This window comes from Bradyrhizobium elkanii USDA 76 (assembly GCF_023278185.1).
Classification (GTDB): domain Bacteria; phylum Pseudomonadota; class Alphaproteobacteria; order Rhizobiales; family Xanthobacteraceae; genus Bradyrhizobium; species Bradyrhizobium elkanii.
This window is the reverse complement of record NZ_CP066356.1, coordinates 3,335,514-3,785,160: the sequence shown is the minus strand read 5'-3', so window position 1 is coordinate 3,785,160 and position 449,647 is coordinate 3,335,514. Positions and strand designations below refer to the sequence as shown.

General features: G+C 62.8%; 446 protein-coding genes, 1 tRNA gene, 6 pseudogenes and 1 riboswitch (2 of these 454 only partly in view). Of the genes and pseudogenes, 181 read left to right on the top strand and 272 right to left on the bottom strand.

Annotated features, from left to right (window positions below; all coding sequences use genetic code 11):
• A protein-coding gene (locus JEY66_RS18235) for a hypothetical protein (protein ID WP_026192978.1) crosses the window boundary here: on the bottom strand, positions 1-101 show its 5' portion. It extends 574 nt beyond the left edge of the window; 101 of the gene's 675 nt are visible here — the first part of the coding sequence; it begins with the start codon at positions 99-101; its stop codon lies beyond the left edge, outside the window.
• Positions 98-880 carry a MotA/TolQ/ExbB proton channel family protein gene (locus tag JEY66_RS18230; RefSeq protein ID WP_018272411.1) on the bottom strand — a complete coding sequence of 261 codons (783 nt, stop codon included), beginning with the start codon at positions 878-880 and terminating at the stop codon, positions 98-100. Before JEY66_RS18230 ends, JEY66_RS18235 begins: the two co-directional genes overlap by 4 nt.
• Positions 881-1,124: 244 nt before the next feature.
• On the opposite strand from JEY66_RS18230, the gene JEY66_RS18225 reads away from it, so the two are divergent.
• From JEY66_RS18225 to JEY66_RS18215, 3 genes are all read left to right on the top strand, one after another.
• Positions 1,125-2,495, top strand: a complete 1,371-nt coding sequence (locus tag JEY66_RS18225; RefSeq protein WP_018272412.1) for a sensor histidine kinase — start codon at positions 1,125-1,127, stop codon at positions 2,493-2,495.
• A gap of 1 nt (position 2,496) precedes the next feature.
• Positions 2,497-3,165, top strand: a complete 669-nt coding sequence (locus JEY66_RS18220) for a response regulator (protein WP_018272413.1) — start codon at positions 2,497-2,499, stop codon at positions 3,163-3,165.
• A 105-nt stretch (positions 3,166-3,270) separates the two neighbouring features.
• Positions 3,271-4,443, top strand: a complete 1,173-nt coding sequence (locus JEY66_RS18215; protein WP_018272414.1) for a M20 aminoacylase family protein — start codon at positions 3,271-3,273, stop codon at positions 4,441-4,443.
• Between the two features lie 54 nt (positions 4,444-4,497).
• Here the strand turns inward: JEY66_RS18215 and JEY66_RS18210 are convergent, their stop codons facing one another.
• Positions 4,498-5,550 carry an agmatine deiminase family protein gene (locus tag JEY66_RS18210; protein WP_244620878.1) on the bottom strand — a complete coding sequence of 351 codons (1,053 nt, stop codon included), beginning with the start codon at positions 5,548-5,550 and terminating at the stop codon, positions 4,498-4,500.
• A 101-nt stretch (positions 5,551-5,651) separates the two neighbouring features.
• Positions 5,652-6,215: pseudogene (locus JEY66_RS18205) on the bottom strand (cytochrome b).
• 184 nt (positions 6,216-6,399) lie between these two features.
• Here JEY66_RS18205 and murI point away from each other — a divergent pair.
• The 8 genes from murI to JEY66_RS18165 all read left to right on the top strand — a co-directional run bounded on the left by murI (position 6,400) and on the right by JEY66_RS18165 (position 12,335).
• On the top strand, positions 6,400-7,197 hold the full coding sequence (gene murI / locus JEY66_RS18200) for a glutamate racemase (RefSeq protein WP_026192979.1): 798 nt from the start codon (positions 6,400-6,402) through the stop codon (positions 7,195-7,197).
• 59 nt (positions 7,198-7,256) lie between these two features.
• Positions 7,257-8,033, top strand: a complete 777-nt coding sequence (locus JEY66_RS18195; RefSeq protein WP_018272416.1) for an HpcH/HpaI aldolase family protein — start codon at positions 7,257-7,259, stop codon at positions 8,031-8,033.
• Between the two features lie 290 nt (positions 8,034-8,323).
• A complete protein-coding gene (locus tag JEY66_RS18190; RefSeq protein ID WP_016843154.1) occupies positions 8,324-8,713 on the top strand; it encodes a cupin domain-containing protein in 390 nt (129 codons plus the stop codon).
• A gap of 119 nt (positions 8,714-8,832) precedes the next feature.
• Positions 8,833-9,618 carry a hypothetical protein gene (locus JEY66_RS18185; protein WP_018272417.1) on the top strand — a complete coding sequence of 262 codons (786 nt, stop codon included), beginning with the start codon at positions 8,833-8,835 and terminating at the stop codon, positions 9,616-9,618.
• A gap of 270 nt (positions 9,619-9,888) precedes the next feature.
• The gene (gene rpsD / locus JEY66_RS18180) at positions 9,889-10,506 is read left to right on the top strand and encodes a 30S ribosomal protein S4 (protein ID WP_016843156.1); all 618 of its coding nucleotides are present in this window, start codon (positions 9,889-9,891) and stop codon (positions 10,504-10,506) included.
• 118 nt (positions 10,507-10,624) lie between these two features.
• Positions 10,625-10,852 carry a hypothetical protein gene (locus JEY66_RS18175; RefSeq protein ID WP_016843157.1) on the top strand — a complete coding sequence of 76 codons (228 nt, stop codon included), beginning with the start codon at positions 10,625-10,627 and terminating at the stop codon, positions 10,850-10,852.
• Positions 10,831-11,127 carry a type II toxin-antitoxin system RelE/ParE family toxin gene (locus tag JEY66_RS18170; protein WP_075968403.1) on the top strand — a complete coding sequence of 99 codons (297 nt, stop codon included), beginning with the start codon at positions 10,831-10,833 and terminating at the stop codon, positions 11,125-11,127. Before JEY66_RS18175 ends, JEY66_RS18170 begins: the two co-directional genes overlap by 22 nt.
• 140 nt (positions 11,128-11,267) lie before the next feature.
• Positions 11,268-12,335: a threonine aldolase family protein gene (locus JEY66_RS18165; protein ID WP_026192980.1), complete on the top strand. Its 1,068-nt coding sequence runs from the start codon at positions 11,268-11,270 to the stop codon at positions 12,333-12,335.
• 139 nt (positions 12,336-12,474) lie between these two features.
• On the opposite strand, the gene JEY66_RS18160 is transcribed toward JEY66_RS18165, so the two are convergent.
• The 4 genes from JEY66_RS18160 to grxD all read right to left on the bottom strand — a co-directional run bounded on the left by JEY66_RS18160 (position 12,475) and on the right by grxD (position 16,054).
• Entirely contained in the window at positions 12,475-13,737 is a 1,263-nt protein-coding gene (locus JEY66_RS18160) for a serine hydrolase domain-containing protein (RefSeq protein ID WP_018272418.1), read from the bottom strand.
• Between the two features lie 103 nt (positions 13,738-13,840).
• Positions 13,841-15,124: a serine hydrolase domain-containing protein gene (locus JEY66_RS18155; RefSeq protein WP_018272419.1), complete on the bottom strand. Its 1,284-nt coding sequence runs from the start codon at positions 15,122-15,124 to the stop codon at positions 13,841-13,843.
• A 49-nt stretch (positions 15,125-15,173) separates the two neighbouring features.
• Positions 15,174-15,725 carry an O-acetyl-ADP-ribose deacetylase gene (locus JEY66_RS18150; protein WP_026192981.1) on the bottom strand — a complete coding sequence of 184 codons (552 nt, stop codon included), beginning with the start codon at positions 15,723-15,725 and terminating at the stop codon, positions 15,174-15,176.
• On the bottom strand, positions 15,722-16,054 hold the full coding sequence (gene grxD / locus JEY66_RS18145) for a Grx4 family monothiol glutaredoxin (protein WP_016843475.1): 333 nt from the start codon (positions 16,052-16,054) through the stop codon (positions 15,722-15,724). The genes JEY66_RS18150 and grxD overlap by 4 nt, the downstream gene beginning before the upstream one ends.
• A 292-nt stretch (positions 16,055-16,346) precedes the next feature.
• On the opposite strand from grxD, the gene egtB reads away from it, so the two are divergent.
• The 3 genes from egtB to JEY66_RS18130 are packed head-to-tail and all read left to right on the top strand — an operon-like array spanning position 16,347 to position 19,041.
• On the top strand, positions 16,347-17,600 hold the full coding sequence (egtB, locus tag JEY66_RS18140) for an ergothioneine biosynthesis protein EgtB (RefSeq protein ID WP_026192982.1): 1,254 nt from the start codon (positions 16,347-16,349) through the stop codon (positions 17,598-17,600).
• 53 nt (positions 17,601-17,653) lie between these two features.
• A complete protein-coding gene (egtD, locus tag JEY66_RS18135; RefSeq protein ID WP_016843473.1) occupies positions 17,654-18,622 on the top strand; it encodes an L-histidine N(alpha)-methyltransferase in 969 nt (322 codons plus the stop codon).
• Positions 18,623-18,645: 23 nt separating this feature from the next.
• On the top strand, positions 18,646-19,041 hold the full coding sequence (locus JEY66_RS18130) for a DUF4345 domain-containing protein (RefSeq protein ID WP_016843472.1): 396 nt from the start codon (positions 18,646-18,648) through the stop codon (positions 19,039-19,041).
• A gap of 9 nt (positions 19,042-19,050) precedes the next feature.
• Here the strand turns inward: JEY66_RS18130 and JEY66_RS18125 are convergent, their stop codons facing one another.
• Together JEY66_RS18125 and JEY66_RS18120 are read right to left on the bottom strand one after the other, a co-directional pair.
• Positions 19,051-20,232 (bottom strand): low temperature requirement protein A, encoded by a 1,182-nt coding sequence (locus JEY66_RS18125; protein WP_016843471.1) that lies wholly within the window; start codon positions 20,230-20,232, stop codon positions 19,051-19,053.
• A 34-nt stretch (positions 20,233-20,266) separates the two neighbouring features.
• Entirely contained in the window at positions 20,267-20,503 is a 237-nt protein-coding gene (locus JEY66_RS18120) for a BolA family protein (protein ID WP_016843470.1), read from the bottom strand.
• Between the two features lie 186 nt (positions 20,504-20,689).
• Here JEY66_RS18120 and JEY66_RS18115 point away from each other — a divergent pair, with 186 nt between their 5' ends.
• Positions 20,690-21,049: a DUF427 domain-containing protein gene (locus JEY66_RS18115; RefSeq protein WP_016843469.1), complete on the top strand. Its 360-nt coding sequence runs from the start codon at positions 20,690-20,692 to the stop codon at positions 21,047-21,049.
• A gap of 131 nt (positions 21,050-21,180) precedes the next feature.
• Here JEY66_RS18115 and JEY66_RS18110 read toward each other — a convergent pair whose 3' ends face one another.
• On the bottom strand, positions 21,181-21,354 hold the full coding sequence (locus tag JEY66_RS18110; protein ID WP_026192983.1) for a DUF1328 domain-containing protein: 174 nt from the start codon (positions 21,352-21,354) through the stop codon (positions 21,181-21,183).
• 187 nt (positions 21,355-21,541) lie between these two features.
• Between JEY66_RS18110 and JEY66_RS18105 the strand changes: the two genes are divergently transcribed.
• Positions 21,542-22,726: an acyltransferase family protein gene (locus JEY66_RS18105; RefSeq protein WP_018272421.1), complete on the top strand. Its 1,185-nt coding sequence runs from the start codon at positions 21,542-21,544 to the stop codon at positions 22,724-22,726.
• Here the strand turns inward: JEY66_RS18105 and JEY66_RS18100 are convergent, their stop codons facing one another.
• Both JEY66_RS18100 and JEY66_RS18095 read right to left on the bottom strand, forming a co-directional pair.
• Complete coding sequence (locus JEY66_RS18100) at positions 22,727-25,807, bottom strand: efflux RND transporter permease subunit (protein ID WP_018272422.1); 3,081 nt, start codon at positions 25,805-25,807, stop codon at positions 22,727-22,729.
• A 28-nt stretch (positions 25,808-25,835) separates the two neighbouring features.
• Positions 25,836-26,951 carry an efflux RND transporter periplasmic adaptor subunit gene (locus tag JEY66_RS18095; RefSeq protein ID WP_016843465.1) on the bottom strand — a complete coding sequence of 372 codons (1,116 nt, stop codon included), beginning with the start codon at positions 26,949-26,951 and terminating at the stop codon, positions 25,836-25,838.
• 159 nt (positions 26,952-27,110) lie between these two features.
• On the opposite strand from JEY66_RS18095, the gene soxR reads away from it, so the two are divergent.
• Together soxR and JEY66_RS18085 are read left to right on the top strand one after the other, a co-directional pair.
• A complete protein-coding gene (soxR, locus tag JEY66_RS18090) occupies positions 27,111-27,587 on the top strand; it encodes a redox-sensitive transcriptional activator SoxR (protein WP_016843464.1) in 477 nt (158 codons plus the stop codon).
• Between the two features lie 107 nt (positions 27,588-27,694).
• Positions 27,695-27,955 (top strand): GlsB/YeaQ/YmgE family stress response membrane protein, encoded by a 261-nt coding sequence (locus tag JEY66_RS18085; protein ID WP_016843463.1) that lies wholly within the window; start codon positions 27,695-27,697, stop codon positions 27,953-27,955.
• 100 nt (positions 27,956-28,055) lie between these two features.
• Here the strand turns inward: JEY66_RS18085 and purL are convergent, their stop codons facing one another.
• Positions 28,056-30,287 (bottom strand): phosphoribosylformylglycinamidine synthase subunit PurL, encoded by a 2,232-nt coding sequence (gene purL, locus JEY66_RS18080; RefSeq protein ID WP_018272423.1) that lies wholly within the window; start codon positions 30,285-30,287, stop codon positions 28,056-28,058.
• Between the two features lie 184 nt (positions 30,288-30,471).
• Here purL and JEY66_RS18075 point away from each other — a divergent pair, with 184 nt between their 5' ends.
• From JEY66_RS18075 to JEY66_RS18065, 3 genes are all read left to right on the top strand, one after another.
• The gene (locus JEY66_RS18075; protein WP_016843460.1) at positions 30,472-30,951 is read left to right on the top strand and encodes a PaaI family thioesterase; all 480 of its coding nucleotides are present in this window, start codon (positions 30,472-30,474) and stop codon (positions 30,949-30,951) included.
• A gap of 251 nt (positions 30,952-31,202) precedes the next feature.
• The gene (locus JEY66_RS18070; protein ID WP_016843459.1) at positions 31,203-33,437 is read left to right on the top strand and encodes an alkaline phosphatase family protein; all 2,235 of its coding nucleotides are present in this window, start codon (positions 31,203-31,205) and stop codon (positions 33,435-33,437) included.
• Between the two features lie 300 nt (positions 33,438-33,737).
• Positions 33,738-34,661 (top strand): DMT family transporter, encoded by a 924-nt coding sequence (locus JEY66_RS18065; RefSeq protein WP_016843458.1) that lies wholly within the window; start codon positions 33,738-33,740, stop codon positions 34,659-34,661.
• A 186-nt stretch (positions 34,662-34,847) separates the two neighbouring features.
• Here JEY66_RS18065 and JEY66_RS18060 read toward each other — a convergent pair whose 3' ends face one another.
• From JEY66_RS18060 to purC, 4 genes are read right to left on the bottom strand one after another with little or no spacing between them, the layout of a single operon-like run.
• Positions 34,848-35,810: a tripartite tricarboxylate transporter substrate-binding protein gene (locus tag JEY66_RS18060; RefSeq protein ID WP_018272424.1), complete on the bottom strand. Its 963-nt coding sequence runs from the start codon at positions 35,808-35,810 to the stop codon at positions 34,848-34,850.
• A gap of 5 nt (positions 35,811-35,815) precedes the next feature.
• The gene (gene purQ / locus JEY66_RS18055) at positions 35,816-36,517 is read right to left on the bottom strand and encodes a phosphoribosylformylglycinamidine synthase subunit PurQ (protein WP_018272425.1); all 702 of its coding nucleotides are present in this window, start codon (positions 36,515-36,517) and stop codon (positions 35,816-35,818) included.
• Positions 36,518-36,529: 12 nt separating this feature from the next.
• A complete protein-coding gene (gene purS / locus JEY66_RS18050; RefSeq protein WP_026192985.1) occupies positions 36,530-36,769 on the bottom strand; it encodes a phosphoribosylformylglycinamidine synthase subunit PurS in 240 nt (79 codons plus the stop codon).
• A gap of 15 nt (positions 36,770-36,784) precedes the next feature.
• Positions 36,785-37,552, bottom strand: coding sequence for a phosphoribosylaminoimidazolesuccinocarboxamide synthase (gene purC / locus JEY66_RS18045; protein WP_016843454.1), 768 nt, complete (start codon positions 37,550-37,552; stop codon positions 36,785-36,787).
• Between the two features lie 349 nt (positions 37,553-37,901).
• Here purC and JEY66_RS18040 point away from each other — a divergent pair, with 349 nt between their 5' ends.
• Positions 37,902-38,225, top strand: coding sequence for a DUF1476 domain-containing protein (locus tag JEY66_RS18040; RefSeq protein WP_016843453.1), 324 nt, complete (start codon positions 37,902-37,904; stop codon positions 38,223-38,225).
• Positions 38,226-38,253: 28 nt separating this feature from the next.
• Here the strand turns inward: JEY66_RS18040 and JEY66_RS18035 are convergent, their stop codons facing one another.
• Positions 38,254-39,198, bottom strand: a complete 945-nt coding sequence (locus JEY66_RS18035) for a LysR family transcriptional regulator (protein WP_016843452.1) — start codon at positions 39,196-39,198, stop codon at positions 38,254-38,256.
• Positions 39,199-39,311: 113 nt separating this feature from the next.
• Here JEY66_RS18035 and JEY66_RS18030 point away from each other — a divergent pair, with 113 nt between their 5' ends.
• Together JEY66_RS18030 and purB are read left to right on the top strand one after the other, a co-directional pair.
• Complete coding sequence (locus JEY66_RS18030) at positions 39,312-40,124, top strand: isocitrate lyase/PEP mutase family protein (protein ID WP_018272426.1); 813 nt, start codon at positions 39,312-39,314, stop codon at positions 40,122-40,124.
• 195 nt (positions 40,125-40,319) lie between these two features.
• Positions 40,320-41,750, top strand: a complete 1,431-nt coding sequence (purB, locus tag JEY66_RS18025) for an adenylosuccinate lyase (RefSeq protein ID WP_026192986.1) — start codon at positions 40,320-40,322, stop codon at positions 41,748-41,750.
• Between the two features lie 147 nt (positions 41,751-41,897).
• Here purB and cynS read toward each other — a convergent pair whose 3' ends face one another.
• The 7 genes from cynS to JEY66_RS17990 all read right to left on the bottom strand — a co-directional run bounded on the left by cynS (position 41,898) and on the right by JEY66_RS17990 (position 48,552).
• Positions 41,898-42,386 carry a cyanase gene (gene cynS, locus JEY66_RS18020; protein ID WP_016843442.1) on the bottom strand — a complete coding sequence of 163 codons (489 nt, stop codon included), beginning with the start codon at positions 42,384-42,386 and terminating at the stop codon, positions 41,898-41,900.
• 19 nt (positions 42,387-42,405) lie between these two features.
• The gene (locus JEY66_RS18015) at positions 42,406-43,317 is read right to left on the bottom strand and encodes an ABC transporter ATP-binding protein (protein ID WP_018272427.1); all 912 of its coding nucleotides are present in this window, start codon (positions 43,315-43,317) and stop codon (positions 42,406-42,408) included.
• Between the two features lie 2 nt (positions 43,318-43,319).
• Positions 43,320-44,159: a nitrate ABC transporter permease gene (gene ntrB, locus JEY66_RS18010; protein WP_018272428.1), complete on the bottom strand. Its 840-nt coding sequence runs from the start codon at positions 44,157-44,159 to the stop codon at positions 43,320-43,322.
• A gap of 160 nt (positions 44,160-44,319) precedes the next feature.
• Positions 44,320-45,711: a CmpA/NrtA family ABC transporter substrate-binding protein gene (locus JEY66_RS18005; protein WP_026192987.1), complete on the bottom strand. Its 1,392-nt coding sequence runs from the start codon at positions 45,709-45,711 to the stop codon at positions 44,320-44,322.
• 106 nt (positions 45,712-45,817) lie between these two features.
• Positions 45,818-46,696 (bottom strand): sulfurtransferase, encoded by an 879-nt coding sequence (locus tag JEY66_RS18000; RefSeq protein WP_018272430.1) that lies wholly within the window; start codon positions 46,694-46,696, stop codon positions 45,818-45,820.
• 125 nt (positions 46,697-46,821) lie between these two features.
• Complete coding sequence (locus JEY66_RS17995) at positions 46,822-47,973, bottom strand: acyl-CoA dehydrogenase family protein (protein ID WP_026192988.1); 1,152 nt, start codon at positions 47,971-47,973, stop codon at positions 46,822-46,824.
• 36 nt (positions 47,974-48,009) lie between these two features.
• Positions 48,010-48,552, bottom strand: coding sequence for an OsmC family protein (locus JEY66_RS17990; protein ID WP_016845029.1), 543 nt, complete (start codon positions 48,550-48,552; stop codon positions 48,010-48,012).
• 255 nt (positions 48,553-48,807) lie between these two features.
• On the opposite strand from JEY66_RS17990, the gene JEY66_RS17985 reads away from it, so the two are divergent.
• A complete protein-coding gene (locus JEY66_RS17985; RefSeq protein WP_018272432.1) occupies positions 48,808-49,473 on the top strand; it encodes a TetR/AcrR family transcriptional regulator in 666 nt (221 codons plus the stop codon).
• A 71-nt stretch (positions 49,474-49,544) separates the two neighbouring features.
• Here the strand turns inward: JEY66_RS17985 and JEY66_RS17980 are convergent, their stop codons facing one another.
• Together JEY66_RS17980 and JEY66_RS17975 are read right to left on the bottom strand one after the other, a co-directional pair.
• The gene (locus JEY66_RS17980; protein ID WP_018272433.1) at positions 49,545-50,036 is read right to left on the bottom strand and encodes a GlcG/HbpS family heme-binding protein; all 492 of its coding nucleotides are present in this window, start codon (positions 50,034-50,036) and stop codon (positions 49,545-49,547) included.
• Between the two features lie 111 nt (positions 50,037-50,147).
• A complete protein-coding gene (locus JEY66_RS17975) occupies positions 50,148-50,876 on the bottom strand; it encodes an SDR family oxidoreductase (protein ID WP_018272434.1) in 729 nt (242 codons plus the stop codon).
• 280 nt (positions 50,877-51,156) lie between these two features.
• Between JEY66_RS17975 and JEY66_RS17970 the strand changes: the two genes are divergently transcribed.
• Entirely contained in the window at positions 51,157-52,395 is a 1,239-nt protein-coding gene (locus JEY66_RS17970) for an ABC transporter substrate-binding protein (RefSeq protein ID WP_016845023.1), read from the top strand.
• Positions 52,396-52,494: 99 nt separating this feature from the next.
• On the opposite strand, the gene JEY66_RS17965 is transcribed toward JEY66_RS17970, so the two are convergent.
• Positions 52,495-52,941: a YybH family protein gene (locus JEY66_RS17965; protein WP_085964840.1), complete on the bottom strand. Its 447-nt coding sequence runs from the start codon at positions 52,939-52,941 to the stop codon at positions 52,495-52,497.
• Positions 52,942-53,134: 193 nt separating this feature from the next.
• On the opposite strand from JEY66_RS17965, the gene JEY66_RS17960 reads away from it, so the two are divergent.
• The 3 genes from JEY66_RS17960 (at position 53,135) to JEY66_RS17950 (ending at position 55,243) form a co-directional block, all read left to right on the top strand.
• Positions 53,135-53,827 carry a glutathione S-transferase C-terminal domain-containing protein gene (locus JEY66_RS17960; protein ID WP_016845021.1) on the top strand — a complete coding sequence of 231 codons (693 nt, stop codon included), beginning with the start codon at positions 53,135-53,137 and terminating at the stop codon, positions 53,825-53,827.
• 169 nt (positions 53,828-53,996) lie between these two features.
• Positions 53,997-54,233, top strand: a complete 237-nt coding sequence (locus tag JEY66_RS17955) for a hypothetical protein (RefSeq protein WP_125459147.1) — start codon at positions 53,997-53,999, stop codon at positions 54,231-54,233.
• A gap of 164 nt (positions 54,234-54,397) precedes the next feature.
• Entirely contained in the window at positions 54,398-55,243 is an 846-nt protein-coding gene (locus JEY66_RS17950) for a class I SAM-dependent methyltransferase (protein ID WP_026192990.1), read from the top strand.
• Positions 55,244-55,540: 297 nt separating this feature from the next.
• Here the strand turns inward: JEY66_RS17950 and JEY66_RS17945 are convergent, their stop codons facing one another.
• Both JEY66_RS17945 and JEY66_RS17940 read right to left on the bottom strand, forming a co-directional pair.
• The gene (locus JEY66_RS17945) at positions 55,541-56,830 is read right to left on the bottom strand and encodes an IS4 family transposase (RefSeq protein ID WP_018269112.1); all 1,290 of its coding nucleotides are present in this window, start codon (positions 56,828-56,830) and stop codon (positions 55,541-55,543) included.
• Positions 56,831-57,105: 275 nt separating this feature from the next.
• Entirely contained in the window at positions 57,106-58,305 is a 1,200-nt protein-coding gene (locus tag JEY66_RS17940; RefSeq protein ID WP_018272436.1) for a TrmJ/YjtD family RNA methyltransferase, read from the bottom strand.
• Positions 58,306-58,618: 313 nt separating this feature from the next.
• Between JEY66_RS17940 and JEY66_RS17935 the strand changes: the two genes are divergently transcribed.
• The 3 genes from JEY66_RS17935 (at position 58,619) to JEY66_RS17925 (ending at position 62,325) form a co-directional block, all read left to right on the top strand.
• Positions 58,619-60,346, top strand: coding sequence for an alpha/beta hydrolase family protein (locus JEY66_RS17935; protein ID WP_016848510.1), 1,728 nt, complete (start codon positions 58,619-58,621; stop codon positions 60,344-60,346).
• Positions 60,347-60,573: 227 nt separating this feature from the next.
• Positions 60,574-61,788, top strand: a complete 1,215-nt coding sequence (locus tag JEY66_RS17930) for an NADP-dependent isocitrate dehydrogenase (RefSeq protein WP_016848511.1) — start codon at positions 60,574-60,576, stop codon at positions 61,786-61,788.
• Positions 61,789-61,824: 36 nt separating this feature from the next.
• On the top strand, positions 61,825-62,325 hold the full coding sequence (locus tag JEY66_RS17925; protein WP_050994324.1) for a DUF3455 domain-containing protein: 501 nt from the start codon (positions 61,825-61,827) through the stop codon (positions 62,323-62,325).
• Between the two features lie 114 nt (positions 62,326-62,439).
• On the opposite strand, the gene JEY66_RS17920 is transcribed toward JEY66_RS17925, so the two are convergent.
• Both JEY66_RS17920 and alaS read right to left on the bottom strand, forming a co-directional pair.
• The gene (locus tag JEY66_RS17920; RefSeq protein WP_018272438.1) at positions 62,440-63,690 is read right to left on the bottom strand and encodes a cyclic nucleotide-gated ion channel; all 1,251 of its coding nucleotides are present in this window, start codon (positions 63,688-63,690) and stop codon (positions 62,440-62,442) included.
• 11 nt (positions 63,691-63,701) lie between these two features.
• Positions 63,702-66,389 (bottom strand): alanine--tRNA ligase, encoded by a 2,688-nt coding sequence (alaS, locus tag JEY66_RS17915; protein WP_026192991.1) that lies wholly within the window; start codon positions 66,387-66,389, stop codon positions 63,702-63,704.
• Between the two features lie 202 nt (positions 66,390-66,591).
• Positions 66,592-66,680, top strand: a riboswitch (glycine riboswitch).
• A 141-nt stretch (positions 66,681-66,821) separates the two neighbouring features.
• Between alaS and gcvT the strand changes: the two genes are divergently transcribed.
• From gcvT to JEY66_RS17895, 4 genes are all read left to right on the top strand, one after another.
• Positions 66,822-67,967: a glycine cleavage system aminomethyltransferase GcvT gene (gcvT, locus tag JEY66_RS17910; RefSeq protein WP_016848515.1), complete on the top strand. Its 1,146-nt coding sequence runs from the start codon at positions 66,822-66,824 to the stop codon at positions 67,965-67,967.
• Between the two features lie 20 nt (positions 67,968-67,987).
• Complete coding sequence (gene gcvH, locus JEY66_RS17905; protein WP_016848516.1) at positions 67,988-68,353, top strand: glycine cleavage system protein GcvH; 366 nt, start codon at positions 67,988-67,990, stop codon at positions 68,351-68,353.
• Between the two features lie 22 nt (positions 68,354-68,375).
• Positions 68,376-71,264 carry an aminomethyl-transferring glycine dehydrogenase gene (gene gcvP / locus JEY66_RS17900; RefSeq protein ID WP_016848517.1) on the top strand — a complete coding sequence of 963 codons (2,889 nt, stop codon included), beginning with the start codon at positions 68,376-68,378 and terminating at the stop codon, positions 71,262-71,264.
• Between the two features lie 163 nt (positions 71,265-71,427).
• A complete protein-coding gene (locus tag JEY66_RS17895) occupies positions 71,428-71,865 on the top strand; it encodes an acyl-CoA thioesterase (RefSeq protein WP_016848518.1) in 438 nt (145 codons plus the stop codon).
• A 17-nt stretch (positions 71,866-71,882) separates the two neighbouring features.
• Here JEY66_RS17895 and JEY66_RS17890 read toward each other — a convergent pair whose 3' ends face one another.
• The 3 genes from JEY66_RS17890 to JEY66_RS17880 form a co-directional block, all read right to left on the bottom strand.
• Positions 71,883-72,866, bottom strand: coding sequence for a hypothetical protein (locus JEY66_RS17890; protein ID WP_210290989.1), 984 nt, complete (start codon positions 72,864-72,866; stop codon positions 71,883-71,885).
• A gap of 181 nt (positions 72,867-73,047) precedes the next feature.
• The gene (gene recA / locus JEY66_RS17885) at positions 73,048-74,136 is read right to left on the bottom strand and encodes a recombinase RecA (RefSeq protein ID WP_016848520.1); all 1,089 of its coding nucleotides are present in this window, start codon (positions 74,134-74,136) and stop codon (positions 73,048-73,050) included.
• Between the two features lie 696 nt (positions 74,137-74,832).
• A complete protein-coding gene (locus JEY66_RS17880; protein WP_016848522.1) occupies positions 74,833-75,054 on the bottom strand; it encodes a hypothetical protein in 222 nt (73 codons plus the stop codon).
• 4 nt (positions 75,055-75,058) lie between these two features.
• Here JEY66_RS17880 and JEY66_RS17875 point away from each other — a divergent pair.
• Positions 75,059-75,544, top strand: a pseudogene (locus JEY66_RS17875) (IS1 family transposase); the annotation flags it as partial.
• Positions 75,545-75,730: 186 nt separating this feature from the next.
• On the opposite strand, the gene JEY66_RS17870 reads toward JEY66_RS17875, so the two are convergent.
• The gene (locus JEY66_RS17870) at positions 75,731-76,234 is read right to left on the bottom strand and encodes a hypothetical protein (RefSeq protein WP_244620924.1); all 504 of its coding nucleotides are present in this window, start codon (positions 76,232-76,234) and stop codon (positions 75,731-75,733) included.
• A gap of 862 nt (positions 76,235-77,096) precedes the next feature.
• On the opposite strand from JEY66_RS17870, the gene JEY66_RS17865 reads away from it, so the two are divergent.
• Positions 77,097-77,300, top strand: a complete 204-nt coding sequence (locus JEY66_RS17865) for a hypothetical protein (RefSeq protein WP_016848526.1) — start codon at positions 77,097-77,099, stop codon at positions 77,298-77,300.
• Between the two features lie 68 nt (positions 77,301-77,368).
• On the opposite strand, the gene JEY66_RS17860 is transcribed toward JEY66_RS17865, so the two are convergent.
• The 3 genes from JEY66_RS17860 to JEY66_RS17850 form a co-directional block, all read right to left on the bottom strand.
• On the bottom strand, positions 77,369-77,599 hold the full coding sequence (locus tag JEY66_RS17860; RefSeq protein ID WP_016848527.1) for a hypothetical protein: 231 nt from the start codon (positions 77,597-77,599) through the stop codon (positions 77,369-77,371).
• Positions 77,600-77,696: 97 nt separating this feature from the next.
• Positions 77,697-77,999, bottom strand: coding sequence for a hypothetical protein (locus tag JEY66_RS17855; protein WP_172647669.1), 303 nt, complete (start codon positions 77,997-77,999; stop codon positions 77,697-77,699).
• Positions 78,000-78,073: 74 nt separating this feature from the next.
• On the bottom strand, positions 78,074-78,205 hold the full coding sequence (locus JEY66_RS17850; RefSeq protein WP_016848529.1) for a hypothetical protein: 132 nt from the start codon (positions 78,203-78,205) through the stop codon (positions 78,074-78,076).
• A 196-nt stretch (positions 78,206-78,401) separates the two neighbouring features.
• On the opposite strand from JEY66_RS17850, the gene JEY66_RS17845 reads away from it, so the two are divergent.
• Complete coding sequence (locus JEY66_RS17845) at positions 78,402-79,877, top strand: amidase (RefSeq protein ID WP_026192992.1); 1,476 nt, start codon at positions 78,402-78,404, stop codon at positions 79,875-79,877.
• A 38-nt stretch (positions 79,878-79,915) separates the two neighbouring features.
• Positions 79,916-80,380, top strand: coding sequence for a PaaI family thioesterase (locus tag JEY66_RS17840; RefSeq protein WP_016848531.1), 465 nt, complete (start codon positions 79,916-79,918; stop codon positions 80,378-80,380).
• Positions 80,381-80,749: 369 nt separating this feature from the next.
• Here JEY66_RS17840 and JEY66_RS17835 read toward each other — a convergent pair whose 3' ends face one another.
• The 6 genes and pseudogenes from JEY66_RS17835 to JEY66_RS17810 form a co-directional block, all read right to left on the bottom strand.
• Positions 80,750-81,043: an HdeA/HdeB family chaperone gene (locus JEY66_RS17835; RefSeq protein ID WP_026192993.1), complete on the bottom strand. Its 294-nt coding sequence runs from the start codon at positions 81,041-81,043 to the stop codon at positions 80,750-80,752.
• Positions 81,044-81,377: 334 nt separating this feature from the next.
• Positions 81,378-82,792, bottom strand: a pseudogene (locus JEY66_RS45715) (IS1182 family transposase).
• 121 nt (positions 82,793-82,913) lie between these two features.
• On the bottom strand, positions 82,914-83,447 hold the full coding sequence (locus tag JEY66_RS17825; protein WP_016848536.1) for a hypothetical protein: 534 nt from the start codon (positions 83,445-83,447) through the stop codon (positions 82,914-82,916).
• A gap of 768 nt (positions 83,448-84,215) precedes the next feature.
• The gene (locus tag JEY66_RS17820) at positions 84,216-86,240 is read right to left on the bottom strand and encodes a pyrroloquinoline quinone-dependent dehydrogenase (protein WP_018272444.1); all 2,025 of its coding nucleotides are present in this window, start codon (positions 86,238-86,240) and stop codon (positions 84,216-84,218) included.
• A gap of 72 nt (positions 86,241-86,312) precedes the next feature.
• Positions 86,313-87,758, bottom strand: a complete 1,446-nt coding sequence (locus JEY66_RS17815) for a caspase family protein (protein ID WP_026192994.1) — start codon at positions 87,756-87,758, stop codon at positions 86,313-86,315.
• Between the two features lie 129 nt (positions 87,759-87,887).
• Positions 87,888-88,115 (bottom strand): hypothetical protein, encoded by a 228-nt coding sequence (locus JEY66_RS17810; RefSeq protein WP_016848541.1) that lies wholly within the window; start codon positions 88,113-88,115, stop codon positions 87,888-87,890.
• Positions 88,116-88,274: 159 nt separating this feature from the next.
• Here JEY66_RS17810 and JEY66_RS17805 point away from each other — a divergent pair, with 159 nt between their 5' ends.
• Both JEY66_RS17805 and JEY66_RS17800 read left to right on the top strand, forming a co-directional pair.
• Positions 88,275-88,727, top strand: coding sequence for a hypothetical protein (locus JEY66_RS17805; protein WP_016848542.1), 453 nt, complete (start codon positions 88,275-88,277; stop codon positions 88,725-88,727).
• A 199-nt stretch (positions 88,728-88,926) separates the two neighbouring features.
• A complete protein-coding gene (locus JEY66_RS17800) occupies positions 88,927-90,111 on the top strand; it encodes a GNAT family N-acetyltransferase (RefSeq protein WP_018272446.1) in 1,185 nt (394 codons plus the stop codon).
• Between the two features lie 289 nt (positions 90,112-90,400).
• On the opposite strand, the gene JEY66_RS17795 is transcribed toward JEY66_RS17800, so the two are convergent.
• From JEY66_RS17795 to JEY66_RS17785, 3 genes are all read right to left on the bottom strand, one after another.
• On the bottom strand, positions 90,401-91,039 hold the full coding sequence (locus JEY66_RS17795) for an NIPSNAP family protein (protein ID WP_240537260.1): 639 nt from the start codon (positions 91,037-91,039) through the stop codon (positions 90,401-90,403).
• Positions 91,040-91,124: 85 nt separating this feature from the next.
• Positions 91,125-91,790 carry a DsbA family oxidoreductase gene (locus JEY66_RS17790; protein ID WP_018272447.1) on the bottom strand — a complete coding sequence of 222 codons (666 nt, stop codon included), beginning with the start codon at positions 91,788-91,790 and terminating at the stop codon, positions 91,125-91,127.
• 62 nt (positions 91,791-91,852) lie between these two features.
• Positions 91,853-92,677: a helix-turn-helix domain-containing protein gene (locus tag JEY66_RS17785; RefSeq protein WP_026192995.1), complete on the bottom strand. Its 825-nt coding sequence runs from the start codon at positions 92,675-92,677 to the stop codon at positions 91,853-91,855.
• Positions 92,678-92,771: 94 nt separating this feature from the next.
• Here JEY66_RS17785 and JEY66_RS17780 point away from each other — a divergent pair, with 94 nt between their 5' ends.
• Both JEY66_RS17780 and JEY66_RS17775 read left to right on the top strand, forming a co-directional pair.
• Entirely contained in the window at positions 92,772-92,996 is a 225-nt protein-coding gene (locus JEY66_RS17780) for a hypothetical protein (RefSeq protein ID WP_016844796.1), read from the top strand.
• A 32-nt stretch (positions 92,997-93,028) separates the two neighbouring features.
• Positions 93,029-93,427, top strand: a complete 399-nt coding sequence (locus JEY66_RS17775; RefSeq protein WP_018272449.1) for a hypothetical protein — start codon at positions 93,029-93,031, stop codon at positions 93,425-93,427.
• Between the two features lie 55 nt (positions 93,428-93,482).
• Here JEY66_RS17775 and JEY66_RS17770 read toward each other — a convergent pair whose 3' ends face one another.
• Positions 93,483-93,641, bottom strand: coding sequence for a hypothetical protein (locus tag JEY66_RS17770; protein ID WP_016844794.1), 159 nt, complete (start codon positions 93,639-93,641; stop codon positions 93,483-93,485).
• Positions 93,638-94,099 (bottom strand): group III truncated hemoglobin, encoded by a 462-nt coding sequence (locus tag JEY66_RS17765; RefSeq protein ID WP_018272450.1) that lies wholly within the window; start codon positions 94,097-94,099, stop codon positions 93,638-93,640. The genes JEY66_RS17770 and JEY66_RS17765 overlap by 4 nt, the downstream gene beginning before the upstream one ends.
• Positions 94,100-94,182: 83 nt before the next feature.
• Between JEY66_RS17765 and JEY66_RS17760 the strand changes: the two genes are divergently transcribed.
• On the top strand, positions 94,183-94,617 hold the full coding sequence (locus JEY66_RS17760; protein ID WP_018272451.1) for an RrF2 family transcriptional regulator: 435 nt from the start codon (positions 94,183-94,185) through the stop codon (positions 94,615-94,617).
• Positions 94,614-94,904: a DUF6522 family protein gene (locus JEY66_RS17755; RefSeq protein WP_016844791.1), complete on the top strand. Its 291-nt coding sequence runs from the start codon at positions 94,614-94,616 to the stop codon at positions 94,902-94,904. The genes JEY66_RS17760 and JEY66_RS17755 overlap by 4 nt, the downstream gene beginning before the upstream one ends.
• Before the next feature lie 17 nt (positions 94,905-94,921).
• Here JEY66_RS17755 and JEY66_RS17750 read toward each other — a convergent pair whose 3' ends face one another.
• Positions 94,922-95,593, bottom strand: coding sequence for an SET domain-containing protein (locus tag JEY66_RS17750; RefSeq protein ID WP_018272452.1), 672 nt, complete (start codon positions 95,591-95,593; stop codon positions 94,922-94,924).
• Positions 95,594-95,758: 165 nt separating this feature from the next.
• Here JEY66_RS17750 and JEY66_RS17745 point away from each other — a divergent pair, with 165 nt between their 5' ends.
• Positions 95,759-96,361, top strand: coding sequence for a hypothetical protein (locus JEY66_RS17745; protein ID WP_026192996.1), 603 nt, complete (start codon positions 95,759-95,761; stop codon positions 96,359-96,361).
• A gap of 178 nt (positions 96,362-96,539) precedes the next feature.
• On the opposite strand, the gene JEY66_RS17740 is transcribed toward JEY66_RS17745, so the two are convergent.
• On the bottom strand, positions 96,540-97,265 hold the full coding sequence (locus tag JEY66_RS17740) for a TetR/AcrR family transcriptional regulator (protein ID WP_026192997.1): 726 nt from the start codon (positions 97,263-97,265) through the stop codon (positions 96,540-96,542).
• A gap of 113 nt (positions 97,266-97,378) precedes the next feature.
• Here JEY66_RS17740 and JEY66_RS17735 point away from each other — a divergent pair, with 113 nt between their 5' ends.
• From JEY66_RS17735 to JEY66_RS17715, 5 genes are all read left to right on the top strand, one after another.
• Positions 97,379-98,782 (top strand): carotenoid oxygenase family protein, encoded by a 1,404-nt coding sequence (locus tag JEY66_RS17735; protein ID WP_018272455.1) that lies wholly within the window; start codon positions 97,379-97,381, stop codon positions 98,780-98,782.
• Positions 98,783-99,058: 276 nt separating this feature from the next.
• Entirely contained in the window at positions 99,059-99,646 is a 588-nt protein-coding gene (locus JEY66_RS17730; protein ID WP_018272456.1) for a hypothetical protein, read from the top strand.
• 54 nt (positions 99,647-99,700) lie between these two features.
• Positions 99,701-100,255, top strand: coding sequence for an inner membrane-spanning protein YciB (locus JEY66_RS17725; protein ID WP_018272457.1), 555 nt, complete (start codon positions 99,701-99,703; stop codon positions 100,253-100,255).
• Between the two features lie 78 nt (positions 100,256-100,333).
• Positions 100,334-100,630, top strand: a complete 297-nt coding sequence (locus JEY66_RS17720) for a hypothetical protein (RefSeq protein ID WP_016844784.1) — start codon at positions 100,334-100,336, stop codon at positions 100,628-100,630.
• 19 nt (positions 100,631-100,649) lie between these two features.
• The gene (locus JEY66_RS17715; protein WP_026192999.1) at positions 100,650-101,594 is read left to right on the top strand and encodes a hypothetical protein; all 945 of its coding nucleotides are present in this window, start codon (positions 100,650-100,652) and stop codon (positions 101,592-101,594) included.
• Here JEY66_RS17715 and JEY66_RS17710 read toward each other — a convergent pair.
• Together JEY66_RS17710 and JEY66_RS17705 are read right to left on the bottom strand one after the other, a co-directional pair.
• Positions 101,591-102,262: a DUF429 domain-containing protein gene (locus tag JEY66_RS17710; RefSeq protein WP_018272459.1), complete on the bottom strand. Its 672-nt coding sequence runs from the start codon at positions 102,260-102,262 to the stop codon at positions 101,591-101,593. The two genes, JEY66_RS17715 and JEY66_RS17710, sit on opposite strands and share 4 nt — an antisense overlap.
• A gap of 9 nt (positions 102,263-102,271) precedes the next feature.
• Positions 102,272-103,939, bottom strand: coding sequence for a fumarate hydratase (locus tag JEY66_RS17705; protein WP_016844781.1), 1,668 nt, complete (start codon positions 103,937-103,939; stop codon positions 102,272-102,274).
• A gap of 231 nt (positions 103,940-104,170) precedes the next feature.
• Between JEY66_RS17705 and JEY66_RS17700 the strand changes: the two genes are divergently transcribed.
• Positions 104,171-104,488: a Kazal-type serine protease inhibitor family protein gene (locus tag JEY66_RS17700; protein WP_016844780.1), complete on the top strand. Its 318-nt coding sequence runs from the start codon at positions 104,171-104,173 to the stop codon at positions 104,486-104,488.
• Positions 104,489-104,591: 103 nt separating this feature from the next.
• Entirely contained in the window at positions 104,592-105,053 is a 462-nt protein-coding gene (locus JEY66_RS17695) for a hypothetical protein (RefSeq protein WP_016844779.1), read from the top strand.
• Here the strand turns inward: JEY66_RS17695 and JEY66_RS17690 are convergent, their stop codons facing one another.
• Both JEY66_RS17690 and JEY66_RS17685 read right to left on the bottom strand, forming a co-directional pair.
• Positions 105,054-105,494, bottom strand: a complete 441-nt coding sequence (locus JEY66_RS17690; protein WP_016844778.1) for an SRPBCC family protein — start codon at positions 105,492-105,494, stop codon at positions 105,054-105,056.
• Positions 105,494-105,820 (bottom strand): ArsR/SmtB family transcription factor, encoded by a 327-nt coding sequence (locus JEY66_RS17685; RefSeq protein WP_016844777.1) that lies wholly within the window; start codon positions 105,818-105,820, stop codon positions 105,494-105,496. The genes JEY66_RS17690 and JEY66_RS17685 overlap by 1 nt, the downstream gene beginning before the upstream one ends.
• Before the next feature lie 146 nt (positions 105,821-105,966).
• On the opposite strand from JEY66_RS17685, the gene JEY66_RS17680 reads away from it, so the two are divergent.
• Together JEY66_RS17680 and JEY66_RS17675 are read left to right on the top strand one after the other, a co-directional pair.
• The gene (locus tag JEY66_RS17680; RefSeq protein WP_016844776.1) at positions 105,967-106,641 is read left to right on the top strand and encodes a methyltransferase family protein; all 675 of its coding nucleotides are present in this window, start codon (positions 105,967-105,969) and stop codon (positions 106,639-106,641) included.
• A 9-nt stretch (positions 106,642-106,650) separates the two neighbouring features.
• Positions 106,651-107,010 (top strand): GFA family protein, encoded by a 360-nt coding sequence (locus JEY66_RS17675; protein WP_016844775.1) that lies wholly within the window; start codon positions 106,651-106,653, stop codon positions 107,008-107,010.
• Positions 107,011-107,111: 101 nt separating this feature from the next.
• On the opposite strand, the gene JEY66_RS17670 is transcribed toward JEY66_RS17675, so the two are convergent.
• Complete coding sequence (locus JEY66_RS17670; protein ID WP_016844774.1) at positions 107,112-107,819, bottom strand: glutathione S-transferase; 708 nt, start codon at positions 107,817-107,819, stop codon at positions 107,112-107,114.
• A gap of 152 nt (positions 107,820-107,971) precedes the next feature.
• Here JEY66_RS17670 and JEY66_RS17665 point away from each other — a divergent pair, with 152 nt between their 5' ends.
• Entirely contained in the window at positions 107,972-108,367 is a 396-nt protein-coding gene (locus JEY66_RS17665; protein WP_026193001.1) for a DUF3606 domain-containing protein, read from the top strand.
• A 118-nt stretch (positions 108,368-108,485) separates the two neighbouring features.
• On the opposite strand, the gene JEY66_RS17660 is transcribed toward JEY66_RS17665, so the two are convergent.
• The 9 genes from JEY66_RS17660 to flgB all read right to left on the bottom strand — a co-directional run bounded on the left by JEY66_RS17660 (position 108,486) and on the right by flgB (position 116,714).
• Complete coding sequence (locus JEY66_RS17660; RefSeq protein ID WP_018272461.1) at positions 108,486-109,163, bottom strand: hypothetical protein; 678 nt, start codon at positions 109,161-109,163, stop codon at positions 108,486-108,488.
• A gap of 150 nt (positions 109,164-109,313) precedes the next feature.
• Complete coding sequence (locus JEY66_RS17655; RefSeq protein WP_018272462.1) at positions 109,314-110,276, bottom strand: Tim44 domain-containing protein; 963 nt, start codon at positions 110,274-110,276, stop codon at positions 109,314-109,316.
• A gap of 234 nt (positions 110,277-110,510) precedes the next feature.
• On the bottom strand, positions 110,511-113,075 hold the full coding sequence (gene cckA, locus JEY66_RS17650; protein WP_018272463.1) for a cell cycle histidine kinase CckA: 2,565 nt from the start codon (positions 113,073-113,075) through the stop codon (positions 110,511-110,513).
• Between the two features lie 142 nt (positions 113,076-113,217).
• Positions 113,218-114,291: a flagellar biosynthesis protein FlhB gene (gene flhB, locus JEY66_RS17645; protein ID WP_018272464.1), complete on the bottom strand. Its 1,074-nt coding sequence runs from the start codon at positions 114,289-114,291 to the stop codon at positions 113,218-113,220.
• 11 nt (positions 114,292-114,302) lie between these two features.
• Positions 114,303-115,073: a flagellar biosynthetic protein FliR gene (fliR, locus tag JEY66_RS17640; protein WP_018272465.1), complete on the bottom strand. Its 771-nt coding sequence runs from the start codon at positions 115,071-115,073 to the stop codon at positions 114,303-114,305.
• Between the two features lie 18 nt (positions 115,074-115,091).
• Positions 115,092-115,355 (bottom strand): flagellar biosynthesis protein FliQ, encoded by a 264-nt coding sequence (gene fliQ / locus JEY66_RS17635; RefSeq protein ID WP_016844766.1) that lies wholly within the window; start codon positions 115,353-115,355, stop codon positions 115,092-115,094.
• Between the two features lie 145 nt (positions 115,356-115,500).
• Complete coding sequence (gene fliE / locus JEY66_RS17630) at positions 115,501-115,812, bottom strand: flagellar hook-basal body complex protein FliE (RefSeq protein WP_016844765.1); 312 nt, start codon at positions 115,810-115,812, stop codon at positions 115,501-115,503.
• A 26-nt stretch (positions 115,813-115,838) separates the two neighbouring features.
• Positions 115,839-116,264, bottom strand: a complete 426-nt coding sequence (flgC, locus tag JEY66_RS17625) for a flagellar basal body rod protein FlgC (protein ID WP_018272466.1) — start codon at positions 116,262-116,264, stop codon at positions 115,839-115,841.
• Between the two features lie 39 nt (positions 116,265-116,303).
• Positions 116,304-116,714 carry a flagellar basal body rod protein FlgB gene (flgB, locus tag JEY66_RS17620; protein ID WP_016844763.1) on the bottom strand — a complete coding sequence of 137 codons (411 nt, stop codon included), beginning with the start codon at positions 116,712-116,714 and terminating at the stop codon, positions 116,304-116,306.
• 358 nt (positions 116,715-117,072) lie between these two features.
• On the opposite strand from flgB, the gene JEY66_RS17615 reads away from it, so the two are divergent.
• The 6 genes from JEY66_RS17615 to JEY66_RS17590 all read left to right on the top strand — a co-directional run bounded on the left by JEY66_RS17615 (position 117,073) and on the right by JEY66_RS17590 (position 121,648).
• On the top strand, positions 117,073-118,014 hold the full coding sequence (locus tag JEY66_RS17615; RefSeq protein ID WP_026193002.1) for a flagellar biosynthetic protein FliO: 942 nt from the start codon (positions 117,073-117,075) through the stop codon (positions 118,012-118,014).
• Positions 118,011-118,763 (top strand): flagellar type III secretion system pore protein FliP, encoded by a 753-nt coding sequence (gene fliP / locus JEY66_RS17610; protein ID WP_026193003.1) that lies wholly within the window; start codon positions 118,011-118,013, stop codon positions 118,761-118,763. The genes JEY66_RS17615 and fliP overlap by 4 nt, the downstream gene beginning before the upstream one ends.
• The gene (locus tag JEY66_RS17605; protein WP_038380688.1) at positions 118,718-119,074 is read left to right on the top strand and encodes a type II toxin-antitoxin system HigB family toxin; all 357 of its coding nucleotides are present in this window, start codon (positions 118,718-118,720) and stop codon (positions 119,072-119,074) included. Before fliP ends, JEY66_RS17605 begins: the two co-directional genes overlap by 46 nt.
• Entirely contained in the window at positions 119,064-119,441 is a 378-nt protein-coding gene (locus JEY66_RS17600) for a helix-turn-helix domain-containing protein (protein WP_018272471.1), read from the top strand. Before JEY66_RS17605 ends, JEY66_RS17600 begins: the two co-directional genes overlap by 11 nt.
• A 113-nt stretch (positions 119,442-119,554) precedes the next feature.
• The gene (locus tag JEY66_RS17595; RefSeq protein WP_018272472.1) at positions 119,555-120,442 is read left to right on the top strand and encodes a hypothetical protein; all 888 of its coding nucleotides are present in this window, start codon (positions 119,555-119,557) and stop codon (positions 120,440-120,442) included.
• Positions 120,443-120,496: 54 nt separating this feature from the next.
• The gene (locus JEY66_RS17590) at positions 120,497-121,648 is read left to right on the top strand and encodes an aminotransferase class V-fold PLP-dependent enzyme (protein ID WP_018272473.1); all 1,152 of its coding nucleotides are present in this window, start codon (positions 120,497-120,499) and stop codon (positions 121,646-121,648) included.
• Here JEY66_RS17590 and JEY66_RS17585 read toward each other — a convergent pair.
• The 5 genes and pseudogenes from JEY66_RS17585 to JEY66_RS17565 all read right to left on the bottom strand — a co-directional run bounded on the left by JEY66_RS17585 (position 121,645) and on the right by JEY66_RS17565 (position 125,322).
• Positions 121,645-122,883, bottom strand: a pseudogene (locus JEY66_RS17585) (YbfB/YjiJ family MFS transporter). The gene JEY66_RS17590 and the pseudogene JEY66_RS17585 overlap by 4 nt on opposite strands.
• A 128-nt stretch (positions 122,884-123,011) precedes the next feature.
• Entirely contained in the window at positions 123,012-123,260 is a 249-nt protein-coding gene (locus JEY66_RS17580) for a tautomerase family protein (protein ID WP_026193004.1), read from the bottom strand.
• A gap of 20 nt (positions 123,261-123,280) precedes the next feature.
• Complete coding sequence (locus JEY66_RS17575) at positions 123,281-123,991, bottom strand: SDR family NAD(P)-dependent oxidoreductase (protein ID WP_018272477.1); 711 nt, start codon at positions 123,989-123,991, stop codon at positions 123,281-123,283.
• Positions 123,992-124,118: 127 nt separating this feature from the next.
• The gene (locus tag JEY66_RS17570) at positions 124,119-125,060 is read right to left on the bottom strand and encodes a LysR family transcriptional regulator (RefSeq protein ID WP_018272478.1); all 942 of its coding nucleotides are present in this window, start codon (positions 125,058-125,060) and stop codon (positions 124,119-124,121) included.
• A gap of 25 nt (positions 125,061-125,085) precedes the next feature.
• The gene (locus tag JEY66_RS17565) at positions 125,086-125,322 is read right to left on the bottom strand and encodes a hypothetical protein (RefSeq protein ID WP_018272479.1); all 237 of its coding nucleotides are present in this window, start codon (positions 125,320-125,322) and stop codon (positions 125,086-125,088) included.
• 273 nt (positions 125,323-125,595) lie between these two features.
• On the opposite strand from JEY66_RS17565, the gene JEY66_RS17560 reads away from it, so the two are divergent.
• The gene (locus tag JEY66_RS17560) at positions 125,596-126,432 is read left to right on the top strand and encodes a glyoxalase superfamily protein (RefSeq protein ID WP_018272480.1); all 837 of its coding nucleotides are present in this window, start codon (positions 125,596-125,598) and stop codon (positions 126,430-126,432) included.
• A 12-nt stretch (positions 126,433-126,444) separates the two neighbouring features.
• On the opposite strand, the gene JEY66_RS17555 is transcribed toward JEY66_RS17560, so the two are convergent.
• Complete coding sequence (locus JEY66_RS17555; RefSeq protein ID WP_018272481.1) at positions 126,445-130,257, bottom strand: hypothetical protein; 3,813 nt, start codon at positions 130,255-130,257, stop codon at positions 126,445-126,447.
• A 279-nt stretch (positions 130,258-130,536) separates the two neighbouring features.
• Positions 130,537-131,379, bottom strand: a complete 843-nt coding sequence (locus tag JEY66_RS17550; RefSeq protein ID WP_018272482.1) for a c-type cytochrome — start codon at positions 131,377-131,379, stop codon at positions 130,537-130,539.
• A 544-nt stretch (positions 131,380-131,923) separates the two neighbouring features.
• Here JEY66_RS17550 and JEY66_RS17545 point away from each other — a divergent pair.
• Positions 131,924-132,337, top strand: coding sequence for an SgcJ/EcaC family oxidoreductase (locus JEY66_RS17545; RefSeq protein WP_018272483.1), 414 nt, complete (start codon positions 131,924-131,926; stop codon positions 132,335-132,337).
• 200 nt (positions 132,338-132,537) lie between these two features.
• On the opposite strand, the gene JEY66_RS17540 is transcribed toward JEY66_RS17545, so the two are convergent.
• Both JEY66_RS17540 and JEY66_RS45140 read right to left on the bottom strand, forming a co-directional pair.
• Positions 132,538-133,755 (bottom strand): glycosyltransferase family 87 protein, encoded by a 1,218-nt coding sequence (locus JEY66_RS17540; protein ID WP_129965129.1) that lies wholly within the window; start codon positions 133,753-133,755, stop codon positions 132,538-132,540.
• A gap of 259 nt (positions 133,756-134,014) precedes the next feature.
• The gene (locus tag JEY66_RS45140; RefSeq protein ID WP_018272486.1) at positions 134,015-134,137 is read right to left on the bottom strand and encodes a hypothetical protein; all 123 of its coding nucleotides are present in this window, start codon (positions 134,135-134,137) and stop codon (positions 134,015-134,017) included.
• Positions 134,138-134,280: 143 nt separating this feature from the next.
• Here JEY66_RS45140 and JEY66_RS17535 point away from each other — a divergent pair, with 143 nt between their 5' ends.
• Positions 134,281-135,486 (top strand): glycosyltransferase family 87 protein, encoded by a 1,206-nt coding sequence (locus tag JEY66_RS17535; protein WP_018272487.1) that lies wholly within the window; start codon positions 134,281-134,283, stop codon positions 135,484-135,486.
• Between the two features lie 46 nt (positions 135,487-135,532).
• On the opposite strand, the gene JEY66_RS17530 is transcribed toward JEY66_RS17535, so the two are convergent.
• Genes JEY66_RS17530 through fliL form a run of 4 tightly spaced genes read right to left on the bottom strand, consistent with a single transcriptional unit; the run spans position 135,533 to position 138,515 of the window.
• Positions 135,533-136,339, bottom strand: coding sequence for a MotE family protein (locus JEY66_RS17530; RefSeq protein WP_018272488.1), 807 nt, complete (start codon positions 136,337-136,339; stop codon positions 135,533-135,535).
• Positions 136,336-136,809 (bottom strand): DUF6468 domain-containing protein, encoded by a 474-nt coding sequence (locus JEY66_RS17525; protein ID WP_026193006.1) that lies wholly within the window; start codon positions 136,807-136,809, stop codon positions 136,336-136,338. Before JEY66_RS17525 ends, JEY66_RS17530 begins: the two co-directional genes overlap by 4 nt.
• Positions 136,806-138,008: a flagellar motor switch protein FliM gene (gene fliM / locus JEY66_RS17520; RefSeq protein ID WP_018272489.1), complete on the bottom strand. Its 1,203-nt coding sequence runs from the start codon at positions 138,006-138,008 to the stop codon at positions 136,806-136,808. The genes JEY66_RS17525 and fliM overlap by 4 nt, the downstream gene beginning before the upstream one ends.
• An 18-nt stretch (positions 138,009-138,026) precedes the next feature.
• Complete coding sequence (gene fliL / locus JEY66_RS17515) at positions 138,027-138,515, bottom strand: flagellar basal body-associated protein FliL (protein ID WP_016846736.1); 489 nt, start codon at positions 138,513-138,515, stop codon at positions 138,027-138,029.
• Between the two features lie 382 nt (positions 138,516-138,897).
• Between fliL and flgF the strand changes: the two genes are divergently transcribed.
• From flgF to JEY66_RS17455, 12 genes are all read left to right on the top strand, one after another.
• A complete protein-coding gene (flgF, locus tag JEY66_RS17510) occupies positions 138,898-139,662 on the top strand; it encodes a flagellar basal-body rod protein FlgF (protein WP_018272490.1) in 765 nt (254 codons plus the stop codon).
• Between the two features lie 16 nt (positions 139,663-139,678).
• On the top strand, positions 139,679-140,467 hold the full coding sequence (flgG, locus tag JEY66_RS17505) for a flagellar basal-body rod protein FlgG (RefSeq protein WP_026193007.1): 789 nt from the start codon (positions 139,679-139,681) through the stop codon (positions 140,465-140,467).
• 2 nt (positions 140,468-140,469) lie between these two features.
• Positions 140,470-141,525, top strand: coding sequence for a flagellar basal body P-ring formation chaperone FlgA (gene flgA, locus JEY66_RS17500; protein WP_018272492.1), 1,056 nt, complete (start codon positions 140,470-140,472; stop codon positions 141,523-141,525).
• Positions 141,526-141,530: 5 nt separating this feature from the next.
• Positions 141,531-142,283 carry a flagellar basal body L-ring protein FlgH gene (flgH, locus tag JEY66_RS17495; protein ID WP_018272493.1) on the top strand — a complete coding sequence of 251 codons (753 nt, stop codon included), beginning with the start codon at positions 141,531-141,533 and terminating at the stop codon, positions 142,281-142,283.
• Between the two features lie 187 nt (positions 142,284-142,470).
• Positions 142,471-142,821 carry a hypothetical protein gene (locus JEY66_RS17490; protein ID WP_018272494.1) on the top strand — a complete coding sequence of 117 codons (351 nt, stop codon included), beginning with the start codon at positions 142,471-142,473 and terminating at the stop codon, positions 142,819-142,821.
• 14 nt (positions 142,822-142,835) lie between these two features.
• On the top strand, positions 142,836-143,069 hold the full coding sequence (locus JEY66_RS17485; RefSeq protein WP_018272495.1) for a hypothetical protein: 234 nt from the start codon (positions 142,836-142,838) through the stop codon (positions 143,067-143,069).
• Entirely contained in the window at positions 143,066-143,356 is a 291-nt protein-coding gene (locus tag JEY66_RS17480) for a hypothetical protein (RefSeq protein WP_018272496.1), read from the top strand. Before JEY66_RS17485 ends, JEY66_RS17480 begins: the two co-directional genes overlap by 4 nt.
• 227 nt (positions 143,357-143,583) lie before the next feature.
• Positions 143,584-143,757: a hypothetical protein gene (locus JEY66_RS17475; protein ID WP_157183466.1), complete on the top strand. Its 174-nt coding sequence runs from the start codon at positions 143,584-143,586 to the stop codon at positions 143,755-143,757.
• A gap of 393 nt (positions 143,758-144,150) precedes the next feature.
• Entirely contained in the window at positions 144,151-144,357 is a 207-nt protein-coding gene (locus tag JEY66_RS17470) for a helix-turn-helix domain-containing protein (protein WP_041482670.1), read from the top strand.
• A 21-nt stretch (positions 144,358-144,378) separates the two neighbouring features.
• Entirely contained in the window at positions 144,379-144,612 is a 234-nt protein-coding gene (locus JEY66_RS17465; RefSeq protein ID WP_018272499.1) for a hypothetical protein, read from the top strand.
• Positions 144,613-144,626: 14 nt separating this feature from the next.
• On the top strand, positions 144,627-144,962 hold the full coding sequence (locus JEY66_RS17460; RefSeq protein ID WP_018272500.1) for a hypothetical protein: 336 nt from the start codon (positions 144,627-144,629) through the stop codon (positions 144,960-144,962).
• Positions 144,963-145,410: 448 nt separating this feature from the next.
• Positions 145,411-145,974 carry an Ig-like domain-containing protein gene (locus JEY66_RS17455; RefSeq protein WP_018272501.1) on the top strand — a complete coding sequence of 188 codons (564 nt, stop codon included), beginning with the start codon at positions 145,411-145,413 and terminating at the stop codon, positions 145,972-145,974.
• Between the two features lie 227 nt (positions 145,975-146,201).
• Here JEY66_RS17455 and JEY66_RS17450 read toward each other — a convergent pair whose 3' ends face one another.
• From JEY66_RS17450 to JEY66_RS17265, 38 genes and pseudogenes are all read right to left on the bottom strand, one after another.
• On the bottom strand, positions 146,202-146,384 hold the full coding sequence (locus JEY66_RS17450) for a hypothetical protein (protein WP_018272502.1): 183 nt from the start codon (positions 146,382-146,384) through the stop codon (positions 146,202-146,204).
• Positions 146,381-146,629, bottom strand: a complete 249-nt coding sequence (locus JEY66_RS17445) for a hypothetical protein (protein ID WP_018272503.1) — start codon at positions 146,627-146,629, stop codon at positions 146,381-146,383. The genes JEY66_RS17450 and JEY66_RS17445 overlap by 4 nt, the downstream gene beginning before the upstream one ends.
• 56 nt (positions 146,630-146,685) lie before the next feature.
• Positions 146,686-147,066: a hypothetical protein gene (locus JEY66_RS17440; protein ID WP_018272504.1), complete on the bottom strand. Its 381-nt coding sequence runs from the start codon at positions 147,064-147,066 to the stop codon at positions 146,686-146,688.
• Positions 147,063-147,269, bottom strand: coding sequence for a hypothetical protein (locus JEY66_RS17435; RefSeq protein WP_018272505.1), 207 nt, complete (start codon positions 147,267-147,269; stop codon positions 147,063-147,065). Before JEY66_RS17435 ends, JEY66_RS17440 begins: the two co-directional genes overlap by 4 nt.
• Entirely contained in the window at positions 147,269-147,442 is a 174-nt protein-coding gene (locus JEY66_RS17430; RefSeq protein WP_018272506.1) for a hypothetical protein, read from the bottom strand. Before JEY66_RS17430 ends, JEY66_RS17435 begins: the two co-directional genes overlap by 1 nt.
• Positions 147,443-147,445: 3 nt before the next feature.
• A complete protein-coding gene (locus JEY66_RS17425; protein ID WP_080650438.1) occupies positions 147,446-148,039 on the bottom strand; it encodes a lysozyme in 594 nt (197 codons plus the stop codon).
• Between the two features lie 303 nt (positions 148,040-148,342).
• Positions 148,343-149,323, bottom strand: coding sequence for a phage tail protein (locus JEY66_RS17420; protein WP_018272508.1), 981 nt, complete (start codon positions 149,321-149,323; stop codon positions 148,343-148,345).
• A gap of 6 nt (positions 149,324-149,329) precedes the next feature.
• The gene (locus tag JEY66_RS17415) at positions 149,330-150,022 is read right to left on the bottom strand and encodes a lysozyme (RefSeq protein WP_080650381.1); all 693 of its coding nucleotides are present in this window, start codon (positions 150,020-150,022) and stop codon (positions 149,330-149,332) included.
• On the bottom strand, positions 150,012-150,419 hold the full coding sequence (locus JEY66_RS17410; RefSeq protein ID WP_198164361.1) for an endonuclease VII domain-containing protein: 408 nt from the start codon (positions 150,417-150,419) through the stop codon (positions 150,012-150,014). Before JEY66_RS17410 ends, JEY66_RS17415 begins: the two co-directional genes overlap by 11 nt.
• 208 nt (positions 150,420-150,627) lie before the next feature.
• Positions 150,628-152,313 carry a hypothetical protein gene (locus JEY66_RS17405; protein WP_141382016.1) on the bottom strand — a complete coding sequence of 562 codons (1,686 nt, stop codon included), beginning with the start codon at positions 152,311-152,313 and terminating at the stop codon, positions 150,628-150,630.
• The gene (locus tag JEY66_RS17400) at positions 152,313-153,803 is read right to left on the bottom strand and encodes a YML083C domain-containing protein (protein ID WP_141382018.1); all 1,491 of its coding nucleotides are present in this window, start codon (positions 153,801-153,803) and stop codon (positions 152,313-152,315) included. The genes JEY66_RS17405 and JEY66_RS17400 overlap by 1 nt, the downstream gene beginning before the upstream one ends.
• A complete protein-coding gene (locus JEY66_RS17395; protein WP_018272515.1) occupies positions 153,804-154,907 on the bottom strand; it encodes a tail fiber domain-containing protein in 1,104 nt (367 codons plus the stop codon).
• A complete protein-coding gene (locus tag JEY66_RS17390) occupies positions 154,908-155,303 on the bottom strand; it encodes a hypothetical protein (protein WP_018272516.1) in 396 nt (131 codons plus the stop codon). It lies immediately after the preceding gene.
• On the bottom strand, positions 155,287-155,601 hold the full coding sequence (locus JEY66_RS17385; protein ID WP_026193010.1) for a hypothetical protein: 315 nt from the start codon (positions 155,599-155,601) through the stop codon (positions 155,287-155,289). Before JEY66_RS17385 ends, JEY66_RS17390 begins: the two co-directional genes overlap by 17 nt.
• Positions 155,598-157,310, bottom strand: a complete 1,713-nt coding sequence (locus JEY66_RS17380) for a hypothetical protein (protein ID WP_018272517.1) — start codon at positions 157,308-157,310, stop codon at positions 155,598-155,600. The genes JEY66_RS17385 and JEY66_RS17380 overlap by 4 nt, the downstream gene beginning before the upstream one ends.
• The gene (locus tag JEY66_RS17375) at positions 157,310-158,518 is read right to left on the bottom strand and encodes a tail fiber domain-containing protein (RefSeq protein WP_080650382.1); all 1,209 of its coding nucleotides are present in this window, start codon (positions 158,516-158,518) and stop codon (positions 157,310-157,312) included. Before JEY66_RS17375 ends, JEY66_RS17380 begins: the two co-directional genes overlap by 1 nt.
• Before the next feature lie 244 nt (positions 158,519-158,762).
• Positions 158,763-159,416 (bottom strand): phage adaptor protein, encoded by a 654-nt coding sequence (locus JEY66_RS17370; protein WP_018272519.1) that lies wholly within the window; start codon positions 159,414-159,416, stop codon positions 158,763-158,765.
• Positions 159,416-159,736, bottom strand: coding sequence for a hypothetical protein (locus tag JEY66_RS17365; RefSeq protein ID WP_018272520.1), 321 nt, complete (start codon positions 159,734-159,736; stop codon positions 159,416-159,418). The genes JEY66_RS17370 and JEY66_RS17365 overlap by 1 nt, the downstream gene beginning before the upstream one ends.
• Positions 159,736-160,023 carry a hypothetical protein gene (locus tag JEY66_RS17360; protein WP_018272521.1) on the bottom strand — a complete coding sequence of 96 codons (288 nt, stop codon included), beginning with the start codon at positions 160,021-160,023 and terminating at the stop codon, positions 159,736-159,738. Before JEY66_RS17360 ends, JEY66_RS17365 begins: the two co-directional genes overlap by 1 nt.
• Positions 160,024-160,242, bottom strand: a complete 219-nt coding sequence (locus tag JEY66_RS17355) for a hypothetical protein (RefSeq protein ID WP_018272522.1) — start codon at positions 160,240-160,242, stop codon at positions 160,024-160,026.
• Between the two features lie 52 nt (positions 160,243-160,294).
• The gene (locus JEY66_RS17350) at positions 160,295-160,639 is read right to left on the bottom strand and encodes a hypothetical protein (RefSeq protein WP_018272523.1); all 345 of its coding nucleotides are present in this window, start codon (positions 160,637-160,639) and stop codon (positions 160,295-160,297) included.
• A 57-nt stretch (positions 160,640-160,696) separates the two neighbouring features.
• Positions 160,697-161,653: a DUF5309 domain-containing protein gene (locus JEY66_RS17345; protein WP_018272524.1), complete on the bottom strand. Its 957-nt coding sequence runs from the start codon at positions 161,651-161,653 to the stop codon at positions 160,697-160,699.
• 12 nt (positions 161,654-161,665) lie between these two features.
• Positions 161,666-162,757 carry a prolipoprotein diacylglyceryl transferase gene (locus JEY66_RS17340; RefSeq protein WP_018272525.1) on the bottom strand — a complete coding sequence of 364 codons (1,092 nt, stop codon included), beginning with the start codon at positions 162,755-162,757 and terminating at the stop codon, positions 161,666-161,668.
• 14 nt (positions 162,758-162,771) lie between these two features.
• Positions 162,772-163,071, bottom strand: coding sequence for a hypothetical protein (locus JEY66_RS17335; protein ID WP_018272526.1), 300 nt, complete (start codon positions 163,069-163,071; stop codon positions 162,772-162,774).
• Positions 163,068-164,729: a portal protein gene (locus JEY66_RS17330; RefSeq protein ID WP_051110118.1), complete on the bottom strand. Its 1,662-nt coding sequence runs from the start codon at positions 164,727-164,729 to the stop codon at positions 163,068-163,070. The genes JEY66_RS17335 and JEY66_RS17330 overlap by 4 nt, the downstream gene beginning before the upstream one ends.
• Complete coding sequence (locus tag JEY66_RS17325) at positions 164,729-165,283, bottom strand: portal protein (RefSeq protein ID WP_041482671.1); 555 nt, start codon at positions 165,281-165,283, stop codon at positions 164,729-164,731. The genes JEY66_RS17330 and JEY66_RS17325 overlap by 1 nt, the downstream gene beginning before the upstream one ends.
• Positions 165,283-166,575: a PBSX family phage terminase large subunit gene (locus JEY66_RS17320; RefSeq protein WP_018272527.1), complete on the bottom strand. Its 1,293-nt coding sequence runs from the start codon at positions 166,573-166,575 to the stop codon at positions 165,283-165,285. The genes JEY66_RS17325 and JEY66_RS17320 overlap by 1 nt, the downstream gene beginning before the upstream one ends.
• Positions 166,547-166,816 carry a hypothetical protein gene (locus tag JEY66_RS17315; RefSeq protein ID WP_248887616.1) on the bottom strand — a complete coding sequence of 90 codons (270 nt, stop codon included), beginning with the start codon at positions 166,814-166,816 and terminating at the stop codon, positions 166,547-166,549. Before JEY66_RS17315 ends, JEY66_RS17320 begins: the two co-directional genes overlap by 29 nt.
• Positions 166,817-166,826: 10 nt before the next feature.
• A complete protein-coding gene (locus JEY66_RS17310) occupies positions 166,827-166,985 on the bottom strand; it encodes a hypothetical protein (RefSeq protein WP_018272529.1) in 159 nt (52 codons plus the stop codon).
• A gap of 144 nt (positions 166,986-167,129) precedes the next feature.
• On the bottom strand, positions 167,130-167,663 hold the full coding sequence (locus tag JEY66_RS17305) for a hypothetical protein (RefSeq protein ID WP_141382020.1): 534 nt from the start codon (positions 167,661-167,663) through the stop codon (positions 167,130-167,132).
• A gap of 217 nt (positions 167,664-167,880) precedes the next feature.
• On the bottom strand, positions 167,881-168,363 hold the full coding sequence (locus tag JEY66_RS17300) for a YdaU family protein (RefSeq protein ID WP_018272531.1): 483 nt from the start codon (positions 168,361-168,363) through the stop codon (positions 167,881-167,883).
• Positions 168,360-168,608, bottom strand: a complete 249-nt coding sequence (locus JEY66_RS17295) for a DUF2312 domain-containing protein (RefSeq protein ID WP_018272532.1) — start codon at positions 168,606-168,608, stop codon at positions 168,360-168,362. Before JEY66_RS17295 ends, JEY66_RS17300 begins: the two co-directional genes overlap by 4 nt.
• A gap of 14 nt (positions 168,609-168,622) precedes the next feature.
• Positions 168,623-169,114: a GIY-YIG nuclease family protein gene (locus tag JEY66_RS17290; RefSeq protein ID WP_018272533.1), complete on the bottom strand. Its 492-nt coding sequence runs from the start codon at positions 169,112-169,114 to the stop codon at positions 168,623-168,625.
• The gene (locus JEY66_RS17285) at positions 169,092-169,316 is read right to left on the bottom strand and encodes a hypothetical protein (RefSeq protein WP_018272534.1); all 225 of its coding nucleotides are present in this window, start codon (positions 169,314-169,316) and stop codon (positions 169,092-169,094) included. Before JEY66_RS17285 ends, JEY66_RS17290 begins: the two co-directional genes overlap by 23 nt.
• 178 nt (positions 169,317-169,494) lie before the next feature.
• A pseudogene (locus tag JEY66_RS17280) lies at positions 169,495-169,788 on the bottom strand (helix-turn-helix domain-containing protein); the annotation flags it as partial.
• A 557-nt stretch (positions 169,789-170,345) separates the two neighbouring features.
• Positions 170,346-170,702: a hypothetical protein gene (locus tag JEY66_RS17275; protein ID WP_026193012.1), complete on the bottom strand. Its 357-nt coding sequence runs from the start codon at positions 170,700-170,702 to the stop codon at positions 170,346-170,348.
• Between the two features lie 144 nt (positions 170,703-170,846).
• Positions 170,847-171,137, bottom strand: coding sequence for a hypothetical protein (locus JEY66_RS17270; protein WP_141382022.1), 291 nt, complete (start codon positions 171,135-171,137; stop codon positions 170,847-170,849).
• Positions 171,138-171,155: 18 nt separating this feature from the next.
• Positions 171,156-171,311 carry a hypothetical protein gene (locus JEY66_RS17265; RefSeq protein ID WP_018272539.1) on the bottom strand — a complete coding sequence of 52 codons (156 nt, stop codon included), beginning with the start codon at positions 171,309-171,311 and terminating at the stop codon, positions 171,156-171,158.
• A 27-nt stretch (positions 171,312-171,338) separates the two neighbouring features.
• Between JEY66_RS17265 and JEY66_RS17260 the strand changes: the two genes are divergently transcribed.
• Positions 171,339-171,563, top strand: coding sequence for a hypothetical protein (locus tag JEY66_RS17260; protein ID WP_018272540.1), 225 nt, complete (start codon positions 171,339-171,341; stop codon positions 171,561-171,563).
• A 114-nt stretch (positions 171,564-171,677) separates the two neighbouring features.
• Complete coding sequence (locus JEY66_RS17255; RefSeq protein ID WP_057840178.1) at positions 171,678-171,926, top strand: hypothetical protein; 249 nt, start codon at positions 171,678-171,680, stop codon at positions 171,924-171,926.
• On the opposite strand, the gene JEY66_RS17250 is transcribed toward JEY66_RS17255, so the two are convergent.
• Entirely contained in the window at positions 171,920-172,147 is a 228-nt protein-coding gene (locus tag JEY66_RS17250) for a hypothetical protein (protein ID WP_026193013.1), read from the bottom strand. The two genes, JEY66_RS17255 and JEY66_RS17250, sit on opposite strands and share 7 nt — an antisense overlap.
• A gap of 73 nt (positions 172,148-172,220) precedes the next feature.
• Between JEY66_RS17250 and JEY66_RS17245 the strand changes: the two genes are divergently transcribed.
• From JEY66_RS17245 to JEY66_RS17125, 27 genes are all read left to right on the top strand, one after another.
• Entirely contained in the window at positions 172,221-172,571 is a 351-nt protein-coding gene (locus tag JEY66_RS17245; RefSeq protein ID WP_051110120.1) for a hypothetical protein, read from the top strand.
• Positions 172,572-172,680: 109 nt separating this feature from the next.
• Positions 172,681-172,857 (top strand): hypothetical protein, encoded by a 177-nt coding sequence (locus JEY66_RS17240; RefSeq protein WP_018272543.1) that lies wholly within the window; start codon positions 172,681-172,683, stop codon positions 172,855-172,857.
• Entirely contained in the window at positions 172,857-173,150 is a 294-nt protein-coding gene (locus JEY66_RS17235; protein WP_018272544.1) for a hypothetical protein, read from the top strand. Before JEY66_RS17240 ends, JEY66_RS17235 begins: the two co-directional genes overlap by 1 nt.
• Positions 173,150-173,335: a hypothetical protein gene (locus tag JEY66_RS17230; RefSeq protein WP_018272545.1), complete on the top strand. Its 186-nt coding sequence runs from the start codon at positions 173,150-173,152 to the stop codon at positions 173,333-173,335. The genes JEY66_RS17235 and JEY66_RS17230 overlap by 1 nt, the downstream gene beginning before the upstream one ends.
• Complete coding sequence (locus JEY66_RS17225; RefSeq protein WP_041482674.1) at positions 173,335-174,132, top strand: ERF family protein; 798 nt, start codon at positions 173,335-173,337, stop codon at positions 174,130-174,132. The genes JEY66_RS17230 and JEY66_RS17225 overlap by 1 nt, the downstream gene beginning before the upstream one ends.
• Positions 174,123-174,767 (top strand): lambda exonuclease family protein, encoded by a 645-nt coding sequence (locus tag JEY66_RS17220; RefSeq protein ID WP_041482675.1) that lies wholly within the window; start codon positions 174,123-174,125, stop codon positions 174,765-174,767. The genes JEY66_RS17225 and JEY66_RS17220 overlap by 10 nt, the downstream gene beginning before the upstream one ends.
• The gene (locus JEY66_RS17215) at positions 174,764-175,183 is read left to right on the top strand and encodes a recombination protein NinB (protein WP_018272548.1); all 420 of its coding nucleotides are present in this window, start codon (positions 174,764-174,766) and stop codon (positions 175,181-175,183) included. Before JEY66_RS17220 ends, JEY66_RS17215 begins: the two co-directional genes overlap by 4 nt.
• Positions 175,180-175,527: a DUF968 domain-containing protein gene (locus tag JEY66_RS17210; RefSeq protein WP_018272549.1), complete on the top strand. Its 348-nt coding sequence runs from the start codon at positions 175,180-175,182 to the stop codon at positions 175,525-175,527. The genes JEY66_RS17215 and JEY66_RS17210 overlap by 4 nt, the downstream gene beginning before the upstream one ends.
• Positions 175,524-175,652 (top strand): hypothetical protein, encoded by a 129-nt coding sequence (locus JEY66_RS45135; RefSeq protein WP_018272550.1) that lies wholly within the window; start codon positions 175,524-175,526, stop codon positions 175,650-175,652. The genes JEY66_RS17210 and JEY66_RS45135 overlap by 4 nt, the downstream gene beginning before the upstream one ends.
• A gap of 18 nt (positions 175,653-175,670) precedes the next feature.
• Positions 175,671-176,231, top strand: coding sequence for a hypothetical protein (locus JEY66_RS17205; RefSeq protein ID WP_141382024.1), 561 nt, complete (start codon positions 175,671-175,673; stop codon positions 176,229-176,231).
• A gap of 52 nt (positions 176,232-176,283) precedes the next feature.
• Positions 176,284-176,418, top strand: a complete 135-nt coding sequence (locus JEY66_RS45130; protein WP_259171293.1) for a hypothetical protein — start codon at positions 176,284-176,286, stop codon at positions 176,416-176,418.
• Positions 176,419-176,478: 60 nt separating this feature from the next.
• Positions 176,479-176,928, top strand: coding sequence for a hypothetical protein (locus tag JEY66_RS17200; RefSeq protein WP_018272552.1), 450 nt, complete (start codon positions 176,479-176,481; stop codon positions 176,926-176,928).
• A 385-nt stretch (positions 176,929-177,313) separates the two neighbouring features.
• Positions 177,314-177,387, top strand: a tRNA-Trp gene (locus tag JEY66_RS17195).
• Positions 177,388-177,503: 116 nt separating this feature from the next.
• Complete coding sequence (locus tag JEY66_RS17190; RefSeq protein ID WP_026193015.1) at positions 177,504-177,803, top strand: hypothetical protein; 300 nt, start codon at positions 177,504-177,506, stop codon at positions 177,801-177,803.
• Between the two features lie 3 nt (positions 177,804-177,806).
• Complete coding sequence (locus tag JEY66_RS17185) at positions 177,807-178,217, top strand: hypothetical protein (RefSeq protein WP_018272555.1); 411 nt, start codon at positions 177,807-177,809, stop codon at positions 178,215-178,217.
• Positions 178,218-178,219: 2 nt separating this feature from the next.
• On the top strand, positions 178,220-179,398 hold the full coding sequence (locus JEY66_RS17180) for a hypothetical protein (protein ID WP_041482677.1): 1,179 nt from the start codon (positions 178,220-178,222) through the stop codon (positions 179,396-179,398).
• Positions 179,399-179,435: 37 nt separating this feature from the next.
• Positions 179,436-179,939 carry a hypothetical protein gene (locus tag JEY66_RS17175; RefSeq protein ID WP_141382026.1) on the top strand — a complete coding sequence of 168 codons (504 nt, stop codon included), beginning with the start codon at positions 179,436-179,438 and terminating at the stop codon, positions 179,937-179,939.
• A gap of 2 nt (positions 179,940-179,941) precedes the next feature.
• Positions 179,942-180,265, top strand: coding sequence for a hypothetical protein (locus tag JEY66_RS17170; RefSeq protein WP_018272558.1), 324 nt, complete (start codon positions 179,942-179,944; stop codon positions 180,263-180,265).
• A gap of 12 nt (positions 180,266-180,277) precedes the next feature.
• Positions 180,278-180,748 carry a hypothetical protein gene (locus tag JEY66_RS17165; RefSeq protein ID WP_018272559.1) on the top strand — a complete coding sequence of 157 codons (471 nt, stop codon included), beginning with the start codon at positions 180,278-180,280 and terminating at the stop codon, positions 180,746-180,748.
• The gene (locus JEY66_RS17160; protein ID WP_018272560.1) at positions 180,748-181,074 is read left to right on the top strand and encodes a hypothetical protein; all 327 of its coding nucleotides are present in this window, start codon (positions 180,748-180,750) and stop codon (positions 181,072-181,074) included. The genes JEY66_RS17165 and JEY66_RS17160 overlap by 1 nt, the downstream gene beginning before the upstream one ends.
• Entirely contained in the window at positions 181,067-181,258 is a 192-nt protein-coding gene (locus tag JEY66_RS17155) for a hypothetical protein (RefSeq protein WP_141382027.1), read from the top strand. Before JEY66_RS17160 ends, JEY66_RS17155 begins: the two co-directional genes overlap by 8 nt.
• Positions 181,255-182,088 (top strand): phosphoadenosine phosphosulfate reductase domain-containing protein, encoded by an 834-nt coding sequence (locus tag JEY66_RS17150; RefSeq protein WP_018272561.1) that lies wholly within the window; start codon positions 181,255-181,257, stop codon positions 182,086-182,088. The genes JEY66_RS17155 and JEY66_RS17150 overlap by 4 nt, the downstream gene beginning before the upstream one ends.
• Positions 182,089-182,753: 665 nt before the next feature.
• The gene (locus tag JEY66_RS17145) at positions 182,754-183,065 is read left to right on the top strand and encodes a hypothetical protein (protein WP_018272562.1); all 312 of its coding nucleotides are present in this window, start codon (positions 182,754-182,756) and stop codon (positions 183,063-183,065) included.
• A gap of 252 nt (positions 183,066-183,317) precedes the next feature.
• Complete coding sequence (locus JEY66_RS17140; RefSeq protein WP_018272563.1) at positions 183,318-184,313, top strand: tyrosine-type recombinase/integrase; 996 nt, start codon at positions 183,318-183,320, stop codon at positions 184,311-184,313.
• Between the two features lie 198 nt (positions 184,314-184,511).
• Positions 184,512-184,946 (top strand): hypothetical protein, encoded by a 435-nt coding sequence (locus JEY66_RS17135; protein ID WP_038376391.1) that lies wholly within the window; start codon positions 184,512-184,514, stop codon positions 184,944-184,946.
• A gap of 96 nt (positions 184,947-185,042) precedes the next feature.
• Positions 185,043-185,336 (top strand): hypothetical protein, encoded by a 294-nt coding sequence (locus tag JEY66_RS17130; RefSeq protein WP_026193017.1) that lies wholly within the window; start codon positions 185,043-185,045, stop codon positions 185,334-185,336.
• Positions 185,337-185,527: 191 nt separating this feature from the next.
• A complete protein-coding gene (locus JEY66_RS17125; protein ID WP_018272564.1) occupies positions 185,528-185,848 on the top strand; it encodes a hypothetical protein in 321 nt (106 codons plus the stop codon).
• Positions 185,849-185,878: 30 nt separating this feature from the next.
• Here the strand turns inward: JEY66_RS17125 and JEY66_RS17120 are convergent, their stop codons facing one another.
• From JEY66_RS17120 to JEY66_RS17095, 6 genes are all read right to left on the bottom strand, one after another.
• The gene (locus tag JEY66_RS17120; protein WP_016846744.1) at positions 185,879-186,376 is read right to left on the bottom strand and encodes a GNAT family N-acetyltransferase; all 498 of its coding nucleotides are present in this window, start codon (positions 186,374-186,376) and stop codon (positions 185,879-185,881) included.
• Positions 186,377-186,410: 34 nt separating this feature from the next.
• Complete coding sequence (locus tag JEY66_RS17115; RefSeq protein ID WP_018272565.1) at positions 186,411-186,842, bottom strand: DUF1801 domain-containing protein; 432 nt, start codon at positions 186,840-186,842, stop codon at positions 186,411-186,413.
• A gap of 38 nt (positions 186,843-186,880) precedes the next feature.
• On the bottom strand, positions 186,881-187,108 hold the full coding sequence (locus JEY66_RS17110) for a hypothetical protein (protein ID WP_016846746.1): 228 nt from the start codon (positions 187,106-187,108) through the stop codon (positions 186,881-186,883).
• 44 nt (positions 187,109-187,152) lie between these two features.
• Positions 187,153-187,584, bottom strand: a complete 432-nt coding sequence (locus tag JEY66_RS17105) for an SRPBCC family protein (protein ID WP_016846747.1) — start codon at positions 187,582-187,584, stop codon at positions 187,153-187,155.
• The gene (locus tag JEY66_RS17100; protein ID WP_016846748.1) at positions 187,581-187,904 is read right to left on the bottom strand and encodes an ArsR/SmtB family transcription factor; all 324 of its coding nucleotides are present in this window, start codon (positions 187,902-187,904) and stop codon (positions 187,581-187,583) included. Before JEY66_RS17100 ends, JEY66_RS17105 begins: the two co-directional genes overlap by 4 nt.
• Before the next feature lie 305 nt (positions 187,905-188,209).
• Positions 188,210-189,151, bottom strand: a complete 942-nt coding sequence (locus JEY66_RS17095) for a transposase (RefSeq protein WP_259171291.1) — start codon at positions 189,149-189,151, stop codon at positions 188,210-188,212.
• 585 nt (positions 189,152-189,736) lie between these two features.
• Here JEY66_RS17095 and JEY66_RS17090 point away from each other — a divergent pair.
• Entirely contained in the window at positions 189,737-190,501 is a 765-nt protein-coding gene (locus tag JEY66_RS17090; RefSeq protein ID WP_018272566.1) for a carbonic anhydrase, read from the top strand.
• 199 nt (positions 190,502-190,700) lie between these two features.
• Here JEY66_RS17090 and JEY66_RS17085 read toward each other — a convergent pair whose 3' ends face one another.
• The 4 genes from JEY66_RS17085 to JEY66_RS17070 form a co-directional block, all read right to left on the bottom strand.
• Complete coding sequence (locus JEY66_RS17085; protein ID WP_016846750.1) at positions 190,701-191,486, bottom strand: 2-keto-4-pentenoate hydratase; 786 nt, start codon at positions 191,484-191,486, stop codon at positions 190,701-190,703.
• 205 nt (positions 191,487-191,691) lie between these two features.
• Positions 191,692-192,498 (bottom strand): phytanoyl-CoA dioxygenase family protein, encoded by an 807-nt coding sequence (locus JEY66_RS17080; RefSeq protein WP_018272567.1) that lies wholly within the window; start codon positions 192,496-192,498, stop codon positions 191,692-191,694.
• A gap of 238 nt (positions 192,499-192,736) precedes the next feature.
• On the bottom strand, positions 192,737-193,102 hold the full coding sequence (dksA, locus tag JEY66_RS17075) for an RNA polymerase-binding protein DksA (RefSeq protein WP_170991616.1): 366 nt from the start codon (positions 193,100-193,102) through the stop codon (positions 192,737-192,739).
• A 210-nt stretch (positions 193,103-193,312) separates the two neighbouring features.
• On the bottom strand, positions 193,313-193,924 hold the full coding sequence (locus tag JEY66_RS17070) for an NAD(P)-dependent oxidoreductase (protein WP_018272568.1): 612 nt from the start codon (positions 193,922-193,924) through the stop codon (positions 193,313-193,315).
• Positions 193,925-194,028: 104 nt separating this feature from the next.
• On the opposite strand from JEY66_RS17070, the gene JEY66_RS17065 reads away from it, so the two are divergent.
• Positions 194,029-194,415, top strand: a complete 387-nt coding sequence (locus JEY66_RS17065) for a winged helix-turn-helix transcriptional regulator (protein ID WP_016846755.1) — start codon at positions 194,029-194,031, stop codon at positions 194,413-194,415.
• A 57-nt stretch (positions 194,416-194,472) separates the two neighbouring features.
• Here the strand turns inward: JEY66_RS17065 and JEY66_RS17060 are convergent, their stop codons facing one another.
• Positions 194,473-194,886 (bottom strand): flagellar assembly protein FliX, encoded by a 414-nt coding sequence (locus tag JEY66_RS17060; protein ID WP_018272569.1) that lies wholly within the window; start codon positions 194,884-194,886, stop codon positions 194,473-194,475.
• Between the two features lie 265 nt (positions 194,887-195,151).
• On the opposite strand from JEY66_RS17060, the gene JEY66_RS17055 reads away from it, so the two are divergent.
• The 4 genes from JEY66_RS17055 to JEY66_RS17040 all read left to right on the top strand — a co-directional run bounded on the left by JEY66_RS17055 (position 195,152) and on the right by JEY66_RS17040 (position 197,703).
• The gene (locus JEY66_RS17055; protein ID WP_016846757.1) at positions 195,152-196,276 is read left to right on the top strand and encodes a flagellar basal body P-ring protein FlgI; all 1,125 of its coding nucleotides are present in this window, start codon (positions 195,152-195,154) and stop codon (positions 196,274-196,276) included.
• On the top strand, positions 196,276-196,632 hold the full coding sequence (gene flgJ, locus JEY66_RS17050; RefSeq protein WP_018272570.1) for a flagellar assembly peptidoglycan hydrolase FlgJ: 357 nt from the start codon (positions 196,276-196,278) through the stop codon (positions 196,630-196,632). Before JEY66_RS17055 ends, flgJ begins: the two co-directional genes overlap by 1 nt.
• Positions 196,633-196,652: 20 nt before the next feature.
• On the top strand, positions 196,653-197,156 hold the full coding sequence (locus JEY66_RS17045; RefSeq protein ID WP_018272571.1) for a hypothetical protein: 504 nt from the start codon (positions 196,653-196,655) through the stop codon (positions 197,154-197,156).
• A gap of 160 nt (positions 197,157-197,316) precedes the next feature.
• The gene (locus JEY66_RS17040) at positions 197,317-197,703 is read left to right on the top strand and encodes a hypothetical protein (RefSeq protein ID WP_026193018.1); all 387 of its coding nucleotides are present in this window, start codon (positions 197,317-197,319) and stop codon (positions 197,701-197,703) included.
• Between the two features lie 146 nt (positions 197,704-197,849).
• Here JEY66_RS17040 and JEY66_RS17035 read toward each other — a convergent pair whose 3' ends face one another.
• The 3 genes from JEY66_RS17035 to JEY66_RS17025 form a co-directional block, all read right to left on the bottom strand.
• Positions 197,850-198,215 (bottom strand): hypothetical protein, encoded by a 366-nt coding sequence (locus tag JEY66_RS17035; RefSeq protein ID WP_016846761.1) that lies wholly within the window; start codon positions 198,213-198,215, stop codon positions 197,850-197,852.
• 28 nt (positions 198,216-198,243) lie between these two features.
• Positions 198,244-198,609: a flagellar biosynthesis regulator FlaF gene (gene flaF, locus JEY66_RS17030; RefSeq protein ID WP_016846762.1), complete on the bottom strand. Its 366-nt coding sequence runs from the start codon at positions 198,607-198,609 to the stop codon at positions 198,244-198,246.
• A 207-nt stretch (positions 198,610-198,816) separates the two neighbouring features.
• On the bottom strand, positions 198,817-199,986 hold the full coding sequence (locus tag JEY66_RS17025; RefSeq protein WP_028337699.1) for a flagellin N-terminal helical domain-containing protein: 1,170 nt from the start codon (positions 199,984-199,986) through the stop codon (positions 198,817-198,819).
• Positions 199,987-200,352: 366 nt separating this feature from the next.
• Between JEY66_RS17025 and flbT the strand changes: the two genes are divergently transcribed.
• Positions 200,353-200,784: a flagellar biosynthesis repressor FlbT gene (gene flbT / locus JEY66_RS17020; RefSeq protein WP_016847775.1), complete on the top strand. Its 432-nt coding sequence runs from the start codon at positions 200,353-200,355 to the stop codon at positions 200,782-200,784.
• 72 nt (positions 200,785-200,856) lie between these two features.
• Here the strand turns inward: flbT and JEY66_RS17015 are convergent, their stop codons facing one another.
• The 5 genes from JEY66_RS17015 to JEY66_RS16995 form a co-directional block, all read right to left on the bottom strand.
• Positions 200,857-202,740, bottom strand: coding sequence for a hypothetical protein (locus tag JEY66_RS17015; RefSeq protein ID WP_018272572.1), 1,884 nt, complete (start codon positions 202,738-202,740; stop codon positions 200,857-200,859).
• Positions 202,741-202,747: 7 nt separating this feature from the next.
• Entirely contained in the window at positions 202,748-204,625 is a 1,878-nt protein-coding gene (gene flgK / locus JEY66_RS17010; RefSeq protein WP_026193019.1) for a flagellar hook-associated protein FlgK, read from the bottom strand.
• Positions 204,626-204,671: 46 nt separating this feature from the next.
• Positions 204,672-206,504 carry a flagellar hook-basal body complex protein gene (locus JEY66_RS17005; RefSeq protein ID WP_018272573.1) on the bottom strand — a complete coding sequence of 611 codons (1,833 nt, stop codon included), beginning with the start codon at positions 206,502-206,504 and terminating at the stop codon, positions 204,672-204,674.
• Between the two features lie 183 nt (positions 206,505-206,687).
• Complete coding sequence (msrB, locus tag JEY66_RS17000) at positions 206,688-207,188, bottom strand: peptide-methionine (R)-S-oxide reductase MsrB (RefSeq protein WP_018272574.1); 501 nt, start codon at positions 207,186-207,188, stop codon at positions 206,688-206,690.
• Positions 207,189-207,263: 75 nt separating this feature from the next.
• On the bottom strand, positions 207,264-208,760 hold the full coding sequence (locus JEY66_RS16995; RefSeq protein WP_018272575.1) for an NAD(P)/FAD-dependent oxidoreductase: 1,497 nt from the start codon (positions 208,758-208,760) through the stop codon (positions 207,264-207,266).
• 94 nt (positions 208,761-208,854) lie between these two features.
• Between JEY66_RS16995 and JEY66_RS16990 the strand changes: the two genes are divergently transcribed.
• From JEY66_RS16990 to JEY66_RS16975, 4 genes are all read left to right on the top strand, one after another.
• On the top strand, positions 208,855-209,397 hold the full coding sequence (locus JEY66_RS16990) for a SixA phosphatase family protein (RefSeq protein WP_018272576.1): 543 nt from the start codon (positions 208,855-208,857) through the stop codon (positions 209,395-209,397).
• A gap of 156 nt (positions 209,398-209,553) precedes the next feature.
• Positions 209,554-209,979, top strand: a complete 426-nt coding sequence (locus JEY66_RS16985) for a universal stress protein (RefSeq protein ID WP_018272577.1) — start codon at positions 209,554-209,556, stop codon at positions 209,977-209,979.
• A gap of 327 nt (positions 209,980-210,306) precedes the next feature.
• The gene (locus tag JEY66_RS16980; protein WP_080650385.1) at positions 210,307-213,555 is read left to right on the top strand and encodes an AMP-binding protein; all 3,249 of its coding nucleotides are present in this window, start codon (positions 210,307-210,309) and stop codon (positions 213,553-213,555) included.
• Positions 213,556-213,704: 149 nt separating this feature from the next.
• Positions 213,705-213,938, top strand: coding sequence for a hypothetical protein (locus JEY66_RS16975; protein ID WP_018272579.1), 234 nt, complete (start codon positions 213,705-213,707; stop codon positions 213,936-213,938).
• Between the two features lie 186 nt (positions 213,939-214,124).
• On the opposite strand, the gene JEY66_RS16970 is transcribed toward JEY66_RS16975, so the two are convergent.
• Positions 214,125-215,033: a Bug family tripartite tricarboxylate transporter substrate binding protein gene (locus JEY66_RS16970; protein ID WP_018272580.1), complete on the bottom strand. Its 909-nt coding sequence runs from the start codon at positions 215,031-215,033 to the stop codon at positions 214,125-214,127.
• Positions 215,034-215,296: 263 nt separating this feature from the next.
• Here JEY66_RS16970 and JEY66_RS16965 point away from each other — a divergent pair, with 263 nt between their 5' ends.
• Complete coding sequence (locus JEY66_RS16965) at positions 215,297-217,057, top strand: adenylate/guanylate cyclase domain-containing protein (protein WP_026193020.1); 1,761 nt, start codon at positions 215,297-215,299, stop codon at positions 217,055-217,057.
• 247 nt (positions 217,058-217,304) lie between these two features.
• Here the strand turns inward: JEY66_RS16965 and JEY66_RS16960 are convergent, their stop codons facing one another.
• Together JEY66_RS16960 and JEY66_RS16955 are read right to left on the bottom strand one after the other, a co-directional pair.
• Positions 217,305-219,845 carry a sensor domain-containing protein gene (locus tag JEY66_RS16960; protein ID WP_041482678.1) on the bottom strand — a complete coding sequence of 847 codons (2,541 nt, stop codon included), beginning with the start codon at positions 219,843-219,845 and terminating at the stop codon, positions 217,305-217,307.
• Positions 219,846-220,139: 294 nt separating this feature from the next.
• Entirely contained in the window at positions 220,140-220,301 is a 162-nt protein-coding gene (locus tag JEY66_RS16955) for a DUF1127 domain-containing protein (RefSeq protein ID WP_016840847.1), read from the bottom strand.
• 255 nt (positions 220,302-220,556) lie between these two features.
• Here JEY66_RS16955 and JEY66_RS16950 point away from each other — a divergent pair, with 255 nt between their 5' ends.
• Entirely contained in the window at positions 220,557-221,900 is a 1,344-nt protein-coding gene (locus JEY66_RS16950) for an aminotransferase-like domain-containing protein (RefSeq protein WP_018272582.1), read from the top strand.
• Positions 221,901-221,918: 18 nt separating this feature from the next.
• Here the strand turns inward: JEY66_RS16950 and JEY66_RS16945 are convergent, their stop codons facing one another.
• Positions 221,919-222,545 carry a hypothetical protein gene (locus JEY66_RS16945; protein ID WP_244620892.1) on the bottom strand — a complete coding sequence of 209 codons (627 nt, stop codon included), beginning with the start codon at positions 222,543-222,545 and terminating at the stop codon, positions 221,919-221,921.
• A gap of 71 nt (positions 222,546-222,616) precedes the next feature.
• Here JEY66_RS16945 and JEY66_RS16940 point away from each other — a divergent pair, with 71 nt between their 5' ends.
• The gene (locus JEY66_RS16940; protein WP_016840859.1) at positions 222,617-223,051 is read left to right on the top strand and encodes a hypothetical protein; all 435 of its coding nucleotides are present in this window, start codon (positions 222,617-222,619) and stop codon (positions 223,049-223,051) included.
• A 14-nt stretch (positions 223,052-223,065) separates the two neighbouring features.
• Here the strand turns inward: JEY66_RS16940 and JEY66_RS16935 are convergent, their stop codons facing one another.
• Both JEY66_RS16935 and JEY66_RS16930 read right to left on the bottom strand, forming a co-directional pair.
• On the bottom strand, positions 223,066-225,441 hold the full coding sequence (locus JEY66_RS16935) for an EAL domain-containing protein (RefSeq protein ID WP_018272585.1): 2,376 nt from the start codon (positions 225,439-225,441) through the stop codon (positions 223,066-223,068).
• A 172-nt stretch (positions 225,442-225,613) separates the two neighbouring features.
• A complete protein-coding gene (locus JEY66_RS16930) occupies positions 225,614-227,005 on the bottom strand; it encodes an MFS transporter (RefSeq protein ID WP_051110199.1) in 1,392 nt (463 codons plus the stop codon).
• Between the two features lie 618 nt (positions 227,006-227,623).
• Between JEY66_RS16930 and JEY66_RS16925 the strand changes: the two genes are divergently transcribed.
• Together JEY66_RS16925 and JEY66_RS16920 are read left to right on the top strand one after the other, a co-directional pair.
• Complete coding sequence (locus JEY66_RS16925; RefSeq protein ID WP_018272587.1) at positions 227,624-228,694, top strand: lysylphosphatidylglycerol synthase transmembrane domain-containing protein; 1,071 nt, start codon at positions 227,624-227,626, stop codon at positions 228,692-228,694.
• A gap of 103 nt (positions 228,695-228,797) precedes the next feature.
• Complete coding sequence (locus JEY66_RS16920; protein WP_051110122.1) at positions 228,798-230,765, top strand: SGNH/GDSL hydrolase family protein; 1,968 nt, start codon at positions 228,798-228,800, stop codon at positions 230,763-230,765.
• Positions 230,766-230,930: 165 nt separating this feature from the next.
• Here the strand turns inward: JEY66_RS16920 and JEY66_RS16915 are convergent, their stop codons facing one another.
• Entirely contained in the window at positions 230,931-231,497 is a 567-nt protein-coding gene (locus JEY66_RS16915) for a DUF2147 domain-containing protein (protein WP_026193022.1), read from the bottom strand.
• A 127-nt stretch (positions 231,498-231,624) separates the two neighbouring features.
• Positions 231,625-232,653 carry an NAD(P)/FAD-dependent oxidoreductase gene (locus JEY66_RS16910; protein ID WP_018272590.1) on the bottom strand — a complete coding sequence of 343 codons (1,029 nt, stop codon included), beginning with the start codon at positions 232,651-232,653 and terminating at the stop codon, positions 231,625-231,627.
• Between the two features lie 164 nt (positions 232,654-232,817).
• On the opposite strand from JEY66_RS16910, the gene JEY66_RS16905 reads away from it, so the two are divergent.
• A complete protein-coding gene (locus JEY66_RS16905) occupies positions 232,818-233,279 on the top strand; it encodes an acyl-CoA thioesterase (RefSeq protein ID WP_018272591.1) in 462 nt (153 codons plus the stop codon).
• A gap of 7 nt (positions 233,280-233,286) precedes the next feature.
• Here the strand turns inward: JEY66_RS16905 and JEY66_RS16900 are convergent, their stop codons facing one another.
• Both JEY66_RS16900 and JEY66_RS16895 read right to left on the bottom strand, forming a co-directional pair.
• Positions 233,287-233,607: a 2Fe-2S iron-sulfur cluster-binding protein gene (locus tag JEY66_RS16900; protein WP_018272592.1), complete on the bottom strand. Its 321-nt coding sequence runs from the start codon at positions 233,605-233,607 to the stop codon at positions 233,287-233,289.
• A 161-nt stretch (positions 233,608-233,768) separates the two neighbouring features.
• Positions 233,769-234,146 carry an Hpt domain-containing protein gene (locus JEY66_RS16895; protein WP_018272593.1) on the bottom strand — a complete coding sequence of 126 codons (378 nt, stop codon included), beginning with the start codon at positions 234,144-234,146 and terminating at the stop codon, positions 233,769-233,771.
• Positions 234,147-234,526: 380 nt separating this feature from the next.
• Here JEY66_RS16895 and JEY66_RS16890 point away from each other — a divergent pair, with 380 nt between their 5' ends.
• Entirely contained in the window at positions 234,527-240,547 is a 6,021-nt protein-coding gene (locus JEY66_RS16890) for an apolipoprotein A-IV repeat region-like domain-containing protein (RefSeq protein WP_018272594.1), read from the top strand.
• A 305-nt stretch (positions 240,548-240,852) separates the two neighbouring features.
• Here the strand turns inward: JEY66_RS16890 and JEY66_RS16885 are convergent, their stop codons facing one another.
• The 3 genes from JEY66_RS16885 to JEY66_RS16875 all read right to left on the bottom strand — a co-directional run bounded on the left by JEY66_RS16885 (position 240,853) and on the right by JEY66_RS16875 (position 243,745).
• The gene (locus tag JEY66_RS16885) at positions 240,853-241,719 is read right to left on the bottom strand and encodes an MlaD family protein (protein WP_018272595.1); all 867 of its coding nucleotides are present in this window, start codon (positions 241,717-241,719) and stop codon (positions 240,853-240,855) included.
• A gap of 119 nt (positions 241,720-241,838) precedes the next feature.
• Positions 241,839-242,609, bottom strand: a complete 771-nt coding sequence (locus JEY66_RS16880; RefSeq protein WP_026193023.1) for an ABC transporter ATP-binding protein — start codon at positions 242,607-242,609, stop codon at positions 241,839-241,841.
• A 2-nt stretch (positions 242,610-242,611) separates the two neighbouring features.
• Positions 242,612-243,745 (bottom strand): MlaE family ABC transporter permease, encoded by a 1,134-nt coding sequence (locus JEY66_RS16875; RefSeq protein ID WP_018272597.1) that lies wholly within the window; start codon positions 243,743-243,745, stop codon positions 242,612-242,614.
• A gap of 141 nt (positions 243,746-243,886) precedes the next feature.
• On the opposite strand from JEY66_RS16875, the gene dgcA reads away from it, so the two are divergent.
• Complete coding sequence (gene dgcA, locus JEY66_RS16870) at positions 243,887-244,888, top strand: N-acetyl-D-Glu racemase DgcA (protein ID WP_018272598.1); 1,002 nt, start codon at positions 243,887-243,889, stop codon at positions 244,886-244,888.
• Here dgcA and JEY66_RS16865 read toward each other — a convergent pair.
• Entirely contained in the window at positions 244,885-246,057 is a 1,173-nt protein-coding gene (locus JEY66_RS16865) for an MFS transporter (RefSeq protein WP_018272599.1), read from the bottom strand. The two genes, dgcA and JEY66_RS16865, sit on opposite strands and share 4 nt — an antisense overlap.
• A 234-nt stretch (positions 246,058-246,291) precedes the next feature.
• Here JEY66_RS16865 and JEY66_RS16860 point away from each other — a divergent pair, with 234 nt between their 5' ends.
• Positions 246,292-247,425 carry a hypothetical protein gene (locus tag JEY66_RS16860; protein WP_307724582.1) on the top strand — a complete coding sequence of 378 codons (1,134 nt, stop codon included), beginning with the start codon at positions 246,292-246,294 and terminating at the stop codon, positions 247,423-247,425.
• A gap of 140 nt (positions 247,426-247,565) precedes the next feature.
• On the opposite strand, the gene JEY66_RS16855 is transcribed toward JEY66_RS16860, so the two are convergent.
• The 4 genes from JEY66_RS16855 to thiD all read right to left on the bottom strand — a co-directional run bounded on the left by JEY66_RS16855 (position 247,566) and on the right by thiD (position 251,609).
• Positions 247,566-248,555: a threonine/serine dehydratase family protein gene (locus tag JEY66_RS16855; RefSeq protein ID WP_018272601.1), complete on the bottom strand. Its 990-nt coding sequence runs from the start codon at positions 248,553-248,555 to the stop codon at positions 247,566-247,568.
• Positions 248,556-248,611: 56 nt separating this feature from the next.
• The gene (locus JEY66_RS16850) at positions 248,612-249,703 is read right to left on the bottom strand and encodes a glycosyltransferase family 4 protein (protein WP_018272602.1); all 1,092 of its coding nucleotides are present in this window, start codon (positions 249,701-249,703) and stop codon (positions 248,612-248,614) included.
• Positions 249,700-250,512, bottom strand: coding sequence for a UDP-2,3-diacylglucosamine diphosphatase (locus JEY66_RS16845; RefSeq protein WP_026193024.1), 813 nt, complete (start codon positions 250,510-250,512; stop codon positions 249,700-249,702). Before JEY66_RS16845 ends, JEY66_RS16850 begins: the two co-directional genes overlap by 4 nt.
• A gap of 299 nt (positions 250,513-250,811) precedes the next feature.
• Positions 250,812-251,609: a bifunctional hydroxymethylpyrimidine kinase/phosphomethylpyrimidine kinase gene (gene thiD / locus JEY66_RS16840; RefSeq protein ID WP_018272604.1), complete on the bottom strand. Its 798-nt coding sequence runs from the start codon at positions 251,607-251,609 to the stop codon at positions 250,812-250,814.
• A 204-nt stretch (positions 251,610-251,813) separates the two neighbouring features.
• Between thiD and JEY66_RS16835 the strand changes: the two genes are divergently transcribed.
• Positions 251,814-252,059, top strand: a complete 246-nt coding sequence (locus JEY66_RS16835) for an Lrp/AsnC ligand binding domain-containing protein (protein WP_016845986.1) — start codon at positions 251,814-251,816, stop codon at positions 252,057-252,059.
• Positions 252,060-252,181: 122 nt separating this feature from the next.
• Here JEY66_RS16835 and JEY66_RS16830 read toward each other — a convergent pair whose 3' ends face one another.
• Positions 252,182-253,111: a c-type cytochrome gene (locus JEY66_RS16830; RefSeq protein ID WP_018272605.1), complete on the bottom strand. Its 930-nt coding sequence runs from the start codon at positions 253,109-253,111 to the stop codon at positions 252,182-252,184.
• A 165-nt stretch (positions 253,112-253,276) separates the two neighbouring features.
• Between JEY66_RS16830 and JEY66_RS16825 the strand changes: the two genes are divergently transcribed.
• Positions 253,277-253,699, top strand: coding sequence for a CHRD domain-containing protein (locus JEY66_RS16825; RefSeq protein ID WP_018272606.1), 423 nt, complete (start codon positions 253,277-253,279; stop codon positions 253,697-253,699).
• Between the two features lie 170 nt (positions 253,700-253,869).
• Here the strand turns inward: JEY66_RS16825 and JEY66_RS16820 are convergent, their stop codons facing one another.
• Entirely contained in the window at positions 253,870-256,302 is a 2,433-nt protein-coding gene (locus JEY66_RS16820) for a M10 family metallopeptidase C-terminal domain-containing protein (protein ID WP_018272607.1), read from the bottom strand.
• 2,185 nt (positions 256,303-258,487) lie between these two features.
• On the opposite strand from JEY66_RS16820, the gene tnpA (JEY66_RS16815) reads away from it, so the two are divergent.
• The 4 genes from tnpA (JEY66_RS16815) to JEY66_RS16800 all read left to right on the top strand — a co-directional run bounded on the left by tnpA (JEY66_RS16815) (position 258,488) and on the right by JEY66_RS16800 (position 261,211).
• Entirely contained in the window at positions 258,488-258,910 is a 423-nt protein-coding gene (gene tnpA / locus JEY66_RS16815; protein ID WP_080650387.1) for an IS66-like element accessory protein TnpA, read from the top strand.
• On the top strand, positions 258,907-259,254 hold the full coding sequence (gene tnpB / locus JEY66_RS16810; protein WP_018272609.1) for an IS66 family insertion sequence element accessory protein TnpB: 348 nt from the start codon (positions 258,907-258,909) through the stop codon (positions 259,252-259,254). The genes tnpA (JEY66_RS16815) and tnpB (JEY66_RS16810) overlap by 4 nt, the downstream gene beginning before the upstream one ends.
• Before the next feature lie 68 nt (positions 259,255-259,322).
• Positions 259,323-260,975 carry an IS66 family transposase gene (tnpC, locus tag JEY66_RS16805; RefSeq protein ID WP_018272610.1) on the top strand — a complete coding sequence of 551 codons (1,653 nt, stop codon included), beginning with the start codon at positions 259,323-259,325 and terminating at the stop codon, positions 260,973-260,975.
• Positions 260,972-261,211 carry a hypothetical protein gene (locus JEY66_RS16800; protein WP_018272611.1) on the top strand — a complete coding sequence of 80 codons (240 nt, stop codon included), beginning with the start codon at positions 260,972-260,974 and terminating at the stop codon, positions 261,209-261,211. The genes tnpC (JEY66_RS16805) and JEY66_RS16800 overlap by 4 nt, the downstream gene beginning before the upstream one ends.
• 1,761 nt (positions 261,212-262,972) lie before the next feature.
• Here JEY66_RS16800 and JEY66_RS16795 read toward each other — a convergent pair.
• The 6 genes from JEY66_RS16795 to JEY66_RS16770 all read right to left on the bottom strand — a co-directional run bounded on the left by JEY66_RS16795 (position 262,973) and on the right by JEY66_RS16770 (position 271,397).
• Positions 262,973-263,419: a c-type cytochrome gene (locus tag JEY66_RS16795; RefSeq protein WP_018272612.1), complete on the bottom strand. Its 447-nt coding sequence runs from the start codon at positions 263,417-263,419 to the stop codon at positions 262,973-262,975.
• 103 nt (positions 263,420-263,522) lie between these two features.
• Entirely contained in the window at positions 263,523-265,832 is a 2,310-nt protein-coding gene (locus tag JEY66_RS16790; RefSeq protein WP_018272613.1) for a xanthine dehydrogenase family protein molybdopterin-binding subunit, read from the bottom strand.
• A gap of 128 nt (positions 265,833-265,960) precedes the next feature.
• Positions 265,961-267,490 (bottom strand): murein biosynthesis integral membrane protein MurJ, encoded by a 1,530-nt coding sequence (gene murJ, locus JEY66_RS16785; RefSeq protein ID WP_018272614.1) that lies wholly within the window; start codon positions 267,488-267,490, stop codon positions 265,961-265,963.
• 43 nt (positions 267,491-267,533) lie between these two features.
• Positions 267,534-268,685: a DegT/DnrJ/EryC1/StrS family aminotransferase gene (locus tag JEY66_RS16780; RefSeq protein WP_018272615.1), complete on the bottom strand. Its 1,152-nt coding sequence runs from the start codon at positions 268,683-268,685 to the stop codon at positions 267,534-267,536.
• A 33-nt stretch (positions 268,686-268,718) separates the two neighbouring features.
• Positions 268,719-269,723, bottom strand: coding sequence for a Gfo/Idh/MocA family protein (locus JEY66_RS16775; protein ID WP_026193025.1), 1,005 nt, complete (start codon positions 269,721-269,723; stop codon positions 268,719-268,721).
• A 261-nt stretch (positions 269,724-269,984) separates the two neighbouring features.
• The gene (locus JEY66_RS16770; protein ID WP_026193026.1) at positions 269,985-271,397 is read right to left on the bottom strand and encodes a mannose-1-phosphate guanylyltransferase/mannose-6-phosphate isomerase; all 1,413 of its coding nucleotides are present in this window, start codon (positions 271,395-271,397) and stop codon (positions 269,985-269,987) included.
• Between the two features lie 353 nt (positions 271,398-271,750).
• On the opposite strand from JEY66_RS16770, the gene JEY66_RS16765 reads away from it, so the two are divergent.
• Together JEY66_RS16765 and JEY66_RS16760 are read left to right on the top strand one after the other, a co-directional pair.
• Entirely contained in the window at positions 271,751-272,716 is a 966-nt protein-coding gene (locus JEY66_RS16765) for a lysylphosphatidylglycerol synthase transmembrane domain-containing protein (RefSeq protein WP_018272618.1), read from the top strand.
• A gap of 8 nt (positions 272,717-272,724) precedes the next feature.
• Entirely contained in the window at positions 272,725-273,753 is a 1,029-nt protein-coding gene (locus tag JEY66_RS16760; RefSeq protein WP_080650439.1) for an MraY family glycosyltransferase, read from the top strand.
• Here the strand turns inward: JEY66_RS16760 and JEY66_RS16755 are convergent.
• The 6 genes from JEY66_RS16755 to rfaD form a co-directional block, all read right to left on the bottom strand.
• On the bottom strand, positions 273,745-274,686 hold the full coding sequence (locus JEY66_RS16755; protein ID WP_026193027.1) for an NAD-dependent epimerase/dehydratase family protein: 942 nt from the start codon (positions 274,684-274,686) through the stop codon (positions 273,745-273,747). The two genes, JEY66_RS16760 and JEY66_RS16755, sit on opposite strands and share 9 nt — an antisense overlap.
• Positions 274,683-275,897, bottom strand: a complete 1,215-nt coding sequence (locus tag JEY66_RS16750; RefSeq protein WP_041482679.1) for a glycosyltransferase family 4 protein — start codon at positions 275,895-275,897, stop codon at positions 274,683-274,685. The genes JEY66_RS16755 and JEY66_RS16750 overlap by 4 nt, the downstream gene beginning before the upstream one ends.
• Positions 275,898-275,933: 36 nt before the next feature.
• Positions 275,934-277,847, bottom strand: coding sequence for a nucleoside-diphosphate sugar epimerase/dehydratase (locus JEY66_RS16745; RefSeq protein WP_026193028.1), 1,914 nt, complete (start codon positions 277,845-277,847; stop codon positions 275,934-275,936).
• Between the two features lie 81 nt (positions 277,848-277,928).
• The gene (locus tag JEY66_RS16740) at positions 277,929-279,209 is read right to left on the bottom strand and encodes an O-antigen ligase family protein (protein WP_018272623.1); all 1,281 of its coding nucleotides are present in this window, start codon (positions 279,207-279,209) and stop codon (positions 277,929-277,931) included.
• 8 nt (positions 279,210-279,217) lie between these two features.
• Positions 279,218-280,690, bottom strand: a complete 1,473-nt coding sequence (gene rfaE1, locus JEY66_RS16735; RefSeq protein ID WP_018272624.1) for a D-glycero-beta-D-manno-heptose-7-phosphate kinase — start codon at positions 280,688-280,690, stop codon at positions 279,218-279,220.
• A gap of 18 nt (positions 280,691-280,708) precedes the next feature.
• A complete protein-coding gene (gene rfaD, locus JEY66_RS16730; protein ID WP_018272625.1) occupies positions 280,709-281,689 on the bottom strand; it encodes an ADP-glyceromanno-heptose 6-epimerase in 981 nt (326 codons plus the stop codon).
• A gap of 135 nt (positions 281,690-281,824) precedes the next feature.
• On the opposite strand from rfaD, the gene waaF reads away from it, so the two are divergent.
• Entirely contained in the window at positions 281,825-282,889 is a 1,065-nt protein-coding gene (waaF, locus tag JEY66_RS16725) for a lipopolysaccharide heptosyltransferase II (protein ID WP_018272626.1), read from the top strand.
• On the opposite strand, the gene JEY66_RS16720 is transcribed toward waaF, so the two are convergent.
• Positions 282,871-283,911 carry a glycosyltransferase family 4 protein gene (locus JEY66_RS16720; protein ID WP_026193029.1) on the bottom strand — a complete coding sequence of 347 codons (1,041 nt, stop codon included), beginning with the start codon at positions 283,909-283,911 and terminating at the stop codon, positions 282,871-282,873. The two genes, waaF and JEY66_RS16720, sit on opposite strands and share 19 nt — an antisense overlap.
• Positions 283,912-284,049: 138 nt before the next feature.
• Between JEY66_RS16720 and galE the strand changes: the two genes are divergently transcribed.
• The gene (galE, locus tag JEY66_RS16715) at positions 284,050-285,063 is read left to right on the top strand and encodes a UDP-glucose 4-epimerase GalE (RefSeq protein WP_018272628.1); all 1,014 of its coding nucleotides are present in this window, start codon (positions 284,050-284,052) and stop codon (positions 285,061-285,063) included.
• A 109-nt stretch (positions 285,064-285,172) separates the two neighbouring features.
• Entirely contained in the window at positions 285,173-286,984 is a 1,812-nt protein-coding gene (locus JEY66_RS16710; RefSeq protein ID WP_018272629.1) for an ABC transporter ATP-binding protein, read from the top strand.
• A gap of 7 nt (positions 286,985-286,991) precedes the next feature.
• Here JEY66_RS16710 and JEY66_RS16705 read toward each other — a convergent pair whose 3' ends face one another.
• Positions 286,992-288,170 (bottom strand): dipeptidase, encoded by a 1,179-nt coding sequence (locus JEY66_RS16705; protein ID WP_018272630.1) that lies wholly within the window; start codon positions 288,168-288,170, stop codon positions 286,992-286,994.
• Positions 288,171-288,323: 153 nt separating this feature from the next.
• On the opposite strand from JEY66_RS16705, the gene JEY66_RS16700 reads away from it, so the two are divergent.
• Positions 288,324-289,025 carry a fumarylacetoacetate hydrolase family protein gene (locus JEY66_RS16700; protein ID WP_018272631.1) on the top strand — a complete coding sequence of 234 codons (702 nt, stop codon included), beginning with the start codon at positions 288,324-288,326 and terminating at the stop codon, positions 289,023-289,025.
• 67 nt (positions 289,026-289,092) lie between these two features.
• On the opposite strand, the gene JEY66_RS16695 is transcribed toward JEY66_RS16700, so the two are convergent.
• Positions 289,093-289,317, bottom strand: coding sequence for a hypothetical protein (locus tag JEY66_RS16695; RefSeq protein ID WP_080650390.1), 225 nt, complete (start codon positions 289,315-289,317; stop codon positions 289,093-289,095).
• 208 nt (positions 289,318-289,525) lie between these two features.
• On the opposite strand from JEY66_RS16695, the gene JEY66_RS16690 reads away from it, so the two are divergent.
• Positions 289,526-289,798, top strand: a complete 273-nt coding sequence (locus tag JEY66_RS16690) for a hypothetical protein (RefSeq protein ID WP_063710734.1) — start codon at positions 289,526-289,528, stop codon at positions 289,796-289,798.
• 89 nt (positions 289,799-289,887) lie between these two features.
• Here the strand turns inward: JEY66_RS16690 and JEY66_RS16685 are convergent, their stop codons facing one another.
• The 4 genes from JEY66_RS16685 to JEY66_RS16670 form a co-directional block, all read right to left on the bottom strand.
• The gene (locus JEY66_RS16685) at positions 289,888-290,265 is read right to left on the bottom strand and encodes an SPW repeat protein (protein ID WP_129965142.1); all 378 of its coding nucleotides are present in this window, start codon (positions 290,263-290,265) and stop codon (positions 289,888-289,890) included.
• Between the two features lie 19 nt (positions 290,266-290,284).
• Positions 290,285-291,649 (bottom strand): MFS transporter, encoded by a 1,365-nt coding sequence (locus JEY66_RS16680; protein WP_080650391.1) that lies wholly within the window; start codon positions 291,647-291,649, stop codon positions 290,285-290,287.
• Positions 291,650-291,898: 249 nt separating this feature from the next.
• Positions 291,899-293,581, bottom strand: coding sequence for a gamma-glutamyltransferase (gene ggt, locus JEY66_RS16675; protein WP_018272636.1), 1,683 nt, complete (start codon positions 293,579-293,581; stop codon positions 291,899-291,901).
• 223 nt (positions 293,582-293,804) lie between these two features.
• Positions 293,805-295,502 carry an NAD-dependent malic enzyme gene (locus tag JEY66_RS16670; RefSeq protein ID WP_018272637.1) on the bottom strand — a complete coding sequence of 566 codons (1,698 nt, stop codon included), beginning with the start codon at positions 295,500-295,502 and terminating at the stop codon, positions 293,805-293,807.
• Positions 295,503-295,930: 428 nt separating this feature from the next.
• On the opposite strand from JEY66_RS16670, the gene JEY66_RS16665 reads away from it, so the two are divergent.
• Positions 295,931-296,086: a hypothetical protein gene (locus JEY66_RS16665; protein ID WP_018272638.1), complete on the top strand. Its 156-nt coding sequence runs from the start codon at positions 295,931-295,933 to the stop codon at positions 296,084-296,086.
• A 240-nt stretch (positions 296,087-296,326) separates the two neighbouring features.
• Here JEY66_RS16665 and JEY66_RS16660 read toward each other — a convergent pair whose 3' ends face one another.
• The 3 genes from JEY66_RS16660 to JEY66_RS16650 form a co-directional block, all read right to left on the bottom strand.
• Positions 296,327-297,370, bottom strand: coding sequence for an alpha/beta hydrolase (locus tag JEY66_RS16660; protein WP_026193031.1), 1,044 nt, complete (start codon positions 297,368-297,370; stop codon positions 296,327-296,329).
• 141 nt (positions 297,371-297,511) lie between these two features.
• Entirely contained in the window at positions 297,512-298,411 is a 900-nt protein-coding gene (locus JEY66_RS16655; protein ID WP_018272640.1) for a helix-turn-helix domain-containing protein, read from the bottom strand.
• Positions 298,412-298,652: 241 nt separating this feature from the next.
• Entirely contained in the window at positions 298,653-299,582 is a 930-nt protein-coding gene (locus JEY66_RS16650) for an aspartyl/asparaginyl beta-hydroxylase domain-containing protein (RefSeq protein ID WP_018272641.1), read from the bottom strand.
• Positions 299,583-299,935: 353 nt separating this feature from the next.
• On the opposite strand from JEY66_RS16650, the gene JEY66_RS16645 reads away from it, so the two are divergent.
• The 4 genes from JEY66_RS16645 to JEY66_RS16630 all read left to right on the top strand — a co-directional run bounded on the left by JEY66_RS16645 (position 299,936) and on the right by JEY66_RS16630 (position 305,183).
• The gene (locus tag JEY66_RS16645; protein WP_018272642.1) at positions 299,936-301,138 is read left to right on the top strand and encodes an ABC transporter substrate-binding protein; all 1,203 of its coding nucleotides are present in this window, start codon (positions 299,936-299,938) and stop codon (positions 301,136-301,138) included.
• A gap of 10 nt (positions 301,139-301,148) precedes the next feature.
• Positions 301,149-302,882: an FAD-dependent oxidoreductase gene (locus JEY66_RS16640; protein WP_018272643.1), complete on the top strand. Its 1,734-nt coding sequence runs from the start codon at positions 301,149-301,151 to the stop codon at positions 302,880-302,882.
• Between the two features lie 200 nt (positions 302,883-303,082).
• A complete protein-coding gene (locus tag JEY66_RS16635) occupies positions 303,083-303,889 on the top strand; it encodes an IclR family transcriptional regulator (RefSeq protein WP_026193034.1) in 807 nt (268 codons plus the stop codon).
• Between the two features lie 352 nt (positions 303,890-304,241).
• On the top strand, positions 304,242-305,183 hold the full coding sequence (locus tag JEY66_RS16630; protein ID WP_248887611.1) for an IS110 family RNA-guided transposase: 942 nt from the start codon (positions 304,242-304,244) through the stop codon (positions 305,181-305,183).
• A 157-nt stretch (positions 305,184-305,340) separates the two neighbouring features.
• Here the strand turns inward: JEY66_RS16630 and ahcY are convergent, their stop codons facing one another.
• From ahcY to JEY66_RS16615, 3 genes are all read right to left on the bottom strand, one after another.
• Positions 305,341-306,768: an adenosylhomocysteinase gene (gene ahcY / locus JEY66_RS16625; RefSeq protein WP_018272646.1), complete on the bottom strand. Its 1,428-nt coding sequence runs from the start codon at positions 306,766-306,768 to the stop codon at positions 305,341-305,343.
• Positions 306,769-306,894: 126 nt separating this feature from the next.
• Entirely contained in the window at positions 306,895-308,091 is a 1,197-nt protein-coding gene (gene metK, locus JEY66_RS16620) for a methionine adenosyltransferase (RefSeq protein ID WP_018272647.1), read from the bottom strand.
• 60 nt (positions 308,092-308,151) lie between these two features.
• Entirely contained in the window at positions 308,152-309,507 is a 1,356-nt protein-coding gene (locus JEY66_RS16615; RefSeq protein ID WP_016843649.1) for a hypothetical protein, read from the bottom strand.
• Between the two features lie 197 nt (positions 309,508-309,704).
• Here JEY66_RS16615 and JEY66_RS16610 point away from each other — a divergent pair, with 197 nt between their 5' ends.
• Positions 309,705-311,432, top strand: coding sequence for a caspase family protein (locus tag JEY66_RS16610; protein WP_018272648.1), 1,728 nt, complete (start codon positions 309,705-309,707; stop codon positions 311,430-311,432).
• A gap of 126 nt (positions 311,433-311,558) precedes the next feature.
• On the opposite strand, the gene JEY66_RS16605 is transcribed toward JEY66_RS16610, so the two are convergent.
• The 6 genes from JEY66_RS16605 to JEY66_RS16580 all read right to left on the bottom strand — a co-directional run bounded on the left by JEY66_RS16605 (position 311,559) and on the right by JEY66_RS16580 (position 317,478).
• On the bottom strand, positions 311,559-312,677 hold the full coding sequence (locus JEY66_RS16605; RefSeq protein WP_018272649.1) for a cobalamin-independent methionine synthase II family protein: 1,119 nt from the start codon (positions 312,675-312,677) through the stop codon (positions 311,559-311,561).
• 43 nt (positions 312,678-312,720) lie between these two features.
• Positions 312,721-313,437 carry an ABC transporter ATP-binding protein gene (locus JEY66_RS16600; protein WP_018272650.1) on the bottom strand — a complete coding sequence of 239 codons (717 nt, stop codon included), beginning with the start codon at positions 313,435-313,437 and terminating at the stop codon, positions 312,721-312,723.
• Positions 313,430-314,182 (bottom strand): ABC transporter ATP-binding protein, encoded by a 753-nt coding sequence (locus JEY66_RS16595; RefSeq protein WP_018272651.1) that lies wholly within the window; start codon positions 314,180-314,182, stop codon positions 313,430-313,432. Before JEY66_RS16595 ends, JEY66_RS16600 begins: the two co-directional genes overlap by 8 nt.
• A complete protein-coding gene (locus JEY66_RS16590; RefSeq protein WP_026193035.1) occupies positions 314,179-315,210 on the bottom strand; it encodes a branched-chain amino acid ABC transporter permease in 1,032 nt (343 codons plus the stop codon). Before JEY66_RS16590 ends, JEY66_RS16595 begins: the two co-directional genes overlap by 4 nt.
• Positions 315,211-315,217: 7 nt before the next feature.
• Entirely contained in the window at positions 315,218-316,087 is an 870-nt protein-coding gene (locus JEY66_RS16585) for a branched-chain amino acid ABC transporter permease (protein WP_018272653.1), read from the bottom strand.
• 209 nt (positions 316,088-316,296) lie between these two features.
• Complete coding sequence (locus JEY66_RS16580; protein WP_018272654.1) at positions 316,297-317,478, bottom strand: ABC transporter substrate-binding protein; 1,182 nt, start codon at positions 317,476-317,478, stop codon at positions 316,297-316,299.
• 378 nt (positions 317,479-317,856) lie between these two features.
• Between JEY66_RS16580 and JEY66_RS16575 the strand changes: the two genes are divergently transcribed.
• Positions 317,857-318,135 carry a hypothetical protein gene (locus JEY66_RS16575; RefSeq protein WP_026193036.1) on the top strand — a complete coding sequence of 93 codons (279 nt, stop codon included), beginning with the start codon at positions 317,857-317,859 and terminating at the stop codon, positions 318,133-318,135.
• 56 nt (positions 318,136-318,191) lie between these two features.
• Here JEY66_RS16575 and purU read toward each other — a convergent pair whose 3' ends face one another.
• Positions 318,192-319,055 (bottom strand): formyltetrahydrofolate deformylase, encoded by an 864-nt coding sequence (gene purU / locus JEY66_RS16570; RefSeq protein WP_018272656.1) that lies wholly within the window; start codon positions 319,053-319,055, stop codon positions 318,192-318,194.
• 135 nt (positions 319,056-319,190) lie between these two features.
• On the opposite strand from purU, the gene JEY66_RS16565 reads away from it, so the two are divergent.
• Positions 319,191-320,036, top strand: a complete 846-nt coding sequence (locus JEY66_RS16565) for a uroporphyrinogen-III synthase (protein WP_018272657.1) — start codon at positions 319,191-319,193, stop codon at positions 320,034-320,036.
• Positions 320,037-320,133: 97 nt separating this feature from the next.
• Here the strand turns inward: JEY66_RS16565 and JEY66_RS16560 are convergent, their stop codons facing one another.
• The 4 genes from JEY66_RS16560 to JEY66_RS16545 form a co-directional block, all read right to left on the bottom strand.
• Positions 320,134-321,105 carry a tripartite tricarboxylate transporter substrate binding protein gene (locus tag JEY66_RS16560; RefSeq protein ID WP_018272658.1) on the bottom strand — a complete coding sequence of 324 codons (972 nt, stop codon included), beginning with the start codon at positions 321,103-321,105 and terminating at the stop codon, positions 320,134-320,136.
• 117 nt (positions 321,106-321,222) lie between these two features.
• Positions 321,223-322,167, bottom strand: a complete 945-nt coding sequence (gene fcl / locus JEY66_RS16555) for a GDP-L-fucose synthase (RefSeq protein ID WP_026193037.1) — start codon at positions 322,165-322,167, stop codon at positions 321,223-321,225.
• On the bottom strand, positions 322,148-323,233 hold the full coding sequence (gene gmd / locus JEY66_RS16550) for a GDP-mannose 4,6-dehydratase (protein ID WP_018272660.1): 1,086 nt from the start codon (positions 323,231-323,233) through the stop codon (positions 322,148-322,150). Before gmd ends, fcl begins: the two co-directional genes overlap by 20 nt.
• A gap of 143 nt (positions 323,234-323,376) precedes the next feature.
• The gene (locus JEY66_RS16545; protein ID WP_018272661.1) at positions 323,377-324,051 is read right to left on the bottom strand and encodes a Crp/Fnr family transcriptional regulator; all 675 of its coding nucleotides are present in this window, start codon (positions 324,049-324,051) and stop codon (positions 323,377-323,379) included.
• Positions 324,052-324,462: 411 nt separating this feature from the next.
• Here JEY66_RS16545 and JEY66_RS16540 point away from each other — a divergent pair, with 411 nt between their 5' ends.
• The 6 genes from JEY66_RS16540 (at position 324,463) to JEY66_RS16515 (ending at position 331,762) form a co-directional block, all read left to right on the top strand.
• Positions 324,463-325,284, top strand: coding sequence for an ABC transporter ATP-binding protein (locus JEY66_RS16540; protein WP_016847995.1), 822 nt, complete (start codon positions 324,463-324,465; stop codon positions 325,282-325,284).
• A complete protein-coding gene (locus JEY66_RS16535; RefSeq protein ID WP_026193038.1) occupies positions 325,281-327,209 on the top strand; it encodes a long-chain fatty acid--CoA ligase in 1,929 nt (642 codons plus the stop codon). Before JEY66_RS16540 ends, JEY66_RS16535 begins: the two co-directional genes overlap by 4 nt.
• 217 nt (positions 327,210-327,426) lie before the next feature.
• Entirely contained in the window at positions 327,427-328,320 is an 894-nt protein-coding gene (locus JEY66_RS16530; RefSeq protein ID WP_018272664.1) for a branched-chain amino acid ABC transporter permease, read from the top strand.
• 3 nt (positions 328,321-328,323) lie between these two features.
• Positions 328,324-329,397 carry a branched-chain amino acid ABC transporter permease gene (locus JEY66_RS16525; RefSeq protein ID WP_018272665.1) on the top strand — a complete coding sequence of 358 codons (1,074 nt, stop codon included), beginning with the start codon at positions 328,324-328,326 and terminating at the stop codon, positions 329,395-329,397.
• Positions 329,398-329,457: 60 nt separating this feature from the next.
• On the top strand, positions 329,458-330,741 hold the full coding sequence (locus JEY66_RS16520; RefSeq protein WP_026193039.1) for an ABC transporter substrate-binding protein: 1,284 nt from the start codon (positions 329,458-329,460) through the stop codon (positions 330,739-330,741).
• A 181-nt stretch (positions 330,742-330,922) separates the two neighbouring features.
• The gene (locus JEY66_RS16515; protein ID WP_018272667.1) at positions 330,923-331,762 is read left to right on the top strand and encodes an ABC transporter ATP-binding protein; all 840 of its coding nucleotides are present in this window, start codon (positions 330,923-330,925) and stop codon (positions 331,760-331,762) included.
• A 64-nt stretch (positions 331,763-331,826) separates the two neighbouring features.
• Here JEY66_RS16515 and JEY66_RS16510 read toward each other — a convergent pair whose 3' ends face one another.
• The gene (locus tag JEY66_RS16510) at positions 331,827-332,978 is read right to left on the bottom strand and encodes an AGE family epimerase/isomerase (RefSeq protein ID WP_018272668.1); all 1,152 of its coding nucleotides are present in this window, start codon (positions 332,976-332,978) and stop codon (positions 331,827-331,829) included.
• 95 nt (positions 332,979-333,073) lie between these two features.
• Between JEY66_RS16510 and JEY66_RS16505 the strand changes: the two genes are divergently transcribed.
• Both JEY66_RS16505 and JEY66_RS16500 read left to right on the top strand, forming a co-directional pair.
• Positions 333,074-334,297 (top strand): phenylacetate--CoA ligase family protein, encoded by a 1,224-nt coding sequence (locus tag JEY66_RS16505; RefSeq protein ID WP_018272669.1) that lies wholly within the window; start codon positions 333,074-333,076, stop codon positions 334,295-334,297.
• A 104-nt stretch (positions 334,298-334,401) separates the two neighbouring features.
• Positions 334,402-334,932 carry an HAD family hydrolase gene (locus tag JEY66_RS16500; protein WP_018272670.1) on the top strand — a complete coding sequence of 177 codons (531 nt, stop codon included), beginning with the start codon at positions 334,402-334,404 and terminating at the stop codon, positions 334,930-334,932.
• Positions 334,933-334,967: 35 nt separating this feature from the next.
• Here the strand turns inward: JEY66_RS16500 and JEY66_RS16495 are convergent, their stop codons facing one another.
• Genes JEY66_RS16495 through JEY66_RS16485 form a run of 3 tightly spaced genes read right to left on the bottom strand, consistent with a single transcriptional unit; the run spans position 334,968 to position 337,609 of the window.
• A complete protein-coding gene (locus JEY66_RS16495; RefSeq protein ID WP_018272671.1) occupies positions 334,968-336,065 on the bottom strand; it encodes a DegT/DnrJ/EryC1/StrS family aminotransferase in 1,098 nt (365 codons plus the stop codon).
• Between the two features lie 18 nt (positions 336,066-336,083).
• Entirely contained in the window at positions 336,084-336,551 is a 468-nt protein-coding gene (locus JEY66_RS16490) for an acyltransferase (RefSeq protein WP_018272672.1), read from the bottom strand.
• On the bottom strand, positions 336,548-337,609 hold the full coding sequence (locus JEY66_RS16485) for a Gfo/Idh/MocA family protein (protein ID WP_026193040.1): 1,062 nt from the start codon (positions 337,607-337,609) through the stop codon (positions 336,548-336,550). The genes JEY66_RS16490 and JEY66_RS16485 overlap by 4 nt, the downstream gene beginning before the upstream one ends.
• 596 nt (positions 337,610-338,205) lie before the next feature.
• Here JEY66_RS16485 and JEY66_RS16480 point away from each other — a divergent pair.
• Positions 338,206-339,540, top strand: a complete 1,335-nt coding sequence (locus tag JEY66_RS16480; RefSeq protein ID WP_141382101.1) for a hypothetical protein — start codon at positions 338,206-338,208, stop codon at positions 339,538-339,540.
• Here JEY66_RS16480 and JEY66_RS16475 read toward each other — a convergent pair.
• From JEY66_RS16475 to JEY66_RS16445, 7 genes are read right to left on the bottom strand one after another with little or no spacing between them, the layout of a single operon-like run.
• A complete protein-coding gene (locus tag JEY66_RS16475; protein ID WP_080650392.1) occupies positions 339,476-340,672 on the bottom strand; it encodes a glycosyltransferase family 4 protein in 1,197 nt (398 codons plus the stop codon). The genes JEY66_RS16480 and JEY66_RS16475 overlap by 65 nt on opposite strands.
• Positions 340,669-341,598, bottom strand: coding sequence for an NAD-dependent epimerase/dehydratase family protein (locus JEY66_RS16470; RefSeq protein WP_018272678.1), 930 nt, complete (start codon positions 341,596-341,598; stop codon positions 340,669-340,671). Before JEY66_RS16470 ends, JEY66_RS16475 begins: the two co-directional genes overlap by 4 nt.
• Before the next feature lie 3 nt (positions 341,599-341,601).
• On the bottom strand, positions 341,602-342,453 hold the full coding sequence (locus JEY66_RS16465) for a class I SAM-dependent methyltransferase (protein WP_018272679.1): 852 nt from the start codon (positions 342,451-342,453) through the stop codon (positions 341,602-341,604).
• 27 nt (positions 342,454-342,480) lie between these two features.
• Positions 342,481-343,548: a glycosyltransferase family protein gene (locus tag JEY66_RS16460; RefSeq protein ID WP_018272680.1), complete on the bottom strand. Its 1,068-nt coding sequence runs from the start codon at positions 343,546-343,548 to the stop codon at positions 342,481-342,483.
• Between the two features lie 5 nt (positions 343,549-343,553).
• Positions 343,554-344,147, bottom strand: a complete 594-nt coding sequence (locus JEY66_RS45125; protein WP_018272681.1) for an acyltransferase — start codon at positions 344,145-344,147, stop codon at positions 343,554-343,556.
• 1 nt (position 344,148) lies between these two features.
• On the bottom strand, positions 344,149-345,984 hold the full coding sequence (asnB, locus tag JEY66_RS16450) for an asparagine synthase (glutamine-hydrolyzing) (RefSeq protein WP_018272682.1): 1,836 nt from the start codon (positions 345,982-345,984) through the stop codon (positions 344,149-344,151).
• Positions 345,985-345,986: 2 nt separating this feature from the next.
• Positions 345,987-347,540, bottom strand: coding sequence for a lipopolysaccharide biosynthesis protein (locus JEY66_RS16445; RefSeq protein ID WP_018272683.1), 1,554 nt, complete (start codon positions 347,538-347,540; stop codon positions 345,987-345,989).
• Between the two features lie 296 nt (positions 347,541-347,836).
• Here JEY66_RS16445 and JEY66_RS16440 point away from each other — a divergent pair, with 296 nt between their 5' ends.
• Both JEY66_RS16440 and JEY66_RS16435 read left to right on the top strand, forming a co-directional pair.
• A complete protein-coding gene (locus tag JEY66_RS16440) occupies positions 347,837-349,030 on the top strand; it encodes a CaiB/BaiF CoA transferase family protein (protein WP_026193041.1) in 1,194 nt (397 codons plus the stop codon).
• 692 nt (positions 349,031-349,722) lie between these two features.
• Positions 349,723-350,916 carry a glycosyltransferase family 4 protein gene (locus tag JEY66_RS16435; RefSeq protein WP_026193042.1) on the top strand — a complete coding sequence of 398 codons (1,194 nt, stop codon included), beginning with the start codon at positions 349,723-349,725 and terminating at the stop codon, positions 350,914-350,916.
• 73 nt (positions 350,917-350,989) lie between these two features.
• On the opposite strand, the gene JEY66_RS16430 is transcribed toward JEY66_RS16435, so the two are convergent.
• The 6 genes from JEY66_RS16430 to JEY66_RS16405 form a co-directional block, all read right to left on the bottom strand.
• Positions 350,990-352,093, bottom strand: coding sequence for a glycosyltransferase family protein (locus tag JEY66_RS16430; protein WP_129965148.1), 1,104 nt, complete (start codon positions 352,091-352,093; stop codon positions 350,990-350,992).
• 308 nt (positions 352,094-352,401) lie between these two features.
• Positions 352,402-352,965 carry an acyltransferase gene (locus tag JEY66_RS16425; protein ID WP_080650393.1) on the bottom strand — a complete coding sequence of 188 codons (564 nt, stop codon included), beginning with the start codon at positions 352,963-352,965 and terminating at the stop codon, positions 352,402-352,404.
• Positions 352,966-353,180: 215 nt separating this feature from the next.
• Entirely contained in the window at positions 353,181-354,344 is a 1,164-nt protein-coding gene (locus tag JEY66_RS16420) for a hypothetical protein (protein WP_141382103.1), read from the bottom strand.
• A gap of 262 nt (positions 354,345-354,606) precedes the next feature.
• Positions 354,607-355,692, bottom strand: a complete 1,086-nt coding sequence (wecB, locus tag JEY66_RS16415; protein ID WP_026193043.1) for a non-hydrolyzing UDP-N-acetylglucosamine 2-epimerase — start codon at positions 355,690-355,692, stop codon at positions 354,607-354,609.
• Between the two features lie 5 nt (positions 355,693-355,697).
• Complete coding sequence (gene asnB, locus JEY66_RS16410) at positions 355,698-357,719, bottom strand: asparagine synthase (glutamine-hydrolyzing) (protein WP_026193044.1); 2,022 nt, start codon at positions 357,717-357,719, stop codon at positions 355,698-355,700.
• Positions 357,720-358,946, bottom strand: a complete 1,227-nt coding sequence (locus JEY66_RS16405) for a lipopolysaccharide biosynthesis protein (RefSeq protein WP_157183467.1) — start codon at positions 358,944-358,946, stop codon at positions 357,720-357,722.
• Positions 358,947-359,345: 399 nt separating this feature from the next.
• Between JEY66_RS16405 and JEY66_RS16400 the strand changes: the two genes are divergently transcribed.
• The gene (locus JEY66_RS16400; protein ID WP_129965151.1) at positions 359,346-360,350 is read left to right on the top strand and encodes a Wzz/FepE/Etk N-terminal domain-containing protein; all 1,005 of its coding nucleotides are present in this window, start codon (positions 359,346-359,348) and stop codon (positions 360,348-360,350) included.
• A gap of 283 nt (positions 360,351-360,633) precedes the next feature.
• On the opposite strand, the gene tnpC (JEY66_RS16395) is transcribed toward JEY66_RS16400, so the two are convergent.
• From tnpC (JEY66_RS16395) to tnpA (JEY66_RS16385), 3 genes are read right to left on the bottom strand one after another with little or no spacing between them, the layout of a single operon-like run.
• Entirely contained in the window at positions 360,634-362,286 is a 1,653-nt protein-coding gene (gene tnpC, locus JEY66_RS16395; protein ID WP_018272693.1) for an IS66 family transposase, read from the bottom strand.
• Between the two features lie 46 nt (positions 362,287-362,332).
• Positions 362,333-362,680: an IS66 family insertion sequence element accessory protein TnpB gene (tnpB, locus tag JEY66_RS16390; protein ID WP_018272694.1), complete on the bottom strand. Its 348-nt coding sequence runs from the start codon at positions 362,678-362,680 to the stop codon at positions 362,333-362,335.
• The gene (tnpA, locus tag JEY66_RS16385; RefSeq protein WP_018272695.1) at positions 362,677-363,078 is read right to left on the bottom strand and encodes an IS66-like element accessory protein TnpA; all 402 of its coding nucleotides are present in this window, start codon (positions 363,076-363,078) and stop codon (positions 362,677-362,679) included. Before tnpA (JEY66_RS16385) ends, tnpB (JEY66_RS16390) begins: the two co-directional genes overlap by 4 nt.
• Positions 363,079-365,068: 1,990 nt before the next feature.
• Here tnpA (JEY66_RS16385) and JEY66_RS16380 point away from each other — a divergent pair.
• The 3 genes from JEY66_RS16380 to JEY66_RS16370 all read left to right on the top strand — a co-directional run bounded on the left by JEY66_RS16380 (position 365,069) and on the right by JEY66_RS16370 (position 370,317).
• Positions 365,069-365,365 (top strand): hypothetical protein, encoded by a 297-nt coding sequence (locus JEY66_RS16380; RefSeq protein WP_018272696.1) that lies wholly within the window; start codon positions 365,069-365,071, stop codon positions 365,363-365,365.
• A 1,478-nt stretch (positions 365,366-366,843) separates the two neighbouring features.
• Entirely contained in the window at positions 366,844-368,187 is a 1,344-nt protein-coding gene (locus tag JEY66_RS16375; RefSeq protein WP_018272321.1) for an IS1380-like element ISBdi2 family transposase, read from the top strand.
• Positions 368,188-368,343: 156 nt separating this feature from the next.
• Positions 368,344-370,317, top strand: a complete 1,974-nt coding sequence (locus JEY66_RS16370) for an acyltransferase family protein (protein WP_080650394.1) — start codon at positions 368,344-368,346, stop codon at positions 370,315-370,317.
• Between the two features lie 321 nt (positions 370,318-370,638).
• On the opposite strand, the gene JEY66_RS16365 is transcribed toward JEY66_RS16370, so the two are convergent.
• The 11 genes from JEY66_RS16365 to JEY66_RS16315 form a co-directional block, all read right to left on the bottom strand.
• The gene (locus JEY66_RS16365; protein ID WP_026193046.1) at positions 370,639-371,697 is read right to left on the bottom strand and encodes a Gfo/Idh/MocA family protein; all 1,059 of its coding nucleotides are present in this window, start codon (positions 371,695-371,697) and stop codon (positions 370,639-370,641) included.
• Positions 371,697-373,004, bottom strand: a complete 1,308-nt coding sequence (locus tag JEY66_RS16360; RefSeq protein WP_018272702.1) for a nucleotide sugar dehydrogenase — start codon at positions 373,002-373,004, stop codon at positions 371,697-371,699. Before JEY66_RS16360 ends, JEY66_RS16365 begins: the two co-directional genes overlap by 1 nt.
• Before the next feature lie 241 nt (positions 373,005-373,245).
• Positions 373,246-374,769, bottom strand: a complete 1,524-nt coding sequence (locus JEY66_RS16355; RefSeq protein ID WP_018272703.1) for a tripartite tricarboxylate transporter permease — start codon at positions 374,767-374,769, stop codon at positions 373,246-373,248.
• Between the two features lie 16 nt (positions 374,770-374,785).
• The gene (locus JEY66_RS16350) at positions 374,786-375,328 is read right to left on the bottom strand and encodes a tripartite tricarboxylate transporter TctB family protein (protein ID WP_018272704.1); all 543 of its coding nucleotides are present in this window, start codon (positions 375,326-375,328) and stop codon (positions 374,786-374,788) included.
• Between the two features lie 76 nt (positions 375,329-375,404).
• On the bottom strand, positions 375,405-376,505 hold the full coding sequence (mtnA, locus tag JEY66_RS16345) for an S-methyl-5-thioribose-1-phosphate isomerase (protein ID WP_018272705.1): 1,101 nt from the start codon (positions 376,503-376,505) through the stop codon (positions 375,405-375,407).
• Positions 376,506-376,546: 41 nt separating this feature from the next.
• Positions 376,547-377,422 carry an S-methyl-5'-thioadenosine phosphorylase gene (locus JEY66_RS16340; protein WP_026193047.1) on the bottom strand — a complete coding sequence of 292 codons (876 nt, stop codon included), beginning with the start codon at positions 377,420-377,422 and terminating at the stop codon, positions 376,547-376,549.
• Positions 377,423-377,649: 227 nt separating this feature from the next.
• Entirely contained in the window at positions 377,650-378,627 is a 978-nt protein-coding gene (locus JEY66_RS16335; protein ID WP_370187708.1) for a Bug family tripartite tricarboxylate transporter substrate binding protein, read from the bottom strand.
• Positions 378,628-378,880: 253 nt separating this feature from the next.
• Positions 378,881-379,678, bottom strand: coding sequence for an enoyl-CoA hydratase/isomerase family protein (locus JEY66_RS16330; protein WP_018272708.1), 798 nt, complete (start codon positions 379,676-379,678; stop codon positions 378,881-378,883).
• Positions 379,679-379,742: 64 nt separating this feature from the next.
• On the bottom strand, positions 379,743-380,936 hold the full coding sequence (locus JEY66_RS16325) for a pyridoxal-phosphate-dependent aminotransferase family protein (RefSeq protein WP_026193049.1): 1,194 nt from the start codon (positions 380,934-380,936) through the stop codon (positions 379,743-379,745).
• 128 nt (positions 380,937-381,064) lie between these two features.
• A complete protein-coding gene (locus JEY66_RS16320; RefSeq protein WP_018272710.1) occupies positions 381,065-382,348 on the bottom strand; it encodes an MFS transporter in 1,284 nt (427 codons plus the stop codon).
• A 159-nt stretch (positions 382,349-382,507) separates the two neighbouring features.
• Entirely contained in the window at positions 382,508-383,710 is a 1,203-nt protein-coding gene (locus JEY66_RS16315; protein ID WP_018272711.1) for a pyridoxal-phosphate-dependent aminotransferase family protein, read from the bottom strand.
• A 132-nt stretch (positions 383,711-383,842) separates the two neighbouring features.
• Between JEY66_RS16315 and JEY66_RS16310 the strand changes: the two genes are divergently transcribed.
• The 3 genes from JEY66_RS16310 to JEY66_RS16300 all read left to right on the top strand — a co-directional run bounded on the left by JEY66_RS16310 (position 383,843) and on the right by JEY66_RS16300 (position 388,127).
• Entirely contained in the window at positions 383,843-384,595 is a 753-nt protein-coding gene (locus JEY66_RS16310; RefSeq protein WP_018272712.1) for a GntR family transcriptional regulator, read from the top strand.
• Positions 384,596-384,727: 132 nt separating this feature from the next.
• On the top strand, positions 384,728-387,706 hold the full coding sequence (locus JEY66_RS16305) for an FAD-binding and (Fe-S)-binding domain-containing protein (RefSeq protein WP_018272713.1): 2,979 nt from the start codon (positions 384,728-384,730) through the stop codon (positions 387,704-387,706).
• A complete protein-coding gene (locus JEY66_RS16300; RefSeq protein WP_018272714.1) occupies positions 387,699-388,127 on the top strand; it encodes a GlcG/HbpS family heme-binding protein in 429 nt (142 codons plus the stop codon). Before JEY66_RS16305 ends, JEY66_RS16300 begins: the two co-directional genes overlap by 8 nt.
• A gap of 81 nt (positions 388,128-388,208) precedes the next feature.
• Here the strand turns inward: JEY66_RS16300 and JEY66_RS16295 are convergent, their stop codons facing one another.
• Positions 388,209-388,556 carry a hypothetical protein gene (locus tag JEY66_RS16295; RefSeq protein WP_129965154.1) on the bottom strand — a complete coding sequence of 116 codons (348 nt, stop codon included), beginning with the start codon at positions 388,554-388,556 and terminating at the stop codon, positions 388,209-388,211.
• Between the two features lie 1,337 nt (positions 388,557-389,893).
• A complete protein-coding gene (locus tag JEY66_RS16285; RefSeq protein ID WP_018272717.1) occupies positions 389,894-390,388 on the bottom strand; it encodes a hypothetical protein in 495 nt (164 codons plus the stop codon).
• Between the two features lie 421 nt (positions 390,389-390,809).
• Here JEY66_RS16285 and JEY66_RS16280 point away from each other — a divergent pair, with 421 nt between their 5' ends.
• The 3 genes from JEY66_RS16280 to JEY66_RS16270 all read left to right on the top strand — a co-directional run bounded on the left by JEY66_RS16280 (position 390,810) and on the right by JEY66_RS16270 (position 394,706).
• The gene (locus JEY66_RS16280; protein WP_018272718.1) at positions 390,810-391,118 is read left to right on the top strand and encodes a hypothetical protein; all 309 of its coding nucleotides are present in this window, start codon (positions 390,810-390,812) and stop codon (positions 391,116-391,118) included.
• Between the two features lie 632 nt (positions 391,119-391,750).
• Entirely contained in the window at positions 391,751-393,196 is a 1,446-nt protein-coding gene (locus JEY66_RS16275) for an MBOAT family O-acyltransferase (protein ID WP_018272719.1), read from the top strand.
• 13 nt (positions 393,197-393,209) lie between these two features.
• On the top strand, positions 393,210-394,706 hold the full coding sequence (locus JEY66_RS16270) for a hypothetical protein (RefSeq protein ID WP_018272720.1): 1,497 nt from the start codon (positions 393,210-393,212) through the stop codon (positions 394,704-394,706).
• 182 nt (positions 394,707-394,888) lie between these two features.
• Here the strand turns inward: JEY66_RS16270 and istB are convergent, their stop codons facing one another.
• The 4 genes from istB to tnpB (JEY66_RS16250) form a co-directional block, all read right to left on the bottom strand.
• Positions 394,889-395,665: an IS21-like element helper ATPase IstB gene (istB, locus tag JEY66_RS16265; RefSeq protein WP_026192580.1), complete on the bottom strand. Its 777-nt coding sequence runs from the start codon at positions 395,663-395,665 to the stop codon at positions 394,889-394,891.
• A gap of 17 nt (positions 395,666-395,682) precedes the next feature.
• Entirely contained in the window at positions 395,683-397,233 is a 1,551-nt protein-coding gene (istA, locus tag JEY66_RS16260) for an IS21 family transposase (protein ID WP_248887608.1), read from the bottom strand.
• Positions 397,234-397,671: 438 nt separating this feature from the next.
• Positions 397,672-399,324, bottom strand: coding sequence for an IS66 family transposase (tnpC, locus tag JEY66_RS16255; protein ID WP_018272693.1), 1,653 nt, complete (start codon positions 399,322-399,324; stop codon positions 397,672-397,674).
• A 46-nt stretch (positions 399,325-399,370) separates the two neighbouring features.
• Complete coding sequence (gene tnpB, locus JEY66_RS16250; protein WP_080650395.1) at positions 399,371-399,670, bottom strand: IS66 family insertion sequence element accessory protein TnpB; 300 nt, start codon at positions 399,668-399,670, stop codon at positions 399,371-399,373.
• 6 nt (positions 399,671-399,676) lie between these two features.
• On the opposite strand from tnpB (JEY66_RS16250), the gene tnpA (JEY66_RS16245) reads away from it, so the two are divergent.
• The 4 genes from tnpA (JEY66_RS16245) to JEY66_RS16230 all read left to right on the top strand — a co-directional run bounded on the left by tnpA (JEY66_RS16245) (position 399,677) and on the right by JEY66_RS16230 (position 402,400).
• Complete coding sequence (gene tnpA / locus JEY66_RS16245; RefSeq protein WP_080650387.1) at positions 399,677-400,099, top strand: IS66-like element accessory protein TnpA; 423 nt, start codon at positions 399,677-399,679, stop codon at positions 400,097-400,099.
• A complete protein-coding gene (gene tnpB, locus JEY66_RS16240) occupies positions 400,096-400,443 on the top strand; it encodes an IS66 family insertion sequence element accessory protein TnpB (protein WP_018272609.1) in 348 nt (115 codons plus the stop codon). The genes tnpA (JEY66_RS16245) and tnpB (JEY66_RS16240) overlap by 4 nt, the downstream gene beginning before the upstream one ends.
• Before the next feature lie 68 nt (positions 400,444-400,511).
• Positions 400,512-402,164: an IS66 family transposase gene (gene tnpC / locus JEY66_RS16235; protein WP_018272610.1), complete on the top strand. Its 1,653-nt coding sequence runs from the start codon at positions 400,512-400,514 to the stop codon at positions 402,162-402,164.
• Complete coding sequence (locus JEY66_RS16230) at positions 402,161-402,400, top strand: hypothetical protein (RefSeq protein WP_018272611.1); 240 nt, start codon at positions 402,161-402,163, stop codon at positions 402,398-402,400. Before tnpC (JEY66_RS16235) ends, JEY66_RS16230 begins: the two co-directional genes overlap by 4 nt.
• 8 nt (positions 402,401-402,408) lie before the next feature.
• Here the strand turns inward: JEY66_RS16230 and tnpB (JEY66_RS45310) are convergent, their stop codons facing one another.
• From tnpB (JEY66_RS45310) to JEY66_RS16180, 11 genes are all read right to left on the bottom strand, one after another.
• Positions 402,409-402,534 carry an IS66 family insertion sequence element accessory protein TnpB gene (gene tnpB / locus JEY66_RS45310; RefSeq protein ID WP_157183468.1) on the bottom strand — a complete coding sequence of 42 codons (126 nt, stop codon included), beginning with the start codon at positions 402,532-402,534 and terminating at the stop codon, positions 402,409-402,411.
• The gene (gene tnpA / locus JEY66_RS16225; RefSeq protein WP_018272695.1) at positions 402,531-402,932 is read right to left on the bottom strand and encodes an IS66-like element accessory protein TnpA; all 402 of its coding nucleotides are present in this window, start codon (positions 402,930-402,932) and stop codon (positions 402,531-402,533) included. Before tnpA (JEY66_RS16225) ends, tnpB (JEY66_RS45310) begins: the two co-directional genes overlap by 4 nt.
• Before the next feature lie 631 nt (positions 402,933-403,563).
• On the bottom strand, positions 403,564-403,806 hold the full coding sequence (locus tag JEY66_RS16220) for a hypothetical protein (RefSeq protein ID WP_018272724.1): 243 nt from the start codon (positions 403,804-403,806) through the stop codon (positions 403,564-403,566).
• Positions 403,807-403,823: 17 nt separating this feature from the next.
• Complete coding sequence (locus tag JEY66_RS16215; protein WP_129965159.1) at positions 403,824-404,495, bottom strand: hypothetical protein; 672 nt, start codon at positions 404,493-404,495, stop codon at positions 403,824-403,826.
• 226 nt (positions 404,496-404,721) lie between these two features.
• Positions 404,722-405,948 carry an ABC transporter substrate-binding protein gene (locus tag JEY66_RS16210; protein WP_026193052.1) on the bottom strand — a complete coding sequence of 409 codons (1,227 nt, stop codon included), beginning with the start codon at positions 405,946-405,948 and terminating at the stop codon, positions 404,722-404,724.
• Between the two features lie 135 nt (positions 405,949-406,083).
• Positions 406,084-406,560 (bottom strand): flavin reductase family protein, encoded by a 477-nt coding sequence (locus JEY66_RS16205; RefSeq protein WP_198390639.1) that lies wholly within the window; start codon positions 406,558-406,560, stop codon positions 406,084-406,086.
• Between the two features lie 25 nt (positions 406,561-406,585).
• Positions 406,586-407,359, bottom strand: a complete 774-nt coding sequence (locus JEY66_RS16200; RefSeq protein ID WP_041482682.1) for a creatininase family protein — start codon at positions 407,357-407,359, stop codon at positions 406,586-406,588.
• A 14-nt stretch (positions 407,360-407,373) separates the two neighbouring features.
• Entirely contained in the window at positions 407,374-409,275 is a 1,902-nt protein-coding gene (locus tag JEY66_RS16195) for an AMP-dependent synthetase/ligase (RefSeq protein ID WP_129965161.1), read from the bottom strand.
• A gap of 25 nt (positions 409,276-409,300) precedes the next feature.
• Positions 409,301-410,149, bottom strand: coding sequence for an enoyl-CoA hydratase/isomerase family protein (locus JEY66_RS16190; protein ID WP_018272730.1), 849 nt, complete (start codon positions 410,147-410,149; stop codon positions 409,301-409,303).
• Positions 410,150-410,311: 162 nt separating this feature from the next.
• On the bottom strand, positions 410,312-411,106 hold the full coding sequence (locus JEY66_RS16185) for an enoyl-CoA hydratase/isomerase family protein (RefSeq protein WP_026193054.1): 795 nt from the start codon (positions 411,104-411,106) through the stop codon (positions 410,312-410,314).
• 28 nt (positions 411,107-411,134) lie between these two features.
• The gene (locus JEY66_RS16180; RefSeq protein ID WP_018272732.1) at positions 411,135-412,337 is read right to left on the bottom strand and encodes an LLM class flavin-dependent oxidoreductase; all 1,203 of its coding nucleotides are present in this window, start codon (positions 412,335-412,337) and stop codon (positions 411,135-411,137) included.
• A gap of 330 nt (positions 412,338-412,667) precedes the next feature.
• Here JEY66_RS16180 and JEY66_RS16175 point away from each other — a divergent pair, with 330 nt between their 5' ends.
• From JEY66_RS16175 to JEY66_RS16160, 4 genes are all read left to right on the top strand, one after another.
• Positions 412,668-413,267: a TetR/AcrR family transcriptional regulator gene (locus JEY66_RS16175; RefSeq protein ID WP_018272733.1), complete on the top strand. Its 600-nt coding sequence runs from the start codon at positions 412,668-412,670 to the stop codon at positions 413,265-413,267.
• A gap of 292 nt (positions 413,268-413,559) precedes the next feature.
• Positions 413,560-414,288, top strand: coding sequence for a LuxR family transcriptional regulator (locus JEY66_RS16170; protein WP_080650396.1), 729 nt, complete (start codon positions 413,560-413,562; stop codon positions 414,286-414,288).
• An 85-nt stretch (positions 414,289-414,373) separates the two neighbouring features.
• Positions 414,374-415,006: an acyl-homoserine-lactone synthase gene (locus JEY66_RS16165; protein ID WP_018272735.1), complete on the top strand. Its 633-nt coding sequence runs from the start codon at positions 414,374-414,376 to the stop codon at positions 415,004-415,006.
• 77 nt (positions 415,007-415,083) lie between these two features.
• Positions 415,084-416,049 carry a LysR family transcriptional regulator gene (locus JEY66_RS16160; protein WP_018272736.1) on the top strand — a complete coding sequence of 322 codons (966 nt, stop codon included), beginning with the start codon at positions 415,084-415,086 and terminating at the stop codon, positions 416,047-416,049.
• Here the strand turns inward: JEY66_RS16160 and JEY66_RS16155 are convergent.
• The 23 genes from JEY66_RS16155 to JEY66_RS16045 all read right to left on the bottom strand — a co-directional run bounded on the left by JEY66_RS16155 (position 416,016) and on the right by JEY66_RS16045 (position 436,393).
• A complete protein-coding gene (locus JEY66_RS16155; protein WP_080650397.1) occupies positions 416,016-416,261 on the bottom strand; it encodes a DUF2274 domain-containing protein in 246 nt (81 codons plus the stop codon). The two genes, JEY66_RS16160 and JEY66_RS16155, sit on opposite strands and share 34 nt — an antisense overlap.
• A gap of 4 nt (positions 416,262-416,265) precedes the next feature.
• Positions 416,266-417,474, bottom strand: a complete 1,209-nt coding sequence (locus tag JEY66_RS16150; RefSeq protein WP_018272737.1) for a TraB/TrbI/VirB10 family type IV secretion system protein — start codon at positions 417,472-417,474, stop codon at positions 416,266-416,268.
• Entirely contained in the window at positions 417,471-418,496 is a 1,026-nt protein-coding gene (trbG, locus tag JEY66_RS16145; RefSeq protein WP_018272738.1) for a P-type conjugative transfer protein TrbG, read from the bottom strand. The genes JEY66_RS16150 and trbG overlap by 4 nt, the downstream gene beginning before the upstream one ends.
• Positions 418,493-419,176, bottom strand: coding sequence for a conjugal transfer protein TrbF (trbF, locus tag JEY66_RS16140; RefSeq protein WP_026193056.1), 684 nt, complete (start codon positions 419,174-419,176; stop codon positions 418,493-418,495). The genes trbG and trbF overlap by 4 nt, the downstream gene beginning before the upstream one ends.
• A gap of 102 nt (positions 419,177-419,278) precedes the next feature.
• Positions 419,279-420,508, bottom strand: coding sequence for a P-type conjugative transfer protein TrbL (gene trbL / locus JEY66_RS16135; RefSeq protein WP_018272740.1), 1,230 nt, complete (start codon positions 420,506-420,508; stop codon positions 419,279-419,281).
• Positions 420,505-420,873 carry a putative entry exclusion protein TrbK-alt gene (gene trbK-alt, locus JEY66_RS16130; protein WP_018272741.1) on the bottom strand — a complete coding sequence of 123 codons (369 nt, stop codon included), beginning with the start codon at positions 420,871-420,873 and terminating at the stop codon, positions 420,505-420,507. The genes trbL and trbK-alt overlap by 4 nt, the downstream gene beginning before the upstream one ends.
• On the bottom strand, positions 420,873-421,601 hold the full coding sequence (gene trbJ / locus JEY66_RS16125) for a P-type conjugative transfer protein TrbJ (protein WP_018272742.1): 729 nt from the start codon (positions 421,599-421,601) through the stop codon (positions 420,873-420,875). Before trbJ ends, trbK-alt begins: the two co-directional genes overlap by 1 nt.
• Complete coding sequence (trbE, locus tag JEY66_RS16120) at positions 421,598-424,039, bottom strand: conjugal transfer protein TrbE (RefSeq protein ID WP_018272743.1); 2,442 nt, start codon at positions 424,037-424,039, stop codon at positions 421,598-421,600. The genes trbJ and trbE overlap by 4 nt, the downstream gene beginning before the upstream one ends.
• A 10-nt stretch (positions 424,040-424,049) precedes the next feature.
• A complete protein-coding gene (locus JEY66_RS16115) occupies positions 424,050-424,313 on the bottom strand; it encodes a VirB3 family type IV secretion system protein (protein ID WP_018272744.1) in 264 nt (87 codons plus the stop codon).
• Positions 424,313-424,636 carry a TrbC/VirB2 family type IV secretion system protein gene (locus JEY66_RS16110; protein WP_018272745.1) on the bottom strand — a complete coding sequence of 108 codons (324 nt, stop codon included), beginning with the start codon at positions 424,634-424,636 and terminating at the stop codon, positions 424,313-424,315. The genes JEY66_RS16115 and JEY66_RS16110 overlap by 1 nt, the downstream gene beginning before the upstream one ends.
• 1 nt (position 424,637) lies before the next feature.
• Entirely contained in the window at positions 424,638-425,552 is a 915-nt protein-coding gene (gene trbB, locus JEY66_RS16105; RefSeq protein WP_018272746.1) for a P-type conjugative transfer ATPase TrbB, read from the bottom strand.
• Between the two features lie 222 nt (positions 425,553-425,774).
• Positions 425,775-427,103, bottom strand: a complete 1,329-nt coding sequence (locus JEY66_RS16100; RefSeq protein ID WP_026193058.1) for an MFS transporter — start codon at positions 427,101-427,103, stop codon at positions 425,775-425,777.
• Positions 427,104-427,238: 135 nt separating this feature from the next.
• Positions 427,239-427,664: a ribbon-helix-helix domain-containing protein gene (locus JEY66_RS16095; RefSeq protein ID WP_018272748.1), complete on the bottom strand. Its 426-nt coding sequence runs from the start codon at positions 427,662-427,664 to the stop codon at positions 427,239-427,241.
• 6 nt (positions 427,665-427,670) lie between these two features.
• Positions 427,671-429,659, bottom strand: a complete 1,989-nt coding sequence (locus JEY66_RS16090) for a conjugal transfer protein TraG (RefSeq protein WP_018272749.1) — start codon at positions 429,657-429,659, stop codon at positions 427,671-427,673.
• A 35-nt stretch (positions 429,660-429,694) separates the two neighbouring features.
• On the bottom strand, positions 429,695-431,458 hold the full coding sequence (locus tag JEY66_RS16085) for a relaxase/mobilization nuclease domain-containing protein (RefSeq protein WP_026193059.1): 1,764 nt from the start codon (positions 431,456-431,458) through the stop codon (positions 429,695-429,697).
• A 276-nt stretch (positions 431,459-431,734) separates the two neighbouring features.
• A complete protein-coding gene (locus tag JEY66_RS16080) occupies positions 431,735-432,607 on the bottom strand; it encodes a lytic transglycosylase domain-containing protein (protein ID WP_253623036.1) in 873 nt (290 codons plus the stop codon).
• Positions 432,604-433,116, bottom strand: coding sequence for a S26 family signal peptidase (locus JEY66_RS16075; RefSeq protein ID WP_018272752.1), 513 nt, complete (start codon positions 433,114-433,116; stop codon positions 432,604-432,606). Before JEY66_RS16075 ends, JEY66_RS16080 begins: the two co-directional genes overlap by 4 nt.
• Positions 433,113-433,577, bottom strand: coding sequence for a DUF2840 domain-containing protein (locus JEY66_RS16070; RefSeq protein WP_018272753.1), 465 nt, complete (start codon positions 433,575-433,577; stop codon positions 433,113-433,115). The genes JEY66_RS16075 and JEY66_RS16070 overlap by 4 nt, the downstream gene beginning before the upstream one ends.
• A 289-nt stretch (positions 433,578-433,866) precedes the next feature.
• The gene (locus tag JEY66_RS16065; RefSeq protein ID WP_018272754.1) at positions 433,867-434,748 is read right to left on the bottom strand and encodes a replication initiator protein A; all 882 of its coding nucleotides are present in this window, start codon (positions 434,746-434,748) and stop codon (positions 433,867-433,869) included.
• Positions 434,749-434,770: 22 nt separating this feature from the next.
• On the bottom strand, positions 434,771-435,052 hold the full coding sequence (locus tag JEY66_RS16060; RefSeq protein WP_018272755.1) for a helix-turn-helix transcriptional regulator: 282 nt from the start codon (positions 435,050-435,052) through the stop codon (positions 434,771-434,773).
• Between the two features lie 131 nt (positions 435,053-435,183).
• A complete protein-coding gene (locus JEY66_RS16055) occupies positions 435,184-435,693 on the bottom strand; it encodes a DUF2285 domain-containing protein (protein ID WP_244620826.1) in 510 nt (169 codons plus the stop codon).
• A gap of 67 nt (positions 435,694-435,760) precedes the next feature.
• Positions 435,761-435,955 (bottom strand): transcriptional regulator domain-containing protein, encoded by a 195-nt coding sequence (locus tag JEY66_RS16050; protein ID WP_018272757.1) that lies wholly within the window; start codon positions 435,953-435,955, stop codon positions 435,761-435,763.
• 165 nt (positions 435,956-436,120) lie between these two features.
• Positions 436,121-436,393, bottom strand: a complete 273-nt coding sequence (locus JEY66_RS16045) for a hypothetical protein (protein WP_018272758.1) — start codon at positions 436,391-436,393, stop codon at positions 436,121-436,123.
• Between the two features lie 162 nt (positions 436,394-436,555).
• On the opposite strand from JEY66_RS16045, the gene JEY66_RS16040 reads away from it, so the two are divergent.
• Entirely contained in the window at positions 436,556-436,807 is a 252-nt protein-coding gene (locus JEY66_RS16040) for a helix-turn-helix domain-containing protein (protein WP_018272759.1), read from the top strand.
• Between the two features lie 185 nt (positions 436,808-436,992).
• Here the strand turns inward: JEY66_RS16040 and JEY66_RS16035 are convergent.
• Positions 436,993-437,426: pseudogene (locus JEY66_RS16035) on the bottom strand (DUF932 domain-containing protein); the annotation flags it as partial.
• Between the two features lie 859 nt (positions 437,427-438,285).
• Between JEY66_RS16035 and JEY66_RS16030 the strand changes: the two are divergent.
• Complete coding sequence (locus JEY66_RS16030; RefSeq protein ID WP_026193062.1) at positions 438,286-438,621, top strand: helix-turn-helix domain-containing protein; 336 nt, start codon at positions 438,286-438,288, stop codon at positions 438,619-438,621.
• Positions 438,614-439,861, top strand: a complete 1,248-nt coding sequence (locus tag JEY66_RS16025; RefSeq protein WP_018272760.1) for a type II toxin-antitoxin system HipA family toxin — start codon at positions 438,614-438,616, stop codon at positions 439,859-439,861. Before JEY66_RS16030 ends, JEY66_RS16025 begins: the two co-directional genes overlap by 8 nt.
• A gap of 362 nt (positions 439,862-440,223) precedes the next feature.
• On the opposite strand, the gene JEY66_RS16020 is transcribed toward JEY66_RS16025, so the two are convergent.
• From JEY66_RS16020 to JEY66_RS16005, 4 genes are all read right to left on the bottom strand, one after another.
• The gene (locus JEY66_RS16020) at positions 440,224-440,544 is read right to left on the bottom strand and encodes a DUF736 domain-containing protein (RefSeq protein ID WP_018272761.1); all 321 of its coding nucleotides are present in this window, start codon (positions 440,542-440,544) and stop codon (positions 440,224-440,226) included.
• Between the two features lie 907 nt (positions 440,545-441,451).
• A complete protein-coding gene (locus JEY66_RS16015; RefSeq protein ID WP_026193063.1) occupies positions 441,452-442,384 on the bottom strand; it encodes a DUF2493 domain-containing protein in 933 nt (310 codons plus the stop codon).
• 334 nt (positions 442,385-442,718) lie between these two features.
• Positions 442,719-443,741, bottom strand: a complete 1,023-nt coding sequence (locus tag JEY66_RS16010) for a DUF7146 domain-containing protein (protein ID WP_018272766.1) — start codon at positions 443,739-443,741, stop codon at positions 442,719-442,721.
• A 188-nt stretch (positions 443,742-443,929) separates the two neighbouring features.
• Complete coding sequence (locus JEY66_RS16005) at positions 443,930-444,892, bottom strand: ArdC family protein (protein WP_026193064.1); 963 nt, start codon at positions 444,890-444,892, stop codon at positions 443,930-443,932.
• 1,046 nt (positions 444,893-445,938) lie between these two features.
• Here JEY66_RS16005 and JEY66_RS16000 point away from each other — a divergent pair.
• Entirely contained in the window at positions 445,939-447,249 is a 1,311-nt protein-coding gene (locus JEY66_RS16000; RefSeq protein WP_129965163.1) for a hypothetical protein, read from the top strand.
• A gap of 40 nt (positions 447,250-447,289) precedes the next feature.
• On the opposite strand, the gene JEY66_RS15995 is transcribed toward JEY66_RS16000, so the two are convergent.
• Together JEY66_RS15995 and JEY66_RS15990 are read right to left on the bottom strand one after the other, a co-directional pair.
• A complete protein-coding gene (locus JEY66_RS15995; RefSeq protein ID WP_018272769.1) occupies positions 447,290-448,069 on the bottom strand; it encodes an enoyl-CoA hydratase/isomerase family protein in 780 nt (259 codons plus the stop codon).
• A gap of 79 nt (positions 448,070-448,148) precedes the next feature.
• Positions 448,149-449,647 carry the 3' portion of a molybdopterin oxidoreductase family protein gene (locus JEY66_RS15990; RefSeq protein WP_018272770.1) on the bottom strand. Its footprint extends 601 nt past the window's final position, so 1,499 of the gene's 2,100 nt are visible here — the last part of the coding sequence; the start codon falls outside the window, past its right edge — the gene reads right to left on this strand; the stop codon is at positions 448,149-448,151.

Genomic DNA, 449,647 nt, shown 5'->3' with positions numbered 1-449,647 from the left:
AGGAAGAACAGGAAGGCGATGACCTGCAACGCCTTGAACAGCATGACGCCGAGCGGATCGAACGGCTCCTCGCGTGGATAGAGCCCGAACTCATCCATCATGACGGCGTACCAAGGCGACGTTCCAGGACCGGCGTGACGTGCGTCTCGGTCAGCACGACGGCGTCGGAAAACACCCGCTGGGTCGCGGAATCGAGCATGTAGTACTGGATCCGGACCAGGATCGATCCGATCAGTCCGGCCAGCGTCGTGTACATCGCGACCGCCATGCCGTCGCTCATCAGGCCCATCGACGATTTCATCGCGACCTTGTCGGCGGCATCCAGCGAAGCGATCGGCGCCAGCATGATGATGAAGCCGATGATGGTGCCGAGCAGGCCGAGCTTCATCAGCGTATCGGAGACGAAGGCGCCGAAGCCGTTGGACCCGCGCAGCCGGTCCGCCAGCGTCCGCAGCAGCAGGGTCTGGTCGATGCGTCCCTTGGCCTGCGCCTCGGCCTTCTGCACCAGGCTTTTGATGTGATCGGTGACGAGCCCGCCGGGCAGGCCGCGCGCATCTGATGCAAGCGCCCCTGATGCAAGGATCCTGGCGCCATCGGGCGCGGCGAGGATGGTGCGGCAGGAGCGCGCGACCTCCCCCTCCCGCGCGATCGCCCGCGTCCGCCAGAAGCAATGGATGCAGGTGACGATGTAGAGGACGGCGATGACGCTGGAAATGTAGGTGCGGTCGGAATTGATCATGAGGCGGATCAGCCCGTAGCGCCACAGCAGGAAGGCGGCGAACACCGAAAGGCCGGTGAAGATCATCCAGAGCAGCAGGGCGCTGCGCTCCGCCGCGTCCGTGCCGGCCGATGCGGCCGCGACGTCGACCTTGGCATCCATGCTGCGTGAGCTCCCTCTGTTCCATGAGGCTCCGCGCGGGCCTCACTTTCCGTTAGAGCAGAGCCGGCCTGCGCTGTCCAAAGACATCTGCCCAGATTTCGTCGGGCAAATTTCCCGACCTGCACAGCTTCGCATGCTTGCGATTGGCGGGGAACAGCGCTGCTGTTAGCATCGCATCTCTCGTTTGAGCATGACCACCCGCTTCTCTCCGTTGCGGATCATGCTCTGGCCGTGGAGTGATCGCATGCGCCTCGTGCTTCAACTGGTCGCCCGCCTGCTCGTGATCGTCGCGCTATGCCTCGGCGCAGCCACCGTCTGGGCCACGATCGACGCCTATCGCAGCGTCGATCGCGCCACGCAGGCGTCCGCCGAGCGGGTTTCGCAATCGCTCGAGGCGCTGTACTGGCGCGAATTGCTGCTGCGCAGCAACCGGATGCGCGAGCAATTGCTGCCGGCACCGGACTGGCGCACCATCGAAACCATGGGCCTGATCGCGCCCGGGATCTGCGTGCAGTTCGAACCGGCCGGCGCCTTCGAGAAGCCCCTCTGCGGCCAGAGCAAAGGGATCGGCAAGGCGCCGCCGCGCTGGTTCGCGGCCACCGTGCAGATGATACTCGGCGATCACGCTACCGTGGAGCGGCCGATCAGCGCCCGCGCCGCGACCGCGGGAACCGTGCGTGCCATCGCCGATCCGGACGCCGCGATCGCGCTCGCCTGGCAGCACATTCTCGACAACATCCATGTCGCGCTGTTGATGGCGCTCGCCATCGCGCTGCTCGCTTCGCTTGCGATCGCGCACACGCTGGCGCCCGCGCACTCGATCGTGTCGGCACTGCAGCGGATGGCCGACGGCGAGTACCGTACGCCGCTGCCGCGCGTCCGCTCGATGGAGCTCGCGATGATCGGGCGTGCCGTCAGCGATCTCGGCGACCGTCTCGCGCTTGCCGAGGAGGAACGCACGGTGCTGACCCGGCGGCTGCTCGAAATCCGCAACGACGAACGCCGCACGCTGGCGCGCGAGCTGCACGATGAGTTCGGCCAGAACCTCACCGCGATCCTCGCCTTCGCCAACACGATCGAGGCAAGCGCCGGGGACAAGTACGCCGCCGGCACCGAAATTGCGCAGGATGCACGGATGATCTCGCAGGCGACGCGCCGCATCATGGCGTGCCTGCGCGATACACTGAACCGGCTGCGTCATCCGCCGGCCGAAGAGCTCGGGCTGGAGGCAAGCCTGGTCGATCTCGTCGACAGCTGGCGGTCGCGCACGGTGCAGCCGATGATCCAGCTCGATCTGCAGGGCGACCTTGCCGACATCAGCGGCACGGTCGCCGCCACCGCCTATCGCGTCGCGCAGGAGTGCCTGACCAATGCGCTGCGCCACAGCTCGGCGCGCGAGATCGTGCTGCGGATCGAGCGGCGGACCGGAAGCGAGAACGCCCTGCTGGTGCGGGTCGAGGACGATGGCGGCGGCGATGCGGCCAAGGTGGCGCAATCCGCGGGCTTCGGCCTCACCGGCGTCAGCGAGCGCGTCACGGCCCTCGGCGGCTCGCTGTCGATCGCGCGCGCCAGCCGCGGCCTGTCGGTCGCCGCCACGATCCCGCTCGCCGCGTGAGATGACAATCGTGACGTCGACGACGGCGAAGATTCGGGGCATCTCGATCCTGCTGGTGGACGATCATCCGGTCGTCCGTCAGGGCTACCGGCGCGTGCTCGAGCATCAGGACGATTTCCGCGTGGTCGCCGAAGCCGACAACGCCGCCAATGCCTATCGCGCGTTCAAGTCGCACCGGCCCGATGTGGTGGTGATGGACATTTCGATGCCGGGTGCCAGCGGACTGGAGGCGATCCGCAACATCCGCGCGCGCGACGCCGACGCGCGCATCCTCGTCTTCAGCATGCACAGCGAGGCGGCCCAGGTGAAGGCGGCGTTCGGCGCCGGCGCCAGCGGCTTCGTCACCAAGGGCAGCGAACCGGCCGAGCTGATCGCGGCGATCCGCTCGGTGGCGCGCGGCGAGCATGCGATGAGCGACGACGTCGCGCGCGTGCTGGCGCTGGAAAGCCTGGTGCCGACCCGATCGGCGCTCGACCAGCTCGGCGAGCGGGAGATCGAAATCCTCCGGCAGCTGGCGGCCGGCAGCACCAAGGAGCAGATCGCCGCCAACCTCAACCTCAGCACCAAGACCGTGCAGAACTATCACTACCTCATCAAGGCCAAGACCGGCATGCGGACCGACGCCCAGCTGGTCCGCCTCGCCGTCGAATGCGGGCTGGCGAATTTGTAGGCCGCTCCATCCGGGCTACGGGCTGACGCCATTCCGCGTGACAAGTCGGCGGGTTACGCTACGCTGCGCCACCCACCAAAGCTCACAAGAAACGGACGCTCCCCCATGCCCATCGTCAATCGCGTTGCCGCCCTCTCGGATGAAATGGCCGCCTGGCGCCATGACTTCCATGAGAATCCTGAACTGCTTTACGAAGTCCACCGCACCGCCGGCATCGTCGCCGACAGACTGCGCGAGTTCGGCTGCGACGAGGTGGTGACGGGGATCGGGCGCACCGGCGTGGTCGGCGTGATCCGCGGCCGCAAATCCACTTCGGGAAAGACCATCGGCCTGCGCGCCGACATGGACGCGCTGCCGATCGCGGAGGCTTCGGGCGTCGCCTACGCCTCGAAGATTCCCGGCAAGATGCACGCCTGCGGCCACGACGGCCACACCGCGATGCTGCTGGGCGCCGCCAAATACCTCACCGAGACCCGCAATTTCGACGGCACCGCGGTTGTGATCTTCCAGCCCGCCGAGGAAGGCGGCGCCGGCGGCAAGGCGATGGTCGACGACGGGCTGATGACCCGCTGGGGCATCCAGGAGGTTTACGGCCTGCACAACATGCCCGGCCTGCCCGAGGGCTATTTTGCGACCACGCCGGGCGCGATGCTCGCTTCGTCGGACACGTTGAAGATCATCGTCCACGGCAAGGGCGGCCACGCCGGCGCCGCTCCGCACGAGGCGGTCGACAGCGTCCTGATCGGCGCCCAGATCATCAATGCACTGCAGTCGATCGTGTCGCGCAATCTCGATCCGCTGAAATCGGCCGTCATCTCGATCACCATGTTCGAGGCCGGCACCGCGTTCAATGTGATCCCGGAGACGGTCACGCTGGGCGGCACCGTGCGCACGCTCGATCCCGCTGTACGCGATCTGGTCGAGCGCCGGATCGGCGAGGTCGCCTCCAGCATCGCCAAGGCCTATGGCGGCTCGGCCGAGACGGATTATGGACGCATGTATCCGGTGACGCTGAACCATACGCGCGAGGCCGGCATCGCCGCCGAGGTCGCCCGTGACGTGGTCGGCGCCGACCGCGTCAACGAGAACCTGGTGCCGGTGATGGGCGCCGAGGATTTTGCGTTCATGCTGGAGGCGCGCCCCGGCGCGTTCGTCTTCCTCGGCATGGGCGACGGCCCGATGTGCCACCACCCCGCCTACAAGTTCAACGACAACATCCTCGGCCACGGCGCCTCCTACTGGGTGCGCCTCGTCGAGAAGCAGATGCCGGCGGGTTAGCGCGCTCATGCAGCCACGGCCCGGTCGCTCGCTTCGCGACCGGGCCGCCAGCTTTCACAAGCGCGGCTGCTGTTGCGTGGTGCAGTGGATGCCGCCGCCACCGGCGGCGATGCCGTCGATGTTGAGCTGGATGATTTCCCGGTCCGGGTACAGTTCGCGCAGCTTGTCGCGCGCGTTGCGATCCGCCGCCGGGTCACCGAATTCCGGCGCGAGCACGGCACCGTTGCAGACATAGAAATTGATGTAGCCGGCGGCGAAGTCCTTGCTGCTGTGATTCGGACGCACCGTCGATGGGCCCTGCAACACCACGACATCCAGGCGCCGGCCCTTCGCATCAACAGCGACGCGCAGGAAATCCAGGTGTCGTTTGGTCACCGCATGATCGAACGACGACGGGTCTGGTTCCAGGCCGGCTACGACAACGCCGGGACTGGCAAATCGCGCGTAGAAGTCGGTATGTCCGTCGGTGATGTCCTTGCCGGCGATGCCGGGCAGCCAGATGATCTTGTCCAGCCCGAGCAGGCGAGACAATTCGGCCTCGCATTTGTCCTTCGACACGCCCGGATTGCGATTTGGGTTGAGGACGCAGCTCTCGGTGATGATGGCCGTCCCCTCACCGTCGACCTTCATCCCGCCGCCTTCCAGCACCAGATCGGCCTTCAAGAAGATTGCCTGCGCGGCTCCGGCCAGATGCTCTGCAACCTCGGCATCGCGTGCATATAGATGCTGCTTGCGTGCGTATGGTTGCGGCTTGTTGCCCCAGCCGTTGAAATTGAAACCGACGGCGCCGAGCTGCCCGGCAGGATTGGTCACGAAGACCGGTCCCGTGTCGCGCAGCCACACATCATCGAGCGGTTGAACGACGAGGCTGACCGAGGGACCGCACAGCCGCGCGGCGATGTCGTAGTCCTCCTCGCGAACGAGCATCTTCACCGGCTCATGGACCGCGATTGCCTTGGCAACGCTGGCGAGATTATTTCTGATGACGGGAAGGAGCTTCGTGCCCCAGAGCTCCACGTCGGCGCCAAAGGCCATCCAGGTGGCGGCATGCGGGGCGCCCTCGTCCGGCATGCGCCAGTTCGTTTGATGTCGTGCAGAATCGTTCATGAGCATTCGAGCCGCGATGGCCGTCCCCGTTCGTCACAGGATAACGCAGGTGTCCCCGCGCGGGCGACCATCTTGGAACGCACAGAGCCGGCCGCCCACGCCTAGCGGGCGGGGTCGACCTCGCTTGTCGCCACCATCCGCGCGGCGACATGGTCGCGCTTGACGAAGTGGTGGAAGGCGACCGCGGCGAGGTGCAGCACGATCAGCGCCAACAGCACATAGGCGAAGAAGATGTGGCGATGCTCAAAGGCATCCGCCGCCGCCTTGTCGGGCGAGGTGATCTGGGGAACGTGAAACAGGCCGAAGAAATCAGAATAATCCTGGGCGCGGGCGCCGGAATGCGCCCAGCCCAGCATCGCCACCAGGATGGTGACGGCATAGAGCGCGCCGTGGCTGACGCGGGCGGCAATCCGCTGCCAGGAGGGCATGTCGGCCGGCAGCGCAGGCGTCGGATTAAGGCCGCGCCAGACCAGCCGCAGCGCGGTAAGCAGCAACACCAGGTAGCCGATATCGGCGTGGATCGAGCGATAGAAGAACTTGTCCGCCCGCGCCGGGACGTGGTTCATCTACCAGCCATAGGCCAGCATGCCGATGATGGCGATGCCGAGCCCCCAGTGGAACGCGCGGGCGAGCGAGCCCCAGCTCGCTGCGGTATTGCGGATCATGTCGCGTTGCTCCCTTGCGGCCGCATTTTTGGATTTCACACGTCGCAGCAATAGTTTGCCGTGATACTTGCAGCTATCGGTCAAGGCCATGTGAAATTCCCGGCTTCACCGCCTTTTGTCGGCCGAAGCCGCCGGATGGCCAAAGACAACTGAATGGTAACCCTGCTTCGGATAGAATTTTCGCGTGTCCATTCCCCCGACCATCCTTGTGTTCGATTCCGGCCTCGGCGGCCTCACCGTGCTGCGCGAGATCGTCCGCGCCCGGCCCGACGCGCATTACGTCTATGTCGCCGACGACGCCTTCTTCCCCTATGGCCACCACGGCGAGGACGAGATCATCGCCCGCGTGGTGCCGCTGGTCGGTGAGCTGATCGCGGCCCACGCGCCCGACCTGGTCGTGATCGCCTGCAACACAGCGTCCACGTTGGTCATGTCGCATTTGCGCGACGCCTATCCTTTGCCCTTCGTCGGCACCGTGCCGGCGATCAAGCCGGCCTGCGCCTCGTCGAAAACGAAGCGCGTGTCGGTGCTCGGCACAAGGGGCACCGTGAAGCGCGAATATACCCGCAAGCTGATCTCGGACTTTGCGCAGGGCTGCGAGGTGACGCTGGTCGGCTCCGGCGAGCTCGCCTCGCTGGCGGAGGCCGCCCTCAGCGGCGCGAGCGTGCGCGACGAGGATATCGCGGCCGAGCTCGTGCCCTGCTTCGTCGGCGATGGCGCCCACGACCCCGCCCGCACCGACACCGTCGTGCTCGCCTGCACGCATTATCCGCTGCTGCTGGAACGCCTCAGGAGGCTCGCGCCCTGGCCGGTCGACTGGATCGATCCGGCGCCGGCGATCGCACGCCGTGTCGCCGACCTGCTCGGCCCGGCCGGCCACGAAAGCGACCAGGCCGGCGCCGAGATGATCTTCACCTCGAAGCGCCCGCACGCGCTGACGGAAGCGCTGACGCCATTCTTCGGCGGCCGCGTCCCGGCTTGATGCTTTTCGCCGTCACAACGCGCTGCTAGCCTCTGCTCTCCTTCGAGGGAGGACCGAATTTGACCGCAGCCCCGCTGACGCCGCTCAATCGCCTGCGTAAGGCGTGGCGCGACAAGCGCCCGACCTTCGGCGCGATCGCGACCATTCCGAGTATCCAGACCGTGCAGATCATGGCGCAGTCGCTGGACTGGATCATCGTCGATCTCGAGCACGGCCCGATCGATCTCGGCACCGCCCATGCGATGATCGTGGCGACCTCGGGCACGCCCTGCGTGCCGATGGTGCGGATCGCCGCCAACGAGCCGCATCTCGCCAAGGCACCGATGGACATCGGCGCGCTCGGCATCAATTTTCCGATGATCTGCAACGCAAGCGATGCGGTGAAGGCGGTGCGCAGCGTGCGCTATCCGCCGCAAGGCGACCGGCTCTGGGGACCGTTCCATGCGCCGTTCCGCTGGGGCGTCTCGATGAACGACTACATGGCGACCGCTGACGACGACATGATCTGCATGATCACGATCGAGCACGTCGATGCGGTGAACCGCATCGACGAGATCATGGCGACACCGGGCATTGACCTCGCGGTGATCGGCCCCGGCGATCTCGCCACCTCGATCAACAAGCGCGGTCTGCCCGACGATCCCGAAGTGGTCGCGCTGATGCAGCGCGCCGAACAAGGCATCATGAAGAGCGGCGTGCCGATCGGCGGCGTCGCGCGCACCGCCGAACAGGCCAATGCGATGATCGAGCGCGGCTACCTCGCGCTCGCGCTGGGCTTCGACTGGTCGCTGTTCCAGCGCGGCATTGCGGCTGCGTTCGCGGGGATCAAGCGGTAGACGTCAAACGCGGCCGCGCGGCGCTCCGCTCGTTCACAGCTTCCGGCGAGCAGGTTCCCGTCATGTCGGGAAGGAACCGCGGCGCAACTTCCGGCATCGCGCCTGGGACGGAGCGAACGCTGCGTGTCGCCGAGACAGCTCGTTCGCCTGAGTAGCTCATGAATAAGCGGCGCAAACCCGCACTGTTGGATGAACGGACTAATCCCAACGTCGAACCTGCACATCACGCACCGCCCGCTTTCCGCCGCGATTCCGCGCTGCTAGAGTTTTGCGGGTTGGGAGGAAAATGCATGTTCAGGAAATTACTGATTGGTCTTGCCGTGATTGCCCTTGCCGGTGCCGGCGCTGCCTTTGCGCAGCAGAGCGGCATCAAGCGGACGCCGCTGCAGAAGGTCGATTTTCCGCCGGGCTTCAACACGGTCACCGCGATCGCCGAGGTTCCGGCCGGGGGTGCGTCGGGGCGTCACACCCATCCCGGCGCCGAAACCGGCTATGTGCTCGAAGGCGAGCTCGAGCTTCTGATCGACGGCAAGCCACCGTTGAAGCTGAAGGCGGGCGAGTCCTACCAGATCCCGGAAGGCGCGGTGCACGACGCCAAGACGTCCGGCGACAAGCCGCTCAAGGTGCTCGGCGTCTACGTGGTCAAGGCCGGCGAGCCTTTGGCAAAACCAGCGCCGTGAGCAGAACCCCTTGGTCTTCGGCCAGCTGGTTCATCTGAGCTTCAGGTGCGGCGAGCAACCATTTGAGCTCGCCGGGCCTTTGATTTTTGCCTGTTTTGCTAAGGAACTGAACCGAACGGATGCGCGGTAAATTTCGTCAGATTTCATTGCCGCGCCGTCTCGTCGCCGATCTGATGCATGCATCGGCTGGCGTGCCGCTGGTCTCCCTGAAGCGCACCCTGAACGTCCGTGCAATCGTCGAGGCCCGTGCACGTGCGGCGCAGGTACCGGGCTGGGCCGCCATCTTCGTCAAGGCATTCGCGCTGGTCGCCAGGACCGAGCCGACCCTGCGCACGCTGCACGTCAAATGGCCGTGGCCTTGCCTCTACGAGCTGCCGCGCAGCGTCGGCATGGTGGCGATTGCGCGCGTTGAGAAAGGCGAGGACTGCGTGCTGTTCGAGCGCGTCTGTGCCGCCGACGAGATGCCGCTCGCCGAGGTCGACGCGCTGATCCGCCGCGCCAAGACCGCGCCGCTGCACGAAATCCCCTCGTTCCGCAAAATGCTCTGCGTGACGCGCCTGCCGCTTCCGCTGCGCCGGCTGGCGTGGGCGATCGGGATGAATTTTGGCCGGCAGCGCGCCAATTTCTGCGGCAGTTTTGGCGTGACCTCGGTCGCGGCCTATGGCCCCGGCGAGTTGCACGCGCTGAGCCCGGGGCCATTCCTGTTGAGCTATGGCGTGATCAGGCCGGACCACACTGTCGACGTGGTGCTGCGCTGGGACCATCTGGTCTGCGACGCCGCCCTGATCGCCCAGACCTTGACCCGCCTCGAGCAGGTGCTGGGCGGCGAAATCGCCGCGGAACTGGGCGCGGGCCGGCCGCAAGCCGATGCCCGGCTGGTCCGGGCGGCCGGAAACCGCCTCTGAGGGACGAAATTGGCCAATTTTGACGCCGATTCGGCCCAAAATGCCCTGCGTTTTGTTTGACAGAACCGGACTTTCTCCTTAAGACCACCGTTGCTCGCGGGCCGGTTTCGGCCCGCGATGCGTTTCGCGACCCGTGGTCCTCCCCGAGCTTTCGAGGCGGACCTGTCGGTACAGGCCTTTTGGCCGGTACACAGGAGGGCGCGTCTCCTCAAACCTGAAACTGACAAACGCCGGCCGCTGGGTAGCGACGGCTATGCAAAAGAGGACGCGATGACAAAGCGCAGTGAGGCGAAGTACAAGATCGATCGCCGCATGGGCCAGAATATCTGGGGCCGCCCGAAGAGCCCCGTGAACCGCCGCGAATACGGCCCCGGCCAGCACGGCCAGCGCCGCAAGGGCAAGCTCTCCGACTTCGGCGTGCAGCTGCGCGCCAAGCAGAAGCTCAAGGGCTACTACGCCAACATTTCCGAGCGCCAGTTCCACGGCATCTATGTCGAAGCCAGCCGCCTGAAGGGCGACACCGGCGAGAACCTGATCGGCCTCCTGGAGCGCCGTCTCGACACCGTGGTCTATCGCTCCAAGTTCGTCTCCACGATGTTCGCCGCGCGCCAGTTCATCAACCACGGCCACATCAAGGTGAACGGCCGCAAGGTCAACATCGGCAGCTACAAGCTGAAGGTCGGCGACCTCATCGAGGTCAAGGAATCCTCCAAGCAGCTGACCCCGGTGCTGGAAGCGGCCCAGCTCCCCGAGCGCGACGTGCCCGACTTCATCGAGGTCGATCACTCCAAGATGACCGCGAAGTTCGCGCGCACCCCCGGCCTCTCGGACGTGCCGTTCCCGGTGCAGATGGAGCCGCATCTGATCGTCGAATTCTATTCGCGCTGATCACGGCACGCATGCGAGATCCGAAAGGCCCCGGTTTTGCCGGGGCCTTTTTGTTTGCCGACAAGACGACTATTATATCCGGGACTTGGAGATGGCTGCCCGCTGAGGTTTCTTGCCGATGACCCGGTTACTCGAACAGGCCTTCGAGACAGTTTCAAACTTGCCTGACACAGAGCAGGACGAACTCGCGCGCATCATGCTGCAGCTTGCCGGGGTCGACCAACCACCGCTCCAGCTCACGCCGGAAGAAGACGCCGATCTGGCTGAAGCCGACGCCGAGATTGCACGCGGCGAGCTGGCAACGCCCGAGGAAGTCCGTGCGATGTGGGCAAAGCACGGGCTGTGAACGTCCGTTACACGCGACGCGCTGTTGTTCAGATTGATCGGGCACTTTCCTATATCGAAACACGATCGCCCCAGGGCGCGGTCCATGTGCGCGACCGCATCTTGGCACTTGTCACGCTGCTGCAAGAGCAGCCGCGTGCGGGGCGCCCGACAAGCCGCCCAGGCGTCCGCCGGCTTTCGGCGACACCGTATCCCTACCTGATCGACTATCGCGTGACGCCCACCGAGATCATCATTATGCGGTTTCGTCACGCCGCCCGGAGGCCTATACGCTAAAGCATGATCCGGAAAAGCGCGAAGCGGTTTTTCCGGATACGATCATGCTCAAACAAGAAGCCAGGGCGCGATGACGATCCATCTTATCTCATCGCGTTTCAGCAGCGAATCCGCCTCAGTGCGGAGCGATGAGGAAAGCCATGCACTACACCCCTGCCCGGCCCGATCCCAAGGCCCCGCCCGTTCGCATCAACCTTCTGTCCGATACGCAGACCAGGCCGACGCCGGCGATGCGCGAGGCGATGGCGAAGGCGGAGGTCGGCGACGAGCAGGTCGGGGACGATCCGACCACCAACGAGCTCTGCGCCCGCGTCGCCGATCTGCTCGGCAAGGAAGCCGCCGTCTTCATGCCGTCGGGCACCATGTGCAACGTCGCGGCGACGCTGGCCTATTGCCGTCCCGGCGACGAGATCCTGGCGCATGCGACCGCGCATATCATCGCGCGCGAGGGCGGCGCCCATGCCGCGCTCGGCGGTTTCCAGATCACGCAGCTGCCGGGCGATGACGGCCAGTTCACGCCGGACACCTTCCAGGCCGCGCTGCATCCGCGCACCCGCTACCAGCCGCCGCAGGTGCTCGTCAGCGTCGAGCAGACCGCCAATATCGGCGGCGGCACGATCTGGAAGAAGGCGGCGCTCGACGAGGTCGTGCGCATCGGCAAGACTCACGGCCTTGTCACCCACATGGACGGCGCGCGGCTGCTCAATGCGACCGTGGCGTCCGGCATCTCGCCGCGCGACATGACGGCGGGCTGGGATTCCGCCTGGATCGATTTCTCCAAGGGCCTCGGCGCGCCGATCGGCGGCGTGATCGCCGGCACCCGGGCGTTCATCGACGATGTCTGGCGCTGGAAGCAGCGGCTCGGCGGCTCGATGCGGCAGTCCGGCGTCTGCGCCGCCGCCTGCATCCATGCGCTCGATCACCATGTCGACCGCCTCGCCGACGACCACGCCAATGCGCGGGCGCTGGCGCGCGGCCTGTCGCAGATCAACGGCATCGCGGTGCAGGCGCCGGAGACCAACCTCGTCTTCTTCAAGCCCGACGGCGCCGGCGTCTCGGGCGACAAGATGGTCGCTGAATTGCGCAAGCGCGGCGTGACACTGGCGATGATGGACGGCCGGATCAGGGCCTGCACGCATCTCGACGTCACCGCGGCGATGATCGAGGAAGCGGTCGGGCACGTCAGGGACATCGTGCGCGCGGCGTAGATCCGTAGCCCGGGTGCAGCCAACGGGTCGCGCGAACGCGCGCCCGATGACAGGCTCCGCGAAATCCGGGACAGCACGATCCGCGCGCAAGACCGCCCCGGATTGCGCTGCGCTGCATCCAGGCTACGCAACTAAAAGTCTACCGTCCCATCGCCTGGTAGATCAGCGTCTTCAGCTCGTGCTGGATCCGGCCGCGCTGCGACGGCGTCTGCACCATGAAGATGCCGAACAGGTCGTCCGCGGGATCGATGAAGAAGAAGGTGCCTCCGACACCGTCCCAGCGATACTCGCCCAGCGGCCAGTCGGTGCTCGGCGGCACCGAAGTGCGGACCGCGAAGCCGAGGCCGAAGCCGGAGTTCGGACCGGGATAGTAGTTCTGGTCGCGCATGACGCCGGTCTCCGGACCGATATGGTCCCTCGCCATCAGCGCGATGGTCTCCGGCTTCAGATAGCGCCTGCCCTCATAGCTGCCGCCGTTCAGCAGCATCTGCGAAAAGCGCGCATAGTCGCCGATGGTGCCGACCATGCCGCCGCCCCCGGATTCCCATCGCAGCGGCTTGCGCGGATTGCGGACGTCGGCGACCGGACTGATGGTACGATCCTTCGGCATCGGCTCGGCGATCAGCGGCCATTTCGCCCGGTCGGCGACATAGAACGCGGTCTCGTTCATCCCGAGCGGGCCGAGCAGCCGCTCCTTCTCGACCTGAAACAGCGATTTGCCTGTTATCACCTCGATGATGCGGCCGAGCACGTCGGTGGAATGGCCGTAGTCCCATTCCGTGCCGGGTTGTTCGGCAAGCGGCAATGCCGCAAGCCGCGCCACGAATTCGGCATTGTCGGGATCGTTGTTGAACAGGCCGGCGTCGGCGTAGGTCTTGTTCACGATACCACCGCCGTAATAGCCGTAAGGCAGGCCGGCGGTGTGGCGCATCAGGTCTTCGATGGTGATGGGGCGCCTCAGCGGCTCCAGCGTCATCGCCATCTTGCCCTCATCGCCGCGCTTTTCCACCCCGACCTTCATGTCGGCAAAGGCCGGGATGTATTTCGACACCGGATCGCCGAGGGCGAGCTTGCCTTCCTCGACCAGCATCATCGCGATGACCGTGGTGATCGGCTTCGACATCGAATAGAGGCGGAAGATGGTATCCGCGCTCATCGAGAACTCGGTGGCGACGTCGCGAACCCCGAACTTCTCGTAGTAGACCGGCTTGCCATGCTGCTGCAGCAGCAGGATCGCGCCCGGGATCTTTCCGGTCGCCACCTCGTTCCGGACATAGTCGGAGACCTTGGCGAGGCCCTCCGCCGAGAAGCTGTGCGCGGCCGGCCCCGCGGAGCCGGCCTTCGCAACTGTTGCGACCAACGCGAACGCGAGTGCCGCGACGAGCGCGCGGCCCCCACGCATGCAAGCGCATGAGCCGATCCGCCTGAATCGGATCATGCCGTCATTCCCTTCTTTTCAACGCGTTGCTTCACGCGAACCGGTATCCACTTCGCTCGAAAACGCTCTAGTTTTCCATGGCTTCATAGACGAGCTGCTTCAGCGTCCGCTGGATGCGCTGACGCTCGGTCGGCGTCTGCTCCAGCAGAACGAAGAAGAAGTCCTGCTTGCGGTCGATGACATAATAGCAGCCGCTGGCGCCGTCCCATTTCAGCTCGCCGAGATCGCCGGGCGGCGGCGGCTTCGCCGTGCCGGGATCGGTGCGCACCGCGATGCCAAGCCCGAAGCCGAAGCCGTCGCCGGGGAAGTAGAAAAAGTCGCGCTCGACGCCGGAGCCCGGCCCGACACGGTCGGTCGTCAGCTCCTTGAACGTCTCCGGTTTCAGGATGGTCTTGCCGTCGAAGGTGCCGCCGTTGAGCAGCATCTGCGCGAAGCGCGAATAATCCGCCATGGTCGAGACCATGCCGCCGCTGGCGGACTCCCATTTCTTGACCTTGGTCGGATCGTTGACCCGGCCGACGCGGAAGTCGCTGTCGTTCGGCATCGGCTCGGCCATCAGCTTCTGCTTCTCGGGATCGGTGACGAAGAAGCCGGTGTCCTTCATGCCGAGCGGGTCGAGCAGCCTTTCGCGCTCGATCGTCGAGAGCTTCTCGCCGGTGGTCACCTCCATCACGCGCGCCAGAATGTCGGTGGAATGGCCGTACTGCCAGAGCGCGCCGGGCTGGTTGTGCAGCGGCAGTTTGGCGATCCGCTCGGCGAATTCGGCGAGGTCGAAATCTCCGCCGTAGATATTGGCTTCCTTGTAGGTCTTGCGGACCAGGCTGTCGCCATAGAAGCCATAGGTGATACCCGACGTATGCGTCATCAGATCGAGGATCGTGATCGGCCGCTTTGGCGGCACCAGCTCCAGCGTCTTGGTGCCGTCCTCGGCCTTCTTCTCGACGCCGACCTTCACGTTGGCAAAGGACGGGATGTATTTCGAGACAGGATCGTCGAGCTTGTATTTCCCTTCCTGCAGCAACTGCATCGACACCACGGCGGTGATCGACTTGGACATCGAGGCCAGGCGGAAGATGGTCTTGTCCGTGATCGGCACCTTGCTGACCACGTCCTGCACGCCGAAGGCCTCGTGATACACCGGCTTGCCGTGCTGCTGGATCAGGACGATGGCGCCGGGAATCTTTCCCGTCGCGACCTCGTTCTTGAAGAACTCGCTGATCCTGGCGAGCTTGGCGGAATTGAAATGCGCTCCCGCCGGAATCTCGTAGGTGCCCTCGGTGTGCGAGAACGCCGGCGCCGCCAGCACCACCGCGGCGACTACGGCGGCGCACGTCAAACGAAATGAATGCATTTGAACTATCCCTCCCCGGAAATCACGGGGAAGTGTAGCGGCGGTATCATCAGGCACAAGGGCTGCCAAAGGCCTCCAGGACCTCCTGATGAAGCTGGCCGCTTTGGGGCGAGAAGCAGCAGAAGATCACCTGCGTGAGGCCGGGTGCGGCGGCCAGGGCATCGACGACGGCCTTGACCGCAATGCCGGCGGCGCGGTCCGGCGGGAAGTGATAGACGCCGGTCGAGATAGCGGGAAATGCAATGGAGCCAAGCTGATTGGCGTGGCACAGCTCGATGCCGCGGCGATAGCAGGATGCGAGCAGCGCATCCTCGTTCTGGGTGCCGCCATGCCAGATCGGGCCGACGGCGTGGATCACGTGCTTGGCCGGGAGCCGATAGCCTTTGGTGATCTTGGCGTCGCCGGTCTTGCAGCCGTGCAGGGCCCGGCACTCGGCGAGCAGCTCGGGGCCCGCGGCGCGATGGATCGCGCCATCGACGCCGCCGCCTCCGAGCAGCGATGAATTGGCCGCGTTGACGATGGCGTCAACGCGCAGGGTCGTGATGTCGTTGACGATGACTTCGAGCCGCGCCTTGCCGATCTGGCGCGCCGTCAAGGTCAGGCAGCCACGTCGACCGGGATGCCCTTGTCGGCAAACAGCTGCTGCAATTCGCCGGCCTGGAACATCTCGCGGATGATGTCGCAACCGCCGACGAACTCGCCCTTCACATAGAGCTGCGGAATCGTCGGCCAGTTCGAATAGACCTTGATGCCGTTGCGCAGTTCGGCGGACTCGAGAACGTTGAGGCCTTTGTAGCCGACGCCGATGTGGTCGAGGATCTGCACGACCTGACCGGAAAACCCGCACTGCGGGAATTGCGGCGTGCCCTTCATGAACAGCACGACGTCGTTCGACTTCACTTCGTTGTCGATGAATTGCTCGATGCTCATTTTCGCTTCCTTCGGGGGCGGCGCTCTCAGGCCTTAACGGGCCGGCCCGCCCTTCTAACCCGTGACTGACTATATATGTAGCTCAAACCATTGTGCATCCAAAGCAAAATGGCGGAAATCTGGCATGCGGCGGGCGCCGGGGCGCCCCGAAAGAAGCCGGGATTATCTGACGGCCCCAATATCATGGCGGGGGGAGGCTTTTTTCCCGTAACGGAGCCCCTATCTAGGACGAACTGTCCGTTGGGAACCAGTTTGCCGAAGCAACGTTCTCTCCCTTGAATCGGAGACCCCTGTGACGAAACCAGCCTCTGCCGCGGCCGCCCTTCCCGCCGTCCCCCCGTCACTGTCCTCCGAATCCGGACCGCTCGCCCAGCGCCTGGTGGACGCCTATCGCGCCGTCCGCGACGAGACCGAGCGCAGGGCTGCACCGCTGTCGCCCGAAGACCAGCTGATCCAGTCGATGCCGGATGCGAGCCCCGCCAAATGGCACCGCGCCCATACCACCTGGTTCTTCGAGCAGTTTCTGCTCGGCGAGCACGTCAAGGGCTACACGCCATTCCATCCGGACTACGCTTATCTGTTCAATTCCTATTACGTCAGCGCCGGTCCGCGGCACGCCCGCCACCAGCGCGGCCATCTGACCCGCCCGACCGCCGACGAAGTCACCGCCTACCGCCGCCATGTCGATGCCGAGGTGGTGAAATTCTTCCACACTGCCGGAGCCGACAAGCTCGAGGCGCTGGTGCCGCTGGTCGAGGTCGGCCTCAATCACGAGCAGCAGCATCAGGAGCTGATGTACAGCGACATCCTGCATGCCTTCGCGCAGAACCCGATCCCGCCGGCCTACGATCCGGCGTGGCGTTTCCCGGCGTCGCATCGCGGGCCTGGGGAATGGGTGACGCTCAACGAAGGCATCCACACCGTCGGCCACGCCGACGACAGCTTCCATTTCGACAATGAGAAGCCCGCGCATCGCGCGCTGGTCGGCCCGGTCAAGCTCGCAAAGAACCTCGTCACCAATGCCGACTGGCTCGCCTTCATGAAGGACGGCGGCTATTCCACCGCCACGCTGTGGCTGATGGATGGCTTCGGCACCGTGAGCAACGAGGGCTGGCAGGCGCCCGGCCATTGGCGCGAGATCGACGGCGAATGGAAGATCATGACGCTCGGCGGCCTGCAGCCGATCGATCCGTCAGCGCCGGTCTGCCACGTCAGCTATTACGAGGCCGACGCCTTCGCCCGCTGGGCCGGCAAGCACCTGCCGACCGAGATGGAATGGGAGGTCGCCGCGCGCGCCGGCCTGCTCAACGACGCCTATGGCATCGTCTGGCAATGGACCCGCAGCTCCTATTCGCCCTACCCGGGCTACCGCGCGATCGAGGGCGCGCTCGGTGAGTACAACGGCAAGTTCATGGTCAACCAGCTCGTGCTGCGTGGCTCGTCGCTGGCGACGCCCGCAGGTCACAGCCGTGTCACCTACCGCAACTTCTTCTATCCGCACCATCGCTGGCAATTCACGGGGTTACGCCTCGCCGACTATGCCTGATCAAGCACTGTCGACATCAATGGCGCGCCGGTAAGCGCGTTCGGGAGAGTATCATGAATGTGCATGCCGCCGCTTTGGCTAAAGCGTATCCGTTCGACGAAGCGACTTCGGCGTTCGCCGGCGACGTGATCGGCAATCTCGCCCGTCACCCGAAGCGGCTGTCGCCGAAATATTTCTACGACGCCACCGGCTCCGAGCTGTTCGAGCAGATCACAGTGCTGCCGGAATATTATCCGACGCGCACCGAGCTTGGCATCCTGCGCGACCGCGGCGACGAGATCGCCGCGATCATCCCTGACGGCGCGGCGCTGGTCGAGTTCGGCGCCGGCGCGACCACCAAGGTGCGCCTGCTGCTCGAGCATTGCGAATTCGCAGCCTATGTGCCGGTCGATATCTCGGGCGATTTCCTCAAAGCCCAGGCCGACGGGTTGCGGAAGGATTTCCCCGGTCTCGGCATCTACCCGGTCGCGGCCGATTTCACCACGCCGTTCACGCTGCCCGAGGCCGTCGCCGCGATGCCGAAGGTCGGCTTCTTCCCCGGCTCGACGCTCGGCAATTTCGAGCCGAGCGAGGCCTTGGCCTTCCTGCGCAGTGCGCGCAATATCCTCGGCCACGGCGCGCAGATGATCATCGGCGTCGACCTCGAGAAGGACGAGCGCGTGCTGTACGACGCCTATAACGACGCGGCCGGCGTCACCGCGCGGTTCAACCTCAATGTGCTGGTTCGCATCAACCGCGAGCTCGGCGGCAATTTCGATCTGTCGGGCTTCACGCACCGCTCGATCTACAACCGCGACCGCCATCGCATCGAGATGCACCTGATCAGCCGCAAGGCGCAGACCGTGCGCATCCTCGGCAATACCTTCGCGTTCCGGCCCGGCGAGAGCATTCACACCGAGAACAGCTACAAATACTCGCTCGAGCGTTTCACCGCGCTCGCCCGCAGCGGGGGCTGGACGGCGCGCGAGAGCTGGACCGACGCCGACACGATGTTCTCGGTGCACGCGCTGGTCGCGGACTAGCACTCAAACCAAGGGGACGGGGCATGGGCCGGCGTGCGCTGCAGATCGCAACTGCCTTGCTCGCCCTGGTCCCGATCCTCACCGGCATCATCACCATGCTCGGCGTCAGCGATCCGCTCTACGCCTCCTCGGGCGTTCCGACGCTGCCGGTGCTCGACAGCAATCTGCGCTTCTTCGGCGGGGTCTGGCTCGGTCTCGGCCTCGCGCTGGTCTGGCTGGTGCCGCGCATCGAGAGCGAGGGCGTGCTGTTCCGGGTGGTGTGGGGCGGCATCTTCCTCGGCGGCATCGGCAGGCTGCTGTCGATGCTGATGGTCGGCTTGCCGCCGCTGCCCTTCGTGGGCTTCACCGCGCTCGAAGTGATCGGCGCACCGCTGTTCGTCTATTGGCAGCACCTGGTCGCAAAGGCCGGCCGCAAGTAACGGCGGCCGCTATTCCTCTTCCCCCGTCGACCGCAGCGAGATCGACTCCCACGCCGCAACCACGATCATGATCGCGGTGGTGACGATCGAGAGCACCAGCGGCGACATCTCGCGCGCGAAATAAGCCGTGATCGCCAGCGCGACGATGCCGACGCCGTGCGACAGCTGCAGGAAGTTGCGGATCACGTATTTGAACAGGATGGTCCCGACCAGGAACAGCATGGGCCCGCCCACCGAGCTGACAATCGTGTTCAGATCGGAATGACCGGACGGGTGCTTCAGCACCAGTTCGTCGGCGACCGCGGTGAGGATGATGCCGCCGACGATCGGCATGTGCAGATAGGTATAGGCGATCCGCGCCACGCGGCCGGATTCCTCGGACTTGGAGATCATGTCCGAACCGGCCTCGGCTCCCTTGTGGAAATAGATCCACCACATCGCGATGCTGCCGACCAGCGCCGAGACGAACGCCGCCATGTTCTCCGGCGTCCAGGTCAGCTCGGCAAAGGTCGCGCCGTCGACCACGATGGCCTCGCCGAGCGCGATGATGATGAAGCCCGCGCAACGTTCGGCCATGTGGCCGCCCTCGACCGACCACGCCTCGATCGAGGAAAAGCCGAGCCCAGGGGTCCAGAACCGCGCGGCCGGCGCGACATATTCGATGGTCAGCGCCGCGATCCAGAGCCACATCCGCGTCTCGTGCTCGGCGAAGCCGCCGAGGATCCACAGCACGGCCGAGCAGGAGAGCCAGGTCAGGATGCGGATGGCGTTATGGCGCACCGCCGTCCGGCGCCGCGGCGTCGCCAGCAGCCAGAACGCGGTGCGGCCGACCTGCATTGCCGCATAGGTCCCGGCGAACCACAGCCCGCGGCCCTCGAAGGCGGTCGGTATGGAGGTCGACAGCAACAGCCCGCCCAGCATCAGCACGAACAGCAGCAGGCGGACCGGCGTCAGCTCGGGATTGAGCCAGTTGGTGACCCAGGTGGTGTAGACCCACACCCACCACACCGCGAGGAACAGCAGCGTGACCTGCACCGCGCCAAGCGGGGTGAAGTGGTGCAGCAGCGTATGCGACAGCTGCGTGACGGCGAAGACGAAGACGAGGTCGAAGAACAGCTCGGCATTGGTGACGCGGCTGTGCTGGTTCGGCACGATGACGCGAAACATCGCACCGCGTGGATTGTCCACCATCGCTCGAGGCCCCCGCCCGCTGGCCGCCGGGGCCCTAGCCTTCCGGCACGCCGGTCTGCAGGGCCAACGCGTGCAGCACACCGCCCATCTGGCCCTTCAGCGACTGGTAGACGATCTGGTGCTGCTGGACGCGGGACTTGCCGCGGAAGGACTCGGAAATAACAGTGGCCGCGTAGTGGTCGCCGTCGCCGGCCAGATCGCGGATCGTCACCTCGGCATCGGGGATCGCTGCCTTGATCATCGATTCGATATCACGGGCGTCCATCGGCATCCCAGTCCACCTCCGTCAGGTCGTTCGAATCAGGCCGACTCGGCCAGATAAACCTAAGGATAAAACCTAGCGCTTGGGGTCTTCTAGGTCATCCCGGGCACACTATATTCCCATTCCCAGCGATTTAAACCTGCATCAATCGGTCACAAGCCATCACGCCGAAATGACCAGAAGAGGCGCAGAACCATGAAGCTCCCCGGCCCCGACCATCCGATCACGATCACGCCCAATGCCAAGCGCGTCCGCGTCACCGCCGACGGCGTCGTGATCGCCGAGACCACCCATGCGCTGACCTTGAAGGAAGCGAGCTATCCGGCCGTGCAATATGTCCCCCGGCAGGACGCCAACATGGAGCTGTTGACCCGCACCGAGCGGACCACGCATTGCCCGTACAAGGGGGATGCGAGCTACTTCAGCATCAAGGCCAACGGCAAGACGCTGGACAACGCGATCTGGACCTATGAGGAGCCCTTCCCGGCCATGACCGAGATCGCCGGCCACCTCGCCTTCTATCCGGACAAGGTAAAGATCGAGGAGGTCGCCTAGGGGAATCGTCGCCTGCCGCAAGCGCCGGGTCTCGCGCCCGGCCTTCCGTCGCGCGCTGACCCAGCCTGCAAAACGGCAATGCCCGGGCGAGGCCCGGGCATTGCCGTCGGGAGCGTTCGGCCCGATCCCAGCTAGACCCTGAATATCGTGAGCCCGAGGATCAGGAGCACCAGGAAGATCACGACGAATACATAGAACAGAAAGCGCGCGATGTCGGCGGAGGCGGCGGAAATGCCGGTGAAGCCGAACAAGCCCGCGATGATCGACACGACAAGGAAGATCAGCGCCCATTTCAGAATTGTCATTGCTCGCTCCTGATAACCGCGCGCGTCCGCCGGTTCGGACGAGAACACCCGCACCCGACCGCAGTTCCAAAAACGAAACAGATTTGCCGAGATGACCGACCTCGATACTCCCCGATCCGGCGGATTGGGCCTTGCTGAATCAGGTTCCCGATTGCAACATCAGGCTGCAGACCCGGCTGGTGGCACCATGAAATCGATTGCTCACGCGGCTCCGGCCGTCGACATCCAGGCAGCACCGAAGCTCCACAAGCGCAATGTCGCGCTGGACCGCGCGCGCACCTTCCTGACCCTGGTCGTGCTGCTGCACCACGCGGTGATCCCCTACACCTATTTCGGGCACACCGATCCCACATCGTGGATCGGCTTCGACTGCGTGGTGCTCGCCACCGACAGCTTCTTCATGGCGATGTTCTTTTTCCTGTCGGGGCTGTTCGTCTGGCCGGGGCTTGGCAACAAGCCATGGCTGATCTTCCTGCGCGACCGGCTGCTGCGGCTCGGCCTGCCGTTCGTGATCTGCGCGGTCAGCGTGATTCCGCTCGCCTATTACGCGATCGCGCTGCGTCAGACGCCGGGGCTGACCTTGTCCGAGTTCTGGTGGAAAACCATGACGGTCGGACCATGGCCGAGCGGTCCGATCTGGTTCGTCTATGTCCTGATGGCCTTCGACCTCACCGCTAGTCTGCTGTACCGGGTGTCGCCGCGTCTGCTCGATCCGATCAACCGTCTGTCGATCAAGGGTTTTCAACGTCCCTCGAAGTTCTGGCTGTTCCTCGTCATCGTCAGTGCCGCCGCCTACCTGCCGATGCTGATCCATTACGGCCAGAACTACTGGTTCGAGTTCGGACCGTTTTCGGTGCAGGCGAGCCGCGTGCTGCTGTATGCGTCCTATTTCTTCATCGGCGCGGGAATCGGGGCGGCGAACCTCGAGGGCGGCCTGCTCAGCGCGCATGGACGGCTGACCGAAAGGCGCTGGTTCTGGACCGGCATCACGCTGATCCCCTACTGTTTGATGTGGGTGATGATCTACATCAAGCGCATGATCATCGGTAACCCCGATCCGTTGCCCGGCTGGTATCTCGGGATCTACGGCAGCTTCTATGTGCTGTTCAGCGCCTCGATCCTGTTCGCGATCCTGGCCTACTTCCTGCAATCGAAATCGTCGGGGCCGACGCTGCTCGACCGCATGCAGGGCGACGCCTACGGCATGTTCCTGGTGCACTATCCGATCGTGCTGTGGCTGCAATACTGGCTGTTCGATATGGAGCTGCCGGCGTTCGCCAAGGCCGCGATCGCCTTCTTGGCCACCGTGGCGCTGAGCTGGGCGGTCACGGCCGTGCTGCGCAAGATTCCCGGCTCGAGATACGTGCTCTAATCACGCCGCGATCTCACCCCTCGCCGCCACGCTTTCCAGCCGTGGGGCGGCCGCGGCGCGATGGTCGCGGGCGATCAGGATGTAGAAGGTCGGCAGCACGAACAGCGTGAACATCGTGCCGATCAGCATGCCCATCACCACCACGATGCCGATGGCGAAGCGGCTCGCCGCGCCGGCGCCGTCGGCATAGAGCAGCGGCGCGAGGCCCGCGACCATTGCGGCTGTCGTCATCAGCACCGGCCGCATCCGCACCGCGGCCGCCTTCTGGATCGCGGCGACCCGGTCGAGCCCTTCATGATGCTGGATCTCGTTGGCGAAGCTCACCATCAGGATGCCGTGCTTGGAGATCAGCCCGATCAGGGTGACGAGGCCGATCTGGGTGTAGATGTTCAGCGTGGTGAAGCCGAAATACAGCGGCAGCAGCGCGCCGCAGACCGCGAGCGGCACCGTCACCATGATCACCAGCGGATCGCGAAAACTCTCGAACTGCGCCGCCAGCACCAGGAAGATCACGATCAGCGCCATGCCGAAGGTGACGATCAGACGGTTGCCCTCCTGCACATATTGCCGGCTGTCCGACAGCCAGTCGACGGTCATGCCCGGCGACAGCTTCTGCACCTGCATGAACGACACCGCCTGCCCCATGGTCACGCCGGGCTTGAGCACCGCCGAGATCGTCGCCGCGTTCATCTGATTGAACTGCGGCAGCCGGTTCGGCTCCGGCTTGACGTTGACCTTGATCACCGTCGACAGCGGGAACATCTGCCCCGAACTCGAGCGGACGTTGAAGTTTCCGAGCCCTTCGGGCGTGACCCGGTCGGCCTGGCGCACCTGCGGGATCACCTCGTAGGAGCGTTCGAAGAAATTGAAGCGGTTGACATAGTTCTCGCCGACCAGCACCGCGAGCGTCTCGGCGATGGTCTGCATGCTGACACCGGCCTCGGCCGCCTTGGCGTGGTCGATGGTGATCCGCGCGGTCGGGCTGTCGAAGGCGAGATCGCTGTCGACGAAGGCGAACAGCCCGCTCTTCCATGCAGCCTGCTTCAGCGTCTCGACCTCCCGATAGATGGTGGCGAAATCGCCGGCCGAGCGCACCACCATCTGGAACGGCAGGCCGCCGGTCGCCGCCGGCAGCGCTGCCGGCTGGAACGGCGTCACGCTGGCGCCGAGCACGCCGTAGGACATGCCGTAGAGTTGGTTCTGGATGTCGTTGGCCGAGCGCTTGCGCTTGTCCCAATCGGTCAGGGTGATGCCGCCGAAGGCGTGGTTCTGCCCGTCGGTACCGTTGATGAACCAACTCGCGTGATATTCGGGAAACGAGCGAAACAGCTTCTCGATCTGGTCGGAGGAGCGCGTGGTGTAGTCGACGCTGGCATATTGCGGCGCGCGAAGCACGGTGAACACATAGCCCTGGTCCTCGGAGGGCGCTAGCTCGCGCTGGCTGCCGAGGAACAGCACCACGATCGCCGCCAGCACGCCGAATGCCACCAGCAGCACTGCAGCGCGCATCTTGAGCGTCGCGGCCAGCAGCCGGCCGTAGCCGCGCGACAGCTTTGAGAACTGATGCTCGACGAAGCGGGCAAACCGGCCGTGCGAAGTGGCTTCGCCGAGCAGCTGCGCGCTCATCATCGGCGACAAGGTCAGGGCGATGACGCCCGAGACCACCACCGCGCCCGCCAGCGTGAAGGCGAATTCGCGGAACAGGCTGCCGGTCAGGCCGCCCATCAGGCCGATCGGCGCATAGACCGCGGCGAGCGTGATCGTCATCGCGATCACGGGACCGATGATCTCGCGTGCGCCGATCAGGGCCGCGTCGCCGGGGCTCCGCCCTTCCTCGATGTGACGATGAATGTTCTCCACGACGACGATGGCATCGTCGACCACGAGCCCGATCGCCAGCACCATCGCGAGCAGGGTCAGGAGATTGATCGAGAAGCCGAGCGCCAGCATCATCGCGGCGGTGCCGACCAGCGACAACGGCACGGTGACGACCGGGATCAGCACGGAGCGGAACGAGCCCAGGAACAGCAGGATCACCACCACCACGATCGCGATCGCCTCGGCCAGCGAATGCTGCACCTCCGATATCGAGGCCTTGACGAAGTGCACGATGTTGAAGACGTCGGCGACCTTCAAACCGGGCGGTGCCACGCGGTTGAGGTCCTCGATCACCTTGGCGGTGGCGGCGACGATCTCCAAGGGGTTGCCGTCGGGGGTCGGCTGCACCGCGATGTAGACGGTGGGCCTGCCGCTGTCGCGCGCATTGGAATCGTAATTCTCGCCGCCGATCTCGAGCGTCGCGACGTCGCCGAGCCGCACCAGGCCCCCGCCGCCGGCGCCGGTCTTGATCACCATCTTGCGGAAATCGTCGAGATTGCGCAGATCGGTCGCCGCGGTGATGTTGGTGACGGTCATCTCGCCGCGCAACCGTCCCGGCGCCGCCTGCACGTTGTTGGACCGCAGCGCGGCGGAGATATCGGCCGCGGTCAGCCCGCGCGCCGCGAGCTTGAACGGATCGATCCACACCCGCATCGCCAGCGACGATCCGCCCGAGGTGTCGGCCGACGCGACGCCGGGCACCGAGGTGAGCAGCGGCTGCGCCACGCGGGTCGCGAAGTCGGTAATCTGCGCCGGCGTCAGCGTGTCGCTGGTGAAGGCGATGTACTGCACCGCGGACGCGCCGTCGGTGATCTTGGTGATGACAGGGTCGAACACGCCGGCCGGCATCCGGTACTTGACCTGCTGCACCTTGGCGAGCACCTCGGTCATGGCGCGGTCGGCATTGGCGTTGAGCACCAGCTTGGCTTTGATCTGGCTGAGGCCGAGCGTCGAGTTCGAGGTCATGTACTCGATGCCGTTGGCAGTCGCGATCGATTGCGCGATGACGGACGTCACGAAGCCCTGCATGACGTCCTGGGTCGCGCCGGGGAACGAGACGTCGACCTGGATCGTCGCGCTCTCCATGCTGGGATATTGCCGCACCGGCAGCGAGACCATGGCCGCGGTGCCGATCAACAGGATCAGAAGGCTCACGACCGTCGCCAGAATCGGCCGGCGGATGAAGATGTCGGTGAAATGCATATTGATTCCTCGGGCGCCGCTCGCGGGGCTAGCGTCCCTTCTCCGGCGTCTCCGCCATGGTCGTCTGGACGGCCGCGCCTGGCATGACGCGGAGCTGGCCCGCGGTGACGACGTGATCGCCGGGTGCAAGGCCCTGCTCCACCACGACACGCTCGCCGATCCGTTGCCCGGTCTTGACGGCGACGCCGACCGCCTTGTTGTCGCGCACGACAAGCACGCTCTCGCCGGATGCGCTGGTCTGGATCGCGGTGACCGGCACCACGATGGCGTCCGGCTGCGGCGGCAGCACGACGTTCACCATCACGAAGAGGCCCGGCCGCAGCAGCCGGTCGGGATTGGAAAACAGGGCTTGCACGAGGACATTGCGGGTGTCCTCGGCGACCTGCGGCTCGATGGCGTTGATCTTGGCCTCGAACACCCGATCGGGGAAAGCGTCGGTACGGATCGTCACCGCGCCTCCCACCTTCAGATTTGACAGGCGCTGCTGCGGAACGGTGAAATTGGCATAGAGCTGGTCGAGCGCGGTCAGCGTCGCGAGCGCATCGCCGGCATTGACGTATTGGCCGAGATTGACCTTGCGCAGTCCGACCTGGCCCGCGAACGGCGCGCGGATCGTCATCTGCGCGATCTGCGCATCGAGCTGGTCGAGCGAGGCGTCGGCCTGCTTCAGGTCTTCCTGCCGCTGCTGCAGCGTCTCCTGGGTCACGAAGCCGGACGGCGCGAGGCCCTGCGAGCGCTTCTCCTGCAGCTGTGCAAAGCGTCCCTTGGAGACCGCGACTGTGCGCGCGGCGCGCAGCGGCGCGTCATAGAGCTGCACCAGCGGCGCGCCCTCGGCGACATCGGTGCCGGCATCGAAATTGATCGCGGTGACGCGGCCGGCAACCTCCGGCGCCAGAATCACCTGCCGTACCGCCTGCAGCGAGCCGATCGCCTCGATCGACCGCGGCAAGGTTTCGGCCCGCACCACCATCGCCGCCACCGGCGTCGGCGGCGCTTCGGCGGTGGCCTTGGCCGAGGCGCTGGATCCGCCTGCGCGCCAGGCAAACAAGCCGGCCGCGGCACAGACGAGCAACAGAACGGCAATGCCGAACGGCTTGGCACGAAGCCCGAGCCAGCGGCGCGACGACAATGATGCGGACGGCATATCGCTTCCAAGAACGAACCCCGGCGTGTCGGCCGGAAGCTTGCCCCTGCAAGCCCGCAACTGATATAGAACCTCAAGTATGGTTGAGGTCAAGGCTGGCAGCTTGCAAGTCTTCTAATGCACGACTTCCAATACAGGACTTCTAATCCAGGATTTGCAATGACGCTTGCGCAGGAGCTTTCAGTTGGCGAGGTGGCGCGGCGCAGCGGACTTGCCGTCTCCACCCTTCACTTCTACGAGAGCAAAGGGCTGATCGCGAGCCGGCGCACCGGCGGCAACCAGCGCCGCTACATGCGCGGCGTGCTGCGGCGGATCGCGGTGATCAGGATCGCGCAGCGCGCCGGGATCCCGCTGGACGAGATCAGGCAGACCTTCGCCGCGATCCCGCTCGATCGCGCGCCGACCGTGCGCGAATGGGAGCGCGCGATGCGCGCCTGGACCGAGACGCTGGAGCAGCGCATCAACGATCTCACCGACCTCCGCGACAAGCTGTTCAACTGCATCGGCTGCGGCTGCCTGTCGGTGACCGACTGCCCGCTGCGCAATTGCGACGACAAGCTCGGCGCCCAGGGGCCGGGCCCGCGCATCCTGATCACCGCGGCCGAACGCCGGGCGCGACGCAAGCGGCAGGGCTGACGGCATTTTCGCGGCCGACAAGTTGCGCACAACCTGCCTTTGGTCACATCCCGCCAGGTGATTCTCGGGTATGCTGGCCGGACTGCTTGACCCTAGGGAGTCCTGAGATGAACGACCCACAAGTTGGATGGATCGCCGCCATCATCGTCGGCGGGCTGGCGGGCTGGCTCGCCGAGATGTTCATGAAGTCCGGAACCGGCATCTTCATGAACATCATCCTCGGCATCGTCGGCGCCGCGCTGGCGAACTGGCTGTTGGGTCTGCTCGGCGTGTCGCTCGGCGGAGGCTGGCTCAGCTATCTCGTCGCCGGCTTCATCGGCGCCTGCATCATCATCTTTGCCTGGCGCGCGGTCCGCGGCGCGACGTAAGGCCTGATCCGGATCATGCCCGGAAAAGAAATAGCGCGATGAAGGGTTCATCGCGCCATTGAGATCTTTGCTATGCGCCGCAGCGCCCGATTCGCTCGGATCAGGCGGCGGTACCGCGCATATAGTTCGGCAGCCAGTGCTCGAAGGCGCGCGACAGGCTCTCGATCGATACCTGCGCCTCGCCGGCGACGGCGATCGCATCTCCGCCGGTGGTGCCGATGCGCGCGCAGGGCACGCCGGCACCCTTCATCTTGGCCAGCACGAGGCCTGCGTCGGCGGCTGGCACGGTGACGACGTAGCGGGCCTGATCCTCGCCGTACCAATAGGCATGCGGCACGATCGAGGACGGCGCGGCCAGCAGCTGCGCGCCGATGCCGCTCGCGATCGCCATCTCGGCGAGCGCGATCAAAAGACCGCCGTCGGAGACGTCGTGCACCGCGGTCGCGGTGCCGGCATGGATCATGCCGCGCACCACGTCGCCATTGCGCTTCTCGGCAGCGAGATCGACCGGTGGCGGAGCGCCCTCCTCGCGGCCGCAGACGTCGCGCAGATAGACCGACTGGCCGAGCCAGCCCTGGGTTTCGCCAACCAGGAGGATCGCCTCGCCCGCCGTCTTGAATGCCAGGGTCGCGGACTTGGTGAAGTCGTCGAGCAGGCCGACGCCGCCGATCGAAGGCGTCGGCAGGATGCCGCGGCCGTTGGTCTCGTTGTAGAGCGAGACGTTGCCGGACACGACCGGGAAATCCAGCGTGCGGCAGGCCTCCGAAATGCCCTTCAGGCAGCCGACGAACTGGCCCATGATCTCGGGCCGTTCAGGATTGCCGAAGTTGAGATTGTCGGTAATCGCGAGCGGCCGGCCGCCGACCGCGGTGATGTTGCGCCAGGCTTCCGCCACCGCCTGCTTGCCGCCCTCGAACGGATCGGCCTCGCAATAGCGCGGCGTGACGTCGACGGTGAGCGCAAGGCCCTTCGGCCCGTCCTCGACGCGAACCACCGCGGCATCGCCGCCGGGGCGCTGCATGGTATTGCCGAGAATGACGTGGTCGTACTGCTCCCACACCCAGCGCTTCGAGCACAATTCGGGCGTGCCGATCAGCTTTTCCAGCGCGTCCGCGATGCCGAGCGGCGGCTTGACGTCCTGGCCGCGGATCACCGGCAGCGCATTCGAGGCGACGTGTGGACGGTCATAGACCGGCGCCTCGTCACCGAGCTCCTTGATCGGCAGGTCGGCCATCACGTCGCCGGCATGCTTGACGACGAAGCGCTTGGTCGGCGTGGTGTAGCCGACGATAGCGAAATCGAGCCCCCATTTGCGGAAGATCGCCTCGGCCTCTTTTTCCTTCTCGGGCTTGAGCACCATGAGCATGCGCTCCTGGCTCTCCGAGAGCATCATCTCGTAGGCGCTCATGCCGGTCTCGCGGGTCGGCACCGCGCTGAGGTCGAGCTCGACGCCGAGATCGCCCTTGGCGCCCATCTCGACCGCCGAGCAGGTCAGGCCCGCCGCGCCCATGTCCTGGATCGCGATCACGCAACCCTTTTCCATGATCTCGAGGCAGGCTTCCAGCAAGAGCTTCTCGGCGAAGGGATCGCCGACCTGCACGGTCGGCCGCTTCTCCTCTGAGGCGTCGTCGAATTCGGCCGAGGCCATCGAGGCGCCGTGAATGCCGTCTCGCCCGGTCTTGGAGCCGAGATAGACGATCGGCATGTTCACGCCGGAGGCCGCCGCGTAGAAGATCTTGTCGGCGTCGGCGAGGCCGACCGCCATCGCGTTGACCAGGATATTGCCGTCGTAGCGGGTGTGGAAACGCACCTGGCCGCCGACCGTCGGCACGCCGAAGGAATTGCCGTAGCCGCCGACGCCCGCGACCACGCCGGACACCAGATGCCGGGTCTTGGGGTGCTCTGGCGCACCGAAGCTCAGCGCGTTCAGGCAGGCGATCGGGCGCGCGCCCATGGTGAAGACGTCGCGCAGGATGCCGCCGACGCCGGTGGTCGCGCCCTGGTAGGGCTCGATGTAGCTCGGGTGGTTGTGGCTCTCCATCTTGAAGACCACGGCCTGCCCGTCGCCGATGTCGATCACGCCGGCATTCTCGCCGGGGCCCTGGATCACCCAGGGGGCCTTGGTCGGCAGCCCGCGCAGATGGATGCGCGACGATTTGTACGAGCAATGCTCGTTCCACATCGCCGAGAAGATGCCGAGCTCGGTGAAGGTCGGAACCCTCCCGATCAGCTTCAGGATGCGCTCGTACTCGTCCGGCTTCAGCCCGTGGGCGGCGACGAGTTCGGGGGTGATTTGGGGCTCGTTCCTGGGGTCGTTCTTGGGCGCGTTCATGGGACCCTTAATAGGTAGATCGAACGGGGGCGAAAAGGCCTTTTAGGGCCCATTTCCGGCCTGTCCAGAGCTTTGCGGCAGCTGGCCGCGGCCCGGGATTTGCACTTGGATTTACATCCGGATTTGCACAACGGGGATGGATCGGATTTAAGGACCCGAACCCGATAATTGAAGGCCATATTTCGTGAACGAGCTCGCCAAAACCGCATTCAACCGCCGCCCCGACCTGCACGTCGAAACCGAGGGCGAATTCGCCGGCTGGCGAACCTGGACCCGGGACAATTTCGAGACCCATACCGGGCCGTTCTACCACCGCATGGACGAGAACGGCCGCATCACCTGCGCGTTCCGGGTCGGCAAGAAGCACCTCAACGGCTCCGGTAACGTCCATGGCGGCTGCTTCATGACCTTCGCCGATTACTGCCTGTTCGCGCTCGCCGGCTCGGTGCTCCAGGGCCCCGGCGTCACGGTATCGTTCGCCTCGGAATTCCTCGACGCCGCCCGCGAGGGCGATCTGATCGAGTGCACCGGCGAGGTCACCCGTGCCGGCATGTCGCTGATCTTCGTGCGGGGCATGCTGACATCGGCGGAGCGGCCGCTGTTCTCCTTCTCCGGCACCATCAAGCGGGTGAAGCGCAGGGCGGCGCCGCAGGCAACGGCGTAAAGCGTGTGACGTCTGTGGACGCACGCCGTCGTCCAGCTGTTACATCGGCACAAATTTGAATCGAAAGCGCGGCCGTAGCGCGTTGTGTTCACGCACGTTCTTCGCGTGAGGCAATACGAACTGCCGTTGTGACGCATCGACGCACTGTCGTTGCGTCGTCGCGCGCGCGTCACATGCGCGTCAGGCAAGCCCTCGAAGATTGCTGAACGGTTTCCGTTTGTGCGTTCGCGCAGCGATGTTGGGGCATCCTCATGAAATTGAAGACTTTCGTTTCCGTCACATCGGCGATGTCGCTTGTCGCGTCGCTGGCATGGACTGCAACTGCGGCACGCGCCGGTCAAGACGGCGACAATGGCGATCGTGGCTTCGGCGATTCTCGCGGTCACGATGCCGATCAGGATCAGGACCATGACGGTGGTCATCATGGCCGCAAGCCGCGCGTGGTGATGATCTCGCTCGACGGTGCCAAGCCAGATTTCATCCAGAAATTCATCGAGGAAGGCGTGCTGCCGCGCGACGGCGGCCTCGCCCGGCTCAGCCGGCGCGGCGCGGTGGCGTTGCAGAACGTGACGGCGTCACCGTCGCTCACCGCGGTGTCGCATATCGCGATCGCGACCGGTTCGACGGCGGTCCACAACGACATCCCCTCGAACACGTTCGAGCCGATCGTCGGGCCGATCTCCGGCAGCATCAGCGGCTTTGCGGCGCCGATCGGCGGCTACAGCGAGAACCCGCTCGGGCCATCGCCGCATCCGACGGCGGTGCCGTTGTGGGTGCAGCTGCGCCAGCAGGGCAAGAAGGTTGTCACGGCGACCTGGCCCGGCGGCGACGGCGCCGACATCTCCATCAACAAGACCGTGGTGCAGCCGGCCCAGCCGACCCGCATCACCGACTTCACGGTCCCGTTCGGCGCGTTCGGCGGCATCGGGGCCCAGGGCTTCTCGCTGTCGCGAGGCGACTTCACGGCCGACCCGAGCATCGTGGCGGCGCTGCAGGCTGCCGGCCATTTCTCATTCAGCCCGGTGCTGGTGACCTCGGCACCGATCGAGACGTTCTCCTGCTCCGCCGCGGCAACCGCGACCTGCACCAACGCCTCGACGCTCGACATCAAATATTCGATCCGCGTGGCCGCGATCGACACCACCAACGATCGCAAGGTGAACTACGACACGCTGGTGTTCTTCGATGCCAACCGCGGCATCACCGCAGGCCCGTTCCACGCGCCGTCGACCGGGCCGGCCTATGTCAAGTTTGGCGGCGAGAACGCACCGTTCTTCTTCGAAGGCAGCGGGGCGAAGGTTGGTGCCGCGTACTTCGTCTCTGCGCTGTCTCCCGATCTCTCGATAGTACGCTTCGCCCGCTACGGCGCCAACTACATCCCGCGCAACACGCCGGTTCTCGCCGACGTCGACGACATCAACAACAACATCGGGTTCTGGCGTCCGCAGGCCGACTTCCGCATTCCGGAGCGCCTGAGCCCGGGCTTCACCAATTTCCCCGACGTCGAGATCGAGACGATGTTCGAGGACATGGTGAAGACCTTCGTGCGCTACCAGGCCAATATCGGCGAGCGCGCGATCAAGACCCATCCGGACGCCGACCTCGTCATGGTCTATATCGAGCAGCCCGACGGCTCCGAGCACCAGTTCCTGCTCACCGATCCCCGCCAGGGCACCAACCCGACCGACCCGAATTCGATCGGCGCCAACCAGGATGCCGCCAAGGTCAAGCGCTACGCGTCCTACATCCGTTTCGCCTACCAGACGGCCGACAGAGCGGTGAAGCAGATCGCCGACGCGGCGGGCCGCGACAGCAACGTGATCGTGGTGTCGGACCACGGCTTCGCGCCGTTCCACACCTCGGTCAATCTCACCAACATCCTGCGCAACGCCGGTATCGACACCAGCAAGGTCGGGATCCGCACGTCCGGCCCCGCCGCCGACATCTACATCAACCTGCAGAACCGCGAGCTCAGCGGCACCGTCGATCTCGCGACCTACCGCACACTGGTGGCGCAGATCACGGACGCGGTGAAGAACGCGGTCGACCCCAATGCCCGCTTCAACTACTCACTCAAGGACCAGCGCATCTTCACCGTCGTCGAGACCCGGCCGCTGCAATGCGACGCCGGAACCGGACAATGCATCAGCAAGACCATCGGCCAGGACTATGGCGACGTGTTCGCGCTGATGGCGCCCGGCTACAATTTCGACGGCATCCAGAACCCCGGCGTCGCGCGCCAGGGCGACGCGCCGTTCAACGCGGCAACCACCATGCTGTCGATGCCGAACTTCTATGGCGCCCACGGTCACGACCCCGAGCTTCCGGTGATGAGCGCGACGTTCATCGCCGCGGGGCCGCAGATCCGCAAGGACACCGTGGTCCGGCACATGCGCAATATCGACGTGGCGCCGACCATCATGCGGATCCTCGGCTCGGCACCGCATCAGGTCGACGGTGAGGTGCTGGGCCAGGTCCTGCGCTAGGATTTAAATTCCGCGCGACGGACGCCAGACCGCGTCCGTCGCTTTTTCCAGCTTGCACAAATCCGGCTCGGGATTGCGCGCCTGATCCGTCGCCCCTAGCCTTTCGTCCCATCGCCAAGCTACATTCGCTCCATCGCGCGCCAATGCGCGAAGGGAGCCAATCAAGGTGCCGCAGAGCACAGTCAGAGAATCATCCGGAAAAGTTCGAAGCGGCTTTCTCTCGCGACAAACGCGGAACGCGTTGACGCGGAGATCATGCTCAGACCAAGAGCCAGGACGGGCGTGACGGCTCCCGCGAGAATGCCCGCTCCGTCGGCGCCGGGCGCGCGCGGCTGGCGCGACTATGCGCTGCTGCTGGCGCTGGCCTGCTGCTGGAGCTCCACCTACCCGCTGACCAAGATCGGGCTCGGCTCGATCCCGCCGGTCACCTTCATTTCCGCGCGCTCGCTGGTGGCGGCCGCCTTCCTGCTCATCGTGCTGCGCGTTCGCGGCATCCGCATCCCGACCGACATCAAGGCCTGGAAGCTGTTCGCCTTCCAGCAGACCATCAACTCCACGATCCCTTTTTTGGTGATCACCTGGGCGCAGCTCTACGTACCGGCGTCCAACACCGTGGTGCTGGCCTCGACGACGCCGATCTTCGCCTTCCTGATCACCTGGGCGATCACGCGGCACGAGCCGGCCTCGCTGCTCAAGCTGCTCGGCGCGATCCTCGGCCTCGCCGGCACGGTCGCGATCATCGGCCTCGACGCGCTCTCGGGCTTCGGCAAGGAGATCTTCGCCGAGATCGCGATCCTGCTCGCCACCGTCTCGTTCGCCTGCGCCACGATCTTCGGACTTCGGCTGTCGGATTACGATCCGATGGTGGTCGCCGCGGGCTCGCTGTTGTTCGGCGGCACCGTGCTGCTGCCGGTCGCCCTGATCGTCGACCATCCCTGGACCCTGCACCCGACGCCGCAAGCGCTGGTCGCCACCGTCGTGATGGGCATCTTCTCCAGCGCGTTCGGCCTGATGCTGTTCTACATGTGCCTGACGCGGCTCGGCACGCTGACGACGAATGCGCAAGGTTATCTTCGCATTCCGATCGGCGTCGCGCTGTCGGTGATCCTGCTCGGGGAATCCGTGCCGTCGAATCTCGCGCTCGGCCTGTTGCTTGTCATGGCCGGCGTCGCCGCGATGACGGTGCCCGCCGAAGCGGTCAAGCGCTGGCTGCGCAAGCTGTAGAAGCGGGTACTTGTACACAGCCCGTCGACGTCATTGGGAGGAGCGACAGCGACGAAGCAATCCATATCTCCACTTGCGGAACGATGGATTGCTTCGCTCCGCTCGCAATGACGAGTCACATACATCTATCGCAGCTCAAGCCGACAGCCGCTTCTGCTGCGCGCGTCCGGCCGCGCCGCGAAGCCGCTACTTCTTGTCGTCCGCCAGCAGCGTGCGGTATTTCGCGACGTCACGAGTCACCAGCTGCTGCAGCACCTCGGGCGCGAGCTCATTGGCGTCGGGCGCGACGGTCGACAGGTCGGCGAAGCGCTTCTTCACCGCCTCGCTCGCGACCGCGGCGCGCGCGGCGGCGTTGAGCTTGGCGATGATCTCGGGCGGAGTGCCCCTCGGCGCGAACAGCCCGTTCCAGCCTTGCGCCTCGAACTCGGGCAGTCCGGCCTCGGCCGAGGTCGGCAGTTCGGGCAACGACGCAAGGCGTACCGTCGAGCCGACCACGACCGCTTTCACCAGTCTGTCGTCGATCGCCTGCGACACCGAGGCCGCGGCATCGCAGACGCCGTCGATCTGGCTGCCGATCGCATCCGTCAGCGCAAGCGCCGCGCCGCGATAGCCGACCAATTGCACGTCGATGCCGGCGGCATGAACAAAACTCTTGCAGATCAGGTAATTCGAGGAGCCGACGCCGGCATGGCCGAGATTGACCTTGCCCGGATTCTTCCTGGCGTAGTCGATGAATTCCTTGAGATCCTTGGCCGGAAAATCCTTGCGCAGCGCGACGATGCCGAAGGTCTTGGCGACCACGGCGACCGGCGCGAAGGAGTCAGGCGTGAACGGCAGCTTCGGATAGATCGTGTAGGTCGCGGCGTTGGTGCCGGCATTGCCGATCGCGATAGTGTAGCCGTCCGGCTCGGCGCGCGCCGCGCGAGCGAGTGCGGTCGAGCCGCCGGCGCCGCCGACATTCTCGATGATGATGGTCTGGCCGAGCGCAGCGCCCATCTGGTCGGCGACTGCGCGGGCGATGACGTCGGAGGTGCCGCCTGCCGCGAACGGCACGATCATCGTGATCGGACGCTTCGGGAAGTCCTGGGCGTAGGCCGACGTCGCAAGCACAAGCGCCGCAGCCGCGGCAACGCACCACCGCCGCAGCATGATCGTTACGCCGCCTTTTCGAACTGCTGGACCAGCCCTGCGAACAGGCCGCGGCCGTCGGTGCAGCCCATGATCTCTTCGACGTGGTTTTCCGGATGCGGCATCATGCCGAGCACGTTGCCGCGCTCGTTGACGATGCCGGCGATCGAATGCGCGGCGCCGTTCAGATTGGAGGCCTCGTCGACCACGCCCTCCGGCGAGCAGTAGCGGTAGAGCACCCGCCCGTCGCCTTCGAGCCGCTTCAGGGTCTCTTCGTCCGCCTCGTAATTGCCTTCGCCGTGCGCCACCGGCACGCGGATCACCTGGCCGGCATTGTAGCCGTGGGTGAACGGGGTGTCGGAGCGCTCGACGCGCATATGCACGTCGCGGCAGATGAACTTCAGCCCGGCATTGCGCATCAGCACGCCCGGCAACAGCCCGGACTCGCAGAGGATCTGGAAGCCGTTGCAGACGCCGAGCACGAGCCCGCCCGAGGCTGCGAAGTCGCGCACCGCGTCCATCACGGGCGCACGCGCCGCGATCGCGCCGCAGCGCAGATAGTCGCCATACGAGAAGCCGCCCGGCACCACCACGAGGTCGGTGCCTTTGGGCAGCGCGGTCTCGGCATGCCAGACCATCGCGGTCTCATTGCCGGATGCGAGCTTGAGCGCGCGCGCCATGTCGCGCTCGCGGTTGATGCCGGGGAAGACGAGGACGGCTGATTTCATGTGCGATGCGGCCTAGAGCAGTTCGACCCGATAGTTCTCGATCACGGTATTCGCCAACAGCTTGTCGGCGGCGGCCTTCAGCGCCGCCTCCGCCTTGGCCTTGTCGGTCGCGGCGAGCTCGATGTCGAACACCTTGCCCTGGCGAACGCTGGCGACGCCGTCGACGCCGAGCGATTTCAGCGCGCCCTCGATCGCCTTGCCCTGCGGATCGAGGATGCCCGACTTCAATGTTACAGTCACACGTGCCTTCACGGTCGCCCCTTCAGCTTAGCTCTTCACCAGCACCGGGCCGCTGCCGGCCGGCCGCTCGTTCTCGATCAAAATGCCGAGCCGTTTTGCCACTTCGGTGTAGGCTTCAAGCAAGCCACCCAAATCACGGCGGAAACGGTCCTTGTCGAGCTTCTCGTTCGACTTGATGTCCCACAGCCGGCACGAGTCCGGCGAGATCTCGTCGGCAACGATGATCCGCATCATCTCGTTCTCGAACAGCCGCCCGCACTCCATCTTGAAGTCGACGAGGCGGATGCCGATGCCGAGGAAGAGGCCGGTCAGGAAGTCGTTGACGCGGATCGCCAGCGCCATGATGTCGTCGATCTCCTGGGGCGTCGCCCAGCCGAAGGCGGTGATGTGCTCTTCCGACACCATGGGGTCGTTGAGCTGGTCGTTCTTGTAATAGAACTCGATGATCGAGCGCGGCAGCTGGGTGCCCTCCTCGATCCCGAGCCGCTGCGACAGCGAGCCGGCGGCGACGTTCCGCACCACCACCTCGAGCGGCACGATCTCGACCTCGCGAATCAGCTGCTCGCGCATGTTGAGGCGGCGGATGAAGTGGGTCGGCACCCCGATGTCGTTGAGGTGCTGAAACAGGTACTCCGAAATCCGGTTGTTGAGGACGCCCTTGCCCTCGATCACCTGGTGTTTCTTGGCGTTGAACGCGGTCGCGTCGTCCTTGAAGTGCTGGATCAGGGTTCCCGGCTCGGGGCCTTCGTAAAGCACCTTGGCCTTGCCTTCATAAATACGGCGTCGACGGCTCATTGGGATGTACCGTGTTTTGTTGAAATCCATGGATTTGGGTGCTCCGGATGACTTGGGGTTACGACCCACGACGGAGCTGCCGCGGAGGCCTGGAACCTGGGTAATCCAACTGGAAACAGAACAAGAACCATGCCTGTTGGCAACCTATCCGATTGGCTCATCCGGCACAATCGATAGTGCCCCCTCGAGGGCACTTATACCGCCCAATCATAAGGGGCCGATTCCGCCAGTTTTGCCTGCGGCTTAACGGCTCGTTGTCTTGCCGATTCCTCCTACCTATCTAGGCAGGCATCGGGGCTGCCGCAACGCGCGGCGGCCCTCATTCAGCAAGGGAATTGGAACTTCAGCCATGAGCGAATTCAACAAGCGCGAGGAAGGTTTCGAGAAGAAGTTCGCCCTCGACGAGGAGCAGAAGTTCAAGGCTGAAGCCCGCCGGAACAAGCTGCTCGGCCTGTGGGCCGCCGAGAAGCTCGGCATCACAGGCGATGCCGCCAGCGCCTATGCCAAGGAAGTGGTCGCCGCCGACTTCGAGGAAGCCGGCGACAATGACGTGCTGCACAAGGTTCTGAAGGACCTCACCGCCAAGGGCCAGGCCGTCACCGAGCGCGATATCCGCGCCAAGATGGACGAGCTGCTGGCGGTGGCCGCGGCGCAGGTGAAGGCGGGAAGCTGAGTTCCCGGGACACGGGCCAACTCGGCTTTTACGCGCGCCGGACACCGTTCCGGCGCGACGTGTTTGTGCCCCTCGTCTTGGTGAAGTCGGCACGGAGGACGTCGAGCAGACGGCGTGAGGCGGCGCTGAGGAAGCCGCCGTGCCGCGTCACGGCGACGACCTCGTGACTTGCAGCGAGATCGCCGACGCGGATCGTCGCGATCCTGCAGCTACCCAATTCCTCCGCCGCATTGCTTTGTGACAGCAGCGCGATCCCGAGCCCGGCCTCGACCAGGCGCTTCTGCGCCGTCAGGCTGTCGACCGGCGTCCAGTCGACCTCGCCGAGCCCGTGCGTCAGGAACAGGGCGAAGACGTGCGAGGCGGTGATTTCGCGGCGTCCCGGCACCTCGGGAAATGCGATCCACCGCTCATCCCTGAGATCGGCAAGCTTGCCGACCCGGCGTCCCGCCAGCGGATGGTCCGGCGCGCAGACCACCCCGAGCGGCTCGGCAAACAGCACCTCGCAATCGAGGTCGCGCGAGCGGTCGCGGTCGTAACGCAACCCGATCGTCGCCTCGCCGCGCCGGATCAGGTCGCTGACCTCGGCGCTGGTCGCGGTGCGCAGCGTCAGCGCAACGTCCGGATGCCGGTGGGCAAAGCGCTTCAACACGTTCGAGAGCCGCTCGCCGGCGAGCGTGCCGGTCACCGCCAGCGCCACCGGGCCGGAATTGTCACGCAGCAGCGCGCGCACGGCGTTCTCGGCATCCTGCGCCGCCGCCACCGCCCGTTCGGCATAGGGCACCATCACCCGCCCGGCATCGCTCAGCCGCGTCTTGCCCGCGATCCGCTCGAACAGGGGCACCCCGAGCTCCTGCTCGAGCAGCGCGATGCGCCGGGAAATCGCCGGCTGCGAGCGATGCAGCGCCTTGGCGGCATGCGAGATCCCGCCGCGCCGATGCACCACCAGGAACGTGTTGAGCGCGTCGCTGTCCATGCCGAACCCTTATGCAAAAAGCTGATGATATCGAGAGAAATAACAAATTTGTCTGATGGGCGAAACCGCCCTATCGCTGCTGCCAGTCGCTTTTGACAACAGCAGGAGTTCACATGCGCACCCAGGCGGACAAGGCAGCACGGTTTCGCGAGCTGCATCAGCGGCCCGGCGCCTTCATCATTCCAAATCCGTGGGACGCCGGGACGGCGAAGCTGCTCGCATCCATGGGCTTCGAGGCGCTGGCGACCACCAGCCTCGGGCTCGCCAACACGCTCGGCCGTTCGACCGTCAGCCTCGACGAGATCATCGAGAATTGCCGGGTGATCGCCGAGGCCACCGACCTGCCCGTCAACGCCGATCTGGAGAATTGCGGCGCCGACATGCCGAAGCTCGCGGCCGAGGCGATCCGGTTCGCCGCTGAAGCCGGCGCGGTCGGCGGCTCGATCGAGGATTCGACCGGCGACCCGCAGCGCCCGATCTACGATTTCACGCTCGCCGTCGAGCGGGTGCAGGCCGCGGTCGAGGCCGCGCGGGCGCTGCCCTTCCCGTTCACGCTGACGGCGCGGGCGGAGAACTTCCTGCACGGCCGCAAGGATCTCGACGACACCATCAAGCGGCTGCAGGCGTTCGAGGCCGCCGGCGCCGACGTGGTGTATTCGCCGGGCCTCTACGATCTCGCCACCATCAAGGCCGTGGTGTCGTCGGTCAAGAAGCCGTTCAACCTGGTGATGGGCTTTGCCGATCCGACCCTGACGGTCGAGCAGCTGTCGGCCGCCGGGGTCAAGCGCATCAGCGTCGGCGGCGCGATGCAGCGCCACGCGCTGGCTGCGTTCCTGCGCTGTGCCCGCGAGATGAAGGACAACGGCGCGTTCAGCTTCGTCCGCGACATGGCGCCGGTGAAGGAGGTCCGCGCCGCGTTCAACTGATCGCCCCCTCATCGCGAGGTGTGCCGCCGGCCACCGCGGCGCATGCCTGCGCGCCCCGGATTGCCCGAGGCGGCGCCTTCTGGAATCTGGTATGCTGGCGCCGGCACCGCAAGCCCGGCCGGGGCGTTACCAGACCTGACGATTCATCGCAGGTCGCGGCTTGCAGCCAGCCTCAGGCAATGCCAAGAGAGCGGGATGTCCCAAGATCACATTTCCAACGTCCTCGCCGAACGTTACGCCTCGCCCGCCATGCGCGCCATCTGGAGTGGCGAAGGCAAGGTCCGCCTCGAACGCGACTACTGGATCGCCGTGCTGAAGGCCCAGCGCGATCTCGGCATCGCGGTGCCGGATGGCGTGATCGAAAGCTACGAGCGCGTCAAGGACCAGATCAACCTGGCTTCCATCATGAAGCGGGAGCGCGTCACCCGCCACGACGTCAAGGCCCGCATCGAGGAGTTCTGCGAACTCGCCGGTCACGAGCACCTGCACAAGGGCATGACCAGCCGCGACCTCACCGAGAACGTCGAGCAATTGCAGGTCTACCGCGCGCTGCAGCTCATCGAGACCAAGAGCGTCGCCGCCCTCATCCGCTTTGCCACGCGCGCGAAGCAATTGCGCGACATCCCGTTCACCGCGCGCACCCACAATGTCGCCGCGCAGGTCACGACGCTCGGCAAGCGCATCGCCATGTCCGGTGAGGAGATGCTGCTGGCGCATCAGAGCCTGGTCAACGTGCTGCAAACCTATCCCGCGCGCGGCCTGAAGGGCGCGGTGGGCACCCGTCTCGACCAGATCACCCTGTTCAACGGCGATGCCGGCAAGGCGCGCGCGCTCGAGCAACGCGTCCTCGTTCACCTCGGCCTGCCGAAGGTGCTCGATGCCGTCGGCCAGGTCTATCCGCGCAGCCTCGACTTCCGTGCGGTCAGCGTGCTCACCGAGCTCGCCAGCGGCCCCGGCAATTTCGCCAAGACCATCCGCCTGATGGCAGGCCACGAACTCGCCAGCGAAGGTTTCGCCAAGGGCCAGGTCGGCTCCTCGGCGATGCCGCACAAGATGAACAGCCGCTCCTGCGAGCGCATCAACGGCCTGCATGTGATCCTGAAGGGCTATCTGGCGATGGCCGCAGGCCTTGCCGGCGATCAGTGGAACGAAGGCGACGTCTCCTGCTCGGTCGTCCGCCGCGTCATGCTGCCCGATGCCTTCCTCGCCATGGATGGCCTGCTCGAAACCCTGCTCACGGTGCTTGACCAGATGGAGGTGTTCGAAGCCGTCGTCGAGACCGAGCTCAACCGCTATCTGCCCTTCCTGCTGACCACCACGGTGATGATGGAAGCGGTCAAGAAGGGCGCGGGCCGTGAAGGCGCCCACGAGGCGATCAAGGAGCATGCCGTCGCAGCCATCGGCGACCTGCGCACCGGCAAGATCGTGCAGAACGATCTGCTGCAACGCCTCGCCGCCGACAAGCGTCTCGGCTTGAGCGAAGCCGAGTTGCAGCACGTGCTCGACCAGGGCCGCGCCAACTCCGGCGACGCCGGTGCCCAGGTCGATTTCTTCGCCGAGCAGGTCGAGGCTCTGGCCAAGGCCAAGCCCGAGGCGGCGCGCTACAACCCGGGCACGATCCTGTGAGGTCGGGGCGCGGTCGAGGAGCAAGAAGCGTGAAGCGTTCCCGTCATTCCGGGATGGTCCGAAGGACCAGACCCGGAATCTCGAGATTCCGGATCGCCGCTCCTCGTCGTCCGGAATGACGCTGCCGTCGCTTACGCGACGCTAGCGTCACTCTTCTTTGAAGCCGTATTCCGGCACGTTGCCGCTGGCGCCGTAATATTTGTACGGCAGGAACTTGCCGCTCATGGTGATCTTGACCCGGTCGCCCTTCGGATTGGCGACGCGCTCCAGCGCCATGTCGAAGTCGATCGCCGACATGATGCCGTCGCCGAATTCCTCTTCGATCAGGGCCTTCCAGGCCGGGCCGTTGACCATCACCATCTCGTAGAAGCGGTAGATCAAGGGATCGGTCGGCGGCATCGGCGTGCCGGTACCGCGCATCGGCACCTCGTTGAGCATCGCGATCTCGGCCTTCGACAGCCCGAACAATTCGCCGGCGTTCGCCGCCTGCGGCTTCGTCAGTTTCATCTGGCCGAGGATCGCGCCCGTGATCAGCACCTCGGAATAGCCGCCGATCTTCTCGCAGATGTATTTCCAGCTCCAGCCCTTCTCGCGCTTGATGTCGAGCAGCTTCTCGGTGAGGTTTTCGCGTTTCATCAGGTTTCCTCCTCAGGCTTCAGCGCGCAGCGCTCTGCGCGGGATTGGGTTCGACGACGCGCGGCGGCGAGACGATCACGGGCTCGCCGACGCCGGGCCGCACCGTCGGCACGCGGCGCGGATCGTGACCGGTCACCTCGGCGGCAAAGCTCTTGCTGCGGCTGACCAGGAAATCGACGATATGGTTGCGCAGCGCATAGTAATAGGGATGCCGGTGCAGGTCGATGCGGCCGCGCTCCTTCGGCAGTGGGTTCTCGACGATCTCGGCCAGCACCGCGCCGGGACCGTTGGTCATCAGGAAGATCTTGTCGGCGAGGAAGATCGCCTCGTCGACGTCATGGGTGATCATGAAGGTGGTCTGCCCGGTCTCCAGGCAGATCCGCCGCACCTCGTCCTGCAGCGTGCCGCGGGTCAGCGCATCCAGCGCCGAGAACGGCTCGTCCATCAGCATGATCTTCGGGGTGATCGACAGCGCCCGCGCGATGCCGACGCGCTGTTTCATGCCGCCGGAGAGCTCGGACGGATGCTTGTGCTCGGAGCCGGTGAGCCCGACGAGATCGATGAACTTCTGCGCGTGCGCCTTCACCCGCGCGCGATCCCATTTGCGCCATTTCGAGCTGACGGCATAGGCGACGTTGCCGAGCACCGTGCGCCACGGCAGCAGCGCATGGCTTTGGAAGATCACGGCGCGGTCGAGGCTGGTGCCCTCGATCCCCTGGCCGTCGACGATGACAGTCCCCTCGCTCGGCTCGTCGAGGCCGGCGAGGATGTTCAGCACCGTGGTCTTGCCGCAGCCGGAATGGCCGATCACGCAGCCGAACTCGCCGCGCGCCATCGACAGCCAGAAATTCTCGAACACCGTGGTGGTGCCGCCGCCGGCGCCGGGATAGCGCCGCGCGATGCCCTCGATCGAGATGAACTTGTCGATCATCGCTACTCCGGAAACGTCACCATGCGGGTGAACCGCGCCAGCACCTGGTCGAGCAGCATGCCGACTAGGCCGATCAAGAGGATCGCGATGATCACATTGGTGATCGACAGGTTATTCCACTCATTCCAGACGAAGTAGCCGATGCCGGTGCCACCGACGAGCATCTCGGCGGCGACGATCACGAGCCAGGCGATCCCGATCGAGATCCGCATGCCCGTCAGGATCGTCGGCGCCGCCGCCGGCAGGATCACGGTGAAGGCGCGCCTGATGGTGCCGACCTCGAGCGTGCGCGCGACGTTGATCCACTCCTTGCGCACGCCGGCGACCCCGAACGCGGTGTTGAGCAGCATCGGCCACACCGAGCAGATGAAGATGACGAAGATCGCGGAGATCGAGGAATCCTTGATCGTGTAGAGCGCGAGCGGCATCCAGGCCAGCGGCGAGATCGGCTTCAGCACCTGGATGAAGGGATCGAGCGCCCTGCTGATCAGGGGCGACATGCCGATCATGAAGCCGAGCGGAATCGCGACGACGACCGCGATCAGATAGCCGAGCCCGACGCGCCCGATCGAATAGGCGAGCTGGATGCCGAGCCCCTTGTCGTTCGGGCCATTGTCGTAGAACGGCCGCTTCAGATGCTCCCACAGCTTGGCGCCGACATCGAGCGGCCCGGGCATCGCGGACTTGCCCTGCGTCGCGGTCAGCCCCATCAGCCTGGCGTATTCGGGGCTCATGGCCGCCGTCGTGCCGCTGCTGCGGGTGGCGAGGTGCCAGGCGCCGAGGAAGGCGGCAAGCAGCGCGATCGAGACGATGGCGGCACGGAGACGGAGGGACAGCGTCATGTGGCGAGTTCCATCACCACGTCGTCCCGCCGAAAGCCGGGACCCATACGCCGCGGCCCCAGCTTGAGGCACGCGGGGAGACGCCGTGCCCAATCACTGGCTGTTGTGGTTATGGGTCCCGGCCTTCGCCGGGACGACGTGGAAAGGCCGGCGCGCCCCCTCACGACGATTTCCTGATCTTGAAGCTCGCGAGATAATCGTCGGGCTTGGCCGGATCGAAGCTCTTGCCCATCACCGAGAATGACTTGTACGAGGTGGCGGGTGGCGCGAGCCCCATCTCGGCCATCACCTTCTTGGTATCTGTGGCGAGATAGACCTGCTCGGCGACCGCCTTGTAGTCGACGTCGCCCTTGATCTGGCCCCAGCGCTTCATCTGCGTCAGCATCCACACCGCAAAGGACTGCCAGGGGAACGGATCGAAATCGACGCGCTTCGGATCGGTTTTCACGCCACCGAGCCCGTCGGCGTAGGTGCCGGTCAGCACCTGCTCCAGCACCGTCACCGGCGCGTTGATGTAATTGGCCGGCGCAATCGCTTCCGCGATCTGCTTGCGGTTCTCGGCCTTCGCCGCATAACCGGTGGCATCCACGATCGCGCGGGTCAGCGCCGCGAAGGAATTCGGCGCCGTCGTGATGAACTCGCGGCTGGCGGCGAAGCTGCAGCAGGGATGGCCGTCCCAGATCTCCTTGGAGAGGATGTGCAGGAAGCCGACCCCGTCATAGATCGCGCGCTGGCAGATATTGTCGGGCGCGAGGAAGCCGTCGATGTTGTCGGCACGCAGATTGGCGACCATCTCCGGCGGCGGCACCGAGCGGAGCTGCACGTCGGTATCCGGATCGAGCCCGTGCTCGGCGAGGTAATAGCGCAGCAGATAATTGTGCATGGAGTAGTCGAACGGAATGGCGAACTTCATGCCCTTCCAGTCCTTCGGATCGCGCCTGTCCTTGTGCTTCGTCGCCAGCGTGATGCCCTGCCCGTTGATGTTCTCGATCGCAGGGACCGTGAACGGTATGGCGTTGGCGCCAAGGCCGAGCGAGATCGCGAGCGGCATCGGCGCCAGCATGTGGGCGGCGTCGTATTCCTTGTTGATGGTCTTGTCGCGAATGACCGCCCAGCCGGCGGTCTTCACCACCTCGACGTTGAGGCCCTGCTTGGCATAGAAGCCGAGCGGCGCCGCCATGATAATCGGGGTCGCGCAGGTGATCGGGATGAAGCCGACCTTGAGGTCCTTCTTCTCCGGCGGTCCGGCGTCGGCGAACGCCTCCGTCGCCGTCTTCAGCGGGAAGAACTGCGACAGCGCGGCGAGCGCCGTCGCGGCGCCAACCGATTTCAGGAAAGCGCGGCGCGCGACATCCCGCGGAAACACCGCCCGCATCACCGCCGACGCGACGATGCCTTCGTAGCGCTTCTGTTCGCTGAGATCGGCGACCGGCTCGCAGCGCAGCGTGCGCGCGGCCTGCTCATGCTCGGCGGCTGAGCGATGCCAGCCGCAGGCGCAGCCCGATCGCGTGAGCACGCGGTCGGCGTCGAAGGGATCATCTGAGGTGGACATGCTGCGCCCCATTGTCGCACCGAAACGCAGAGAGCTCCGCGATCCGGTTCATTGATTGGTGTCCGGCCGCGTTTTGCGCCGCCGGACACCAACAAACATGCAGGTTCTATGCCGCCTTGCCGGTGACGACGGGCGCGGTCGGCAAGCCCTCGTCGATCGGCAGCGACGGGTCGCGCGACCACTCGTTCCAGGAGCCGAAGTACATCCGCACGTCCTTCACGCCGGCGTTCTTCAGCGCCAGGAAGGTGTTCGAGGCGCGTGCCCCCTTGAAGCAGTAGAGATAGACCGGCGTGGTCTGCGAGATGCCGACGGTGGCGCACTCCGCCAGGATCTCGTCCTTCGACTTGAAGCGCGGGCCCTCCGCGGTCGGCTTCATCATGCGGTACCATTCCAGCCACACCGCACCGGGGATGCGGCCCTTGCGCGGGCAGAAATCCTTGCCGTAGGGCGAGGAGCTTTCGCCGATCCACTCGTCGACGTCGCGCACGTCGAGGATCGCAACGCCGGGCTTGCCGACCGCCGCCAGCATCGCCTTGGCGTCGATCATGATGTCGCCGGCCTCCGGCACGATCGCAAAGGAGGCCTTCGCCGGCGCCGCAACGTCGGTGGTCACCGGCAGGTCGGCCGCCTTCCAGGCATCGAAGCCGCCATGCAGCACCTTCACCATGGGATAGCCCAGCATCGTCAGAAGATAGTAGCCGCGGCAGGATTGGCCGAAGCCGGAATTCATCGACTGCTCGTAGATCACGGCGGTCTCCTTGCCGGAAAGACCGGCGGCACCGAACGCATCCGCGAACTTGGTCTTCAGCTCGTGGATGCCTTCCGGCGTCGAGGTCGCAAGGAACGTGAAGATGTCGTGCACATTGACGGCGCCGGGCAAATGGCCGGCCGCATAGGAATCCGGATTCCGCGTGTCGATGATGACACACGGGTCTTTCTTGACGAGCTCGGCAAGTTCGCCGGCGGTGATCAGAACGTCCGTCATGGCAGCCTCTCCTGTCTATGGTTGCAGTTGTGGTGGTCCCGAACTTGTTTGAGCATGATCTCCGCGCAGACGCGTTCCGCGTTTGTCGCGAGGGAAAACCGGTTTCCACTTTTCCGGATCATGCTTCAGCCATCCGCCAGCATCTTGCGCAGCTGCTTGGTGGCGGGCGTGACGATGGCGACGAAATAGGCCTCGCGCAGCCTGCGCTGGGCGCGGTGGCTCATCAGGTAGCCGCGCGCGCCGCAATGGAGCATCGCGGCATGTGCGAATGCGACGCTGGCATCGCCGATCCGCAGCCGCAGTGCGACGACGCGGCGCCAGTAGCTGTCATCGGCATTGTAGGGATCGCTTGCCAGCGCCATCGCCTCCTTCTCGAACTCGGCATAGAGCTCGCGGAATTGCAGCGGCTGTTGCGGCAGATAGCGGTTGACGTGTCCGAGCGGCGCATGGACCTCGTCCATGATGTTGATGCAATCCTTCATCAGCCCAAGACCCATGCCGGCCTGCAACAGGATGAAGCCGGCGCGGATTTTCTTGACGAACGGCGCAGCCGGCTCGGCCAGGATCAGTTCGTCCGGCACGAACACGTCGCGAAACTGCACGCCATAGGTGCCGGTGCCGTCCATCGCCAGGAACGGCTTGCACGGCGTCAGCGTGATCGCGGGATCGGAGCAGTCGGCGAGGAACATCACGGTGCTGGCCGGCTCGCCGCGTGCGATGCCGCCCGGCTCGCCCTTGGTGCCCTCGTCCTCGCGCTCGAAGATCGTGCCGAAGTAATGGCCGGGCCCGAGGTTCGACACCCAGGGCAACGCACCGCGGACGATGTAGCCGCCCTCGACCTTGCGGCCCTTCAGCTTCAGCCGCTCGATGCCGAAGAAGCTCTTCATCGGGTTGGAGAGCCCGGTGCCGCCGAGCACGCGCCCGCGCGAGAAGCAGTCACCGAAGCGCGCGGCGAGCTTCATGTTGGTGGAGTTGGCGACGTACCAGACCAGCGTGTTCTGGCACCACGCCATGAAGGCGGTGGCGCCGCAGACCTCGCCGAGCGCGGCCATCGACTGGATGGCCCAGCGCAGGTCGGCAGGACCCTCCTGCGGCACATGGCTGCTCCAGGCGCCGACCTTGCCGAGCCGGTGCAGGAATTCGCCGGGATAGACCGAGCCGGCATCGACCGCGGCTGCGATCGGCGCCAGCTCCTGACGGGCAAGGCGGGCAACCTCGTCCGCAATGGTCGGTGCGGGATCTTGAGCTGCGACCCGCGACAAAGCCAGTGAACCCATGGATGATCTCCGCACCTTGAATTGCCGGTCGGGCGTTTACGCGCTGACCTCGAGATTGACGGGACGGGTGAAGGTGTTGGCGACCGGCGACCACTTCTTCACATGCGCCACCAGCGCGTCGATCTCGGCCTGCGAGACCCCCTCGCACTCCATGTCGACCTTGACGCGGACGTCGGTGAAGCCGACCGGCTTCTCGCTGACGTCGCCGGTGCCCCACACCGCGGTGATGTTGAGATCGCCCTCGAGCTCGAGCTCGAGCTTGTTGACGACCCACCCGCGATGCACGGCGTTGGCGTGCAGGCCGACAGCGAGGCAGGAGCCGAGCGCGGCGAGCGAGGCCTCGGAGGGATTGGGCGCGGTGTCGTCGCCGAGCAGGCCCGGCGGCTCGTCGACGATGTAGGGCGCGAGGTTGCGGATGTAGTTGGCGTGGCGGAACTTGCCCTCGGCCACCGTCTTGCACTTCAAGGTCTTGATCACCTTCGGGTTGGCCTTGCCATTGGCAATCAGCTGCTCGAGCCCGCCTCTGTCGATCGGCGCGAGGCAGCCGGTCAGTGCGGTTTTCTGGGCGACAGCGGTCATCAGTTTTCTCCCTGGGAGCGATGGAATTGGTCAGGATACCGAACGGTCTGTTTCCTGCACGAAGCGTGCCAGTCCCGCCGCAAATCAAAAGGCGAAATCCCGCAGCCGCTTAGGCGGAGCTGCCTGCGGATTGATCAGTGCCGGCCTGCTCAATCGCCAAGCAAATGCCGCGCGACCGCGATGATTTTCAGCGCATCGATAGGGGCATGAAGATGCGACTTGATGATTCTGCCGCGCTCCGATTTACTGCCGCGCATGGCCAAATCGCTTGCGAAGAAAAAAACTGCCGCGGCGTTCACCGCCGGCGACGATGAATCGGCGCGCGGGCGCCTGCTGAACGCCGCAACCCATCTGTTCTGCAAGAACGGCATCAACGCCACCGGCATCGATGCGATCATCGACGAGGCCGGAACCGCGAAGACCACGCTCTACAAGCTGTTCGGCTCGAAGACCAACCTCGTGCATGCGGTGCTGGAGAGCGAAGGCCGGCAGTGGCGCGAATGGTTCATCGGCGCGATCGAGGCCGGCGGCGGCGATCCGCAGACCAAGCTGTCGCGGATCTTCCCTGCCCTGAAGACCTGGTTCGCCGAGGAGCGCTTCTATGGTTGCCCCTTCATCAACGCGGTCGCCGAGCACGACAAGGACGCCAAGCAGTTCCGCAACATCGCGCTGAAGCACAAGAAGGTGGTGCTTGCGCATATCGAGAAGCTAGCCGGCGAAATGGGCGCGGCCGAGCCGGCCGTGCTCGCGCACCAGCTCGCGCTGCTGATCGACGGCGCCATCGTCGCGGCCATGGTGTCGTGCGATCCGACCGTTGCCGACACCGCGGGCCTCGCCGCCGATAATCTGTTCGCGCCGGCGAAGGTGAAGAAGCCCAAGCGCGCGGGCAGCGCCGCGGAGCAACAGCTTCTCGCCGTGTAATGCCGAGGACGCCGCAACCGGCGGCGCCCCTACCCTCGTCCCATGTTTCGGCTGAAGGCGCGGTGTCCGCGCTACTTCAGCGCGTCCGCCACCTTCGCAAGGCCGGCATTGGCGCAGACCTCATCCTTCTCGCCGCCCGGTGCGCCCGAGACACCGACGCCGCCGATCACCTCGTTGCCGGCCTTGATCGGCACGCCGCCGCCGACGCCGACCACGTTCGGGATCTGCTTCAGGAAGGCGTTGGCCGGATCTTCCATCTGCTTCATGGTGGCAAGCGAGGTCTGGCTACGGGTGCGCGCGGTGTAGGCCTTCATCCGCGCGAATTCCATCGTGTGCGGACCGGTGCCGTCGCCACGCACCGACGCCGCGACATTGCCGCCCTTGTCGACGATCACGACCGAGACCTTGTAGCCGTCCTTGGTGCACTGATCGAGCGCCGCCTGCATGATCGCCAGCGACATTGCCATCGAGACGTTCTTCTCGACCAGCGGCGCCTGCGCCAGTGCAGGCGTGGCGGTAAGGACGGTGACGGACGAGAACAAAGCCAGACTGAAACGACGCATGAAAAGCCTCCCTGAGAATTGTTGTTGTGTGCCCTCTCGAACACTGGGTGGCGCGGAATAATCCCGCCGCGCCGGACAAAATTTGGCCTCGGCCCGGGCGGCACGCAAATCCTACAAATCGAAATTCGTTGGCAGCATCACGACGTCGCGGATCGTCATGCCGCGCGGCCGGGTCAGCATGAACATCACGACCTCGGCGACGTCGCTGGCCTCCAGCAGGCTTCCGGCCGCCTTGGCCTCCTCAAGCTTCTCGGGCGGCCAGTCCGCCAGCAGCGCGCTGATGACGGGTCCGGGCGAGATCGAGCCGACGCGGATGCCGTGCTTGAACACCTGGCGCCGCACCGTCTGGACGAAGCAGTTGACCGCCCATTTCGACGACGCATAGACCGGCTCCCACGGCGTCGGGAAATGCGCGGCGAGCGAGCTCGTGACGATGATGTCGCCGGTGCCGCGCGCGATCATGTGCGGCAGCACATCGTGCACGTTCTTCATCACGACGTTGACGTTGAGGTTCAGCATCCGGTCGATCGCAGCGGTGTCGGCATCGACGAGGTCGCCGCCGACATAGGTCCCGGCATTGGCGTGCAGGATGTCGAGCTGGCCGGCCTTCTCGAGCACCTTCGGCAGCAGCGTCGCGCAATCGCCGGGATCGAGCAGGTCGATCAGCAGCGGGATTGCCGCATCGCCGTGCTTGCGCCCGAGCGCCTGCAGCGCGGCGGCGTCGCGGTCGACCATCACCACGCGCGCGCCCGCGGCCAGCATCGCCTCGCTGCTCGCCAGTCCAATGCCCGACGCCGCGCCGGTCACGGCCGCTACCTTGCCTTCCAGTGCTTTCGCCATCGGTCCACCCTGCCGAAATCGCCGCGATATCTGCCGCAGTATAGCAATTCGGGGCGGCGTTTCGGTAACCGAGGGTGGAAAAACATTCCGTCACGCCGCGCGGCGGCTGCCGAATATTTCTGCTGATAGCGACTGCGCACAAGTTCCACCGCGCTCCTTTCATAGACTGGTTTTGATCCGGCTTGGGCACTATGAAATGCTTCACGCCGACATGCCCGTCAGAGGCTGCCAAAACGGCCAATAATGCCAAACGGCCAACAAGAAGAAGCGGAGGAATACAATGACAAGGCCCCGTTCACCCCAGCCAACCCGCCGTCATCTCATCAAGGGCGCTGCCGCCACGTCAGCCACGCTGCTGCTCGGCAAGCCCGCCGTCGCCAAGGGTAAGACGGAGGGCAAGACCGAGATCGTCATCGGCAATATCGACGCCTATTCGGGACCGGCTGCGGTCTATTCGTCGATCGGCCGCACGCCCGGCGGCTATTTCAAGATGATCAACGAGCAAGGCGGCATCAACGGCCGCATGATCAAATACATCACCTATGACGACGCCTACAGCCCGGCCAAGACAGTGGAACAGGCGCGCAAGCTCGTCGAAGGCGACGAGATCGACGTTCTGTTCTCGCCGCTCGGTGCGCCGACCAATGCGGCGATCATGAAATACATGAACCAGAAGAAGATCCCGCATCTGTTCATCGCTTCCGGCGCCACCAAGTTCGGCGACCACAAGAACTTCCCGTACACGATGGGCTTCATGCCCTGCTATCAGATCGAGGGGCGGACCTTCGCGCAGCACGTTCTCGCGACCCAGCCGGATGCCAAGATCGGCATCATCTACCAGAACGACGATTTCGGCCGCGACGTCTTGAAGGGGTTCAAGGACGGACTTGGCGGCAGGACATCGTCGATCGTGGCGGAGTTGTCCTATGAGACGTCGGATCCGACCATCGACAGCCAGGTGGTGCGATGCAAATCCGCCGGCGCCAACGTGTTCATGAGCATGACGACGCCGAAATTCGCGGCCCAGGGCATCAAGAAGGTCGCCGAGCTGAACTGGCAGCCGACGCATTATATCGGCAACAACGCCTCCTCCGCTGGCTCGACGCTGAAGGCCGCGGGCTTCGACATTTCCAAGGGCATCATCTCGAGCGCCTACATGAAGGACCCCGTCGACGCCGCCTGGGACAGCGATCCCGCGGTGGTGAAGTGGCGGGCGTTTCTCGACAAATACGATCCGGCGGCGGCCAAGAACGACATCTACGCCGCGATCGCCTATGTCGTCAGCCAGGTCATGGTTCAGGTGCTCAAGCAGTGCGGCGACGATGTCTCGTCCGAAAGCATCATCAAACAGGCGGCGAACCTGAGGGATTTCGAATCCGACCTCCTGCTGTCAGGCATCAAGGTCAACACCTCGCCGACCGACTACTATCCGCTCGAGCAGTTGCAACTGGTGCGCTTCAGCGGCGAACGCTACGAGATCCTGGGGCCGGTGATCGACGGCGGCATCTCGAAGGCTTGATCGTCCGAAGCGTGCACCGCTGGCGCGAAATGCGCCCATAGACGTCGTCGAAACCGCGCGCCGAAGCGCGCGGCGGGATCGAACAAGGGGATGCCCCTCCTACTTCGGAGGCGGCGGTTTGGGCATCGCCGACAGCAGGCGAATTTTAAGCTTGCCTCCCTCGGTCACGTAAGTTGCCGTCCAGATGCCCCCTGTCTCGATAGGCGCGCCGCTTTGGTTTTTGCCCGAGATGCGATACCCGCCGATGGCGAGCGCCATGTCCGAGCCGATCGGCCATGCCTGGTCCACCGTGATTTCCTCGTGGTCGAACCCGGCCTTGAAGGCACCTTGATAAAACTCCGCAATGTCGGAGCGCGGCCCCGCGGGATTCACGTGGATGCCACCGGTCGCGAACAGCGCGGCAATTCCCGCGCCGTCCTGCTTGTTGAAGCTCGCCGCATATTCGGAAGCAATCCCTTCGACCTTTTGCTTGGAATCACCGTCCGCAGCCATTGCCGACAACGAAAAGACCATCAGGAATAGGCATGAGAAGCACGTCCGCAGCATCGCAATTCCTCCCTGAAAATATCTGTATTAAAAATCGCCCGACCCGGGACGAGGACTGCAATAAGACATCAACTACGGATTGTAGGCAATCGTTTCAGGCGCTGCGACGCAACACGCGGGCTTAACTACCTGGCGTTTCCAGCTGACCAATTCTGAGATAGCCTGTGGTCACACTCGAACGTGACGAGCCGCCATGCTCACGCTCTATTCCTATCCGCCGCTGTTCGGCGTCGCCGACAACAATGGCTATGGCCTGAAGGTATTCGCCTTTCTGAAGCTCGCCGGCGTGCCGTTCCTGCACGAGCACATCTTCGATGCGTCGAAGGCGCCGCGCCAGCAATTGCCCTATATCGTCGACGGCCGTGACACTGTCGGCGACAGCGAGACCATCCTCGCCTATGTCACCGGAAAATATGGCGTGGCGCTTGATGCCGCGCTGACGCCGGCGCAGCGCACGACCAATCTCCTCGTCACGCGGACGCTCGACGATCTCTACTGGGTAATGTCCTATTCGCGCTGGCAGGACGAGCGCTACCGGCCCCTGTTCCGCGATGCGCTCATGCGCGAGCATCCGGGCCTCACCGATGACGGCTTGATGAAGGCCAAGGAGTTCAACGCCCGGCGCTATTACTATCAGGGCATCGGCCGCTTCGAGCCCGACGCCGCGATGGCCCGCGGGCTCGCCGATCTCGCCGCACTGGCGAGCCTGATCCCGAGCCAAGGCTATGTGCATGGTGACAAACCGACGACCGTCGATGCCGGCATCTATGGCTTCGTGGCCAACATCTACTTCTACGACATCAACACGCCGTTGAAGCAATTCGTGGTCTCGCACGAGGCTCTGGTACAACACTGCCGCGCCATCCACGCGGCAGTGAGCAAGTGAGCCGGGCCAACTCAACCTCCATTCAGCTGCACGGTATCCGTCCCGAAGTCCTGGCCCTGAATCACCGCGCAGGTGGAGATATCTGCGCCGGCGTGTCGCAGTCGGCCTCTCACAAACAGAACGATTTCAGGGGTAGTATCCCGTCCCTGCGCTAGCTGCGGAGCCGGTCATGGCTGCAAAATTGTCTTCGGGCATTTTCGCGTCAGCCCTCGTTGGGGCAGCAGTGCTTTTGATTGCAGGTCCGCCACCTGCATGGGGCCTGCTGTTGCTCGGCTCCTTCGCACTGGCGGCGCTCTACGTCGTTGCGAGAATGAAGTCGCGCTACGATCCGCTCGATCCACGTTTCGGCAGCTGCATCCCCCCGATATCCAAGCCGAAGGGCGGCGGCAATGACTCCACCACCTGAGCGCCGTCCAGCATCGATCAGATGCGGATCGTGCAAGGACGTCCTGAGGGCCTGAAGCCGACATGGGAAGCGCGTCGGCTGCAGTTCGCATTCCATTTGGAATTTTTTGCAGTTTGTTTTCAGCCGACACTCGGTTGGATTTTCAGCACCAGGAGATTGATCAAATGCAGACGCCTACCGCAAACCCCCGGGGAGCAGAGTTTTGGAACAGCACCATGGGGCACTCATGGGTTTCGCAGCAAGCGGTGATCAGCGATGTCTTCACGTCGGTCACCAGCGTCAGCTTGGGTGCTGCGGCGGCAAAGCGGGGTGAGCGTGTAATCGATATCGGATGCGGCACCGGTGACACACTGTTGGCGTTCGCCAGGATTGTTGGTCCGTCAGGTGCCGTGTTGGGTGTCGATATCTCGGCCCCGATGCTGGATCTGGCCAGGCATCGTGTCGCCGAGACGGGATTTGGCAACGTGACTTGTGCGCTGGCCGACGCGACGATCTACGGCTTCGAACCTCGCTGGGCGGATCTGGTGTATTCGCGTTTTGGCCTGATGTTCTTCGATGACCCGATCAAGGCCTTCACCAACATCCGCAGCGGAATGAAAGCCGGCGGGCGGCTGGTGTTCGTCTGTTTTCGCACCATGCCGGAGTCGCCGTGGTTTCGCGTGCCGATCGAGGCGGCACGACCGCACGTGCCGCCTCAGCCGCCGCTCGATCCATTGGCGCCCGGGATGTTTTCGTTCGCGCGCGAGGAGCGCGTTCGCGGTATCCTGACCGAGGCGGGGTTTCACGAGATTACGCTCAAGGCCACCGACGTGCCGATCCATGGCGGCGACATCGCGCAAAGCATGGCCTTCATCACCCAGGCCGGCCCGCTGCCTGCACTGCTCGAGAATGCCACGGACGATCAACGTCGCCGCGCCATGGAAGCGGTACGCAACGCGCTCGCCGCAAGCATCGGAGCCGATGGGCGCGACCTGCATGTGGGTCTGTGGCTCGTGTCGGCGTCAGCCTAGCGAGATGCCGCCTACTGGATTGTGAAGGCAGATATCACGCCATCCGCGCCACACCGCGCCTGTGGTCGGCACTCGGCTTTCCCTTCGCCCTCTGTAATCAGAGCGGCGAAACGACGAGCAAAGCTCGGGCGAAGCGCGTCGCGAGAATGCGGATGTGTGACTCACCGGCCGCGCAACACATGCGTCGTCCCTGCGAAAGCAGGGATCCATTACCCCAAACGCTGATTGTCTTGCGACGGTGGAACAACGAGTCACTTCAACAACACAAGCCGCGGCGTATGGGTCCCTGCTTTCGCACTAGGGCATGCACATATCTCTGAGGCTCCATCCTGCTGCGACGGCCAGGAAGTATTCGAGGCCATTTTTGAAGGTGATGGGGCCTGGAGGTTTAGACGACGGGTAGCCGTCCCAACCGCCAAGGCGGCCGATGATCCAGGCTGCCCAGGTGAGGCTGTCGGGCGGATGTGGGTTTTTCAGTCGCTTGCTCCTGGCCTCGAGTTGCCGGTTGAGGGCGGCAAGCGCGTTGATCTCGTTGTCGTTGAAGGCAACGCGAATGGGCTGCTGACCGCCATCGCGCGCTTGCAGAAGCTGGATGGTGATGACGGCTGCCTTGGCGGCGATAGCGACCAGTTTGAGGAGACGATCGGCGGTTCCGATCTGGCTGTCTTCGAGCTTGAGGCCCTGCGTCTTCAGGACGCGGAAGAACTGCTCGATGATCCAGCGCTGCTTGTACCATTCGACGATACGCCAGGCGTCGTCGACGGTGGCGATCTCGTGAGAGGTGATCAGACGCCAGTGCAGCGGCTCTGCGCCGGGCCCGGCATTGATCTCGCACACGTCGACCACCGCCAGCGGCAAGCTTTTCGGCAAATGGCGCAGGAACTTGCTCTGCGGGCGGGCAAGCTCGATTGCGCCAAAGCGGAGTTCGAGATGGGCCTGACGTGCCGGTCGCGCCGCGCGCGCAGGCAGTTGGATCGCCCTCCGATCCACCACAGGCATGGCGTCGGTGGCCTCATACAGGCCGGTGCGGTCGGCAAGCTTGCGATCATGCATGCTGCGCGCGATGACATGGAAGTGCTGCTCGGCCGAGCTGGCATAAAGGGCAAAGATATCGCTCTCGCGATCACCGAGGACCGTCACCGTTCCGGCAGCGGTGAGCAGCGGCTTGGCCGCAATGGCGGTGGATATCCAGCGTTGCGATTCCTTGTCAGACAAGTCACGTGCGTCATGCGTCGTGGTGCGACGCCCCTGGCGCGTCCATACCTGCCCACTCAAAAGTCCAAGACAGCTGCCATCGTCGGCATCCACGGCCAGCAGCGGATGCAGCAGCACGCCGTGGTTATTGCCCTTGCCGATTTCGCCGAGCCCGCGCCGGCGTTGCGGCGTGGTGTTGAAGTGGATCTCGCTGGTGTCCTGGATCGCCAGCACATGGCGGCCCTCTACCGCGGCAACCGTGCTGTCGCCCCAGCTTTCGATGATCCGCTCCGCCGTCACCTTGTCGTGGCCGAGAAAGCGGTTGAACCGCACCTCCAGCGCACGATCACCCCTGGAAAGCCGCCGCAGGCAGACCGTCTTGCCCGCAACCATGCGTTCGACGAGCGCCGCCCCCCTTTATCGAGACGACGATCCCCGAACCGTCCTAACGTCCAGTCAATTCGTAACAACACCCGACACCCCCGTCCAACCTGGAGCGTCGCAATAGAAATCACACGGATCGCCGATTCTGGAATCCCCTGTCTCCATCCCGAGTCAATCCGCCGCACCAAATATGTGCATGCCCTAGTGCTTTCGCAGGGACGACGCGTGGAGGGGGCTACGCGCTCAAATCCACGCGTAGGACGGGGAGAGAGCGGCGGCGATCTTCACCGCGCCTGCTGCAGCCCCGCCTCCAGCCGCGCGAGTTCGCCGTCGAGATTGCGCTCGACTTCGGCCACCTGCATGTCGACCACCCGGTAGTCGCGCGCCTCGAGCCAGGCTCTGCGCTTGGCGCGGTCGGCCCCGATCGCCTCGCTCTCGTTCGGGTTGACCAGTTCGATCGCGAGCCGGTGCACGAAGGAGACGAAGTCGGGGATGTGGCGGCCGACCGGGGTCTGGCGCTTGAACTGGCCGGCGAAGCGGCGGTCCCGCGTCAGCGCCTGCCACAGGATCCGTTCGGCGTCGGTCGGGTTGCGGCGGAGCAGCCGGGCGAGCCCGCGCACGGTGCTGCTGCTATCGGCGGTCGCGCCACCCTGCCCCTGCTCGGCGAGCAGCGCCCGCAAGCGCGTCGCCTGGGCGCCGTCGAGCACCCCGCCCTTGGCGGGGCCCTTGCGGCCCTCGGCGATCGCCATCACCACCCCATGCAGCGTGTGCATGTCCTGCTTGGTCGGATCCATCCGGGTGAAGATGTTGCGCAGGTTCACCAGCATGGTGTCGCGCTTCTCCGCCGGCCGCAGGAACTCGACCTTGTCGAGCTCGGCGACGAGGTTGTCGAAGAACGCCTGCATCTGGTGCTGGGAGGCCGGCTCGGACCGCTCGGGCATCGCGAACGGCAGCGCGCCGGCGGTCGAGAGCTTGAACCACTCGTAGCCCATCAACAGCACCGCCTGCGCCAGATTGAGCGAGGCGAAGCCCGGATTCACCGGGAAGGTGATGATGCGGTTGGCGAGCGCGACCTCTTCATTGGTCAGGCCGGCGCGCTCGCGCCCGAACAGAATGCCGGCGCCGCCGCCGGATGCGACATGACCGACGATCGCACTCGCCGCGCCTTCCGGCCCGACCACCGGCTTGGCCTGGTCGTGGGCCCGGGCGGTGGTTGCAAACACCAGCGTGAGATCGGCGATCGCCTGCTCGACGGTGTCGAACAGCTCGACGGAACCGATGATGTGGTCGGCGCCGGCGGCGGCGCGCTGGGCGGCAATGTTCGGCCAGCCGTCGCGCGGGTTCACGATGCGCATCCTCGACAGCGCGAAGTTGCCCATCGCGCGCGCGGCCATGCCGATGTTCTCGCCAAGCTGCGGCTCGACCAGGATGACGACGGGACCGGCAAGGTCGTGCCCTGCCTTGGTCTTGTCGGTGCCGGACATCTCACTTCACTTTCTGATTCAACGTCTGAAGATTTTGAATCAGCTTCCGAGGAGGCTGATTCAAAATCTCATGCAGGGGCCCAAGACCGCATCGACCAGCTTTGCACCGGTTTTGCGCGGGACCATTTTCTCCAAGGAGATAACAGGGTTAGCGGCGTTTGCGAATCCTCAATCGGAGTCCCAATCGCACGAAGCGAAGGCTGCCGCTTGCGCGCACTTGGCCTTCGGATAGGCTATCAACCACAACCAAAGCGAAGCTGTAAAGGCACGCTTGAGACGCCGGTTGAACGGCGAGGCACCTTGGGGGACGACGATGCGGGGCAGATGGACGCTGGCGATTTTGGGCCTGATCTTGATCGTGGCGGGGGGCCTGCTCGCCCACTTCACGCAGACCTCCGGCGGCATCCGGATCGAGGATGTGCGCTTCAAGGGCGCCAAGGGCAATACCATGAGCGCCCTGCTTTATATCCCACCAAATGCCACGCCGCAGATTCCGGCGCCCGGCATCCTCGCCGTCCACGGCTATATCAATTCGCGCGAGACCCAGGACGGCTTCGCCATCGAGTTCGCCCGCCGCGGCTACGTGGTGCTGGCGCTCGACCAGACCGGCCACGGCTATAGCGACCCGCCCTCCTTCGCCAACGGTTTTGGCGGACCTGACGGCCTTGCCTATCTGCGCAGCCTCCAATTCGTCGACAAGGAGAATATCGGGCTCGAGGGCCATTCGATGGGCGGCTGGACCGTGCTCGCCGCCGCGGCAGCAATGCCCAACGACTACAAGTCGATGGTGCTCGAGGGCTCGTCCACCGGCAAGCCATTCGCTGCCGAGGGCACCGTGAGCTGGCCGCGCAACACCGCGCTGGTGTTCGCGCAGTACGAGGAATTCCCCGACCTGATGTGGAGCGTCCAGCTCGCCCGCGACGTCACCAAGAGCCCAAAGCTCTGGGCGCTGTTCGGCACGCAAGGCGCGGTCGAGCCGGGCAAGGTCTATGGCGATCCGGCCGACGGCACCGCGCGGGTGCTGTACACCCCGGCGTTGACCCATCCGGCCGAGCACATCTCGCATGAGGCGATCGGCTACAGCCTCGACTGGTTCGCCAAGACATTGAAGGGCGGCACGCCGCGGCCGGTCGACGACCAGATCTGGTTCCGCAAGGAAATCGGCACGCTCATCGCCCTCGTCGGTTTCATCGCCCTGGTCATCGGGACGTTCGACGGTTTGCTGGAGGCCAGGATGTTCTCCCGCCTGCGGCTGCCGGCGGTTGCCGACGGCACCATGCCGCCACATCAGGCCGCGAGCGGCCGGCGCTGGACCACGGCGTTCATCCTGTCCGCCTTCATCCCGGCGCTGACCTATTACCCGGCCTTTGCGCTGGGCGGCACTTTCGTCACCCCGAGCGCGTTCCTGCCGCAGGGCATCACCAACCAGATCCTGGTCTGGGCCATCATCAACGGCCTGATCACGCTCGCCCTGATGCGGTTCGCCCCGAAGCGCACCAGCCGGACCGGCCTCGTCGGTCAATCCGTCGTGATCGCGCTGGCTTCGGTCGCGGTCGGCTACGCCGCGCTGTGGCTCGCCGATCTCGCCTTCAAGATCGACTTCCGCTTCTGGATCGTCGCACTCAAGTTGATGAGCGCGAAGCAATTCCTCATCTTCCTGATCTATCTGATTCCGTTCACGGCGTTTTTCGTCGTGGCGCTGCACGTGCTGCACCGGAATTTCTCGACCATGGATGCGCCGCGCGGGGCGCTGTACCTGACCAACATCCTGGCGCTGACGTTCGGTTTCATCGTGTTGCTGGTGCTGCAATACGGCACGCTGTGGCTGACGGGGAAGCTGTTCAACCCGGTCCCGGACCCCGGTTTCGTGCCGCTCTCGACCATCGTCGCGATCCAGTTCGTGCCGCTGCTCGCGATCGTCGCCGTGATCGCGACCTTCACCTGGCGGCGGACCGGATCGAGCCTGCCGGGGGCCCTGATCGCGGGCCTGTTCGTGACCTGGTACATCGTGGCCGGCACCGCGACGCAGGTCGCATTTTAGAGGGTTTTCAAGCGAAGCGGGCACCGGTTCGCATGAAGAAAACCCGTCAAAAAACCAGGCCGGGAGGCTCCATTCTGGTCCGTCCAGAATGGCGGTTCTCGGTGAAAAGATGGGCTGAAAGTGCATAACCGGTGCGCTTTCGCCCGTCGGCGGGCGGTGCTATAGCGCAGGCGTATTTTCCACCCCCGCCGTCAAAAGCGCGCCGTTCCCAAGAGGGCCTCCCCGTCATGGCAAAAATCAAGGTATCCAACCCCGTCGTCGAGCTCGATGGCGACGAGATGACCCGGATCATCTGGCAGTACATCAAGGACAAGCTGATCAACCCGTTCCTGGATGTCGAACTGCTCTATTTCGATCTGGGCATGGAATACCGCGATGAGACCAACGACCAGGTGACCATCGACGCCGCCGAAGCCATCAAGAAGGTCGGCGTCGGCGTCAAATGCGCCACCATTACCCCCGACGAGGCCCGGGTGAAGGAGTTCGGCCTGAAGCAGATGTGGAAGTCGCCGAACGGCACCATCCGCAACATCCTCGGCGGCTGCATCTTCCGCGAGCCGATCATCTGCAAGAACGTGCCGCGCCTGGTTCCCGGCTGGACCAAGCCGATCATCATCGGCCGCCATGCCTATGGCGACCAGTACCGCGCCACCGACATCAAGTTCCCCGGCAAGGGCACGCTGTCGCTGAAGTTCGTCGGCGAGGACGGCACCGTGATCGAGAAGGAAGTGTTCAAGGCGCCCGGCGCCGGCGTCGCGATGGAGATGTACAATCTCGACGACTCCATCACCGATTTCGCCCGCGCCTCGTTCAACTACGGCCTGATGCGCAACTACCCGGTCTATCTGTCGACCAAGAACACGATTCTGAAGGTCTATGACGGCCGCTTCAAGGACATCTTCCAGGACGTCTTCGACCGCGAGTTCAAGAAGGAATTCGACGCCAAGGGCCTGACCTACGAGCACCGCCTGATCGACGACATGGTGGCCTCGGCGCTGAAATGGTCCGGCGGCTATGTCTGGGCCTGCAAGAACTATGACGGCGACGTGCAGTCCGACACCGTGGCCCAGGGCTACGGCTCGCTCGGCCTGATGACCTCGGTGCTGCTCACCCCGGACGGCAAGACCGTGGAAGCCGAGGCCGCCCACGGCACCGTGACCCGCCACTACCGCGAGCACCAGAAGGGCAAGGAGACCTCGACCAACTCGATCGCGTCGATCTTCGCCTGGACCCGTGGCCTCGCCCATCGCGCCAAGCTCGACAACAACGAGGCGCTGGCGAAGTTCGCCACCACCCTGGAGAAGGTCTGCGTCGCCACCGTCGAAGAGGGCTACATGACCAAGGACCTGGCGCTGCTGGTCGGCGCCGACCAGCGCTGGCTCTCGACCACCGGATTCCTCGACAAGGTGTCCGACAACCTCGTGAAGGCGATCGCGGCCTGAGGCCGTCATCCTGGGAAGACAGGTGCGAGCATGACCATGGCCCTTGTCAGAGCCGTCGTGCTCGCATCGTTCTCGCTCACCGGGTCGGCGGCATTTGCTGCCGGTCCCCTGCCCGACGCCGTCGCGGCGCCCGGCGAGTCCCCGGTCCTGTCGGTCCATGCCGAGGGCGTGCAGGTCTATGAGTGCAAGCCGGTCACCGACGGCAAGCTCGCCTGGTCGTTCCGCGAACCGGTCGCCACCCTGATTGCCGAGGACCGCACGGTCGGCCGGCATTATGCGGGTCCGAACTGGGAGCATGTCGACGGCAGCGCCGTGACCGCCCGCACCGCCGGCAGCGCGCCCGGCACCACCGCCGCCGATATTCCCTGGCTGAAGCTCGATGTGATCGCCCACCGCGGCAACGGCCTGCTCTCCGGCGTCGCAACCGTGCAGCGGATCAACACCTCGGGCGGCGAGCTCAGCGGCGCCTGCGACAAACCAGGCGCGCTGAAGGGCGCGGCCTACTCGGCGGATTACGTGTTCCTGCGGAGAGACTGAGCCTAAAGCCTGATGAGATTAGGTTGAGTTGGAACGGCGTCGAAAGGTCACCTCTCCCTTGGGAGAGGTGAACCGAGGCCGCGCCAAGCCGATTCAACCAAAACTGATCCCGCTTTAATCGCGGATGCCGCCGTCTGTCTCGCACGGCGCCTGGGCGATCTCTGCGGCGGCCAGGTCGCCGCCGGCCGCGATCGGGTCGGCGAGCCGCGCCTCGGCGGTCTCCCGGACATGGGCGGCGAGCGCCGGCATGCGCGCGATCAGGGCATGGAAGTCCTGCGCATCGAGCACCAGGAGCTTGGTCTTGCGCGTCGCCGTCACCGTGCCGGAGCGGCTGGTCCGCCGCAGCAGCGCGATCTCGCCGAAGAACGCGCCGTCGGAAAGCCGCACAAGCTGGCTCGGCAGGTCGATCTCGACCTCGCCCGCGGTGATGAAATACATCGATGACGCCGCATCGCCGCGCCGCACCAGGACCTCGCCGGCCTCGATGGTTTGCGACCGCAGCAGGCGCATGATGTCGGAAATATCGGCGGCGTTGAGATGCGAGAACAGCGGCACCCGCGCCAGCATGCCCCAGGTCACGACGAAGTCGCGGCGCCGGACCTCGTCGGCGAACGCGGTCGAGATGATCGCGACCGGCAGCGCGATCATCGCAAAGCCGACCACGATCGCGACCACCGTGACGGTCCGGCCGAGCGGCGTGATCGGGACGACGTCGCCGTAACCGACGGTGCCGAGCGTCACGATCGCCCACCACATCGCCTGCGGCATGGTGCCGAACTTGTCCGGCTGCACCTTGTGCTCGATGGCATAGAGCAACGAGGCGAACAGCAGCACCGCGCCGGTCAGGATCACCACGCAGCCGAACAGCGTGCGCCGCTCGGCATGCAGCGCCGCCAGCAGCGAGCGCATTGCGGTCGAATAGCGCACCAGCTTGAGGAACGGCAGCATGCCGAACAGCACCAGCGCGGTCTTGTCACCAACCGCAAGCGCGACGGCCGACGGCAGGAAGGCCAGCAGGTCGATCACGCCGAGCGTCGAGAAGGCGTATTCCAGCCGCGCCCGCGCCGGCGTCATGTCGCGCAGCGAGTGACCGACCACGCTCCAGAGGCGCGCGGCATATTCCAGCGCGAATGCGATGACCGCCGCGATTTCGATCGCCCTGAGCAGCCAGCCGACCTGCGCGTCGATCTCTGGCACCGACCCCAGGATCGCCGCAAGCACGTCGACGGCGATGACCGCGATGACGAGCCGAACAAAATGCGAGCCGCCCGAATGCGGCAGGTCATGGCGTTCGAGCAGATCGTAGAGACGGTCGCGCAGCCTGGGATCGTTGATCGTGGGCTTGAGCGGAGCCGTCGCCACCATCAGCCTCTCCGTCAGGCGCCGGCCGATGCCTGTTGACTCATGGCCTGCTCGATCGCCGACAGTGCGGCATTGGCCTTGGCCCCGTCGGGGCCGCCGGCCTGCGCCATGTCGGGGCGGCCGCCGCCGCCCTTGCCGCCGAGCACTTCGGAGCCCTTGCGCACGAGCTCGACCGCGTTGAACCGCGCGGTCAGATCGGCGGTGACGCCGACCACGATGCCGGCCTTGCCGTCCTCGGTGACGCCGACGATCGCGACCACGCCCGAGCCGATCTGCTTCTTGCCGTCGTCGACGAGACTCTTGAGATCCTTGGTCTCGACGCCCTCGACCGCGCGTGCCAGCAGCTTGACGTTGCCGACCTCGCGAACGGCTGAGGCGGCGCCGTTGGACGCACCGCCGCCACCCATCGCGAGCTTCTTGCGGGCGTCAGACAGATCGCGCTCGAGCTTCTTGCGCTCCTCCATCAGCGCGGCGATGCGCGCCGGCACGTCGTCGATCGTGGTGCGCAGCTCCAGCGCCGCGGTCTTGGCCAGCGCGATGGTGTCGTTGGCATGCTTGCGCGCGTGATGTCCGGTCAGCGCCTCGATGCGGCGCACGCCGGACGCGACCGCGCCCTCGCTGGTCACCGAGATCATGCCGATGTCGCCGGTGCGGCGGACATGGGTGCCGCCGCAGAGCTCGACCGACCAGCCAAGCGCGTTCTGGCCGTGATCGCGGGCACCCTTGCCCATCGACACGACGCGAACCTCATCGCCGTACTTCTCGCCGAACAGCGCGCGGGCGCCGGCCTCACGGGCATCGTCGACGCCCATGACCCGGGTCGTGACCTCGTCATTCTCCAGCACGACATCGTTGGCGATGTCCTCGATCCGGGCTAGTTCTTCCGGTGTGATCTGCTTCGGATGCACGAAGTCGAAGCGCAGCCGGTCCGGCGTGACCAGCGAGCCGCGCTGGGCGATGTGATCGCCGAGGACCTGGCGCAGCGCCTCGTGCAACAGATGCGTCGCCGAATGGTTGGCGCGGATCGATGAGCGCCTGCTGTGATCGACCTCGAGCTGCAGTGCGGTGCCGACGCCGAGCGTGCCCTGCTCCACCGTGCCAAGATGCACGAACAGATCGCCGGCCTTCTTCTGCGTGTCGGAGACGCGGAACTTGACGCCCTCGCCGGTCAGCACGCCGGTATCGCCGACCTGGCCGCCGGACTCGCCGTAGAACGGGGTCTGGTTCAGCACGATCGCGCCGCTCTCGCCGGCGTTCAGGCTCTCGACCTCGGCGCCGTCCTTGATCAGCGCCGTCACCGCGCCTTCCGCGCTCTCGGTCTCGTAGCCGAGGAATTCGGTCGCGCCGAGCTTCTCGCGCAGCGGGAACCAGATCGCCTCGCTCGCCGCCTCGCCCGAACCTGCCCAGGAGGCGCGCGCCTTCACGCGCTGCCGCTCCATCGCGTCGGTGAACGACGCCTGGTCGACGCTGATGCCGCGCGACTTCAGCGCGTCCTGCGTCAGATCGAGCGGGAAGCCGTAGGTGTCGTACAGCGTGAACGCGGTGTCGCCGTCGAACATGTCGCCCTTCTTGAGGCCGGCGCTCTTCTCGTCGAGGATCGACAGGCCGCGCGCCAGCGTCTTGCGGAAGCGCGTCTCCTCCAGCCGCAGCGTCTCCTCGATCAGCTTCTCGGCGCGGACCAGATCCGGATAGGCCTGGCCCATCTCGCGGACCAGCGCCCAGACCAGGCGATGCATCAGCGGCTCGCTCGCGCCCAAGAGCTGCGCATGGCGCATCGCACGGCGCATGATCCGGCGCAGCACGTAGCCGCGGCCCTCGTTCGACGGCAGCACGCCGTCGGTGATCAGGAACGCCGACGAGCGCAGATGATCCGCAATCACGCGGTACGAGGCCAGGTTCTGCTCGCTCGGCCCGTGGCCGAGGGCCGACGCCGCCGCATCGATCAGGTTACGGAACAGATCGGTCTCGAACACGCTCTCGACGCCCTGCAGGATGCAGGCCATGCGCTCCAGCCCCATGCCGGTGTCGATCGAGGGACGCGGCAGCGCCACGCGCTCCTCCTTCGTCACCTGCTCGTACTGCATGAACACGAGGTTCCAGAATTCGAGGAAGCGATCGCCATCCTCCTCCGGGCTGCCCGGAGGGCCGCCCCAGATGTGCTCGCCACGGTCGATGAAGATCTCGGAGCACGGACCGCACGGGCCGGTGTCGCCCATCGCCCAGAAATTGTCCGAGGTCGGGATGCGGATGATGCGGTCGTCCGAGAAGCCCGCGATCTTCTTCCAGTAGCCGGCCGCCTCGTCGTCGGTGTGGTAGACGGTGACCAGCAGCTTGTCCTTCTTCAGCCCGAAATCCTTGGTGATTAGATTCCAGGCGAGCTCGATCGCGCGCTCCTTGAAGTAATCGCCGAACGAGAAGTTGCCGAGCATCTCGAAGAAGGTGAGATGGCGCGCGGTGTAGCCGACATTGTCGAGGTCGTTATGCTTGCCGCCGGCGCGCACGCACTTCTGCGACGTCGTGGCGCGCTGATAGGAGCGCTTCTCGACGCCGGTGAAGACGTTCTTGAACTGCACCATGCCGGCATTGGTGAACATCAAGGTCGGGTCGTTGCGCGGAACCAGCGGCGACGAGGCCACGATCTCGTGCCCGTTCTCCTTGAAGAAGTTCAGAAATGTCGACCTGATGTCGTTGACGCTGCTCATGTTCATCCAATCGGAAAAAGGGGCCGGCCAGCCGCAAAAAGGCGTCATTTTCCGGCCGAACGCTTTTAGACATTGCCAGCTGCGGTGTCCAGAAACTGTGCAGGCGGATCATGGGCTTGCCGCGGCAGCACAAAGCCCATTGGATAGTTGCTGCAGCTGCGTTGACAGTCTTGGTGGCGCCGTGTTTTCTACCTACCTATACCTAGTCACGTCGGGAGAGACCGGCCTTACCGCCGGCGCCGAAGGAGCAACCGCCCCGGAAACTCTCAGGCAAAAGGACCGCGTGACGTCTGACATCTGGAAAGAGACGCTGGGGTTCGCCCCGATGCGTCCGCCGACGGGATAATACTCTCAGGCACAGCGACAGATGGGGCTTTCTGCAGGTTTCTCAAGGGGAAATAGGTCCCCGACGGGAACCGCGAGGGCCCTGTGATGCTTGCAAGCGAAACTTCCCCGCTGAAACAGACCCCGCTGCACGCGCTGCACCTTGCGCGCGGCGCCAAGATGGTGCCGTTCGCCGGCTACGACATGCCGGTGCAATATGCGGCCGGCGTGTTGAAGGAGCATCTGCACACCCGCAAGGAAGCCGGCCTGTTCGACGTGTCGCACATGGGCCAGCTGGTGCTGAAGGCCAAATCCGGCAAGGTCGCCGACGCGGCGCTCGCGCTGGAGAAACTGGTGCCGCAGGACATCGTTGGCATCGCGCCGGGACGGCAGCGCTACGCTCAGTTCACCAACAACGAGGGCGGCCTGCTCGACGACCTGATGGTGGCGAATTTCGGCGATCACCTGTTCCTGGTGGTCAACGCCGCCTGCAAGGAAGAGGACGAGGCGCATCTGCGCGCGCATCTCTCCGATAGCTGCGAGATCGTGGCGCTGGCCGACCGCGCGCTGATCGCGCTGCAGGGGCCGAAAGCCGAATCGGCGCTGGCGAAACTTTGTCCAGATGTCAGTTCGATGAAATTCATGGACGCCGGTCCGCGCCGCGTCGCCGACATCGACTGCTTCGTCTCGCGCTCCGGCTATACCGGCGAGGACGGCTTCGAGATCTCGGTGCCCGCGGACAAGGCGGAAGCCCTGGTCACCGCGCTGCTCGACAATCCCGACGTGTTGCCGATCGGCCTCGGCGCGCGCGACAGCCTGCGGCTCGAAGCCGGGCTGTGCCTCTATGGCCATGACATCGACACCACGACGACGCCGGTCGAAGGCGCGCTGGAATGGTCGGTGCAGAAGGTTCGCCGCAGCGGCGGCGCCCGCGCCGGCGGCTTCCCGGGCGCCGACAAGATTCTCGCGCAATTCGCAGATGGCGCCGGGCGCCGGCGGGTCGGCCTGAAGCCCGACGGCCGCGCCCCGGTGCGCGAAGGCGCGGCATTGTTCGCCGATGCCGCCTCGACCGAGCAGATCGGCAAGGTGACCTCGGGCGGCTTCGGCCCGAGCCTCAATGCGCCGGTCGCGATGGGCTATCTGCCTACCGCCCTTTCCACGGCCGGCACCACCGTTTTCGCCGAAGTGCGAGGCCAGCGGCTGCCCCTGAAGGTCGCGGCAACGCCCTTCGTCCCCAATACCTACAAACGCTAAACGCCAAAGGATCGATCCCCATGACGACGCTGTACACGTCCGACCACGAATGGCTCCGCATCGAGGGCGACGTCGCCACGATCGGCATCACCGACTATGCGCAGTCGCAGCTCGGCGACGTCGTGTTCGTCGAACTGCCCAAGGTCGGCCGCAGCCTGAAGAAGGCCGAGGCCGCCGCGGTCGTCGAATCCGTCAAGGCCGCCTCCGACGTCTACGCGCCGATCACCGGCGAGGTGGTCGAGGTCAACGACGCGCTCGCCGCCGAGCCCGCGCTGGTCAATTCGGACGCAGGCGGCAAGGCCTGGTTCTTCAAGATGAAGATTGCCGACAAGGGCGAGCTCGGCGGCCTGATGGATGAGGCCGCCTACGCCGCGCACACCGCCTAAAGGATCACCCCGAGGATCACCCATGAACGCGCCCTTCAAGCCGATCAACGAAGCCGCCACCGATTTCGTCCGCCGCCACATCGGACCGTCGCCGCGCGACATCAACGCGATGCTCGAGACGGTCGGCGCCGCGAGCCTGCAGGCGCTGATGAATGAGACGCTGCCGGCCTCGATCCGGCAGAAGGCGCCGCTCGATCTCGGCCGGGCGCTGAGCGAGACCGAGGCGCTCGCGCATATGAGCGAGCTCGCCGCGCAGAACCAGGTGTTCACCTCGCTGATCGGCCAAGGCTATTCCGGCACCATTTTGCCCGCGGTGATCCAGCGCAACATTTTGGAGAACCCGGCCTGGTACACTGCCTATACGCCGTACCAGCCGGAGATCAGCCAGGGCCGGCTCGAAGCGCTGTTCAACTTCCAGACCATGATCTGCGACCTCACCGGGCTCGACGTCGCCAACGCCTCGCTGCTCGACGAGGCGACCGCAGCGGCGGAGGCGATGGCGCTCGCCGAGCGCCACTCGCAGGTCAAGGCAAAGGTGTTCTTCGTCGACAAGGAGGTGCATCCGCAGACGCTGGCGGTGATGCGCACGCGCGCCGCGCCGCTGGGCTGGGCGCTGGTCGTCGGCGATCCCCTGACCGAGCTCGACAACGCCGATGTGCTCGGCGCGCTGCTGCAGTATCCGGGAACATCGGGTGCGGTGCGCGACCTCAAGCCTGCCATTGCGTCGCTGCGCGCCAAGGGCGCGCTTGCGATCGTCGCGGCGGACCTGCTGTCGCTGACGCTGCTCACCTCGCCCGGCGAGCTCGGCGCCGACATCGCGATCGGCTCGGCGCAGCGGTTCGGCGTGCCGATGGGTTACGGCGGACCGCACGCCGCCTATATGGCGGTGCGCGACACGCTGAAGCGCTCGCTGCCCGGCCGCATCGTCGGCCTCTCGGTGGATTCGCGCGGGCAGCCCGCCTATCGCCTCGCGCTGCAGACCCGCGAGCAGCATATCCGCCGCGAGAAGGCGACCTCGAACATCTGCACCGCGCAGGTGCTGCTCGCCGTGATCGCCTCGATGTATGCGGTCTATCACGGTCCCGAGGGCCTGACCCATATCGCACGCAGCGTGCATCGCCGCGCCACCGTGCTTGCCGCCGGCCTGCGCAAGCTCGGCTTTGCGCCGACCAGCGAAGCGTTCTTCGACACCGTGACCGTCGAGGCCGGCGCCAGGCAGATCGAGCTCGTCACCCGCGCGCTGGCGGAGCGGATCAATCTGCGCATCGGCGCGACCACGCTCGGCATCGCGCTCGACGAGACCTCGACGCCGGAGACGGTCGAGGCGGTGTGGCGCGTGTTCGGCGGCAAGCTCAGCTATGCCGAGATCGAGGCCGGCGCGCACGAGGCGCTGCCGAAGGATCTGCGGCGCTCGAGCGCCTTCCTCACCCATCCGGTGTTCAATACGCATCGTTCCGAGACCGAGCTGCTGCGCTACATGCGCAAGCTCAGCGATCGCGACCTCGCGCTCGACCGCGCGATGATCCCGCTCGGCTCCTGCACGATGAAGCTCAACGCCACCACCGAGATGATCCCGCTGACCTGGCCGGCGTTCGGCAATCTGCATCCGTTCGCGCCCCCGGATCAGGCCAAAGGCTATCACGCGCTGTTCAAGCGGCTGGAGCAGTGGCTGTGCGACATCACCGGCTATGACGCGGTCTCGCTGCAGCCGAATTCCGGCGCACAGGGCGAATATGCCGGACTGCTGGCGATCCGGGGCTATCACTTGGCGCGCGGCGAGCCGCACCGCAAGGTGTGCCTGATCCCCTCCTCTGCGCACGGCACCAACCCGGCCTCGGCCGCGATGGTCGGCATGGAGGTCGTGGTTGTGGCGTGCGATGCGCGCGGCGACGTCGACGTCAATGATCTCCGCGCCAAGGCCGAGAAGCACTCCGCCAACCTTGCGGCGGTCATGATCACCTATCCGTCGACCCACGGCGTGTTCGAGGAGCATATCCGCGAGATCTGCGACGTCGTGCATGCGCATGGCGGCCAGGTCTATCTCGACGGCGCCAACATGAACGCGCAGGTCGGACTCTCGCGGCCCGGCGATTACGGCGCCGATGTCAGCCATCTCAATTTGCACAAGACCTTCTGCATCCCGCATGGCGGCGGCGGCCCGGGCATGGGCCCGATCGGCGTGAAGGCGCATCTTGCGCCTTATCTGCCAAGTCATCCTGAGAATCGCCATCCCGCAACCGACGGCACGACGGCGCACGCCATCGGCCCGGTGTCGGCCGCGCCGTTCGGCTCGGCGTCGATCCTGACCATCTCCTACATCTACATCCTGATGATGGGCGGCGAAGGCCTCACGCGGGCGACCGAGATCGCGATCCTCAATGCCAACTACATCGCCGCACGGCTGCAGCCGCACTTCCCGGTGCTGTACCGCAACGAGCGCGGCCGCGTTGCGCATGAGTGCATCGTCGATCCGCGGCCGCTCAAGACGACCAGCGGCGTCACCGTCGACGACATCGCGAAACGCCTGATCGATTACGGCTTCCACGCGCCGACCATGAGCTTCCCGGTGGCGGGCACGCTGATGATCGAACCGACGGAATCGGAATCGAAGTTCGAGATCGACCGCTTCTGCGACGCCATGATCGCGATCCGCGACGAAATCGCGGAGATCGAGAAGGGCCGCTGGAAGGTCGAGGCCTCGCCGCTGCGCCACGCGCCGCACACCGTCCACGACATCGCCGACGATGCCTGGAACCGGGCCTACACCCGCGCCGAGGGCTGCTTCCCGGCCGGCGTGTCGCGTTCCGACAAATACTGGAGCCCGGTCGGCCGCGTCGACAACGTCTATGGCGACCGCAACCTGGTGTGCTCATGCCCGCCGGTCGAGGACTACGCGCAGGCGGCGGAGTAGCCGGGGCGCGCCTCATCCGGACATCGAAGCATGGGTTGAGCCCTGCGGCTCAACCCACCATTTCAAAGAAAAGAGCTCGTCGCTTCGCTTGCCCGCGACCTGCATCGGTCGAAGCGGGCCGCGGGACGAACGATAGCGAGGGCCGCCCGCGGCAGGAGGAAACATGCGCGAGGAATTCTGGTTTCATTTCCCGTTCCGCGTCCGCTATTCCGAGGTCGACGCGCAGGCCGTGGTGTTCAACGCCCACTACCTGACCTATTTCGACACCGCGATCACGGAATATTTTCGCGCGCTCGGCTATGACTATCTCGGCGAAGTGGCGCGGACCGGGATCGACTTTCACACCGTGAAGTCGGTCGTCGAATACAAGGCGCCGATCCGGTTCGACGAGGACATCGAGGTCTGCGTACGGGTCGCGCGGATCGGCCGTTCCTCGATCAACCTTGCGCTCGCGATCTTTGCCAAGGGCTCCGATGACCTGCGCGCCACTGGCGAGATCATCTGGGTCGCGACCGATCAGAAGACCCATCAGTCGGTCGCGGTGACCGAGGATTTGCGGGCACTGATCGCGAGCCGCGAAAAGGCGCTGGCGCGGCAATAGGCGGGTAAGAGCCAGCGCTACAGCTTCCGCAGCGACTGGTTCCAGCGCCAAAGGTTGTCGTTGGTGAGGTGCGTGCCGCCCCACCAGCGATTGATCGGATTGTGGTCGGTGAAGTCCGCCTTGTGAGCAAGCACCGCCTTGCCAAACTCCGTCACCGACAAGCGGCTTCGCTGGAAGGCCTCCAGGCGACGTCGCGCATTATCCGGGTCGATGGAGCGCAAGCCATCGTCGAGCCCGGCAATCGCCGGTCGCGGACCATGCGCAAGGCCTTCGAGCAGCCTGCCGATTTCCATGTCGTTAAAGACGCCACGCTGGCGAAAGCCGCGGAGGTAGAACAGCGCGTTCGTCCCCATGAACCCGGCGGCGACCAGTTCAAGCAACCGCATCTCGGTCGCGCCCAGTCCGGATCGGCTCGATGGTAGATCACGAAGCAGATCAAGCAGCGCCGGCCTCAGCAAGGGAAACCCGCTCAGGTCGCGATGCACCACATCGAAACACGCCTCCGGCGTTGTCGCCTGGTACGCCTGCCAACACGCGCTCGCGATCTCGAGGTCCGCAGATCGGACATTGACAAGCGGCACCTGGTCCCAGCCACGCCACGTCTCGTGCATCGTCAACAGATCGAATGCGACAAGCCGCAATTTCAACTTGTCGACCATCGCCGGGTAAGCCCGGAAATGATCGAGCATCCAGATCAGCTGCAGCTGATCATCCGGGCCCGGATCGAACCAAAGCTCGATCACTTCGTAAGGGTCGCAAAATTCGATCAGTGCAAGATCCCTGCGCGCCCTGGCATCCTGAGATCCCTGGCCCCACGCGCTCCAGTGCGACCAGTGTCCGACTGGATTCTTGTCCGACCGCGACCCGAAATACGCCTCGAGTTCTCCTGGCGACGGCAGCGGTCCACCGACAAAGCGAAAGGCAGATGTAACAGCGACTTCGGCAAACCCCGAACGTGCCAGGGTGAGGCCGGACGGACTGGTCAGGATCAGGCGTTTCATCGGCCTAACTCTCTCGACGACACACAAAACCAAACGGGCGCCGAGGACGTCGGCAACTCAACGTCCTCAGCGCCCGCTTGCAGCGAAGTCATGTGATCGTTTGAGCATGATCTCCGCGCAAACGCTTCGCGTTTGTCGCGAGGGAAAACCGCTTCGCACTTTTCCGGATCATGCTTGAGCCTTACTCCTCCGTCGGCTCCTCGCCTTCGGCGTCGCGCTCGGGCGTGCCGGCGAGGATCTGCTCGGAGATCAGGCCGGAGTTCTGCCGGATCGCGGCCTCGATCTTGGCGGTGATGTCGGGATTCGCCTTCAGGAACGCCTTGGAATTCTCGCGGCCCTGGCCGAGCCGCTGGCTGTCATAGGAGAACCAGGCGCCGGACTTCTCGACGATGCCGGCCTTGACGCCGAGGTCGAGGATCTCGCCCATCTTGGAAACGCCCTCGCCGTACATGATGTCGAACTCGACCTGCTTGAAGGGCGGCGCCAGCTTGTTCTTCACCACCTTGACGCGGGTGGTGTTGCCGACCACCTCGTCGCGCTCCTTGATCGCGCCGATGCGGCGGATGTCGAGGCGGACCGAGGCGTAGAATTTCAGCGCGTTGCCGCCGGTGGTGGTCTCCGGCGAACCGTACATCACGCCGATCTTCATGCGGATCTGGTTGATGAAGATCACCATGGTGTGGGACTTGTTGATCGAGGCGGTGAGCTTGCGCAGCGCCTGGCTCATCAGGCGCGCCTGCAGGCCCGGCAGCGCATCGCCCATCTCGCCCTCGAGCTCGGCCTTCGGCACCAGCGCCGCGACCGAATCGACCACCAGCACGTCGACCGCGCCGGAGCGCACCAGCGTGTCGCAGATCTCCAGCGCCTGCTCGCCGGTGTCCGGCTGCGAGATCAGGAGCTCGTCGATGTTGACGCCGAGCTTGCGCGCATAGACCGGGTCGAGCGCGTGTTCAGCGTCGATGAAGGCACAAATGCCGCCCTTCTTCTGACCTTCCGCCACCGTGTGCAGCGCCAGCGTGGTCTTGCCCGACGATTCCGGCCCGTAGATTTCGACGACGCGCCCCTTCGGCAGGCCACCGACGCCAAGGGCGATATCGAGCCCGAGCGATCCCGACGACACCGTCTCGACATCCATCGAACGGTCGTTCTTGCCGAGCTTCATCACCGAGCCCTTGCCGAACTGGCGCTCGATCTGGGAGAGCGCGGCTGAGAGGGCCTTGGACTTGTCCATGGAGGATCCTTCGACGATACGCAGTGCGGTGGCGGACATTTGGGATGTGCTCCTTATGGCGGGGATTCGCTAGCGGGAAAACGGGGCGATCAGATCAGGCGGAATGCGTTGTTGATAGGAACCTTTGTACCACGTTTGTTCCATGTTCGCAATATGTTCTTTCAGGCAAGGAGGTACTGGCCTGTTTCCATCCCTAGTGGCCTGCTTTGAAATTTCGAGTGGCCTAGTTTGGATTTAACCCTGCGGCAACCAAGGGTTGGCCGATGTTCTCGGTAGGACTACTGAGGCTGTTATTGGATGTTCTAGCCCCATCAGTTCCCATGGGACGCCATTTGTTCTTGACCCAAATCAGCTAAGCGATTTCTGCAGTTCGTTCCTAGTTAGCGCGGCTTGTATGCCGAGATGACTTGGCGGAATTCGTCGTCATCATCGACGGTCAATAAACCAACGACCATCCAGCCTGCGCACAAGCCGAGAACCATCAGCGCCATTTTTAGCCACGGTCTCATAAAGGCTAATATGCCCGAAAACCAGGCATTTACCACCCCACGGCGCCTTGCCGTGGCACAAATTGCACTAGCGGCCATCCAACATTCAGGAATAGGATTTCAACCCCAAACGCAGGGGTTGTGTCATGAGCAGTGACCTACCTTTTAGGGCGCTCATCGTGGCGCTCGGGCTGAGCCCCATCGCAATAATGGCTATCGCCCTATTGATGTGAAAACGGAGGCCGCCTCAGTTGGCGGCCTCTTTCTTTTTCAGGAACGTTTTGACAGCATTGATCATGTTGATCATCTCGTCGGCATCTTCCTGTGACGTGATGTCGAACGTGCCAGTAATTCGACCTTGGCCGAACGCAACCTTAAACGGCTCAGAGGGCGCGGGCTTAGGGGCCAGCGTGCGCAGCATGTCCCCTAGAAACCGGTCAGGCTGCGGCACCTCTTGCGCAGTTTCCATGCTACCCTATCGCATGGCGATCCGCGACGCCTTTGGCGACAGCGCCTCGCATGGCGTGATCGTAAAGACCTACTCGGTAACGCACCTCGTAAAGGAAGCGCAGGGCCGTTACTCCCCGGCCGCCGTAGTAGCTGTAGATCGTGAGGTAGTATCCGGTGATCCGGATCAGTACGTTTCGACCAGCTACGTTGAGCGGCAGAACCTTTCGCTGCGCATGTCGTCGCGCCGCTTCACTCGCCTCACCAACGGCTTTTCAAAGAAGCTGGAAAACCATATTGCAGCCGTCGCGCTGTACGTCTGCCACTACAATCTCTGCCGCACCCACGAAGCCCTGCGCACGACGCCAGCGAAGGCGCTGGGCGTGACGGAGAAGGCATGGAGCGTTGCGCAGCTTGTGGACGCTGCACTCTCTGTGACCCCCGTGCTCCCCACCGAGACGCCTCCGGATCGGCGTCGGAAGTTCACGGTAATTCAGGGCGGTCGGTCATAGTTGCTGCGCAGCTACTTGGCAGCTTCTTTGGCTGCCAAGTAGTCGTCAATAATTTTCTTTGTATATTGATCTTTACCTCGCTCCGCCTTCATCACTTTCTCTAATTCCCAGACACATGATCCTATCCAAACGCCGTCTTTGAACATCCAATGAGCCGCAGAGTGGAGGACCAATTCCTCTTTCTCCTCAAAGAAGCGCATCCAGCTCAGCAATGTTTGCGACGCCGAGAGTTTTTAGCTCCTTGAACATGCCGTATGCGAGTGTCTCACCGGGTCTAATGTGGGTGCGCGCCATTTTCGCGATGGCTTTATCGAGTCGATCAACCCGCTCACTAGTTCGCATGTATGAGCCAACGGATTCGACGCTAAGCGAAATCGGCAATGGACGCGCAAGCTTTGTTGGCTCACTAGTTATTTCGGCCCCTGCGAGCTTATAGAGATCGGCCGGCGCCTTGATCAGTCTTATCGCAAAAATCGCAAACCATGTGACGACAAAGGCGAAGAAGCCAGTCACCAGCGCGTCGAGATAGGCGCTCCCGGTCATCGAGGCGCCTGAACCCGATGCAATAAATTGCAGCATGGCGGCAACCGGCGGGACGCCAAAAAACCACGACCAGTTGTTCGCAAATGCGACCGTGCCCTTAAGCGCATGTGCTGCGCAGCGGCGCCAAAACCGAATCGTCTCTCCCATCCGCTAGTCCCCCACAACCCTCTGCGGCTAGTTGTGGCAGACAAGGGCCGGTCTGATCCAGATCGGTCAAACACGGGTGGCCTATTTCGCATCTGCGAATGGCCTATTTCGGCCAGTACCGGCAAGGAGGTGCCGGCCCGCTTCCATCCACAACGGCCTGCTTTGATTTTTGGAGTGGCCTGGTTTGGGTTTAACCCCGTCGCAACCAAGGGTTAGCCGATGTTCTCGGCAGGACTACTGAGGAGGCTCTCAGATGTTCTGGCCCCATAACTTCCTGCGGGTCGCGATCTGTTCTCGCGGAATGTTTACTGGAACAATCGATCCAGCAATGCCTCTAATTGAGAGCTTCCAGCCAGACAGGTAGCCCCCCGACTGCTGGAGGAAAACCCGCCTCCGGGACGGGTTGGCGGCCCCCTGTTGGGGCCGTTTAAAATTCCGTAGTTCTCCGGCCAAGAACAAAGTTCCGGGCCGTACGACACGCCTCGCGCCCGAAGTTCCCCTGACAATCAACAAGTTAACCTGACAGGCTCGACCGCGTCAGATAACGGCTGGCACAATCTGCATACTACCTTCGTACCCCTCCTGAGCCCTGGAAAAACTCCGTAGCGTTCGACGGAAGACTCGGGTTCCGCCAGTGTTCATAACATTGGCCTGCTCATCCAACGCGGATTGCGCGGCGCTGGGCAGGCAACACGGCTGGCGACAATTCCCTGGCGACGCTGCCGGCGGACGAACCCCTTAATCCACAACGACGGCTCGAACGGGCGCGGCTTTTTCACACGATCTGTTTACGGGTGCCAATCATTACTGCAACTATTGGTTTAAATATCGACGACCGCCTTCATTCGCGGAACCGTTACAGATGATCCACAGGGGCATCGAGTTCAGCGTCACCCAGCTGATGGCGGGCGTCTGGAAATGGCGCTTCCAGATCGGCGATCGCGTCTTCACGGGCAAGACCGAAGCAAAGCTCGATCTTCTGGCGATCCGCCGCGTGCAACTGCGGATCGATCGCGAACTGAACAATCTGGAGCGGGAACGGACCCGCGGCAGCAATGGGGACTGAGGCACGGTCTATCGTGCACGCCCCGGTGCCCCTGACCGGCTGGCCCTCGCGCTTCGCTCGAAAACGTTTCAGTCCGCGCTTGCCAGCCGCCGCATCGTGAACTCGATGTCGCCGCCGGGAAGCTCGCGCCAGCTCTCGACGGCGCTCATATAGGCCGCCTTCGGGTAGCGCTTGAGAAAGTCACGCGCCCTCACGCGGGCCTGATCGCGTGGCAGACTGAAGGTCTCGCGCAGATAGCCGTCGTCCGGCTTTCGCCGCTCGGCCATCCGGCTGGCGAGATCGCGCGGACGAGACACCATGCCGCAACTCCGGACCAACTGACGACACCCCAATATAGGGGCGGCGGCGGGAGAATCCGAGTCTGCGGGAGACGGATGAGGTCGTCCCGAATGGGCGTTACTGGCTGCGCGGCGCGGCGCTTCCGGGCTGCGCCGAGCTTCCGGTCTTGGTCTTCGGCTTGGCGGGATGGGCGGCCGCCTTCGGCGGATCGCTGCGCACGACGCCCCAGGGATCGGACGATCCCTTGGCGTCGGGAATCTTGCTGAGTGAGTCCTTGTAGGCCTTGTCCCTGACCGCGTCCTGCTCCTTCTCCTCCTGGGTCTTGGTCTTGACCTCAGGCATCAGGTTGACGTTCGGCATCTGCGCATAGGCCGGCGCCGACAGCAGCACCACAACCGCGACTGCGCACAAAACTCTCATGAGTACGCTCCTTGCATTTTCGTCGCCGGTATATCACCGCAAGAAAGCCGCCGCCAAGCGCGCCTGCCCCGGCCCTAGAGATGGTCTGACTTGCAGGATTTCGGCGACTGCATCCAGTCGTCCCAGACTGGACCGCAGCGCGTGCAACCGCTGAGCGCAAGCCCGATCGCAACCACGCCGCCGAGCACCACCAATTTGCGGAACATGTACGCCCCCACCACTCGCGAGGAGGCGACTGGGCGCCGAAACTGGGGCAATTTCAAGCCGGGCACGGCGCTTGCAACGCAGCGCAGCGCGCGTCGGAGCGCAAGCGCGCGTCGGACGGGCTGTCGGCGCGCACTGGTTTGACCGGGCTGCCGCGCAAATTACACTGCGCAACAAAGCAGAAAAGGAATCGATCAAATGACTTTGGCGATGAGCTGGGACGAGTGGACGCAGCACGACGGGACGGCGCTCGCAGGACGCGTCCGGAGCGGCGAGCTGACGCCCCGTGAGCTGGCGTCGCAGGCAGCCAGCGCCGTCGCCAAGGTCGATCCCGCGCTCTGCGGCGTCGTCGAGCTGTTCGACGACGTGATCGCCGATCCCGCGCGCGACGGCGCCGACCTCGATGGCCCGTTCGCCGGCCTGCCCTTCCTGATGAAGGACCTCGGCCCGACCTTGAAGGGGCGGCTGCAGGAGATGGGCTCGCTGATGATGCGCGGCAATCGCGCCGCGGCGGATACCTTCCTGACCGCGAAGATGCGCAAGGCCGGCCTCAATTTGATCGGCCGCACCACGACGCCGGAGTTCGGGGTCTGCAGTTCGGCGGAAAATCCCGCGGTCTATGTCACGCGCAATCCCTGGAACACCGACTACACCACCTGCGGCTCGTCGGCCGGCAGCGCGGCGATGGTCGCCGCCGGTGCTGTGCCGATCGCGCATGCGACCGATGGCGGCGGCTCGATCCGCATTCCCGCCGGGGTCAACGGCAATATCGGCCTCAAAGTCTCGCGCGGCGTGTTCTCGCTCTCGCCGCATCTGTCCGATCTCACCGGGCTGGTCTCGATCCAGGGCTGCCAGTCGCGCACGGTGCGCGACACCGCTGGCTTCGTCGATGCCTGCCGGGGACCTGCGCCCGGCGAGTTCATGCCGTTCTGGACCTCGCCCGAGCCATATGCCGCGATGATCGCGCGCGACCCCGGCCGGCTCAGGATCGCGCTGTCGCACACGTGGGGGGACTATCGCGCGACGCCGCACATCGCAGCCGAGCTCGAGCGGGTCGGACGCTTCCTCGAAGGCCTCGGCCATCAGGTCGATTACGCGCTGCCGGCGATCGACTATCGGGAAGCCTTCGCGGCGCAGACCGCCTGCTACATCAGCAATTTCGCCGTCGTGATCGGCAACATGCTCGCCGCGCGCGGCCTCGAGCGGCCGCCGGCGGAGCTGATCGAGCCGATCAACATCCGCATCTGGGAGCATGGCCGCGACTTCAGCTTCGCCGACCGCGCCCGCATGCAGGCCGTCTTCAACACCACGGCACGCGGCTTCGGCGCCTTCTTCGAGGACTGGGACATCATCCTGACGCCGATCACGGCGCTGCCGACGCCGAAGGTCGGCACCACGGAATATCTCACCATCAGCGATAACCCGTCGGTGCTGGACTGGTTCGGCAATCTCTGGCGCAACTTCGCCTTCACGCCGCTCGCCAATCTCTGCGGCATCCCCGCGATCTCGCTGCCGCTCGCGACCAACGAGCACGGCCTGCCGCTCGGCATCCAGGCGATCGGAAAGCAGGCCGATGACGGGTTGCTCCTGCAGCTCGCCGCCCAGATCGAACGCGCCATCGGCGGCAAGTGGAATGACGGCAAGACGCCGGCCGTGCATGTCACGCGCAACTAGAACAAGATAGATAGCATCAACAGAGGGAACGGGACGTCATGCAGCAGCAAGCCGGGGAATTCGGGATCGACGACGCGAAACGCGTGCTCGGCGACGTCTTTGCGCCCTGGGTGCAGGACCTCAATCTGGCGGTCGAGCAGTTCGACATTGCGCCGCCCGCCGGCGGCGATCCCGACTGGCAGCCCGGCGCGATCCTGCGCATGCCGTTTTCCGAACGCCTGTGCCGCAATGGCGGCATCGTCTGCGGCCAGGCGCTGATGGCGTTCGCCGACACCGCGATGGTGCTCGCCAATCTCGCGGCCAACAAGGGCTATCGCCCGATGACGACGGTCGACCAGACCACGCATTTCATGCGCGCGGTGACCGCCTCCGACGTGCTGGCCGACGCCCGCGTGGTCCGGCTCGGCCGCACCATGAGCTTCGGTCGCGTCACGCTATCCTCCGCCACCGACAACAAGCCGGTGGCGATGGTGTCGAGCGCCTTCGCGATGCTGCCGGGATAGGACTGTTGCATCATAGACGGTGCATCTCCTCATCCTGAGCTCCACCCATCCTACGCAACTGTCGTCGCCCGGCCTGTGCGCAATTGCGCACATGGACCGGGCGACCCAGTACGCCGCGGCCTATCGGCTCAAGCCACGGACGTCTCTGGAATACTGGATCACCCGCATGCGCGGGTGATGACACTGAGTCAGCTGTTTGACAATTGAATCAGACAGCCGCAACACCCATCACCGTCATCCCCGCGCAAAGGCCTCGCCTTTGTCGCTGGAGGAGCGCGCTCTCGCGCGCGTCTCGAAGGATGAATCGGCCCGGCTGGTGGCCGTCGATCCTTCGAGGCTCGCGCTCCACGAGGAGCTTGCGTGGCAGGTTTACTTCCCGAGCACGGCCTCGGCCGCGTTGACGATGCTGATCGTCGGATTCTTTCCGCAATAGGTGCCGAACTTCCTGGCGTTCTCGGTAAACACGTCGGTGTCGATGATCGCCTCGTCGGAATCGCCCTTGTACCAGCCGTCCATCCACACCAGCACCATCTTGATGGTGTCGTCGCCGCCGTCGACGAACTGCTTGCAGGTCATGGTCGAGAGATCGAGGACGGTGGCGCTGGCCGGTGCCGACGACAGCGCGAGCGCGGCGGCAAGCATGATCGAGGCAGTGATCTTCATCGCAATCTCCATGGGCAATGATCTGAAATGAACAGGTCGCCGGAAGCCAGGCGGCTCCGCTCGCGACCTCGTAAGCGAAGCGTCGCGGCGAACGCAAGCGAGACATCGCGCAACTTTGCCTGCACGTCGCTTCAGTGCACGGATTGAGAATTCGTGTTCGTGATTTGTGACGGGTCGCGCTAGAGCGTGATGAGAACAGGGAGCGTACTAGCGAGGTCCATGTCGCTCTCAGAAACCGACCTCGGCGATGCCGTGGTGAATGTCCGCTCAGGGCCCAGGCCGTGTGAAAATCGCGCAACTCGGGGCGCTGATTTGGTCGCTCAGAGGGCCGGCCTCACGCCCGCATCGCCTCCAGCAATCCGCCCACGCCCACGATCATCATCACGCGCTTCATATTGTAGGCGAGGACGTTGAGCGCCATCTCGGTGGCCACCTTTGGCAGATTTTTCGTGAGAAAGTGTGTTGCTCCCATCCAACACTTCATTGTGCCGAACGGATGCTCCGCTGTCTGACGGCGGACACCCATTGCATTGGGGTTGTGGTCGAGCCGATCCTGAACGTTTTCCAGACGGCCTCATGCTCCCAGCGTGAGATGCGGCGCTCGGGGCCTGTCGTGCACTGAACTCTGAGCGTGCAGGTTTTGCAGGTGCTTGTCCAATAGCGGGTCAGTGTCTTTCCGTCCTCTATGTTCGTGTAGTGATAAGTTAATCGCTCGCCGGCGGGACAGCGACATAGACGAAGTCCTGTTTGCCGAAGCGGCCAGCAGCTTTGGCGCCCGAAGTCATCGGCTTCGGCAACGTCACCGTGATGTCGGCTTCCTCGCAGGCCCAGATCTCCTCTCCATCGTAATAGCCGCGGTCTGCCACGACTTCGAGCGTCTCGACGGCCATCTCGTCGCGCGCCTGCCTGGCCATGTTGCCGAGTTGATGGCGATCGGTGCCCACGTTGGTCACCTCGTGAGCCACGATGAGATGATGCTGCGTATCAACTGCAATCTGCACGTTATAGCCAACGATCCCGGTGTCCTTACCACTTGTCGCCATCGAGCGCGCGTCAGGATCGGTCAGCGAGATCTGCTTGTCCTCGCTCTTCATATCTCCGCATTGATCGCATTGAGCCGGACGGTCTCCTCTTTGAGCTTCTCGATTTTACCTTTCAACCGCTCAACCTTCGCCTCTGGCACCGCATCGCCGTGCCGATCGGCGGTCTCGAGCTGCGAGAGATAGCGGGCGATGCTCTCGTCGATCCGCTCAAGGCGCCGCTTCATCTTCGCCTCAGTGAAGTTCTTGTCCCGCGCATTGACGGCCTTGAACTTCGATCCATCGATGGCGACGCTCGCTGCAACAAGCGAATCAAGCTTGCGGCACAGCGCGACAAACTCGCGGCAGACCTCACAAATGGCCTTGCCATTGTCCTTGCGGATATCCGCGATGGTCTTGAAGTCCGGCGCCAACTGCCCGGTCAGCCAGATCATCTCGATATTGCGCTGGCATTCTCGCTCCAGGCGTCGGCTCGACGGCACGCGATTGAGGTAGCCGTAGATGTAGAGCTTGAGCATCATGCCGGGATGGTAGCCGGGTCGCCCCGTGTCGAGTGACTGGACGCCAACGAAGCCGAGCTTATCCAGATCGAGCCCGTCGACGAACACATCAACCGCACGCACCGGATTGTCCTCGGCCACGTCGTCGTCGAGCAGTGCAGGAACAACGTGCCCTGTGCGCGATCAACCCCTTCCACGAATCCCGCCATCGCTCGTCCCCGCCGATTCATCGGAGAATACTAATAGCAGAGGCGGAGTTTTCACACGGCCTGGGCCAGTAGCCGACATTTCTTCGGTGTGCTCGCTATTCCAGGACGCCCTCACTTCGAACTAAGCGCCGCTTTTGGGATGGATGCGGCGAACCTCTAGTTCTTCCCACCGCGTCATGACTTTCGTGCTGAAGCGCGCCCGATCAAACCCGACTTCGCCGTCATCCTCGACCAGAAAAATATCATCTTGGGACGCAACGGCTTCGAGGAAACGTGGCGACTGAATGCTGAGATCGACTTGCCCGCAAAATTCAAAATTCAGCATTTCAAAGGAGGACATCGCGACACAATAATTGTCGAAGGTCTCGAACCTTGAAAAGTCCGCCACCGCACATTCGTCCAAGCCAATCACTGGGTAGAAATTCGGTCCCCAGAGACCGGGAGTTGGTTGGAGAATTTTTAGAATTCCGATTTGCTCCAACGTGCCGGCGGGCCACTCCCAACAGCTCATAAATTCATGGAAGAATGCCTCGCGTGGCGTGCCATTTTCATCAGGAAAAGATCGGAGCCGCCCTCCCTTTCTATCGAGCTCCATCTTTCGATAGACCTCGAAAAGAAGCTCGTATACGAGCGCGGCCACTGTCGCGTTTTGCATCCATCAATCTCCTGATACCGGCTCAGGCTCGTCGGTCAGGATTATTTGCCAATCCCTAAGAAATCCGCCGAGGGACGACAAGGATTATCCGCTTTGGGTCAAATGCGGCGGTCGCGGATCGTTGGTGAGAAGTCCGGACTGCACCCAACACCGCACCAGTCGGAGGCGGCGAAGTTGGTCCACAGGGCGACATCCCCGCGGTCTGCGCCGCGCGCCCGGATTTCCTCCCGGAAGCGATATCCCAGATGGGTCCACGCCCTAGGTTCAATTGCATCCGCGAACAACCTGCGCTCCTCTCTGGTTGCGTTAGGCAATCGCATATGACCCTTCAGCGGCTACGGAGGTAACTCGGCCTCGTGGTTCGAGACGCGCCGCAAGCGGCGCTCCTCACCATGAGGGTCTACTACTGTGCCGCAAAACAAGACCCGTCATCCCCGCGCAAAGGCTTCGCCTTTGTCGCTGGAGGAGCCTGCCGAAGGCGGGCGTCTCGAAGGATGGCCGCGAGTACGCTGCCCGACAGATTTTTTTATATGCGATTGCCCTGCCGGTTGCGGGGGGAGATGCCGGCGCATGCCGCCAGGCCGATTCAACCTGAATTCATCGCGCTTTAGAGGAACGAGGCGACGCCCGCACAATTTCGGAATAGTAGAAAAGTACCCCTGAGTTGCCCGACGTGTCAAGTTGCTTTTCGAACGCCGGCAGCCGCCGGCTCCTTTGCATGGGGTTGTTTTCGATATTTTGGCGGCGCACCCCCACGGGAGCGAGCACCTAAGCGGATCGCGAGCGACGGCTGTGCCGCCAGCGCCACAACAGCGCAATGAGGGCCACGAGCACGAGTCCGGCGGCCACAGCCTTGGCGGTGAACCGCCCGCCGGGCCAGTCGATCAGGCGGGTCCACAACGATGCCCCCTCGCCCTGGCGCGGCAGGCGAAATGCCACCACGCTATCGCCGATCGATGTGCCGGCCTCGGAATGGCCGCCGGCGCCGATCGCGACGTACTGCTCGCCCTTCCAGAGATAGGTCATCGGATTGGCGACGCCGGGCACCGGAAGCCGGCCGAGCCAAAGCTGTTTGCCCGACCTGGCATCGAACGCGCGCAGATAGGCATCCATCGCGCCGGTGAACACCAGGCCGCCCGCGGTGATCGCGACGCCATTGACCAGCGGCGTGCCGGTATTGAGCGCGATGCCGAGCGGCGCGAGATCCTCGCTGGTGCCGACCGACGCATGCCAGAGGATCTTGCCGGCCTTGAGATCGACCGCCACCGTCTCGCCCCATGGCGGCTTGTTGCAGGGCGACCCGACCGCCGATTTCGCCAGCGCCCGCGACATCGCGAACGGCGCCCCTTCCTGCTGGCCGAATTCATGACCGGGCGGCGGATTGAAGCCCTTGGCCTGGTCGCGCGGAATCAGCGTGACGATGTGCGCAGCATGACTGACATTGGCATAGAGGATCTGGTTGACCGGATCGAACGCCGCGCCGCCCCAGTTCACACCGCCGCCGGTCATCGGATAGATCACAGTGCCTTGCGTCGACGGCGGCGTGTAAAGGCCCTCGTTGCGGGATTGCGCGAGCAGCGTCTCGCAGGCCGAGCTCCCGGTGCCCGGCAGCAGGCCGGCGACATCATCGGCCGTCATCCGCTGCGTCAGCAGCGGCGGCACATGGGTCGGGAACGGCTGCGTCGGCGAAAGCCTCTCGCCCTCCGCACCGTTCTGCGGCACCGCGCGCTCTTCCACCGGCCACACCGGCTTGCCGGTGCCGCGATCGAGCACGAACACAAAGCCCTGCTTGGTCGGCTGGATCACGACGTCGCGCCGACCATCGCCGGTGTCGATCCGCGCCAGCGTCGGCTGCGCCGGCAGGTCGTAGTCCCAGACGTCGTGATGCACGGTCTGGAATGCCCATGCGAGCTCGCCGGTCTCGATGCGCAGCGCGACGACGGAATTGGCGTGCTCGTCATTGCCGGGGCGCTTGCCGCCCCAGAAGTCCGGACTGGGCGATGTCGTCGGCAGGAACACCAGGCCGCGCTCCTCGTCCACCGACATCGGCGCCCAGACATTGCTGTGGCCGGCCTCGACGCCATTGTGCACGAGCGGATCGAAGCTCCAGCGCGGCTGGCCGGTCCGCGCATCGAACGCGCGCACCGCGCCGAGCGGCGCGTCGACCCGCCGGTTGTCGCCGATCGCGGACCCGACCACGACCACGCCGCGTCCCGTCACCGGCGCCGACGTGATCTGAAACTCGCCCGGCCATTCCAGCTTCATGCCAGCGTCGATCCTGATCTCGCCAGCGTTGCCGAAATCGGCACAGGGCTTGCCGGTTCGGGCATCGAGCGCGATCAGGCGCCGGTCGTTGGTGCCGGTGAAGATGCGTGACTTGCAGGCAGCGCCTTCCGCCGCACGATCATCCGTCCAGTGCGCGACGCCGCGGCAGACAAAACGATTGGCCGGCCGCTGCGCCATGCTGATCTTCGGATCGAAACGCCATTTCTGCGCACCGGTGCCGGGATCGAGCGCGATCACTTCGTTGAACGGCGTGCAGAAGATCAGGCTGTCCTCGACGAACAGCGGCGTCACCTCGAACTTGGTGCGCTTCATCACCTCGGGCGGGCGGGTATCGAGATCGCCGGTGCGGAATTCCCAGCCGCGCAGCAGCGTGCCGACATTGTCTGATGTGATCTGCGTCAGCGGCGAGAAGCGCTGTCCGCCGCGGTCGCCGCCCCAATACTCCCAGGCGCGCGCCGGCTGCGCACACAGCAGCAGCGCGGCAAGCAGGCAAAACAGCGACCGCATCGCGTCCTCCCCCAGGATGCGATCACCAGGCACCGCATCTCATGCGGGGAAAGCATTTACGCGATCGGCGCGTCAGTATCCACCCCGGCGATAGCCGCCGCCGTAGTTGCCGCGATAACCACCGCCGCCACCGATGCCGATGCCGATCCCGATTCCGATCGGCGGTCCGGCAGGCTCATAGACCACGGCTGGAGGCGGACGGCGCGCCACCACGACGTCGTCCTCGACGACGACGCGCGGCGGGCGCTTGCCCGCGCGCCGCGGCGGATCGGGATCGGCACGCTTTTTCGCCGGCACGTTGGCCCTCTGCTGCAGCGGCTGTTGGGGCGGCGCGGCGTTGCAGGGACAGGTCGGTGCCGCCAGCCCAACGTTGGTCGCGGGCACACTGAGCGCGACGGCGGGTGCCGGATCGGGACGGTAGCGCAGCCGTTCGATCATCTTGCGCGCGGTGGCTGTCAGGTCGGTGTCAGGATATTGCGCAAGGAAACCGCGATAGGCCGCCGCCGTGTTGGCGAGAACAGCGTTACTCCACGCCATCATGCGGCGATGCCGGTCGAGCCAGTCGCGCGCCTGCAGGCCGCGCGGCGTGCCGGCGAAGATCGCGGCGAAGGCTTCGTAGGATTCGTCGGAGCCATCGATCACCGTCAGCTCATTCGCGGCCTCAATCGGCTTGCCCTGCAGCTCGCGCTTCCATTCGTCGACGGTGCGTTTGGCGGCGGCCGGCGGCGGCGTCGGTGCGGGCGACGCCGCAGCACCCGCCATGAAACGGAAGTCGTCGGTGAGCGAGGACGAGTCCCACGGCGTCTGGCGGCCGTCGGTTGCCTTGTTCACCGCCAGGCGAACGCGCTTGAAGGTGTCCTCGATCGGGATGCCCGGCTCCTTCGCCGAGGCCAGCAACGCGGTCGTGTAGGGGCTGTTGGCGCCGCTGCCGTCCTCGGCTTCCGCGCCCGGCGAGGTCGAGAACGAGACGAACGTGCCGGGCGCGCCCACCTTGGCATCGACGATGGCGAGCCCGTGCCCCGCGGTCTTGCTGAGCTCCGGGAAAGGATTGTTGCGGCAGGCATCGAGCAGCACGATGCGCATCCGGCTTGGCACCGAGGTCAGCGTGTTCAGGATGTCGTTGAGCCGAACCGCCTGGATCGGGATATCAGCCTCGCGCTTCGGATCGACATCGACCGGCACCAGATAGTTCTCGCCGTCGATCTGCAGGCCATGCCCGGCATAGAACACCAGCGCCACGGTGTCGGCGCCCTTCGCCGCCACCTGGCCGGCGAAATCGCTGAGCCGTGCGCGCATCTCGTCCTGCGACAGGTCCGATGCGGCCGTCACCGCAAATCCGGCATCGGTCAGCATCTGCGACACAGCCCTGGCGTCGTTGGCCGGATTCGGCAGCGCGGGCACCGACTTGTAGGCCGACTGCCCGATCACCAGCGCCAGCCGGTTTTCCGCCGACGCCGGCACGGCGCCGAGCAGGATCGCTGCCGGAACGATCAGGCTGAGGAGCGAACGGCGAAGCATGGCGGCCTCCGACAATGACATCGAAGATGGGTCGGAGGCCGTCAGGCCAAGGTTCATGCCGTGCGGCAATGTGCTGCCGAGCGACGCCGGTTCGGATGTCGAATGGCCGCAGAGACCTAGCGAGCCCGGCTATTTCGGCTTCTTGGCCGGATCCGCTGCCGGCTTGGTGACGCCCCAGGGATCGTATTTCTCCTTGGGCTCCGGGATCCGATCGAGCGCAGCCTTGTAGGCCTTCTCGTCGACCTTGGGCTTCTGCTCCGTCTTCGTATCGCCCCCACCGCCCCCGCGCCGGCCCTGGGCCAGCGTGGGCGTCGCGAGCAGCGCCAGAATGACGGCAGCAACCGTGAAGCGTTTCATGTCAGTCTGTCTCCCCCGCCGCTGCAGCAACATCCGGTAATACCTTTACCCCAACGATAACTTGTCGCTCGACATTTGTTGATCGACAAAGCGCCGCATGATGCGAATTCAGCGCCACCAGGGGGCGCAATCTTGGCGGCGGCACATTAAATTCGTTCAATGGGACAGGGACAAGTACATCTGGCGGCGCTGCTGGCCGGCGCCGCCTTCATATTGAGTGGCTGCGGGCTGGCGGACAGCCACGCGGTATGGCCGGAGGCCTTGAAGGTCAAGGCTACGGAGCCCGCGCCGCTCGAGACGCCTCCGGACGTCAAACGGCTGGTCGCAGGCAAGCTGGATTCGGTGTTCACGACCGGTTCACAGCCGACCCATGTGCGGGTCTCCGCCCCGCTGCACGACCCGCGCGGCACCGGCTGGACCGCCTGCGTCCGCGCCGAGCTGACATCGGTGATCGGCAAGCCGCTGGGGACGCAGACCTATCGCGTCTTCATCAACGACGGCGCGATCTTCGATCGCCGGCAGGTGGAAGCCGACGACAATTGCGTGACGCAGAATTACGAGCCGATCGAGAGTTCCGTTCAGCTGGAAGCGCAGCGAAGCCCCAAACCTTGAAGCCCAAGCCTTGAAGCCCCAGCCTTGACGTCTGAGCCGGCGAGCCGGCCAGGCCGGCGCGCACCGGTATGCTGAACGGCCGGTTAACATGACCGCTCAAATTGCCTGCTGGCCTCAACGGCATTTTCCATTTCTTTCCGCTAGCGTTGCCCTGACGAACGCAAGGCCGATCGGCCTCGCGGACTGGGGAAACAGGGACGTGGCCGATATTGCTGACCAGGCAATGATCCACCGTGCATCGCGCAGGGATGCCACGGACGATCGCACGTTGCCGCCGCTGTCGGCCGCGCCGCTCAATGCATGGCGCGCGCTTGCCGCGCGCGCGATCGAGGCCAATGGCTACTATCAGGCGGACTGGGAATTGGCGGTCGATGCCTCCGCGCGCGGCCGCACCGGCGCCTCGCTGCTCAGCGCTGCCGGCGATGGCGGGCAATTGATCGGGTTGTTGCCGGTCGTTCCGATGCGGCGGATCTACCGCATTCCCCTGCCCGCGCTGGTCGGCGCCGAACCCTATGGCACGCTGTGCACGCCGCTGCTCGACCGCGCCGCCGCCGAGGAAGCGGCGGGCAAGATGCTGCGGCAGGCGCGCAATGCGGGCGCGCATGCGCTGATCCTGCGCAACATGTCGCTCGAGGGCCCGGCCATGGCGGCGATCCGCGCCGTGCTGGCGCGAGACGGGTTGCAGCCGCAGATACTGAGCGCCTACCAGCGCGCCCAGCTGGATGCGACGCGCGATGCCGACGAATTGTTGCGCGACGCGCTTGGGCCTAAGAAGCTGAAGGAGCTGCGCCGCCAGCACCATCGCCTGTCCGACCATGGCACGGTGCGCTTCGATGTCGCCCGAACGCCGCACGAGGTTGCGACGGCGCTCGAGACTTTCCTTGTCCTCGAAGCCGGTGGCTGGAAGGGAGAGCGCGGCACGGCGCTCAGCCAGCATGCCGGCGATGCGGCCTTCATCCGCCGCGCGACGTCGACAATGGCCGAAGCCGGCCGCTGCGAGATCATCACGCTGCATGCCGGCGACACGCCGGTCGCGGGCGGCATCGTGGTGCGCCACCAGGACCGCGCCTTCTTCTTCAAGATCGGCGTCGACGAGCGTTTTGCGAAATATTCGCCCGGTACGCAGTTGACGCTCGAGCTGACGCGCCATCTCTGCGCCGATCCCGCGATCAAGTCGGCCGATTCCACCGCGGCGCCAGGCCACCCCATGATCGACCCGATCTGGCGCGGCCGCTTCGCGATCGGCGACGTACTCATTCCATTGCGGCGCCGCGATCCGCTGGTGCCGGCCATTCACGCCGCGCTGACCCTGAACAAATTTGCCTACGAAGCCGCGCGCGGCGCCGTCCGCTTCATCCGCAGCCGGCGCGGCAAGCCCGGATAATGCGGTTTACCCTTTCGTAGGCATGCAGACACATCGGGAAACAAGTGGCTGCTGCCGTCAGGTTGATGTCAGCTGGCCCGACTAGCGTTGCGGCGCGCTGGTTCTCAGACGGCGCGCGCCCTTGCTTCGAAAGCCTCATCTGATGGAAACATCGGATGGGGCTTTTTGCCGGCGCTCGCGACGTCCTGACGCCGAAAACGAAAAGGCCGCCTCAACCGGCGGCCTCCCTGTCTTGCGCTCGGCGAACCATTGGGGAAGGTGGCACGCCGCGGCGCGACCAGCACCTGCCTTACTGCAATGGCGAATGCGGCGCCGGCAGCATGATGGTCGAGTGCATCTCCTCGAGCACCTGCGTGCCCTTGCTCAAAAATTCCAGCCAGGCTGGATCCTTCATCGCGTTGCCGCGTGCGGCAGCGCGGGCGTTGAGATCGGGATAGGCCCAGATGTGGCAGACCTCGTTGGGCTGCCCGGCTTCGGTGGTCCAGAGACCGACGATCTTGGAGTATTTCTCGCGCTCCGGCATCACGCCGGTGATCAGATCGAGCCATTGCTTGGCGCCGCCGACCGGCTTGGCGCGATAGTTGCGGAATTCGTAGATATTGCCTGATGTCGCCGGCGCCACCGGCGGGATGATTGCATTGAGCAGCCGCACCTCCTGGCGCACCAGCAGCGGACGGATCACCGGAATATACTCGCCGGTCCAGCGCGGGTTCCTGGCGAGCTCGGCGCGCAGCCGCGCCCGCTCGTTGAGATCGGCGTAGCTCCACATGTGCATGACCTGATTGAGTGGACCGATCTCGGTGATCCAGTAGCCCTCCAGCTTGCCGAAATTGTCGGCGCGGATATCGCGCGAGATCGTGCTCGCAGCCTTCACCATCTCGCCGACGGTGCCTGGACGTACCGTGTAGGTGCGCAGCTCATAGATCATGATGGTCTCCTTGATTGTTTCCGATGGATGATGTGGGCAAACGAAAAAGCCCGGCATGAGCCGGGCTTTCGATGTGGATTGCGGACTACTGCGCCGCCTGCGCGTTGATCTCGGCCGAGACCTGGCGGATGGCGCGGGCGAGCTGCTCGGCCGGCTGGGCGCCGGACACCGCGTATTTCTGCGCAAACACGAAGGTCGGCACGCCCGAAATCCCCTTCTCGGCGGCTTCCTGGGCCTGCGCCGAGACCAGAGCGACATCCTCGTCGGTGGCAAGACGCTTGCGGACGTCGTCGGCATCGAGCCCGACATCGGCCGCTGCCTGTACCAGCACGTTGCTGTCGGTGAGATCGCCGCCGTCGCGGAAATACAGCTCCATCAGCCGCTGCTTCATCTCGGCCGCCTTGCCCTTGGCCTCGGCCCAGTGGATCAGGCGATGGCAGTCGATCGTGTTGGGCTGCCGCTTGACGAGCTCGGGATGGTAGGTGAGCCCCTCCTCATTGGCGGCGGCGACCACGCGGCCGGCAATGCCCTTGTAGGCATCGACCGAGCCGAACTTGGCGGTGAGATATTCCTCGCGGCTGATGCCCTCGCGCGGCACCCAATTGTTGAGGAAGAACGGCCGCCAATGGACCTCGACCGGCACATCGGGCACCAGCTTGAGCGCGTCCTCGATGCGATGCTTGCCGATATAGCACCAGGGGCAAACGACGTCGGAGACGATGTCGAGGCGAAGCGGCTTCAGATCGCTCATGGCGGGGTTCCCGGCGGAAATGGGACCCCAAAAGTAGGCCGAAAGCGTCCCGAGACAAGCCGCTATTTCATACTGGCTGCCATCTTCCGCATCCGCTCGGCGGTCAGCTCATCGGCCGGGAAGAAGGTCTCCAGCGCCAGTTCCTGCAGCGTGATGTCGACCGGCGTGCCGAACACCATGGTGGTCGAGATGAAGCTCAGGATCTCGCCATTGAGGCGGAGCTTGAAGGGAAGCGCGACGTTGTTGTCGGTGGTAATCGGGGCCGACCGCGCCGGGATCGGATAGGACTTCAGGTCCTGATAGAGCTTGAGCAGCTCCGGATCGGCCGTTGCCTCGCATTGCCGATGCAGCCGCTCCAGAAGATGCGCGGCCCATTCCGCGAGGTTCACAGTGCGCGGCGCGAGGCCCTCGGGGTGGAAGGCAAGCCGCAGGATGTTGAAGGGCTGGCCGAGCAGCCGCTGCGGCACGCCCTCGAGCAGCGGCGCCACCATGCGGTTGGCGGAGACCAGATTCCAGTGCCGGTCATAGGCCAGCGCCGGATTGGGCTCGTGCGCCTTCAGCACCAGGTTGATGGCCTCCCGCGCCGATTTCAGCGCGGGATCATCGAGCGAGCGTTGCGGGAATGCGGGCGCGAAACCCGCGGCGACCAGCAGCACGTTGCGTTCGCGTAGGGGCACGTCGAGGCGCTCCGCCAGTTTGAGGACCATGTCGCGCGACGGCGCCGAGCGGCCGGTCTCGACGAAGCTCAAATGCCGCGCCGAGATCTCGGCATCGACGGCAAGGTCGAGCTGGCTGAGATGGCGGCGCTGCCGCCACTCGCGCAGGTGCTCGCCGATCGGGACAGGTTTTGCGGGCTCGGCCCGCGCCATGGATGCGTGTGCGTTCATGGTGCAAAACCTACCATGCGGAATTCGCCCGTTCCATTACGCCTGAGGTAATCGAATTGGCGCGCCGGCCGGCTCATCTTCGACGGCACAGGAGATGACCATGCTGATGCTGTCCCTTGTCCGCGCCCTCGCCGTCCTGCTCCCTTGGCTGGTGCATCTGGCCACCTGGCTGCTGGCGCGCTCGCTCAACATGCCGCAGCCGCTCGTGCACGCGACCGGCGTGTTCGTGTTTGCGCAGGTCTATGCGGTCGAGATGAGGGTCGGCAAGGCGCTGTGTCCGCTCCGGCTGTGGCGTCAGCTGCAGTCCATGTTCCGCTGACCACCCCAATCCCAACCAGAGGAGACCCTGCCATGATCCATTCGTCCCAGCTGCTGCGCCGCGCTTTGCTTGCCGACGCCGTGTTCAGCGGCGTATCCGCCATAGCCATGGTGCTCGGCGCCGGCGCGCTGGCATCGCTGCTCGGCCTGCCGGAAGCGCTGCTGCGCGAGACCGGGCTGTTTCTGGTCGCCTATACGGCGCTGGTCGGCTGGCTCGGCACGCGCATGTCGGTGCCGAAGCCGCTGGTGATGCTGGTGGTCGTCGGCAATGCGGCCTGGACGCTCGCCAGCATCGCGCTGCTGCTGTCGGGCGCAGTGTCGCCGAACCTCGTCGGGACCATCGTGATTCTCGCCCAGGCGGTCGCCACCGGCGTGTTCGCCGAGCTGCAATATGTTGGCCTGCGCCGCAGCGGTGAGGCGGTCGCGGCGTAAACCGAATGCCGGACGTGACGAGCGGCCGTCGCGGCAAACGCGGCGGCCGTTTCTGTCAGCTCAGCACGACCGCGACGATCATGCCGGCAAAGGTCAGCGCCAGGCCGATGATCAGCATCGGCACCAGGCTGCTGCCGGAAAACGGATCGGCCTGATCCTGATGAAACCATGCGCCGTCGATGGCGCGCGCGATTGCCTTGGCCCTGTTCCTCATTGCACTGCTCCTGCTTCGCTTCGCCTGTATCTCTCGCCAACCCCAAGCATCACGCCCTGTCCGCTCGCGACGCCCATCTCGAGGCTCGAGGCGATGCGCCGCGCGCGATCGATGAAATGCGCCGCCGCGTCAGGCGGGCAGAGCTCGGCCGCGGTCGCCTCGAACAGTTCGAGCCAGCGGTCGAAATGCGCGGCGTCGATCGGCAGCGGCATATGCTTGACCATCGGCGTGCCGTGATAGCGCCCGGTCATCAGCGCAACCGAGGACCAGAACGCGCACATCTGGGCCAGATGCGGCTCCCAATTGCTGATCCTGCTCCCGAACACCGGCCCGATCATCGGGTCCTTGCGGACCTTGGCGTAGAAGGCATGCACCAGCTGCTCGATCATGGCCTCGTTGATCCCGGTCCGCGCGACAATCCCGGCGGTGATCTGCTCGCGGCGCTCTGCTGCTGTCATGGCTCACATCCTAAATAGGTATTTCAAATGCCTATTTAGCCTGCTATAGCTGATCCGCCAAATGCAGATTTCGAAGGGCTTCCATGCGCCTGACATCGTTCACGGATTTTGCGCTCCGCGCCCTGATGCGGCTGGCCGGCGAGCCGGACCGGTCGTTTGCGACCAGCGCGATCGCGGCCGAGTTCGAGATTTCCCGCAATCACCTTGCCAAGGTGGTGCGCGACCTTGCTGACGCCGGCTTCATTGCCACCCAGCGCGGCGCTGGCGGCGGGTTTTCGCTGGCGCGGCCGGCGGAGACCATCACCCTCGGCGAGGTGGTCCGCGCGCTGGAGGGCGGCAGCGCGCTGGTCGAATGTTTCAGGGATGATGGCGGAGACTGCCTGCTGCTGCCGCGCTGCCGGCTGAAGGCGAAGCTTGCGGCGGCGCGCGAGGCCTTCATGCGCGAGCTCGACGGGACGACGCTCGCCGAATGCGCCTACCTGCCGCGTCCCGTCCGCCATCCCGCGAGGGCATCATGACGACGATCGCATTCGCGGACGGCGCGTTCGAGGTTGACGCCAATATCGTCGCCGAGGGCCTCGGTATCGCAGTTCCGCTGCTGCAGGCCGGGATGCGCTCGGGCGCGATCACGACGCGCTCGGAGCGCGGGCTCGACGCCGATCAGGGGCGCCATCGCCTCACATTCTTCTCGGGGAGCAAGCGTTTCCGTCTCGTCATCGACGAGCACGGCACGATCATCCAGCGCTCGACGCTGGATTTCGGCAATGCCCCGTTGCCACGCGCGGCGCACCGGCCGAGCGGCTAGGGACCTCGTCCTGGGTATCAGGCGTTCAGCGCCCGAGCGGTGCCGCGCTTCGACGAGGCAACCTTCTTGCCCGCCGTGTTGATCAGGCTGTGGCCATTGAGGTGTTTGCCGTTCAGCGCCGTGCCGTTGGCGAGCTTGCCGTTTGCTTGGGCAGCCTTCTTCGCCTTCCGCTGCCTGGCCCGCTCCTCGGCGAGCTTCTCGGCCTTGCGCTGTGCCTTCCGCTCAGCCCTTTCCTTCAGCCGCACCCGCTCCGCCCTCGCCTCCGCGCGCTTCTTCTTGCGCTTCTTCTCGCAGGCATCGCACTTGCAGCCGATCGGCTTCAGATAGGCTTTGAAATAGTCGGTTCCGTAGTCGTAATTGATTTCGTCGCCCGGCTCGATGTCCTTGATGGCGCGGATGAACACCTTGCGCTTGCGTGGGCGAACGTCGGATTCCGCGTTCGGCCTGCAGGCGTGGTTGATATAGCGAGCGACGTTCTCGCGGACCGAGCCGTCGATGGTCCAACGGTTGGTGAGCTCGAACAGATATTTGTTCTCGATCGCGTCCTCATCCTTCTTCTTCGAGTCGAGCAACGGCCCGAAATAGCGGATGATCTTGGTGCCTTTCTTGATCGGCTTGGTGGCGAAAAGGCCAAGACCGGTCCGGGAACGGCCGACGCGATAGGGCTTGTTGGATGATATCGTGGGCATGACGATCGAGATTACGGCACGTTGGGTGCACGCGACAGAAGTTGCGAAGCCGCCCTTCTAGGACGATTCCGCGCGCCTGTCAGGTGTTTCCCGCGTGTCTATTGAACCTTCCCCAGATTGCATATGTCAGACACAAAGTAACGTCCGGATCGCAGGTTTCCCCCGATGAAATACCTTGCTTTTGCAACAGTCGTTATGGCGCTTGCCGGTGCAAATCCTGGTCAGGCCGGCGCTGAGACGATCAGCAGCAGCTACACATCGACCGTGCCGAAGGCCTGCCGCATGATCGGCAGGCCCAGCGAGGAGGACGGCAGCACCACCAGGGTCTGTCCGGGAAAATCCGGACTTGTGGTGCTGATCAACGAGGGCGATCTGCGCGAAGTGGTCTCGGTGGGCCGAAACCGCGAGGCGGCAGCCAGGGAACCGGCGGCGCAGGCCTGGTTCGGCCCGTTCAGCTCGACCGGCGATACGGTCGAGTGGCGTGCAGCCAGCGGCAAGCCGTTCGCGATCATCCAGCGCTGGCAGATCGCCGACAACAGCGAGCAGGACAAGCGCGGCGGCCCGGTCTCGCGGGCGATGCTCGCCGTGACCCGGCTGCCGCCGGGCGATGTCTGTCATGTCGCCTATGTCGACGTCGCGGCCAATCCCGACGCCAACGCGCTGGCGCGGCAGGCCGCCGACGATTTCGCCCGCGATTTCAAATGCGGCACGGATACGGTGAAGACGATCGGACAGAGCGGCCGGACCACGTCGCTTGTGAGGCGCTAGTGTGCTGAATGCGAAGTTCGTGCGATTTCGCGGCAGCCACTTTCACGAACTTCGCATTCATAAAGCACACTAGGATCATAAGTTTGCTAGTGTCCTTATCGAATCCGAAGTTCGCTCCGAAGGTGCGGCAAATGATGCGAACTTCGGATTCGGGACACTAGCCCACGGGCAGCACTGGTTATTGCCGCGCGGAGCGGCCCGCGGACAATCGCAGCATCGCGGTCAACAACATTTCCGCAGATGTGCCCTCGGGCGACCGATCCAGAATCGTCTTGAGGCGTCCGTCGAGCAGCAGCATGGTGAAACCATGCACCAGCGACCAGGCGGACGCGATCGCGGCGGCCTGGTCCAGCGTAAGCTGCTCCTTGGAAATCTGCTCATGCCGGCTGGCGCCGACGCCGCGGGTCAGCCCTGCGAACGAAGCCTCGGATGCCTCGTGCAGCGACGGCCGCGAATGATCGAGCCGCTCACTGCGGAACATCAGCCCGTACATGCCGGGATGTGCCTGGGCATAGGCAACATAAGCCTTGGCGCTCGCCACGCCCTTCTCGGGCGTCGTGGCCGCCGAAGCGTCCGCAGCCGCCATCGCGAGGCCAAATTGCCGGAAACCGATCGCCGCGAGTTCACTGAGCAAGCCGGTGAGATCGCCGAAATGATGCGTGGGTGCGGCGTGCGACACCCCCGCCTCGCGCGCCACCGCACGCAATGTCAGTCCCGCCAATCCATCACGCTCGAGCACGCGCTCGGCGGCCTTCAATAATGCCTCATGCAGATCGCCGTGATGATACGGCGTGTCGTTGGCGCGGCGCCGTTGGGCCGGACGAGTTGCCGCGGTCCGGGCAACCCGGCGGGTCGGGGCGCGTGCCGCGCGAGTCGCCTTGTTTTCTTTGGAGATTCTTGCCATGCGGCCGTTATATGTCGCAATTTTTACACTGTAAAGATTTTGCTTGACGATCGGCGGCGTCAACCCTACTGATATCTTTACGATGTAAAGATCATAATACAGGGAGATGCGGAATGCTCGACCAGGTCACATCCAATGCGGCGCGCACCAATCTGGCGCCGATCCCATTCGAAGCCGACGCGCCGTTCCTGAAGATCTCGGGCGAATTGCCGCGCGAGCTGAACGGCACGCTCTATCGCAACGGTCCCAATCCGCAGTTCGAGGCGCCGGGTGCGCACTGGTTCGTCGGCGACGGCATGCTGCACGCCTTCCATATCGAGAACGGCCGCGCCAGCTATCGCAACCGCTGGGTCCGCACGCCGAAATGGCAGGCCGAGCACGACGCCGGCCGCGCGCTGTTCGGCGGCTTCGGCCGCAAGCTGCCGGATGCGCCGGCAACGACCACGACCGACGGCGGCGTCGCCAACACCAACATCATCTTCCATGGCGGCCGCCTGCTCGCGCTGGAGGAAGGCCATCTGCCGACCGAGATCGAGCCCGGCACGCTCAATCGCCTCGGCTATTGCGACTACAAGGGTGCGATCTCCGGTCCCTTCACCGCGCATCCCAAGATCGATCCGGTCACCGGCGAGATGGTGTTCTTCGGCTACAACGCCGCAGGCCCGCTGACGCCGGCACTGTCGTTCGGCGCGGTCAGTTCGTCCGGCGTGGTGACGCGGTTCGAGCGCTTCGAGGCGCCCTATGCCAGCATGGTGCACGACTTCATCGTCACCGAGAATCATGTGCTGTTTCCGATCCTGCCGATCACCGGCAGCATGCAGCGCGCGATGCGCGGACAGGCGCCCTATGCCTGGGAGCCGGAGAAAGGCGCCTATGTCGGCGTGATGAAGCGCAGCGGCGCGTCAAAGGACATCGTCTGGTTCCGCGCCGAGACCTGCTACGTTTTCCACGTGATGAACGCGTGGGAGGACGGCAACCGCATCATCGCCGACGTGATGCAGTTCGAGGAAGCGCCGCTGTTCAATCATCCCGACGGCTCGCCGACCGACCCGCGGAAGAACCGCGCGCGCTATTGCCGCTGGACCTTCGACCTCTCCGGCAACACCGACCGCTTCACGCAAACCTATCTCGACGACCTTACCGGAGAATTCCCCCGCGTCGACGATCGCCGCGCCGGATTTGCCAGCAATCACGGCTGGTACGCCTGCGCCAACCCCGATCTGCCGATGTTCGGTGCGCTGTCGGGCGTCGTGCATGTCGACGGGCGTGGCAAGCGGCTCGGCCATTATCTGCTGCCCGCCGGCGATACGATCTCCGAGCCTGTGTTCGTCGAGCGCGGCGCTGACGCCGCGGAAGGCGACGGCTGGCTGCTCGCGGTGGTCTGGCGCGCCCGCGAAAACCGCAGCGACCTCGCCGTGTTCAACGCGCAAGATGTCGAAGCGGGCCCGACCGCGCTGGTCCATCTCGGTCACCGCGTGCCGGATGGATTCCACGGCAATTGGGTGGGGGCGGAGTAGCGAACGATCGCTCCGGATCAGAGCGCCGATCTCTCCATTCGTCATGCCCGGGCTTGTCCCGGGCATCCACGTGTTTGTTCACCGGAAAGACTGTCATGGCCGGGACAAGCCCGGCCATGACAACGGGAACGGCGAACGCCAAGTGCGGAGACCACTCTATGTCATTGCCAAGCCTTGATTTTTCTCATTCAGCTCACAATTTTGACACTGTAAAGATTTTGCTTGACGCTTTCATTGCTCGCCCCTAGGGTATCTTTACGATGTAAAGATCAGCCGATGAGGCTCACCATGACGATCTTCCTGATCCTCGCTCCCTACGGCGCCTTCGCCATGCTGATGCTGGTGACCTCAGCCACGGTGAGCCTGCTCTGTGCCGCCCTGATCTGCCTTGCCGTGATCGCGTTCGATGTCGCACGCGGCCGCAGCATCAAGATCCTCGGCGTCGGTTCGGTCGTCGTGTTCGCCGCGGTCGGCTGCTACCTCATCTTCGTCGACGCGACGTCGAGCAGCATCGCGGTGAAGATCGCGGTCGATGCCGGCATGCTGCTGGTGTCGCTCGGCTCGATCATGATCGGCCATCCCTTCACGCGGCAATATGCGCTGGAGCAGGTCGATGCCGAGACTGCGAAGCTGCCCGGCTTCCTCCACGCCAATTACCTGATCACCGGCGCCTGGACCGTTGCGATGCTGCTCATGCTGATCGGCAACATTGCGGTGCTTTACGTGCCGGCGCTGCCGCTGTGGACGGGCCTCTTGGTCGCCTTAGCCGCACGTAATGCCGCGGTCGGCTTCACCCACTGGTATCCGCACTATCGTGCGGCCAAGGACGCGGCGCCGCCGGCCGGCGCGCTGCCGTCCCGCTAAGCGCTGCCATAACAACATCACCACGATCATCCCGAGGAAACGGAAACCACGACGATGAAGAGCGTATTTGCCAGGCTTGCGAGCGACTTCCTCTCCACCATCGTCTTCCTGGTGGTCTATTTTGCCACCGACAATGTCCTGATCGCCACCGGTGTTGCGATCGCGGGCGCGATTGCCCAAGTGGTCTATGCGCGCGTCAAGGGACAGGCGCTCGGCTACATGACCTGGGCGAGCCTTGGGCTGGTGATCGTGCTCGGCGGCGCGACGCTTTTCACCAACGATCCGCGCTTCGTGCTGGCGAAGCCCGCGATCGGCCACATCGCGATCGGCGCGATCATGCTCAAGCGCGGCTGGATGCTGCGTTATTTGCCGCCGATCGTGACCGAGACGATTCCGGAATACGCCACCCTCGCCGGCTACGCCTGGGCCGGGCTGATGTTCATCCTCGCCGCCGGCACCATCGCAATCGCAGCGACCGGCGACATGAAGCTGTGGGCGTTCTATGTGTCGGTGGTGCTGGTCGGCACCAAGGTCGCCGCCTTCGCGATCCAGTATGTCGCCTTCCGCTTCCTGGTCGGAAGCCGGCTGCGCGCCGCCGCCCGCGCCTGATCGCCGCAGCCGCGAACTAGGCGCGCGCGGCAAGATGGGCTATACCCGCGCACGCTTACATCTCGAGGGGAGACATCAATGGCGGTGGACGGAAACTGGAATCTCACGATGACGACGCCGATGGGCGAGCGCAAGGCGACGCTGTCGCTGGCAAGCTCCGGCAGCACGCTCACCGGCACGCAGAGCGCCGAGGGCAACTCCACCGAAATCTTCGACGGCACCGTGAACGGCGACGACGTCGCCTGGAAGGTTTCCATCACCAACCCGATGCCGCTGACGCTCGAATTCACCGGCAAGGTCTCCGGCGACGGCATCTCCGGCGAGATGGGCATCGGCCCGATGGGCAGCTTCCCGTTCACCGGCACGCGAGCGTAACCGCAGCACGCGCGCACGCATGCGCGTCCTGAGATCCGTTGCCGTCATGGCGTTGCTGGCCACGACGGCTTCCGCGCAGCAAGCAAGCGAAGCCGAACCGGCGTGGCGCGCAAGCGCGGTCGCGCTGGTGCCGGCCGGATATGTTGCGGGCACCTCTTCCAGCACGGATGCCGCCGGCACCACCGGCTACCTTGCGGTCTATGCTGCGAGCGCAGACGACCCGAAGACGCCGACAAGCGTCTTCGCGCCACGTCAGATGATGGTCGTGACGCTAAGCAAGGATGGCACTCGTGCGCTGTCGGCCGAATTGAAGCCGCGCGGTCCCAGCGACATCGCGACCGGAAACGCCGACGGGACGGACAATGATTTTGCCGCGCGCCAGGCCGAACTTGACGTGAAGCGAAGCGCACTGCCCGGTGGCACCGAACCATGCGACCTCGGCGCCTGGTTGGAGGACAAGGACCTTGCAGGCCTCAACGTGCGCGCGGAGCCGTCGGCGAAGGCACGCGTGCTCGGCAAGCTGCCGCCGCCCTACCATCTCAAGATGGGCGGGGCCGAGAACACGCCGGAGGGCGGTTGGCTCACCGAGTTTCGTATCATCGGTTTCAAGGACGGCTGGTTTCTGATCGAGGGCGCGATGCCGCCGGGCAAGGCCTATGAGGATGACAAGCGCTATCCGCGCAACGCGCCAAAGCCCTATGCCGGGCGCGGATGGGTTGCCGCCAACAAGGTCGGCGCAAGCTACGCCAACGGCTACACCCGCATGGGCGGGCTGTTCCAGGCACCCTTCGTCGATGCCAAGTGGACGCCGGCGCTGCGCAAGCTCGGCGGTGAGTTCGACACCGACGACGGTCCGAAACGCATCCTCGCCTGCAGCGGGCACTGGGCGCTGGTGGAGAGCCATGACGGCGTGCGCGGCTGGTGGCGCAGCCTGTGCTCCAACCAGGTGACGAACTGCAGCTAGAACCAGACCTGCATCGGCAAACCATAGGCATCCCGCGACGCGGCCTCAGGAACGCTTCCGCAAGGTTCGCGCGCAGCCAGCGCCACTGCACACGCATCCAGCACATCGTCGCGCTTCGCGCCGGTGCCGATCCGCATCTGGGTGAGCCAGCGATCGATCTCGCGGAAGCCTGATTGCTTCAGCAGCCTGCGGCGGAGCGCATCGCCCTCCTCCGACTTCTTGCGCGGCAAAGGCTCGCCGCGGTTCAGCCGCAGGAACACCAGTTCGGGATGCACCTCGCGGATGTCGCGCGTGGCGTTCGCGCGCACGAACGCGTCGACCTCCATGATCTTCTTGCCGAGATGCCAGAGCTGGCGCGACACGCGGCTCTGGCCGCAGCGCACCGCTTCCGCATTCGCGAGATCGGGATCATCAAACTGCTGCCACAGCCAGCGCCGCGCGCCGGTGAAGACCCGCGAGTTGTGCGGACGCAAACGCGCGCGGGCAAGCAGGTCGCAATCGCGCTCGCCGTCATCGGTCATGCCGATCGGGATATCGATCCCGGCGCGGTCGAACGGACGCGACAGCGCGTCCGTAATATCGGTGTGAAAGGAAATGCTGCGCCGGTCGCCGTCAACCGTGACGGCGACCCAGCCCCTGGAGAATCCGTCGAGGCCGACCGCAATCAACCCCGATCCTCAACCGAGGTTCAATTCCTTGAAGAAGTCGTTGCCCTTGTCGTCGATGATGATGAAGGCCGGGAAGTCGACCACCTCGATGCGCCAGATCGCTTCCATGCCGAGCTCGGGATACTCGACAACCTCGACCTTCTTGATGCAGTGCTCGGCGAGGTTCGCCGCGGCGCCGCCGATCGAGCCGAGATAGAAGCCGCCGTGCTTCTTGCAGGCCTCGCGTACCGCGACCGCGCGGTTGCCCTTGGCGACCATCACCATCGATCCGCCGGCGGCCTGGAACTGGTCGACGAAGGAGTCCATGCGTCCCGCCGTGGTCGGGCCGAACGCGCCGGAGGCGTAGCCATCGGGCGTCTTGGCGGGACCCGCGTAATACACCGGATGGTTCTTGAAGTAGTCCGGCAGCGGCTCACCCTTCTCCAGCCGCTCGCGCAGCTTGGCATGCGCGGAATCGCGCGCCACGATCATGGTGCCGGTCATCGAGACGCGGGTCTTGATCGGATATTGCGACAGCGTCGCCAGGATCTCCTTCATCGGCTTGTTGAGGTCGATCTTGACGACCTCGCCGCCGAGCGACTGCTCGACCGCGGGCAGATACTGCGCCGGGTTGTGCTCGAGCTCCTCGAGATAGACGCCATCCCTGGTGATCTTGCCGAGCACCTGGCGGTCCGCCGAGCACGACACGCCGAGCCCGATCGGCAGCGATGCGCCGTGGCGCGGCATCCGGATCACGCGCACATCGTGGCAGAAATATTTGCCGCCGAACTGCGCGCCCACCCCCAAGCTCTGCGTCATTTTGAGGATTTCCTGTTCCATCTCGAGATCGCGGAACGCATTGCCGTCGGCCGAGCCGTGGGTCGGCAGCGCGTCGAGATAGCGCGCCGAGGCAAGCTTCACGGTCTTCATGCAGAGCTCGGCCGAGGTGCCGCCGATCACGATCGCAAGGTGGTACGGGGGACATGCCGCGGTGCCGAGCGTCAGCACCTTCTCCTTCAGGAAGGCGAGCAGCCGGTCCCTGGTCAGCACCGACGGCGTTGCCTGGAACAGGAAGCTCTTGTTGGCCGAGCCGCCGCCTTTGGCCATGAACATGAACTTGTAGGCGCCCGCAGAATCCCCTTGGCCCTCGGCGTAGATCTCGCACTGCGCCGGCATGTTGTTGGCGGTGTTCTTCTCCTCATACATCGACAAGGGAGCTACCTGCGAGTAGCGCAGATTGCGGCGCAGATAGGCATCGCGCGCGCCTTCGGACAGCGCGGCCTCGTCGTCACCGTCGGTGATGACGTTGCATCCCTTCTTGCCCATGATGATCGCGGTGCCGGTGTCCTGGCACATCGGCAGCACGCCGCCGGCCGCGATGTTGGCATTCTTCAGGAAGTCGAAGGCGACAAACTTGTCGTTGTCGCTGGCTTCCTTGTCCTCGAGGATCGAGCGCAGCTGCTTCAGGTGGCCCGGCCGCAGATAGTGGTTGATGTCGCCGAAGGCGGCCTCGGAGAGCGCGCGCAGCGCTTCCCGCGACACCACCAGCATGTCCTTGCCCAACACCTTCTCGACCCGGACGCCCTCGCTCGTCACCTTCTTGTAGGGCGTGGTGTCGGCACCAAGCGGGAACAGCGGCGTGTGCTTGTAGGGCGGAACGGGCTTCTGCTGGTCGGGAAAGGCGGAGGGGGCGTTCATGAGCTGCTCGTCGGTTTCGAAAGGCCGGTGCCGGCCGCGGGGCCGCCGGCAATGTAGAGCCGTTCTAAGCCTTTTTCCGACAAAGGAAAGGGAAGCGGGCCGCCTTCCAGCCATGCGCGGGACTGGCAATCCACGTGCTATGTTTCATGCCATCGTAATCCCAGGTTGCCACAACGCCGGCAAGCCGCGGAACGGCCAAGGAAACCATCCGGAAATCATCAGGAGACCTTCATGAAGACAGCGCTTTTCGTCTGGTTCGCGGCGCTGGCCTTGTTGATCGCGATCCCGACCGGCGCCGATGCCGCCCGCCTCGGCAGACCGTGCGGCGGCCTTGCCGGACTGCAATGCAGCGGTCGCGGCCAGTTCTGCCAGTTCAAGCCCGGGACCTGCGGCCGCTTCGACCAGACCGGCACCTGCGCGTTCCGCCCGACGATCTGCAACAAGATCTTCAAGCCAGTATGCGGCTGCGACGGCAAGACCTATGGCAATGATTGCGAGCGCCGGGCCGCCGGGGCTTCCAAGGCGCAGGACGGCAAGTGCTCGTCCTGACGCAGCCATATTGACGCGCTCCGCGGGAGCCTGCATGTAGCTTCGCGTATTTTCATACCGCGGGGGGTATTTCGTGACAGCATCGTTGCGCCGACGCTTGCCTTTGAGCATCCGCTCCACTCTGCCGGCCGCGCTGATCGCGCTGGCGACGGTTTTCGTCGCGGCGCCTGCGCATGCCGATCCCTGCGTTGACATCGCCAAGCAGCTCGCCGGCCAGATCGACGGGCTGAAGGTCAATTTCAGCGCCGCCAACATCACATATCTCACGCACCCGGCGGCGAAGGAATTGTCGCTCGGCTGCCGCGGCAAGGATTATTCGATCGAGCTCTACGCCAAGACCGATCGCAAGATGAAGCCGGAGTTCTTCAACCTGGTCGGCTCCGCCACGGCGCTGATCTTCACCGTGCCGAAGGACGACGCCGTCACCGGCACCTCGCGCTGCCTGAAGCGCATGGGCATCCTGCGCGGCAACACCATCACGATGCGCTATCGCCGCCTCAATCTCGAATGCACTCGCAACAAGACCGACGCCTCGATCACGGTTCGCCGCGGCAACAACGAGTGATCAGCCTTCGCTGGTGATGCGCGCGATGGCGTCGAGCACCCTGCCCCATCCCGGGCTCATCATGTCGAAGGCGAAGCGGTTGCCCGGCAGCACGAAGCCGTCATGCACCATCCGCAGATGGGTGCCGCCTTCGACCGGCGTCAGCGTCCAGGTGACGATCGTATCAAGCTTCGAGCCGTATTCCGGATTGGTATCAGCGCCGCCCTTCCAGGAGTAGCGCAACTGGCGCGGCGGATCGCAATCCAGCACCTCGCAATGCACGACACCGTCCCAGTCGCCCATCGGCTTGGTATGGAAATTGAAGCGATGGCCAACGGCCGGCGCGAAATCGTTCGGCATCAGCCATTTCGTGATCCGGTCGCTCGTCGTCAGCGTCCGCCAGATCTTCTCGGCCGTGTAGGGCAGCACCTTCTCGACCGTGATCGCGTGCGTCTCACCCATCACTCACTCTCCTTCAACAGCCGTTCCAGATTTGCGAAGCGCTCGGTCCAGAACGTCTCGTAGTGGCCGAGCCAGTCGATCAGCGGGCCGAGCCCCTTCGGCGCGACGCGATAATGGATGTGTCGGCCCTCGCGCCGCTCGGCGACCAGCCCGGCATCGCGCAGCGCGCGCAGATGTTGCGACACCGCCGGCTGCGACACCTTTGAACCCTGCACCAGGCCGGTCGCGGCGATCTCGCCTTCCCGCGCAATCCGCTCAAACACCGCCCGCCGCGTCGGGTCCGCGAGGGTCTTCAACACATCGGTCAGCTGCGTGGCGGCGGGCATGAAATTATATAAGCAATTGCTTATATGACTGTCAATACAGTCGCGACGCAGGAACGTCCCGCCTGCTCCGAAAGTTGATCGCTGCGGTCGCATGTTTGCCGGGAAAAGGGTGCGATAATATCGACTGGAATCGCGCGGAGCCGCTCATGATCGCAAAGCTCCTTCTGCAGAATACCTTCTTCGTCATCGCCATGGCCGTGCTGCTGTTTGCCTTCGCAGGTACGCTGCACTGGCCCGGCGCATGGGCCTATCTGATCGCCTCGGCCGTGATCGGCCCGGCCTGCGGGCTGTGGCTTGCCAAGGTCGATCCCGGGCTGCTGGCCGAGCGCATGCGCCTCACCGCGCGCGAAGGCCAGCCCACCGAGGACAAGCGGTTCATGCTGGTGTTCCTGGTCGTTGCCGTGCTGTGGTTCGTCGCGATGGGGCTCGACCGGCGCTTTGACGGCGTCAATGACGGCGTGCCGCTGATCGTGCTCGGCCTTGTGCTGTATCTGGTCTCGACCGTGGCGATCCTGTGGGTGTTCCGCACCAACTCGTTCGCCGCGCCGGTCGTGAAAGTGCAGACCGAGCGCGACCATCACGTCATCTCGACCGGTCCCTACGCGCTGGTCCGCCATCCGATGTATACGAGCGTGATGCTGTTCTTCATCGGCGTGCCGCTGACGCTCGGCTCCTGGTGGGGCCTCGCCTTCGTGCCGGTGTTCTTCGTGATGTTTGCGATCCGCACCCGGATCGAGGAGCGCACGCTGGTGACGGGGTTGTCAGGCTACGCCGATTATGCGGCACGGGTGCGCTACCGCCTCGTGCCCGGGCTGTGGTGAGGGATCATCATGGCAGAGAGCAAGACCTACACCGGCGGTTGTCATTGCGGACAGGTCCGCTTCGAATGCACCACCGATATGGCTATGGTGACGGCCTGCAACTGCTCGATCTGCACCAAGAAGGGCCTGCACTTCGTGTTCATGCCACCGTCGAGCTTCCAGCTTCGCGCCGGCGCCGAGAACCTCAAGGAATATCTCTTCAACCGCCATGCGATCCGCCATCAGCTCTGCGTCGATTGCGGCGTCGACGTGTTCGCGCGTGGCAAGAAGCCCGATGGCACCGACATCGTGGCGCTGAATGTCAGCTGCATCGATGGCATCGATCTGTCAAAGATCGCGATGACGCCGGTGGATGGGCGGAGCCGGTAGCCTTCCACGCCGTCATTCCGGGGCACGCGGAGCGTGAACCCGGAATCCAGGGATTGTGGCGCGAGATTCCGGGTTCACTTCGCGCCCCGGAATGACGGTGCCTACAAATCCAGCGCCTTGTAGCGCCGGAAAATGCCCTCTTCGTTAAAAGGAATCCGCCGCTCGCTGGCCAGATACGCCTTGATGTTCGGCCGCTCGGCGACGCGATCGCGCAGCGCGATCAGCCGCGGGACCCTCTTCTCGAACGCTGCCATCCGCTTCGGAAACGCGTAGCGCAGGCCGTCCACGATCTGGAACAGCGACAGGTCGGCGTAGGTCAGCCGGCGGCCGGTGACGAACGCACCGCGGTTGGCTTGCACGAGATCCTCGAAATAGCCGAGATATTTCGGCACCCGCGAATCCCAGAACTCCTCGGTGCGCTTCTTCGCCGGCGCCTTCTGGTCCTCGTAATACAGCGACGGCCCGAGCGGATGATGGGTGTCGTGGATCTCCAGCACGAAGTCCGCGATGGTCAGCTGCAGCTGGTGCACCCAGAGCTTTCCACCCTCCGCCTTCGGCGCGAGGCCGTGGCGCGCGCCGAGATAGAGCAGAATGTTGGCGGTCTGCCCGATCACGAGACTGCCGGCCTTGAGGAACGGTGGCGCGAAGGGTGGCGTGCCCTTGTGTGTCTCCATCATCTTCGTCATGGCACCCATGCCGCCCTTGGCGCGCGCGACATCGGTGTAGCCGGCGCCCGCATCCTCGAGCGCGAGGCGGACATATTCGCCGCGGCCCTGGATCATCGGCCAGTAGTAAAGCTGATAGTGCATGCACTTACCTCCGAAAACTTCGCCGCATCGCCTCGCTTCAGCTCGATCGTAGCCATGTCGCGGTCAGATCGTCCACCGCGCGCGGCCGCCTGTGCGAACCGCGCGGAGACTGCTAAGGTTCCAACGTCGAATCTTCGATGAAGGATCATCTTATGGCGGACAGCAAGAAGAAGCGGGGCGCGGCGGATCGCGCTCTGATCGCGTTGAGCGAGTCCTACGAAGTTGCGTACTGGTCCAAGAAGTTCAAGGTCACGCCGGCGAAGCTGAAAGCCGCGGTGAAGAAGGTCGGGCATTCCGCCAAGAAGGTGGAAGCCCATTTCAAGGAGCAGCGCCACAAGGCCGCCGACCGTGCGCGGATCGCGATCAGCGAGCCCTACGAGGTCCGCTACTGGTCGAAGAAGTTCAAGGTGACCCCTGCCGGGCTCAAGACCGCGGTCGCAGCCGTCGGACATTCCTCGAAGAAGGTCGAAGCCTACTTCGCGGCGAAGAAGAAAACCGCGAAGAAAAAGAAGGCTGCGAAGAAGACCGTCAGGCGCAAGAAGAGCTGAGCGCGATCGCACTATCCCATTGCGAGGAGCGGAGCGACGAAGCAATCCATCGCTCCGCGCGTATGGCAGGATGGATTGCTTCGCTGCGCTCGCAATGACGAAGCAGATGCGCTCCCCCTCAATTCGCCGCGAAGCAGTACAGCAAGCCGTCGCCGCCGGTGCTCTTCAGGTCGGCCTGCGAGCAGCCGCCGTCCGGGCCGCGCGAGGGATGCGACGTGTTCCAGGATTTGGACGGCTCGTCGTCGCGCAGGCCCTTGCGGTCGAAATGCCCGAGCATGGCGGCGCCTTGCGTGCTGCTTGTCCAGTTCTTGCAGGTGCGGTCCTCGCCGGCCGCAAATGCCGTACCGTCTGCCTGCGATCCCGTCAGCACGTCGTGGCGGTTCGGTGTGTCGCCGGCACCGTTGACGACCTCGCCCTTCTCGGACAGCGCGGTCTGCTTGGTGAGATTGTTGCCGGCGCTGTGCAGGTCGGCGACGTCCTTGGCGACCACGACGCCCTTTACATTCTTCCAAGGTCCCTTGCCGATGCGGTCGCGCGCATTCTCCGCTGCCTTGCCGTCGGCCGCCTGGGTCGAGAGATAGGCGCGCCAGGTCTTCGGCGCACCGAAGCCGGCGGCCTGCGCCAGCGTCTGGCAATGATTGTCGGCGCCGGCGAGCCCGCCGAGATTGCCGCCGTTGCCGATGCCGTTGCTGGTGAGGAAGAAGCTGGTGTCGGCGGTCTGCGCCGCCGCCGGCGGCGCCGCCACGACGACAAACGCAAGACAGGCCGGAACCGCGATCTGCGCAACGATCTTCATCTCAATCCTCCCGATGGTTGTTATGGTCCGCTGAGATCAACCCGCAGGCCCTCCGGATATTCCGGCGCCGCGACATGTGAATGAAGGCACAACACAAAGGCGCCGCGGACCAGGCCGCGGCGCCTTGTATCTGTCATCTCCGGCAATCGATCAGTTGGTCTGCTGGATCGCCGAAAGCTCCCAATTGCCGCCACGCTGGCGCACGAAGGTCCAGACCTCCGTGACCTCCTCCGGCTGCGTGCTGCCGCCGACCTGACGGCCGGTGCCGCGTTCGAGCACGGTGTCGACCAGCGAGTAGCGCATCGCGACCGTCGCATACTCGCTGTCGCCTTCGCGCCAGGCTTCCGCCAGATCGCCCTGCAGCAGCTTCACGTTGGTCACCTTGTTGGTGACGTTGCGCGCCTTGTTCTCCTCGAGATCCTTCGAGAAGTACGACACCATCTCCGGCGTCGCGAGCGTGTGCAGCTTCGCAATGTCCTCGTTCGACCACGCGGTCTGGATGTCGCCGAGCAGCCGTTCGAACGTCTCATAGTCGCCAGGCGCGATCTCCACCGGCGCATTCGATCCGCCGCCGAGGCCGAAGCCGAAGCCCGAGCGGGCGTTCGCCTGCGGACCGGGGCCGACGTCGGGGCCACCCGCGTAGGCCGCCGCCGGCGTGTTGCGGCGCTGCCACCACGACATCGCAAGGCGAACCACGAGCACGATCAGGCCGATCTGCAGCAGGAGGCCGAGCATCGACGACAGGCCGCCGAGACCCGAGAACAGCCCGCCGCCGAACAGCATGCCGAACAGGCCGGCGCCAAGGAAGCCCGCGGCGAGGCCGCCGAGCAGGCCGCGGCCCATTCCGCCGCGACCGAACAGGCCGCCGGAATTCGCCGCCGCCGGCGCGCCCATGTTCGGGCTACCAGGCTGGCTGAAGGTGCGGTTCATCGGCGCAACCGAGCCCGGCGCCGTGTTGGTCGAGGGCGGCGCGGAGAATGTCCGCGAGCCGCGCGAGCCGCCGCCGCCAACGCGGGCGTCGGCCGCCGAAACGGTCATCATCACGGGCAGCGCCAGCGCCATCGCGACGGCGATCGCCCGAACAATTCCACGCGTGCGTTGCGAGAAATTCATGTTGGTTTCCTCAAAGGATTCCCCGGCATGGGGAAACGCCCCTAAGATGGGCAGGGCCGGTTAAAAGTGAAGCGGGAAACGGGAACCGCGGCTGCGGCCCTCGGTCGCGGAGATGTGACACTATGGTCCTTGTGGATGCGACGCCGCGTCCTACCCCGAGATGCCGCCGAGATTCAACCGGAACAGCACCCGCCCCCTGGAACAGGTGAATCCGCAACCCGCGTCGCCGCGCGGCTAATTCGCCGTCATGGTTTCCTTCACCGCGGCGACCAGCTGCGTCAATGTGAAGGGCTTCGGCAGGAACGCGAACTGCTGGTTCTCCGGCAGGCTCTTCTCGAACGCGTCCTCGGCATAGCCTGAGACGAAGATGATCTTCAGCTCCGCGTTGCGGCTGCGCATTTCCTTCAGCAGCGTCGGGCCGTCCATCTCCGGCATCACGACGTCGGAGACGACGAGATCGACGGCGCCGTTCTTCTCCTCGAACGCCTCCAGCGCCTCGACGCCGTTCGCCGCCTCGATCACGCTGTAGCCGCGCGAGCGCAGGCCGCGCGCATTCAGCGAGCGCAGGCCGTCCTCGTCCTCCACCAGCAGGATGGTGCCCTGCCCGGTGAGATCGGGCTTCGGCTTGGCGGCTTCCACGGCGGTTTCCTTGGCCGCACCGTTGCCGGCCTGGGCCTCGGGCGCGACCTCCTGCTCCTGGCGATGCCGCGGCAGATAGATCCGGAACGTGGTGCCGCCGCCCGGCACGGAATCGACATAGACGAAGCCGCCGGTCTGCTTGACGATGCCGTAGACCGTGGACAGGCCGAGGCCGGTTCCCTTGCCGACATCCTTGGTCGAGAAGAACGGCTCGAAGATCTTGTCGATGATCTCGGCCGGAATGCCGGTGCCGGTGTCGGCGATCTCGATCTTCACATAGTCCGCCGCCGGCATGCCCTTGTTGGCGAGCTGGGCGGCCTCCTCGGTCGGCACATTGGCGGTGCGGATGATCAGCTTGCCGCCGTCGGGCATCGCATCGCGCGCGTTGACCGCGAGATTGACCACCACCTGCTCGAACTGCGAGACGTCGACCTTCACCGGCCACAGGTCGCGGCCATGCACGAGGTCGAGCTTGACCTTCTCGCCGATCAGCCGGCGCAGCAGCATGGTGAGGTCGCTCAATGCATCGCCGAGATCGAGCACCTGCGGCCGCAGCGTCTGGCGGCGCGAGAATGCAAGCAGCTGCCGCACCAGCGTCGCGGCGCGGGTGGCGTTCTGCTTGATCTGCATGATGTCCTGGAACGACGGGTCGGTCGGCTTGTGTGCGTTCAGCAGGAAGTCGTTGGCCATCATGATGGCCGACAGCACGTTGTTGAAGTCGTGCGCGATGCCGCCGGCGAGCTGGCCGACCATCTCCATCTTCTGCGATTGGTTGATCTGGTTTTCCAGCGCGCGCCGCTCGGTGGTCTCGAGCATGTAGACGATCGCGGTCTCGGCGTCGCGCTCGTCCTTCTCGACGGTGGTGACGAAGAACTGGGCAAAGCGCTCCTTGGGCCCGTCGAGCATCACCTCGACCGGCGCGATGTCGCCCTGGCCCTCGGCCGCCTGGTTGATCGCGGCGATCAAGAGGCCGCGGTCGCGCGGATTGACGGCGCGGAAGATCGACTTGGCGGCGCCGCCGTCGCCGTTCAGGCCCTGCGCCAGCTTGGCATAGCGCGCATTGGCGCCCACCACATTGCCGCCGCGATCGACGGTCGCGATCGCCATCGGCGTATGGTCGAAGAAGCGCATGAAACGCACCTCGGCGGCGCGCTCCGGATCGGAATGCTCGTCGCGGGCGCGGCTGATCACCAGCGTGCGCGAGGCGCCCGCCGCGCCGTCGGCGCCGAAGGCGAGCTTGTGATAGAGCCGCACCGGCACGGTCTTCCCGCCGCGCATCCGCAGGTCGATGTCGAACACCTCGGTCTTGACCTCGCCCGGCACCGCCGCAATCGAAGTCAACAGCGCCGCGCCGTCGCCCGAGACGATGTCGGTCAGTTTCAGGCCGCCCGAGCCTATCTCGGCCAGATCGTAGTCCAGCCAGTTGGCCAGCGTGGCGTTGACATAGGCGATCTCGCCGGCCGGATTGACCGAGAAGAAGCCGCACGGCGCGTGATCGAGATATTCGATCGCGTGCCGCAGCTCCTGGAACACGTCTTCCTGGCGCTCGCGGTCGCGGGTGACGTCGGCGATCGACCAAACTGCATATTTCGCATCGCGCTTGCCTTCGCCGAGCGGGCGTACCCGCAGCCGCAGCCAGCGGCCCTGCCCGGCCTCGTGGCCGGCGACGCGGACCTCCTCCTGCTGCCGCTTGCCCTCGCGGGCAGCCTTCAAAAGGCGGAACACGGCCTCGGAGACGTCGGGGTTGCCGATGAAGACCCGCTCGACCGGACGGACCTCCTGCGGCCCGGCCGCGCCGGTCAGCGTGAGATAGGCGGCGTTGGAATAGACCACGTGGCCGCGGGAGTCGGTGACGACGAGCCCTTCCTGGGCCTGGTCGGCGATCCGCGCCATCACCGGATCATCGGTGGCACGGTCGGAGAAGCGGATGATGCCGGCGGCAAGGGCGAACAGGTTGAACAGCCCGACGGTGGCGAGCAGCGCCAGCACGCCGAGGATATAGGGCTGCGCCTCGGTGCGGCCGATGGTCATCAGCCAGACCGCCACCGCGACGATGCCGGCGGCGATCAGGACCACCAGCAGGATGCTGCCGTTCCGCCGCGCTGGCCCGTGGGCCACGAACGGCTCGGTCACGGAAGGATCGTTGCTATCGGCGGTCATCTGGAGAGACATGGCTCGTCTGCATCACGAAGGCGACCGGCCGGCCACCTCGCCCCTGAGTGCCTGAATCGGACCCGAAAACGCAAGTCCAACAGGCGGCAATTTCGCAAGTTACGCGCATTTCAAGCGGGTTTTCCGCCCCTTACTGCCGCAGGCCGGACAGGCCGCGCCTCAGCCGCATCACGTAGCCGATGATTTCGGCAACCGCGTGATAGTGCTCGACCGGGATCTCCCGGTCGAGCTCGACCGTCGCATAGAGCGCCCGGGCCAGCGGCACGTTCTCCACGATCGGAATGTCGTGCTCCTTGGCGATCTCCCGGATCTTGAAGGCAAGATTGTCGACGCCCTTGGCGACGCAGATCGGCGCCGACATGCTGCGGTCGTAGGCCAGCGCCACCGAATAGTGGGTCGGGTTGGTGATGATCACCGAGGCCTTCGGAACCTGGGCCATCATGCGCTTCTTGGCGCGCTGGACCCGCAATTGCTTGATCCTGCCCTTGACGTGCGGGTCGCCTTCCGACTGCTTGAACTCCTCCTTCATCTCCTGCAGCGACATCTTGTGACGCTCGTACCAGGTCCGGTACTGGAAGAAGTAGTCGGCGATCGCGACCGCAGCGAGGATGGCCACCACCGCCGCCAACAGGTGCACCGTCATGCCGGTGATGGCGGGCAGCAGTTCGGCCGGATCGACCCGCAGGAAGGATTCCATCCGCATCCGATCGGGCCACAGCACCGCGACCATCACGGCGCCGAGCGCGATCAGCTTGAACAGGCCTTTCAGGAAATTCGCCACCGCCTGCTTGCCGAACAGCCGCTTGAAGCCGGCAGCCGGCGAGATCTTGGAGAATTTCGGCTTCAGCTGCTCGCCCGACCACACCAGCTGATGCTGCACCATGTTGCCCGCGATCGCGGCCAGCGCCAGCAACAGGAACGGCACGCCGATCGCGGCGACCACCGCGTAGCCGAGCGACTGGGTCAGCGCCAGCAGGCCGGCGCCGTCGGTGCGGATCATCCATGAATTGGCGATCAGGTTGCGCAGCGGCATCAAGATGCCGCTGCCGATCGAACCCGAGAAGGTCGACAGCACCAAGGTGCCGCCGGCGATCACGAACCAGGTGTTGACCTCCTGGCTCTTGACGACATCACCTTTCTCGAGGGCTTCATCGAGACGTTTTTGCGTAGGGTCTTCTGTTTTGTCTTCGGTATCGTCCGCCACTTCTTCTCCTCCTAATTCATCGGAGCGAGCTGGCGCATGACGCCGAGGAAATAGTCGAGATAGGTGTTCATCATCGCGGCGAGCCCGACGCCGAAGATCAGGAACCCGACCATGATCGAGAGCGGCACGCCGACGAAATAGACCTGCATCTGCGGCATCAGCCGCGCCAGCACGCCAAGCCCGATGTTGAAGACCAGGCCGAACACCAGGAACGGCGCGGACAGCTGCAGGCCGATCTTGAAGGCGGCGGAGAAGGCCGAGGTCGCAAGCGCGGCGACATCGCCAGTCGGCATGATCTCGCCCGGCGAGAAGATGCGGTAGCTCTCGCTCAGCGCCGCAATGACGAGATAGTGGCTGTCGGTCGCAAACAGCAGCGTGAGGCCGAGGATGGTGAGGAAGTTGCCGATGATCTGGCCCTGCTGCCCCTGGGTCGGATCGACAGCGGTGACGAAGCCGAGGCCGAGCTGCTGCGCGATCACGGAGCCCGCGACGTTGAGCGCCGACAGCGTCACCCGCGCGGTCGCGCCGAGCACGATGCCGATGATGAGCTCATGCACCATCAGGACGCCGAGCGAGGAGATCGACGTCAGGTCGACATGATAGGCGTTGCGATGCAGGGGAAGGATGATCAGCGTCAGCAATAGCGCGATCGACAGCTTGACCCGCGCCGGGATGTTGCTCTCGCCGAAGCCGGGCAGCAGCATCACCATCGCGCCCACGCGCGCGAAGACCAGCACGAAGATCGCGGCCAGCGCCGGCAGCAGGGAGACATCGATGCGCATGACCGCGGCATTAGTGCATCAACCGCCGATGATTCGCGATGAAATCCGCATCATGTGGCTACTGAGCGAGTCCGCCATGAACGGCAGCGCCAGCAGCAATGTGACGAAGATCGCGAGGATCTTCGGCACGAAAATCAGGGTCTGTTCCTGGATCTGCGTCAGCGCCTGGAACAGCGACACCACGACGCCGACCACGAGGCCGACCACCATCAGGGGCGACGACACCACCACGATGGTCCAGATCGCATCGCGCGCCACGTCGAGGGTTTCGGGGCCGGTCATTGTTGGGTTCTCGCTTGCTAGTGTTTGCACCGTCGTTCCGGGGCGATGCGCCGCATCGGACCCGGAACCTCGAGATATTTGATGTGCAATTGCACATCTGAGGCTCGATGCGGCGCATCGCCCCGGGATGACGTCGCAGGCGACGTCAGATCGGCATCTTCATGATGTCTTCGTAGGCCTGGATCACGCGGTCGCGCACCGAGACCAGCGTCGACACCGCAACGTCGGTGTCGGCGACCGCCGTCACCACGTCCATCACGTTCGCCTTGCCCGAGGCCATCGCCATGGTCTGCGCGTCGGACTTCTTGCCCGCCTCCAGGACGCTGCCGACGGAGTCCTTCAGCAGTGCGCTGAAGGATGGGCCGGCGACGGCCTGCCCGGCCTTCTCGGCGCCGCCGCGCTCCATCATCTTGGCGAGGTTGGCATAGGCGTTGGCGGCGACTGTCGGTGAAGCCATGATTTAGGTTCCCTGTTCTTGTTGCGTCAGGACTTGAGGATGTCGAGCGTGCGCTGGATCATCCGCCGCGTCGCGCTGATGATGTTGAGGTTGGCCTCGTAGGAGCGCTGGGCGTCGCGCATGTCGGTCATTTCGACCATCGCATTGACATTCGGATATTTGACGTTGCCCGAGGCGTCCGCCGCCGGATTGCCCGGCTCGTGCTTGACACGGAACGAAGACTGGTCGGGGCGGATCCGGCCCAGCGCCACGACCTGGGCGTCGAGCGTGCGATCGAGCGTGGAGGAGAAGGTCGGCACCTTGCGGCGGTAAGGATCGCCGCCCGCGGTCTGCGCCGTCGAATCGGCATTGGCGATATTTTCCGAGATCACCCGCATGCGCCCCGCCTGCGCCCGCAGGCCTGAGGTCGCGATGCTCATCGAGCGGGCGAAATCGCTTGTTCCGTCTGCCATGGGATCCTCCTGCCGCCGTCAGGCGGGCTAACCCTTGCTCTAGCCCTTGCCGATCGCAGTCTTCAGCAGATGCAGGCTGCGGCTGTAGAGCGAGGTGACGGCCGCATAGTCCATCTGGTTGGCCGACACTTTCAGCATCTGCTCCTCGAGATTGACCGCGTTGCCGGCCGGACGGGTCTGGAACCCGCTCTTGCCGCGATCGTTGTCGAAGCTGTCGGGCGCGCCGGACGCCGCCATGTGGGTGGCGCTGGTCTGCATCATCGGCAGCGTGCCCACGCCGCCGCCGACCGTGGCGCCGGCCCGGTCGAACTTCGGCTCGACCAGGTCGCGCGGCCGGAAGCTCGGCGTGTCGGAATTGGAAATGTTCTCGGCGAGCACCCGCTGGCGCTCCTGGTGCCACTGCATCTTGGTGCGCAACGCCGACAGGATCGGGAGATCATTCATGGCCATCGCCGCGGCTCCGTTAACCTCTGGCTCTTCCGAGGTAGGCAGAATTTGCCCGGTGTATGGTTAACGGGTGGTTAAAATGCCGGACGGATCCGTGGAGAACGCCGCAACTGCGGCCTGCGAGCGCATTTTCGCCACGAATGCTGCGTTAACCAGCATAAACCAAGACAGTGCGGGGCGCTGAGAAGTCGTTTTGGGACAAGCGATTCTTGGTTTATTAATAGAACAGTGGGCTGCAAGCCGCTGGGAATTAAGAAATAAGGCGAATCTCGGGCGCGATTCGCTGCGCAAACCGCACCTGTCAATCCGCGCCCGTTGATGGCGAAAGCTGAGGATGGCCAAGATGGCCGGGGACTCCAATATGCAGGTCATTACATTCGTCTTGGCATTCGTTGTCGTGCTGGCGCTCATCGGCGTGACCGCATGGCTCGTCCGCCGCTTCGCCGGAAACCGCCTCGGGGCCAACGCCAACCGAGGACGCATGCCGCGCCTGGCGGTGATCGACGCTGCCGCGGTCGACGGGCGGCGCCGCCTGGTGCTGGTCCGCCGCGACAACATCGAGCATCTCCTGATGATCGGCGGCCCCACCGATATCGTCGTCGAGCCGAATATCGTCCGCGCGATGCCCGCGCGCGATCAAATGTCGACCCGCCCCGCGGTCGCAGCCGATGCCGCGCCGCCGCGCGTGGCGCCGCTTCCGGATGCAGCCTGGAACGAGAGCGAAGCCGCCCGCTCCGAGAATTTCGAGCTTCCCGAGCCGGAGCTGCCGCCGCGTCAGGCGCGGCCCTCCTTCGCCGACGAGCTGCGCCGGCCCCCGCCGCCGCTCGCCGAGCGTCGCAGCGATCCGCTCGCGGGCTTCACGCCCGAACGCGGCGAGCCGCGGCCCGATCCGATGCCGCCACGCCTGCCGCCGCGCTCCGAGCCGGTGGTCCCGCGCCCGCCGCGCGCCGCCGAGCCGCCGAAGGCGCCGCCACCGCTGCGCACAACCGAGCGCGCCGTGACGCCGCCGCCACCGCCTCCCCAGGCACCGCCGCCGGCCGCGACGCAGGCGCCTTCGGCAGCGCCGCCTCCATCGAACGCCGACGCCAATCTCGCCGAGATGGCGCAACGGCTCGAAGCGGCGCTGCGCCGCCCGACCGGTGCCGGCGAGACCGTCGCGCCGCCGGTTGCGCCTGAGGCGCCGCCGGCGCGCCCGCAGCGAAGCGAGCCGCCCGCCCCGCCCGCCGGCGGACAGAAGAGCGGGTTCGAGAATCTCGAGGACGAGATGGCCTCGCTGCTCGGCCGACCGAAGAATCCTTCGTGAGGCCAGCGGCCGTCCCGCGTAGAGTTTTTTTCATCGCTGTCCTGATCGCCGCCGGATCCCTCGCTGATCCGGCGATGGCGCAGGATATCAGCATCAATCTCGGCGGCGGCAATGGCGGCGTCACCGAGCGCGCGATCCAGCTGATTGCGCTGCTCACGGTGCTGTCGATCGCGCCGTCGATCCTGATCATGATGACGTCGTTCACGCGCATCGTGGTCGTGCTGTCGCTGCTGCGCACTGCGCTCGGCACCGCCACCGCGCCGCCGAACTCGGTGATGATCGCGCTCGCGATGTTCCTCACCGCCTTCGTGATGGGCCCCGTGCTGCAGAAATCCTATGACGACGGCATCAAGCCGCTGGTCGCCAACCAGATCGGCGTCGAGGACGCGCTGCAGCGCGCCTCGGTGCCGCTGCGCGGCTTCATGCAGAAGAACGTCCGCGAGAAGGATCTGAAGCTGTTCATGGACCTCTCCGGCGAGCCGCCGCCGGCGACGCCGGAGGAGATGTCGCTGCGCATCCTGGTGCCGGCCTTCATGATCTCCGAGCTGAAACGCGCCTTCGAGATCGGCTTCCTGCTGTTCCTGCCGTTTTTGATCATCGACCTCGTGGTCGCCTCGGTCCTGATGTCGATGGGCATGATGATGCTGCCGCCGGTGGTGGTCTCGCTGCCGTTCAAGCTGATCTTCTTCGTGCTGGTCGACGGCTGGGCCCTGGTCGCCGGCAGCCTGGTGCAGAGTTACGGGGGGTAGCTTCCCAACGGCTTGCGCCATTTGTAGAGGGGCGGCGGCGACACAAAGACTACGCCGCGCTGAAGGCTGCCCTCGATGCGTGGTTCGACGAAGTCAAGAAGGCGCAATGGGCCAACTCTGCGGATGTACGACGCAGCTACTCAACCGCCAGCATCGTTTCAGCGGATCGGATCGTCTTCAACATCAAGGGAAACGAATATCGGTTGGTTATCGCCGCCGACTTCGAGAAGGGTATCGTATGGATCAAATGGATCGGTACGCACAAGGACTACGACAAGATTGACGTGAAAGAGGTGCGACATGGCGACTGAGGTCAAGCCAATCCGGACGGAACAGGATTATGAGCTTGCGCTAAAGGAGGTGGAACGCCTCTGGGGCGCAAAAGCGGGAACGCGCGATGGCGACAGGCTGGACGTGCTCGCAACGCTGATCGATGCCTATGAAGCTCAACACTACCCCATGGATCCTCCTGATCCCATCGAAGCAATCAAGTTCCGGATGGAGCAGCAGGGACTGACCCGGCGGGATCTGGAGGGGATCATCGGGACGCGAACCCGCATCGCCGAAGTTTTGAATAGAAAGCGCGCCCTCTCGGTGGGGATGATTCGACGCTTGCACGAGCATCTCGGTATCTCGGCGGAAGTGCTGATCCGACCGAGTCGGAAGAACGCGGCCTGAGCCGGGTGCAGAGTTACGGGGGGTAGCGCCCTGCGAAACATTCATGGCCGGCCGGCTGGATCGGCCACACCGTTGCACTATCATGCCCGGCACCGCATCCAGGGAGCCGCGCCGTGCAGCAGCCATTCGACCGCGCCGCAGAAGACCTCGGCAACGCCATTCATCTCGAACATGTCAACGTGCAGGTACCCGACCAGCGCCTCGCCACGCTGTTCTACGTCGCCGGCATCGGGCTGACCCGCGATCCCTATCTGATGGTCTCCGACAGCAACATGTGGGTGAATGTCGGCCGCAGCCAGTTCCATCTGCCGAGCGGCCGGCCGCAGGTGCTGCGCGGCCACAGCGGCATCGTGATCGCCGGGCGGCAGGCCCTGCTGCAGCGGCTCGCCGCGGTCGCGCCCAAGCTCGAGGGCACCGCGTTCAGCTATCGCGAGCGCAACGATCACGTCGAGGCCACCTGCCCCTGGGGCAACCGCCTGCGCTGCTTTGAACCGGACGCCGGACGGTTCGGGCGCATCGCGCTCGGCATGCCCTATGTCGAGTTCGAGGTGCCGCGCGGCACGGCTGAGGCGATCAGCCGGTTCTATCCGGAGATCATGGGCATTCCCGCCAGCGTTGTGAATGGCGACGGCACGGTCGCGCGCGCAAAAGTCGGCAAGGATCAGCATCTGCAATTCCGCGAGAGCGACGCGGCGCCGGGCGAATTCGACGGTCATCACATCCAGATCTACATCACGGATTTCTCGGGCCCCTACCAGCGGCTGCGCGAACGCAATCTGATCTCCCGCGAGGACAATCAATACCAGTACCGCTTCTGCGACATCGTCGATCCGGCCGACGGCCGGCATCTGTTCACCGTCGAGCACGAGGTGCGCAGCGCCACCCACCCGATGTATCTGCGGCCGCTGGTCAATCGCAACCCGGCGCAGACCAACCGCACCTTCGCCAACGGCTACGACCAGGCGTCATGGGCGATGGGGCCGGACCAGTATGACGGCTGAGCGCGCGCTCTTCCGCGTCACGTCATTATCCGCAAATTCCAGCAGCGAGACGACATGCTTCCCTCCCAGCGCCATCTGTTCGAGATTCCACGCGAGGTCTGCTACCTGAATTCGGCGTCCTACAGCCCGCTGCCGCTCAAGACGCTCGAGGCCGGCCGCGCGGCGGTCGGACGCAAGGGCCGGCCCTGGACCATCGATTCCGGCTTCGCCAGCCGCCAGCATGAGCGCGCCCGTAGCGCGGCGGCCCGCCTGATCAATGCCGCACCCGACGATGTCGCGCTGATCCCCGCGATCAGCTACGGCGTCGCGACGGTGGCGAAGGCGCTGAGCATTCCGCGCGGCACCCGCGTCATCGTGCTGGAGAACGACCATTCCTCGCCGGTGCTGGAATGGCACGCCCGTGCCGAGGCGCAGGGCTTCATCGTCGACACCGTGCCCCAGCCCGCCGACGGCGACTGGACGTCGGCGGTATCAGCAACGATCGAGCGGCCTGGCGCGCCGCCGGTCGGCCTCGCCTCGATCTCCTCGGTGCACTGGTCGGACGGTGGCATGATCGACGTCGACAAGGTGCAGGCCGCGCTGCGGCGGCACGGCGCAATGTTCGTCATCGACGCGACGCAGAGCGCGGGTGTCGTGGCGATGGACGTGACGAGGCTCGACCCCGACGCCGTGATGTTTCCGACCTACAAATGGCTGATCGGCCCCTACGGGCGCGCCTTCCTCTACATTGCAAAACGCCACCAGAACGGCGTGCCGCTGGAGCAGACCTCCAGCGGCCGCCGCAACGTCAATTCCGAGAACCCGGTCTATTTCGGCGATCTCGCCTATGTCGACAACGCCACGCGTTACGACATGGGCGAGCGCGATCATTTCATCACGCTGGAGATGGCCTCGATCGGCATGGAGATGATGGCGGAATGGGGCGCCGCTGCCGTCAGCGCGCGGCTCGCGATGCTCAACGAGCGGATCGCGGGCGGCGTGCGTGACCTCGGCCTCGACGTGCCGGCGCGCAGCGTGCGCGCGCCGCATATCCTGAGCCTCGGCATGGCAGGCGGCCTCCCGAAGGAGCTGATCGCGCGCCTCGCCGCCGAGAACATCCACGTCGCGCTGCGGCTCGGCCGGATGCGGATCTCGCCGCACGTCTTCAACGACGAGGCCGATGTCGACCGCCTCGTCGCCGTGCTCACGAAATCGCTGCGCGGCTAGCCGGACCTGTGCCGCCGTCCGACGACGCCAAGCAATTCAATCGCCAGCGCGGCAGCCACCCCGGCCGCGCCGATCACGAACAGCAGCGCATAGTCGCCGCCGCTGTGCGCGAACAGATACGACAGGCCGTAGGCGCCCGCCGCCTGGAACAGCGCGAAGGTCGTGGTAGCCTGCGCCCAGGCCGAGCGCTGGCTGGCGGCCGAATGCGGGATCAGCTCGTGGATGCGGCCGATCACCAGCGGCACGATGCCGGGCGTGAATCCGCCGACGATCAGGCTCTAAATGATCAGTGCGGCGGGCGAATTCGTCACGGCGGGCAGCGCGACCGCAACGGCCTCGATCAGGAACGCCGCGCGCAGCGCCGCGGCGAAGCCGGCGCGATCGGCGAGGTGTCCCGTGAGCAATGGTCCGACCACGGCGCCGATACCGTACAGCACCCAGTATTGGGATCCCGCCGCGATCCCCTGCCCGAGCCCGCGCGCGACGAAATCGACCAGGAACACCATGTGCGGCACCAGCGCCAGCGCGTTGAGCCCGTATTCCAGGCACAGCGCGATCACCAGCGGCGAGCGCACGCCATGCGACGCGACGGGCTGCTCCGCCACGTTACGCGCGGCAGGAGCTTCGGCGGGCCACGCCTTCCAGCTGATCAGTGTCAGCACCGCCGACAGCACGCCAAGGCCGTACCAGGCCTGCTTGACGCCCTGCTGCAGCAACAGCGGCACCAGCGTTCCCGATGCGGCGACGCCGAGGCCAACGCCGGCAAAGATCACGCCGCCGACCAGGCCGCGCTTGCTGGGCGCGGTATGCGGCAGGATTGCCGTCGCCGCCAGCACCATGATCACGCCGCCGCTGACGCCGGCGAGAAAGCGGAAGCCGAAGAACCAGATGAAGGAGATCGGCACCGCGCAGGCAAAGCAGGTGATGGCGGCCAGCACCATCATGCCGCGCAGCGCACGCACCGAGCCGATGCGCGCGCCGAGATCGCGGGCGATCAACGCGCCAGCGAGATAGCCGGCAAGGTTGGCAGAACCGAGATAGACCGCCTCCGCCGGCGTGAACCACCTTGCGGCGATCAAAGCCGGGATCAGCGGTGTATACGCGAAGCGCGCCAGTCCGAGCCCCACCAGCGAGGCGCAGAGCCCCGCGGCCGCGGACAGCCACAGCGGCCCGCCTGCATCCCGGTGCGGCTCGGCGTGATGATGGCGGCTGTGATGATCGACATTGGCTGACATGGACATCGCAGTAGGCGCTCCGGCCGTTCGTGAAAAATGATTAGTTGCGATCGCAGCAATCGTTCACGGCGATCGCAGCGCACCTCTCCCGATCGGGAGAGGTGCTCGGTTCGATGTGATGAAAGCCGTCAGCGGGACGATGCCGCCGCAGAAGCAGCGAGCTTCTTGCGATAGTCGAGCGCGGGCAGCCCGCCCCAGCCCCAATTGTCGGTGTCGACTTCCTCGATGACGACGAAGGTCGATTCCATGGGCTTGCCGAGCACGTCGCGCAGCAGCTCGCTGGCGCCCTTGATCAGTGCGGCTTTCTGCTCCGGCGTGGTGGACGTCGCACCCGGCGCCGTCCCCTCACGTGTGACCTGGATGGTGACGATAGGCATGGCACGCTCCATCATGTTCGCTAGTGGCCGGCGCTCTGGCCGCCGTCGACATGCAAAATCTCGCCGGTGACGAAGCCCGAATTCTCCAGGAACAGCACGGCGTCGACGATGTCCTTGGCTTCACCCATGCGTCCAACCGGATGCTGCCTGGCGAGGAAGTCGTGCGTCGCGGGTGCGTGCATCGGTGTCCTGATCACACCGGGCGAGACCGCGTTCACGCGAATGCCCTTGGCGGCATATTCGATGGCGAGCGACTTGGTGGCGGCGTTCAGGCCGCCCTTGGTCAGCGAGGCCAGCGCCGAGGGAACGTTGCTGTTGGCGTGATCGACCAGGCTGGTCGTGATCTGCACGATGTGCCCGGATCCCTGCTTCTCCATCTCCCTGGCAACGCGCCGGGTGATGTAGAAGAAGCCGTTGAGATTGGTCGCCAGCACCTGCGCATAGTCCTGGTCGGTATAGTCGGTGAAGGGCTTCGCCAGGAAGATGCCGGCGTTGTTGACCAGCGTGTCGATGCGGCCGAAGCGCCCGAGCGCCTGCTTGACGATGCGGTCAGCGACTTCGCGATCGCCGATGTCGCCGGCGACGGTCAGAACGTCGCTGTCGGTCGACGGCTTGATGCTGCGGGAATTGGCGACGACGCGCCAGTTGCGGTCGCGATAGCCCTTGACGATGGCCTCGCCGAGGCCCTGCGACGCACCGGTGACGATGGCAACCTTCTGCTCTGCACCCATGATCTCTCTCCATCTGTTGCTGAAGCGACCCAGCGCCGCTTCGATGGAGGGGAAGCTAGATACATCCGCTTTCCGCGCGAATGCCCGCTATTCGGCAGGCACTCTTCCGCGGCGCGAACGACTGGCGTCATCGGGCTTTCGCGCCGGCCTTGCTGGCCTCGCGCGACAGCCGCTCGAAATAGCGCTTCAGCCGCGGCGTCGCGAAATCGACGAAGGCACGCACCTTGGGCACGTCGAAGCGGCCCTGCGGCGCCAAAAGATGCACCGGCAACGGCGGATGCTCGTCTTTGGCAAGCAATATCCGCAGCCGCCCGTCGCGGATTTCCTCGGCGATATGATACGAGAACAGCCGGGTGACGCCGTGTCCTTCGCTGGCCGAGGCCACCGCCGCGCGCACCGTGTTGACGACCAGCCGCGGCGTGAACTGGACCGCGCGCGCGATCTTCGACTTCGCGGCCGGCGGGAAGCTCCAGGAGTCGAGCCCGAAATGCGTCATGGCGATGATCTGGTGCTTCGCCAGATCCGCCGGCTCGCTGATCAGCGGATGCTGCGCGAGATAGCCGGGCGATGCCGCGACCACGCGGCGCACCTCGCCGAGCTTGATCGCGATGAAATTGGAATCGGCGAGATGGGCGATGCGCAACGCGACGTCGATCCCCTCGTCGATCAGATTGACGGTACGATCGAGCATCACGAGCCGCACCGACACCGCCGGATAGTCCGCCATGAAAGCATCGAGCACCGGCCGCAGCACGTCCTCGCCGACGACGACAGGCGCGGTGACGGTCAGCGTGCCGCGCGGCACCGACCGCTCGCCGCCCGCCGAGATGTCGGCTTCCTCGAGCTCGGTGAGAATGCGCCGGCACGCCGCCGCATAGATCTGGCCGGCATCGCTCAGCTTCAGCGAGCGTGTCGTGCGATGTAACAGCTCGGCGCCGACATGATGCTCAAGGAAAGCGATCGCCCGGCTGACCGCCGCCGGCGAGCGCCGCAACTTCCGCCCGGCACCGGCGAGGCTGCCCTCGTCGACCGCCGCGACGAAGACTTTCATGGCGTCGATGCGGTCCATCGATCCCCCCGCTTCGCGGCCGCCGTTACTCCGTCACGTCATACTGCTTGCTGAGGTGGTCGCCGATCTGCACCAGCATCGCGACGCATTCGGGATAGCCCGGCCTCGCCACCGTGGCGTCATTGGCGCTGGCGCGAAACTCCCAGCTGTCGCCGCCGCGCGGCACCGAGATGTCGATGCCGTCGGGGCAGTCGGCATGGGCCTTCAACTCGGCCCGCGCCATCTCGATGAGTTCGGCTTCGGTCTTGATCGGCTTGCTCATCTAACGACGTCCTCCCGGCGCTTTGCAACGGGCGCCATGGTTGCCGATTTGACGGCAGGATGTCGAGAGCGCGCGTGCGATCACAACCAGTTGCAATTGACAAAATGCTCGTCCCCGGCGAACATTTGGCAGGGTCGATACCACCCGCCGCTTGCACCCCACCCGGGGACGGTGAATGTATCAAGCCATGTTTCAGGCTTCCTTTGCCCGCACGAACGGGTCAGCAACGCAAGCCCCTGACGCCTTCCGTTCGTCGATGCAAAGGTTGATCCCATGCGCGACTTTCGTGATGCCAAGACCATGGCGCAGACGCTGCGCGAAGCGCTCGGCGCCAAATCGATCCCCCTCACCCATAGCGACAGCCTGGAGCTGATCGCCAAACTGTTCGGCCAGCGCGACTGGAACACGCTGGCGGCGCGGATACAGGCCGCCGGCGGATCTGCCGACGTGCCGGCTTCCGCTCAGCAATCGCCGCCGGGCGCGGTGCGGCAAGAAATCGCAGTCGCGACAGCGGTGCTCGACCGCTATGCCGGCTTCTACCAGCTCAGCGAGCAGGCCGTCCTCGGTGTGATGCGCGAGGATCACCACCTGGCTGTACAGCTCACCGGGCAGCGTGCCGTAGCGTTCTTTGCGGAGAGCCAGACTGAGTTTTTCGCCAGGGAGGTCGACGCGCAGATCAGCTTTGTCATCGCGGCTGACGGTCAGGCGACGTCGCTGATCCTGCATCAAAATGGCGACAAGCCGATGCCGCGCATCGACGCTGCAAGCGCGAAGCAGATTGCGGATCGCACCGCGGAACGTGTGAAGAACCAGTCGCCGGCTTCCGGAACCGAGGCCGCACTCCGCCGCCTGATCGAGGGGGTCGCATCGGGACAGCCCGACTATGTGGACATGACCCCCGCGCTCGCCGCGGCGACCCGCGAGCAATTGCCACACCTGCAGCCTTTCCTCGCCGACCTCGGCGCGATCGAGTCCACACGTTTCCTCGGCGTCGGCGCACAGGGCGAGGATGTCTACAGTGTGCGACATGCCAACGGCGCCTCGCATTGGCGGATCGCGCTCGACGCCACCGGGACCATTTCGACCGCGTGGGTGTCTGCCGGGCCGTGAGACTCTGCGCTGCTACTGCGCCGCGCTGGCGCGGCGCTCGCCCTTGATCGCCGGCAGCGCGCTCACCGGCGCGGCCATTGGCTTGTCAGTCACCGATCCGGTCGCGACCGGATCGGGCAATGGCGCGCGGGCGGTGGCGTCGGGGAAGCGGGTCTTCATCTCGCGGATGAAGCCGTCGAGCGTGTCGACGCTGGCGGCCATTCGCGCGATCTGGGCGAATTCGGCGCTGGAGGTCGCGACCGGCTTGCTGGCCGAGTCGAAGGCGAGCTTGTCGGCATCGCCGGACATCAGCGGCGCGTATTTCTCGCGGAACCGGGACAGCCCGATGGCGTCCTCAGCAAGCGCGTAGCCGACCACGGCGCGGATGATGTCGGCCTTCTCGCCCGGGTTGAGCGGGGTGAAGTCGCGCCAGCGGTCGCCGTAATAGAGCTCGATCTGCTCGGACGCCTCGCGCCAGTGCCGCGACGCCCAATAGATGTCGGAGCGCAGCCGGATTGCCTCGCGGCCGGTGATGTTCGAGATGATGTCGAGCGCGAGATCGTGCCGGCCGACGTCGCTCTGCGCGCGCGCCTCGAGCAGCAGCCGCTGCTGGCGCAGCTCGCCGGACAGATCCGCGATCCGCGTCGAGCGCAGCGCTGCAATGGCACGGTCGGGCTTGCGGTTCATCAGATAGACCATCGCAAGGCGCGCCGCGACCTGGGCGCGGGCCGCGCCTTCGAGCCGCTTGTCGACTTGGTATTGCAAGAGGTCGGCAGCCTGGTCGAGCAGATCGACACCGACCAGGCGGTCGGCGAGACGGCGGATCATCTCGTCGCCGCGGCGGCCGATCGGCGTCAGTTCGCGATATTCGTAGAAGGTGCCGAGCGCATCGATCGGCGACATCTCGTCGCCCCTGGGGCCGAGGTAGAGCTGCACGAACAAGGCCGAGGCGGCATCCTGCGCCTGGCGCGATTCCGGCGCATTCGGCTGCAGCCGGGTCGCGGCACGCGTCACCGCGAAGGCGTCGGCATAGCGCGCCGTCTCGGCGTAGATCTTCGACAGCACATACAGCGTCTTCAGCTCGATATTGTCGCCGCGCCACAGCATCGACAACAGTTCGAGCTCCTTCAGCACGTCGTCGCGGCCGATCTCGCCGCGCTTCTGCTTGAGCAGCGTCTCCAGCAACCTGCCTTCGGCTGCAGCTTGGCGATCGGCCGAATTGGCGGCGAAGCGATAGGCGTCGAGCGCATCTTTCTCCTGGCCGAGGGCCTCGGCGAGCCGGCCGCGCAGCACCGCAACCGCGGGCTTCAGCTCGCCGGGAACGCCGACCACGTCGAGATCGCTCTTGCGTCGCGCAGCGCCGGCATAATCCTTGACCTCGAGCGAGGCCTTCATCGAGTCCATGGTGACGATGCGCTGCAAATCGGGCGGCAGCGTCGCCACCGCGAATTCGGCGTTCTTGAACTTCTCGCGCGCCTCGGCCCATTTGCCCTCGCGGGCGAAAGCGAGCCCCTTCCACAATTGGGAATCGTAGCCGTTGCCGATCACCGGATTGGCGAGATCCTTCAGGCCCTGCGCCGGGTGTCCGATCAGGATGCTGGCGACCGCGTGCACCATCACCACCGACGCCGTCTCGCTGCCGCGCTTGCTCTCTGACAGGATCAGATTGGCGACACCATGGGCTTCCTGGTACATGCCGCGCGCCATGTAGAAGTCGGCGAGATCGAGCCGTGCCTGCGGCAGCTGTTCGGCATTGGCCGACGCGGCCGCCGCAATCAGGCCGTCGAGCTGCTTGAGGAACGTCTCCGACTGGTTCTTGCGCCACTCGTCCGGATCGAACAACGGCTTCACCGCCGCGGTCGCGCGCTCGGCGGCAACGTCGGCCGATGACAGCGTCAGGCCGCCGGGCCGGCCCAGCATCACCTTGTCGGCGCCGACCTCGGCCTTGACGTCGTCCGCATTCGGATGAACCACGACGCCGTGGATCGATTCCAGCAGCGACAGCTCGACGAAATCCTGCCGCTTGATGATGCCGCGGGTGGGCGGCGGCGCGGTCACCACCCAGAGCGTATCGCCGGCGTCGGGATCGACCAGTCTGTGCAGCTGGCCGGGATTGGCGAGCGGTACGCTGACATTGGCGAGCGAGGGCTCCGAGATGTTGCGCACCACGGTGAGCGGCAATGGCGGCTTCTGCACGCGGTCGGCAAAGGTCAGCGTCCAGCTCACGCCGCGCGAGCGGTCGTCGCTTTCAAGCGACGGCATCTGCGGCCGGTTGAGGCGGAAGCGCACTGCCTGGCCCTTTTCCAGCGCGATCCGGCTGACATCTGATATCAACGAGCCGGCCTTGGCGCGGACCGGATCGACGTCGATTGCCTCAGCCGTGTCGAACACCATCCAAACCGTGTCGGCGCGGCGGAACAGCGCTGCCGGCGTCGCGCCGGGGAATGAGAACGTCACGCGCAAGCCGTCGCTGTCGCGCTGGGCTTCGACCGCAGGCTTGCCGCCGGCACGGGCCTCGGCAGCAGGCGGCGATGGCGCCGCAGCCGCCTTCGGCGCTTCCATCGCCGGCGCGTCGGCGACAGCGGGCACTGGCTTTGGTGCGTCGGTCACCGGCGCCGTGTTCTGTTCCGCCACAGAGCCGGCACCACCCTCGTGCGGCGGGATCGGCGCGGCAGCGTTCTCGGCGTTGGCCGCAGGTGCGGCCGCGACTTTCGGCAGCTCCGGATCGGGCAGTTCCGATCGGGGCTGCTCCGTTTTGGCGGGCGCGGCCGCCGGCTGCTCGCCCGTGGCTTGCTCGGATTTAAGCGGCTCGGAGCGCTGCGGCTCGGACTTGGCAGGTTCGGATTTGGCCGGCTCGGCTTTGGACTGTTCAGGCTTGATCTCGATCCTGGCCTGCTGGGCGATGCTTTCCGATGTCACCGGCGCGATCGCCGCGGCGCCTTTCGATTTGGGGCGCGGCGTCGGCAACAATGAGCTTAGCGAGGGCTTTGCCGCCTGCTGCTCGTTTTGCTGGAAGGCGACGTCGACGATGTAGTTCTTCTCGTCGCGGAACGAATGCACGTCGACATCGCCAATCAGCGACACGTCAACTGCCGACGTGTCCGTATCGGCGCGCGCGCTGATCGACGCGACGTTCGGCGGTGCGGCGACCTTGGCATCGGCAAGGTCGAAGGTCAGGACCGAATTGAACGACAGCGTCAACTTCTGCTCGTTCAGCACCGAGGAGACGCTGACCCCGTCGGGCACCTCGAACACGAAGCGGACGAAGGTGGGCTGAACCAGCGCGCGAACGCGCACCGGTGGCTTCTTCCTGGCGGCGTCGGCGGCACGCTGCATGCGCAGCAGGCGCTCGGCGGCGCGGGCGCGCTCGGCAAGCTCGCGGATCACCTCCTGCGGCAGCGACGGCGGCGGGCCGGTCCAGCTGTCGGGCAGGAAGTCGATGAAGATGCGCTCGCCGGCGGTCATGGTGTTGATGGAGACGCGGCGCGCCAGCGACAGGCGGATCGCCGAGCCGTCGGGATCGCGGCGCGCGGCGCCGACATAATCGGGCACCGCATCCTGCAGTTTCTCGACGGGGATATCGACCGGTCGCCTGAAGCGGATCACGATGATCGAGCCGGCGGTCGTAACCTCGGACTCGACATCCTCCTTCAGCTTCAGCACCAGCCGGGCATAGCCGTTCGCGGCAGAGAATGTCGCCTCACCAGGCACCGGGTCTTCGGCGCGCACCGCGGTCGGATATGTGAGGGTTGTGAGCGCAAGGGCGGCGGCAAGCAGGCACAGACGCGCGGTCCGCGCCCAGGCGCGGCCTAGCGACCATGTTCCAGCGGCAGCGGTTCGCGCCATCTCGAAACGTCTTCTCGGGACCCCAGCCATACCAAGCGCGAAGCGCCCTCGCCCACGCCGTCCGATCTTGGATCGGGCGGCGTTAAGGAGCTGTTAACGTCAACGGATTGTTTCGGACCGACCGCCGGCAAGGAATGGCGACCAAAACGCTCGGTTTGAAGCTGAAGCTTGTTCCGAGCGCCGCCTGGCTGCACAGCTGGCGGGACGCCTATCCTTTGAAGTCAGCCAGGGGCCCGCTGCGCGGCCGTGACCGGACAGGATTTGTCCGTGCAACGAGGCTTACTCCGCGCTGCCAGGTAACGTGCGCAAATACGCCACGATGGCATCAAGGTCATCGGGACTGATCCGGGCATAGTAGTGGTATCCCATCGGTCGACCGAGACGGCTGCCATCTCGGCTGACACCTTCGGTGATCGCACGTTTGATCTCGTCGTCGCTCCACGTGCCGATCCCATTGGTCTTGTTCTGCGTGATGTTGCGTGAAACCGAGATTCCCCACGGCCCGGAAAATTTGACGCCGCCCGCGCCAAGACTGTTCTTGTATTCTCGTCCCCTCGGTCCAATCGGCGTATGGCACGCCATGCAATGCGCGATCGTGACGAGATAGAATCCCTTCTGCACCTTGTCGCTCATCATCGGTTCGGCGAACGGGTTCTCGCCGCCCGGCGGAACGCTCTCGACTTGAGGCACCTTGTAGATCGGATCGGGCACCTTGTTGTGGACCGGCGTGATCGTACGCAAATATGCGACGACCGCGTCGAGATCATTTTCCGTCAGGATGTGATAGAAGCTGGTCGGCATGACCATCGCGGTATGCACACCCTTTGGGGTTTGCCCGGTGCGCAGCAGTTTCTTGATTTCGGCATCGCTCCAGTTTCCGATGCCTGTTTCCTTGTCTTGCGTGATGTTGGCGGCATGCACCGTGAAGGGAGGCTCGTCCCAGTATCCTCCGCCCGAGAACGCCTTCTCCAAAACATCGCCGTTCGGTCCCTTCGGCGTGTGGCAATTGCCGCAAGCCAGAATGCCGTTGACGAGGTAATCGCCCCGTTTGACCAGTTCGGATTGGGCCCATGCCAGATTGGTGGTGGCGATGACGACAAGCATCATGAACAGGCTACGCATATTGGTTTCCTTGAAATTTCTTGGTGATCAAAAATTCAATTTCTGATCGGGCGCAGCTTCGCGCCCGGCACAAGAGCAATTCAATCAATCAACTCAAGCGGCGGTCCATGCGACCGCAATCGCGGAAGGCTCTAAAATAGCGAAGTCGCGCTCGCCTTCCTCACGCCAATGCTAGACTCGCATCAAGCACTTTGGCAATGTCCACGATGGCTCGGTTGCAATGGCCTTGGCGCCGTTCGGCGCGGATGTACGCCGAGGGGCCACAAGCCGCCCTGCTCCGCCTATGTCGGCGAAGGATCGTGACCATCAGGCCGGCGATTTGCGGAAGCCTTGTGCCCGCTTGTCCATTGCACCGGATCGGGAAGACTTGGCGAACTCGGCCGGACGGACATCGAAACGGTCAAGCCGCCCTGTTGATTGGCAATAATGATTTATCGCAACGCGAAAGCAGCACTGCTGCCTCACTCGATTTCCGATTGTTCTGCAATAAATTCTTTTGAGAGGATCACCCATGCGAAAGCCATTATCAATTCTTGCTCTCTTGATGAGTGTCTCGATTGCCCAAGCCGGTCCGAAGGAGGACGCAGCGCAGCTCGTTGAGCGCTGGAGCAAAGCCTTCGCTGACGCCGACCTTGACGGTATCGTCAGTCTCTATGCCCCGGAAGCGACCATGATCGGAACGTTCGGCAAGGTCGTCATGACGAAGCCGGAGCAAATCCGCAAATACTTCGAAGCGACAATCCTCAATTCGCGCCCCAACACCGTGGCGCTGCAAAGCGCAGAGACTCTCCTGATCGACGAGAGGACGGTGGTGCTTGCCGGGTTCGACACCATCTCCGGTGTCATGAAGGATGGCCAGCCTTATAGCAGCGTCGGCCGCGTCACATTCGTGATCGCAAAGCAAGGCTCGGATTGGAAGATTGTCCATCTGCACCGGTCTCCACTCCCGAAAACCTGAAGAGAGACCCCGTCAATTCGTCTTCGGCGTGAGCACCTTGCCTTCGATCTTGGGAAGATCGTCGGTCGAGGCCGATTTGTCGCGCCGGCGCGGCGATTGGCGACCGGGCGGTTCTACTCCCTTGCTCACGCGGCCAATGGCAAAGCCCGGAACGGGACACTCCCGCAATACTACGGAGGTTCGCGTGAGGTGCGCCGAACTCAGACCGCCGCGACCTCTCGCCCGCCATGCGCCGCTTGCCGCGTCTGCGTGCTCTCCCGGACCAGCAACCAACAGAACAGGATGATGACCGGAGAACCAAAAGGCAGCGGCTTCACGACCGACAATTGATAGAGGACAGGCAGGTAGAAGACCATCGGCGCGAGAAACGTCACGCCAAGCACCATTTTCGACCAAGCCGGAAAGCCGACCCTCAACCATTCGCGGAGCATCCAGGCCAGCGGCAGCGCCATGATGAGCATGTCGTAGAACAGGCAGAACGGCGTAATCAGAAGGCAGGCGAGCACGATGATCGAGCGTTCGGTGGCAGCACTGATCTTCTGACGCAACATCCAGACGAGCACACACGTCATGCCCAGCGCCACGAGGCCGTGAATGATAAAGGCCGTGTTGACGCCGGCGCCGAGCAGGCGCGCTGTCGCATACACGCTCTGCAGCAATGAAAACTCGACGTCGCCGTTCGCGAGAGCCTGACGGGCGGAGTGAGAGACGTCGAGGAAGTTGAGCCACGTATCCAGGCCGAACAGCAGCACGGACAGCACGACGAGCGAAATCGACGACAGGCCTGCCCAGATCAGCGTGCGCCAGCGACCTGTGACGATCAGCGCGATCGGCACGGCCAGCGCCAGATGCGGCTTGATCACCATCAGCCCGAGGATCGCGCCTGCGAGCTTTGGCTTCCGGTCCATGATGTTGAGACCGCAGCCAAGGATCGATGCCGTCAGAAAGGCGTTCTGCCCTGCCACGGCATTAAGATAGACCGGCGCATAGGCGAGGATCGCGACCAGGCACCAGGGCGTTCGCAAGATACGCCAGATCACCGCGGCGAACGACGCCGCCGTTACACTGATGAACACGAACAGCGAGGCGAAATACGGCGCGAGCGCCAGCGGCACGCACAAGAGCAGCATCGTCGGCGGATAGAAGAACGCCTCGTAGCCCTCTCGCAGGTATGGAGCCTCCGACAGCAGATGCAATTCGGGTACATAAACCTCGGCGGGATGCCCGGCCAACACCTGGAGCGACGCTGCCCAGAACGTCAGGAAGTCCGAGCCGAGCAGAAAGTTATTCGTGCCATAGCCGCCATCGCGGTAAAATAACAAAAGCGACCTCGCAAGGGTCAGCACCAGCACAATTGCGATGCCACTCACGTACAATCGAGCGCGCGGCGCGGTGAGCCATGGCATGTCTTTCAGCATCGGCAATTCCCAAAACACCACCTTGAGACATAGCGACTTCAATTCCAGAATGACAAATCGGTTGCAACTTAACGCTACCGGTTAAGGCTACCATAACCGGGTGCTCGGAGGCGATCGTGCCCATCGGGCAGAGCGCAAAAGACCCTCGCACCTTGGGGATACGGTGGGGCGATCGGACATCTTTTCGGTGTCGATGCAAATTTGGCATCGCTGAGGTCCGGTCGAGCCCGACATAATCGAAGGCGGGCGAATATCCGCTTCAGCCAGCCAGCACAGGGCGCCGGCGCACCTCCGACTGCGTCTTGTTGTACTCGGTGATGCCCTCGAAGCAGATGGCCTTAGCTTCCGCCATTGCATCGAGAAGATCGACGACCTGATCCATCGGGCACGCGCGGACCTCCTGGCGATTAACCTAAGGCCGGACGGAGACGGGCCGCTTGCTTGCGTCACCGCCAAGTTGCGGTATAAAATGGCTTACATTTCAAATAATTCTTAGCTTTTGGCAGTTTCATGAATGGAATTGGAATGGCGTACGCCTGCGCGGCGCGCCCCGGGTCCGACCGTGCATTAGCCATTGCCTGCCTCATCGTATTGAGCTTCACCCTGTTTGCGGCGATGCCGAAAGCAATTGACGGTAGCGGCGCGACCGGGCTCGACTTTTCGTGTTTTTGGACCGCTGGGACGATGGCCCTCGACGGCCACGCCGCCGCTGCCTACGATTGGCATCAGCTGCGGGAACTGATCCTTCGGATTCATCCGAGCCTGAACCAAGCTCCGTATCCGGTTGACGAAAATCCTACACCCTTCTTCTATCCGCCAGTTTTCTTCTTTGTAGCGGCGCTACTGGCGCTGCTGCCGTTCCCAATCGCGTTCTGGACCTGGACTGCGGTAAAACTGCTGTGCTGGGCGGTCGTTATTTACGCCATTCGGCCGCGCGCTGTCGCGCTGCTGGTGGCACTCGCCGTGCCGCCCGTCTTATACGATTTCCTTGTCGGCCAAAGCTCCCTGCTCGCGGCATCTTTACTCTGCGGCATCCTGCTAACGCTGGATAGACGCCCGATCGTCAGCGGCGTTCTGATCGCGCTGCTGATCTTCAAGCCGCAATATGGCGTCCTGCTTCCTCTTGTGCTGATCGCCACTGGACGGTGGACCGTCGTCATCACAGCCAGCCTGGTGATACCGGCGCTCATGCTGCTCACCGGACTCATCTTTGGCTGGGACACCTTTGAGGGATTCCGTCAGGCGGCAACCTTCGCGACGACGCAGTTCCATCTCACTGGCGGTCTGGCTTGGTACAAACTGCAGAGCGTCTACGGTGTGCTTCGGTTTGCCGGATTTGGCTACGGATTGGCCATGACGTTGCACATCGCGGTCGCTGCGGCGGCCGCGATGTGGGTGCTGATCATATGGCGCCGCAATGTCAGCTTCGCCGTCAAGGCCGCGAGCCTGCTCACCGCAACGCAGCTTGTCTCCCCCTACTTCGCGATCTACGACGCGACGATACTGGCTGGTGCACTCGTCTTTCTCGCGAACGCGCCCCTGACCGAACATGGCCCTCTTCTCTCGAACCGCTCCGCACTCCGGATCGGGTTCGGCGTGCTTGTCCTGTTGGGATTTGCTTACCCGATCGTGCTGGTGCCCCTTGGGCCGTTCATGTGCGCGACCGTGATCGCGATCATCTGGATGAGATGCCGGCAACCCAACGTGAAATCGGATCTGGCTTACGGCTGATCGGGTCGCCATCCGCCAATCGACGGGCTGCTTGACCGGCGTGCCATCAATTCGTCTTCGGCGTGAGCATCTTGCCTTCGATCTTGGGAAGATCGTCGGTTGAGGCCGACTTGTCGCCGCCGGCACGGCGGGCGAGTTCGACCGTGAGCCGTTCGGCGGCTTCCGGCTGCATCAGGCCGAGGATGTCGGACATCTTGCGCGGCTGGATCTGCGAGGCGATCTGGTAGAGCACGTTCATTTCCAGACGATCGAACACTTTTGCGGCGTCCTTCGGCTTCATGTTCTCGTACATGGTGACGATGCCCTTGAAACGCGCGGCCTCGGCTTCCGCCTTGGCCGCGGCATCGGCATTCGCCTTGGCATCATTGGCCTTGGCCTCCTCGACCTTGGCCTCGATGCGCTTCTCGGCGGCCTTCAACAGGCTTTCGCGGATCTCGACCTCGCGCGCGCGCGTCTCGAGCTCCTGGCGGCGCGACTGCAACCGTTCCAGGATCGCGCGCTCCGATGCCGACACCGGCGCGGGTGCATCCAGATTGACGACAACGCCATCGGGCTTGGACGGCTCCGCGGCCGGTGCGGCCGCCTTCGGCGCCTCGTCCTTCTTGGCCTCCTTGTGCTCGACCGATCCCGTGATGTCGCCGGGATCGCCCTTGATCTTGCTGTCAACAACCGCAGCCTTGCCGGCGCCGGGGAAGTTGAAGTTCTGCTGCGCCCAGGACTGGCCGGCCGGCGGCGTATCGTCGGCAAACACGTAACCGCCATCGAGCACGAGGCCGGCGACCTTCAGCACCATCAGGCCGAAGATCGCGACCAGCACCACAGGCATCACTCTGATGTCACGAAGCAACTTCATGCAGCGAGGCCGCCGGCCCTCCTGCGCTCGGTGAAGGCTTCAGCCGCCGCGGCAACCGCGTGCGCGGCCGAGACCCTGGGCGCCGGCGCCACTGGCGCGGCGGGCGCAACTGCCTGTGCCGGCGCATGCGCGGGCTCGGACGGCCGCGCGGCCAGCGCGATCTTGGACAGCCGGCGCACCACGTGGTCGCCCTCCGCCAGCTGGTTCTTCAGCAGCGCCGACATCTGCGTCGCCGCATCGAGCTGGTTGCCGAGGTTCTCGTTGACGTCGCGCACCGCGTGCTTCAACCCGCCGATCGCCCGCTCCGCGATCTCGGTCGCGGTGATCAGTTCGGCGATCGTCGCCTTCAGCGAATGCTCGTCGGCCTTCAGCCGCTGCAGGCGCTTGTTGAGCAGCCAGCAATAGCCGATCGTCAGCATCAGCAGCACGGCTACCAGACTCTCGATTGCTAGTCCAAGCACATGACTCATGGTGCCTCCATCATCTTGGTCCGCTCGTCCGCCTTCTCGAACATCGCGAAGGTGGTTTGAGGTTTACGCAAATTCTTGGTGACGCGGATCGCGACGCGGTCGCCGACCCGGCCCATGCGCCCTTCCGTCAGGGTGACGTTGCCGCAGCGCACCGAGACCAGCGCGTCGGAGCGGATATCCAGCGGCAGGGTGTCGCCGACCTTGAGCTTCATCAGCTCCTTCAGCGGGATATCGGCTTCATAGAGCACCGCGTCGACCGAGATCTCGGCCTGCGCTACTTCGGTGGCGAAATGGCCTTCCCAGATCGGGTCGCGGCCGAATTTTTCGCCCATGAACATCTGCAACAGCACGTTGCGGATCGGTTCGATGGTGGCGTAGGGCAGCAGCAATTCGACATTGCCGCCGCGGTCTTCCATGTCGATGCGCAGGCGCACCAGGATCGCGGCATTGGCCGGGCGGCTGATCGCGGCAAAGCGCGGGTTGGTCTCGAGCCGGTCGATCGTGAAGGTCACCGGCGACAGCGGCCGGAACGCCTGCTCGGCATCCGACAGCACCACCTCGACCAGGCGCTTGACGAGATTGGTCTCGATCGTGGTGTAGGGCCGGCCCTCGATGCGCAGCTGGGTCTGGCCGCGGCGGCCGCCGAGCAGCACGTCGATCATCGAATAGATCAGGCTGGAATCGACCGTGGCGAGACCGAAGTTCTCCCACTCCTCCGCCTTGAACACCGAGAGCACCGCCGGCAGCGGGATCGAGTTCATGTAGTCGCCGAAGCGCACCGAGGTGATGCGGTCGAGCGAGACCTCGACGTTGTCGGAGGTGAAATTGCGCAAACTGGTCGTCATCAACCGCACCAGGCGGTCGAACACGATTTCGAGCATCGGCAGACGCTCGTAGGACACCATCGCGGAATCGATGATGGCGCGGATGCCGGAATGGTCGTCGAGGCTGACGTCGCCGACCGTGAAGCCGAGGAGATTGTCGATCTCCTCCTGCGACAGCACGCGCTCGCCATTGGTGTTCTTGCCACCGAAGTCGCGGCTGCCGTCCTCGACCATGGCGGCCCATTGCAGCGCCATGTTCTCGGTGAGCTCGTTCTTGGCGGCTTCCGCCGCGGCCGCCTCGGGATCCTCGGAATCGAGCGAGGCTTCCCATTGCGCCGCAATGGCGTCCTGGTCCATCTGGTCGTTGCCGGCCATGTCTTTACATCCACCCCGTCACTGGATCACGACTTCCTTGAACAGCACCGCGTTGACCTGGTTGGGTGCCAGCGCGAGATTGACGCGCTTGGTCAGTTCTTCCTTGAGGCGGAACAGGCCGGCCGAGCCGTTGAGGTCGCTCGGGCGCAGCTCGCGCATGTAGGTCTGGAACAGGTCGGTGACGCGCGGCAGCGCCGGCTTGATCGCCTCGACCTGCTTCTCTTCCTTGACCTCGAGCACGAGCTTCAGCTTGAGATATTGCACGCGCTCGCCGGGCGCGCCGACCAGATTGACCAGCATGTCAGGCACGTCGACGAAGCTCGGCGGCTTCGGCGGCGGCGCTTCGGCGTGCTGCTCCTCGCCGTGGCCGCGCATGAAGAAGAACCAGCCGCCGGCGCCCGCGCCGAGCACCACGAGGATGCCGACGACGGCAATGATCAGCCTGAGCTTGCCCTTCTTCGGAGCGGCCGCGCCCTCGCCGCTGTCCGTCTTTTCCTCGTCCGCCATCGTCCGCTCGCTTCACCCTGAAGGATGCGAACGCGATTTGCCCCAGCCTTGGCCTGAAGACGCGATACAAATGCCGCCGGCGCAGACGCGCCCCAATGCCGGCAACACTGGGGCCATAATGGTTAACGGAAGCTTAGGATTTACCTTCCACTAGGAAAAAACTGCCGGGCAAACATGGTCAACAAGACCTTTCTGCCGCCCCTTGCAGACCCCGACCAAACACCTAAGCCATTCAAATAAATCACTATTTCAAGTTGGCACGGCTTTCGCTGAGAGCACGGCGTGACCTGAGGGTTTGGGAGAACCCAATGGTTACCGACGGGTCCGGCGTGAAGGTTTGGGAGAACCTGCATTCGGATCGCCTCACAGGGGAGAACCACCGATGCAGAATACCCTTCTGGTCGGCCTATCGAAGCAGATGGTGCTGGAACGGCAGATGGATGTCGTCTCCAACAACATCGCGAACATGAACACCAACGGCTACAAGGCCGACCGGTCGCTGTTCCAGGAATATCTGTCCTCGAACGCGCATGAGGACAATTTCGCGTCCTCCGACCGCCGCGTCTCCTTCGTGCAGGACCGCGCGACCTTCCACGATTTCTCACAGGGCCCGACCGAAGAGACCAAGAACCCGCTCGACGTCGCGATCGACGGCAACGCCTTCCTGGTGGTGCAGACGCCGGGCGGCGAGCGCTACACCCGCGAAGGCAGCCTGCAGATCAACAATCGCGGCCAGCTGGTCACCGCCTCCGGCTACCAGGTGCTCGGCACCGCCGGCCCGATCACCTTCCAGCAGACCGACCACGACGTCTCGATCGCCGCCGACGGCAACATCACCGTGCTCGAGGGCACCTCCCGCCTCGACTCGATCCGCGGCAAGCTGCGCCTCGTCTCGTTCGCGCAGGCCCAGCGCCTGCTGAAGGACGGCTCCAACCTCTACGCGCCGGGCGAAGGCACGCAGGCGCTGCCGGACACCAAGGCGCAGATCCGCCAGGGCTTCATCGAGAAGTCGAACGTCAACTCCGTCGTCGAAATGAGCCGCATGATCGAGATCACGCGGACCTACACCCAAATCGCCTCGCTGCTGCAGCAGCAGAGCGACCTGCACAAATCGGCGATCGAGAAGCTCGCCGACGTGCCGAACTGATCCGGGGGATTGACCGATGCGCGCACTTTATACAGCTGCGACCGGAATGGCGGCACAGGAACTCAGCGTTCAGGTGATCTCCAACAACATCGCGAACCTGCGCACCACCGGCTACAAGAAGCAGCGCGCCGCGTTCCAGGACCTGATCTACGATCATGTGCGCCGGGTCGGCGCGCAGGCCTCCGATCAGAACACCATCATGCCGATGGGCATCGACCTCGGCGGCGGCGTCAAGACCGTCGGCACGCCGCGCATGATGACCCAGGGCACGCTGTCGCCGACCGGCAACGACCTCGACATCGCGATCCGCGGCGAAGGCTTCTTCAAGATCCTGATGCCGGACGGCACCTTCACCTACACCCGCGACGGCTCGTTCCAGATGGACAATCAGGGCCGCATCGTCAACGCGCAGGGCAATTTGCTGCAGCCGACGATCACGATCCCGCAGAACGCATCCGGCCTCACCATCAATGCGCAGGGCCAGGTCTCGGTGACGCTGCCGGGCCAGACCGCATCGACCAACATCGGCCAGATCGGCCTGACCCGCTTCATCAACAAGGCCGGCCTGATGCCGATCGGCGATAACCTGTTCGTGGAAACGCCGGCCTCCGGCCAGCCGCAGGACGGCACCGCCAACACCGACGGCTATGGCGACATGCAGCAGAGCAGCCTCGAACAGGCCAATGTCGAGGTGGTCTCGGAAATCTCGGACCTGATCGCCGCACAGCGCGCCTATGAGATGAACTCGAAGGTGGTCTCCGCCGCCGACCAGATGATGCAGTCGACCTCCAACCTGTTCCGCTGAGGATGATGTCGATGATCGCCCGCTCATTCCTGATCGCAGCCGCGCTCCTCACCGTCACCGTGGCGCCGTCCGCCGCGCAAAGCCGCCGCGAGACCATCGCGGTGCCGACGCTGCGCGCCAGCATCACGGTCGCCGACGACATCGTGCGGGTCGGCGACCTCATCGACAATGCCGGCAGCGCCGGCAGCGTCGCGGTCTACCGCGCGCCGGACCTCGGCACGACAGGCACGCTGCCGGTCGCGCAGGTGCTCAACGTGTTGCGCTCGCACCAGGTGATCGGCGTCGATACCCGCGAGCTGAAGGAGATCACCGTCACCCGGCTGGCGCGCACCATCGACAGCAAGGAGATCGAGCAGCAGGTGTCGCGCGCGCTGGAGGGCCGCCACGGGCTCGGCAGGGCCGGCAACATCGCGCTGACCTTCGACCGCGATCCCGGCGACATCCGCCTCGAGGCCACCAATACCGGCACGATGCAGCCGATCGCCGTGCGCTACGACCCGCGCTCGACCCGTTTCGACCTGACCTTCGAGATCGGCAACGACGCCGGCGCCGCGCCGTCGAAGCTGCGCTTCACCGGAACCGCGATCGAAACCATCGAGGCCGCCGTGCTGACGCGCAATGTCGAGCGCGGCGACGTGCTGAAGGCCTCCGACGTGATCGTCGAACGCCGTCCGAAAGCCGAAATCGGCAACGACGCGGCGGTGCGCGACAGCGCCGTCGGCATGCAGGTCCGCCGCCAGCTCCGCCCCGGTCAGGCGCTGCGGGTCGCCGACCTCGCGAAGCCCGATCTCGTCACCCGCGACCAGAACGTCACGCTGATCTATCGCACCGCCGGCCTCTACCTGACGATCCGCGGCAAGGCGATGGATGGCGGCGCCGAGGGCGACACCGTCAGCGTGATGAATCTGCAGTCCAAGCGCGCCGTTTCCGGCGTCGTCACCGGCCGCGGCGAGGTCTCGATCTCAGTCGCGACCCCGCGCCCGGCGCCGACCGCCGACGCCACCGAATCCAATTCCGCTTCCGTCAAGCTGAGTTCAGTCGCACCAAACGCCGAGTAAAGTTCATGTCCCAGTACCGCATCAACCGCTTCGTCCTGACCGGTGCGCTGCTCGCGCTCGGAACGATCGCCAGCGGTTGCTCGTCGATCGACCGTCTCTCCCAGATCGGCGAGCAGCCGAAACTGTCGTCGATCGACAATCCGACCACCCAGCCCGGCTACAAGCCGGTGCAGATGCCGATGCCGAAGCCCGAGATCGCCTCCTACAGCCCGAACTCGCTGTGGCGCAGCGGCTCCCGCGCCTTCTTCAAGGACCAGCGCGCCGCGCGCGTCGGCGACATCCTGACCATCACGGTGAACTTCACCGACAAGGCCGCGATCGCCAACGAGACCCAGCGCAGCCGCACCAATTCGGAAGACTCGGGCATCACCAATTTCCTGGGCTCGCAGACCGTCACACAGCCGCTCAAGATCCTGCCCGGCAAGATCCTGACCGCCGAATCCACCGCCTCGAGCGACGGCAAGGGCTCGGTCAACCGCCAGGAAGCGCTGCAGACCAGCGTCGCCGCCGTCGTCACCCAGGTGCTGCCGAACGGCAACCTCGTGGTCGAGGGCAAGCAGGAGATCCGCGTCAATTTCGAAATCCGCGAGCTGATCGTGGCCGGCATCGTGCGCCCGGAGGACATCCAGAGCGACAACACCATCGATTCCTCGAAGATCGCCCAGGCCCGCATCGCCTATGGCGGCCGCGGCCAGATCACCGACGTGCAACAGCCGCGCTACGGCCAGCAGGTTCTCGACGTGCTGCTGCCCTTCTAACGGCGTGATCCCGCAAAGTGGAAACCGGTTTTCGGAAACGGATCATGCCTGAGTAGGACTTTTTACGAGCTCCCACATCTCGTCGCGAACCTAGGCGCGGCGCGGTGTACCAACACGGCCCTCGCTAGCTCCCCTGGCGAGGGCTGTGGCTTTTTCAGAGAAAACGCGAAAACCCTAGGAAAATCAAATGATAAGACTAGAACAGGAAGACGGCACTCTGCTAGAAAACGGCGGTTCAAGCGTGAACGATGCGCGAACCTGTCAGCCTGCTGGCACATCCGTGACACAGCAGCGTTCTGCGGATGTTCTTCGCTTCAAGATCAAAGTCCCCCAGACCCTCGACCAAGCCTCCAAGCTCCGGAAGTGGCTGGAGCAGATCGCGCACAAGACCTCCTTGCCCGCCCGGAACTTCGTCTCCAACCTGATCTACCAGATCAAGGCGACGGAGAGCGAAGCCGATCTGCTGAGGCCGGAGAAGCAAGCGCAGATGACCTACCAGGCGAAGCGGCTGGCGCAGGCCGGCACAGACCCTCAGTAGGGAGCATCAAAGCCATGGATGACGGCAAAACATTCTATGTGGTCGAGCGCTACATCAACAACGACCTGTTCTATTGGTCGTCTGGGGCGCGGGGCAAGTGTTCGAGAGATGACTGGGTGCCGAAGATTGATGATGCGGTCAAATTCTTTGACGACAGCAGTGCCATCAAGGCGTTGATATACGCCTGTGCTGGCGAAGGTCGGATTGCCTCGCACCGGCTAGCGGTCCCGACCGGAGAACGAGCATGACACCAATCGAGAAGCGTAAGCAGGCGGCCGACCAATGCCGCGTAGTCGCCCATCTGGCGACAGCTATTGCCCAGATCCACAGCGACAAGGGTCGGTGGCTAAGTGCACCGAGAATCGGCGAATCCGACAGCTACATCGAACTGGTTGGCAAGCGGTCGGCTGAGCTGATGGAGACGCTTGGCAACATCCTGAACGGCATGGATGGCGTCGAGGACGAGGACGAATGGGTCAACCCGATCTTCGATCGCGCCAAAGAGGTTTGGCCGATCCCGAATGGGAGGCTCTGATGCCCTACATTGAGCACCCTGCCCGACAGGGCGAGACAGCCAGTGTTCTTGATTGGATTCGCTACCACATCGGAACGTGGATGCAACGCAAGGGAGCCGATCTAGAATATCGCGCTCTTTATCCGAACGACACGCAATGCGCTGAGTGCGGCCAATGGGTCCATCCAGGGCAAGAGTGTGATCATATTCCGTTCTGACGCAGCTGACCGATGACAGAGGAAGGGTCGATGGACTGGCAAAAGCTATCCGAAAGAGACTGTTGCGATGCCCTTTACCAGATCGGCGGCGCATTGAGGCGTATGCAGAAGACGTCTCTGGCGCAGGACGCCGAGAAGATTGCAGACGCTCTTTACCCGGGCAAGATCAAACCAGCCCCTATTGTGCCGCGAACAACGACGTAACCGAGAGGCGCGGTAGCCCTATCCGCGCTTTTGTAACATTTCGTGATACTAGGGCCACTTGCCCTATAGGGCCAATGAGACTAGTTTAGCTCCGTCAACAACGGAGCGCACCATGCAGTTTTTGTCGGGATCAAATCTTACGGCTGGTCAGTTGAGGGAATATGTCGCAAGTCGCGGCTATCGGTCTGAACCTTTCACGAATTCTTGGGAAGCGGCTGAGGGTGCCCCGCTCCGGGTCATGGGCTATACCTTGCGTGGCCCCCGCGGCAATCGAACGGTTATGGCCCGCTATCCTGACGATACGTATTCGTTTGATGCGGTTCGGTTGTGGTGTGATGGCGTTGATTGCGCTACCCAGCGGGTTAATGAGCGTCGGCTACACAAGGCCAATCGATGACCGCCAAACAGTTCCAAGCCGCTATCGACCGCCTCGGCCTTTCACAGGTCGGGGCGGCGCGCCTATTGGGTGCAGACCCGCGCACGGCTCGCCGCTGGGCGTTGGGCGAACGATCTGTGCCAGAGCCGGTCGCCATCCTTCTGCGTCTGATGGTTGCCGGCAAGATCGCCGCCGACGATATCGAGACCCATCGCAGATCATGAGCAGCATGTTGGTATGACACGATGACCAAATACAGCACGCTATATTTCGAGGAACAGGCGGCTCGGAAAAAGACTCAGCGCGAGCTGGAAGAAGTCAACCAGAAATTAGAAGAGGCCGATAGAAAGCTGGCGCAGATGCGCGAATTCATTCGCGAGACCGGACAGTCCGGGACTTTTCTGCTGTGGGTGGCGCCGAAGTACGGGATCGACCTGAAGGAACTGGATCTGCCCGTGCCTACGCATGCCGACACTTAAACAGGGAGTACGCCATGGGCGAAATTATTGACCACGATTTCGGGAAAGATGACCGAGAACACGCCCGGCGGCTCGCCAAACTGCTTCGGATTGTAAAGGAGACCGAGCAGGATCTGCTGGCAAATCCCGGCAAATACTTCGACATGGCGTCAAAGAAGATCGCTGAGCAGGAACTGCTTCTGCGGGCACTCTCGGACGCTATCAGAAAGTCTTGGATGGTGAAGCTGGACGACCCAAGCCTAGGGCCGCCAACTTACCAACAGCCCGATATGCTACGGATCGATCGGCGCGACTACGAGGCCTATCAGGCCATCAAGGAAATGCTCCGCGAGTGGGAGCAGAGCACCTAAGCCAGGAGCATCCATGCCAGCGACCTATACCTTTAACGATGGGATCGAGGCCGCCAAGGCTCAGGTCGGGTGGACCATCAATGAAGCGGTAAAGTCTCTCAGCGAGGAAGCTGCCAAGCAATATATCGACTTGCTGGTGATCGTATGGCGCGATCTAGAGCAACTTAAGCGGCCAAGTAGGCGCAAGAGGAAGCAACCAGACCAACCCCCTCCCCGATCCCCCTGAGACAACGAGGAAACCAACATGCCACCTATTGAATTTTGGTTCATCACCATTGGGGTGATCGTCCTGATCTGTCTCCCGCAGCTTATTTGGCCGCCGCGAGGCGGAAATCCTTTCGAGCCCCTTTGACCCTGTGAGGGAGCTTTGTTGACTACCTGTGGCTGCGGAGCACTGGCGTTTTCCGGTCAATTATGGCAGCCTAGACCATTATTTGAGGGGATTTCCATGAAGATTGTTGGATCTGCGCCGATTCTGGCTATTTGCGTTCTGTTGTCCGTCCCCGTCATGGCCGAAGAGCCTCTGACCCAACAGAAGAGTAATGGACCTCCGCCACGGGAGCGGACCGGCCCCACGACAAGCGGCGATGTAATCACGCAGGCAGCTGTACCTGCCCCGGAAAACGGAAACATCATCGTTAAATTCGGCGAGACAACCAAGATCTACTTCAAGCGTCCGATCAAATCGGTTCGCCTCGATGACGATCTTCTCGTCAAGGTCATGCCTTTGTCAGACCATACCGTCGCCTTCACTGGATTGTCGCCGGGGCGCGCGAGCGTAACGGTTGAATCGAAGGACGGCAAAACTGATAGTTGGGGTCTGGTGAGCGTGGTGCGTGAGCCGCATGTCGTGAAAATCTATCAGCAGGGCGAAATAAATAAGCAAACCGGAGAGCGCCGGTCAGACAGCAGTTCAGCCATTGGCGGCTATGTCACGCTGAGCTGCAACGAGATAGGCTGCACAGAGTTGGAGCCGGAGCTTCAACCGAAGTGGCCGACAGGTCGCCCCTGATATCTATCCTCTCATAGAAAAAAGCCCGACGCCGGTTAGGGCGTCGGGCCAAGTCTAGGGAGGGAAACAGGCCTGAAAGCACAGGCCGAGCTACCGCCTGTCCAGACGATCAGGCGGATTGGTCGGATGGCGTGAAAGCCACCATTCTTGAATTGCAATGCCGATGGTGAGGATGGAGAGAACGATCATGAAAGCTGCGAGCCAGTTGACCCACCAAAAGGAGCCGGTCAATGCAGCCCCTTGGTCTGGATCAGACCGGTCAGTGTTTCCGACGCCTGCCGCAAAAGCTTCGTTGCCTCTTCAAGCTTGGCCTGCACCTCATGGAGGCGGTTTTCCTGGCTTGAAAAGTCTTTGTCTCCTCGCCCATCGTCGGACCAGACGCGGCGGAATTGGTTGAATACCTGGATCATCTTTTTGCTCTGATCTCGTTCACGAGGGCAATAAGCGCCGTTGCATTGCCGTGGATCGCTTCGGCGATACGATCGGCCGCCGCGATACGTTCGTCATAGCTTTCGGTGAGCAGGTTCTCGAGCAACTGGATGCGGGTGTCTTTTTTCTCTTCCCGCTTTTCCGACTTAAGCAGCATTACCCACATCACAATGGCGATGAGGCCGGGAGGCCCCCACGCCTTCAGGAACTCTTGCGCGATTTCCAATTCAATCTCCTAGCTGTCCGCCGAATTGCTAGGATCAGTCCCAGCTTCCCACGCCCCTAACGCTTTAACTGTGAGATGATCTCTCCGCCGGCTTTGCCGATGAACAATGAGCCGATGATGGCCCCCATCCACTGGTCCAAGGGAGGCGGCAGTGCTGCAATCGTCCACGTCTGCGGATAGGCACATCCCTTGCACCACAGGACTGAATAGACGCATACAGCGGCGAACCAAAGGCCGGCCGGCACCATGAACAGGAGCGGAAACCACCAGCCCCGACCGGTCAGGATCGCGACTTGTGAAGACAGGTAGGACTTGGCAAGATCGGCCTTGATCTGCTCGCGCGTCGTTTGATTGTCCACGCTGTTATCAATCGTCTTGAAAATTCGATCGAGCGGGCCGGAAGCAAGCCACGAAAGAATGGACATAATGAAGGTCATGTGTGCCATCCCCTGCGACGTGCAATGACATAGAAGCTTTCAGAGATGGCCGTGCACAATCCTCCGATCACAAAGCAGAGCACCTGAATGAGATCGGGATCGGTAAGCGTGTTCGGACTGATCGCAAAGCCAGCCGAAATTAGTGCTCCGCCGAGATAGCGGAGCAGGATGCGCGCAATCGGCGCGATGATGTCAGGGCGCATTACTTCTTAACCGCGCTCTCGATGGCCGCAGCCTTGGCCTTGAGAGATGCAGCGAACGCTTCGGCGCCGACAATCCATCCCTTGATCTTGGTTTCATAGAGGATGCCAACAGCGACACCGCCGACGAATACGAGAGCATCACCGAGGATGGTAAGACTGAAGAGGCTCGACATAGATCAGTTCCTTTTGACGAACAGGTGGACGAAATTGTCCCAGAACGACTCTTCCTCCGCTTTCGGAGGCTGAACCGGAGTTGGCGATGGAATAGGCTTCTGCGGCATCGGCCCATCAGGCGCAGCCATGTGAGCGCCGGCCAAGGCCATGGAAGCCTCAACCTGACCCAGGAACATCAAGCGTTCCGCCTTCCGGCGCCGGATAAGGCCGTTCATCGGCTTGCCGCCAGCGTTGACATACTGGAGTAGCGTCGCCATCGCGCCGTCGATGTTCCCCGCGTTGATCTTGTCATCGACAGTGCCGCTACCGAGGGCACCCGTGTTGAAGTGGAACGACACCAGCGCATCGAACTGCGGCTGGCTCAACGGGACCTTAATGATCCGGGATACGTCCTTTTCGACGGCCCCAAGGTCTGAGGCGAGAATCTGATCGCACTGCGCATCCGTGATCGTCATCCCGGCCACGACTTTCGGAGCACCCGCCGCGGTCGTATGTCCATAGCCGATCGTCAGGACTCCCGTGCCATCGTCGTAGGTGTGCAGGAATTTGCCCTCAAAGGCCTCGATAAAGGCCCGGCCGTTGTCGGATGTCTTCATGAATTCTCCCAAAAGAAAAAGCCGCCCGAAGGCGGCTTGTTGGACAAAAATCGTAGATGCGTTGCGCTAGGGTATCTTCCACCTCACGCATTCTGGTTCGCTCACCGACTTTGAGTCATGCGGTTCGCAAATCAGATACGGTTTCGATTTTAGGAAACTTGGGTGCCAGTTGTCCGAAAGCCATTTCAGGCCGACAATCAGAGCAATAACTGACGCGAAGAGGATGGCTTTTTTTATACGTTCGGGCATGGGTACGCGAATTGCTGAATCGCGCTTCTACTCGCTCCCGTTGACTCGCGCAAGTCAGATGATCCTCATCGCGTAGTTGCAAATGACGCTTGGCTGCACCGTGCTAAACGGTGTGCTCGTACCCCCCTGCGCGGTGCCGGAGAACGTGCCACTGCCATTTGAGATAACGGTAGAATTGCCCCCAGGAATCGGGATCGGATTGCCGCCCGCGGAAACGCTCACATTACCGGTATTGTTGGTGAATTGAGCGGTCGATGAAACTGACACAGACGGCACGGAACCAGCTGGCGTATACGGCGGCAGATTTGCGGTGCTCAGCGCGATCGCCTGTTGACCGCCGCTTCCTCCAAGATCAGTCGAGTTGAAGGTCAAGCCGCTAATGCGAATGCCGCCTGGATCTCGCATGACAGGGACACGGCCTGTCAGATCCGGAAGATTGAACGTCGTGCTGCCATCCCCCGCTCCATAGGTCGTGCCCATCACGCCAAACAAGGTGATGTAGGTAGTCCGGGAAATCGCCTGGCCCACAGGAAACGCGAACGAGCTATTCGGCGCCGTAAGGCCAAAGTACAGCATCCCTGCTCCTACGGGCACATTGTACGGATTACCGAAGAAGCCGTGGATCGTGAATTCGCCGTTCACGCTGTTATAGACGGCGGTATAAGGAGTGCCGGCGAGAAGAACACCAGCACCAAGATTTGTCCCTGACGATCCTCGCAAGAATACAGCCCCTAGGCCGTCAACGTTTATTTGCGGGCTGGCTGCGTTCGTGACATGCGGAGTAAAGGCGACGATTTGACCATTCATCGCCGCCAAGGACGTAAAGCCTTGGTTGGATGAGACCGAATAGAGGGTGCTGGTCCCCGACGTGACGATTGCGCCTGAAATGTCGTCCCGCCATTTTGCGGTGGAAGCCATCATGGCGCGCGCACTGTCGTTCACGGCCGAGGGGGCCATCCCCTCAGCCCAGTTAACTGAAGGGTCAGCATTAGCGTTGTTGGACGCGGTTTGCGACCAACTGAAAACTCCAGTCATGCGGGATTATCCTCTTGAGAAGATCGGGGCTTGCGCGAGCGATGCGCGGAGCTTTGACAGGTCAGGGCTTCGACGCTGGGCGTAGAAGATTTGAGCAGCCTGAGGAGGCTGGAACGCCGGTGCCTGAGCAGCCATCCCGGCGTCTCCCTGTGGAGCGGCCTGCGGGACCTGTGCAAAGACCGGTGGTTGTTGCGGTGCAATGTTCAGAGGGGCACTAGGAGCCGTTGCGGGAGTCACTGGTGCGGCTTGCGGCTGGGCGGCTGGTTGCCCACCAAACCACGCCGCCTCTCGCTGACGCCTCGCTGTGAGTCCCGGATCGACGTTTCCGCCGGCATGGTTGTACTGGAGGAAGATGCTCTGGGCTTTGTCCCAATCCCCAGCCTTGACGGCCTGTCCGAGGCCGGATTGTTGCCAACCGGGCCCGGCGTTATATGTAAGGGAGGTCAGCGCAGCCCGGACACCCGGAGGAAGGTTCGGATTGAAGGCGTCTACGCTGGCAGCGGCTTTCCCGATCTCGTCCTGAAACCGCTGCTCGTAGACTGCCTGTCGCTGATCCGGAGGAATGTTTTCGTCGCCCGGCTGGGCTTTCGTGCCATAGCCGGAACTGTATTGTTTGTAATCCCAGTTGGATTGAGGCGAATACCCTTCAGAGCCCTTGATCGCATCGATGTACGATTGGTCTAGACTGCTAGTTGCCATGATCTTTCCGATCACCGAGATATTTGATGGCGCTCAGAAGAAAAGACGTGCTGTCCCTAAACATGCCGATGCCTGTGTTACAGTTGGAGCACAGCAGCCCTCTAACGGTGCCGCATCCATGATTGTGATCAACGACAAGTTTGTCCGGACAGTCGCCACAGATGGCGCAGCAGCCATTTTGGCGTTTCACCATTGCTTCGTACTCTTCTTTGGCGAGACCATACGTGTAGCGAATATGCTCCTCTGCCTTTCTACGCTTCATCTCCCCACTAGCTTTCAGCCGCTCTCTATAGCGCTTGCGGGATGCAGCTTGACGCGACTTAAAATCCGGATCGGTCGCTCGTCTTTTGGCAAAGTATTCTCGCTGCCATTCTCTTCGTTTTTCAGAAAGTGCCATCGTTTCCCCAAATCATATGAACTTCTGGATTCTAGCATTGATCTGCAAAAAGTGAATCGGGTCTAAGGCCATGTGGTTTTTGCTTCAAGGACTGATTGTGTTTGCTGTCGTCGCGTCGAACATCCATTGGAAATGGACGCCAAACACCTATCTCGCCTCGATGATTGGATTCATCGCGGCGTTGGTCGTGACAGGCATGTTCAATGAATTACGGACTTGGCAGCATAAGCGGGCGGAACGCCGCGCTAGCCAGAAGCGCATTTGAGAGAGCCCGATTGGCAATCTGGCCGCGGGGCTGCGCCGCAAGCACCTGATTGCCGAGATAGGCCTGTACGGGACGTGAGAGCAGTGCGCGGCCAGCAACTGCTGGAGCCGCCAATCCAGCCAAAGCGCCGGCAGCCGCACCGCCAGGACCGCCGGCAGCGCCAGAACTTCCCCCAACGATTGCGCCGATCGTCTGCAGCATATGCGTGACGTTGTGGCGCGGCGACGTGCCTGATTGAGGCAATGGCTTCAAGAGTGCTTCACCAGCTCGGGCGAGATCAGCGAAATCACCGTTACCTCGAGCATATGCACGACGGTTCTGCTGAACGACCGCGTTGCGGAGCTGTGATGGCGAAATCAGACCTTCAGCCGCCCCGGATCCGGCTCCTGTAGCTGCACGCTCAAGTACCAACAGATTTCGATATTCTCGGCGAGCATTCCGCAGGATTTGCATATCCTGCTGGTTTCCTGTGCGGAAAAGCGTGCGCTCCATCGCATTATCGAGAGCCGTTCGAATGCCCTGAAGTGCTGCCTGCAAATGAGGATCGTTCGTCGATCCACGCGCCTGCGTAGCCAAGCGCGAGGTGATGGCGTTGAACTGCGGCCCATCAATTCGGCCCGCAGCTATCATTCCGCGGAGATCGTCGATGGTGTTGGCGACGACAGGTGCGCGATTGGATGCGCTGACAAGATTATTATAGTTGCGTTCGACGCGTCCCAACTCATTGTTGAAGGCAGCCGTAGGCAAGACGTTATTGCGGCGCCCGACACCTTCAATATCGCCACCGATGCGCGCAAAGGCATTATCGATGACCTCAGGCGTGGCGCGGTTGGCATCAATGCCCGCGCGCCGCAGGGCAGCGGCCGTGAAATTCTCGGCTTGGTTCTCCATGACGCGGGCTGCCGCTCCACCGGAGCCAGGAGTATCGCCAAGAGCGCTTTCCATCCATTGCAGCGGCCTGCTGCCGGACGATTGCCCTGCGGTGAGCGGGACCCCTTCATTGCGAAGGGTTTCAGCCAGTGCCTGACGTTCAGCGGATGCCGGCAACGGCGTAACCACGCGGCGCGCGGCACCTTCAATGCTGGGCGATAACAATGCGCCAGCGACCCGCGCATACGGCTCAGCGGCGGTTCCTTTTGTCAACTGCCCGGCAGTTTCGCTACCAATCGCTGGGAGCGCCACATTTCGGACGAAACGAGCTCCAAGCCCTCCTTCACCGCCAGCCAGCATCCCCGGGAGAAATTCCGCGCCCGTTTTGGTATATGCACCAGCAAGCGTTTTCGGATCATAGAATGCAAGATTGCTCGGATCGTTGTCCTTGACAGTATTCAGGACATCTTGCGAAGTCGGCGCGTTTGCAAGCAATCGGCCGCCCGGCAGAGCATAGCTCGCGGCATTTGCCACGTTCTTGACCGTCGAAGGATCAAAGCCGAGTTTTGAACCGGCATAATCGACGGCACCTCCTAGCACGCTGCGCACATCGCCGACTGCGCCGATTGTCCCGGCCGCTGCATTGGCGAGGCCGGATCCGGCGCTCTTGGCGATATCCTCGCCCGTAGAGACATCAGGCGCGTAGTTCTGCCATGGCCCGCTATCGGCTTGAGCGTATTGCTCCCAAGGACCAGCCATCAGTTTACACGCTCCCAGCTGTTACGGTCAGCTGGATTTCCACCTTTGAAGCGATAACCTTGCTGCACGTCACCAACCTTAGGAGCACCAGCAGAAGGCTTGCTTTCGGCTTTCGTGTCTCCGTTTGCCCACTCCTCGATCTTGGCGAGTGCGGCCTTTGACTTGTCGGTCAGGAGGTCACGCGGCTGACTGGAGGTGTTCATGCCGCGGTCGCGCTGATCGTTCAGGGCATAGAGGCGAGATTCCATCAGACCGATAGCAGTCTTGACGGCCCCCTTCAGCTGTTCAGGCGACTGTGAGGCGTTGAGCGTGCCCTTCCACTGCGCGATTTCATGGTCGGAAATGCCAGATCCCTTGAAGACCTTGGCGAGCTCATCCGCAACGGCATTCCGGGCCAGATTGAAGTTGTTTACCCGCGGATCACCGGTTTCGGAGTTAAAGACGTTCTTCACCGAGTTGACGGTCGGAATCGAGTAGTTGTCCAGCGCGTCGGCCTTCTCCTTCAGATCGGCAAGATGGCCGACAACCGTATTGAGCGACGTGACATTCTTGGCCGCCTGCCCTGACGCGAAGTCTTTGGCGGTCGCGGCTCGAGAACCCCACTTCGTCAGATCAAAGCCAGGTTCGTATTGGGCAGCCGCGCGCATCAAGGCCTGGATCTGCGGCGACTTCAACGCAAACCCGCTCGGCGGCTGCATGCGGCCTTCGACAATGGCCTTAACCTGCGACCGGATGTTTTCTGGAAGGCTCTGCAGATATGGTTCACCAGTCAGGCTGGTATCGCCGAGAGAATTTGTGTTCTGCGCGGTGCCAAGCGCGCCAAGCGGCTTTCCGTTGATGGTCTGCTCGCGCTCGTTGACGAAACCATACTGATCAACGCCAGTCACGGGGTCTTGCCCAACCTTCTGGAACTTCTCGCGGTTCGTGAGCGCTTCCTGGAGGATCGTTTTGCCGGCCTCGGGATTCATTACGGCAAGCATGGCCTTCGATCCCGCCTCTTGCGGCGAAATGCCCGATGACCGCAACGTTTGGAAGACAGCCTGAAACTGCGCGCCGAGATTTTGTTGAGCAATGCTCTGCGGGTCAGTGCGATTTCCAGTGATCGCGCCAAGGATCGAGCCGCCATTGCCGATGCTCTGAAAGCCCTGACTAAGGCGATCGAGGAAATTTCCACCCGCCTGCCCTCCTAACGCTGGCGGAAGCGTCATCTGAGGCGACGGCTCCTGAGGAGCCTGTTGCGGTAGCTGCCCTTGCGTAGGCTGCGCATTGGGCGGCAAAGACATCTGAGCAGGCTGATAGAGATCCGCAGCCCCAATGCGCGGCATCTGATATCCGCCGATCCCCATGTTCGGGGCCTGCGCCGGGGTGTCCTGCTGCGGAAAGCCGCTTGATGGAGCAATCGGCGCGATATTTGCTGACAGCCGAGACAAAAGTCCCTGATTGCCACTATATGCGGACGGATCGAAGATGTAGTCCAGAAGCCCAGCCACTTAAGCGACCTCCAGAGCCTTGTCTGTTGCGAGTTTATAATCGACGGCCTTGTACGCACCGATGCGTCCGACAGCCTCAGGCGTCGTCTTCTCGACATCCTGCGCCATGAGCCCGATCTGGAATGCCGGCTGCCCCTTGTATCGATAGCGATAGACTGGCGTTCCGTCGAACAGCGTGCCGACCTGGGCAATGTCTTCTTTGGCATTGCGGTCCGAGATCAGTTTGAAGATGTTCCCAACCGTCGAACCGCCACCTCCACCGAACAACGAGCCCAAGCCGCCAGCAATCGTTCCGAACTGCTGGGCGCCTGACATCTGGTTCGTCGTGGTGCTTTGTCCGCTCGACTGAGACCCTAGGCCCGCAATCGGGATACCGATCTGCGATAGAAGGCCGAGATTTTGAAGCGGAATGCCGTACTTTTGGGCTTCGGCGGCTAGTGTATTGGTAGCCCCGGCGTTCTGAAGATCGCCAGCACTCGAAGCCGCAGCCACTCCATTGCCTTGGTTCGTCAGGTACTGCTGTTGCAGACCGGCCAGCAGACCAGAGTTCGTATTCCCTGCACCGTAGAGCGCATTCGCAGCATTCTGCTGGTTGGCTACGTTCTGATTGTATTGCTGCTGAATGAGTGGCGCCACGCCTTGAGCGATGCCACGAGCAAGCGCCTGCGAGTTTGCGCCGGACATATCTCGGCCTGACGCCGCAAACTGCCCATTCACATTGTTTGTGATATCGTTCGTCAACGTGTTGACGGCATCACTAAATCCCGGCGTCGAATAAGGATTGTAATTTGTGTTGGAGGCAAGCGGCTGCGTCGCATTCACGTAGTTCTGATAATTTTGATTGATGTTGCCGGCTTGATTAAGCGCGCCACCGCCATTGAAGAGCGATTGAGCATAGTTCGACGCTTGAGGGCCGAACTGCGCCGAGATCGCATTGGAGTTGTTCTCGATCGTCCCAAGCGCATTATTCTGAGCACCCGTAAGTCCGGTGTTGCCGGTCGCGCTATTGAGCTGTCCAATGATATTGCTCAGCAAGCCCTGCGTCGGCTGCCATGGCGCCGTTGTGGAGCTCTGCGTGGTTTCGGATTTCGACGTGCCGCCCATTTAAAGGCCTTTCTCCAGTATCACATGCTCGACTCGATATCCGTCAAGCACTCGTTCCCATCCCTTGCGCCCGTACAGGCGCAAGGTTGAACAACCCTCGTCCTTTGCGTATTTCTCGATCGTCGCGAACAACGGCAGCCAGCGCTCCCGCTGATGGCCGCTGCACGCCGTCAACGTGCATACGCCACGCGATAAATGCGTTGTCGCGGCGGCCTCGATCTGCTCAGACCACGCAAGCCAAAGAAGCTGCTCACCGGCCAGAACTTGCTTCTCGATATCTTCAAACGCACTCAAGCCGGTTCGCTCGATTGCAGTCTTGATCAGTCCTGAAGCGAACGGCCAAAATTCATGTACTCGCGCCGGATCGACGCAGATCAAGTCAACCGAGGATGGCATACTTGAATGTTCGATCCGCGGTCGCATTGTTCGCGTGTGTGACCGTGAACGATTTATTTGCTACCGCGCTAAGGTACATCGTGCCATTACCGATTTCAGTAGCAGCACTTCCCGTGGTCGGCGTGAACAGCACGGTAGAACCGCTCGCACAATTCTGATCGCTGACTGTCGTCGAGGCGACACTCGGCACGAGCGTAACCGTCCCGACTGCGTTTGACCGCCCCGCGCCAAGCTGCTGCAGCGAGAGAATGACCTTCTTAAGGTCGGTTTCTGTAAGACCGGGAATATAGACAGTCACAGATAACCACCCTGCACAACATCAGGCTCGATGCCGGCACAGAATGACCAATCCGTCCCCGAAGGAATGCGCACCTTGAAGCGTGAATAGCGCGTCTCCCGGCGCATATCACAGCGACCGGTACGAGCGTTGATTAGAACCTCTGTGCCTGCTGTGGGCGCCGCCTGCTGGGTATCCCGATATGATGCTGAGCCGTAAACCGTTGCCGCATCCGTGATCGGTCGAAACCCGCGTACAGTGATCTTTCGTCCATCAGTACCCTGCTCGCCACTCTCAAGAATGGCCTCAAGGTTGGCACCACGATAGAACCCAAGTTGATGTGTAGCGTTGAACTGCGCGATTTCAGGTTGAACTGCCGTTGCGTAGGCATCCAGGCTCAAGATCATGGCATCCAGCGAGCCGCCGATCTGACCACCACTTACATAAGCGTGCGTGAAGGTCGATCCGACAAGATCAATATGCGTGGAATCGATCTGGGTGAACTGCCAGCTGCCGTTCGCTTCGGTCGTCCCCTGCACCCCATAGACTACGATATGGTTCTGGCCGATGATTGTGAAGTTCGCATTCGACAACGCCGAGAGTGTTAGTCGAATAGCACCAGAGCCATTGTTCGCAGCCCCCGTGATGGTTAGCGGCGTAGGCGCAATGGCATCGAGCGATTCCAGCGTTATGCCACTCTGTGAGATACCGAGGAGATATTCCCCCGAATTCGAGATAGGGAAGAACTTATCGAGCACGTAGTCATAGCCGATGATCTTGTCGAACAAAGCGGCTTGGCCATTCGTTGATTTATACGCCCAGTAGACCCGCGAACTGCGCGGATCAGATGCTCCGATGAATAGCTGCAAATTTGCCTTGTCGATATCAGCAAGAAACGTACGATCAACCTTTTCGCGCCCGATCGGCTCCGGATAGCCGCCAGGATCGATTTTCGCGAAGCCCTGCCCCGAATAGAAGAAGATACGCTCGCCTGCCCGAATGATCGAGTATGGCGCATAAAGTCCTTTGTCCTGCGCGATACGATCGATCTGGAAGACGATCGGAGAACCAGGCACGTAGGACATGCGCCGGATGGCCTGGTCCTGAAAGATCACGCCATATTCGCCGCCGGCAACACCCCGGACGATGCCGCCATCAGGAAAGTCCTGGAAGTCGGACTGATTGACCCCGCTCGTCCAAGTCGTCGTAGCATTCAACCCGGACCATTGGATCCGGTACGGATTGGACAGAAGTCCTGAAAGCACCAGGAACCTGCCGACGACGCTGATGTAGGCCGCCTGAGGCGGAGAGCCTGCACAATCGGCAAAGGCACTTGAGGATGTCAGGTCATAGACCTGCAAAACCGTGTTGGCCTGTGTCGCGAACACAAGATTACCGAACTGGGCGAATTGCCAATTCGCAGTCTGCGATCCAAAAGTAGGTGGGGTATAAACGCCCCCTCCCTTGGAGACATCGGTCCATGTGAAGTCTGTGTTGTTCAGCAGATACAACTTCGTTGCGGTAGCAGAAAATGTCAGGACTGATCCGTCCGACTTCAGAGCATAGAAGGCGCCACGACAGGTCGCTGGCAATGGCCGCGTATAGCTCGACACGCTGGGGAACGGCCCGTAACCGTCGCCACGAGGAATGACGTTCAAGATCGTCTTCGGGGTCTGAGCCTCATAGTCCGTAGTGTCTGGCGTCCATGCGCCCCACTGAAGCAGTGGCATCAGGTGCTCTTGCTCGCGAGTTGCTGCTCGAGGTCGTCAATACGCTTGGCTTGCTTGAGGATTAGCGCCTTAAGTTCCTTGACACCTTGAAGCGCCAACGGGGCCAACTTGTCATAAGGGACCGTCCACATGCCTTCGCCACTAGCGTCCAATTCAGCAGCATCGTTTCCCTTATCGGCGAGTTCGGGATGGATCGCGTAGAGCTCTTGAGCAATGACGCCGAAATCGGGACGCCCATTGTGCTTCCAATTAAAGGACACAGCCCGAAACCGTTCTACCCAATCCAGAACCGACGCCTCCCGGACGTTATCTTTGAGTCTTGCATCCGATGGAGCTGACCAAGCTGTCGCGCCCTGAACAACCACGGGGCCGGCGATCGCCGTAATCGCCGCGCCGCCGGTTCCGCTCACCGCTGTAAATGTCTGCAGGCCGCCCGATGCAAATCGGAGCCAAGACGCAAAATTCGATGCTCCGTAGTTGTAGACACCGGTGGAGTTGGTCGCCAAGTAATTGTATCCGATTGACGCATAGTCGCCGCCAGACGCGCCCATGTTGATGCCGGAAATACTCGCCATCGAGTAGTTTCCTGAGCCAGTGCTGGCCTCAGCATACATTGAATAGTTCTGTGCGGTGCCCCTGTGCAGGTTCTGGATGTAGATCCCAAACTCCTGCAACACAGAGCCGCTGCCGCCAGTCGCGGCGATGTACATGCCAATGCGGTTAGTAACGGAAGCACCAGAGTTGATGGTCGGCGCCGAATAGAGGCCGTAGTCATATGCAACTGTGACAGTCCCACCGTAAGTCGCGGCGGCCTGGAAATTGGCGACATGACTCGGAGTGCCAGAACCGGAAAACGTACCTTTAATCGTAATTCGAGCATCGAATGGAGCATATCCAACCGAGGCGGCCGGTATCCAGTTAGTCGAATCAGAATAGCCGTGACCGTCGGCTGTCATCGTGCGATCTTGGCTGATCAGGATCGACGGATTGTTGCTATTGGTTACGTTTGCCGAACCAACATGCAGCTGACACAGAGGCGAAGCTTGATTTATTCCGAGATTTCCGCCGATTGAATTCGTTCCGTTGATCTGATTGAGATCGAGAGTACCTGCAACGGCGTGCGTATCATTCCATGCCGCCAGATCAACTTCAGCTTGTGGGTCAGATGTTCCGCTTGAGACCTTCTTGTGCGTAATGGAAAGAGCCATCTAGACCATCACCTCTTATTCCAAAGGCCTGCCGACGGACCGGTGTCGTATCTCGGAGAACGAGAAAATCCACTTGGCGAAAAGCCGCGTGTAATTTTTTGTGGCTTTATCGACCAAGTCTCCGCGCTAACTGATTCTTCGTTCCACAACCCGGCAAGCGATCCAGTACTAAATCTTGGCAAGCGAGAAAATCCATCTGGAGAAAAACCGCGCATGACTTCTTGCGGTTTGATTACCCATGTATTCAAGGTGTCACTCCGCTCGGTCGCATCGTCAAGGGAGATGCATTGAAGGCAGCGGTGATGTTGGCCGTGTTCAGGCTATCCAAGGCTGTCTTGAGCCCTAGCGCCCAAGTCTGGATGCGCTCGTCCTCCTTCAAGTAAGGAGCGGTTTCGAGCAGCGTTCCGTAGAGGTAGAGATCGGGTGCGGCTGTGAGAAGCCAATTGGTCGTATTGCTTGCCAAGGCCGGGATATTCTGCCGATACACCATCTCGATCGTGTAGTTGGCATCCGGGGTTGGCGCCAACTCGATCTCGGACCCCATGATGGTGAAAAATAAAGGCTGTCCTGCCGGACTACCGCTTGAAGTGCGATACTCATCCAACTGAGTGCCGCTCTTGAAATCCAGATGAGGTTTATTATCGACACTCGAAAGCCTGATGCGACGCATCGACTGGAAATCGGTAGGAAGAGAAATGAATTCAGGTTCAGATGAGGTCGTATCGACTGTGGTCGTAGCCCTTTGCTCCATCTGGCGCACAAACAAATCCCGGTTCATCTTCGCTTCGAACAGCTGAATGAACGTCGGAATGCGAGCAATGAGAGTCGTGTCCTGATCTCGCGCTAGATACTCAGTCACGGCTGCAATAAGATCGCTGGCGCTCGCAATCGTGGCCATCAGCTACCGAACCCCATGAAGCTCTGGACCTGCTGGCTGTCAGTCCGGAGATATGCCCACTCCGGGTCCTTCAGCTTGCGATCGACAAGTGCATCCATTTCCGGTCCGAACAGCCTGATTGAGACGTTCCCGCGCTCGTATTCTTCGTTAAGCCAGCGCGTCAGGATGACATTGGGAATGGATGCAACGTGCCGCCCCCAATCGCTTTTCTGCGCCATCGATCGGAGCATCTTGTTGTGCTCCAGGATCGGTTCAACATCCTGAATGGTTTCGACAGCAACGTCTTGACCGTTGCTGTCGATGTGGATGCGCGTTTCCATCAGCTAAGCTCGGTCACCGAAACTGTTCCGGTGCCAAGCGCAGCCAGCTTCTGGCCCGGCGTCACAGTGAAGTAGAGCGGGATATTCGCCGGCAGAAGGGTATCGGTAGCTACCGCAGTAGGCGTACCGTCTCCGATCCGTATGGTGATGCCAGTTTGGGTCGTCACCACCAGGATTTGGAACGTCTCAGAACCGAAGGCATTGGAAGCTGCGCTGCTGCCCGCAGGCGCGACGTTCTGAGTAACGCCCTGCCGAGAAGTCGGCTGCTTGATCTGAAAGACGGCCATTTATGATCCGATCTGAACTTGCGTGATCGAGGTGGAGTTGTAGGTGATGGCGAAGCCGTTATTGATCATCCACTGAAGCATCTCGAATGTTTCGAGGACACTGCCGCGGCCGGCGATCGTTCCGGAAGTCTGCAGCTTCGCAACAGCCTGCGGGATCACTGAATTGGCCGTGCCGGCGGCCGTCTGATCGGCTGCTCTCGTCTTGGAAAACTGAGACATAGCGTTTCTCCAAAAAGGCAAAGACGCCCGTCTTTCGAGGGGCGCCTTTCGTTTAGGTGAAAGCTCTGATGATGACGGAGTAAGCGGCACCGGCCGCGCCCGTACCCGTGAAGCTGATCACGTCGCCAGCATTGACGTAAACAGCGCTGGTTCCGGCGAGCGGGAGATCAACCTCAGTAGTAGCCCATGCCGTAGCAGCGAGGGTCATACCCATGGCAGCAACTGTGGTGCCGTTGATTGCAACAGTAACGGTACTGGCCTGAGCGGTAGCGGGAGAACCAAAGACCGCCACGACCATTCCCGCAATCGGCGCGATAGCATACACAGCAGTCGTTCCAGCCGTGGTGCTTTCCGCGAGCACATAATCCGCGTCGGTTTTATTCTGAACGAGGGGCATCTAAGCCTCCAAAGAAAAAGGCGCCCCGAAGGGCGCCAGAGGTTGAGGATAAGAGGCTTACGAGCTGGTATTGTCGAACACACCACCCGAAGACTTCTCGTTGCGAGCAACGAGGGTGTACTCCGAGAGGATCTGACGCTTCTGGCTGTCGCCGGTCGGCGCAACGTAGACCGACACGAACTTGCGGCCGTTCAGGTAGGCAACAGCCCACTTGGCTGTCTCGAGCACCAGCACGTCGCGGGCGCGCTGGAAGCGATCCGGGACGACCTTGAGCTTGCCGAAGTCGGATTCGTAGGCGTCAACCGACGCCGTGATCTTCTTCGAAGAAGCCTCCTCCATCGGGGTCGAACGGCCCGTGAAGGTCGAGAACGCCTGCTTGTTGAAGGCGCCCGTCGAGATCAGGTTCGGCTTGCCGCCGCTGGTCCAGATTGCCGAAAGGACGGTCTTCAGGCGGACTTCAGTGAAGGCCGCCAGCGTGCCCGTGCCGTCAGTACGGGTGCCGGTACCGTCCGCCGCGGCAGGGTCGGCGGGGCTGGTGCCGGCCTTGCTGGTGTTGGTCTTGATCCAGGACAGGATCGACGCGCAGTTACGCGGGTCGCTCGAGGACTTCGCCTGGTTCGTGCCGAACAGGATGGTCTCCATGTCGCGCTTGAGCTCGAGGCCCTTCAGCATCTCTTGGTAGGCCATTTCATTGGCGCGGCCGGCGTGCTTGACCGCCTGCTGGGTGCCAGTGACCTGCGCATACTTGGAGCTGATCTGCGCGATATTGCCGAGACGAACGGTCGGGGTGACCGCAACCGCGGCGAAATCGGCGCCTTCAGACTGCGCGTTGGAGCCGGAAGCCGCCGCCAGAGCCTGGGTCTGCCATTCGTGGTTGACCGCGGTCGCCTTCTCCGTGTCAAGAGCTGACATGAGCGGGGTGTCGGTCGGGTCAATGCGATAGATGATGTCCGAGAGGTCTTCCCGATTGCCAACAGCCGCGCTGGTGGCAAACGCATTGGTAGGAATAGCCATTGTCGTCGTTCCTTATGATGCCCGGCGAGAGGCGCGCCTAGCTATCAAGAGCTCAAGGGCGTCCTTTTCACTGCCGGAATTGCTGAGTTTGTCGGTGAGGGATTGAACGAGTGCGGCCTTGTCCGCGCCGGGAGCGCGAGCAACACCGGGACGCTGAACCGGAGGAAGATCGGGTTTGACAACAGCTTTCGGAGCGTTCTGGATGTCCCGCAGCTTCAGGGAATCCGCGAACAGGCGCTGGATGCGATGGTCGTAGATGGAAAGACGTTCCTTTCCATTCGCCAGCGCGGCCAATTCACTTTCCTTGAAACCAAGATCCGGGAGCAATTCCCTCGCCACGCGCAAGGTGAGCTTTTCAGCCTTGTCCTTGTCTGCGAGATCGGGAATGAACTCGACCGCCTTTGCGTTCTCCGACTGGACATGTTCGATCCAACGGTTCTGCTGGGCAGTTTCGTTCTCCTTTGCAACGCGATCCGTCTCCGACTTTGCGGTTTGCAGACGCATCTGATGCACCTGCCATGCCTGAAAGCGGAACGGATCTTCAGACTGAAGCCGGACGACATCATCCATAGTCTTGATGTCGCCGAACGACTGCTGAAGATTGCTTTCCAGCTCCCGCATGAGAACAGGAAGCTGGGCTTCGTAGTGCTGTCGTGCCTTCTCCGCCGCCTCGCGCTGAGCCTTGACGGCGTTGCGCTCTTCAGCGAGCTCGTTTTGACTCCGGCGAATCGCTTCACTGGCCTTCCTGTCCTGTTCCAGCAGGAATTCCTGCGTTCCAGGGTCGAGTTTGGCCCAGTGTTCGGCTCGATCCTTCGTCCAAGACCGCGGAAGTTCGAGTGGCGGCTTTGCAGCCGGGTCGGTTTCCTGGTCTTCGGCGGTAGCCTCCACAGGAGGGGCGCCGTTGTCCTCATCGGACAATTCTTCCTCTGCGGTCGCGTCCTCCGCGCTCTCGGCAGGAATTCCAGCTTTCTCACGGGCTGCGACCAGCGACGCAACCGCACGCTCCGCAGAATCGAAGCTTGCAGGCGCGTCAGCGTCGAGCGCGATTACGGTTGCGGCAGGCGTAGTGTCCTCACCGCCAGCGGCGGTTTGCTCATCACTCATGGATGTCCCTTGGGTTAAACCTGTTCCCAGCGCCTTGCGCGCTCGGCAGTCTCGGCAAGCTGACGCAACTCAGTGGTTGCCAGCGTGCCGTTGTTCACTATCGCGGTGAGGTGATCCCTCACCTTCCCGACGACATTGATCGCCAGAAACAGCTTTTCCCGGCCGGTCACGTCATCGATCGTGGTTAGCCGCCACGCCTGTGTATAAGCGCTCTCCAGCGAGGCAAATGCTTCGGCCAGCAGATCGTGCTCCAACAATTCCTTCGCACGGGTGCCCTTTACTGCGTCCTTCTGGAGCTTGATTTCGTCGATCATTTCTTGGGCGCCGGCTTCTGCTTCATCTGCTCAAGCTTGGCCTGATGCGCCGCGTCGTTCTGCTCCATCTTGGTATCGTGAGCATGCGCGGTCGCGACCATATCCATGGCTGTCTCAGCCATGTGAGCATGGTGTTGCTGTTGGTCGTTGAGCGCCTTGCGCTCCATCTCGATCGCCTTCAGATGGGCGTCGATGATCTTCAGCTTAGCGTCCATTTCGGCCTTGAACTGCGCCAGCTGCGCCGCATCGGCCGCCTTCTGCTTGTCGAGCTGAGCCTTCAGCGCCAGTTCCTGCTGATCGTTCTGCGCCTGCGCCTGGATCGCCATGACCTTGGGATCCGGCGGCGGCTGGACGGGAGGATGCAGCGGCTGCCCGGTCTGCGGGTCCTTGGCATCCGGGTCATTGAAGAACTTGTCGGGGTTCTTGTGCCCCATGATCTTGGTCAGTTCGGCCGCGGTGTTGTAAAGCTCCTTGTCACCGACCAGATTGCTCTTGCCGCCGGCAAGCAACTCCTTCTGGACGTTCCCTAGCGCCATCGTCTGCGCGAACTGCTGAGCCTTCCCGCCGGTACCGAGCCCGACGTTGATCGTCATGTCGTCGCGGGTTTTCCAGTTCCTCGGATCGACCGGAACCCACTTATTGCGCAGGCGAACTGTCTGTTGCTGCTGACCGTGCTTCCGGATCGTGCCGTGGAGCAGCGAGAAGATGTCACGCACGCCCTCGGCCATGATGCGCGCGATCAGCTTGGTTCGCATCTGCGAAGCGCTGAAGACCTGCGCAACAGCCGTGGCCGACTGGTTCTGCAGCGCGTTGGCGTCGAGCCCCTGCGACTGCTGGCTCAGGCCGGTGCGCTGCTCTCGCACCGAGTCGAAATACTGAATTGCCGGATACACGCTTGCCGTGATGTCCGGTACAACCTGCCAGTTCAGGCCGCCGGGTGTCTTGGTGCGCACCACACCACCGGGCCGCGACACGAGCAAATCATCCAGCGTGTTTTGGCCCGCGTTGGCTTCGGCGACCTCAACGCGCGGGTTATTGTGCAAATAGAGGTTATCGAGCGCACCGCGGATCAGCGCCGTCTTGATGCGCTGGATATCCATGATCAAATCAGCGACAGACCGGCCGAAGAACCGATGCGGCTGCGGAACCGGGCATGTAGCGGCGAACGGAATAGCATCAAACGGCGTGATCGCCGGCTTTCCGTCCTTCTTGAGGATATCGCCCTGCGTGCCCGCCGTGATGACTTGGTAGAGGCAAGCCCGGCCGTTCCCCTCGTAATCCAGCCGGATATAGTGCTCGGTGACCTTGACGAGCCTTGCGGCCTTGTTGGACGACGCCGAAACCGTGTTGAAGTGCTCTCCAACCGTATCGCGGGAAAGCGTCTCGACTTCCGTATTGCCCGTGTAATCCTCAAGGCCCATCACTTGGTCTTCATCAAAGCCCTCATCGATCAACTGGCTTTGGGTCTTGGTGACGATCTCGTGAAAGCAATAATTGCAGTCCTTGATGTTCCGAGCGCCGCGCTCGATGCCGAACTCTTCCGGCGGAACACCCATGACCTTGGCCTGGGCCAGCTTGCGCGTGGTCACAATGGTCACGTCATGGACCATCGGCGCTTGTAGCGTTTCCATGCTGGTGTTAGGCGCGATGGCGTCCATCAGGCCGCCTGCCCCATCGGTCTAGCCGTATGCTCAACAATCTCCATAGCCCCGCCCGACTGAGCCACAGCCAGCGACAGCATCGCAAACTGATCGTCGGTCAGGTCGTAGTAGGTCTCACGCTCTTCCTGCTCGCGCTCTTCCCACCAGACTTTCACAATGCCAACCTTGCTGAGCAGCGCGTCCTTGATGAAGGAGTACAGCACCATGAAGCCGGGGTTCTGCTGCATGAACACATGGTTCACGTAGTCGGTTTCCTGCTGCGCGGCCTCCTCGTCCTCGGGACCAACCGGCTCGAAGCGCACAACCTCATCGGAGCCAGCAAAGATGTCCATCAGCGTCGGCATCAGTCCTTCAATGGTGTCAGACACATCGGTTGAAACAGCAGCCGATCGGCCGTCTACCGTGGGCATGTCCTGGGTCATGTCGCCAAGATAGTACTCCATCGCGGTCGCGCGATCCTGGCTGAGCTGGGCTGCAACGAGTGCGGCCAAGGCATCGGACTTCTCAGCGGCCAACACCGATTTCAGCTCAAGCAGATCCATCTTGGCCATCAGGCTACGCCCATATTCGGATAGCTCAGCGAGCGGTTGAAGTTCGCGCTTGAGCTAGGCGGCGTATAGCAAACTGCCATCAGACCGAACGCATCCGCAGCATGCGACGACCAATCATGATCAGGGCCGAGACCGACATTGCGAACTTCGTCCTTTTTCTCATGATAGAAGCCGAGCGCTTGGCGCCCTGATTCCGTTGTTGCCTCGTTGAACCACATCTGCGGTCCTAGTCTGCGCACAGCCTCGATCCTCATCGCCGCAGCGCCCTTGCCCTGGTTCTTGACAGAAGGCTCGACATTGAACCCGGCCTGTCGCCAGTGCTCCTCATACTTCAGCCCGAGAACGTTGTTCTCGTGCACGCCATCGTGCGGCAGGTAGTTGATTGCCTTCTCGTACCCGTTATCGCGCATCCATGCGACGTGATACGAAAGCGTCTGCCCGACCGACTCGTAATAGTCCAAGATCCGGATTTCCTGGTTCACCCACTGGACGATCCAGATTGCATAGGCATCAGCCGAGGCTCCAGCCCCCCCCAGATCGTGGAAAGCTCGGAGCGGCAATAGCGGGTCAGCCGCTACAACCCCTATCCTGCCCTTCCGCTTAGCCTCTGAGAGCAATGCTGCGAAGTAGGCGCCCTCGAACGCCTTTGCATAGTCGCCTTCGTACGTGTGGTCGTACCGTTCCGGGTACCGCTCGAGCTCTAGAAGTCGCTCGGCCTCCAGAACGTCGGTCCACCACGGATTATCCCGCCAATTCGCCTTGACGAGGACCGCTCCCTTCGGAAGGCCATTCTTCCCCCGAAAGAAGTCATCGATCGCGTCGGACTTGCGCGTTGGGTTCCAGGAAGCCCAGATTTCCGAATTGTCGGCGCGGATCGTTGGGCGAAGCAGCGAAAGGCTGCGGGCGCTCAACGTCTGCGCCTCCTCAATCCAGGCAATCCGGAATCCCTCCAGCGACTTGATGGATTCCGCAGAGTGATCCTGCATGCCCTGGAAGATGATCAGACCATCCCCTGGCGTCTCGATCTTGTCGTTGAAGACCTTGAAGCTGGATCCAACCCCCAATGCGGCGATCTTACTCTCAATCAGGCGCTTGGACGATTGCGCCAGCGTCTTTTGGACTTCACGGATACAGACGCCCAGAGTCCCCTTTGTCGCCTGACATTCCTCAACAAGTAGCTCGCCAAAAAAGTGAGACTTGCCAGAACCACGACCGCCCCAAGCGCCCTTGTACCGAGCAGGAGCAAGAAGCGGCTCAAAGACCTCAGCCGTTGGTATCCGAAGGACGGACAATCACGCGCTCGATTTTGTGGATCATCGTCAACGGGTTTTCTTCATCGCCCGAAATTGTCGTCGCGGCCAAATCCGGCATCACCTTCTTGAGCAATCCAAGACCAGCGGAGACTTGAGTTGCGCTCATCTCACGTTCGCCTTGGACGTGCTCAATAAGCGCGTTGAGGATGTTGCTGTTTTGGATTTTAACCCGGTGCTCATCCGACATGCGGAATCCGGGCTTACGACCGCGCTCAGACATGGTGTCTGGATCAGCCCTTCACCCGCTTGAGGCGGGGATTGGCTCGCTTGGCGCCGGCAGAGTCGCGACGGGTAGCCGCAGCCAAGATCGCGCCAGCGCGGTCCTTGGACACGCCTTCCCGCTTCGCGATCGAGGCCTGAACCCTTTTGAAGCCTGGATGCTTTGCCATTGGAGACCTCATTGGTTCGAAGCAGCGCGCCCAAAGCTGTCACGGAGTTTGGGGGCAACATGGCGAAGAGCGCTGAACGCGCTGCCTCGATTGGAAATAGAAAACCCGCCGCGAATTTCTCCGGGCGGGCGCGAAACTTGGATGCTACCTGCTAACAGGTGATTTGCTGTACCGGCAAACAGTATTTGTCGCCAGTCCATAGAAAACTGCGAGTTCGTCGAGCGCGTCACGAAAGAGCCGACCATGATAGCGCAGCACCTGCTGCGCATTGCTCCCCGAAAGTTCTTCCATGGTCTGCCCTTGGATCAAGACTGCTTCCACTACGCCATGGAGCCGGCGCCCTAGCATTTCTTCGACTTCGACAAGACGCTTGCGCGCATTGATCTGGCTGTCCGTTAGCGGCTCAGGAAGCTTGCCGCCATCAACGGCCTCTTTGGTAGGGTCGATCGCTCGCGCCCCGCGGTCGGCACGCTCCCGGTCCGCCTGGTATGCTCTGCCCGCGTGATACTGCGCGTCGTCGATCTGATGATGGGAATGCAACCGGCCGAGTGGATCCCCGCGAGTCTGTCGCTCGACACTGACCTTCTCGCCATCCTCGTAGGGGTCGTCCACCTCCATGGTGGCGTACTGGCCGGCCGCCAAGAGATCGACCGAACGGCGGTCATGGACTTTCTTCATCGCTATTGCCCCGTGCATTTCGACCTCTTTTGGTATTCCTCGAGCCATTCACGCGAACGCTTGAGCCTTGCGGCCTCGTTGGCATGGTCTTTGTCGATCGGCGCTAGGCCCGAGGTGATTTCCTTAGACCGGCGTTTCGCACTTACGGCGTTGATATCATTAGCATCCGGACTGATTTCCTCCGGCGTTTTAACCGATCCATCTGACGGATCACGGATCACGCCCAGCCCTTCTGCTTGATGATTGAAGCGAGATCGCTCGTCGTACTCCCACCGGCCGGCCCTCTCTCAATACGATCAGTAGTAGTTATATTTCTTTGTGTATGTGTCATGCTTGAGCAAACGGAAGCATTTGCTCCATTGATGAAGTGTTTCATCTGCGTCCGCATGCCGCCCTTGGCACCAGCCTCGGCGCGCTTCGACGACACAGCAAACCGCTTCTCCAGCTCCTCCTCGATCCGCTTGTGCCGCCAGCCGTCAAAAAAGAATGCCTGGATCGTCTCCTTGCTATCCAACCAAATGCGAAGCGGAAGCTTAGCAATTGCTGCTAGCTGCTTGTCGTCAGCCGGAAGCTCATGCTTGCGCCAATAGTGCATCATCAGCAGGAGGTATGCCCCATGCTGAGTCGTCGTCAGATGCCCCGTATCAGCCAGGTAGTCGCCGATATAGAGGGGCATCCACAGATCGCGCTTCTTAGTCATCCAAGCATGCCAAGCTGGTGCATGTAGGTCTCAAGGATCGTCTCCTGCTCCGCGCGAGCCTGAGGATCCTGCTTACGGATCGCCACGACCTTCCGGAGCACCTTCACGTCATAACCATTTCCCTTGGCCTCGGCGTAGATGTCCTTTTGGTCGTCACGCAACTCCTTGATATCGGTATCCAAGCGTTCAATACGCTCTACGATCGATTTGAGTTGGGCACTGGAATTGTGACCGGCGTCGTTCATGAAAAAATGCCCCTTCAATGAATAGCTGTTTGTTCCGGCGAGACGCGAGGCGCAAATTTCGTATCAAGCGGCAGCCCGCGCTTATCGCAATAAGCGATGAAATCGAAACACTGCCTGATGTGCTTCGCTATGCCCAGGTTATCAACGATCCGTTCGGCCGTTTCCGGAGCGTCCTTGCAAATCGCCAAGAACATTTCTCGGGCAATCGTGCAAACGCCTATCGCCGCATCCACTGGGCATACATCGAACCACTCGCCGACCAAACGAAAGTCTTCAAACTGATCGTGAAGCGCCTCTTCAAGCCACTTGGCTACCATCCGACCGGGAATGGGAATCGCGCTCATCAGCTCTAGCTTGCGAGGGTTTCCGGTTTGAATTCCCGCCAAGCGACTAGCGGGACTTTTCGTTATCCCAATTTTGCAGGGCGCAACGGGGACGCTGTTCTCGAGGGCCGAAATGACATATACGAAGTGAAGATCGTCATTATGCCCCTGCTGCTCGCTCATGTGCGTCCTCGGTGTTGGTGATGACTGGAACGCGGTGGAAACTCTGGCGGAGCATAAGCGTGACGCCATCGGTCAGGATGTTGCGCATCTGATCGTGGGAGACCTCGATCTTGACCAAATCGTCGGAACCGAAGGTCTGGAAATTGATTACGTAGCGCCCGGGATCCGGCGTCGTCAGGTAGGCAAGCTTTGCGATGCTCATGCTGCGCGGCTTTCTTTGCGAAGCTGGCGCGTCCTGATATCCCTCAGCGCGGTCTCAAGTTCGCGGCGTCGGATCGACCGCGGCGGCTCGACCTTCACGAGCGCGGCAAGATCCGCGGCCTTCTGAGCCAACGGGAGCCGCTGAATGCGGCGCAGTACCTCATGGATCGGCGTTGGCTTCATATGCGGATCTCCGGGATGTTTTCCTTGATACGTTCGATTTCAGCGGAAAGAACCGGGTCTTTCTCTGCCTTTGCCTCAATCTTGCGAACGGCGTGAAGAACCGTCGCGTGGTCACGACCGCCGAAGCGGCGGCCGATATCAGGAAGGGATCGCGATGTGATCTTCTTCGCCAGATACATTGCGATCTGCCGAGCATTCACGATTTTCGCTGTCCGGCGCGATGACTTCATGTCAGCCATGGTCAGGCCTGGATATTCTCGGAGAACAGCGCGCTGTATTGCCTCGATCTGATTGATGATGATCGGCGGGAACGCGATCTTGCAGGCGCCCGCTATCACAGCGTTCGGGATCGGCGGGAGAGGCTTGGGCGGCTCAGGAACAGGAACGACAACTGGCGGTTCTTCTTCCCCGTGATGCCGTCTGAGGCTCGCCAAAAGCCGATCAGATGCCTTGGCGGCTCGCTCTCGGCTTACAGATTCGTCCGTTCTCGCAAGCGACATATCCTACTCCAACTTCAATTAGCGAGGTGGGCACCATCGTGCCGAGCACGACATTTACGAGCAGCATCATTGCGGCATATGCAGCACTCCCGATCGCCGTTTGGCCGCACATAAGTATTGTTAGGAGTGTATTCGTGCCCGTGAACGCAGTGGGTTTTCCGATGCTCGGCGCGATGACAAATCCTGCAAAGCCAAACGACCTCTAGCGGCCTCGAATAATCGCGATGGTGAGCCTCACTCTTTGCTTCTCCACAAACAACGCACGGCCCTCGTCTGAGCTTTCCGCGACGAAGAGCATTTGCCACAGCCCCTCGAGCCAGTATCTTGGGACGGTCTTGCATCATCGCTTAATCCATTCCCATGCCAGCTTTATCTTGATCCAAAGCTTCCGGAACAAAGCCTTCAGTAATCGCATCGATCTCTCCCTTGATGAGCCTCAACTTCAGCTCATCATTGCGGTTTTCTTGTTCGACGCGACTGCAAAGATTGTCGTAGCTGGCCCTGATATTCTGAAAAAGTGTGATGCGAGGTTCTTTGACCTCTTGCGACATTGCGAGAAATTTCCGCACCCAGGACGACGACGAGCCGATGGTCTGGGCGACGATTTCATATGCAACTGTTCGAGAGCCGACGCGGCGTTCTTCACGTTCAACAAGCGCGCCTAGAGCGCTGCGAGTGATTGAATTTAACGCGGCGGTACTCATTGGCTTTTTCCTGTCTCTTTTTGACACCACTGGAACAATCCCTTCATGCATGTTGAGGACATGAAGGACAGACACTTCGATAACGACAACGAAAAACTCAGCTTTACTTCGCTCGCTGCGCTAACAGCGAACGTAGTTCAGTACTTACAGAAAAAGAAAATAGAAGATGGAGAGACCAAGCCCGACGCCAGTCACAGCGACAAGCGCGATCGCGAAGAGCACCTTGAGGAAGTCAATCGTCGCTTGAGCGACGGCGAGCGTAGGGCTTACGTCCGCGAGGGCGTCGAGCGTATTAGAAGGTTTGAAGATAGAGCCCGAGGGAAACGGGGTTGAGAGATCGGCGCGATATGTATTGCTTCGCGTCGTAGCAGCCAGTCTGTCGCTTGTGCCCCCGAGGGCAGGCTGGCTGCTCATGATCTGAATGTTGCGTGCCATGATGTTCTCGCTCATTCTTCAAATGAAAATGCCGGCTTCCCGGCAGTCCACGAAAGCAACGGCGCGGTCATATTCCAGTTGCCAATAGAGCTCCGCGAAGGGCGCGATCGACGCCTCGAAAACAGTTTCAAAAAAGTTCGACCAGATGGTCCAAAAGCCTATAAATTGCAGCATTTTTGAACCTTAAGATTTGAGGAAAACATGGATTTGATCGACCCGAGAAACGTCTCTGAGATTTTCTTCGACGGCATTCACGAGGTGAAGATCACAAGGGGAATTGCACGGATCGTACTGTTCAGTCGACAGGACGGGACCGGCACCGTCGAAGCGCGCTTGCGATGCCCGCTCTCCGAGTTGCCTGACATCATTCAAGCTCTCGTGATCGCGCTGACAAAAGCTGCTGGAAGCGGACGAAAATCGCCGTGAATGTTCCCGCCCAGGAACAACCGATAAAATCGATTCAATCTGACGGCGAAAGTTTAATGTCGTTTTCCCGGCGGATGTGTTTGCATGCCCCGTTCTCGAGACGGGGGTCGTGCAATGGAAGACGAAGAACTGCTTCTTCAGGCAGCGAATGCACCTACAATGTACTTCGACGGGTTCGGAGCTTTCAGAAAAATCAACGGGGTGCTGCGCTGCGTGGGCTACGTGCTCGGCAGCGGCGCCCAACTCAATGTGATCGTTTCCTTGACAGGCGCCGAAGCGGCCAATGCCGAAGCGCGTCGTGTTCTCGAGGAGAAGAACGCCAGAAGCACCAACATCACCGAGCAGATGCGCGTGGCTCATTGAGCTGCCTCGCGCGGCTTGGCTTTTTCTTCTTCAAGGCGCGCAAGCAGGTCAAGGGTAACCCCGGATACACCGAGATCTCGTGCGGCGTTAACGGTAGCCATCCATCTGGTGGAGGGGATGGAGTCACGAGCCTTCATTGTGCGCGCGTGGCTCTCCTCGACGCCGATTGCCTCTGCAAAACGGCCGCCGAAAGCATCAATGATTGCGGAAAAGGAGTTCATTCCCTTTCGCTACACCAAGTAGCGATACGTGTCAATACAGCATGTAGCTCTTTTCTCGCTACAATGCGTAGCTATGACCGATGATGAGAAAATCCGTAAAGGACAGGGTTCCCGGCTCCGAACAGTTCGGATGGCCGCAGGTTATCCATCCGCCAGAAGCGCAGCGCTGGACGCTGGATGGCCCGAGAGCACATATAGGGCCCACGAGGGGGGCACCAGGACAATTGATCCGAGAGACGCGGAGCGCTATATAAAGCACTTCCTGCGACAGGGCGCCAAAGGCGGAAATTTCACCGGCCGCTGGATCATCTATGGCGACGACGATGAATTGAGCGAAGCCAGTCTGGATGATTTGGTTAGGGGCGAATCCCCAGCCTTTAAGAAAAAAGCCATCGACGCAATCTTAGCTCTCAAAAAGCGATAACTAGGTCCGATTCGGACCAATGTAAACATTTTCCGAAAATCGCTACAACATGTGTTGACATGTATCGCTACAGGGCGTAGCGTCGCTTCCAACAGATCGGGAGCACGACATGAGCAAAACGCGGTTAGACCTCCTCGGGGCCCTCTGGCAAATCCAGACCCACCCGGCATTCCGCACCGTCGATATCGTGACGAGCGCGGCTTCCCCCAAGGTCTCTGACGATCAGGTCCGCAACCACATCGAGGGTTGCCTTCGCTTCATCGCTCGCAAGGCGGAGGCGATCTGATGGCCCAGCAGCATTCATATTACGTCGTCATGTGCGACTTCGGGCGCCTCGGCCTTGAGGCGATAGTGAAGCCCGAGATCACCCGCCGCAACGTGATCGATCGGATAAAGGCCGGCGAATACCAGCTCATTCAGTTCATCCACCACATTGCTGACGGCCTTGTCGAGGTCGTGACCGACGAGCTGATCGATGAAGCGGAAGCCGAGCTTCGGGCCGAACACATCGCTTCCCGCGCCGACCGCCTAGCTAACACGCAGGACCACAACCGCAAGCTGGTTCGGGAGGCAGTGTGATGCGCCGCCTCCCCCTCTCCCCGATCGACCGCGAGCAGGCTCTGGCGAACTTCTACAACGCCGAGCGTCGCGCCGGTGCTGATCCGCTCGTCGCCAACGAGCGCATGCTCGAGTTCTCCAAGCGCTTGGACGCTGCGTTCGAGCGCGATCTGGAAGTCATTCGCCAAGTAATGGAGCGTTCCTGATGACCCTTCCCGCTGAGAACATCCGCGAAGTAGCTGGCCCGGTTTCATACCCGCCTGCCCTTTCTGAGACTGCAGCAGTGTTCAGCATGATCGAGCGCGCGGCGCGCGATCCGAACGTGAACATGGACAAGTTGGAACGCCTGATGGCGATGCAGAAGGACATGGCTGCATCACGCGCCAAGGTCGCTTTTGACGCCGCGATGGCTGACATGCAGCCCAAGCTGCCCGTCATCGATCGCAAAGGCAAGATCGAGGTAAGGAAGAAGGACGGCAACGGAGATCGAACTGGCGCAGTCCAGCAGTCAACTCCCTACGCCCTCTGGGAGGATATCAACGAGGCAATCCGTCCGATCCTGGCTGCTCACGGGTTCTCCCTCACCTTTCGTGTTGGCAAGACGGACGCTGGCCTGATCACGGTTACCGGCATTCTTGCTCATCGCGAAGGCCATCGGGAGATGGATACCATCACCCTGCAGCACGACAGCACAGGCAGCAAGAATGCTGTCCAAGCGGTCGGCTCGTCCAACAGCTACGGCAAGCGCTACACCGCGATCAATCTTCTCAACATCACTACGCGCGGAATTGACGATGATGGAAAAGCAGCTGGCGCGCCGGAGGCCATTACTCAGGATCAGGCCGACGATTTGCAGGCGATGATTGAGAGCGTCAACGCCAACAAGGCCAAATTCCTGAAGTTCTTCGAGGTCGAGCATGTCGGCCAATTGCCGGCCAAACGCTACCAAGAAGCCGTCAACATGCTCAACGCCAAGGCGCGGGGGCATCTGCAATGCCAATAACCATTTTTGACTGCGATCAGAACAGCCCTGAATGGTACGCAATTCGTTGCGGAGTGCCGACGGCCAGCATGTTCAGCGCGATCCTTGCTAAGGGTGAGGGCAAAACTCGGAGGGCCTACAGGAATCGCCTTGCAGCGGAGATCATCACCGGAGAGCCGACCGAGACTTTTACGAGCCCGGCGATGGAGCGCGGCCACATAATGGAAGCAGAGGCGCGCGACGCCTATTCATTCATGATGGACGCAGACCCGACCCGTGTCGGCTTCGTCAAGAATGGCGACAAAGGTTGTTCTCCAGATAGCTTCCTCGGAGACAAGGGGATTCTGGAGATCAAGACGCAGCGCGGTGATCTGCTGGTAGACACTCTGTTGAAGAACGAGTTCCCGCCGGAGCACAAGGCGCAGTGCCAAGGCGCGCTATGGATCTGTGAGCGCGAGTGGGTTGATATCACGGTTTACTGGCCAAACATGCCGCTTTTCGTCAAGAGAGCGTACCGCGACGATGGGTACATAGCCAACCTGGCTGGAGCAGTAGCCGCGTTCAATGAAGAGCTGACAGAAGTAGTCCACACAATACGCCAACACAACGGCAGCACGTTGCTAGCCGATCTCAAAGCATCCGCGGAGGCAGCATGAGCCGCGCAGTCGTCGTCCTCAATAGTCAGGCGGAGCGCGAGCGCGCCATCGACTGGATCGAGCGCGCCAAGACTGGATCGCGCATCGAGTTCAAAGGCCCGTGCCGCACCTTGGAGCAAAACTCCCGTTTCTGGGCAATGCTAACAGACGCGGCTGTGCAGGGTCGCATCAACGGGCGCCGGTTCAATACCGAACAGTGGAAGCTGATATTCCTTCACGCCTATGCGGAGGAACGCGGCATCGAGATCAAGTATCTGCCCGCACTCAATCGCGCCGGCATGGTTCCGTGCGGTCGGTCATCATCCGATCTGTCTGTCACCGAGATGTCGGAACTGATGGACTTCATGTCGGCATGGGGAGCCGAGAATAACATCGTCTGGAGTGATCCGGCGCTTAAGCAGTCGGAGGCAGCATGAGACAGCGTCTCTTTCGCGTCAATGACGACGCTCACTTGAACTTCATCCGCTCTTTGCCCTGCGTGATCTGTCAAAACAACATCCAGACCGAGGCCGCACATCTGCGCACCGAGAGCCGCATGTACGGCAAAGACTTCACGGGCGGTGGTCGGAAGCCGTCCGATAAGTGGGCTCTTCCGCTTTGCAGCAACTGCCATAGCGAACAGCATCGCGGGAATGAGATCGCCTTCTGGAAAGCGCGCGGGATCAACCCGTTCGTGCTGGCACTCAGCCTCCATGCAGCTACCGGCGATGTAGAGCTCGCGCACGATGTCATCGCGCACCAGGTCGGGAGAGCAGCATGATCTTCTCCGGTCCCTCAGGCTGCTGCGCGAGTGCAGATTACTCGCTGACGTGGATCATCATTGGCGGGGTGCTGTTGGTGATCGCGGTGCTTTTCGTCGTCGATAGCCATACGCGCTGCCGCTGAGGATGTGCTGGAGCCATAATGAAATACCGCTGCGCACATTGCGGAAAGGTGAACGACAAGTGGGCGGGACACGTCAATCGTGCGCGGGCTCGCGGCTTGAACCTCTACTGCAATCGCAAGTGCTCGGGTCTTGGCCGGCGTCTCGGCAAGTCGGAGGCTCAACGTAAAGAGGAAAAGCGCCTCTACGACATCGAATACCGCGCCAAAAACCTTGAGACCATCAAGGCGAAGAAGAAGGCCTATTTCCAAAGGACTTACGACCGCAAGGCTGCAGCGGAGTATCGGAAGCAGCGCATGCATCTACACGTCGAATACTGCCGGCGCCCAGAATATCGGGAATGGAAACGAGAGTACGACCGGAAATACCGGGCGAAGGAGTTCGGCGCATTCGCCGAGGCGTACATGCTGACACTCGACCTCAACCGAGAGATCAAGGGAAGGACTACCCGTCATGAAGTCAAATACCAAAACGGCGCAACGAACAAAGCGCAACGTCGCAAACGGCAAGCGCAAACCGAAGAACGCGGTCGCAACTCGCGACGCAGCGGTCCAGGTAATCCGGCCGCTCACGGCTGGTAGCCTGAAGGACATCCTTTGGGAGACGCTGACCGACCTGAAGCACGAGAACATCTTGCCGAACAGGGCCGATGCCATCGCCGCTCAGTCGCGTGAAATCCTGCGCACGATCAAGGTCCAGCTCCAGGTCGCTGGCGCAGCCAAGCGCGCAGTCCCTCAAGACATCATCGAGTTCTCCGAGCGCAGGTGACCCCTGCGCGATGATGGATGAGGACGCATCAGGACAAGGACACTGACCAATGAGGAGACCATGAACCAGAACATGCCAATGATGGCGTCATCGGCTTACTCGACGAACACGATTGCGCTCGCGGCGCTCGGCGACGCAGGCTTTCAACAAGCTCAGAATTTCGCCGCCCAGAACGCCACGGCCCGACGTTTCGACAACCAACTCAATCAACTCAACCTTAAGCAGGAGATTTTCCCCATGTCTAACCGTCGCCTCGTCAAAGTCGTTATCGTCGATCCGAACGAGAATATCCCACTTGACGATTGCGTCCTCTACAGCGGCGACGAAAAGCTGACTGACTCGACGGACCAAGAGCTTTTCTTCGAGATCGACATTAAGGGCATTCTCGAAGCCCATAACGACAAGCGCGTGAAGGTCATCGACAAGAGGGTCAAGGAACGCACCGAACATCTGGAGCCGGCGAAGATCCGCGATCTGAAGATGGTCGTCGTCAACATCGCGACGTTCTGAAGTCGCTCCCATGACCCGCGCCGCCCAAATCCTCTTCGTGCTCGTCGCCGTCTCGATCTGCATCCCGCTTGGAGCAACGATCGCTGGCATGACGTTCGAGCACTTCGCCGGCCAGGACGGTGACGAATGACGACAGCCGTTTGCCTTCTCCTCGCCCTCTATCTGCTCATGAAAAACCAACTCCAAGCCGCCGGGCTCGTTGCGCTGGTCGGGATCGTGAAGGTGTTGCCATGACCGAGCTTCTTCCCTGCCCGCTTTGCGGATCGACCAAGATCGATAGCGGCATTTGCTATCTCGAGGACAAGAGCAAGAGCGAGCCAGCGGTTCGCTGTGTCGATTGCGGTTGCCGAGCTACCTTGGCTGCATGGAGTTCACGTACATCTGAAGGTGGGAAGTGTTACGGTAGCACGACGGTCTCCAAAACCGTAAGCGCGGGTTCGACTCCCGCTCCATCTGCCATCCCAGCCTCTGCCCAAGGGGCGCAAGACCATGAGGCGCTTCAGGCGGCTTGGGCGGAGGGGTATGAATTCGGCCTGAATTCCCGCGACAAGACGCCCGGAGATATCGAACCTCTTTTGAAAGACCCGGTCGCCGTTCACATAAACATGCTTCGCGGGCGCATCGCTAAGCCAAGCTGGGCGGCCATCAAGCACCTTTACCCGGAGCACTTCCAGCCGGAGGCATCCCAACACCCGGAAGGTGAACCGCTATCCCTCAAGCGCCGCAGCGAGGCAGACGCCTACTACAAGATCCTGCAGACGATAGCCCGTTTCCCGATCACCGATCCGAAGAACCAAGACGCGGTGAACCTGCAGCTCATCGCAAAAGGGGCTCTTGAGCTCTCTTCAACTGTGTTGTCCGGACAGGAGGGCTGACGCATGAGTGAGCGGTTTGAGCAAGCCCTACGTGACGGACTCGGGGATCAAATCAAGGATGACGAGATCGCAAAGCAGCTCTGGAGCGCTCTCGCCAACGTAGATTGGTACCATCCGGAGCGTAAAGAGGACGCCGGATATTCATTCCGAGCGGCCGGCGCGCTGATCGCCCGCCTCCGGGGCGAAGGCGACTACATGGATTGGTACTGCTGCGGCCCCTATGCGACCGTCTCTGATTTCATTGCCAGAACCCTCAAAAAGCAGGGCTGGATCTACGACGATATGCCAGCCATTTGCGACGAGCCTGGATGTCTCGGCTTTGTCTCATGCGGAACGCCGACTCCAACGGGCTATCGCTCGACTTGCTATGAGCACCGTCCAGAGGTGACGCGCCATGAACATTCAAGGAGGTAATCATGACTGTATATTTTTGCAATGCTGAACCGATTGACCTGAACGCGATTGCCCTTATGGGCGTCTCTGTGAAAACCGGGGCCAGCCCGATTGGCTACTTCGGCACTGGGCTCAAGTTCTCTATCGCGACCCTGCTCCGCACCGGACATGAAGTCACGCTGATCCGGAACGGCGAGACCATTCCGTTCACCGTGAACCACGAGGTCATCCGCGGCGAGACTTTCGAGCGCGTCAAGATGGGTGACGAAAAGCTCGGCTTCACCACTAAGCTAGGCCGTAACTGGGAGCCTTGGCAGGCTTACCGAGAACTGACCTGCAACTGCATGGATGAGCAGGGCAGCATCAATGACTTCGCCCCGGAAGCCGAATACGGCACCGTTTTCGCCGTGACTGGCGAGGCCATCGAACAGTGCCACCGCAACCGGCATGAGATTTTCCTTGCTTCCTCTCCGGCTTTCGATGCCGAAGATTGCGAGATCCATACCGGCAGCAATCTGCATGCCTTCTATCGAGGGGTGCGAGCCCACAAACACGGCCGACCGGCTCTGTTCACCTATAATGTGAAGGAGCACCTGGAGTTGACGGAAGATCGGACCATTAAGCACCCCCACATGCTTGAGGTCTATGCCGAACGAGCAATCGCCGAATGCGCCGACGAGGATATGGTCGAAATGGCCATCATGGCGCCGGAGGGCACCTTTGAAAACGGCTTTGACTACACGGGCGCCTATCACAAACCGTCTGCGGCATTCATGGCCGCAGCTTTTCGGCTACGCGGCAATGCTCATGCCAATCGACACGCGATCAAGCTTTGGGAAAAGCACGCGGACGTGAGGTGGACCTACGAGCCGGTCGATCTAGATCCCTTTGAGGAGGAGGTGATCGAGCAGGCCATGACGCTGGTCAAGCGGCTCGGCGTCGATATCCAATGGCAGGACTTCATCGTTGTCGATGGGCTCGGCGAGGGCATTTTCGGGGCCGTCCGCAGCAATCGCATCCTGATCGCTAAGCGAACCTTGGACATGGGCCACCGCTTCACGGCCAGCACCCTCTACGAGGAGTGGCTGCACAAGACGGAGGGGCTCGCCGACCAGAGCCGCGACCTGCAAAACCTCTTGTTTGAAAAGCTGTTCGCGATGGTCGAGCGCGTTAGCGTCATCGAGCGGAGGACGGCTGCGTGACCCTCTCGCACATCCAACGCAACCGTGAGGATAGGTTATGAGCAACCTGCTTGATCTAGCGGCGCGGTGCAAATCAGCAACCGCACCCGATCGCGAATTGGATTTGGAGATCTATCTCATCCTGTGGCCGGCAAGCGACATCGCTAAACTTGTGGCGAGCCCGCGCGGCTTGAACGGGCAAGAAGGATACTCTTGGGATATCCGCGGGGATGCGGTTATTTTCGAGCGATGGACAAGCGATGGAAGGTGCCCATTCAACGGAGGGTATACACTTCCGGCGTATACTGACTCCTTTGACGCCGCCATAAATCTGCTGCCTGGTGGCGTCGCGGTCATTGACCTAACTCTCTCCTTCGACACGTTAAATGACCGCAGCCACCCGGCGTGCACCATCAGATGGTATCCGCGCGGCCATTCCGATAACGCTTGGCATGCTGCGATCGAGAGCGGAAAGACGGCGGCTTTAGCCGTTTGCAATGCTGCCCTCACCATGCGCGCAAGAGAGGCCGCCAACCGCGCTGTTTCGGAGGGAGCGTCGTAGCCATGCATGATGATGACGAAGATTATATCGGGTGCGACGGCGAAGACGTGCCGTGCGACCACGATGATTATGATACGGACATCCTCACAGGCCGTTGCATGTGCTGGCGTTGCGGCGAGTCCTGGTATGCGACCGCTGCTGAGATGGATCGCGAACTGCGCTTCCAGTCCGAATATGCGGAGATCATGGAGCGCGAGGATCGCCGGCAACGGTGGAGCGATTTCTGGTGGGCCGTTCGCCATCCCCTCGCAACGATCCATTGGGAGTTAAGCAAGCGCGGATGGTTTCGGAAGCCAGCCGTCAGCGACGACGACATTCCATTCTAGGAGATTATCCCGGTGAGGCATCCCATCGAAACTCTTTGGCGCGAAGTCGGCTTGCCGGAATACTTCCTCGGCAACGACGGTAGCAACACCAAGCTCTATGCGCTGTACGACGCGATCCTTGCTCGCTCCTCCGAGCGGACCGAGGCAGCCCGCATCATTGAAATGATCGACTTCCTTCGCAGCGAGGAAGGCGATTGCGTCACCATCTTATGCGACAATCCGGATTTCAACGGGCAGCCAAATTGCGCGGTTGAATGCAACGGCGAATGGACCAGATGGCTGCATCGTCGGTACACGGGCGACACGATCTCCGATGCGCTCAGTGCGGCGTGGCTCGAATGCACCCAGATCCGCGCGGCAATCGAGGCTGGGCAGAAGTGGTGGTCCAGCACCAACGAATGCCCGTCCTGTAAGCAACAATATACCGATGGCGAGACATGCAAGGCCGGTCGCGGCGGTTGCCCGATGGGAGGAGACTTCTGATGCCGACGACACACTTCTACGAAACATCGTTCCAGATCGGCGACAAGATAGTGCTGATCTTCGCTGAATATACCTTCAGCGCCGGCAGCCCAGCCCACTATGGCTCGTTGTCATACGAGGGACATCCCGCAGAACCGGCCGAGATCGAGTTCGTGAAGGTCGAGTTGAACACGACTGACATCGATCACAAGACGGCCAAGGCTGAGAACTACTTCCCCGCGCCTGACTGGCTCTACACGATCCTGCATAGCGACGATGCCATCTATCAGGATATTTGCAGCCAGGACCACACCTACTATCCCGAATACGAGTACGACGATGATTGACCGCAGCGAAAGAGCCGCACATTTGGGTATGACCGAAGCCGAGTATGATGACCTTCAAATCTGGTTGCGTCACGGTCGCATCGGAGTTGGCAGAACTTACCAGCAAGAGGTCGAGCGATCCCGCAGGATTGAAGCGGAACGCATGCGCACTGTTGTCTCTGGATCAACGGAGGGCGGCGAATGACGCAGCCAATCAACTGCGTTGTGTTCTTCTCTGGTGGTGCCGCTTCTTGGGCTGCTGGGAAGCTCGCCGTCGAGAAATACGGCCGAGATAAAACAACGCTCCTGTTCACCGACACTTTGATTGAGGACGCAGACCTTTATCGGTTCTTGGACGAGGCCGCCGCTAATATCGACGCTCCACTTGTCCGGCTGGCCGATGGCCGCACACCTTGGCAGATTTTCCGGGATGAGAAGATCATCGGCAACAGCCGAATTGACCCCTGCTCCAAGATCCTAAAGCGCAAGCTTTCGGAACGCTGGCTCAAGGAGAATCGCGACCCGGCTACGACCGCGTTAGTATTCGGCATTGATTGGACCGAAAAGCACCGTTTTGATGATGGCGAGGGGCGCGGCGTCAAGAACCGTTACGCTCGGCTTGGATGGCCCCACGTTGAGGCGTTGTTGACCCTCTCCCCGCTGATGGCGAAGTGGGATGTCATGGCTTGGCTCAAGCGGGAAGGCCTCCAGCGCCCGCGCCTGTACGACCTTGGCTTTGCTCATAACAACTGTGGTGGTGCCTGCGTCAAGGCCGGCAAGGGCCATTGGGCGCACCTTCTGCGGACGCTGCCTGCCATCTATGCAGACTGGGAACGCGAGGAAGAGGCGTTCAACGACTCCCGCCCCGAGCGCCGCCCCCAAACAATCCTCCGCGACCAGTTTGATGACGACAGGCCAACCCTACCGGTTTCTCTGCGAGAGTTTCGCAGACGCATCGAGGCCGGAGCACAGATCGATATGTTTGATGTTGGCGGCTGCGACTGCTTTTTCCCCGAACAAGAGGCCGCCGAATGATTAGCGAGATGTATCGTTGTCCCTGCGGGGACTGGGAACGAACACCGGCTTGGTTGTTTTGGAAGCCCCCGTTTCGCCGCGCGCTCTACGCTTGGTGGAACATCGGCGGCGGCTTTGACGGGTGGGAGTACAGCGCTCTTGTCTCTTCATCGGGTACGGAGGGCGGCAAGTGAGGGTCTATTACTACAATCACGCGCCCCTAGGATGGGTCATTGTTTGCGCGCGTGGCTCCGCGCCCGGCCGGCTCAGTCCGATTTGGGCTCAGACATCCGCCAGCGTTTGGCATGTGCCGGGCACCGTTGATTTTGATGAGGTCGAGGCGGACGATGCCTAACGAACATATTGAAGAATGGAAGCGTTTCGCGGCTCAGTACATGGAATGGGTGAACTTCAATTTTGATCGGATCGTCGCCGACGTAATTAAAAAATATTCCGCTGGAGGTGTCTGTGGCTAGCTATCCTCATATGTGCCGAGACGATCACATAGAAATCGGTCACGCCTATAGTGGCGACGATGAGCGTTGCCCTCTTTGCCAAGCGATGTCCGCCCTTCAGCAAATCAGAGACGAAGCAGCTACGATGCCCAACGGGGGCGCATGGGCCGCAGGCATCGCAACTCTGTGCTTGGCGACTATCCCAGCTGTTGTGTCCGGAGTTGCGAAGCCATGACCGAAGCGGAGCGAAATGCGCTGATCGAGGAATGCGCGGTCGCGGCCGAGGCGCAGGACCGTGAGGGCTACGAATGGGTCCACAATAGCCTTTGGGCCAAGATCCTGCTCCGCGCAGGCAACAATGTTCGGCTGCTTAAGACGCGGCCAATCACCAAGCGCGGCACCGAGCTGAGCGTCCTTCGCCAAGCCATCATCGACAACACCCACGGCGACCTCTTCTGGATCGGCGAAATCCTTCTGAATGAACTGGAGAAGGAAACCGGTTTTGGCGCTCATGTGGGATCACCATCGCCGGGGGAAAAGTGAAAATATTTTTGCGCACTCTCGGCGTAACACCGGGCTTTGACTAAAGCGGCTCTTTTTCGGATTATCAGTTCGGAGTAGACTGTTCGTTATGACACTACCAGCACTTTACAAGCCGGAAGAAGTCGCCGAGCGGCTGGGCATTGCAGAGCGCCGCGTTCGTGAGCGCGCTCGCAGCCTTGGCACCTGTTTGATTATGGGCAATCGTATGGCCCTCACCGAAGACGATGTTTTAGCCATCATGGAGTCATTCCGATGCCGCTCAAGGTCTACAAGAGGGGCGAAGTCTACTGGTACAGCGGGACGATTGCCGGCGAACGGATACGCCGGTCTGCTGGCACTGCGAGCAAAGAAATCGCACAGCAAATCGCCAACCGCGAAGAAGCCCGAGCTTGGAAACGTGATCTCCATGGCCCCGAAGCAGTCCTGACCTTCGCTGACGCTGCCTTCCTGTATCGCAGCGCAGGCAAGCCCACACGATTCCTGGAGCGCGTCGAGGATCACTGGAAAGAGACGCTGGTGAAGGACATCACGCCCGGCGCCATTCGGCAGGCTGCCCAAACCGTCTACCCCAAGGCAGCCGCCGCGACGCGGAATAGGCAGTTCATTGTCCCGACGCAGGCGATCATCAACCATTCCGCCGAACTCGAGCATTGCCCCTTCATCAAGGTCAAGCGATTCAAGGTCGAGAAGAAGGAAAAGGACCCCGTGACCTGGCAGTGGGTCGAGACATTCGCGGCAGCCAATAAGCCGCATCTCGGGGCGCTGGCCATGCTCATGTTCCTGACGGGCGCCAGGATCTCCGAGGCGCTGGCAGTGACGTGGAAGGACATTGACCTCCGCAAGCGAACGGTGCTGCTCAAGATGGGCAAGCGCGGCGGCGACGAGCGGACGGCCCATCTGCCCCAACCGTTGTTCCTGGCGATCGCCAACCTACCGCGGGACCGGAAACCGTTCCGATACCGCAGCAGGAACGGCATAGACAAGATCTGGCGCAACGCCTGCAAACGGGCCGGCCTCAAGGTTCTGATGCCTCACGCCGGCCGCCACGGCTTTGCAACCGCTATGCTGCACGCCGGCTACGACCCCGTCACGGTGGCCGAGCATGGCGGCTGGAAGTCCGCCCGACACGTTTTCGAGACCTACGGCCACGCCAATAAGGACAAGACGATCACGGACAAAATTGCCACGCCATTGGTACAGTCCGAGACCGGAATTCAAGAAACGCCTGCAAAATCGAAACAACTTTAACGCGCCATTGCCCCTGGCGAGGGCTGTGGCTTGGTGGCGTGCGCCGGCGCGGTCGCCGCGCGCAGTCCGATACCGCTTCACGAAAGTCGCGCCATCGCCTTGTCGGTTCGTTAACCCTCGCAGCAGCGCACAGTGGAAGTCCCGGCGCTTGCAACGTAGGGAGACGACAACGCAGGGTTTTCTGTTTGTATGACGGTCATGCAAAGAGACGGAAAATATGCGGCGTGGTTCCGGACGCCGCGGGGCGAAGGCACCGGAATAGTCCAGCTCGCAAATGGCAGGATCTCGGGCGGCGACGCCATGTTCACCTATGGCGGCACCTATCAGCTCGATCAGGACCGCTTCACGGCGACCCTGACGACGCACCGCTATGCCGACGGTCCGTTCACCACCGTGTTCGGATGCGACGAGGTCGAGGCGCAGCTGACCGGCTCGTTCAACGGCAACCGGGCGGTGTGCTCGGGCACGGCCAAGCAGGCCCCCGGCGTGCTGTTCGAAGCCACGCTGTTTCTGCAGCAGCAGGAGCCGGAGCCCGCCCCCGGCCCAAGGACCACGACAACGCGCGCGGGTGTGGCGAGGCTGCCGAAGCTGCCCGACCGGCGCACGACGGTCGTGAGCAGGCGCTTCAGCTAATCCGTCCGCAATCCCGATGGCGTCGCCACCCGGTCCGGCGTACGATCGCGCATGCGCGAAGCGCAGCCCGATCGATGCAGCCGGAAGGAGGAACGCATGTATGCCGCCATCCGTCACGCCAAGGCGAAGACTGGTAGCGCCGAGGAACTCGCGCGCCGGATCAAGGAAGGCGCAATCCCGATCATCAGCGACGTCGAAGGCTTCATGGCCTATTACGTGGTCTATGCCGGCGACGATACGGTCACCGCGATCAGCGTCTTCAACAACCATGCCGGCGCCGAAGAGGCCAACCGCCGTGCACTGGCCTGGATCGACGACAATCTCGGTCCATTGCTGGTCGGCCAGGCCACGGCAGTCGCCGGTCCCGTGATCGTGCACACCATAGCCTGAAGGCCGCAACCGCGGTGGCGGGCCCGGTGATCGTGCACACCACGCCCGGCAAACTTCACCCGGCAGAAGCTGCCCGCGGCGCGTCGGGCGCGCGCATGGCGGCGCCGCGATCCCTTTGAAATCACAGCTGCAACGGATGGCACGCCATTTGCTCCGCGATTGCAGCATTGCAATGGGGACTGCGCGCGCAGATGACGTCGATCTCGGCCCTTGGATCGGTCACCGCCAGCATGACGACTGGCACATTGAAGAAGCCGCTGACCGCCCACGCCACCGGCGGCAGCTCGCTCGGCGACACCGCCGAGCAGAAGTTTCTCAAATATGCGCAGATGAGCCCGATGGACCGGATGCGTGCGAACATCCTCAAAAGCATGGGCATGTCGGAAGAAGACCTCAAGAACATGACGCCGGATCAGCGCGCCGCGGTCGAGCAGAAGATCAAGGAGCTGATCGAGCAGGCGTTCCAGAAGAACGCCGGCAAGGCCGGTCAGGCGGTCGACATCTCGGCCTAGCCTGGCTGCGCGCGAGGGCGACGGCCGCATTCACGCGTCGGGCCTGTCGCTCAGGACAATCAAGACCTTGCCGCCGAAGTCGTATCGCGCAACCTCGCGCATGCCGAGTCGCAGATGCGCCTTGAGCGAGCGCGGGTTGTCTTCCCTGATGAAGAGGATTGCCTCGCGGCCGGGGAACGTCGCCTGAAGCTTGGCGTATAACGCCTCCAGAACGCCAAGGCCGCGCGCGTCCCGCGAGACGCACACCGGACCATAGACATACGCATCTGCCTGCCCTGGCCAGGCCTTCAGCATGGCCTGCACCGGCGGCGCCTCGTCATATCCCTTCTCCGACGTCAGGAGCGCGCCGAGCAACCTGCCCTCATCATCGGTCGCGACGACGATCGGCTGCCCGTTTGCAATGCGCGTCTCGATCGCCTCGCGCGGCCATTGCCCGAGCAGCATGCCGCCGCGGTCGCCGCCGTTGGCCGTCAGCAGCGCGGAGATGGAGTCCGCGTCCGGCGATGTGGCGAGCCTGGTCTTGATCATCTCGGACGGATCGCGAGCACCATGGCGGGGCAGCTCACGCCTTCTTCTTCGCGGTCGCGCGGGTACCGGCGGCCTTCTTCGCAGGCTTCTTCGCGGATTTCCTGGATTTGGCGTGGTTGAGCTCGATCGCGGCACGAATGAGCGTCTTCAGCGCAGGGGCGTTGACCTTGTCGCCCTCGAACAGATCGATCGCGCGCCGCGCATTGCCCTCGAAGCCGGTGTTGAACAGTTTGTCGGGGTCCGGCAGCTGCGCGCCATACATGAAGGTCAGCTTGACCTTGCCCTTGTGGGCGTTGCCGACCGCGATGATCCCGTCGCGCGACCACACCGGGCTGCCCATCCACTTCCACTCCTCGATGATCTCAGGATCGGCGGCGAGGATGCTCTTGCGCAGGCTGGCGAGCGTCTTGCCGCGCCAGTCGGTGAGATCCTCGATCATCCGGTCGATACGTTCCGATGCCGTCATTATTCTCGCCTCGCGTTCCGACCTCCATGCAACCACACTCAGGACGCCGAGGTCGAGCCTTTCGCGATCCGCCGCGGCGACAGATAAGGCAACGCGAACAGATAAAGGCCGCTAAGCAGCATCAAGATCAGCGGGAACAGCGCCAGCAAGCCGATCCAGACCGCCTGCTGCTGCAGGACCATCGCGACGATGTTGATGATGACGGCGACCGTGAAGGCGATCGAGAGCCAGCGGTGCGATTGCCGGATCCAGTTGTTCCAGTTCAATGTGACCTCCTGTTGGATGAATGTTGTGAGTTCGCGAGCGCGCCTCACTCCGGCCGCGCCATCAGCTGATCGAGATTCTCGAGGAACTGCTTCCATCCGGCATGGGCGCCGCCATAGGCCTGCTTCTGATGCGGCTGGAAGCCGGACTGCTCGACGCGCAAATGGGTGCCGGTGGCCGTCGGCGTCAGCGTGAAGACCACGACGCTCTCGAGATTGTAGGCGGCATCCGCATGCGCGAAATTCCATGTGTAGGACAGCGTCTTGTACGGCTCCACGGTGAGCACCTTGCAGTCCAGCACGCCGCCCCACTCGCCGCGCAGGTTGAAGCTGTGCCCGACCTCGGGCTTGAAATCGTTTTTCATCAGCCACTCCTCCATCAGATGCGGTTGGGTCAGCGCGCGCCAGAGCTTTTCCGGCGGATGAGGAAACTCACGCTCGACGATCGCGGAACGCGTTTCAGCGGTGGTCTTGTTCATTGGTCCATCCTTTTGAGGAGATCTTCGAGGTGGTCGAACCGGTTCTGCCAGAAGCCCGCCATCTGGCTGGTCCAGTCGATCAGCGGCGCCAGCGCGCCGAGTTGCGCGCTGTAATGGGTCTGCCTGCCTTCATGGCGGTCGCGCACCAGCCCGGCCTGCTTCAGCACACCGAGATGCTTCGACACCGCCGGCTGCGAAATCCTGGCGCGGGCCGTCAGGGCGCCGACGGTCTGCTCGCCCTCGCGGCACAGGCGCTCGAAGATGGCCCGGCGGGTCGGGTCTGCAAGGGTTCGAAACAGGATGTCGTGAGCGTCTGGCATTTGCGATCAATAACCCGTTGGTTATGATTTAACGTATAACCAGCCAGCTATGGATGAGTCAACCGGAAACTTCGGCGGTGCGGCCGTGGCCGCGCTAGCTGGGGTTTCTTCGGCTCAATCGTACAACAAGACCACCCGGGCCTCTCATAACCCGCGGGTTATCCGGTGGCGCCGATGTCGGCCCGTCGGGCAACTCAGGGCGGCACGAAGAGCAAAGCTCGGGCAAATCATCTCGCGAGAATGCGAAGCTTTGAGCACCGACAGCGCAACACACTCAGTGTCGTCCCGGCGCAGGCCGGCAACTGTTATGTTGGTTTGGTCTGCAGGTACGGCTTTCGGTCTCGCATCATGGCATTGAGGACCGTGAGCAGCTTCCTGGCGACGGCGATGAGGGCGAGCTTGGCTGGTTTTCCGGCCTGTCGCAGTCGTGCATAGAAGGCCTTGAACGGATCAGCTCTGCGAACTGCGTTGAGGGCCGCCATATAGAGGGCGTCACGAACGCGCTTTCGGCCGCCCGCAATCTTGCGCTTGCCGCGGAAGGTGCCGCTGTCGACGTTGAAGGGAGCAAGGCCAGCGAGCGCTGCGAGTTGTTTCGGTCCGACCCGCCCGAGTTCCGGCATCTGCGCGATGAGCTGCATGCAGGCCACGGGACCCACGCCGGGCAGCGAACGCATTAACTTCGCATCGTCCGCGATCTGCGCTTCGGCTTTAATCAATGCGCTGATGTCGGCCTCGATCTCGGCGATCTCGCTGTCGAGGACCTCGATGAGGCGGCCGATGCGTTCGGCCATGGCGCGATCGTCGGCCTCGCTGCGCCGGTTCTTCTCCTGGGCGCGCATGAGGACCAGCTGATCCCGCCGTTTTGCAAGCCTCGTCAAGGCGCCCCGTGCAGGATCGGCGACCTGCTCGGGGGCGGGCTGCATGGCCCGCGCAAAGGCCGCCAGCATCCGCGCATCGATCGGATCGGTCTTGGCGAGTAGGCCGCTGGCCCGTGCAAAGTCGCGGGCACGGGCCGGGTTGATCCGTGCGAACTGGATCCCGGCCTGACGCAGCGCCTCGCGAAGCGCGAGGTCATAGATACCCGTCGCCTCGAAGACCACCAGCGCATCGCATTGCCAACGCGCCACCTGCTGTGTGATGGCCTGTGTCGCGTTGGCAATGCGCCTCGGCACGCCGTCAGCCTCATCAAAGATATCGAGGTGTTTCTTGGAGATGTCGATTCCGACGTAACGAAGAGCTATGATCACGGTGCCTGTCCCTGTGATGCGAGGTCTGTTGGTGCAGCCTCGTGCAACTGTTCAGGTTGATAGATGGAACGGGCGGGAGACCGAGCCGGCTCACGGCGTCAAGCGCCAAGGACCCAACGGCTTCCCGCCCACCCTCATCCTGACACACTTCCAAGACACAGGGACCCATAACCACCGAAGCAAATTGTTAAGCGCTGTTGCAATGACGAGTCCCGCCTACGATGTCCGCCGCGGCGTATGGGTCCGGCCTTCGCCGGGACGACGCATGCAGAGAGCCGCAACGCACAACGCGAATACCGTCATGCCGGCGCAAGGGCTTCGCCTTTGCCGCTGGAGATGCGAGCGCAGCGAGCCTCGAAGGATGGCGTCGATCCTTCAAGTTGCGCGGAGCCTGTCATCGGGCCGCGCTTCGCGCGGAAACGTTGGCGCGCCTCAGGATGACGGTTCTGCTGGTTTCGCAGAGACGACAGCGAACTTGATGGCTCCGAGCGCGCGAAACCACATCGTTGCGGTGGCACAGCGCATGATCTACAACCTTTGCACGGACGCGATTGCTATTCCCGGATAATTTTACGGAGATTTTTGATGTGCCAGCTTTGCGAAATCGCAGCTCCCACCCAGACCTCCCGGCGCCGCTTCCTCGCTGCCGCGGCCTGCACCGCCGCCAGCCTCGCCCTCGCGCCGCCGGTTTCCGCCAAGGAAACCAAATCGCCGCCGAAGCCGCAGAATGTGCTGGCGCCGGACGCGGCGCTGGACCGGCTGGTCAAGGGCAATCTCCGCTATGTCGAAGGCGTCTCGCGGCGGCATGATTTCAAGCACGAGCGCGAGGCGCTGGCCGGCGGACAGAATCCGTTCGCCGGCATCCTGAGTTGCGCGGACTCCCGCATCGCACCGGAATACGCGTTCGACACCGGCCGCGGCGATCTGTTCGTCTGCCGCGTCGCCGGCAATTTCGCCAGCGACGAGACCATCGCGAGCCTGGAATATGCATCGGCCGTGCTCAACGTGCCGCTGTTCATGGTGCTCGGCCACGACAGCTGCGGGGCGGTCGACGCCGCCATCAGGTCGCTAAAGGACAACACCACCCTGCCCGGCCATCTGCCCTCGCTGGTCAATGCGATCGCACCGGCGGTGAAGGCGACCGAGGGCAAGGGAGGCGACCGGCTCGCCAACGCCATCAGGCAGAACGTCATCGACAACGTCGCGAAGCTGAAATCGGCGACGCCGATCCTCAGCGCCGCGGTCGATCAGGGCAAGCTCAGGGTGGTCGGCGCGGTCTATCGGCTGACCGACGGCAAGGTCGAGCTGGTCACCGACGCCAAAACGGCCGGCGATGTGAAAGTCAGGTGAACATCGCACTCGGTGTCGTCCCTGCGAAAGCAGGCGAAAGCCGGACCCATACTCCGCGGCGGCCGTCGTGAACCGCGCTCGTCGTTCCGGCGCCGTGCAACAATCAGCACTCGTGGTTATGGGTCCCTGCTCCCGTGCGCAATTGCGCACTAGGCAGGAACGACATCTTTATGTGGCGGCAAGCTCGCCCAACGTCGCCTCAGGTGAAGGTCGCTTCCACCTTGCCGAGACCGTCGAGCTCCATCACGACCGTGTCGCCCGCCTTCAGCCACACCGTCTTGACCAGGCTGCCGGTCAGCACGATCTGGCCGGCGTGCAGGCCACGGCCTTCAGTGGCGAGATGATTGGCGAGCCAGGCGAGCGCGTTGTGGGGATGCCCGAGCACGTCGGCGCCGGTGCCGCGGCCTTCTTCCTTGCCGTTGACGATCGCGCGTCCCGCGACCGCGCGCAGATCGGGCATGTTGATGCGAGGCACCGCCTCCCCGAGCACGCAGCCCGCGGCGAAGAAGTCGTCGGCAATGAGCGTCGGCGCACCCAGCGTCTCCCATTTGACGTAGCGGTCGTCAACGATCTCGATCGCGGGATAGTAGGCATCGATCGCTTCCGCGACCCATTCGGCGGTGAACGGCGCCTCGCTGGGAGCGAGATCGCGGGCGAGCCGCACCGCGATCTCGCACTCGACGCCGACATGGACGAACTCGGCCGCCGGCAGCTGCACGCCGCTGTCATGCACGACCTTCTCGAACACACCACCACCGCAGGGGTGCGGGATGTTGATATATTCCTGCATCACCGCGCTGGTGCAGCCGATCTTGTAGCCGACGAGGCTGCCCACGTGTGGCTGCATCAGAGCGTGCAGCGCGTACTGCACCTGATAGCCTTCGGCCTCGTCGCGCGGCACGACGTCCTTCGGAAGCGCCTTGAGCGGCGCCCGGCTGCGACGCGCGCTGGCGATCGCCTTTGCGGCCGCGAGGACCCGATCCATCTGCGCAGCCTCCCTGGTGTTCTCGGCGGCGCGGTGGCGCCTCCGTCTGCTCGCTGCAATTCAGCACTCGCCGACGCGTCTGGCAAGCACGCTGGACGGGAGCTGCCGTCAGGCCTTGACGAGGCCGAGCCGGATCAGGCTCTTCGCGGTCGCGACGATCATCTCCTCATTGCCGCGCGGGCGCCAGCCGAGCAGGTGCTGCGCCTCACCCCATGCCAAGCGCCTGCCGGATCGCGATCTCGACCGGCGAATACGCACCATCCGCACGTTCCAGCCGGTACGGCTCGCCGGCAACGAGCGACGGCTGGGCCATGAAGCGCGGCGTCGTGCCGCGATGCTTCTGCGCGGCATGCACCAGCAACGGATGACACAGATAGACCGTGCCGGCCTCACCGGTCGCGAGCGCGACCTCGCAGTCGGCGCCGACATCGTCGAGCACCATGCGTGCGCGCCCGGCTTCGCCCGCCGGCGCGAGGTAGCGGGCCATCGGAAGGTGCGAGCCGACCCTGATCCGGGTCGGCGCGTCGTTCTCGCCGACGTCGGAGAACAGGAACAGCAGCAACAGCGCCCGGCCGCGCGAGACGACGTTGGCCCGCCAGGCGGAGAAGTCGCTGCGCTCGTTCGGGTCGCAATCGTGGCCGGGGAAGCTGACGTCGATGTGCCAGCCGGCATCGCCGGGATCGTCCGGATGCGGGAAGCGCACCGGAAAGGTTCCGATGTCGTCGCGCGGGCGCCAGCGGCCGGGACCGGCGATCTGATCGAACGCCCGGTGCAGCAGCGGCGTGTTGATCGCTTCGCGAAACGGCGTACCGCCGTAGCCCGGCAGCCGGATCACCGGTTGGGTCCAGGTCAAAGGGTCGTGCTCGCTGCACGGCAGATCACGCCACATGATGGCGCGTCCCAGGTCGGCGAGTTCCCGGGGAAAGGCGCTGTCGATCCGGACAAAGCCCTGTTGGATGAATTGCTCGATCTGCGCGCCGTCAAGCGCACGCGGGTCGTTTCGAGGGGTCATGATTGTCTCTCAAACTGTCGCCGGCCATCGCTGCTCCGCGATGCGCGGAACCTGACCGGCTCATTCGGTTTCACTGGAATCCCAGGAGCGAAAGCTCGTGGGGCCGCTCAGCGCTTCCATAAGGAAGCGGGATCAGCCCAGGAAAAACACCGAAGCGATGTTGAGAGTGCGTGTCATCATGGCGGCGCGAACGTACAACCGGTACGCGCCGGTAGCAATCCGTGGCGATCCGTCACCACTATTCGTCGCGATAGACCTTCTCGCGCTTCTCGTGGCGTTCCTGCGCCTCCACCGACAGCGTTGCGATCGGGCGGGCTTCGAGCCGCTTCAGCGAGATCGGTTCACCGGTCTCTTCGCAATAGCCGTAGGTGTTGTCTTCGATGCGCTGGAGTGCCGCGTCGATCTTGGAGATCAGCTTGCGCTGACGGTCGCGGGCACGAAGTTCGATCGCGCGGTCGGTTTCCGAGGACGCTCGGTCCGCGAGGTCGGGATGATTGACGTTCTCTTCCTGCAACGTCTGCAACGTGACCTTCGATTCGCGGAGGATCTCATCCTTCCAGGCCAGCAGCTTGGCGCGGAAATAATCGCGCTGCCGCTCATTCATGAAAGGCTCTTTTTCAGTCGGCCGGTAGTTCTTCAGCTTTTCCAAAGGCAGCCATGTCCCTGTCAGGCGGAGGGAACACAACCCCTCCGCGCGGCGCCTTATATAGCCACGTCATGTGACAGACAATATCTGCCACCGCGAAAGGCGGGCCGCCCCCAAGGCCTTGCACAGGCAAACTTATCCGCCCTGCCCGGGGACGGCCCTGCCCCCTCAATAACCGACCGTGAAACGCCGGCGGATATGGGCCGGACGCTCGATTTCGTCGGCGAGTGCAACTGCGAAATCCTCGAACGAGATCGAGCTTTTGCCGTCTGGGGCGGTCAGAAGCTGGTCGGTCCCGAGGCGGAACTTGCCGGTCCGCTCGCCGGCCACAAACAGCACCGAGGGCGACAAAAAGGTCCAGTTCAGGTCCTTCTCCTGGCGCAGCAGGTCGAGGAACTCAGCCCCCTTGGAGGCCTCGGCCCTGTATTGGGGCGGAAAGTTGGGGGTGGTCACCAGGCGGACCCCCGGCGCCACCTCGAGGCTGCCGGCGCCGCCGACCACGAGATAGCGGCCGACCCCGGATGCCTTGGCAGCCCCGATCAGCTTGGCGGGATCGCTGACCAGGAAATGGATCGAACTGATCGCGGCATCGTGGCCGACCCACAACGCGGCCAGGGCGGCCTGGTCGTTCGCGTCCCCCTTGCAGGCAGTGACATTGGGCACGCTGGCGATCTTCTCCGGGTTGCGGGCGATGGCGGTGACGGCGTGGCCACGGCGGGCGAGTTCCGCCGTGATGCGCGAGCCGGCCTGGCCGGACGCGCCGGCGATGGCGATCTTCATCTCAAGTCTCCGATTGATAGTTTCCAATGGTGACTAGGTAGCGAAATGGATGTAGGTGTGAAGAAGGCACTCTTGCCTCACCTGATCACGCCGGAGTAACCGCGATGAAAGCCACGAGCCTCAAGCCGGACGCCTATGCCGCCAATTGCCCGACGCGCCAGATCCTCGACCGGGTCGGCGACAAATGGGCGGTGCTGATCCTGCTGCTGCTGCGCGGCGAGCCGATGCGCTTCAACCAGCTTCGACGCGCCATCGAAGGCATCTCGCAGAAGATGCTGTCGCAGGTGCTGAAGAGCCTGGAGCGCGACGGGCTGCTGCGCCGCCGGGCGATCGCAACGGTGCCGGTGACGGTGGAGTATTCAATCACGCCGCTCGGATCGACGCTCGCCGAAGCGGTCGATCCGCTGCGCGACTGGGCCGAACAGAATCTGAAGGATGTGCTGGCTGCACAACGCCGCTACGACGCGCAGCGCAAGGCGCTGGCGGCCTGAGGCACCGGCGCCTGAAGGCACTGGCGGCGTGGGACAGGTGAGTTGATCGAGAGGAGCCTAGTATTGCCCGGCCTTGGCGAGTTCGACCTCGACGCGCAGTTCGATCTCGCCGAGCACGGCATCGAGGCCGGGGTCGCCGGAGGATTCCTTCAGGCTCGCCGCGGCGTCACGCAGCCGGTTCACCGTGGAGGAATCGAAATTGCCGGACAGCAGTCCGAGCTTGAGCGCATCGAGCACGTCGAGCGCGCCCTTGCCGCGGGCGACTGAGCGCTTGCGGCGTTCGGTCGGGTCCTCGACGCCTTGCAGCGCGAGCAGCGCATCGAGGCTGGCGGCGGCCTTCGGCGCCGCGGTGGAGCGAACTTCCTCCTGAGCGGTCGTCGCATCCGGCAACGAGAAGCCGCTCGACGAGGTGCGGCGCGTGGCGCCGGTGGACGTGCCAAGCGTGGTGCCGTTCGGTCCGTAGATGCGCATCGTCGTGATCCCGCAGGCCTGAATGGGCCGAGCATCGCCGTTTTATGGTTAACGGCGCGTAAACGACCCGGCAATTTCTGCCGCCGCGCGGCAGTTTCGCGCTCCCTGGCGAACCCGAGGAAAATGACGACCCGACAATTTCGATAAATATATCAAGACATTGCTCAAGCGAAGCGAAGTGGCACGCAGCTCGCATGGTTAATGGCGGATCGCCGTCATGGGAGTGTCGCGCGCTCCGCGAGTTCAGTTCGAGGGGAGCATCGGGATGCCCGGCATCCGCATCGCAAATCTGTTCGGAGTGACCTGCGCCGCGCTGCTGGCGCTGGCGGCCTCCGTCATGCCGGCTGCCGCGACGTCGCGGATCAAGGATCTCGCCAATATCGAAGGCGTGCGCCAGAACCAGCTGATCGGCTACGGCCTCGTGGTCGGCCTCAACGGCACCGGCGACACGCTGAACAACATCCCCTTCACCAAGCAATCGCTGCAGGCGATGCTCGAGCGCATGGGCGTCAACATCCGCGGCGCCACCATCCGCACCGGCAACGTCGCTGCCGTGATGGTGACCGGCAATCTGCCGGCGTTCGGCACCCAGGGCACGCGCATGGACGTCACCGTCTCCGCGCTCGGCGATGCCAAGAACCTGCAGGGCGGCACCCTGCTCGTCACCCCCCTGCTCGGCGCCGACGGCAATGTCTACGCGGTGGCGCAGGGATCGGTGGCGGTCGCCGGCTTCGCGGCCGAAGGCGCCGCCGCCAGCGTCGTGCGCGGCGTGCCGACCGTCGGCCGGATCGCCAACGGCGCCATCATCGAGCGCGAGATCGAGTTCGCGCTCAACCGCCTGCCCAATGTGCGCCTCGCGCTGCGCAACGCCGACTTCACCACCGCCAAGCGGATCGCCGCCGCGGTCAACGACTATCTCGGCGTCAAGACCGCCGAGCCGATCGATCCCTCCACGGTGCAGCTTGCGATCCCGACGGAGTTCAAGGGCAACGTCGTCGCCTTCCTGACCGAGATCGAACAGCTGCAGGTCGATCCCGATCTCGTGGCCAAGATCGTGATCGACGAGCGCTCCGGCATCATCGTGATGGGCCGCGACGTTCGCGTCGCCACCGTCGCCGTCGCGCAGGGCAATCTCACCGTCTCGATCTCCGAGAGTCCGCAGGTCAGCCAGCCCAATCCGCTGTCGCGCGGCCGAACGGTCGTGACACCGCGCACCAGCGTCGGCGTCAGCGAGGACGGCAAGAAGTTCGCCGTGGTCAAGGACGGCGTCTCGCTGCAGCAGCTGGTCGACGGCCTCAACGGCCTCGGCATCGGACCGCGCGACCTCATCAGCATCCTGCAGGCGATCAAGGCCGCCGGCGCGATCGAAGCCGACATCGAGGTGATGTGATGGCGAGCCTGATCAACAGCACCACCGGCAGCATGCCGAACAAGGCGTTGATGCCGATGTTCAACGGCCGCCCCGATCCCGTGCTGCAGGACGCGCTGAAGAAGGTGACGCCGCAGCAAGCCGTCAAGGCGAAGGCGACCGCGACCGATTTCGAATCGATGTTCCTCAACTCGATGTTCTCGCAGATGACGACCGGCCTGAAGGGTGACGGCCCGTACGGCGACACCGTCGGCACCGGCGCATGGCGGTCGATGCTGACCGACGAATACTCGAAGAATTTTGCCAAGGCCGGCGGCGTCGGCATTTCCAACGAAGTGTTCCGCTCGCTGATCCTGCAGCAGGCGAACAAGAGCTAGGATTTCAAAGGAGCAGCGCGATGAACCAGCGTCCACAGCAGCCGCGGCCAGTAGCATCCGCCTCCGCCGCGCGGTCCGCGACGTCGACGCCGCCGGACGTCGCGCGTCTCGCCAACGAACTGACCGAAGTGATGAGCGGCCTGCTCGCCGTGATCGAGCAGGAGACCGAGTTCGTCCGCGCGGGCAAGATCCGCGAGGGCATGCAGCTCGAGCCGCAGAAGTCGGAGCTGTCGCGGCGCTATATGCTCGCGGTCGAGCACCTGAAATCGATGCAGAAGATGCTGTCGCAGACCGATCCCGAGCTGCTCGCGACGTTGCGCCGGCATCACGAGACGTTCCGCGCCATGCTGCAGGTCAATCTGACCGTGCTTGCGACCGCGCACGCCGTCTCCGAAGGCATCGTGCGCGGCGTCAATGCCGAGGTGCAGCGCCGCAACATTCCGAACACCTACACCGCAAGCGGACAGCGCGCCACGCCGGGCCCGCGCAACATGACGCCGATCGCGGTCAGCCGCACGCTCTGACGCAAACGCCGACAATTTAGCTCAATTCGACGCAGCCCCGGCAGCGGGGCATTCAGCGTGTTTTCTAACAGCCTATTGAGAGGTTCCCCGTAGAGTTGCGGATCGTGAGGGGTTGGGATTTGACTCAAGCAAACTAGTGCCTGTGCACTACGAGGCTGCCATGAGTACAGATTTCAACATCAAGCCGGTGGGGGCACCGGTCGCAGCGCCGATGATCTCTCCCACGAGCGATACGGCGCAGAAGGCGGTCAAGACTGAACTGCCGGCGAGCCAGAGCGTCACCGCTCCGGAGCCGAGCGTGCGCGTCACCATCGATCCCAACGCCGTCAACGCATCGATTTCAAATCAGGCTCCGTCGGTCAGCGACCAGGTCATCATCGACCGCGACGCGCGCGCCGTGGTCTATCAGGTGGTCGATAATCGCACCAATTTGGTGGTGAGGCAGTTTCCGGAAGAAGCCGTATTGCGCCGCCGCGCCTATTTCCACGCGCTCGATCTCAGCAAGGACGCGCCGACGCGGGTGCGAGCCACCGATCGCCGCGCTTAAAGCGCGATGAGATTAGGTTGAATCATCATCGCGCTTTGGCTCCTTGTTTGAGCATGATCTCCGCGCAAACGCGTCCCGCGTTTGTCGCGAGGGAAAACCGCTTCGCACTTTTCCGGATCATGCTTTAGGCGCGGAGCAACGACCGTTCAGGTCTTCTGCGTGGCGTAGGCCTTGTCGAGATAGGTCGCCCCGGTGGCCGGATCGGTGACGACATTGGCGATCAACGCCGTCCCCTGCTGCACCAGCGCAAACTTGGTATCGCCGATCCGGAACCCGCCATCCTTGATCAGCACATCCTGATACTTGCTGGTGCCGTCGCTCTGGTAGTGAACCTTGGCGCGGAAGCCGTCGACGTTCGACACCGAGATGTTGAACGACTTGTTGTTGGCGTACTTGCCGCTCCAGCTGCCCTCATAGAGGTTCGGATCGACAGCCACATAGGGCGTCTTCGACGGGACCGTCAGGCCGGCGGCCTTGTAGTTGGCCGACAGGATGCTCAACACGTCGGCCATGCCGAGGGCTCCGTCAGGAATCGATCGATCAGCCGCGACCCGAGAGGCCGGCGGCGATATTGCAGTTGATATCGATCAGCGACTTCAGTTTCGCCGGATCCGGATTCATCTGGATGTCGACGGTCTGCTTCATCACGAACACGCCGATATTGGCGATGTTCTGGCGAATCTCGAGCGGCTGCGGATTGTCGTCGCCCTGCGCGGCGCTGAGAAAGATCGACCACAGCCGGCGGTTGAACAGCAACGCGTGATCGAGCGCCTTGTCGGGACCGTTCCAGTTCGTCTGGACTTCCTGCAGCTGCCGCGCGGCCTTCAACAGCGCCTGCGCTTCGATTTCACGTGGGGACGCCGTCGTCGTGGAGGTACGAGCGTAGGCCTGGGCTGCATTCGACATTCAATGACCTCGATGGGATGCGGATTTCTCGAGCCGCGAAGACGCAATTCTAGCGCCCGATATTTATGCATCCGGCGCCTTTAAATATGGTTAGCAGCCGTTACGAAATGCGTCGTTCTGACGGCATGGACAGACACCGTAATATCCCGGAGACAAATGAAAACGGCGGGGTTTCCCCCGCCGTTCTCGAAGCACTTGCCGGCGCGCTTAGCGGAGCAGTTGCAGCACGCTCTGCTGGCTCTGGTTGGCGAGCGCCAGCGCGGAGACCGCGATCGACTGGCGGGTCGACAGCGCCTGGCTGTTGGCCGCTTCCTCGTTGGTGTCGGCCAGCGTCAGGTTGGACGAACCGGTCTGCAGCACGTTGATCAGGTTCTTCGAGAAGTCCTGACGGATCTGCACGATCGACAGGTTCGAACCCAGCGTCGAGGCTTCGCTGCGCAACGCGGAGCTCGCCGAGCTCAGCGACGAGATGACGCTGTTCGCCGAGTTGTTGTCGAGGAAGTCGGTGCCGGCGGTCAGCGCCTTCAGACCGAGGCCGCTGGCATTGAAGGTGACGCCGGTGATGCTGAGCGTCGACTTGCCGGTCTCGTTGAAAGTCAGCTTCAGGCTGTCGCCGTTCAACAGGTTGATGCCGTTGAAAGACGCGTCCTGCGCCGTGGTCGTGATCTGCGCGATAGTGTTGTTATACTGCGTCACCAGAGCGGCGCGCGCCGACTGCGAGGCCTGGTCGGCAACCGGGGCCGTGCCGGCCGCGCTGAACGTCGCGGTGCCGCCGCCGGTGTTGGTGAAGGTCACCGCACCGATCGTCGAGGACGCCGCGTCATTGGTCGTGGTGATGACGAGCTTGTTGGAGCTGTCGAGGCTCGCCGTCAGGTTGCTGGCCGCCAGCGACGTGTTCAGCTGCGCCAGCGACGTGCTGGCCCCGAAGGTGAAGCTGAAGGCGGGTTGGCCCGCCGAAGCCGCGATCGCCAGCACGTCGCCGCTCTTGATCGTGGTGCCGTCGACGAGGTTGGCAGACGTGCCGCCGAGCGCCGCAGTCGAGGTGACCTGCGACCTGGTGGTATAGCCGGTCGGGCTCTGCAGCACCTGGTTGGCGATCGACTTCGCGGTATCGACCAGCTTCTGCAGCGAGGTGATGCCGGTGTTGGCGGCCTGCAGCACCTGCACGCCGTTGCCGATGCCGTCCAAGAGATTGTTGATGTCGCTGGCGCGGTTGTCGAGCGACTGCGCGGTGAAGAAGTTGGTCGGGTTGTCGAGCGCCGTGTTGACCTTCTTGCCGGTGGCAAGGCGGTTCTGCGTCGTGGAGAGCAGATCGGCGGTGGACTGGAGGGAGAGGAGGTTCTGGCGAACCGAGGAGGAGAGAATGATATCGGACATTTTCATACCTTTCTGGTGTGAAACTGAGAAAAAAGCCGCTCCAATCCTTTCTGATCGGGCGGATGGCCGATCCTGCGGTCAAGCCGCGAAGGAAAAAGAAATCTCCAGCACGGCATTTGAGACAAAGGCCGAAGAATAAAATTGTCGCCATTGGGCGAGGTTCGTCCCGAAAACTACTGAGGCGACTGACAATTCCGGCCAGATAACGACGCCAGCGCCCGCCCCTCGTTCACCAAGCATTAACCATCATGGGAAAGGATCGCTGTCGCATCGGCCCCTGCCCGCAGCGGCGGCTGCTAAGCAGTGCCGAACCACTTCGCTCCGCCAGCGAAGACATCGCGCGACTGCCGGCAAAGGAGAACGGTCATGGCCCTGAAGGTCGAACTCAAACCGAACGAGCGCATCATCGTCGGCAATTGCGTGATCACCAACACCGACCAGCGCGCCCGCCTGCTGATCGACGGTGACCGCATCCCGATCCTGCGCGAGAAGGATATCCTGACGCCCGAGACGGCGGACACGCCGGCGAAGCTGATCTATCTCGCCGTGCAGCTGATGTATCTGTCGCCGGACCCGATGGCGCACCACCCGACCTATTTCAGTCTGGTGCGCGACATCATCACCGCGATGCCGAGCGCCTGGCCGTTCATCGAAAGCGTCAACAACTTCATCCTCAACGGCGACCTCTATCACGCGCTGAAGGAGTCCAAGAAGCTGATCGCGCACGAAGAGAAGTTGCTGGAGACCGCTCGCGACCAGCAAAACGCCGATCGCGACGACGCACGCAAGAGCGCGTAGGCGCCCCTCGCCTGAACGAAAAAGGCCTCCTCGCGGAGGCCTTTTTGCTGTCTGGCGTTAAAGGGCGCGCGATCAGCTGATCGGCAGATATTTCAGCAGCGTCGTCTGATACAGCATCGACGTGGTCTGGTACGACGCCTGCAAGCTGGTTTGCAGCGCCAGGATCTTGGTCGCGACCTCGTCCTGATTGACGCCCTCGACCGAGTCGAGCATCGTTTCCGCCATCCCCTTGAGCTGGGTCTGCCGATCGGTGGCCGCCTTGGTCGCGGTCTGGGCACCGGCGAATTCGGCCTGCACGTCCTGGATCTGCTGCTGACCGTTTTGCGGGGCGAGGTTGGCGCTCACGCGCTGCGCGAGCGCCGTCACCTGCGCACTCGCATTCGGGTTGCTGGCATTGGTGGTGACGGCCGCATACACCGCGACGTTCTGCAGCAAATAGCGGAAGGCTTGCTCGTTGGCGCGCGCGCCATACTGCACGGTGATCGACTGATCGACCTGGGCGACCGCGGTGCCGCGCGCCGACCCCGGGCCATTCTCGCCGGTGTACCAGTAGACGGTGTTGCCGGGCGTGCCCGCGACCAGGTTGGTCGCGGTGTCGAACGGCGGTCCCCCTACCCTGAGCGGCGCCGGCGCTGCGGTGGTGTTGTTGGCGATGCCGAGCGCGCCGAGTGCGGCTGTATTGGAGCTCGAGATCGACAGGCTCTCGCCGTCGGCGCCGTGCAACGTGATCGCGCCGTTGCTGATGGTCGACGGGTTCTTGGTGCCGCTGATCTGGTCGATCTTGGCCATCAGCGTCTGTACGCTGTCGGTGACGTTGACCTGGTTGCCGGTGGCGCCCGAGGTCACGAAGGTGATCGGCGTGCCGTTCACCGTGATGGTGTCACCGGCGGCAAAGCTCGTCGACAGCGAGTCGGTGCCCGCCGCCCCCGACAGCGCCGTGGCGCCGCTGATCGGCGCCGGCGGCGTGTTCTGGTTGTTGGCCGCGGCGCCCGAGACGGTCGCGACCGGATTGAAGAAATTGTTCGACGCCGCGACCGCGGACGCCGCGACCAGCGACGTGTCGCTCAACGTCTTGATCGACGAGGTCAGCGTCGACTGCAGGTTGGCCGTCGTCGCCGCGGTGTCGGCGCCGATCAGGAACGAGCCCGCGGGCGGCGGGTTCGTCGTGGTCGCCGTGAGTTCGATCGCTTCGGTGGTGCCGTCGGGCAGCGTGAAGTTGAACTTGATCTTGTCGCCGTCCTTCGGATTGACGGCGCCGAGATCGACCGACGAGGTCTTCGGCGTGCCGGTCGGCTGCGTCACCGTGGCGCCACCCGTCAACGACGATTGCACCGACAGGAGTTTCAGGCCGAACGGCGAGCCGTCCTCGGCGATACTCGTGACCGTCGTGGTGGCCGGCGGCGACGAGACGCTCAGGCGCCCCATCATGCCGGCGCCCTGATCGGCCTGCTTGCGCTCATTGATGAGCTGCGAGAGCCCGGCCTGGGTTGCCGTGCCCTTGAGCATGGTATCGGCGGACACCGTGGCCGGCGTATCCATCGCGCGGCCGGAAAACAGATAGCGGTCGCCCGACTGGCTGTTCAGCATCGCGACCGCGTTGGCGAAGGCCGCCTGCGCCGTGATCTGGCCCGAGGTCTGGCCGCTGTCGTTGAGCGTCAGCGTCGCCGTCGTCGCGGCGTTCTTCACCTGGGTCCCGACGTCGGACAGGCCCTGCAAGGTGAGGTTGGCGACACTCAGGCGCGTGTTGAGGTTGGTGGCGGTATCGGAGAACGCGTTGATGCCGCTGATCTGCGCGCGCAGGCTGAGCGCAAACCCGCGATCGAGCCCCTGCCCCGCATAGGTCGTCGATACCTTGCCGGTCGCAAGCTGCGTGGTCAGGTCATTGAGCTGATTCCGCAGGTTGAGGATCGTGGTGCCGATATAGGAAGTTCTGCCGCTTACGCCGTCGATCGACATGTTACCCTCACGTGAGCTGCAGCAGCGCGTCGTACATCTGCTTGATCGACGACATCACGCGCGCATTGGCGGAATAGGCGTTCTGCAGCGAAAGCAGATGCGCCATCTCCTCATCCATGTTGACGCCGGAGGTCGAGTCCATCTTGGTCTGCAGCGTGTTCAGCACGACGTCCTGGCCGTCAGCCAGTTGCTTGGCAGCGGTCGCGGACTCGCCCTGCTGGCTGATGAACTGCTTGGCAAAGTTCAGCAGCGTGCCGGTGAACGGCGCGCCTGACGTGCCAAGGCCGGTCTGCGGCGAATAGCTGTATGAGGCGTTCGACAGCTGGTTCAGGACGAGGTTCGCGCGCGTGGTGTCGCCGGCCGGCGTCTGCGGATTGGTCGAGTACACCACCATGCGCGAGGGATCGCCGATCAGGCCGGTGTTGACGCTGATGCGCGCGGCAAGGCCGGTGGTCTGCGATCCGTTCGCGGTGATCGCGCCGGTGTAGAGTCCGCCATTGTCGGTGAACAGCGGAAGATGCGGATCGCCCGAGGTCAGCGACGAAACCGTCGACGTGACCGATGCCGCGGTCACATCGGCCTTGTTGACGGCGCCGTCGTCGAGCACGCGCAGCGTCGACCCCGACGGATTGGAGAATTGCAGGCCGGTTCCGCCGAGTGCACCGTTGAGCTGCGACAGCACCGAGCTCAAGCCGCCTGAGAAATCGATGCCCAGCACCTCGTCGTTCGGATCGACGGTCGCGGTATTGCTCAGCGGCAGCACGCTCGGATCGTCGACGCGAATGATCGACAGATTGTGCGTGAGGCCGGTGGTGTTGTCCTTGTAGGAGACGTGGATGGTGTTGCCGTTCTGCAGCCCCGAGAGGTCGAGGTCGAAGCCGGACTGCGCCCCCGCCGTCGCCGCGGTGCCCGCGGTGGTCTTGTCCGACAGCGCGCTCGACATCGCGGCGGCGAACTGATCGATCTGTGTCTGGGCCTGCGCCAGCGTGTTGTCGCGCAACTCGAGATAGGCGGCGATCTTGCCGGAGCGAATCGAGTTGGTCGACACCATGTCATAGGTGCCGCCATGCGGGAACGTGATGGTGATGGTGCCGACGGTGCTCTTGGTCGGGTCGGTATTGTACAACGTGTTGGGCGTCATCGTGCCCTGGGCGTTGAAGCTGAGCGTCGCGGCCTCGGTGCCGACCAGCTGCACGCCGGAATTGGTAAACACGCTCACCTGGTTCTGGCTGTTGGTGACGGTGCGGATGTCCATCAGCTGCGAGAGCTGCGTGACGTAGCGGTCGCGCTGATCGAGCAATGCCGCGGTCGAGGCATCGGTCGTGCCGCCATTGGCCGCCAGCTGGACATTGAGGCGCGCAATCTGCTGCAACGCATTGTTCGCGCTGTTGATGGAATCGCTGATGCCGGCCTCGGCGTTGGCGCGCAGCGTCTGGATTCCCTGCGAGGTCGCATTGAGCTGCTGCGCCATCGATTGCGCGGCATTGATCACGCCGATGCGGGCCGACTGCGATTCCGGGCTGGTCGACAGCCCCTGCAGCGCGGTCAGGAACTTGTTGTAGGCGTCCTCGATCGTGCCGGTGGAGTCGGGATTGCCGTACACGCCCTGCAGATTGGCCAGGAAATCCGAGCGGACATCGGCATAGGCCGCTCCCGACGTCTCGGTGCGGAGCTGGGTCTGCAGGAATTCGTCGAGCTGGCGGTTGACGCCGGTGATGAGGACGCTCGATCCGTACTGGCCGGTGGTGCCGGTGACCTGATTGAGCGTCTTCCTGACGTAGCCGGGCGTCTCCGCGTTGGCGACGTTCGACGACACGAGCGAGAGCGAGGCCTGCGTGGCGCGCAGGCCCGACATCGCGGTGGAAAGGGCTTGGCTCAAACCCATGATGTGTACTCGCCTTTACTTCTTCACACGTGCAGCAACGACGCGATCAGCGCACCACGTTCAGGAGATCCTGCACCATCGAATTGGTCGTGGTGATCACCTTGGTGTTCGCCGAATAGGCCTGCTGGGTCACGATCAGCTTGGTGAACTCGTCGGCAATATCGGTGTTCGAGCTCTCGAGCGAGGAACCGACGATGGTGCCGGCCTTGCCGAACAGCGCCGCGCCGGACTCGTCGGTCGCCTCGAACGCACCGCCGTCGATGCGCTTGAGGAAGTTGGTGCCGTTGAAGGTCGCCACCGAGATTTCGGCGAGGTCGATGTTGCGGCCGTTGGTATAGTTGCCGACGATGCGGCCGTTGGTGGAGACGCTGACCGACTGCAGCTGGCCGGCGGGGAAACCGTCCTGCTGGATCTGGTTGACCTGAACGTTGCCGTTGGCGTCGGCGAACTGGGTCACGCCGCCGGAGCCGAAATTGATCACGGGGCTGCCGAGTGACACGCCGTTGACGACGGCATTGGTGAGCGCCACCGAGGAGATCGCCGGCGACATCTGGCCGTTCGAGGCGAAGGTGAAGTTGACGTTGACGTTCTGCCAGGAGACCTGTGTGCCGGTCGCATTGGGATTGACCTGATAGAATAGGTTCCAGGTATCGGTATGTCCGCTGCCCAGCGAGGAGCTGTCGGTTTTGGCCCAGCGGAATTGCAGATTCACCGGCGCGCCCGACACGTCGTAGGCGGTGACGGCGCCGCCCGAGACGGATTCGTTCAGGAAGGTCGAGTTGTCGTTGCCGATAACCTGGCCGGTGCCGACCGTGCCGCCGCCGCCGCGAACCGCAACCGCCGACCCGGTGAAGCCGAGCGCTGCGAAGGCGGTCGAGTTCGAGCTCGTCACGTTGAGATCGGCCAATTTGCCGGAGTGCAAGGTGATCTTGCCGCCGCTGATCGTCGATGGCGTCGTGGTACCGGTAATCGCGTCGATCTTCGCGAGCAGCGTTCCGATGCTGTCGGTGACGTTGAGCTGGTTGCCGGTCGCCCCCGACGCCACGAAGGTGATGACGGTCCCGTTGACCGTGATCGTGTCGGCGGGCACGACGGGCGGGCCGGCAGAGCCGGCGCTGAAGTTGGTATTGATCGAATCGGTGCCGGCTGCGCCCGAGAGCAGGGTCGCGGCGGTGATGGCCACCGACGGCGTCGCCTTGTTGTTTTGCGCGGTGCCGGTGATCGCGGAATCGGTATACGGCGCAGCCGGCGTGCCCAGCACCAACGGATTATTTCCACTGCTGAACGCGCCCGGCCGGATCAGCTCGGAGCCGGGAACCGAGGTGTCGTGCGCGGTGGTCAAGGGATAGGACGCGAGGTTGGCGCGATAGTCGATCTTGGTGGTCTGCTGCGCCGGCAGGAAGTCGTTCTTGAATTGCAGCACCTGCGGCGATGAGCCTGCCGGGTTGCCAGTGGTCGGGTCGATCGGCACGCCCTCGAGATAGTAGCCGGCGCCGTTGACGAGATAGCCGTCCTTGTTGAGCTGGAAATCGCCGCGGCGGGTATAGCGGTCAACGCCGTCGAACACCGGCGCACCGTCGGTGAAGCTGCCAGGCTTCTGCACCGCGAAGAAACCGTTGCCGTTGATCGCCATGAAGGTCGCGACCGATGCCGACTGCACGTCGCCCTGCACCGAGTTGGTCGAGCGGGACTGCGCGGTGACGCCGCCGGCGAGCTGCGCGGTCAGCGCGGTCTGCGGGACGAGGTCGAGGAATGAGGTATCGATGCGCTTGAAGGCCGTGGTCTGCGAGTTGGCGATGTTGCCGGAGATGTTTTCGAGCGCGTAAGACCCCGCGCGCAAGCCACCGACAGCCGTCGTGAGAGCGCCGAAGATACCCATGACATGTTCTCCAATTCGATTCCCGGCGGCTGGCAATCACAGGAATGGCCGCATCGGCGGAGCATGTCGCAAAGGTCGTGCCACGAAACAAAACGTAACAAAATCATCCGCTTGAAAAAAATGCCCCGGTCGTTCGACCGGGGCACATTTGCCGGGAGCGGCAACAATTGCCGGGAAGGAATGTCAGGTCGCGGACGGCGCCGCCGGGTGAAACACCAGCGCAAAACCGTCCATGCAGTAGCGAAGTCCGGTCGGTTTCGGGCCGTCGTCGAAGACGTGGCCGAGATGGCCGCCGCAGCGGCGGCAATGCACCTCGGTGCGCACCATGCCGAAGGTGCGGTCCGAGGTCGTGCCGACCGCATTGTCCAGCGGCTTGTAGAAGCTCGGCCAGCCGGTGCCGCTCTCATACTTGGTCTCGGACGAGAACAGCGGCAGGTCGCAGCCGGCGCAGGCGAAGGTGCCCTTGCGGTGCTCCTTGAGCAGCGGGCTCGATCCCGGCCGCTCGGTGCCCTGGTTGCGCAGGATCTCGTATTGCTGCGGCGTCAGCTGCGCGCGCCATTCGGCGTCGGTCTTCTCGATCTCGAATTTCTCGGCGGCCTGCGCCGGCGAGGCGCGCAGCCAGCGAAAGGCGGCAAGGCCGAACAGGCCGGCGACGGAAGCAAGCAGGATGCGGCGATCGATCATCAATCATCTCCGTGCGGACGGCTCAGGAGGGCGTGCCCGAGGTTCGTCAACAAATACGAACCCCGCCGGCGGACGTTACATCCGCCCGTCGGAGATCCGCTCACTTTCTTGCGAGGCGTCCGGATACGGCGCCTCGCCTTCCTCGATCGACCTCGGCGCGGGCGGCCGCGCCGGCCGCACCCCCGACGGGGGCGGGCGGCGGGCTGCGGGTCCCCTGGTTCCCGCCCTGAGATTGGCCTCGGCGAGCCGCGCCTCGCGCAGGCGCTCCTTCGCACGTGCACCCTCGCGGTAGCGCGCCAGAACACCCGCCGCGGACGCGGCGCCCCTCGTCCACAGGCTGACGAAATGACCGGCGACGCGGCCGGTGGTGCCGCCGGCCCAGACCAGCTCGAACGGCGAGAACAGCCGCCAGCGGTCGTCGCCCCGCAGGATGCTGCGCGCGATCAGCTGCCCGGCGAGCGCCGAGGTGTTGAGCCCCTGCCGGCCAAAGCCGCTCGCCACCCACAGGCCCCGGCGCAACTGGCCGATCTGCGGCATGCCATGCACGGTGACGCCGACCGCGCCACCGAACATCTCCGCGATCGGAACCTTGCCGAGTTGTGGAAACACCGTGGCGATGCGGCGCTGCACCGCCCCGCCAAGCCGCTTCGGCCGTGCGTCCCAGGTGGTTTCGGGGCTCGCCCACAACAGCCGATCGCCATCGACGACACGGAAATGGTCGATGCCGTGGCTGTCGACGACCGAGCCGGGAAAGGCGATGGTCTCCGCCAGCCGCTCCCCGAGCGGCTCGGTCAACGCCGCGTAGCGCCACACCGGCAGCAGCGTATCGGACAAGCGCTTCAACGGCGCACCGAGATGGATATTGCCGGCGAGGACAATATGGTTGGCGCGCAGCCGCGCCGTCGGCGTCACGATGCGTTTGCGGATGCCGGAAAAATCGATGCTGACGACCGGCGTCTCCTCGAAGATCCGCACGCCCGCCCGCATCGCCAGCGCGGCGAGGCCATGCACATATTTGCGGCCGTCGATCTGGAACGCCTTCGGATAATAGGTGCCGTGGAAATAGCGGCCGGTCCTGAGCACGCTGCGCACGCGATCGACCTGCCAGCCCTCGACCTCGGTCGCGAAATCCTCGCCCAATGTCTGCAGACGGCTGATCAGCGCCTCGCCGACATCGACATTGGAGACCTCCAGCGCGCCATCGCTCGGCTTGATGCCGGGGATCAAATCTTCGGTAGCGGTGGCGCGGACATAATCGGCGCCCTCCTTCGACAATGCCCACAATTCGCGGGCATCGTCGAGGCCGACGCGCTCGATCACATCCGTCATCGGCAGGCCGAATCCCGGCATCACGGTGCCGAGATGATGACCGGAGGCGTTCCAGCCGATCTGGCGGCCCTCGAGCACCGCGACGCTCGCCCCGAGCCGCGCCGCCTCACGCGCCACGGTCAGGCCGGCCAGGCCGGCCCCGACCACGCAAATGTCGACGTCGAGGTCAAACGCCAGACGGTCGCCGAACGGCGAGTCCGCCTGATCGGGGCCGTCTGCCGCACTTGTGGAACTCTCGCTCATGGCGTTTCTTACGAACCGCTGCGGCGCTTGTCACCTTGTCCAGGGCATGAGCCTGTAGATTAATTCGACCTGACCGAATCGAGAATGGAAGTCCATGCGCCGTTTGCTGCTGCTGCGTCACGCCAAGACCGAACACGACGCGCCTTCGGGGCACGACCAGGACCGCCGCCTCGACGAGCGCGGCCACCGCGATGCGGCCGAGATCGGCGGCTGGATCGCCCGTCATCCGCCCCTGCCCAATCTGGCCCTGGTCTCGCCGGCAGTCCGCACCACGCAGACCTGGGACATCGTGCGCGAGGCGCTGAAGGGCGCCGGACATGCGCCGAAAGTCGAATTCGTGCCGGAGCTCTACGGCGCCGATCCGGTGCATTTGCTGACCGCGATCCGGATGGCTTCGGTCACCGATCCGAAGCGGCTGATGCTGATCGGCCATAACCCCGGCATGCACGAGCTCGCGCTGACGCTGACCGGCAGCGGCGACGAGGCCGCAAAGCGCGCGCTTCGCGACAATCTGCCGACCTCGGGGCTCGCCGTCTTCGACTTCGCGATCGACGACTGGAACGACGTCTCGTTCCGGCGCGGCAAGCTCGTCCTGTTCGTCAGCCCTAAACTGTTGAAGCAAGCCTCGCGCAGCTGACGCAAGCGGACAGCGCCGCTCCGCCATGCTATATTGACATCTGCGCGACAGGGGGACCGGTTCGCGTCGATACAGAACGACTTCAAGAATAAGAAGGCGCGCGTCCCGGGCACAGGGACCAAACGGCTCCAGACCAATCGCGGACAGGAGGCGCAGATGTACAAATCCATTCTCGTTCCAATCGACCTCGCCGATACCGATCTGGCGAAGCCGGCGATCGCAACCGCTGCAACATTGTCGCAAACATGGAACGGGACGGTGCGTCTGCTCAACGTGCTGCCGATGACGCCGGTGATGCTCGCCGAATATGTGCCGGCGGATTTCGACAGCCAGCAACGTGAGACGTCGGAAGAAGCGCTTGCGATCGTCGCGCGCGAATCCGGCATCGCGCCCTCCCGCATCTCGGGCGTGGTCCGCCAGGGCGGCATCTATCACGAGATCCTCGAGGAGGCCGCGGCCATGAAGGCCGACCTGATCGTGATGACCTCGCACCGCCCGGCGATGCGCACCTACTTCCTCGGCTCAAATGCCGGCCACGTGGTGCGCTACGCCAAATGCTCGGTGCTGGTGGTGCGGCACTAAAGCGGGATGAGTGATGGGGCCGTCGCAGGCGGCGCTGCCAAAATATCGAAAACAACCCCATGCAAAGGAGTCGGCCGCTGCCGGGATCGACCAGGCAACTTGACACGTCGGGCAACTCAGGGATATTCTTCTAATATTCCGAAATTGCGCATACATCCTCTCCCCACGCTGTCAGAACGGGCAACTTGCCTGAGCGCAGCCGAGGCGCCCGCGGTCGATTGCCCGACGATGCTATCCGCGTATTCTCGCCTTCGATGTGTTTGAGGGTTCTGGGAATTGACTTCACCAGTTCAGTATACGGAGCGACATTGACGAAGAGGGGCGGCGTTGTCGAATATTGTCAAGGAATTGCGGAAAGGTAACGCACGCAAGAGCGCCGGAAGACGCCCCTTTCCGTGCGTTCGAGACCTCCTCGCCGACCATGCGGAAACTGCGCCGGAGCGCTATGCCATTCTGGCCCCGGCGCGCCGCCCGATGACGTATGGCGCGCTATGGACGCAGGCAAATGAAGTGGTTTTCGGGTTGCGGAACGTCGGCGTGCGCCGAACTGACAGGGTCGCGATCGTGTTGCCGGACGGACCAGAGGCTGCAGTAGCGGCGATCACGGTTGCGGCCGGCGCGGTTTGTGTGCCTCTCAATCCGGGGTTCACCTGTGATGAATACCAGCGCTATTTCGACGAATTGCAGCTGGCGGCGCTATTGACGCACGCTGACTTGAATTCGGCCAGCCGACGCGCCGCCCAAATCCAGGGCGTGCCCGTGATCGATGTGTCGATTCGGCCGAACGAGGGAGCCGGCGCGTTCAGTGTTGCCGGTCGGGCACCGCAGCTCCTGGTTGACGACGAGTTTGCATCCAGCGCTGACGACGCGTTCATCCTGATGACATCTGGCAGCACGTCGCGGCCCAAAACGGTCCCTCTGACCCATGCGAGCGTCTGTCTGTCGGCCGACAACGTTGGCGCCGCCTTGGAGCTGGAGGCTCGCGACCGATTGCTAGGCGTACTGCCTCTCTTTCATGGGCATGGCTTGATCTCGGGACTTCTGGCCGCGCTTGCGGCAGGCTCCAGTACGGTCTGTCCGCCTGGCTTCGATGCGACAGCGTTCTTCGGCTGGCTGACGGAGTTCCGACCAACCTGGTACACGGCGGTACCGGCAATCCATCGCGCACTATTGGCGGCGGCGGATCCCTACAGGCAGGCTGCGCAGCAGTCATCCTTGCGGCTCGTTCGTTCGGCTTCGACGTCCCTGTCGTCGGAAGTGCTCGACGGACTGGAAGCGCTGTTTGGTGTTCCGGTTATAGACACCTACGGCATGACGGAGGCCGCGACCCAGATCGCTGCTAATCCCTTGCAGCGGCGAAAGCGCGGTTCAGTCGGCCGGCCGGCCGGCCCAGAGATCGGGATACTGGACAGGGGCGGCCGTCGCCTGCCATCCGGCAAACGTGGAGAGATCGCACTGCGAGGTCCCACCATAACCAGGGGGTACGACAATGATGCCGCCGCTACAGCGTCCGCATTTCAGGACGGCTGGTTCCGGACCGGCGACCTCGGATACCTGGACGCCGACCGGTATCTCTTTATCGTCGGTCGCATCAAGGAGATCATCCATAAGGGCGGCCAGAAGGTTGCCCCCGCCGAGGTAGAGGGCGCTTTGCTGAGCCACCCGGCTGTGATCGACGCCGCTGTCTTCCCTGTTCCCCATGAGCGACTAGGCGCGGACGTCGCCGCCGCTATCGTGCTGCGTCAGGACGCAAAGGTGAGCGTACAGAGTCTCCGGGACTTTGCCCGAGGACGCCTGGCCGGGTTTAAGGTCCCTGGCCTCATCGTGATTGTACCGGAGATTCCGAAAGGCCCCGGCGGGAAGATCAAGCGCAATGAACTTGCGGCCGGCTTTTCAAAGATTCGACCAATCCAGGACGACGGCAAAGGAGTTGCGCCCAGCTCGGAGTTGGAGCGTCAATTGGCCGGTATCTGGAAGGACATCCTGGACATCGATCGGATCAGCGTTGATCAGGATGTCTTCGCGCTCGGCGTGGATTCACTTGCCATGACCCAGTTGATTTTGCGTGTGGAAGAGTGCTTCGGCATCATGCTGTCGTTCGAGGATATCTTCGATTCGTCGACCGTTGCGGCGCTTGCGCTTCGCCTTGAATCATCAAAAGAAGGCTCGTTGGCGCGCCCGCACGATCCGCCATCGCAGATCTCGCGCGCCGATGCAGACGGCGCACAGTCAATCTCCATCGTGCAGGAGCGCATGCTACGCATCGAGCGAAAATTACCCGGGTTGCCCCAGTTCAACCTGCCGTTCGCTTATCGATTGCAGGGCCGACTAAGCATTCCCGTGCTCGAGCAGAGCCTTGCCGAGGTCGTGCGTCGGCACGACATGCTGCGCACGGTGTTTATCTGGCAGGGTGATGTCCCTCTGGCTCGCGTCGTGCCGGACGTCGATGTCAGATCGATCCTGGCTGTGAAGGATTATGCAGACCCGGCGCATACCGGAGATACCCGCGCCAAGGAACTTATGCTGGTAAAGGCGAAGTTGGAAGCCGAACGGAGCTCCCTGGCGCCGATCGACATGAGCAATGCGCCACTGTTCCGGGCCTATGTCTTCCGGCTCGATGCCAGGGACCATGTTTTGCTTCTGGTCATGCACGACATCATCATCGATGGCTGGTCGATGGCAATCTTCATGGAAGAGCTTCTGAAGATCTATGCCGCTGCGATTTCCGGTGCGAAGGTGCAACTGCCCGAACCGTCGGTTCAGTTTTCCGATTTCGCTCGCTGGCAGCGTTTGTGGTCCAGCACCGAGGAAGCAAACAGGCAGTTCGCTTACTGGAAGCGGTGCCTCGACAAAGCCTCACCTCCATTTGCAGCCCCGAAAAGCAGCGTTGGAGGCGAATTGATTTCGCGCACTCTCCAGGAATCATTTCAAATATCCAACAATCTGGTGACGCAGCTCAGCGCCATGAGCCGTGACCGGGGCGCAACTCTGTTCATGAGTTTACTCGCCGGTTTCAAGACCCTGCTGTTGCTCCGGAGCGAACGCAACGACATTTGTGTCGCGACTTTGATGGCCAATCGGCCTCAACTCAGGACGGAACGCGTGATCGGTCCGTTCGCGAACACAACGATCATCCGTACCCAACTTGATGCTGACCTGACATTTGGCGAAGCGCTCAATCGCGTGCGCAAGGCCGTCCTGGAGGCTTACGCCAGACAAGAACTTCCATTCGACATCATTGCCAGCCGACTGGCAGAAGAGACCGGCTTGTGCCCGGCATCACTCGTTCAAGTTTATTTCGTTCTCCAAGTTGCGTTCCGCCGAGCGCTCCGGCTGCCCGATCTGACGGTTCGTCCGTTCGGCTACCAGGAGGAACGGTCTGCCATGCCGATCGATCGCGCTTGGCTTTCGATGACCCTTAAGGACACCCCGTCGGGAATGACCGGCATATGCGGGCGCAAGGACGACTTGTTCGAGCCAAACACCGTCCAGAATTGGATTGCCGATTACACGGCAATCCTGGCCAATGCGGCCGCAAACCCCAACGCGCAGCTTGGCCGATTGATTGATCCTTGAAACGATCAGCTCAGTCGCACCAAGCCGGTGCCAAAAGTGCGTCGCTTTGTGCCGGTGTCATGCCGCGCGCAAGCTCGCCAAAATTCGTCGGAGCCGAGTATCATCCCGCTTGATTATCCACTAGAAATTGTCGACAATTCAGAGGTGCATTGGACAAGGGATTAATCAAATCTAGTTTTGCCACTTTGGAGGCGGCGATGTGTAGATTTGCAGTGGATCTCATTGACTTTGAGGAATTGACCGCGGCGCAAAGGAAAGCACTGCTGAAGGACCTACAGAAGCGCAGGGATGCTCTGCAAGCGCAGCTGAAGGGCGTCAATGAATCGCTGAAGGGCGTCAATCAAGCGCTCAAAACGGTCCAGAAAGTATCAAAGCGCCGTTAGCGCCCGGGCCGTCAACGCCCGACAAGGCTGCAGTCTGCCCTCCGCGCTTGATCCGTGCAGGGGCTCCGCCGAATGCGGAAGAGACAGCGGAGGGCCTAACCAAAGCGCACGTAAAATCGACGCTGCTCCGGACGGCAGGGTGTGAAGCCCCCGGTCGCGTCATGGCCGGCCACCGTCGCGGCCGTCTCAGGGTTGAATTCCGAGCACCTTAAGTATCGGCGTCCACTGGGTGTAATCTTTCTCATGCATCGCTCGTGCCTCTGCACTGGATCCCCATACTTGCTTAAATCCGACATTCTGCAGTTTCTCCTGAGAACGTTGCGATGCTTGCCGAAAAATCTCGGAGAGTCGGGAGACTTCCTCCACTGATGTTCCCGGCGGAGCGAAGATGCCGACCCATCCTTCTGTCTCAATCCCGCGGCCGGTTTGTGCAAGAATGTGAAGCGAATCTTGAAACGGGAGAAAGTCCGGAAAAGGAACAATCGCAGCCGCGACATGCCCCCCAAGGACACTGAGGATCGCTGGCGCCGACCCCTGATAGGGTACGTGCACCATCGGCACTCCGTAGTCGCTGAAAAGCTTTGTACCTATGAGATGGGGAATGCTCCCGGCGCCTGCGGTGGCCACGGTGCGATATTTCTCCTCGCGCGAGGCCTCCTGCATGTATTCAGCAAGATGCGCGGCAGCGTCTTTTCTCGTGACTGCAACGTATGAGAAGGTCGCCAAAACTCCGACGGGCACGAGCTCGCTTTGAGGAGACGTTCTGAGCGACGACGTGGAGGACATGAACAAGAGTGTCTGGGTCCCCTTTTGCCGAAGTACCCAATCCGCCGCTATTGCTCCTCCCGCGCCAGGTCGATTTTCCACGATCGTCGACGTTCGCGCGATCTGCTCTGCTGCTTCAGCAACGATTCTGGCTGCGGTTGAAGAGGTTCCTCCTGCCGCAAATCCCACAACCAATGTAATCTGTCCATCATTCGGAAGTGCGGGACTGGAGAGCATGACAAGCGCGGCGAGAAGAAGCGGCGTGAATCTCGTCATTCGCTGATTCCCTTTTTCGACGAGGATCGCGATTTTCAAGGACAGCTGGACCACGTTCCCTTCGAGGGCGCAACCTCCGAAAGAACGTCATCTGACCGGCTTGGCTCTCCGGCGCGCTGCGGGCGCGCCCATCCGTCCGTACCTCGCACGCGGTTCGCCATCGAAGCGGGCAGAATTCGATACCGGGGTCGATCTCGCCAAGCTCGCACGCGGGCTGGCACTAACTGAACAACACCGGTGTTCGGAGCCCGATAGACACCTCCTGCTTCTGACAATAGTCTTTGACTAAAGATCGGATCGGATCAGGGCGAGCTTTTATGGCCGCAGACCGTGTGGAACGGCGACTGAGTGCTATTTTCGTGGCCGATGTGGCTGGCTACAGCCGCCTAATGGGTGCTGATGAGGAGGGTACGCACGCCCGGCTGAACGAACATCTGTCCGCGCTCCTCCATCCCGAGATCGAAAAGCACGGCGGGCGGCTCATCAGGAGCGCCGGCGACGGAATCTTGGTGGAGTTTGCCAGCGTGGTCGGCGCGATGCGATGCGCCGTTGCGATACAGCGCGGCATGATCACCCGAAACACCGATGTCCGAATTGAAAAGCGGATCGAGTTCCGCATTGGCATCAATGCCGGCGACATCATCATAGAAGGCGGCGATATCTTTGGGGACGGGGTAAATGTTGCGGCTCGGCTCGAGGCGCTTTGTGAGCCGGGCGACATCTGTGTATCGCAACGCGTACGAGAAGATACGCAGGATAAGCTTGACGTCGAATTCGAAGATAGTGGCGAGCATCAACTGAAGAACATTGCACGGCCGGTGCGGGTCTATCGCGTGTCGTTCGGCAACGCTCCGGCGCGACCGGCGCTTGCGCTTCCCGACAAGCCATCGGTCGCCGTCCTGGCTTTTGAGAACATGAGTCGCGACCCGGAGCAGGAGTACTTTGCGGATGGAATTTCGGAAGACATCATCACCGAGTTGTCCCGCTTCTCGGACTTGTTCGTGATCGCACGCAATTCGAGTTTTCGATACAAGGGCAGAGCGGTTGATTTGCGTCAGGTGGGTCGAGAACTCGGCGTGCGCTATGTTCTGGAGGGTAGCGTTCGTCGGGGCAATGACCGAGTTCGGATCACGGCGCAGCTGATTGATGCTGCAAATGGCGTCCACCGCTGGGCCGAGCGCTATGACCAGAAGTTGAAGGATGTGTTTGCGATCCAGGACGACGTGGCGCGGACGATCGCCGCAATTCTGGTCGCGCATGTGAACATGGCGGAAGCTGAACGCACCTTGCTCAAGCCGCCCAAGACTTGGCAGGCCTACGATCACTACATGCGCGCAAGTGCGGCGTGGATAGCGTTCCAGTCCTCGTGGCAAATGGCGGAATTATTGAGGACACGAGGGCACCTCGCGGATTCGCTGGCCATCGATCCGAAATATGCCCGTTGCTATACAATGCTGGCCAGCACTCACCGGGTGGCTTGGCTCAATCCGCTGAATGATGAATATTTGAGCCCGACTATCCTTGACCTGGCCATCAAACTGGCGCGCACGGCAATTGCCCACAATCCGAGCCTGCCCGAAGCCTATGCCGAGTTGGGCTATAACATCATCCGGAAGCGTGACTTCGACGCAGCGACTGGCGCCGCCGAAAGAGCGCTGGCGCTTAACCCCAATTTCGCGGATTACCGCCTCGCGCAAATATTTTACTCGGTGGGAGAGCCGACCAGAGCTATTGCCATCGCCAAGTTGCAAATGCGCCTTGATCCATTCCATCCGCATTTTGCGCCGTTGATGGTCGGCGTAGCTCACTACCACCTCAAAGAATACCACGATGCCCAACATTGGTTGACCGAAGCCATTAGCCGCGCGCCCAATCACCAGTATGGCCACGCCTTCCTGGCTGCGACGTACGCTCAGCTGGGACGAATGGAAGATGCTCGTGCAGAGGCAAACGAGGTTCTACGCTTAAATCCAAGATACAGCATCAGCGGCACCCAGCAGCAGGTATCCATTCTCAAACGCGCCGAAGATTTGGAGCACCTGGTCGACGGGCTGCGAAAGGCCGGCCTTCCAGCATAGTCTCGGCGAATGCGCGGGGGCAGGACAGCAACCCGCCGTGCTGCACGGTGGTGCTCGGCCGAAGTCCGCTGTTGGCCCTTCTCCAACCTCCGGCGAGGTCCGCCTTCTCGCCGCTGTCAGGTGAGAGCGGGCGTCAAGCGCCCCTCGCCCAACGCCGGTGTGTGAGTACACGGCCTGGCGAATTGGTGAGCTGCCACCATCGAGGCAAAGCCACGCACAAGAAGAATGCTGCCAAAGCGGTGCTTGCCTAGAGGCGATTCCGTTTCGGCTGGATCCGGCGCGCCTCGCGCTCGATGCTGGCAGCAACCAGCGGCGCCTTGTCGGCGGCGACCGGCGGGGAAAACACGAAGCCCTGCACCAGGTCGCAATCAAGGCTGCCGAGCACGTCCAGTTCGGCGGACAATTCGGCGCCCTCCGCCACGACCGTCATGCCGAGCCCGTGCGACAGGGCGATGATGCCGCCGAGCAGCTTGCGCTTCTCCGGCGCGGTGGAAATGCCATCGACGAAAGCCCGGTCCACTTTCAGACAGTCGAACGGCAGGCGCGTCAGATAGCCGAGCGAGGAATAGCCCGAGCCGAAATCGTCCAGCGCCAGCCGGGCGCCCAAGCCGGACAGCGCCGTCAGCGTGCGGCTGATCCGTTGCTCGGTATGATCCACGAACAGGCTTTCGGTCAGCTCCAGGCAGAGCAGCTCCGCCGGAAAGCCGGTCTCCGCCAGGATGGCCGAGACCGCGGTCTCGAAATCCACGCTCCAGATCTGCGCCGGCGAGACATTGACCGAGATGGAGCGCGGCGGCAGCCCGGCGTCCAGCCAGGCGCGGCCCTGCCGGCAGGCCTCGCGCAGCACCCACAGGCCGAGGTCGACGATGAGTCCGGAGCTTTCGGCGATCGGGATGAACTCCGCCGGCGAGATCGGCCCGCGTTCGGGATGGCTCCAGCGCAGCAGCGCCTCGAAACCGGTGACGCGGCCGGTCTTCAGATCCACCTGCGGCTGGTAATGGGCCTCGAGGGCGCCGGCCTCCACGGCGTGGCGCAGATGGCGGCCGAGATCGAGCCTTTCATCGACCGCCTGCGCATAGACCGGCTCGAACAGTTGCGCCCGCCCTCGCCCGGCCTCCTTGGCCATGTAGAGCGCGAGGTCCGCGTTGCGCACAGCGGTCTCCGCCGTCGCGCCGTGCTCCGGCAGGCGGGCGATGCCGATGGTGGCGCCGACCGAGGCCTCGCCCTCGGCGAGATCGACGGGGCCGGACAGTTTGCCGATGAGCCGATCGGCAAGCCCGGTCAGCGCGGCGTCGGACGTGTCGCATCCATCCGCCAGCACGGCGAATTCGTCGCCGCCGAGCCGGGCGATGAAGGCGCGCGGCCCCAGGTCCTGCCGCAACGCAGCCGCCACCTTGATCAGCAATTCGTCACCGGCGGCATGGCCGAGGGAATCATTGACCTCCTTGAAGCGATCGAGGTCGATGAGCAGCAGCGCACCAGTCCGGCCTCCCTGGGAGCAGCCTTCGGTCAGGGCGGCGAGCTGGCGCGTGAACAGCGCGCGATTGGCAAGGCCGGTCAACGGATCGCTGTAGGCGAGCTGCTCGAGCTGGCGCTCGGCTTCCTTGCGCTCGGTGACGTCCTGCACGGTGCCGATGATGCCGACGACCTTGTCGTGGGCAACCTCCGCCTTGCAGATCACAGCCAGATCGCGGGGCATGCCGTCCGCGTGCAGGATGCGCAGGTCGGTAGCCTCGGTCCGGCGGGTGCGCAGCACCCGTTTCTGCACGTCCCGGAAGCGGTCGGCGTCGCCGTCCAGGAAATAGGGCCTCATGTTCTCATCGGTCGGCTCGAACGTGTCGGGCAAGCCGAGAAGCTGGTAGAGCTCGGGCGCCCAGATCGTGCGGCCGCTGTCCAGCCGGTGGCTCCAGGTGCCGATCTTGCCGAGGCGGTGAGCCTCCTCCAGCGCCCGCGTGCGCTGGTCGAGCAGCGCCTTGGCCGCCCTGAGCTGAGTGATGTCGCTGGACGTGCCGCGGTAGCCGAGAAAGCTGCCGTCATCGGCGAAGATCGGCTTGCCGCTGGTGCAGATACTGACGCGCGAGCCGTCCTTGCCGATCAGCGTATAGGTGAAGTCGCGAAAAGGGCGATGGGCCTCCATATCGGCGCGGTGCCGCGCCATCGCCTCCCCATCCTCGGGCGCATAGGTCAGTTCCCAGCGCGCCTTCCTGCCAGCGGCCACCGTCTGGAACGCCGCATTGCCGGCAAGCGATTTGGGATAGGGCAGCAGCCGATGCTCGGCGTCGCTTTCCCAGCACCAGTCCGAGGCGGTAGAGACAAAATCGGCCAGCCGTTGCTCGCTCTCCGCCAGGCGCCGCAGCGCGGTGGTCTCCTCCGTGACGTCGCGGACGATGCCGGACACGCGTCGAACCTGACCGCGCGCGTCGAATTCCGGCTCGCCATGCACGACGCAGTCGAGCACACTGCCATCGGGACCGCGGAGTCTCGTGCGCACCGCATAGGGCCGCCCCTCCGCCCAGCAGGCCGCGTAATGCGCCTCCAGAAGCTTCCGGCTTTCAGGCAAATAGCGCTCGCGCACCGTGGCGATGGGAATGTAGCCGTCGGCGGTCTCGAATTCGTAGAATGCAGCGAGCTCGGGCGATATCCAGAGATCGGTCGCGGCGGCGCTCTGCGACTCCCAGTAGCCCATGCGGGCCAATCTGATCGCACAGCGCAGCGATCGCTCCTCATGCCAGCGGCGACGCGCTTCCCGGGTCGGGACCTGCCCTTGCGACAATTTGCGAGCGGCCATCGGTCCCCAACTCAACGCGAGCGTACGCAGCTAACAGGCTAGCATATGGCCTCACAACCTTGGAGCAACGGCGGTGACGCGATGGGGTTCTTCCGCTTCTTTGGTGTAGTTTCGGTGAATTCTGCAACCGGCAGTCGGCGCCCGGCGCTAAAGCGCGATGCGATTGGGTTGAATCGTCATCGCGCTTTAACTCTTTGTTTGAGCATGATCTCCGCGCAAACGCGTCCCGCGTTTGTCGCGAGGGAAAACCGCTTCGCACTTTGCCGGATCATGCTTTAGCGCAGCACCGGCGTCTTAACGGATCCGCACCAGCTCCAGGTCGAAGTCGCCGGTGACGGCGGTCTCGATCTGGCAGCGCGAGAGTCCGATATCGCGCAACGCCCGGTCATCGAGCTGGCGCAGCGTCTTGATCGCCTCGCGGCGCACCCAATAGGTCGCGATTGTATCGCCCCACACTCGGAGCAATCGGAGCAACCCGCCCAACATGCTGGGCCGCGCGGGCGCTGCGGCGGCTGAGGATATCGCTGACATTGTCATCTCCTTCGCTGCCCATATACAAAGCTACGCCGTTGACGCAAATGCTGTTTCAGCGCCTGCGCCGTCGGAACCTCGGATTGCTTGCGCGCTCCTCGGTGCAATCATGGGCTTGTTCCCTCTTAAATGATCCGGTACATTACTCGGAGCAAGTAAAACATTGCTCTCGGTGCAATAATGTCGAGGTTCGAATATCTGAAGCTGGCGGATGCGGTGGCCGCCGAGATCGCCAGCGGCGCGCTGAAGGCGGGCGACCGGCTGCCGCCGCAGCGTCATTTCGCCTATGACCGCAACATCGCCGTCTCGACGGCGAGCCGGGTCTACACCGAGCTGTTGCGGCGCGGGCTGGTGGTCGGTGAAGTCGGCCGCGGCACCTTCGTCTCCGGCGAGGCACGCCGCGGCATCGCGGCCCCGACCGAGCCGCGCGGCGCCCGCATCGACCTCGAGTTCAACTATCCGCTGCTGCCGCACCAGGCGACGATGATCGCCAAGAGCCTCGAAGGGCTGGAGCGGCCCGAGGTGCTCGAGGGCGCGCTGCGGCCGGCGACCAGTTTTGGCACGCGGGCGGCCCGAACCATCTCCTCGGAATTTCTGGCGCGCAAGACCTGGACGCCAAATCCCGACCAGATCGTGTTCACCGCCAATGGCCGGCAATGCATCGCCGCCGCGCTCGCCGCCGTCGTGCCGGCCGGCGGACGCTGCGGCGTCGAGGCGCTGACCTACCCGTTCGTCAAGGGCATCGCCGCGCGGCTCGGCATCTCGCTGGTGCCGCTCGCGATGGACGAACACGGCGTGCGACCGGATGCGGTGCAGAAAGCGCATCGCGAGGCGCATCTGTCCGCGATCTACGTCCAGCCCACGATCCAGAACCCGCTCAGCATCACCATGCCGCCCGAGCGTCGCGCCGAGCTGCTGCGGGTGGTGGAGAAGCTCGGCCTCGTCGTCATCGAGGACGGCGTCTACGGATTCCTCGACGACGAGGCGCCGCTCGCCGCGCTGGCGCCCGACAGCTGCATCGTGCTCGACAGCCTGTCGAAGAAGGTCGCGCCGGGCCTCGCGCTCGGCTTCATCGTGTCGCCGCCGCGGCTGCGCGAGAGCATCATGGCCGCGGTGCGCTCGGGCGGCTGGACCGCGTCGGGCTACGCCTTCGCCGCGGGGCAGCGGCTGATGGCCGACGGCACCGCCGCCGAATTGTCACGGCTGAAGCGGATCGATGCCGGCCGCCGCCAGCTTCTGGCGGCGAAGCATCTGGCCGATTTCGAAATCCAGACCAACCCGAAGTCGTATCATCTGTGGCTGACCTTGCCGCCGCACTGGCGCTCGCAGACCCTGGTCGCGGCCGCGGCGCGCCGCGACATCGCGCTGACGCCGTCGACCACCTTCGCCGCCACGCCGGGGCACGCGCCCAATGCGGTGCGGCTCGCACTGGCTGCACCGCCGATGGAGCAGCTCGACCTCGGCCTGCGGACTCTCGCAGGCATGTTGAGCGCGACCGAAGAGGATTTTGACTCGACGGAGTGAATGCGACGCCGTCGCACGTCATCGGGCTTGATTGCGAACCGCCTTCGGCAGCAGCGCATCGGGCAATTGATCGAAGCTGTAGCGCCGCGGCCGGTTGCGCGTGACGAAGCCGCCGACCTGCCAGGTGAACAGCGCCGCAAAGCCGACCAGGAACAGCGCGCCCATCCAGTTCGAGGTCAGCAGCGCCGTCAGCAGCAATCCGATCATTGCCGCCACAAGGCAGGCCAGCAGCGCCAGCGCGGCGGTGTACGTCTTCGGTCCGAGGCCTCCGACCAGCCTGGCCGTGCTGCCCGCCGCCTGCATCCGGCGATGCAGCTCGACGATGAAGTCGCGGTAGAGATGCCCCTGCGGCGCCATCAGCGTCGCGGTCTGCCAGGTGGTCGAGAGGATCGCGATCCGCCCGCCCCTGGCGTTGTCGATGTCGGCGCGAAACCGCTGCTGCTGCATCGAGACCGGGCGATAGGACAGTTTCACCGCGGAGATGTCGGCATAGTCCCACACGCCGGACCGGCCGGCGATCCGCCACGACAGCCCCTCCTCGGTCAGCTCGAACTGGTGCGCCGAGCCGATCAAGGAGGCCTTGTAGGCGTAGCGCAGCGGCGAGCCCTCGCCTGCCTCCGACCGGTCCTGCAACGTTGTTGGCAATTCGCCGTTCCACCCGTTCAAACGTACGCGCAAGCTTGCGCAGCCTGTCGCGCCTATCCTACAAGCGAGCCATGCCCGAGACGACCTATTTTCCGCGTTATCTCATCCTCGGCGGCGCGATGATATCCGGCGTGCTGCTGGCGCTTGCCGTGCACATGCTCGGCGCGCGCTACGGGCTCGATCTCGGCGGCCTGTGGCGCTCCGATAGCCACGAGTTCATGCCGGCGGGCGCGGCGATTGCGTGGTGGCTGATCGCGACCGTCGGATTTTCGGGCGGCTACTTCACCGCCAATCTGATGCACAGCGCGGTGGCCGGCCAGATCCCGCAACGGATGCGTAACTTCCTGATTGTCGTCGGCGTATTGATGCTGGCCGGCGCAGGCCAGGCCGCGTCGGCGCCGAGCACGGTCTCGACCATTTCCGCCGTGCTCGCAGGCCTTGCCGCCCTGTGCCTCGGCGCGGTGATGGCGTTCTGCGGCGCCTATTTTGCCCTGCGCAAGAGCTGAGCTAGCCTTCCAACTCAGGCGACCGACCGTTCCGGCGCCCTGCGCAACATCTTGGCGACGTCGGCTGCCGGTCGCGGCGGGCTGAACAGATAGCCCTGCGCCTGCGTGCAGCCCTCCTGACGCAGCAGGTCGAACTGGGTATCGGTCTCGACCCCTTCGGCTGTGGTGACGATGCCGAGGCTCTTGCCGAGGCCGGTGACCGCGCGCACGATCGCCATCGAGTCCTCGCGCGTCGCAAGGTCGGTGACGAAGGAACGGTCGATCTTGATTTTGTCGAACGGGAAGCTGCGCAGATAGCTCAGCGAGGAATAGCCGGTGCCGAAATCGTCCAGCGAGATGCGGACGCCGAAGCCGCGCAGCTCATGCAGCACCGCGAGCGTCGCCTCGCTGTTCTGCAGCAGCACCGATTCGGTGATCTCGAGCTCGAGCCGGTCCGGCGACAGGCCGGATGCTTGCAGCGCCGCCTTCACCGACGACACCAGGTTCGGGTTCTTGAACTGCACCGGCGAGAGATTGACGGCAACCGCGACGGCCTCGGGCCAGCCCGCGGCATCCGCGCAGGCCTTGCGCAACACGATCTCGCCGAGCGGAACGATCAGCCCGGTTTCCTCGGCGACAGGAATGAAATTGTTCGGCGCGATCAGGCCACGCAGCGAATGGTTCCAGCGCGCCAGCGCCTCAAAGGCGACGACCTGACCGCCCGCGACGTCACGGATCGGCTGATAGTAGACCTCGAACTCGTCATGCTCGAGCGCGAGCCGCAGGTCGCGCTCCAGCAGGCGGCGCGCCTGCGCACGCGCATCCATCCCGGTCTCGAAGAAGCGATAGGTGCCGCGGCCGTCGGCCTTGGCGCGGTACAGCGCAAGATCGGCCTTTTGCAGCAATTCGTCGGGATCCTTGCCGTCCTCGGGCCCGAGCGAGATGCCGATGCTGACGCCGATCACGAGCTGATGGCCGCCGATCTCGTAGGGCGCGGCGATCCGCTCGACCACGAGACTTGCCAGCGACGACACGACGGACGGCTCGCAATTGCTGCAGAACTGCACGATGGCGAATTCGTCGCCGCCAAGCCGCGCCACGGTATCGTGCTCGGTCACGCATTCGCCGAGCCGGCGCGCGACTTCGCGCAGCAGCGCATCGCCGATCGGATGTCCGAGCGTGTCGTTGATTTCCTTGAAATGATCGAGATCGAGACAGAGCACGGCCAGCTGGTCGGAACGCTTGGCCAGTCTCGAGGCCTTTTCGAGCTGCTCGCGGAACAGCGTCCGGTTCGGCAAATTGGTCAGCGCGTCATGCCGCGCCATGTGCGAAATCTGTTCCTGGGCCTGCTGCCATTCGGTGATGTCCTCGAAGGTCGCGACCCAGCCGCCGCCCTTCATCGGCTGGTCGACGACACGGATCGCGCGCTCGTTGCGGCTGACGATCCGCGTTGCGCTGTGGCCGGCCTTTGCCTCGGCGACGAGAGCATTGCAGAACTCCTCGGGATCGCCGTCCCACTCGCCGATGGAATGCAGGTCCTGCAGGACGTCGATCAGCAGGCGTCCCTGCAGCGGCATGCGACTGCGCCCCATCATCTCGCTGTAGCGCTCGTTGAACAGCATGATGCGGCCCTCGGCATCGAACATGCACAGCCCCTGCGACATGTTCTCGAGCGCGGTATCGAGCACCACCTTCTGCTTGTGAAGCTCGGTCTTGGCGCGACGGTCGAGGATCGAGGCGATCAGCGAGAGGCCGAGGATCGCGAAGGCCGCAACGGCGGTCATGAATGAGAGCACGCGCGGCGAGACCGTAAGTCCGCCGGAAACGATCGTCGGATCCGGGACGAGCGTCACCGCGCCCATCGCGGTGAAATGATGCGAGACGATCGCGACGGTCAGAAGACCGGTCGCGGCGGCGACGGTGCCGAAACGTTCGCCACGGGTGGCAACGACGAGCGCGAGCGCGCCGAACAGGCTTCCGAACGCGATCGATGAGGCGACGATGCCGGGCGACCAGACGATGCGCGCGGGCAGCTCCAGCCCGAGCATGCCGGTGTAATGCATCGCCGCGACACCGGCACCGACGATCGCACCACCGGCCGCAACTGTCCGCCAGCGTTCGTCGAGCGTGGCGACGGCCAATCCGACGGCCAGGATCGCAACCGCGAGCACCAGCGACAGCAGCGTGATGGGAATGTTGTAGCCGGCTTCGATGCCGGGATCGTACGCCAGCATGGCGACGAAATGGGTGGCCCAGATACCGCAACCGCCGACCGCCGCATCGAGGCCGATCCAGATCTCGCGGGCACGCCCCTGTGCGGCGCGGGCGCGGTGAAACAGGCTGATCGCGACGGCGCTGGCGAGCAGGCAGATCACCGCGCCAAGGACGACGAGTCGCCAGTCATGTTCCAAGTGAGACAGGTCAGAACGCGATACATATAGGCCCCCTTTATGGACCTATAAGAACAGACGCATTCGTGTACGAACGGTAACCGCAATGCAGCAAGGTTCCACGCATGGTGAAGAAGCCTTGAATGCAGGCGATCGGGTCAAGGCGAGCGGAGATCCCTCGCCGCAGTTCGTCTCAACGCCGGGCCTCTGACCATGAACCGATCCAGATCAGCGCAGCGGCCGCCAGCAACACGCCGGCGGAGATGACGAGCGCCGCATGCAGGCCGGCGATGAAGGCCGCGGACCGGCTGACCATCGAGCCGAACAGCGCGACACCGAGCACGCTGCCGGTCTGCCGGGTCGCGTTCAGCACCCCTGCCGCGATGCCGGCATGCTGCGGCTCGGCACTGCCGAGCAGCGCCGATGTCAGCGGCGGCACCAGCAGGCCGAGGCCGCTGCTGATGGCCAGCAGCTGCAGGCAGATTGCGAGATAGCTCGTGCCGGGGCCGATCAACAGCAGCGCCAGGCATCCGGCGGCCGAGAGCGCGGCGCCGAGCGCGATTGTCGCCGGCGCGCCGATCCGCTCCGTGACGTGCGGCGCGATCAGGTTGGCGGGCAGCACGGCGCCGAGCATCGGCACGAACGCCAAGCCGGTGGCGAGCGCCGACAGCCCGTTGACCTGCTGGAAGTAGAGGCTGAGCACGAAGATCAGGCCGTAGAACGCGACATTGACCAGGAGGCCGACCAGCGAGGTCAGGGCAAACATCCGGTGGCGGAACAGCGAGAGCGGCAGCATCGGCTGCGGCGCGCGCGCCTCACGCCAGACGAACAGCACGGAGAAGACGGCGGCGAGAGCGAAGCCTGCGATCACGAACGGGCTGCCCCAGCCGAGCGCGCCGCCCTCGATCAGCGCGCCGGCGAGCGTGCCGAGCGCGGCGATCGCCGCGACCTGACCCGGCAGATCGAGCCGGTGCTGCTGATGCCGCGCGGTTTCACCGGCAAAGCGCCAGGCGAGCCACAGGCCGGCGAGGCCGATCGGCAGGTTGACCAGAAAGATCGCGCGCCAGCCGACCAGCGCGATCAGTCCGCCGCCGACGAACGGGCCGGCGGTCAGCGCAAGGCTCGCGCCCGCGGCCCAGACCCCGACTGCGCGTCCCCGTGCCTGCTCGTCTTCATAGGCATGGCGGAGCAGCGCCAGCGAGTTCGGCACCAGAATGGCCGCGGCCAGCCCCTGCACGCAGCGGGCGGCGATCAGCGTCGCCGCATCAGGCGCGAACGCGCAGCCAACCGATGCCGCGGTGAAGATCGCAAACCCGGCCATGAAGATGCGCTTGGCGCCGATCCGGTCGCCGAGCGCGCCCGCGGTCAGGATGAAGGCCGCAAAGGCAATCGTATAGGCGCTGACCACCCATTGCAGTTCGGCAACGCCGCCGCCGAGCGAGGCGCCGATCGCATTGAGCGCCGTGTTGACGATGGTGACGTCGAGCTGCACGACGCCATAGCCGAGACTCATCGCAGCGAGCGTCAACGTCGCTCCGAGCCCGCTCGACTGCTGATGCGACGCTGCGCGCCGGTCCGGCGGCATGTGCCGGACGTTCAGGGATGTCTGTTGCATGGTCTTGTCCTTGCTCTCGGCAACCAATGCGAGACATAGGCCTTCGTTGCGCCGCAACACTTCGCCATCGATCGAAGTGTGGAGTCGCATGCCTGGCCGGCCTGCCCGACGGCGGCCCGCTCGCGCGGCGTTTTGCCTCAATAGACCTACGGACCGCCCTCGCGCGCCTCACTTGGCCCCGAGCGCAGGGCGGATCATGCGCAAGCGCCTGTCGACTTCACACTTTGGTAAACGCCACAGCGGGCCCAGGCGTCCCCAGGCTGATGCATATCGTCTATTCGCCTCGCGCCAACGAACCCGCATCGACGCCGGGACGGCCCCAAAATCGGCAAAAAGGCCGACGAAACCGCCTGGAACGGCGGAACACGCAGCGGCCCCGTCGCTGTCCTGCGACTCACATTCCGCAGAGCGAGAACATATGTAGCCAATATGACAATGACGCTGGACGAGGGCCGAAGCTTGGCGTGTCAAGGGCTGCACAACGCATCGGTTTTGCCTTATGGGTCATCGCGTACGGTGCGTTTGCCCGTCACCCGTCGCCGTCCGTGACCGGGTCCCACTGAAATTGCCGCCCCGCCGGGAGGATGAATGCTTCGGCTGCTGACCACGCTTGGGCGTGGTTTCAAGGAAAAGATCGGCTGGAAACGGCTCGGGATCGCCGCGAGTGTGTTGATCATCGCGTTCGCGATCACGTCGCTTGTTCACACCCTGAAGGGCGTCGATACCGGCATCATTCTCACCGCGCTCACCAACATCGCGCCGCATCGGATCGCGCTCGCGGCGCTCTGCGTGGTCGGGGCGTTCTGCACGCTGACCTTCTACGACTTCTTCGCGCTGCGCACGATCGGCAAGATCCATGTCCCCTACCGCATCGCAGCGCTGTCGAGCTTCACCAGCTACACGATCGGCCACAATATCGGCGCCACGGTCTTCACCGGCGGCGCGATCCGCTTCCGGATCTATTCCGATTACGGCCTCTCCGCGATCGACGTCGCCAAGATCTGCTTTCTGTCGGGCCTGACCTTCTGGCTCGGCAATTTGTTCGTGCTCGGCTTCGGCATGGCCTGGCACCCGGCGGCGGCGTCGGCGATGGACCTGCTGCCGCCGGCGATGAACCGGCTGATCGCGCTCGGCTGCCTTGCCGGCATCGGGACCTATTTCGTCTGGCTCCTGACCGGCGAGAAGCGCCGCGAGCTCGGCCAGAACGGCTGGAAGGTGGTGCTGCCCTCGGCCAAGCTGACGCTGTTGCAGATCCTGATCGGCGTGGTCGATCTCGGCTTCTGCGCGCTCGCAATGTACCTGCTGATGCCGACCGAGCCGCATATCGACTTCGTCTCGCTGGCGGTCGTGTTCATCCTGGCGACGCTGCTCGGCTTCGCCAGCCACGCCCCCGGCTCGATCGGCGTGTTCGACGCCGCGATGCTGGTGGCGCTGCCGGAGTTCAGCAAGGAACAATTGCTGGCGACGCTGGTCGTGTTCCGCATCCTCTACTTCCTGATCCCGTTCGGGATTTCGATCTCGATCATGGGCATGCGCGAGCTCTGGCTCAACGTGGTGCAGCCCTGGCAAGAGCGGAAACGACTAAGCCAAGCCTGCACGGCTTCGGCGACCGTGCGGCAACCGATCGAAAGCCGGCGGGTCAGGCAGCTGAAACGGTAACAGGCAAGGTTATCGGCCCTCGTGCGGGCCGCTCGATCCCGGATTTTCGATCCTCGCAGCCGCTTCTCTTATTTTCGCCGTACCGCTCGCGTCAAACCGCGCCATGATTGGCTTTTTGGTTCGATTTTCGTTTCGGGTGACGGTCTGCAGCGTGCTGCTCGGCAGCGCGCTGGCCGCGGTATTCGCATCGGCCGCGGACGCGCAGGACAATCAGCTGCAGATCTCCTGGGAGGTCCGCAACCGCTTCCGCCTGTTCCGCGAGGAACGCGACTTCCGCCTGCATGTCGAAAGCGGGCTTGGCCGCACCGTGCTGGCCTCGGAACAGGCGCTGGAACTGCAAAGCGACGGCCGCGGCTGGGCGCGCAACACCGTGAACCGGCTCTGCATCGACCTGCAGGGCCGCGTCAGCGAGCCCTGCACGCGCGACAACGTCAAGGAAAGCTATCTGACGCCGATCGATCATCCGATCGTCGTGCGGCTCACCGGACCGGTTCCGGTCGGCGCGACCTGCGCCTGGTCGTTCGACGACGGCGACGGGCCGCAATCCTCGACATTCGATTGCGCCGAGCCGGTCAATCTGCGCGTCCGCTACGGCCGCACCACGGTCGCGACCGTCGACGTCGCGAGCGGCTCGGACGCCAACCAGCGCGTGACGACGCCGATCGAGGTGCGCGACTTGCTGATTGCGGGCCTCGGCGACAGCATCGCATCCGGCGAGGGCAATCCCGACCGCGCGATTGCGCTCTCCGACGAGGGGTTCTGCTTCCGCTCCTATCTCGGCGGGGCGCAATATTACCGGCCGAGCCGCGCCGGCTACAAAGGCGGCCGCGCCTGCGAAGCACCGGACACCCTGACCAACTGGCAGCGCCAGAGCGCGCTGTGGCTCAACTCGGCCTGTCACCGGTCGCTGTACAGCTACCAGACCCGCACGGCGCTCGCGCTCGCCGTGCAATATCCGCACATCGCGGTGACCTATCTGCCGCTGGCCTGCACCGGCGCCACCATCGCCGACGGCCTGCTCGGCTCGCAGCAGGCGCGCGAATGCCTGCCGACGAAGACAGCCAACACCTGCTCGGGCACCGTCAACGGCCAGATCGCGGAGTTGCGCACCGCACTCGCCGCCGCCAAGCGCCGTCAGCCCGACCGCACCCTCGACCTCGTGCTGCTGTCGATCGGCGCCAACGACATCTATTTCTCCGGCCTCGTCGCCAACGTGATCGTCGACACGCCGACCGAGCGCACGCTGTTCAGCCGCGGCGGCTCGATGGCCAGCGTCGACGATGCCCGTTCGGCGCTGGCGCGCGACCTGCCGGCCGATTTTGCCAAGCTGCGCGATGCGCTGAAGCCGCTGGTCGGCGGCGATCTCTCGCACGTGATCTACACGGCCTATGCCAATCCGGCGCTGGCCAATGGCGGGGCGCCCTGCCCCGGCGGCCGCGCCGGCTTCGAGATCCATCCCTCGTTCAACGCGGATCCCAACCGCCTCGCGTCGGTCTCGAGCTTCGTGCAGAACGAGTTCCTGCCGCAGCTCAAGGCGATCGCGCAGTGCCAGTCCGGCATCATCTGCCGCAATCCGCAGGCCGACCGCATGACCTTCGTCGATGCGCATCAGGACGCGTTTGCGAGCCATGGCTTCTGCGCACGCGCGTCGACCGATCCGGAATTCGACCGCGATTGCTTCGCCGCCAATGGCGACAGCTTCGTGTCGGACATCGTCGCCGCGGCCAACCAGCCGCTCAAATGCGGCCGCAGCGCCGGCGAATACCGCGCCTATCTGCCGCGCGCGCGCTGGATCCGCGACGCCAACGACAGCTACTTCACGGCGATGACCTACCCGCAGGGCCTGCCATCCTCGATGCAGCCAAGCGACATCCACGACGCGACATGGGGCATCCTGTCGGCGGTGTATGGCGGCGCGGTGCATCCGAGCGCCGAAGGCCATGCGGCGATGGCCGATGCCGCGGTCCCCGCGGCCGCCACCGTGCTGCAGTTGAACACCGCCGTGCCGGAAGTGATTTCCGAGCCGGTCGCGCCATTGCCGATGCCGATTGCACCAATGGGACAGCGCTGAACGCTCACGCTGCCACGCAAGAGCGGAGCGTGAGCAGATCGGAGCGTTAGCTAGAGCGTTTTCGAGCGAAGTGGATACCGGTTCGCGTGAAGAAAACGCGTCAAAACAAGAATCTAGAGCCCCGTTCCGATTCCATCGGAACGGGAAAAGCTCTGGAGAGAAGTGTTAGTGCCGCTTCGTCGCGGGCACCGGCGCCGCCGGCTTCGCCACCGCGGCTTGCGCCGGCAGGTATTTGGCGACGATCGCGGGATCGAGCTGGGCCACCGCGGTGTCAGGCAGCCGGGTCCAGACCTCATCCTTGCCGAACAGCGAGATGCCGAGAAAGCCGCGCATCGTCAGCGTCTGACCATCGGCGCTCAACGTCATCTTGGCCTTGTAGACCTTGCCGTTGCGTGGATCGAGCACGTTGCCGCCTTCATAGGCGAGCCCGTTGCGCTTCATGTCGCGGATGAGGGGAATGCCGAGCCACGGCATGTCCTTGCGATCGTCGGTGCATTTCGAGCAGACCGGATTGGGCGGATCGCCGGGCGACGAAAACATCTTTGCGATCATGCCTTCGAACAGACCATTGCGCTCGATCACCAGGAACCAGCCCTCGGGCTTGCCGTCTTCGACCTTTTGCCACAGGCCGGCAGCCGACGGGTCGGCCGCCGAGGCCGCGAGCGGAGCAGCTAGCGCAAAGGCCGTGGCGATCGCGAGGATCAGCCGAAGTCTGGATAGCGTGTTCCGCATCATCATCACCTGATCAATCGACCAACTCGACTACAAGCAGACTACGGCCATTTCACGGAGTGTTCCAGTACTCGCGCCGCGCAGGAAATGGCCCATGCCCCTGGCATCGGTCTCCGCTCGAGTGGAATCAGTTCACCCCAAGCTTCTTCTGCAAACTCGATGACGAGGTTGTGTACTGGAACACCAGCCGCTTGTCCGGATACACGTAGCGGTGCGCCTTCTGCGCCATCAGCGCACCCTCGTGGAAGCCGGAGAGAATAAGCTTGAGCTTGCCCGGATAGGTGTTGATGTCGCCGATCGCGAAAATGCCGGACACGTTGGTCTCGAACGCCGCAGTGTCGACCGGCACCAGATTGTTCTCCAGCGCCACGCCCCAGTTCGCGACCGGACCGAGCTTCATGGTGAGCCCGAAGAACGGCAGCATTGTATCGCAGGCGATCGTCGAGACCGCATTGTCGTTGCCCTTGAGCGCGGCGCCCGAGAGCTGTCCGTTGGCGCCTTCGAGCCCCGTGACCTGACCGATCTTCAGATCCATCTTGCCGTCGGCAACGAGCGCACGCATCTGCTCGACGCTGTGCGGCGCCGCGCGGAAATCGTCGCGCCGGTGCAGCAGCGTGATGCGCTGGGCGATCGGATGCAGATTGAGCGTCCAGTCGAGCGCGGAGTCGCCGCCGCCGACGATCAGGATGTTCTTGTCGCGGAACTGCTCCATCTTGCGCACGGCATAAAACACCGACGTACCTTCATAGGCCTCGATGCCCGGCACCGGCGGGCGCTTCGGCTGGAACGAGCCGCCACCGGCCGAGATCACGACGACCTTGCACTCGAACTCCTTGCCGGCATCGGTCTTCACGCGGAACAGGGGATCGCCGACCTTCTCGATGCTCTCCACCATCTCGTTGAGATGGAAGGTCGGATTGAACGGCTTGATCTGCTCCAGCAACTGGTCGGTGAGGCCCTGGCCGGTGACGAAGGGAATTCCGGGAATGTCGTAGATCGGCTTCTCGGGATAGAGCTCGGCACACTGCCCGCCGATCTTGTCGAGGATGTCGACCAGATGCACCTTCATGTCGAGCAGGCCCAGTTCGAACACGGCGAACAGTCCGCAGGGGCCCGCGCCAATAATCAGCACATCGGTCTTGATCGCTTCGCTCATGTCCGCTTCTTTTCAGTTGAAATCGACTGGACGGCTTTTTCGCCTGTCCAGCCAAGTGGGCCGGATCGCGACATGCATAATAGGGACAGCGGCTGGCGCGGCAACCCCTTGCCGAGCCTGCGCAACTCGGCTGTATGGGCGGGAAACCGACGGAGATCCCCCTCGTGAATGCCCCTGTCCGTGCTGACGATGCGCCGCGCCTGGAAGACTTTCCCTACCGCCTGTCCGACAATGTGCGCTTTGCCGATCTCGACCCCAACGGGCACGTCAACAACGCCGTCTATGCGAGCTATTTTGAAACCGGCCGCGTCACGCTGGTGAAGGACCGCGGCATGGGGCTGATGCCGGCGGGGCTCGGCTGGATCATGGTGCGCCTCGACATCCATTTCCGCGCCGAGCTGCACTGGCCGGGTCAGATCGAGCTCGGGCTCGGTCTCGTCAAGTTTGGACGCACATCGACCACCTTCGACCAGGTGGTGTTTTCGGAAGGCAGGTGCGTGGCGTCGGCGAAGGCGGTCACGGTGATGATCGATGAGGCCACGCGCAGGCCGACGCCGCTGCCGGCGGAGGTCAAGCAGAACTTCCGCCGCTGGATCCGTCGCGGTGCGAATCCGGACGGCGAATGAAAGAATCTTAGGCCTGCCGCTCCGGCGTCGACACGACCAGTCCGTCGAGATCGTCGGTCACCTTGATCTGGCAGGACAGCCGCGAATTCGGACGCACGTCGAAGCCGAAATCCAGCATGTCCTCTTCCATCGGCGACGGCGCGCCGACCTTCTCGCGCCAGGCTTCATCGACATAGACATGGCAGGTCGCACAGGCGCAGGCGCCGCCGCATTCGGCTTCAATGCCGGGAATGGCGTTGCGGATCGCGCCTTCCATCACCGTCGCGCCGTTCTCGATCTCAACTGTGCGTTTCTCGCCGGAATGGTCGATAAAGTGGATTTTGGCCATGATTGCTCGTGCTGCCGGAATGCGCCGGACGATGGATGGAAAGGTCCCGGGCAGTCGTATAACGGGTCGATCCGCACAGCGCTAGCGCGGAGACCGAAAACCTGCCCGCCGGTTGGGAAGCCGCCCAAGCTGCCGCGGCGCGCCGCCGAGACGCCGGATGCCTAGGAGCGGCCCAGGATCAGCTCGATCGCCGTGCGCGCCTCGGCAATCGCAGCACCGAGCGCGGCAAGCGGCTGGGCCGCATCGGAACCGCCGGTCAGCGCGGTCTCCAGCTGGGCCGCAGCCTCGGCGACGCCGAAGGCGCCGATTGCCCGCGCCGATCCTTTCAGGGTGTGGGCGTGGGTCGCGGCCTCGGGCGGCAAGGCGGCCAGTTCACCGAGGATCCGGGCCGACTGGGCCGAGAACATGGCCAGCACTTCCCGCTCGAGATCCGGATCGCCCAGCGTCATGCGCTGAAGATGATCGACGTCGATCGGCCCGGCGCCGGGCGCCAGCGGCGGCGATTGCGTCCATTCGACCCGTTCGAGATGAAGCGGCATGGCCAGTCCCTGTCGTCTCCGCCGGGCCCTCGCCGGCGGATCGTTGCCTCAGCCAATCACGAAACTGGTTAACGGATTGTTGTCGGGATGATCGGCAAAACCGCCCGATTCTGGACAATTTCTGGACACAATCGACGCTCTACTGCCGGAATTTCGAGTACCCATAAGGCCTTATGGCGCAAAGCTGTTAACGATGATTAAGAAAGTATTAATCGCAAGCATTTCATTCGCATCGCTCTCCCAATAGGATGTTTGCGGATGTAGCGGACAAGCCGCCCAGGGGGGCGCTTGCCTCCGCTTGTGGGCACCGGCTTCGAGCTTGCGTGGGGACGATCGCAGGCTCGCCGACGCGTAAAATAGTGAGAGGGCTCAGACTGAACATGGCGAACACTCCCAAGAAGGTCAAAGATCCCACCGAAGTCGCGCTTTCTGCTATCCAGGAAGCCCTCAACATCAGCGAACAGGGCGCGGAGAATCGCAGCCCCCTCAACGAAGGCGCCGCGCCGCCGAACCTGCCGCCGCCCGCGGCCGATTTTTCAGCCGCATCGTTCGAGTCCCGTCCGAATAATACCGATCGTTCGGCGTTCGAGCCGATCGAAGAACCGCGCGCGCCGCGCCGCGCCGCCAACGACGATCGCGAAACCATCGGCCAGATGCTGCAGACGCTGCAGGGAGGACGCGCGCGCAACGCCTTCACGCTGTTCTTTGTCTGCTCCGGCGCCTGGCTGCTGGGCGGCGTGATTCTCACCATCGCGTTCTGGCCGGCCCTGCAGGCCTCGATGGCCCAGGGCACCGGCGTCCTGGTGCTCGCCGGCCTTGCCGCGCTGTTCGCCGTGCCGATCCTGCTGTTCTACTATCTCGCCAGCCTCGCCTCGCACGGTCAGCGCATGCAGATGATCGCGCAATCGATGGCGCAGGTCGCGATGCGATTCTCCGAGCCGGAAAACGCCGCCGCCGATTCCATGGTGACGGTCGGCCAGGCGATCCGCCGCGAGGTCGCGGCGATGGGCGACGGCGTCGAGCGCGCGATCGCGCGCGCCGGCGAACTCGAAACCCTCGTTGCCAACGAGGTCGCGGCGCTGGAACGCGCCTATTCCGACAACGAGGTGCGCATCCGCGCGCTGCTGCAGGACATCGCCCACCAGCGCGACAATCTGGTCGGCCAGGCCGAGCAGGTGCGCAGCGCGATCTCCGGCGTGCAGATCGACCTGCGCCACGACATCGCGCTGATCTCGGACGCGATCGCCTCGCGCGTCGACGAGGTCGCCAAGAGCATCACCGGCGCGCTGGAAGAGCGCGGCCAGCACATCACGACCGCGCTGAGCCACGCCGGCGACAACATGATCCTCGCGCTCGGCGAGCGCGGCGGCGACCTGCTCGACCGCCTCGAGGAAGCCAGCGCCGAGACCACGCGCGCGGTGATGGATGCCTCCGAGCGGCTGACCACCAGCCTCAACTTCAAGACCGGCCACGTCCACGACGAGTTCGTCGATCTGGCCGATCGCGTCCACGAGCTGCTGAACGAGCGCATCGACCGCATCACCGGCGAGTTCGAGCAGCGTTCGTCCGTCATCGTCGACGGCATCTCCGACCGCACCGAAGAGGTCCACGATTCCCTGAAGAACTCCGCGGACTCGCTGCTGCTCGAGCTCGAGCTGCGCAGCAACGACCTCGTCAGCAAGATCGACGACGCCGGCAACCGCCTCGCCGGCCAGATCCTGACGTCCGGCGACAAGGCGAGCGAGGCGCTCGACGTCACTGTCAATTCGCTGGTCGCCAAGGTGGTGGGCCAGACCGAGACCGCGCACGACTCGCTGTCGCTGCAGATGAGCGCATTCGACGACCTGGTGAAGAACCATGGCAGCGAGCTCGCCGAGAAATTCGCCCGCGATTCCGGCACGCTCGGGGCGCTGATCACCCGCCACATCTCGGAATTCGACCGCACGGTGAAGACCTTCGGCGGCGACATCGTCGAGCGCATGGGCCAGCGGACCCAGGACATCGCCGACAGCCTGAAGACCTATGTCGACACCTTCGACCATCGCGTCACCACCAACAGCGGCGAGATCACCGCCTCGCTCGACCAGCGCCTGCTGCAGTTCGAGACCACGCTCGGCAGCCGCGTCACCAATCTCGACGCCTCGCTGACCGACAAGCTGTCGTCGTTCGATAGTTCGCTCGCCACCAAGATCGGCTCGTTCGACGGCCGTCTGCAATCGCTTGATGATGCGATCGACGGCCGCATGAAGTCCCTCGAGGTCACCTTCGAGAGCCGCGCCAAGTCGGTCACCGACACCATCGACGGCCATCTCGGCACGCTCGCGACCCAGCTGACCGACGGCGCCTCCCAGGCGATCCAGTCGATCGACTCGCGGCTTGGCCTGCTCACCACCACCCTGACCGAAGGCACCGTGCAGGCGATCGCCGCGGTCGACCATCGCATCAACGGCGTCACCGAGACCATCGACGGCCACAGCGTCCGCCTGGTCGACACCCTCAACGGCCACAGCACCCGCCTCGCCGACACCATCAATGGTCACAGCGCGAGCCTGACCGACACCATCTCGGCGCGCTTCGCCGACATCCAGCAGGGCATCGAGAGCCGCGTCGGCGTCATCGCCGGCGACATCGACACCCGCGTCGCGCAGTTCGAGGACCTCCTGGGCTCGCGCGTCGAGGCCGTCGCCGGCCGCATCGAGAGCAGCGGCCGCCAGGCGAGCGAGGACCTGATGTCCCGCGCCGAGCTGTTGTCGTCGAGCATCAAGTCCCATGTCGAGGACGCCGAGCGTTCGCTGACCAACCTCGTGGTCAACACCAGTGAAACCATCCAGACCGGCGCGCGCACCGCGCAGCAGGCGCTGCTCACCGTGTCCGCGGATGTCGGCAACCAGCTCAAGCTGAGCTCGGCCGAGGTCGAGAGCGTGCTGACCGCCGTCGGCACCAGCGCCGCCAACTCGATCCTCACCAGTGCCCGTGACGCCCAGGTGTCGCTGGTCACCGCCTCCGGCGACGTCGCCTCGCAGATCAAGTCGCTGTCCGAGGACGTCGAACGCACCTTGCAGGCCGCCGGCAGCGCCACCGCAGCGTCCGTGCTGTCGGGCGCCCGCGACGCGCAGACCACGCTGGTCAGCGCCTCGGTCGAAGCCGCAAGCCAGGTCAAGTCGCTGGCCGCCGATGTCGAGCAGTCGCTGTCGATGTCCGGCTCCGCCGCCGCCGAAGCGATCATGACCGGTGCGCGCGAGGCCCAGACCACGCTGATCGCGACCTCGACCGACGTCACCGGTCAGGTCAAGTCGCTCGCCAGCGACGTCGAGCGTTCGCTCTCGATGGCCGGCACCGCGACCGCCGAAGCCGTCGTCGCCTCCGCTCGCGAAGCCCAGAGCACGCTTGCCGGTGCATCCACCGAAGCCGCCAACCTGGTCCGCACGCTCGCGGCCGACGTACAGCACTCGCTCTCGACCGCCGGCACCGCCACCGCGGAAGCCGTCGTCGCTTCCGCCCGCGAGGCCCAGAGCACGCTCGCCGGCGCATCCACCGACGCCGCCAATCTGGTCCGCACGCTCGCGGCCGACGTGCAGCACTCGCTCTCGACCGCCGGCACCGCCACCGCGGAATCCATCGTCGCCTCCGCTCGCGAGGCCCAGAGCACGCTGGCCAGCGCGTCGACCGACGCCACCAATCTGGTGCGCACGCTGTCGGCCGACATCGAGCGCTCGCTGTCGATGGCGGGCTCCGCCACCGCGGAAGCCGTCGTCGCCTCCGCCCGTGAGGCCCAGAGCACGCTGGCCGGCGCATCCACCGAGGCCACCGATCTGGTCCGCTCGCTGGCGGCCGACATGGAGCGTTCACTGTCGATGGCAGGCTCCGCCACCGCGGAATCGATCACGTCAGGTGCGCGTGAGGCCCAGAGCACCCTGGTCAGCGCGTCGACCGACGCTGCGACCAAGGTGTCCGCGCTTGCCGCCGACATCCAGCGTGCGTTGTCGTTGGCCGGCTCCGGCACCGTCGAGATGCTGACGGCCGGCGCCCGCGAGGCGCAGAACACCCTCGTCACCGCGTCGACGGAGGCAGCCAACCACGTCAAGTCGCTGGCCGTCGATGTCGAGCGCACCCTGACCTCGGTCGGCACCAACACCGCGCAGGCGATCCTCGGCAGCGCCCGCGATGCCCAAAGCTCGTTCGTGGCAACCTCCAGCGAGGCCGCAAGCCAGATCCGCGAGATCTCCGCCGAGATCGAGCGCTCGCTGACCACAGCCAGCGCGGAGACTGCGCAGACCATCCTGGGCAGCGCCCGCGAGGCCCAGGGCTCGTTTGCGGCGACCTCCGCCGATGCCGCCGCCCAGATCCGCACGCTCTCGACCGATATCGAGCGCGCGCTGGGTGCGGTCACGGCCAAGACCACCGACAACATCCAGACCTCGGCGCAGAACGCGCAGGCCGCGCTGATCACCATGTCCAACGAGGTCTCGACCAAGGTCAAGACGACCTCCGCCGACATCGAACGTTCGGTGCTGTCGGCCTCCAGCGCCTTCGGCTCGGCGATGACCGGCAAGACCGACGAGATCGTCACCTATGTGCAGCAGCAAACCGAGCGTCTGTCGCAGATGGTCGACGGCCGCCGCGGCTCGCTGGTCGAGGCGCTGACCGCCAAGACCACGCAGCTGTCGAGCGACATGGATCGCGCCACCGCGGACGCGCTGAAGGCAATCGAAACCCGCGGCCTCGCCTTCTCCCAGTCGATGTCGGCCCACGGCAGCGATGTCGCGCGCAACATCACCACGGCCGGCGATCAGGCGACCGGCGCGGTGGCGAAGTCGCTCAAGGAGCTCGAGCAGGCCTCGCGCGCGGCGATCGACCAGTCGCGCCAGGTCTCGATCTCGGCCGTCACGGAGATGCAGGAGACCAGCAAGATCCTGCGCACCGATACGGTCGCGCTGTTCGAGCGGCTGCGCGAAGGCAACATCCTCTTGCAGGAAGTGTTGACCGGCGCCCACGACAACCTCAACTCGCTGGAGCGCGCGCTGGTGACCCGCGTGGCCGACTTCGTGTCCGCCATGAACGACGTCACCTCGCGCAACGGCGTGGCAACCCAGACGCTGGAAGACCAGCTCACGGTGTTCAACAGCAAGACCGGCAAGGCGCTGGAAGATCTCGGCGCGCTGTCGAGCCAGTTCGAGACCCATGGCAAGGCGCTGATCGATGCGGCTGCCGTGGTCGAGCAGGCCAACCGCTCGACGACGGCCTCCGTCAGCGAGCGCAAGTCGGCGCTGGAAGCGCTAGTCACGACCATCGACCTGCGCACCACCGATCTCGACCAGCGGCTGTCGCGCTTCACCGGGCTGCTCGATGAATCGCTCGGAGCGGCCGAGGAACGCGCCCGCGACATCGCCCGCGTGGTGGCGGAGACCGCAGGCGCCGGTTCGGCTGCGATCAGCAGGCAGTTCGAGGCGGTGCGCCAGGCAGCCGAGAACGAGCGTCAGCAGACCGTCGACGCCATGAACGACCTCTACCAGCAGAGCAATGCCGAGACCGATGCGATGTTCAAGGAATCGACGGAGAAGTTCTCCGCGATGGTCACGGCGATGAAGCAGATGGCGAGCGAGATGCATAACGAGCTCGAGGCCACTCGCAACGAGCTGCGCCGCGGCGTGCTCGAGATGCCGCAGGAGGCTGCCGAGAACACCGCGCAGATGCGCAAGGTGATCGTCGACCAGATCGAGGCGCTGGCCGAGCTGAACCGCATCGTCGCTCATCACGGCCGCGGGCTCGACGTGGTCTCGACCAACCGCGCCAGCGTTCGCCACGAGGAGCCGGTGGTGGCTGCCGCCGGCGGCCGCGGCGATGTGCGGATGCGGGACAATGGCAACAGCGCCTCGACGCTGCCGCCGCCGGATCTCGGCATGACGAGCTCGCGCCGCACCGAGGCCCCGTCGGTCAGCCCGGCAGGCTCCGACAACAACGGCGACGGCTGGCTGTCCGACCTGCTCAACCGCAGCGATGCACCGCCGCCTGCCCCGCAGAGCCGCGACGCCCAGCAGCGCCCGCGTCCGCAGCAGCAGCCCGTCAATCCGCTGGAGTCGTTGTCGCTCGACATCGGCCGGCTGATGGACCGCACGCTTGCGGCCGAGATGTGGGATCGCTACCAGCGCGGCGAGAACAAGGCGTTCTCCAAGCGCCTCTACACGCCGGCCGGCCAGAAGGCCTTCGATGAGGTGGCCCGCAAGTACCGCTCCGACCGCGGCTTCAAGCAGACGGTCGACCGCTACATCGCGGAGTTCGAGCGCCTGCTCGACGAAGTCGCCCGCGACGGCCGCGGCCAGCAGGAGCTGAGCAGCCACCTGACCTCGGAGACCGGGCTGGTCTACACCCTGCTCGCGCACGCCGCGGGACGGCTGGGGTAAGCTGGCGAAGTAAGCGAGGAGCGAACAGCAAATGGAAACGGAGGCCGAAGGGCCTCCGTTTTATTTTGGGGCGACGCCGCAGAGTCTCGCTGTGGCACCGGCGTGCCAGTACTGACCGGCGCCATTGCGAGGAGCGCAAGCGACGAAGCAATCCATCGCGCCGAGCATGCGGAACGATGGATTGCTTCGCGGAGCCTGTCATCGGGCGCGCGTTCGCTCGACCCGCTGGCTCGCAATGACGGGTCTGGCAGCGAAGGAAGGCTATTCGCTATTGGCTATTCGCCACGCACCAGTCGCCTGTCACGTCATTGCCGCCGCCGCGGCCCGGGTGCCGCCGGGGCCGGTGCGGGCTCGGGTGCGGCGTTGTTGCTGCCGCCGAAGATCACCCGACTCGGGTTGCGGTCGAAATTATTCACCGCACGGCTGATGTCGGACAGCGTCCTGCGGCCGTCGTTGATCAGGAGATTGGAGCGCTTGTCGAGATCCTCGGCGAGCTCGCGGATCGACTTCACCATCAGGTTCAGTTCGCTGCCATTGTTACCGCCCGCGATCGCATTGAGGCCCAGCATCAGGCTGTCGGCCTTGCCCATCACGCCGTCGACCTTGAGCATGACGTTGTCGATCTTCTCGGAATTGCGCGCCAGCGCCTGGGTGAAGACCTCGAGATTCTTCAGCGAATTCTTCACCGACTGCTGATTGTCGGCGACGATGCGGTTGACGTTTTGCAGGGTGGCGCGGATCGCCTCGGTGACGTCCTGCAGCGCATTCGGGTCGGCGGTCAGAACCGGGATGCCGTCCTCGTCCAGCGGCACCGGCGGGGCGGCCTCCTCGCCGCCCTTGAGCGAAATCGCGGCGACGCCGGTGAGTCCCTGGAACTCGAGACCGACCAGGGTGTCCTTGCGGAGCGGTGCGTTGTTCTCGATCATCGCCAGCGCGACCACGCGTCGCGGGTTGTCGAGCTTCACGGAGACCACTTCCCCTATCCGAATACCGTTAAAATTGACATTGCCGCCGTTGCGCAGGCCTGACGCCGGCCCTTCGAAGATCACCCGCAAGGGGCTGCGCTGCTTGGTGGTGTGGAGGCTCTGGAACCACAGCACGAAGCCGAACGCGGCGGCGATCACCGCCAGCGTGAAAGCCCCGATCAATACGTAGTTCGCCCGCGTTTCCATCAATTGCTCGCGTTAATCACTCTTGGGCCCTCGCGCAGCCGGCTGCGCTCGAACCCGTCGAATTCCCTGTTGGCGCATGATCTCGTCCGAAAATCGGCTCCAGGTTTCGGGATCATGGGCTAGGCCACAACGGCACGGGCGCGCTTGCCGTTGAAATATTGCTGCAGCCATGGATGCTGCGATGCCTTCATGTCGGCGATCGATCCTGCAGCAATGATCTTACCGTTCCCTAAAACGGCGATACGGTCGCACGCGGTGTAAAGACTGTCGAGATCGTGCGTTACCATGAAAACGGTCAGCCCCAAAGTGCGCTGCAGGGTGCGCACCAGCTCGTCAAACTCGCCGGCGCCGATCGGATCGAGACCCGAGGTCGGCTCGTCGAGAAACACGAGTTCTGGATCGAGCGCGAGTGCCCGCGCCAGCGCGACGCGCTTGATCATTCCGCCCGACAATTCCGACGGATAACGATCGGCGACTTCCGGCTTCAGCCCGACCATCACGAGTTTCGCCACCATGATCTCGTCGAGCAGCCGCTGCGAGACGCGCAGATACTCGCGCGCCGGAAACTGGATGTTCTGGCGCACCGTGAGCGAGGAGAACAGCGCGCCCTGCTGGAACAGGATGCCCCAGCGGCGCTCGACGGCACGGCGCTGCGAGGTGCTCGCGGCGTCGAGATCGACGCCGAACACCTCGATGCGGCCGGCGACCTTCGGCACGAGCCCGATGATGGTGCGCGTCAGCACCGACTTGCCGGCGCCCGAGGGCCCGACGAAGCCGAGGATCTCGCCGCGCCTGACGTCGAGGTTGAGGCCGTCGAGCACCCGCGTGTTGCCGAATTGAACGGTGATGTCGCGGACCCGGATGATGGCGTCGTTTTCCTCATCCGCCATGATCACATTCCGATCGAGGCGAAGAAGATCGCGAACACGCCGTCCATCACGATCACGAAGAAGATCCCTTTCACCACCGATGCGGTGGTGTGCTGTCCGAGCGACTCCGCCGAACCCTGTACCGCAAGGCCTTCGACGCAGGCAACGATACCGATCACCGCCGCCATGACAGGCGCCTTGACCATGCCGACGATGAAATGGTCGATCGATATGGCATCACGAAGGCGGAGCAGGAAGGCCTCCGGATCGACGCCGCCATAGAGCCAGGCCACCAGGCCGCCGCCATAGAGCGCGGCCATCGCGCCAAGGAAGGCCAGGATCGGCAGCGCCAGCACCAGCGCCAGCATGCGCGGCAGGATCAAGACCTCGATCGGATCGAAGCCCATGGTGCGCAGCGCGTCGATCTCCTCGCGCATCTTCATCGAGCCGAGCTCGGCGGTATAGGCCGAGCCGGAACGGCCCGCGACCATGATCGCGACCAGCAGCACGCCGATCTCGCGCAGCACCAGGACGCCCAGCATGTCGACGACGAAGATGTCGGCGCCGAACCTGCGGAAATGGAAGATGCCCTGCTGCGAGATGATGCAGCCGATCAGGAAGGTGATCAGCACTACGATCGGCACCGCGCGCCAGCACACCTGCTCGAGGTGATGCACCGTCGAGGTCAGGCGAAAGCTGCGCGGATGGATCAGCACCTTGCCCGCGGCCACCAGCACCGCGCCGAGCATGTCGACGAGACCGATGATCGTGCCGCCGATCCCGGCCACGGTGCGCCCGATCTGCTCGAGCATGCCTGATATCGACAGCGGGTCGCTGACGACCCTGGGCGCGGGACCGACGCGGCGGACCTCGTCGACCAGGCTGGAATAATTGGCCGACAGGCCCGCGATCTCGGCTTCCGCACCGGCGTCGCTGAGGCTGCGGCGCAGCCGCTCGATCAGCCAGGCGCCGAAGGTGTCGAGGCTCGCGACCTGCGACACGTCGATGAAGATGTGCGGCCGGCTGCCGCGCAGCTTCTCCGCGTCGGAGACGATCCGCTCGAGCGCAGGGGCAAAGCGGGCTGTCCAGTTGCCCGCCGCACACAGCGCCAGTCCTTCGCCTTGGGCTATCCGCTCCAGTGTCGGGTCGCCGCTCACCTTTTGCCTACCCCTCAAGCCGGCTGGCTGCCGCTAACGCTGATCTCCGGCGCTGCCGGATCGGCTTGTCGAATCTGCCGCTAACCAGCCATAGTTGGCTGCGCGTCGCAAGCTACGGTTCAGGAAATTGTAGACTTTAAAATGACTTCCACCCCATCCGGAGCAATTTCCCTGACCGGTCGGATCGAGCGCTGGCCGATCGCGGGGACCTTCACGATCAGCCGCGGCGCCAAGACCGAGGCCGTCGTCGTGGTCGCCGAGCTAAGCCAGGGCGGCCTCATTGGCCGCGGCGAATGCGTGCCCTACCCGCGCTATGGCGAAACGCCCGAGGCGACGCTGCAGGCGATCCAGGCGATGCAGGCGCCACTCGCCGGCGGCATGGACCGCATCGCCTTGCAGGCCCGGATGCCCGCCGGCGCCGCCCGCAATGCGCTGGATTGCGCGCTGGCGGACCTTGAGGCCAAACGCGCCGGCAAACGGATCTGGAACCTGCTCGGCCGGCCCGCGCCGGAGCCGCGCACCACCGCCTATACGATCTCGCTCGGGACATCAGAGGCGATGGCGGAAGCCACCGCAAAGGCCGCGCATCGTCAGTTGCTCAAGATCAAGCTCGGCGGCGATGGCGACGGCGCACGGATCGCCGCCGTGCGCAAGGCGGCGCCTCGATCCGAGCTGATCGTCGACGCCAACGAAGCCTGGACCGAGGACAACCTCGCCGCCAATCTCGCGGCCTGCGCCGATGCCGGCGTCACCCTGATCGAGCAGCCGCTACCGGCGGGCAAGGACGAGGCGCTGGGGCGGATCCGGCGCCCGGTTGCGGTCTGCGCCGACGAGAGCGTGCACGACCGCGCTTCGCTTGCCGGCCTGCGCGGCCGCTATGACGCCGTCAACATCAAGCTCGACAAGACCGGCGGCCTGACCGAAGCGCTGGCGATGGCGGATGCCGCCCGTGCGCTCGGCTTCGAGATCATGATCGGCTGCATGGTCGCGACCTCGCTTGCGATGGCGCCGGCGATGCTGATCGCGCAGCAGGCACGCTTCGTCGATCTCGACGGCCCGCTGCTGCTGGCGAAGGACCGCGACCACGGCCTGCGCTACGAGGGCAGCCTGGTCTATCCACCCGACGCCGCGCTCTGGGGCTAATCTGTGAGACGCTTGCGCGCCAGCCACATCACGAGCCCGCCCGTGGCCGCCATTGCCGCCATCATGTCGTAGACGCCGAGCCCGAAGCGGGCATAGACCATGCCGCTGACGATCGCAGTGGTGCTCGCGACAATGCCGCCGCAGGCGGTGAGATAGCCTTGCGCGCGCGCCATGACGTGAACCGGCACGTGGTGCACCATCAGGCCCATGACGCCGACCTGCGTCAGGCCGAAGCTCAGCCCGTGTCCGAGCTGCACCACTGCAAGCACCGCAAGCGGCGGGTCCTGCGCGGTGATCGCCCAGCGCGCCGCGGCACTGGCGGCCGCGATCATCACCAGCACAGCCGACGGCAGCGTGAAGCGCGGCGAGGCCGCAAACAGCACGATCTCGGCGATCACGCCGAGCACCCAGAGACAAGCGATCGTCAGGCCGCTGAAGCCGGCCTGCTGCCAGGCAATCGATGCGAAGATGTAATAGGCGCCGTGGCTGCCCTGGATCAGCGCCGAGGACACGATGATGGCGAGGAAGGTGGGATTGCGCAGCAGTTTTGGCGCGCCGGCCGCAGGTGTGACGGCAGCCACTGGGCGGCCCAGCGGCCGCAGCGTCAGCCCGACCAGCGCACCGAGCACCGTCACGGCCGTGATGATCCAGATCAGGTCGACCTCCGCGACATAGCGGAGCAGGAAGCCGCTCAGCAGCGCGCAGACAGCGAAGGCGGCCGAGCCCCAGAGCCGCAGCGGTCCGTAGCTGAGCCCGAATTGCCTGACGCCGCGCAGCGCATAGGCGTCGGTGAGCGGCACCATCGGAGTCCAGACGCAGCAGGTCAGCGCGTAGATCGCCAGGAGCACGAACGGCTGGTGCTGGGTGCCGATCACGGCAAAGCCGAACGCCGTAGCGAATCCGGTGGCGATGATCGCCCCGCGCAGCATCTGGCGCCGTTCCGCCGCCGCGGTGACCAGCGGCAGCACGGTGAAGCGCGTCACCGGCGGCACCGCGGTGATGATGCCGATCCAGGTGGCGTCGATGCCGATCGCCTTCAGCCACACCGTGAAAAACGGCAGGTGAACCCCGGTCATGCCGAACAGCGTGGCATAGAATGCCGCAAGGCTGCGCGCGAATCGCCGCGATGCAACCTTTGCTGCGATGGGGATTTGTGATTCGGAAGACATCAATTCAATTGCGATTCGCGCGATATCGTGGTGATCGTTAGCGTAACGCGCAGTGATTTGCGCGGAGAGATTGTGATGGCCGAAGAAGCATTCGCCCTGTCGCCGATATCCGCCCGCGCGGCCCTGCCGAGCGAGGAGGACTATGCTGCGATCAGCGCGGCCTTCATGGAAACCTCGCGGGGCCGCTGGTTCCTCGGCGAATACGCCAAGCGCAACCGCAATGCCGATACCCGCATGGTGCTCGATGCCGTGGCTCGGATCGAGGAAAGCCTCAGCGCGCAGCGGCAAGCCGCCGCAGCGGCGATCAGGGACGAGCAGCTGGCGCAGGCGCTGGCCGCCCTGCGCGGCGCAATCGAGGCCGCCCAGGCCTCCGCCATCGCCGCGCTCGACGGCATCAGCTTCGAGCAGAGCCTCGCGCCGGTGCGCAAGGGCGTGCGGGTGATCAGGGAGATCTCCTGGCGGCTGCGCGAGATCGGCAATGACGGCCGGATCTGCGACATCATCGATTCGCAGGTCAGCGCGATCGAGGCCGGTGCTGCCGAGGTCTCGATGGACGACGCCAAGGCCGTACTGGATGCCGGCTTCGCTGCGCTGGCACGCCGCCTGAGCGAGTTCGATCCGGACAAGGCGGCGACGCCTGCGGCCGAGCCTGATGTGGCCGAGGCGCCGGTTGCGGAGCCGCCAGCAGCGGCCCCCGCGTCGCCACCGGTGGCCGAAAGTGCAGCCCCCGATATGGCCGCTACGCCGCCAGCGCCGCCTCAGGAGGCCGCTGCGACGCCGAACGTCGAAGCCGCGATTCCCGCCGCTATGCCCGGCACTGAGGCCGCTACGGCCGTCTTGCCGCAACCGAGCGAAGCCTGGATCAAGGCTGAAGCCGCGCTGGCCGAAGCCGAGGCCGCAGAACTCGCCCGCGTCTCCGACGAAGCGGCGGCCGACGCCCATGACGAGGCGGTGCTCGACCTGATCGCGATAGAGATGGGTGCGCCCGATCCGATCGACGAGGAGGCGATCGCGGAGGAAATGCGCGCCGCCGAGGAGATGCGCGTCGCCGAGGCAATGGCCGCTGAGCCGGAAATGGTTGCGCCAGCCATTCAGCCCGAGCCTGCACCGGCGCCGAAGGTCGAGGTCAGAGCCGAAGTCAAGATGGAGCCGGCACCGCGAGCGGCGGCGCCGATTGCCGAGACTCTGGTGATGCCGCCGCCTCTCCCGCCCGCCGTTGAGCCTGCCCTTGCTCCCGCAGCGGAGATCTCACTCGGCTCGACGATCATCGCCAGCGGTCTTCTGAAAAGGCCAAGCGTCGCGGCCAACGATCCACTCGCGCCGATCCGCCGCATGAGCCAAGCCGAGAAGATCGCGTTCTTCTCGTAACCTCGACTTTTCATATCTGGTCATTGCCGGGCTTGACCCGCGCACGACGACTGATGCGCGAAGCATTCATGTCCCATGGACCTGCATACGCAACGTGAGCCAGCTCATGTACCGCGGCAGCATCTGTGCCTAACCCGGTGTCAGGCAACCAGTTTCGCGAACAGGTCGGCGTCGACATTGCCGCCCGACAGCACGATGACGACGTTCTTGCCCTTGGCATCGATCCGCCCGGCAAGCAGCGCGGCGAGTCCGACCGCGCCGCCGGGCTCGACCACGAGCTTCAGCTCGCGATAGGCGAAGGCGACGGCGGCGCCGACTTCGTCATCGGTGGCGTTGACACCGTTCGCCAGCAGCTTGCTGTTGATGGCGAAGGTCAGCTCTCCCGGCATCATCGCCATCAGCGCATCGCAGATGGTCCGCGCCGCGACCGGATGCGCCTCGCGATGTCCGACCTTGAGCGACAGGGCGTGATCGTCATAGCCCGCGGGCTCGGCGACGATCACCTGGGCCTGCGGATATTTCGCTTTCACCGCGGTCGCGACGCCCGCGATCAATCCGCCGCCTGAAGCCGGCGCAACCACGATGTCCGGCGTCAGTCCGAGCGCAGCCATGTCCTCGGCGATCTCGCGGCCGGCGGTGCCCTGGCCCGCGATCACGAAGGGATCGTCGTAGGGGCGCACCAAGGTCGCGCCGCGCTTGCCGGCAATGCCGTTGGCGATCGCCTCGCGGTCGTCGCGATCGCGGTCGTAGAGCACGACTTCGGCGCCATAGGATTTGGTGCGCTCGCGCTTGGTGATCGGCGAGTCCGCAGGCATCACGATGGTCGCCTGCATGTTGAGGATCTTGGCCGCCGCGGCGACGCCCTGGGCGTGGTTGCCGGAGGAGAACGCCACGACGCCGCCGCTCCGCTTGTCCTGCGGGATCGAGGCGAGCTTGTTGAAGGCGCCGCGAAACTTGAACGATCCGGTCCGCTGCAGCATTTCGGGCTTGAGGAAGACCTGGGTGCCGACGCGTTCGTTGAGAACGGGGAAAGTCAGGAGCGGTGTGCGCACCGCGAACGGCGCGACCACCCTTGCGGCGGCATCGATGTCCGCGGCAGCGACGGGTGGATTGAGAACGGTGTCCGTCATTCGCGATTTGTATCGCGGCGACGGGCTGGCGGGCAAGACGCTTTAGCGTGACCCAACTAGCGTGAGTTTGGCTGAGGTGTCGGCAGGACGGCGAAATGGTGCTCTTCGGCACCAAATTCGAACGCCTCCCCCTCGCCATCCGGCGGCGCGGGACGGACGTTCATGCAACGGTCGATGAACACCCGGGCCGACGCCTGCCAGGTGTGGAGCGCGGCGAAATCGACGCAGGCCTGCCGCGGGATGCTGAGCGCTTCCAGGCAGGCATGGCGCAGATCCTCGTCGAGCACACCGACTGGCGCCGCGCCGATCACGTCGCGGGGACCGGTGACCGGAAAAGCGGCAACCGGCAGGCCGCTCGCCAACGCTTCAAGCAGCACCAGACCGAACGTATCGGTCCGGCTCGGGAAAACGAACACATCGGCCGCGGCATAGATCTCAGCCAATTCTTCCCCATGGCGGGCACCGAGGAACACGGCGTCCGGATATTTCCTCTCCAGCGCCGCCCGCGCCGGGCCGTCGCCGACCACGACCTTGGTTCCCGGCAAATCGAGATCGAGGAAGGCCTCCAGGTTCTTCTCCACCGCCACCCGGCCGACGCTGAGATAGACCGGCTGCGGCAGGCAGAGATCGACGTCGCGCGGATGGAACAGCGCGGTATCGACGCCGCGCGACCACAGCACCACGTTGCGGAAGCCGCGCTGACGCAACTCGGCCGCCAGCGCCGGGGTCGCCGCCATCACCGCCCGGCTCGGCCGGTGGAACCAGCGCAGCGCCCGCCACACCCAGGCTTCCGGGACCGGCGTCCGCGCCGAGACGTATTCGGGGAAGCGGGTATGGAAGCTCGTCGTGAACGGCAGGCCGCGCTTGCGGCAATAGCGGCGCGCCGCAAGCCCGATCGGGCCCTCGGTCGCGATATGGATGCTGTCGGGCCTCGCCGCCTCGATCAGACTTGCGACCTTGGCCCGGTAGGGCAGCGCCAGCCGGAGATCGCGATAGCTCGGCATCGCGAAGGTGCGGAACTCGTCCGGCGTCAGGAAGCTCACCTCGACGCCGAGCGATTTCGCCGCCTGTGCCATCATGGTCAGCGTGCGGACAACCCCGTTGACCTGGGGATGCCACGCATCGGTCGCGACCAGGATATGCGTCATGCAGCGCGTGCCGTCACTCGCGGAACCGGCGCGATCCGGCGCACCGGGTCGGTCCAGGTGATGATCTCGAAATGGCCGTCCTCATGCTCGGCCAGCGCGGTGCAGCTCTCCACCCAGTCGCCGCAATTCATGTAGCGGATGCCGTGCTCGTCATGAATCGTCGCGTAGTGGATGTGGCCGCAGATCACGCCGTCGCAGCCGTGGCGCCGTGCCTCGCCGGCAAGCGTCGCCTCGAACGCGCCGATATAGTTCACCGCCTTCTTGACCTTCAGCTTGGCCCATTGCGACAGCGACCAGTACGGCACGCCGAACATCTTGCGGAAGAAGTTGACGAAGCGATTCATCTGGATCGCGAAGTCGTAGGCCTTGTCGCCGAGATGGGCGAGCCAGCGCGCGTTCTGCACCACGAGATCGAAAATGTCGCCGTGGATCACGAGGTAGCGCTTGCCGTCCGCGCCGGTGTGAACGGTGTTCTCCACCACGTCGATGCCGCCGAAATGCGTGCCGTAATATTTGCGCAGGAACTCGTCGTGGTTGCCCGGGACGTAGATCACCTTGGCGCCCTTGCGCGCCTTGCGCAGCATCTTCTGCACGAAATCGTTATGGGTCTGCGGCCAGTACCAGTTCGACTTCAGCGCCCAGCCGTCGACGATATCACCAACGAGGTAGATCGTGTCGGCATCGTGAGAGCGGAGGAAGTCCAGCAGGCGGTCGGCTTGCGAACCGCGGGCTCCGAGATGGACATCGGAGATAAACAAAGTGCGAAAGTGCCGCTCGGGACTTTCTTCACTCAAGGAGTCACTTCCCATGCCTGTGCACCTAACAGATTCCTGTGACAAGGCGATGACGATCCCCGCGACCCAAGGCCCCACAAACAGTTAACGAGAATCAGCAGCACGCCCCTGCCCTGCGGATAACAGCAGCGTGCGACAATCTGGCGACATCGGCGGTCGCGGCTGCGTGGAAGAGGCGGTGTGTTGCCTGCGTAACGCGATGGAACGACGCGAGGTGCGTAGCCCGGATGAAGGGAAGCGCAATCCGGGGAGCTTCCGCGCATCATCCGTTCCCGGATTTCGCTACGCTTCATCCGGGCTACAAGTCACGGCAATCAGTAGTACTTGTGAAAGTGATGCACCGGCCCATGGCCGCGGCCGACGGCAAAACGATCGGCAGCGGCGATTGCTTCGGTGATCCAGGCCTTGGCGTTGCGCACGGAGGTCTCCATGCCCTCGCCCTTCGCGAGCTCCGCTGCGATCGCCGAGGACAGCGAGCAGCCGGTGCCATGCGTATTGGCGGTCGCAATGCGCGGCGCAGCCAGCGCGATGCTGCGCTCGGCATCGATCAGATAGTCGATGCTGTCGGCGCCGTGGCCGTGGCCGCCCTTGACCAGCACCGCGCGACATCCCATCGCCAGCAATCGCTTGCCTTGTCGCTCGACGTCGGCCTCGCTTGAGGCGACCGGCTCGTTGAGCAGCGCGGCCGCTTCCGGCAGGTTCGGCGTGATCAGCGAGGCCAGCGGAAACAGCAGGGTCTTCAGCGCATCGACCGCCTCGGCGGCAAGCAGCCGATCGCCCGAGGTTGCGACCATCACCGGATCGAGCACGATGTGGCGCGGCGCCCAGCGCCTCAGCCCATCGGCGATCGCCGCGATCGTCTCGGCCTGTGCCACCATCCCGATCTTGACCGCGCCGACCTCGAGGTCGGAGAATACCGCGTCGATCTGGGCGGTGACGAATGACGCGGGCACCGGATGGATTCCGCTGACCCCCATGGTGTTCTGCGCGGTCAGCGCCGTGATCGCGGAGGCGCCATAGACCCCGAGCGCGGCAAAGCTCTTGAGGTCGGCCTGGATGCCCGCCCCGCCCGAGGAGTCCGAGCCGGCAATGGTGAGCGCGACCGGCGTCATCGTGCAGCACCGGCGGTTGATACGAATGCGACCATCGCGAACAAGACCATGGCCTGTCCTAGCCCGACCGTGGATCGACGGCAAGTTCGCCTGACTTTACCACGAGTTGGCCTTGCCTTGACGCCGCCTTGCCCACTTCTTGTCCCCTTGCCTTGGCCGCCCGTTTTGGGCCTATAGTCGCGGAAATCCCCGGAGACGACTTTGATGGTTCCTTTCTTCGTCCAGATCAAATGCAAGCTCGGCCAGTCCTACACCGTCGCCAACGCGCTGGCGGAGGCCGAGATTGCGTCCGAGATCTATTCCACCGCGGGCAACTACGACCTCCTGGTCAAGTTCTACGTCGACCACGACACCGACATCGGCCATTTCATCAACGAGAAGGTTCAGGTGATCCCGGGCATCCAGGACACTCTCACCATCATCACCTTCAAGGCGTTCGGCGCGAAGTAGATCATGCCCACGAGCGCACGATGAGATTGGGTCGAGCTTGAACGGCGTCGAAAGTTCACCTCTCCCTTGGGAGAGGTGAACCGAAACCGCGGCGAGCCGATTCAAGCAAAACTCATCCCGCTTTACGACTCCTTCTCCTTCTTCACCGGCTTCGGCGGTCCCTCGACCGGCGGCAGCGACTTGATGTACTCGGCGATCGCGTCGCGGTCGGACGACGAGAGTTGCGAGGTATTGCGGATCACGCGCACCATGGATCCGCCCGCGCTATCGCCGTCCGGCGTCTGGCCGCTCTCGAGGAAATAGGCGATATCCTTCACACTCCAGTCCGAGATCCCCCTCGGCGTGATGTTGGGCACCCAGCCTTCGCCCTCCGGATTCGGACCACCGGCGAAGCGCTGCGCGATGACGATGCCGCCGAGGACATTGCGCGGGCTGTGGCACTCGGCGCAGTGGCCAAAGCTGTTGACGAGATAGGCGCCGCGATACCAATGCGCCGAGCGGCTTGCATCCGCGATGAACGGCTTGCCGTTCATGAACAGCAATTTCCAGACGCCGACATTGCGCCTGATGTTGAACGGAAACGGCAAATCGTGGTCGCGCACCTTGCCGGCGACCGGCGGCAAGGTCTTCAGATAGGCGAACAGGTCGCGCACATCGCTGACCTTGGCGTGCTGATAGGACGGGTACGGAAACGCCGGGAAATAGTGCGCGCCCGATGGCGAGGTGCCCTTCATGACCGCCGTGACGAAATCGGCCTCGCTCCAGCGGCCGATGCCGTCGTTCGGGTCGGGCGAGATATTCGGCGCATAGAATGTACCGAACGGCGAGGTGATCGCGAGCCCGCCGCCGAGCCTCGTGCGGTCGTCCTGCTTCGGCACGGCATGGCAGGAGGAACATCCTCCAGCATTGAACGTTGTGAGGCCGTTGGCCAGGTCAGGCTGATAGGCTGGCAGCGCGCCGGCGGCAACGGTCGCGGGGATCGTCAGCCACCAGAACACGCCGACGCCGATTACGCCGGCCAGTATCGCCAGGAGGAAAATTCGTCGCAGCATTCACCGATCCGTCATTGGTCGCGTCAGTTCATGGACCAGTATGATGGCAACCAGTCGGACAAGCTCGCATCAAATTTGCCGCACCCACGATCATTTGGGGAATAAATCCGAAAAGCCGCTGTTTGAAGATTGCAACCATCCTGTGACGTCAAAGGGGAGAGAACCATGTCGAACAAGACCTTGCTTGCCACGCTGACGCTCGGCGCCGCCATCGCCCTCGCCGGTCCGGCCTTTGCCGAGAAGTTCACGGCGAAGCTGGATAGCAAGAGCGAAGTGCCGCCGAATACCAGCGCCGGCACCGGCACCGCCGACATCGACTACGATGCCGCCAGCAAGAAGTTGAGCTGGAAGCTGACCTATTCCGGCCTCTCGGGCCCGGTCACCGCCGCGCATTTCCACGGCCCCGCCGAGGCCGGCAAGAATTCCGGTGTCGCGGTCGCGATCCCGAACGCGACGTCGAGCCCTGTCGAAGGCAGCGCAACACTGACCGACGCGCAGGCCGCCGATCTCCTCGCCGGCAAGTACTATGTCAACGTTCACACCGCGGCCAACCCGGGCGGTGAGATCCGCGGCCAGGTGACGAAATGAGCTAAATCAAAACTGTTAACTTGAGCTGCCCATCAAGACCAGCGACGGCATTTCTGTTTTATGCGGAGCTTCGTCTCTCAATTGGAAGGGTTCTCCGAAACGACGATCCCTTGCTTAGATTACTTAGTGTGTTGTTCCAGACCAGAGATTCGATGGATTTCTGGTACGCCTCAAATATGAAACATATCGCCCACGCCAACTCCTCCATGCCTCAAGATGTCGGCACCTGGCTCCTGATCGAAGTCGCCAACGTACCAACCTTGCACATCGACGCCAGCGGTCGCCCAGCTGCCGGCGTACACGAACGAGGAGCCGGTCGACAAAAACACATCTGCCCCAGATACTCCGGGGAGATACCTGAAAATATCGTCCTTTCCATCACCGCTGAAATCGCCAACGTACCACTTTCCGCTATTTCCGGCACCAGTCCAACTACCAGCGTCGACGAATGAGGAACCAGTCGACAAGAAGACGTGTGCGCCGGATACTCCCGGCTCGTACCGGAGAATATCCGACTTACCGTCACCATTGAAATCGCCGACGAACCATCCCTCACTACCGTTGCCAGCGGGTGTCCAATCGATCGGATTAGCGAAATCGGTACCGTTTGAAAGCAGCACCTCCGCTCCCGAGACGCCGGCTTCGTATCGGAATATGTCGTCCTTGCCGTCGCCGTTGAAGTCGCCAACGTACCATTTCCCGTCATTGCCCGCTGGCGTCCAATTGGTCGGACTACCAAACGAGCTGCCATTGGAGAGCAGAACCTCAGCACCGGAGATGCCTGGATCATACCGGAGCACGTCGCTTTTTTCGTCACCGTTAAAATCACCAACGAACCATCCCTCGCTGCCATTACCCGCCGGCGTCCAACTTTTTGCGCTTCCAAAGTTCGCTGAGGCATTTAACTGAACTTCCGCCCCTGATACCCCTGCAGAGTAGGAAAAGATGTCGTCTAGACTATCGCCATTGAAATCACCGACGTACCAACGACCATCATTGTCGACTGACGTCCACGCGCCACCGTAGTGAAATTGCGTAGGCTCGACGAATACGCCGTAGGTGCCTGTATTCGAACCAAACGCGCTCGCATCGACGTAGTATAGTCCGGTTGTACTTGGATTGAAGATGATACGGGAATTTAGCCCGGGTCCACTGTCATCATCTGTCGCAACCAAGATCCCTGACGCATCATGAAGATTTAGGAGTGGGTCCGACAAGGTGCCCGTCCCGGTTGCCGTGCCGCTCTCACGGATTGTGTAGGACTGTCCTGCGCTTAACGTAGTGCTGAACCAATCATGATCGCCAACGAATTGCGTGCTGCCGATTAAGAATGCGCTATTCGAGTTTAGGGACGCTGTTGTACTAGGACCGCCAACTCCGTCATCCACGATAGTAACGTCGCTAAAGATGAACTCTTCGATGCTATTCAACGTATCAGTCCCTTGGGCATTGCCAGAGACCGCATAGTGGTGATTATCGCCTTCAGTGATCGCGAACTGACTCAGTGACCCGGCAAAAACGACGGCATCGAATCCGCCGTTTCCCGAAAGTATATTGTTGATTGTGTTGCCATAGAGCGTGTCGTTTCCGCTTCCGCCTACCGCGTTTTCAATGAGCACTCCCGCGGCAATGGCAATGTTGTCAGTGTCGCCGCCAGTACTCGAAAAATAACCAATATCAGTACTGTTGTTTACTCGTAGATCGATGACTTGATTTTGCGAATAACCCGAAAAGTCGAAGGTATCAGTACCGCCCGCATCCCATACCGCGAAGACGGTATGCTGACTTGACGATGTGATGCTGTACACGCCTCCGACAGTTGAATTGAATCCATACACGTCGTCGCCGGCTCGAGTGGAATAATTTGAGCCGTAGAGCCGCTGGATCGCCGCAATATCATCAAGAGCGGGCGTTTCGTTGTAGACAGAAAACGCCCCCCCTGTGTTAACTTCGCTGAAATAGCTCATCACCGAGTATTGTCGGGTATCCTCAATGTATGCCGCATTGCTATTGTAGGTAATTGTTTGGCCAGGTCCCGCGTTGTACGCCCCTGGGTGCTCCAACCCGAGCGCATGACCGATCTCGTGGATCATCGATTCCCATTCGTACGTACCTGGGTTGATGGCATTCGCGTTTGCGAAAGCTAGATTGAAGAAGACGTCGCCGTCCGAACTCGTAGCCACCTGGTTGTTTGAACTAGGGTAAAACGCGAAAGCCTCGGAGCTATCATTTGGATCGTTATAATTCCGGAAGAGAATAGTTGCGTTGTTGGTGTTGCCCTGATCGGAAAACGTGATTCCGGAGACACTGGACCAAAATGCCAAAGCTGCTCGCGCGGCCGCCTGTTCTGAAGCCGTAAACGCGGAAAACCCACTGACGTTGTGGCCAGTAACGGAATAGCCAGCTGCGGACGGCGCGAACCCGAATGTAATGGGGCCGGTTGCGACTCCAAGGGTGGTGCCCCAGTGATAGTTATCTCGGGTGATCTGGATACCCGCTTGGCTGATCGTCTTGTCAGACGTTGGGCTTGATATGGGATCACCCAGATCAGCCGAGCCAAAACCATCGGCTATGAAAAGATCGCCACCCAAAATATTCTTCATCAGAAGCCCTGCTCTTTTCAATGTTTAACTGAAATCTGCCTTCGCTTTCTCGGCCTTGCAACGGCTTTTCGCACACAAGCTCAAGGGGGCATGCTCGATCATTCGAACTGGTGCAATAGCTCATCGCGCATCAACGTTGTCAGAGATCGCTACCGGCCCAAACTGCGTGGCTATCCGAGGTTCAGTGCTGTTGGCCCCTTTCCGAAATTCGATATGTCGAACAGATCAGTGCCACCAACACCATACCCAAGAGAACGTCTGTGTCGCTCGCAACGCGGCAACGATAGAGATCCGACCTCTGTGCGTCATACGCCGTTTAGGCCATGATTCAAGAAGACTGGGCTGACCGCTCCGGTCACGAACAAACCTGCAACCAGACAGCCGCGTGCTTCACAGACTATGTGGCATCATTCGATCGGACAACTTTGTTCGAGAAGATGCAGGCGGCGGCATGGATGCCGCGCGTGTATCCAAGTCGATAACCCAGCCAGTAACCCAGCCCAACGCCGGCCGCCGCCGGCAAGAATAACTCAACAAACACCTCGGTCGCCCCCTTTGTGACCGCAAAATGAAACGTCTCTATATGAGCACACCAAGTGCGGAACAATACCGTCAACAACTTAGGTTACTTCGGCCATTGGGGGAAGCACAGCGCGCCGGCCAGCTGAGAATTCGAGCTTATAGCCCAAATGGGCCACGACAATTGAGCTACGCAAACTCTAATGGATCGAGGGCTGCGGTCGGGTCTTTTTGATGCATTTTGTTGTCATTGCAGTCGCCGTTGATGGCCGCACTGCTAGATTTGCCTGATTCAGGAGAGGACGAGGGCGACGCGACTAATTCGTCTGCAAGAATGAATTGGATCGGTCCGATATCGATATTGGCTATAATCGCACTTTTAGTAGCGATCGTAATGGACGCTTACCTGACAAAATGCACACGAGGGACAATATACGTGGTCTTCATTTTGCACGCCCGAGTCCTATGACGCCGCTTTAGCAAACGCTAACGATGCTGCTCCTTCGCGCTCTTCCCCGGGTGGAACGCGTCACCACGATCTTACGGACATGTTACTGCTTGCACGCTCGCGACCGCGGTCCAACCTGAGCACACGTTTCAATCCGGAAATTCGACTGCTGCTTTTGCTCAAGAAACGCAACCCAACACGATCAACTGTGCCGCGTTTGCAAAGCAACCGGACTCAACGGCAGCGAGGCGAACGTCGAATAACCATCCATGACGTAACCTTTCGCGAGCCTCTTCAGGACATTCTGCCCGAACGTGACCTTTTCGAAGAGACAGACCTCCGGGGACGAACAAATGACCTTGTCGGCGAAATAGACCTAAACGGCCGCAATAAGCTTCGGCATGCATCCTATAAGCAAATGTGCGGCGGTTGGTCTGCGTGCTTGGCTAGGGCGTAAATTGACCGGAATCTCTGCATCGTGTGTACGTTGTTTGATCTCTAAATTTCGAGGAGTGACACCAACGCCCGCGTTAGGAGTCTTTTGCCTAGTAGGAGGCCTCGACGCGGCGAGGCCGGGCACGTCGGACCATCCCGAATTACAGGTAATCGCTCGGCGAATGGGCCGATTTTACTGCGCATGAGGTTGACCATGTCCGTCTCGATGCGATTTTGGCGCCCGCGCTATTAGCCCCCGCAACAACAAGATCGGCATCGTTTGCCCATCAAGGTCCAATTCGCATCATTGAACCGTATCCCTCTAGGTTGAGAGCCCGCCCGGGTGCTGACAAACAGGCCCACTATTGCAGATACCGTGAACCCGTTAGCCATATTGCTGCCAAACGTGACGTTGGTTGCGGTCGCAGCGCCGGTGCGAAGCGAGAAGCCGCCAACTTGGGTGGACGGGTCCCAGAATTGATCACCATCGATCAAAAACGCAACTGATCGTCCCAGGCGCATGCCACCCACGCTGGAGGCGGCAGCGCCGCTACTGCCGGCCAATCACAATGTTGCCAGTGACATTGGTATTGTTGACAAACGTTCTTCCGAGGGAGCTATCGGCGACTATCGAGATGGTGATCGGGCCCTGATCTGCCACACGAACCAAAAGCGCACTGGTATCCCGCACTGCGAAAGATTCGCCTGACAGTGCACTACTGTCGTATCCCTCCGGGGGCGACCGCCTTGCCGAGTGAGGTGGCAACGTGAAGACATAGGCGCATGACTGACTATATGCCTATGCCGAAGGTTTCCCGACTTGAAGTCGTCTCGACGGGCGCACGGCGCCGCTGGACTTTGGAGGAGAAGCAGCGGATCGTTGCCGAGAGCTACAGCGGGCCACGATTGGTGTCGGTAACGGCACGTCGCAACGGATTGTCGACGAGCCAATTGTTCACGTGGCGCCGGCTGGCGCGCGACGGCCGGCTGGCGGAGGACGCGGTGCCTGCGCTTGTACCCGTGGAGATCACCTCTACGCCAGCTTCGGCATCGACGTGCGCGCCGCAGGTGCCGTCTTCACCGCCTGCGCAGCGCGCGAGGGTCGGAATCATCGAGATCGAGCTTGGTGGTTGCCGCGTGCGGGTAGATCGTGACGTGGACACTGAGGCGCTACAGCGGGTTCTCGAGCTCCTGCGACGCCGATGATCCCGATCCCGAGCGGCGTCAGGGTCTGGATCGCCACTGGCCACACCGATATGCGTCGCGGCATGCGAAGCTTGGCTCTCACAGTGCAGGAAAGCCTGAAGCGGGATCCTCATGCGGGCGATCTCTACATCTTCCGGGGGCGCAGCGGCGATCTGGTCAAGATCCTTTGGCATGATGGGTTGGGCATGTCGCTTTATGCCAAGCGTTTGGACCGCGGCAAGTTTATCTGGCCTTCGGCGTCGGACGGTGCGGTATCGATCTCGGCGGCCCAGATGGCCTACATGCTCGAAGGCATCGACTGGCGGAATCCGCAACTGAGCTGGCGGCCGCGGAGCGCGGGTTGAGCAAATATCTGCGGCCTTCAGCTTTTTAAGGAGTCCCATCGCGTCCAACTTGTGATTCACTGCGTCGCATGAATGCTGATCGCGACGCTGCTCCGGATGACGTTGCCGCCCTGAAAGAGGCGTTGGCGGCCGAGCGCGCGAAGGGGTTTGAGATCGCCGCCGAGCTCGCGGTCGCCCGCGCGAAAGCGTCGGAAGACGAGGCGCTGATTGCCCAGCAGAAGCTGCAGATCGCCAAGCTGAAGCATCAGATCTATGGGCAACGATCGGAGCGTTCGGCGCGGCTGATCGAACAGCTGGCGCTGACGTTCGAAGAGCTGGAAGCCGACGCCACCGAGGACGAGCTTGCGGCGGAACGGGCCGTGGCCAAGGCGACGGCGGTGCGCGGATTTACGCGCAAGCGCGCCGAGCGCCAGACGTTCCCCGAAAATCTTCCCCGGGAGCGGGTGGTGATCGATGGGCCAACGGCTTGCGATTGTTGTGGGGGCACTCGCCTGCGCAAGCTCGGCGAGGACGTAACTCGGACGCTGGAAGTGGTACCGCGCCAGTGGAAGGTGATCGAGACGGTCCGGGAGAAGTTCTCCTGCCGCGACTGCGAGAAGATCAGCCAGACGGCGGCGCCGTTCCATGCCGTCGCCCGCGGATGGGCCGGCCCGAGTCTGTTGGCCATGATCATGTTCGAGAAGTTCGGCCAACATCAGCCCTTAAACCGCCAGGCGGAGCGCTACGTCCTGGAAGGCGTGCCGATCGCGCTGTCGACCATGGCGGACGCCATGGGATCGGTCTGTGCGTCGCTGGATCCCCTCCTGCGCTTGGTCGAAGCCCATGTCATGGCGGCCGAGCGCCTGCATGCCGATGATACGACCGTGCCCGTACTGGCCAAAGGCAAGACCGATACGGCGCGATGCTGGATCTACGTCCGGGACGACCGGCCGTTTGGCGGCGCGGGGCCGCCGGCGGCGATGTTCTATTACTCCCGCGACCGCAAGGGCGAGCATCCCCGGGGGCATCTGGCCCGATATGCCGGCATCCTGCAGGCCGATGCCTATGATGGGTACAACCAGCTCTATCTAGCGGGACGCCAGCCAGGCCCAATCCGGGAGGCTGCCTGCTGGTCGCACGGACGGCGCCCGTTCTTTGCCATGGCCGACATCGAAGAGAATGCCCGGCGCAAGGCCGCCGGCAAGAAGGAGATCCCGCTCTCGCCGATCGCGATCGAGGTCGTGAGGCGGATCGACGCGCTGTTCGAGATCGAGCGCTCCATCAATGGCAGGAGTCCCGAGGATCGCCTTCAGGTACGGCAGACGCAGAGCCGGCCCCTGGTCGACGATCTTCAAGTCTACATGAGAGAACAGCTCGCCAAACTCTCCCGTGGGCACGACCTGACTAAGGCGTTCAACTATATCCTGAAGCGCTGGGCGAGCTTCACCCTGTTCCTCGATGATGGGCGGGTATGTCTGTCCAACAATGCCGCCGAACGAGGCCTAAGAGGTATCGCTCTGGGGCGAAAGTCCTGGTTGTTCTGCGGCTCTGATCGCGGCGGACGGCGTGCGGCGGCCATGTACAGCCTGATCATCACCGCCAAGATGAACGGCATCGACCCGCAAGCCTGGCTGGCGGATGTTCTCGCTCGCATTGCTGCCCACCCGGCTCACCGGCTGGACGAACTGCTGCCCTGGAATTGGACACCGGCATCAGCGCTCTCCGCTCGAGCAGCGGCATGACCACCCACGTCAACAAAGTCCATCACGTCACCACCATTGCCCAGGTCGCCAAGGACCTCGGCGAAGACGAAGATTGGCTGTGGGACATCGCCATCGAAATGGAGATCGAGCATGGCGTGATCTGGGTCTATGGCGTCGGAGAAGACGGCGTCCAGGCGTTCACCGACTTCGGAATCGAGAACCTGATCGAGCTTATCAAGTTCTACAAGGAAAACCCTGGACTGCTGAAGCGGTGACCTGCGGCCTACGCCGAATGGATACACTGGATGGACTTCCGAGCGCGCAAATAGTTCCGGCCCAGTGCATCTGGTTAGGCCAATACGCTCAATTCCCGAGTGGCTGACCTCGGTTTGGTAGACCTCGTCTAGGAAAGTGCTGTAGCTTGCGAGCAGTTACCGACCTTCGAGGGACCACCAACGTGTGCTTTGTTGCGTTAGTGCTGCTGCTCGCCGGCGTTTGCGTTTTTGGAGGCTGGCGCTTAGGCTACGCGAAAGGATGCGACGAGGGCATCCATTCCGTCGCCTGCCTATTTGCAAACGAATCCACCCCTTGGATGGGCCAACCGATAGCCTAAATTGCCCGCACCGTTTTCTATCGTTAGTCAGACGAAACGCCTGTCGAGCGTCGGTCGACGTGCACAAATCCGCCAATCAGGCATAGCCTGCGCGCCGGCAATTTGCTTGTTATCTTCAGCTTCATTTTGTTGGATTGAACGGTGATGAGCTGCGGTTTATCTCAAGCCCTTGTGCGTCTTGGCTGCTTTTCGAACCGCGTGTAAGGTAACCCCGATCCGCCGCGGCTGATGACTGGAACCTTACGGCGGCATTGCGGCTGATGTTAGACTGCCAGAGGAATTAGGCCCTGCCTGCTCAACAATGACTAACCGTACTCAAAAGATCACCGTTGGCGAAATGCGAGCCGAAGGTGTAAGCGGAGTCCTGATCTACTGCACCGACTTTACGTGCAGCCATTGGATTACCCGCAGCGCGGAAGACTGGCCAGACAGCGCTCGACTGTCCGATCTTGAGCAGCAATACAAATGCAATGTTTGCGGCAGGGTTGGCGTGGACATCCGACCGAATTTCGAAACTATCGTTCGTATAGCTCCAAAGTAGCGCAACAACTCCTGCTTCAGAGACAACGGATCCTGGTCGCGAAGCCAAACAACCACGAGCTCGCTTCAGTGCGGCCAGACGACGAACGGCCCGGACCATGTTGATCCAAGATTGAGACCTTTGATAAATTCTGCGTGGGATACGAGAAGCGCCTTGGAGCTTTCCCGTCATACAGCTGTTCGTCACGTAAACGCTCGATCGAACAAATGATATCTATTTGTTCGATCCAATCGTCTTACACTTCTGATTGTCGACAAGGCTCCCCCCTGGGCGTCAGTGACGGCTGTCTGACGGTCGCGCAGCAGTCGGTTCGTCTTGAAGTCTTGACCGGTCTATTAAGTCACGGCCCGTTCGGCGCGTGACCGCCGCAAGTCTTCGACAGTGAGGCGGCGTAGGAACCTCGCTTGATGCGAGCGGGTATGTCCTTAGGGCGTTCATGAGCGATGAAAAGGGAAGAAATCGCGCTGCGGCGAAGCAACAGACTCGATTGCAAAGTCCGGGCAGCAAACATCGCTTTCATCCCCGACAAGACCCACAACGCAAACATGCATGGCTGCGGCTTCAATTATTGCGGGCCACGTACGTCGATCGACAGTTCTCATGGAAAGACAAGGCGAGGTTAAATTGTGGCGTTTCGAGCGAAGGACGAGCCATTAAGATGGTCCATATAGAATGGAGAGCAATTAGCCGATCTGTTCGACTTGATCGAGACCGAGTGCCGCAAACACAACAGCAACGAGCCGCAGAGGGTCAACCTCGGCTGCAATAACGCCGTTGCCGCGTTTGCTCTGCCCGACCGTGCCGAGGAACAGAGGCCGGCGACTAGGTCTAGTACAGATCGCGGCGATTTTTGAAAATCCGTGGCATCAAAGCAAATGACAATCAGCTCCTCTTGAGGCGATAGGTCTCGTGGCAGCCGCCGCACTGCTTGAACAGCGGCGGCATTTCCGCCTTCAGCGTGTCGAGGTCCTTGACCTTGCCTTTGGTATCGGCGACCGCCTTGGCGTAGCTCGCAATGTGCTGCTCGAAGCCGGCCTTGTCTTCCCAGACCTTCGGCGCGGGGGAATAGTCGCCATCCGGCTTGAGGCCCTTGCTGCTTTCCGGGAACAGCGTCGGCAGCTTCTTGGCGGTGTCTTCGAACTTCACCAGCGCGGCATCGACCGCTGCCTGATCGTAGGGCTTCTCGCCCTTGATCATCGCCGCTATCGCGCCCGCATTTTTGCCGGTCTCCTTCATCTGGGCCTGGGTCTGCTTGACCTGATTTTGGTCGGCCACCACCGCCCCTGCACTCAACGCAAGCATCGCTGCGACGACGACAATCCGCTTCATCGGCAAAATCCCTCAATTCCGCTCTGTCCCGGTCCGCGATCTGCGGCCGGCCTGGTTTGCAAAACACCGCAGGCGGAATCTTCATTCCGCCTGCGACAATTTATCAGAGATTATGGCGGCGCTGCGCCTCGCGGATCGCGATCCAGATCCGTTCCGGCGTCGCCGGCATGTCGATGTGGTCGATCTTGTACTCGCGATGCAGCCCCTCGACGATCGCGTTGACAACCGCCGGGCACGAGCCGATCGCGCCGGCCTCGCCCGCGCCCTTCACACCCATTGGATTGGTCGTACAGGGCACGTTATGGGTCTCAAACACGAAGGACGGCCCGTCGGAGGCGCGCGGCAGCGCATAGTCCATGAACGTGCCGGTGACGAGCTGACCGTCGGCCGGGCTGTACACCGCCTGCTCCATCAGCGCCTGACCGATGCCCTGCATCGCTCCGCCATGAACCTGGCCCGCCAGCATCAACGGATTGAGCGTGACGCCGAAATCGTCGACGATGACGTAGCTGACGATCTTGATGATGCCGGTGGCGGGATCGATCTCGACCTCGGCGAGATGGGTGCCGTTCGGATAGGTGCCGTCGGCGCTTGCGAAGGTCGCGCTCGCATTCATCTTCGACGTATCCCCGCCGGGACGTTTGGCGAGATCGGCAAAGCTGATCGAGCGGTCGGTGCCGGCGATGCGGATGCGGCCGTCGGCGATTTCGAGGTCGCCGGCGCCGGCTTCCAGCGCCTGCGCTGCGAGCTCCTTCAGCTTGTTGCCGAGATCGTGCGTCGCGCGCTGCACGCTGACGCCGCCGGACGGGATCGATGCCGAGCCGCCGGTGCCGAGGCCGGTCGCGATCTTGTCGGTATCGCCCTGCAGCACATGCACGCGCTCGGGCGGCACGCCGAACTGCTCGGCGACGATCTGCGCATAGGCGGTCTGGTGGCCCTGCCCGCTCGACTGCGTGCCGATCAGGACCGAGATATCGCCATTGGGATCGAGCGCCACATTGGCGGTCTCCTCGCCCATGGTGCCGCAGACCTCGACATAGCTCGCCATGCCGATGCCCCGCACCAGGCCGTCCTTTCTGGCCGCCTTGGCGCGCTTCGGAAATTCCTTCCAGTTGGCAATTTCCATCGCGCGCTTCATGTGTGCGACGAAGTCGCCGGAGTCGTACACCTTGCCGGTCGCGGTCGTGTAGGGCAGCGACTTCGGCGGAATGAAATTCTTCCGCCGGATGGCGTCCGGCGTCTTGCCGAGCTTGCGCGCGGCGGCATCGACCAGGCGCTCGATGACATAGGCGGCCTCCGGGCGGCCGGCGCCGCGATAGGCATCGACCGGCACCGTGTTGGTGAACACGGTGCGGACCCGGCAGTGGAAGGCCTGGATGTCATAGAGGCCCGGCAGCATGCCGGCGCCGCCATGCGGGATGTAAGGCGCAAAGGTCGAGAGATAGGCGCCCATGTCGCCCATCAGGTCGACATCCATGCCGAGGAATTTGCCGTCCTCGGCGAGCGCCATCTTCGCGGTGGTGAGATTGTCGCGGCCCTGCGCGTCGCCCATGAAGTGGTCGGAGCGCTCGGCCGTCCATTTGATGCTCTTCTTGAGCTTGCGCGCGGCGACCGAGATCAGCGCATATTCGCGATAGGGAAACAGCTTGGTGCCGAAACCGCCGCCGACATCCGGGCAGATCACCCGCATGTTCTCCTTCGGCATCTTCAGGATCATGTCGCAGAGGATCTCGCGCAGGCGGTGGCTGCCCTGGCTGCCGATCGTCAGCGTCAGATGATCCTTCTTGGCGTCGTATTCCGCGACCGCGGCGCGCGTCTCCATGAAATTGGTGATGACGCGCGGATTGACGATGGTGATCTCGGCCACCGCATGCGCCTTGGCGAACGCGTCCTCGGCGGCCTTCTTGTCGCCGATCGAGACGTCGAACAGCACATTGCCGGGCTTGTCCGGCCAGACCTGCGGCGCGTCCTTCTTCACCGCATTGACGAGGCCGACCGCCGCCGGCAGCGGCGTCCATTTGACGTCGATCGCCTCGATCGCGTCACGGGCATGATCGACGGTATCGGCGACCACGAAGGCTACCGCGTCGCCGACATGGCGCACCTCGTCCTTGGCGAGGATCGGATAAGGCGGTGCGGTGAACGGATCGGTTTCGAGATTGAACAGGCACGGCAGGCCGCCGAGATCGGCGACGTCGGCGGCGGTCAGGATCAGCGCCACGCCGGGCATGCCGCGGGCCTTGCCGGCATCGATCGTGTAGGTCGCGTGCGCATGCGGCGAACGCAGCATCAGAGCGTGCAATGCGGGAGACGGCGCAACGTCGTCGGTGTAGCGGCCCCTGCCGCGAATCAGAGCGTCGTCCTCCTTGCGCCGCACACTTTGTCCGACGCCAAATTTGATGGGAGCTGCCATCGTCTCTCCAATTGCCTTGGTTGTTTGCGTGCATATTGGCGTGGTTGTCAGCGAAGCGCAAACCGCTTTCCGCCGCGCGCGGCGCTATCCCACAGCCGCCTCCTATGCATTTGATTTGACAGGCAAAACTATACGCGGCGGAGCGCGAACAACCAGCCGCGGCCGAACAGCGTGAGGATCGAGAGGGCATAGACGAAGACGCCGACCGCAATCAGCAGCAGCAGGATCAGTTCGTCGCGAAAGATCTGCATCGGCGCGAACCACACCACCGCGAAATGCGAGGTCAGCCACAGCGCGACCGCGAGCAGCGCGCCGCACAGCGCGAAGGTGCCGAATGAGCGGATCAGCGCGCGATCGAGCGCGAGGTAGCCGCGGCGCACGGCAAACATCAGCACAAGCAGCAGATTGACCCAGGCCCCGATCGCGGTCGCGAGCGCGAGCCCGACCTGCGCCAGCGTGCCGACCAGCGCGATCTTCAGCGCGACGTTGACCGCGACCCCGGTCAGCGCCGCTTTTACCGGCGTTGCGGTGTCCTTACGGGCGTAGAAGGTCGCAACCGCGCTGCGGATCATCACGAACGGAATGAGCCCCACCGCGTAGGCTGCGAGCGTGGCGCCGGCGCTTGCCGCATCGGCCTTGGAGAAGGCGCCGCGGGCGAACATCGCGCGCATGATCGGATCGGCGACCGTCAGGAACGCCGCCACGAACGGCACCGAGAACAGCAGCGTGAAATCGAAGGCGCGGCGCTGCGCCGCCATCGCGCCGGCGTGATCGTCGGCGCTCAGCCGCCGCGACATCTCCGGCAGCAGCACGGTGCCGATCGCAATCCCGATCACGCCGATCGGCAATTGATTGAGGCGATCGGCATAATAGAGCGCCGAGAGCGCGCCCGCTGGGAGGAAGGTCGCGATGATGGTGTCGGCGAACAGCGCCACCTGCGTGCCCATCGAGCCCAGCGTCGCCGGCCCCAGCGCGCGGAAGAAGCCGCGAACGTCCTCGTCGAGCCGCAAGGGCGCGAACCGCGGCAGGCCGCCATGGCGCGCGAGGTCGCCGGCGAGCAGGAAGAATTGCAGCAAGCCCGAGATCAGCACGCCCCAGGCCGCGGCATGGCCCGCGCTCGGGAAGAACGCCGCGAGCGCCAGCGTCATCATCATGGCGAGGTTCAGGAAGATCGGCGCCGCGGCAGCGCTGGCGAAGCGATGCATCACATTGAGCATGCCGCCATAGAGCGTCACCAGCGTGATCAGGAGCAGATAGGGAAACGTGATCCGCGTCAGCTCGATCGCGAGCTTGCGCTGCGCCGCGTCCTCGGTGAAGCCCGGCGCGAGGATGCTCATCGCCTGCGGCATGAACGCCGTCGCCACCGCCAGCAGGATCACCTGCGAGGCGAACAGCAGCGTGAAGATGCGGTCGGCGAACAGCCGTGCCGACGCTTCGCCGCGCTCGCCATGGACGTGGGCATAGGCCGGCACGAAGGCGGCGTTGAAGGCGCCTTCGGCGAAGATCGCGCGGAAATGATTGGGCAGCCGCAGCGCCACGAAGAAGGCGTCGGCAGCCGGTCCGGCACCGAGGATTGCCGCGAGCATAATGTCGCGCGCGAACCCGGTGACCCGCGATAGCAGGGTATAGCCGCCGACGGTGAATATGCGCCCAAGCATACGCTGCTTCTAGCGCATGATTGCGGTCTGAAAAAGTTTCCTATCAGGCCGAAAGTGCGCTGCGCACAGCCGCGATGACGCGGTCCTGCGTCGCCTCGTCGAGATAGGGGTGCATCGGCAGGGCGATGACATCCTTGGACAGGCGCTCGCTGACTGGCAGGCCGCCGTCGGCAACCGGATAGTGGCTGTAGGCCGTCTGCTGGTGCACCGATTTGGGATAGTAGATCATGGTCGGGACGCCCTGCGCCTTCAGGGCAGCCGCGAAGGTGTCACGATAGATGCCGTCGGACAGACGGATGGTGTATTGCGCCCACACCGAGGTACAGCCCGGGGCAAGGCGCGGCACCGCGACGAGGTTGCCGAGCGCGCGCGAATAGCGCTCCGCCACCTTGTTGCGCGCCGCGATCTCGTCGTCGAAAATCTTCAGCTTCTCGAGCAGGATCGCCGCTTGCATGGTGTCGAGCCGCGCCGTGAGGCCGAGCCGCACGTTGTCGTACTTGTCCGAGCCCTGGCCGTGCACGCGGATGCTGCGCAGGGTGCGTGCGAGTTCCTCGTCGTCGGTGAAGATCGCGCCGCCGTCGCCGAAGCAGCCGAGCGGCTTGGCCGGGAAGAAGCTGGTCCCGGTCGCGAGCCCGAAGGTGCCGAGCTTGCGGTTCCTGTAGGTCGCGCCAAAGCCCTGCGCGGCGTCATCGAGCACGAACAGGCCCTCGGCCTCGGCGACCGCGCCGATCGCATCGTGATCGGCGCTCTGGCCGAACAGGTCGACCGGGATCACGGCGACCGGCTTCAGCCCCCGCGCGCGCGCCGTCGCGATGCCGCGCTTGAGCGAGTTGACGTCGATGTTGAAGGTCCCCTCATCGACGTCGACGAAAACCGGCGTCGCTCCGGTCAGCGTCACGACCTCGCCGGTCGCACAGAAGGTGAAGGTCGGGCACAACACCGCGTCGCCCGGCCCGACATTCTTCGCCATCAGGACCATCAAGAGCGCGTCGGTGCCGCTCGCACAGCTGACCACATGCTTTGCGCCGCTGTATTCCGCCAGCGCCTTCTCCAGCGCGGTCACTTCGGGACCGTTGATGAACTGGCAATGGTCAAGCACGCGCGCGACCGCGTCATCGACCGACTTGCCGAGCCGCCGGCGCTGCGCGGCGATATCGATGAAGGGAATGGGCTCAAGCTGCATATGCTGGTTCATGGAAGCTCTTTGCACGTGTTGAATGAATGAAAATCAGCCGGCGATGCGGCGCGGCCCCTTGCGCATCGTCGAGGCGGCGGGCCTGGCGGGCGATTCCAGGCAGCGGATCGCGATCTCGAGGCTCGCCACGCCCTCGTCGCCGGACACTGCCGGCAGCTTGCCGCCACGCACGGCATCGAGGAAGGCGATCAGTTCGGCGCGCAACGGCTCGTCGTGACCGACCGGCAGATGACGCATCGAATAGCTGCCGTCCGGCTTGAAGCCGAAGCATTCGGTGACCTGACGCGTGAGCAGATCGCCCATCACATACTTGCCGCGGGTTGCGACCGTCACGTTGCGCGCCTTGAACGGCGTCAGCCAGTTGGTGTTGATATGGGCGAGGACGCCGGAAGCGGTGCGGAACTGCAGCAGCGCGATATCCTCGCGCTCGGCGACGGCGCTCGAAAGCTGCGGCTGCACCTCGATGATATCGGACTCGGTGAACCACCGGATCAGGTCGATGTCGTGCACGGCAAGATCGATCACGACGCCGACATTGGACATTCGCGGCGGGAACGGGCCGACCCGGGTGATGCCGATCGACAGGATGTCCTCGCCCGAGATCGCCTTCTTGATCGCGGCGACCGCCGGATTGAAACGCTCGACATGGCCGACCATCAGCGTGACGCCAGCCCGCTCGGCGGCCGCGACGATCTCGCGGCCCTCTTCGACCGTCGATGCGACCGGCTTCTCGACTAGGATGTGAACGTTGCGCGCGATGCAGGCGAGCGCGATCTCGTGATGCAGATGGGTGGGGGCTGCGATCGTCACCGCATCGATGCCCTCGGCGAACAGCTGATCGAGGCTTTCGAAGGCGCGGCAGCCGACCAGGTCGATGGCGCGGGTGCGATGTTCCGGCAGCGGATCGACGATGCCGATCAACAGCACCCCGGGCAGTCCGGCCAGCACGCGGGCATGGTTGCTGCCCATCACGCCGGCGCCGATCACGCCGACGCGCAATGCGCGGCCGGTATCGGCCGTCGCGCCGGCTGCGGACATTTTTGCATTCATATCGTAGACCCCAAGTAACGTTCTGGCGGTTGTCCAGGCTTCTCAGGGAGCCATCCCAGCTCCGAGGGAATCAGCACCAAGGCCCCTCTGCCCGATCCACGCCTTTGGCGCAAATCACGACCCGCTTCGTTAGCAGCCGCTATAGCACGGCGTCACAAATGTGGCGAATGCCAACGGCGAAATCCGGACACGTTTTGATTCAAAGAGTTACATCGCCCGCGACTCGATCTAGCGCGGGGCCCGTTCGCCTCAGGTGCGCCGATAGTCATCCTCGATGCGAATGATGTCGTCCTCGCCGAGGTAGCTGCCGGTCTGCACCTCGATCAGCTCGAGCTGGATCTTGCCCGGGTTCTCCAGCCTGTGCACCGCGCCGATCGGGATGTAGATCGATTCGTTCTCGTGCACCGTCTTGATCAGCTCGTTGACGGTGACCTGCGCGGTGCCGCGCACCACGATCCAGTGCTCGGAGCGGTGATGGTGCTTCTGCAGGGACAGCCGTCCGCCCGGCTTGACGACGATCCGCTTGACCTGGTGGCGATCGCCATTGTCGACCGACTGATAGGAGCCCCAGGGGCGATGCACCTTGATGTGGTTCTCGGTCACCTCCGGTGCCGCCACTTTCAATTTCGCGACCAGCCGCTTCAGCCCGTTGGCGTCCTTCTGCCGTGACACCAGCACGGCATCCTGGGTCGCGACCACGACGAGATCGTCGACGCCTTCGAGCGCAACCAGCGCCCGGTCGGTCGAGACGTTGCAATTGCGGGAGTCCTCGAACACCGCCTTGCCGCGCGAAGCGTTGCCGAGGCTGTCCTTGTCGGCGAGCTCCCAGACCTGGCGCCACGAGCCGATGTCGGACCAGCCGCACGCCACCGGCACCACCGCGGCATGCGAAGTCTTCTCCATCACAGCGTAGTCGATCGAGATCGCCTTCGCCGCGCCGAAGGCCTGCGCATCGAGCTTGATGAAGCCGAGATCGCGCGCCGCCGACGCAACCGACTGCTCCACCGATGCCACGCTGTCCGCATCGACATTGCGGTACTCGTCGAGCAGCACGCCGGCGCGGAACATGAAGTTGCCGCTGTTCCAGAGATAACCTGCATCGATATAGCCCGCCGCCGTCGCGGCATCCGGCTTCTCGACGAATTTCGCCACCGTGCGCACCTCGCCGGCGACCGCCTCACCCGGATTGATGTAGCCGTATTCGGTAGCCGGCCGCTCCGGCTTGACGCCGAACGTCACGATGCGGCCGGCGTCCGCGGCCACCAACCCGCCGCGGCACGCGGCGACGAAGGCCGCGGTGTCCCGCACCAGATGGTCGGCGGCCAGCGCCAGCACGATCGCTTCGCTGTCGCGGCTCTGCGCGAACGCCGCACCGGCCGCGATCGCCGGCCCCGAGTCGCGGCGCATCGGCTCCAGCAGCACGTCGGCCTCGCGGCCGATCTCGGCCAGTTGCTCCAGCACCATGAAGCGATAGGCCTCGTTGGTGATCACGATCGGACGCTCGAACAGGCCGGCATCGGAAACCCTCAGCAGCGTCTCCTGGAAGGTCGAGCGCGCCCCGAACAGCGACAGGAACTGCTTCGGATGCACCTCGCGCGACGCCGGCCACAACCGCGTGCCCGCGCCGCCGCACATGATTAGGGGAATAATTCGTCGATCCATCGATGCCTCAAATCCTGTCGTGCAAGTCCTGTCGTATCCGCCTGCGGACGACACACCAAATCGGCCCAGGCCGTCGCGGCCGGCGGCCCTGTTGCCTCGGAAGCACTATCCAAGCAGTAGCACGCGCCCCCCGCGCGTCTGGTCGGATTTTAGCGGTAACGTAAACCCCCGGTGAGTGGCCGGCCGTCCCCGGTTCCGGCCTCTTTAGCCGCCCCTTCGCGCCTGCCGCAATAGGGACCAGTACGGGTATTGCCAGATCGGCGCGGAAACAATACCAAGGCGGCGAATTTGGGCGCGCGAAAGCGTTTTGCGCTGTTTTTGACACATTCTGAAACCTGGCAGCGCGAACGGAAATGCGCCGAATCCTGCTTTCGACCGTCAAGATCCTGATCTCGGCCGCGCTGCTCTATTTCTCGCTGCGCAAGGTCAATCTGTACGACCTTGCCTCCCGTATCCAGGTCGAGAGCTTGGGCTGGCTCAGCCTCGCGATCGCGGTCACGTTCCTGCAGATCTTCCTCGGGGTGCTGCGCTGGCGGGAGATCAGCGTGGAGTGCGGCGCCCCGCTGAAGACCGGCCAAGCCATGCGCTTCAATGTGATCGGCACCTTCTTCAACCAGACACTGCCGTCCTCGATCGGCGGCGACGCGGTCCGGCTTTGGCTCGTCGCGCGCGCCGGTGCGGGCTGGCGCGCAGCCACCTATTCGATTTTCGTCGACCGCGCGATCGGACTGATCGCTCTTGCCGTCGTCATCGCCGCCACCCTGCCCTGGAGTTATCGGCTGATTTCCGATTCCCACGGCTGGATGGCGTTGCTGCTTCTTGACCTCGCCGCACTCGCGGCCGGATTTGGCTTCCTGCTGATCGGCGTGTTGCCATGGGCCTGGCTGAAGCAATGGTGGGCAACACATCACATCTACGCCTGCGCGGTCATCGCGAACCGGGTGCTGTTCAGCCGCAAGCACGGATTGAGGGTCGCAACCCTCTCGATCGCCATTCACGTCGTGACCGTCGTGATCGCCTGGTGCGTGATCAAGTCGATCACCGCCCCCGTCACCTTCGGCCAGATCTTCCAGTTGTTGCCGCCCGTGATGCTGATCACGATGATGCCGATCTCGATCGCCGGCTGGGGCGTGCGCGAGGCTACGATGGCGCTGGCGTTCGGCTACGCTGGATTGATCGCCAATGAAGGCATCAACATCTCCCTGTTGTTCGGCGCGGTATCGTTCGTGGTCGGTGTGTTTGGCGGTCTCGTCTGGATATTGAGTGCCGAGAAAGCCGCCAAGGGCGCTGAGCCGATCGAAGTCCCAGGATCAAAGTGACTTTTACCATGAGCAGCCCCCAAATCCTACTCTCGCTTATCGCGACAGTTCTGGCCGCATTGATCTCGGTCGTTTTAGTCCGGGCGACGCGACCAATCCTGCAGCGCGTAGCGCTGGCCAAACCGAATGCACGATCATCGCACCGAGTTCCAACACCGCAGGGTGCCGGTGTTGCGGTCACGGCGGCCACGCTACTCGCGGGCGGGATCGTCATCGGGCTGGCCGGATCGCCGGACCTGACAATTCCATTCACTGTTTTCGCGGCCTGCCTATTCATCGCGGTGGTCGGCTTGGCCGACGACATCCTTTCCTTGCCCGTCGTTCCGCGGCTGTTGCTGCAGGCCGCCGCCGTTGCAGCCGTGGTGTTTTCGGTACCTAGTGATCTCAGGCTCGCGCAATCCAGCCCGGTCTGGCTCGAACGCGGCCTGCTGCTGATCGCCGGCCTCTGGTTCGTAAACCTCGTCAACTTCATGGACGGGCTCGATTTGATGACCGCGGCCGAGGTAGTGCCGATCACCGTCGCGATCGTGCTGCTCGGCGGCTTCGGCTATGTCCCCGCAGCTCCCGCACTGGTCGCGGCAGCGCTGTGTGGCGCGTTGCTCGGCTTCGCGCCGTCCAACCGACCGGTCGCAAGGATATTCCTCGGCGATGTCGGCAGCTTACCAATCGGCTTGTTGCTGGGCTGGTGCCTGCTCGAGCTCGCTCTACATCAGCAGTTCGCCGCCGCACTGCTGCTGCCGCTATATTATTTGACGGATGCTACAGTGACGCTGTTTCGCCGCATGGCGCGGCGCGAGCCGTTCTGGGCCGCACATCGCTCACACTTCTATCAGCGCGCGACCGACAACGGTTTTACCGTGTGGCGCGTCGTCGGCGAGGTCTTTGTGCTTAACTTAGTGTTGGTTGTGCTCGCATTCGCCTCGGTCGCCCTCACCTCTCTTACCGCAGACATTACCTTACTATTAGTCGGTGCGCTCGCCGTTACCCTCCTGCTCCGCCGATTTTCGCGTCTCGCTCCTCCCGCTAAGTTAAGGTAGCCTTGGACTAACGACACGTTTCAAGCCGTCATCGAGGCTGAGTGGCGGTTGCCATCCGGTCGTGGCAACTTTCGAAAGATCTAGCTCGAGCGAGCCAAGCAAGCTGTCGCACGCGTCACTTCGACCAATCAACATCAGCATTGCCCTAAGAAGCGACGCGGGCAATCGGAATAAACGTGGAGGAGTCTGCGCTGCGTGGGCGAGACGTTCGATGAAAAGCGGCGTCGAAACCTGCTCGCTATCAGCCACAAGAAACACGTCGAAATCCTGCCCTGGCTGCGAGAGGCGGTGTAGGATGAATGAAGCTAGGTTCTCCACCGATAGGAAGGCACGGCGGTTGCGGATATTGGCTAACGGAAGTGGGACACCGCGTTTCACGGCCTTTTCGAGATACGCAAAATTTCCCTTTGCTCCGGCACCATAGATCATTGGCGGACGGATGACGGTGACCCTCATGCTGCCACCTGCTACCAGTTCCTTAAGACCTGCCTCCGCAGCAGCCTTTGACATTCCATAGAGGCCACGGGGCGTCAAGAAATCATCTTCGCGAAATGGTGGGCGCCCGCTATTGCTGCGCCCGTGCACCAGTATTGTGCTGATAAAGATGAAATGCTGCACGCCGGCGGCCATCGCCGCACGCGCCAAGTGCAGCGTGCCCTCGACATTTACGGTCTGATAAAGCTCGATCGCATGCTCTTCGTTCTTGTGATGAACGCGAGCTGCGAGGTGAACTACGGCATTTGCACCAACAACCGCATCGCTCCAATCTGCGCTCGGTCCCAACGTATCAATCATGATATCGTTCGGATCCCGCGACGGAGTTCGCATGGCACGCCGCACCAACCAGCCATGACCAGCCAATAAAGGTACTACGTGGCGACCGACGAAACCGCTCGCGCCAGTCACAAGAACCGTCGGGCGTCGATTACTCATGCGATCTGCTCCATATCGTGATTGGATAGCAGTTCCCGAACCACAGCGGCGTAGCTGGCCAGGGCCCGCTCAGGACTAAAGGTCATCGCGGTCGCAACTGCACGCTCTGCCATGCCGACATCCTTCGAACACGACGCCGACCTAATCGCGTTGGCGAGTTGATCGGGCCTGCCGGGTGTCACAACCCAGCCTAACCTATTCTCCCTGACGGCAAGTGCGGCCTCGGCCTCAGCCTCAGATACGAGAATGACGGGCCGACCGACTGCAAGAAGATTGTAGAACCGGCTCGGAACCGACACACCGGCGACATTTTTGCGATAGGGAACGAGCCAAACGTCCGCACTTGAGAGAAGGGCACCAAGTTCACCGTCCGCAACGCGGTCGACCAATGTGACATTGGCAAGCCGCGCTGTGGCCTGCATCTCCTTCAGTCGCGCAAAGCCTATACCCCATCCCGAGAGCAGGAAATGGATATCGCGTTCGGCTCGCAGGAGCCGCGCTGCCCCGAAGACAATCTCCGGATCGTGGGTAAAGCCCAGATTGCCGGAGAGGCCGACGACGAAGCGGGCGGCGATAGCCTTACGAAATGGATTGTCCGGGCTGACGGGACGGTTGGCGGGACTGAGCGTGGTCCAGTTCGGGATGAATTTAATCTTGTCAGGCGTCATTCCGCCATACCGCAGCACAAGCTTCTCGGTATCGCGGCCGATCACGATGACGACGTTCAAGGCACGGAACATCAGCGTGTTGATCGCTCGCATTGCCCGCGCGACCAGCGAGAACGGCCGCAGCAGCCCGGCCATCACAAGCACGTCGGGAAACAGATCGTGCAGGATCAGCACCGGCTTCGCCCCCTTCAACCTTGACGCGGCGGCAACGGCATAAGGAAGCGCGAAAGGGGCTGTCACCGTCAGCGCCACGTCGCCCCGACGCAGCCGCCACAACAGCGCAAAGAAAATCCGGCCCGTGAACAGCGCCTCGGCCAGCGCGCGCTTGATCAGCGCCGCCTTTCCAGGCAGCCAGTTCCTGATCTCGATAACGGCTGGCCGCCCGGGCGCCGGCGCGCGCGCCGAGCCCGGCATCCCAGAGATCACCACCACCTTCGACTCCCGCGCGATCCGCTCGGAGATGGCGGCCATGATCGCGGCGGTCGTGCTATAATCCGGTGGATAGTGCTGGCTGACGACAACCACTTTTCGGGAGCTGCTCATCAATGGCTTTCGAGGCGCTCGTGTACCGCGGAGCGGTCAGGCGGCATTCGACCCGAACTCAGGCACGGCGTCTTGAAGTACCGAGCGGATGGTCTTGCGGTCGTCCCTCTGGATTGCGTCGTCCAGCGCCACCAGCCATTTGCGCAACGTCGACATCGGAGGCTGGTTCGGCTTGGCCGCCATCATCCCATCGACGCCGATCTCAATGGTCGGCTCTTCGCTTGCAAACAATATCTCGTTCAGCCGTTCTCCGGGACGCATGCCGCTAAATACCACCTCGATATCAACACCGGGCTGCAGGCCTGACAGACGGATCATTCGCTCGGCGAGATCTACGATCTTGACCGGCTGCCCCATGTTCAGGACATAGACCGACACATCCGGCCGCGCAGGCGTCATTGCATGCGTCGCCGCAGTGATTACGAGATCGCAGGCCTCGCGGATCGTCATGAAATAACGGACCATGTCGGGATGGGTCACTGTGATCGGTCCGCCGGCTTCGATTTGCGCCTTGAATTTAGGCACCACCGATCCATTGGACGCCAGCACATTGCCGAACCGCACCGAGATCAGCCGCATATGCGGCTCGCCCTTTGCCTCGGTCATCAGGTCATAGTCCAGCGCCTGACAATACATCTCGGCGAACCGCTTGGTCAGGCCCAGCATCGACACCGGCTCGATCGCCTTGTCGGTCGAGATCATCACCATCGCGTTCGCGCCCGCAGCATGCGCGGCGTCGGCCACGTTCACCGACCCGAAGATGTTGGTCTTGACCCCTTCGCTCCAATCGCGCTCCAGGATCGGCACATGCTTGAGCGCCGCGGCATGGAACACGATGTCGGGCTTGAACTCGCTCATCAGCCGCGTGATGCGCTCGCGATCCCGGATATCGGCGATCCGGCCCTCGATCTCGGGACCGGAGTCGCGCGCGGACAGCGCCTCGGTGACCGCATAGAGCGCCGGCTCCGAGTTCTCCACGACCAGGAGGCGCGCCGCGCCGAAGGTCGCGACCCTGTCGCAGATTTCCGCGCCGATCGAGCCGCCGCCGCCGGTCACAATGACCGACTTGCCCCTCACCAGCGTCTCGAGCCGCGCGTAGTCGATCTTCTGGCTCGGGCGCAGCAGCAGATCCTCGACGGCGACGTTGGTCAGTCGCGGCGCGTCGCCGCCCTCCAGCGACGGCAGGCGACTGACCATCAGACCGAGCCGCTTGGCGCGCATCAGCACGCCTTCCGGATGCGCTTCGGGCTCAAACGCCGACGGGGTCATGACGACGCGCTTGATCGGCCGCTGGCGGGTCTCGAAATCCCTGATCACGGCCTCGATGTCGTCGACGCCGCCGACCACGGGAATGTTGCGAATCATCTGGCCGCGATCCGCGTTCGACGGCGAGAGCACGCCGACCGGCCAGAGCCGCTTGATGGCGCCATTCTCGATGCCGCGCAGCACGACCTCCGCGTCGGCCGTACGTCCGACCAGCAGGGCCGGCGCGGCATTGTCCGATCGGGCATGCAGGCGCGTGCGTGAATAACGGAAATAGCGATAGCCGAGGCGCAGCGCGCTTAACGCGAATACCTCAAGGAAAAAGAAGAGGATGATGGTAATCCGGCCGAGGAACACTGGCGCCTGCGAACTCGATCCGGCAAAGAAGTATACGTAGTCCAGCACTACGAGCGCCAAGGTCAGCACCGCTGCGACCCGCAGTATATTGACCGCGTCTGGTAACGAGGTGAACCGCCATTTCGCGGTAGTCAGATTGCAGAAGTAGCTGACCGCAACACTGAACAGCACGAACCATGGCAGAATGTGCCACAAATGAGGTTGTCGATCAGAAAGCTGACTGCCCTCAAAACGTAGATAAAAGCTCGCGAGCAACGCAAACGCCGTCGCCACCGCGTCATGGACCAAGATCAGGAAGTTGCGCAAAGTGAACCGTGAAAGGCGCATCATGTAATGGGAATTTGCCGGTAATTAGGGGTTCGGGATGAGAGTAGGCTGCTGATAGCGCATCTGTGGAGCGCATGCCAGCGATCATGGGCGGATTGGAGGTTCAGGTTCCACATTGCCCCGGATCGGTCCCTTCAACACCATGCCGCCGGCAACCCCGACGCCCAGCACATACATCCAGCCTTCGTGAAAGTCGAAAATGTGTGAATTAAACAACGAAGTAAAGATATTCTGGACGACGACGAGAAGCCCGATCCAGTTGACGAGACCGTCGCCGCGGAACAGCAAAAGGTGCAGAAGCCACATCGCGTACAGTATCGCCACACCCACAATGCCCCACTGCACGGCGACGTTCAACGTTTGATTGTGTGGGTTTCCGATCACTTCGCCGGAAGCCTGGGTCGCACCGCCCTTCGCGACGCGCTCGAACAGGCCCCGCGTCGCTCCGGTGCCATGGCCGATGACCGGGGCCTCGGCAAAAAAGCCGAGCGACTTGCGCCAGAACTCGAGCCGCAAGCCGAGCGACGTGGGCTCGTTGCGCTCCATGTAGAGCTTGTAATCGCGCTCGAATGACTCCGCCGTCGAGCGCAATTGCGGCGAGCCGTACCACGCCACTATGGCTAACGCGGCGGCCGCGCAAAGGATCAGGACGATGCTGCGCCAGCGCAGATGGAGCAGCGCAAACACCGCGAACATAATCGGAACCGTCACCAATGCAGTGCGCGACACCACCACCATCGCCATGTTGGCGAACAGGCTGAGCGCAATCGCGATCAGCAACATGGCCGGCAGGATGCGTTTGGCCCGCAGCAGCATCACGATCGGATAGGCCAGCGCGACCGCGCATAACGTGAATTCCTGGCTCTGGTCGATGTAGTTCTTGACGAAGACTCCCTGCTCGCCAGGCGCGGGCGCCCTCAGCGCGAGGTGCGGATAGGCAAGCACCAGCCAGGACATCAGCATCAGCAGCGTGCAGGAGACGAGGAAAGCGACAAACACCCAGGTCCCGCGGGCCGAGCGCTGGAAATGATAGAGCAGGACCGGAAGCACGAGGAGCTTTGCGGTCGGCCCGACCGCGTAGAATCGCGCGCCCCAGGCCGCGTCCGACCAGAGCGTGCCGACAAGCGCGAGGCAAAACAACGCCACCGGCGCCAGGCAGATCGGCCGCTTCAGCAGCGCCCAGAATGCCTTCAGATCGACCGTCGGCGCAATCGCGATCAGCAGCACCACACCGAAGATGCCGACCAGCGAGGTCGACCACGGCAGCGACAGCGCAATCAGGACCGCGACCACATCGGTCGCGGTCTGCCAGCGCGCCGGATCGCGCCAGGCCGGACACGCCGCGGCGCCTGCCGGGGTTGCCATGCTTGCGCTCACGCCTTGCCCTCACGGGCCCGCGCAACCAGCGACGTCGTGCTGTGGCCGGGCAGGATCTCGACCAGCACCACCTCGCCGCCGGCGGCTTCGACGATCTCGTGGCCGACCACCTGCTCGCGGGTATAGTCGCCGCCCTTGACAAGCACGCTCGGCCGCACCTGCGTGATCAGATTGATCGGCGTGTCCTCCTCGAAGATCGCGACGAGGTCGACGGCTTCCAGCGCCGCCAGCACCTCGGCACGGGCGCGCTCGTCCTGCACCGGACGTCCCTCGCCCTTCAGCCGCTTCACCGAAGCGTCGCTGTTCAGCCCGACGACCAGGCGGTCGCAGGCGCCGCGCGCGGCGGTCAGCACCTTGACGTGGCCGGGATGCAGGATGTCGAAGCAGCCATTGGTAAAGCCGATGCGCAGATCCTGCCGGCGCCACTCCTCGAGATGTGCATCGATGTCGCCGCCGGCCGGGACGATCTTCTCCTCGGCCGCCAGCGAAGCGTGCGGCAGGATTCTTCGGCGCAATTCGGCGGACTTGACGATCGCGGTACCGGTCTTGCCGACCGCAACCGCCGCCGCCGCGCTCGCGATCCGCAGCGCGCCTTCCCAATCGGCGCCACCCGCCAGCGCCAGCGCCAGCGCCGCGGCAACGGTATCGCCGGCGCCGGACACGTCGCGCACCTTGACCGGCAGCGCCGGCACATGGATCGACTCGCCGCCCCGCGTCACCAGCGTCATGCCGCGCTCGCCCTGCGTCACCAGCATCGCCTCGCAATCCGCGAGGTACATCGCATCGGGCGCGGCCTGCGCGATGCTGTCCTGGCTATCGGCGCGGCTGCGGGTCGCCTCGGCGAATTCCTTGCGGTTCGGCGTCAGCATGGTCGCACCGCGATAGATCGCGAGATTGGCGCTCTTGGGGTCGACGATCACGCGCTTTTGCGCCTGGCGCGCCGCGTCGATCACGTTGCGGATCACGCGCGCGGTGAGCACGCCCTTGGCGTAGTCCGACAGCAGCACGATGTCGGCCCGCGCAAGACGCGGCAGGATCGCGTCGATCAGCTGCTGCTCGGTGGCCGGCGCGGCTGGCGCGGCGAGTTCCCAGTCGGAGCGCAGCATGTGGGTCGAGAATTGCTCGGAGACGAAGCGCACCTTGCGCGTGGTCGGACGCGCGGCGTCGCGCACCAGCACGGCCTCGATAGCGGCCTCCTTCGCCAGCGCCTCGGCCAACACCGCGCCGGCGGCGTCCTCGCCGATCAGGCCGACGAAGATGCAGCGCCCGCCAAGCGCGGCGATGTTGCGCGCAACGTTGCCGGCACCGCCGATATTGGTCTCGCTGCGCCTGACCGCGATCACCGGCGCCGGCGCCTCCGGCGAGATTCGCGACACCTCGCCATAGACGAACTCGTCGAGCATGAGGTCGCCGACGCAGAGCACGGTCTGGCCGGACATTGCACGCGAGATCGCTTCAAAATCGAACATCAGTCACCGTCATCCGCACTAGCGATAGCGATCCGCGCGATCGAGAAAGCCCGTCACATAGGCCCCGACTGCGTCTTCCAGGCGGGTGAAACCGCCATTGTATCCGGCGCGCCCGAGACGATCGACGACGCTCTGGGTGAAGTACTGGTAGCTGCCCCGAATCTGCTCGGGCATGTCGACATACTGGATGTTCGGCTCCAGCCCGAGCGCGCCATAGGCCGAGACGATCAGGTCCTTGAAGCTGCGCGCCTTGCCGGTACCGACATTGAACAGCCCGGAGACACGCGGCGTCGCGATCAGCCACATCATCACCCGCACGACGTCGTCGACATAGATGAAGTCGCGGCGTTGATCGCCGTCGGCGATGCCCTCGCGATGCGACTTGAACAGCTGCACGACACGGCCCGCCTTGATGTCGTCGAAGCGGCGCGCCAGCACGCTCATCATCGGACCCTTGTGATATTCATTGGGGCCGAACACGTTGAAGAATTTCAGCCCGGCCCATTGCGGCGGCAGACGCTCGCTCTTCGCCACGCGCTCGGCGACCGCAAGGTCGAACAGGTTCTTGCTCCAGCCGTACAGGTTCATCGGCCGCAGCCGCTTCAGCGCCTCGACCGACGCGTCGTCGTCAAACCCCCGTTCGCCGTCGCCATAGGTCGCGGCCGAGGAGGCATAGATGAACGGCGTGGCATTCGCCGTGCACCAGTCGAGCAGCCGCATCGAGAGGCGGAAATTGGTCTCGATCACGAGATCGCCGTCGGTTGCCGTGGTCTCGGAGATGGCGCCGAGATGGATCACGGCGGTGAGCCGCCGCCCCATCAGCCAGTCGCCAAGCTCGGCCGGCGGAACGACATCGGCAAGCTGGCGCTTGGCCAGGTTCCGCCACTTGCCGTCCTGTCCAAGCACGTCACAGACCGCGACGTCGCTGTGCCCGGCGTCGTTCAACGCGGCCACGACGTTCGATCCGATAAAACCGGCGCCCCCGGTTACCAGAAACATGATGAAATCCCGCCAGATTCCTTTGCAGCCGTCAGCTTTGCCCCACTCCCGCGTCGCAGGCAACGACGGCTTTACCTCTCATCGCGAACCGGTTACCGACTTGGCCGCGCCCGACTGGCCCTGGCCCATTTAGAAATGAATATTGATTCAATATCTGATATCGAAACACAGGACACCGAGGATACCAGACCTATCCTCGTCGTGCCCTATGTTTGGATCGGCGATTTCGTGCGCGGCCACACCGTGGTCAGGGTGCTCCGCAAGCGCTGGCCGAACCGGCCGATCGACCTTCTGACATCCCGGCTTTGCGCCCCTTTGGTCGATTATATGCCCGATGTTCGCGCCGGGATCGTGTTCGACCTGCCGCGCAGCCGGCTGGCGCTGGCCCAGCAGCAGGCCCTCGCGGCCGAGCTTCGCAGCCGGAACTACGCCACCGCGCTGGTGCTGCCGCGGACCTGGAAGGCCGCTCTCGCGCCGGCGCTGGCGGGCATCCCGGAACGGGTCGGCTTCTTTGGCGAGGTGCGGTTCGGCCTCATCAACGCGATGCGATGGGGCGAAAAGCGGCAGCCGCGCTTCATCGACAAGAACGCGATCCTGGCGCTGCCTGACGGCGCCGCCCGCCCGCCGGAATGGCCGGTGCCGCAGCTCCGGGTTCCCGCGGACGACATCGAACGCTGGCGGCAGGCCAACGGCCTCGGCCGTGGGCCCGCCATCGCGCTCGGACCCGGCTCGGTCGGCGTCTCGAAACGCTGGACCTATTATCCGGAGGCCGCGCGGCAGTTCGCCGAACATGGCTTCGACGTCTGGGTGGTCGGCGGCCCCGGCGAGAAGGCGCTGGCGCAGGAGATCACGGCAGCCGGCGGCGCGCGGGTCCGCGACCTCACCGGCACCGACCTGCGCAACGGCATCCTTGCGATGGCCGCGGCCAGCGTCGCTGTGACCAACGACTCCGGGCTGATGCACATCGCCGCCGCAATCGGCACGCCGACCATGGGCATCTTCGGCCCGACCGATCCTTATCTCTGGGCGCCCCTCAACGGCCTCGCCGCGACGGTGCTGCAGACCAGGAGCAAGTTGTCGTGCCAGCCGTGCCAGCGCACGGTCTGCACCATGAACGACCATCGCTGCATGCGCGACATCTTCCCCGAAGAGGTCGTGGAGATTGCGCAGCGCGTGCTGGCTCAAGTCAGCGCGCGATAGACCTTGGCGATCGCGCCCGCTTCCGCATCGAGGCTGAACTTATCCACAACTCGTTGGCGCGCCCGCGCGCTCATCGCCGCGGCCGATGCCGGATCGCGCATCAACGGCTCCAGCGCGGCCACCAGCGCGTCGGCGTTGCCGGGCGACGTCAGCACGCCGGTGACGCCGTCCTCGACCACGAACTCGGCAGCGCCCGCGCGCGCCGCCACCAGCGCCGCGCCCGCCGACATCGCCTCGATCAGGGTCAGGCCGAAACCTTCATTGCGCGAGGTGAAGGCGTAGATCGTCAGCCGCTGGTACCAGCGCACGACATCCTCGATCGGCAGTTCGCCCGTGATGATGATGCGCGATTGCAGGCCGGCGGCCTCGATCTTCCGCTTCAGCTCGTTGGCAAAGGCCAACTGCTCCGGCACCACGGCGCCGACGATGACCGCGGTGAAATCGGGATAGCGCGGCAGCAGCCTGCACATCGCCTCGACGAACACGTCGCTGCCCTTCTGCGCGCGCACCCGCCCGAAGCAGCCGATCGCATAGCGCCCCGGCAGTCCGCTCTCGGCGAAGGCGCTCGCGCGATCGGCGGGCGGCGCATAACGATCCGTGTCGACGCCGTGCATCACCACTGTCGCGTCGCGCTTCAGATAGGAGGCCGACAGCGGACTGGTCGCGATGATCGCATCCATGTTGCGGATCAGCCAGCGCGTCAGCCAGGTGTGATGGCGCTGCGCCGCCGAGGTGAAGATCAGTTTCAGCGGCCAGCCAAGCGCGCGCAACACGAGCCCGGCAATCATCTCGTCGTTGCGCCGCGCATGCCAGATCACGGGCCGCGCCCGCCGCCACAGGTGCAGGAGATCGGCAAATCCGATCGCGTCGATGCCGTCGGGCCGATGCGAGCCGAGCCAGCCTGCGCGAAGCATCTTTGCAAGTTTCGGCGCGACCATGCGGTTGGTCGCGGTGACACCCGAATAACGTCGGTGCAGATTGGGCACGATGAGCTCGAGCTCGCCGGCAGGTGTGTTCTCGATCGGCACGCAAGTCTCCGTTTCGTGCCAGTTCCTATACGCAACATTAAGCATAGTGGCCAGTTCGGCCGCGGCGAAACCCCCTCTTCACCGCACTCCCGCTAGCATCGTCAATTAAAGAATATTGGGAGAGCTCCATCCATGACCGTGCTCGTGACCGGCGGCGCCGGCTATATCGGAAGTCACATGGTTCATGCGCTGGTCGATGCCGGCGAGAGCGTCGTCGTGATCGACAACCTTTCCACCGGCTTCTCCGCGTTCCTGCCCGAAGGCGTGCCGCTGTTCATCGGCGACGCCGGCGACGAGAACCTCGTCGAAGGCGTGATCGCCCAGCACGGCATCGACAGCATCATCCATTTCGCGGGCTCCGTCGTGGTGCCGGACTCGATGCGCGATCCGCTCGGCTACTACCGCAACAACACCATGACGACGCGCAGCCTGCTCAACGCGGCGGTCAAGGGCGGCGTCAGCCGTTTCATCTTCTCCTCGACCGCGGCCGTCTACGGCAACCCGGACCAGGTGCCGGTGCCGGAGATCGCACCGACCCGTCCGCTGTCGCCCTACGGCTCGTCGAAGCTGATGACCGAGATCATGCTGCACGATGTCGCATCCGCTCATGGCATGAGCTACGTCGTGCTGCGCTACTTCAACGTCGCCGGCGCCGACCCGAAGGGCCGCGTCGGCCTTGCCACCATCGGCGCCACCCATCTGCTCAAGATCGCAGTCGAGGCCGCAACCGGCCAGCGCGCCAAGATCGACGTGTTCGGCACCGACTATCCGACCCAGGACGGCAGCTGCATCAGGGACTTCATCCATGTCAGCGACCTCGTCGAGGCGCATCGCTCGGCGTTGTCCTATCTGTGTGCCGGCGGGCAATCGGTGACGCTGAATTGCGGTTATGGCCGCGGCTATTCCGTGCTCGAAACCATCGAGGCGGTGCGCCGGGTCTCGATGCGCAATTTCGCGGTCGCCTACGCCGCGCGGCGGCCCGGCGACATCATGACCATGGTGGCCGATACGACAAGGATCCGCTCGCTGCTCGACTGGACCCCGCATTACGACGATCTCGAGACCATCGCGAGCCACGCACTGGCCTGGGAGGAGAAGCTGTTCCGGGAGCGCGCGGGCTCCGCGCGACAGGCGGAATCGGCCTAAAAAACAAACCGTTATCAAGCAGTTATTGTGCTTGAAAAAGCCCCACCAAGCGGGCAAGGAGGTCCCGCAACCCTGACGGCCGGCGCTGCCCGCCGTCAATGGAACGCGGATGGCCCAGTTTCCAAAGAAAATTACCGACGATCCCTATGGCGCGGCGATCCTGATTCGCCGCCTGGTCACGGAACAAGGGATTACCTATTGGCGGCGCTATCTGACGGCGTTCGCCCTGATGGCCGTTGCGGCCGGCTCGACGGCCGGCGCCACCTACGTGCTCGGCCAGGTGATCAACCAAGCCTATGTCGACAAGAACATCCCCGGCATCGCGATGTTCGCCGGGATCACGGTGGTGCTGCTGTTCATCAAGGGCGTGGCGACCTACGGCCACATGGTGATCCTGAACAAGATCTCCAACGCCATCCTCGCCAGCAACCAGCGGCAGCTCTTCGCCAAGCTGATGAGCGAGAGCATCGGCTTCTTCTCGCAGCGGCACTCGTCGGAATTCCTGGCGCGGCTGACCGCCGGCGCCAAGTCGATCACCGACGTGCTCAACATGCTGGTCAATGCGATCGGCCGCGACTTCCTGATGCTGGTCAGCATGGTCGCCGTCATGGTCTGGCAGGACCCGCTGATGTCGTTCATCGGGCTCGTGGCGGTGCCGCCGGCGATGCTGATGCTGCGCAGGCTGGTGAAGCGGATCAAGGGGCTCGCCTACAACCAGTTCACCGGCACCGCCGACATCATGGAGACGATGCAGGAATCGCTGCAGGGCATCCGCACCGTGAAGGCGTTCACGCTGGAAGGCACCATGCAGCAGCGGATCGACGAGCACATCGCAACCGTCGAGACCAATGCCAACAAGATGGCGCGCGTCGCCAACCGTTCCAATCCGCTGATGGAAATGCTCGGCGGCTTCGCGGTCGCCGGCTGCCTGATGTATGGCGGCTACAGCGTGGTGGCGCTCGGCTCCACGCCGGGCCAGTTCTTCACGTTCCTGACCGCGTTCCTGATGGCGACCGAGCCGGCCAAGCGGCTGGCGCGACTCAACATTGACCTCAACAGCCAGCTGGTCGGCGCGCGGATGCTGCTCGAGGTGGTCGACAGCCCGGCGAGCGAACAGATCGATGACGACAAGCCGGCGCTGAAACTCTCCGACGCGCGGATCGAGCTGCGCGACGTCAGCTTCGCCTATCGGCCGGGCGAACCGGTGCTGAACCGCATGAGCTTCGTCGCCGAGCCCGGCAAGGTGACCGCGCTGGTCGGCCCCTCCGGCGGCGGCAAATCGACCGTGCTGGCCTTGCTGCTGCGCTTCTACGAGACGCGCGATGGCGACATCCTGATCGACGGACAGTCGATCTCGTCGGTGTCGCGCAAGTCGCTGCGGCAGCAGACCGCCTATGTCGGGCAGGACGTCTATCTGTTCCGCGATACCATCCGTGCCAACATCGCCTTCGGCAAGCAGGGCGCCACCGAGCAGGAGATCGTCGACGCCGCCAAAGCCGCCTGCGCGCACGACTTCATCATGAGCTTCCCGCTCGGCTATGACACGCCGGTCGGCGAGCACGGCACCCAGCTGTCCGGCGGGCAGCGCCAGCGGATCGCGGTCGCCCGCGCGCTGATCAAGAACGCGCCGATCATCCTGCTCGACGAGGCCACCGCCGCGCTCGACTCGGAGTCCGAGAAGCAGGTGCAGGAAGCGATCGAGCATCTCTGCCAGTGCCGCACCACGATCGTGATCGCGCACCGCCTGCACACCATCATGCACGCCGATGCGATCCTGGTGGTTGAGGGCGGCGAGATCGTCGAGCGCGGACGGCACGAGGAATTGCTGCGCCGCGGCGGCCGCTACGCCTCGTTCTTCCGCCTGCAGCACCACCACGACCCGTCACCGCTCGCGCTGGCACCGATCAGCGCCACCGGCTAGGTCCCTCTCATCCCTTCGGGGCAATGCCTGCGCGGAGCACGCGCAGCACGTTGCCGCCCATGACCTTGCGGATGTCGTCCTCCGAGAACCCGCGCGACATCAGCGCCTGGGTCACGGCGACGATCTCGCTGGCATCGAAGCCCGTCGTGGTCGAGCCGTCGAAATCCGAGCCGAGGCCGACATGGTCGATCCCGACCAGGTCGCGGACATGGGCAATCGCCCGCGCCACATTGTTCGGATCGAGCGAGCAGACCGCGCCTTGCCAGAAACCGATGCCGACCACGCCGCCGGTCCGCGCGACACCCCGGACTTCGTCATCGGTGAGGTTGCGGTTGACCTTGCAGGTCGCCTGAACGCCGCCATGGCTTGAGACCACGGGGCGCGTCGCCGTCGCCAGCACCTCGGCGACCGCCGCGTGGCTCGCATGCGCGAGGTCGACGATCATGCCCATCGCCTCCATCCGCTGCACCACCTGCCGGCCGAGCGGCGTCAGGCCGCCCTTTGCGACGCCGTGCATCGAGCCTGCGACATCATTGTCGAAGAAGTGCGCGAGGCCGGCCATTCTGAATCCGGCGGCGTAGAGCACGTCGAGATTGGCGATATTGCCCTCGATGTCCTGCAAGCCCTCGATCGAGAGCATGCCGCCAACCACCGTCGCGCCGCCCTTGCGGTCGGCGAGCAGGCGATCGAGGTCGGCCGGCGTCGTAATCAGGCGCAGCCGCCCAGCGGACTGCTCGGCGAAGCTCCGCAGTTTCTCGGCATGCCACAGCGAGCGCTGCAGCAACGAGAACCATGTCCGCGGCGGCTGCAGATCGATGATGGCCAGATTCGTGATGGTGTCGGTGTCGGCGCCGTTGGCCTCATAGTTCTGGCCCTTGGGCGACTTGGTGACCGACGAGAACACCTGCAGCGCGTAGTGCCCTTCGATCAGGCGCGGCAGATCGATATGGCCGCGATCGGATCGCGCGATCAGGTCACGCTTCCACAACAGGCTGTCCGCATGCATGTCCGCCACGTCGAGCGTCGCCTGCAAGGCCGTTGCGGCGGGCGTGATATCCAGCGCAACGCGCTGGACCCTGTTCTGCGCCCGGTCGATCCGCTCCGGGGCAACCACGAAAAACCGGACGGCGGCGACGATCAGGACCACAACGATCAGCACCAGGCCGATCGAAAGCCATTTCCTCATGGGCACCACCGCCTTTGTCGACCAAAGGCGGCCGCGCTCGGCGGAAAGCTGGCCTCACCTCTGCGCCGGATGCAGCCGCGGCCACTAGCCCTGAGCGGCGTAAGCGCGTAAATACCGCCCGCGCTCCCTCCTTCAACCCTCCGGGACCCGTTCATGAACGCCGCATCCACCGTCATTCCGCTTCCCCCGCAGCCCTCGCTTCCCGTCGTCGGCGAATCCGGCACCTATCCGGTCCGCCGCATCTGGTGCGTTGGCCGCAACTATCTCGAGCATATCAGGGAGATGGGCAATGACGAGCGCGCGCCGCCGTTCTTCTTCGGCAAGCATGCCGACATGCTGGTGCCCGATGGCGCGACCATCCCCTATCCGCCGCTGACCAAGGACCTGCATCACGAGGTCGAGCTGGTGGTGGCGATGAAGAGCGGCGGGCTGAACATTCCCGCCGACAAGGCGCTCGAGCATGTCTACGGCTATGCCGTCGGCATCGACCTGACCCGCCGCGACCTGCAGATCGCCTCGCGCAAGAAGGAGCGGCCGTGGGAGATCGGCAAGTCGTTCGACTATTCCGCGCCCTGCTCGGCGATCCAGCCGGCCGCGAAGATCGGCCACCCGACCGCGGGCAAGATCTGGCTCACCGTCAACGGCAAGGAAGCCCAGAAGGGCGACCTCACCGAGCTGATCTGGAACGTGCCTGAAATCATCTGGCAGCTCTCGCAGCAGGTGAAGCTCACCGCCGGCGACATCATCATGACCGGCACGCCCGCCGGCGTCTCGCAGCTGCAGGTGGGCGACAAGCTCGAATGCGGCGTCAACGGCGTCGGCAAGCTCGCGGTGACGATCGGCAAGCCGGAATAACCGCCTCAGGAACGAGGCCAGGCCCAAAGCCCCGGACTTCAGGTCCGGGGCTTTTTGCTGTGTGCGGTCAGCGCATAGTGCCGGGCATGCAGGGCGGCTCGGTGAAGGGGGCGGTCGCGAACGATCCAACCTTCGGCGCGCGCACGCAATCGGTGGTCTTGCTGCTGACCGTCGTTGTCGTCATCGAAGCATTGGCGCGCCGCACCGCAGCGTTGTTGCCGGCGGCGGACGCCTGCGTCGAACAGGCGGCTGCCGCAACCAGCGCAAGCGCTGCGAAGGTCAATTTGGTCATGGGATTTCTCCGTACGGTGGATGAAGCCGACCTAGCTCGGCTCCTGTGATCAAGGACCGCGCGCGCCCGGAAATTATTTCATCACGCGCGATCACCGCGCCGCGAGCGCCCGATCACATCAGATGGAGCGGGGAATACCGGAGCGACCGGAGCACTCCATGTCATCAAGGCCGCGCGCAAACGCGGCGATGACGGCATGGAGATTTTCATGATCGATCTTCGACGACCCGGCGTACGGCTTGGCTGGGCTGCGATTATGTCCGCGGCAATGGCGACCGCTTGCTTCGCACAGGCGGCGGTCCAGCAGCCCCGCGCCTATGCGTCAAACGAAACCGCGAGCAGGCCGTGGTCGGCGCCGGTCGGCCATCGCCAGCCGCGCGCCGCCGATGTTCCGGCGACGACATCGACATCGCAGCAGGTCATCGATCAGGAGGACGCGATCGTCGACCGCAAGATCAAGGGCATTTGCCGCGGCTGCTAGAGCATGATCCGGAAAAGTTGCGAAGCGGTTTTCCGAGCAGACCATGCTCAAAGCAAAGAGCCACACCTCGGTCTCCCCGGTGGCGGATCTTACTGCCGTTCGGCGGCCTGCGATGTGGCCGGCGCGAAATGCGTCTTCTCGTACTCGAGCCACAGCTCGAGCAGCGCCATGAAGGCCACCACCGCGCCGGCGGCGATGGCAAAATGCATCGCGCGGGTATGCGCGAAGCCGAGCAGCCAGGGCGAGACGATCAGCCAGCAGCCGACGACCAGGTTGATCCATTCTTCCCAGATCGAGAACGCGACGATCGCCGCCAGCGACATGATCGCTATCGCCGCGCCGCTGGTCCTGAGATCGATCGCCGCGGTCGGATTGGCCCGCACGAACAGCCACGGCGCGGCGAGCAGGAAGATCGCCGCGACGAGGTTATAGAGATCAAGCGTCGATTCCTTTCGCCATTTCATCATCTGCTGCTCCATTGCTGTCTCAAGCCCGACGTTCATGCGCGCCGGCCGCATTGATGTCTTTGCCGGTGAAGTCGGTCATCAGCGCGGTCGCGACCAGCGTGATGACGGCGCAGATCGCGATGTAGACCGCGATCGCGACCCACGAATGATAGGTGCCGAACAGCCACGCCGCGATCAGCGGCGCCGGACCGCCGGCGATGACGGATGCGAGCTGATAGCCGAGCGAGGCGCCGCTGTAGCGCAGCCGTCCGGTAAAGCTTTCGGCGATCAGCGCGGCCTGCGGCCCGTACTGCATGTCGTGCGGAATGAGCGAGAGAACGATCGCGAGGAAGATGATCGACGCCGATCCGGTATTGAGCATCGCGAAGTAGATGAAGCCGAAGATGCCGGTCACCAACGCGCCGATCATGTACATGTTCTTGCGGCCGATCTGGTCGGACAGATGCCCGAACACCGGGATCGAGACGAACGACAGCACCGAGGCCGCGAGCACCGCGGTGAGCAGGAAATCGCGCGAGACGTGCAGCGTGCCGGTGCCGTAGGAGAACACGAAGGCGGTGAAGATGTAGAACGGCGCCTGCTCGGACATCCGCGCGAAGGCGGACAGCAGGATCTCCTTGGGATGGTCCTTGATCACCGTCAGCATCGGCGTGCGGTCGAGCTGACGCTCGGCCAGCAGCCTGGTGAAGACAGGCGTTTCCAGAATGCCGAGCCGGATGTAGAGGCCGACGCCGACCAGGACGATGCTGAGCGCGAACGGAACGCGCCAGCCCCACGCCAGGAACTGGTCACCCGACATCTGGCTGAAGGCCAGCACGGCGAGATTGGCGAGGAACAGCCCGCAGGGCACGCCGAATTGCGGCCATGACGCGATCAGGCCGCGCGAGCGATCGTTGCGCGCCCATTCCATCGACATCAGCACCGAGCCGCCCCATTCGCCGCCGACGCCGACGCCCTGGATGAAGCGCAGCACGGTCAGGATCACCGCGCCCCAGATGCCGATGCTGGAATAGGTCGGCACCAATGCGACCGCAGCGGTCGCCAGGCCCATCAACAGCAGCGTCGCGATCAGCGTCGACTTGCGGCCGATGCGGTCGCCGTAATGCCCGAAGATCGCAGCCCCGATCGGCCGCGCGACGAAGCCGACCGCATAGATGGCGAAGGCCTCCAGCGTGCCGACCCAGGGATCGGAATGCGGAAAGAACAGTTTTGCGAAAACCAGGCCGGTGACGGTGCTGTAGAGGAAGAAGTCATACCACTCGATCGCGGTCCCGACCGTGGAGGCGATCACCGCACGACGCATCTGCAGCTGATGCTCGGATGGTGTGAGCTGGTTGGCGTCGAGGCCGGGGATTGGACGAAGCGTTGGGCCAAATGTTGCCATGGGGGTTTCTCCCTCGCAGGCCCCCGGACGGATATTGACTGTGGTTCGTTTGAGTACGAACGATAACGCGCCCCGGAAAGTTCCACCGGGAGGGACCGTCGAGGCTTGAACTTTAGTCGGCCACGGCGAGCGACAATCGCCGAAGGCGTCGTCCGCCTCCCGCACCGGGTGGCGGACCATGCTTCGCACATGGCTGCCGGATGCGCCCGGCAGCCGCCGGGCGGCTCCGTCAATCTGCCGCGCTTCGCCTCATGACAGCCCGAGGGCCCGCCCGTCGCTGCGCGGATCATGCGCCCCGGTGATGCTTCCGTCGGCGTCGATCCGGATCGCACCCGGATGTCCCGCGAGCGGGCTCTGGGCCGGTATCGGACTTATTTCGTGGCCTCGCCCGGCGAGCGCCTTGAAGACCTCTTCACCGGCATCCTTCTCCAGCTTCAGGCTGTCGCGCGCATCGGAGAACGTCTTGCCGAGCAGGAAGCGCGGTCGCGACAGCGCGGTGAGCGGATCCATGTTGTAGTCGATCAGCCTGGTCAGCACCGCCGCGAGCGTCTGCGGCTGCCCGTCGGCTCCCTGCGTGCCATACAGCAGATGCGGCCGTCCGCCCTTGAGATAGATTCCCGGATTGAGCGTGTGGAACGGCCGCTTGCCCGGCTTGAGGCAGTTGGGGCTGGCCGGGTCGAGGTTGAACGACGCACCGCGGTTGTGCCAGATGATGCCGGTGTCGCCGGCCACCATGCCGCTTCCCCAATCGTAGTAGACGGTTTGCAGCATGCTGACGCAATTGCCGTCCCGGTCGGTCGCGGCGAGATAAACCGTGTCGCCCTTCTTGAACACGTGCGGCCACGGCATCGCCTTCTCGAGGCTGATCGCCTTCGCGCGCGCGTCGAGGTAGCTCGCCGAGAGCAGCTGATTGACCGGGACGTCGACGAATTCCGGATCGCCGATGTAGCGGCTGCGGTCGATGAAGGCCTGCTTCACCGCTTCGACCAGCAGGTGATAGTAGTCCGCGCTGCCTTCCGGATATTTCGCGAGCTCGAAGCGGTCGAGGATGCCCATGATCTCGAGCGTCGTGAGACCCTGCGTCGGCGGGCGCAGCCCGAGCAGCTCGCCGCCGCGATAGCCGACGCGCAACGGCGTCTCGTCGCGCGCGCGGCAGCGCGCCAGATCGTCGGCGGTCAGCGGCGAGCCGATCTGCTTCAGTCCGGCCGCAATGCGCGCGGCGAGCTTTCCTTCGTAGAAATCACGCCCGCCATTTGCCGCCAGCATCTCCAGCGATTTCGCGAGTTCGGCCTGGACCAGCGGCTCGCCGATTTGAGGCATCCGGCCGGCGGGCATGAAGATGCGCTGGATGTCGGGCCAGTCCTTCAGGTTCTTCGCTTCCATGTCCTGCCAGAAGCGCTGCGACGGCGTGACCGGGAAGCCCTTGCTGGCGTATTCGATCGGCCGCGCGAACAGCGACGCCCAGCTCTGCTTTCCGGACCAGGACTTGCGGCTGAAATCGAACGCCTGGTCCCAGACGTCGACGGTCGTGGCCGCGGTCAGCGCCGACCCCGGCCCCCGGATCGGGACCGAGCCGCTGTAGTTCGGCAGGTTGAGCGCGGCCTGACCCGCGCCGGACAGCGTCCGCACATTTCCCTTGCGGTCGCTGATCACCATGAAGCTGTCGCCGCCGAGGCCGCTGAAATGCGGATAGGTCACGCACAGCGTGGCACCGATGGCGATGACCGCCTCGATCGCATTGCCGCCCTTGCGCAGCACCTCGAGCCCGGCTTGCGTGGCGAGCTCGTGCGGGCTCGTCACCATGCCGGTCTTCGATCGCGCCAGCGCGCCCGTATTGTCGAGGGCCCAGAGCGGTCGCGGCGCCGCCGCGGCCACCGCCGTGAGCATCGACCCGACCAGCAACTCCCTGCGCGACATGCCAAGATTGGCCATTCGACTTCCCTCCCCGTTTCCTCGTTGTGTCGATGTTGTGCGATCGCGGGCTGCGGACACCGCGACGTCCAAATCCCCGAAGGACCGCCGCTGGCATTTGGCATACCAATGTTGAAGAAAATTCTTACTTCGGTCAAGCCCGTTGAGAAGGCGCGAGCGGGGTCGAGCCCGCCCCTGCCCCGATCACGATGGTCGCAAATCGATGCGGGGGCCGCGCCGGGGTCTAAGCCCGATCGCTGCGGCGGTACGGCACGTAGCGCGGCGTCCAGACCTTGGCGTGAACCCGCGCCTCGACCTGGTCGATCGGAACGTCCCTCGCCAATCCCTCCTTGTGGGCCTGCAGCGCGACCGCAAGCGCCACGGTCTGCGAGACCTCGCGCAGGGCGCTGACCGGCGGCAACAGATTGTGCTTCGGGTTGTCGCGCGCCGGCGAGACGCTGGCCAGCGCCTTGGCGGCGGCCATGAACATGCCGTCGCTGACCCGGCTGGCATCGACCGCGAGCGCGCCGACGCCGACACCCGGGAAGATGTAGGAGTTGTTGGTCTGGTCGACCTTGAAGCGCGCGCCGTCGCGCATGATCGGCGGGAACGGGCTGCCGACGCCGATCAGCGCCCGCCCCTCCGTCCACGCCTCGATATCGACCGGCGTCGCTTCCTCGCGCGAGGTCGGGTTGGACAGCGGGAAGATCACCGGCCGCTTGTTGCATTCGGCCATCGCGCGGACGATCGGTTCGGAGAATGCGCCGGCCTGGCCGGAGACGCCGATCAGCACGGTCGGCCTGGCGTTGCGCACGACGTCGAGCAGCGCGATCTTGTCGGGATGGCTGAGCCGCCAGCCCGCGATCGCCTGCCTGTTCTGCACGAACGGAAGCTGGAACGGGGCGAGCCCGCTCATGCCCTCGAGCAGCAGCCCGTCGCGGTCAACCATGAAGAAGCGCTTCGCCGCCTCGCTCTCGGGCAGGCCGGCATCGACCATCGCGGCACGGATCAGGCTGGCGATACCGCAGCCGGCCGAGCCCGCGCCGAGCACGGCGACGCGCTGCTCGGTGAGCGGCACGCCGGTGACGTTGATCGCGGAGAGCAAGGCGCCGGTCGCCACCGCCGCGGTGCCCTGAATGTCGTCGTTGAAGGTCAAGAGCCGGTCGCGATAGCGCTCGAGCATGCGCGTCGCGTTGTTCTTGGCGAAATCCTCCCATTGCAGCAGGACGCGCGGCCAGCGCTTCACCACCGCCGCGACGAACGCCTCGATGAAGTCGTCATAGGCCTGGCCGCGGACGCGCTCGTTGCGCCAGCCGACATAGAGCGGATCGGCGAGGCAATCGGGATTGTCGGTGCCGACGTCGAGCATGATCGGCAGGGTCGTCGCCGGATGCAGGCCGCCGCAGCCGGTGTAGAGCGCGAGCTTGCCGATCGGGATGCCCATGCCGCCGGCGCCCTGGTCGCCGAGGCCGAGGATGCGCTCGCCGTCAGTGACGACGATCGCCTCGACGTGATCGAAGCGCGGATGGGCGAAAATGCGGTCGATCCGGTGCTGATGCGGGATGCTGAGGAACAGCCCGCGCGGCTTGCGGAACAGCCGACTGAATTTTTGGCAGCCCTCGCCGACGGTCGGCGTGTAGACGATCGGCAACAGCTCTTCCAAATTGCCGACCAGAAGCGCGTAGAACAGCGTCTCGTTGGTATCCTGTAGCTCGCGCAGAAAGGCATAGCGCTCGATGTCGGTCTCATAGCCGCGCAGCGCCTCGAGGCGGCGCGAAACCTGCTCGTCCAGCGTCAGGATATTGGGCGGCAGCAGGCCGTGCAGGTCGAACGCCTCGCGCTCGGCCTCGGAGAACGCCGTGCCCTTGTTCAGCTGCGGATCGGCCAGCAGCTCGTAGCCGCTCAGCGCGGTGGTCGCAAACGCTCCTGATGACTCCGACATGACAAGGTCCCCTCAATGCGAAATGCCGGATACGACTGTATCACTTCAGTGTAACGGATCGAGAGTGAAGGGCGTCGTGCTGCGCCAAGCGGAATGTTGGCTAAGAGGCGATGAACGGTCGTCCAGGTTCCGGCAACCCAGTCCCGCTACGCCTGCGGACAGACATACGTTGGTATGACTTCTCTATTCCTTGTCATGACCTGTGCTGACGCTCGTACAATTGAGCGATGGAGAGGCCATTTTATGCTCGGGGCTACAGCGGACGCACAAATGGCTCCGAACTTCACTCTGCGGAGGCGCGACTAACAGTAGCGATCCTCGTTCTACAGAGGGCGCGAGTTGTGCTCCCGAATCTGTGATCAGGATCACTGCTCCGATTCGTAAATAGCAAGACCGTCACGCATGCGGGTTGTTCAAGGAACACTCAAATGATCGTCAACATTCAGAAGCTGAACGGCCTGTGGCACCTCATCGTCGGGTCGTGCAAGATCCGAACTCCATTCGTGGAGACGCAGGACCGGGAGTGGGTCGTCGCGTACGCCCGGCGCGTCTACCCCGGCGCCAAGGTCTTCGAACGCGACTGATCCTGGCCGTCTCGCTCCTCACGCCCGCACTTCGGACCGTGCTGCAGTGCTCTGCACAACCTCACCTGTCCGGTTAGTAGCAATGGTTGATCTGCTCAAGTTATGAGCGCATCCCGCCATAAGTCCTGGACCTCGGACATCGCGCATTTCTCAGTATGCGTCCCGGAAAACAAGCCTCGGAGCTCGCTCCGGGGGGTCTTGGACGCGGCGGCCTTAGCCGCCGCGTCGCGATCGGACCCGCTAGTTCGCCAAGGGCTGAAGGCGCTGGCGCACGCCCACATTGGCTTGCTCGATCGCCGCCTCGGTGGAGGGCTCATGGCGCAGGGCGTTCAGCAGCATGAAGTCGTGGATAGTCCCGTTGTAACGAACCGCATCGACGCTGACGCCTGCCTGCTTTAGCTTGCGCGCGTAGGCTTCACCCTCGTCGCGCAGAGGATCGTTCTCAGCGGTGATCACGAGCGCGGGTGGCAGGCCCTTGAGGTGATCGATGCTGGCGCGGAGCGGCGAGACATAGGGATTGTCTCGGGTCCGAGCGTCCGGTGCATAGAGGTCCCAGCCATATTTCATGAAGGCGCGCGCCAGGAAGCGTCCTGTTCCATATTCGCGGTACGACTCGGTATCGACGCTCGCGTCGGTCGCCGGAACAAAGAGTATCTGGTAACCGACCTTGGGCCCGTTGCGGTCCTTCGCCATCATAGTAAGCGCGGCGGTCATGTTGCCGCCGACGGAATTGCCGGCCACCGCAATGCGGCTGCCATCCGCGCCAAACTCACCTGCATGCGCGGCAACCCATTTCAGCGCGGCATAGCATTCCTCCAGCTGCGTCGGAAACTTCGCCGACGGAAGCGGCGTGTATTCGACGAACACACCAATCTGGCCCGAACCGACGACGAGGTCACGCAAGAGGCGCTGGTGGTTCTGGAAGTTACCGACGATCCAGACGCCGCCGTGGATGAAAAGCAGCACACCCGGCTTTTCTCCGACGTGCTCTGGCTTCATGATGAACAGCTTCACCATGCGACCGTCCTGACTGATCGTCCGTTCGGTCGTCGTGACGCCGGACATATCGACGGCGGTTTGCGATTGGAGATCGGATAGAATCTCCTGCGGCTTCGGCTGCGGCAATTCCCAGAAGGGACTTCCGTCCTTGTTGATCTTGGCGAGGAAGGACCGAATCTGAGGATCAATCCGCGGATCGATCGCGGCGTCGGGCGCCGCTGCGACAACGTGGGTCACGAGATTTGCTCCGATAATCAAGGCTGCGAGTTTCGCAATTCGGCTCAAGGGAGAGCTCCGTCTGTTCGTCTGTGGAGCCTGGTCGCGCCATCCAGACGAGAGCAGGCCTCAGCCAACATTAGGAAGCAGCTTCCCCTGCGTCTGTCCCGTGCCTGCTGTTGTTTTGACCGATCTTGCTGCGCAGCGCCGCTATCGTGCCTTTTGCCGGTACTCCGCCGGCGTGACGCCGGTCGCCCTTTTGAAGGCACGCGTAAAACTCGATTGCGAGGAGAACCGGGACTTTAGTGCGATTTCGCTCAGAGACGACCTGTTCGTCGCTAGCAACGCCTTCGCCGCCTCGAGGCGGCGCTGGCTGACGTAACGATGCGGAGGCACCCCCATTGCCGCAGCGAACGCCCGAGTAAAATGAAAGACGCTGAGACAAGCGACGTAGGCGAGTTCAGTTACCGTAACGTCGTCATCGATATGCTCTTCGACGTAGGCGAGCACGCGCTTCAGCCTGCCATTTTCCAAACGTTGAGCGGAGACCGACGCGCCGTCGGCGATCATGGACTCGGCGTGCGCTTGCATGAGCCGCGCAGCGAGGAAGAGTGACGAGGTTTCCGCCAGCATGCGCCCCGCCGCGGTCGGGCATTCCATCTCCGACAGCATCGACAGCCCGATCTGCCTGATCATTTCATCCTGCACACCGGATGAGTAGCGGACCGAATTGCCAGGCAGTAGGGGCAGATTGTAATCATGACTTAGCCGCGCAAATGCCGAAGTGGGCACATACAAGTGCAGGGCGCGCACCTCGCTCGCGGAGATACGGATTTCGTCGGCCTTGGCTCCGACCGGATTGAGCCAGATTGTCCCTGTCTGCAACGGCACCGGGTGCCATTTTCCGGCCACCTTGCAGGTCGCGACGGCCTCATCCGAACCACGGACCGCTACGGTCACTTCGACGTGCGACGCGACGGTGGAAGGCTGTCCTTGCCAGCTGCGGTGCGTTCGAAGGTCGGCGGATATTGTTGCCCAGCCCAAGCCATCGGACGAACTGAGCAGCGTCGATTCCGGGTACTTCAGATTTCCCTGTGTTTGGCCTTGCATGAGATCTCCAAGCCGCCTTGCGGGACCACTTAAGACTGCGTAAGCGCATCCCAAGCAGAAAGGCAATATCCGCGCCACAGCCGCTCCGGCGATCGTTCAAGCTCTCGTTTGGGTCAAAAAGGCCACACAAGTCCTGAGCACATGCCGCTGCTGTTCCAGAGAGCGGGCGTCGCGCATCGCTGATTGCACGCCCAAAAGAAGCTCCGGGGCTTTTGCTTTCAACGCGGCAACGCCTCTGCAATCAGTGCAGCGCAGACATTACGATCAGGCCGAGGATCAGCGCGGTCGCGGAATATTTGAGCGTGTAATACACGTTCGGATTCCACTCCTTGACCTTGCGGCTGGCGAGATGGACCTCGTAGAGCTTGCCGAACACCTTGTTCAGCGCGCCGACATGCTCGCCGTCGACGTTCTGGGTCGCCGACGCCTTGACGATGTTGTGACTGACCCAGCGGTTCATCGCCGTCATGAAGCCGTACTTCATCGGGCGCTCGACGTCGCAGAACAGGATGATGCGGTTGACGTCGGTCTTGTTCTCGGCGCTGTGGATGAAGGTCTCGTCGAACATGAAGGCCTCGCCGTCGCGCCAGACGCATTCGACACCGTCGACGAGGATGCGGCACTGTTTCGAGTTCGGCGTCACCAGGCCAAGGTGATAGCGCAGCGAGCCGGCGAAGGGATCGCGGTGCGCCCCAAGCTTGCCGCCCGGCGGCAGCATCGCGAACATCGCGCCGTGCACGCTCGGGATCGAGTTGAGCAGCTCCACCGTCTTCGGGCACAGCGTCCGCGCCGAGGGCAGGAAGTCGTCGTACCATTTCAGATAGAAGCGCTTCCAGCCGCTCTTGAAGAAGGAATAGAAGCCCCAGTCGTTGTTCTTGGCCGCGGCGCGGATGAAGCCCTCGTCGAACAGCCGCGTGGCCTCGTCGCGGATCGTCTCCCAATTGTCGGAGAGCTTCTTGAGCTCGGGAAACTGCTCGACCGGGATCACCGGCGTGTTGGGCACCGCGGAGCCGGCATACATCATCACATTGTAGGGCGCGAGGTAGGTCGAGTGATCGCCGAGCTGGCGGGCGAAGCGCAACCGCTGCTTGCCGCGGAAGTGAACGTAGAGCGTAGAGGCCACCAGCACGTAAAGAATGACGAGCTGCGGCGCGAAGAGCTGTCTCAACATGATCCGTCTATGATCGCTGCCCGCCGACGCCCTTCGTGCCCCGCCCCGCAGGAGCCTTGCCCTTCACGGGTGGCCCGGTCCGGGCGGCGAAACGCGTCGCCGTCCGCGAAAATTCCCCTGTTTCATAGTGACTTGGCACTGCGGCGCGGTCTGGCAAATGAGCCGGGAGCCTTGCCGCGGTGCCGTCCCGGATGAGCCACGTAAGCGTTCGCTCACCAAATGTGAAGCGCCGTGCCGCGCCGGCGCCAACTTTGTGACACTATTCACACACTCAATTCACCATTGACAAACTGATTAGACAATTCCTAATCCTGAGATGACCCGCCGAAGAGCGCGGACACCCAGAGGGAGGAATGATGAGACAGTTTCTGGCGGCAGCCATTATCGCGGCGATGACCACGGCCGCTCACGCCCAGGTTTCGGATGACGTCGTGCGCATCGGGGTGCTGACCGACCTGTCGAGCTGGGGCCGCGACAATTCGGGCCCGGGTTCGGTCGAGGCGGCCAGGATGGCGGTGGAGGAATTCGGCCCGACCGTGCTCGGCAAGCCGATCGAGATCATCTCCGCCGACCACCAGATGAAGACCGATGTCGGCGTGCAGATCGTGCGCGGCTGGTTCGACAACGGCAAGGTCGACGCGGTCGTCGACATCCCGAATTCCGGCATCGCGATCGCCGTGCACAACATGGTGCGAGAGCGCAACAAGATCGCGCTGCTGTCTGGTCCCGGCGCGAGCTCGCTGACCGACGAATTGTGCAGCCCCAACACGGTGCATTTCGCCTACGACACGTACGCGCTGTCCAAGGTGACGGCCTCGGCCGTGATCAAGGAAGGCGGCAAGTCCTGGTTCTTCGTCACCGCCGATTACGCCTTCGGCCAGCAGCTCGAGAAGGACGCGACGCGCTTCATCAACGAGATGGGCGGCAAGGTGCTCGGCAGCGTCAAGCATCCGACCAACACCGCCGACTTCTCCTCGTTTGCGCTGCAGGCGCAGAGCTCGAAGGCCGACGTGGTGGCGTTCGCCAATGCCGGCCAGGACACCGACAATTCGATCAAGCAGTCCGGTGAGTTCGGCCTCGTGCAGGGCGGCCAGAAGCTGGTCGGCCTTTTGATGTTCGACACCGACGTGCATGCAATCGGACTCAACGCCGCGCAGGGCACCTACATGACGACGTCGTCGTACTGGAACATGGACGAGAAAACGCGCGCCTGGTCAAAGAAGTTCTACGCCCGTGCCAATGTGATGCCGACCATGATCCAGACCGGCGTCTACGGCTCGGTGCTCCATTATCTCAAGGCGATCCAGGCCGCCGGCACCGACGATCCCAAAGCGGTGATGGCCAAGATGCGCGAGCTGCCGATCGAGGACACCTTCGTGCATGGCGGCAAGCTGCGCGAGGACGGCCGCGTGATCCGCGACATGTATCTGGCGAAGGTGAAGAAGCCTTCGGAATCCAAGGAGCCGTGGGATTATCTCGACATCGTCAAGACGGTGAAGGGCGAGGACGCGTATCGTCCGGTCTCCGAGTCGAAGTGCCCACTGCTCAAGAAATAGGATCGATCGCGTGGCCAACGAAGAAGCTTATGATTGCGACGCGCTGGTCGTCGGCTCCGGCTGCGCCGGGCTGTCGGCGGCGGTCACCGCCGGCCATCACGGCCTCAAGGTCCTAGTGGTCGAGAAGGAGCTGCGGTTCGGCGGCACCACCGCGCGCTCCGGCGGCTGGCTGTGGATTCCCGGCACCTCGCTGGCCAAGGCCTGGGGCATCGAGGAGAGCCCCGATCAGGCGAAAACCTATCTGCGCCATGAGGCCGGCAACAGCTTCGACGCAGCGCGCGTCGATGCGTTCCTGACCGAGGGGCCGAAGGCGGTCGACTTCTTCACCACCAGCACCGCGGTGCGCTTCGACATGCCGCTGACCTTCCCGGACTATCATGCGGAAGCGCCCGGCGGCGCGCAGGGCGGCCGCTCGATGGTGACGCGACCGTTCGACGCCCACGAGCTCGGCGACGCCCTCAAGGATCTCGGCAGCCCCCTGCCCGAGCTCACCGTGTTCGGCATGATGCTCGGCTCCGGCAAGGAGATCGTGCATTTCATGCGCGCGACGAGATCGCTGACCTCGGCGGCCTATGTCGCCAAACGGCTGTCGAAACACGCCATCGACGTGATGCGCAACGGCCGCGGCATGACGCTGACCAACGGCAACGCGCTGGCCGGACGGCTGGCGAAATCTGCCTTCGACCTCAAGATCCCGCTCTGGCTCAACTCGCCGGTGCGCGAATTGATCGTCGAGAACGGCGTGGTGCGCGGCGCAATCGTCGTGCGTGAAGGGCGCACGATCCGCGTCAACGCGAAGCGTGGCGTGGTGCTCGCCTGCGGCGGTTTTCCGCACGACGTCGCGCGACGGCAGAAGATGTTTCCGCATGCGCCGACCGGAAAAGAGCATTACTCGCCGGGCCCGACCGGCAACACCGGCGACGGCTTGCGCCTTGCGGAATCCGCCGGCGGCCGCGTCGACGACTCGCTGCCGAATGCCGCAGCCTGGGTACCGGTCTCGGTCACGACGCGCAAGGACGGCTCGAAGGGCGTGATGCCGCATTTCATCGATCGCGCCAAGCCGGGCGTGATCGCGGTGATGGCCGACGGCAGGCGCTTTGCCAATGAAGGCAATTCCTACCACGACTTCGTGCAGGCGATGATCAAGGCGGCGAAGCCCGGCGAGGAGATTGCGGCACATCTCATCTGCGATCACGAGACGCTCCGCAAATATGGCCTCGGCTGCGTGCCGCCGCGCCCGATGCCGCTCGGCCATCATCTGAAGACCGGCTATCTCAAGCGCGGCGCGACGCTTTCAGAACTCGCCGCGCAGGCCGGCATCGACGCCAAGGCGCTCGAGACGACCGTCGCGGAGTTCAACACAACCGCGGCGGAGGGCCGTGACCCCGCCTTCGGCAAGGGCTCGCGCGCCTATAACCGCTACCAGGGCGATACGCTGCACGGGCCCAACCCCTGCATCGCGCCGATCCAGCGCGGGCCGTTCTACGCCATCAAGATGGTGATCGGCGATCTCGGCACCTATGCCGGCATAAGGACCGACGCCAATGCCCGCGCGCTCGACGCCGACGGCCAGCCGATCGCCGGCCTCTATGCCGCCGGCAACGACATGGCGAGCATCATGGGCGGCAACTATCCCGGCGCCGGCATCACGCTCGGGCCCGCGCTGACCTTCGGCTACATCGCGGGCAAGCACATTGCAGGTGTGGCAGCGGAGCAGAGGGGCAGTTCAAACCCGTCATCCTGAGGCGCGAGCGGAGCGAGCCTCGAAGGATGCACGGCCACCAGTGGGGCCGTCGACCCTTCGAGACGCACGCGAGATGCGCGCTCCTCAGGGTGACGGTGATAGAGGCGGATATGACGCGCCAGATTGATCCCGCCGCCTCGCGTCTCGCGGACGGCAAGGTTTTCCAGCTAAGTGCGAATCCGGAACGCGAACAGGGCCACATGACGAGAGAGAGCCGCGGCATACAGTCGATCGAGGTCGGCGGAGAATTGCTCCGCGCGCTGGCCCGCAGCGGCGAACCGATGATGCTGCGCGATCTCGCGCGCGAAGCCGGCATGCCGCCGGCCAAGGCGCATCCCTATCTGGTCAGCTTTTCCCGCATCGGCCTGATCGAGCAGGACGAGGTCACCGGCCGTTACGAGATCGGGGCGCTGGCGCTCGAGCTCGGCCTGATCAGCCTGCGCCGGCAGTCCGCGGTGCGGATCGCGACGCCGCGGATCGCAACGCTCGCCGACAGCATCAATCACGCGGTGTCGCTGTCGGTCTGGGGCACCCACGGCGCGACCGTGGTGCGGCTCGAGGAGCCGAGCCATCCGGTGCATATCGCGATGCGCGTCGGATCGGTGGTGGCGCTGCTCGAGACCGCGACCGGCCGCGCCTTCGCCGCCTTCATGCCGCCGAACGCGATCAGGACCGCGCTCGAGAGCGGCCTCGATCGCCTCGGCGTCGGCTACAATCCGAAACGTGCGCCGGTGGACGCGAAGACGGACGAGATCCTCGCCGAGGTCCGCAGCCGCGGGCTGGCGCGGGCGATCGGAGATCCCCTGCCCGGTGTCAACGCCTTCGCCGCGCCGGTGTTCGATCACGCCGGCCACGTCGCGCTGGTCATCACCGCGATGGGGCCGGAAGGCACCTTCGACGCCAGCTGGGACAGTGCGATCGCAACTGCGTTGCGGGCCTGCGCCGGCGATATCTCACGGCAGCTGGGGCACGGCACGGCGCGGGCTGTCGATATTGAGGTGAAGTGATCCGAGTGTTCTGCCGCTCTCTCATGCGCATGCGCGGGTGATTACACCGAGAGCTTGGCAGACATCATGAACCCAGAACCATCCTCATCGTCGTCCCGGCGAAGGCCGGGACCCATAACCACCGAAGTTCATTGTTGTGCGATGCTGGAATGACGAGTCCCGCCGACTACATCCGCCGCGGCGTATGGGTCCCTGTGTCTTGGAAGTCTGTCAGGATGTGGTGGGCGGGAAGCCGTTGGGTCCTTGGCGCTTGACGCCGTGAGCCGGCTCGGTCTCCCGCCCGTTCCATCTATCAACCTGAACAGTTGCACGAGGCTGCGCCAACAGACCTCGCATCACAGGGACAGGCACCGTGATCATAGCTCTTCGTTACGTCGGAATCGACATCTCCAAGAAACACCTCGATATCTTTGATGAGGCTGACGGCGTGCCGAGGCGCATTGCCAACGCGACACAGGCCATCACACAGCAGGTGGCGCGTTGGCAATGCGCCTCGCTGGTGGTCTTCGAGGCGACGGGTATCTATGACCTCGCGCTTCGCGAGGCGCTGCGTCAGGCCGGGATCCCGTTCGCACGGATCAACCCGGCCCGTGCCCGCGACTTTGCACGGGCCAGCGGCCTACTCGCCAAGACCGATCCGATCGATGCGCGGATGCTGGCGGCCTTTGCGCGGGCCATGCAGCCCGCCCCCGAGCAGGTCGCCGATCCTGCACGGGGCGCCTTGGCGAGGCTTGCAAAACGGCGGGATCAGCTGGTCCTCATGCGCGCCCAGGAGAAGAACCGGCGCAGCGAGGCCGACGATCGCGCCATGGCCGAACGCATTGGCCGCCTCATCGAGGTCCTCGACAGCGAGATCGCCGAGATCGAGGCCGACATCAGCGCATTGATTAAAGCCGAAGCGCAGATCGCGGACGATGCGAAGTTAATGCGTTCGCTGCCCGGCGTGGGTCCCGTGGCCTGCATGCAGCTCATCGCGCAGATGCCGGAACTCGGGCGGGTCGGACCGAAACAACTCGCAGCGCTCGCTGGCCTTGCTCCCTTCAACGTCGACAGCGGCACCTTCCGCGGCAAGCGCAAGATTGCGGGCGGCCGAAAGCGCGTTCGTGACGCCCTTTATATGGCGGCCCTCAACGCAGTTCGCAGAGCTGATCCGTTCAAGGCCTTCTATGCACGACTGCGACAGGCCGGAAAACCAGCCAAACTCGCCCTCATCGCCGTCGCCAGGAAGCTGCTCACGGTCCTCAATGCCATGATGCGAGACCGAAAGCCGTACCTGCAGACCAAACCAACATAACAGTTGCCGGCCTGCGCCGGGACGACGGCTTGTAGACGCAGGCCGCGCCACACAATCGGTGTCGCCCTGACGAATGGAGAGGCGCCTGCAAGTCAGCCCAGCAAAAAGCCCCGGACATGCCGGGGCTCTTAACTTCATCGCTCGCGATGACCGCGGATCAGTAGCGGTAGTGATCCGACTTGTACGGTCCTTCCTGCTTGACGCCGATATAGTCGGCCTGGTCCTTGCGCAGCTCGGTCAGCTTGACGCCGATCTTGGCGAGGTGCAGGCGGGCGACCTTCTCGTCCAGCGTCTTCGGCAGCACGTAGACCTTCTTGGCGTACTTGCTGTCCTTGTTGTTGGCGAACAGCTCGATCTGCGCCAGCGTCTGGTTGGTGAAGGAGGCCGACATCACGAAGGACGGATGGCCCATCGCATTGCCGAGGTTCACCAGGCGGCCTTCCGACAGCATGATGATGCGGTGCTTGTCGGGGAATTCGATCTCGTCGACCTGCGGCTTGATGTTGGTCCACTTCAGATTGCGCAACGAGGCGATCTGAATCTCGTTGTCGAAATGACCGATGTTGCAGACGATGGCGCGATCCTTCATCGCGCGCATGTGCTCGATGGTGATGATGTCCTTGTTGCCGGTGGCGGTGACGAAGATGTCGGCGCGCGGCGCCGCGTCTTCCATGGTCACGACCTCATAGCCTTCCATCGCCGCCTGCAGCGCGCAGATCGGATCGACCTCGGAGACCATGACGCGGCAGCCGGCCTGGCGCAGCGAGGCGGCCGAGCCCTTGCCGACGTCGCCGAAGCCGGCGACCATCGCGACCTTGCCCGACAGCATCACGTCGGTGCCGCGGCGGATGCCGTCGACCAGCGACTCGCGGCAGCCATAGAGGTTGTCGAACTTCGACTTGGTGACGCTGTCGTTGACGTTGATCGCCGGGAACAGGAGCGTGCCCTTGTTGGCCATCTCGTAGAGGCGATGCACGCCCGTGGTGGTCTCTTCCGAGACGCCCTTGATGTTCTTGGCGATCTCGGCGAACCAGCCCTTCGGCTTCTCCTTCAGGAGGCGCTTGACCAGCGCGTAGAAGATCTCCTCTTCCTCGGAGCCCGGCTTGTCGAGGAAGGCGGTGTCGCCCTGCTCGGCGCGGTAGCCGGCATGCACCAGCATGGTGGCGTCGCCGCCGTCATCAAGGATCATGTTCGGCGTGCCGCCGCCGTGCCAGTCGAACAGCTTTGCGGTGTAGTCCCAGTACTCGGTCAGCGTCTCGCCCTTGACGGCGAACACCGGAATGCCGGCGGCGGCGATCGCGGCCGCGGCGTGATCCTGGGTCGAATAGATGTTGCAGGAGACCCAGCGGATGTCGGCGCCGAGCGCGGCCAGCGTCTCGATCAGCACCGCGGTCTGGATCGTCATGTGCAGCGAGCCCGCGATGCGCGCGCCCTTCAGCGGCTGCTTGGGGCCATACTCCTCGCGGGTAGCCATCAGGCCGGGCATCTCGGTCTCGGCCAGCGAGATCTCCTTGCGGCCGAAATCGGCGAGCGCAATGTCCTTGACGATGTAGTCGGTGAAGCCGGGCTTCGTGGGGGCGTTCATTTGAGCGTCCTGTTGTTGAACGGGTCGTTCCGGGTCGCCTCGAAGAGGCGAACCCGGGATCTCGAGGTGATGATTAGGGATTCCGGGTTCGCTCGCTCTCGCGAGCGCCCCGGAATGACGCAAGTATCAGAGCGCGCGCTTCAGCTGCTCGACGAGATCGGTCTTCTCCCAGGAGAAGCCGCCCTCATTGTCGGGCGTGCGGCCGAAATGACCGTAGGCCGAGGTGCGCGCGTAGATCGGGCGGTTGAGGTCGAGATGGCTGCGGATGCCGCGCGGCGTCAGATCCATCGCCTTGGCCGCCGCCTTCTCGAGCTGATCCTCCGAGACCTTACCGGTGCCGTGGGTGTCGATGTAGATCGACAGCGGACGCGCCACGCCGATCGCATAGGCGAGCTGCAGCGTGCAGCGGTCGGCGAGACCGGCCGCGACGATGTTCTTGGCGACATAGCGCGCGGCATAGGCGGCCGAGCGGTCGACCTTGGTCGGATCCTTGCCGGAGAACGCACCGCCGCCATGCGGAGCCGCGCCGCCATAGGTGTCGACGATGATCTTGCGGCCGGTCAGGCCGGAGTCGCCGTCGGGACCGCCGATGAAGAACTTGCCGGTCGGATTGATGTGCCAGATCGTCTTGTCGCTGATCCACTCCTTCGGCAGCGCCTCGCGGACATAGGGCTCGACGATGTCGCGGATCTGCTTGGACGAGAGGTCCTCGACCAGATGCTGATGCGAGACCACGATCTCGCGGACGCCGACCGGCTTGCCGTTCTCGTACTGCACCGTGACCTGGCTCTTGGAGTCCGGACCCAGCACCTTCTCACGGCCGGAGTGGCGCGCTTCGGAGATCAGCCGCAGGATCTTGTGGGCGTAGAAGATCGGCGCCGGCATCAGGTCCGGCGTCTCGTTGGTGGCGTAACCGAACATGATGCCCTGGTCGCCGGCACCCTCTTCCCTGACCTCGCCCGGCTGCAGCGCGTCGACGCCCTGCGCGATGTCGGCCGACTGCGGATGCAGCAGGATCTCGATGTCGCAGTTCTTCCAGTGGAAGCCGTCCTGCTCGTAGCCGATATCCTTGATTGCAGAGCGAACCACGCTCTCGATGTGGTCATTGGTGACCGAGCTCGGGCCGCGCGTTTCGCCGGCGATCACCACCTTGTTGGTGGTCGCGAGCGTCTCGCACGCCGCGCGGATCTGCCACGGGTCGATGCCCGCTTTCGGTCCCTCGCGATAGAACAGATCGACGATCTCATCCGAGATACGATCACAGACCTTGTCCGGATGGCCTTCCGAGACCGACTCGCTGGTGAACAGGTAAGACGCGCGCATCAAGCAAACCCCTTGTTAAGTCGAAGTCCGACGTTGGTTGGTGAATATGTCCCCGGCATGTCAGTCTCGTCGCCGCGAGATGACGTAGGATTCGTCGTAGAACCACAGCCCGTTGTGTTTGCGGAGAACTTCGCGTGTGGCCTCGAGAGCTCGTCCGTTTTCGGTCGTTTCGGTCAACCGCTCATCTTCGATCTGCGCGACATACACCGCCGCATTCCACGCAGCAAAGGCCGTCGAGGTTCCGATCGAGCCGGTCACCTCATTGGGCAGCGCTTCCATATCATATCGGAAGATCGAACGGTTATCGGCGTAGGCGTTGAAGTTCAGCTCGCGTCCGGCGGATCCCAGTTCGTATTTCACCGCGCGCAGTATCTCATGGCGACTGACGGCGAAAGGATTTTCTCCGGGCCAGACGGCTTGAATCATTTCAAGTCCGGGATCGCCGCCGTGGGAGTGGATTCCTATCAGCCGCCCGCCGCCGCGCAGCGCGCGGGCCAGCGGCGCGATGATCCGCTTGGCGCGGAAGTTCACCGAGGATTTGGCACGGTAGGGTTGCGAGGCGATCACAAGATCGAAATTGGCTTCGGTGCGGCCGGCCCGCGGAATGATGGAATCGAGCAGGAACCGGTGATCGTCCCGGTACAGGACCAGCGCCACCGGCCGCTCATAGATCGGCATCGCATTGCCGGGGCTGAGATTGGCGCGCCAGTTCTGCTCCAGGAATGGACCGAGTTCGGCGATCTGCGCCTCGAATTCGCCCGAGGAAGCGCCCCGCAGGGCTACCTCGTGCCAGATCATGCTGGCGGCCGCCGCGGAGTTCTTGGGCGTCAGCCAGGGCGCCTCGGCGTAATACATGTTGGTGAACACGAAGACGCTGGCCGGATGCTCGAACAGGCGGTCGGGGACCTTATCGAGGGTGAGGCGGACGTCCTCGAGGCTCAGTTCCTTGCCGGCGACATAGAACGGCATATGTGGGAAGCGGCCATGCATGGCGCGCAGGACCCGCGCCAGCACCGTGCCGTCGCCCATTCCGGCATCGAACACCCGCAGCGCCGGCGGCCGCGGGTGGATGGCCGCCAGTTCCAGCGCGACCCGGTCGGCGATGACCCGCTTCTCGCTACAGGTGTGGACGAACAGCAAATAACGCTGGCGGTTCTCGAAGAACCGGAAATTGCCCCGCGGATCGCGCTTTTCCGGCGGCACCACGAGGCCGCGCGGCGGCGCCACGCCGCCCGGCGTCGAGGTCGCGATGAAGGCGTTGATGCGGTCGAGCGTATCGATGGTGATGCGCTTGCCCTCGCGCAGCCGGTACACCAGCTTGCCGTCGTTGACGGCACGGCGGCCGAACGTCGTCTCCGCCATGTCGGAGCGGCGGCAGAAATCCGTGATCTGGCTGAGGATTTCGTCGTTCTTCATGGCGCCTGGGGTGGGCAGCGGCGAGTGGGACGGAAGTGGGCAGAATTGATGACTGACAGCGTCTTATCACCATTTTCCCACCAGTTGAACCCCCCTCTGCTGCCCGATCACCAAACAGTCAGGACCGCCCCCTGGACCGTCTCTTGGACCACCCTGCCGTCGTCGATCGCCATGACGGCTTTACCCCCGGATGACCGATGCGCCGCCTGCTCCTGATCCCCGCCCTCCTGGCCGCTCTGCTCTGGTCGGCGCCCTGTTTCGCCCAGGCGCGCTCCCAGCTCGGCCCGCTCTGCACGACCGAGACCACGCCGGCCGACCAGATGATCGACGCCTGCACCAAGATCATCGCGCTGAAGGTGTTTTCCGGCGAGAGGCTCGCGACCATCTATTTCTGGCGCGCGGTCGGTTGGAACAAGAAGGGCAACTACGCCCAGGTGATATCCGACGCCACCGAGGCGCTGCGCCTCAAGCCCAGCACCGCTGTCTACAATCTCCGGGGCTCGGCCTATTTCGACAAGGGCGAGTACGACATCGCGATCGCCGACTTCAACGATGCGCTGCGCATGGGGCCGCCGAGCGGCATCATCTTCCACAACCGCGGCAACGTCTATCGCAGCAAGGGCGACTATGCCAAGGCGATCGCCGACTATGACGCCGCGATCAAGGCCGGTCCGAAGTCAGCCTTCTCCTATCAGAACCGCGGCGCCTCGAAGCGGGCGCTCGGCGATCTCGACGGCGCGCTCGCCGACATCAATGAGGCGGTCAGGATCGACCCGTCGCTGCCGCAGCCGCTGATCAGCCGCGCCGTGATCTGGCGCGCCAAGGGCGAGATCGAGCGCGCGATTGCGGACACGTCGGAGGCAATCCGGCTCGCCAAGGCCAAAGCGCCCGTCAACATCATGACGCCGCCCGGCAGCGTGCTGATCTCGGCCTATACCCAGCGCGGCCTCAGCTATGAAGCGAAGGGTGATGCTGCGCTTGCCAAGGAAGATTACGCCTCGGTGCTCGAAGGCGTGGCGTCCGATGCCGGCAGCAAGGCCAACCAGGCCACCGCGAAAGTTCGGCTCGCGCTGCTCAAGGAGGCCGACGCGGCACCGCGCAAGACCGCGGCGGCGCCGGCCGCCGAGAGCAGCCCGGCCGCGCCACCGGCCGCTTCTGTCACGGCACCGGCCCCGCCCGCCGCGCCGGTCCGGGCGGCAGCAACCGGCCGGCGCGTCGCGCTGGTGATCGGCAACGGCGCCTATGCGCATGTCAAGGCGCTGCCCAATCCGCCCAACGATGCGCGCGCCATCGCCAGGAGCCTGCGCGATATCGGCTTCACCGTCTCCGAGGGGCTCGATCTCGATCGCGGCACGATGCAGAAGACGATCAACGATTTCCTGCGCGAGGCGGCGCGGTCGCAGATCGCCGTGGTCTACTATGCCGGTCACGGCGTGCAGGTCGACGGCCGCAACTACCTCGTGCCGGTCGACATCGAGTTCAAGCCGGGCAGCCGCGCCACCGACGCGATGGTCGACATGGACACCATCATGGCCGGGCTCGACGACCAGATCCGCACCAACATCCTGATCCTCGATGCCTGCCGTAACAATCCGATGGCGCCGCAGCAGGCCTCCGCGGGTCCAAGCCGCGGCATCGAAGCGGGCTCCGGCCTTGCCGCGCCCGCCTCGCTCGGATCGGGCTCGACGCTCGGCGCCGGCACGCTGATCGCGCTTGCGACCGCGCCGGGCCAGGTCGCGCTCGACGGCGAAGGCGCCAACAGCCCGTTCTCGGCGGCGCTGTCGCGCCATGTCGGCACGCCCGGCCTCGAGGTGCAGCAGATGCTGACGCGGGTCCGCGCCGAGGTCGTCGCCGCGACCAAGGGCAAGCAGGTGCCGTGGTCGAACTCGTCGCTGCTCGGCGAGGTCTATCTGGCGGAGCAGTGATGGTGCGCTTGAGCACCGTCATCCCGGGGCGCGCGCAGCGCGAACCTCAGGGGCGCAATTGCGCCCCGGGGGATCTCGATATTCCGGGTTCGATGCTTCGCATCGCCACGGAACGACATCAGCGCCTCACTTCCCCCACACCTCGTTCGCGACCTCGACCGCGAGCCGCAGCTTGGCCCACTGCTCTTCCTCGGAGAGAATGTTGCCTTCCTCGGTCGAGGCAAAGCCGCATTGCGGCGACACCGCGAGCTGCTCGATCGGGGCAAATTTCGATGCCTCCTCCAGCCGCCGCTTGATGTCGTCCTTCTTCTCGAGCTCGCCGAACTTCGAGGTGATGACGCCGACCACCACGACCTTGTTGCCCTTGGGCAGGAAGCGCAGCGGCTCGAAGCCGCCGGCGCGGTCGGAATCATATTCGAGGAAGTAGCCGTCGTAATTGGTGCCGGCGAGCAGGGTCTCGGCGACCGGCTCGTAGCCGCCGGAGGAGATCCAGGTCGAACGGAAATTGCCGCGGCAGACATGGGTCGTGATCACCATGTCGGACGGACGGTCGGCGATCGCGTAGTTGATGACGCGAGCGTAGATCTCCTGCAAACCGTCCGGATTGTCGCCGCGGTCGCGCGACTTCTGCAATTCCTCCTGCGAGCACAGGTAGGCCCACACCGTGTCGTCGAATTGCAAATAGCGGCAACCGGCGTCGTAGAACGCCTTCACCGCCTTGCGGTAGGTCTTGCCGAGGTCCTGATAGAATTCCTCGAGGTCCGGATAGACCTCCTTCGAGATCAGCTTGCGGCCGCCGCGGAAATGCAGCACTGCCGGCGAGGGGATCGTCATCTTCGGCGTGACATGCGCCTGGTTGGCGCACTTCTTCAGGAACCGAAAGTGATCGAGCATCGGGTGATGATCGGAGAAATCCAGCTTGCCGATCACCCTGATGGCATCGTGCCGGGTCTGCACGCCCGCGAACTGGATGCCCATATCGGGATGGAACAGCTCACAGCCGGTCAGATAGCTGAGGAAATCGAAATGCCACCAGGAGCGGCGGAACTCGCCGTCGGTCGCAAGCTTCAGGCCGACCGAGGCCTGCTTGTGCACGACCTTCTCGATTTCCATGTCCTCGACCTTGCGCAGTTCGTCGACCGAGATCTCGCCCTTCTCCAATCTGGCGCGCGCCTCCTTGATCTTCGGCGGCCGCAACAGGCTGCCGACCTCGTCGGCGCGGAACGGAGGCTTGGTTCGCTGCATGGTCAACTCCCGGACGTTTCCAATGTGCCTTCTAGTGTGCCTTCTAATGTGCCTTGGCCCCGGAGACGCCGAGGTGGCGCTCGAGGACGGAGGGATCGGCCTTCAGCGCGCTGCTTGCGGCATCGTGCACGATCGTGCCGCGTTCCAATATCACAACGCGGTCGGCGAGCCCCAGAATCTTTTGCGCGTTCTGCTCGACGATGATCGAGCAGATGCCGCCTGAGCGCGTGATGGTTCCGATCGCTTTTAACAATTCCTCAACGATGATCGGCGCGAGGCCTTCGGTCGGCTCGTCGAGCAGCAGCACTTTCGGATTCAGCGTCAGCGCGCGGCCGATCGCCAGCATCTGCTGCTCGCCGCCGGACAGCTGGTTGCCGAAATTGCGGCGCCGTTCCTGCAGCCGCGGAAACATCTCGTATACCCGCTCGACCGTCCACGGCCCGGGCTGCGCCACCGCGGTCATGTTCTCTTCCACCGTCAGCGAGCGGAAAATGTTGCGCTCCTGCGGCACCCAGCCGATCCCGGCGCGGGCGCGCTGGTCGGGCCGCATCGCCGTGATGTCGTGCCCTGCGAGCGCTAGGCTGCCGGCGAAGCGCCTGACGATGCCGACAATCGAATTGATCAGCGTGGTCTTGCCGGTGCCGTTGCGGCCGAGCAGCGCGAGCACCTGACCCTCCGCAAGCGCCAGCGACATATCGGGCAGCACCACCGCCTCGCCGTATCCGGCACGCAGACCCTGGATGGAAAGAAGGTCAGGCATCGGCCGCCTCGCCGAGATAGACCGCCCTCACCTGCGGATCGCGCGCGACCTCGTCGGGTGCGCCTTCGGTGAGCAGGCCGCCACTGACCAGCACCGAGATGCGGTCGGCGAAGGAGAACACCAGGTCCATGTCGTGCTCGATCAGGAGCACGGTGACGTCGCGCGGCAATGCTGCGACCGCCGCGAGGATGTCGTGACGCTCGCTCTCGGGCACGCCGGCCGCGGGCTCGTCGAGCAGCAGCACCCGCGGCTTCGCGGCGATCGCGACCGCGATCTCGAGCAGGCGCTGCTTGCCATAGGGCAAGGTCGAGGTGAACTCCGTCATCACGTCGAGCAGATGGAAGCGCGACAGGATCTCGGCGATCTCGGCATTGACGTCGCTCCGGGTCCCCATCCGTCGCCACCAGTCGCCGCCGCGGCCCATCCGTTCGGAGACCGCAAGCCCGATGGTTTCGAGCGGGGTCAGGTCGGGATAGAGCTGATTGATCTGGAAGGTGCGCGACAAGCCGCGCAGCACCCGCTTGTGCACGGACAGGCCGGTGATGTCGCTGCCCTCGAGCAGGATGCGCCCGCTATTCGGCGTCAGCACGCCGGTCAGCTGATTGATCACGGTGGTCTTGCCCGCGCCGTTCGGCCCGATCAGCGCGTGGCGGGCGCCCTGCATCACCTTCAGCGAGAGATCGCGGGTGACGCGAAGGGCGCCGAAGGATTTTTCGAGGCCTCGTGTTTCCAGCGCGATCGTCATGACGCGTCGCTCTCCGGCATCGCAACGGCAGCCTTGCGGCCGGCGAACTGGCGGATGATCAGGTTCGGCACGAACAGCACCCAGCGATGGATCCGCGCGCGGCCGACCATCACGATCACGACCAGCACGAGGCCGATCCAGAACAGCCAGTATTGCGGGGTGATGCTCTGAAACAGCTCCTGCAGCATCTTGAACACGACGGCGCCGACCAGGCCGCCATAGAGATAGCCGGTGCCGCCGATCACCAGCACCAGCATCAGGTCGGCCGAGCGCTCGAAGGAAAACACGTCGAGCGAGGCGAGTGCCGTGGTCTGGGTGAACAACGCGCCGGCGATCCCGGCATAGAAGGCGGCGAGCGTATAGACCGCGATCAGGCGGCGGTTGACCGGCACGCCGATCGCGGCCGCGCGCAGCGGATTGTTCCTGATCGCGCGCAACGACAGGCCGAACGGCGAATGCACCACGCGTCGCGCGAGCAGGAACAGGATGAACAGCACGATCAGCGAGTAGAAGAACCCGGTCTTGCCGAACATGTCGAAGGTGAACAGACCGAGGATCGGCTGCATCTCGATGCCCTGCAGCCCGTCGGTGCCGCCGGTGATGTTGGAGAAGCGCTCGGCGAGCGCTTCCAGCAGCAGCGCGATGCCGAGCGTCACCATCAGCCGTGTCAGGTCGACGCCGCGGATGACGAGAAAACTGGTCAGGAAGCCGAGCAACGCCGCAACCAGACCGGCGGCGACCAGCGCGAGCACGGGCTCGTTGATGATGCCGTGCAGCGCCAGCAAACCGGCCGAATAGGCGCCGACGCCGAAGAACGCCGCGTGGCCGAGCGACACGATGCCGGCGTAGCCGAGGATCAGGTCGAGCGACAGCGCGAACAAACCGAGCCGTACGATGTCGGTCATGATCAAATAGCGCGACGGGAACAGGAAGGCGCAGGCGAGCGCCAGCGCCCAGAACGCGACCTCGTTGATCCGCCAGCGCGCGCTGGCCATCGCGTGAGTGGAAACGTCTGATAGCGCGGTCATGCCCGCCTCACCGCGCCGCGGTGCGGCCGAACAGGCCGTTCGGACGCCAGAGCAGGATCACGATCATCACCGTGTAGATCACGAACGGTCCGAGCTTCGGCACGTAATACTTGCCCGCGACGTCGGCGATGCCTAGCAGCAGCGACGCCAGGAACGGTCCGGTGATCGACGAGGAGCCGCCGACGGTGACGACGATCAGGAAGTAGATCATGAATTTCAGCGGGAAATACGGATCGAGCCCGAGGATCTCCGCGCTCAGCGCGCCGCCGAGGCCGGCGAGGCCGCAGCCGAACGCAAAGGTGAAGGCGAACACCTGCGGCACGTTGATGCCGAGCCCGATCGCGGCGCGCGGATCGTCGACTGCGGCGCGCAGCCGGCTGCCGAACCGGGTCTTGGCGAGGATCAGTTGCAGCGCCAGCGTGAGCAGGCCGCAGATCACGACGATCATCAGCCGGTAACGACCGATGCCGACGCCGAACAGGTCGATCTGGCCTTCCAGCGCCACCGGCAGCTTGATGAAGACCCGCGACGATCCCATGATGTAGTCGACCGCCGCGACCGACATGAACACCAGACCGATCGAGAACAGCACCTGATCGAGATGGCTGCGGCTGTAGAGATGGCGGTACAGCGTGCGCTCCAGCGCAATGCCGATCACGGCGCTGCCGACAAAGGCGAGCGGCAGGCCTGCGAAGAACGGCCAGCCGGAATTATTTACCAGCACGGCGCAGATATAGCCGCCGGCCATCGCGAAGGCGCCATGCGCGAGGTTGACGAAATTCATCAGCCCGAGCGTCACCGCAAGCCCGCAGGCGAGCACGAACAGCAGCATGCCGTAGGCGACGCCGTCGAAGAAATTGGTGAGGATAGAGGCCATGGAGTCAGCTTAGCCGTGAGGACGCAACAAGAACAACAGCTCGAAGGTCAAGGTCATCGTCATGGCCGGGCCTGTCCCGGCCATCCACGTCTTTCTGCTCGCCGGGAAGAAAGACGTGGATGCCCAGCACACCTGCAAGAAGACGCGCTTCGCGCTTTTGGCCGGGCATGACGTGGTGAGGGCCGGAGCGCACGCCGCCGATGACGATGCTATCTCTTGGTCTTGCCGGAATCCTTGACGGCTTCGAAGGTCGCGAACTCGACATTGTAGAGCTCACCGTCGACCTTCTCGACCTTGCGGATATAGATGTTCTGCACGATGTCGCGGGTTTCCGGATCGATCGAGATCGGGCCGCGCGGGCTCTCCCACTTCATGCCCTTCATCGCCTCGATCAGCTTGTCGCCGTCGGTCGCACCATTGGTCTTCTTCAGCGCGTCGTAGATCAGATGGATGCCGTCATAGCCGCTGACCGCCATGAAGCCGGGGCGGTTGCCGAACGCCTTCTTGTAGGCGGCGACGAACTCCTTGTTCATCGCGGACGGATGGGCGGCCGAATAGAGATGCGCCGTCACCGCGCCAAGCGCGGCATCGCCCATATTGTTGAGGAGATCGTCGTCCATGACGTCGCCGGGTCCGATCACCCTGATGCCGCTCTTGTCGAGCCCGCGCTCGGCATATTGCTTCATGAAGTTGCCGCCCTGCCCGGCCGGCACGAATACGAACATCGCGTCGGGCTTGGAATCCTTCATGCGCTGCAGGAACGGCGCGAAGTCCGGATTGGCGAGCGGGACCTTGACCTCTTCCACGATCTCGCCACCGCCGGCGGTGAAGTGCTGCTTGAAGAACGTCAGCGCATCGTTGCCCGGCGCATAATCGGAGGTCAGCGTCGCGACCTTCTTGATGCCGTTCTTCACCGCCCAGTCGCCGATGATGGTGGAGGACTGCGCCAGCGTGAAGCTGGTACGCACGATATAGGGCGAACGCTCGGTGATGATCGAGGTGCCGGCCGCCATCACGACTTCCGGGATCTTGGCTTGCGTCGCCAGCGGCGCAGCGGCAAGCGCCGCGGGCGTCACGCCGAAGCCGGCGATGAAATTGACCTTGTCGTTGACGATCAGTTCCTGCGCGAGCCGCTTGGTGTTGTCGGGCACCGCGGCATCGTCCTTCAGGATGATCTCGATCTTCTTGCCGGCGACGGTGTCGCCCTTCTGCTGCATGTAGAGCTTGATGGCGTTATCGATCTGCTTGCCGGTCGACGCCTGACCGCCGGTCATCGGCAGGATCAGGCCGATCTTGACGGCGTCGTCCGCCCACGCCGGCACGCTGGCACACAACCCGGGAAGCACGGCCGAAGCGGCGCCCCACAGCAACATTTTGCGACGATTGAACATCGACGTCCCTCCCCCTTCCGTTCTTCTGCATCGAGCCTTGGTCCCGGCTCTTGCCTTGTTTTAACTCAAGCATGCACGGCCAAGCCGCAACGCGACAAGGCGTCTCCCCGTGCCCCCTGTCAATCGGACGATGGACGTGTGCCGCGCGCGACGCGATCGGGCTTGGCTGCAGAGACAAGTATCAGGATACCAATATCGCTCCCCAAGACTCAATGCCTCCGCGAGAAGCGGTCTTGCGCATTCAGCGCCGCCGCCGGCTCGATTCATTTGTACGATCGTACAAACGCAGCGACAATGTCAACAAACAAGCACAATTGCAGCCGAACGGTCGCGCCCGAGATCATCATCCATAAAGACCAGGGCCGTATCCTGCCTCCCATGCCAATCGTCTCGCGTCCCATCGCTGTCCTGACTGCCCTCGCGCTCGCGGCCGGCGCGCTCGGGGGATGCAGCTCCATGAACCAGAAGCTCTCGGCCGGCATGGCCGACACCATTCCAGCCTGGGCCGGCGGCCTGCCGTCGGATGCACCGCCGCGGCCGGGCACCCCGGAATACGACAAGTTCATGCAGGATCGGGAACGCAAGCGGCTGATGCCTGCGGCCCAGCGCGGCGACGAGGCGAAGCCGGCAACGGCACCGCAGGACGCGGCCCGCTGAGCGCACGGTCGGCCGGCAGAGCCCGCATCGCCTTGTGCGGGCGAGCGAAGTGCGGATCAGTCCACGAACACCACGGTCTTGCGTCCGTTGAGGATGACGCGATCGGCGAGATGGTAGCGGATCGCGCGCGCCAGCACCCGGCGCTCGATGTCGCGCCCCTTGCGCACGAGATCCTCAGGCGTGTCGCGATGGCTGATACGCTCGACGTCCTGGTCGATGATCGGCCCCTCGTCGAGATCGCTGGTGACGTAATGCGCCGTGGCGCCGATCAGCTTGACGCCGCGCTCATGCGCCTGATGGTAGGGCCTGGCGCCCTTGAAGCCCGGCAGGAAGGAATGATGGATGTTGATGCAGCGGCCCGACAGCCGTGCCGACATCTCGTCCGACAGGATCTGCATGTAGCGGGCCAGCACCACGAGATCGGTCTTGGTGTCCTGGGCCAGTTTCCATACCGCGTCTTCCTGCTGCCGCTTGGTCTCTTTCGTCACCGGCAGATGATGGAACGGGATATCGCCGAAATCGAGCGAGCCGTAGGTCTCGCGCGGATGGTTGGAGACAACAGCGGTCGGGATCATTTCGAGCTCGCCGGTGCGCCAGCGGTAGAGGATGTCGACCAGGCAGTGATCGGACTTCGACACCAATAGCATCACCCGGCGGCGGCTGGCGCGATCGCGCATCTGCCATTCCATGCCGAACCGTTCGGCGATCGCGGCAAAGCCGGTCTGCAGCGCCGCGAGCTCGACCGCTAGGTCGGCCGCGGTGAACACCACGCGCATGAAGAACTTGCCGGTTTCGACGTCATCGAACTGCTGGGCGTCCAGGATGTTCTGGCCGTTATGGGCAAGAAACGTCGAGACCGCCGAGACGATCCCCGGACGATCCGGACAGGACAGGGTCAAAACGAATTGATGGTCGGGCATGCCAATTGACCAAAGCTTGAGCAGATTGGTGGAACGGTCATTTTCGGCCCTCGTCTACACCGCAGGCGGCCTTGCGCCAATCCCGGCGCGGGGGTCAAATCGAACAAATGACGACAATGTTTGTTAGGGACCATCATGGCTGAACGGCTGAACGGCTACCGCATCCTGATCCTCGAGACGCGCGAGGAGGCGCAGTTTTCCCGCCTGCTCGCCGAGCAGGGGGCCGACGTGCTGCAATGCCCAATGTTCACCATCCACGATGCGCCTGATGCGGCGCCGATCGAGGCCTGGATTCGCCGCGCTATCGAACGGCCGCTCGACGATCTCGTGCTGATGACCGGCGAAGGCCTGCGCCGGCTGATGAAGGTCGTGCGCCGGATCGGCGTCGAGCGGGAGTTCGTCGATGGCCTCGCCAAGGCGCGCAAATTCGCCCGCGGCCCCAAGCCCGGCCGGGCGCTGCGCGAGATCGGCCTGGAGCCGCAAATGACGACCGAGAAGCCGACGTCGGAAGGCGTCGCGGAGATGCTGTCGAAGCTCGACCTCGCCGGCCATCGGCTCGGCCTGCAGCTCTATCCGGACAAGGATCACGCCACCCTGATCGGCGCGATCAAGGCACAGGGCGCCGAGGTCGATACGGTGCTGCCCTATGTCTATGATGCGCAGGCCGCCGACGCCAACATCGTCACCGCGATCGAGGAGATGGCGCAGGGCCGCATCGACGCGATCGCGCTGACCAATCTCGGCCAGGTCCGTCGGCTCATCGAGGTGGCACGGGCGCGCGGTTGCGAGGACAGGTTACGCCAGGGGTTCGAGCGTACGCCGATCGCTTCCGTCGGACCGGCGGTATCGGACGAGCTCAAATCCCACGGCCTGCGCACCGACATCTACCCGGCCGAAGACGCCTTCTTCATGCGGCCGCTGATATCGGCGATGGCGGCGGCGCTTTCAAAAAATCCACCGCGCGCGACGGCGCGAAGCTAAAGCATGATCCGGAGAAGTGGGAAGCGGTTTTCCGGGAAGACCATGCTTAAACAACAAGTTAAAGTGCGATGACGATTCGACCGAATCTCATCGCGCTTTAGTCCACCTTGGCACCGGCGAACTTGACCACCTTGCCCCACTTCTCGGTCTCGTCGGCCACTAGTTTGCCGAAGTCGGCAGCCGAGCCCGGCAGCATGATCGCGCCGATCTCGGTAAACCGCGCCTTGGCCTTGGGATCGGCGAGGATTTCATTGACGGCCTTGTTGAGCCTGTCGACGATTTCAGGCGGTGTGTTCTTCGGCGCCGCGAGGCCGTACCAGGCGCTGGCTTCGTAACCCGGCAGAAAGTCGGCGACCGGCGGCAGGTCCGGAAGCACGTCCGAACGGGTCGTGCTGGTGACCGCAAGTCCGCGCAGCTTGCCGGATTTGACGTGCTCGGCACAGGTCGGAAGATTGTCGAACATCACCTGCATCACGCCGGACAGCATATCGGTGAGCGCCGGCGCGCCGCCCCGGTAGGGCACGTGCTGCATGTTGATGCCGGTCAGCATCTTGAACAGTTCGCCCGACATGTGGATCGTCGAACCGTTGCCTGAGGACGCCATGTTGAGCTTGCCGGGATTGGCCTTTGCATAGGCGATCAATTCGGGAATCGACTTGATCGGCAGCGAGGGGTGCACCACCACAACGTTGGGAAAGCGAATGATGCCCGCGATCGGCTCCATCTCGCGCATGAAATCGAAGGGCAGCTTTTGGTAGAGCGTCGCATTGATCGCTGGCGCGACCAGCAGCAGCGTGTAGCCGTCAGGCGCCGCGCGCAGCGCCTGCTCGGTGGCGATGTTGGTCCCGCCGCCCGGCCGGTTCTCGACAATGAAGGATTGCCCGAGCTTTTCCGACAGCCACTGTCCCATCAGGCGCGCCGTCAGGTCCGCCGAACCGCCGGGAGTATAGCCGATCACGAGGCGAACCGGCCGCGCCGGATAGGCCTCGGCAATCGCTTTTCCAAATGTGAGCGGAAGCGCAGCCGTAGCGGCTGCAAGTTGCAGGAACTGGCGGCGTAGAACCTTCATGATGTCTCCTCCGACGCACTGGCGGCTCTTGCGGCACGCTTGGGCACGCGCATCCTAGCCGCGCAGCGTCGCCAAGCCGACAGATATTCTCAGTCGGAGGGCGGGAGGTTCACCGCGTCACTTCGTCTCGCGCAGATAGGCCTGGTACGCGAGGGCGATGCCATCCTCGAGCGAGGTGGTGGCGCGCCAGCCGAGCCTGGCCAGCCGGCCGACGTCGAGCAGCTTGCGCGGCGTGCCGTCCGGGCGCGACGTGTCGAAGCTGATCCCGCCGCGATAGCCGACGGCGGCCGCGACGACGCGCGCGAACTCGGCAATGGTGATGTCCTCGCCGGTGCCGATATTGACCAGTTCGGGCGAGGAATAGGTCTTCATCAGATGAACGCAGGCGTCGGCGAGATCGTCGACATAGAGGAATTCGCGGCGCGGCGTGCCGGTGCCCCACACCGCGACGTTGCCGGCGCCCGAAACCTTGGCCTCGTGGAAGCGGCGGATCAGCGCGGCGACGACGTGACTGTATTCGGGGTGATAATTATCGCCGGGGCCGTAGAGATTGGTCGGCATCACGCTGATGAAATCGGCGCCGTACTGGCTGCGATAGGCCTCCGCCATCTTGATGCCGGCGATCTTGGCGATGGCATAGGGCTCGTTGGTCGGCTCCAGCGGGCCGGTCAGCATCGAATCCTCGCGCAGCGGCTGCGGCGCCAGGCGCGGATAGATGCAGGAGGAGCCGAAGAACATCAGCTTCTCGCAGCCATTGGCGTGGGCCGCCTGGATCACGTTGCTCGAGATCGCCAGATTGTCGTAGAGGAATTCCGCACGCAGCGTGTTGTTGGCGACGATGCCGCCGACCTTGGCGGCAGCGAGAAATACAGCCTGCGGCCGCTTCGCGGCAAACCAGGCGTTGACCGCGGTTTGGTCGCGCAGATCGACCTCGCTGCGCGACACCGTCAGGAGATCGGCCTCCTCGCGCGCCAGCCGGCGCATCAGCGCCGAGCCGACCATGCCGCGATGGCCGGCAACGAAGACCGTCTTGCCCTTCAACTCAAACGCCATGCTTGCCATTGGTCGCGTCCTGCCTAGCCTCGACGAGATCGCTGGCGACCATTTCCTTCACCAGCTGCGCGAACGGCGTCTTCGGCGTCCAGCCGAGCTTGGCGCGCGCCTTGCTTGCGTCGCCGATCAGAAGATCGACCTCGGTGGGGCGGAAATAGGTCGGATCGATCTGCACCAGAGTGTTGCCGGACGCCGTGTCGACACCGACCTCCTCGACGCCCTTGCCGCGCCATTCGATGCTGCGGCCGACCTCGGCAAACGCCAGCTCGACGAATTCGCGGACCGACCGCGTCTCGCCGGTCGCGAGCACAAAGTCGCCGGGCTCGTCGACCTGCAGGATCCTGTGCATGCCCTCGACATAGTCGCGGGCGTGGCCCCAGTCGCGCTTGGCGTCGAGGTTGCCGAGATAGAGCTTGTTCTCGAGGCCAGCCTCGATGCGGGCGACGGCGCGGGTGATCTTGCGCGTCACGAAGGTCTCGCCGCGGATCGGGCTCTCATGGTTGAACAGGATACCGTTGCTGGCGAACATGCCATAGGCCTCACGGTAGTTCACCGTGATCCAATAGCCGTAGAGCTTGGCGACGCCATAGGGCGAGCGCGGATAGAATGGGGTGGTCTCTTTCTGCGGCACCTCCTGCACGAGCCCGTAAAGCTCCGAGGTCGAGGCCTGGTAGAACCGCGTCTCCTTTTCCATGCCGAGGATGCGGATCGCCTCCAAGAGGCGCAGCACGCCGATAGCGTCGGCGTTGGCGGTGTATTCCGGGCTCTCGAAACTGACTTGGACGTGGCTCTGGGCGGCGAGGTTATAAATCTCGGTTGGCCGGATCTGCTGCACCAGGCGGATCAGATTGGTCGAATCCGTCATGTCGCCGTAGTGCATCAGGAACGGCACGTTGCCAACGTGCGGATCCTGGTAGAGATGGTCGACGCGCGCGGTGTTGAGCGAAGACGACCGGCGCTTGATACCGTGGACGATATAACCGAGGCTGAGCAGATATTCGGCGAGATACGCGCCGTCCTGCCCGGTGACACCGGTGATCAGCGCAATGCGCCGTTTTGAATCTTGAGCCGTCATGTCATCTCCAGAGGGCGCGGAACCACGCGGTCCCCAACGAGGCCGGTCTGTAGCAGACAGCCTCTTCCAAGTCTAATGGCATAATCGTTTGAAAATCAGGCCTTTAGAGTGTGCGAAAGTGGTCAAATACGGCCTGGAGCCGGTCACTCCCCGTAATGGCGCAACTTGTCGAGGTTGGTGATGGTCACACCACCATATTCGAGCCGCAACAGCCCTTCCCGCTCGAGCCGCTTCAGGCACTGGTTGGCGTTCTGCCGGGAGATTCCCGATAGCGCCCCGATCTCCTCCTGCGTGATCTCAAGGTGCAGCGTCAGGTCGGGATAGAGAATCGGATTGAACAGCGAGGCGATCGAGCGCGCCAGCCGCGCCGTGGCGTCCAGCGTGCGGCCATATTCGAGCAGCGCGATGAACTGGCCGAGCCGCTCATTGAGCGAGCCGACCAGGAATCGGTTGAAGCCGACGCTGTTCTCGAACAGCCAGACGAAGGTCCGGCGATCCATCATCGCCAGTCGCGTGTCGCGCAGCGCGACCACATCGTAGCGCCGGGGCTCATTCTTGAGCACGGTCCCCTCGCCGAACCACGCGCCTGCGGTGAGGCCCGCGAAACTCGCCGCCTTGCCGCCGCGCGAGACGATGCCCATGCGCGCCAGCCCGGTGACAATGCCGGTCCAGTACTGGAAGTTGTCGCCGCGCATGAAGATGAATTCGTTGGCGCGGTAGGATTTCTCGGAAATGCCGGCGCGCGCGATTTCGATTTCTTGCTCGCTCAGTTCGCGCGACCAGGCCGCGATGCGCCTCAGGTAATCAGCAGCAATCATTCTAGCGACGGCATCCCACCCCAAGATACTGCAACGATATTGCACCGCAGCAACGCCGTGCGCGAAGCCAGGGACCCGGGGCCTGGAATGCCAGCGAAAATTCCTGACCAAATGTCGGGCACATGACAATTCAACCTATCGCTTTCTCGTATTCAGAGCCACCTCGCGTAACGTCGCGCAGCTCCTCGATGGATCGGTGAAGGCGGACGACGCGAGAGACGGGCTTGCAGGCAGGGTGCGGCGTTACCGCGCATGACGCAGGCGATCGGGGCGAGCGATCTCCCGAACGCCGGCATCATTAGTCGGATGGTCTCCCTTCGGCGGCCCATGTAAGATCGAAGTGTAAGATCGAAGCAAGATCGAAGCGAAGATAAAGAGCGCGCCTAAGCGCCCGTATCTGGAGGGAACAGGGTGGCTAATAGTCTCGAGGTGCGCGGAGTCTCATTGCGCTTTGGCGGCGTCCGCGCGCTGACCGAAGTGAGCTTCGGCGTCAACGAGGGCGAGCTGTTCTCCATCATCGGCCCGAACGGCGCCGGCAAAACCTCGATCGTCAACTGTATCTCCGGCCGCTACAGGCCGACCGAAGGCCAGCTGTTCTATCGCGGCCAGGACATTACCGGCCTCAACCCGAACGCGCGGCCCCGGCTCGGCATCGGCCGGACCTTCCAGAATCTCGCGCTGTTCCACCACATGAGCGTGCTCGACAACATCATGGTCGGCCGCCATCACCTCCTGAAGAACAACTTCATCACGGGATCGCTGTACTGGCTGACCGGCGCGCGCCGCGAGGAGCTGGAGCACCGCCGCAAGGTCGAGGAGATCATCGACTTCCTCGATCTGCAATCGGTGCGCAAGGCGACCGCCGGCACCCTGCCCTACGGCTTGCGCAAGCGCGTCGAGCTCGCCCGCGCGATGGCGCTCGAGCCGCAACTGATCCTGCTCGACGAGCCGATGGCCGGCATGAACTTCGAAGAGAAGGAAGACATGGCGCGCTACATCGTTGATCTCAACGAAGAGTTCGGCATGACGGTGATGATGATCGAGCACGACATGGGCGTCGTGATGGACATCTCCCACCGCGTCATGGTGCTCGATTTCGGCCGCAAGATCGCCGAGGGCGATCCGGCCACCGTGCTCGCCGATCCCCATGTCAAGCGCGCCTATCTCGGCGAGGAAGACGAAGTGCTGGTCGACCCCGACGACAAGCCGGCGGTGCGGGAGAGTGCGGCATGATGGACTATGCCGGTCGCGCCGCGCAGGCCGACACCTTTCCCAAGATGCTGCGCCTGAACGCGAAGGAACACGGCCAAGAGATCGCGCTGCGCGAGAAGGATTTCGGGCTGTGGCGCGAATTCACCTGGAACGACTACCAGACCCGCACCCATGATTTCGCGCTCGGCATGGTCGAGCTCGGGCTTGGCGGCGGCGACGTAATCGGCATCATCGGCGACAACCGGCCGGACTGGGTCGCCGCCGAAATCGCGGCCCACGCGATTGGCGCGATGAGCCTCGGCCTCTACCGGGACGTGTTGGACGAGGAAGCTGCCTATCTCCTGACCTATGGCGAGGCCAAGCTGGTCTTCGCCGAGGACGAGGAACAGGTCGACAAGCTGCTCGGCCTGGCCGATCGCGTGCCCCACCTCAAGCACATCGTCTATTCCGACCCGCGCGGCATGCGCAAATACGACGATCCGCGATTGATGGAGGCGAGCAAGCTCGTTGCGCTGGGCCGCGATCGCGCCGCGCGCGAGCCTGGGCTCTACGAACGGCTGGTCGACGCCACTGATGGCGAGGACGTCGCGATCCTCTGCACCACCTCGGGCACGACAGCCAATCCGAAGCTCGCGATGCTGTCGGCCGGGCGCGTGCTGCGGCACTGCGCGACCTATCTCGCCTTCGATCCGAAGGGGCCGGACGACGAATATGTTTCGGTGCTGCCGCTGCCCTGGATCATGGAACAGATCTACGCGCTGGGCAAAGGGCTGCTCTCCCGGATGAAGGTCAACTTCGTCGAAGAGCCCGACACCATGATGCACGACTTCCGCGAGATCGCGCCGACCTTCGTGCTGTTCGCGCCGCGGGTCTGGGAATCGATCGCGGCCGACGTCCGCGCCGGGGTGATGGACGCCTCGCCGTTCAAGCAACGGCTCTACGACCTCGGCATGAAGACCGGGCTGGCGGCGCTTGCCGAGGGCAAGCGCTCTGTTTTCGCCGACCAGCTGCTGTTCCGCGCGCTGCGCGACCGGCTCGGCTTCACGCGGCTGCGCTCGGCGGCGACCGGCGGCGCGGCGCTCGGGCCGGATACCTTCAAGTTCTTCCAGGTGATGGGCGTGCCGCTGCGCACGCTGTACGGCCAGACCGAGCTGCTCGGCGCCTATACGCTGCATCCCGAAGGCAAGGTCGATCCCGACACCACCGGCGTGCCGATGGCCGACGACATCGAGATCCGCATCGACAATGCCGACGTCAACGGCGTCGGCGAGATCGTGGTGCGGCATCCCAACATGTTCCACGGCTATTACAAGAACCCCGAAGCCTCGGTCGCCGACATCAAGGACGGCTGGATGCATTCAGGCGATGCCGGCTACTACAACGATAGCCGGCAGCTTGTCGTGATCGACCGCATCAAGGATCTCGCCGAGACCTCGCGCGGCGAGCGCTTCTCGCCGCAATATATCGAGAACAAGCTGAAGTTCTCGCCCTATGTCGCCGAAGCGGTCGTGCTCGGCGCCGGCCGCGACGCGCTCGCCGCGATGATCTGCATCCGCTACTCGATCATCTCGAAATGGGCGGAGAAGAACCGGATCTCGTTCACGACCTACACCGACCTGTCCTCGCGGCCCGAGGTCTATGCGCTGCTCAAGAAAGAGGTCGAGACGGTCAACGCCACCCTCCCGCCTGCGCAGCGCATCTCGCGCTTCCTGCTGCTCTACAAGGAGCTCGATGCCGATGACGGCGAGCTGACCCGGACCCGAAAAGTCCGCCGCGGCGTCATCAACGAGAAATACGCCGACATCATCGATGCGATCTACCGCGGCAAGGCCAGCATCCCCGTCGACACCGTGATCCGCTTCCAGGACGGCTCGACCCAGCGCGTCCGCACCACGCTCGAGGTCGTCGACCTCGGCCGCGCCGTGCTCGCGGAGGCCGCGGAATGACTGTGTTGCGCGACCAGGGCGCGGTGCTCATGAATGTGTCCTCTCCCCTTGTGGGAGAGGGCTACACCGCCAGTCGACACGAACTCGCTTGGGTGAGGGGTACCCTCTCCACGATCCCGATGCGGAGACAACCCCTCACCCGGCTTAGCTTTGCGAAGCCACCCTCTCCCACAAGGGGAGAGGGTGCTGGCGCCGCAGTTCGGAGCGACCGCACCCCATGAACACCCAGTTCCTGATCCAGCTGATCGTCAACGGCCTCGTGGTCGGCACGCTTTACGGCGTGGTCGCGATGTCGTTCGTGCTGATCTACAAGGCGACGCAGGTCGTGAACTTCGCGCAGGGCGAATTGCTGCTGGTCGGCGCCTGGGTGTGCTGGGCGCTGCTGACGAAATATCAGGTGCCGTTCTGGGTCGGCATGCCGATCACGCTGGTCTTCATGTTCATCTTCGGCATCGCGATCCAGGTCGTGATCCTGCGTCCGATGATCGGCGAGCCGATCATCTCCGTGATCATGGTGACGATCGGCCTGTCGACGGTGTTCCAGGCCGCGCTGAAGTGGATCTTCGGCGTCAACCCGCAGCCGTTCCCGCGCGTGTTTCAGAGCCAGTCGATCAGCCTGTTCGGGCTGCAGATCCAGACCGTCTATGTCATGAGCCTCGTGGTCTCGCTCGCCATGATGGTCGGCATGGCCTGGTTCTTCCGCGCCTCCAAGTATGGCCTTGCGATGCGCGCCACCGCCTTCAACCAGCAGGTCGCGCAGTCGCTCGGCATTTCCGTCAAGAACGTGTTCGCGATGGCGTGGGCGATCTCGGCCACCGTCTCGGCGGTCGCCGGTGTCGTGGTCGCCGTGGTCAACGGCGTGTCGTCCGGCCTCTCCGCCTACGGCATCAAGGTGTTTCCGGCGGCGATCCTGGGCGGACTCGACTCGGTCGGCGGCGCCGTGCTCGGCGGCATCATCATCGGGCTATTGGAAAACGTCGCCCAGTATGTCGACAGCCAGTACCTGCACTGGGGCAATCTCTACGAGATCGCGCCGTTCTACGTCTTGATCATCATCCTGATGATCAAGCCGTACGGCCTGTTCGGCACCAAGGATATTGAGCGGGTCTGATCAATGGCGACAAGCACACTCATCCCCTCGGGCGATTTCCGCACCAGCTACGCGGCCGACACCACGATTTTCCCGACCGCAACCAGCCGCAATTTCGCGATCCTCGGCATCGTGCTGGCCTGCTGCGCGCCGATGCTGCTGTCCAACTACCTGCTCTCGATCGCGATCCAGGTCGGCATCTTCGCGATCGCGGCCCTCGGCCTCAACGTCCTGGTCGGCTTCACCGGCCAGATCTCGATCGGCCACGCCGCGTTCTTCCTATTCGGCGCGTTCACCTCGGCCTACATCTCCAACAACGCGCCGATCCCGGTGTTCTTCGCCATCCCGCTCGCCGGCGTCGTCACGGCGCTGGTCGGCCTGATCTTCGGCGTGCCGGCGGCGCGGCTGAAGGGGCTCTATCTCGTGATCGCGACGCTGGCGGCGCAGTACATCTTGCTCGACTTCTTCTCGCGCGCCGAATGGTTCTCGGGCGGCTCGGTGCCGGCCAGCGCCAACCCGTTCTCGATCTTCGGCTACACCCTGCGCGGCGACCGGCAGTATTTCTACGTCGTGCTCGCCTACATGGTGATCAGTTATCTCCTGGTCACCAATCTGATGCGCACCCGCGACGGCCGCGCGCTGGTCGCGATCCGCGATCACTATCTGTCAGCCGAGATCATGGGCATCAACCTCACCAAGTACCGCACGCTGTCGTTCGGGCTTGCCGCCTTCTTTGCCGGCATCGCCGGCGCGCTCTACGCGCACTATCAGCTCGTGGTCTCGCAGGAAGGCTTTGGCATCGAGCGCTCGGTGCTGTTCCTCGCCATGGTCATCATCGGCGGCACCGGCTCGGTGATGGGCACGCTGATGGGCACGGCCTTCGTGGTGCTGCTGCCGGAATCGATGGAATGGCTGAGCGCCTGGCTGAAGGGCGGTGCCATCGACAAGGCGCTGCAGCTCAACAACAACATCACCTTCCTGCGCGAGATCGCGATCGGCCTGATCATCATCGGCTTCTTGATGTTCGAGCCCGACGGCCTCGCGCATCGCTGGCGGCAGATCAAGGCCTACTGGAAGCTCTACCCGTTCTCGCATTGACGCAAGGCACGGAACGCAACTCAAAATTCGGTTCAACGAATAAGCAGGAGGAAAGAAAAAATGACGATTAGATCCCTTTTGAGCTCGGTCTCCCTTGCGCTGCTGATCGGCAGCGCGGCCGCCACTGCGCAGGCGCAGATCGCCATCGGCCATCTGCAGGACCTCTCGGGCGGCACGTCCGACGTCGGCACCCCCTATGGCCAGGGCGTCGCGGACACCTTCGCCTGGGTCAACAAGAACGGCGGTATCGGCGGCAAGCAACTCAATGTCGACAGCAACGACTATGGCTACCAGGTGCCGCGCGCCATCGCGCTGTACAAGAAATGGTCGGCGCCCGACGGCAAGGTCGCGGCGATCATGGGCTGGGGCACGGCGGATACCGAGGCCCTCACCGGCTTCCTGGCGCAGGACAAGATCCCGGACATCTCCGGCTCCTACGCCGCCGCGCTGACCGATCCGGAAGGCACCAGCGGCAAGGCCAAGCCCGCGCCGTACAATTTCTTCTACGGTCCGAGCTATTCGGACTCGATGCGCGCGATGCTGACCTGGGCCGCCGAAGACTGGAAGGCCAAGGGTAAGCCCGGCAAGCCGAAATTCGTCCACATGGGCGCCAACCATCCGTATCCGAACGCGCCGAAGGCGGCCGGTGAGGCGCTGGCGACCGAGCTCGGCTTCGAGGTGCTGCCGCCGCTGGTGTTCGCGCTGTCCCCCGGCGACTACTCGGCGCAGTGTCTCAGCCTGAAAAGCTCCGGCGCGAATTATGCCTATCTCGGCAACACGGCGGCCTCGAACATCTCGGTGCTGAAGGCCTGCAAGACCGCCGGCGTCGACGTCCAGTTCCTCGGCAATGTCTGGGGCATGGACGAGAACGCGGCGAAGACCGCCGGCGATGCAGCCGACGGCGTGATCTTCCCGCTCCGCACGGCGGTGAGCTGGGGCGGCAACGCGCCCGGCATGAAGACGGTGATGGAAATCTCCAAGATGTCCGACCCGTCCGGCAAGGTCTATCGGCCGGTGCACTACATCGCCGCGGTCTGCAGCGCGCTCTATCTGAAGGAAGCGCTCGACTGGGCTGCCAAGAACGGCGGCGCCACCGGCGAGAACGTCGCCAAGGGCTTCTACCAGAAGAAGGATTGGGTGCCGGCCGGCATGGACGGCGTCTGCAATCCCTCGACCTGGACCGAAAAGGATCACCGCCCGACCACGAAGGTCGACCTGTATCGCTCGAAGATCTCGGGCGCGACCGACGGCGACATCAACGACCTGATGGGCAAGGGCACGATCAAGCTCGAGAAGGTGAAGACCGTCGACCTGCCGCGCAAACCCGAATGGTTTGGCTGGTGAGGTCGTGGGGCTGCCACCCAGCGCAGCGTCGACAACAATCGTCATCCCCCGCGAAAGCGGGGGATCCAGTACGCTGCGGCCTCTCGATTGATCGCCGGCGCCTCTGGAATCCTGGGTCACCCGCTCGAGTGCGCAGTTGCGCACGAAACGCGGGTGACGACAGTGGAGAGTGATCGAGACCATGAACGAAACCCTCGAAGCCACCCGCCCGGGGCCGACGGCCGTCCCGCCGCCGCCACTGCTCAGCATCAACAACATCGAGGTCGTCTATGACGACGTCATCCTGGTGCTGCGCGGCCTCAGCCTCGAGGTGCCGAAGGGCGCAATCGTCGCGCTGCTCGGTGCCAACGGCGCCGGCAAGTCGACCACGCTGAAGGCGATCTCCGGCCTGCTCAAGACCGAGGACGGCGAGGTCACCCGCGGCGAGATCCTGTTCGAGGGCCAGCGCATCAACGGCATCGATCCGGACAAGATCGTCCGCCGCGGCATCTTCCAGGTGATGGAAGGCCGCCGCATCGTCGCCGACATGACGTCGCTGGAGAACCTGCGGCTCGGCGCCTTCACCCGGCGCGACGGCGAGGTCTCCGATGACATCGACATGGTGTTCAAATATTTCCCGCGCCTGAAGGAGCGCACCGGCCTCGCCGGCTATCTCTCCGGCGGCGAGCAGCAGATGCTCGCGATCGGCCGCGCGCTGATGGCGCGCCCCAAGATGATCCTGATGGACGAGCCGTCGATGGGGCTGTCGCCGCTGCTCGTCAAGGAAGTGTTCGCGATCATCAAGGAGATCAATCGCGACCTCGGCGTCACGATCCTCCTGGTCGAGCAGAATGCGCGCGCCGCGCTGTCGGTCGCGAGCCACGGCTACATCATGGAACAGGGCAAGGTCGTGCTCGACGGCTCCGCCGACGAGCTGCGCGACAACGAGGACGTCAAGGAATTCTACCTCGGCGGCGCCGGCGATCAGCGCAAGAGCTTCAAGAACCTGAAGAGCTTCAAGCGGCGCAAGCGCTGGCTGTGAGGATAGTGAGCGTTTTCAGGCGGAGTTGCGTGTGCAGAAAACGCGTCAGACCAGGAAGGCGGTTCTATCCGAGCACCTGCTCGGCTTCAGTGACCGCGCAAAGCACATGATAGAACGACGACGCCGGGATCGTGGCGACCAGCGAATTGCCGTCGCGGTCGAACTGATCGTACCAGCCGCCGGTCACGGGATGGCTGAGATAATGCCGCTCGAGCAGCACCAGCGCAGCGCGCGCCTCGTCCGCCGCGCCGGCTTCGCCCGACTCGGCCTGCGCGATCCAGGCCTTCGCCAGCTCGCTCTGCGGCCACAGCCGCCGGGTGTGGCGGCGGATGTTGCCCTCGGCGTCGCCCTCGTCGACCAGGCAGCCGGTGGCCGCGTCGCGATAGCGCAGCGCCGATGCCAGCAACTCGCCACGCGGGCGCCCGGTCGGGCAGCCGGTGATGCGCTCAAATCCCTTCAGCAGCCAGACCCATTCCGCGAGGTGGCCGGGCTCGACGCTGACCGGCGGGATCTTCGACCAGTCCTCCTCGAAATACTCGCCGAGGGTTCGCGTCTGCTTGTCGTAGAGGCTGGCCAGGAACAGCGCGAAGAAATCGCCAGCGCGGTTCTGGAACGACAAATCGTGGGTCGCATCGAAGCAGGCGATCATCGCCTCGAACAGGTGCATCTGCGGGTTCTGCCGGCGCGGCATCGAGGGCGGCAGGCCTTCGTGGAAGCCGCCATGGGGCGAGCGCAGCTGGGTGTCGAGGAACGACAGCAGCGCGTCGATCTCGGCGCGGATCTGGGCGTCCTGGTCGAGGCCGTAGACGGTCGCGAGCGCGAGCAGCACGAAGGCATGGCCGTAGGTGTCGCGCAGCGGATCGTGCACGCCGCCCTCTGCGGTCAGGCTGTGGACGAAGCCAGGCCGGCCGTCCGGCGCCCTGGCCTTGGCCAGCAGGTAGTCCAGCCCCTTCAGCGCGATCGCACGTCCTTCCGGATACCAGCCGAGCTGGGCCGCCTTGGCGTAGCAATAGATCTGGCGCGCCTGCACCATGATCCGGCGCGGGGCGGCGTGATCGGCTGTCCCGTCCTGGTGCAGCCGGTCGACAAAGCCGCCGGCGGTGCTGTCCCAGCCCGCGGTCGACCACAGCGGCAGGGCCTCGCCAATGATGCGGCGCTTCAGCCTCGCGACGACGTCGGCGGCCTCGTCCGCCGCAACGCTCTCTGCCTCAGCCATCGTGCTCCCTGGAACCGTCCCAATGTCAGCCGTCACCGTCTGATAGCACGGGCGGACCGGCACGCAACCCGCGCACATCCTCTCAAGGACCTGCCATGACCGACCATTACGACGCCCTTGAAACGCGCGATCCGGCCGAGCGCGAGGCCGCGTTGTTCGCCCGGCTGCCCGAGGTGCTGCGCAAGGCGATGGCGGCGCCGGCCTATGCCAATTTGCTGAGGGGCGCCGATCCCGGCTCCATCACCAGCCGGGAGGCGCTGGCCGGGCTGCCGGTGCTGCGCAAGTCGGAACTGCCGGCCCTGCACAAGGCCGCCCCGCCGTTCGGCGGCTTCGTGGCCGACAAGCCCGGCTCGTTCGCCCGGCTGTTCACCTCGCCCGGACCGATCTTCGAGCCCGAGGGCCGCCAGGCGGACCCCTGGCGCGGCGCCCGGGCGCTGTTTGCGGCAGGCTTTCGCGAGGGGGATGTGGTGCTGAACACCTTCAGCTATCACCTCACCCCCGGCGGCTTCATCTTCGATGCTTCCGCGCGGGCGCTCGGCTGTGCGGTGATCCCGGCGGGCCCCGGCAATACCGAGCAGCAATTCGAACTGATCGAGGCCTATCGCCCGGTCGGCTATAGCGGCACCCCGGACTTCCTGAAGATCCTGCTCGACGCCGCCGCTACCGCCGGCCGCGACGTATCCTCGATCAAGCGCGCGCTGGTCTCAGGCGCGGCATTTCCGAAATCGCTGCAGGAGGAGATGAAGTCGCGCGGCGTCGAGGCCTATCAGGCCTTCGGCACCGCCGATCTCGGCCTGATCGCGTTCGAGACGGCGGCGCGCGAGGGGATGACGGTCAACGAGGACCTGATCCTGGAGATCGTCAAACCCGGCACCGGCGATCCCGTCGCGGCGGGTGACGTCGGCGAGATCGTGGTGACCTCGCTCGATCCGCACCATCCCTGGATTCGCCTCGCGCTCGGCGACCTGACCGCCGCCCTGCCCGGCGCGAGCCGGTGCGGGCGCACCAACATGCGCATCAAGGGCTGGATGGGCCGCGCCGACCAGACCACCAAAGTGAAGGGGATGTTCGTTCGCCCCGAGCAGATCGCGGAGATCGGCAAGCGCCATCCCGAGCTTGGACGGATGCGCCTTGTCGTCACGCGCGCCGGCGAGGCCGACGTGATGACGCTGAGAGCCGAATGTGCCTCGGCGCCGGATGCCCTGTTGAGCGAGGTTGCAGCGACGCTGCGTGCAGTCACCAAGCTGGGGGGCACCGTCGAACTCGTCGGCACCGGCTCGCTGCCGAACGACGGCAAGGTGATTGCGGACGAGCGATAACCGTCGAGACCACACGGGGCATGATCGGTCAACATTTGTCGCGCGCGGCGTTGTGAACTATTGAGCTAGCTCATGCCTCGTGGAGACGGACGGATCATCACCTCATGAGCAGCGCTTCCGGAGATCAGCCGCGAAGGCCGGCCGTGTTCTTCGATCGGGACGGCGTCCTGAACCAGGACATCGGTTACCTGTTCGAAAGCCACAGGCTGGTCTGGATCAACGGCGCGCGCGAGGCGGTCAAGGCTGTCAACGACATGGGGTATTTTGCGTTCGTCGTGACCAACCAGTCGGGCGTCGCAAGGGGTCTCTACGAGGAGACACACGTGCGGCGGCTTCACGACTGGATGGCCGATGAGCTCGGCAGGATCGGCGCGCATATCGACGCCTTTGAATACTGCCCGTTCCATCCTGAAGGGACGGTTGAACGATATCGGCAGGTCAGCCACCGCCGCAAACCGGCGCCGGGCATGATCAATGATCTGCTGGAACGCTTTCCGGTCGACGTCGAACGCAGCTTTCTGGTCGGCGATCAGCCGACGGATCTCGAGGCGGCACGTGCGGCCGGGCTGAAGGGCTACCTGTTCTCGGGATCCAATCTGGAAAAGTTCCTGAGGCCCCTGCTGCTCGGGAGCTGAAGACCACAGCGTCAGGCGCGTGGTCGCGATCGCGATCAGAACTTCCGGATCAGCTCGATCACCTCGTCCTGCTGCTGGCGCGTGATCTCGGCGAACATCGGCAGCGAGAGAATCCGGCCCTGATCGCGATGCGCGTTGGGGAACTGCTCCGGCCGATGCTCGAACCGAGCATAAGCCGGCAGGAACGGCAGCGCGGTGGGATAGTTGATGGCGGTCTGCACGCCGTTGGCGTTGAGATGGGCGGCGAGCGCGTCGCGGCGCGGATGCCTGATCGTGTAGAGGTGATAGACGTGGCTGCGTGCCGGCGCGACCTCGGGCACCACGACATCCTCGATCTGGTTGAGGCCGCCATCATAGACCTCGGCCGCGGCCTGCCGGGCCTCGGTCCAGGCGGCAAGATGCGGCAGCTTGGCGGAGAGGATCGCCGCCTGCATGCCGTCGAGCCGGCTGTTGATGCCTTCGATGTGGTGCTGGTGCTTCACCAGTCCACCATGGCGCGCCAGCATGGCCATCTGCTCGGCGAGGGCCGCGTCGTTGGTGACGACCGCGCCGGCATCGCCCATCGCGCCGAGATTCTTGCCGGGATAGAATGAATAGGTCGCGGCCGCGCCGAAGGTACCGACCATGCGGCCCTTGTAGCGCGCGAGGTGGGCCTGGGCGCAATCCTCGATCACCCACAGCTTGTGCTTCTGCGCGATCGCCATGATCGCGTCCATATCCGCGGGCTGGCCGTAGAGATGCACCGGGATGATGCCGACCGTGCGCGGCGTGATCGCGGCCTCGATCGCCGCCGGATCGATCGTGAACGTGGCCTCGTCGGTGTCGCAGAATACGACGGTGGCACCGGAATGGGTGATCATCGCCGCGGTCGAGATCCAGGAATGCGCCGTCGTGATCACCTCGTCGCCCGGCTTCACCTTCAGCGCCCGCATGGCGAGGTAAAGCGCGTCGGTGCCGTTGGCGCAGGACACGCAATGAGCGACCTCGGCCGCCGCTGCAAATTCGCGCTCGAAGGCGTCGACATAGCTGCCGCGAATGAAGGCGTTGTCGCGGATCACGCCGGCGATCGCAGCGTCGATCTCGCCCTTGATGGACTGGTATTGCAGTTGCAGGTCGGCATACGGCACCGCCATCGATATTCCCCTATTGCCCTATTGGCTCGTCAGCAGCCGGCGCGCCGGATTGCCGGCATAGGTGCCTGATATCGTGATGTCCTTGGTCACCACCGATCCGGCGCCGATGACGACGTCGTCGACGATCCTGACCGGCATGATCGTCGCGTTGGAGCCGATCGACACCCGGTTGCCGATCACCGTCTCGCGCCACAGCTCCTTGCGTCCACGCGCCGGGCCGCCGGTGGAGAACGTGTCGTTGACGAACATCACACCGTGGCCGACGAAACAATCCTCGCCGATGGTGACGAGTTCGCAGACGAAGGCATGCGACTGCACGCGGGTGCGCGCCCCGACGATCACGCCCTTCTGGATTTCGGTGAAGGGGCCGACGAAGCAGTCGTCGCCGAGCTTGCAGCCATAGAGGTTGCAGGGCTCGACGATCTTGACGCGTTCGCCGAACGCGACATCGCGCACGCTGGCCTGATGCACCTCCGGCCGGTTCACGAAACGACGCCCAGCCGGCTCAGCCGTGGCGTGAAGCGCAGTGCGACCTCCTCGCCGGTCTCGATCGACTCGTAGAGGGCGGAGATCAGCTCCAGGCTCTTGCGGCCCTCGAGTCCATCGACCAGCGCGGCGCGCTGGTTCACCAGACAATCGACTACATGGTGATAATAGGCCTGATGGCCGAAGCCGTAGACGTTGGGCGGGTTGACCGAGAACTTCTCCACGACGTCCTTGTCCGACGGCAGCTCGTCGACAAAGCGCCAGTGCCGGATCTGGTTGACCGCGAAGCCCGAAATCTCGACCGTGCCCTTTTCGCCCAGGATCGAGAGCGAGCCCTCAAGATCGGTCGGGCGCGTCGCGGTGGTCGCCTCGATGATCCCGAGCGCGCCGTTGCGGAACTTCAGCGTCGCGACGGCCGTATCCTCGGTTTCGATTTTGGCCAGCGCTGTTGCCGCGCGCGCATGCACGCTCACCACTTCGCCGAAGAACCACTCCAGCATGTCGACATGGTGGCTTGCCTGATTGGTCAGCACGCCGCCGTCATAGGCCCAGGTGCCGCGCCAATCGTCCTGGTCGTAATAGGCCTGGTCGCGGCACCAGCGCACCCGGACCGTCCCCAGGATCAGCTTGCCGAAGCGGCCGGCATCGAGCGCCTCGCGCGCCTTGACCACCGGCACGTTGAAGCGGTTCTGCTTGACGATGAACATTTTGACGCCGGCCTGGTCGCAGGCCCGGATCATGTCGTCGGCGTCCTGCAGCCGTAGCGCCATTGGCTTCTCAACCACGATGTGCTTGCCGGCCTTGGCGCAGGCGATCACATGCGCGGGATGCAGCCCGCTCGGCGTCAGCACGGCGACGGCATCGATATCCTTGCGAGCAAGAAAGTTATCCATGTCCGAGTAGGCCGCAACGCCGAACCTCTCGGCGATCACATCAGCCCGCACGCGAACTCGGTCGCATACCGCAACCAAGCACGCTCCTGCAATATGATTGCCTCCTAAAAGGTCAGAATGGCGCTTGGCAATGCGCCCACACCCAAGCAGGCCGAATCTTATCATGTATAGGCCCTGTTCGCACCCGGCGAGCAGCAGGGGAGACGTTGCCGGTTGCTCGATATCGTCCATTACTCGAAAAGCTTCGGTCTACGCAAGGCGTCATCTGCACTCGCTCTTCAGAGCAGGAGCACCTGCACTCGCTCTTCAGAGCAGGAGCACCGCAATAAGACAACCAACGCTATAATTGGGCGAGAGGGCCGAGCTTCGCCCGCGTGTTGAGGTTGCCCGAGTGGGTAAATAGCTAAACGACCGCAAGATTACTCGCCCTCTGAGAAAGCGGCTGCGTCTGCGAAGTTCCCGGTGTCTCGACAACTCGCTCCGAAGCCTCCTATCCTCATTGCGATGTAAAGCTTTCCAGCTGCTTTGGCTCGACTGTGTATTGCGGTCGGCACTGAACCCAACCGATGAGCCGCACGACGAATTCGACAACTTACCCGTCTGAAATACGATAAAACGGCGTTCGCATCTGGTTCTCATAAGTAGGACGAGATAGATGGATTGCGATATGCCGGCCGCTGAAAACGACTGTCCGTTGCCCGCGCCTAGGGGCTCGACGCCGGTGGCCTGTCGCTACTAGGGCGCAACTATGGAGACACGACTTGCGCGGGATTGGTCAACCAACGCTTGAACGCTGCCGCCTAGCGGCCCTCACTTTCCTTTGTGCTGCAGCAACATGTGCATCACTTGCATGCGCCGCACAAATTTACCCAGAGTATCATATTCGATTTCAGCTGGACGACTTTCCACGGGCAAGCGCCATCGTGGTAACGTTTACAATAATCGGAATTTTGTTTGCCTATGCAGAGTTCAGCTTCGGCTATTTCGTAGGCTTCTATTTCTTCATCATGATCGCAGGCTATCTCTGGCTCAATCAATTCTCTGCATTCACGTACAATCATCTCTTGAGCGGCTTTTCCGCCGCCGTGTCGGCGCTCGCATTCATCGCGCCTGCACTGTTCATCAAAACTCCTTTGCCTCAACGGTACACTCTCTCACCTTGGGCCACCGACCGACTCATCAGCACAATCCTAGTACTTGGCATAGGGGTGATATCGATCGGGGCAAAGTACAATTTCAAGATCGTCTCGATGGAGCAAATTTATGACTATCGCAACGCATTGAATATGCCGAAGTTATTGAATTACATGATCGGCATCACGAGCGGAGCACTTTTGCCGTTCTCCTTTGCTTGCTGCATAGAGCTAAGGAAATTTTGGCGAGCGACATTAGCGCTCCTACTCCTTCTCGCTTTTTACCCGATTACGCTCAGTAAAGTATCTCTCCTGACGTCTGCCTGGCTCATCGCAATGCTGCTCTTTTCAAAGCTCCTTGAGTTAAGGATCGCAGTCATCGTCTCGCTGCTCGGACCTCTCGTGGCTGGAATCCTCTTCTATGCGCTAGCCAAGTACAACTGGGTCTCGCTCGAGGCAGCGAGATCTTATTTCGCGCTGGTAAACTTTCGCATGGTCGCAATTCCGTCACTCGCAATGGACTACTATAACGACTTTTTCTTCAGACACGATCTAACGCACTTCTGCCAAATTAGCGCGCTCAAGCCACTAATGCCGTGTCCCTACCACGAGCAGATTTCAGTCGTCATCTATAACGCTTTTCCTACCGGTGGAAACTTCAATGCGTCCCTATTTGCAACGGAAGGCATTGCGTCTGTCGGAGCACCATTCGCTCCCATCACGGCCTTCGTTTGCGGACTGGTGATCGCACTGGCAAACCGGGCATCGGCCCATCTCCCGCGCCGTCTCGTCCTTGTATCCGGAGCTGTCTTAGTTCAATTGCTTCTCAATGTACCGTTTACGACCGTATTGCTTACACACGGAGCGATTTTGCTGTTTTTGCTTTGGTATGTAACGCCTACGATCCAGAACGGCTCATTTGCAACCGCCCGGCATTCTGTTTCAGGGCCTGATGTACTGTGAACGCAAAGCTTGCAGCAAACGCGCCGACGGCGTCATCGTGATGCGGAACGATATCACGATTAACCAGCCCGCGAGCTTCGCGGGAGATCTGCGCAATATGGTCTGCCAGTGCTACCGGATCATCCACGCCGAAATACCGCGCACTACCCTCGGTCTGTTCTCGGTGCACGGCGATATCGGATAGGACCATCGGAACGCCAAACGATTTGGCCTCCTCAACAGTTGTGCTCCAACCCTCGAAGCGTGACGGATTAAGCAATGCAGTCGACGCCCGTAAGAGCGCGTAGACGTGGGATAGAGGGATAACACCGACATGGCGGAAGTGGGCACCAAGGCCGCGCTTACCAATCTCCGAATTAATGAGATTGTAGTACCCCGGCTCACGCCGATCCTCTGGACTGCCGGATGCACAAATGACCACGTCGACACCGCGACGCTTCAAGATCGTCAAGGCCTCAACAACGAGTTGGTGGTTTTTGTGGCGATAGAACTGATTGGGAAGATAGAGGTAGTTCGCCGGCAGACCATATGCTTCGACGACTTCGGATGGATTCGTGCTCAGGAAGGCAGTTGGCGGCCGGACCGCAAAGCGGACAACGGCGACGCGGTTTTTGACACGTGGATAATAGGTCTTGAAGTCAAGCAGAGCGCTTTCGCTACTTAGCATGATGGTTCGACCCGATGCGATCTGCATGCGGAACCCAAACTCGCGACGCCAGCGTGCGGCCCTCGGAAACAGATGAGGCAAAGTGCGATGCTGCAGATCGGGAATCCAAGCTATTGTCGGGAACGGCAGCCGCCAACCGAAAAAACGCGCCGATTCAACGACCAGATCGATCCGAGCTATCCGAAATGCCGTTGCAGCACCCTTGTCTAAGCCGAGCGCAAGCGCTGCCGTTAGGCCAGGTTGTCCGTCGAATGCGTTTGATCTCACAATCTCGACATTTGATATCGCCGCGAGGTCGGCAAGTTCATTCTCATCAGCTTGCATCCCGGCAAAGAGAACCGGAATGAATTCACCAGGCCGAAATTGGTCGAGCGCTGCGAACAGATTACCTTGATAGTTGTATCCGCCGGCCCATAGCCGACGTGAAATATGACTAAACGCGATTCGCAGTGGGCGGGGCGTCACGAAGCCTGCTCCTTGAACCAGGTCACGTAATCGGCAAGGCCCTGATCGAGCGGAATGCGCCAATCGAATCCGATCCGGCGCAGCACGGCATCGTCGGCCAACAGGCACAGCGGATCGCCGGGCCGGCTTACGCCCGAGTGTCGCACAACGGTGTTGCCGCCCCACTGCCGGCTGAGACCGGCGGCAATATCGGCAACGCTGGTCCCGCGGCCCGACCCGCCGTTGATGACCCGGAGGGCCGCTTGCGACGACGGTGCTGCGACGCTTGCGAGCAGCCTTGCGACATCGCGCACGTCGGTCCAATCGCGGATTTCGTTGCCCGTCCCGCCAAGCGTGAGCACCTGCTCCTTGGCCGCCAGCCGCGAGCAGATATCCCAGAGCAGTTGCTTGCGCAAATTGGGTCCATAGACCGAGAACAGCCGCACGATCGTGCAGCGGATGCCAAACGATTGCGCGTAGCTCCTGCACAATTGCTCCATCATCAACTTGTGCTGCCCATAGGGCGACATCGGAGTTGCGATCGCGCTTTCAGCGATCGGGCCGACATGGTCGGCTCCATAGACGGCCGCACTTGACGCCGCGATCACGGCGCAGTTCGGCGCAGATCCGCGCAGCCATTCGAGCAGCCGCGCGGTGCTCGCCACGGTGCGCGAATAGTCCTCGAACGGCCGCGCGATCGAGATGCCGACCGACGATCCGCCAGCCAGATGAAAGATCTGCGCCGGCAGCCCGTGGGCGGCCGCGAGCGCGTTGAGATTGGCCGCGTCGATTTCACCGTTGATCCAGCTCTGCAAACCAAGCCGCCGGGTTTCCACTGCATCGAGGGCGCCGTGCCCGACGCCGTGCACCGCATGGCCCGCTCCCGCCAGCTGATGCACGAGATGGCGGCCGATGAACCCATTCGCGCCTGTGACCCAGACGATCATCGCTCAGGCCTTGTGACAGACAAAGGAGTAGAGCCGGCCCGGTCGATTGTCGAAACGTTCGGCCATCGACAGCAGCGAGCCAAACACAAGACGTGACGCAAACGCGGTTCGCCACAGTGGAGCGACCGGAACCTTTTGCGTCAACCTGGTCACGATCGCCGATTTCAGGGTCTCCAGCGTATAGGGAAACAGGTTGATCGGGCTTTGCAGCGGCGCCAGCGTGTCGATCGCGGAAAAGCCTGCGGCGGTCAGGGCGCCGGTGTAGCGATCGAGCAGGAAGGCATGCTCTCCTCCGTAAAGATGATGCAACGGATGCTGCGCGAGGAACTGGGGAAGGTCCGGCTCCTTGCTGATGACATGCTCGCGCGCCGCGATCAGCATGCCACCGGGCCGCAGCACCCGAAACATCTCCCGGCATGCTCCCTCGAGATCGCGCGTGTGGTGCAGCACGGCGCGGGCGAAGACAAGATCGAACGCTGCGTCGGCGAACGGCAGCCGCTCGCAAAACTCTTCGACCACCCGGATCGGCAGTTGCGTCTGCCGTACCAGGTTGCGGATCGCCGCCGCTCCCACGATCGCGCTGGGATCCGGCTCGAGCGCTCTCACGACAAAGCCGGTTCGGGCGAGCGCATAACTCGCAATGCCGCGACCGGCTCCCACGTCGAGTGCGGTACCGCACCGCCCGGCCAGCAACTCAGTAATCGCCTGCCATTCGGAGCTTTGGAAATAGCGCTCGGCGGCGCCAACCAGCGGATCGTCGTAGAACGCATCGAGCACAAGCTGGCGCTGGTCCGGCTGATTGCGCAGCCAAACTACGGCCTCCTCCCAGGTCGCGAATGCTTTCTCACCCGACATGCAAACACTTTGACTTTCTCAGATCGGTCAAATCAACTCTTGGAACTTGGTCCACTGCAGCGCTTTGTTATAGCGCTCCTTCACCATTGCATGCCCCGCTTGGGCGATCAATTTTGCAAGCTTCTCTTCTTTCATCAGCTTGCCGATCAACTCCGGTATTTGCTCAGGCGACGAGTATACCAGCATGGTTTCGCCATGAACGAAACCCTCCGGATAGCGTCCCGCATCCGTCAATAGAACCGAACCGCATCCAGTCGTTTCGAAGCATCTCATATTGCCGCGGTCCTCGCCGGCCATGTCGATCGCGCCGTTGAACACCATGCGGCTCTTTGCCATCGCGGCATAGGCATCTCGCCCGTACACCGGATCGGCGCGGATCAAACGAATATCCTCTGGGTGGCGGTACGAACGAAGCACTGGTAACGGAGCGAGAGCATTCGCCAGCCGCGTGAGGCGCGAATCCTCAAGATAAAAGCGCGCGCGGACTCCGGCCGCCGACGCCGCAGCTCGCATCGCTTGGCTGCGATTGACATGATGGCGCGTGTATCCACCAATGAAAATAACATCAAGCTCCTCCGCGCGAGCACCGGCGTAGCCGTCCATCACCGGATCATGCGCTGGAAAGAAGGATGCAACACTGCACCCCTTTTGTCGCCAATTCTCGAGGATCGATGCAAAGTTGCATACGACGAGGTCGTATTCAGTCAAATCCGCGTTTCCGGAGGGGGCAGCCCTCCAGGCGATGGACTTTTTCACACATCCCGGCAGCTTCGCAACGAACTTGCTGGAATAGCGTATCGGATCGAGATTGTAGAACACCTCGGTGCGATGCTGCTCGATTTGAGCCAGCAGAATTTGTTCCAGATCGTCCGTACGGAGATTATTCTCCTTCGCCCACAGCAACTGGAGGCGCTCGTCGTCTCCATTCGTGTAGAAGGCGTCCGGGTTGTCGGTGAGCACCGGCAGGAGGATATGCGATGCCGTGAACCGCGTATCGAGAAACTGCGCTCGCCCGGCAGCGAAATTCCGATAGGGCGTCTCGTGACGGTGGGCGCGAAAGCCGCGCGAGAGACCATTGTTCTGAAAGAGACGCATGACGATTAAGGCTCGCGATTTTCGTCTGAAGGTTGACCGAGCAGTCGAATGACTCTCGCCGGATTGCCGACGGCCAACGAATAGGGCGGAATGTCACGAGTGACAACCGAACACGCTCCAATGACTGCGCCCGTCCCTATCGAAACCCCTTTCAGGATGCTCACATTGAACCCGATCCAGGCTCGATCAGATATCACGACTGGCGCATTCGCAATCTTATCCCAGTTTTTTCGACGAGCCGCCCATTCCCGGACATCGTTGCGGCGGTCCATCCAATCGATGCTGTGCGAATCGTGATCTACGATCGTGATTCCCCATGACATGATGACGTCGTCACCAATAGTGAGGCTTCGGTAGCAAACGAGATTGCTTCGCCCGATGAACGTCCGGCTGCCGATTTGAATCCTGCCTCCGGTTTCCTCGAAGTTAATGTCGGCGTGAACAATCGAGCCTTCCCCCACCGACAGGTCATTACCGGCCGCGCGTCTGATGCGGCGCCATGCGATCGTCGATCCGCGTCCGACGCGCACCGCCCCTGAGAACCGGCTGCGCCAACCAAGGACACCATCAATCGCATCTGTCACAGCACGCCTGAACATCTTACGACCTTGCCAACATCCATTTCATGTTCAAATAAGGCCAGATCCGGCCGACACTCTTCCAATCCCAGCTCTGCGACGCCGTCAAGCGGCCGACCGCCCTTCGAAGGGGCGCTTCGTCGACGAACTGGGCGAATGCCGGAACATTCCGATCGAGCAGCTCTGCCGTCCAGCCCGCCAATGGCCCGTTCAACCATTCCGGCATCGGCGAGTTGAAGCCTACCTTGCGGCGCGCGGTGCGGATGCTTTCGGGCATCAGGTTCGCCATCGCCTGCCGCGCCACCACCTTGGTCAGGCCATCCGCCGACTTGCTCGTTTCCGGCAGCGCCATCGTGTAGGTGACCAGCCGCCAGTCCATGAACGGCATGCGGACCTCGATCCCGTGCGCCATCGAGAGCCGGTCGAAATTGCGCAGGATGGTCGGCAGCGTAGTCGAATGGAACATGCGGTAGAGGCGCCGGTTCAACGCGCCCCATGTATCAGGCAATTCATCATCCTCGGCGACCAGCGGCAGCGGCGCAGGCGCGGCCGCAACGCCTCCGCGCAGAAAGTAGTGCCCCTCGCGCCTGATCATCTGCGCCCGCAGGAAGTCGATGCCGCGCTGCGCCAGCTGCGATCGTGAAGTGAGCGCGGCTGCTGCGTTCCGAATCCGGAATGCAGCCAACTGCCCCTCCTGCAGGTAGGCGCCCATCAATTCGTCTGCCCCGTGGCCGTCGAGTGACACGGTAACGTTCTGGCGCCGAAGCTCGCGATAGATCAACCACGGCGCGCTCGGCAGCCCGATATAGACGTCGTCATTATCGTCGAGAATGCGGTCAAGGTCGGTGAGCGCGTCGGAGCGCCCGATCTCGAGAAAGCTCGGTGCCACATCGGCCCACGCGGCCGCTTCCTCCGCCATCGGCCGCTCGTCGTTGCTGGCGCCGGGAAACGTCGCGACAAAGGCGTGTCGCCAGGCCGTCGAGCCACGCGGTCCCATGCCGGCCTTCTCATGGGTCGCCATGGCGCAGATCACCGCGGACGAATCAAAGCCGCCGGACAGGCAGGTCCCGATCGGAACATCGCTGCGCATCCGCAGCGCGACGGAATCCTGAAACAGTTCGCGAAAGCGCTCGACGCGTTCGACCTCGGTATCCGGAATCGCCGGCAGGTGATCCACGGTCCGCCACCAGCGGCGCACCTGCACACGCCCCTTGCGCAGCCACATGCAGTGGCCGCCCTGCAGGCGGCGCAGTTGCGCGAACAGAGTCCGCTCGCTGCCTTCGATCCCGAACGGGTCAAGCAACAGCCGCCGCGCCACGTCGATATCGAGTGACGTCTCAACCAGCCCGCTCCGCGCCAGCGCCCGCTGTTCGGACGCGAACACGAACCGCTCGGATGACAACGCATACAGCATCGGCTTGATGCCGAAGCGATCGCGCGCCAGGAACAAATCATCCGTGGCGGTGTCGTAGATCGCCAGCGCCCACATGCCGTTGAAACGCAGCAGCATGTCCTCGCCCCATGCCTGCCAGGCGGCAAGGATCACTTCGGTATCGGACTGGCTGCGGAAGACCGCGCCCTTTGCCTCGAGCTCGCGACGTAATTCGAGGAAGTTGTAGATCTCGCCATTGTAGACAATCACATGGCGGCTATCGCCTGACACCATCGGCTGATAGCCGCCCTCGCCGGGATCGATGATCGCGAGCCGGCGATGGCCGAAAGCGACGTTTCGCTTGGCATTGAACCAGGTGCCCTCGCCGAACGGACCGCGATGCGCGATCAAATTGGTGAGCCGCGAGATGTCGGCCGGCTCCACCGGAGCGTCGCGCAGATTGACGATGCCTGCGATGCCGCACATGTCTAGATGGCCTTGAAGGGCAGGAAGCGACTGCTGATGACGCGGAGATCACGCCAGCACACGGCGCGATAGGGACCGAGCTGCGACATCGCGACGGCGGCGACAAAGATCGCCGCAGCCGACACGCCGTAGAGCGACACCACATACCACCATGACGGCGCGTGGTCGAATGACGCGTGGCCCAGCTGCGAACGCAGCGCCAGCGCGATGGCTACTCCCGTGCCGAGCGGGACCAATACGAAATGCAACATCCGTGACCACATACCTGAAAGCCGGAAGGTTCGTCGCATCAACAGCACGGTGATCACCATCTGGGCGACCATCCCGACGCAGGAGCTCCAGCCGGCTGCCTGCCAGCCGAAATGCGGCAACGCGACGGCGCTGGTCGCCAGCGTGAAGATACCCGTGACGAGCGAGATCAGCGCGTTGGAACTGGAGCGCCCCTGCGACAGCAGATAGAACGCAAACACATTGGCGCTGGACCCCAATATTCCGCTGATCGCGAGGACCACCAGCACCAGCTGAGCCTCGGCGGCGACCTCGGCGCCGGTCCATCGATGCAGCAATGCGCCTGCGACCGGGATCAGGCCGCCCAGCGCGCTCGCGGCAAGCACATTGAGAATCCAGGACGAGCGAAGCAGGAGGTCGACCTTGCGATCGTCATCCTCCCTCTGCAGGGTGCTGAAGAACGGGAACAAGATCTCGCCGATCTTCAACACGCCAATGTAGACCGCCTCCTCCAGCCGCTGCGCGACGCTGTAGAAGCCGACGAATTGCGGCTGCAGCAGCGCGCCGAGCAGATAGCGGTCCGCCTGCCCGGCGAACAGCGCGCCGCTTTGCGCCGCGAACTGCCAACCGCCAAGCTTGACCAGCGCACGCAGCGCGCCGCGATCGAGCGCCGGCCGTGCCAGCCAGTCACTGATGGCGTGGCGCGACCAGGCAAAGGCCATCATGAGATTTGTTGCAGAGCCCAAGGCCTGACAACCGAGGAAGGTCGAGGCACGCGGCGCGCAGGGGATCAGCAGCAGCATCGATATCGTCGTCACCACCGCGCCCGTGATGCTGATCGATGCGATCCGCCGATAGTCCTGACGCGCCGTGAACAACGAGAGGAAGACGGCGAACAGGCACTGGAACAGCCAACCGGCGGCGGCCAATGCGAAAGCGAGCCCGAGGTCGTCGGCGGCCGGGCCGCCGAGGTGAAATCCCAGTCGTGCGAGCGGCGCTCCGCCAAAGGCAAGCAACGCTGCGATCAGGCCGCCAAGGACGATGGCAAGCGCGAGAGCGGTTGCGAAAAATCGCCGTGCCAGGTCGCGGTCGGACGGTTCCAACCTTTGCGCGAGCTCGCGCGCCGTCGAAAGGCCGAGTGCATTGCTGAACATCAGCGCCGGCGCGACACAGGCCGTCACCAGACCCGCAACGCCGAACGCGGCGAGACCGAGCCGGAAAATCACGAATGGCAGGATCGCGAGATTGAGCAGCACCGCGACCGCGAAGGCGGTCGCGTTCCATGCCGAGTTACCGAGCAGATGGGAGGGACCCTTTTTCACCGCCATGCCCGCTTTCGGTCCACCGCTCCGATAGGCCTCAAGTGCCTCTTCCGTAAGGGCAAAACCCATTCGACATGGCGACGGGCTAGCAGCCGGCGCGGTGATTGTCGAGGGTTGGTGGACGGCGTGGAGGTGTGGGGCCAGGCCAGGACCGCAAGATACAGGAGCCGATCTTCAGGGAACCATGGCTGGTTGTTTCCGGCCTTGTTTGTGATCCGGGTAACAGTTGGAAATGCCTGCCAAATTGTCTATGGCAGATGGGCTCAAGCCCCCGGGCAGCCCGCCCAACAAGAGGTGTCTCAATGCCCTTTCCCCGCGCATCCCAAGCCCTGTCCCGTTTCACCGTGCTGGATTTGACCCGGGTCCGGTCTGGGCCGACCTGCGTGCGTCAGCTCGCCGATTGGGGCGCCAATGTCGTCAAGATCGATGCGCTACTGGAGGACGGCGGTGGCGAGCAGCCGGGCGGCCCGCGCGGCGGGTCCGATTTCCAGAACCTGCATCGCAACAAGCGCGCCATGACGCTGAACCTCAAGGACCCCAAGGGGCTCGAGGTGTTCAAGCGGCTGGCCGAACAGGCCGATGTCGTGGTCGAAAACTTCCGGCCGGACGTCAAGGCCAAGCTCGGCATCGATTACGAGAGCATCCGCAAGATCAACCCGCGGATCGTCTATGGCAGCATCTCCGGGTTCGGCCAGGACGGCCCCTATCACAAGCGCCCGGGCTTCGATCAGATCGCCCAGGGCATGGGCGGGCTGATGTCGGTGACCGGCGCGCCCGGCGGCGGACCGATGCGGGTCGGCATTCCCGTCGCCGACCTCACCGCAGGCCTGTTCTGTGCGATCGGCATCCTCACGGCGCTGCTGGAACGCGACGTATCCGGCGAAGGCCAGTGGGTGCAGACCTCGCTGCTGCAGGCCCAGATCTTCATGCTGGATTTCCAGGCGGCCCGCTGGCTGATGGAAAAGGAAGTGGCCAAACAGGCCGGCAACAACCATCCGACCTCGATCCCGACCGGCGTGTTCAAGACCTCAGACGGTTACATCAACATCGCCACGACAGGCGGGCGGATCTGGGAGCGTTGCGCGCAGGCGATCGGCGCGCCCGAGCTGATCACCGACCCCGACTACGCGACCGCCCCGGCGCGTTCGAAGAACCGCGACTCGCTGAACGCCAGGATCGGCGCGCTGACCGAGAAGAAATCGACCGAGACCTGGGTACAGGAGCTGAACGCCGCCGGCGTGCCGTGCGGGCCGATCTACTCGATCGACCAGATGTTCGAGGATGCCCAGGTCAAGCATCTCGGCATGGCCCAGCACGTGCCCAATGACGAGAACCGGCAGATCCAGCTGGTCAGCCAGCCGGTGACGCTGTCGCGGACGCCGAGCAGGATGGCCGCCCGCCCGCCCGAGTTCGGCGAGCAGACCGAGGAGCTGCTGGCCGAATTCGGGTTTGATAAGGACGAGATCAGCGAACTCCGGCATCGGAAGGTGGTGTAATTACTGCTCGTTCCGGAATGACAAAACCTCAGAACTGGCGCTTTTTTGCCTAGCGGCGATCACCAAACAGCTTGCTTCGGTGGTCGCTTGCAAACGGCCGATCATTTTGATGCAATAAGCGCTTTAGCCTCAGCGTTCATGAGCGTCTCAAATATGGTTCCGCCGACCCGCTTGATCCCTCCATTGTGTAGAGAAGCTAGCCGTGACACGCGGATGCTATACTACTCGGCCTCCTCCCTGATATGCCCAGCTAGCCTGTTGGTAGACGACCTAGCGGAGCAAACCCTCCGGGTCTCCGGGCACGTCGGCGGCGCAACTTGCCAACTATAACTGATCGAGCTGCCGCTGAGACAGCCGTTCAGACTCTGCTAAATTTAGCTAACAAGTTGGCGTGAGAGCTGCTTCCGCCTGCGTCACTCGCCGTCGTGGCGGCTCGTTGGGCTGCATGCCCCGTTGCCAATTCCAAGCTAGGAACGATCATGACGTCAATATCTTTCAGGACGGAGGCCGTTGAAACCGAGGGGAGCGAACAGAATCCTACCCGCCGCCTGTTGGCCTTGCTAAGATATTCACCCGTAGCCGAAACCGGCCAAATCTTGACAAATAGTCCGATTCGTCACTGTTGATCATGTTCTGCGCTGCAATATCCGCCAGACGACAATGCGCTCCAGAGCCCGCTCCAGTGTGAACAGATGACGAATATTTTGGTGACACAGCACTACCGTCCCGATGATACGTCGACTGCGGTTTTCTTGACAGCGATCGCCGAAGAGATCTCGCGCGAAGACGAGTTGCTGGTCATATCGGGAACTAAGGGCTCACGGGCTAAGGGTAATCCTACAGTTTCCGAGGTGCCTGCCTGGACCGTACCAAAGGCCGCGCTTGTGCGTCGAGCCTTGGCAATGCTTTGGTTTTGTATTGCTGCTTTTGCGCTAGTCTTCTGGCGTGCGAGACCGAGCTCACCGGTATTCGTCGTTACGACTCCGTTTCTTCTACCATATTTTGTCGCCCTCGCTGCTCGCCTTCGCGGCGCCCCCTCTGGATTGATCGTTTACGATCTTTATCCGGAGAGCTTGATCGCGGGAGGAATCGTGACCCGCGACTCAATCGCTGTGCGACTTATCCGGCGCATGAATTCGTGGATGTTTAAAGCGTTGGATACGATCGTCGTTATTGGACGAGATATGGAAAGGCACATCACGCCACAATCTCCGTCAGCAGCGGCTAAGATATGCTATATTCCGCATTGGTCGACATTGCCGCCATGTGAACGCGCCATCGATCAGGGCAACGCTTTCCGAAAAGGTATCCCTGGCAAGCTCGTCGTCGGACTTTCTGGCAACCTCGGGTTCACGCACGATCCCAAATCCGTATTTGACGCCGCTCAAAAGCTCGCTGGCGATGCGTCCATCCACTTCATTTTGTCGGGGTGGGGCGTGGGTTGGAAGCAGCTAGTTGCATATCAAAAGGCGGCTTCGCTGCCTAACGTAACGTTGATCGAGCGAGTACCCGAAGACCAGCTCGAGCTTCTTCTCACCGCGGCCGATGCCTGGATCATACCTTACCGTCGCAATATGTCGGGCATTTCCGTTCCAAGCCGACTGTACAACTTACTTGCCATTGGGCGACCGATCATCGCACTTACGGAAGCTGATTCCGAGCTTGCTCTCATGCTCGCCAGCCATGACGCAGGTTGGGTTGTTGAGCCGGAGACACCATCCGCTCTTGCAAGCATAATAGCGGCCATCGCTCAACGCCCGAACGAACTCGCCGCGAAGCGTCGCAATGCAGTGAAAGCCCTTTCCGAAGAATTTACGCGGGATGCTGCTGGTACGGCCTACAGGGAGCTGATACGCCGACTGCACGCTACACGGACGTCAGAATGACCCGTAAGCCAGATTGATTAGGTAACAACCCGCTCTAGCCGCTTGACGCAGGAAAGCGTACGCGACCGTGCGCTCACATCGGAATGAGCCCGAGACGGCCATATAGAGTGCGCATCGCGTTACGCGCTTGCCCAAGATACTCACGCTCGAAAAGGCGTCGCGCATTCTCACCCATGCGGCGGCGCTCTCCGGGCTCCCTTAAGGTCTCTACAGCAGTCGCGAGCGCAGCGACATCCCCATATGGAACAACGATTCCGCAATGCTCGCGTGTTAGCCGCTCCCCTAACCGCATTCCCGTCGAACAGATGCTTGGCTTTCCTAGCATTAGTCCCTCAAAGAATTTATTGGGCGCAGCGAATTGATTGACTACGATCGACGGGTCGTACGTCAAAGCCATGATATCGGCAGCGCGCGATCGCGATAACGCTTCCTCATGCGAAACTCGATTGATTTGTTCGAACCCATACTGGTCAAGAATTTGACGCGACCTCTCATCCGCAATGGTCCCATAGAGATCAAGCTTAAGTTTGGGATTATCTCCAACGAGTCGGCACCAGGCATCCAGGTTGCGTCGATAAGATACAAATCCAGAAAGGCTAATGGTTATATTGTCGCCACCGCTGAACTGGTATCCGGTGAACTGATCTTCCTCAGGCGAGTTCGTCATAATGACAGCGCGCTTGCGCGCGGCCTGCGGCACAAAGTCCATTAATTCCGGGGACACGACAATAATTCCATCGCTCACTCGAGCAGCGAGAGACTCGAGAAAGTGCAGTGCGCGCGGAACCAAAGGCCCGTAGTGACTAGTGGACAGCTTGACGGGATCGCGTATATCAAAGATGAGATGCGGAGATCGGAACAACTTGCTGGCGATGCCCGCAACAGCCGAGAACACATCGCAGAACTGCACGATGTCGGGACGAACACGAGCAACTGTGCGCACCAAGAATGCCTGATAGGCCGCAAGTGCCTGCGCACGACGTCTTAACCCCTCGAACGAACCACGGGAAGTGTACAGTTCGTCGACGAAATCTGCTGGGGTTCGGCTGCTGCCAGTATCTAATTCGGCGCCAACAATTGTTCCAGAGAACCCGTTCTCGCGTAAGAATTTCACATAGCGTTCCACAGCCGGGGTGACATTTAGTGGCATGGCACGCGCGAAAAGTATTGTCGTCAAGGGATTGGCTCCACGAGCACCGCCGGAACCCACTTAGCTGGAAGACCATCGAAAACGACAGCGAACCAATCTTCTCGGAGATTCTCCCCTCCATGCGGTTCAGAGCATTCGCGCTTCCTACTACGCACAGTGAGCGCCCACTCCACCGCTGGTTCCAGGTACGTGGATCGCCCTACCACGCAAAACTGCTCGTCGCAGGAGTTTGGCTCCTCCATCGTACGTCCTTCGACGTGTTGATCGCACATTAGTCTTACCTCGAATATCGAGACAGTTGATGATCGGAGAGAACGAAGTAAGCCAACTTTGATCTAGAGAGGCTCGCAAGTTTCATCCTCAATCCGATAGCTATCGCCACACGCTTCGCACGCAACGCGCCCAGGTGCATCCGGCAGCCGGACGCCACATCGGCACATCCATCCCCGACGTGCGGCGGGAACCCCCAACATCAGCGCAAATGGAGCAACGTCGCGATTGACGACAGCCCCAGCGCCAACGAATGCATACTCACCAATTGTTGTGCCGCACACTATCGTGCAATTGGCTCCCAACGTCGCCCCCTTGCGCACAAGCGTTTGGCGGTACTGGTCTTTCCGCGCGATCGCTGACCGCGGATTATAAACATTGGTAAATACCATGCTTGGCCCGCAAAAAACATCGTCTTCAATCCGGACGGCATCATACACTGAAACGTTGTTTTGAACCTTTACGTTGTTGCCAATGACAACATCGTTGCCGATAAACACGTTTTGACCAAGCGAACAATGCGCGCCGATCCGGGCTTTTCCACAAATGTGAACCCAATGCCAAATTCGACAGCCGTCACCAATCTCCGCACCTTCATCCACGATTGCGGTGGGATGTATAGTTACCATCCAATACCTCCGAACAAGAATGCCCCTTGCAGGGTATAGCTACTAGATGTCAACCCAAATCCAAACCAGATGACGGCATCATCGCCCGCTGACACATCATTACCCACCGCCTCAGCGACGACTTCACACTCCGGCGCCATCGCAGAAGGCTCTGCGCCATCTCTATAACAGGGGGCACGAGAGCTCAGGATCCGAGCCCACAATGCGTCGATATCTCAAGTCGCGCCCCACGTCGCCGAACCTGCATCAGACGAACTTTCGCTTTTCGGACGAACGTTTATCCACGAAGACGCAATGATGCACAACAAAAAACCATTACCGATCAGAACGCTGAGAAAAGGCCCAAGAAAGACGCTGAACAAGAATAGCGGTAGAATACATTGCAGAGCTCGATCGCTTGAGCGCGAAAAATAGCTAATTGTCGCTCCGATCAGCACGCTGAAAACAAGCACGCCGATCCAGCCAAAACTTATGAAGGCGTCGACAAAGTAGGCTGCGTTAGCCGCGCTGGTACCCGTGAGAGAAGGCCCCCACTCGTACACGAAGACTTCGCGCTCAAAATAGATCCGCGGCAATTCCATGATTTGCGAGAGCATTAGGTTCGTCGCCCCCAACAATAACTGCCCCTGATAGCTCTTCCACCAGTAGTCCAGCGAGTCAGTGACGGTCCTGCTCGGAATGTAGAGACCCCGATAGACCAAGAAGTCCCTCGCATTCATTCCAGACGATTCAGCAAATCCAGAAATCAACGTGTTCATAAATAACAGCAAGACCGCCGCCGCGAGAAGCCACGTAAGCTTAAATCGCTTGGTACCACTCACAGCAACAATCGCCATCAGCGGGATAAACAATCGCAAGAAAAAGGCCTTCTCGACAAAGGCCAGCGTGTACAGAAAGAAGATTCCTAAAACCACCCAGCGGAAACGATAACGCCGCAGAATCGCAACGCAGATACAATAGGGTAGCAAAGCCCCCGCAAGTAAAATATTGAGATAAGGCAAAATCGCTGCCCACCCCACCCGCGCCTTAAGAAAGTTTTCACGCGAAACCGCAATTTGCTCAGGGGTTGCCCCCCGGAAGGCATCCAACAAAGGCACCGACGGCGCTGTAACCATTGTCACGACACAAAACACTAGAAACAAGAGTGTCACGCCGTAGACTAGAATGCGCCCACGCGCATCGACGAAGACAGTCGAAGGTCGCGCTCGAAAGAACAGCATAGAACCTACCGCAACTCCGACAGCGGCCAACCAAGGGAGAAAGACCATATCGGAACGCGTGCGCGCGGACATCGACAGGTCCAAAAACCAGATCGTCACGCCGTAATACAACCCGATACCGACGATGAAAAGTGATGCGCCCGTGGCGGGCTTAACCAAGAATCGTAGGAGCCTCTCCATGGAATTGATCCGTTACGATCTTCTGCCGATGGCCGAGATGGTCGTCATCGGCGCAAGCTTTCCGACCTGGGCTTACAGACCCTACTGCCGAAAATACCGTATACGTCCATAATATCTCCCCAGGGTCGGTTCTAGCAAATGTGACTGGGCCTATCGGCAATACACATAGAATCGCACCGATGGAGACCTTCAAGTCTTTGCCGAGCGGACCATCACTGGCAGCAGGCGATCGCTCCTGATTTCAGTCTTGGCCTCGTTCAGCGCAAAGGGACAGAACCCTCTCTACAACTTTTTCGGAAGCGTGGCCGTCACCGTAGAAATTCGGCCAAACTGTAGGTCCCCTGGCTTCGCGGATCGCGGAACTTATGCGATCAGGATCAGCACCAACCAACGTATTCCAACCGCTTTCGACCAACTCGGTCCACTCGGTTTCATCCCGCATTGTCACACAAGGCTTCCGCATGAAGAAGGCCTCCTTCTGGACACCTCCCGAGTCCGTCGCGATACAAGAGGCATACCGCTCAAGCTGTAGCATCGTCATAAAGCCCACGGGATCTAGAATAGTTACATTGCTAGGCACCGCCAATTGGTAGTCAGTGAGCTTATCACGCGTTCGCGGATGGAGCGGCAGCAGAACCGGACGGCCAGAGCGACGCAACCCTTCAAAAATTCCGGCCAGACGTGTTCGATCGTCAGTATTTTCCGCGCGATGGATCGTTGCCAAAGTGAATCCGGAGCATTCCAAGCCATAGTCCTTTGGGTCGAACTTTTTTTCGGCCGACGCCCCATAGCGCAAGCATGCGTCGAACATTACGTCGCCAACGTTTTCGATGCTTGATTCCGACAGCCCCTCCAAAAGCAACTGACGCAAAGCAGTTTCGTTGGGAGTGAATAGAACGTCGCTGACGTGATCTGTCGCAATCCGATTGATCTCTTCGGGCATGGCGCGGTTGGCTGACCGGAGGCCTGCTTCGACGTGGGCTACGGGAATATGCAGCTTGACTGCAGCGAGCGCGCCGGCCAGCGTGCTGTTCGTATCGCCATAGACAACAACCGCTTCGGGCCGCTCGGTCAGAAAAATGCTCTCAATTTGCTCGAGCATCCGACCAGTCATCGCCCCATGAGACAGGCCGTGCACAGCAAGGCGATATCGAGGAGCTGGAATCTGCAACTCCGCAAAAAAGACATCGCTCATATTCCCGTCGAAATGCTGACCGGTGTGAACGATATAATGGTCCACGTCAGCTTTTGCGGCAAAAGCGTGCGCAACGACTGCAGCCTTTACAAACTGTGGGCGCGCGCCCACTACTGAAATTATCCGTCGCATATTACTCACAGTCGGATTTGAAATTTCTTAAGCCACGCTCCAAAACATACCACCCGCCACACGTGGTAGCTAAACGGAGCCTTACCCGCCAATACGTTCGAGAGCACTTCGCGCATCGCCGGCTTGATGATTCCTCCAGACCATTTGATCGCCTCGTCAATCCTGTCGGAGACTTGTCTCGCTTGCTTGCCTTTCATCCAATATTCTTCCGCGGTCAAGAACCCCTTCTTGTCATGACGAGTCAATATTCTCTCAGGAACCAGACCACGCATAGCCTCTCGAAGCACGCGCTTGGTTAGACCACGCTCGAGCTTGAACGCGTCGGGCAAACTAAGGACAAATTCGACTAAGCGATAATCAAGAAATGGCACACGCGCTTCGATAGAATGCGCCATCGAGTTTCGGTCCTCCCAATGCAGAAGCATCTGCAGGTTGGCTCCGCTCAGCTGGGCGAGCGAAAGTTCGCGAATCGACTTGGCGCGCGCTCCAAGCGCCACCATAGGATCACGGTCCACCGCACCGAGCGCATGGACGTCGATCCAATCTCTTCGCATCTGCGTCATTCCCCCCAGTGCACCCAACGGACGAATTGAAGAAGGCATGAGATTTGCGAGAAAGTATTGCAAGAACTTATTAGGCCCGTAACCATGTAGCGCTCTTACAGACTGGAGCTCTGCACTAAATTCACTCAAACTCCCTTTCCGCAGAAGCCCAGAAAGCCTGGCGCCAATGAAGCCGTGATAACCAGCCAGATGCTCGTCGGCGCCTTGACCATCGAGCATAACGACAACATCTTGCTCGTGCACCGCGCGAAAAATACTCCACTGCGCGAAAATGCTGCCCGACCCAAACGGCTCGTCCTGCGTCCAGACCAGATCGTCGATTCGATCGAACAGTTCCTCGCCAGTCGGGAAGACGTGCGTTTCTTGAATATTGGTTCCGCGGGTCACCTCGGAAATGTAATCTCGCTCATCGATGCTGGAAAATTCCGAACATGACGAAAACGTTCTCTGGGGCTGCGTATTGCCTATCGAATCTAACAAACCACGCACCAGGCAAACGACGGAAGATGAATCAAGTCCTCCGGAGAGACAGGATCCAAGCGGCACATCTGCCCGCATTCGCAAACGCACCGCATCCAAGAGCAGTTCTCGCAGATGCTGCGCAGCGTCCTTAAACTCCAAGGGTGCACTGCGTATTTTCGACGAGAGGTCATACCACTTGGTTATCTTTAGCTTCGGCTCCAATGCTTCAACCAAACGTCCACTCGTATCCAATTGCACAACGGCGTAGTGGCCGGGCGGAATTTGATAGACTCCCTTGAATAAGGTCTCCTCGCTATGATCTTGGAGCCCCCATGCGAGAAAATCGAACGCGGGTTGAGCTCCAACCTCACGACGCCAAGTCGGCAACGCTGCGAATGCTTTAATTTCGGAAGCGAATGCCAGGGAGTCGCCCCCCTCTCCAACTAAATAGTAAAGCGGCTTGATACCGAATCGATCTCGGGCGAGCAGAAGTTTTTTCGTTTGCCGATCATACAGCGCCAACGACCACATGCCGTTGCAGCGATCGAACAGCTGTACACCCCACTTGTCGTAAGCAGCCAACAAGACTTCTGTATCGGTGCCGGAACGAAACGTGTAGCCGTCTTGTTGTAATTGCTCGCGCAGCTCAATGTAGTTGTACACTTCGCCGTTATAGACGATCCAGTAGCGGTCCATATACGACATAGGCTGATGGCCGAGCGGAGATAGGTCGACGATTGACAATCGGCGATGTCCCAAGGCAACAAATGACCGCTCCTCACTGCCTAGCCAGTCCCGTTGGTGTGCCGTCGGCCGATACGGCAACGAGTCCATTCCGTCGAACACGGCTGTGTCGTCGCCGGCCAGACAAAGAGGTCCCCTCTCTGGAAAAACCACGTATCCTTCGTCATCTGGACCTCGATGGCTGATAAGCTCCGCCATTCCGATCACATGACGAATGTCGATTGAATTCGACTGAACTAGTCCAACAATTCCGCACATCTAGAGCGCAACCCGATCAGCAAGGTGAAGATAGACGACATAACAGAAGAATTCACTTCCGACATAAGCAACGAGTAAGTGTTCTAGCGAAACGTCGCCCGCAAACGTCCAAAACAAACCAGAAGTCATCAGGAAATAGAACGTCTGCCAGATCGCGCAGATGCGCAACCGACGCTGCAAAATAAAGATACCTGTTACCGGAGAAACGCAGCATCGCACAGCGACCGGAGCGAATACCAAAAGAAGGAACGCAGTGTCGGTACGCCAATGGCTTCCCAGAAGTAACGAGAGCGCTGGCGATCCGAACAACCCAACACATACCAAGCCTACGCACGTCGCTACCGCCAGGCTGATCACAACCCGCCGCTGAAATCCTCTTGCGGACTGCCCGGCGCGGACAATGTCCCCCGCACGCTTCATAAAAACCTGCCCTACGGCCAAGGCAAACAGCATGAGTGGTGCGGCAAGGAGTCGTTGCGCCTGAGCGTAATTGCCCGCATCCATCGGCGAATAATGCGAAGAGATAAACCATATCGGAATAGCCAACGAGACCGTATCAAGGATTGAAGTAGGGAGCGACATCAATGGAAATTCGCGGAGTCGCCAAGCCTCCGAGATAACATCGCGCATATCTGCAGGCCGCAGCCCGCTGATGAACTTCGCGGCAACTGGCAAAGCAGTGAGGAAGCCGAGCAAGCAACTACCGACGAGACCGATCGGCAGAGTAATCGCGGCAACCGAAAACATGGCAGGCTGTCCAGCACGCAGTATACTCGACCACGCAAATTGGCCGCGCCGGATAGCGAACGTCGAGGTTGCTTGATAGATGCCGCAAATGAGGGCAGCCGCTGCGATCCAGGATGGGTTCAGTTGAGCGCCCACCGCGCGGCGAAATAACTCCTCTCCCCATTTGGAGCTAACGAGGACGAGTACCAGGGCCGCAGTGACCGCAGCTGCCAAACAAGCGACAATAAATACTCGAACTATTTGGTTATCGGCGGAGGCGTTGAGCGCAGCGTCATAACGAAGGCAAGCAACGGCCACGAAAACATTGCACACCGCCAAAAAGACGGCATATTCGCCAAACTGAGCTGGCGAGTATATGCGCGACAAGAACGGCGTCGCCGCCAAGACGATCAGCTGACCAGCCGCCGAACCTCCGGCGATAGTGGCCATATGCCTTAGGAATTGACTCCTAGCTAGTCGACTGCTGCTCTTGATATGCATATGCGTCGCGAGGGAACCAAGTTTAAGGACGCGCATGGGTCACAGTTGAGTTTAGAGCGCCAGCCGGCGAGGACCTTTCGTCTCGGCACGCGTCGGACTCGACGCACCGGACAAATGATGAACAACTTTTGATAAGCTTGGGATTTCCCCCTGTTGCAGCTATCCGTTCAGGTTGCCAACGTCAACCCCCGCTCTGAACGCTGCATGGGCCAAACGAATGAGGCCCTTTTGCGCGGAGAAAGCCAGCTTCCGCTTCGCCGTTGATGTCCCGCTGAAATCGCCACAGTTGCCTCAATCTGTGTTAGGCGTAGATGTAAATAGCGCCGATTTCCTGAACGCAAATCGTTTGTCGCTGGCTCGCGCTAGAGGCAAAACGACTCCTACCTTCCGAGACCAGCAATGCATCTTACAACCATGCGAACCACCGATTGGCTTTCTCTTGTTTGGAAGAATAAATACGTAGTTCTGCCTTGTGCGATCATAACCTTGATAATCGGCGTAAGCCTCGCAAGTCTCCTTCCTAAAACTTATGAATCGAATGCGTTGATCCGCGTAAATACGATGGACGCGTTTGCTCCATTTGCGGTGCTGATACCTGATGCTTCTTTTGGTACATCATCAAACATGGAACTCAGAGCGCAGCGGACCTTTGTAAATTTGGCTCGCGACAATAGCGCTTGGCGCACATACGTACTCTCTCATCGGCAGCTGTTTGGTCGTATCGACCTGAACGACGCTAATAAGCTCCGAGATATTATCACCAAAGATATCGTCATTGTCCCGTCCCTCAACACTCAGGATCCAACGGATACATCGATTCAGATAAGGTTTAGGTACAAGGGAGAGACATCTGGTCCCGAGATTTTGAATGGGTATGTCAATTCAACGATCGCCGCCACAAAGCAGACCATTTTGGCGGAAGGTCGATCAATTCTGATTGCGGCGAAAACCAAGTCAGAACTCGAGCTGGCGAGACTCCGTCAATCGCGGGATTTGGCCGCGAATCAACAGATGCTTGAATATCGGAATGCCTTTGACGCCGCCAAAGATGCGGGAATTGAGAAACCTTTGGCAGTCAGCTCTACCGCGTCCGTGTCAGTTATAAACGGACAAATGCCACTTTATCTAAATGGCACTACGGTCTTGGATGCTGAACTGAAGGGCCTTTCGAAGCGGATAGGAAACGATCTCGCTATTCCTGGATACGCCGACATCATGGCCTCTATAACGGATTACGAGGGCAAGCTAAAACTCCTCGATAATGCTCTGGCTGATCCGATGCGGGTTACCCAATCAGCCTACGAGTACCCATCAATATTTCCGCCGATGCTTCCAATAGCCCTAATTTCCTTCTTGATAGGGGGCGTCCTAGCAGTCTTGTGGAGCTATCAGCGATCGAAGTGATTTATCACCGTCCACGATGACGCTTGGCCGTTCGACCTTGCTGACCTGTCTGGGCAGCAATCACTTGAGCTCATGCCCTGCCATTCTGCCATTTGGCGCGGATCCATAAGATTAGCTTGCTTGACTAGGCTAACGACCCGAGGCGCTCATGCCCAAGGTGTAAGCGCTGTTCAGCGGCCATCTACCGGACGACGGGGAGAACTACGGTACGCATACGACGAGGACCGCCTGATTGATGCATGCGCGCGGGCACGGCGAGCTCTATGACGGTGTTGCGTGAAGATCAGGCGGCCTGCTGATCGGCAGGCTTGTCGCCTTGGCGCAGGAGCTTCCATTCCCAGGGTAGCAGTTCGTGCAGACGCGAAGCGGGAAGATCGGCGATACGGGCGAGGACGTCGGCGAGCCAGGCCTTGGGATCGACGTCGTTGAGACGACAGGTCGTGATCATCGTCAGCATGATGGCGGCACGGTCGGCACCACGCTGGCTGCCGGCGAAGGTCCAGTTGCGCCTTCCCAGGGCGATGCCTCTCAATGCGCGCTCAGCGCAATTGTTGGTCAAGCAGATCCTGCCATCGTCGAGGAAGCGGGCGAAGTTGTCCCAGCGCCTGAGCATGTAATTCATCGGCTTCAGGACCTCGGACGAGCGAGAGAGGGTTTCGCGCTCACGCAACAACCAGGCGTGCATGTCCCCGAGGAGCGGCTTGCTCTTTTCCTGGCGCACGGCGTGCCGCTCGTCGGCGCCGCAGCCGTTAATGGCGCGCTCGATCTCGAACAACACATCCAGGCGCCTGACCGCCTCCAGCGCGATCGGAGAGACCGGTTTACCTCTCTTGCCTTCCCGGGCATTCTTCTCGATGTCAGCCAGCTCGAAGAAGCCCCGCCGCGCATGGGCGAAGCAAAACGCCGGCGTAATCGGCAGCACCTTCTTTTGCGGGTCGAACAGCGGCTCGAAGCCGTTGTAGCAATCGGCTTGCAGGATACCGGCGAAGGCGGCCAGATGCTTCTGGGGATGCTCGCCTCGTCGGTCGCTCGAGGCGTAATAGACCGCCGCCGGCGGCGCAGGCCCGGCAAAGGGCCGGTCATCCCGCACATAAGTCCAGATCCGCCCGGTCGTGCACTTGCCCTTCGCCAGGATACGGATGGTGGTGTCATCGCCATGAAGGCGCTCGGCAGCGAGCACATGGCGTTCGATCAAGTGGAAGAGCGGCATGACGGCGAAGGTCCCGTGGCCGACCTGGTCGGCCAGCGTCGACAGCGGCAAATCAATCCTCTCGGCCTTGAAGCGCGCACTCTGGCGGTTGAGCGGGATATGCATGCCGAACTTGTCGAACAGGATCGTCGCCAGCAATTGTGGGCCGATGAAGCCGCGCGGCGTGGCATGGAACGGCGCAGGCGGCTGGCTGATCTTCTCGCAATCGCGGCAGGTGAACTTCTCGCGCACTGTCTCGATGACCTTGAAGCGACGCGGGATCTCCTCCAGCGTCTTGGTCACATCCTCGCCGATCTTCGCCAGCCGCGATCCGCCGCAGCAGGCGCAGCTCGTCGGAGCGTCAATGACGACGCGCTCGTGTTCGATGTCGTCCGGCCAGGGCTTGCGCACCGGCCGCCTGCGCGTGAAGGGGCGGACGTTCTGAGTCTTCGCCGCTGCGGCCTGCGCCGCAAGCTCATCCTCGCTCGCCGTGGTGACGAGGTCTTCGAGCTCCAGTTCCAACTGCTCGAGCAGCCGCGCCGTGCGCTCGGAGCGCTGCCCGTACAGTTCGCGTTTGAGCTTCTCGATCCGCAACTCGAGATGCGCGACCAGCGCCTCGTTGTCCGACAGCTCCGCCTGCGCGCTGGCAGCCACCGCCTCAGCTCGCAGCCGCGCCTCACGCTCGGCCTGCAGCGTCGCCAGGGCACTCGCAAGGTCCGATGGAAGATCGTCCGGCTTCGATGTCATGAAGCCATTGAATCAGATCAAGCAGAAGATTCAAACTGTAAAACGGCTATCCGACCCGCGTCGGACGCTGGGTTTCTTGAGGGTTGCGCCAATCGATCCCGGACAACAGATAGCTCAACTGCGCCGGAGAGATCGTTACCGATTCACCGGCAACCGATGGCCAGATGAACTTTCCTCTCTCGAGTCTTTTGGTAAACAGGCATGCTCCCTGGCCATCGTGCCAGATCACTTTCACAAGATCACTGCGCCGACCGCGGAAGACGAACAGATGACCGCTGAGCGGGTCTTTGCGCAGCACCTCCTGCACTTGAAGTGCCAACGACGGAAAGCCTCTGCGCATATCCGTGTAGCCTGTCGCGAGCCACACTCGCACGCCGCTCGGAACCGGGATCATCGGCGCACCAGGGCATCGAGAACTCGTCGCAGCGCGTCTCCATCAACGTCACCATCGACCCGGATGCGGTGTCCGCTACCGAGATCAATCTCGATGATGCCCTGGCTCCTCCGTCGACGCGCCGGCGCCGTCGTCAATGGCGCTTCGGCCACATCCCGCGGCGGCACAGACGGCCCAATCTCGACCGCCACTAACGGCGCTACACTCGTTTCACCGTGCTTGCAAAGCTCTTTGCGCCACCTGAACAGCTGGCTCACATGAAGGCCGGCCATGCGAGCCACCTCGGAAACGGTGGCTCCGGGCTCGAGCGATGCTGCAACTAGCCGTTCCTTCTCATCCTGCGACCACCGACGCCGCCGCTCGACCGATGTGATCACCTCTGCCCGCGAAATCGTCATAGCGCTTCTCCTAGGATTACCCCTAGGACCTGCAGCGCTCGCGTCCGTCAAACAAGGCGGCCCTCAACGGAGGGATACGAACTACGAGTCTGCGATTCGGTTCGAACCGTTAGGCTTAGAATGCGCGCTGTCAAGCGCCGCGGCAACCGTGGGGCCTTGCCGGCGGATCTGCCGTAGATCGAGATCGTCGCTGGTTTTCATCCACCATTTGTAGTGGCGAGGACTCTGCATGCAGAAAGTCCGCGATTGTTCAGACTACTAGAAGTTCTTCCCTGATCAATTAGCGAATAAGTTACCCGGCACAATCTTGAAGCATTTCTGGCGTCGACCAGGACACCAAGACAGCGCGAACGATATCTCGATCCAGGATCCAGGCTGGGCATCCAGATAACTAAGCGCGGCAACCTTATTTGATGAGCTATAACTTGCCGCTCAACAGCGAAGTGATCAGGGACCTGTCGTCTGGGCCCTCTTGATAAAACAAAACACTGACGGCTAGCCATCCAAATAGGATGGCAAAGACGATCGTGAATCTTCGCAGCCAAGGATGTCGATAGCGGTCCATACCAACATGCCTCCCCAAGTGTACTAAACGCCAATACTGTTCCGGTTCCTCTAACTTGATACCGGAACAATTGAATACATCCCCGCGGCTCGCTGACTGCCCCAAAGCGAGACCCTCCTCGCCTCATCCTTCACTTTTGCAGCTACCCGCAATGGTAGCTCAGCATTGTGCTGCGCGATCGCTGTGGGGCGCTACCGTCTCTTTGCTGGCATCGTTAAGGCTCATCCCTAGGTCGATTCGGTCGAGGAAAGGGTGGATTATATCGATCCAAGATTACTGCTTTCCTCTGCGGCGATTGCGAGAAAGCGCTGTCGAACTTGTCGTCATAATCGCGCAGACGTGGAGCTTTATCGACCGAATCACGTCCATAGGCTCCGTTCCATTCATCAAAGTCCGGCACGACGCACCTCCGTCTTTAGATGAAGGTCGGTTAACATCGTTGCGTGCATAAAGCTGTATCGTCGGCGTCACACGGACCCACCAACCTGACACTGGCCCGCTCACCGCTTCAGGGAGACATCCGTCGTCTGACGAATTGGCGCGTAATGCGGTATCTTAACACCTCTAGATGACGAATTCAGCTACCGTCGATCCGACGATCGTCGACGGCGGCCTTTCTTAACTGGATGCGGCGATCGACGAAGCATTCGCCGCGTCTTGGTCCTTGCCGCCAACGAATTTAGTTCTGCTGCATAACAATGTTGGTCGAAACGCAATCAATGGACTGGCGTGGTGGCCCTCTCGCAAGAGTTTAACGATGCCGCCATAACCGCTCTCCTCGCTGCTGAATGCGACATGATCGCCGACCAGACATTGGGTGCGCAGCGAGATCCTGGAAAGTTTTGTTCAGCGCCGCTACAATTACTCACTCCGCTGTTCTCTTCCCTGACCAATGCCAGAACAGCTCACACTGTTCGCGCGTCCAGTCTTTAGAATTTCTGCTCATCACCAATCAAGTCACTGAAAATGGATTGCTGAGAAAATGGGTTGCCGAAATGGCCCACATCCGGCCGGCCAAGCCGGCCCCCCCTACTGCCCGTCGAATGATAACAGTCGCCCACTTCGCAGACTATCCGGCTATACTCGATCGGATAGCCTTGTTCGCGAACAAGCAGGCAGCGGAATGCTGTCCCCGTTCGTATCCTTTGGCATAACCTAACCGCCAACCTGCAAAAAAACAGACACCACTGATTAGCACTAGCACAATAACGAACATCTTGGTCCGTCCCCTGGCGCAAGGTCGTAATAGGAGCGTTGCTATACTGCTTCCGTCAACGTGGTCGAGGGTTTTGGCTGGCGGTCCGCACACGGAACGCAGCGCGCCGTTGCCCCCGCAATTCTACGGGGATTTCATGGCTTGTAAGCCCCTGGCACCATTGCATAAAACCTACATGCCAATTTTGTCCCTCAATTTTGAGTCCACCCATGTTGAAGAATATCCTTTGTACCTTTATCGGATCAATCGGCCTCGTGACTACGGCTGCCGCCCAGCCTAACACGATCGACTGTTCGGCGTTTTCGAAGCGATCGGACGGCACGTGGTATGTCGGAGCCCCGACGACTTTTGACGTCGGAAATACCACATCGATAACTGTCGCTGTCCGCGCGGTTGGCCGAAATTTCATGAACATTGCTGGGGACGATCTGTTCGATTTGATCGAGGCCAAGTGCGGGAAGGAGCGATGGCAACCGACGGCGGATCACGCAGGTAGTGACCATTGACAACATTAATGCAGGATTGGGAGCGATTAGTTCCCGCTATTATGATCGGTGTTGGAGCCGCATTTGTGCTCGTCGGCCTCGTCGCCCGACGCCGCCATTGGCGAGCGGAAGAAGCGAGCGACGAAGGCCATCAAGTGGTTGCACAACCCCGGCCACAAATGGCACCGCTGCCGCGTTTGTTGTCCACGGCCCGCGCAGACGACGAGAGACGATAATTCAGCTTATTTGCGATCAAGAATTCAATTAGCCCCTGCCCTGTTGCGCCGAGCACAGGTACAACGCCCGCCAGCGTTTTCATGTCGCGCAACTAGGCCCACCATTTCTCGATTATACGAGCCGGCTTAATCCGGCTCTCGGACGAACTGAATGAAAAAACTGTCAGTCGATCCCCACCCAACCGATGGCAGCCGTAACTTCTTTCGCGGAAGCTGTACTCAATTACTCGGCCGTGACGTGTTCCTTGTGGTCGGAAAGCTCGGGCTCCATTCCGCTGGCCTTCCCCGATGCTGCCGAGGCGAGCACGTCGGCTGCATCGTTCTGGTCTAGGCTTCAGCCGGCCGAGTCGCCACGTGCCGTTAGTAGGCCTTCTTGTCGATCTGCCGATGCGCATCGTCAGCGTTCAGCACAAAACCAACGGCAACCGCAATCTTCCAATTCTTAGCAAGGCGATTGCGCCGAGTGCCAGAAAATACAAGCCTGAGGCGACCATGCTCCACAGCCGGCGCGAGTCTGTGTGTCAATTGTCAATGAGTACTGCACGCGTGATTTCGCGCCCATGAAATGGGGGACATTAGTGGCCCCGTGGTTTCGGACTATCTACCCAGCATCAAGCTGGATAGGTCCCTTTGACGCGATCTACTTATGGTTGATCTGAAACAAGGATGTAGTGGAACGAATTGCGTGCGACTGAAGACGTTCTGCGCATCGCTTGCTCAGGCCAGGTCCCCCGCGTATGGTCGCCGTGAACTCAATAAAGATGCTAAAGCCTTGCTCCCCGAGACAGAACCATCGCAGTCGACTAGCCCGTCTTATTCGCGAGAGGGCGCCTGAGAGGCTGGCGAGCGTGGTGTAAAGCGCTGATGCGGCGTAGGATTCGGTTGTGAAGCCAACCCCATCACCTCAACCGCGAACGCCACGCCCGCCATGACCGATGATACGATTTCAGACCACTATCGAGAAGCAAGAATTCAACACAAATAAAACCTCTGCCTCGCGCTCGATCTCTTCATGCTTGATAGTCTCGTTTCGGAGGCTGATCACCTACCGCGTCTAATAGGCCGCTCGCGCCGGTTTCTTTGGACGCGGCACGACCGCGACTCCACGTTTCGGCACAGAAATGATCGGGAGTCACTCAATCTTTCTTCAACTTAACCCGTCTTATTCGTAAGAGTGCGTCTGAGGGGTAAAGCGCTGATGCGGCGTAGGATTCGGTTGCGAAGCCAACCCCATCACCTCCAACCGCGAACGCCACGCCCGCCATGACCGACGATACGATTCCGCCCTTCTCGTTTCCAGCCGTTCACGCCAAGAAAGTCACAGCTGCCTTCGATGGTGGGCGCCTAACCTCGAACGGGGGCGTGATGCTTCTGGCGATGGCCGAGCGGCGTCTCGGTTTGGCCAACAATCTGGCCCGGGTGTTCCCGGATCGGCGCGATCCGACGCGGGTCGTGCACAGCCTTGTCGATATGTTCCGCGCGCGCATGTTCGCGATCTGCTGCGGCTACGAGGACGCCGACGACCTCGATCATCTGCGGTCCGATCCCGCATTCAAGCTGGCCTGCGGACGGCTGCCGGACACGGGCCGCGATCTGTGTTCCCAACCGACGCTGTCGCGGCTGGAGAATGCTCCGCGCCTGCGCGACGTGATCCGACTGACCTACATTTTGGTCGACGCATGGATGGATAGCTACCCGCGCGAGCCGGCATCCGTCACGCTCGACATCGATGATACCTGCGATGTCGTCCACGGCCATCAGCAGCTCTCGCTGTTCAACGCTCATTATGACGAACGCTGCTTCCTGCCGATCCACGTCTACGACACGGAGAAGAGCCGGCCCGTGGCCGTCGTGCTGCGGCCCGGCAAGACGCCGGGCGGCGTCGAGGTGCGTGCCCATCTGCGCCGCCTGGTACGGCATATCCGGACGCGATGGCACAACACGCAAATTACGTTCCGTGGCGACGGGCACTATGCCCGGCCGGAGGCAATGGCGTGGTGCGAGACCAACGGCATCGACTACATCTTCGGTCTGTCCGGCACCAAGCCTCTCGCCAGAAAAGTCGACGAGGTCGCCGACGACATCCGCACCCGACGCGCCATCGAGAACCTGCCGGTTCTGCGTGGCTATACCGAGACGCGCCACAAGGCAAAGTCCTGGGATCGCGAACGGCGCACCGTCGCCCGTATTGAGGCGACGATGCTCGGCCTCGACATCCGCTTCGTCGTCACCAGCCTCGATGTCGGCTCGGCCGAGTGGATCTACGACAGCCTGTATTGCGCGCGCGGCCAAGCCGAGAATCTGATCAAGCTGCATAAGACGCAGCTCGCCTCCGACCGCACCAGCTGCCGTTCGGCGCTCGCCAACCAGGTCCGTCTCGTGCTCCATACGGCCGCTTATTGGCTGATGCTGACCGTGCGCGACGCCATTCCCAAAGTCCGGGAATTGGCCGCTGCCGAGTTCGCGACGCTGCGTCTTCGGCTCTTGAAAATCGCCGCCCGTGTCGTCGAGACCACGAGCCGCATTCGCCTTGCGTTTGCCGCGGCATGTCCCGAAGCCGACCTGATCTGCGGCTTGCCCGGCGCGCTGCTGCCGCTCGGTCCTTGACCGGCGGGGCGTCCGCCCCCGTTCGCCCAACCCATCCCTCAAGCGCGTTGCAAAGTACCGGTCGTCAGGCGGCGAAAAGCCGAAGGCAATCCTGTGCGCCTCGTCAGAGCAGATGTGCGGCCACATCAATCGGACTAGAAAAACGCACTCTCACGAATAGGACGGGCTAGGCGTCCAGAAATCCAAGGACTTCGCGCGCTCGCGATCCTTGCAGTCATCATCTATCACAGCAGCAATGCATGGCTACCCGGTGGTTTCATTGGGGTGGACCTGTTCTTCGTCATCTCCGGCGCACTGATTGTTCGCACATTGATTGATGAGATTTTGGCGACGCACCGAATCGACATCTTGGGTTTTTGGGGGAGACGCGCCAAGAGACTTATTCCGAATGCTGCACTCGTCTTGATATTTGTACTTTTGAGTAGCGCACTCCTGCTGCCCTCCTATCGATATCGAACGATCTATCCTGACGTCATCTCGGCGGCAGGTTTCTGGTCGAATTACCATTTCGCGAATAATGCGTTCGATTATTTTAGAGCTAACGACCTTCCAAGCCCGGTACTTCACTTCTGGTCGCTATCGATCGAGGAGCAATTCTACATCGCTCTGCCCATTGTACTGTCAGCGGCCACGCCGCTCTTGCGATGGTCAAGACGTAGGCTCACCCTCACCCTAGCTTTGATCTGCGTCAGTTCATTTGCATTCGGCCTGTACGCTATCGAGAAACACGGGAGCCCCTTCGCCTTCTTTCATACCGAGACCCGAATTTGGCAACTCGTCTTGGGCGGCCTTATCGGCGTTCACTTTTCTCATTTCGGAAAGGTCAGTGAAAGATTGAGGAGCGCGATTGGATACGCGGGAGCCCTCGCATTTTTGCTTTGCTGTTTCCTCCTAAACGACGACGTCTCCTATCCCGGTATCTGGTCTATATTACCGACCACCGCGGCTGCCTTGATATTGATCGGCTCGGCCTCACCCTCCTACCTGAAGTCGTTCCTATCTAACAAACGGATGGTGGAAATCGGCGATCGATCGTACAGCCTCTATCTCTGGCATTGGCCTCTACTAGCTATTGCAACTGAATGTTGGCCAGATTCTTGGGTTGCCAAGACCACTGCCATTGCGGCGTTCACAATTCTCGCGGTCGTTGCATACAAATTCGTCGAAGAACCAATCCATCGATCGGAGAGCATGCCGTTGCCCGCTCTGCGACTAATTACAGCGGTCGCAACGTTGGCTCTCATCATCTCGCTTGGCAATCTCATAGATGTCACCTTGCGAATATCTCCATCCGGCGCAAGAACGACTAGCATCGCGGCAGCGCAGAATGACTTCGGACAGAACTACACGGATCACTGCCACTTGGACTTTGACAGCACTACACAACCCCCATGCGTATATGGCGAGAGCGGCGCGTCGCAGACGGTCGTGCTTTTTGGCGACAGCCACGCCGCGCAGTGGTTCGCCCCTCTCGTTAAGGCCGCGACCCAAGCGAAATGGAAGGTTTTAGTACGCACAAAGACAAGCTGCCCCTCCGCGGATGCTTCGATGTGGTATCCACCAGGAAAGATCCCCTACGCGGCCTGCAGCAAATGGCGCGCGGCCGTGACAGAGGAGATATCCCAGTTAAGGCCCGACCTGATTATCCTGGCCAATTATTCGCATTACTATGGTTGGCTACGAGACCCAAACACAGGCGAAGTTTTAGATAGACCCGCAGCAAGGAAAGAGTGGGTTCGCGCAACCGACGTAATGATGACAACTCTTTTGAAGACGGGATCTCATTTATTGCTCATACGGGATAATCCGAAAATGCTGCCTTCCTATGTCGATTGTCTTCAATCTTATGGACTCTGCGGAAGAAACCGACACGATGCACTGAACGGAATGCCTGTTGACGAAAAGATGCTGACTTCACATCAACATGAAATTTCCACCTTAGACTTTTCTAATCAAGTTTGTGACGAGAACTTCTGCTCAGCCGAAAATAGCGGATCAATAATCTACCAAGATACTCACCATTTGACCGCGACCTTCACAGCGAGCATGTGGCGGCAATTCCTAAGCAAGCTAAGCGACCTCAAACAAGCGCGTGCCGATACTGAACCGACCAATGCGGGCATAAGATAGTTTGTCACAAAACAACGGCCTTTGGCCTGGAAGTTCGCGGCGAAACGCTGCTCGAAAAGCCAATCTTGGACTGCTGCTCAGCGAAGACTTCAACATGTCCGCGGCCACAACCTCAGAATCGTCCTAGCCTGATGCCTGCATCAGCGTATCAGGTCAACAGGCGAGTCAGCGGCCCGACGTCTTGAGTTGCTCCTATCCGCTCTTTTGCTGCAATCGCAGCAGCATCCACAAAGCCGCCAAGCGTCTGCCTAAATTCGTAAAGCAGCGAGCGGACTGGCGGACGTTGCCCGTGAGGGCCGCAGTTTCTAGTCCAAGAACACGTTAAACGTCGAGCGGAAGATGAACACGTCGTCCATCGCGCGCTGAACGATAAATCGCAGTCAGGACCTCAAGAGAACGAAGACCTTCCCGGCCATCCGTCTCGGGGTCTGCCTTTCCTCGCAGAACGTCGACCACATTCGCGTAGTAGAGAGGGTGACCGAATCCATAGACGGACGTGGTGTGATAGCTTGCGTTAGCGATCTCCTTGTCGTCATCGCTTTGCTGCGCAAACTCCCAGTGGAGGATCTGGTTAACGGCAACGCCGCCGATACGAACAGTCCCACGCTCTCCGAGAATTGTAATGGAACCCTCAAGGTTCTTAGGGTAGGTCAGCATGGTGACGTTCATTGAGCCGAGAGCGCCGGAGCGCCAGCGAATTGAAACGACACCACTGTCTTCCACTTCGATAGACCTCGCCAGTGTCGCGGTATAAGCTTGTAGGCTTTCAATAGGCCCGATCATCCAATCCAGGAGATCGACATAGTGACTGGCCTGATTCATAAAGGCACCACCGTCGAACTCCCAGGTCCCACGCCATTTCGCGCTGTCGTAATATTCCTGCGGGCGTGTCCAGAATACGTTGATATTGACCATATAGATTCGACCGAAACGTCCCTGATCGAGCGAACGTTTTAGCAATTGCAGAGTTGCATTGCGCCGATTTTGCTTCACGACGAAAAGGTGTACACCTGCCTTATCGCACGCTTCTACCATTGCAAGGCCATCGCGCCAACGCGTAGCCATCGGTTTCTCGGTGATAACGTGACGGCCGGTGGCGGCGATGGCCGTTGCTTGCTGACTGTGTAGGCCGCTCGGCGTAGCCAGCACCACGGCGTGCGCGGTTGTGGACGTGAGCATGGCACCCAGATCCGTCCACTTTTGTGCGCCTGTTAGCTTGCCTGCCGCTTCGAGAGCATTGGGATCAACGTCGCACACGTCGACAATCTCTGCTGAGTTGGCATGCTGCTGAATGGCAGCGAAGTGATTTTGGGCGATACGACCGCATCCGACTAGCGCAAAGCGTACCTTGCCATCGACTACTGGCGAAAGTTTCTTCATCATGACTTCACAATATTGTCCGCTGCATCGAGGTACTTGCCACGCGTGTCGACGATGATAGATGCGTGATCTCTGATCATCGCATAGTCAAACCGATCGTGGTCAGTGGCCAGCACAATACAATCAAATGATGCGATGGTGTCTGGCGTTAGCGACACACTCGATAAATCGAAATATGTATGGTGACGAAGCCTCGGAAAAACTGCCACGTGGGGATCGCTGTAAGCAACCTTAGCTCCCAAATCCTGTAGCTTCTCCATCAAAACCACTGCGGGAGATTCCCGCATGTCATCGACATTTTTCTTGTAAGCAATTCCCAACACCAGTACGGATGCGCCGTTCAAAGATTTGCGGACCTTATTGAGAGCTGTCACTACCTTGGTGATGACATAGTCCGGCATCGCCGCGTTCACCTCGCCCGCAAGCTCTATGAAGCGAGTATTCACACCGTATTCACGCGCCTTCCAAGTTAGGTAAAATGGGTCGATGGGAATACAGTGTCCTCCTAGCCCCGGACCCGGATAGTAGGGCACGAATCCAAATGGTTTCGTTGCGGCAGCACGAATTACTTCGTGAATATCGATTCCCATCTTGTCGGCGACGATCTTCATCTCGTTGACGAGACCGATGTTGACCGCACGATGGATGTTCTCGAGGAGTTTCGTTAGTTCTGCCGCGCGCGTCGAACTAACCGGAACGACACGGTCAATCACCTGCCCGTACAGCGCCATCCCAACGTCTAGACAATGCTTGGTAACGCCACCGCATATCTTTGGTATCGTCTGGGTTGAAAACGTCGCGTTTCCTGGATCTTCGCGCTCGGGTGAATAGACTAGGAAGACGTCTTGCCCGATGGTCAGTCCACACGACTGCACTCGCGGCGCCAACTCTTCATCAGTCGTTCCAGGATAGGTCGTGCTTTCAAGTGACAACAGCTGGCCCTTCCGCAAGTACGGCACGAGCGTGTCCGTGGTCTGAATCACAAAGCTGAGATCTGGCTCACGATACTTGTTGAGAGGCGTCGGCACGCACAGGATCAGTACGTCGGCCTCACCTGCGCGTGAAAAATCTGTCGTGGCCTCAAAACCCCTTGTGCGCACCTGAGCGATACGATCGGCAGGAATATGCTCAATGTAACTGTGGCCAGCATTAAGAGCATCAACCTTCAGTTTGTCGATATCGAAACCAATTACCCTAAATCCCACTTCGCTGAAGCGAAGGAGGAGTGGTAGCCCCACATAGCCCAGACCAACAATGCCGACTATAGAGTCTCGTGATCTGATTTTTTCCAAAAGCGCGGCCAACACCGGTTAACATCCTCATCAAGCTCTCGGCTGAGAGATTCAGCCGTACGCGCGATCGCGATCCGCTATGCATGGCTTAGTAACGTCGGCAGTCCCACAGGGCAACAAAATTAGGACACGAAACAGGCCCGTTACAACTCATTTTTTGGTCAAGTGTCCAGGAGAGCAGGTGATAGGCCGCCGGTTTGGGAGATATCCTGCAGCCGACCACATCTCGCGAAAACCCAGGCCTCAACTCTCGCCTTCAGCTAGACGGTCGCCGGAACCGTCGCAGCCGCAACTGCGCCACGGCAGCGACCGCGCTATCAATTATAGGCCAGAACAGTAGTACAATCGCCAGCGTCGTGATGGTGCCGACCAGGCCGTTCGACCAGAACACCTTCATGTCGCCGCCGGAGCCGATCATCGAGAGGCGGAACGCATCCTCGGCGCGGTTGCCGAGCACCAATGCCAGGGTGAACGGCGCGAGCGGGATCCCGATCTTCTTGAAGACGTAGCCGACGACGCCGAAGCCCAGCATCAGCCAGATATCGAACATCGCGTTCTGGATCGCATAGGCGCCGATCGCGCAGGACACCACGATCATCGGGGCTACGGCCGCGAACGGCACGCGCAGGATCGAGGCGAAGATCGGCACCGTGGTCAGCACCAGCACCAGGCCGACGACATTGCCGAGATACATCGAGGCGATCAGGCCCCAGACGAAATCCTTGTGCTCGACGAACAGCAGCGGCCCCGGGTTGAGGCCCCATACCATCAGGCCGCCGAGCAGGATCGCAGCGGTCCCCGAACCGGGAATGCCGAGCGCCAGCATCGGCAACAGCGCCGAGGTGCCCGAGGCATGCGCGGCGGTCTCCGGCGCGAACACGCCCTCGATCCGGCCTTTGCCAAAGCTCTCCTGATCCTTGGCGAAGCGCTTGGCGAGGTTGTAGCCCATGAAGGAGGCCGCGATCGCGCCGCCCGGCGTGATGCCGAGCCAGCAGCCGATCACCGACGAGCGCAGCAGCGTCACCCAGTATTTCGGCAGGTCCTTCCACACCGAGAGCACGGCGCGCAGGCTGATGCCGGCGGCGTGTCCGCGCAGCGCGAGGCGCTCCTCCATCGTGAGCAGGATCTCGCTGATGCCGAACAGGCCGATGACAGCGACGAGGAAGTTGATGCCGCGCAGAAGCTCCGCGGAGCCGAACGTCATGCGCAATTGCCCGGACACCGTATCCATGCCGACGCCGGCGAGCAGCAGCCCGAGCGACATCGAGATGACCGTCTTGTGCTTGGCCTCGCGGCCGAGGCCAACGAAGGAACAGAAGGTCAGGAGATAGACGGCGAAGAATTCCGGCGGGCCGAACCTCAGCGCAAACGACGAGATCATCGGCGCCAGGAAGGTGATCAGCAGCACCGCGACCAGCGAACCGACGAAGGAGGAGGTGAACGCCGCGGTGAGCGCTTCGGCCGCCCTGCCCTGTTGCGCCATCGGATAGCCGTCGAACGTGGTCGCGACCGACCAGGCTTCGCCCGGAATATTGAACAGGATCGAGGTGATGGCGCCGCCGAACAGCGCGCCCCAGTAGATGCACGACAGCATCACGATGGCCGATGTCGGGTCCATCGTGAAGGTCAGCGGCAGCAGGATCGCGACGCCGTTGGGGCCGCCGAGCCCGGGCAGCACGCCGACGAAGATGCCGAGCACGAGGCCGACCATCATCAACAGCAGCGTCTTCCACGTCAATAGGACGGCAAAGCCGTGCAGCAGGAGACCGAAAGCTTCCATGGTTCGACTCGGTTCGCTAGCGGCCGAGAGCCGCTTCGAGCGGCCCCTTTGGCATGATGACGTCGAACGCGACGTCGAACGTTATGAACATCGCGGCTGTGAAGACGAAGGCGGTCAGCAGCGACTTCCACAGCGCGATCTTGCCGACGAGGCGCATGAAGCCAGCGATCAAGAGAAAGCTCGCGACATAGAGGCCGAGATATTGGGTGGCGAGGCAGAACAGCAATGTCGGCACGAACACCGCCATCACCCGGCGAAGCTGGGCGCGGGTGACAAAGGTCTCGGCAGCCTCCTGGCGCGAGACGAAGGCCGCACCCAGGCCATAGAGGCTGGCGCCGCCGAGGATGACCGAGAGGTAGAACGGAAAATAGCCCGGCTGCGGACCGGTCGAGTCCCACGACGCGCCGGTGCGCCAATTGTCCCAGCCGAGCACCACGGCGAGCGCAAGCAACAGCAGCGACACGACGACGTCGACGACGCCGGTACTGACGATCGCCGGCGAGTTATCTTCAGGTGCGGTCGGATCGTCGACGACGATCTCAAGTTCGGTATTGGACATGGATGAGACGGTCTGGGTTGCGAGGGCAACGATTGGGATAGCGTGCTGATGCAACCACCGTCAATGCAGCCTTCAGTTAAACGGTGGAACGTTCGGGAAAGGCGCTCGCAAGTGCAGCACGCTCCGGCTTGAGAACGCCGCGCTCGGTGATCAATCCGGTCACAAGCCGCGCCGGCGTCACGTCGAAGCCGAAATTGGCAACCGACGAGCCGTCCGGAACCACGCGCACGGTCTCGATCCGGCCATCCGCCGTGCGTCCCGTGAGGTGCGTCACCTCGGCGGCCGCGCGCTGCTCGATCGGAATCTGCCTGACGCCGTCATCAATACTAAAGTCGATGGTTGGCGACGGCAGCGCAACATAGAACGGCACGCTGTTGTCGTGGGCCGCGAGCGCTTTCAGATAGGTCCCGATCTTGTTGCAGACGTCGCCATTGGCGGCGACGCGATCGGTCCCGACGATCGCGAGATCGACCATGCGATGCTGCATCAGATGCCCGCCGGTGTTGTCGGGGATCACGGTGTGCGGCACGCCGTGGTGCCCGAGTTCCCAGGCGGTGAGCGAAGCGCCCTGATTGCGCGGCCGCGTCTCGTCGACCCAGACATGGACTGGAATGCCGCGATCATGCGCCTGGTAGATCGGCGATGTCGCCGTTCCCCAATCCACGGTTGCAAGCCAGCCGGCGTTGCAATGCGTCAGGACGTTCACCACCTCGCCCGGCTTCTTGGTCGCGGCGATCGTCTCGATCAGGCCGAGCCCGTGACGGCCGATCTCGCGGTTGATCTCGACATCCTCATCGGCGATCTCGCGCGCGCGGGCATAGGCCGCCTCGGCGCGGGCCGAAGCCGCGAGCGGCGCCAGCGCGCGCTGCATCTCGTCGACGGCCCATTTCAGATTGACCGCGGTCGGCCGGGTCGCCAGCAACATCCTGCCGGCGCGCTCGAGCGCCGCGTCGGAGGCATCGGCGCGCATCGCGAGCGCCACGCCATAAGCGGCGGTGGCGCCGATCAGCGGCGCGCCGCGGACCAGCATCGAGCGGATCGCCTCGCCGGCCTCGTCCGCGGTGGTGAGTTTGGCGACGATGAACTCATGCGGCAGCCGGCGCTGATCGATCGCGCCGACCGACCAGCCGTCGGGCTCGAGCCAGATGCTGCGAAAATGTCGTCCATCGACTTTCATGTCCTACGCCCTTCGCGTCGCGCGCTCGCTAGAGGACTTGCTCACGACCGTAACACCCGTCCGGCGACGGCATCGAGCTTGGCCAGCAGCTGCGGATCGCGGGCCGCGGGCGCCGTGATCAGCGCGGTATCAAGTGCCCGATCCGAACCGACCGGGCACGGCTCGTGCTCGCGAGGGAAATCCCGCGCCAGCCGCGCGACCAGCGCCTTTGCTTTCTCGGCGTTCGAATTCAGCACACGGATGATATCCTGCACCGTCACGGCATCATGCGCCGGATGCCAGCAATCGAAATCGGTGACCATTGCCACGCTGGCGTAGCAGACCTCGGCCTCGCGGGCGAGCTTGGCTTCCGGCATGTTGGTCATGCCGATCACCGAATAGCCCTGCGCTTTGTAGGTCAGGCTTTCGGCGAGCGAGGAGAACTGCGGCCCCTCCATGCAGAGGTAGGTGCCGCCGCGGGCGAACGCGATGTCTTCGGCCTCGGCAGCAGCCGCCAGATGCCTCGCCAGCAACGGCGACACCGGATGCGCCATCGAGACATGCGCGACGCAGCCCTTGCCGAAGAACGAGCTCTCGCGCTTGTGGGTGCGATCGACGAACTGGTCGACCAATACAAACGTGCCCGGCGGCAGCTCTTCCTTGAACGAGCCGCACGCGGAAAGCGCGACGAGGTCGGTGACCCCTGCCCGCTTCAGCACATCGACGTTGGCGCGATAGTTGATGTCGGACGGCGACAGGGCGTGTCCATGGCCGTGGCGCGGCAGGAACACGATCGGCAGCCCCGCCATCTCGCCGCGTCGGAGCGGCGCCGACGGCTCGCCCCAGGGGCTTGTGATCGCCTCCTCGCGGACGTTTTCCAGGCCCGGCAGATCGTAGATCCCGGATCCACCGATGATCCCCAACACGGCTTTGGTCATGATCGCTCCACACGGTCCCGCAACGGCGCCGGAGGGGTGACCCAGCCCGATCGGGCTCGCCGGACGTTCGGCCATACTGCGGCGCAGTAATCACTGCGCGGCTGCCACTTGCAAGGCAATTCCAAGCTAACAGGAAAGCAGCCGGCCCAGGCACCCGAAGGGTGAACCCAGAATCCCGAGATTCCGGGTTCGCTGCTTCGCATCGCCCCGGAATGACGGCGAATCCGCTATTTTGCGACGAACCCTGCCGCATTCATCAGCGAGGCATTCTGCTTGTCGTCATCCTCGAGGAACTCGACCATGTCCTTGCCGGTGAGGAAGATCGGCTTCAGCGCCTGCTTCTCCATGTAGTCCTTGTATTCAGCCGTCTGCGTCACCTTCTGAAACAGGTCGACATAGAACGCCTGCTGCTCCTGCGTGACCTTGCCCGGCAGGAACATCGCGCGCAGCATCAGATACTGCACGTCGAGCCCCTCTTCCTTGCAGGTCGGGACGTCGTTCCAGGATTGCGTGTCGGTGACCTTGCTCTTGTAGGAGATGCGCTCCTTGTCGAACACGCAGAGCGCGCGAACCTGTCCGGCGCGCCAGACTTCGAGGTTCTCGCTGGGATTGTTGACGTTGGACTCGGTGTGGCCGCCGACCAGCTGGGTCGCGGCCTCGCCGCCGGACTTGTACGGCAGGTAGGAGAACTTTGCGCCGGTCTTCTGCTCCATGAAGACGGTCAGCACGTGATCCTCGCGCTTGGAGCCCGTGCCGCCCATCTTGAACGGCGCGCTCGCCGCCTTCGCGGCAGCGATGAACTCCTTCACGGTCTTCGGACCGGAGGCGTTGTCCCACAACACGAACTGGTCGAGCGCGATCACCGACACCGGGGTGAGGTCGCGCCAGTTGAACGGAATCTTGGCCGACAGCGGCAGCATGTAGATCAGCGAATAGGCGATCAGCACCTTGTTGGGATCACCCTCGCTGGACTTCATGTACATCAGCGCTTCCGCACCCGACGCGCCGCCCTTCAGCGACACCACCATCGGCTGCTTCATCAGATTGTTCTTCTGGATCGCCGCCTGCATCATGCGCGCCATCTGGTCTGACGCGCCGCCGGCACCGGCCGCGACCACGATTTCGACCGGCTTGCTCGGCTCCCAGCCGGCAAAGGCCGGCGTGCTCAGCAAGAGGGCCGCGATTGCAGCCGTGGTTTTTACAATCTGTCCCACGTGTTTCTTCCCTATCTATTTGTTCGGCTTGGTAAAACCTGCGAGGTGGCGGGCTCGCGTCATTGTGCCGAGAATGAAGGTGAGTTCAAGCCGCGAACTGCCGCATGGCCTATGACTTTGGAATGAGGTGGGGACGCTCAGGACCAACAATCAAAACAGCGCGGAGTCCGTCTCGGGCCCACGCCTTCTGACAACGGGGATCAATGCGAAAAGCGCGCTTTCCGCCAGGATTCCAGGACGACCGTTACTTGCCCTTGAAGTTGGGCGCGCGCTTGTTGAGGAAGGCGTCCATGCCCTCGCGGAAATCTTCGCTCATATAGGCGCGCAGGATCAAATCCTCGCCCTCCTCGCGCGACAGCGTGCGGCGGATGCGGCGCACCGCCTCCTTGGTCACTTCGAGCGTGATCGGCGCGTGGCCGGCGACGAGCTTCGCCGTCTCGGTTGCGCGGCGCTGCAACGTTTCCACATCGGGGACGACTTCGTTCAACAGCCCGAGCGCCAGCGCTTCCGGCGCCTCGACGAGGCGCGCCTTGAAGATCAGATCCTTGGTCCGCGCCGGACCGATCAGCGACACCAGCCGCGAGATGTTGGACATCGAGAGGCAGTTGCCGAGCGTGCGCGCAATCGGGAAGCCGATCCGCGTCGCCTCGGTACCGATCCGGATATCGCAGCAGGCGGCGATGCCAGCGCCGCCGCCGGTGCAGGCGCCGGCGATGGCCGCGATCACGGGCACACGGCACTGCTCGAGCGTACCCAGCACGCGGTCGATCCGCGCCTCATAGTCGAGCGCATCCTGCGCCGTCTTGAACGCGCGGAACTGCGAGATGTCGGTGCCCGAGGCGAACGCCTTGTCGCCGGCGCCGGTCATGATCACCGCCTTGATGGAGCGATCCTGATTGATGTTCTCGCAGATCGCCGCCATCTGCTCGTACATTGCAAAGGTCAGCGCATTGCGCGCCTGCGGCCGGTTGAACGTGATGCGCGCGATCCCGTCCTCGACGGAGTAGATCAGGTCTTCGGTCGAACTGACGGGCGCGTTCATGTCTCGCTCTTTCTGTTGTTTGCGATTCGATTTCAGGCGACAGCCTTTTTAAGCGACAGCCTTTTTAAGCGACAGCCTTCGACTGCGCGGCGTCGCGGCCCTTCAGGACCTCCATCGCCGCCAGCACGCCGCCGCTGCGATGCGGCACCTTGGCCAGATCAAGGCCCATCTCGACGCCGGACAGCGCGCCCATCAGCATCAGGTCGTTGAAGTGCCCGATGTGGCCGATCCGGAACACCTTGCCCTTGACCTTGTTGAGGCCGGTGCCGAGCGACATGTCGAAATTCTCCAGCACGACCTTGCGGAAGTGGTCGGCGTCGTGGCCGTCAGGTACCCGCACCGCGGTCAGCGCCGGCGAGTGCGCGCCCTGCTCCTGGCACTGCGTCTCGAGGCCCCAGACCTTGATCGCCGCGCGAGTCGCTTCGCTGTGGCGCTTGTGGCGGGCGAAGACGTTCTCCATGCCCTCCTCCTCCAGCATCTTCACGGCCTCACGCAGGCCGAACAGGAGGTTGGTCGCCGGCGTATAGGGCCAGGTGCCGGCCTTGTTGATGTTGATGACTTCCTGCCAATCCCAATAGGAGCGCATGCCCGGATTGGCCTTGGCCACGGCGAGCGCCTTCTCGGACACGGCGTTAAAGCCGAGGCCGGGCGGCAGCATCAGCCCCTTCTGGGAGCCGGCGATGGAGACATCGATGCCCCAGGCATCATGCTCATATTCCAGCGAGCCGAGGCCGGAGATGGTGTCGACCATCAAGAGCGCCGGATGCTTCAGCGTGTCGAGGATCTTGCGGACGTCGCGCGGATAGGTGACGCAGGCGGTCGAGGTCTCGTTATGGACGACGCAGACCGCCTTGATCTTGTGCGCCTTGTCGGCGGACAGCCTGGCCTCGATCTGCTCGAGGTCGGCGCCGTGGCGCCAGTCGCCCGCGATGAAATCAACGTCGAGCTTGAACTTGTCGGCAATGCCATGCCACAGCACGGCGAACTGACCGGTCTCGCACATCAGAACCTTGTCGCCGGGCTGCAGCGTGTTGACGATCGCGGCCTCCCAGGCGCCGGTCCCCGACGACGGGTAGACGATCACGGGCTGCTTGGTCCGGAATACACGCTGCATCGCAGAAAGCACGGCAAAACCGATCTCGGCAAACTCGGGACCGCGATGGTCCATGGTCGGCATATCCATGGCCCGCAGCACCCGGTCCGGCACGTTGGTCGGTCCCGGAATCTGCAGAAAATGCCTTCCAGTATGCACGGTCATGAGCGTCTTTCCCGGTCTCGTCTTGGTCGTGGTGAGCCGCTCGCATATCACTATTCGCCGGGTTTGTCCTAGGCCCGGCGGGGGTCCGTCATGCATATCTGACGGCGCTCCGCCGGGCCGGCAGCGCCTTATTCGGCGGCCACCACCTTGCCCGGCGCCACCAGTTCGCCGGTCTCCTCGAACGGCCGCTCGGGGTGCATCAGGAACGCCGAGAAGCCACCGACCAGCAGGAGGCCCATCGACATCAGGAACGGCAGGTACCAGTTTCCGGTGGCGTCGATGACGAAGCCGGCGACCAGCGGCGAGACGATGGCCGCGAAAGCCGAGCCGGTGTTCATGATCCCCGCGGCGGTGCCGGAATATTTCGCCGCGATGTCCATCGGGATCGACCACATCGGCCCGATCACGAGCTCGGCACAGAAGAAGCCGGCCGACAGGCAGAGCGCCACCACCGTGATGTCGTGAACGAACAGGATCGGCATCAGCGACAGCAGCGCGCCGGCGAAGCCCACGACCGTCACGCTGAGCCGCGCCAGCCGCACATTGCCGGTGCGCTCGAGGATGCGGTCGGAGATGACGCCGCCGATGCTGTCGCCGACGACGCCGGCAAAGAACACGCCGGATGCGAAGAGCGCCGAGTTCTTCAGATCGAGGCTGTAGTTGTTCTTGAAGAACAGCGGCAGCCAGTTGAGATAGAGCCACAGGCACCAGCCGTAGCAGAAATAGGTCAGCGTCACCGGCCACATCCGCTGCATCAGCGGTCCCCACGGCACCTTTGGCCGCTCGCCCTGGGGACGCGGCGGCAATGTCGCAAGCTCGGCCGCGGTGATCGAGCCATGGTCCCTCGGCTCGTTGCGGAAGTACCAGACCCACGCGACGCCCCAGATCAGGCTGACAACGCCGAGCACGACGAACGCGCCGCGCCAGGTCAGCCAGAGGATCAGGAGCGCGACCACCGGCGGGGTGATGGCATTGCCGAGCCGCGCGAATGAATGCGTCAGGCCTTGCGCGAAGCCGCGGCGGTTCGCCGGCGTCCAGTACTGCATCGCGCGCGTCGCGGTCGGAAACGTCGCGCCTTCGCCGAACCCCAGCGCGAAACGCGCGACGAACAGCGCGGCAAGACCATGGACAAAGCCGGTCATGATGGTCGCGGCGGCCCAGATCATGCCGCACCAGAACAAGGTCTGGCGCGGCCCGAAGCGATCGCCGACCCAGCCGCCGATCACCTGGAACAGCAGGTACGGATAGGCGAAGGCCGAGAACACCAGACCGACCTCTGTGTTGGACAGGCCGAGCTCCTTCTGGATCTCGCCGGCCGCGGTGCCGATGTTCACCCGGTCCACATAGGTGATGAAGTACATCACGCAGAGCATGGCCAAAACGACATGGGTGGCCTTGAACCGAAGCCTCATATCATCCCCTCCCCCGATCCGCGATTGTTGTGAGTTCGTTGTGCTGCGGATGCCGTGGCTGCTAGAGCTTCGGCTCTGATTAGATCAGAACCGAAGCTCTAGATTTTTGTTGACGCGTTTTCTTTACGCGAACCGGCGTCCACTTTGCTCGAAAACGCTCTAAGTGCTGACCACCTTCAGATGCGACGACGCGTTGCGCTGGTCGCGCTGCTCGAGAAGCCGCATCGCGGCCTCGACGCCGCCCGGGCGATGCGGGACGCCGGCGACCGACAGCCCCATCTCGACGCCGGTCAGCGCGCCAAGCAGCGTCAGTTCGTTGCACTCGCCGAGATGACCGATGCGAAACACCTTGCCCGCGACCTTCGACAGGCCGGCACCGAGCGACATGTTGAAATTGTCGAGCACGACCTTGCGGAACTGATCGGCATCATGGCCGGGCGGCATCATCACCGCGGTCAGCACCGGCGAGAATTCCGAGGGCTCCTGGCACAGCACCTCGAGCCCCCACTGATTGACGGCGGCGCGCGTGGCGGCGGCCAGTCGCTGATGGCGGGCGAACACGTTGTCGAGCCCCTCCTCCAACAGCATCGCGATGGCCTCGCGCAGCCCGTAGAGCAGGTTCGTCGCCGGCGTATAGGGGAAGAAGCCCTTGGCGTTCGGCTTCAGCATTTCCTCCCAGTCGAAATAGGAGCGCGGCAGCTTATTGGTGCGCGACGCGGCGCGCGCCTTCTCCGAGATGGCGTTGAAGCCGAGGCCGGGCGGCAGCATGAAGCCCTTCTGCGAGCAGCTGACGCTGACGTCGACCTTCCACTCGTCGTGCCGGTAATCGACCGAGCCGAGCGAAGAAATGGTGTCGACCATCAGGAGCGCCGGATGCGCGGCGCGGTCGATCGCGGCACGGATGTCGGCGATCCGGCTGGTCGCGCCGGTCGAGGTCTCGTTGTGGACGACCATCACCGCCTTGATGCTGTGCGCGGTGTCGGCGGCGAGCCTTGCTTCAATCTGGGCGGGGTCGGCGCCGCGGCGCCAGTCGCCGGGCATGAAATCCACCTCGATGCCGAAACGGCCGGCCATTTGCCTCCACAGGGTAGCGAAGTGGCCGGTCTCGACCATCAGGACCTTCTCGCCCGGCGACAGCGTGTTGACGATCGCGGCCTCCCAGGCGCCGGTCCCGGACGACGGGAAGATCACCACCGGACCCCTGGTCTGAAACACCTTCTGGCTGCCCTCGAGCACGGCACAGCCGAGCGCGGCGAATTCGGCGCTGCGGTGGTCGATGACCGGCATATCCATCGCGCGAAGAATGCGATCCGGGACCGGGCTCGGCCCGGGAATCTGCAGAAAATGGCGCCCTTGATGCATGAGAACCTCCCAATCGCCGGATTTCGGCTCCTCGGTGAGCTATTTTGCATTCATTTTTTGTCTTTTCAATCCAATTTTGGTATTCGATCGAGAGCATCGACGTGACCGCGCCGGCAAATTATTGTTCAGAATATGAAATCCGCGATTCCCGAAGCCGGGGTTCCGATCAGCCCGCCCGCCGCCGGCAATGGCAGCGACCGCCAGGAGGCCTCGCTTCACGGCGAGATCCTGCTGCGGCTCCGCGACTATGTGGTGGAAGGCAACATTCCCGACGGCGCCCGCGTTCCAGAGCGGCAACTCTGCGAGATGCTGGGCATTTCCAGGACGCCGCTGCGCGAGGCGCTCAAGGTGCTGGCCGCCGAGGGCCTGATCGAGCTCTTGCCCAACCGCGGCGCGCGAGTGCGCCGGCTCAGCCCACGCGACCTCGAGGAGCTGTTCGACGTCATGGCCGGACTCGAGAGCCTGGCCGGACGGCTGGCGTGCGAGATCATCACCGACGAGGAAATCGTCGCGATCGAGCGGCTGCACTACGAGATGTACGGCCATTATCTGCACCGCGATATGCATGGCTATTTCCAGACCAACCAGCAAATCCACGAAAGCATCGTTGCGGCTGCGCGCAACGAGACGCTGAAGGCCACCTACGCCAACTTCGCCGGCCGCATCCGCCGTGTCCGCTATTCGGCCAATTTCGCCCGCAAGCGGCAGCGTTGGGCCGAGGCAATGCGCGAGCACGAGGCGATCCTCGATGCGCTGCGCCGGCGCGCGGCAAGCGAGCTCAGCGACATCCTGTTCCAGCACCTGCGCAACAAGCGGGCCGCCGCCATCGATCACCTCGCAGAGGGACCGGACAGCGGCCTGGAGACGACGCCCCAGAGCGACTAAAGGGGGCGGCACAAGGATGGCTGGAGGGCAGCTATCCTTGCCCATTATGAATTCATAATGTAATTCTCACGTCGAGATAATGCATAATCCATGAGCAGCCACGGTCGCGTCATGGATCACATCGGATCTGGGATGAAGAACGCCTCCTCGCTCGAACAGTGCCTGCGGTCCGAACTGACCGGCGACATCTTCTTCGACGCCTTCAACCGCGGCCGCTACGCGACCGACGCCTCGTTCTACCAGATCATGCCGGCCGGCGTGGTGGTGCCGCGAACCGTCGACGAGGCGCTGCGGGCGCTTGCGATCGTCCGCGACGCCGGGCGGATCGTCACCCCACGCGGCGGCGGCACCTCGCAATGCGGCCAGACCGTCAATGACGGCATCGTCGTCGACCTGTCCAAGCACCTGAACCGGATCCTCTCGCTCGACGTCGAGAATCGGACCTGCGTGGTCGAGCCCGGCATCGTGCTCGACGATCTCAACCGGCAACTGAAGAAGCATGGGCTGTGGTTTCCGGTCGACGTCTCGACCGCATCGCGCGCCACGATCGGCGGCATGGCCGGCAACAATTCCTGCGGCGGCCGCTCGCTGCGCTACGGCACCATGCGCGACAATACGCTGTCGATGGACGCAGCGCTCGCCGACGGCACGCTGCTGCATTTCGGCGAGGTGCCGCGCGACCTGACGCGGGTCAATTCGTCCGACAGCGGACTGAAGCTGTTTCGCGACATGCTCGATCTCGGCGAGCGCGAGGCGCTCGAGATCGCGGACAAATTCCCCAAGGTCCAGCGCCGCGTCGGCGGCTATAACCTCGACGCGCTGGTGCCGCGCAACGCGCCGAACAATCTGGCGCATCTTCTGGTCGGCTCGGAGGGCACCCTCGCCTTTACGACGCAGGTCGAGCTCAAACTATGGCCCGTCATCCGCAACAAGGCGCTCGGCGTCTGCCATTTCGGCAGCTTCTACGAGGCGATGGACGCGGCCCAGCATCTGGTCAAGCTGCGGCCGATCGCAGTCGAGCTGGTCGACCGCACCATGATCGCGCTCGGCCGCGAGATCGCGATGTTCCAGCCGATCATCTCGGCAGCGGTGCGCGGCGATCCGGACGCCATCCTGGTGGTCGAGTTCGCCGAAGAGGACCAGGCCGACAATCTCGCCCGCCTCAAGCAGCTCGGCGAGCTGATGGCCGACCTCGGCTTCGGCTGGGACAAGCCGCAGCGCAAATGGGGCGGCGTGGTCGAGATCGTCGAGCCCGCGCTGCAAACCGGCATCGCCGATTTCCGCGCGGCCGGCCTCAACGTCATGATGTCGATGAAGCAGGAGGGCAAGCCGGTCTCCTTCGTCGAGGATTGCGCGGTGCCGCTGCCGCATCTCGCCGACTACACCGAGCGGCTCAATGCCGTGTTCGCGAGGCACGGCACCCGCGGCACGATGTATGCGCATGCCTCCGAAGGCTGCCTGCATGTGCGCCCGGTGCTCAATCTCAAGCTCGAGAAGGATGTCAAGGCAATGCGCGCCATTGCCGAGGAAGCCTTCGCGATGGTGCGCGAATACAAGGGCTCGCATTCCGGCGAGCACGGCGACGGACTGGTGCGCTCGGAATTCCACGAGGCGATGTTCGGGCAGCGCATCGTGGCCGATTTCCGCGAGGTCAAGCAGCGCTTCGATCCGACCAACACGCTCAACCCGGGCAAGATCGTCGATCCGCCTGCCATGGACGACCGTTCGCTGTTTCGCTTCGCGCCAGATTATCGCGTCGGCGAACTGAAGACGATGCTCGACTGGTCGGCCTATCCCGGCGCCGGCGGCGGTTTCCAGGGCGCCGTCGAGATGTGCAACAACAACGGCGCCTGCCGGAAGCTCGAAGGCGGCGTGATGTGCCCGTCCTATCGTGCCATGCGCAACGAGAAGGACGTTACCCGCGGCCGCGCCAATACGCTGCGGCTGGCGATCTCGGGCCAGTTGGGTGCGGACGCGCTCGCCTCCGACGAGATGATGGAGACGCTAAAACTCTGCGTCTCCTGCAAGGCGTGCCGCCATGAATGTCCGACCGGCGTCGACATGGCCAAGATGAAGATCGAGGTGCTGGCCGCGCGCGCGGCAACGCACGGTCTGTCGCTGCGCGACCGGCTGGTCGGCTATCTGCCGCGCTATGTCGATCTCGCCTCGCGCCTTGCGCCGATCGCGAACTGGCGCAACCGCAGCCCGCTGCTGCGCGCGCTGTTCGAGAAACTCGCCGGGATCAGCGCCAAGCGCGCGCTGCCGGAATTTCGCCGCGACACGTTCCGGCCCGACGCCAGGGCGCTGGGTCCGACGGATGGCCGCGAAGTGGTGCTGTTCGCCGATACGTTCAACCGCGGCTATGAGCGGGAGAATCTCGACGCGGCGATCGAGGTGCTTGTCGCCGGCGGCTATCGCGTACATCTGCCGAGGCCATCGGACGGGGGACGGCCGCCGTGCTGCGGGCGAACGTTCCTGTCGGCCGGACTGGTTGAGCAGGCTCGCGGCGAGCTTGACCGGCTGGTTGCGACCTATGTCCCGTTCGCGGCCCGCGGCGTGCCGATCATTGGTCTCGAGCCAAGCTGCCTGCTGACCCTGCGCGACGAGCTGCTGTCGCTGCGTTCGGATGAGGCCGCCAAGACCGTCAGCGCGCACGCGCTGCTGTTCGAGGAGTTTCTGGTGCGCGAAGCGGAAGCCGGACGACTGGCGTTACCGCTCGGCGCTGTCGCGGGCAAGGCCGTCGTGCACGGCCATTGTCACCAAAAGTCCTTTGGCGCGTTCAAGCCGGTGGAGAAGGTGCTGCGGCTGGTGCCCGGCCTCGACGTCAAGACCATCGAGTCGAGCTGCTGCGGCATGGCCGGCGCGTTCGGCTATGGTGCCGACACCTATCAGGCCTCGATCGAGATGGCTGAACTGTCGCTGCTGCCGGCTGTCAGAGGCGCCGATCAGGACACGCTGATCGTGGCTGACGGGACCTCATGCCGGCACCAGATCAAGGACGGCAGCGGGCGGACGCCGCTGCATGTCGCCAGCGTATTGGCGATGAGCCTGAAACGTGCGAAATCGAATTCCGACACATTGTTACCGACAAAGGAAGAGGCCCATGGCTGAGCTCACTCTCGAAACTGCCCGCAAGATTCTGGATGCCGCGCTGGCCAAGGGGGTCGAGAAGAAGTTCAAGCCGCTGGTCGTCACCATCCTCGACGCCCGCGGCGCGGTGAAGGTGACGGTGGCACAGGACGGCACCAGCCTGATGCGGGCCGAGATCGCCCATGGCAAGGCCTATGGCGCGCTGGCGCTCGGGATGGGATCGCGGGCGCTGTTTCAGCGCGCGCAGGAGCAGGCCTATTTCGTCGACGCCGTGAACACATTGGCGCAGGGGCGGATGGTGCCGGTGCCCGGCGGCGTCCTGATCATGGACGGCGCGACCCTGATCGGGGCCGTCGGCGTCAGCGGCGACACCTCGGACAATGACGAGCTCTGCGCCGTGGCCGGCATCGAGGCTGCCGGCCTGAAGGCCAACGCGGGTTAGACACCGTCTCCTAATTCATACCCTCGCGGGCAGCCATGGCGCTGCGCAATGTTCTACGCATGGCGTAGTAACACCGGCGGTTCAGTTGTCGGGGGTTCGAGTCACTAAGGTGTGACCGCCAGTCACAGGATCTGTGTTGGGCAATGTGGCATAAGCCGCGGAGTCGTCTGTTGTCGAAGAGTGGCTCTTGAGAGCACTGACGATCGAGGAGTAACTATAGCTATGAAAGAAAGTAAAACTCTCGCCTAGCGAATTCGCCCCAAGTGCCGTGCCGTCTCGCTCTCCATATCCAACGTGGAGGTTGAAAGTAATATTGTCTGTATATTGGCTTTCGAAGTACGCAACGACCGCATTAACGTCATTTTGGAAAGCTAAGGGAGGACCTCCTGCGTTGGTCACGCTAGGATCAAAGATAACGGTAATATTCATCGCCTGCTGCTCCTGCGCTTGACTAACCCCTCTCGCGGCCTAAATCGCGCTTGCTGGCAGTTGGATAACTCAATGCCAAACCAGCAGACGGAGTCGACAAAGATCACCGACGACGCTCAGCTGTCCTTACAATGACACTCGCGGAAACAAATTGAATAGGTCAACCGCATTACCACGAATTGGTTAGGGCAGCGGCGCATCCAGCTCTGGGTGCGCCGCTGCCACAGCGGCAGGCTTCTAGCTGAAAGCCCGTGGTGGCCTGCGGCCGCGCATCGAACTTCTCGGGCCGCACGATGGTCGGCCGGATCTCGGGGCCGCAGAGGCCGTCGGACAGCCGCACGGCGTTGCCGAACCATGGCGAAACCAGCCGCCGGGACGTCTGCCGGTTAACGAAGAAGGTTGACCGTACGGACGAAGCCGCTGCCTGCTGGCGCAAAGACCAGCAAGGCCGCGAAGACCCAAAAAAGCACGGCGATCGTTCGCAGCCGCCTGACGAATTCAACACCCTGGCCGCGAACGAGTCCATTCTACCCGATAATAATGTTCCACCAGACGCAATCAATGGAGTAGCGTGTGTGTCCTCCCTCAGTAACAGTTCAGGGACGCGCCCATGTCTGCACTCCAAGCAAAGTTGGAACGGTTTGAGACTTTTGCTGCCGAATGCGAGACGATCGCTGACCGAGCGCTGGATAGGAGCAACCGCGAACTATATCGGCGGCTGGCCGCCCGCTATCGCGAATTGGCGACGGACATGCGGACTGTGATCGCGACTGTGGACGCCGCCGCGTAGGCTCGGCCTAGTGGAGCGGGCCTATGGAATTGAACCATATCTCCGTCCTTGGACAGGGCAGCGCTCAGCCTTGAGCTGGCCCGCAGCGCATCGAACATAAGTGGCAACCGCTTTTCAGTTCGTAAACGGCAGACCGCTGATTTTATCGAACGCGCCTCTGCTCCGATGCTTCCGGCTGCTATGATCTCGCGACATGCGACGAGGCATTATTCCTATAGGCCATTCGAGGCGAACTGGAGTGCATAATGCGACTGCCCTTGATGATGATCGTTGGTGCCGCTGTCCTGACGCTGGCCGGCTGCTTCGAAGGCCCTCCGGGCGCCCCGGGTCCTGCAGGTCCCCGAGGCGAAAAGGGTGCTCAAGGTGCGCAGGGGGAGAAGGGTGAAAAAGGAGACCCCGGCCCTAAGGGTGATAAGGGCGACAAAGGCGACCAAGGCGATCCCGGCAAAGATGCTCCGGCGTCGGCGGCAAGGAGACGATAGCAAGCGTTCCGCGCAGTCCAGCGCTTCGGGCAAGACGATCCAACGTGTCACTTGCAACTTCACGGCTAGTCGCCCGGCGCCTCCTCCACCTCCAAAAAGGAGACGTGGAATGTGATCGGGTGCCTGTTGCCGTCCAAAAGCACGCGGACCTTTGTCCTGGTCGCGCCAACACCGACAATAACGCCGCGTTTCCCCTTTAACCGTGGACCAGCCGAGTGGCCCACGATCACGTGCGCGCCCGCGGTCATTGCATCATTGGCACGCAAAAACCGGATCGGACCAGCCGCACGAGCGGCCCCGGGCAATTCCGCGACTAAACTCGGCAGGCCGTCTGCCTTGCCCTCCTGCACCGACCCGACGGGCAGACTTGCGGTCGTCCTCTTTGCCGATTTGAACCATTTAGCCGGCAGACCCAGCATGTAGCCGCGTCGTCGAAGATCCTCACAAGTTTTGTTCAGGGCCGCTGCGATGTCCTTTTCCGGCGTTCTCTTCATGACCAAATGCCAGAAGAGCTCGTCCTGCTCGCGCGTCCAGCCTTCCGAATTTTCGCTCATCATCATCAAGTCATGGAAAATGGGGTTTGTAGATAACAGGCTCGCGTCGAGGTTCCCAAGCTGAGCCTCCTACTACCGTCGAACGTGACAGTCGCCTGCTTTGTCAGCTATTCGGCAATACCCGCTCGGACGGCCCTGTTCGCGAACAAGCAGGCAGCGGAATGCTGTCCCCGATCGTATCCTTTGGCGTGGCCCAGGCGCCAACCTGCGAAAAAGCAGACGCCACCGAACACCACTAACGCAATAAAATACACCTTGGTCCGTCCCCTGGCACAAGATCTTAATAGAGCTCTGTTACACTACTTCCGTAAACGTTTCACCCGAGCAGCCGCCTCCCCGCAATTTTACGGGGACTCCGTAGCTTGTAAGTCCGGGGCGCTTGCCTAAACCTACGTGCCTATTTTGACCCTCCATTTCGAGCCTACCCATGCTGAAGAATGTCCTTTGCATCCTTATCGGATTGTTCGGCCTCGTCGCTGCGGCTTCCGCGCAGCCCAACACGATCGACTGTTCGGCGTTCTCAAAGCGACCGGATGGCACGTGGTATGTAGGAGCCCCGACGACCTTTGACGTCGGCCAAACCACATCGATAACTGTCGCTGCCCGGGCAGTGGGCCACAACTTCATGAATATCGCGGGCGACGACCTGTTCGACTTGATCGAAGCCAAGTGCGGAAACGACCAACAGCAACGAGCCGCGCCAGGCCACGCGGTCAACGCTGGTACTGACCATTGAGAACGTTGCTCCCGAATTGGGAGCAAGTACTTCCGGCTATCATGATTGGTATTGGGGCCGCGCTCGTGCTCCTCGGCCTCCTCGCCCGGCGTCGACATAAGCGACCGGAAGCGGCATGCGACGAAAGCGATCAAGTCGTTGTGCATCCCCGGCCGAAAATGGCATCGCTGCCGCGCTTGCCGTCCACGGACCGCACGAGCCAAGACAGAGAATAGCCCGGCCTACCCATTGGGGTCCGTTTCACGCCGATGTAGCGGACAGCGAGGGTTCAGTGGCCGGCGTCGGCGAATCGTGCCCACGCGTTGCCGGCGTGCCTACTCACATCCGCGCGGTAGCCCAGCTGGTAGGCCGACAAGGAGCCGCCTGTCGTGATCAAAAGCACGAAACAACAAGCATACCTATCGTCAGATTGCTCCCTCTCCGACCGACATCACATTGAAATTGCAACGTTCGAGTGGAGCCAATTGCTCATCCGGGTTTCGTCGGAGGAACCTGGCCGAAGGCATTGGCCTACTAGACCGAACGCCTCGGTTCGCCTATTGCATCCTTGGTAGCGGTGCCGGGGGGACATCGGAGACCCTGGCCTGTACAAGGAGCGAATTCGACGCTCTGATGCCCACTACGGGGACATTGTGCTCTTTTTCAAAACTGACTTTTTGGCCTTCATATTCGGGCCTTTGATCCTTCTGACGGCCACTCTACGCGTCAGCGGCGTGCGCCGCGACCTTTTGCCACTCGGAATCGCGTTCTCGATCGCCTTCCTATACGCGAACGGCAACCTGACGCTGGCGCTCGTCATCGCCTCGATTGTCCTTAACTTCTCAGTCGGGCGGTACCTCCAACTGGACAAGAACCGCCGAGTTTACGTTGGCGCGATCGTCGCGAATCTAGCGATTCTCGGCTATTTCAAGTACTCGATCTTTATCAAGCATACCTTGCTTGGGTTCAGCCTGTCTGGAACCTGGATGTGGGCTCTACCGCTCGGTCTGAGCTTCTTCACGTTCCAGCAAATCGCTTTCCTGTCGGACGTCTATCATAAGCGCATCGGATTCTTCAGCCTGAAGAACTACGCGATGTTCATCCTGTTTTTCCCGCATTACATCGCGGGGCCGATCGTCAACTATCGTCGCGTTTTCGACAGCTACGAGCGCTGGCCCACGTTCAATGCTCGCTCTATCCGGTTTGGGCTGCTCATATTCATGATCGGCATCCTGAAGAAGCTGATCGCTGACTTCTTCGCTCCGATTGCCAACACCTGCTTTGCCAACCAGTCCGCCTTAGACATGTATGGCGCTTGGGCTGGCATGATGGCCTTTACCTTCCAGATCTATTTCGACTTCTCCGGGTACTGCGACATGGCGGTCGGAACCGCTCGCGTGTTCGGCGTCAGCATGCCTTACAATTTCAACTCGCCGTACAAGTCGAGATCCGTGGCCGAGTTTTGGCACCGTTGGCACATCACCCTGTCCAACTGGCTTCGCGACTTCCTTTACATCCCCCTCGGCGGCAGTCGGCATGGCACGCGCCGGACAATGCTGGCCCTCATGCTCACGATGACGTTGGGCGGTCTTTGGCACGGCGCAGGATGGGCGTTCATCGTCTGGGGCTTCGTGCATGGCGCTGCGCTGATCATTCACAGGTACTCGCATATTAAACTGCCCGCCGCGGCAAAGACTCCTGTCCTCTTTGTCTTCGTGGCGCTGACTTGGGTCCTCTTCCGTTCGGAGACGCTGGCCGGCGCCATTGCGCACTACCAAGCTCTCTTCAACTTCGGAGACCTTGGCATCGGAGCCGAGATTCGTAGACTTCTATACCTGTTTGTCCCGTTGGGTGACGACCCTCTCTCTGCCGCCGATGTCAAACCGAACCAAATTCGCGATATCGCGGCCATGCTCGTTGCTGGGTTCATATGCTTCCGGCTTCAAAACTCGCAGAGGATCGCCCTGAGGCTCAGTTCTCGCAAGGTCCACATCCTCCGCAGTGCCGAGATTCCCGTGCTTGCTCTCTTGATCCTCATCCTATCGATGGCGTTCGCAAACCCCGACACAACAAATGCATTTATCTATTTTCAGTTCTAGTTGGCGAATTCACTTGGGAGCGGCCATCGCTACGGGCTTGGCGGTGACGTTTTTCATCGACTCCTTCGCGCTTCCTAGCGGCCTCAAGCCGGAAGGCGTCCTCGTCGAGCCATGGATCTCTGATGTCGATAAACTGCGGAATTACATCTATGCTCAACACAACGACCCGTCGAAGCATACGATCTTTGTGATTGCCGGCTCAAATAGCCTGTTCTCAATTGCCTCCGAGGAGATCACTAAGTCCACCGGTTACAACGTGAACAATTACGGGCTTCACGTCGGCCTGCACCCCGATCTTCTGTTTTCTCAGATTACAACCAAAGTGAAGCCTGGCGATATTGTCGTTGCCCCCTTGGAGTGGATTGATCGTCGTTCCCTCGGGAACGTCTTCGATATCGACAACTACTTCGTCCACTACAGGAAGTCGGTTTCGCTGCCCTGGTACTCAGCCTACGTGCTTTGGACGTCCGTTACATTGAAGCGCTGGTGGTCTGGGCTCGAGGCGTACATTTATGCCCCTGCTGGTGCAGTCAGGTTGTGGGATTTGAAATCGACGGAGGAGATGGAATCGGAGCGAGAAAAATACACCGGCCCCTTCCGCTATGCCTTCTTCTCGCTCGACAAGGATGGAGACCTAAACCCGAAACTTACTATGACCCACACAAGCTGGATGGCGACGGAAGATCCGCGCCCCGGCGTAGTGAGTCCGATCGAGAAGGAAATTCTGGCAACATGGAAAACCCGTTTCGAAAAGCTCGGAGCACGCTTCTTCCTAACCAACCCGGCAATCCTGCAAAATCGTCACGGCTCGTTCCTGACATCTGAATTCTGGGCTGACCTGGAAGCCCGTCGCGCCGCACTGAAGGCCAACGGCACTCCGATCCATTGCGATCCTCTCGCCGCCGTTCTCGCCAGCATCTATCGCTATGACACCGTATGGCATCCGAATGCGACTGGTGCCACAATCTATTCGCAAGGCATGGCAGAATGTCTCGATGAAACTATCCGAGGCGCCGATACAGAAACACGGGCTATTGATCCGGATCAGATGGTTAAGCTGGTGGAAGCGCGCCTAGAGAAGCAGCGCGAGGACTATGGACTTGGCAATCTACCCTTCCAACAACGGCTACGCGATCTGACACAAATTCGCGATGCTTTAGAAGCTTACAAGCGAGACAATGGAGCTTATCCGAAGTCCGTTGGCTACGATGGCATCGCCAGCGATTGGGGTAAGCGCTCGCCCGATTATATTGACGGTCTTGTGCCTCGCTACCTTTCATCATTGCCGGTCGATCCAGCCGGACCTGCCGGACTTCCCGGACAACCCCAATATCTTTACTGGTCCAACGGCGAAGGCTACAAGATCGTTAGCGCCAGCCCAGCCGAGGAATGCGCTGTCGTAGCTGTGAACTGGCCCAAATTGGTGGATCCAGCGAGGCTGGCTAAGAAGGGCGACCTGACAAGTTGCTTCGCTTATGGCTTTTGGACAACCGGACTCGACCTTCAGTAAGTCCTCGAAAGACAGAGCCCAGCACCATATTAGGAATCGGGTATATGGAGGAAACCGGCCTGAAGGGTCACGCTGCGTATTTCGCAAAAACGGGACAGCGGTTTCGCTAACTGACGGACAGCAGTTTCGCTAAATCGCGGACAGCGTGGCGGCGCTGGCTTTTGGTTGCCTGGTTGTTGAAGTCAGTTGGTATTCGTTTCGCTGTTTTCGACGTCGGTCAAGGGGCGCGCAGCTTTTTTCCTTCGCATGCTGTCACCTTCGAGGGCGATACGGTGGGAGTTGTGGATGATCCGGTCCAGGATAGCATCTGCGATGGTTGGCTCGCCGATCATGTCGTGCCATTGGGCAACGGGCAGCTGAGCGGTAATCAAGGTCGATTTGCGCCTGTAGCGCTCTTCGAAGATTTCGAGGAGATCAAGGCGCTGCTGGTCATTGAGGGTGTGGGTGCCCCAATCGTCGAGGATGAGCAACTGGACACGTGCGAGCTTATCGATGAGGCGCGGGAAGCGACCATCGAGACGGGCCATGGCGAGGTCTTCGAACAGGCGCGGCATACGCAAATAGAGGACGGAATGATCGAGCCTGGCCGCCTGGCGTCCGAAGGCGCACGCCAGCCAGGTTTTGCCAGTCCCGGTCAGGCCGGTGATGATGAAGTTCTCATGGGCTTTCAGCCAGGCGCCTTGCGCCAGCTGCAGGGTGTTGCGCCGGTCAAGGCCGCGGCGGGACGCGAAGTCGACGTCTTCGATACAGGCGTCGACGAAGCGCAGCTTGGCTGCGGCCAGCCGATTGGTCAGGCGCCGGTCGGCGCGCATGGCGGCTTCGCGATCGAGCATCAGGCCGAGCCACTCGTCGCGGCTGAGATCGGCGGCATTGTCCTGTTCGGCCAATTGCCGGTAGGCGGCCGCCATTCCGGCAAGGCCGAGCGCCTGCATCTGGTCGAGGGTCGGGTGGGTCAGCATCGCGATGTTCCTTTCCTTCATTGATAATAGCCCCCACCACGGATGTTGGCGTGCGAGGGGGTGGCTTTGACGGGGGCGGCAGCAGGGCTCGCGCGGTCGAGCCCGGATTTGAGGATCGCGCTCACCGAGGAGTAGCTGATCGCGTTGATGACGAGTGCGCGCTCGCAGGCCGCTTCGAGCCGATCGCGCTCGTAGCGCCGCGCCAGGGCGATGATCCCCATGGCGGAGCGATAACCCTGCTCGGGATGCGGGCGCTCACGCATCATCCGCTCGACCAGAGTGGCGGCGTTGACGCCGATCCGCGCTGCCATCTTGATCAAGCTCGCCGGCGTCATATTGGCATAACGCTGATGGGCCTTGGGCATGTGCTCGTTCACGGTGACATGGCCGCTGCGCTGAGAGCGGCGCACATGGCTGGCAACACGCGTGTGATCCTGGAAGATCTCGACGGCTCGATAGGTGAGCCGGACGTCCACCCGACGGCCGATCAGCCGGTGCGGCACCGAGTAAAAGGTCTTGTCGACTTCGACGTGATAATCGGGGTGGACCTTCGCCGTTTTCCATTCGGCGTATTCGAACGGCTCGCCCGGCAGCGGCGTCAACGCAGCGCGCTCGATCTCCTCGAACAGCTGCCGGCGGGATTTGCCGATATGGCGCATCGGCCGATGGTTCAGCTCCTCCAGCAAACCGGCGATCGCAGTATTGAGATCAGTCAGGTTGAAGAACCGCCGATGGCGCAGCCGTGCCAGAATCCAGCGCTCAACAATCAACACCGCGCCTTCAACCTTGCCCTTGTCGCGCGGCTTGCGGCTGCGGGTCGGCAAAATCGTCGTGTCGTAGTGCTCGGCCATGGCGGCAAAGGTTTGGTTGAGCGTTGGCTCGAACCACAACGCCTTGACGACCCCGGCCTTCAGATTGTCGCAGACGATCGCCTTGGGAACTCCGCCGAAGTACGACAAGGCCCGGGTCTGGCCTTCGATCCAATCTGGTAGTCGCTGACCGAAGCTCCCCATAGCGAAGGTCAGCGACGAGGCCCCGAGCACCGCGACAAATATCTGCGCCTGACGGATCTCGCCGGTTTGCGGATCGATCACCTCCACCGTCGGACCGGCATAGTCGGTCTGCATCACTGCACCCGCCGCGTGGCGATGACGGAAGGTCGGGTTCGCCCGGCGCCGATAGGCGTCAAACTTCTCGCAGAACCACGTGTAACCATAGCCGTCGGGATGCGCCGTCCGGTATTCCTGCCACAGCAGCGTCAGCGTCACGCCCTTGCGCTTGAGCTCCTGCGCCACCCGTGGCCACTCAGGCTCGCTCAAGTCCTGCGGGGGCCGCCCGACCCGCCGGAACAAGGCTCGCTGCAAGGCCGCCTCGCTCTCGTAAATCGGCGGCAGCGGCCAGCTCAAACCCGCTTCACGCGCTCGCAGCAGGTAGGTGGCAACCGAACTCTTGCTGATCTGCAGCCGTTCCGAGATCTCCCGAACCGACAGGTCCTGCTCGTACGTCAGCCTCAGGATCGATCGTAGGTCCTTCACAGTGGTTCGTTTCGCTTGCTTCCGTCTCGGCATTGCCCCTCTCAAACTCAGCTTGAGAGAGAACATTGCCTGAACGGCGCTCCCGAAAACCAACCTCCCGCAACTGTCCGCGATTTAGCGGAATCCCTGTCCCGGAATTACTGAAATCGCTGTCCGCGAATTACCGAAATTGCTGTCCGGAAATTGCCGAAACATGCAGTCACGCCGCGCTATCGCTTGTCAGGACCTGATCGAGCGGACGAGCTCGCCGGCCGGCCCGAGGCCACTCGAGCCGCCAAAGATTCTTTGCCGGCCCAATGTCGCGTGATCGCCCGCCCCTGCGCTATGGCACCTCGTAGACGGCCGCGCAGACAAGCGAGTATCCATTTACAAACCATGACGCTCCCGATGCATCGTACGCATACGACGAGGACCGCCTGATTGATGCATGCGCGCGGGCACGGCGAGCTCTATGACGGTGTTGCGTGAAGATCAGGCGGCCTGCTGATCGGCAGGCTTGTCGCCTTGGCGCAGGAGCTTCCATTCCCAGGGTAGCAGTTCGTGCAGACGCGAAGCGGGAAGATCGGCGATACGGGCGAGGACGTCGGCGAGCCAGGCCTTGGGATCGACGTCGTTGAGACGACAGGTCGTGATCATCGTCAGCATGATGGCGGCACGGTCGGCACCACGCTGGCTGCCGGCGAAGGTCCAGTTGCGCCTTCCCAGGGCGATGCCTCTCAATGCGCGCTCAGCGCAATTGTTGGTCAAGCAGATCCTGCCATCGTCGAGGAAGCGGGCGAAGTTGTCCCAGCGCCTGAGCATGTAATTCATCGGCTTCAGGACCTCGGACGAGCGAGAGAGGGTTTCGCGCTCACGCAACAACCAGGCGTGCATGTCCCCGAGGAGCGGCTTGCTCTTTTCCTGGCGCACGGCGTGCCGCTCGTCGGCGCCGCAGCCGTTAATGGCGCGCTCGATCTCGAACAACACATCCAGGCGCCTGACCGCCTCCAGCGCGATCGGAGAGACCGGTTTACCTCTCTTGCCTTCCCGGGCATTCTTCTCGATGTCAGCCAGCTCGAAGAAGCCCCGCCGCGCATGGGCGAAGCAAAACGCCGGCGTAATCGGCAGCACCTTCTTTTGCGGGTCGAACAGCGGCTCGAAGCCGTTGTAGCAATCGGCTTGCAGGATACCGGCGAAGGCGGCCAGATGCTTCTGGGGATGCTCGCCTCGTCGGTCGCTCGAGGCGTAATAGACCGCCGCCGGCGGCGCAGGCCCGGCAAAGGGCCGGTCATCCCGCACATAAGTCCAGATCCGCCCGGTCGTGCACTTGCCCTTCGCCAGGATACGGATGGTGGTGTCATCGCCATGAAGGCGCTCGGCAGCGAGCACATGGCGTTCGATCAAGTGGAAGAGCGGCATGACGGCGAAGGTCCCGTGGCCGACCTGGTCGGCCAGCGTCGACAGCGGCAAATCAATCCTCTCGGCCTTGAAGCGCGCACTCTGGCGGTTGAGCGGGATATGCATGCCGAACTTGTCGAACAGGATCGTCGCCAGCAATTGTGGGCCGATGAAGCCGCGCGGCGTGGCATGGAACGGCGCAGGCGGCTGGCTGATCTTCTCGCAATCGCGGCAGGTGAACTTCTCGCGCACTGTCTCGATGACCTTGAAGCGACGCGGGATCTCCTCCAGCGTCTTGGTCACATCCTCGCCGATCTTCGCCAGCCGCGATCCGCCGCAGCAGGCGCAGCTCGTCGGAGCGTCAATGACGACGCGCTCGTGTTCGATGTCGTCCGGCCAGGGCTTGCGCACCGGCCGCCTGCGCGTGAAGGGGCGGACGTTCTGAGTCTTCGCCGCTGCGGCCTGCGCCGCAAGCTCATCCTCGCTCGCCGTGGTGACGAGGTCTTCGAGCTCCAGTTCCAACTGCTCGAGCAGCCGCGCCGTGCGCTCGGAGCGCTGCCCGTACAGTTCGCGTTTGAGCTTCTCGATCCGCAACTCGAGATGCGCGACCAGCGCCTCGTTGTCCGACAGCTCCGCCTGCGCGCTGGCAGCCACCGCCTCAGCTCGCAGCCGCGCCTCACGCTCGGCCTGCAGCGTCGCCAGGGCACTCGCAAGGTCCGATGGAAGATCGTCCGGCTTCGATGTCATGAAGCCATTGAATCAGATCAAGCAGAAGATTCAAACTGTAAAACGGCTATCCGACCCGCGTCGGACGCTGGGTTTCTTGAGGGTTGCGCCAATCGATCCCGGACAACAGATAGCTCAACTGCGCCGGAGAGATCGTTACCGATTCACCGGCAACCGATGGCCAGATGAACTTTCCTCTCTCGAGTCTTTTGGTAAACAGGCATGCTCCCTGGCCATCGTGCCAGATCACTTTCACAAGATCACTGCGCCGACCGCGGAAGACGAACAGATGACCGCTGAGCGGGTCTTTGCGCGTATCCCTCCGGGGGCGACCGCCTTGCCGAGTGAGGTGGCAACGTGAAGACATAGGCGCATGACTGACTATATGCCTATGCCGAAGGTTTCCCGACTTGAAGTCGTCTCGACGGGCGCACGGCGCCGCTGGACTTTGGAGGAGAAGCAGCGGATCGTTGCCGAGAGCTACAGCGGGCCACGATTGGTGTCGGTAACGGCACGTCGCAACGGATTGTCGACGAGCCAATTGTTCACGTGGCGCCGGCTGGCGCGCGACGGCCGGCTGGCGGAGGACGCGGTGCCTGCGCTTGTACCCGTGGAGATCACCTCTACGCCAGCTTCGGCATCGACGTGCGCGCCGCAGGTGCCGTCTTCACCGCCTGCGCAGCGCGCGAGGGTCGGAATCATCGAGATCGAGCTTGGTGGTTGCCGCGTGCGGGTAGATCGTGACGTGGACACTGAGGCGCTACAGCGGGTTCTCGAGCTCCTGCGACGCCGATGATCCCGATCCCGAGCGGCGTCAGGGTCTGGATCGCCACTGGCCACACCGATATGCGTCGCGGCATGCGAAGCTTGGCTCTCACAGTGCAGGAAAGCCTGAAGCGGGATCCTCATGCGGGCGATCTCTACATCTTCCGGGGGCGCAGCGGCGATCTGGTCAAGATCCTTTGGCATGATGGGTTGGGCATGTCGCTTTATGCCAAGCGTTTGGACCGCGGCAAGTTTATCTGGCCTTCGGCGTCGGACGGTGCGGTATCGATCTCGGCGGCCCAGATGGCCTACATGCTCGAAGGCATCGACTGGCGGAATCCGCAACTGAGCTGGCGGCCGCGGAGCGCGGGTTGAGCAAATATCTGCGGCCTTCAGCTTTTTAAGGAGTCCCATCGCGTCCAACTTGTGATTCACTGCGTCGCATGAATGCTGATCGCGACGCTGCTCCGGATGACGTTGCCGCCCTGAAAGAGGCGTTGGCGGCCGAGCGCGCGAAGGGGTTTGAGATCGCCGCCGAGCTCGCGGTCGCCCGCGCGAAAGCGTCGGAAGACGAGGCGCTGATTGCCCAGCAGAAGCTGCAGATCGCCAAGCTGAAGCATCAGATCTATGGGCAACGATCGGAGCGTTCGGCGCGGCTGATCGAACAGCTGGCGCTGACGTTCGAAGAGCTGGAAGCCGACGCCACCGAGGACGAGCTTGCGGCGGAACGGGCCGTGGCCAAGGCGACGGCGGTGCGCGGATTTACGCGCAAGCGCGCCGAGCGCCAGACGTTCCCCGAAAATCTTCCCCGGGAGCGGGTGGTGATCGATGGGCCAACGGCTTGCGATTGTTGTGGGGGCACTCGCCTGCGCAAGCTCGGCGAGGACGTAACTCGGACGCTGGAAGTGGTACCGCGCCAGTGGAAGGTGATCGAGACGGTCCGGGAGAAGTTCTCCTGCCGCGACTGCGAGAAGATCAGCCAGACGGCGGCGCCGTTCCATGCCGTCGCCCGCGGATGGGCCGGCCCGAGTCTGTTGGCCATGATCATGTTCGAGAAGTTCGGCCAACATCAGCCCTTAAACCGCCAGGCGGAGCGCTACGTCCTGGAAGGCGTGCCGATCGCGCTGTCGACCATGGCGGACGCCATGGGATCGGTCTGTGCGTCGCTGGATCCCCTCCTGCGCTTGGTCGAAGCCCATGTCATGGCGGCCGAGCGCCTGCATGCCGATGATACGACCGTGCCCGTACTGGCCAAAGGCAAGACCGATACGGCGCGATGCTGGATCTACGTCCGGGACGACCGGCCGTTTGGCGGCGCGGGGCCGCCGGCGGCGATGTTCTATTACTCCCGCGACCGCAAGGGCGAGCATCCCCGGGGGCATCTGGCCCGATATGCCGGCATCCTGCAGGCCGATGCCTATGATGGGTACAACCAGCTCTATCTAGCGGGACGCCAGCCAGGCCCAATCCGGGAGGCTGCCTGCTGGTCGCACGGACGGCGCCCGTTCTTTGCCATGGCCGACATCGAAGAGAATGCCCGGCGCAAGGCCGCCGGCAAGAAGGAGATCCCGCTCTCGCCGATCGCGATCGAGGTCGTGAGGCGGATCGACGCGCTGTTCGAGATCGAGCGCTCCATCAATGGCAGGAGTCCCGAGGATCGCCTTCAGGTACGGCAGACGCAGAGCCGGCCCCTGGTCGACGATCTTCAAGTCTACATGAGAGAACAGCTCGCCAAACTCTCCCGTGGGCACGACCTGACTAAGGCGTTCAACTATATCCTGAAGCGCTGGGCGAGCTTCACCCTGTTCCTCGATGATGGGCGGGTATGTCTGTCCAACAATGCCGCCGAACGAGGCCTAAGAGGTATCGCTCTGGGGCGAAAGTCCTGGTTGTTCTGCGGCTCTGATCGCGGCGGACGGCGTGCGGCGGCCATGTACAGCCTGATCATCACCGCCAAGATGAACGGCATCGACCCGCAAGCCTGGCTGGCGGATGTTCTCGCTCGCATTGCTGCCCACCCGGCTCACCGGCTGGACGAACTGCTGCCCTGGAATTGGACACCGGCATCAGCGCTCTCCGCTCGAGCAGCGGCATGACCACCCACGTCAACAAAGTCCATCACGTCACCACCATTGCCCAGGTCGCCAAGGACCTCGGCGAAGACGAAGATTGGCTGTGGGACATCGCCATCGAAATGGAGATCGAGCATGGCGTGATCTGGGTCTATGGCGTCGGAGAAGACGGCGTCCAGGCGTTCACCGACTTCGGAATCGAGAACCTGATCGAGCTTATCAAGTTCTACAAGGAAAACCCTGGACTGCTGAAGCGGTGACCTGCGGCCTACGCCGAATGGATACCTTTGCGCAGCACCTCCTGCACTTGAAGTGCCAACGACGGAAAGCCTCTGCGCATATCCGTGTAGCCTGTCGCGAGCCACACTCGCACGCCGCTCGGAACCGGGATCATCGGCGCACCAGGGCATCGAGAACTCGTCGCAGCGCGTCTCCATCAACGTCACCATCGACCCGGATGCGGTGTCCGCTACCGAGATCAATCTCGATGATGCCCTGGCTCCTCCGTCGACGCGCCGGCGCCGTCGTCAATGGCGCTTCGGCCACATCCCGCGGCGGCACAGACGGCCCAATCTCGACCGCCACTAACGGCGCTACACTCGTTTCACCGTGCTTGCAAAGCTCTTTGCGCCACCTGAACAGCTGGCTCACATGAAGGCCGGCCATGCGAGCCACCTCGGAAACGGTGGCTCCGGGCTCGAGCGATGCTGCAACTAGCCGTTCCTTCTCATCCTGCGACCACCGACGCCGCCGCTCGACCGATGTGATCACCTCTGCCCGCGAAATCGTCATAGCGCTTCTCCTAGGATTACCCCTAGGACCTGCAGCGCTCGCGTCCGTCAAACAAGGCGGCCCTCAACGGAGGGATACGATGCATCTCTTGTGGACAGGGTAGTGCCGCCAGGGGCAATGATACCCGCGCCGCCTTTCCCGACAGTGTATTCGCAGGCCGTCGCAGGGTACCGAAAGGCCGCCGCGGCAAAAGGAAGGCTCGCAAGCAATGAATTTGCCGCTGTCCCGACTTTGGTGAGAGTAATGTCCATCTCAACGAAAACAGTCTTACCTATTTGCAGATATCTGCCCGTCGCTAATACGGTCGTTGGCGCTCCAGTCTGCGCCGTGACGACTGGGGTGTAAGCCGTCCATGCGCCGCCGGCAAGGTCGGCAATAGCGGGTTGCGTGTAGGTGACGGCGCCGTTGCTCCCAATTCCGGTTGCGAATTTGTGCGCCGGGGCGACTGACGGAACAACCGTCGTTCCGATCACTCCAGAATAATCGATGTCATGGAAACGCGTGTCGGTGGCGTCATACCACGAGAAGATCCTACCGACCGCGGGGATGCCAGGCACGACGGTCGCCGCGCGCCAAACGTACAGCGGCGTATCGCATTTGGTGGCAATACCCGCATCAGATATGCCGCCGTTTACTTTGTAGCCCCAGTGTCTTGGTAGTAGTTATCACCGATGACGGTGCTGACCGCGTTGACTGTCACAGTGATGAAGGGGTAGACCCCCGCGATGTAGAACCAGTTCCCGGCAACGTTTGTGTTGGTGGCTGCATTGATGCGCAGCGGTGCAGCAATTGACCCGGCGATCAATTGTGAAAAGCGATTGCCGCTGACATTAACACTCGTCAACGGGTTGCCCGCACCATTCAGGTCAACCATCGCGCCGTAGGCGTTAGCTACCGCCGATTGCTCGAATACGTTGTTTGGATGATCGTGTCGGGACCACCGTCGATCACAACCATTCCGTTGAAGTTCAAGAAGTAGTTGTTGATGATGCGATCGGTTGTTGCTCCACTCACCGCCGGAATGCAGACGCCCTGATTGCGGCTGTCGTTGATTGCATTCTGCCCAAAGGTATTATTCTCGATGGTGATAGCATCGGCAGAGTTGACCTGCCTTACACTCATCAAGAAGCTACGACTTATTGTCGACACCAACAAGATGCCGTTTGTGCGGGTGGGGGCGGCACTCGCGTGGATGGAGTAGCCGGTCGCCATTTTGTCGATGAACAGATTGTCGATGATGACGTTCTCGACAAAGAAATGGTCCGAGAGACCCATCGAAGAATATCGCGTGACGCCCCACCGCGCCGGCATAGATACCGGAAGTAGTCGTAACGACGAAATCTCGGAACGCATCCCGATCGTTCCGAACGTCCGAGCCCCCGAAATCTGGATAAGGTCAGCGGTTCGCGGAATACTGCCGCCAAGCAGAAACACCGTGCTGCCCGAAGATGCCGACCACGTCCCAGTATATTGGACGTTCCAGCCGTCGCCGACGATGCTGATGCCCTTTCCCGCGTTCGACCCGGTGAAATCAACAACTGCACCGTTGCGAACCGAATTCATCAGATATTTATTCCCCGCTAGGCCAGCAAGAGTTCCGAATGCTTGCGGAGTTACTGAAGAAGGTTATCCGCCGGTGAGAGACAAGAGAGGCTTGACGGTACGATAAGCTGTCGTATGCACCCATCCACTTAAGAAAAAGGGCCCGGCGATAGTCCGCCGGGCCAGGGGAGGAGCGGAAGACAACGTCTGCGGCCGACAGGCCGTCGATTGGATCAGAGTTCAGCAACTAACCCGCCGGACCGGCATCCTCAAGGATCGGGCCGAACACATCCCAGCGCTCGCCGTTGAAGCGCATCATCTGCAACCGTTTATGGAGACGGTAGTCGGTTGGCGAGGTGTTGATCTTGATTCCGGGCAGCGCGAGGTCGCCTGTCACATCCTTGAGCGACGCCGCCTGCTTCATGACGTTCTCGCGCGTTAGATCGTCGCCGCACTGCTGCAGCACGTGGACAAGGAGCTGTGCCGCGCCATAGCCATAGGTATTGAAGTTCGAGCTCTTGTCTCCATCCGGATAATACTTCTCCATGAAAGCAAGGTAGCGCTTCACGCCCGGATCGTCTTTCCATTGCGGATCGAGCGGCTCCTTGCCATAGTTGGTACTGATGAGACCCTTGGCGTTTTCAGGCCCGGATGGTTTCAGGACGCTTCCGACGGAGGTCGCTTTCATGTCGACGATCCGCACCGGATGCCAGCCCATCTCGGCGGTCTTCTTGATCGCCTGCGCGGCCTGCTTCGGCGTGGCGGCGATGAAAAACAGGTCGGCGCCCGCATCCTTGATCCTGAGAACATGGGAATCGACGGTCGGATCGGACACTTCGTAGGACGTCTCCGCGACTATCATCGTGGCGGCCCGGTCGCCGAGCCCCACCTTGATGCCGTTCAGATAGTCCCTGCCAAAATCGTCATTCTGATAAAGCACGCCGATCTTGGCGTTCGGATGCTCCTTCAGAATGTATTGGCCGTAGATGCGCCCCTCGACGAAGTTGTTTGGATCATAGCCCATAGTCCATGGAAAGTTCTTCGGATCGGAGAACCTCAAGGCGCTGGCGGCTGCGAACAGCTGCGGCACTTTCCTGGAATTGAGATACTTCTGCACGGCTGCGTTCGAAGGTGTACCGACGATCTGGAAGGTCAGGAGCACCTCGTCGCTCTCGATGAGCTTGCGCACCTGCTCCACCGCCTTCGGCGGCGAATAGGCGTCGTCATACTGGATCAGGTTGATCTTGCGGCCGTTAATGCCGCCCTGGTCGTTGATCATCCTGAAGTAGGCGGCCTCGGTCTTTCCGATCGAGGCATAGGCCGACGCCGGTCCCGAGAATGGCACGGTCTGGCCGATCTTGATCTCGGTGTCGCTGGCGCCTGGGTCGTATTTCTTCTGAGCATTGGCCGCAGAGATCGACAGCGCGAGGGTTAACGCCATTGCCGCGGCCAGATGCAAGATTCGCTTCCTCATTCGTAATTTCCTTCGCAACTTGTTTGTTTGAACGGGGTGTCAAGCAGAGCTTCACATTGCGGCGGGCGCTTCCCTCAAGCTGCGCGACGGCGTCGCGGGCGAGCGCGAGACAAGGGCTCATCATATGTGCTCTCGCTATGCAAGCGAGGCGATCCTTCCGAACCCGCTGCGGTGAAAGATGAGAGGCTGCCTGCGGCTATGAACGACGACGGCATGGAGTTTCAGCAGCACTATGACGTGATCTCCCGCCTCCAACTCCTCGCGGACAGTGCAGTCATACTGGGCGATCCCCTCGGCAAGCATCACCGCACCGTTGTTGGTGATCTCGAAGGCGACGCCGGTGAACCGCTCCTGGGCCGGACCGGCGAGCTGGCGGCACAATGCGCCGTGGTCCTCAGCGAGCACGGTGACTCCGAGGTGCTCGGCTCGGCGTAGCTCGGGCCACGTGGTCGAACCTTTCGCGACGGAGAACGACACGAGTGGAGGTTCGAGAGAGACCGAGGTGAACGAAGAGGCCGCGAGACCGACCAGCCTCCCGTCGACCTGAGCCGCCACGGATACTACGCCCGTCGGGAACGCGCCGAAGGCCTCGCGCAGCGTCCTGCTGTCCATCTGTTCACTCATGGATGGCATACGATCACGCTCCGTGCATAGTGGCGTACGCGACGACGAGATCGGTGACGGCGTCCAATGCAGCGTGGCCGATTGCCTTCGAACTCCCGGCGGGGTCGCCGAGAACACCGTTAGGCGAGACTGCGTCGATACCGTCGACGAATGCTCTGTTCAGAAATTTCTCGTCGACCTTGCCCAGGTACCCCGCTGCCATCCGGTCGGCCCGAACCCTGTCAGGATGCAAAACGAGCATCACCGAGGTCTCCGCCACGTCTGCGTGACCACCGACGCGGCTTCCCAGACCAGCGACCGACTGCGCGGACTTCCGCCAAGCGTCGAGGATCGCGGCACTGTCTCTATAGATGATGACCTGAAGCGCCGGAGCGAGCGCTGCGGCCAGCCGCGGCTCGAAGTCGCGCATGATCGGGTAATTGCCGATGTGCCCGGAGAAGAGGACCACGCGGGCGAACCCGTGCGCAGCCAGGCTGCTGCAGTAGTCCAGGCAGATCGCTTCTAGCGTAGAGGGACGCACCGACAGCGAGCCGCAGAAGCCGAGGTGGTGGGGCGAGTACCCAACCCTGACCGTTGGCAGCACCAGTGCAGCACCAAGCTTGCGGGCGATGCGGAGCGCCAGCGCGTCGGCATGATCGCTGTCCATTGACAGCGGAAGGTGAGGTCCATGCTGCTCTATCGCGCCCAGCGGAAGGATCGCTGTGCGGGCGCCGGCCGCGATCGCCTCGGCGATCTCAGAGCTGGTCAGGTGTTCGATCCGCAGCTCACGCGGTTGCTCGGAACGCATCACTTCTCGCTCCTTCAACCTTGGAGCCGCGCTTGGTCAGCGAACTCGTTGTGCTCCGCTGAGTCGTACATCTCGTCCACGAGTGCGCTGAACGAGGTGAGCACCGCAGCCCGACGGATTGTGCCCTTGGCAGTAAGCTCTCCCGCTCCTGGCGAGAGCGCACGTGGCGCGATACGGAAGTCCTTGAGCTGAAGGGGACGCGCAAGCTCGGCGTTGAGATCCTCAATCTGCTTTCGCAAGCCCTCGTGCAGCCCGTCCCTGTCGAGCTTGCTGCCGTTCTCAGTCGGCCAGATGATGACGGTGAGGTATTTGCGGCCGTCGCCGACGACCACGGCCTCCTCGATGAGAGAACTGGCCTTGAGGCGCACTTCAGTAGGCTGCGGATTGATGGTCTTGCCGCCGCTGGTGACGATGATGTCCTTGGCTCGTCCGATGAGCTTGACCTCGCCGGATGCGTCGATTTCAACGAGGTCGCCGGTGCGGTACCACTCCCCCTCCATCACGTCCGCGGTCGCCTCCGCGTCGTTCCAGTAGCCGCGGAACAGCAGAGGCCCCTTCACCAGCAGTTCGCCCTCGCTACTGACCTTGATCCCAAATCGCGGGTCGGGCATGGCCTTGCCCACGGTCCCAGGGGACGGAAAGGCGCGATCCCACTGCGCGAGGACCCAGCCGCAGGTCTCGGTCGTGCCGTACATCTCGCGCAAGTCCACGCCCCACAGCTGCCACAAGGCATGCACCTCGGGGGTCATCGCTCCCGACGCGGTCCAAGCGATGTTGACCCGGTCCACGCCTAACTTTGCGCGTAGAGGCAGGAATACCTGTTCCTGGATTTGGTCGTAGCGCGTTTGCAACTTGGCAGGCACGCATTCGCCGCGTCGGCGCGCGGCGGCGACCTCGCGGGCCACCGCCATCGCGTCCTCGTAAGATTTCTGGAAAGATGCCGGCGCCCCCTTGATCCCGGCCAGCGCTACGCTGAGCAGCTTCTCATGCAGCCGCGGCGGCCAGACGATCCCAGTCGGACGTACTCCGCGGAGGGCCTCCGAAAGCTGGTCCAGGCGGCAGAAGGTCACCACCGCCCGGGTCATGATCGGCACGTAGACGCCGGACATGGCCGGAGAAACATGGGAGAGGCCCAGGAAGCTGAGCGAGTCTCGGCGGGTTGTGGTCACGTCCGGGTTGAGTACGGCGGATCCAAGGACAGAGTACTGCAAGGTGCGGTGGGTATGGATGACACCTTTGGGAGCTCCGGTGGATCCGGACGTGTAGAACAAAGCTGCTGGCTGGTCGATGTGCCCCCCGACGAGGCGCTCGTCGAAAAGCGCCGGGTTGGCCGCATCGTGGGCTCGACCGGTCTCGCGCAGTGCGGTCCATGTCTTGCCGACAACCGTTCCTGGAAGTCCTGATGGGGAGCCATCGAAGCTGATCACGGCTCGTAGTGCTGGAAGCCCCGTGGCAACTGAAGCGACCTTTGCCACGTCATTGTCGTCGCCAACAACCATGGCAACGGCTTCGCTGTGTCCGACCAGTTGCCTCACTTCAGCAGCGGAACTCATGGGGTAGACACCGACAGGAATCGCTCCGGCCGAGAGGATGCCAAGCGCCGCAATCACCCACTCGCCCCGGCCCGGCGCCATGATGGCGACTCTGTCGCCGGGCGCGACACCGACGGCTGCCAGCCCGAGCGCAACCTCGCGTACAGTCGATGCGTACTGCGCCCACGTGGTCGGAATCGCGCGCATGCCGTCCCACTGGCAAAACGCGACGTCATCGGGCTCAACCTCGGCTCGTTCGTGTACCATCTGGGCGAAGGTTCGCTCGACGGCTTGGAAGTTGGCGACGCCGATGTCGGTGACGCCGCTCAGTACCGGCACCTGCCGTGCACGGGCAGTGGCTGGGGGGACGGGATTTGTGGCCATGGTCATCGCTCCGATTTGTACAGACCTACCGGCCTGAGTGCGGGGTGGAGTTTGGGGCTCGTGCCCCCTCGTCTGAAGGCTGCGACGACGCCCGCGCCTGTCTCCAGCCTTCGCGGAGGCCTCGCGCCACAGGGTCGTTGAACCAGGAGGCAGCCTTGGCGAGCGTCAGTTCGGCCCGGCGTTGATCAACAGCGTCGTCGTAATCGTTCACGGCCTGCTTAAGCGCCGCATAGAGCACAGGAGCTCGACGGCCGGCCTCCCGGGCCCGGCCGAGCGCCTCCTCCACCAGTCGATCGGGCTCGATAATCGCGTCGACAAGGCCCCACCGTGCCGCCTGCTCGGCGCCGACGAGTTCACCGTTCAGCAGCAAGTCACGTGCGGGCCGTGTTCCGATCAGGCGGACGAGGCGCTGGATTCCCTTGTCCGCGGGCAGAAGGCCGTGTCTGATCTCGGGGAATCCGAACCGGGCGTGAGGCGCCGCGAGCACCACATCTGCGAATAGCGCGTACTCCACGCCGCCGCCGACGCAGTCGCCGTTGACAGCGGCGATGACCGGAGCCGGGTATCGTTCCATCGCGACAAGGAGGTTATGGAAACCCCGCATTCGGTCTTCGACCGGGTCAGCGGCGGCTCCGTCGGCTTCCTTGATGTCACCGCCGGCGCAGAAGAACCGCGCCCCGGCACCGGTGATCACTATCGGCGCCGGGTCGCCCTGGCCACGATCCCGGAACAGCGCCGTCATGGCGAGCAACAACGCACGGTTCAGAGCGTTGGCCGGAGGCCTGTCGAGCGTCGCGACCACGACGCCGTCGTAGCCGGCCGTCCACAGCCCGGCAGCCGCATCGCTTTCGTGCCGCGCGGATAAAGCCGTCATCGGATGTCTCTCGTGTCTGATTGCTGCGGTGGGTGGCGAAGCCGCCCTCGCTCTGAGTCGAGGGAGGGCGCGGCGACTGCTTCTCGCGGAACGCCTGCCAAGCCTCGATGTAGCGGGCTATCGTTATGCATCGAAGTCTGGCACCGCTTCATCGCGCCAGGCTCACGTCGGCTTTTTGGCTTCCGCGAAGCGCTTGCGTTTCTCTCGAAAGGCCGCGACGGCTTCTTTGCGATCAGGACTCTTGAAGGTCAGCGCCTCGAGCGCCATCGCGGTATCTAGATTGAGATGCACCTGCTCCTTGATCAGCTTGTTGACGCTATATTTTGTCCAGACGATTGCGTTGCGGGGTCCACTCGCGAGCAGTTCGGCGTATCCGATCGCATGATCAAGAACAGTACCTTCCGGCACGACCTTGTTGATCATCCCCGCAGCCGCCGCGTCTTCCGCCGAAATGAAGTCACCGGTCATCAAGAAGTGTTTGGCCCGTGCCGGACCCAGGAGAAGCGGCCAAATTACAGCGCCCCCATCTCCGGCGACGACACCGGCCGTAACATGCGTATCGGCGAAGCGCGCGCTTGGCTGGGCAAAGATAACGTCGCAAAACAGGGCGAGCGTGGCGCCCAACCCGACCGCCACGCCGTTCACGGCAGCGATGACGGGGGACTCGACTTCGAGGATGTTCCTGATGAGATGTCGACCCGAGCGCGTGGGCGATATCGGATGCCCACCGGTATCAAGCGCGTTCTGATCACCCCCTGAGCAGAAGCCTCGACCAGCGCCAGTGAGCACTATGGCCTTCACCGCGGGGGCCCTATCGAGGTCTACGAACACCTCCTCCAACGCGGTATGCATAGGCCAATTGATGGCGTTGAGGATTTCAGGCCGGTTCATGGTTATGACGGCCACACCGCTCGGACGTATCTCTACGAGCAAGCCTTCATATTTTTTGTCTTTCATCTTCAGTCTCCAGTTCTTCAAATGGGCGTCAGGCCGAAGCAGCAGGATTACGGACTGCGCCATCGACGGTCCCGGCGGCCGCCTTGGCGTTCTCGAAGGCCTCGCGCTCGGCATAATGGGCGGGGCGGGCGGCGCGGATGTCTGCAAGGATCGCGTCGGACGTGCGCACGACCGACCGGTGGTTTTTGAACCTCGGGATGACGTACTTGCCGAACAGCTCGATCGACTTCATCAGCTCCTTGTGCGGCATGCCATCGATGCGCAGCGCGAGCGCGTCGATGCCCATGTCGACGAACCGCTGGACCTGCTTGGTGCAGGTCTCGACGTCGCCGACGATGAAGCTGCCCGACTCGTCGAACAGATAGCGCTCGTTTTTGAAGTCGATGTTCTTGATCTTGCCGAGCGATCCGTAGTCGGCGGACAGCTTCGACAGCCGCTCATAAGCGTCGATGGACAAGGAGACGCTATGGGCCAGCGTGGCCGCCCACCGCTCCGCCTCCTCGTTTGTATCGGCGCAATGCATTCCGCCGGATATCACCGCCACCTTCTGCGCCTGCACGGGGTATACGTGCTCGGCGCTCGCCAGCTCCTTGTCATAGAGCTCGGCCGACCTCTGCACGGAGGCGAATCCGCTATAGCCGCCGCCCATCATGGCGCCGATGCCCATGTGCGCGGCGGCGGTGATCGATTGCGGGCTCGAAGTCGCCATCATGATTGGCGGATAGGGCAGCGTCACGTGCTTGGGCGTCAGGCTGCGCGGCGGAATCTTGTAATGCTCGCCGACGAAAGAGAAGATGTCGTTCGATAGGGCCCGGCGGATGACCTCAATGCCCTCTATCTGCTGCGCCTTGGTCTCCTCGGGGTCGACCTCGAAGGCGCGCAGCGCGAGGGTGGTGTTGCCGCGGCCGACGGCAAGCCCGACGCGGCCGTTCGATAGGATATCCTCGGTCGCCAGCCGCTCCGCAACGCGCAGCGCGTGATTGATCTTCTTGGGAAGCGGCGTGATCAGGTGGATGAACTGGATCCGACTGGTTAGCGCCATCATGTACGGGTAGATCACCTCGGGAGCGGAGGTCGAGGCCGTGCCGATCGCGAAATGCTGTTCGGAGCACCCGAACGCGTCGAATCCGACTTTCTCTGCCAGAATCACTTCGTCGATGAGCTCGCGATAGCGGTGCGCGTGGGTGTGTCCCGGCTGGGTCTCTCCCTCGCTGAAGAAGATGAACCGCATGCGTTGTGCCTCCTCCGCACCTTCAATGTTAATCTACACTAACTTTATGATCAGCAATTGCGTCCTGTCAACAACCTTTCGGCGTCGACCATCTAGAACCGTTCTTTGCGGTATTTGCTTCAAAACCCGCATAATTCCTGATAAGCGCGCGATGGAAAATATTCAGCCCCTCGCCTAGCGATCTGGCGACGGCCCAGAAAAGTGAATACATATTTACATGAGGATGAAATGAGATGTTCACATGATCCATTCATTGAGCCCGGGACAGACGATGCTGGCGCGCGGGATGACACGGTGCTTCGCGGCCGCCACGTGGTACGGTGCGCCTCAATGAATATTCAGCCATTACCGATCAAGCGGGCATACAGCAGCGGGCGGCGCGAGCAGTTGATCGCGGTCGCTGCTGAGCTCTTCCTGCAGCACTCATACGACGCGGTCACAGTTGAAATGATCGCTGCGCGCGCCGGCATCACTGGTCCTGGATTGTATCGCCACTTCCAGAACAAGCAGGCAGTCCTGATCGCGGTTCTGGAGGAACCGACGCAGATCGTGCACGAGGTTGCGAAACGGATCGCGGAGACGACGAAGGACCCAAAGGCCGCCATGATAGCGATGGTCGAGTCGCACATCCGGTTGATCCTTAAAGGACCACCAAGCACGCTGATCTTCACCAAGAACGAGCACGCTCTTCCTGAACACGACCACAGACGGATCCGGCGCGAGATGGCGTTGTACGCCGAAGAATGGATTTCCGTGATAATCCCGCTGCGGCCCGACCTGTCCGAACCCGAGGCACGACTGCTGACCCAGGCCGTGTTCTCCATGCTCAACACCGCTGCGACGCTTAGGAAGGGCCTCGACGAGGAGTCGATCTTCTCCACTATGCGGCAGGCCGCGCTGCACGCGCTGCTCGGCCGCGGCGACCTCTGATCTACACCTGTCCTGCCGGCGCAAACCCTATCGATCAGACGGTCCTCGCGGCCGCAGAATCCCACGCATTAGCTATGGCTGCACATGAGAGATCGCACTGTGAGGCGCGTCCCGCACAGGCCAGGTTTTGCCTAATTTCCTTCGGCGCTAGCTACGGAGGCGTGTGGTGCTTGATGTTAGCAGGCTTTCCCTTAGGTCCGGCGGGCCAGGTATCCTCAAGCGCAGCACCGCGACGACGCTACGGTGAGTCGCCTACAAGGCTTCTGCGCATACCGGTCTAAGGGAAAGCCATATGCATCGGGTCTTCCAACAATTCATTGATGCAATAGTCAGCGCCGAAGATGCCGAAGGCTTCTCCAACGCTCTGGCGGAAACAGCATCGGCTTTGGACCTATCGTGTTTCGCTTATCTCGCTCTCCAGAGCGAAGAAGACAGGAAGCCCCGACTTATCTCAACATATCCAACGCGATGGACGACCCATTATCTAGATAAGAAATACCAAGTCATTGATCCCGTCATTCGAGAAGCCCTTCAGAGCCCGGAGCCTTTTCGATGGGGAATCGATTTTCGATCACAAACCAGTTCAAAAGAGCAGCGGCGTCTATTCGATGAAGCCGCGCAATGCGGAATCCGGTTCGGCTTCACGGTGCCGATCCACGATGGGCATGGACCAATCTCCGCATTGACTTTCGCTACTGACGAGAGCCGGCCACAATTCGAGAAATGCATTGATTCGCACACGCGTGTCCTTCAACTCATGGCGATGTATTTTCATGCTCACGTTCGTCGCAAGCTCGGAAACGAACGTGGTCTTGACGGAATTCGGCTATCGCGCCGCGAAGTAGAATGTTTGGAGTGGGCGGCTCGAGGAAAGAGCTCTTGGGAAACCGGCTGCATTCTCGGTATCTCGCGCAACACAGTTGCGTATTACTTAGAGAATGCGAAGGAAAAGCTCGGCGTTCGCACAATCGCGCAGGCGGTAACACACTTGGCGGCTGCAAATAGAAAAAAGCAAAATTAGGGTGCCTCCCCCCTACAACTACAGGTGATGATTTGAGGCGATAATCGCGCTTCAACGAAGGCTATTCAACACTACTGGAGGGATTATGATCCAGTTGATCACACCACCTTCGTACGGAGAGCTTTCCGACACCCTCGTTGAGATGCATCGGTTGCGGCATCGTGTCTTCAAACTGCGCATGGCATGGGAAGTTGAAACCAGCAGCGACATGGAGATCGACGAATTCGACGCGCTGCATCCTGACTATCTAATCCAGGTAGATGAAAGCGGCCAAGTGCATGGTTCCGTTCGCCTGCTTCCAACTCTTGGCCCGACCATGCTTCGCGACACCTTTCCAGCGCTCCTTGAAGGCCGACCCGCGCCATCGACTCCTCTCGTTTGGGAAAGTAGTCGATTCGCAACTGACGTCCCTAACGATGCTCCGAAAGGGGCTTGCGGCATAGCCCTCGCGACCTACGAGCTATTTGCTGGAATGGTCGAGTTCGGGCTTTCACGGCAGCTCACGGATATTCTTACCGTTACGGATGTCAGAATGGAGAGAATCCTCCGACGATCTGGCTGGCCCCTGCGACGTATTTGCAATCCTTCCACGATTGGCAATACTTTGGCCGTGGCCGGTTACCTCGATATTTCTCGCGATACTCTAGCCAGCCTTCGTAAGGCCGGCGGCCTCTCGGCGCCGGTCCTTTGGACACCAGTAATCTCCGCAGCCGCCTAGAACGATCCATGCCAAGAAGCAATATGCGTGTCTTCGCCCTAAGCGGGACACCGTGTCTTGCGGTATGCCCACTGGCGATGAACATGACGGGAATTGAGATTAGAAACAATCGACGTGGCACAGCGAGCGCGATTGACCTGCAACAGCTTCGATTCGCTGTGGTTGCCAGCGACTACGGGAGCTTTCGACGAGCTGCTGATGTCCTTTCGATCAAGCACACTGTCCTGAGCCGATCCATCGGTCAGCTTGAATATCTGGTTGGGACTTCACTATTCGAGCGCTCCAGCGGAGGAATCAAGCCCACTATCGCTGGCCAAGCGGTTTTGCGAATTGCGCGGCTGATCCTGGAACAGGTCGACATACTCGTCGAAACCGGGAGGTCCGGTGGTCGCGGCGATACTGGCCATCTTGTTATTGGCTTCTACACGTCCGTGTCCACCGGCAATTTGCGAGCGACGATAGGTGAATTTAAGAAGCTGCTCCCGCAGATCGAATTGGCAACGATGGAGCGCTCTCGCTTTCATCTGATGACCGCGCTGCGTAACGGGACCGTCGACGTCGTCGTTAGCCCTGGACGTCTGGCTTGTCTGGACGTCAAATCACTACTGCTGTGGAGCGAGCGCATCTTGATCTCGTTGCCTCAGGATCACCACCTAGCGGCACGCGAGATCATCTATTGGGCCGATTTGCGCAACGAAAAGATACTTCTAAGCAAGATTGATCCTGGACGCGAACTCGAGGATCTCCTGATTTCGAAGCTCGCCTCACCTGACGACCGGCCCGCAGTAGAGCGCCACGACGTAAGCCGCGGCATTATCAAAAATCTGACGAGTATGGGCATGGGGCTCAGTCTGGTGATGGAATCGGATATCGGCGCAAGTTTCGCTGGGCTTGTGTACCGGGAATTGCACGACGGGACAGGACCTAGCCGGGTAGACTTCTTTGCGCATTGGCGCGACGACAATGAAAATCCGGCTCTAAACCGTTTCCTCAATCTGTTGGCAGAGCGCTATCCCTCGCTTCCGCCGGCTCTCGAGGGGTGACCGGCTCGTCTCGCCTTTGCAAATCCGCGGTCTGTGGCCATAAAGCGAGCTAGCATCGGTGCGATCAATTTCGCCGGATCGATGCGCTGCCCACTTTCGCTTGCCAAGGCCTCTGCATAGGCGACGAGATCCCGATGCACTGATGCCGGAAGTTCTGCGGCGACCTTGACCGGCTTGTCGTCCGGCAGTGCTGCTATTTTAAGCTTGGGCATGCCGTTACACTCCGTATGGCACAAGTATGAGATCTCGATTGACGATGACGCGAACCGGAAAGCCAGGTCGCACGGTGAGAGTGGGCTGGATGTTGAGGCTGCGCCGAACTACCTGCTGCCCGGTCTGGTTCAGTGAATCCGAGGCGCCGTGTCGCAATGCCTGGATAATTGCGCTGTCGTTGCTGTTGGTGTCCGAACCCGCCCCCAGTTCGGTCCCGACCGCCAAAAACGTCGATAGTGCCGCAGCCTTGAACAGCTCACCCCAGTGATTATCAACCTGATCTTCGAGGCCTGCGTATCCGGCAGCGTCAGCGCCGGGTTGCCGCTCGAGAACGATGGAACGTCCATTCGGCATGATCAGGCGGGTCCAGACGAGTAGGACGCGGGACTGACCGAAAGTGACCTGGCTATCGTAGACGCCGATCAGACGCGCTCCCTGAGGCACAAGCAGAAAGCGGCCGGTCGGCGTATCAAAGACGTTTTCGGTCACCTGCGCGGTAATTTGGCCTGGGAGATCCGATCTAATCCCTGTGATCAGAGCTCCCGGAATGACCGTCCCAGCCTGCACGATATACGGTGAAGCTGGCTTGGTGATGCGGTCAGGGCTGACCGTACGACGGTCCGCAGAGGCGTTCACGAAGGCAAGCTTGCGGTCCTGGCCGTTCTGCGCAGATCCGTCATCGCCGGTGCTCGTTGCGCTCGCTGGCACGACGCGGTCACTTCCAACCGCCGCGGCGGGCGGACGGACTTCTCGTCCATTGGTCGCAGCGAACAAATGGCTGATGCGGGCTGCCTCGGTCTCTTGATCCCGGCGTTGCTGGTCCGGATCAGCGCCGCTCGTCGGCAACTGGCCTTGAGCGGCAAGGATCGGTCGACCGAGGTCCCCGGGGAGCGGCGGACCGAGTTGCGGGATGGGCTGGCGCGGAAGGCCAGCATAGTCCTTCGGCAGCGTCGTAATACCGTCGGCAACATTGTGGTGGTCGGTACTGTAAAGCTCATTGGCCGCCTGATTACGGGAGCGATTGTGCTGCAGCGACCACAGCACCGCTCCACCGATGACAAGCAGGGCAACCGCGCTTGCGCCGGCCAAGACCTTCCGCGACAACCGCGTCACGCGTGGATGCTCTGCTCTCAAGCGGAAGCTTTCGGACTGCTCCCCTTGTGTCTCCGGCGGAACTGCTTGCTCGTGATCGTTTACATTCCGAGTGTTCATGATGACGGCCTCCCGTCGGTCCTCACAATACGGACCCTCTGCTGGTGCTCGCCGCCAAGCCGCAGTTCGGCGGCAGCAAACAGCCTATCGACGATCAATAGGTTGCCGTAGGTGCGGTAGTTGACGAGTTCGGTCTTGCCGTCTGGACCGATGACGAAGAGCGGGGGCATCTCGCCCTGCACAATGCCTTGCGGGAATTCGATATAGACCTTGCGGCCATCGTCATAGGCGACCAGCGGCCGCCAGGGAGGACTGTCCCCTTCGATGGCATAGCGGGAGATGCGCTGCGCCGGGTCCGGAAGAACGGGCTTCAGGGCGACCGAACGCGATCGATCCCGCGCAGTTTCCGGATAGTACCAGGCAACAGACGGCATGTATGGCCGTTCGCGGGAGCGGAGCTCGATCAGGTAGGTGCGTCGGTCAGTATTGACCACCAGGTTGGTCTCGATCGAAGTTCGGGTCGGCTTGACCAGGATATGGACGCGCCGTGTGTCGCCGCTCCCGCTCTCGGTATCGCCCACGACCCAGCGTACAGTATCTCCGGCCGCGATCGGCCCCGATCCCGTCAACTGTTCTCCCTCCTCGAGCGCGATATCTGTGATCTGCCCCGGTGCAGCATAAATCTGATAGAGTGCCCCGGGACTGTAGGCGTAGATTTGCGCCGCGTTGAAATACCCCCGCTTGCGCGGTTCGACGCGGGCTGCGCTATTTGCCGTCTCAACCCGGCTCACCGGTTCTGCGTCTTCTTTCCCTCCCGACTTGCCGCCGAGAACCGGCTTCCAGAGCGGTGGAATGTGAAGCGGTCGCAATCTGTCGTCGAAAGGCGCGGGAGCCGCTGGCAACGGAGGCACTTCCGCGTCATAGCTGATCTCCGGCGGAATGTAGGTCGCGCACCCACCGAGCGCCGAGGAACCGACCAGGAGAGCCAACAGAATTGTTCGCTTCGCGGCCACGAATTCCAGCAGTGCCGAATTGTGCGGGATGGGGCGGTTCGAATGAACGTCATGCGGCGTCTTGGTCACTGACCCAACTCCTTTGACCAGTTGATGGCGCGGACATAGACGCCAAGGGGGTTTTTGCGCAGGCGTTCGGCATCGCGGGGCGTCTCGATCACGATCGAGAGAATTGCAGTCCAGCGTTCGGTCGAACTCAACGAGCCGTTGTCGTAGACGTGCTGGGTCCACGCGACCCGAAAGCTTTCCGACGACGCACGAATGACACTCGAGACTTCGACAGAGATTTGCGCCTTACCCAGCTTGGCAAATGGGTCATTGCTGCGCGCGTAGTCGTTGAGCGCGGCGGCGCCGCGATCGGTCGTAAAATCATAGGCCCGGAGCCAATTTTGGCGCAGAACGATGCCGTCGGCCGGCAGACCTCTGACATCCTCGATAAAGCGCGCCATATGGTAGGCGATCTGCGCATCAGTGGGTTGATAGTCGATGTTGGCCGGCGCAACTCTTTGTGCCTGGCCAAGGTGGTCGACTTCGACCACCCAGGGCGTGATCGAGCCTTGGCTCGATTGCCAAGCAAGGCTACCTGCGAGACTGGCTGATAACATCAAGCAGCCGAACGCCATCAGGCGCCAGTTCTTGGCTTGCACGCGCGCCGATCCAATGCGTTCGTCCCAAACCTGCGCTGCCTTCTGATAAGGCGTGATCGGCTCGGGCATGCGCCCGTAGTGTACGGAAGGTCGTTTGAACATCGATAGTTGCCCCTGAGATCAAGTGATAAGTTTCGAGTCGTGCGGTGTCCGCGTTTGAGTCGTCGCCCGCGCAGCGGATGGCGAAAGCGCAGTGGCTACGTGTCAGCGCTCCCCTTCGGACAAATTGACTGACGAGCCGCTACCACCGTGATCGCCGGAGCGAACCGCGTGGCCGGCTGCTGACGCGCCGTGCCGAATAGTCTCGGCACGCTTCATGCGCCGCGCCCAATCGGGCTGCCCTTCCGCCGAAGTGCTCGCGGACTGCGCGCCGGCTTCCCCACCTCCGCCGAGCGCTGCCGCTGCACGACGCAACGGGCTCATAGCAGCTGAAGCGCCGGCCTCCGCGACGCCGGCAAGGCCGCCGCTCCTGTAAGCGGCTGATACTCCGCTGATGACAGCGCCGCCACTACGCGCGGCGCCCACAATCGCGCCGCCAGCGAGGCCACCTCCGCCGGCGGCAAGACCCGCGCCCGCCGCAACAATGCCGCCAGCAGCAAGGCCAGTTCCAATTGCGGCGCCGGCGCCGAGTTGCGGTCCACCGGACACCAGGCCGTTGGCAATACCCGGCCCGAATATACCGAGACCTAGTAAGGAGAGAGCCGCGAGCACCAGCGTCATTGCGTCTTCAATGGTCGGCTGTGCGCCGCCGAAGCCGGTGGTGAATTGCGAGAACAGGGTCGAGCCGATGCCAACGATGACGGCAAGGACCAGAACTTTGATCCCTGACGATATAACGTTGCCCAACACCCGCTCCGCCGCAAAGGCTGTCTTGCCAAACAACCCAAAGGGAATGAGCACGAAGCCGGTCAGCGTTGTGAGCTTGAACTCGATCAGGGTGACAAAGAGTTGGATCGCCAAAATGAAGAAGGCGAGTAGCACCACGACCCATGAAAACAGGAGAACAACGATCTGCACGAAGTTTTCGAAGAAGCTGATGTAGCCCATCAGGTTCGAGATCGAATCGAGTAGCGGTCGGCCGGCATCGAGTCCAACTTGGGCGATCTTTCCCGGTCGCAGGAAATCTGCCGCAGAGAGGCTTGTGCCTGACGCTTTCAGTCCAAGACCGGCAAAGCTCTCGAAGACGATGCGCGCCAGGCTGTTCCAGTTGCCGATGAGGTAGGCAAAGACCCCCACGAAAAGCGTCTTCTTGACGAGGCGCGCTATCACGTCCTCGTCAGTTCCCCAACTCCAGAACAACGCAGCAAGCGTGATGTCGATCGCGGCAAGGGTCGTCGCCAGATATCCGACCTCGCTACCCAGCAGCCCGAAGCCGTTATCGATATAACGAGTGAAGGTCTCCAGAAACTGGTCAATGATCCCCGTACCCGTCATGGCTTGCTCGCCTCGGGCATAGGCAGGTTCGGATATCCCTGCGGGATCCGGTTTTGGCCCTTTGGGGCGGGTATCGGGCTGGCTGAGTCATCGTGGCCGAGAGCTGCGGCACCATCTTTCTTGCCAAAGAAGCGACGCCGGTTTTCGGCCCAAATCTTATGGCAATGCTGATAATCCCCTGCTTCCTCCGGTGTAACGCCGCGGCAGCGTGCGAGGTCGGAGTTGGTTGCATCGTTCGTTTGCTCCGCCTTCGGTGCCGGCGAAGAATCGTCTCCGCCACGCAGTTGAATCGTGCAGGCGGCGACGGCCACTAGGCCGATTGTCGTAAGCAGCGACAACGCCTTGAATGCCTTTACGTCGGTCATCAGTGGAACATCTGCACATTGGAGGATTGATAGCCCTGTCCTGGCGTCAGGAATCGCCTGAGTTGCTCTCGTCCCTGATCCTGGGCCGAGGCGCGCTGAGCCGCTTCGAGGCTCTGCGCCCTGCCCTGCGCTGCCACAACAGCGGTGAGGTCGGCGAGTTGCTGCGCGTTCAGCGCGAGAATCTGATTGCCAGCTTGCGTCGCCTGCAGAGCGCCGCTTGCGCCTTGGCTAGACGTTACGAGCGCGGACGTCTGGATGCGATTGGTGTCGAGATTGCCAACGATGCCGGCCTGGATGCGAAGCGCGTCTTGCGTCGCGGCAAAGGAATTCTGCCAACGCGTTTGGGCGTTGAAGATCAGCAACTGGCTCGACTGGCTACCGGTAGCTGGCGCGTAGCTAGTCGAGAACGCGCGATCAATCTGCTGCACGTCGTAGGCGATGCGCTGGGCCTGGGCCAGCAATTGCTGGGTCCGCTGGATCGACGATTGCAGTTGCTGCAGCGACGAATACGGCAGGTTTGCCAGATTCTTTGCCTGATTGATCAGCATCCGCGCCTCGTTCTGCAACGAGGTGATCTGGTTGTTGATCTGCTGGAGCTCCCGCGCGGCGGTCAGCACATTCTGAACGTAGTTGTTGGGATCGAAAACGATCAGCGCCCGTGCGGGGATCGTAACGCCAAGCGCCAGCGCGGTGACACCGGCTGCGGCCAGTAGGGCAAGACGCCTCATGGCGATTTCTCCAGATTGACAAGATTGGGAATCAGATCTGTGGCCCAGGCGACGCCACGGTGTTGGAGCCAGGCCGGCACGAAGCCGTCAGGTCCATGTTCGGCGAGGAGCTGCGCAATGGCGGCCTGGTCTGTCTTGGAAGAGGCCGCGCTGAATGCGAGCGCAACCTCACCAAGCCCGAGTTCGAACATCCGGTTGCCGCGACGGGACTGGCAGTAATAGTCGCGTTTTGGCGTTGCCCGACTCAATAGCTCGATCTGGCGGTCATTGAGGCCGAAGCGGCGGTAGATGGCCGTGATTTGCGGTTCGATCGCCCGTTCGTTCGGCAGCAACAAGCGAGTTGGGCAGCTTTCGATGATCGCCGGCGCGATCGCGGAGCCGTCGATATCCGAGAGCGACTGAGTGGCGAAGATGACGGAGGCATTCTTTTTCCGAAGCGTCTTCAGCCATTCCCGAAGCTGCCCAGCGAAATCCTCGTCATCGAGGGCAAGCCAACCCTCATCGACAATCAGGAGTGTCGGCCGACCATCGAGACGATCCCCAATACGATGGAAGAGGTACGCCAGCACGGCTGGCGCAGCACTCGTTCCGATCAAGCCTTCGGTCTCAAACGCCTGGACCGACGCCTCGCCGAGACGTTCGAATTCGGCATCGAGCAAGCGCCCGGAAGGTCCGCCCAGGCAGTATGGTTGCAGGGCGCGCTTCAGGGAGTTCAATTGAAGAAGGACTGACAGGCCCGTGAGGGTGCGTTCCTCCCTCGGCGCCGAAGCGAGAGATGTTAGCGCCGACCACAGATGATCCTTGACCTCAGGGGTGATCTCGATCTTTTCCCGTGCCAGGATCGCGCCGACCCATTCCGTCGCCCACCCTCGCTCGGAAGGATCATCGATCCAGGCCAAAGGTTGCAGCGCGACTGGGTTTTCGTCCCAGTCAGACAATGCACCGCCGAGATCATGCCAGTCGCCACCCATGGCGACCGCGGCCGCCCGGATCGAACCGCCGAAATCGAAGGCAAAGACCTGCGAATTCGGGTAACGACGGAACTGTAGCGCCATCAGGGCAAGAAGGACCGACTTGCCGGCTCCAGTCGGTCCCACTACTAGCGTATGGCCGACATCGCCGACGTGGAGCGAGAATCGGAAGGGCGTCGATCCCTCGGTCTTGCCGAACAGAAGCGGCGGACCCTTGAAGTGCAGATCCCTCGACTCGCCGGCCCAAACGGCCGACATCGGAATCATATGGGCGAGGTTGAGAGTCGAAATCGGAGGCTGCCGCACATTGGCGTAGACATGCCCGGGCAGACTGCCGAGCCAGGCTTCGACGGCGTTCACGGTCTCGATCATGCAGGTGAAATCGCGGCCCTGTATGACCTTCTCGACCAGCCTCAGCTTTTCATCGGTAGTGTTGGGATCGCGGTCCCAGACAGTGATGGTCGCCGTAACAAAGGCTTGTCCGTTCTGATCCGACCCCAGTTCCTGCAACGCTGCGTCGGCATCAAGCGCCTTGTTGTGGGCGTCGGTATCGAGCAGCGTCGACGCCTCGTTCGTCATGACCTCCTTGAGAATGGCGCCAATCGACTTTCGTTTGGCAAACCACTGCCGCCGAATCCTGGTCAGCAGTTTGGTGGCGTCGGCCTTGTCGAGCATGATTGCGCGCGTCGACCAACGATACGAGAATGCCAGACGATTCAGATCGTCCAGGATCCCCGGGGTCGTCGCACCCGGAAAGCCGACAATCGTCAAGACCCGAATATTGGCTGAGCCCAACATCGGCTCTAGCCCGCCGGTTAGCGGCTGGTCGGACAACAGCGCGTCGATGTACATCGGAATTTCAGGCACGCGAACGCGGTGACGCTTGGTCGAGATCGTCGAGTGCAGGTAGGTCAGCGTGTCCTGATCATCGAGCCACGCGCATTCCGGCATAAATCCTTCAAAGAGCTGAAGCACACGGTTGGTTTGGTCGATAAATCCGCGGAGCACCTCGCGGGCGTCTGCTCCCACAGTCCGATCGCGTCCCTCATAGAGCAGGCGCTCTGCCCTGGCGGCCCCTTCCTCCGGAGGCAGATAGAGGAAGGTCAGGAAGTAGCTGGACTCATAGTGGGCACCCGCCTCCTCGAACTGAGCCCTGCGTTCGGCGTCGACCAGCGCAGACGCCACATCCGGAAACGCGTTCGGCGGATAGCTACCGGCAAAATGGCGCTGCGCCTCAACGAACACGGCCCAGCCCGATCCCAGGCGACGCAGGGCGTTGTTCAGGCGACCGGCGACGGCGACCAGCTCGGCCGGCACCGCGCTGTCGAGGTCGGGGCCGCGGAATTTCGCCGTCCGTTGGAAAGACCCGTCCTTGTTCAGGATGATTCCCTCGTCGACCAGGGCTGCCCATGGCAGGAAGTCGGCGAGACGGGCGTCGGAGCGGCGATATTCAGCGAGATTCATCATGATCGGGGGCTCAGGTGTTGAGATGGCCGGGAATGCGCAGATGTCGGCGCACCACATCGACGAATGCGGGATCGCGCTTGGCGGCCCAGACGGCGGCCATGTGGCCGATGAACCAGAGAACAAGACCCGCGATCCAGAGCCGAAGTCCGAGCCCTAAGGCTGCCGCAAGCGTGCCGTTGACGATCGCGACCGAGCGCGGCGCACCGCCCATCAGGATGGGCTCAGTGAGTGCGCGATGAACGGGCACGACAAAGCCTGCCACCTGACCATCCATCAGATCACCACGCCGCCGCCGAAGGAGAAGAACGACAGGAAAAAGCTCGAGGCGGCAAACGCGATCGACAGACCGAACACAATCTGGATCAGCCTGCGGAAACCACCGGACGAGTCCCCGAATGCGAGCGTGAGCCCGGTCACGACGATGATGATGACGGCGACGATCTTGGCGACCGGACCTTCAACCGACTGCAAGATCTGATTGAGTGGCTGCTCCCATGGCATGTTCGAGCCGGCAGCCCACGCCGGAGGGGATGCCACAAGCACCGCGACGAAGGCGGCCGTCGACGCACCTCGAAGAAAGTGAAATTGCTGACGCATGTCAGTCTCCTGCTGATGAAAGATTGTAGTCGCCGCTGGCGCTGAGCCCCGAGATGAGGGCGAGTTCAGCGAGACGACGATCGGCGCCGCGGCCTGCAAGCACGGCGACGAGGTCGATGGTTTCGGCGATCAGAGCACGCGGAACCGTGATGACGGCTTCCTGGATGAGTTGCTCGAGCCGCCGCAGCGCACCGAGCGCGGTGCCCGCATGAATGGTGCCGATGCCGCCGGGATGGCCGGTGCCCCAGGCCTTGAGGAGGTCGAGTGCTTCGGCACCTCGGACTTCGCCGATCGGGATGCGGTCAGGACGCAGTCGGAGGGACGAGCGGACAAGATCCGACAGCGTCGCCACACCGTCCTTGGTCCGCAGCGCAACGAGATTGGGCGCCCTGCACTGCAGCTCGCGGGTGTCTTCAATCAGCACGACCCGATCGGAGGTCTTCGCCACCTCGGCCAGAAGCGCATTCGTCAACGTGGTCTTGCCCGTCGATGTCCCGCCAGCGACAAGGATGTTCTTCCGTGCGGCCACCGCGTTCTGCAGGGTCCTGGCCTGCTCCGAGGTCATGATGCGCCTTGCGACGTAGTCGTCGAGCGTAAACACGGCGACGGCGGGCTTGCGGATAGCAAAGGCCGGTGCTGCAACGACCGGAGGCAAGAGACCTTCGAAGCGTTCGCCTGTCCCGGGTAGTTCGGCCGAAACCCGTGGCGCGCCGGCGTGTACCTCGGCGCCCACATGATGCGCAACCAGGCGAACGATGCGTTCGCCATCCGCGGCCGACAGAGTTTCGCCTGTGTCGATCAGGCCGTTCGACAACCGGTCGATCCACAGCCGCCCATCCGGATTGAGCATCACCTCGATGATCGCTTCGTCTTCGAGGTAGCCGGCAATCGCGGAGCCGAGCGCGCTACGCAGCATTCGCGCACCGCGCAAACTCGCCTCCGATTGAATGGAATGGATTGCCACCGTTCGCCCCCACCGAGTGAGAGCGTCCACAGACGGCCCTCAGATGGGGATGATTAAGAAAGGCACCAACGGACTTGGTGCAACAATAGCTTTCAGTGATCGTAGATTAGCGTAGAAAAAGAAAGACTAAAAACTTATCTATGAGGCCTACTCAATCGTAATGCGAGTTAGTGCTCACCACTCAGCATCATCATCCGCGGGTATGAGGACCACCGAATTCTCATACGAGCTTACTGACTCGACAACATTGAAAACATTAGCCGGCACGAAGAACGGAATTGACCTCATCCATGAAGCTAAGTATCGGCCCCAAGGCAGCGCGAACCAGACCAGCGCCCCGATCTGCAGCGCTACGTTGACGCCGAACGCGACCTGATAGGCTTGGACGGTCCTATGGCCATCATTCGCAGACAATTGCTCCAGGATCAGTCCTGTCGCGTATTGTGCCAGAAATGCCCAACCAAAGTGCAAGACGTTCAGGGCGCCATTGGCACGACCGGCAAGCTCCGGCGGAAAGTAATCCGCTATCACCGCGAAGCTGACCACGGTTGCCGTTCCTACAATTGCGACAATGGACCAGGGCAAGATGGAGGGCAGAGGCGCTCGCAGGACTAAGGCTAACTCGGCTGCGATGAACAGCATTGCAACCATGGCCAATATTGCCTCCGCCCCGATTCCTCCTCGTTTGATCTGATGGACGGCCATACCGAACAACCAGGCACCCCCGCTAAGTACAATCGCCATAATGCAGAGCAGCCTGACGAGGCTTGGGCGATCAAGCCCCTCTACGTCGGTCAGCCACGGGGATGCCCACAACCCCTGCAGGGACCAGGACGATCCAACGCAAGTCGCTGACAACGGAGCAATTCGCCAGAAGCGCCAATCGCGAAAAACGGAGCTAAGGGTGGCGCGCGCTGTTGATGGGATAGTGCCTCGTTCGGGCACCACTACATAGATGAGAATGGCTGTAGCAGCGGTAGCGGCCGCCAGGATCTCAAAGAGCTGCCGCCAGCCCATCCAAGCGAGCAGGTGTTCGACGGGAGCAGTAGCGGTCACCGCTCCTAGCGAGCCCAGCATGACCATGTAGCCGTTCAGCAAAGCAACCCGCTCCCTGGGGAACCAAAGGACGATGGACTTCAGTCCTGCCGTCAGCGCCGCCGCCACGCCAAGCCCGATCATTGCGCGCGCTATCAAAAGTAACAGGAATCCGGTCGATACCGCGAACAGTGCGGCGCCCGCGGCGGCGACCAAAAGCAGAGCACTCTGAACGCGACGCGGACCAAAGCGGTCCAACAATATGCCGACGGGGATCTGAGCCGCCGCGATCACCAGGAAATACACTGAAGTAAGCAACCCGAGGTCGGCATTCCCAAGCCCGGTATCCGAGCTGAGATGACTGGCGATCAAAGCGTTGATCGTTCGAAACAGGTACGAAAGATAGTATCCAGCAGCGAAGGGGAGAAAAACGCACGCGATTCGACGCCATGCTGGTGAAATTTGCATGCTGGCCCCTTTTGCTCTCAACTCGTGCGAGCCGATAGCGTGTCCAGCTTTTTGTCAGTTCGGCTAAATTGCTGCGGTCGTAGGCTGGCGTAGAAAAAGAAGGGACGGCGCGATAGCGTATCCAAAGACAATCCGTCAGGTTTCGCCTGCCGGTTCCTGATGGCGGATATCTTCTGGAATCTCGCGGAGGAAGCTTTGCCCCTTTTGCAAGCGACGCCCGAGCGCTTCGACGAACCCTTCAAAGCGTTCCCTGCCCTTTGCCTGGGCTGCCGCCTGCGCATCGTTGGGTAGCGGCGGCGTAATCGTCAGCCAGAAGCGAATGAAGAGGGCCAAGGTCTCCGCCGTCAGACCGACGTCGCGCTCCAGCCTCTGCATCTGACGCGACAGCCGATCCAGGCGGCGGGTAAACGCCGCCTCCCGCCTGTCCGTTCCGTCCGGTGAGAGAAACGAAGCGACAGCCGCTTCCACGATCGCAGACCGGGAAAGCTTCTTGCGATCGGCAAGCTCTGAGATCTGCTTCAGAAGCTCTGGCGGGAAATAGACGTTCATCCGGTCGCGCATGTTGCCTCAGAGCTCCATACCGTCATTCGGATCCATGGCGACTTGACGGGCGACACCACGCATCTGCCGGCGTATGAGCCGAGACTGACGGACCGCCTCCTCGTCATCGTCAAGAACGGCGGCAAATTCCTCTGCTGGCGTCGGCTCAGTCGTCTCCTTGGCGATTGCGACGTGATCGGGGAGTTCGGGCTCACGACGGAGTCCGCTGTTCGCCGTGTCTTCCTCGGCCTCCGTGGCTTTATCAGTTGGATCTCCCGTCGGCTTCAGCGTTCCGTGCGCTGACCATCCGTCCATCCGCGATGATCCGCCGGCGCTCGCCGGATCGGGCGGCGGCAGAATTCGCTCGGTGAACCGACGATCCTCGTAGTAGCGGACCTTCTTCGCCCGGATCGGCGGCGTGCCCGCCACCATCACGATCTCGTCCATCGGCGGAAGCTGCATGACTTCGCCTGGGGTCAGCAGCGGCCTTGCCGTCTCCTGGCGCGAGACCATCAGGTGCCCCAGCCAAGGATTCAACCTGTGACCGGCATAGTTCTTCATGGCCCGCATCTCGGTCGCCGTACCGAGTGCGTCGGACACGCGCTTGGCCGTCCGCTCGTCGTTGGTCGCAAAGCTGACGCGAACGTGACAGTTGTCGAGGATCGCGTTGTTCGATCCATAGGCCTTCTCGATCTGATTGAGCGATTGCGCGATCAGGAAACTCTTGATGCCGTAACCCGCCATGAAGGCGAGCGCGGACTCGAAGAAATCGAGCCGCCCGAGCGCCGGGAACTCATCAAGCATCATCAGGACACGATGCCGGCGGTCACCCGCGTGCAAGTCCTCGGTCAGGCGCCGCCCGATCTGATTCAGCACGAGGCGGATCAGCGGCTTTGTTCGCGAGATATCGGAAGGCGGCACCACGAGGTAAAGCGTCGTTGGACTGATATCGGCGATCAAGTCGGCGATCCGCCAGTTGCACCGGCGGGTTACCTGGGCCACCACGGGATCGCGGTAAAGTCCGAGGAACGACATCGCCGTGGACAGGACGCCGGAACGTTCATTGTCCGACTTGTTGAGAAGCTCGCGCGCGGTCGATGCGACGACAGGATGCGCGCCTTGCTCGCCAAGATGCGGGGTGGTCATCATCGCTCTCAGCGTCGCCTCGATCGGCCGCTTTGGGTCGGACAGAAAGGAGGCGACGCCGGCCAGGGTCTTGTCCCCCTCCGCATAAAGGACGTGGAGGATGGCACCAACCAGAAGCGAATGACTGGTCTTCTCCCAATGGTTCCTCTTGTCGAGCGAGCCTTCGGGATCGACCAGGACGTCGGCGACATTCTGGACGTCGCGGACCTCCCACTCGCCGCGCCTGACCTCAAGCAGAGGATTGTAGGCTGAAGATTTAGGGTTGGTCGGGTCGAACAAGAGAACGCGACCGTGCCGCGCGCGGAAGCCGGCGGTCAACCGCCAGTTCTCGCCCTTGATGTCGTGAACGATGGCTGAGCCGGGCCAAGTCAGCAGCGAAGGAACCACAAGCCCGACGCCTTTGCCGGACCGGGTCGGCGCAAAACACAACACGTGCTCCGGTCCGTCATGGCGAAGGTAGTCGTGGTCGAGTTTGCCAAGCACCACGCCATCCGAACCGAGAAGCCCGGCTGCTCTCACCTCCGGCGCATCGGCCCAGCGCGCCGAGCCATACGTCTCAACATTCTTGGCCTCGCGCGCCCGCCAGACCGACATGCCGATCGCCACAGCGATCGAAACGACAGTCCCCGACGCCGCAATGAAGGCTCCCTCGACGAAGACCTGAGGTGCATAAGCGTCGTAGACGAACCACCACCAGAAGAAGATTGGCGGGTAATAGACTTTCCAACCCCAAAGCTCGAACCAGGGGCAACCAAGCTCCGGCTGGTACGCGAACCGCCAGGCCGTCCACTCGGTTGCTCCCCAGATGGCCATCAAAACGATCAGACCGACAACGATCACTTGGCCCCAGAGGATTTTGGTTCCGGACATCCCGAAGGTCCCTCCCAACTGAATTGGCGAGATAGCTAGAGGCCCAAGTCGCGCTTGCGGCCGATGCCCCATTCGATGCCGCCGCCGTCCTTGATGATGCCCGTGATGTGTTGGCCTAACTTCTTCTCAAGCTCGCGCGACCACGGCACGAGCTGGAAGCCGAGCCCGTTGTCGATCATGGCGAAACGTCCCGAGGCGAGCGTCAGGCGCTGGCGATACGTGCCCACTACGTGCTCGCCGGAGGCAGCCTTCACGTAAGGCAGGCCGGTATCGGCCGAAACCCTTGCTGCAACCTCGTCCAGCTCGCGTCGGCGCAGCGTGTTCAGGAGGTCGCGTTGCAGGACGGTGCGCGGTCCCTGCCGCCTCGCTAGACCTTCCTGAACCAGATGCTCGGCACGCGCTTCCATGGCGTCGCGGATCTCGCGGCCGAATCCTCCCATGGCGAGCGGCATCGGATCGCGTTCGACCAGCCGGTGGTCGAGCCAGGTCGCACCTTTCGCGGTGACCTGCTCGCCAAGATCGATATCGGAACGGGGCGCGAGCACCAGGATGGGAAGCGGATCCTCGGCTTGACCGAAACGTCGTAGTTCGACGATTCCGCCGACCGGCGGTGCATGTTCGAAGGCCTCGATCTCGCGGAAGCGGACGTGGTGCGCGCGTCCATCTGTGCCGTCGATGACCGCGTAGGTCTCGCCAGTCAGTTCGTCATGTAGTCCGCGATCAACCAGCCGTCCGATGATCTGGGATGTCGGCCGGCCACCTTCGATGATGTAGTCAGATACGCCGCGCGCTTCCCCGCGCTCTGTAAAGGCGCGGTGCATGGTCTTGATGATGTCGCCGCGCAGGCCAAGGTCGCGCAAACTACGCTCGGCCTCGAGCCCGACCATCCATTCACCCGGCGCAGCGGATGCGGCAAGGCCCATCTTCTCCAAGTGTTGAAGGCGACCAACCATCAGGCGCCGTATCTCGGGATCGGAGCTGCCCGGGTTCTCGGGGCGAAGATCGATAGTGCCGATCTCATCGGTTGCCAACCGGATCTCCCGATCTAGCCGCGTCCATCGTTCCGCCGTGACTTCCCTCTCCAGCGAATTGCGGATCTCGTGCTCCGGCTTAGGACCCAGTTCAATGGCGACCAGTTCCTCGGCGCGTGAGCGCAGGCCCTGACTGATGTAGTCGCGGGAGATCACGAGGTCCGCCCCGTCCTTATCTACGCCCCGAACGAGAAAATGGACGTGTGGGTTGTCCGTATTCCAATGATCGACAGCCACCCAATCGAGCCGCGTGCCGAGATCGGTCTCCATCTGCTTGGCGATGTCGCGGGTGAAGGCCTTCAGGTCCGTCATGTCGCCGGCGTCCTCGGGCGAGACGATGAACCTGAAATGATGCCGGTCGTCCTTGCATCGTTCTGCGAAAGCCGCGCTATCGGCGCGGTCACCGCCGGCATCGAACATCTCGGCCCGTTCACCACTCCGGGTCACGCCGTCGCGCTTCAGGTATGAGAGATGGGCGGTCAGTGGTGCTGAACGGAAGGCGCGCCCTTTATGCCCAACCACGCGCGCCTTCACCACGACGCGGCGCGTCGGGCTAAACAATCTGGCACGGCTAAAGGACAGCCGGCCACGGCCAAACGTCGAGCGCCCATAGGCCGCCGAACGCCTGCCGGCCATGGTCTGCCCCGGGGGGTGTCCTGCTGTCTTCGCCGCCCGCAGCACCTGGTTGATGAAGCTCTTGGGCTTCGGCACGCGGGCGCTGCTGATGCGCCCAGGCCGAATACGCAGGTCGCTATCGCCCACGCTCACGGGCTGGCCTCCCAGCGATCAAAAGCGCACATGGTGCCGAAAATGCCCTTGATTGCATTCGTCAAAATGCAAGGCGCGGCACGCGACCCGACCGACCGGCACGCCAGAACCCAAGCCATGCCAATGGCTTGCGGTTCGACCGGCGAGCCCCTTTTATCTCGCCGTCCTGCCGTCGTGCCTCCCCACTGCCTTCGCCCTTTCGCCCATCCTTCTCCGCGGCACGCCAATGCATGCCAGCTTGCGCAGTCGCTCATCGCGGGCCTCCTGCATCATATCTCACGACGAACAACCCTGTTGTCTGTGGCACGATGGCCGAGATGTCGTGACCGGTGGCCGTCGTCGGAGCCCGGTTTGGCGAGCGCTTAGGCTCCAGCCGCGCAGCGGTCTTTGAACTTTCAGACCAAACAACGAAGAGCGCCGCTGCTGATGGGCGCAGACTCCCGATTGTGCTGGAAGCTGCGATGTCGCTGCCGACGATAGGTGCAAGCCTCTGCAATAGGCTTGGGTCTCAGCAGGCAATGAACGGCCGGCGAGATGCTCCTCGTAGCGAGCAGGTCCGGCATTGTAGGCTGCAAGGAAGCCCGGTGAACCGTAGCGGTCGAACAGTTCGCGAAGGTACGCAGTACCCGCAAGAATATTGTCATGGGGATCGTACGGATCGTTGCCGAGGTCGTATCGCAGACGCAGCTCTGCCCACGCCTCTGGCATGATCTGCATAAGCCCCATGGCGCCTTTCGGTGACCTCGCACGCACGTCGCCTGCGCTTTCGACGTTTATGACGGCGCGTATCCACTGCAGCGGCACGCCGAAGCGAAGCGCGGCCTGCTCGACGAAATCGGCATACGAATCGACGGCTCGATAATTCGCTTCATACCTCGCGAATCGTGCGTCGGCGACAGCAGGAACGTTGCTCACGCTCAGCGCAACGAACAACGGCATCACAGCGCGCAAGCTCCCCTCAAACAATCGTAAGCCTGCCACCGTGCTCGCGCCCGTCCAGGGTAAAGCCGCTTCGCGCCGGCCGTTCGGCCGCCCTGGACCGCCGCTGCGCGCGACGGCTGCGCAGTCGTTGGTCGGGACGGAGCAATGGTGCAGCACTGCGCCGAACAGAGGAATGGCCGGTCGGAAACTCAACACGCGCACAATCATTCCTCCCAGGTCCACACTGGCAACGCACGGCCAACGACAGCCGATGCCGGCAAGAGCCCGAAATAGCGGCCGTCAAGCGAGTCCGCGGACTGCCAGTTCATGACGAAGAGTTCGCCCTCGCCAACGACGCGACAGCCCTGCCATTTTGGGAGCGGCCGGCCGCGGCCATCGCGATCCCGAGCCTCGCCCATGTCAATGGTGTCAACCGAAACTGTGAGTCCGCTTCTGCAGACAGTTTGCCCCGGGAGCGCCAGCACCCGTTTGAGCATCGGCAACCCGGCTGGCAGATAGCCATTCAGGTCAAGGAAGGTCGCGAGCGGCTCCGGTGGCTGTACGGCCAGGAGTTCCGTAGCGAATAGTTTTTCCGCCGGCTGCACGCGGTAGAGCCCGATCGGTACGCTTTCGGATGCATTCCAGATGTAGGCCGGTGTGATCTCCAGAACGATCGGCGCTATAAGAGCGGCGGCACCGCCGAGCATCGTGGTCAACGTCTTCAGCCGCAATGTCATCGCATGACCCTCTGCCGGTGAAGCCATGCCTGGTGGCGGGCTCTCGTGTAGGGGCGCGGGTTTTCGTTGACGGACAGACGATTATGAATGTGATGCCAATGATCAGGAGCGACGTCGGCGGGATCGATGCCGAGCGCTTCGATGGCGTCGACCATCTGCAGCACCCGTTCGACCTTCGGCCAGCCGGATAGCCGCAGCAAAATCTCTCCGCCGGGCTTCACATACGGCACGGTCGAGCAGCGCTGTCCCGGTGGGATCGCGCGCAAGATGTCAATCCGCGAGATGATCGTGCCAAAGTCGCTGGAGGTCCAACGGACGAAGGCAAAGATGCTGCCCGGCGCGAATGACAGGACGCGACGGTGACGATCGATCTTCTTGTCCTCGACGATGCGACCGAACCGAATGCGGTTTTCAATCCGCTTCTCGAGCCAAAGCACTTCCACTTCGGTGAGGTCCCTCATGCCGCCACTCCCTGAAGCTGGAACTGGACGCCATGAGCTTGGGATTCGGTGACGGGCGCGTGCGGCTTGCAAGGGCAAGCAGGGCTGATGGCCCGCCGTTGCCAATCGCCTCCAATGCGGCTTGCGGCCTGGTCCGTTAGAAGAAATCCGAAGGATTTCTGGTTAGTAAAGTTAGACGGGCTGGAAAGCGCGGAGAAGCAAGCTCTTAAGCTCGATTTTGGTCCCCGATAGCACGAGGATTGGGTCCCCGATAGCACGAGGGTTGCGGTCCCCGATAGCACGAGCTGATTCACAGGTTGTCCTCCGAATTTGGAATGAGACCGCGCCGGCGCAGGCGTGCCGTTAAGGGATCAACGGGCGTAGGCGCGAAGTTCAGTCGCTCGGTGCCGTTCGGATCGCTCGTGAGCACGAGCTGATAGCCGGGCAATGTCTGGCGCTGGACGATCTGACGTACGTCGTACGCGAAGTGCTTGAGCGGCGAGAGGATGCCGGACTTGGCATGGAGGTGCGCAAGATCAAAACTCCAGCCACCGTCCTGCCGACCACCGTGCTTGCGCACGAGCCGATAAAGCCATCGCTCAAGGCCGCCCGTCAGATCGAAATAGGCGCGGTCGATCGTGAGCACGAGTGCGTCATCGATGACGCCCGCGTAGAACCAATCAGGCAGGATCAGCTCGAGCCCAAATGGACGGCCATTTGCATCGGCGGTCTCCTTCCACTCGTTGATCCACGAGAAGCGATGCCGCCGCCGTTCTGTCGGCTGGCGAATCGACGTCAGCACGGTCGTTGACTGAAGTCTGTCGAGTCCCGCCTTGAGGCGGTCATAGTCGCGCGCACTAGTCCCGCAGCCGACAAACGTCAGGATCTCGTAAGGCGTTGCAGCCATCAGGCGCGACGTCTTCAGGCCGGCGTCACGTGCTTCGACGATCTGGGACGCAGCCCAGATCAGGACGTCTGCATCCCAGATGGTCGCCATGCCGTGTTCCTGTACAGCTTCGACACGAATGGCGATCGCACCCGTATGGAAGTCGATCGGCACAATCCGCTTTGTTTTTGCGAAGGAAAAGAACGGATAAGCCATCAGATCCTGCGCGTCGCGCGGCGCAAGATCGCCGGGTAGCGCCCGGAAGAGCTCAAGCTGGTCGCGTTCGGAACGGTGTTTGCGCCGCACTGTCACTGCTCTCACGCGGCGATCAGCGACGTTCCTGGCCCGCATACGGGCGCAGCACCGGGTGTTTCTTGGCCGGCAGCACCGTCCCCTTCCCGGGGTCGGACGTCGACGTCTTGGCGCCGAGATCGGCCCAGGCCTTTAGATCATCCAATGCGTAGACGACACGTCCGCCAATCTTCCGATATGTCGGTCCTGTGCCGTAGGTGCGGTGCTTCTCCAGCGTGCGGCCGGAAAGGCCAAGGTAACGCGCGGCCTCCGGTGTACGCAGGAAGCGCGGAGGTAGACCGGCCATCGGATCGGGCATTTGAGGACTCCAAGATAACAGCTCACCGCGCATGGCAGCGCCGGCGTGTGTGCGGTCATCTTGGAGAAGCAAGTTCTCGGAGGGGGATGCCGAATATTGAGGGGTCGATTTTCGGCACCCTGGGGGTGGCGTTACTCGACCTTCCGCTCGAGCCGCAGAAGTTTGCGATAGCCTCCGCGCACGAACGCTAGGCCACTTTTTACGAGACGGATGGTTCGGCTACGCAAATCGTGCGTTTTCCAGGCACGACCCGGTATGCGCTTTTGCCCGAACAGAACCTCTGCGATGCTGCGATAAGTCGCGCCGGAGAAATGCGCAGCGACCGCGCGAAGAGCCGCGCATAATCGTTCGCGCCGTGATTTGGACAAGCGGTGAAACCCGGGTCCTGGCGCGCGTCCATTCATCGCACGCCACAGCCGCGTGGCAGCGTGCGCGCGCGCTTCGAAATCGCGGTCAAGCGGCAACTCGGCTGCATAGTGAGCGCCTGCGGTCAGCGGCTGCTGCGACCAGATGCGATGCTCCACCGAGCCGACGTGCAGTACCGCGTGCCAACCGTCAGCGGCGTGGCATACCTGTCCAACAGTAAAGTCGAGCAGTGGCTGAGATGCGGACTTGTGCGCAACAGCCGTGACGGTTGTCACCGGGACAACGGACGCTAGAACCTCAGGTGTCCAAAAGATCGCCTGTTCTTTGGAGGAGCTTTGCGGGTCATGGGCGAAAGCAGATTCCCCATCTCCTCCTGAACTCCTCGGTCACTTCGCCATCGGGGCTGCTCGCAATCATTGCTTCGTAATCGCGTTGGTAGTCCACATTCATACGAAGGCCTTCCCAGGCGATGTGAGTGATCTCAGCGTTCTCTAGGCTCTTGAACGAATCCGGCGATCGCCAGTCGAATTCAGGCATTGCTTCCGCCCCATTGCACGCAGCTCACAAGGATTGCGGCGCAATAGTTATGAACGAGGCGGTTGTAGGAAGCCCCTAGTTTGGCACCACGTGGTGCTCGAGAATGACCACCGGTTAGCGGGAGAAAATAGTTTTGGCTGCGAGCCTCCAATCGGCGGTTTTCTTCTATTTTGCGTCAGCGCCGCGTAAGAGACGCCCCTGCTCGGTCACCCATTTGGCGCGCGCAAGATGACTCTGATATGCAGCCCGCGCACGTTCCGGCTCTCGCTCCGGATCGATATGTAAAACGAGTCGAGCGACCTCTCGCCAGTCCGCTCCCTCACCCTCCGCCTGCAGAAGGCGAATGTACGTGACGACATGCTGTTCGTCATAGACCGTCAGCGCCGGTTCATTCGGTGCGACATCTGCGACGTCAGGATCTAGCTGCGGTTTTGTCATAAGCGTCCCAAGAAACAGCGAGTGATTCTAATCTTCCTGGAAGGCCGAGATTATCCCGACGTCTCATTTTGGCCTCATTGCGCCCCAGCCGACCAGCGAGCAGCTCGAAATACATACTATAGGAGATAAACCTCATAGTATGTAAAGACGCAACTTGCGCCCATGGACATGCGCAAGTTGGTCGGTCGGAATTTCGCAAGACTGCGGAAGCAGAAGCGCTTCACGCAAGAGAAATTCGCCGAAGTGTCCGGCTTCACGCAGCAATATATCAGTGACCTGGAGCGCGGCCGCCGTAATCCAACTGTCGTAACCTTGTTTGAACTCGCCGGCACGTTGGGCGTCAGCCATGTCGATCTCGTTCTCCCAGATGAAGACGCGCTAAGCGAACGATCAAAACCCGCTAAGCGGAAGTGATCGGGTCGCTGGAATCCATTTTTGAACCGTCGTAGAGCCTGACTTTCGCGAGCCGGGCCAGAGGCCGGGCGAGCGCCGGACGCGGATACGCGTCACCGCCACTGATCAGCATGCCGGATCGGTGGCGGCGCACCAAGGCATCGACCGAAGCCGCGCAACCGTTCCCGGTTGCGCGGCTGACAGTATCAGATTGCACGCTCCATCAAACGTTTGGCTATGCCCTCGAGTTCAAGGCGAGTGTCCTGATGAGCCTTGCCGCGAGCAAATGCGGCGATGCCCTGCACGAAATCAAAGATGCTTTCCGGCTTGCGGTTTTCCTCGCCCAGAACGACTTCAATGATCTTGGTCGTCTCGGATTTGGAAAACCCGCCTTTGCGGAGGAAGGTCTCCCGGTCCTCGTCCGTCCGTGCTACAATTCGCTCCCGTGCGGCCTTGATCCCGGCGACGAATTGGCAAAGCACGCCAATGCTGGCGCGCCGCTTCGTGCGCAAATCGTTGCACCGCGAATTACGAATGGCGGATCGCCATCTCCTCGAAATTCTCGACGCCCCAGAGGTTGCGGTTCATGCGGATAGAAGCTCGGTCCCCCAAGCGTCTTGCTGCCCACCTCTTTGTTCCAACAATTGGGGCCGAGCCGGGCGACTCGCTCAAGAAGGCTGGGCGAGCACATCGTAGGCCGCCTAAAGCGCTGCGAGGCCTAGGCTCGTCTTGAAATCTGACAGCTACGACATCCGCGATATGTCGATCCGGGCCGAACGCAGATGCGCGCCGCGGCAACCGATCCGGCTTCGTCAGGATACGACCAGTCGGTTTATGCCTGCGCGCCTACTTCAACAGCGACCTGAAATCGTGATTGTCCGCGGCCTTGAGCACAGCCACATACGCTTCACTTCCCGCAGCGCACCGGCGTCCTGGAGACTGCTGCCGTCCCAAGTGCACGGTTTGCCGACGAGTTTCTCGACCAACGGATCAACCATCGTTCGCGCGTGGTGGCCATTACCTTGGGGAAGCCATGGATCTGCGTGAGACAATGAGAGAGCCGCACCGCGATTCTCTTCTGGCGGAAACGTGTTGCTCTGAACAAAAATGCGCGCGTTGTCGAAAATCAAGGGCTCTGACGAAACCAGATGCGGCAGACACCGACATTGAATTTCGTCTAGCGTTAGGCGCCCACCCATTTCCAGACCGCTCTGAACGTCTGCTTGGACAGCCATTTCTAGACGGCTTCGTTAGCGGCGCCTCTGGCGCCATCACGGCGACGATGCGCCGAGAACAGCGCCGTTGACGATGCTCGCCTCTCGTTAAGGGCGGCGCTGGTCGTGATCCATGTCTAAATTAGATCGCCGCGGCGTGGACGGACAAATGCAGTGGATGGCGCCAAGGCGGTATTATTTCACCTATTCTGAGTAAGGCGCACATGGGAAAATTGTAAGCTTGGTGCTACATATTGACCAAGTTCGTAGTGCGAAGGTGACAAAATGCCCACTCCACATACCCCCCCTGCCGCCGTGCGGCGCGCGGTGCGCAAGCTGGGGGCGGACATCCATGATGCCCGTCGACGTAGACGGCTTCCGATGGCGGTCGTGGCCGAGCGCGCCTTCACGTCTCGCTCGACATTGCAAAGGGTCGAAGCCGGGGACACCAACGTCGGCATCGGTATTTATGCCGGCGTCCTCCAGGCGCTCGGTTTGCTCGACGGCCTGAATCAGATCGCCGACATCAGCAACGACAGCGTCGGGCGGGCTTTGGCTAGCGCGGATCTGCCCCAGCGCGTCCACCTCCAGCGGCCGGCCAGGTCGTCCCACGATGGCTGACTTCGAAGTACATATCGACCTGGACGGCCGCACGCGCCCAATCGGGCTGGCGAGGAGCAATCGTGTCCGAGGCGCGGAGACCATCCTCTTCGAGTATGACGGCACATGGCTTGAGGATCCGGCCCGCTTCTCGCTGGAGCCAGCACTGGCGCTGACCCGCGGTGCCTTCGCACCACGTGCCGGGCTAGCGATTTTCGGCTCGATCGGAGACTCGGCGCCGGATACCTGGGGTCGTCGCCTCATGCAACGCGCCGAGCGTCGCCTGGCCGAACACGAAGGCCGAGCCGTTCGCACCCTCACGGAAAGTGACTACCTGCTCGGCGTAGCCGACGAGACACGGCTTGGCGCGCTCCGCTTCCGCTGGGCTGGCGACGAGGTTTTCCAGAGACCAATTCGCGCCGGCGTTCCTGCCCTGATTGAACTTGGTCGGTTGCTCCAAATCACCGAGCGGATTCTCCGGGATGAGGAAACGGATGAGGACCTCCAGCTCATCTTTGCCCCTGGCTCCTCCCTCGGCGGCGCACGTCCGAAGGCGTCGGTCATCGACCAGCATGGTCACCTCTCCATCGCGAAATTTCCAAAGGAGACCGATGACTATAGCATAGAGACCTGGGAAGAGATCGCTCTGCGGCTAGCCGGCAAGGCAGGTATCGCCGTTCCCCAGCACGAGCTGATCGACATCGCCGGCAAGCCGGTCATGTTATCGCGACGCTTCGACCGCAATGGTACGATCCGCATACCGTTCCTGTCGGCGATGGCGATGATGGGCGCCAAGGATGGCGAGCGCGGCAGCTATCCCGAGATCGTCGATGCCCTCGCCCAACACGGCGCTCAGGCAAGGACAGACGCTCATGCCCTCTACCGGCGTGTCGCCTTCAACGTGCTGATCTCCAATGTCGACGACCACCTCCGTAATCACGGCTTCCTGTGGCTTGGAAAGGCGGGCTGGTCTCTCTCGCCGGCATATGATCTCAATCCCGTTCCAACTGATCTCAAGGCCCGGGTGCTGACGACGAACATCGATCTCGACGAGGGCACCTGTTCACTCGACCTGCTGGAAGCAGCGTCCGGATTTTTTGCACTTACGTTGCCGCAGGCTCGCGCGATCATCAAAGAAGTCGCGACCGTGACCGTGACCTGGCGCGATACGGCCAGGGCAGTCGGCGCCCGCTCGGCCGAGATCAACCGCATGGCCAGCGCTTTCGAGCACGACGATCTCAAACGGGCGCTGACGCTATAAGGGAACATTCCTCCACGCTTTGAGCCCGCCAGTGCCAGACCATTTACTCTGCGCCGCCGCTGATCTGGAAGGCTCAAAGATCGAAGATGCCAGGAATTCGGAAAGTGCGGTAGACGCCTGCCGCGGGCCTACGGTGCGTGGTCGATCCCAGACCATTGCTGACACGGATTAGCGCGGAACACCTTCATCTTCAAGAGCAGCGCTGACAGACAGATGACGTAAATCTCCCTGTTCAAGCGCTTCGTCGCTATCTAGTGCGCTAGTTCAATGCCTTAATCGCGGCTTGGCCGGCAATGTCTTGACTGCTGATGCAAAGAGCCCCGTCCGGCCAACCGGACGGGGCTCTTTTTAGCGGTCGAACGTCAGTCGCCGTTCTTTCGCAGACGCGACCAGATGAGGGTAAAGCCGTCACCTTCCTCGTCGTCGAACAGGTTCGCGTAGATCGGCGCGTTGAACGAGGGATCGTCGAGCTTGAGCGAGAGGTAGTCGCGGCCCTCCTCGGAGCGCTTCGACCAGGCGGCGCCGATCTCTGCGCGGCCAACGAAGATGCGATGGCTCGGGGCATTGTCGTTGGATCGGTTGGTCTCGGGTACGATCCTGACGCCCCTGGTCTGGAGGCTCAGGGTGACGATCTCGCCCTGCAACTCGCGGCCGACCTTCTTGAAATAACCGATGTTAGCCATGTCACTTCTCCTTAATGTTTCGAGGCGCGACCATCGCGGCCTCGATGGCGATCTACAGGCCAAAGACGAGCGACGACGCACCCGCATGCGGGCTGGAGCGCAGCGGAGGACGCCAGTGGGGAGACTTTCTTGTCCCGCGAGGAATGGGCGTTAGCCCAGGGGAAGAAAGTCGCCCCACGGCGTTGCGTTCAGGCGATCGAGGCGCAGCCGCTCTTAGGCCAGATCAAGCCATCAAAAGGCCAGGTGGTCTGTCATCGAACGGCATCCTCAAGAGAAGTCTTGGCCAACCTCGGCTGTGTTGCACAAGATGTCGCCGCGTTCGGGCGAAGAGAAGGAAACAGACGCGAAGGAATAGGCGTAATTGATCGCCTTGAGCATTCGCGACGAGATGCCCGTGTACTGCGTTGATCGTGCGAGCAAGGTGAGAGAAGTCAGGGACCAAGCGCTCAACGTTGGTCACGTTACTCGCGGTATCCGGCGGACCGATCAACGCCTCGATCGCGAGCAATTTCGATCGACAGACCGACTTATCCCACCGCGCCTTGGCAGAAACAGTTGGCTAAGGTTCGTCCGGCCCGGGGCCCCGATAGACCCTTCGGGCTCAGCAAGGCTGGTCATCTGAAGCCAAGCCTTGATGCCGATTGTTATAGCGCCAAAACATCTGTTGCCAAGAAGACAAGGCGGGCGCAAAGCGCACCGCCTTCAAATGAAATAGCGTGTCAGACGGAGCGCAGCGAAGTGAACCCGCGGACGTCGAGACCGGTCAAGAGGGTACCCGGGACAGAGGCAGTGATAGCGACGCCGGCATCGCAGATGCCGGCGGGCCCTGGCCCGAGTACCCCCGGGCGAGACGTTCACTATTGAAAGGGCGCCGCCTCTTGATGAAGGAGTGCGCATGAAACGGCGCTTACGCGCCGCCGAATCTCCAGACGGGAATGCCGAACTTACGGGCCTTGTCGGCAAGGTTGTCTTGTATTCCGGAGCCAGGGAAGTGCATGACGCCGATTGGCAGCAGTGCGAGGATTGCGTCGTTGCGCTTGAACGGAGCCGCCTTGGCGTGCTTGGTCCAGTCGGGCTTGAATGCGATCTGAGGTACCTTGCGGCTGGTGGCCCATTTGGCGGCGATCAGTTCGGCGCCTTTCGGAGATCCACCGTGCAACAAGACCATGTCAGGGTGCTTGGCATGGACCTTGTCGAGCCGATCCCAGATCAGGAGGTGATCGTTGAAATCGAAGCCTCCGGTAAACGCGATCTTGGACCCCGACGGCACCATTACCTCGGTTTCTGCCCGATACTTGGCAGCCAGGAAGTCGCGGCTATCGATCATCGCCGACGTGAGCGCGCGATGATTGACCAATGACCCGGCGCGGGGACGCCAGGGCGAGCCGGTGTGAAGCTCGAATTGATCAGCGGCCAGTTCACGGAAGAGCTCCATGGCATTGCGGCGTTCCATGAGTGTAACGCCCTCGGCCGTAAGCCGTTCGAGTTCAACCGATCCAACCTCCGATCCATTCTGTTCACACTGGCTCCTGCGTTGCGCCTGCTCATTGTCGTCGAGCTCTCGCTCGATACGGCCCGTGGCACGGTGGAACAGATTGACGGTCGACCAAAGCAGGTTCTCCAGGTCGGGTTCGAGCCGGGTGTCGCTCAAGGTCGCGACAAGGGCGTCGAACATGTCGGCAACGGCGCCCGCAATTCTTTTACCCTCGGGAAGCGGTCTGGGATCGAGTTCGTCCTCGAAGGGACGGTGACCATAGAGCTGAAGCTCGTTGAGCAAATGATCCGTTGGTGATGAGGCATGCTGCGGTTCGAACTCGGTTTCGTCACGGTCGGTTGTCATGGTGAGGCTCCTTCTGCCCGATCGGCCGCGCCTATCGCGGTCTTCGTGGCGATCAAAAGACGGCGGGCGGAGCGGACCAGAACCCAAAGGCGCAAGCCGGCGGGCCGAAGCGGAGCGGAGGATGGCGAAGGCCGGCTATTTTGCTTCGCGATGCAAAGGGCCGCAGGGCCGGCGGAAAATAGCCGTGCGCAGCCATTGCAGGGCCGGTCCACCTGCCGTCCGATCGCCCTCTAGAAGGCCGTGGCGCGGTCCCGCCCGGCAAAGGTGATCTCGCATCGGCAGATCACGACGATCCGCGGTCGAGAGATCGCCGCAATCTCGAATCGATCGCGGCTCATGGCCGCAACTGGACGATGTCCCGAGGAGCGAGCTGCTCCTGTAACGCCGCTCGGAATACTTCAGCGTCCAACGTGCAGAGATCAGCGTTGAAGTCCTCGAACTTCGGCGACAGAATGAAGACCTCGATGCCGACAGCCTCTGCGCGGCTCGTCAAGGCTATCGCTGCCGCCATTCCAGCCGCGTCCGCATCGCGCGCGATGTAGAGCCTGCGTAGCGACAGCGGGAGCCGTAGGGCGGCAAGGTGGTTGGCGGAAAGGGCTGCTACCATCGGCATGCTCCGCAACACGCAACGAAGCGACAGCACGGTTTCGATGCCCTCGCCTGCCACCAGCACGTCGTCAACTGACCCGAAACGTACTGCGTTACCGAGGAGATCGCCCATTGCACGCCGTGGTGTTTCGACCGGCGCCTTGCCCTGTCCCGACGGATGAAGCCAGGTCCGGTGTACGCCGGTGAAATGCCCCTTGAGATCGGTCACGCGAGCGATCATTGCCGGCCAGAACAGGGGCGGAGAGTCCAGGTCGGGCCGATAGTAGCAATGCGCATGAAAGCGCAGCGCGCCGTCGTCGCGGATGGGCTTAATGCCGCGTTGCCGCAGATAGATTTGGGCCACAGTCCGACCGATCGGCTGTGACATGGTAAAGAGCCGACGTGCGGCCTCTACAGATCCGCTTTGCCGCAGCAGACGATCAGCACCGACCGGTCGGGGATCGGATCGAGGCATGTTCAGGAACCGCCGCGCCTCCTCGAGGACGTCACGGAAATCGACCAACCCGCAGCTAGTCTTGATAATGTCGAGAAGATCGCCATGCTCCCCGGTCGCGGCATCCGTCCACTTGCCGGCGGGCCTCTTGGGCGATTGGCTCAACCGGACGAACAGCGAGCGGCCGGGTGCATTTCTACAGTCCCCGACGACCCAATAACGACCCCGCCGGCAGCCGTTGGAGAGATAGTGGCGACACACCGCCTCGGCCTCACGCGCGAGGCGACGTGCCATTTCGGACGCATCGCGCCGCATTAGGCCACCTCCTCTTTACCTGCCCGAGCAACCGGATTCTTAAATGAGGGTGAAAGCACTCTCGCTTGGACAGCCATTGTCATTTGAGGTCTCCATGACGGGCGACCGAAGGACCTCTCCCTCGGCCTCCAACCCATTATGGCGTCACGCGCCGCCCTCTTCCTCTCGAGTACGTCATCAAATGCCGATCATGCTTCCTGCTCGGCTCCGACAGCTATAGTCGGTGCGGCTAGGGATTGCTTCGGAACGAATCCGAGCAAGAAGTCGGCGGCTTTGCTCGCCTGCGATGCCGCACGCAGAATTGCGCGGTTATCCTCCCGCAGGATCTCAAGCCATGAGCCGATATAGTCGGCGTGGCGCACAGTCGGTACGATGCCGAGTGATGTGCAGCAGAATGCAGCACACAGCTCCGCAATCAATTCCTCCAATGCGTATCTCTTCGTACCATAGCAACCACCAAGATCGCGGTTGAGGCGCGAGGGATGACCGCTCGCGTGGCCAAGTTCGTGGAGCGCGGTGCGGTGCCAATTGATAGGCTCGAAGTAGGCCGCAGGCGGCGGCACTTGAACATAGTCATCAGACGGTGCGTAGAACGCACGGTTGCCACCGATACGGAAATCGATACCGGTCGCCTTGATCAAGGCCTCAACCGTTGGTTCAATCATGTCGGGTCGCTGCGGCGGTGCAGCCGTCGCAATTTCTGTGGGGAGTGCACCATCGCATTGGTCGACATTGAAGACGGTAAATCGTTTCAGAAATGGGACGGCTTGCGCCTCCTCCCCGGTCTCGTACGCGCGAATCCTTTCGTCACGCGGCACGAAATGATCAGCGTGAACGATGGTCGTGCCACGTTCACCCTTGCGGATGTGACTTCCGATCGTGAGCGCCTGACGGTAGGTAAGCCAGCGCTGACTTGAGAATCCACGCTCACGGGCCGTACTCCAGAGTATCAGGACGTTCACGCCACTGTACGGACGATTCGTCGTGACGTTTTTCGGCATGACCGGGAGTGCTTTTTCTGCAGCGTTCTCCCATGGCTGAACCCAGGGTACATGGCCAGCCTCCAGCTCGGCGATGATCTTATTGGTGATTTCGTCATACAGGCTCAACCGGTCTTCCCTGGTGTGCGTCCGGGAATGGTGTTTGGACATTGCGGGTCTCCGCGACGGGCGCCGCGAGCCTCTCTCGCAACTTCAAACCCGTCACGGCCTCCCGTCGCCGCCCTCTTACTCTATGCCCGTCCCTCCACCCGCATATGCGCGGGCAACGATCTCCAACTGACCGCGCCGATCGCGTCAGGGATGGACGCCCGAAGTGTGAAAATCCGGCGAAGCCGGAGTTTCAGCGCAGCCGACAGCCCGGCCCGCTAGGGCGACGTTCACCTGGCGATTGGCAATTGCTTCATCAACATCGAGCTCACGGGGCAGCTTGGGTGGCTGGCGTTTCGCAATTCCGACAAACGAGAGCGCTTCTGTAGTCCAGATGCGAGATGAGCGACACACGTGTCGGAATACCAACTGACAATTCGCAAGTATCATATGACTCTCGTCGAGCGGCGTTTTCCGTGGTGGATGCCAGGCTTCTTGCCGAGGAACTACCGCTCAGCTTGCTCCGCCCTGCGCAGCGTTCGCAGTCGCTCGCGGGCCTGAACGGCATGTTTATGGAGAGCGTCGATCGCTGTGCCATCGGCGCCGCATGCCTGCACCGTCGACGCCCAGCACTTATTTGCACGCCAAGCCCGCCGATTTCTGCATGAGCTTCTGATGGTACTATACCTCACAGCTCCCTCGTGCTTCGAGTTGGTGCACGAGGGGGAGACGAGGGTATGAGCACATGTCAGCAAGGAGCCCAAGGGATCACGCCGTTGCAATAGCTTCAGCGCGTAGACCGTTGTCGCATTGACGCGTGAGCTGACATCCGTGGCATCGCGTGCCGCCCTTCCCGCCCGCTATCCACCGATCGGCACCTGGCCTGCGCTCATGCCTGCCGACATGGCCGCTGCTTATCTGGGTTTCGCGGACACGCGCGAACTCGCGCGTGCCGTCGGCCGCGGTGAGGCACCGCCACCAATTGCCCATCGCAGAACTGGACGGGCTCGACAACCAGTCTGGTCGAGAGCCGCCATCGATCACTTCAGTGCCCAATACGGAGGAGCAGCACCAGATAAATCAAAAAATGAGGACCTGGCCTCTCTTGTATGAATACGCTCGATGCCACGTCGAGGCCTCCTCGCTATTTCCGGTCGAAGCGACTGAAGGGAGGTCGACCAGGCTACTTCTTCGAGCCGCCGACTTGGGCCCGCAAGCAGGGTTGCCCCGTACATGCTGAAGCGTTGGGACAAGACTTCGCGTCAGCGGTCGAGCGAACTGAAAGTATTCTGCTGCCAGCTTTTGACAGCTGGCGTTCCGGAGGATTGACCGACATGCTTCCAGTGCTCCCTGTGCCCGGCACTTTCGACTGGCTCGTCAGCGTCTTCCGGGCGCACCAGCGATGGAGGGACATCGATCACAAGACACAGCGCTTATACAGCCAAGGTCTGCAACTCTTCGCCAATCACGAACTAAAGGACGGCAGCCGCGTCGGCTCGAAACAAATCACTGATTTCACCAAAGCATTTGTTGACGCGGTCTACGCGAAGCTCCTCGTCGTGCAATACAAGGACAGAGAAGGTAACGCCGCCAAGCGCGAACGTCGACGGTTCGCAAATGCAGCTATGACTGCTTGCAGACGCGCCTGGTTTGTTGGTCAACGCGTGCAAGAAACAATGGTACCACAGGTCAATCCCTTCTCGCGGATGGGCCTAAAATCCCGTGCGCCTGGGCAGCCCATGCGGGAGACACCCACGGCAAGCTGGGATGAACTAGCCGCGTTTAGGAAAGCTGCGAAACGGCTCGGATATCACTCTATTGGAACGGCCGCGCTATTGTCATGGGAGTGGTTGCAACGCGAGGAGCATGTTTTCGGCGCTTTCGAAATCGCGCACTATCGGCCAAAAGAGCGGTCAAACAGTGTAAGGATTGTGCATCCAAAGAATAACGAGGAAGCCTGGTGGCCTCTGTTCGATGACAAGGGCGGTCCCCTCTTCCCCGAGTTGGTGGCGGAACTCGATGCGATCAAAGGCTCTGTCGTTTCAGGATTGGTGTTCCGCCGTGATCATGCCCACCGCAAATCGTCTGCCTTGATCCCATGGATGACCGAGCGTAAGGACCTTCGCTATCTTCGGCATGTGGTCAAAAAAATAGTCATCGCGGCTGGTCTTCGGCACGAACTCTCATTTACCTCCTTTCGTCACGGCGGATTCACGGAAGGTGCCGATAGCGATCTCACAGACGCTGAACTACGCGCCGCCGGCCGCCATCGCTCGAGACAACAACTCCCAACCTATGCCAAACGCACGCGGAAGCAGCTGATCGCGGCCGCAAAGAAGCGCCGAGAGGAACGAACCAGAACGGCCCTCTCATCAGATTCTGCGCTCGCGTCGCATGATGCCCTCGTTTCAGGCAACTGACACGATTTCGCGTCACGAACGCTTGCGATCGGTCTACCGCCTAGCGCCCGGTCCATGTCGGCTTGCGCTTCTCACCGAACGCCTTGAGGCCTTCCTTGGCGTCCTCGGTCATCGCGAGCAGCGCGATCTGGCTTTCGGTGTAGGCGATGCTCTCGTCGAACGACATCGACGCGATCGCCCGCATCGCGTATTTGCCGCGGCGGATCGCCGTCGGCGACTTGTCGACGATGCGGCCGATCAGCCAATCGACCTTGGCGTCGAGCTCGGCTGCCGGCACCACATAGTTGAGAAGGCCCGCAGTCTGCGCGGCCTTGGCATCGAACGGCTCGCCGGTCAGCGCCCATTCGTTGACCAGGCGCGGCGGGGCGATCGATTGCAGCAGGCTCAGCACCTGCATCGGGAACACGCCGACCTTCACCTCGGGCAGACCGAAGATCACTTGATCGCCGGCGACCGCCATGTCGGTCATGCACAACAGTCCCATGCCGCCGGCCATGCAGACGCCGCCGACCCGCGCGATCGCGGGCTTGGTCGCGTTCTGCGACAGCCGCAACAGGTCGGCATAGTCGACATTGGGGCGCGAGAAATCCATCGAGAAGGCCGCGCCGCTGTTCTGCAGATCAGCGCCGGCGCAGAACGCCTTGTCGCCCGCGCCGGTCAGCACGATGACGCGGACGTCTTTGTCGTCATGCGCCTCGCGATAGCCCTTCGCGATGCCGGCGATCACCCCGGCATTGAGCGCGTTGCGCTTGTCCGGGCGGTTGATGGTGATCCAGAACGCCTGCCCGCGCTTTTCGAGAAGAACGCTGTTGTCGGTCATGTTTCCTGCCTGTTTTCTTGCCCGTGTGCCGTTGTCAGCCGACATTTGCGGCAGGATCGGCGCCGACTGCAAGCAGGATTTATGCGGCGGCCGATGCCTTCCGGATCCAGACCTTGTTGTCGTGGAACGCGGCGCCGCCGAGCGGCGCGACGGCCTCCGCCCCGGTCAACATGTTGATGCCGCGCCCGCCGATATGGGACTTGTTCGGATGGATCGACTCGGCGATCAGCACGCCGCGGCGAACGCCGTCGAACAGTTTCGCGGTCAGCGTGGTCTCGCCGCGCGTGTTGCCGAGCGTCACCGCGTCGCCGTCGGCTATCGACAGGCTGGCTGCGTCGTCGGGATGGATCATCACGGTCGGCGCGCCCTCGCGAGCCTGCGACGACGGCGTCTCGTTGAAACTGGTGTTGAGGAAGCTGCGCGAGGGTGACGTCGCGAGCCGGAACGGATGCTGCGCGTCCGCCTCCTCGATGATGGTCCAGTGGTCGGGCAGCGAGGGCATCTTGTCCCACGCGCCCATCAGCCCGCCGGTACCGACGGGTACCTTGCCCCAATCCACCTTGAAGTGGAACTTCTTGTCGGGATGGGCAAAGCCGTCGAGATAATGCGACGTGCGGAAATCAGGTTGCAGGTCGCGCCAAATGTCGGCCTCCAGGGCCTCGATCGTGCCGTGCCCGCTCTTCTTCAGCGTCGCATCGATCAGCTGGCGCGGCGTCATGTCGAAGCCGGGATGCACGGCGTTGAGCCGGCGGCCGAGCCCCTGCATCACCTCGTGATTGGAACGGCACTCGCCGGGCGGATCGATCAGCTTCGGCCCGACCGAGATGTGCTGATGACCGCCGCCGTAATAGAGGTCGTCGTGCTCCATGAACATCGTCGCCGGCAGCACGATATCGGCCATCTGCGCCGTCTCGGTCATGAACTGCTCGTGCACCGCGACGAACAGATCCTCGCGGGCAAAGCCCTGGCGCACTAGCGCCTGCTCGGGCGCCACCGTCATCGGATTGGTGTTCTGGATCAGCATCGCCTTGACCGGCCCCCCGCCGCGGAGCGCCTCGGCATCGCCGGTCAGGATGCGGCCGATCTTGGACTGATCGAGCACCCGCGTCGAGGGATCTATCGCGTCGTGGCCTTCGATGATCGACTCGTCGAAACGCCAGATTGCGGCGTTGTTGAAGAACGCGCCGCCGCCCTCATACTGCCAGGCACCGGTCACCGCGGGGATGCACGAGGCCGCGTGCATCTGGGCGGCGCCGTTGCGGCTGCGGGTAAAGCCGTAACCAAGACGGAAGAACGAGCGCTTGGTCTGTCCGACCAGCCGCGCGAACGCCTCGATCTCCTCGACCGGTACGCCCGAGATCGCTGAAGCCCATTCCGGCGTGCGGGTCTTCAGATGCGTTTCCAGCTCGTCGGGGCAATCAGTATAGCGCGCAAGATAGTCGCGATCGGCAAATCCCTCGCGGAACAGCACATGCATCACGGCGCAGGCGAACGCGCCATCGGTCCCCGGCCGCAGCAGGATCTTGATGTCGGCCTGCTTCATGGTCTCGTTATTGTAGACGTCGACCGCCGCAATCT

What these genes read in the sequence shown, in the direction of transcription:
- asnB (WP_018272682.1), bottom strand. Translation starts at nt 345,984, where the DNA reads ATGTGCGGCATCGCAGGCATCGTCAATCTGCGCGACGCTCCGGTGGAG.
- JEY66_RS17615 (WP_026193002.1), top strand. Translation starts at nt 117,073, where the DNA reads ATGCAGGTCATTACATTCGTCTTGGCATTCGTTGTCGTGCTGGCGCTC.
- JEY66_RS17135 (WP_038376391.1), top strand. Translation starts at nt 184,512, where the DNA reads ATGCAAAGAGACGGAAAATATGCGGCGTGGTTCCGGACGCCGCGGGGC.
- JEY66_RS16635 (WP_026193034.1), top strand. Translation starts at nt 303,083, where the DNA reads ATGACGAGAGAGAGCCGCGGCATACAGTCGATCGAGGTCGGCGGAGAA.
- JEY66_RS17140 (WP_018272563.1), top strand. Translation starts at nt 183,318, where the DNA reads ATGCCGCTCAAGGTCTACAAGAGGGGCGAAGTCTACTGGTACAGCGGG.
- JEY66_RS16950 (WP_018272582.1), top strand. Translation starts at nt 220,557, where the DNA reads ATGTCGAGGTTCGAATATCTGAAGCTGGCGGATGCGGTGGCCGCCGAG.
- JEY66_RS16865 (WP_018272599.1), bottom strand. Translation starts at nt 246,057, where the DNA reads ATGTCTTCCGAATCACAAATCCCCATCGCAGCAAAGGTTGCATCGCGG.
- msrB (WP_018272574.1), bottom strand. Translation starts at nt 207,188, where the DNA reads ATGATCGATCGCCGCATCCTGCTTGCTTCCGTCGCCGGCCTGTTCGGC.
- JEY66_RS17155 (WP_141382027.1), top strand. Translation starts at nt 181,067, where the DNA reads ATGATTGACCGCAGCGAAAGAGCCGCACATTTGGGTATGACCGAAGCC.
- JEY66_RS17330 (WP_051110118.1), bottom strand. Translation starts at nt 164,729, where the DNA reads ATGGACGCCATCGCGCCTAACACCAGCATGGAAACGCTACAAGCGCCG.
- JEY66_RS17230 (WP_018272545.1), top strand. Translation starts at nt 173,150, where the DNA reads ATGCGCCGCCTCCCCCTCTCCCCGATCGACCGCGAGCAGGCTCTGGCG.
- JEY66_RS17790 (WP_018272447.1), bottom strand. Translation starts at nt 91,790, where the DNA reads ATGAGCGATCTGAAGCCGCTTCGCCTCGACATCGTCTCCGACGTCGTT.
- JEY66_RS16770 (WP_026193026.1), bottom strand. Translation starts at nt 271,397, where the DNA reads ATGGATCGACGAATTATTCCCCTAATCATGTGCGGCGGCGCGGGCACG.
- rfaD (WP_018272625.1), bottom strand. Translation starts at nt 281,689, where the DNA reads ATGTTTCTGGTAACCGGGGGCGCCGGTTTTATCGGATCGAACGTCGTG.
- JEY66_RS18125 (WP_016843471.1), bottom strand. Translation starts at nt 20,232, where the DNA reads ATGGTGGACAATCCACGCGGTGCGATGTTTCGCGTCATCGTGCCGAAC.
- JEY66_RS16690 (WP_063710734.1), top strand. Translation starts at nt 289,526, where the DNA reads ATGATCGATCTTCGACGACCCGGCGTACGGCTTGGCTGGGCTGCGATT.
- tnpC (WP_018272693.1), bottom strand. Translation starts at nt 399,324, where the DNA reads ATGACATCGAAGCCGGACGATCTTCCATCGGACCTTGCGAGTGCCCTG.
- JEY66_RS17025 (WP_028337699.1), bottom strand. Translation starts at nt 199,986, where the DNA reads ATGTCCGATATCATTCTCTCCTCCTCGGTTCGCCAGAACCTCCTCTCC.
- JEY66_RS17040 (WP_026193018.1), top strand. Translation starts at nt 197,317, where the DNA reads ATGAGTACAGATTTCAACATCAAGCCGGTGGGGGCACCGGTCGCAGCG.
- JEY66_RS16530 (WP_018272664.1), top strand. Translation starts at nt 327,427, where the DNA reads ATGAACACCCAGTTCCTGATCCAGCTGATCGTCAACGGCCTCGTGGTC.
- JEY66_RS17720 (WP_016844784.1), top strand. Translation starts at nt 100,334, where the DNA reads ATGGCGGTGGACGGAAACTGGAATCTCACGATGACGACGCCGATGGGC.
- JEY66_RS16745 (WP_026193028.1), bottom strand. Translation starts at nt 277,847, where the DNA reads ATGATGCGCCTTTCACGGTTCACTTTGCGCAACTTCCTGATCTTGGTC.
- JEY66_RS18030 (WP_018272426.1), top strand. Translation starts at nt 39,312, where the DNA reads ATGCGCACCCAGGCGGACAAGGCAGCACGGTTTCGCGAGCTGCATCAG.
- JEY66_RS17080 (WP_018272567.1), bottom strand. Translation starts at nt 192,498, where the DNA reads ATGACCCCTCGAAACGACCCGCGTGCGCTTGACGGCGCGCAGATCGAG.
- JEY66_RS16015 (WP_026193063.1), bottom strand. Translation starts at nt 442,384, where the DNA reads ATGACAACCGACCGTGACGAAACCGAGTTCGAACCGCAGCATGCCTCA.
- fliE (WP_016844765.1), bottom strand. Translation starts at nt 115,812, where the DNA reads ATGGCTTCACCGACAGTCGCCGCCAACGCCTATGCCAACCTCGCCAAG.
- JEY66_RS18185 (WP_018272417.1), top strand. Translation starts at nt 8,833, where the DNA reads ATGCGCGGTAAATTTCGTCAGATTTCATTGCCGCGCCGTCTCGTCGCC.
- JEY66_RS17210 (WP_018272549.1), top strand. Translation starts at nt 175,180, where the DNA reads ATGAGACAGCGTCTCTTTCGCGTCAATGACGACGCTCACTTGAACTTC.
- JEY66_RS16985 (WP_018272577.1), top strand. Translation starts at nt 209,554, where the DNA reads ATGTACAAATCCATTCTCGTTCCAATCGACCTCGCCGATACCGATCTG.
- JEY66_RS16930 (WP_051110199.1), bottom strand. Translation starts at nt 227,005, where the DNA reads ATGCCGCCGGACCGGCGCGCAGCGTCGCATCAGCAGTCGAGCGGGCTC.
- JEY66_RS16190 (WP_018272730.1), bottom strand. Translation starts at nt 410,149, where the DNA reads ATGACGGCTTTATCCGCGCGGCACGAAAGCGATGCGGCTGCCGGGCTG.
- JEY66_RS16940 (WP_016840859.1), top strand. Translation starts at nt 222,617, where the DNA reads ATGCCCGAGACGACCTATTTTCCGCGTTATCTCATCCTCGGCGGCGCG.
- JEY66_RS18215 (WP_018272414.1), top strand. Translation starts at nt 3,271, where the DNA reads ATGCCCATCGTCAATCGCGTTGCCGCCCTCTCGGATGAAATGGCCGCC.
- JEY66_RS17820 (WP_018272444.1), bottom strand. Translation starts at nt 86,240, where the DNA reads ATGCGGTCGCTGTTTTGCCTGCTTGCCGCGCTGCTGCTGTGTGCGCAG.
- JEY66_RS17700 (WP_016844780.1), top strand. Translation starts at nt 104,171, where the DNA reads ATGAAGACAGCGCTTTTCGTCTGGTTCGCGGCGCTGGCCTTGTTGATC.
- JEY66_RS16500 (WP_018272670.1), top strand. Translation starts at nt 334,402, where the DNA reads ATGAGCAGCGCTTCCGGAGATCAGCCGCGAAGGCCGGCCGTGTTCTTC.
- JEY66_RS16070 (WP_018272753.1), bottom strand. Translation starts at nt 433,577, where the DNA reads ATGAGGGACCTCACCGAAGTGGAAGTGCTTTGGCTCGAGAAGCGGATT.
- JEY66_RS17455 (WP_018272501.1), top strand. Translation starts at nt 145,411, where the DNA reads ATGAAGATTGTTGGATCTGCGCCGATTCTGGCTATTTGCGTTCTGTTG.
- JEY66_RS16845 (WP_026193024.1), bottom strand. Translation starts at nt 250,512, where the DNA reads ATGGGAAGTGACTCCTTGAGTGAAGAAAGTCCCGAGCGGCACTTTCGC.
- JEY66_RS17115 (WP_018272565.1), bottom strand. Translation starts at nt 186,842, where the DNA reads ATGACGGCATCGGAACGTATCGACCGGATGATCGAGGATCTCACCGAC.
- JEY66_RS16425 (WP_080650393.1), bottom strand. Translation starts at nt 352,965, where the DNA reads ATGGTAACTATACATCCCACCGCAATCGTGGATGAAGGTGCGGAGATT.
- istA (WP_248887608.1), bottom strand. Translation starts at nt 397,233, where the DNA reads ATGCCGAGACGGAAGCAAGCGAAACGAACCACTGTGAAGGACCTACGA.
- egtD (WP_016843473.1), top strand. Translation starts at nt 17,654, where the DNA reads ATGAATGTGCATGCCGCCGCTTTGGCTAAAGCGTATCCGTTCGACGAA.
- JEY66_RS16315 (WP_018272711.1), bottom strand. Translation starts at nt 383,710, where the DNA reads ATGCATCAAGGGCGCCATTTTCTGCAGATTCCCGGGCCGAGCCCGGTC.
- JEY66_RS16505 (WP_018272669.1), top strand. Translation starts at nt 333,074, where the DNA reads ATGACCGACCATTACGACGCCCTTGAAACGCGCGATCCGGCCGAGCGC.
- JEY66_RS17370 (WP_018272519.1), bottom strand. Translation starts at nt 159,416, where the DNA reads ATGGCCACGATTGCGAGCGCCAGCGATCTTATTGCAGCCGTGACTGAG.
- JEY66_RS16200 (WP_041482682.1), bottom strand. Translation starts at nt 407,359, where the DNA reads ATGCGTTCCGAGCAACCGCGTGAGCTGCGGATCGAACACCTGACCAGC.
- JEY66_RS17015 (WP_018272572.1), bottom strand. Translation starts at nt 202,740, where the DNA reads ATGTCGATCGACGGCGTAAGCGGCAGAACTTCCTATATCGGCACCACG.
- murJ (WP_018272614.1), bottom strand. Translation starts at nt 267,490, where the DNA reads ATGCTTGGGCGCATATTCACCGTCGGCGGCTATACCCTGCTATCGCGG.
- JEY66_RS18005 (WP_026192987.1), bottom strand. Translation starts at nt 45,711, where the DNA reads ATGTCCACCTCAGATGATCCCTTCGACGCCGACCGCGTGCTCACGCGA.
- JEY66_RS16780 (WP_018272615.1), bottom strand. Translation starts at nt 268,685, where the DNA reads ATGAACCAGCATATGCAGCTTGAGCCCATTCCCTTCATCGATATCGCC.
- JEY66_RS17450 (WP_018272502.1), bottom strand. Translation starts at nt 146,384, where the DNA reads ATGATCCAGGTATTCAACCAATTCCGCCGCGTCTGGTCCGACGATGGG.
- trbB (WP_018272746.1), bottom strand. Translation starts at nt 425,552, where the DNA reads ATGCTGCGTAGCGCGCTCGGCTCCGCGATTGCCGGCTACCTCGAAGAC.
- JEY66_RS17420 (WP_018272508.1), bottom strand. Translation starts at nt 149,323, where the DNA reads ATGACTGGAGTTTTCAGTTGGTCGCAAACCGCGTCCAACAACGCTAAT.
- flgJ (WP_018272570.1), top strand. Translation starts at nt 196,276, where the DNA reads ATGGCGAGCCTGATCAACAGCACCACCGGCAGCATGCCGAACAAGGCG.
- JEY66_RS16705 (WP_018272630.1), bottom strand. Translation starts at nt 288,170, where the DNA reads ATGAGGAAATGGCTTTCGATCGGCCTGGTGCTGATCGTTGTGGTCCTG.
- JEY66_RS16180 (WP_018272732.1), bottom strand. Translation starts at nt 412,337, where the DNA reads ATGCGGTTCATCTTCTTCAGCGAGGGAGAGACCCAGCCGGGACACACC.
- JEY66_RS16685 (WP_129965142.1), bottom strand. Translation starts at nt 290,265, where the DNA reads ATGATGAAATGGCGAAAGGAATCGACGCTTGATCTCTATAACCTCGTC.
- JEY66_RS16295 (WP_129965154.1), bottom strand. Translation starts at nt 388,556, where the DNA reads ATGAATATTACCGTTATCTTTGATCCTAGCGTGACCAACGCAGGAGGT.
- JEY66_RS16860 (WP_307724582.1), top strand. Translation starts at nt 246,292, where the DNA reads ATGGTGCTCGATGCCGTGGCTCGGATCGAGGAAAGCCTCAGCGCGCAG.
- JEY66_RS17730 (WP_018272456.1), top strand. Translation starts at nt 99,059, where the DNA reads ATGAGGCTCACCATGACGATCTTCCTGATCCTCGCTCCCTACGGCGCC.
- wecB (WP_026193043.1), bottom strand. Translation starts at nt 355,692, where the DNA reads ATGCGACGGATAATTTCAGTAGTGGGCGCGCGCCCACAGTTTGTAAAG.
- JEY66_RS16470 (WP_018272678.1), bottom strand. Translation starts at nt 341,598, where the DNA reads ATGATCGTCTGGGTCACAGGCGCGAATGGGTTCATCGGCCGCCATCTC.
- JEY66_RS16545 (WP_018272661.1), bottom strand. Translation starts at nt 324,051, where the DNA reads ATGATTGCTGCTGATTACCTGAGGCGCATCGCGGCCTGGTCGCGCGAA.
- JEY66_RS16670 (WP_018272637.1), bottom strand. Translation starts at nt 295,502, where the DNA reads ATGTCGGAGTCATCAGGAGCGTTTGCGACCACCGCGCTGAGCGGCTAC.
- JEY66_RS16760 (WP_080650439.1), top strand. Translation starts at nt 272,725, where the DNA reads ATGAGCAGCCCCCAAATCCTACTCTCGCTTATCGCGACAGTTCTGGCC.
- JEY66_RS18065 (WP_016843458.1), top strand. Translation starts at nt 33,738, where the DNA reads ATGCCCGCTCCGTCGGCGCCGGGCGCGCGCGGCTGGCGCGACTATGCG.
- JEY66_RS16010 (WP_018272766.1), bottom strand. Translation starts at nt 443,741, where the DNA reads ATGCGGCGCGATGCGTCCGAAATGGCACGTCGCCTCGCGCGTGAGGCC.
- JEY66_RS17070 (WP_018272568.1), bottom strand. Translation starts at nt 193,924, where the DNA reads ATGAAGATCGCCATCGCCGGCGCGTCCGGCCAGGCCGGCTCGCGCATC.
- JEY66_RS16510 (WP_018272668.1), bottom strand. Translation starts at nt 332,978, where the DNA reads ATGGCTGAGGCAGAGAGCGTTGCGGCGGACGAGGCCGCCGACGTCGTC.
- JEY66_RS17125 (WP_018272564.1), top strand. Translation starts at nt 185,528, where the DNA reads ATGACGTCGATCTCGGCCCTTGGATCGGTCACCGCCAGCATGACGACT.
- gcvT (WP_016848515.1), top strand. Translation starts at nt 66,822, where the DNA reads ATGCTTGCAAGCGAAACTTCCCCGCTGAAACAGACCCCGCTGCACGCG.
- JEY66_RS18000 (WP_018272430.1), bottom strand. Translation starts at nt 46,696, where the DNA reads ATGACGGACGTTCTGATCACCGCCGGCGAACTTGCCGAGCTCGTCAAG.
- JEY66_RS17180 (WP_041482677.1), top strand. Translation starts at nt 178,220, where the DNA reads ATGACTGTATATTTTTGCAATGCTGAACCGATTGACCTGAACGCGATT.
- JEY66_RS16210 (WP_026193052.1), bottom strand. Translation starts at nt 405,948, where the DNA reads ATGAGGAAGCGAATCTTGCATCTGGCCGCGGCAATGGCGTTAACCCTC.
- JEY66_RS17850 (WP_016848529.1), bottom strand. Translation starts at nt 78,205, where the DNA reads ATGTTCCGCAAATTGGTGGTGCTCGGCGGCGTGGTTGCGATCGGGCTT.
- tnpA (WP_080650387.1), top strand. Translation starts at nt 399,677, where the DNA reads ATGACTGACTATATGCCTATGCCGAAGGTTTCCCGACTTGAAGTCGTC.
- JEY66_RS17760 (WP_018272451.1), top strand. Translation starts at nt 94,183, where the DNA reads ATGCGCCTGACATCGTTCACGGATTTTGCGCTCCGCGCCCTGATGCGG.
- JEY66_RS16495 (WP_018272671.1), bottom strand. Translation starts at nt 336,065, where the DNA reads ATGGCGGTGCCGTATGCCGACCTGCAACTGCAATACCAGTCCATCAAG.
- JEY66_RS17995 (WP_026192988.1), bottom strand. Translation starts at nt 47,973, where the DNA reads ATGGGTTCACTGGCTTTGTCGCGGGTCGCAGCTCAAGATCCCGCACCG.
- thiD (WP_018272604.1), bottom strand. Translation starts at nt 251,609, where the DNA reads ATGACGCCGGTCGCGCTCACCATTGCCGGCTCGGACTCCTCGGGCGGG.
- mtnA (WP_018272705.1), bottom strand. Translation starts at nt 376,505, where the DNA reads ATGAAAGTCGATGGACGACATTTTCGCAGCATCTGGCTCGAGCCCGAC.
- waaF (WP_018272626.1), top strand. Translation starts at nt 281,825, where the DNA reads ATGAATATTGATTCAATATCTGATATCGAAACACAGGACACCGAGGAT.
- JEY66_RS17345 (WP_018272524.1), bottom strand. Translation starts at nt 161,653, where the DNA reads ATGGCTATTCCTACCAATGCGTTTGCCACCAGCGCGGCTGTTGGCAAT.
- JEY66_RS17575 (WP_018272477.1), bottom strand. Translation starts at nt 123,991, where the DNA reads ATGGGTGCAGAGCAGAAGGTTGCCATCGTCACCGGTGCGTCGCAGGGC.
- JEY66_RS17540 (WP_129965129.1), bottom strand. Translation starts at nt 133,755, where the DNA reads ATGCTGAAAGACATGCCATGGCTCACCGCGCCGCGCGCTCGATTGTAC.
- gmd (WP_018272660.1), bottom strand. Translation starts at nt 323,233, where the DNA reads ATGACGGCTCAAGATTCAAAACGGCGCATTGCGCTGATCACCGGTGTC.
- fcl (WP_026193037.1), bottom strand. Translation starts at nt 322,167, where the DNA reads ATGGCAAGCATGGCGTTTGAGTTGAAGGGCAAGACGGTCTTCGTTGCC.
- JEY66_RS16855 (WP_018272601.1), bottom strand. Translation starts at nt 248,555, where the DNA reads ATGACGGACACCGTTCTCAATCCACCCGTCGCTGCCGCGGACATCGAT.
- JEY66_RS16380 (WP_018272696.1), top strand. Translation starts at nt 365,069, where the DNA reads ATGTTGAAGAATATCCTTTGTACCTTTATCGGATCAATCGGCCTCGTG.
- ahcY (WP_018272646.1), bottom strand. Translation starts at nt 306,768, where the DNA reads ATGAACGCCCCCACGAAGCCCGGCTTCACCGACTACATCGTCAAGGAC.
- JEY66_RS16340 (WP_026193047.1), bottom strand. Translation starts at nt 377,422, where the DNA reads ATGACCAAAGCCGTGTTGGGGATCATCGGTGGATCCGGGATCTACGAT.
- JEY66_RS16445 (WP_018272683.1), bottom strand. Translation starts at nt 347,540, where the DNA reads ATGGCGGTGAAAAAGGGTCCCTCCCATCTGCTCGGTAACTCGGCATGG.
- JEY66_RS16665 (WP_018272638.1), top strand. Translation starts at nt 295,931, where the DNA reads ATGATCGTCAACATTCAGAAGCTGAACGGCCTGTGGCACCTCATCGTC.
- JEY66_RS17055 (WP_016846757.1), top strand. Translation starts at nt 195,152, where the DNA reads ATGCCCGGCATCCGCATCGCAAATCTGTTCGGAGTGACCTGCGCCGCG.
- JEY66_RS17170 (WP_018272558.1), top strand. Translation starts at nt 179,942, where the DNA reads ATGCATGATGATGACGAAGATTATATCGGGTGCGACGGCGAAGACGTG.
- JEY66_RS16365 (WP_026193046.1), bottom strand. Translation starts at nt 371,697, where the DNA reads ATGAAGAAACTTTCGCCAGTAGTCGATGGCAAGGTACGCTTTGCGCTA.
- JEY66_RS16765 (WP_018272618.1), top strand. Translation starts at nt 271,751, where the DNA reads ATGCGCCGAATCCTGCTTTCGACCGTCAAGATCCTGATCTCGGCCGCG.
- JEY66_RS16405 (WP_157183467.1), bottom strand. Translation starts at nt 358,946, where the DNA reads ATGCATATCAAGAGCAGCAGTCGACTAGCTAGGAGTCAATTCCTAAGG.
- JEY66_RS16355 (WP_018272703.1), bottom strand. Translation starts at nt 374,769, where the DNA reads ATGGAAGCTTTCGGTCTCCTGCTGCACGGCTTTGCCGTCCTATTGACG.
- JEY66_RS17275 (WP_026193012.1), bottom strand. Translation starts at nt 170,702, where the DNA reads ATGAGTACCGCCGCGTTAAATTCAATCACTCGCAGCGCTCTAGGCGCG.
- JEY66_RS17955 (WP_125459147.1), top strand. Translation starts at nt 53,997, where the DNA reads ATGGCTGCAAAATTGTCTTCGGGCATTTTCGCGTCAGCCCTCGTTGGG.
- JEY66_RS16775 (WP_026193025.1), bottom strand. Translation starts at nt 269,723, where the DNA reads ATGTCCGCAGCCGGCGCGACGGCCGATACCGGCCGCGCATTGCGCGTC.
- JEY66_RS17570 (WP_018272478.1), bottom strand. Translation starts at nt 125,060, where the DNA reads ATGGACCGCATCGACGCCATGAAAGTCTTCGTCGCGGCGGTCGACGAG.
- JEY66_RS16080 (WP_253623036.1), bottom strand. Translation starts at nt 432,607, where the DNA reads ATGATTGTGCGCGTGTTGAGTTTCCGACCGGCCATTCCTCTGTTCGGC.
- JEY66_RS17060 (WP_018272569.1), bottom strand. Translation starts at nt 194,886, where the DNA reads ATGCGCATCTACGGACCGAACGGCACCACGCTTGGCACGTCCACCGGC.
- JEY66_RS17925 (WP_050994324.1), top strand. Translation starts at nt 61,825, where the DNA reads ATGGCCCTTGTCAGAGCCGTCGTGCTCGCATCGTTCTCGCTCACCGGG.
- JEY66_RS16110 (WP_018272745.1), bottom strand. Translation starts at nt 424,636, where the DNA reads ATGCGTCAGCAATTTCACTTTCTTCGAGGTGCGTCGACGGCCGCCTTC.
- JEY66_RS17490 (WP_018272494.1), top strand. Translation starts at nt 142,471, where the DNA reads ATGATAAGACTAGAACAGGAAGACGGCACTCTGCTAGAAAACGGCGGT.
- JEY66_RS16090 (WP_018272749.1), bottom strand. Translation starts at nt 429,659, where the DNA reads ATGTCCGGAACCAAAATCCTCTGGGGCCAAGTGATCGTTGTCGGTCTG.
- JEY66_RS17980 (WP_018272433.1), bottom strand. Translation starts at nt 50,036, where the DNA reads ATGCGTCGTTTCAGTCTGGCTTTGTTCTCGTCCGTCACCGTCCTTACC.
- purU (WP_018272656.1), bottom strand. Translation starts at nt 319,055, where the DNA reads ATGCCCGACCATCAATTCGTTTTGACCCTGTCCTGTCCGGATCGTCCG.
- JEY66_RS16605 (WP_018272649.1), bottom strand. Translation starts at nt 312,677, where the DNA reads ATGCAGCGAACCAAGCCTCCGTTCCGCGCCGACGAGGTCGGCAGCCTG.
- JEY66_RS17305 (WP_141382020.1), bottom strand. Translation starts at nt 167,663, where the DNA reads ATGAAGAAAGTCCATGACCGCCGTTCGGTCGATCTCTTGGCGGCCGGC.
- JEY66_RS17270 (WP_141382022.1), bottom strand. Translation starts at nt 171,137, where the DNA reads ATGGCACGCAACATTCAGATCATGAGCAGCCAGCCTGCCCTCGGGGGC.
- JEY66_RS17960 (WP_016845021.1), top strand. Translation starts at nt 53,135, where the DNA reads ATGCTCACGCTCTATTCCTATCCGCCGCTGTTCGGCGTCGCCGACAAC.
- JEY66_RS16115 (WP_018272744.1), bottom strand. Translation starts at nt 424,313, where the DNA reads ATGGATGGTCAGGTGGCAGGCTTTGTCGTGCCCGTTCATCGCGCACTC.
- JEY66_RS17750 (WP_018272452.1), bottom strand. Translation starts at nt 95,593, where the DNA reads ATGCCCACGATATCATCCAACAAGCCCTATCGCGTCGGCCGTTCCCGG.
- JEY66_RS16585 (WP_018272653.1), bottom strand. Translation starts at nt 316,087, where the DNA reads ATGGCCTCTATCCTCACCAATTTCTTCGACGGCGTCGCCTACGGCATG.
- JEY66_RS16215 (WP_129965159.1), bottom strand. Translation starts at nt 404,495, where the DNA reads ATGAATTCGGTTCGCAACGGTGCAGTTGTTGATTTCACCGGGTCGAAC.
- JEY66_RS16280 (WP_018272718.1), top strand. Translation starts at nt 390,810, where the DNA reads ATGCTGAAGAATGTCCTTTGCATCCTTATCGGATTGTTCGGCCTCGTC.
- flgC (WP_018272466.1), bottom strand. Translation starts at nt 116,264, where the DNA reads ATGGCAGACGGAACAAGCGATTTCGCCCGCTCGATGAGCATCGCGACC.
- JEY66_RS17465 (WP_018272499.1), top strand. Translation starts at nt 144,379, where the DNA reads ATGACCAAATACAGCACGCTATATTTCGAGGAACAGGCGGCTCGGAAA.
- JEY66_RS16795 (WP_018272612.1), bottom strand. Translation starts at nt 263,419, where the DNA reads ATGAAGCGGATTGTCGTCGTCGCAGCGATGCTTGCGTTGAGTGCAGGG.
- JEY66_RS17810 (WP_016848541.1), bottom strand. Translation starts at nt 88,115, where the DNA reads ATGAAACGCTTCACGGTTGCTGCCGTCATTCTGGCGCTGCTCGCGACG.
- JEY66_RS17775 (WP_018272449.1), top strand. Translation starts at nt 93,029, where the DNA reads ATGATCCATTCGTCCCAGCTGCTGCGCCGCGCTTTGCTTGCCGACGCC.
- tnpC (WP_018272610.1), top strand. Translation starts at nt 400,512, where the DNA reads ATGAATGCTGATCGCGACGCTGCTCCGGATGACGTTGCCGCCCTGAAA.
- JEY66_RS16825 (WP_018272606.1), top strand. Translation starts at nt 253,277, where the DNA reads ATGTCGAACAAGACCTTGCTTGCCACGCTGACGCTCGGCGCCGCCATC.
- JEY66_RS17655 (WP_018272462.1), bottom strand. Translation starts at nt 110,276, where the DNA reads ATGAATTTCTCGCAACGCACGCGTGGAATTGTTCGGGCGATCGCCGTC.
- tnpB (WP_080650395.1), bottom strand. Translation starts at nt 399,670, where the DNA reads ATGTCTTCACGTTGCCACCTCACTCGGCAAGGCGGTCGCCCCCGGAGG.
- flgK (WP_026193019.1), bottom strand. Translation starts at nt 204,625, where the DNA reads ATGGGTTTGAGCCAAGCCCTTTCCACCGCGATGTCGGGCCTGCGCGCC.
- JEY66_RS15995 (WP_018272769.1), bottom strand. Translation starts at nt 448,069, where the DNA reads ATGACCGACAACAGCGTTCTTCTCGAAAAGCGCGGGCAGGCGTTCTGG.
- JEY66_RS16835 (WP_016845986.1), top strand. Translation starts at nt 251,814, where the DNA reads ATGGTTCCTTTCTTCGTCCAGATCAAATGCAAGCTCGGCCAGTCCTAC.
- JEY66_RS18100 (WP_018272422.1), bottom strand. Translation starts at nt 25,807, where the DNA reads ATGCATTTCACCGACATCTTCATCCGCCGGCCGATTCTGGCGACGGTC.
- JEY66_RS17725 (WP_018272457.1), top strand. Translation starts at nt 99,701, where the DNA reads ATGAAGAGCGTATTTGCCAGGCTTGCGAGCGACTTCCTCTCCACCATC.
- JEY66_RS17865 (WP_016848526.1), top strand. Translation starts at nt 77,097, where the DNA reads ATGATCCACAGGGGCATCGAGTTCAGCGTCACCCAGCTGATGGCGGGC.
- JEY66_RS17215 (WP_018272548.1), top strand. Translation starts at nt 174,764, where the DNA reads ATGAGCCGCGCAGTCGTCGTCCTCAATAGTCAGGCGGAGCGCGAGCGC.
- JEY66_RS17285 (WP_018272534.1), bottom strand. Translation starts at nt 169,316, where the DNA reads ATGAGCATCGCAAAGCTTGCCTACCTGACGACGCCGGATCCCGGGCGC.
- JEY66_RS16700 (WP_018272631.1), top strand. Translation starts at nt 288,324, where the DNA reads ATGAACGCCGCATCCACCGTCATTCCGCTTCCCCCGCAGCCCTCGCTT.
- JEY66_RS17315 (WP_248887616.1), bottom strand. Translation starts at nt 166,816, where the DNA reads ATGTCTGAGCGCGGTCGTAAGCCCGGATTCCGCATGTCGGATGAGCAC.
- flbT (WP_016847775.1), top strand. Translation starts at nt 200,353, where the DNA reads ATGGCCCTGAAGGTCGAACTCAAACCGAACGAGCGCATCATCGTCGGC.
- istB (WP_026192580.1), bottom strand. Translation starts at nt 395,665, where the DNA reads ATGCTGACCCACCCGACCCTCGACCAGATGCAGGCGCTCGGCCTTGCC.
- trbF (WP_026193056.1), bottom strand. Translation starts at nt 419,176, where the DNA reads ATGTTCAAACGACCTTCCGTACACTACGGGCGCATGCCCGAGCCGATC.
- JEY66_RS16710 (WP_018272629.1), top strand. Translation starts at nt 285,173, where the DNA reads ATGGCCCAGTTTCCAAAGAAAATTACCGACGATCCCTATGGCGCGGCG.
- tnpC (WP_018272610.1), top strand. Translation starts at nt 259,323, where the DNA reads ATGAATGCTGATCGCGACGCTGCTCCGGATGACGTTGCCGCCCTGAAA.
- JEY66_RS16175 (WP_018272733.1), top strand. Translation starts at nt 412,668, where the DNA reads ATGAATATTCAGCCATTACCGATCAAGCGGGCATACAGCAGCGGGCGG.
- JEY66_RS17690 (WP_016844778.1), bottom strand. Translation starts at nt 105,494, where the DNA reads ATGGGTGAGACGCACGCGATCACGGTCGAGAAGGTGCTGCCCTACACG.
- dgcA (WP_018272598.1), top strand. Translation starts at nt 243,887, where the DNA reads ATGACTTCCACCCCATCCGGAGCAATTTCCCTGACCGGTCGGATCGAG.
- JEY66_RS17035 (WP_016846761.1), bottom strand. Translation starts at nt 198,215, where the DNA reads ATGGCCGACGTGTTGAGCATCCTGTCGGCCAACTACAAGGCCGCCGGC.
- JEY66_RS16170 (WP_080650396.1), top strand. Translation starts at nt 413,560, where the DNA reads ATGCATCGGGTCTTCCAACAATTCATTGATGCAATAGTCAGCGCCGAA.
- JEY66_RS17390 (WP_018272516.1), bottom strand. Translation starts at nt 155,303, where the DNA reads ATGCCATCCTCGGTTGACTTGATCTGCGTCGATCCGGCGCGAGTACAT.
- JEY66_RS17745 (WP_026192996.1), top strand. Translation starts at nt 95,759, where the DNA reads ATGAAATACCTTGCTTTTGCAACAGTCGTTATGGCGCTTGCCGGTGCA.
- JEY66_RS18035 (WP_016843452.1), bottom strand. Translation starts at nt 39,198, where the DNA reads ATGGACAGCGACGCGCTCAACACGTTCCTGGTGGTGCATCGGCGCGGC.
- JEY66_RS17120 (WP_016846744.1), bottom strand. Translation starts at nt 186,376, where the DNA reads ATGATCAAGACCAGGCTCGCCACATCGCCGGACGCGGACTCCATCTCC.
- JEY66_RS17380 (WP_018272517.1), bottom strand. Translation starts at nt 157,310, where the DNA reads ATGCCACTGCTTCAGTGGGGCGCATGGACGCCAGACACTACGGACTAT.
- JEY66_RS17555 (WP_018272481.1), bottom strand. Translation starts at nt 130,257, where the DNA reads ATGGCGCGAACCGCTGCCGCTGGAACATGGTCGCTAGGCCGCGCCTGG.
- JEY66_RS17545 (WP_018272483.1), top strand. Translation starts at nt 131,924, where the DNA reads ATGAGTGTCTCGATTGCCCAAGCCGGTCCGAAGGAGGACGCAGCGCAG.
- JEY66_RS17240 (WP_018272543.1), top strand. Translation starts at nt 172,681, where the DNA reads ATGAGCAAAACGCGGTTAGACCTCCTCGGGGCCCTCTGGCAAATCCAG.
- JEY66_RS16165 (WP_018272735.1), top strand. Translation starts at nt 414,374, where the DNA reads ATGATCCAGTTGATCACACCACCTTCGTACGGAGAGCTTTCCGACACC.
- JEY66_RS17845 (WP_026192992.1), top strand. Translation starts at nt 78,402, where the DNA reads ATGACTTTGGCGATGAGCTGGGACGAGTGGACGCAGCACGACGGGACG.
- JEY66_RS16020 (WP_018272761.1), bottom strand. Translation starts at nt 440,544, where the DNA reads ATGGCTAACATCGGTTATTTCAAGAAGGTCGGCCGCGAGTTGCAGGGC.
- JEY66_RS18060 (WP_018272424.1), bottom strand. Translation starts at nt 35,810, where the DNA reads ATGCTGCGGCGGTGGTGCGTTGCCGCGGCTGCGGCGCTTGTGCTTGCG.
- JEY66_RS17765 (WP_018272450.1), bottom strand. Translation starts at nt 94,099, where the DNA reads ATGACAGCAGCAGAGCGCCGCGAGCAGATCACCGCCGGGATTGTCGCG.
- JEY66_RS17835 (WP_026192993.1), bottom strand. Translation starts at nt 81,043, where the DNA reads ATGAAGATCACTGCCTCGATCATGCTTGCCGCCGCGCTCGCGCTGTCG.
- JEY66_RS16050 (WP_018272757.1), bottom strand. Translation starts at nt 435,955, where the DNA reads ATGCCTGAATTCGACTGGCGATCGCCGGATTCGTTCAAGAGCCTAGAG.
- trbK-alt (WP_018272741.1), bottom strand. Translation starts at nt 420,873, where the DNA reads ATGACCGACGTAAAGGCATTCAAGGCGTTGTCGCTGCTTACGACAATC.
- tnpB (WP_157183468.1), bottom strand. Translation starts at nt 402,534, where the DNA reads ATGATCCCGGTTCCGAGCGGCGTGCGAGTGTGGCTCGCGACAGGCTAC.
- JEY66_RS16920 (WP_051110122.1), top strand. Translation starts at nt 228,798, where the DNA reads ATGATTGGCTTTTTGGTTCGATTTTCGTTTCGGGTGACGGTCTGCAGC.
- trbL (WP_018272740.1), bottom strand. Translation starts at nt 420,508, where the DNA reads ATGACGGGTACGGGGATCATTGACCAGTTTCTGGAGACCTTCACTCGT.
- JEY66_RS18165 (WP_026192980.1), top strand. Translation starts at nt 11,268, where the DNA reads ATGCACTACACCCCTGCCCGGCCCGATCCCAAGGCCCCGCCCGTTCGC.
- flgG (WP_026193007.1), top strand. Translation starts at nt 139,679, where the DNA reads ATGCGCGCACTTTATACAGCTGCGACCGGAATGGCGGCACAGGAACTC.
- fliL (WP_016846736.1), bottom strand. Translation starts at nt 138,515, where the DNA reads ATGGCGGACGAGGAAAAGACGGACAGCGGCGAGGGCGCGGCCGCTCCG.
- JEY66_RS17395 (WP_018272515.1), bottom strand. Translation starts at nt 154,907, where the DNA reads ATGGGCGGCACGTCGAAATCCGAAACCACGCAGAGCTCCACAACGGCG.
- JEY66_RS18210 (WP_244620878.1), bottom strand. Translation starts at nt 5,550, where the DNA reads ATGAACGATTCTGCACGACATCAAACGAACTGGCGCATGCCGGACGAG.
- JEY66_RS17355 (WP_018272522.1), bottom strand. Translation starts at nt 160,242, where the DNA reads ATGTCTCAGTTTTCCAAGACGAGAGCAGCCGATCAGACGGCCGCCGGC.
- JEY66_RS16790 (WP_018272613.1), bottom strand. Translation starts at nt 265,832, where the DNA reads ATGGCAGCTCCCATCAAATTTGGCGTCGGACAAAGTGTGCGGCGCAAG.
- JEY66_RS17185 (WP_018272555.1), top strand. Translation starts at nt 177,807, where the DNA reads ATGAGTGAGCGGTTTGAGCAAGCCCTACGTGACGGACTCGGGGATCAA.
- JEY66_RS16615 (WP_016843649.1), bottom strand. Translation starts at nt 309,507, where the DNA reads ATGAAGAACGACGAAATCCTCAGCCAGATCACGGATTTCTGCCGCCGC.
- JEY66_RS17530 (WP_018272488.1), bottom strand. Translation starts at nt 136,339, where the DNA reads ATGAAGTTGCTTCGTGACATCAGAGTGATGCCTGTGGTGCTGGTCGCG.
- JEY66_RS16915 (WP_026193022.1), bottom strand. Translation starts at nt 231,497, where the DNA reads ATGCGGAACACGCTATCCAGACTTCGGCTGATCCTCGCGATCGCCACG.
- tnpA (WP_080650387.1), top strand. Translation starts at nt 258,488, where the DNA reads ATGACTGACTATATGCCTATGCCGAAGGTTTCCCGACTTGAAGTCGTC.
- JEY66_RS17470 (WP_041482670.1), top strand. Translation starts at nt 144,151, where the DNA reads ATGACCGCCAAACAGTTCCAAGCCGCTATCGACCGCCTCGGCCTTTCA.
- JEY66_RS16750 (WP_041482679.1), bottom strand. Translation starts at nt 275,897, where the DNA reads ATGAGCAGCTCCCGAAAAGTGGTTGTCGTCAGCCAGCACTATCCACCG.
- JEY66_RS18155 (WP_018272419.1), bottom strand. Translation starts at nt 15,124, where the DNA reads ATGCATTCATTTCGTTTGACGTGCGCCGCCGTAGTCGCCGCGGTGGTG.
- rpsD (WP_016843156.1), top strand. Translation starts at nt 9,889, where the DNA reads ATGACAAAGCGCAGTGAGGCGAAGTACAAGATCGATCGCCGCATGGGC.
- JEY66_RS16565 (WP_018272657.1), top strand. Translation starts at nt 319,191, where the DNA reads ATGGCTGAACGGCTGAACGGCTACCGCATCCTGATCCTCGAGACGCGC.
- JEY66_RS17130 (WP_026193017.1), top strand. Translation starts at nt 185,043, where the DNA reads ATGTATGCCGCCATCCGTCACGCCAAGGCGAAGACTGGTAGCGCCGAG.
- JEY66_RS17600 (WP_018272471.1), top strand. Translation starts at nt 119,064, where the DNA reads ATGGCGACTGAGGTCAAGCCAATCCGGACGGAACAGGATTATGAGCTT.
- JEY66_RS17100 (WP_016846748.1), bottom strand. Translation starts at nt 187,904, where the DNA reads ATGCCAGACGCTCACGACATCCTGTTTCGAACCCTTGCAGACCCGACC.
- JEY66_RS18130 (WP_016843472.1), top strand. Translation starts at nt 18,646, where the DNA reads ATGGGCCGGCGTGCGCTGCAGATCGCAACTGCCTTGCTCGCCCTGGTC.
- flgB (WP_016844763.1), bottom strand. Translation starts at nt 116,714, where the DNA reads ATGGCCATGAATGATCTCCCGATCCTGTCGGCGTTGCGCACCAAGATG.
- fliM (WP_018272489.1), bottom strand. Translation starts at nt 138,008, where the DNA reads ATGGCCGGCAACGACCAGATGGACCAGGACGCCATTGCGGCGCAATGG.
- JEY66_RS17335 (WP_018272526.1), bottom strand. Translation starts at nt 163,071, where the DNA reads ATGATCGACGAAATCAAGCTCCAGAAGGACGCAGTAAAGGGCACCCGT.
- flgH (WP_018272493.1), top strand. Translation starts at nt 141,531, where the DNA reads ATGTCCCAGTACCGCATCAACCGCTTCGTCCTGACCGGTGCGCTGCTC.
- JEY66_RS17895 (WP_016848518.1), top strand. Translation starts at nt 71,428, where the DNA reads ATGCGCGAGGAATTCTGGTTTCATTTCCCGTTCCGCGTCCGCTATTCC.
- JEY66_RS18105 (WP_018272421.1), top strand. Translation starts at nt 21,542, where the DNA reads ATGAAATCGATTGCTCACGCGGCTCCGGCCGTCGACATCCAGGCAGCA.
- JEY66_RS16560 (WP_018272658.1), bottom strand. Translation starts at nt 321,105, where the DNA reads ATGAAGGTTCTACGCCGCCAGTTCCTGCAACTTGCAGCCGCTACGGCT.
- JEY66_RS17220 (WP_041482675.1), top strand. Translation starts at nt 174,123, where the DNA reads ATGCCAATAACCATTTTTGACTGCGATCAGAACAGCCCTGAATGGTAC.
- JEY66_RS18120 (WP_016843470.1), bottom strand. Translation starts at nt 20,503, where the DNA reads ATGCCGATGGACGCCCGTGATATCGAATCGATGATCAAGGCAGCGATC.
- cynS (WP_016843442.1), bottom strand. Translation starts at nt 42,386, where the DNA reads ATGAAACGCGAAAACCTCACCGAGAAGCTGCTCGACATCAAGCGCGAG.
- JEY66_RS17770 (WP_016844794.1), bottom strand. Translation starts at nt 93,641, where the DNA reads ATGAGGAACAGGGCCAAGGCAATCGCGCGCGCCATCGACGGCGCATGG.
- JEY66_RS16655 (WP_018272640.1), bottom strand. Translation starts at nt 298,411, where the DNA reads ATGCAAGGCCAAACACAGGGAAATCTGAAGTACCCGGAATCGACGCTG.
- JEY66_RS17670 (WP_016844774.1), bottom strand. Translation starts at nt 107,819, where the DNA reads ATGCACTATCAGCTTTACTACTGGCCGATGATCCAGGGCCGCGGCGAA.
- JEY66_RS17580 (WP_026193004.1), bottom strand. Translation starts at nt 123,260, where the DNA reads ATGCCTATCGTCACCATCCAGGTCACACGTGAGGGGACGGCGCCGGGT.
- JEY66_RS17430 (WP_018272506.1), bottom strand. Translation starts at nt 147,442, where the DNA reads ATGTCGAGCCTCTTCAGTCTTACCATCCTCGGTGATGCTCTCGTATTC.
- JEY66_RS16965 (WP_026193020.1), top strand. Translation starts at nt 215,297, where the DNA reads ATGGCCGCAGACCGTGTGGAACGGCGACTGAGTGCTATTTTCGTGGCC.
- JEY66_RS18015 (WP_018272427.1), bottom strand. Translation starts at nt 43,317, where the DNA reads ATGATCGACAAGTTCATCTCGATCGAGGGCATCGCGCGGCGCTATCCC.
- JEY66_RS16285 (WP_018272717.1), bottom strand. Translation starts at nt 390,388, where the DNA reads ATGATGATGAGCGAAAATTCGGAAGGCTGGACGCGCGAGCAGGACGAG.
- JEY66_RS17360 (WP_018272521.1), bottom strand. Translation starts at nt 160,023, where the DNA reads ATGGCCGTCTTTCAGATCAAGCAGCCGACTTCTCGGCAGGGCGTTACT.
- JEY66_RS16150 (WP_018272737.1), bottom strand. Translation starts at nt 417,474, where the DNA reads ATGAACACTCGGAATGTAAACGATCACGAGCAAGCAGTTCCGCCGGAG.
- JEY66_RS18110 (WP_026192983.1), bottom strand. Translation starts at nt 21,354, where the DNA reads ATGACAATTCTGAAATGGGCGCTGATCTTCCTTGTCGTGTCGATCATC.
- JEY66_RS17340 (WP_018272525.1), bottom strand. Translation starts at nt 162,757, where the DNA reads ATGAGTGATGAGCAAACCGCCGCTGGCGGTGAGGACACTACGCCTGCC.
- JEY66_RS17740 (WP_026192997.1), bottom strand. Translation starts at nt 97,265, where the DNA reads ATGGCAAGAATCTCCAAAGAAAACAAGGCGACTCGCGCGGCACGCGCC.
- JEY66_RS17200 (WP_018272552.1), top strand. Translation starts at nt 176,479, where the DNA reads ATGAACCAGAACATGCCAATGATGGCGTCATCGGCTTACTCGACGAAC.
- recA (WP_016848520.1), bottom strand. Translation starts at nt 74,136, where the DNA reads ATGTCCGCCACCGCACTGCGTATCGTCGAAGGATCCTCCATGGACAAG.
- JEY66_RS17870 (WP_244620924.1), bottom strand. Translation starts at nt 76,234, where the DNA reads ATGGGAGAGACGATTCGGTTTTGGCGCCGCTGCGCAGCACATGCGCTT.
- JEY66_RS16435 (WP_026193042.1), top strand. Translation starts at nt 349,723, where the DNA reads ATGACGAATATTTTGGTGACACAGCACTACCGTCCCGATGATACGTCG.
- purB (WP_026192986.1), top strand. Translation starts at nt 40,320, where the DNA reads ATGTCCCAAGATCACATTTCCAACGTCCTCGCCGAACGTTACGCCTCG.
- JEY66_RS17935 (WP_016848510.1), top strand. Translation starts at nt 58,619, where the DNA reads ATGCGGGGCAGATGGACGCTGGCGATTTTGGGCCTGATCTTGATCGTG.
- JEY66_RS17435 (WP_018272505.1), bottom strand. Translation starts at nt 147,269, where the DNA reads ATGCGCCCTGACATCATCGCGCCGATTGCGCGCATCCTGCTCCGCTAT.
- tnpB (WP_018272694.1), bottom strand. Translation starts at nt 362,680, where the DNA reads ATGATCCCGGTTCCGAGCGGCGTGCGAGTGTGGCTCGCGACAGGCTAC.
- gcvH (WP_016848516.1), top strand. Translation starts at nt 67,988, where the DNA reads ATGACGACGCTGTACACGTCCGACCACGAATGGCTCCGCATCGAGGGC.
- JEY66_RS16590 (WP_026193035.1), bottom strand. Translation starts at nt 315,210, where the DNA reads ATGACCGCGCTATCAGACGTTTCCACTCACGCGATGGCCAGCGCGCGC.
- JEY66_RS16575 (WP_026193036.1), top strand. Translation starts at nt 317,857, where the DNA reads ATGCCAATCGTCTCGCGTCCCATCGCTGTCCTGACTGCCCTCGCGCTC.
- JEY66_RS16820 (WP_018272607.1), bottom strand. Translation starts at nt 256,302, where the DNA reads ATGAAGAATATTTTGGGTGGCGATCTTTTCATAGCCGATGGTTTTGGC.
- JEY66_RS16220 (WP_018272724.1), bottom strand. Translation starts at nt 403,806, where the DNA reads ATGGTTGACCTGAATGGTGCGGGCAACCCGTTGACGAGTGTTAATGTC.
- JEY66_RS16460 (WP_018272680.1), bottom strand. Translation starts at nt 343,548, where the DNA reads ATGCGTCTCTTTCAGAACAATGGTCTCTCGCGCGGCTTTCGCGCCCAC.
- JEY66_RS16800 (WP_018272611.1), top strand. Translation starts at nt 260,972, where the DNA reads ATGACCACCCACGTCAACAAAGTCCATCACGTCACCACCATTGCCCAG.
- JEY66_RS16005 (WP_026193064.1), bottom strand. Translation starts at nt 444,892, where the DNA reads ATGTCCAAACACCATTCCCGGACGCACACCAGGGAAGACCGGTTGAGC.
- JEY66_RS16880 (WP_026193023.1), bottom strand. Translation starts at nt 242,609, where the DNA reads ATGGCGGATGAGGAAAACGACGCCATCATCCGGGTCCGCGACATCACC.
- JEY66_RS16680 (WP_080650391.1), bottom strand. Translation starts at nt 291,649, where the DNA reads ATGGCAACATTTGGCCCAACGCTTCGTCCAATCCCCGGCCTCGACGCC.
- JEY66_RS16890 (WP_018272594.1), top strand. Translation starts at nt 234,527, where the DNA reads ATGGCGAACACTCCCAAGAAGGTCAAAGATCCCACCGAAGTCGCGCTT.
- JEY66_RS16535 (WP_026193038.1), top strand. Translation starts at nt 325,281, where the DNA reads ATGATGGACTATGCCGGTCGCGCCGCGCAGGCCGACACCTTTCCCAAG.
- JEY66_RS17930 (WP_016848511.1), top strand. Translation starts at nt 60,574, where the DNA reads ATGGCAAAAATCAAGGTATCCAACCCCGTCGTCGAGCTCGATGGCGAC.
- JEY66_RS17525 (WP_026193006.1), bottom strand. Translation starts at nt 136,809, where the DNA reads ATGAGTCATGTGCTTGGACTAGCAATCGAGAGTCTGGTAGCCGTGCTG.
- fliQ (WP_016844766.1), bottom strand. Translation starts at nt 115,355, where the DNA reads ATGACCGGCCCCGAAACCCTCGACGTGGCGCGCGATGCGATCTGGACC.
- JEY66_RS17290 (WP_018272533.1), bottom strand. Translation starts at nt 169,114, where the DNA reads ATGAGCGAGCAGCAGGGGCATAATGACGATCTTCACTTCGTATATGTC.
- purQ (WP_018272425.1), bottom strand. Translation starts at nt 36,517, where the DNA reads ATGAAATCAGCCGTCCTCGTCTTCCCCGGCATCAACCGCGAGCGCGAC.
- JEY66_RS17855 (WP_172647669.1), bottom strand. Translation starts at nt 77,999, where the DNA reads ATGAGAGTTTTGTGCGCAGTCGCGGTTGTGGTGCTGCTGTCGGCGCCG.
- JEY66_RS17225 (WP_041482674.1), top strand. Translation starts at nt 173,335, where the DNA reads ATGACCCTTCCCGCTGAGAACATCCGCGAAGTAGCTGGCCCGGTTTCA.
- JEY66_RS17175 (WP_141382026.1), top strand. Translation starts at nt 179,436, where the DNA reads ATGAGCAACCTGCTTGATCTAGCGGCGCGGTGCAAATCAGCAACCGCA.
- JEY66_RS16325 (WP_026193049.1), bottom strand. Translation starts at nt 380,936, where the DNA reads ATGACCGTGCATACTGGAAGGCATTTTCTGCAGATTCCGGGACCGACC.
- JEY66_RS17780 (WP_016844796.1), top strand. Translation starts at nt 92,772, where the DNA reads ATGACCATGCTGATGCTGTCCCTTGTCCGCGCCCTCGCCGTCCTGCTC.
- JEY66_RS16060 (WP_018272755.1), bottom strand. Translation starts at nt 435,052, where the DNA reads ATGCCCGATCCGATGGCCGGTCTACCTCCGCGCTTCCTGCGTACACCG.
- JEY66_RS17065 (WP_016846755.1), top strand. Translation starts at nt 194,029, where the DNA reads ATGAAAGCCACGAGCCTCAAGCCGGACGCCTATGCCGCCAATTGCCCG.
- JEY66_RS16185 (WP_026193054.1), bottom strand. Translation starts at nt 411,106, where the DNA reads ATGAAAGACAAAAAATATGAAGGCTTGCTCGTAGAGATACGTCCGAGC.
- JEY66_RS17535 (WP_018272487.1), top strand. Translation starts at nt 134,281, where the DNA reads ATGGCGTACGCCTGCGCGGCGCGCCCCGGGTCCGACCGTGCATTAGCC.
- rfaE1 (WP_018272624.1), bottom strand. Translation starts at nt 280,690, where the DNA reads ATGTTCGATTTTGAAGCGATCTCGCGTGCAATGTCCGGCCAGACCGTG.
- JEY66_RS16040 (WP_018272759.1), top strand. Translation starts at nt 436,556, where the DNA reads ATGGACATGCGCAAGTTGGTCGGTCGGAATTTCGCAAGACTGCGGAAG.
- JEY66_RS16310 (WP_018272712.1), top strand. Translation starts at nt 383,843, where the DNA reads ATGAAATCCGCGATTCCCGAAGCCGGGGTTCCGATCAGCCCGCCCGCC.
- JEY66_RS17975 (WP_018272434.1), bottom strand. Translation starts at nt 50,876, where the DNA reads ATGGCGAAAGCACTGGAAGGCAAGGTAGCGGCCGTGACCGGCGCGGCG.
- JEY66_RS16695 (WP_080650390.1), bottom strand. Translation starts at nt 289,317, where the DNA reads ATGACCAAATTGACCTTCGCAGCGCTTGCGCTGGTTGCGGCAGCCGCC.
- JEY66_RS17375 (WP_080650382.1), bottom strand. Translation starts at nt 158,518, where the DNA reads ATGGCTCTTTCCATTACGCACAAGAAGGTCTCAAGCGGAACATCTGAC.
- JEY66_RS17405 (WP_141382016.1), bottom strand. Translation starts at nt 152,313, where the DNA reads ATGGCTGGTCCTTGGGAGCAATACGCTCAAGCCGATAGCGGGCCATGG.
- JEY66_RS16595 (WP_018272651.1), bottom strand. Translation starts at nt 314,182, where the DNA reads ATGACGATCGCGCTGGAAACACGAGGCCTCGAAAAATCCTTCGGCGCC.
- grxD (WP_016843475.1), bottom strand. Translation starts at nt 16,054, where the DNA reads ATGAGCATCGAGCAATTCATCGACAACGAAGTGAAGTCGAACGACGTC.
- JEY66_RS17680 (WP_016844776.1), top strand. Translation starts at nt 105,967, where the DNA reads ATGATCGCAAAGCTCCTTCTGCAGAATACCTTCTTCGTCATCGCCATG.
- JEY66_RS17090 (WP_018272566.1), top strand. Translation starts at nt 189,737, where the DNA reads ATGTGCCAGCTTTGCGAAATCGCAGCTCCCACCCAGACCTCCCGGCGC.
- JEY66_RS18115 (WP_016843469.1), top strand. Translation starts at nt 20,690, where the DNA reads ATGAAGCTCCCCGGCCCCGACCATCCGATCACGATCACGCCCAATGCC.
- JEY66_RS16895 (WP_018272593.1), bottom strand. Translation starts at nt 234,146, where the DNA reads ATGCCGCTTCATCTCGAACGGGTCGAATGGACGCAATCGCCGCCGCTG.
- trbJ (WP_018272742.1), bottom strand. Translation starts at nt 421,601, where the DNA reads ATGAGGCGTCTTGCCCTACTGGCCGCAGCCGGTGTCACCGCGCTGGCG.
- JEY66_RS18160 (WP_018272418.1), bottom strand. Translation starts at nt 13,737, where the DNA reads ATGCGTGGGGGCCGCGCGCTCGTCGCGGCACTCGCGTTCGCGTTGGTC.
- tnpB (WP_018272609.1), top strand. Translation starts at nt 400,096, where the DNA reads ATGATCCCGATCCCGAGCGGCGTCAGGGTCTGGATCGCCACTGGCCAC.
- tnpC (WP_018272693.1), bottom strand. Translation starts at nt 362,286, where the DNA reads ATGACATCGAAGCCGGACGATCTTCCATCGGACCTTGCGAGTGCCCTG.
- JEY66_RS16910 (WP_018272590.1), bottom strand. Translation starts at nt 232,653, where the DNA reads ATGAGCGAAGCGATCAAGACCGATGTGCTGATTATTGGCGCGGGCCCC.
- JEY66_RS16830 (WP_018272605.1), bottom strand. Translation starts at nt 253,111, where the DNA reads ATGCTGCGACGAATTTTCCTCCTGGCGATACTGGCCGGCGTAATCGGC.
- JEY66_RS16160 (WP_018272736.1), top strand. Translation starts at nt 415,084, where the DNA reads ATGAACATGACGGGAATTGAGATTAGAAACAATCGACGTGGCACAGCG.
- JEY66_RS17945 (WP_018269112.1), bottom strand. Translation starts at nt 56,830, where the DNA reads ATGGTTGCGGGCAAGACGGTCTGCCTGCGGCGGCTTTCCAGGGGTGAT.
- JEY66_RS16600 (WP_018272650.1), bottom strand. Translation starts at nt 313,437, where the DNA reads ATGCCTGACCTTCTTTCCATCCAGGGTCTGCGTGCCGGATACGGCGAG.
- JEY66_RS17990 (WP_016845029.1), bottom strand. Translation starts at nt 48,552, where the DNA reads ATGACCGCTGTCGCCCAGAAAACCGCACTGACCGGCTGCCTCGCGCCG.
- JEY66_RS16650 (WP_018272641.1), bottom strand. Translation starts at nt 299,582, where the DNA reads ATGTTGAGACAGCTCTTCGCGCCGCAGCTCGTCATTCTTTACGTGCTG.
- JEY66_RS17255 (WP_057840178.1), top strand. Translation starts at nt 171,678, where the DNA reads ATGGAAGACGAAGAACTGCTTCTTCAGGCAGCGAATGCACCTACAATG.
- JEY66_RS17145 (WP_018272562.1), top strand. Translation starts at nt 182,754, where the DNA reads ATGACCGAAGCGGAGCGAAATGCGCTGATCGAGGAATGCGCGGTCGCG.
- JEY66_RS17550 (WP_018272482.1), bottom strand. Translation starts at nt 131,379, where the DNA reads ATGCGTAGCCTGTTCATGATGCTTGTCGTCATCGCCACCACCAATCTG.
- JEY66_RS16900 (WP_018272592.1), bottom strand. Translation starts at nt 233,607, where the DNA reads ATGGCCAAAATCCACTTTATCGACCATTCCGGCGAGAAACGCACAGTT.
- tnpA (WP_018272695.1), bottom strand. Translation starts at nt 363,078, where the DNA reads ATGACGATTTCGCGGGCAGAGGTGATCACATCGGTCGAGCGGCGGCGT.
- JEY66_RS17295 (WP_018272532.1), bottom strand. Translation starts at nt 168,608, where the DNA reads ATGAACGACGCCGGTCACAATTCCAGTGCCCAACTCAAATCGATCGTA.
- fliR (WP_018272465.1), bottom strand. Translation starts at nt 115,073, where the DNA reads ATGCGCATCGATGTCTCCCTGCTGCCGGCGCTGGCCGCGATCTTCGTG.
- JEY66_RS16375 (WP_018272321.1), top strand. Translation starts at nt 366,844, where the DNA reads ATGACCGACGATACGATTCCGCCCTTCTCGTTTCCAGCCGTTCACGCC.
- ntrB (WP_018272428.1), bottom strand. Translation starts at nt 44,159, where the DNA reads ATGACGCTGTCCCTCCGTCTCCGTGCCGCCATCGTCTCGATCGCGCTG.
- JEY66_RS17485 (WP_018272495.1), top strand. Translation starts at nt 142,836, where the DNA reads ATGGATGACGGCAAAACATTCTATGTGGTCGAGCGCTACATCAACAAC.
- JEY66_RS17300 (WP_018272531.1), bottom strand. Translation starts at nt 168,363, where the DNA reads ATGACTAAGAAGCGCGATCTGTGGATGCCCCTCTATATCGGCGACTAC.
- JEY66_RS16525 (WP_018272665.1), top strand. Translation starts at nt 328,324, where the DNA reads ATGGCGACAAGCACACTCATCCCCTCGGGCGATTTCCGCACCAGCTAC.
- JEY66_RS17590 (WP_018272473.1), top strand. Translation starts at nt 120,497, where the DNA reads ATGCTTCCCTCCCAGCGCCATCTGTTCGAGATTCCACGCGAGGTCTGC.
- JEY66_RS17005 (WP_018272573.1), bottom strand. Translation starts at nt 206,504, where the DNA reads ATGGGTATCTTCGGCGCTCTCACGACGGCTGTCGGTGGCTTGCGCGCG.
- JEY66_RS16195 (WP_129965161.1), bottom strand. Translation starts at nt 409,275, where the DNA reads ATGGCCACAAATCCCGTCCCCCCAGCCACTGCCCGTGCACGGCAGGTG.
- JEY66_RS17785 (WP_026192995.1), bottom strand. Translation starts at nt 92,677, where the DNA reads ATGAACGCACACGCATCCATGGCGCGGGCCGAGCCCGCAAAACCTGTC.
- JEY66_RS17235 (WP_018272544.1), top strand. Translation starts at nt 172,857, where the DNA reads ATGGCCCAGCAGCATTCATATTACGTCGTCATGTGCGACTTCGGGCGC.
- flgA (WP_018272492.1), top strand. Translation starts at nt 140,470, where the DNA reads ATGATGTCGATGATCGCCCGCTCATTCCTGATCGCAGCCGCGCTCCTC.
- ggt (WP_018272636.1), bottom strand. Translation starts at nt 293,581, where the DNA reads ATGGCCAATCTTGGCATGTCGCGCAGGGAGTTGCTGGTCGGGTCGATG.
- alaS (WP_026192991.1), bottom strand. Translation starts at nt 66,389, where the DNA reads ATGAGCAGCGTCAACGACATCAGGTCGACATTTCTGAACTTCTTCAAG.
- JEY66_RS16610 (WP_018272648.1), top strand. Translation starts at nt 309,705, where the DNA reads ATGCGCCGCCTGCTCCTGATCCCCGCCCTCCTGGCCGCTCTGCTCTGG.
- JEY66_RS16485 (WP_026193040.1), bottom strand. Translation starts at nt 337,609, where the DNA reads ATGATAAGATTCGGCCTGCTTGGGTGTGGGCGCATTGCCAAGCGCCAT.
- JEY66_RS16740 (WP_018272623.1), bottom strand. Translation starts at nt 279,209, where the DNA reads ATGGCAACCCCGGCAGGCGCCGCGGCGTGTCCGGCCTGGCGCGATCCG.
- JEY66_RS17805 (WP_016848542.1), top strand. Translation starts at nt 88,275, where the DNA reads ATGGGACAGGGACAAGTACATCTGGCGGCGCTGCTGGCCGGCGCCGCC.
- JEY66_RS16960 (WP_041482678.1), bottom strand. Translation starts at nt 219,845, where the DNA reads ATGGCCGCTCGCAAATTGTCGCAAGGGCAGGTCCCGACCCGGGAAGCG.
- JEY66_RS17825 (WP_016848536.1), bottom strand. Translation starts at nt 83,447, where the DNA reads ATGCAAAACGCGACAGTGGCCGCGCTCGTATACGAGCTTCTTTTCGAG.
- JEY66_RS16520 (WP_026193039.1), top strand. Translation starts at nt 329,458, where the DNA reads ATGACGATTAGATCCCTTTTGAGCTCGGTCTCCCTTGCGCTGCTGATC.
- JEY66_RS17950 (WP_026192990.1), top strand. Translation starts at nt 54,398, where the DNA reads ATGCAGACGCCTACCGCAAACCCCCGGGGAGCAGAGTTTTGGAACAGC.
- JEY66_RS17410 (WP_198164361.1), bottom strand. Translation starts at nt 150,419, where the DNA reads ATGGCACTTTCTGAAAAACGAAGAGAATGGCAGCGAGAATACTTTGCC.
- JEY66_RS16400 (WP_129965151.1), top strand. Translation starts at nt 359,346, where the DNA reads ATGCATCTTACAACCATGCGAACCACCGATTGGCTTTCTCTTGTTTGG.
- JEY66_RS17860 (WP_016848527.1), bottom strand. Translation starts at nt 77,599, where the DNA reads ATGGTGTCTCGTCCGCGCGATCTCGCCAGCCGGATGGCCGAGCGGCGA.
- JEY66_RS17685 (WP_016844777.1), bottom strand. Translation starts at nt 105,820, where the DNA reads ATGCCCGCCGCCACGCAGCTGACCGATGTGTTGAAGACCCTCGCGGAC.
- JEY66_RS16515 (WP_018272667.1), top strand. Translation starts at nt 330,923, where the DNA reads ATGAACGAAACCCTCGAAGCCACCCGCCCGGGGCCGACGGCCGTCCCG.
- trbE (WP_018272743.1), bottom strand. Translation starts at nt 424,039, where the DNA reads ATGATGAATCTCGCTGAATATCGCCGCTCCGACGCCCGTCTCGCCGAC.
- galE (WP_018272628.1), top strand. Translation starts at nt 284,050, where the DNA reads ATGACCGTGCTCGTGACCGGCGGCGCCGGCTATATCGGAAGTCACATG.
- dksA (WP_170991616.1), bottom strand. Translation starts at nt 193,102, where the DNA reads ATGAATGAGCGGCAGCGCGATTATTTCCGCGCCAAGCTGCTGGCCTGG.
- JEY66_RS16075 (WP_018272752.1), bottom strand. Translation starts at nt 433,116, where the DNA reads ATGACATTGCGGCTGAAGACGTTGACCACGATGCTCGGCGGTGCCGCC.
- JEY66_RS18070 (WP_016843459.1), top strand. Translation starts at nt 31,203, where the DNA reads ATGAAATTGAAGACTTTCGTTTCCGTCACATCGGCGATGTCGCTTGTC.
- JEY66_RS17045 (WP_018272571.1), top strand. Translation starts at nt 196,653, where the DNA reads ATGAACCAGCGTCCACAGCAGCCGCGGCCAGTAGCATCCGCCTCCGCC.
- JEY66_RS16205 (WP_198390639.1), bottom strand. Translation starts at nt 406,560, where the DNA reads ATGGACAGCAGGACGCTGCGCGAGGCCTTCGGCGCGTTCCCGACGGGC.
- JEY66_RS17920 (WP_018272438.1), bottom strand. Translation starts at nt 63,690, where the DNA reads ATGGTGGCGACGGCTCCGCTCAAGCCCACGATCAACGATCCCAGGCTG.
- JEY66_RS16155 (WP_080650397.1), bottom strand. Translation starts at nt 416,261, where the DNA reads ATGCCCAAGCTTAAAATAGCAGCACTGCCGGACGACAAGCCGGTCAAG.
- JEY66_RS45135 (WP_018272550.1), top strand. Translation starts at nt 175,524, where the DNA reads ATGATCTTCTCCGGTCCCTCAGGCTGCTGCGCGAGTGCAGATTACTCG.
- JEY66_RS16755 (WP_026193027.1), bottom strand. Translation starts at nt 274,686, where the DNA reads ATGAGTAATCGACGCCCGACGGTTCTTGTGACTGGCGCGAGCGGTTTC.
- JEY66_RS16440 (WP_026193041.1), top strand. Translation starts at nt 347,837, where the DNA reads ATGCCCTTTCCCCGCGCATCCCAAGCCCTGTCCCGTTTCACCGTGCTG.
- JEY66_RS16025 (WP_018272760.1), top strand. Translation starts at nt 438,614, where the DNA reads ATGGCTGACTTCGAAGTACATATCGACCTGGACGGCCGCACGCGCCCA.
- JEY66_RS45125 (WP_018272681.1), bottom strand. Translation starts at nt 344,147, where the DNA reads ATGTTCAGGCGTGCTGTGACAGATGCGATTGATGGTGTCCTTGGTTGG.
- JEY66_RS17250 (WP_026193013.1), bottom strand. Translation starts at nt 172,147, where the DNA reads ATGAACTCCTTTTCCGCAATCATTGATGCTTTCGGCGGCCGTTTTGCA.
- JEY66_RS18175 (WP_016843157.1), top strand. Translation starts at nt 10,625, where the DNA reads ATGACCCGGTTACTCGAACAGGCCTTCGAGACAGTTTCAAACTTGCCT.
- JEY66_RS16885 (WP_018272595.1), bottom strand. Translation starts at nt 241,719, where the DNA reads ATGGAAACGCGGGCGAACTACGTATTGATCGGGGCTTTCACGCTGGCG.
- JEY66_RS16580 (WP_018272654.1), bottom strand. Translation starts at nt 317,478, where the DNA reads ATGTTCAATCGTCGCAAAATGTTGCTGTGGGGCGCCGCTTCGGCCGTG.
- JEY66_RS17755 (WP_016844791.1), top strand. Translation starts at nt 94,614, where the DNA reads ATGACGACGATCGCATTCGCGGACGGCGCGTTCGAGGTTGACGCCAAT.
- JEY66_RS16030 (WP_026193062.1), top strand. Translation starts at nt 438,286, where the DNA reads ATGCCCACTCCACATACCCCCCCTGCCGCCGTGCGGCGCGCGGTGCGC.
- JEY66_RS16230 (WP_018272611.1), top strand. Translation starts at nt 402,161, where the DNA reads ATGACCACCCACGTCAACAAAGTCCATCACGTCACCACCATTGCCCAG.
- JEY66_RS18190 (WP_016843154.1), top strand. Translation starts at nt 8,324, where the DNA reads ATGTTCAGGAAATTACTGATTGGTCTTGCCGTGATTGCCCTTGCCGGT.
- JEY66_RS17160 (WP_018272560.1), top strand. Translation starts at nt 180,748, where the DNA reads ATGCCGACGACACACTTCTACGAAACATCGTTCCAGATCGGCGACAAG.
- JEY66_RS17350 (WP_018272523.1), bottom strand. Translation starts at nt 160,639, where the DNA reads ATGCCCCTCGTTCAGAATAAAACCGACGCGGATTATGTGCTCGCGGAA.
- JEY66_RS17265 (WP_018272539.1), bottom strand. Translation starts at nt 171,311, where the DNA reads ATGCTGCAATTTATAGGCTTTTGGACCATCTGGTCGAACTTTTTTGAA.
- JEY66_RS17150 (WP_018272561.1), top strand. Translation starts at nt 181,255, where the DNA reads ATGACGCAGCCAATCAACTGCGTTGTGTTCTTCTCTGGTGGTGCCGCT.
- JEY66_RS16305 (WP_018272713.1), top strand. Translation starts at nt 384,728, where the DNA reads ATGAAGAACGCCTCCTCGCTCGAACAGTGCCTGCGGTCCGAACTGACC.
- JEY66_RS17665 (WP_026193001.1), top strand. Translation starts at nt 107,972, where the DNA reads ATGGCGGACAGCAAGAAGAAGCGGGGCGCGGCGGATCGCGCTCTGATC.
- JEY66_RS17705 (WP_016844781.1), bottom strand. Translation starts at nt 103,939, where the DNA reads ATGAACGCCCCCTCCGCCTTTCCCGACCAGCAGAAGCCCGTTCCGCCC.
- JEY66_RS17245 (WP_051110120.1), top strand. Translation starts at nt 172,221, where the DNA reads ATGACCGATGATGAGAAAATCCGTAAAGGACAGGGTTCCCGGCTCCGA.
- JEY66_RS16645 (WP_018272642.1), top strand. Translation starts at nt 299,936, where the DNA reads ATGATGAGACAGTTTCTGGCGGCAGCCATTATCGCGGCGATGACCACG.
- JEY66_RS17440 (WP_018272504.1), bottom strand. Translation starts at nt 147,066, where the DNA reads ATGACCTTCATTATGTCCATTCTTTCGTGGCTTGCTTCCGGCCCGCTC.
- JEY66_RS16100 (WP_026193058.1), bottom strand. Translation starts at nt 427,103, where the DNA reads ATGCAAATTTCACCAGCATGGCGTCGAATCGCGTGCGTTTTTCTCCCC.
- purC (WP_016843454.1), bottom strand. Translation starts at nt 37,552, where the DNA reads ATGAGCCGTCGACGCCGTATTTATGAAGGCAAGGCCAAGGTGCTTTAC.
- cckA (WP_018272463.1), bottom strand. Translation starts at nt 113,075, where the DNA reads ATGACCGCCGATAGCAACGATCCTTCCGTGACCGAGCCGTTCGTGGCC.
- metK (WP_018272647.1), bottom strand. Translation starts at nt 308,091, where the DNA reads ATGCGCGCGTCTTACCTGTTCACCAGCGAGTCGGTCTCGGAAGGCCAT.
- JEY66_RS17965 (WP_085964840.1), bottom strand. Translation starts at nt 52,941, where the DNA reads ATGCTGCGGACGTGCTTCTCATGCCTATTCCTGATGGTCTTTTCGTTG.
- JEY66_RS16350 (WP_018272704.1), bottom strand. Translation starts at nt 375,328, where the DNA reads ATGTCCAATACCGAACTTGAGATCGTCGTCGACGATCCGACCGCACCT.
- JEY66_RS17475 (WP_157183466.1), top strand. Translation starts at nt 143,584, where the DNA reads ATGGACTGGCAAAAGCTATCCGAAAGAGACTGTTGCGATGCCCTTTAC.
- tnpB (WP_018272609.1), top strand. Translation starts at nt 258,907, where the DNA reads ATGATCCCGATCCCGAGCGGCGTCAGGGTCTGGATCGCCACTGGCCAC.
- JEY66_RS17795 (WP_240537260.1), bottom strand. Translation starts at nt 91,039, where the DNA reads ATGATCTATGAGCTGCGCACCTACACGGTACGTCCAGGCACCGTCGGC.
- JEY66_RS17675 (WP_016844775.1), top strand. Translation starts at nt 106,651, where the DNA reads ATGGCAGAGAGCAAGACCTACACCGGCGGTTGTCATTGCGGACAGGTC.
- JEY66_RS18040 (WP_016843453.1), top strand. Translation starts at nt 37,902, where the DNA reads ATGAGCGAATTCAACAAGCGCGAGGAAGGTTTCGAGAAGAAGTTCGCC.
- soxR (WP_016843464.1), top strand. Translation starts at nt 27,111, where the DNA reads ATGACGCTTGCGCAGGAGCTTTCAGTTGGCGAGGTGGCGCGGCGCAGC.
- asnB (WP_026193044.1), bottom strand. Translation starts at nt 357,719, where the DNA reads ATGTGCGGAATTGTTGGACTAGTTCAGTCGAATTCAATCGACATTCGT.
- JEY66_RS17560 (WP_018272480.1), top strand. Translation starts at nt 125,596, where the DNA reads ATGCGCGACTTTCGTGATGCCAAGACCATGGCGCAGACGCTGCGCGAA.
- JEY66_RS17940 (WP_018272436.1), bottom strand. Translation starts at nt 58,305, where the DNA reads ATGTCCGGCACCGACAAGACCAAGGCAGGGCACGACCTTGCCGGTCCC.
- JEY66_RS16300 (WP_018272714.1), top strand. Translation starts at nt 387,699, where the DNA reads ATGGCTGAGCTCACTCTCGAAACTGCCCGCAAGATTCTGGATGCCGCG.
- JEY66_RS17425 (WP_080650438.1), bottom strand. Translation starts at nt 148,039, where the DNA reads ATGAAGACATCCGACAACGGCCGGGCCTTTATCGAGGCCTTTGAGGGC.
- JEY66_RS18225 (WP_018272412.1), top strand. Translation starts at nt 1,125, where the DNA reads ATGCGCCTCGTGCTTCAACTGGTCGCCCGCCTGCTCGTGATCGTCGCG.
- JEY66_RS17325 (WP_041482671.1), bottom strand. Translation starts at nt 165,283, where the DNA reads ATGGCCAAGATGGATCTGCTTGAGCTGAAATCGGTGTTGGCCGCTGAG.
- flaF (WP_016846762.1), bottom strand. Translation starts at nt 198,609, where the DNA reads ATGTCGAATGCAGCCCAGGCCTACGCTCGTACCTCCACGACGACGGCG.
- JEY66_RS17105 (WP_016846747.1), bottom strand. Translation starts at nt 187,584, where the DNA reads ATGAACAAGACCACCGCTGAAACGCGTTCCGCGATCGTCGAGCGTGAG.
- JEY66_RS17310 (WP_018272529.1), bottom strand. Translation starts at nt 166,985, where the DNA reads ATGGCAAAGCATCCAGGCTTCAAAAGGGTTCAGGCCTCGATCGCGAAG.
- flgF (WP_018272490.1), top strand. Translation starts at nt 138,898, where the DNA reads ATGCAGAATACCCTTCTGGTCGGCCTATCGAAGCAGATGGTGCTGGAA.
- JEY66_RS17480 (WP_018272496.1), top strand. Translation starts at nt 143,066, where the DNA reads ATGACACCAATCGAGAAGCGTAAGCAGGCGGCCGACCAATGCCGCGTA.
- tnpA (WP_018272695.1), bottom strand. Translation starts at nt 402,932, where the DNA reads ATGACGATTTCGCGGGCAGAGGTGATCACATCGGTCGAGCGGCGGCGT.
- JEY66_RS17415 (WP_080650381.1), bottom strand. Translation starts at nt 150,022, where the DNA reads ATGGCAACTAGCAGTCTAGACCAATCGTACATCGATGCGATCAAGGGC.
- JEY66_RS17085 (WP_016846750.1), bottom strand. Translation starts at nt 191,486, where the DNA reads ATGGATCGGGTCCTCGCGGCCGCAAAGGCGATCGCCAGCGCGCGTCGC.
- JEY66_RS17460 (WP_018272500.1), top strand. Translation starts at nt 144,627, where the DNA reads ATGGGCGAAATTATTGACCACGATTTCGGGAAAGATGACCGAGAACAC.
- JEY66_RS17715 (WP_026192999.1), top strand. Translation starts at nt 100,650, where the DNA reads ATGCGCGTCCTGAGATCCGTTGCCGTCATGGCGTTGCTGGCCACGACG.
- JEY66_RS16320 (WP_018272710.1), bottom strand. Translation starts at nt 382,348, where the DNA reads ATGAGGCTTCGGTTCAAGGCCACCCATGTCGTTTTGGCCATGCTCTGC.
- JEY66_RS16850 (WP_018272602.1), bottom strand. Translation starts at nt 249,703, where the DNA reads ATGACGCATATCCTGGTCGCGACCGATGCGTGGCATCCCCAGGTCAAC.
- JEY66_RS17880 (WP_016848522.1), bottom strand. Translation starts at nt 75,054, where the DNA reads ATGGAAACTGCGCAAGAGGTGCCGCAGCCTGACCGGTTTCTAGGGGAC.
- gcvP (WP_016848517.1), top strand. Translation starts at nt 68,376, where the DNA reads ATGAACGCGCCCTTCAAGCCGATCAACGAAGCCGCCACCGATTTCGTC.
- JEY66_RS17260 (WP_018272540.1), top strand. Translation starts at nt 171,339, where the DNA reads ATGGATTTGATCGACCCGAGAAACGTCTCTGAGATTTTCTTCGACGGC.
- JEY66_RS17840 (WP_016848531.1), top strand. Translation starts at nt 79,916, where the DNA reads ATGCAGCAGCAAGCCGGGGAATTCGGGATCGACGACGCGAAACGCGTG.
- JEY66_RS16995 (WP_018272575.1), bottom strand. Translation starts at nt 208,760, where the DNA reads ATGAGCGAGAGTTCCACAAGTGCGGCAGACGGCCCCGATCAGGCGGAC.
- JEY66_RS18220 (WP_018272413.1), top strand. Translation starts at nt 2,497, where the DNA reads ATGACAATCGTGACGTCGACGACGGCGAAGATTCGGGGCATCTCGATC.
- JEY66_RS18230 (WP_018272411.1), bottom strand. Translation starts at nt 880, where the DNA reads ATGGATGCCAAGGTCGACGTCGCGGCCGCATCGGCCGGCACGGACGCG.
- JEY66_RS16000 (WP_129965163.1), top strand. Translation starts at nt 445,939, where the DNA reads ATGAATACGCTCGATGCCACGTCGAGGCCTCCTCGCTATTTCCGGTCG.
- JEY66_RS17660 (WP_018272461.1), bottom strand. Translation starts at nt 109,163, where the DNA reads ATGAAGATCGTTGCGCAGATCGCGGTTCCGGCCTGTCTTGCGTTTGTC.
- JEY66_RS45140 (WP_018272486.1), bottom strand. Translation starts at nt 134,137, where the DNA reads ATGGATCAGGTCGTCGATCTTCTCGATGCAATGGCGGAAGCTAAGGCC.
- JEY66_RS17365 (WP_018272520.1), bottom strand. Translation starts at nt 159,736, where the DNA reads ATGGAAACGCGCATCCACATCGACAGCAACGGTCAAGACGTTGCTGTC.
- JEY66_RS16330 (WP_018272708.1), bottom strand. Translation starts at nt 379,678, where the DNA reads ATGAACGCGCCCGTCAGTTCGACCGAAGACCTGATCTACTCCGTCGAG.
- JEY66_RS18095 (WP_016843465.1), bottom strand. Translation starts at nt 26,951, where the DNA reads ATGCCGTCCGCATCATTGTCGTCGCGCCGCTGGCTCGGGCTTCGTGCC.
- JEY66_RS16465 (WP_018272679.1), bottom strand. Translation starts at nt 342,453, where the DNA reads ATGTCGGGTGAGAAAGCATTCGCGACCTGGGAGGAGGCCGTAGTTTGG.
- JEY66_RS17890 (WP_210290989.1), bottom strand. Translation starts at nt 72,866, where the DNA reads ATGAAACGCCTGATCCTGACCAGTCCGTCCGGCCTCACCCTGGCACGT.
- JEY66_RS16990 (WP_018272576.1), top strand. Translation starts at nt 208,855, where the DNA reads ATGCGCCGTTTGCTGCTGCTGCGTCACGCCAAGACCGAACACGACGCG.
- JEY66_RS16925 (WP_018272587.1), top strand. Translation starts at nt 227,624, where the DNA reads ATGCTTCGGCTGCTGACCACGCTTGGGCGTGGTTTCAAGGAAAAGATC.
- JEY66_RS18085 (WP_016843463.1), top strand. Translation starts at nt 27,695, where the DNA reads ATGAACGACCCACAAGTTGGATGGATCGCCGCCATCATCGTCGGCGGG.
- JEY66_RS16095 (WP_018272748.1), bottom strand. Translation starts at nt 427,664, where the DNA reads ATGCGCGACCGGATGAACGTCTATTTCCCGCCAGAGCTTCTGAAGCAG.
- JEY66_RS17970 (WP_016845023.1), top strand. Translation starts at nt 51,157, where the DNA reads ATGACAAGGCCCCGTTCACCCCAGCCAACCCGCCGTCATCTCATCAAG.
- JEY66_RS17565 (WP_018272479.1), bottom strand. Translation starts at nt 125,322, where the DNA reads ATGAGCAAGCCGATCAAGACCGAAGCCGAACTCATCGAGATGGCGCGG.
- JEY66_RS16045 (WP_018272758.1), bottom strand. Translation starts at nt 436,393, where the DNA reads ATGACAAAACCGCAGCTAGATCCTGACGTCGCAGATGTCGCACCGAAT.
- JEY66_RS17735 (WP_018272455.1), top strand. Translation starts at nt 97,379, where the DNA reads ATGCTCGACCAGGTCACATCCAATGCGGCGCGCACCAATCTGGCGCCG.
- JEY66_RS17205 (WP_141382024.1), top strand. Translation starts at nt 175,671, where the DNA reads ATGAAATACCGCTGCGCACATTGCGGAAAGGTGAACGACAAGTGGGCG.
- purL (WP_018272423.1), bottom strand. Translation starts at nt 30,287, where the DNA reads ATGAACGCGCCCAAGAACGACCCCAGGAACGAGCCCCAAATCACCCCC.
- JEY66_RS17985 (WP_018272432.1), top strand. Translation starts at nt 48,808, where the DNA reads ATGGCCAAATCGCTTGCGAAGAAAAAAACTGCCGCGGCGTTCACCGCC.
- JEY66_RS17815 (WP_026192994.1), bottom strand. Translation starts at nt 87,758, where the DNA reads ATGCTTCGCCGTTCGCTCCTCAGCCTGATCGTTCCGGCAGCGATCCTG.